Below are 451287 nucleotides of genomic sequence, written 5' to 3' on the forward strand. Positions count from 1 at the left end.
ACGGCATCCTCGTGGCCGGCGCGCTTTCACACCTTCTGGTCGACGCCCTCAAGCTGTACGCCGACGGGAGCGCCGCCGCCTGGTTGTATCCGGTGACGTGGTATCGACACCCGTCGCCGAACCTGTACGTATCGTCGGATTCCGGTGTGCTCGCGGTCGCCGGGGTTCTCGCACTGAGTGTTTGGCTGATCGACCGATATCGGGTCGACACGACCAAGCAGTCCCCCTGAACGACTCGGGTTCGCCCGGACACCGATACCAACCGGACTCATCGAACGTCGATACCCAATCGGGCTCTCTCGAGCGATCCGTCGCTGGTCGCCGCCGTGTTCGCGCTTGAGCGTCCAATCGAACCCACAGAGGGGAAGCTCTTTGTGAACGTATCCGGTTTAATCACGTATGATCGTCGCGAGTGAGCAATGTCGATAATCGACAACGGGCTGTCCGATAGTCCCAACACAGTCCGGATCTCGAGTTTGGCGTCCCCCGTCGCCATCGACGCGTCCGCTCTCGAAGCCGTTCCGGTCCGTTGGCCTACCCATGACTAACAACGCACTCGAGAAATCGCGCGCCGTCGGGTTCGTCCGATGGTGTCGATCCGTTCTCCGGGCACTTCTCGAGCCGCCCAAACGTGCGGGCAATCGACTCGCCAGATACGTGAGAGGGTCGTACATCTACCGGTGGCTCACGGCCGAACCCGAACCGGAGGTCATCGTGATCGACCTCCGCGAGACCTATACCGTCGGGCCGTTCATCCGCGGGTTCGATCGGGTTCTGGAAACCCTTGAGGCAAGCTACGGGGGCTCGAGAACGGAATCGCTCGTTGTGAACACATCCGAAGCAGTTCGGGCGCGCCCGATCCGGATGCTGGGGATCGTCGGAATCGCCTTCGTGACCGTCTGGCTACTCGCCACAGGCCTGACAGGCGCGCTCTCGACGGGGTCGATCGCGGGACAATTCGTCCTCCTCGTCGTATCACTTCTCGCGCTCCGATCGACGCGTTCGCTCGAGCAGGTGCTCGAAACGCGAACCGCAAAGGTGCTCATTTCCGCGTTTGAACCGCCCGAACCCCCCTCTCGTGCGAGCGAAACAGAACGGTCCCGATCGTCGCCTTCCGACGAGCCACCGCAGTCATCGCCTTCCGACCAAGTCACCCAGTCGCTTGAGGAGTCGGACGACGCTTGAGGGAACCGTTTCCCGGCCACCCGAAACGTCCGGCGTCGTTTCTTTTCCGACGGCGTTAGCCCGGCCCAGTCAGTGAGGATCGAACCACACCATTAACTCGCGGCCCATAGTAACATCGTTCGATGAAAGCTGTGGTTCTCGCCGCCGGAGAGGGAACGCGAATGCGTCCGCTCACCGCGACCGCCCCGAAACCAATGCTCCCGGTCGCCGACCGCCCGCTGGTTGCACATACCGTCGACGCGGCAATCGACGCCGGCGTCGACGAATTCGTGCTCGTCGTCGGCTACGAGTCCGACGCGGTCGTCGACTACTTCGGCGACAGCCGAAGGGGCGTCCCGATCAACTACGCGGTTCAAAGGGAGCGCGCCGGGACGGCACACGCCGTTTCGACCGCTCGAGAGCACCTCGACGGTCCGTTCGCCGTCCTTAACGGAGACAATCTGTACGACCCTGACGCGATCGATCGACTGCTCGAGTCCGGACCGTCGATCGGCGCGATCGAAGTCGATAACCCGTCGAACTACGGCGTTCTCGAGACCGCAGGCGGGTCCATCGAGAGCATCGTCGAAAAACCCGCGAAGCCGCCGACGAACCTCGCCAATGCCGGCGCGTACGTCTTCCCCGAGGCGGCGGCTGGCTGGCTCGAAGTTCCCGAAAGCGAACGCGGCGAACACGAGATTACGGACGTGCTCGCGAAGACGATCGACGAACACGACGTGACACCCGTCGTCATGGACCACTGGATGGACGTCGGACGCCCGTGGGAACTGCTCGAGGCAAACGAGTGGAAACTCGGCGAACAGGGTCGGCGACTCGAGGGCGAAGTGAGCGACGACGCGAAGCTCACCGGCAACGTCGTCGTCGAGGAGGGCGCGACGGTCGAATCGGGGGTCGTCATCGAGGGCCCGGCGATGATCCGATCCGGCGCGTCCGTCGGGCCCAACGCCTACGTTCGCGGCGCGACGCTGATCGACGAAGGCGCATCCGTCGGCCACGCCGTTGAAGTGAAAAACAGCGTCCTCATGGCCGGCGCGACGGTCGGACATCTTTCCTACGTCGGCGACAGCATCCTCGGTCGAGACGTCAACTTCGGGGCCGGAACGACCGTCGCGAACCTCCGCCACGACGACGAACCGGTCGAGTTTACCGTCAAAGGAAAGCGCGTCTCGACGGACCGGCGAAAGTTCGGCGTTGTCCTTGCTGACGGCGTCAAGACCGGGATCAACACCAGCCTGTATCCGGGCATCAAACTGTCGCCGGAGACGACGACCAGCCCGGGCGAAGTTATCGAGCGAGATCGGTGAGAAGTCGATAGATAATCCGGTTCCGTTCCGAGGTTACGAAACCGAAACAGCTGATTCTAGAACGGGAACAGCGAGTCGGCGTTCGGATCGCGAGTTAACAGTTCGATCTCGTGGCCGTCCTGGTCCTTCGTGAACGCGTACATGTTGTCGTTGCTCTCGGGATCGCGGTAATCGGCCGCTTCTCGAGTCTGTAACTGCTCCCAGTCCTCTTCGAGGTCGTCGACTTCGACGCAGAGGTGCCCCCAGGCGTCGCCCATCTCGTAGCTCCGGCCGTCGTAGTTGTAGGTGAGTTCGACAGTCATCGCCTCGGTGGCGGCGTCTTCGGGCTTCATGAAGTAGTTCGCGAACGTGTCGGACTCCCAGCGGCCATCGTGTTCGTACTCGAACTTTCGGGTCCAGAAGCCGATGGCCTCGTCGGCGTCCTCGACGCGGATCATGGTGTGATCGAGCGACCACTTCGGGCCGTAATCGCGCTTGACGATCTCGATCTCGTGGCCGTCGGGATCTTTGACGAACGCGTAATTCCCGTCGCAAGATTCTGGATCGCGGTAGTCCTCGACGCCCTCGTCCATCAGCTGCTGGTAAGAGGACTCGAGTTCGTCTTCGGGAACGCGAACCGCAATGTGACCCCAGGCGTCGCCGACCTCGAGGTCGTCCTCGCCTTCGTTGTGGGTCAACTCGAGCATCGCGCCCTCCTCGTGCATCTCTTCGGGTCCGAGGTAGACGATGGTGAAGCCGTCGCCCTCGAAGCGGTCTTTCTCCTCGTAGTTCAGGTGGGTCTGGTACCACTCGAGGGATTCGTCCAGATCTGCAACACGGGCCATGACGTGATCGAGCGTTCCGTCCATGTCCAGGAGTACGTTAGATAAATCTAAAAGCGTGGCGAAGGCGGCGGGCTATTCGATGAGTTGACTTGTCTGGGGGGAGTTGGCCGATCTAATCGTCGAACGATCGCTCGGATTCGTCGTCGGCCGCCGGTGCGCTCGAGGTGACAGGATCGACGCCCCGCCGACGCGCGTCGAGTTCCGAGAGTCCGTAGACGAGTCCGACGAGCAGGAGAACGCCGAGCGGGAGAAAGACGATCGGCGGGACGTTTCCGAACCCGTGCAGGAGATAACAGAAGACTACGACGGCCATCACGGTTCCCGCATAATAGAACTGCGTCCGAACGTGGTCGATCAGGTCAGCGCCGGTAAACGTCGAGGAGAGCACCGACGTATCGGAGATCGGGGAGGTGTGATCGCCGAAGATCGCCCCCGAAAAGACCGCGCCGACGACGACGGGCATCAGTTCGAACGAGCCGGTGAGCTCGTAGGCGACGGAGATGGCTATTGGCGTGATGATCCCCATCGTCGCCCACGACGACCCCATCGTGAACGCCACGAAGGCGGCGACGAATAAGATGACGAGCGGTAGGATCTCGACCGGGAGGAAGTCTCCGACGGCGAGAGCGACGAATTCCCCGGTTCCCAGGGCCTCGGCGACGTCGCTGATCCCCCACGCGAGGACGAGAATCGTCACCGCCGTGAGCATTAGACTGAATCCGTCAAGCACCGTCTCAACGCTGTCTCCGAGGCCGAAGAGACCGTATCCGATGCCGATCGCGATCGCCGTCGCAACCATGGCGAACGAACCCCAGACCAGCGCGCCAGCGAAATCGCCAAGACCGACGATGTCGACGAGCACCTGCACCAGACCCGTTTCGTTCGCAGCCTCCGAAAGTGTCGTCGGAGCGCCTTCTTCTGCCTGCTCGGCGACCCATTCCTCGTGACCAGTCTGAAACGCACCGGCTAACGTGACGGCGATGAGGACGACGACCGGCGCGAAGAACGTCCGAAGCATCGGCTTCTCGTCGATCGGTTCGCCGAGATCCTTCTCGACCTCCTGCAACGGTTGGGCGTCCTCGCGGCTGACCTTTCCGGTCGACCGCGAACGGCGTTCAGCGGTGAGCATCTCTCCGTAGTCTCGACCCGTATAAACGATGATTCCGACCATCACGATCGCGAGCAGCGCGTAGGTGTTATACGGGATGGATCCGACGAACGTCTCGAACGCCGAGGGCGTTTCGCCCGCGGTATCGAGTCCGTCATAGGCGTCCGCGATGAGCGAGAGCTGAAAAGCGACCCAACTCGAGAGGCCGATCGTCGCCACGGGCGCGGCCGTCGAGTCGACGATATATGAGAGCTTTTCGCGGGAAATTCGGAGCTGATCCGAAATCTCGCGCATCGTGCTTCCGACGATCGCCGTGTTCGCGTAGTCATCGAAGAACATGAGCATCCCCAATCCCCACGTCGTCAGGCCGACGTTTCGTTGGGTCTCGAGGCGGGCCGTCGCCCATTGCCGGACGGCTGTCGCGCCGCCGAGACGCCAGATAAGTGCGACACCCGAGCCGAGCAAGAGCGTAAAGAGCAATATCTGGACGTGAAAGCCGTCGTCGGCGATGATCGCGCCGACGATCCAATCGAACGTTTGGCCGATACCGAGACTCTCGGTGTAGATAATTGCGCCAGACCAGATGCCGACGAACAGCGATAGCATCGGTCTACGGGTTACTATTGCCAACAGGATTGCCAGGAGCGGTGGCAACAGCGAAAGGGCTCCGAACTCAGACATGCTCGGAGAACGGACTATCGGCGGAAATAATTCCCGGATCGATACGAGTACTGAGAACGTCGGTGCGATGGAAAATTTCGGAGCGGATTATCCGTCGGAACCAGTCCTCACCGCCGGAGAATCAACTTGAGCACGTCCTCGTCCTCGAGCACGTGCTGATCGCCGACCTGCTGTTTATCGTGGGTCGCGCTCGGGCCCGAAACGCGGGCGAACCGGAATCGCTCTTTCATCTCGCCGCCGAGTTTGTCGACTGCATCCTCGATCGTCGAGCCGCGCTCGAGCATGAGCGGTTCCTCGTAGTCGACGCCTCGGCCTGGCTTGTCCATGTAGACCCGAATAAGATCTAAGTTCTTCCAGAGGCGGTCCTTGAGCGCCTCGAGACCTCTCTCCTCGTCGGCGCTGATGAACGTGACTTCCTCGGGATCGAGCCCGCGTTCGCGAAGTTGCTCGTCGACGGTCTCCTTGTAGTCGGGTTCGATCAGGTCGACCTTGTTCACGCAGGTGATCGAGGGAATGTACTCGCGGTTTTCCATCAGGCCGTCGATCAGTCGATCGATATCGACCTTCTCGCCGAGGTTCACGTCGGCGTTGACGTAGCCGTGTTCGCGCAACACGTCCGAAATCGTTTCCTCGTCCAGATCCTGATCGGCGCTCGAGGTGATCTTGATGCCGTCTTTGATCTTGGGGCGAACGGTCACCCGCGGCGGTTTCTTATCGACGCGAATGTTGATGTCGTAGAGTTCTTCTTGCAGTCGATCGTACTGCTCGATCTCGAACACCGAGAGGACAAAGAGGATGAGGTCCGCGTTCCGCACGACCGAGAGGACCTGTTTGCCGTCGCCCTTGCCCGTCGCCGCGCCCTTGATCAGTCCCGGGACGTCGAGCAGTTGCATGTTCGCCCCGCGGTGTTTGCACATTCCGGGGTTGACATCCAGCGTCGTGAACTCGTAGGAGCCGGTCTCGCTTTCGGCGTTGGTCAGCGAATTCAACAGCGACGACTTGCCGACGCTCGGAAAGCCGACCAGCGCGACGGTCGCATCGCCCGTCTTTTCGACATCGTAGCCGGTACCCCCGCCCGCCGAGGACTGATTTTGAAGCTTCTCTTTTTTCTCCGCGAGCTTCGACTTCAACCGGCCGATATGCGCCTCCGTCGACTTGTTGTAGGGCGTGCTGGCGATCTCTTCTTCGATTTCGTCGATCTCCTCCTCGAGCCCCATTTGCCTAAACGCAACCGTTCGTCCCGAAAAACCCTTTCCATGCGACGCGGCGAACGAGATCCAGTTGCTCCCACAGCGTTCAATTCCAGTGAGATATCCCACCAGTAGCTCACACCTCACGATAGGCTAGCGACTAGAAACTACCAACATAGTGTAAATTTGTTTTATCGCCAGTGAAAGTGCTTGTTTCATTACCAATACTAGCCGAATTCCGACACACATAAAATGGGTCGTAAGCACTGTCAAGCTACGAGAATGTCAAACCCGTCACAACTGCGTGATAGCACCCAAATCGTCGTTCATCGTGAGGTGCTCCGAGAGTACGAGACGCAGTTAGCCGACGAGTTTACCGTCACCGTCTTCGACGAGAACGACGAGTACTGTCGGATCATCGGCAGTCCGGTAGAGATCAAAGAAGCGAGCGAGTTCCTGATGCGATGCGGCGTGAACATCGCCTGATTGTGATTCGCCCTCGAGTGGCGACAAACCCTGTTGAATGCTCGAGAGTTCGTCGGAGAGAGTGCCGTCGTGCTCGGCGAGGGACTCCCAGTGGGGGAGTACAAGGTGCCGGGCTGCCTCGAACTGATCGGCAGAGAGGTCGCTCCAGGTGCTGACACGCAACTGGTCCGTGCTCTCGAGTAGCTCGACACACCCTGCGAGAGCGGTCGCCGAGCCGGTCGCCGTCGCCGACAGAAACCGGCCTCTCGAGAGAGCACGATCGAAGCACCTTCACGAACTGAATCCATTAGCAGTTCCCGTGAACGTCGTCGAGCGGTTCCAGACCGGGTTGGTGCTGGGCGGAATCGTAGTCGGGCTCGGCGCCGGCCAGATAGCCGGCGTTCCGACGATAGCGGAGTCGCTTCTCCTTCCCTTTCTCATCGTCATGCTCTTTGCCGCGTTCGCCGGGATTCCTCTTTCGAAGCTCCGACGAGCCTTCGGGAATCGTCGCGTGCTCGGTGCGAGTCTCGGCGTGAACTTTCTGTGGAATCCGCTGCTCGCGGTCGCGCTCGGAGCCGCCTTCCTGGTCGATCACCCCGCGCTCTGGGTCGGTTTACTCATGTTGCTCGTGACCCCCTGTACCGACTGGTACCTGATCTTCACCGATCTCGCGAACGGCAACGTTCCTCTCGCGACTTCGTTGCTTCCCTACAACCTCGTTCTCCAGCTCGTCTTGCTTCCAGTCTATCTGTATGTCTTCGCCGGCACGCTCGTCGACCTCCAGCTTCGATTTCTTCTCGAGAGTGTCCTTCTCGTATTGTTCGTCCCACTGGTCCTCGCGGTGGTCGTTCGCCGAATCGTCGTTACGCAAAAGGGCGAAACCTGGCTCGAGAACCGATTCACTCCGATCCTCGGCCCGACGCAGGTCGTCTTTCTTTCGCTCGCGATCGCGGCGATGTTCGCCTCCCAGGGCGACGTGCTCCTCGAGCGACCCGACGTCCTGGCGGTGCTCGCCGTTCCCGTCCTCGCCTTTTATGGTATCAACTTCCTTCTCGGTCTCGCGATCGGTCGGGTCCTCGACTTTTCCTACGGCGAACTCGCCTGTTTCAACTGTACGATCCTCTCTCGGAACTCCCCCACCGCGCTGGCGATCGCGGTCGTCGCCTTTCCAAACGAACCGCTCATCGCGCTGGCGCTGGTGATCGGTCCCTTACTCGAGTTGCCGCTTTTGGCCGTGGTCTCGAGACTCCTCCGGGGGGTAGACGAACGGGGATGGGACGACCTCGAGACGGTCTCGTGGAGCCAACAGTAACTCATCTCCCCGCGAGACGAACCGTCGTGCTACCGCTCTGGATGCGTCGGTGCGTCGAACTCGCCCCGGACCAGGGGTTTCGCGATGTGTCGACGCGCACACGGCGGCACTTCGTACCAGCCATCCTCGAGATCGCGCTCGAGCGGGATGAGCGGTTTTTCGTCCGTGTCGGTCCCACAATCCCGACAGCGATAGCCCTGATCGCGCCCGGCGCTTTTCATCGTCCGGCCGCAGTCGGGACACGTCGGCGTCACGCGTTCGGTTTCGACGAGTTCTCGAACCGCGAGCTTCTCGAGTTTGAGGGTCCCACGCGAGACCTCGCCGCAGACGGTGATCCGATCGCCGACCCGAAGCGAGCGCACCCGGTCGCGGAACCGCTTGGTCGGCTCGAACGCGGCGCACTCGAGACGGTTCTCCGCTGCATCCTCGATCGTGACGAAGACGTGCCCGCCACGTCTCGTTTCGGGGGCAGTTGCGACCCGGCCGTCGAGTCGATAGGCCCAGCCGTCGCGGGCTGTCGCGATCGTTCCATCGCGAAGGTGTGCGTCGGTTCCCTGGTTCGTGAGGAATAGCCGGCTCGAGTCGACGGGCTCGGCGTCGATCCGATCTGCGACCCGCCGGACCGTTTCGGAATCGTCGCCCCGGATTCCGTGGAGAATCGGACCGGGCGTGTGGGGGACACAGACCGTCTCGTCTTCGCCGCGGTCGACGGTGTCCCAGACGTCCGGATAGCCCCACTCGGCGGCGGCGAAGACGCTCTCGTGATCGACTTCGCGCGTCGTTCCCCACCGTTCGGGCTCGCGATAGCTGATGTATTCCGCCGTCCACTCACTGAGCGATCGCCAGCTTCCGATCGCCGCCAGCGCGCCGATGCGTCCGCGGCCGTTGCCCGCGCCCCAGGATCGATACCCGCGCTCGTCGATCAGAGTCGCGGCCTCGGAAATCTCGAGATGATCGCGAATCGCATCGACCGCGAACGCGCCGACCGATTTGGGGATCGACTCCGGTCCGTGGTCGGCGACGACGAGCCCCGGATTCGTGCGCTCGTCGGCCGTTTCCGCCAGCGACTCGAGTGAGTTGTGCGCGATCTCGAACGCGCGATCAAAAGCGCAGTCAGCGTGGATCGCGAGCGCGGCGTTTCCGCGGGTTTTGTGCTCGACGGCGGGATTGAGCCGAACCAACAGGAGTCGAGCGACGTCGCCCTCGTCGCGGAGTTGCTCCGCGATTTCGGAAGCGACGTACGTAGTACACATCCCCCGCTCTCGAGAGTCCGTATCGTCGAGCCCGACGATGGTCATTGGCCGTCGTTAGCGGGCGAAGGGGTAACGCCTTTCGGAGCGCTCCCGAGTTGGGAGGGGAGTTTGGGACCAGTCCAAGAGGAGCGCGGACGAGAGCTTGTTTCGAGGACAACAGCAATCGAATCGAATAGATCGCGAGCGCGGCGAAACAGGACTCTCTGTACCAAAGACGGGGCGACGGAGAAAAGCGACGTGACGGCAGTACCGCAGCGGAGACGAAAATCGGGCGGGGAGCCGAACGGTTAGTCGTCAGCGGTCGCCGTCTCGTTTCCCCCCTCCGAATCGATTTCGGCTTCGATGCTCGGCGGGTACTTCCCGCGCTCGAGTTTGAGGTCGGATTCCGGACGCGCCATGCAGGTGAGTGCGTAGGCCTCGGCCTCGGCCTCCGTGAGTCCACGGGCCGCGGGCTGGGTAACCTCCCCTTCGATGATTTCCGCAGAACAGGCCAGACACATGCCGACGCGGCAGGAGTACTCCTGGGCGATACCCTCCTCGAGACAGCGGCTGAGGATCGTCTCCTTGTCCGAGCAGGTGATCGTCTCGTCAGTGCCGACGAACTCGACGGTGTACTCTGTCATATCGCTCGATACGAAAGACCACATTAAAACTCTTTATTACGGATCTGTCGTGTCGGTACCGACAAAACTCGTTCTCGAGTACTGATTCTACCCGAGACAGGAGTCTCGAGCACCGTGACAGCGATGAGTGCTTTCGAGTGCTACTCGGCAGAGCCCTTCGAACGCTCGTGGTACCAGCCGCCGAACGCGCCGAGGGGAACGATCAACCAGCCGGCGAACACGAGCGCGAACTGGAACGCCGGAAGCGCGAACGCGAACGCGAGGGTGATCGCCTCGACGGCCGTTACCGCCCCGCCGAGAAGGTTGTAAAGCGCGATCACCAGCCCGACGCTCAACCCGCCGGCAACCATGCTCACCATCGACGTGCACGTGCCGAGTACCGCGCCGAGCAACGGGTCGGAGGTTTCGGGATCGATCTGTCGCCAGAGGATGGTCCCGACGACGAGCGAAGCCGGAATCGCGAGCGGGACGAAGAACGCCCCCGCGAGGACGCCGAAGCTGACGAGGTCCTGGCCGGAGACGGCCGCGAGCGCCCCGGTGTGTAAGAGAACCATCGACGCACCAAACCAGAGCACGACGGCGAGCAATCCGGTCGCGGCCATCGCGATACCGCCGCCGATATCGTGCCGGTCAGCGTAGGGAAGTCGCCCGGGACCGAACCGGCGACACAGTGATCCAGTCATTATCACAACAATTCGGACACAACAACCTAACTTCTTGTATCTAGTTTCGGACATGTAGTTCTGTCCCTCGAAACCATCGGCGGTCCCATCGCCGCTTCTCGATTCGCGTTCTGACCCTCTCGAATCAACGAATAACACGAAAAACGTTTTCTTACCCGGGTGACCACTCATAGGTATGAGTACGCAGGAACAGTCGGCTGCCACTATGACGCCCGAGACGCGCTCCCCCGACGTGGTCGTCGTCGGTGCGGGAACTGCAGGTTGCTACGCGGCCGCGACGGTCGCACAGGAGGGCTACGAAGTTGTCGTCCTCGAGCGGAAAACCGAAGAAGAGGCGGGCCACATTGCGTGTGGCGACGCGTTGAAGGGAGCCGACGCGTTCCCCGACGCCATCCCCAAGTCCCAACTCGAGCCGGCGTTTACGAACACCGGCGTCGACCATGGCCGCTTCGAGATTCCACAGGAAGACACCGTCCTCGAGATCCCGGTTCCGGGCGAACTGGCCGTCATCGACCGCTGGGAGTATGGACGACGACTCATCGAAGGAGCCGAAGACGCGGGCGCGGATTTCCACTACGACACCGTCGTTCAGGATGTTTTACAGAACGGCGACGACGGGCGAGTGACCGGCGTAAAGGCGATGTGCAAGGGCCAGCCCCGGACCTACGAGGCCGACATCGTTATCGACGGCGCGGGTTCGCTCTCGGTACTCCAGGATCACGTCGACTTCTCGAGTTCGACGTTCGATACAAACGTTACCTACTCGCAGTTCTGTTCGGCATACCGGGAGATCGTCCACGTCGAAGAGCCGGTCGAGTGGGACGACGCGCTCGTTTTCAAGCCGACCGAACGCGCGGCGGGCTACCTCTGGTACTTCCCACGCACCGACACCGAGATCAACGCCGGGCTGGGCTTTCAGATGACTGAGGAACCGATGGAACTCGTCGACGACCTCAAACGCGACCTCGAGAACCGCGAGGAGTTCGAGGGTGCCGAGGTCGAGGATAAACTCGGCGCGGCGCTCCCAACCCGCCGACCTTACGATTCGGCCGTTCATCCCGGATTCATGTCCGTCGGCGACGCCGCCGGCCACGTCAACCCGACCACCGGCGGCGGGATCGCCGGCGCGGCCTACGCCGGCAGTTACGCGGCCGACCAGGCCATCGAGGCCCTCGAGACCGGCGACTACAGCGAGGAAACCTTCTGGCGATACAACGAGCGCGTTATGGACCACTTCGGCGCACGATACGCGGCCCTCGACGTTTACAACATCCTCTCGACGGCGGTCGACATCGACGACCTGATGGGACTGCTCGCCGCGATGCCCGGCGACAAGCTCGCCGAAGCGCTCTATTCGGGAAGCGCGGATATCGGACTCAAACTCAAACTCGAGTCCCTGATCAAGAGCCGCGGCCACTGGGGGACCATCTGGAACCTCTACCAGACCAAACAGCGAGCCGACGAGTTGCTGGCCCATTACGAAGACTATCCCTCGAGTCCGGCCGAGTTCGACGCTTGGCAGGCCGAACGCGACGAGTTGATGGAACAGGTCTACGAGACGACGGGTGCGGATCCGAAGTACTGACGCCGCGACTAGCCCGATCGTCGACTCGCTCTCGATACGCTCTTTTTCTCGGTTCGATGGAATTCTCGAAGAAGAGACACGGGTTAATAACGATATCCTAACGGTCGTCTCGCCTGGCCCTCATCAGGGACGGTCTCGAGCGATCCGTTCAATCGCACCCGACAGCACGTCGATTCCGTGACCGATGCTCTCCTCGTCGACGTCGAAGGTGGCCGTGTGATGGCCGCCCGGATGGTCGGTGCCGACGCCGACGTAGCAGGCCAGTCCGCCGTTTTGCTGGACCTCGCGCATCAGGAACGTCGCGTCTTCGCTCCCGCCGAGTTCGTCGCGCTCGAGGATCGAATCCACGCCGTCGACGCTTCCCGCGGCGTCCGCGACGATGGAGACGAGCTCGTCGTCGCTGTGTGCACTCGGTGCCTCGGCACCTGTCTCGACCTCGAGTTCGCAGTCGTGCATCTCGGCCGCGGACCTGAGGACGTTCCGAGCCTTCTCGTCCATGTACCGCATCAGTTCGGTCGTCTCACCACGAACTTCCGCGACGAGTCTCGCCTCCTCGGGAATGACGTTCGCGGCCGAGCCGCCCTCGATAACGCCGGCGTTGATCCGCGTCGCACCCTCGGCGTGGCGCGGAATTCCGTAGAGGTTCTGGACCGCCGTCGCGAGCGCCTGATTCGCGTTTCGACCCTGTTCCGGGTGGCCGCCCGCGTGCGCCGACTCGCCGGTGAACGTCGCCTCGAGGTGGACAACCGCGAGGAATCCCTCGACACCCGCGACGACCTCGCCCGTCGGGTGATCGAGACCGATGTGCACCGCGAGCAGTTGGTCGACGTCCGCGATGTGCTCGCTCTTGGCCATCGACTTGCCGCCGCCGACGACCTCCTCCGCGGGCTGGAAGAAGACCTTGAGCGTTCCCGAGAAATCGCTCTCCCGGATCGCCTCGAGGACGCCGATGCCGATCGTCGCGTGGGCGTCGTGGCCGCAGGCGTGCATCGCGCTCTCGTGTTCGGATCGAAAGCCTCCCACGACGGGAGCGTGATCCGCATCCTCGGACTCTTTCCGAGGCAAGCCGTCGATATCAACCCTGAGACCGACCGTCGGCCCCTCTCCTTGCTCGAGAACTGCGACTGCACCCGTATAGCCGCCCTCGAGGGACTCGAGGACGGACTCGTCGATGTCGTACGCCGATGCTTGTTCGTACCACGCCGACAGCTCCTCGTCGTCCGGCAGCCCCATTCGGTGTTCGTCGGCGAGCGCGTCCGGACCGACGTGAAGTTCGTCGGGGTCGAGTTCCTCGAGTTCCTCGACGATCCGTGCGGTGGTGTAGAACTCGCGCCATGCCGGCTCGGGTCTTCGATGGAGATCGCGGCGAAGGGAAACGTGTGATCCGCTGGTCATAGCTATTCCTTCTCAGGAGTCCCCAAAACTGTGCCGGACACAGTGGCCACAAGCGTCGAAAAGACAATATCCACCATTCGAATCGGCAATCGGGAGAATTGAAGCGTCGAGTCCGGACCCCAAAATTAAACAATATATGAGTTCGATGATACGGATGAAATGAAGATTGATGTCGTTGAAGCGCTCCATCAGCCGGAACACACCGGCGAAAATCGATGCGAGCCGTGCACGATTTTGAACCTGATTATTGCCGCTATACTGAGTTCTCTCATCGCACGCAAATCGAAACTCGGCGGCCTGATCGCTATCGGCTGTTCGATCGGAGTAATATATCTGCGAGGGTATCTCATTCCGGGAACTCCGACGCTAACGAAGCGATATCTCCCTCCAGAGATTCTCCGTTGGTTTGGAAAAGATCCGGAGCCGGTGGTCGCATCCGGACTCGGATCGCTCGAGACAGCGACTGATAGCGAGCGGACCGTAACTGATGGAACGGACAACGCCGGAGCTACCGATCCCAAAGCGTCGTCGACCTCGAGTGCGACGGACGGGGAGTCCCCAGCCGGCTCGACTGAAGACGCAGACGGGAGCCAGTCCGAATCCGCCCCTATCTCGGAATCGGGTCAAGCGGACACCAGTGACGAGGGGCACAAAGAAGGGATGGATCTCGAGACGTACTTTTTGGAGCAGAATATTCTCGAGCCGTGCGAGGACTCGGAAGACCTCTGTCTGACCGAAGCGTTCGAAACCGCGTGGTTCGAAGCGATCGAACCGATCAATTCCTCGGATATCTCCGCACCGGCGGCCGTCGAGGCGTTCGGATTCGACGAAGATCCCGAGGAGTTTGAACTCGTTACACGTGACGACGTCCATACCCTCCGAGCGAACTCGAGTCGAACCGGCCAGTGGCCCTCGCGTCCGGCACTCGTCGCAGACATCGCCGCGAGTCGCGTGTTCGAATCCTGGATCGGCGATTGGGAGACGTTCGACCCCGCCCAGAAGGGACAGATTCTGAACAGTCTTCGAATGTTTCTCGAGACCTGTCCGACGACCAACGGCGACATTCAGATGGGCGAAGAGGTCGTCGAGTCCTGCTGTAGTTCACACAAAGTGTTCGCCGTTACCTGCGAGGACACCGGGGAGCGGCTCTTCGAGCACCGCATCACCGACGTATAGCTGACCGCTGGGCCGCTTTGAGGACTCAGTTCGTCTACGACTGGCGAAACGACAGCAGGAGAACGAATCATGTTTCTCGGGACCGATTCACCAAGGGGGTGCCAAACTGACGAATCACAGTGCCAAACAGCGGCTTCTCAAGTATGACCTACGTTGCAAGTAGTGATCGTCTCACTTACCCATGTCGTGAATCTGTTCGACTTCGGCTTCGATGTGTATCGACTCCGGAAAGTTCTGGGACGCGATATTCCGGGCGAGGTTATCGTGTCCGTGAATCTCGAGTTCGCGCGTGAATACGGTGTACTCCCACGAGGAGAATCGCCGTTCGTCGTCGTTGTGGAGCCGACAGTGCTGCGGGACCGAGAGCCGTTCCGGCGGATGGGAGTGTGGCCCTTTCAGCGCCGCTCCCTTTCGTTCGGCGGTTTCTTTGATATCCTCGACGAGACCGTCGAGGGCGGCTCGATCGCCACTCTGGAGGATGAGGCGTGTTACGAAGGTCATAGCTGGTGTTGTAGACACGTCTTCGGCGATGGCGTAAAAGCTTGCTGAGATTCGCTGGCGGTCGGTAGACGGAGCCGTGTCAGACGGAGCCGTGTCATGATCTAGCGTCAGGAGACAGTCCGATATTCACTTAACGCCGCATCCATTATTCTCTGTAATGGCAGTCGAAGCTACGAGCGCAGGCGCGATCCTCTTCCGCGATACGCGGGGCCGGCGCGAGTATCTTCTACTCAAGAGCCGCCCAGGCGATTGGGAGTTTCCCAAGGGCGGTGTCGAAGGAGGCGAAGAACTTCAGCAGACGGCTATCCGCGAGGTAAAGGAAGAGGCAGGTATAGAGCAGTTTAGATTACTTGATGGCTTTCGCGAGGACTACAGCTACGTCTTCGAGGCGAACGGGACGACGATTCACAAGACCGTCCATCTCTTTATCGCGAAATCCTTCGAAGCGAGTGCCGAACTTTCGAGCGAACATCGCGACCTCCAGTGGCGCGATTACGAGCAAGCGGTCAACACCGTCACGCAGGACGGCCCTCGAGAAATCTTCGAACAGGCCCACGACTACCTCGACGTGCTCGAGACAGAAGACGAGATCTGAGCGAAACTCGCTTTCGTGTGAGGTACTCGAGAGGTGCCATAGCAACTGGTGAGTTCCTGGGCGTTTGAAAGCTAGTAACTACGCCCGCCGAGACCACAGCACATTTCGATACCCCACCCCTACTGCCGACCAGTGAGTCTCCACGGCAACTCCGAATTCGGGTTCGAACTCGCCTGCTGTCGGTGGGTCGAGCGAGAGTGGCCACTCGAGGAGGCGGACTGCTCGGTCGTCGTCGCCCGTCAGCTCGGCACGAAGCGCCGACGGTGGGATACGATCGTGCTCGAGTGCGATCCCGAAGGACTCAGACAGCGAGCCCGCTTCGGTCCGGAACGCCTCGACGGCGACCTGCTACACGTCGTTCGAAACGCGCCCGAGGAGTGGACCTACTATCGCGATGCGCTCCCCCATCCCGGCTATCCCTGGCGGTACGTTCGCGAGTCGATTCACGAAGCCGACGATCGGAGCGTAATCGAGACTCGTCGGAACGGCAACCGAATCGAAATCCGCCGGAAGTGGCCCTACCCGGACTGGCTCGAACGAATCGTCGCCATTGAGAACAAGCCCGACCTCGACGCCAGCGCCGCCCGAACGCTAGGGCCGCAACTCGAGTACGACGTTGCGATGTCGCTGGCGGACGAAGTCTGGGTGGCAACCGAGGCCACAGGCGACCGCGTCGAACCCGCACTCTTCGAGAGGCTCCCGGTCGAAGCCGGTATCCTCTCGCTCGAACTCGAGGGACTCGATGCCGACGTGGCGTGGCATCCCCGAACCCTCCCGGTGGCGACTCCCGGAACGCGAATCGTCGAGCGGCCGAGCGGGAGCGCGCGGGACGCTTCAGCCGCCCGATTCGAGTACGTCGATTCACAGGAGAAAGCCGACAGACGGCTCGAGATCGCCGAACGAGCCTACGAGCGCGGTTGGCGCTCGTTTGCCGAGACGATGCGGCCCGATTGCAAGGCGTACGAACTGCGCTCACACGACCAGTTCCTCCCGTACTGTCGGGCGAAGGATCGCCTTCCGACTGCGGCTGAATGTTCCGGATCGTGTCCGTCCTACGAGCCCGAGCCGCCCACCTGGCGAACCCGCGGGTGGCCGATCGAAGGGGGACCCGGCAAGCGACTGCAGAAACTGCTGGAAAAACGACGGCGGCGATACCGACCTGGGCTGTAGCAATCGGTCGGATTCGCCGTTGCAATCACCCGTTCTTTCCTCCCCGATCGCACCGTTCGTTCAGTTCAATCCGAGACAGAAACCTCGAGGTCGTCGCGGTCGACGGAGAGGCGAAACGTCGGCACCGTCCGATACTCGACCTCGACGACGTCTTTCCGGCGGAGACTCTGGAGGCCGGATCGAACGTCCTCGCTCTCCGGATCCGCGTCGTAGGCGTCTCGAAGCTTGTGGAGGACCGAAACCACGCTTTCGGATTCCTCGTCGGGTCCGGCGAGTACCTCGACTATCTGTGCGTGTAACTCCGGAACGCGAATCGCCGACGGAGCGCCGTCGCTGTCGGGATCGCTGACGACGCCGGGTTCGACATCGACCAACTCCGCGGCTTCCGCGGTCGCGCGGATCAAACTGTTGTCGTCGCGAAAGTAGTAGTCGCCCAGATCGTTCTCGAGGATCTGATGGACCTCGCTGCCGCTTTCGACCCCCCACCGGTCCTGTAGTTCCGAGTTTTTCGTCGGCTGTAGTTCCACTACGTCGGCCAACCGTTCTCGAGCCTCCTCCGAGAGCGTCATCGTCGAATCGTATGTGGATCCGGTACTTTTGCGTTGCGCCCTGTCGATCCGAATTTCGGTTCCGACGGAGATCGCGGAGAAGAGCCGTCCTGTCAGTGGAACGCCACTCAGCTTCCGATACCGGGGAGCGTCGTCGCCGTCTCGAGCGTTTCCTCGACCTGCGTGAAGACCAGCGCCGCGCCGACAGCCGCGATCACTGCACCGAAGACGAACGGCACCGCGAACCCGTATCCGATCAGGAGACCGGATGCGAGGGGGCCGATTGCGATTCCGAAGCCGAACGCCATCGTGAGAACCGACAGTTTGGTTCCGGACTCTCCCTTTCCGGCGAGGTCACCGGCGAGTGCGAGCGACGGCGCGAACACCATCGCACCCGCGACTCCCTGCAGAAGTCGGGCGAGCAGCATCATTTCGGAGGTATCGATGAACCCCTGAACGAACGTCGTCGGGACGAGAAAAGCCATCCCGAGCACGATGAACGGCCGCCGACCGTACCGATCACAGGCCCGACCGATCGGCGTCTGGAGCAGAACCTGTGCGATGACAAAGGCCGCAAACTGGAGGCCGAACCACGTCGAACCTTGCTCGAGATGCTCGTTGATCTGCGGTTGGATCGTCGCGAAAAGTCCGATCGTAGTCGCCAGAAAGAGCGTCGCCACGCCTAACGTGAAGATCGGATCGAAGAAGTTCGATCCAGACGGATCCCGCACGGCGATCGACATGTCGGCACCCGCGTTTTCCCTGGTCGATTCGGGGTCTGCGATGAGGATCGTGACCATCACGTAGCTAATCGTTGCGGTGATCGCCGCGACGTAAAAGGCGGCGTCGAATCCGGCGATGGAGAAGCCACCGAGGAGGGGAATCGAATACGGACCGGCGTTGACGACCGCACCCGCCGCGACCGGACCGGCACCGAAGCCGATCAGCCGAAAGGTGTTGTAGACGCCCATATTCCCGCCGCGGTCTTCCGTGGTCGCAATCTCGTTTACCAGCGCGATCGATGTCGGAACGATAAAAGCGACGCTGAGCCCTTGTAATCCACGAATTGCAACCAGCGAGAGATAGCTTTCGGCGAAGACGTAGGCGAGGTTCGTTACCGCCAGTCCAGAGAGTCCGACCAGGATGAACGCTTTTCGCTTCCCCGTCCGATCGGAGAGCCGCCCCGTAAACGGCTGGAAGCTGCTGTTGACGAACCCGAACAGGGAGAGAATGCCGCCGATTATCACCGACTCCGCGAGCCCGAAGGTCACGCCCGTTATGATATCGCTGCCGACATAGAGAGGAATAACGACGATCAAAAACGAGTTCCCGACCCCGTCCGCCATCCGTGCGAATGCGAGCGCGAGAACCTGACGATCGACTACAAATGCAGAGTAGATCTGTCGAAAGAATGTCGTCATCTTTCAAAGGGTCAGAAAGCCATCCAAATGATGGTTTCGAATCGAAATGCCTTCCACACGACTCTCCGGCCCCAGCGCCGGATCGATCCGTTCCAGCTCGAGTCGAGCCGGTAACGGGTGGCTTAAGTTACTTGGACTTCGTAGCCCGTACACTGATGGAGTTTTGCGACGAATGCGGTTCGATGATGAAAGCCGAGGACGGCACGTGGGTCTGCGGTAGCTGTGACTTCACGAAGCCGAAAGGTGACGCCGCAGAGTACACCGTAACTGAAGGTCAGGAAGCCAGCGAGGTTATCGAATCCTCCGGCGAGACATCGCTTCCCGAAACCGACGCCCTCTGCCCGGAGTGTGGCCACGATAGAGCGTACTGGTACATGAAACAGATCCGTGCCGCCGACGAATCCGAAACGCGGTTTTTCATCTGTTCTGAGTGCGAGTACAAGTGGCGCGAAGACGATAACTAGACCTCGAGTACGAGCGATTCGTTCGAAATTGCTCCTCGACGCTACACGTTCGTTTCGATCGGTACTGGCGCTCCCGCCTCAAAAATAATGTCGATCGAGAGGGGGGACCTCTGGTCACGACGTCGACAGTGCCCAAACCGTCCTCATGCCTCTGACAATGCCCACGACGGTTCACGATTTCCCACGCTGTAGCCCGTTTCTAGCGGGCAACGAAACGTGGTTCGGCCCGTAGAATAGGATGATGCCTGAACTGTAAAGGATGGTCCGCTACCTACTGGAAAGCCGTCACTCGTTTCGAGCGATCGTCAAATACCCCGTGTGACCGACGGGTGCCGTCGACGGTCGCGAGCCGCGCTCGTCGAAATCCATCTCTCGCTGGATCGTCTCCCGAGTTCGCACGTTCGAAAGGCCGGCTTCTCGAGCGGCCGTCACGACGTCTCGAGTCGATTCGACGAAGGGGCTGTACACCGCGAGGAAGCCCCCTTCGATGAGCAGGTCGGCCGCCGACGCGACTATCGACGGGGCGTCGCCGGTGTCAAGCGTGAGGACGTCGAACGACTCTTCGGTCAGCGAACCGAGGTCGTCAGTCACGTCGCCCGCACGGACATCGACACGATCCTCAACGCCGCCGAGGACCATGTTCTCGCGTGCGACCTCGGCGAATTCGGAATCGCGCTCGTAGGTCACGATGTCTGCGCCGGCGCGAGCCATAAGCGCCGCGAGGACGCCCGTTCCGGTTCCGGCATCGAGTACCCGATCGCCGGTCGAGATACCCGTTTCACCGATAACCAGTCCGATATCGCGAGGGACCATCGGCGCACCGGTTCGTTCGAAGTGGTGAAACAGGTCAGGGCCGCGGAGCCGTCTGACTCGGAACTCGGTTCCCAGATGCGTCTCGAGAGTCGTTCCGGGTTCGACGTCTTCGGGAACATCGAGGACACCGAGGTCGGTTCCGAACTCTTCGCCTGGTGCGACGAGGTACTCCCGATCGTCGCGAACCAGCAAGACGGGGACCGTCACTCGAGTTCCGCGACCGTCGCCGCGAGATCGCCGTCGTTTTCCTCGAGCGCTTTGCGGGCCTCGTCCTCGCTCGCGCCGGTTCGCGTGACGACGAGGTCGACGTCGTCTTCGTCGACGCCGCTCGAGTCGCTACCGCTATCGGCGTCGGCGCTGTCGAGTGCGGTCGCTGAGCCCGTCTCGCGCTCTTCGGGCGTTCCGATGACCTGATAGGTCTCCTGTCCGCGTGCGTCCATTTTCGTCACTTCCGCGTCGGTAAAGACGAGGTCGTGCTCTGCGGTGCGAATGATGACTTCTTCGGCGTCGATATCGTCGACGTCGATCCCCATCTGTTCCATCATCTGTTCCATCTTGCGCGGGTTCAGTCCGCCGCCGCCTCCTCCAAACATACTCGGACTCTCGACACCCGCGACCTTTTACCCTGCGGTCTGGAACGCTCGATTCGAAACGTTCACCGTAACGGGAGAAACCGACGATACGAGAGAAACGCACGACGAACGAGAACTACTCCGCTCGCGGAACGCCATTACGGACTGTTACCGCCATTCCCGTCTCGAAGTCCGCGATTCCGCCGGCATCGAGCTCTGCACGGCCGACCGCGATCACCTCGCCGCGTTCGTGGACCACCACGACCTCGTCTCCCGGCCTGATCTCCTCGCCCGCCTCGAGGACGAACTTCGAGAAGACGTTCTTGCCGTCGCGCACGAACGGCTCGCTTTCGTCGTCGACGACGACGCGGTAGGCCGGCGACTCGAGCGCCGAGACGAGGCGTCGGCCGCCTTCGATACCCAGCGTAAAGCGACCGTCGGTTCCAAACGAGACGATTCGACCCGTCTCGGCGAGAACTTGTTGTGGACGCCCCGAAGAGGTCCGCTTGATCGTTAGTGACCCGTCCTCCGGAAACAGCGTCTCGCCAGCACCGGACCCGAACTGGTAGTCGGCGATCGTCCGGAGGTTCGAAATGCCGGTTCGTCCGTCGGCTCGTTCGCTCATTACTCCCCGTCGGGACTCGGCGCTCGAAAGGGTGTCGAAGGCGATCTGTCCGATCGGCTCGCGACGCCCACGGTCGAGACTCTTCGACCGGAGAGACCGAACGAGATAGTGAAAGTTATAAAACATCGTTCGCAAGGGACGACTATCGCATGGACGTCACACAGATCGGCCTCGGTCTCGCCCTCCTGGGCGTGAGCAGTCTCACGCTTACCGGACCGGCTCTCCTCGACTCGAGCGCGTTCGGATACGCGGTTCCGCTCGCCGCAGCGCTCGTCGCCGCCGGTGCACTCATGATCGGCGTCGTTCGAAACGATGTCGACGCCCGCGGTCATCACTGAACGGCACGGGTTATCTTGGAAGTTCCTCAGGTTTCCGTTCGCGTTCTTTTCGTCCGTGTTTGGGCTCGGTACTCGAGAGAAAGTTAGAGGAGAAACGTCTCGTGGCGTTCGCCGAGGTCGAGGAACGTATCCGCGGCGTCGATGAGCTCCTCGGCGGTCGACGATTCGAACGCCATCACCTCGACGCGGACGCCTTCGTGGCGGAGGTGCGAACAGAGCCGGGAGAAGTCCCCGTCGCCGGTACAGAGAACGAGCGTGTCGATGTGATTCGCCAGCGTGATCGCGTCGAGGCTCATCCCGACGTCCCAATCAGCCTTCTTGGTCCCGTCGGAGAATCGCTTGATGTCTTTGATCTTCGTCTCGAAACCGATGTCCACCAGCGCCTCGAAGAACGTCTCCTCTTCGGGTGAATCCGCACGGATCACGTATGAAATGGCGCGAACGAGCTGTCTGTCCTGGACGGCCTTCTCGAGCAGGGCCGAGTAATCGATATTGCGGCTGTGCATACTCTGGGCGGTATGATAGAGGTTCTGAGCGTCGACGAGGACCGCGACGCGCTGATTCGGATGAATATCTGTCACACTCGCGTATGTGACGGGCGCACGTAAAAAAATCGCGTCGTAGCGGTCGTAATGCGTTCCGGTTCGCGACACCCGTTCCGGTGGTTAGTATCGGAGTTTCTCGATCCGCTTTTCGGTCGGCGGGTGGGTCGCGAAGATCTTTTCCATGATGCTCTTGTCCGAGTTAAGGATACAGAGCGCGCTCATGCTGTCGTCCATCTTTGACTCCTTGCCCTGTGCGCCCTGAGAAATCTTCTCGAGTGCTCGCGCGAGCGGGTCGCCGCTGCCGATCGCCTGACGCGCGTCTTCGTCGGCGACGTACTCTCGGTAGCGCGAGATGGCCAGCACGAAGATCATCACGAGCATGTTTGCGATCGTCGACGCGACCATTGCGATGATGAACGTTCCAATGTTTCGTTCGCCACCCATTAACACCGCGAAGTAGGCGACGTAGCCGACGATCATCCCGATGGACTGGCCGACGACCATCGTGATCACGTCCCGGTTTTTGATGTGAGCGATCTCGTGAGCGATGACGCCCTCGAGTTCGTCGCGCTCGAGCAGGTGCATCAGTTCGTTCGAGATGCAGACCACTCCTGCGCCTTTTCGGCCGACGGCGAACGCGTTCGGAACGCCCATATCCATGACCATCAGTTTGGGCTTTTTGACGCCCATGTCGCGCGAAAGCGACTCGGTCATCTGATGGACTTCCTGATACTGTCCCTCTTCGGGCATCTCTTCGGCTCCGCGCAAGGCCATCCACTTCCCGATTTTGTACTGGATCGCCGGGAGGACAATGATCCCGACGAGTAAGACGGGGATCAGTGGAAGACCCAGCATCACCGACAGCACGGTCGCTGCACCGATATACAGTGCAAACAGGATGGTACCAACGACGACCATCCGAAGTTTCAGTCCGAAATCTGTCATAGAGTGGTATTGGTAAGCCGATGGCATAAGTTACGCGAAACGTGATGACATATGCTACCACACGAAATCAATCGATTTTGGACGCATCCATGATTAGTCTAACCGACGCTGTCGCTTTCAAGGACCGGAACGAACGGAGATCAGACGGCGAGAACAGACGCCAACACGATCGTGCGAAAAGCGAGAGGCTGAATGTGAGTAGGCGCCGAATCCATAACGGATAAGTTCGTCCGCTCTGTTCTTCTCCGTATGCGTCGCTTCGCTCACCGATCGGCCAGCCCGACCGTGAGCGGCGCGAAACCTCGTTTTCTGAAAAAACGTGCCTGAGAGTACTCGAGGCGGAGTGGCGATCCGTCTCGGGTGCGTTTCAGACCGAAACTCCGGGCACGGACCACCACGTTGTCGCTACCTGTCTGGACTTGCACAAAGAATCATCACATCCAAGTAGCCAACGACCCACCAACATACCAATAGAACACCTATGACGGACGAAATCGACTTTACGGGCGTCTTTCCGGCAATGTGTACGCCCTTCGACGAAGACGAACGCATCGACTTCGAAACCCTGCGGACCGACGCACAGCGACTCGAGCGCGCGGGCGTCGATGGCCTCGTTCCCGTCGGCTCGACGGGCGAGTCCGCGACGCTGACCCACGAGGAACACGTCCAGGTTGTCGAGGCGGTCATCGACGCCGTCGGCGACGTACCCGTGATCGCCGGCACCGGTTCGAACAACACTCGAGAGGCGCTCGAGCTCTCCGAGCGCGCCGCCGACGCGGGCGCTGACGGCCTGCTTCTCATTTCGCCGTACTACAACAAGCCCGAACAGCGTGGCTTCCTCGAGCACTACCGGACGATCGCTGACGCCGTCGACGTGCCACAGATCGTCTACAACGTCCCCTCGCGGACCGGCCAGACGCTCGAGCCAGACACGGTCGTCGAACTCGCCGAGCACCGAAACATCGCGGGCTACAAGGCCGCAGAGGGCGACCTCGGCGCGATCGGCGAGATCGTCGAGCGAACGATGGACGAGGACTTCGCGGTTCTTTCGGGCGACGACGCGTTCACGCTCCCGGTCATCTCCGTGGGCGGAACCGGGACGATCAGCGTCGCCGCGAACATCGAACCCGAACGAACCTGCGCGATGGTCGGGGCCGCCCTCGACGGCGACTACCAGCGCGCTCGGAACCTCCACCACGAACTGGGCCCGCTCTTTCGGGAACTGTTCGTCGAGACGAACCCAATCCCGGTCAAGGAAGCCATGGAGATCCGCGGCAACTGCTCGGCGCGGATGCGCCCGCCGCTCACGCGACTCTCCGAGGAGTACCGCGAGGGACTCGAGACGGTGCTGTCGGACTTAGAAGAGAGCTCCGCGGCGGTCGCGGACGCGGAACCGGAGGGTGATCGATGACGGTTCGGGTCGGCGTCACCGGAGCCACGGGCCGGATGGGCGAGGAAGTCATCGCCGCGGTCGCCGAGCGCGAGGACGTCGAAGTCGTCTTCGCGGTCAACCGTAGTACGAACGCCGAGGACGTCCACGGCGTCGAACTCGAGTCAGCCGATGCTTTCGACGATCTCGTCGTCGAACGCGAACCGGCGGCGGTGATCGATTTCACCGGCCCCGAATCCGCACTCGAGTACGCAGAAACCTGCACGGAGGAAGGCGTCGCGTTCGTCACCGGGACGACGGGCTTCGACGACGACGGACTCGAGACGCTCGAGGACGCCAGCGAGTTGATCCCACTTTTGCACGCGCCGAACTTCGCCCGCGGCGTGCAAGCGCTGGTCAACGTCGTCGGCGAGGCGGTCAGTAACTTGCCTGGCTACGACGTCGAACTGGTCGAAACCCACCACAACGGCAAGCGAGACGCCCCAAGTGGAACGGCGAATCGACTGCTCGAGGAGATCGAAGCGAACGGCGAGTTCAACGAGCGCACGCACGGGCGCGAGGGTGACCAGCCACGCGAGGAAGCCGAGATCGGCGTCCACGCGCTTCGGGCCGGCGACATTACGGGCGAGCACGAGATACTGCTGGCCGGAAACCACGAGGAAGTCCGGCTCACCCATCGCGCGGAGGATCGTGGCGTGTTCGCCGCGGGGGCCGTCGACGCGGCGGTCTGGATCGCAGGACGCAAGGCGGGCTACTACGACTTTTCCGATGTGATCGCAGAATGAGCGCACTCGAATCCGACGTTTCGACCCTGTGGGAACGGTACGAAAACGACGAAATCAGCGCCGACACGGCCGACGAGGACGCCCTCGCAACCCTCGAGGAGTTCCTCGACGCGCTCGAGGCCGGCGACGTTCGCGCGGCCGAAAAGCACGGCGACACCTGGGAAGCCAACGCCTGGGTCAAGCAGGGCATCCTGCTCAACTTCGGCCTCCGAGCGACCGAGCCACGCGAGTACGGAGGCGTCACGTACAACGACGTCCTGCCGCTCGCGGACTCGAGCGACTACGGCGACCGCGGGAGTCGCAATACGCCGGACGGAACGGCCGTCCGCCGCGGCGCACACATCGGCTCGGACTGCATCATGATGAGCCCCGCGTTCGTCAACATCGGCGCCCACGTCGGCGACGGCACGCTCGTCGACTCCTGTGACACCGTCGGCTCCTGCGCCCAGATCGGCGAAAACGTCAAGCTCGGCGCGAACACGCTCATCGGTGGCGTCTTAGAGCCCGTCGAGGACGCGCCAGTTATCGTCGAAGACGGCGTCTCGCTCGGTGCGGGCTGTCGCGTCACCAGCGGATTCGTCGTCGGCGAGAACAGCGTCGTCGGCGAGAACACGCTGCTCACGCCCCGAATTCCCGTCTACGACCTCGTCGAAGAGGAGGTCATCTTCGGCGAACTGCCGGCCGAACGCCGCGCATTCACCCGATTCGTCGAATCGTCGGTCAGCGACCACGACCTCTTCGAGGGTGGCGCGTACAAGCCAGCCGTCGTCGCAACAGACCTCGAGGACCGCACGCTCGAGAACGCAGAACGCGAGGAGGTGCTTCGGGAGTGAACGACGGGGCGGGCGGTATCGGATCGGCGGCCGCGGAGGGCTCGAGCAACGCGAATCCCTCGAGCGGAGCACAGATCCGCCGTCTCGAGGACTGGAACGCGAGCGAGCTCGACGCGCTCCTCGAGTCCTATGGCTCGCCGCTTTACGTCCTCGACGTAGAGCGCGTCCGCGAGAACGCTCGACGGCTCGCCGACGCGTTTCCGGATGCCGACGTGCTCTACGCGTTGAAAGCCAACGCGCTCGGGGACGTCCTCGAGACCGTCATCGACGAAGGTGTTGGCCTCGAATGCGCCTCGGCCGGCGAACTCCACCGGGCGCTCGAGGCCGGTGCGTCCGGCGAGGAAGTTCACTACACCGCCGTCAACCCGCCCGCAGCTGATTTGGAGTACGTCGTCGAACGGTGGCGAGAGGAACCGGCGCTTACGGTAACGGCGGGCTCGGCCGACACGATCGACCGACTCGAGGAACGGGGCTACGACGGTCGACTCTGTCTTCGAGTCAACCCCGGAATCGGTGCGGGCCACCACGAGAAGGTCAGAACCGGTGCGAACGCCAAGTTCGGCGTTCCGGCCGAGCGAGCCGTCGACGTGCTTTCGGACGCCGCGGATCGCGGCTTCGACGTCGTCGGCGTCCACGCCCACGTCGGCTCGGGCGTCTCCGGCGACGCACTCGAGTCCCACCGCGAGTTCGTCTCGCGAATGGGCGAGATCGCTCGCTCGGTTTCCGACGCCGTCGGCGGGCTCGAGTTCGTCGACGTCGGCGGCGGCTTCGGCGTGCCGTATCGCGAAGAGGAAGCGCCGCTAAATCTCGAGGCGGTCGCCGAAGCGACTCGATCCGCGCTCGGAGAGATCGACGCGACGCTGACGATCGAACCGGGACGATACTTCGTCGCCGACGCAGGCGTCTTGCTGACTCACGTGAACACCGTCAAGGAAGCCCGCGAAACGACGGTCGTCGGGACCGACGCCGGGATGACGACGCTGCTTCGTCCGGCGATGTACGACTCCTACCACCCGATTCGAAACGTGACGGCCGAACTGGTCGACGACGAACGCGCCGTCGACGAACAGACCGTCGCGGGGCCGATCTGCGAGAGCGGGGACGTGTTCTGTACAGATCGACCGTTCGCTTCGAGCGAGCGCGGCGACGCGCTGGCGATCGGCAATGCAGGCGCGTACGGCTACGAGATGGCGAATCAGTACAACTCGAGACCGCGGCCAGCGTCGGTCGTCGTCGAAACCGGTAGTGTCGGTGCCAGTGGGACGACTGCAGCCGACGCGACCGGATGCGAATCGACGGGCTGGGCGGCCGACGCTCGACTCTCGAGACGGCGCGAGTCGATGGCCGACGTCGTTCGACACGAGGAGGAACTCACCCGATGAACGTCCCCTTTAGCAAGTACCACGGTACCGGCAACGACTTCCTGATTATCGCCGCGGACGAGCGGGTTCCGGACAGAGCGGAACTCGCGATCCGCGAGTGCGACCGGGAAAGCGGCGTCGGGGGAGACGGAATCTTGTTTCTGGATCTCGAGGAACGAGAGCAACCGCCACGAGTCGACATGACGCTGTTCCAGCCCGACGGCTCGACCGCGCCGATGTGCGGAAACGGCGCGCGCTGTGCGGCGGAGTGGGGGATGGACGAGGCCGACGCCGAGCACGTGGTAATCGAGACGCCGGCGGGAACGCTTCGCGGCGAGTACATCGATTCCGCCGAGTCTGCCGGTTTGTCAGCCGACGAATCGAACGTCGCCATCGAGATGACGACACCGACGTTCGACCCCGAGCGGATTCCCATCGAGGCCGACGAACCGGTCATCGAAACGGAGATCGAGAGACTCGAGGTGACGGTCGTCAACACCGGCGTGCCACATGCCGTGGCGTTCGTCGACGACGTCGACGACGTGGCTCTCGAGGCGGTCGCGCCGCCTGTCAGGCACGCCGATATCTTTCCGCGCGGGACGAACGTGATCATCGCCAGTCCGAATCCCGATGGCGAGGGCTACCGCCAGCGGAGCTACGAGCGCGGCGTCGAAGGCGAAACCGACTCCTGCGGAACCGGTGCGGTGGCGGTCGCCGCCGCCGCTCGCCGACTCGAGCTAACCGAGGACGACGAAATCGCCGTCCAACCGCCGGGCGGCGACCTCGAGATCCGCTTCGAGGGCGGGCGGACGATGCTCGCCGGGCCCGTCCAGCGGGAGTTCGAGGGCGAGGTTTCCCTCGAGACCTCCGCGACGGACCGATGACGAACTCGTCTCCCAACAACTGATAACGGGGCAACTCCGTTGCTGTAGTATATCCGTGACCGAGACCACTACCGAGCAGTTCGATCCGATCGATTTTCTCGAGACGGCGGTCCAACACGCCTCGAACGAAGACGTCGAACCGATGCGAGAGTACCTCTGCGAGACGATCGAAGCGCAGGGAGTTTCGGCTCGCGTCGACGATGCCGGGAACGTACTGGCGACTCGAGGCGGCGACGCTGCGAGCGACGAATTCGGGGGAGACGAAGGGACACACATCCTCCTGAACACTCACATCGACACGGTCTCCCCACACGTTCCCTACGAGCGGGACGACGAGGCGGGGCTGATCCACGGACGCGGCTCGTGCGACGCAAAGGGTCCGCTTGCTGCGTTGTTATCCGCTTTTTTCGCGACTGATCCGAGGTCGAACCAGCGCGTGACCCTCGCGATCACGCCCGACGAGGAGGTGCTTTCGACCGGGGCCTACGACCTCGTTGCTCGAGAGGACTCGCCGGTCGACACCGCCGACGCGGTGATCGTCGGCGAACCGACGAACCTCGACGTTTGCACGGCCGCGAAGGGGCGGTTTCAGGGAACGGTCCGACTTTCGGGTGCAAGCGCTCACGCCGCCCAGCCCGAGAGCGGGACGAACGCGATTGCGGCCCTCGAGTCGGTCCTCTCCGCGCTGTCGACGTTCGACGTGCGGACGGATTCGCCGCCCGCGCACGACCAACTCGGTTCTGCGACGCTCACGCCGACCGTCGTCGACGGCGGTGAGTCAACCAATCAGGTCCCCGCGGAGTGCGTGCTGACGGTGGACCGGCGGAGCGTACCCCCGGAGACGACCGAGCAGTTCCGTGACGCGCTGATGAGCCACCTTCGGGACGCCGTCCCGGTCGACGTAGGCGTCGAGTTCCGGTTTACCGATCGCCCGACGCCGTTCCTCGAGGCCTGGGACACCGACCCCGACGCGCCGGTCGTCGAAGCCCTTGCGAGCGCATCCGGCGGCGAGGTTCGCCCGTTCACCGCAGCGACGGAAGCTTCATACTTCGCACAGAACGCGCCGACGGTGGTCTTCGGGCCGGGCGTCCTCGCCGACGACGAGGGGGCCGTCGCTCACTCGCCTCAGGAGTACGTCCGAATCGAGCAGGTTCGACGGGCCGCGCGGGCGCTCGAGAAGACCCTCGAACGATTGCTCGCGTAGTCTTCTCCCCGATTGCCTTCTCGAAGTAGCTTATTACGGCTCTAAACGGATATCCACGGGAAAGCCGTTCTTTTGACCCATCTTTACGGTTGCGTGTGTCAATCACAGGCATATGCGATTCAGTTGTGCTCCCCGGGATCGAACCGAACGCGCTCGCCGGTCAGCCAGCGCTCGAACGCGGCGGCTATCCGCTCGCTCGAGGGTGAGCTGAGATGGTCGACGCCGACTCGCTCTCGAGTGACGGACTCGCGGTCGAGACGAGCGCGGACGACCTCGTTCTGTGGGCGACCATCGACCGACCGGAGCGGCGGAACGCGCTCAACGACGAGGTGATACGGGGGCTCGAGGACGCGCTCTCGGCGGCGGATTCGGGGCCGGCTCGAGTCGTCGTGATTCGTGGCAGCGGCGGCACGTTCTGTTCCGGCGGCGACCTTCGGGAGTTCCCGATCGGGCGGGGGACACAGGCCTACCGAGAGAGCTTCGGCGGACTCTCGGGCTTGATCGAGCGGATGCACGAAACCGATGCGCTCACCGTCGCCGCCGTCGAGGGCCACTGTCTGGCGGGCGGGCTCGGTCTGGCGACCGCCTGCGAGTTCGTTCTCGCGAGCGCCGGTGCGGAGTTCGGCACGCCGGAGGTCGACGTCGGGCTCTTTCCCGCACAGGCGATGGCACCCATCACTCGCGCGGCGTCGGAGAAGGCCGCGCTGAAGCTGCTCTTTACCGGTGAGCGGGTTGGGGCCGAAGAGGCCCTCGAGATGGGGCTCGTGACGGATGTCGTCGGCGATTCGGGTGATTCCGGGGACGACGATATCGAGACGTTCGACGAAGCGCTCGAGGATCTCGTCGACACCCTGGCGGCCAACAGTCCGATCCTGATCTCGATGGGGAAAGAAGCCTACTACGAACAACGGGAGATGCCCTTCGGGGCGGCGCTTTCCTATCTCAAAGAGATGATCACCATGATCGCAATGAGCGAAGATACCGAGGAGGGGATCGACGCGTTTCTGACCGACCGTGAGCCCGAATGGCGGGGGCGGTGACCGTGTCGGAAACGAACATCTTCGAACGGCAGGAATCGACGAAGGGAAACGACCCCGAACGGGTCGTCGTTTCGGCCGCGCTCACCGGCGCGTTGACGACTCGAGACCAGTGCGAGGCGATCCCCTACACGCCCGAAGAGATTGCCGAAGAAGCCGCGGCGGCCAGAGACGCCGGCGCGGCAGTTGCACACATCCACGCCCGCACGGACGAGGGCGCGCCGACGTTCTCGAGCGAGACGTACCAGGAGATCCACGACGAAGTTCGCGAGCGGACGGATATCATGCTCAACTTCTCGACGGGTGCGATCGAAACGCCCCTCGAGGATCGACTCGAGTACGTTCGGAACGTCGAGCCCGAAATTGCGGCGCTCAACATGGGCTCGATGAACTACGCGAAGTACTCCGACCGCCGCGAGGAGTACGTCTTCGACATGGTCTTCGAGAACCCGTTTTCGGAGATCAGAGAACTCCTTTCGGGGATGAACGACTCGGGCGTCACGCCGGAACTCGAGTGTTTCGACACCGGGCACGTCGGAAACACTCGGCCGCTACTGGCGGAAGGCGTCCTCGAGCGCCCGTTCCACGTCAGCTTCGTAATGGGCGTCCTCGGCGGGATTCCGGCGACGGTCGAGAACCTCGCCCACCAGGTGCGCCAGCTTCCCGACGAGTCCACCTGGCAGGTGATCGGTATCGGCGAGGACCAGTGGCCGCTGGTCTCGGCGGCGCTCGCGATGGGTGGGAACGTCCGCGTCGGCCTCGAGGACAACTTCTACCGCCCGAACGGGGGGATGGCAGAGAGCAACGCCGAACTGGTCGAAGACGCAGTCGAGATGGTTCGACAGGTTGGTCGGGAGCCGGCGACACCCGACCAAGCCCGCGAGATTCTGGGGGTGAACGGATGAGACGAGCGCCAACACGGGTCGTCAGCCACAGCCACACATCACGGCCTCCCACTCACCGCTCCACAGCAGGACCGAACACTCACCGTCCCACAGCAAGCCCGACCACCCGGCGCGGGGTGGGACTGAAAGGGGCTTTCGCCCTGTTCGATGCGGTGTCGAGCTCGAGACCTCGTACGAGTCTAAATCCAGATCAGATACCACACAAACGCGATATTGAGGTGGGAACTAGATGAGCTTCGAGGAGACGCCGTCGAGTACGGAGATTTTCAGCGAGGAACTGCTCGAGGGCGAGACGGCCCTGATCACGGGCGGCGGGACGGGAATCGGGCGGGCGGTCGCGCTCGCATACGCCGACCACGGCGCGGACGTAGCGATCGCGAGCCGCTCGATGGAGCACCTCGAACCGGTCGTCGATGACCTCGAGGATCGGGGCGCAAACGCGTGCGCGACAACGGTGGATGTCCGGGACGCCGAAGACGTTGAGGTGATGCTCGAGACGGTACTCGAGGAGCTGGGCGACTGTTCGATTCTGGTCAACAACGCGGGCGCGAACTTCCTCTCGCCGGCTGAGGAGCTGTCGGCCAACGGCTGGCGGTCCGTCGTCGGGACGATCCTCGACGGGACGGCCAACTGTACCTTCGCCGTCGGCGAGCACATGATCGAACGCGGCGGCGGGTCGATCGTCTCGATGGGAGCGACGAACTCCGTTCGAGGGGCTCCCTACCACGCTCACTCGGGCGCGGGCAAGGCGGGCGTCCGCAACCTGATGCAGACCGTCGCGGCCGAGTGGGCGCGACACGGCATCCGAGCGAACACCGTCGCGCCGGGCGTAATCAGAACTGACGGCGTGATGGAGGTTATGGGCGAGGCCGTCGCCGAACAGGTGATCGAGGACGACCTCGCCGCGGATCGGCTCGGGACGCCCGCCGACTGCGTCCCGATCACGCTCTTTCTCTCGAGTCCCGCGGCGGCCTACATTACGGGGTCGTATTTCGCAGTCGACGGCGGACAGTTACTCGCACCGACGCCGATGTGACTTCGATGGGATTTACATTCTGAGAGTACCGTCCCGAAACGGAGGCTCGAAACGGAAGCCCAAAACGGAGGCCCGAAACGGCTTCAACAGAAACCGCGACGAGTTGGTAGTATTTATCGCATGTGAACGGCGTCTCACGAAACGCATTTACGACTGACTGACTAGTCAGTTACTATGTGGCAATTGACGAACCGGTTCGGGCCGATCGGCTCGAGTCGGTCTCTCGAGCGATCGAATATCCCTTCCAGTTCTCTCTTTGGCAGTGGCGAACCCTCGTCCCGACGACGGGTCGTCGGTTTCGGAACTCGAGTTACAGGTGGAAAATGAGCGCACCGGGCGAGGATCGGTCCGTCGACGTCACCGACGGCGAGCTGTTGAAGCCGATCGTCTTCCTCGCGATTCCGCTCGTCCTCACGCAGCTACTTCAGGTGGCCTACAACGTCGCCGATACGTTCTGGGTCGGGCGCGTCGGCGCGGACGCCGTCGCAGCGATTTCCTTTGCGTTTCCGATCATCTTCCTGGTGATCAGCGTCGGTGGCGGCTTTACGGTCGCCGGCACGATCCTGATCGCTCAGCACAAGGGGGCCGAAAATCACGACGAGGTCGACCATGTCGTCGGCCAGACGATGTCGTTCGTGTTGCTCGTCTCGATCATTGCCTCAATCATCGGCTACATCTTCGCGCCGCAACTGCTCACGCTGGTGGGCGCGGAGGCCGGAAGCGCGGTCCACGAGATGGCCGTGAGCTACACGCGAACGTGGTTCATCGGGACGGTGACGGTCTTCGCCTTTTTCATGTTCCAGGCGCTGTTGCGCGGCTGGGGCGATACGCGCACGCCGCTGTATCTGATGACCGTCAGCGTCGTTCTCAACGTCGTGCTCGATCCGTTCCTCATCCTCGGATTCGAGAACAACCCCGTCTTCAGCGTGCTCGGACTGTCAGCACTCGAGTCGTCGCTGTACTCGATGACCAGCTTTGCCGGCCTCGACGTCCAGGGCGCGGCGATCGCAACGGTGATCAGTCGTGCGGTCGGTGCCGCGATCGGAATCTGGCTGCTGTTTTCCGGCCAGCTTGGCATCCGCCCGACGCTCGCACAGTTCCGACTGAAACTCGAGACCGTGCGAACGATCGTCCGGCTAGGAATTCCCGCCGGAATCGAACAGAGCACTCGAGCACTCGGCCTGTCGGTGCTGACGGCGCTGGTCGCCATCGCGGGCTCGGACGCCGTCGCGGCCTTCGGCGTCGGAAGCAGAGTCTACGCGGTGTTCACGCTTCTCTCGCTGGGGATCGCACAGGCGACCGAGGTCGTCGTCGGCCAGAACCTCGGGGCGGAACAGAGCGACCGCGCTCGGCGCGGGGTCCTGTTGAACGCGGGAATCATCGGGGGCGCGTTCGCGGCGATGAGCGTCGTTGTCTACGCGTTCGCCCCGGAGATAATCGATGTCTTTCTGACGGGCGAGGAGGAGTCGGCCGAAGTCATCCAGATGGGTGCGGAGTTCCTCATGATCGTCGGGCCGACCTTTGCCTTCCTCGGTGTGTTCCAGATCCTGATGGGCGCGTTCCGCGGCAGTGGGAGCACGAGAATCGCGATGGGCTTTTCGATCCTCTCGCTGTGGATCATCCAGATCCCCATCGCGTACGGACTGATCCAGTGGGCCGGAATGGGCGAAACCGGCGTCTGGATCGCGATGGCCGTCTCGAACGTGGTCAGCGTCCTCATCGCCGGCGTCTGGTTCCTCCGGGGGACCTGGACGGACGGCGTCCTCGAACAGCCGCCGTCGACACCGGCGGACTGAGGGGGCGGGGGCGCTCGAGCGGAGACGGCCTCACGACTCGAGCGGGGGCGTGTTCCCGACTCGAGTCGGCCGGCCCCTCGAGATACCGATCCGGGACACTGATTTTTCAAAACAACACGGTTCCGTGATACCGATCCCGTTCCGTTCGACGCTTGGACCGAAGCGTTCGAAGCCGCGCCGCCAACTGATTGCGGAGCTCACCCGCCGGCAGTAACTCATCGATTTGCATCGACGAAGCCTGTGCGCGGATATCGATGTGTCGGTCGTACTCCTCGCGCATGCTCTCGAGGAACGCCGCGCGGCTCTCGTCGTCCAGCTCCTCGAGTTGCTCCGCGAAGAGCGCGTTTACCGCGGCTTCGGGCCCCATCACGGCGATTTCGGCGCTCGGGAGCGCGAGCGTCGCGTCGGGGTCGAAAGAAGGGCCGGCCATGCCGTAGATTCCCGCGCCGTAGGCCTTGCGGGTGATCACGCAGAGTTTCGGCACCTGCGCGTTCGAAGTCGCGTAGATGAACTTTCGTCCCTTCTGGAGGACGCCCTGTCGTTCGACCGCCGAGCCGACCATGAATCCGGGCGTGTCACAGAGATAGACCAGCGGAATTCCGAAGGCGTCGCAGGTCCAGACGAACCCCGCTCCCTTCTCCGCGGAATCGGGAAAGATCGCGCCGCTCTTGACGGCAGGCTGGTTGGCGACGAAGCCGACGGGCCGGCCGTCGATCCGTCCGAACCCGGTCACGAGTTCCGGCGCGAACTCGGGTTTGAGTTCGAACCACGAGTCCCGATCGACCAGCCGCTCGAGGGCGTCATGAACGTCGTAGGCGTCGTTCGGTTCCTCGGGAATCACCGTATCGAGGCCCTTCGGATTTGCCGCCGGGGACGCCGGCTCTCTGGTCGGCAAATCGGCGTCGTGGCGCTGTGGCAGGTAGCCCAGGAGGTCGCGAACGGCGTCGGCCGCTGCTCGCTCGTCCTGGACCACGAGGTCGGCGCTTCCCGACTCCGTGGCGTGGACGCGGGGACCCCCGAGTTCCTGCATGGTCGTCTCCTCGCCCGTAACGGCCTCGACGACTCGAGGGCTGGCGATCGCCATCCCGCTGATCTCCTCGACCATGAGCAGGTAATCACAGAAGACCGGCGTGTACGCGGAGCCGGCGATGTTCGGGCCGTAGAGCACACCGATCTGTGGAACCTGTCCCGAGTGGATACACTGGTTGTAGAACATTCGCCCGCCGCGATACCGGTCCATGTGGGTGTCGCCGGGCTCCCGATCGTCGAGGTTCAGCCGTGCGCCCGTCGAGTCGATCAGCCGGAGGATCGGCGCGCCGACCTCGACGGCGCGTTCGGCGAGTCGGATCTCCTTCTCGACGCCCATCTGTCCGAGCGATCCGGCTTTGACCGTGTAGTCGTGGGCCGCGAAAAAGACCGTCCGACCGCGAATCGTGCCGACGCCGGTTAGCAGCCCGTCGGCGGGTAACTCCCCGTCGGCGTCGTGACGGGCGAAGGTCCCGTCTTCGTACTCGATCTCGTCGAAGATCAACTCGAGTCGATCCCGGACGAAGAGCTTCCCGAGTTCCTCGATCTTCTCATGGCCGCGTTCGGGCCCGCCCGAGAGGATTTCTTCGATATCCTTGCGCAATCGCCGCTCTCGGTCCGTGATCACCGGATCGTCGAACTCGTCGTCGCCGTTTCCGGCCGTCACGAGCGCCTCGCCGTCGACGACGAGTTCGACCGACCGGCCGAGATGGGTCGCCATCGCGCTGGCGATCGCTCGAGCGGACTCCTCGTCCGGCGGTTCGTCGACGGTGATCTTCATCGTCCCCTCCCGGATCGTCTGCGGATTCGACGAATCGACCGATTCATGTCTCGTCCATTGTCAGCAAATAGCAAAACCGTTCGGCCACCGAATTTCGTTCAACTCCGTTCGCGTTTCATGGTATGTGTAACCATAACGATATAGGAGCTGTCTCTGGATGACGACGTATGGACTACACCGAAACCGACGAGCACGAACTCATCAGGGACAGCGTGGGTTCGATCGCGGAGGACTACGATCGGTCGTACTGGAAGGAGTGCATCGACGAAAAACGGTTCCCGGAGGAGTACTGGAACGACCTCGCTCGAGACGGCTGGCTCGGCGTCACCATCCCCGAAGAGTACGGCGGGGCCGGGTTGGGCATGCTCGAGATGGCGATGGTCATCGAGGAACTCTCTCGAGGGGGTGGACAGGGCGGCATTATCTTCGTTCTCACGCCCGTCTTCGGCGGAATTAGCATCCAGCGCCACGGTACGGAGGCCCAGAAGGAAGCGTACCTGCCAGCGATCGCCGAGGGTGAGATGCGCTTTTGCATGGGGCTCACCGAAGCCGGCGCGGGGACGAACACACTAAACATCGACACTCGAGCCGAGCGAGTCGGCGACGGTGGCACCGGCGAAGGTACCGACGATACTGGAGACAATGGCGGCGAGTTCGTCCTCTCAGGCCAGAAGATGTGGATTAGCGGCGTCGAGAACGCCGACGAGATGCTCCTGGTCGCAAGAACCTCCGAGTTCGACTCGAGCAATCCGACCCACGGCGTCTCGCTGTTTCTCGTCCCCGAACCCGCCGAACAGGAGGGCATTTCGCTCACCCCACTCGATGTCGAAGTGCCGTGGTTCGAAACCCAGTACCAGGTCGATATCGACGGCCTCCGCGTCCACGAGGACCGAATACTCGGGACCGAAAACGGCGGCCTCTACCTGCTCTGGGACACCTTGAACACCGAACGGATCGCGGGCGCGGCCAGCGCCATCGGCGGCGGACTCCGAGCCATCGATCTGGCTGTCGACTACGCGAACGAGCGCTCGGTGTTCGGACAGAAGATCGGCGGCCACCAGGCCATCCAGCACCCGATAGCCGACGCCTACTCCCAGTTGATGTGCGCCCGCGAGATGACCTACAAGGCCGCTTCGAAGTGGGATCACGACGAAGATGCGGGTGCCGAAGCCAACATGGCGAAACTGCGCGCGAGCGAGGCCGCGACCTACGCCGCCGACCGGGCGATCCAGACCCACGGAGGGAACGGCTTTTCGACGGAGTACGAAGTCTTCGACATCTGGCAGAACTCGAGGTTGCTCCAGACGGTGCCAGTGACCAACGAGATGGTTAAGAACTTCCTGGGCGAGCACACGCTCGGATTGCCGCGATCGTATTGATCTGCGGAAATGATTCCTGAAAGACACTTATGAGATAGTAGTAAGAACAACGGAATAAACAGTATAAACGCGAGAAGTGGCGAAATCATACGAACTCTATATGGCATTTCTCAAATATATTTTCCTCTCTACTCGTTCGTTCGCGAGAAATAATACGAATGACATGAGAAGATTTACTTGGGACCCAGCAAGTTTCACTGGCGAGTATGTCCCTCCAGTTAGACCGTCCGACGGACCCTGTCGATTCGCCCTCCAGCGCCTCACAGGCCGATACGTCGATCGCGCTTTCACGCGATGATATCTTCCACCTCCTTCAGACAAGCCGGCGACGGGAGACGATTCGGTATCTCCTCGAGAAAAACGGCCCCGTCAAGATGCGCGATGTCGCAGAACACGTCTCCGCTCGAGAGCACGAGACCACCGTCCAGCAGTTAAGCTCGAAACAACGTCAGCGGGTCTACATTCCGCTCTATCAATCACACCTGCCAAAGCTCGATAAGAAGGGGGTTATCGAGTACGACCAGTCTCGAGGAATCATCCGTTCGGGGGACCAACTCGAACTGTTTCGTCCGTATATCGAGGTCTTAGCGGGTGAAGACACTCAATCGGAAGCCGACTCCGAGGACCGAAACCGGATGTTCAACACGAGCGATAAGGCACAGTACGCGACGGGAGCGGCGTTAGCCGTCAGTTTAGTCCTCGTTTCGGCGGCTGAACTCCTCGAGATTTCGGACGCCGCCGTCGTCACGATCGTGAGTCTGCTGTTCGGTGCCTCCATACTAACACTGACTCGCGTCGATCGAGTACTTCCCGATCGCCTCACGGAAATCAACTGGAGAACACGCTCTCGAACGGACGAGTTATGACATCCTCCCGGCGTGGCACTGCCGGCGAACCGAACGCAAACTCTCGAATTCGAGAGCTCCCGAGCCGTCTAGAGGTCGTCAGTTCCTGACTCGAGCGGTTCGTCCAGCCGCTCCTCGAGATCCTCCTCGAGTTTGTAACGCTGTACCTTCTGCGTGGCGCTGCGGGGCAGTTCGTCGACCGTGAATATCCGCCGCGGGTGGGCGTAGGTCGCGACGTAATCCAGGGAGAACTCCCGCAGCTCTCGTTCCGTGACATCTGCGCCCTCCTCTAAGACGACGTAGCCGACCGGCGCTTCGCCTTTGACCTCGTGTGGCGCGGCGACGACGGCGGCTTCGGCGACATCGGGGTGTTCGTAGAGCGCGGATTCGACCTCCGCGGGGTAGATGTTCTCGCCGCCAGCGATGATCATGTCATCGGCGCGGTCAACCATCCAGAAGTAGCCGTCGGCGTCGACTCGAGCGATGTCCTCGGTGTAGAACCAGCCCTCGTCGTCGAGCACTTCGGCGGTCTTCTCGGGCTGGTTGTAGTAGCCCTCGAAGACGTTGTCGCCCCGAATCGCGAGTTCGCCGGTGACCGCCTCCTCGTCCTCGAAGTCGATCTCCTCGCTGGGCGTCGGGTGGAGATCGTCGTGTCCGACGATCGTCTCCCTGGTGTCCGGATCGACGATCTTCAGGTCGATTCCCGGCAACGGCGGACCGATACAGCCGGCTTCCTTGTGGACCCCGATGGAGGGCTCGAGCGTTCCCGCAGGGGAGGTCTCGGTCATCCCCCACCCTTCGAGGACGGGCGTCTCCCAGGCCTCTTCGATCGTCCGGCGGACGTCCTCCGCGAGCGGTGCCGCCGCGCAGGTAACATCCTCGAGCGAGGAGAGATCGTACGCGTCGGGGTTCTCTCGGTACTCGCGGAACATCATGGTGTACATCGCCGGAACGCCGGCGAATTTGGTGATCTGATGTTCGTCGATAGCGGTCAGCATGTTCTCGGGTTCCGGCTTCGGCTGGAGGATCATCTTCGACCCCGAGTAGACGAACGAGCCCAGCAAGGCGTTGAGCGCGTAGATGTGAAAGAGCGGGAGGACGAGCAACAGCGAGTCCTCGGGACCGACGGCGAGCCCACCCTTGCTGTAGCTGCCGATCGTCGACAGCAGGTTTCGATGGGAGAGCATCACGCCCTTGGGCTGGCCCGTCGTCCCGCTGGTGTAGGGCTGGGCGGCGATGTCGCCGTACTCGCGCTCGACCTGTTCGAACTCGTCGTCGGCCTCCATCAGCGCGTGCGAGTAGTTGATGATTCCCCGCTCGACGTCTTCGACGCCGGAGAGAAACAGCGTCTCGATACCCGCCGCGTCCGCCAGCCCCTGGGCCTCGTCCGCGAGGAACGCTGAGGCGATCACCACGTCGGGACCCGCGTCGTTGATAACGTAGGCTAGCGTCTCGGGATCCATCCGCAAATTGAGCGGCGTCGCGACGGCACCGGCTTTGATCGCCCCGAAGTACGCTGCCGGAAACTGGTTTGTGTTCGGGATGAACAGTCCGACCCGGTCTCCGGGTTCGACGCCGTGGTCGACCAACACGTTCGCGACCTTGTTCGACTCGGCCTCGAGTTCATTGTAGGACTGCTCCATCCCCATGAACGAGAACGCCGTCTTGTCACCGTACCGGTCCGCCGACATCGTCGGGAGCGTTCCCATGTGCTCGACCCGCTCCCCGTGATGGTACATCATGGCTTGGGAGTTAATTCCACACAATTGTTAATAAACGTACGTACAACTCGAGTAAACTCGTCTCGAGTGAAAATCGGCACGTCGTCGACCGGATCGCTCGAGACCATGGGTGTGTTAATCCCAGGAAACCGTCTCTCGATCGGATTCGGACTGCTTCGCCAGAATCTAGGCCGAAAGCGAGTAGAGCGTCCCTTCGGTGGTCGTCACGTACAACGATTCGTCGACGGTCGCCATCGCTCCGATATCTCCGTCGACGGTCGTCGTCCAGCGCTCCGTTCCGTCGTCGGCATCGTACGCGTATACCTCGTTGCCAGCGTTACAAACGTACACCACGTCGTCCGTGGCGACCGGTCGGAGGTCCGTCGGCCGCGGCTCCTCGAATCCCTGATCCCACCGTTCCGTGCCGTCTTCGGCGTCGAGAGCGACCACCGTCGGCTCGTACTGATACTGATCCTCGACTCGATCGACTGCCCGGAACCGCACGAGGTACAGTCGACCGTTCGCGACGGCCGGCGGGGTCGCTCGAGCGTCGATCTCGTAGTTCCACCGGTGGGACCCGTCCGGCGCGAACGCGCTCATCTCCCCGTCGTTGCGATCGTGCGTTCCCTCGCCCGGCGCGTACACCGCTCCGTCGCGCGTCGTTGGCCACCCGTGGAAAAACTTCGACGGCTGTCCTTGCCACTGCGCTTCGGGCAGCCACGACAGGTATCGTCGAACGGTCGAACGACCCGGGTCTCGAGCAGTGATCCCCGACGAATCGAAGTGATACAGGTGTTCGGAATCGGTTGCGACGACCGGGGGAGCCCCGGACGCTCCCCACTCCTCGGCCGTCCATCGAACGCCTCCATTTTCGGTGTCGAATGCTCGAGCAATCTGTCGCTGTGCGTGTCCGTAGACGGTCGGTCCGGCGACGACGGGGGGGAGGGGGCCCGGAGGAACGTCGTCCGCTATCGTCTGATTCCACCGCTCGGTTCCGTCCGCAGCGTCTAGCGCGTGGATGACGCTCGTTCCATCGCGTCTGTCACCGCTACGGCTGGTCGCATACACCGTGCCGTCGACCGTTGCACTGCCGTAGTAGGACGTCTCGCCGTCGACGTGCCAGCGATCCGTTCCGTTGCATCCAGCGCGCGAAAGCCGTCACCGCCGACGTAGACGGTGTCGTCGACGATATTCGGCGTCGGCGACGTTCGAACCGAGTACCGATCCGGATCGTCGGACAGTGACACCTCGTACTGAACCGTCGGTTCCGAGACGATCCCGGTCGCGTGTGGATTGTAGCCGCTGTGACCGGTATCGTGGGAGCTAAAGCGCCAGTTAGCGCTGTCGTCGTACGTTTCGATTTCCGCCGTGCTAGAAAGTCACCCGGCGAGCGCTCCGAAACTGCCCGCGGACGTCGTCGCGAGTAAATGTCGCCGAGAGATACGTTCCCGATTCATGACGAATTGGTCGCTGATGAGGATTTATTTTCATATTTACACTTATATCTTTGGAGAAGTTGGAAACGCTCAGTTGGATGACTGCAACGAGTGGATACGACCGACTGACCCCTTCGATCACTCGAGATCGTCGACTAGATCACCAGCGACGCCGGTGTACCCCGCTGGCGTCAGCGCGTGGAGTTCCTCCCTTACGTCCTCGTCGACCTCGAGTTCGTCGAACATCGCGCGAAAGTCCTCGAGCGAGACGTCTTTGCCGCGGGTGACCGCCTTAACGTGTTCGTAGGCATCTTCCTGCCCCTCGCGTCGCAGGATCGTCTGGACCGCCTCGCCGATGATCTCCGGCGTCGACTCGAGTTCTTCGCGCATAACGTGCTCGTTCGGGACAACCTTCTCGAGGCCGGCGGCGGTCTTCTTGTAGCCGATGAGGCAGTGTCCGAACGCCGTGCCGATGTTCCGCTTGACGGTCGAATCCGAAAGATCCCGCTGGAGCCTCGAGGTCGTGATGTAGTCCGCGAGGAAGGTCAGATCCGAGTTCGCTTTCGAGAGGTTGCCCTCGCTGTTCTCGAAGTCGATCGGGTTGACCTTGTGGGGCATCGTCGAGGACCCCGTCTCGCCTTCGACGGTCTTCTGTCCGAGATAGCGATCGGAGACGTAGAGCCACATGTCCAGGTCGAGGTCAAGGAGCACGTCGTTGACGCCGCGGAAGGCGTCGAACAGCGCCGCGAGGTCGTCGCAGGGGTTGACCTGCGTCGTGAGCGGTTCGAACTCGAGGCCGAGGCCGGTGACGAAGTCCTCGGCGAAGGCCTGCCAGTCTACCTCCGGGTACGCCGCGACGTGTGCGGCGTAGGTGCCACTCGCACCGCCGAGTTTGCCCCGAAGGTCACCGGCCGCTTCGCGAACGCGGGCGGTCGCTTTGCCAAGGCGAGCGGCGTAGACGGCCATCTCCTTGCCGAACGTCGTCGGCGTCGCGGGCTGGCCGTGGGTTCGGGCGAGCATCGGAAGATCCCGGTGCTCTCGAGCCATCTCCGCCAGCGTATCCTGCAGATCGTACAACTCGCCCAACAACACGTCCTCGACGGCGTCTCGGACGAGCAGGCGATGGGCGAGGTTGTTCACGTCCTCGCTCGTGAGTCCGAAGTGAATCCAGGCCGAGGCGTCGCTGTCCTCGGGGAGCTTGTGCCGGATAAAGTACTCGACGGCCTTCACGTCGTGGTTCGTCGCCTCGAACTCCTCGTAGCCCTCGGTCTCTATGGTCTTGATCAGCCTCGCGTCCTCCTCGGCGAAGTGGTTGTAGAGGCCGCCGAGCTGAGTCCGTTCGTCGGTGTCTATCTCGAGCGGCGTCGCCTCGCAGTCGGCGAGCGCGATCAGGTACTCCACTTCGACTCGGACGCGAGCGCGCATGAGCGCGGCTTCGCTCGCGTACGGCGACAGCGGTGCGGTGCGACCGCCGTACCGGCCGTCGAGCGGAGAGACGGCGTACAGCGCGTGGGTATCGGTCATGCTCGAGCATCCTCCAGCAGGGTCCAAAAGCGTATCGAAACGAGGGGCCACGAGTGTGCATATCGACCGGGCTTGATCGGCAACTTTCTCACATAGGTATCCACATTCGTGGATACATCCCCGCTCGAGACCGCAACCACTTTCCCGTTTGCGAGCGCGGGTCCGAGTATGACCCGAATCGCCGGGATGGCCGGCAACCGTGGACGGAACCTGCTGAATATCGCCGAACTCGCGCCGGGCGGCGCGGAACTGGCCGTTATCCTCACCAACAACGAGGACGCGCCGATCCTCGAGTCGGCGGCCGACCGCGGAATCCCCACCGAGGTCGTCCCGCTCGAGGAGGAGATGAGCCGAACCGAACACGAAGAAGCCGTCCTCGAGGCGCTCGCCGACTACGAGTTCGACCTCGTTTGTCTGGACGGCTACATGCGGATTTTGACGGATACGTTCCTCGACGCGTCCCCCACGACGTTGAACGTTCACCCCTCCTTGCTCCCGTCGTTCCCCGGCATGGACGCCTGGGGCGACGCCCTCGAGGCTGGCGTCTCGACGACCGGCTGTACGGTCCACATGGTCACCGATGCGACCGACGACGACGGGAACGTTCTCGAGAGCGAGGTCGACGGCGGCCCGATCGTGACCCAGGAACCGATCCCGATCTACGAGGGCGACGACGAGGACTCGCTCGCGGATCGAATCCTCAACGAGGGAGAGTTCCGAGCGTACCCGCGTGCGGTGAAGTGGTTTGCAGACGGCGCGGTCACGGTCGACGAGGACGCCGAGACGGTCACCGTCGAGGCCGACGTCGCAAGTACCGACGCCGAGGATCACGACGGGCTTCCGGAACGTCGACTCGTCTCGAACGATCGACTCGAGACGCTTCGCTACGGCGAGAACCCGCATCAGGACGCGGCGGTGTACACCGACTACACCTGCGACGAAGCCTCGGTGGTCCACGCCGAGCAGTTGAACGAGGGCGCGAAGGCGCTGTCGTACAACAACTACAACGACGCAGACGGCGCGCTCAACCTGATCAAAGAGTTCGACGAGCCCGCCGCGGCGGTCATCAAGCACACGAACCCGGCGGGCTGTGCGACCGCCGATTCGCTCGCCGAGGCCTACGAAAAGGCCCTCTCGACGGATCCGATGAGCGCCTTCGGCGGTATCGTCGCGCTCAATCGCGAGTGCGACGCCGAGACCGCCGAACAGGTGATCGACTCGTTCAAGGAAGTAGTCGTCGCACCCGGCTACAGCGAGGACGCGCTCGAGATTCTCCGCGAAAAAGAAAATCTGCGGATCCTCGACGTGGGCGAACTGGGTGCGCGGTCCGACCGGTTCACCGAAAAACCCCTCGTCGGCGGTCGACTCGTGCAAGAACGAGATTTGCAGTCGGTCTCCGTTGACGACCTCGAGGTCGTCACCGAGCGCGAGCCGACCGAGGACGAACTCGAGTCGATGGTGTTCGGCTGGCAAACCCTAAAACACGTCAAATCCAACGGTATCTTGTTCACGAAAGGGACCGAAACCGTCGGCGTCGGGATGGGACAGGTCTCTCGAGTCGACGCCGTTCGACTGGCGGCGATGAAGGCCGACGAGCACGCCGAGGGCAAGGACGCCGAGGGAGCCGTGATGGCCTCGGATGCCTTCTTCCCGTTCCCTGATGGGATCGAAGAAGCCGCGGAGTCGGGCATTGAAGCCGTCGTTCAGCCCGGCGGCTCGGTCAACGACGAGGACGTGATCGAAGCCGCGGACGAACACGGCATCGCGATGGCGTTTACAGGCCAGCGTAGTTTCAGACACGATTGAGCGAAGCGAAGAGCTACAAACGCGGGTTTGGACGTTTCGGCGTCTCAGACGACTTCTGTCGCGTCGAACGAGTATAGTCCGCGCCGATAATCGACTCCTCGTGAGTTACCGAGACGCCGTTTTGAAGCCCTCCAAGAGGATCCGGAACCCGCGAACCAGAACGAGACTGAGAAGGTAATAAAATCCGAGCAACGCGGCGAAGACGGCAACCTGTTCGAGGATTGGAATCGAAAACAGAACGTTGAGTCGCAACGGTTCGAAAACGATCGCCCTGATCGCCGTCACCGGGACGTAGACGAACAGTCGGAACAGGAACTCGAGTTCGTCGAGAACCGTAGTCGGGAGGCCGAAGGGCTGTCGAAAGGAGAGGACGGCGAGAACGGTCGGAACGGAAACAAACAGGACGAACACGGAGATGACGGGGCGGTCGCGTATCCGATCCGAGAGACGCTCGAGTCGGCTCATGCCGTCTGATTGGATCTCTGACACCAAATCAATTCCGTTCCGGGAATTCGTGACCGACCGGTGGTGTGACGAGAGAGACCGCTGCTGATCGGATAGACGCCCATACAACACCCTACAGAAACACCATTTGTTACGGACGAGCCATACTTACTGGGTTTGAGAACGGTCTCGAGTATTCAAATAGGGACGGTCCGTACGTTCGAGTATGACTCCCCGCTTTTCGCGACTGCGCTCTCGACGGCGGTTTCTCGCCGGCCTCGGAGCAGGTGTCACGGCAGTCTCGGCGTGGGGATTGTCGCCGCTCATCACGTCGGGCGAGGTGCCGCGGGATCGACCACGGATCGTCGGTCACCGGGGTGCAGAGGGACTCGCGCCGCCGAATACGCGAGCAGGCGTTCGGCGGGCCCTCGAGGTCGGCGTCGACGGAGTCGAACTCGATATCCGAGAGACCGCCGACGGCGAACTGCTCTTGTTTCACGATCCCGTCCTCGACTGGGACTCCTCGGGAACGGGATGGGTTCAAAACACCGACTGGGACGATATCCGCGGTTCCGAGATCGATGGCGAACCGCTCATCAGGCTGTCAGAGGCGCTCGAGTTGATCGAAGACGCCGACCGAGAACTGTCACTGTACGCGGAACTCAAGGAAGGTGGGTACACCGATCAGGTGCTCGAAACGGTCGCCGACTACGGCCTCCTCGATCGGCTGACGGTCATTTCGTTTTCCGCGGAGGTAATCGAGCCTGCACAGGAAGCCGGGATCCCGACCGGGCTGGTCGGATCGGCTCCGACGCCGTGGCTAACCGACGATGCGGCCGCGGCCGGAGCCGATATCGCCTTCGCACACTACGCGCCACACGCCCTCCCGAGGTTCGTCAGAGACACTCAGGAAGAAGGACTCACCGCGGGCGTCTGGAAGCTCATCGATACGGAACAGACGATTCGTGACGCGATCGAAGCGGGCGCAGATATCGTCGTGACCAACTACCCGGACAAAGCCCTCGAGATCCTCGAGCACCACTAATCCAGTGTTGCAGAACCGGATAGACAGCTGGTAGTACGAGCCCGGAAGGTAACCGTACATAAAGCAGATCGGAAACCAATAGCGCCCGCAACTGCACTCACAGTGGTAGCTCCCGGACGGTACATTTTATACTATCGTCAGACTAATCGGTCTCGAATCCGTCTCCAGAGCGTTTCCGGGACGCCCTGTCGACGCTTCACCATGATAACCGCGCTGTCGGCTTCTCGTCCGATTTCTTCCGGAACGTTGCCGACGAGCACTCGCCGGAGGACGCCGCTTTCAGCCGCCCCGATGACGATCAGGTCGTGATCGTCCGCCCGCTCCGTGATCGTCTCGACCACCGGTCCCTCGAGCACCGTCTCGGAGACGGACTCGACCGCGCCGAGCTCGCTCGAGGTTCGGGTCAGCAACTCGCGGCCGGCTTCGACAGTTTCCTCAGTTCGGTCGGCGACGACGTGAACCAGTTCGACGCTCGCCTCGTGCGCTCGAGCGAGGGTCCCGGCGACGGTCGCCGCGTCGGTCGTGTTCGGCCCGCCGGCAACGGGGACCAGAATCGAATCGACCGATTCGCGATCGCGATCGATCCGCTTGACGAGCACGTCACACGGTGCGTCCGCGAGGATCTCGTCGATGTAACTCCCGAGGACAACGTCGCGACGGCGAGGCCGACCGCGCCATCCGAGCAACACCGCGTCGACGTCCTGGGACTCGGCGACGTCGATGACGCCGCCCGCGACGTCGCGACCGAACCGGACCCGGCCTGTCACCGGAACGTCCGCCTCTCGAGCGATGTCGACCGCGTACTGGACGATCTCCTCGTGCGATTCGACGTCGAGTTCGTCCTGTGCTTGCTCGAGCGTGAGCTGCATCGGTACGTCGACCACGTTGAGGACGAGGATCTCGAGGTCGCGGTCTCGAGCGATATCGATAGCGGTCGTGAGCAATCGATCCGCGGTCTCCGGATTGGCGACGGGCACGAGAAGGCGATTAGTCGGCATACTCGACTCTCCGTAAGGGTGACACGCCTGCGGGCTTAAGTCTCCCGTCGAACGACCTGACGAAAGCAGTGTCCACTTGGAGATGAGGGGGGCGGGGCCGAGAGTGCGACTCCGCGAAACTCACGTGGAGCCGTACGACCCTACGGAAGAGCACGCTCTTCCGAGCAGCGAGGGATCGGTGGTCCCTCGAGCAGTCGGTGTGCTCACAAATCGAAGGTTTGTGGCATCACGAAACGGCATAATGAATTAGCTAAGTTCTGGGAATGGGGTCTACCCCACTTATCGGCAGCTGGGGCCTGTAGTGGTACTCCCTCGTACAGCTGTTCCCAATACTTCTCTCGATCATTAAGCCGTTTCGAACGACTTCGCGCCGACGACCTCGCGAACGCGTCGCGCTCGCTCAACGGGGAAGGCCTGCATTGCTGACTGCGGTGCTGTAACGCCTGGCGGAGTGAAGGGACGAGGGTCTGTGCCGCCGTATTGGCAGACTTCCAAGGACCAGAAATGATAGTTCAGTCATCAAGTAATGGTCAAACGCCCGTTTCAGCTTGGGAAGGTGCTTTTTGTCAGTCCCTCGAGCGAACACCATGGACAGACGACAACTCCTCGCGGCGACGGCCGTCGGCGTGGCCGTAACGACAGCGGGATGTCTCGGCGATATCGTCAGCGGTGACGGCGGCGATAACGGCCAATCGACCGGTGCGGCCGACTCGAGCGACAATGAGATCGAAGTACAAGCGAGCGGCGACGTCGAAACCGAGCCGGACGAGGCCGTCGCAAGCGTCGGGATCGAAGCGACCGGCGACAGCGCTGACGAAGTCAACGGCGAACTCGCGGAGCGATCCGAAACGCTCCGAGAGGCGTTCGAGGACCTCGAGATTCCAGATGAGAACATCGAGTCGGGTCGGTACAACATTCGAGAGGAACGCAACGGAACTGGCTACGAGGGGAGCCACTCGTTCCAGCTCCAGATCGACGATGTGGACCGCGTCGGCGAAATCATCGACGCCTCGGTCGACGCCGGAGCCGACGATATCGGTCGGGTGAGTTTCGGCCTGAGCGACGAGTTGCGCGCGACAATGCGCGACAATGCGCTCGATCACGCACTCGAGAACGCCGACGACGAGGCCGACCACATTGCGGATAACCGCGGTGTCGAGATCACCGGAACGAAGTCGGTTTCGACGAGCAACGTCGACGTTGTGCCGGTGCGGTACGACGCCGGCGCGGACGTCGCCGAAGCGGACGACGCGGCGGCCCCGAGTACGGATATCGATTCCGGCCCGGTCAGCGTGAGAGCGAGCGCGACGGTCGTCTATTCGTTCGAATGACAGGCGACGTAACCCCAACCCTAACCAAAAACTCAGTCGTCCGGCTGATCAACGAATTCGTCGTAAAATTCCGCCGAGAGGTGTTCGCGCTGCCACTGGTGTCTGTGCTCGTCCTCGAGTACCGACGCCCAGACGGTGAGCACGATCAGACACGCACCGAGTCCTGGAACGGCGACGATCACCGTCGTCACCAGCGGTTCGAAGACGAATAGCCCGACGAATCGATCGACGAGCCCGCTGATATCCGGGCCGAACAGCACCCAGCGAGCCGGAAACGGGGCGACGATGACGATCACGAGCGGGTAGGCGAGCGTGTTCAGGACCGGACCGCCGTAGCCGCGGACGAACGCGAGCGAGAGATACGTCCAGACGGCGATGGAGCCCGCAATGGCGCCGACGCGCTGTTCCGTAATGTTCGTCTCGAGTGCGACCACCGACGGGTCGCCGTAGACGGCCCACACGCCGCCGAAGTAGCCGATCCAGAAAACGACGACCGCTCCCGCCACGGTGAGCGCGTGCTGGAGACGGCTCTGGGTGGTAAAGCTCTCGAGTCCGAGCGGCCGGTTCATTACTCGGGGTGAGGGACGAGCGACTGTTGAAGGTTGCGAGTTCGACGCTCTCGAGATCGGTGGAAAACGGCGGATAACCCCTCAGTGGTCGAACGAAAGAACGAACAGAACCGCTCAGTCGTCAGCGGGAACTGCTCGAGGGGACGTCTCGCCCATCGCCAGCACGTCGTCGAAGAAGTCGAGCGTATCCTGCGGGCCGGGGTTGGCTTCGGGGTGGTACTGACGGGTGAGCACGTCGTACTCGACTCCGTCGAGTCCCTCCGGCGTGTCGTCGTTGACGTTGATCTGGGAGACCTCGAGGTGCTCGCCGGGTTTGGCGACGGTGTAGCCGTGGTTCTGGGTCGTCATGACGACCTGTCCGGACTCGAGGTCGAGCACGGGCTGGTTGACGCCGCGGTGGCCGAAAGCCATCTTCTCGGTCGAGCCCCCGAGCGCGCGGGCGACGACCTGCTGGCCGAGACAGATACCCGCGACGGGCGTGTCTTCGACGAACTCCTCGACGAGTTCGACCGCCTGTTCGTAGTTTGCCGGATCGCCGGGGCCGTTCGAGATGAACAGGACATCTGGGTCGATTTCGGCGACCGTCTCGACCGACGAGTCGTGGGGCAGGACGTGAACCGTCGCGTTGCGTTCGACCAGCGAGGAAACGATCGAGCCCTTCGCGCCGCAGTCGACCAGCGCGACCGTTTCGCCGTCGTTGTCTTCGCCGTGGACGACGGGTTCGTCGACGCTGACCTGCTCGCCGATTTCGGTGTGATCGCTCATACCCTTGCAGGCCTCGAGTTCCTCGAGTGCGTCTTCGGGGGTCACGTCCTCGCCGACGGCGATTCCGCACTTCATCGCGCCGCCGTCGCGGATGTCGGTGACGACCTCTCGGGTGTCGAGATGGTCGACCGCCGGGACACTTTCGTCTGCGAGCCACTCCGAAACGTCCTCGGTGAGTTCTCGGGCGATAACCGCTCGCGGGTGGACGCGATCGGACTCGAAGCGTTCCTCTCGGACGCCGTAGTTGCCGATCAGCGGGTACGAAAAGGTCAGGACCTGCTCCTCGTAAGAGGGGTCGGTGAGACTCTCTTCGTATCCAGTATAGGCTGTCGTGAAAACCAATTCCCCACGAGCTGTTCCCGGAGCGCGACCACGCCCCTCGAGAACGTGGCCACCCTCCAGTGCTACGTAGGCAGCTGTCATTACGAACTACGTATTTGTGCGACCATCATAAGTGTTGTCTTCGAAGCTGAGTTACGAAATTCGTAATCGGTAAGTGTTCGACGGGCGAAGGGAGACTCCATGGACGAGTTGGACCGGCAGATCCTGAACGTCCTCCGGTGGGACGCCCGGACGCCGTACACCGAAATCGCGGACGAGGTGGGGACCAGCGAGGGAACGGTGCGCAATCGCGTCGAGCGTATGATGGACGAGGAGATCATCGAGCGGTTTACCATTTCGACGCGAACCGGGAACGTCAAGGCGATGATCGAGGTCAGCGTCGCGGTCGACGTCGACACGGCGAACGTCTCCGACCGAATGGCCGAGTGGGAGGAAGTCGACTTCGTCTGGCAAGTCTCGGGCGAGCAGGACATCGTTCTCGTCGTCGATGCGGCGGACACTCGAGGCGTCAACGAACTCATCACGAACGCGCGCGAGCAAGATGAGGTCGTGAGTACGAAAACGCGGCTCATTCTCGACGAAGAGCTAGGCTGATTCGAATCGGCGATCGAGCATCAGTCGTCGACGTCACCGGTCGACGGAGCGGAGTTGCTCGAACGATTCGAGAAACGACGCATCTCACCGTTGTTGTGCCTGCGTGTCGGTCAAAGCGGTACTCGATCCTTTGTTCGTCTGAACGTTTCTAGCGGTCACCCAGTACGGTACCGACCGACCTCTCGTCAACGAACAGTACGACGTAACCGTCCGCGGCCTCGACCAGGTCGTAGCGCTCGTCACCGACGACGAGTTCGTGGCCAGCGATTTCGCCCGGGACGACGGATAGGTTATCGTACGTTTCGCTCCCTTCCACGACGTATCCCTCCTCGGTACGTTCTACGTCCTCGGTCGGCAGACCGGCACCGAACGAGTGAAATACCGACCGTTCGCCTCGCAACGCGGTTTCCTCGACGACATAGACATCCTGTACCGGCGTTTGCTGTACGCTGTGGGTGTACGCGAGTGTCACCTCGTCTCCTTGATCGACGGCGATTTCGAAGAGCCGCTCGTCCGACTCGCCGTCGGCAACGACGAGCGTATTATCGGCCGTCGCCGCCGAACTCGCGACGACAGTCGCTCCGGACAACGCGAGGGCGGACGCCACGAGTCGTCGTCTGGTCAACGTAGCCATGAAACGGATATGTTACCACTGATCAATCGGCTGGGGATGTCCACCTCGACACCGGGTGATCGGCTGTTCCTGTTCGGCACCGAAACCCAATCGTCCAGTCGATGGTGGGCGTTCAATTCATCCGCTAGCTATTCTCCGTCGACATCCTCTCCGTCGAAGTACGCTTGGGCACCCGGATGGAGATCGATCGGCATCGCATCCTGGGAGGACTCGACGTCGATAAAGTCTGACTGGGTCGTGAAGTCGTCGACGTTGTCGAAGAGCGCCGCCGTAACCTCTTCGATTATGTCTTCGGATTCTTCGTTGTTCGTGGCGAGCATCGCCTGAACGGAGACCGTCTCGACGTCGTCGTCGACTCCGTCGTACGTCCCGCCGGGTATGGTGTCTTCGGCTAGCCACTCGGCATCCGCGAGCAAGTCGTCCCGTTCCCCGTCCGGTATCTCGACGAACGTGATATCCTGGTTCGTCGCTAGGTTCTCGATCGCACCGATCGGATAGCCACCGACGGTGATGGCGGCGTCAATGTCACCGTCACCGAGCTGGTCGGTCGCCGTTCCGAAGTCGCCGACCTCTTCGTCGAAGTCCTCGACGCCCACCGATTCGAGGATTTGTAGGGAGTTGACCTGCGTTCCGCTCCCCGCATCGCCCGTGTTGATCGTCGCGCCCTCGAGATCGTCGACGGTCTCGATCCCCGAGTCCTCGAGGGTCGCGATGTGAATCGTCTCGGGATACAGCGACGCGATCCCGCTCAAGTTTTCGACCGGTTCACCATCGAACGCCTCGAGTTCCTCGCCGTTGTAGCCGAAATACGCGATGTCGTTCTGGATGAGGCCCAGGTGGGCTTCCCCCCGGCCGAGGCTCGCGACGTTCTCGACGCTCGCCCCCGTCGACTGGAGCTGGATTCCGTGGCCCGTTTGCTCCTCGACGATTTGTTTCATATCCGCGCCCAGTGGGTAATACGTTCCGTCCGTGCCTCCGGCGTGAAGGGCAAGTATCTCTCCCCCGTCCGGATTGGCTTCTTCGAGGTCTTCTTCATCATCGTCGTCATCATCGGGCTCTGCGTCTTCACCGATACAGCCAGCGATCGGTATCGTTCCAGCAATCCCAGCACCCACAATGAAGCGGCGGCGATTGATTTTCCGTCCCATAGTTGAAATCAATACCGAGACATAATAATAACTAGGTGATTATTTCGGGAAGTTACTATAGATTATAAGTATAAGCCATGATATAGGACCCACTGTCCGTGCGAACGTCCTCCCTACGGTACGGAAAACGGTCGAACGAGTCGTTACAGTCACACTGAACACCACCTCGAGCGGTATCAGATCGCCACACCGATGCGTTTCGAGCGTTCAATATCGAAACGGAAAACCACGGGCGCACACGGTCTCCGTGGCAGGTAGAGCGATCATACGACCGACCATGAGACGTTGTGGAAAAGGTTTTTCACACATACAATTATACTCGGTAATAACGCTTGATGATGAGTTACTGTCGGTGGAGGAGAGGGCAGTCCGGATGCCGATTGGGGCAGTCGCTCTGTACGAAGAGCAGATTTGTCGAACGAGTGTCGATTCGGCGATCGATCGTGGTGCGCCACGATCGGCGGGTGATCGGGCGGTTCACGAGTGACGAGAACGCATGAGTATCAACACTGACGACGCCGAGACGCTTAGCGAAGAAGAACAGCAGGAGTTGGTAGAAGAAGTCCAGCGTCGTCGATCCCACCGGGGTGTCTGGGTACTCGTTGTCTCCCTGATCGCGATCGCGTTCTCGGCGTTCCAGATGTGGATTGCCGCACGCGGCACGACGTTCGGCGGGACGCTTCCTCTCGTCGGCGAGTTCGAGGTTGTCGGGTTCGTGCAACTGCAGATCCACGCGATTCACGTTTCATTTGCGCTGGTACTTGCGTTCTTGCTGTTCCCGGCGAGCCGCGGCGACGGGTTCCTCGCTTGCCGGCTCGGTCGGATCGAACCGGCCGTCAGGTCCCGATTCGGCGACGAGCATCCGCTCACTCGAGCGACCGCACGGATGGCAGAAACGATGCGTTGGGCGTTTCTCGACCCGGATATGAACCGGGTCGCGCCGGTCGATATCGTCCTGATGATTCTGTCGCTGATGCCGGCGTACTACATCGCAACCGAGTTCAGCGAGATTCAAAACACGATCGCCGTTCACCGCTTCGAAGACACGGCCGCGCTTCACGAAGTGTTCCCCGTCTTCGTCCCGCTCGAGGAGGCGCTTTTGTACATCACCGGTACCGAGTACGATATCGCCGCTGGCAGTACTGCGATGGGAATTCCGCTCGCGGACACCTCCGCTGGCTTCGTTCTGGGCGTCCTCGGAATTCTCCTCGTGCTCGAGGCGACTCGCCGGGCGCTCGGCTTGCTGCTGGCCTCGCTTGTCGGACTCTTTATCGTCTACGCACGGTGGGGGTATCTCATCCCCCGGGACTCGGTGCTCGGCACGCTCGCGATCCAGCAGTCCAACTGGTCGAACATCATCTACGACCTCTGGTACACGACCCAAGCGGGCGTCCATAGTACACCCGTAAGCGTCAGCGTTCGCTTCATCTTTATCTTCATCCTCTTCGGGGCGTTCCTCGAGATGAGCGGAGCAGGCAAGTGGTTCATCAATCTCGCGTACTCTGCGACCGGGACGAGAAAGGGAGGGCCCGCCAAGGCGAGCGTCGTCTCGAGCGGTTTTATGGGGATGCTCAGCGGTTCGTCGATCGCCAATACGGTGACGACCGGCGCGTTCACGATCCCTCTGATGAAGCGTTCGGGGTACTCGCCGGAGTTCTCCGGGGCCGTCGAATCCTCCTCGTCGTCCGGCGGTCAGATGCTCCCGCCGGTCATGGGCGCTGCGGCGTTTCTTATCGTCGAGTTTGCCGGGATTCCCTACGCCGAGGTGATCATCGCGGCGACCCTCCCCGCCATCGCGTTCTTCTTCGGAATGTGGGTGATGGTCCACTTCGAGGCGGTCCGCGGTGGCGTCGGTGGACTCCCGCGATCCGAACTCCCGAGCCTGCCTGCGAGCCTCCGCGAGGGGTGGTTTTACCTCATCCCGCTCGCGTTACTGCTGTACTATCTGGTGATCGCCCGGTTCTCGATCAACCGAGCCGGTTGGCTCACAATCGTCGCCGTCATCGCCCTCCTCGCGGTCGTCACGGCGTATGACGATCGAACGCGCGTTCCGCTGTTTGCAACGATCACCACGCTCTATGCCGCCTCGGCGTGGTCGTACGCGGTCGTGGGCGGCGGTCTCGTCGATGCCGTCCGATCGATGGCCGGGGTCGCCCAAGCGGGCGAACCGATGGCGTTCACGAGCGCCGCAATTGCCGCCGTGTCCGACCTCGGCGGGATCGTCATCGCCGTCAGCGTCGTGTTCATCCTTCTTCGTCCGCGCGCCGACGCACCGTTTCTCAATTTCGACGAGGCCGTCGATGACATGGCGAAACGGAGCGCTGGGGCGATCGGTCGACCGTCCCTGTCCGGCAATCGCGGCTACCGGTTCGGCACGTTCGTCCTGAAATCGATGGACTCGGGGGCGCGCACGGCGACAACGGTCGTCATCGCCGTCGCCGCCGCGGGCATCGTCCCGGGAGTCATCAGCGTCTCTGGTCTCGGCCCGAACCTGGCCTCGCTCATCAACCAGGTTAGCGGCGAGTCGATGTTGCTCTTGCTGTCGCTGACCGGCGTCGCCTCGATTATCTTCGGAATGGGTATGCCGACGACGGCGATGTACATCATTCTGGTCGCGATGCTCGAGGCGCCGCTCGAGGGGACGGGAATGGCGATCATCGCTGCTCACCTCTTCATCCTGTACTTCGGGTTGATGGCCGATGTCACGCCGCCCGTCGCCGTCGCCGCCTTCGCCGGAGCCGGGGTCGCGAAAGCGAATGAAATGCAAACGGCGGTTATCGCGTTCATGCTCTCGTTGAACAAGGTGCTCGTGCCGTTCGCGTTCGTCCTCTCGCCCGGAATCTTGTTCTACAGGGAGGTCGACGGCGAGTGGGGGCTCATCGGCTGGGCCGACGTGGCGAATCTCGGCTACTTCCTTCCCGAAGTCGTCGTCCCGGTTCTCGGCATGTTCCTCGGCGTCTACGCCCTGGCCGTGACCATCATCGGCTATCAGTACGCACCCGTCTCGCAGGCTCGACGAGCGCTCTATTCGATCGCCTCCATCCTGCTGATGGTTCCGGAAATCCCCCTGTTGCTCACGCAGGACCTGCTGGGCCTGCTTGGGATCCCGTCGTACCTCCTCATCTTCGAGATCACGTTCCCGCTCAGAATCATCGGGCTGGTGCTTCTCGTCGGTCTCAGTTACGCAAACCGAACGAAAGGGACGGAAGAAACCGCCGAACCGACGCCCGCAACGCCCCCAGAAGCGTAAACTGGGCTTCGAGGTTGGAGTCGCGGTCCGATTAGTGACCGACGGACTCGAGCGGCCGTCACCGGGCCTTCGCCTGCCCGACGAACGAGGACGGAACCGACTCACCCGACTCGTAGAACCGACCTCGAGCGCCCGCGCCCATTCGAATGCGCCGTTCTCCGTCGTCGATTCCGTCCGGATCGTCGGCGTGATGCGTTCTGGCAACCGTGAAAACGCGCTCTCGGTCGGTTTCGTGATTCCGGAGACGGATCTCGTCGTCGACCGCCACGGACAGTTCCGCGAGGAACGATTCTTCGACGGAGCAGGCGGTCTCGTCGGTGAGAATATCCCACTCCGACTGGGCCGGTCGAACCTCGAGCAGATTCCACTCGCCCATATCGTGGCCCTGAACGAGCGAGTCGACCATCGTCGGGACATTGTCGTCGGGACCGTAGAACCGGCTCCGGGCACCCAACCCCATTCGAACGGTGCGTGCACCACCGTCGTCGTGGGTCCGCGAAACGTAGTACGGACGAACTTCGTCGTTCACACTGTTTTCGATGAGGAGGACACCCCCGACGCCGACGGGGAGCCGATCGAGGAATCGCTCGTCCACCGAACACGCGACGACGTCGTTGAGAATATCCCAGTCGATCATGGCCGTAGTAACTTCAGCCGAGACCCAGTCGTCCATCGACGTGTCCCCGGGCGGCAGGTCGTCGTGATACCTGTCGCCTCGTTCGGGGAGGTCATCGGCGAGCGCCGGATCGATTTCGAAGAGCGAGCCGTCGGCGGTGGACTCGATCAGCCGTTCGGCGATCATCAACTCGTTTCTGATGCGTCGTCCCAGCGCACGTTGGCCGATGTGGCCTCGCGTCTCGAGGAGGATCGAAGCCACGCCTTCGATCCCGTGACTGTTTCGCGCGATGCCGAGGTCGTCTCCGCCCGGGAACCTGGTAACTGTCGAGTTTCCGAACCGGTTCGATTCGTCGAAGACCGCCCAGCAGAGCTGTCTTCCCAGTCGTCTCGTTTCGTCAGGAACGTCCTCGTGGGTCGGCCAGAGCAACGAGTTGGTGACGAGATCGCCGTCGTCCGTAATGTACGTGAGCTGGTTGTGCATGTCGACGAACCAGAGCGGGTCGATCTCCTCGACCACGTCGACAATCGCTTGCGCTTCGGGAACGGGGTTCTCCGGATACTCGTCGGAACGGTGGTGGTACAGTTCGCTCTCGGTCCAATCGAACCAGTGATAGCGGTTGACATCCCACCCGATTCCCGCCTGGGAATACGCAGTGTAGATCCCCGAGGTCGGATCTCGAAACGGCGCGTCTTCGTCGACGTTGAACCGAGTGAAAACGTCCGGCTCGGAGCCATCGGGATTCGCCCGAACGATCGCGTGAACGGTCAGTTCCTCGAGCGGTTTGGTGAAAGGGCCGCCGACGTTGCCACCGCCGGCGGAAAGGCGCTTGAGAAGTCGGACCAGCGTTTCGGTCCCAGTCGGCTCGTGGCCGTGTTGCTGACTACAGAACATCACGTCGATATCGCCGTCTCCCACGGAGACCATGGGGATGTCCCGACCCTGATTCGAGGTTCCGATGGTCCGGAGCGAGAGCCAACCCTGACTGCTCTGCTCGATATCCTCGAGAACGTTCATCAACTCCTCGTAGTCGTGGAACGCCTCGAGTGATCGGTCTTGTTCGTCGGGGAGCCACGGTCCGCCGGGAGTCGCATCGTCCTCGGCCGCCGCTTCGCCGGCTGCCGATAGGAACGAACTACCGACCGTCGTTGCGCCGATCCACGCGAGTGCAGTTCTTCTATCCATGGGTGTCAAAAACACACATAATTGGATTAAAACTAGTATCGTTCTCCCGTTGTGATAAGTACGTTGTAAGGTGCATTAGCGGGAGATTCCCAGATTCATCGTCCGATCTCTTCCGAGAGAAACACGCCTTCACGGAAAGATGCGTTCGGTGCCCGGCCGTATCCGGCCCGAGACTCGAATACTCGCCACAAGACAACCGGTAGAAAATTCCGGATCCCCGGAACCAGAAACGATTTCATTAGCGCGAGACAAGCCCCACTAACTGGCCTTCTGATGAGTTACCTGAGTTTGGTTCGTCGCGAAGTGACCGGTCTCTGGGCGGGCGGGACCGGCAAAACGTTGATCGCCATCGCGCTCGGCTGGGGGCTGTTGAACGGGACCCGGATGATCTACCCGGTTTTGCTCCCGTACTTTAGCGAGGACTTCGGACTCACGCTCACCACCGCCGGGCTCCTCGTCACCATCATCTGGCTCTGTTATGCGATCGGACAGGTTCCCGGCGGGGTCCTCGCGGATCGGCTCGGCGAGCGAAAAATACTGACGGCGAGCGTTTCGTTCGTCGTCGTCGGAGTGAGTCTCGTCCTCGTCGCACCGACGGCGCTCACCCTCTTCGTCGCGACCGGGGTGATCGGTCTCGGACTCTCCCAGTACCCTATCGCGCGGATTACGGCCCTCTCGGACCTCTATCCCGATCGTATCGGTCGTGCACTCGGCGTCACGATGGCGTCGGGAGATATTGGACAAACGATCCTCCCGCCCGTCGCGAGCGTCCTCGCGGTCGGAGTCGCCTGGCAGTTCGGGCTCGGATTCGTCCTGCCGCTTCTCTGTCTTACCGTCGCAGTGATCTGGTTGACGCTTCCGAAACACGATTCCGGAACCCAGGACGCCGACGACCTCTCGAGCGAACACGTCACGTACGTCTTCTCCGAGCTCCGCGAGCCGAAGTTCGTCATCATCGGGGTGATCCTGTTCCTCTTTATCTTCGTCTGGCAGACGTTTTCGGCGTTCTACCCGACGTATCTGGTCAACGAAAAAGGGCTCTCTACTACGGTCGCCGGAACTCTGTTCGGATTGTTTTTCGCCGTCGGCGTCGTCGCCAAACCCGCCGCCGGCATGGCCTACGATCGAATCGGTCTCCGCGGTTCCTTACCGATCGTTCTCGGCGGCTCGATCGTCGGTCTCTTCGTCCTCCCGTTCGTCGAGGGAATCTGGACGCTCGTCGGCGTGACCGTCCTCATCAGTACGATGCTGGGATCGGGGGCGGTCACCCAATCGTACCTCGCCGAAACGATCCCGCCGGACATCCAGGGAACCGGACTGGGTCTCATCCGCTCGAGCGCCTCGATGCTGGGTGCGACGGGGCCAGTTCTCTTCGGTCTGATCGCCGAACGCGGCTACTTCGACGAAGGCTACGTGATCCTGGCCGTACTCGTGGGAATCGTTACGCTTCTCACCTTGTTGATGCCACGGGAATAGTCAAGCGGAAACGTCTCTGACCGTCTCCGGTACGAAGACGATCGAACGGGTGAGTGTAGCCTCCGAAGAGTCTCAACCCAAAACTAACTAATCGGTACCGACCGTTTGCACCCGCATGAAAATCTCTATCATCGGGAGCGGCTACGTCGGAACGACGATCGCCGCCTGCCTCGCGGACATCGGCCACGACGTGATCAACGTCGAAATCGACGAGGAGATCGTCGAGTCGATCAACGCCGGCGACGCGCCGATCCACGAGCCGGGACTACAGGAGCGAATTGCTGAACACGCCGGCTCGCGGCTTCGGGCGACGACCGACTACGACGCAGTCTGCGAGACCGACGTGACGTTTCTCTGTCTGCCGACGCCCCAGGCCGACGACGGCAGCCTCGATCTGGCGATCATGGAAGCCGCCTCGGAGTCGCTCGGCGAGGCCCTCGCCGACAAGTCCAACGACCACCTCGTCGTCGTCAAGAGCACGGTTCTGCCGGGAACCACCGAGGAGGTCGTCGCACCGACCGTCACCGAGGCCGCCGAAACGCAGATCGGCGACGGGATCGAGTTCGCCATGAATCCCGAGTTCCTCCGGATGAGCACGGCCGTCGCCGATTTCCTCGAGCCCGATAAGGTCGTGTTCGGGACGACTGACGACTCGGCGGCGGCGACGTTGCGAGAGCTTTACGCGCCGATTCTCGAGCGCGAGGAAACCGATCTCGTCGAGACCGACGTTCGCGAGGCCGAGTTGATCAAGTACGCGAACAACGCCTTCCTCGCGTCGAAGGTCTCGCTGGTCAACGAACTCGGAAACATCTCGAAGGAGTACGGCGCGGACGCCTACGAGGTCCTCGAGGCGGTCGGCCTCGACGACAGGATCTCCGAGCGGTTCATGCGCTCAGGCCTTGGCTGGGGCGGCTCGTGTTTCCCCAAAGACGTCAACGCGCTTCGAGCGGGCGCACGCGAACAGGGGTACGAACCAGACCTGCTCGACGCCGTCGTCGCTGTCAACGACAAACAACCCCGCCGACTCGTCGACGCGCTCGCCGAACACGTCCCCCTCGAGGGGGCGCGGATCGCCGTTCTCGGGCTGTCGTTCAAACCCGACACGGACGACATCCGCAAATCTCGAGCGCTCGACGTTATCGAGTCCCTCCGCGCGAAAGGGGCAACCGTCGTGACATACGATCCCGTTGCGATGGACAACGTCAGAGAGCTGTACCCGGATCTCGAGTACGCCGAGACGGCCGAATCTGCCCTCGAGGACGCGGACGGGGCGGTCCTCGCGACGGACTGGGAGGGGTTCGACGACCTCTCGTTCGATGGCATGGCACGACGCGTCGTTGTCGACGGCCGGCGGGTCGACGTCGACACGCACGGACTCGAGGTGTACGAAGGGCTGACCTGGTAGCCGTGTCTCTCCAGTCGCCACCACTGCGAACCGGAACGTCCGCGGTTCGGGGCCGTCTGCGAACCGAAGCGACCCCAGACTGTGGCCGTCTGCAAACGCAGACCGTCCGTTCAGCGATCGATCAGTACTCTTTTGCGCTCTCGGGGGAGATTTGGTTGCGATGGCAAACGATGGCGCTCACGTGGATCCGATCGCTCGTGGCGGAGAGGTGGTGGCCATGAGCGAGAAGTCGCGTGAGATCTCGCCCGAAGAGGTCTGTATTCTCATCCCGACGCTCGAGGAGGCCGCAACTATCGGCGACGTGATCGAAGGGTTCCAGGCGCACGGATACACGAACGTTCTCGTCGTCGACGGCGACTCCGACGACGACACTCGCGAAATCGCGAGCGAGCGCGGCGCTCGCGTCGTCGTTCAGTCGGGTTCGGGGAAGGGACAGGCCGTCCGCGAAGCGGTCGCGTACGTTGACGTTCCCTACGTCTTGATGCTCGACGGGGACGGTACTTACGATCCGACAGACGCCGAACGGATGCTAGAGCCCCTGGCCTACGGCTACGAGCACGTGATCGGCAACCGGTTCGCGGATATGGACGACGACGCGATGAAGGCGTTGAACGGCTTTGGAAACCGCATGATAAACCGATCGTTCCGGTTCATTCACGGGGCCGAGTACGACGACATCCTCTCGGGGTATCGGGCGTTCACGACGGATTCGTTCGAGCGGCTCTCCCTCGATTCGGACGGCTTTACGATCGAGACCGAACTCGCCGTCGAGTGTGTCAAACACAACGTGAAGACGACGGTCGTCCCGGTTAGTTACAGCGCCCGACCTGAGGACTCCGAAACGAACCTGCACCCGGTTCGGGACGGCGGGACGATCATCTTGGCGCTGTATTCACTGGCAAAAACGAGCAATCCGCTGTTTTATTTCGGCAGTTTGGGCGTCGGCGGGATTATCTCCGGTGGCCTGTTATCGATCTACGTCCTCACGCAGTGGATCTGGTACGGGGTCGGCCACGAAATCCTCGCGATGGTATCGGCCGCCGGCATCCTCCTTGGCGTCCAGTTACTGATGTTCGGCGTGCTCTCGGACATGATCGTCACGCTCCACCGTGAACAACGAAATCACTTGGAGCAAGTGACGCGGGAAGCGAACCGAGAGGACTGAGCCCCGAATCGAACTCCGAAACTCGAACCGTCCAGACGAAACGAGCGGACGACCGATTTCTCGAGTTCGTTCAGTTCAGTACGTCAACGTTCGTTCTGTTCGGCGCGTCAAAACGGTAGTATCGACCGCATCTGCTGGACGACCCCGCCCGAGTGTTCTTCGCGATAGGCCTCGAACTCCGTGTGCAAGGCGTTGAGCAGTTGTTGGCGCGAATCGAAGCGGGTCTGCGTTACCTCTTCGAGGATAACCCCGAGAGCGACGTCGTTTCCGTGGACGTCGTAGGGGATCTGTTCGTGGCCGAGCGCAGCCGACACGTCGTCCTCTGTCGCCGGAAAATCGAGGTCGGATCGCCTCAATCGGGCATCGACGGCGGCGATGCCGAACTCGACGCTCTCCGGGTCGTCATCGTCATTGTTCGATGGTGGCCGGACTCCCATATACCCCTGTTCGGAGTTGGAGATAAAAATGGGTATGGATATCGGCGTCCCGGCCGTTTTCGATCGCGCCACCGCCCCGTCTCGAGAACGTTGTGAGCGTTGCCGTGGCCGATCGTGGCGACACGCCTTTGGGGCTTCCAGCGAACGATTCAGGTATGACCGAATACACGACCGTGTCCATTCCGAAAGAACTCGCGGATCGCGTCGACGAAACGATCGAGGGGACGAGCTTTCAAAGCACCAGCGACCTCGTCCGCTTCCTACTCCGAAGTATCGTCATCCAGCACCAGCAGACCGGCGAACTCACCGAGGCCGAGTTCGAAGAGATCACCGAACAACTGAAAGGACTCGGCTACCTCGAGTAGCGCTTTCCGGATACGCTCGCAATCGGTTTGGAACGTACTTCTCGACCGTTCGAACCCGATAATACGACCGCTCACGAGCCGCCCTGACAACGCGCTCTCGAAGCAGAGTTACCTGAGGAAATGACCGCCGGGGAGCGATTCAGCCGGCGGTTCCGCGTCGATGATCTCGAGGGGAAGCCGGTCGCCGCGGCGGTTGAACGCGCCGAATGAATCGGTGGCGTCCGTCCACGGCGGAACGGCGATGAAAATGACCTCTGCGAAGTCGTCGCGTTTGGTCACCTCGAGTTTGTGGATCGGGTGGGAGTTAAACCGACCCTGTGACTGTCGAGCAGGCGTCGAAAGATCGACGCCGAAGACGGCGTTGACAGAATCGCCGATGTCGGGAAGCACGAAGTCGGTGAACACCGGCGTCTCGGGCGGCACCTCCCTCGCACCCTGAAGCTCACCAGCGGGTGTGACCGAGACCCCGGTCGTCACGTCGTCGGGGTCGGCGTCGCTGGCGAGATCCAGTAGGATGTCGACCAGACCGCGTGTAATGTAGACCACGCAAACGTTTACGGCCGGATGCTAATTAGCTGTATCCCCCATACGAATTGGTTCTCGAGCCGCGAGTTTCGGACCAGTGCCGATTCCGTGCGGTCACAAATCCCTACCGAGGCGACTCAACCGCTACCAACCGTCCCGCAACAAAATCTACCCGCTGGCGACAGTCGACCCGTTGGCGATAATTCGCCGCCGTTCACACGGGAAGGAGTCGCCTGACCATTCCGCCATAAAGCCACGGAGTTCGCCGTCGCGAGCCCGAGAGCGCGTCCTCGAGTGCGGCGTCGGCGTTTTCGAGCACGCTCGGTCCGTGGCCGACCAGCACGCGGCTCGGATCGAACTGCTCGAGTTGCGTCCGCGGCGGCACCGCACGAAGCATCGGGTGAACGCCGAGTCGTTCACCGCGGGCGAGAAAGTACTCGGACGCGCCGACGGATTCGGGAACGACGAGCGTCCCATCAGTCGGATCGGACAGTCCGACCTCCTGCCAAAATCGACTACTGCGGATCACGTGGGCCTCGAGTCCGGTATCCGCGAGTTCGGTACCGAACCGAACGATGGGGGCGTCGAGGTCTTCGGCGACGCCCTCGAACCAGTCGGGAAGATAGACCTCGATACCGTGGCGGTTCGCAATCGTCGCCGCATCGCGCTTGTGACGGTCGAGCAGGACAACGACGCCCGTTACCGTTCCCAGTTCGGCGAGCAACTCGTCGAGTCCGTCCGCATCGACGGGGTCGATCACCCAGACCTCCCCGTTGCGCTCGAGGGCGTGACTCGCCCGTTGCATCCGTTCGTCGGGGTGGGCGATCCAACTCACGCCCCCGTCGAATCGGTCGATCGCCTCGAGATCGGACGCTGATTCATCGACGCGAAAGGTCATAGCACGTCGTACGACTGGCTCCGTGATAAATCGAGGAGATCATCGACATGTGAAGGGCGAAACGAGGTTCCCAGTTTCGAACCCGGGCGACGCTTCTATGCGGCTGCCTGAAGTAGAGCGTTGTATGTTAACTAGCCTCGCCTGGCTCGGGCTCGAGGTGAAATACCGCTCGCCTGCCCGACGGTTCTACGAGGAAACGCTCTCGATGACAGTCCGGTCGGAGCGAGCGAACGAACTCGTCGTCGAGGCCGGCGAGACCGATCTCCTGCTCCGTCGGCCGACGGGCGTTCCGCGGGGCGGTCTCCACACCCACTATGCGTTCTCGATTCCGTCCGAAACCTACGACGACTGGTGGGACCGGCTCGAGCCTGACTACGATCTCGAGGAGGTCCAGTTCGGATCGGCGAAGTCGCTGTACCTCTACGATCCGGACGGAAACTGCGTCGAACTCGGCCAATCCGACGTCAACGGGCCGGGGATCGACGGGATTTTCGAGGTCGTTCTCGAGGTCGAATCGCTCGAACGTGCAGAATCACTGTACGCCGATTTAGGGTTCGAAACCGTCGATCGCGGGAACGAACGAACCCGGGCTCGAATGGACGGGCCAATGGCCCTCGAGTTGTGGGAACCCCAGCTCGGAATCGCGGACGCTCGCGGCGGCGTCCACGTCGATCTGGGATTCGAAACGGCGGATCCCGAGGCCGCGGTTGCGGCGGTCGCCGACCGCGTTTGCCGACTCGAGCCCGTCGAAAGCGAGGATAGTGAGACGATGGCCGTCCGTGATCCGGACGGCCATCACCTGACGTTCGTCTCCCCTTGAGTTTGCTTACCGTCCGCGACGTTTGACTATCGTCGGCGTCCACCGGCGTTTACAAAGAAACAACGGCGACGTTCGAGGAGTCGACGATCGATCGACTGCTCGAGTCAATCTTCAGAGCGCTACTCGAGAACGATTGGCCCGACCAGCGACGACGAGATGAGCTATACCTGCGGGTTGGCGTTCGGCGAAAAGTCGTTGACGACGTGTTCGAACGTTCGGTTGATTTCTTCGATCTCCTCGGTCTGGGTTTGCACTTCGTCGGCGATCTCTCGAGTCTCCTCGGCGATGGTTTCGGCACTGGCGACGGTTCGATCGGCCATGCTCGCGACCTCCTCCGTACTGGCCGCCTGTTGGTCCGTCGCGTCCGCAACCTGGGCAATCCCCTCCGAAACGTCGTCGACGGTTTCGTGGATCTCGTCCAAAATGTCGATCGCCTGATCGACCGTCTCGATTCCCTCCTCGATGCGGTCGTTGTTCGCACCCAGGTTTTCGACGGCCGTGCCCGTGTTCTTCTGGACGTCTTCGATCATCCCCTCGATTTCGGTCGCGCGAGTCTGTGAATCCTCAGCGAGTGACTTTACTTCCGACGCGACGACGCCGAATCTGTCGCCGTTTCCGTCGGCTCCGGCGGCCTCGATGGAGGCGTTGATCGCCAGGATGTTCGTCTGGTCGGCGATATCGTTGATGACTTCGACCACTTTGTCGATCTCCTCGGCGCTTTGCTGGATCGCCTTGACATCCCGAGCGACGACATCCGCCGCTTCCTGAATTTCTTCCATCGCAGTCGCGAGGTCGGTTGCCGACTCCTGGCCCGTCTCGGCGAGATCCTGGGCCTTCTCGCTCGCGGCCGCAACCTCCTCCGAGGACGAGGCAATCTCCTCGACGGACGCGGAGAGGTTAGACGCCTCGTTAGCTACCTCCATGTTTGCGTCGTACTGCGCCGTCGCCTCGTCGTGAATCTCCTCGAGTCGATCACCGATTTCAACCGTGCTTTCGGTCAGCGCCTCAATCGAAGCCTCCATCTCCGTAGCAGCCTCGCGGTCGGCATCCGAACTGATATCCGTTTCAGCAACCGTATCGATGTCAGTTTCAAGGTCTTCGGTAATATCACCTGCTTCATCATCACCCTCGTGCGTATCAAACGACATTCAGATATAAAGACAGTTCCAGATCGTAAATATATTCTGGCAAACCACCCAAACAAATGATGCACACTCAACAGCTTCATGTTCTGTGAAATCACGCCATCAATAGTTCTTGTTGAAAACGATATCCGAGCAACAGGGAGCTGTACTACCGAGCCATAGTGGGTGAATTTGATACGAAATACTCCGATAACGATCACGGGTGCGACCGATATCGGTGTCGTAGTACCAACGCGCTCGCGGGACTACCGAATCGAAGATCGTTCTCGCTCTCCCTATCCGAGGCGGCTCGTATCCACGTCGATTCCGGGAGGCGTCACGATCAGGAATCCGCGAAAGTGAACCAGGTTCCCGCCGGATTCTTTGACGTCTCGTGCAAAACCGGAAGCCAGTTCGTTGATGTCGCCCTCACCACGGAGCACCAGCACGTTGCCGTTGGCAACGCCCTCGAGCCACGTGTTCGGGTCGGTACTACCGTCGAGCACCCCGAGGACGATACTCCCCTCGAGCTCGAATTCTTCGTCGATGTGATCCTCGACTGCCATCAGGTCGAGATCGAAATCGCTCATGTGCTCTGGGTCGAAGCGCGACGAGAAAAACGTTCCCCACGGATGAGACTATCGCGGCCGGCCGTCGCTCGTTGCCTGGGGATCGGTACCGACGAGAAACCGGTTTCGATTCGACGCGGCGCTCATCTCGAATCTCACTGGGAACTGGTCTCGAGGTGGGCTAATCCATCGGAAACTCCTTTTTGAATCCCCGAAACTCCGAGTGGTGGGCCTCCTCGTCGGTCAGAATCGTAACGGCGACGTCTTCGGTCACCGGATCGTTCGCCGCCTCCGCCGCCTCGAGTAACGAACGGTACGTTTCGATCGCGTCGTCTTCGGCCTCGAGCACGCCGTCGATAACCGATTGGACGTCCGTCGTATCCGCCGGCGGCTGGAGCGAGGACTGGTGGGGCTCGAACTGCTCGGAACCCGGCGGCGACTGATCGAGCTGTTTGAGCCGCTGTCCGAGGAGCCGAGCGTGCTCGAGTTCTTCGTCGACATCCTCCTTGAGGCTCGTCTTGACTTCCTCGGCGTGAACGCCGTCGAGTACGATCGCGTTGGTCAGGTAGTTCATCACCGTCTCGAGTTCGTCGAGGTACGCTTCCGTGAGCAGGGTTGTGACGTCATCTGATGACATTGTGCTGGGGTCTACCACGAGGGGGATTAAAGAACTACCAGCGGGATTCTCTCCCAGAATGGGGGCCTTCCAACGAAGGGGGTCCCGCGATGTGAGTGAGCTCCCAAAGAGCCGATAACCACCCAAAGAAGCTTTTCCCGCGTCGTGGATGGGGTCGGTATGGATCGTCTATGGCCGGTATGACTCTCCCCGGCGGTCTCGAGGTAGCGGGGGGAACGCCGATAGAGTGGGCCGCCGTCGCGCTCGTCGTCCTGAGTGGCGGCATCCACCTCGCCCTCGGAATCGCGTTTCTACCGGAACCGATGGCCGTCGCTTTCGTCCTCGCCGGTCTCGGATTCTTCGGCGCGCTGATTCTCTTTTTACTCGGGATTCGACGTCGCGCGCTGTATCTCGCCGGAATTCCGTTCGTCGGCGCACAGGTCGTCATCTGGTACGTGTTCAACCAACCAGCCGGTCTCGGCGACCTCTCGAGCGGCGAAGCCGTCGACAAGGTCGCACAGCTACTGTTGATCGGGATACTCGTCGTTCTGTTGCTCCGCGGCGACGATCGCAATCGAACCAATCGGGCTCCGTGAGCGCTCCCGCCTCGCTCTCCACCAGTTACCGTCCACTCGTGATCAAACTCATACCCGAGACCCGTTCCGCAACGCCGCTCGGACGCTGGCTAACGACCGTTCTCGGCAGCGCGCTCATGGTCGCAGCGGCGCTATCCGCGGTTGGCATCGTCTGGTCGACGGTCCTCACGCTCGAGTTTCTCGGCTGGGTTCTCCTTGTCCTCTGTCTCGAACTGCTCGTGGTGGGTTCGGTGATCGAACGGACGCACCGTCGGATCGGCCACCAGCGGATCACCCTTGCGTCGTGGATCACGATCGCGCGGGCCGGAGCGCTCGCGATGCTGGTCGGCTTCCTCGTCGTCGGACCAACAACGGAGCGGATGGCCTGGGTGCCGAGCATACTCTTCGGAATCGCCGCGGTTCTCGACGGCGTCGACGGAGCGATCGCCCGCGCGACCGAGTCGGTAACCGAACTCGGCGGCCGCCTCGATACCGAGGTCGACGCGCTGACGACGCTCGTCGGCGCGAGCGCGGTCGTCGCCGCGGGGACGGCCCCGATCGCCTTCATCGCGGTCGGGGTCGCGCGGTACGCGTTCGCTCTCGGTCTCTGGTGGCGACGCCGTCGGGGACGACCGGTTCGGGAGCTACCGCCGAATCGGGCCAGAGCGCCGCTCTCCGTGGTCACCCTGCTCGCGATCTGGATCGCGTTTCTTCCGGTCGTAGACGAGCGCGTCTCAATGGCGCTCACCGCCGCCGTCGCGATCCCGTTCTTGCTCAACTTCGCAATCGATTGGGTGCTCGTTACCAGACGATCCGGGAGACGAACCGGTTGACTCGAGCGGAACAGGACTGCTCGATCCGAAGACGGCGTCCGATGCGCCGGAAACGACTTCCGTTGCCCCGGAAACGACTTCCGTTGCCCCGGAAACGACTTCCGTTGCCCCGGATACGGCCTGCGGATTCGATCGGAGTCAGTCGCGCCCGCCGAAGACGTTTGGCCGTCCCAATCAGTCAAAAACTGCAGTAACGAACCCCTACCAAAGTGGAGCCGTGGGAATGAGCAGACCACTGTGATACTCCCTTCACTCGTTGTTTCTCCGACCGGACCTGCGGTACTGAGAGGCGATTTCTGATGAGGCGACTCGACCGATGACCGCACGCCGACTCGAGTTCATCGGTCCCCGTTCCGTCGAGGTTCGTTCCCGTTCGATTCCCGACCCTGGGCCGGACGAGGTTCGCGTTCGAACGACCCTGTCGGCGATCAGTGCGGGCACCGAGGGACTCATCTACCGCGGCGACGCCCCGAGAGAACTCCCGGCCGACGAGTCGATCGATTCCCTCGAGGGCGATTTTTCCTTCCCGCTCTCCTACGGCTACGCCGCCGTCGGCCGGGTGACCGCCGTCGGTCGCAACGTCTCCGAGGAGTGGCTCCAGCGTCGCGTCTTCGCGTACAATCCACACGAGAGTCACTTCGTTACCGACCCCGAGTCACTGCTCGAGATTCCCGACGCCGTGAGCGCACGCGAGGCGGCCCTCTTCGCGAACGTGGAGTCGGCGGTTTCATTTCTCCTCGACGGCGAACCCCTGATCGGCGAACGCGTCGCGGTCTTCGGCCAGGGCGTTGTCGGCCTCCTGACGACGGCCTTGCTCGCACGGACGCCGATCGAAACGCTGATCGCCGTCGACAGATACGAACGTCGTCGAGCGCTCGCTCGAGAACTCGGAGCCGACCGAACGCTTGAGCCGCCCGTGGACGGGGCGGAGGGAGGCGAGATTCCGGACGCCTTCGAGTCGATCGCCGGCGGGCGAGCGGATCTCACCTACGAGCTCTCGGGGAGTCCGGCCGCCCTCGACGACGCGATCGCGACGACGGGGTTCGACGGCCGGGTGATCGTCGGCTCATGGTACGGCACCAACCCGGTGACGCTCGATCTCGGCGGGCGGTTCCACCGCGATCGGATCGACGTCCGAAGCAGCCAGGTGAGTACGATCCCGCCGAGACACGAGGGCCGCTGGTCGCGCGAACGCCGCCACGCCGTCGCCTGGAATTGGCTCGAGGAACTCGACCTCGACGGACTGTTCACGCATCGACTGTCGCTCGAGCGAGCCGGAGAGGCGTATCGACTGCTCGAAACAAGTCCGGACGAAGCGGTCCAAGTGCTGTTGAGCTACGAATGACAGCCGCTCCCGCACGAACGCACTCCACTCGCGACCCCCCTACCAGCCATCGTCCCCACCCGGCGGGCCACCCGTTTATTGTGCCGGTCGATGTACGCGGGGCCATGTACGAGGTCTCGGTCAGCCGGTCGTTCGTCGCGCAACACGCCCTCACGGTTGCGGAGGCGGGTCCGGAGGGAACTCTCCACTCTCACCAGTACACGGTGACGGCGACCTTCGCCGGGCCGACGCTCGGCGAACACGGCTATCTCGTCGACATCGACGACCTCAACGACGCGGTCGACGCCGCAGTCGGCCGATTCCGCGACCAATCGTTGAACGAACTCGAGTCCTTCGACGGACGCAATCCAAGCGTCGAACACTTCTCGCGGATCTTCGGCGATCGGCTCCTCGAATCCCTCGAACCGCCAACGGCGACTCGGCTCCGGATCTCGATGGCGGAAGACGATATCGCGACGGTACGTCACGAGCGAGCGCTCGAGTCGGGCACCGATTCGGTGCCGACAGATCACGAGGTAGAGCGGCGCATGCGCGAACGAACACCGGTGGCATCGGACCGGAGCTGATGGCGGATGAACATTGGGCTGGTCGTCTACGGCGATCTCGAGCAAACGTCGGGCGGCTACCGGTACGATAGAAAACTCGTCTCCGCGCTCGAGGCGCGCGGAGACGGCGTCGACGTGATCTCGACCCCTCGACGGTCGTCCCTCCAAAACCTGGCCGACGGATTCTCCCGCTCGCTCCGTACGAGGCTGGATCGGCCGTATGATGTCCTCCTACAGGACGAACTGTGCCACCCGTCGCTTGTGTTCCTCAACTCGCGTCTCGAGCGACCGAATTCGATCGTTTCGATCGTCCACTCGCTTCGCTCCGCGGAGGCGAACGGGATCCGTACTCCGCTCTCTCGAACCATAGAGCGACGGTATCTCGAGAGCGTGGACGCGGCGGTCTGTACGAGCCGAGACACGCGCGATCGGACGGTGGCGCTCGCGAATCTTCCAGCGACCGTCGCACTCCCGGGTGGCCGCGTCGAGGGTGCGGGCGTTCCGACAGCTCGAGTGAGCAGGCGAGCCACGAACGCCGCCGACCCGCTTCGAGTGACGTTCATCGGAAACGTGATCCGCCGAAAGCGCGCCAGAGCGGTGGTATCCGCGCTCGGCCGAGCTAACTGCGAGTGGCGGTTGACCGTCGTCGGAAGTCTCGAGGAAGAGCCGGCCTACGCCCGGTCGGTGGTCGCCGAGGTCCGCGATTGCGGCGTCGAGGACCGGGTGACCTTTACCGGCAGGGTGACCGATTCTGAACTCGAGCGCGTCCTCGAGCGAAGCCACGTCCTCGCGGTTCCCGCTCGCTACGAAGGGTTCGGGATGGTCCACCTCGAGGCGATGGAGTACGGCGTCGTGCCAATTGCGGGCACGGTCGGCGGAGCAGACGAGTTCGTCGACCACGGTCGAAACGGATTCCTCGTCGACCCGTCTCGCCCGTCGGCGATCACCGCGATAGTCGAGCATCTCGAGGCCGACAGAGACCGCCTCGCGGCACTCGGTGTGGCGGCGCTGGAGACCGCGGTGAAACACCCGACCTGGGCGGAGACGATGACTCGAGTTCGATCGTTTCTGATCGAACGGGCGTCGGACTCGGACCGCTCCGAACCCGGATCGGCTCCGCGGTCGACCCTCGAGTCGGAGTCGTCCCCGTGACAAAAACATCAACCCCCACATCAGTATCATCACCATGACACAGTCACTGCAAACGTACCTCGAGCACAAACGTACCGTCGACGACCGCGCGCTCAACGGCCGGGTCTGGTCGGCGTTCGTCGACGGCCTCGCGGAACTCGCGGCGTTCGAGGACTCGAACGGCCGACCGAACGAACCAGTTCGAGTTCTCGAGATCGGCGGCGGAGTCGGGACGATGATCGCGCGACTCGCCGAGCGGGACGCGCTGGTGCCGTCGGTCTCCTATCGGCTGGTCGACCTCGACGAACGGAACGTCGAGTATGCCCGACAACACCTGCCGGAGTGGCTCGAGGAAGCCGGATACGAGGTCGAACGGAGCCGATCGAGCGTGTTGGCTCGATCGACAGGCGAACGGAGCGCCGATCGAACGGTCGAGGTACACCTCGAGGCGGGCGATGCGTTCGAAGCTCCCGATCGAGACGGCGAACGTTCGGAGGCGGACGCCGTCATCGCGAGCGCCGTTCTCGACACCGTCGACCTCGAGTACGCGCTGGGTCGAATTCCGGATCTGCTCCGAACCGGCGGACTGTTGTACGCGCCGATCACCTACGACGGGACGACGACGTTCTCGCCCCCCGATCCGCTCGACGAGCGGCTCACGGAGCTGTACAACCGCCACATGGACGAGATTCGGGACCGACCGGGAAGCAGTCGGGCGGGGCGAGAACTGTTCGCGGCCCTCGACCGACCTGGGAGCGAGTTCGACCTCCTCGAGGTCGGCGGCTCCGACTGGATCGTCCGACCCCGCGACGGGACGTACCCGGCCGACGAAAAGGCGTTCCTCCGACAGCTTCTCGAGACGATCGACGGGGCGCTGGCGGCGTATCCGGAGACGGCGCTCGCACCAACGGATCGACAGCGGTGGGTCGATACGCGGCTGTCCCAACTCGAGCGAGGCGAACTCAGTCTGATCGCGCGCCACCTCGACGTGCTGGCTCGTCTGTGAGAGACTTCCTCTGCAAGCGAGCCGGGAAGCCGCGTGGTATCCGGACGGAATTACTCGCCGACGGCGGTCCGCTCGGCGTCGGTCGCCCCTAACCACCACGCGATTCGATCGATTTCGAGGCGACGAAACGACGTCTTCATCGCGAGCCACTCACAGGATGCAATCGCACGGAGCGGATTCGACGCGTCGAGTGCCGGCGAATCGATTTCGGTAGAGAGCGACTCGAGAAACGCCTCGACCGCAGGATCCGGTTTGACCGTGTCGACGCCGGCGAGGATCCGGAGGTACTGCACGCTCGAGGGGCCGACGCCGGAGATATCGCCGATCGGGTCGGCTTCGTACCGGTAGATGTCCACCTCGGCCGCCCAGGCCTGCAACGATTCGAGGTCGCCGTCCTCCGGACGACGCTCGAGTCGATCGGCAATCTCGAGTAGCACGTGGCGTTTGCGCCGAGCGCCGACGGCTTCGACGAGGTCGTCGTCCTCGAGCGTGAGCGACGCGAGATCCGATAGGGACGCGAGCCGACCGCTCTCGATGAACGAGTCGCGAAATCGCTCGACGGTCGGCTGGATCCCGCCGGTGAAGCTCTGGCCGGTCGTCGAAGCGGCGGCCTCCGTGACCAGAAGGAGTGGGTTGGATCCGGTGAATCGACCGAACTCCAGAAACGCGTCTGCGAGCGCCTTGTAGGGTATCCCTTCCGCGCGTCGCTCGAGGATCGCCTCGACGCTACTCATACTGTTCGCTCGAGGGAATTCAGGTTGGAACGAAATAGTCCTATTGGCGAATCGAAGTCGGGGGTGGACGTTGCTCGAGGGAGCAACTGGCGAAGCGTACGAAGCGAGCCAGGGCCTACTCGAGGCCCTCCGGGGCGTGGTTCGTGATCGTCGTGTGTGCGCCGATGAGCGCACCCGCCAGATCCAAGTTCTCGAGGTGGGTCCCCTCGTCGATGATCGAGCGACGAATATCGCCGTTTCGAACCGTGGCGTTGGGGAAGATGACGGCGTGGTCGAGATCCGTCTCCTCGAGCGTCGCGCCGTCCATTACGTGAACGTTGTCGCCGATCGTGGCGTTCTCGAGGGTGGCCGTGTCGGCGATCATCGACTTCCCGTCGAGGTGCCAGGCGACTGCGTTGAGGTAACTCTCCGGCGTCCCGATGTCGAACCACGCGTCCTCGAACGTGTAGGCGTGCGTTTGCACCCGGTTCTGGAGCCACTGAACGAACCAGCCCGGCTCGTCCGGGTTGTTGCCGTCCTCGAGGTACGTTCCGAGGAGCGACAGCGCATCTTGGGGAAACGCATAGCACGCAATAGAGACGAGCGTGCTCTTCGGGTCGTCGGGTTTTTCCTGAAAGTCCACGACTCGATCGCCCTCGAGTTCGACCAGGCCGTAGGACGACGCCTTCTCTCTCGAGCCGACGTCGTAGGCGGCGAGCGTCGGCGTCTCCTTTCGTTCGAAGTAATCGAGGAAGTCGGAAACGTCGAAGCTGATCAGGTTGTCGCCGGCGATGACGAGCAGATCGTCGTCGACTTCTTCTCGTTCGACGAGTTGGGCGAGCGCGCCGACGACGCCGAACTTGTCGGCTTCTTCGCTGGTATCTTCGATGGAGAGGCGGGGCTTTTCGAACTCGCTTGCTGCGAGATGGGTCTCGAAATCCGGCGCGAACCGTTCGTTCGTGCTCACGTAGACTTCGTCGATCCGATCGTCGTTCTCGAGGGACTGAAAGATCCGATCGATGACGGTGGAGTCGCCGATGGGGAGGAACATCTTGGGCCGATGTTTCGTAATCGGCCACATCCGGGTCGCGTACCCACCTGCAAGGACGACGGCCTTCATGGCACGGATTTCACCGGCTGGATGTAAGTCACTTACCCTTTCTACAGTTTCAGACCGCCCATCGAGCGAATACCAACACGTAAGCCGTCCCGGACACTCCAAGTAACTATGCGAGAGGCAGACGAAACGACCCGACAGCGTCTCGCAGACGCCCTCCGAAAAGACGCTGCGACGCCGAGCGAGTTGGCAGTTCAACTGGATCTAACACCCAATTCGATCGTTCGACACGCCAAACACGTCGCTCGATCGGTCGACGGCGACGGCGAGGAGTTTCTCGTGGCACCGCCGACGTGTCGCGATTGCGGGTTCGACGACTACGACGACCTGCTCAACCTTCCGTCGCGGTGTCCCTCCTGCAAGAGCGAGTCGATAGCCGAACCGACCTTCACTATCGAATGAGTATCGCTCGTTCAGCTACGTCCGGTACATTCAGCCGAAAGATGCTCTCCCTCTCGAGACAGTATCGAGAAGCGAACGGAGATGGTATCGTTTCGACACTAATATTTAGCGTGCAGGCTAGAAGTTGCACGTGACCCGCCGCGGCTCGAGGAATCCATGACTACGCCAGCCCACTCAACGACCGACTGCGCCGAGTTCGTCCTGGCAGCACTCGACTGGCTCGACTCGCAGGACGCCCAATCGGGGACAGTCGACGAGGCGTTCGAACTGCTCACCGACCAGCGACGACGACTCTTCCTCGAGGTGATGCAAAACTACGGCGAATCCATTACGCTTCCCGACGCGGCGGAGGAAGTCGCGAAGCGAGAAGCCGGCCAGCCCGTCTCGGAGCTACCGGCCCAACGGGTTGCCAACGTCTACATTTCGCTGTATCACGACCACCTCCCGCGGCTCGTCGAGTTCGATTTAGTCGAGTACAATCAGGACCGGGATCTCGTTTCGCCGGGGCCGCTTCGGTAGTCGGAGTGGTGAGATCGTACCGTTGGCCGGTTCGACTGTGGTGACCGATTCTCCGCAGAGACATCCGTCAGCGTTTCATAGGGCCGGTTGTCCCTGTTTACCGGTTCGTCGCCAGAGCGGGGTGCCGACTGGCCGGAACTGACTGACAACCGACCGTATCAAGCGGTGGACCAACAGGTCGATCAGAACTCGACATTCGACGTCGACGTGCGATCGACTTCGTCCTCCGGAATCGGACCGGGACCCAGAAAGTCGTAGGAATCGTCGGTGAGATAGACGTCGCCGTCGTCAACGGTCACCTCGAGATCGGGAAGATAGGCTCCTTCGCAGGGCCCGAACGTGCACACGCCGGAATCCGCTTCGAAGTACGCGCCGTGGTTCTCGCAAATTATCTCGCCGTTTCGCATCGCCGCCCCCGACCCCTTGTCGAGTTTGATGTGTGTAAAGTGTTGACAGTAGTTTAGCCAGCACTCGAGACCGCCGTCCTGTCGAACGAGGATCGCCTCCTGAACCTCGTTCGCATCGCCATCGGTCTCGACGACGCGAAACACGTATGTCGACTCGTTGGGAGCGGCCTCGAGTCCGGTGATACGGCGCGTTGGGTCCATTCAGTATCCGGTTTTTGTCGGATCGTGGTGAACGTTACGGACCCGATTCGATAAACCGAACGGGCCGGCGAGCGGGGCTGGGGCTTTCAGAGTTGTTATCCGCTGAAACCCACCAATACAAAAGAGCGGGGGAGCGCTTCCAAGCGGACCAAACTCCAAAATCCAGTCGAACATTTCGAGACACACCGCACATTAGTTACGCCATATTGTCTGACTAAACTTTAACCAGCTCCTCTCCAATGACAGTCTATGGAGAGGCTCCTCATCTACGGCTCGTACGGTTACACGGGCCGACTGATCGTCCGGGAGGCCGTTTCGCGAGGCGAATCGCCGACAATCGCCGGCCGGGACGGAAAGCAGGTGAGCGAACAGGCCCACGAGAACGATCTCGAGGGGCGAACGTTCTCCCTCGAGGCCGACATGGCGTCCCACCTCGCCGAGTTCGACGCCGTCCTGAACTGTGCCGGGCCGTTCGTCGAAACAGCCGAGCCGCTGGTCGAAGCGTGTCTCGAGACGGGAACGGACTATCTGGACATCACGGGTGAGTTTCGCGTCTTCGATCGGATACGACGCCAGGACGACCGCGCTCGAGAAAGGGGGATTACCCTGCTTCCGGGGGTCGGATTCGACGTGGTTGCGTCCGACTGCCTGGCCGCGTTTCTCTCCGAGCGACTGCCGAGCGCGGACGAACTCGCGATCGGCGTGGCGGGGATGGATTCGCGCCGCGGAATTCCCGCGCCGGGAGACGTATCACGCGGCACGGCGAAGACGCTCTTCAGCGGGAGCGCAACCACTAACGTCATCCGCAAAAGCGGCTCGCTCGTCCGGGTACCGATCGGCTTTCGAAGCCGAAAGATCGACTTCGGCGACGGCCCCGAACACGCGGTGACGATCCCGCTCGGGGACGTAGTCACCGCCGCTCAGACGACCGGCATCGAGAACGTCGAGGTGTACGCCGCCATGCCCTCGTGGACCGACCCGGCGATGTCGGCCCTCGGGTCGGCCGCCTGGCTCCTCGAGAGTCGCCCGGTGCAAACACTGGCAGAGCCGGCGATCGACGCGCTGATCGACGGACCCGGCGAATCAACGCTCGAGAGCGGCGAAACCGTCGTCTGGGGCGAAGTCCGAAACGGGGAACGAACCGTACGGGGCCGGATTCGAACGCCGAACCCGTACGCGTTGACCGCAAAATCAGCCGTCGAGGCCGCGAGAAGAGTCCTCGAGGGAACAGTTCCGTCGGGGGCACAGACCCCGGCTAACGCGTTCGGGTCCGAGTTCGTCCTCGAGTGTTCCGACAGCGAACGGGAGCTCCTCGAGTCCCCGGCGGTCGTTGACGTTGAGAGCTAATTGCTCGAGTGCCGTCGAGCGGTTCGGAACGCGTGCCGAGCAAGTCAACCGAGCCGTCAGTACCAGTTAACCAACCTGTCAGTACCAGTCAATCAAGCCGTCAGTACCAGTTAACCAACCTGTCAGTAACACTGCGTCTCGACGCGTTCGTCGTACGCCCGCGAGAGCGTCTCGAGAACCCTCCCGCCGTCGTTCCCTCGGTTGCCGCCGGTTCCGTTGCTCTCGGCCCCGTCACCGCCGACGGCTCCCCCATCGAACGAGCCGACGGGTCGCAGTTCCCACGTCGTATTCGTCAGGAACACGCTATCGGCGTTTCGGAGCCTCTCGGGCGTATATCGCCCCTCCTCGACGGGGACGCCAATTTTCTCAGCGCATTCGAGAACGACGCGCCGTGTGATCCCCGGGAGAACGGGGCCGTCGGTCGTCGGCGTGTACAACGTGGCGTCCTCGACGAAGAAGACGTTGCTCGTCGCTCCTTCAGCGACGAATCCCTCGCCGTCACAGAGGAGCGCCTCGTCGCCGTCCTCGAGTTCCTGTCGCGCCAGAATCCCGTTGAGGTAGTTGTGGGTCTTCGCCGAAGCGGGCACTGCTTCGTCGGGAATCCGCCGAGTGTCGACCGTCTCGAGAATAGCGGGCTCGTCCCAGACCGGTTCGCCGTCGATTCCACCTCGCGGAAGCGACCCGACGTAGACGACGACTGTCGGGTCGACGGCGGGATCGGGCGTCAGCTTGCCAGGCTGGACGCCGCGGGTGATCGAGAGCCTAACGTAGGCGTCCTCGAGTTCGTTGGCCGACAGCGTCTCGTCGATTCGCGATCGAAGGTCCACCCTCGAGAGCCCGTGGTTGAGCCCGAGCGCGTCGCAGGTTTCCTCAAGCCGATCCGCGTGGGCGTCCCACTCGAAAACCGTGCCGCCGTAGGCGCGGAGCGTCTCGAACGCGGCGTCGCCGTATCGAAAGCCCCGATCGTCGACGCGGACGGTCGCCTTCGATGCAGGGACGAGGTCGCCGTCGACGTGATAGGTTACTTCTTCGGATGGTTCGGACATCGTGTTACCTCGAGTCACCCCCGCTTGATTCTGCGGTTCGCTCCGTATTTTCCGCCGCAAACGTACAGAAGTTCCGGATCAGTCGTTTCCCGACCTCGAGCGAGATCGATTCGCCTCGAGTCCGAACATTACGGCTCCCGTTTTCGGAAGCTCTCTCACCCTCCTTCCTGACCTCCGAATCGGCTTCTCGAGTCAGGATGCTCTCGGGATGGAACTGCACGCCGATGTGGGGTTTCTCGCGATGGCGAACGCCCATCAACACCCCGCGCTCGTCGGCCGTGCTGGCGGTTTCCTCGAGCGCGTCGGGAAGCTCCCCGCGTTCGACCGCGAGCGAGTGATAGCGCCCGACTCGAAACGGTTCGGGGACGCCCGCGAAAATCCCTTCCCCGTCGTGGGTGACGAGCGAGGGTTTCCCGTGAACGACCTCGGGCGCGTGGACGACCGCCGATCCGTTAGCCGCACAGAGTGCTTGATGTCCCAAACAGACGCCGAGAACCGGATACTCGGTTTCCGCGAACAGCGGAATCGAAATCCCCGCCTCCGCGGGCGTTCCCGGTCCCGGCGAGACGACGATCCCGGTCGGGTCGAGCCGCGAAACGTCCTCGAGGTCGATCTCGTCGTTCCGCTTTACGACGACCTCGTCGGCGACTTCGCCGACATACTGGACGAGGTTGTACGCGAACGAGTCGTAGTTGTCGACGACGAGAATCGTCGTTCGATCACTCATCTTGATCACCCTCCGGCTCTCCAATGTCGCTCTCGAGTTCTTCAGCATCACCGACGCTCTCGAACACTCCATCGTCCCGATCCAGCTCCTCGCCATCACCGCCGCTCTCGAGTCCCATCTCGGCTCGCTCCCCGAGGGCCTCGTCGACGGCGGTCAACAGCGCTCGAGCTTTGTCGAGAGTTTCGTCGTACTCCCGATCGGGAACCGAGTCCTCGACGATACCCGCGCCGACCCGGAGGTGATACTCGTCGCCGTGGCGAACGAGGGTTCGAATCACGATGTTCAGCGTGGCGCGACCGTCGAAGCCGAAAATGCCCACGCTTCCCGTGTAGGGCCCCCGTCGGGTTGCCTCGAGTTCGTCGATGATCGCCATCGTTCGGGGCTTTGGAGCGCCGGTGATCGTCCCGCCGGGGAAGACCGCCGCGATCGCGTCGGCGAGCGATTCGCCCTCCCGAAGCCGTCCGGTGACTTCCGAGACGAGGTGCATAACTTCCGAGTAGCGATCGACGCGACGGTACTCCTCGACGTCGACGGAGCCGTAGGCACAGACCTTCCCGAGGTCGTTTCGCTCGAGGTCGACCAACATCGCGTGCTCGGCACGCTCTTTCTCGTCGCCGAGGATGTCCGCCTCGAGCGCTCGATCTTCCTCGGCCGTCTCGCCCCGGGGCCGGGTCCCGGCGATTGGTTCGGTTCGAACGAACGAGCCCTCGCGCTCGAGCAGGAGCTCCGGGCTCGCGCTCACCAGATCCGCGGCGCGGAACTCGAGCAGACAGGAGTACGGAGCCGGGTTCACGCGCCGGAGCGCGTCGTAGGCCGCGACGGGATGGACCGCGGCGGGTGCTGTGAGTCGCTGCGAGATGTTCGCCTGGAACGTATCGCCGTCGCGGACGTACTCCTTGACTCGGCACACGCGACCGGCGAAGGCGTCACGTCCGCAATCGCTCTCGAACGTCGCCTCCGGTGTCGAGACGGGCGGCTCGAGTGAATCGATCTCGCCCTCGAGCGCGTCCCGTGTGAGTTCTAGCGCGCGATCCCGGCCGCGTTCGTACGCGGACTCGATGGCGTCGTCCGCGACGGCTTTTCCGCCAGCTTCGATATCGCCGTCGGGATCGATTCGCGGACAGGCGGTCACGCGGAGCGTAACCTCGCCGTCGGTCGGTTCCTCCCAGGCGGCGAGACGGTCGTAGAATTCCACCTCGAGTTGTGGCAGGTCTCTATCGTCGACGGCGGATTCGGGAAGTTCTTCGAGTTCGCGCACGATATCGTAGGAAAGCCAGCCGATCGCTCCACAGGGGTAAGGAACTGTACAGTCGCCACGAACGAGCTGATCGCCCTCGAGCAGTCCCTCGAGAGCGGCGAGTGTGGGAGACGATGACTGATCGTCGTCTCCGTCTCGGATCGCGGCCGCCCGGCTAACGGTGAGTCTGTCGACCGGATCGACGCCGAAATAGCCCCAGCCGGGTTGTCCGCCGGTCGTCTCGAGGAACGCACCGCCAGCCCCCTCACGCGCTCGTCGATACGCCAGAAACGGATCGTCGACGGGAACGCGAACTTCGATCGGAACGCGAACGCCACCCCGAACGCCCGTCGTCTCGACTCCCTCACTCGTTTCGCCTCGGGCCGCCCGCTGTAGTTCGGATCGAACGGTCTCTCGAACGGACTCGAGCGATGTCACGACCCGCGGCGCAGTCATACGTGCGGGAACGAGTCACCGAACTAATCATCTTGCGGTTTCGGGAACGATTGCAGGAAAGAAGCGGGCGGACTCTGTGGAATCCAGATGGGAACACAACTCGTCGGGAGACAGCGGGTCGTCTCGAGGAGAGACGGGTCAAATTGACTGCTGTAACGCGCCAAAGCGACCTGAACACGCCAAACTGATGGTTTATCGGACCTGCGCTCTGTCGATCCAACCCTGCAGTCGTGTCTCCGAGATATCCGTTTTGTCGGCCAGTTCCGCTGCGTCGGCTTCCGCGAGCGCTTCGACGGTTTCGACACCCGCCTCGGTGAGTCGGTCCGCGTAGGCCGGACCGATTCCCTTGATCGAGTCGGTCGGCTCGCCGTCGACAGCCGCCTCAGACGCCGCCGATTCGGCCTCGTCATCAGATTCGGAGTCGGCGGCTTGCTCGTCTTCCGCCGGCGTCTTGTCGGCCGTCGGCGTCGCATCGGCTTCGGTCGGGCCGGTCGCTTCGGCAGGCTCTGCGGCCTCGGCCGCCGAGTCCGGCGATTGGGTCATCGAATCGGTCGAACTCGAGGCCGCGGTGCCGGCCGCCGCGGCGTCCTCGACGGATTCGGAGTCGTCCGGTTCGCCGTCGTCGGATGGAGCCTCGTCCCCGTCGTCCGACACTCCGTCGTCGGTGGTTGTCTCGGCGTCGGTGGCCATCCCGTCGTCGTCTTCGACGGTCTCGGAGTCGTCGCTGGCTTCGGAGTCGTCGACATCGTCCACCTCCGGCGCGGGGTCCTGTTCGCCCTGTTCGGGTGTCTTTTCGGTCGTCGGCGTCGCATCGGCTTCGGTCGGGCCGGTCGCTTCGGCCGGCTCTGCGGCCTCTGCCGTCGAATCGGTCGACTGGGTCATCGAACCGGTCGAACTCGAGGCCGTCGATCCGGCGGCTGCGGCATCGTCAGCCCCGTCCTCGTCGGACTCGCTCTGGGTCCGCTCGCGTTCGACAGTGACCCCGACGTCTCGAGAACGAGCCGATTCGGATCCCGAGTCACCGAGACCGAGCATCGACTTCAGCTTCTGAAGGATTCCCATTAACCGAACATTGTTGATTCGCTCACTTAAACCCGTTCGATCCGGAGACAGGAAAGGGACCTACAGACGGTGTCGGAGGGCCTCGTTCATCGTCTCAACGGGGGCATCCTCCCCGGTCCAGATCTCGAGCGCTTCGACCCCCTGGTAGAGGAGCATCCACGCCCCGTCGATCGTCGTCGCGCCGGCCGCCGCGGCGTCGCGGAGCAGTCTCGTCTCGAGCGGTCGGTAGACCGCGTCCATCACCGCGAGGTCGCCGTGGAGCGCCCCGGCGGGAATCGGCGTCTCGTCCGTCTCCATTCCGACGCTCGTCGCGTTGACCACGATATCGGCGTCGGCGAGTAACTCCTCGAGCGACTCGAGACCGTGTCCCGTTGCGTCCGGGACGACCTCGGCGAGTTCGTGAGCCGTCGACTCGGTTCGATTCGCGATATCGACGGTCGCACCCGCGTCGGCGAGCCCGAACGCGATCGCACGCCCCGCGCCGCCGGCGCCGACGACGACGGCGGTTGAACCCTCGAGTGCAACGTCGTGATCGCGGAGTGCCCTGATCGCCCCGACCGCGTCGGTGTTGTGACCTGTCGGCGTCGGTCTGGAGAAGTCGATCGTGTTGACGGCTCCGATGCGCGTCGCGAGGTCGTCCGCGTCGACGACCTCGAGGACGTCCTGTTTGAACGGGATCGTGACGTTCATTCCCTCGATGCCGAGCGCATCCGCGCCGTCGACCGCGGCCTCGAGATCCTCCGGTTCTGGTTCGAAGGTAACGTATCGTCCCTTGAGGTCGAGTTCGTCGTACGCCGCTTCGTGCATCGGCGGCGAGAGCGAGTGGCCGATGGGGTTTCCGATGATTCCAAAGACGTGCATACCAACGCTCGTGACGGCGGGGATATAACCGGTGTGACTTCGGCAGCGTTTCGTCGCGCTTTCTTGGTTCGCACAATAGACGTTTCAGGGCTGGCGACCACCTGCCTGTGGTCGGCTCCTCGTCGTTGTTCTGGACAGCGGAGACAGCCTTCCATCCGGACAGCTTATACGCCGCTCTCGAGTATGCGAGGCCAATGCCCGTCGGCTCGGAACTCCTCGTTGCTATCGCCCTACTCGCGGCCGGTGTCGTTGTCCTCTACGCGGGTGCAGAGTTGCTCGTGGCCGGTGCAGGGCGGCTCGCGCTCGGGATCGGCCTCCGGGCGGCGACCGTGGGCGTCACCGTAATCGCCTTCGCGACGACCGCGCCCGAACTGTCCGTCGCGATGACCGGCGCGCTCGACGTTTCGACCGATATCGGTCTTGGAACCGTCCTCGGCTCGAACATCGCCAACATCGGACTCGTCCTGGGCGTTTCGGCGCTGATCCACCCGTTGTCGATCAGCGAGGTGGCGATGAAGCGACACGTCCCGTTCATGGTGTTCGCCGCGTTTTTGCTCGTCATCATGGGCGTCGACGGGGTGATCGGTCGCCTCGAGGGAACGATCCTTCTCGGCGTTCTAGTCGGCTTTACCGGCTATCTCGTCTACTCCTCGAGAGCCGACCCGGCACCGGTCGTCGATCACCCCGACGCCGAAGACGGAATCGAGCTCTCCGACGTCGCATCTGTTCTCGGCGGTCTGATTGCACTCGTCGTCGGTTCCCGATGGCTCGTCTCCGGCGGGACCGAACTCATGTCCGCGTTCGGGTTCTCGGATCTCGTCATCGGATTGACGGTGCTCGCGGTCGGGACGTCGCTTCCGGAGCTCGCCGCCTCCGTCGTCGGTGCGGTCCGCGGCGAAACGGAGTTCGCAATCGGAAACGTCGTCGGGTCGAATATCTATAACGTGCTGGCGGTCATCGGCCTTCTCGCCCTTATTACGCCAATTCGAGTCTCCGAGAGCACGCTCCTGTTCGAGTTTCCGATTCTGGTCGTCTTTACCCTCGTTCTGGTCGCGATGATGGGATACGGGCGACGCCTCTCGAGGCTCGATGGAGCCGGTCTCGTCGTCGGGTACGCGGTATTCGTCTACCTCCTGCTCCCCTGAAAACCACCCACGATCTAGCCGAAGTCACGCGACACCACGACCGAAAGCGTCACGTATTCAATCGAGCCCGACCGATTCCGTGGCGTGATCGCTATCGTCGAAAGTCGGGCCGACCGCGCCTCGACCCACATCTGTTCGTTCCTCCTCGAGGAAGGGGACTGGGAGGCCAAGTCGGATGATTCGCGACCGGACGCCGACGGCGGCGGCACCTATTATCGCACCGAGGGGTTCGAACTGCGCTCGTTCGAGACACGTCATCTGGATCTCGAGCGCCCCGCCGGCGCGTTCGAGTGCGACCCCGATCTGCTGGTGTTCGCCTCGAAACACGCCGGCGACACGGGCGCGCTGTTGACCGCACACTTCACCGGCAACTTCGGGCCCGCAGAGTACGGCGGCGACGACTACGCGCTCGCGGAGACATGTCCGAACGCCCACGCGAAACTCCTCGAGGCGTTCGACGAACACGCTCCGGAGGCCTACGACGTGGGAATGGAGTGTACGCACCATGGTCCAACCGATGTCGGCTGTCCCTCGCTGTTCGCAGAACTCGGTAGCGACGAACCGCAGTGGGAGGATCCCGACGGGGCTCGAGCCGTCGCCCGCGCGATTCTCGAGCTCGGAGATCCAGAAAGCCGCGACGTCACACCCCATCGCAAGCGACAGGTCGTGGGGTTCGGCGGCAACCACTACGTCCCGCGATACCAGCGGATCGTCGAGGAAACGCCGTGGGCAGTCGGCCACATCGCCTCGGAGTGGGCCCTCGAGGATATGGGCGACCCCGAACAGCACCGCGACGTGATCGATGCGGCCTTCGAAACTAGCGGAACCGAACTCGCGGTCGTCGAAGGAACGTGGCCGAAACTCGAGAGCGTCATCGATGATTTGGGCTACGAAATCGCGAGCGAAACGTGGCTTCGGGAAGTCGGCGACCGGCCGATCGAGCTCGTCCGCGCGATCGAGTCCGAACTCGTCCCCGTCGAGGAGGGAATCAGGTTCGGCGAGAAGCGAGTTGATCTCGAGGATGGCGAGGCGGCCGACGAGGCGTTTTCAGCGGTCCAGCTTCCGGCGGAGTTGATCGACACTGCGGAAGGAATCGACCCCGATCGGGTCCGCAAGAGCGTGGAGGCGAACACCATCGCGTTCACGACCGAGAACGGGGGCAGTCGAGTTGGATCGACCGCTGCGTTCACCTCGGAGACGGTTCCGCCGGCGCTGATCGAATCACTCGCGAGCGTTCTCGAGGAAAAGTACGACCGAGTTCGACTCGAGGACGAAACCGTCGTTGCGGAGGAGCGAGCGTTCGATCCGGCACTCGCAGCCGAGGCGGGGGTTCCGGAGGGACCGAAGTTCGGCGCGCTCGCGAACGGGTCGTCGGTCACGGTCGACGGCAAAGCTATCAATCCTGAAGACGTTCGTACCGATCGGACAGAGTACTTCCCCTTGTGAATTCATTCTAGCGACGGTAATATGTCCTTACAGCGCCCGTCAGGAAGCTTTTTCGCGATCAGGTGGCCGACACGTAAGAAGCGATTACTGCGTCAGACAGACGGCTGACGTGTAGGGGAAAGGTAATTATGCTCCATCGTTAAGTCAAGGGCAAGGATGGACTCTATAATCGACGATGCCATCGACGAGGCCGAGGAGGGGGAGCCTGAGCACCTCCCCGACGAGGCCGAAGCGGTCGACGGCAATACTTCGGGGACGATGACCGACGACGAACTACTCGACGTACTCGACGATCTCCAGACTGATATTACAGTCGTCGGCTGTGGCGGTGCTGGCGGAAACACCGTCAACCGGATGGGAGAAGAGGGAATTCACGGGGCGAAGCTGGTCGCGGCCAACACCGACGTCCAGCACCTCGTCGAAATCGAAGCCGATACGAAGATTCTGATGGGCGAACAGAAAACCGGCGGCCGCGGGGCAGGCTCACTCCCGCAGGTCGGCGAGGAGGCCGCCCTCGAGAGTCAACAGGATATTTACGACGCGATCGACGGCTCCGATATGGTGTTCGTCACCGCGGGACTCGGCGGCGGAACGGGGACCGGCTCGGCCCCCGTCGTCGCGAAAGCGGCTCGGGAGTCCGGCGCGCTCACGATTTCGATCGTCACGACGCCGTTTACGGCCGAAGGCGAAGTTCGACGAACGAACGCCGAAGCGGGTCTCGAGCGACTTCGAGACGTTTCCGATACGGTCATCGTCGTTCCGAACGACCGCCTGCTCGATTCGGTCGGCAAACTGCCGGTCAAACAGGCGTTCAAGGTCAGCGACGAAGTGCTGATGCGCTCGGTCAAGGGTATTACCGAACTCATCACGAAACCCGGTCTCGTCAACCTGGACTTCGCCGACGTTCGCACCGTGATGGAACGGGGCGGCGTCGCGATGATCGGACTCGGCGAATCCGACTCCGAAGCGAAGGCCGAGGACTCGGTCAAAACTGCGCTCCGCTCTCCGCTTCTCGACGTCGACATTTCGGGCGCTAGCTCCGCGCTCGTCAACGTCACCGGTGGCAACGACATGTCCATCGAAGAGGCCGAAGGCGTCGTCGAAGAGATCTACGACCGCATCGACCCCGACGCGCGCATCATCTGGGGGACCTCGATCGACGAGAGTCTCGAGGGCAGCATGCGAACCATGATCGTCGTAACAGGCGTCGAATCGCCCCAGATTTACGGCCAGCCCAACGGCGAATCCGTCCAGCCACAGGGTGCGAGTGCCGAGGAAGAAGATATCGACTTCGTCGACTGATTCTTCGAAAGCAGATTCGGTTTAGGGCGTGCAGTCAACTCCGAGTAGTCGACCAGCTGTGACCACGTTGTTACGATCTCAAGTCGGAGTGAAGCGGCCGTCAATCGTCGGCCGGATCGGCTTCGGCCCGGTCGTGATCTTCCTCAAGTCGGCGGGAGTACTCGGATTTCATCACGTGAAACGTGAGAAGAAGCGGGAATAACAACAGGGGCCACATCCACGCCGCCAGCACGAGGACGAGCAGGGAGAACTGCACGGCAAAGAGCATGAGGAGGATGTCTTTTTGTCGCCGGGATTCGATCGTCATCTCATGTTGTTTTTTACAGACATGTATATGTACTTCGGTGCCTCTGAGGAGCGGAAAGCGGCTCGAGGCGTGGAATAAAAGTTTGGGTCACGGATTACCGTCCGGGACGAGCTGGTGCGTGTGGCTCGAGCGCACGACTCGAGGCGCGACGCTTCGAAGCCCTTATACTCGCAAGTTGGATAGTTGCACGTGACTCGCTGGTCCGCGGGCGACAGCGGGCACCTGTTCGACTATCGTCACAGGTCGGGATGTGGAACGCACGAGATTGTCTCGATGAGTTCTGAACCAGGAAACGCCCGCAGATACACAAATGGCACGAAGCTTCTACTCCCACATCAAGGAGGCATGGAAGAACCCGGGCGACGGAAAGCTCGGTGAACTGCAGTGGCAGCGAAAACAGGACTGGCGCAAAGAGGGCGCAATCGAGCGTATCGACCGCCCGACGCGACTGGACAAGGCGCGCGAACTCGGCTACAAGGCCAAACAGGGAATCGTCCTCACGCGCGTCTCGGTCCGCAAGGGAACCGCTCGGAAACAGCGACACAAGGCGGGTCGACGAACGAAACGCCAGGGTGTCAACCGAATCGGTCGACGCAAGAACATCCAGCGGATGGGTGAAGAACGCGTCTCCCGAAAATACCCCAACATGCGGGTTCTCAACAGCTACTGGGTCGGAGAAGACGGCAGCCAGAAGTGGTTCGAAGTGATCCTCGTCGATCCGAACCACCCGGCCATCGAGAACGACGATGATCTCGGCTGGATCTGCAACGACAACCACACCAACCGCGCGTTCCGCGGCCTCACCAACGCGGGTAAATCGAACCGCGGACTTCACACCCGCGGCAAAGGCGCAGAGGATGTCCGTCCGTCGAACAACGGCGGTAGCACCGACGCGAAGTAAACCGCCGATTTCTCGATTTTGAGACACTGCCGGCTGTAACTATGTGGAGATTCTCGTACCCCGGGGCGACGAGAATCGTAAACGACGTACAGCCGACAGTATACCTCGTCTCGAGAGATTTCTCTCTCGAGTGCCCGATACCACCCAACGGCCGCAGCGCTTCCACTCGAACCGTACCCCGACGCCGCACGAGAGACATAGAGATACCGAGAAAGACAACCAGCCGGGAATCGGGCAGACACTTATTTTGTTCCCGACCGTATTTTCGCGTATGAGCAAACGCATTGTCGTCCCGGTTGATAACTCGGACCGTTCGACCGACGCACTCGAGTTCGCTGTCACCGAGTTCCCCGACGCCGACATTACGGTGTTAAACGTCCTCGACCCGGGAGACTTCTACGCGGCAACTGGCATGGAAGGCGGAGCGATGGCCAACTACGACCAGATCCAACAACACCACGAGAACCAGGCCGACCAGATCTTAAAAAACGCCAGCGAACTCGCCGCCGAACACGGGGTAGAGATCGACACGGACCGCGTCATCGGCGGTATCTCTCGCTCGATCGTCGATTACGTCGAGGAACACGAGGCCGATCAGATCATCGTCGGGAGCCACGGCCGGACCGGTGCGAGTCGGATTCTCCTGGGAAGCGTCGCCGAAACGGTTGCGCGCCGATCACCCGTTCCGGTGACGATCGTCAGGTAACCCCCGGTTCTCGAGCGGAAGTGATGCGATTCGAGCCGAACGTCGGCAACATGAAGAAGAATCTGGCGACAATCGCGCCCAGTTTCCCGGCGTAGGGCCACCCCATGAATATGATCTCGTCCGCACCGCCGCAATCGACGGTCAGGACGACTACGTTTCACACAATAGCAGTCATACGAACGGTTACGGTGGTCGACCCCCTGACGTCGATTATGTCCGCAGATCCAGTTCGAATCGGATTCGTCTGCGTCCAGAACGCCGGTCGGAGTCAGATGGCGACCGCGTACGCGGAACGCGAGCGCGACCGACGAAACCTCGAGGACGACGTCGAAATCCGTTCGGGAGGAACCCACCCGGCCGACTCCGTCCACGACATCGTTCTCGAGGCGATGGCCGAAGAGGGGATCGACCTCGCCCAGCGCGAGCCTCGAGAGATCTCCGAGGCGGAACTCGAGTCGTGTGCGTACGTCGCGACCATGGGCTGTTCGACGCTCGAGATCGACGCCGAAACGGACGTTCGAGATTGGGACCTACCGGACCCTCACGGGCGAGCGCTCGAGGAAGTCCACGAGATCCGTCAAGAGGTTCGGAGGCGGGTCGGTGATTTGTTCGACGAACTCGAGAAAGCCGAACTGCGGTAACGAATTGCTCAAAATTGATTGATAGGAGCGAACACCGAGTCACGTGATTGGTTCGTTCGGTGCTACACCGAAACGGTCTGGGTGCGTTCGCGCTCGGATTCGGACTCCGGTGGTCGAATGTCGAGATCAGCGCGCAGCGCCTCGATCGCGTCTTCGGGATCCGTTTCGGAGTTGAAGACACGGTCGAAGCCCATCCCGCGGAACTTCTCTTGGGTTTCCTCGAAGTCGTTCTGGCCGACCGAGAGGTTTCCACCGATGTAGGTCGTCACGTCCTCGAGGTCCGCGTCCGCGACTCGTTCGTGGAATCCCTGACAGTCCTGTTCGGCGTGGCCGTAAAGCGAAGAGACGAGTACAGCTTCGGCGTTGTGATCCGTCGCGGCGTCGACGAACTCCTGCTGGGAGCTCTGGACGCCGAGGTTGATGACGTCGAACCCTGCCGCGTTCAGCGCCTGCTCGAGGATCGTAATGCCGACGACGTGCGCGTCGGAGCCGATCACGCCGAGGATAACTGTCTTCGTCATTGTCGTACTTCGATGGTCAGCGGGGACGTACATAAACCTAATGATTCATCATGTTATATCCTCACGCACGGCGATTTTTTGGCCTCAGCCGTCGCTATCGGGAGAACGTTAACGAAAGATCAACAAAATCACGAGAAGCGCCGCCGTTCGTCACAGACGGTTGGGAATGTCAAGTTCGGTGGGCCGACTCGAGCGATCGCCCCGCTCCGATCCACCCACGATTACGCCTTCACGGTAGTGAGCGCATCGACGACCGAATCGGTCCGTCCGCGTGCCCGTTCGATACCGTCGTCGCCCGCCGCGATCAGCGCGAACACGCCGGCGACGTTCGCGTCCGCCGTTTCGACGATATCGAGGAGCAGTTCCTGCGTCTCGCCCGATCGGATGAGGTCGTCCACGACCAGAACGGATTCACCCTCGCCGACCGAGGATTCCGGCAGATAGTAGGTGATCTCGATGCCGGAGTCGAGCCGCTCGCGGGCTTCGATGAACTCCTCGACTGCTGTCTCTTTTCGTTTTTTCGCGTACGCACACCGCGTTCCGTAGTAGCTCGCGAGCGCCGCCGCGAGCGTGATGCCGTCGGTTGCGGCCGTGAGAACGACGTCCGGCCGCTCGAAACCAAAACTGTCGGCGACGACGGGGGCCGCGAGGTTCAAAAACGGCTGATCGAAGACCACGCCGGAGTTATCGACGTATCCTTCGCCGTCGACCTGGATCCGCGCCTCGAGCTCCTCGGCGAGGGCTTCCTTCCCGAGATCCTCGACGACGGCCCGAGCGCGGTCGGTCCCCGGTAACACGTGGCCGTTGACGTACCGATTGAGGTCGCCCGCCGGAAGGCCGGTCTTGGCCTCGAGTTCGTCGTAGGTGCGGGTTTCCTTGAGCATGCACAACACGTCGACGGCGCGCAACTGGAGGGCTGCTTTCTCAGCTCTGTTCATATGGATATGCACGATTCCACAAATATGGATATTTCGAAAGAGCGAAGCGGAAGAATCAGCACGAAAGTGTGAACGAATGGGCGCGGCGATTCCGTCGAGTTACTCCTCGAGGAAGTCTGGCTCGGGTCGCTTCTCGTCGCGCTCGGCCTCGAGGTGCGCTCGGAACGAATCGATATCGACGTCGTACTCCTGTTCTTCGAATCGGTCCCGTACCGAAATCGTGCCGTCGTCTTCCTCGTTGTCACCGACGATGATCTGGTAGGGCACGCGGTCGTCGTGGGACGCGCGGATCTTTCGCTCGAGCGTCGAATCTCGGTTGTCGACCTCGATGCGGAAGTCTTCGAACTCGTTGGCGACGCGGTGGGCGTAGCCGAGGTTCGAATCCGAAATCGGGAGCACGCGGATCTGTTCGGGCGCGAGCCAGAACGGGAAGTTGCCCTCGTAGTGCTCGATGAGCATCATGAAGAAGCGTTCGTAGGAGCCATAGAGGGCCCGGTGGATCATGACCGGGCGGTGCTCTTCGTTGTCCTCGCCCACGTAGGAGAGGTCGAAGCGCTCGGGCATGTTGAAGTCGAGTTGGACCGTCGGCCCGTCCCAGTTGCGGCCGATGGCGTCCTCGAACGCGAAGTCGATCTTCGGCCCGTAGAACGCGCCGTCACCCTCCTCGACCTCATACTCGAGGTTACGCTTCTCGAGCACCGATCGGAGCTGGGATTCGGCCTTCTCCCAGATTTCGTCGCTCCCGACGCTCTTCTCGGGTCGCGTCGCGAGTGCCATCTCGAACTCGAGGTCGAACGTCTCGAGGACGTCGGTGATCATGTTGATGATCGTCTCGACCTCGTGTTCGATCCCCTGGGGCTTGACGAACAGGTGACCATCGTCGATGGTAAAGGCCCAGACTCGCGAGAGTCCGGAGAGTTCACCTCGTTGTTCCTTCCGGTACACCTTCCCGTTTTCTGCGTACCGAACCGGCATGTCCCGATAACTCCAGGAGTGATCCTGGAAAATAGCGGCGTGGCCGGGACAGTTCATCGGCTTCAGGCCGAACTCGTCGTCGCCTACGTCGAAGATGAACATGTCGTCCTCGTAGTTCTCGTAGTGACCCGAACGGTGCCAGAGGTCCGTCTTGAACACGTGGGGCGTCTCGACGTAGTCGTAGCCTGCGTCCTCGTTTAGTTCCTCGACGAAGGACTCGAGTTCCCGGAGGACCGTTTTCCCCGGCGGATGATACAGCGGGAGGCCAGGACCCGTGACGTCCTGGATCGAGAACAGATCCATCTCGTTGCCGATCTTGCGGTGATCCCGCTCCTCGGCCTCCTCGAGGCGATTGAGGTAGTCCTCGAGGTCGGATTCGTCTTCGAAGGCCGTGCCGTAGATCCGCGTTTGCATCGTGTTGTCCTCGTCGCCGCGCCAGTACGCGCCAGCGATCTCGAGGAGTTTCACGGCCCCGATTTCGCCCGTCGACTCGACATGGGGGCCGGCACAGAGGTCCTCCCACTCGCCCTGACTGTAGAAGGTGACCTGCTCACCCTCGGCGGCGAGTTCCTCGAGTAACTCGAGTTTGTACGGCTCATCGGCGAGCCGTTTCTCGGCCTCTTTGACCGAGACCTCCTCGCGCTCGATCTCGTAGTCTTCCTCGATGATCTCTTCCATCTCCGCCTCGATGGACTCGAGATCCGATTCGTCGATATCGAGGTCGTCGAAGTCGTAATAAAAGCCGTCGTCCGTTGGCGGACCGATCGCGAGTTTCGGGTCGTCGTAGTGGCGTTCGACGGCCTGTGCGAGACAGTGAGCCGCCGAATGGCGCATGACTCGCAGAGATTCGTCCGATCCCTCGGTGATGATCTCGAGTTCCGCGCCGTCGTAGGCGGGTGCTTCTTTTGCGACGAGGTCGCCGTCTAACTTCCCGGCGACCGTATCCCGACCGAGTCCGGGGCCGATCTCGTAGGCGCAGTCTTCGACCGTCGCGCCGGCGTCGACCTCGAGCTCCGATCCGTCGGGGAGGACGACGACGATCTGTTCCTGTGATTCTGCTTGTGAGTCTGGTTCTGACATGGCTGTGGCTGTGTGTTGTGGTTAAGTGGCGGGACTCCGTCGAGAAGTCCGGTGGTGTCGCGCACGTGCCGTTCGTCGAACGACCGAATTCGAGACGACGAACGATAGGTGAGTGTTAAAAGCGGGCGAACGGCCCTGTAAAACGGACACCTACCATCGTGATTACGCGTAGTCTCGAGTAGGTTAAAAGCGTTGTGATGGTGAAGCGGTGAACGAGCCCTCGCAGGCGTCCGGAGAGCGGTTACAACGGCGGTCGTTCGCAGATCAACGACCGCTATCGGGGACCGGTGTAGACTGAACTGTTTTCAGGCCTCGAGCAGTTCGTTCACCCATGGTGTTCGATCCGTTCCCGTTCGAGGAAGACGACGAGGATTCGTTCCCGCTGGGAGACGAGTCGTCGGACGACGCCGCGTTCGAGGAGGACATTCAGAAGATCCCTCGGGAACGGTTGATGACCTTCGTCTACATTCTGGTGCTCGTCCAGGCCGGCCTGCTGGCGGGAAGTCTCGGGTTGATGCTTTTGGCGATCCAAGGGCAGGTGCTCGTCGGCGGGGGCCTCGCCGTCGTCGGCGTCCTCGCGTTCGCGCTCGCGGCGTACCGATATTACAGCCACAAAGAATGAACGGGACGACCGAGGAGCGAATTCGACATACCGGTGTTGGGCGATCAGCTCCGTCGATCAGCGAGACGCTACCACGATCACCGGGATTCCAACACGATCATCGGGACTCCAGCAACTCGCTCGCGGTCACGAGCGACTCCATCTCTACGCCCGCCTCTTCGACATTCTCTCGGCCACCCTCCTCGCGGTCGACGACGACGAGCGCCCGTTCGACCGTCGCCCCCGCATCCCGAAGCGCTTCGACGGCGTCGACGAGACTCGTTCCGGTCGTCACGATATCTTCGACGACGACGACCTCTTCGCCCTCCTCGAGTCGCCCTTCGACCAGATTCGCGGTTCCGTACTCCTTTCGTTGCTTGCGCGCGATAACGTAGGGAACACCCCCGGCAACGCTGGTCGCAGCGGCCAGCGGGACGCCCCCGAGTGCGACGCCGCCGAGTTTGTCGCCCTCGAGGAGTCGATCCGCGAAGGCTTCGGCAATGGCCTCGAGACAGTCGGGATCGGTTTCGAAGAGGTATTTGTCGACGTAGTACTCGCTGGTTCCGCCGTGGGAGAGTTCGAACTCGCCGAACCGAACTGCATCGGCCGCACTGAGCGCCTCGATGAGATCCTGATTGGTCATGCTCGAAGCAGTGGCCCGAGACGAGATAAGCGGTGTGGAACGCGATCGATCGGACCGGCAGTTCGACGAACGGAACGACTGGATTTCCGCCGGACGTATCTTTTTAGCTCGAAACGAAGTATACAGAACGATGACAGCATCCCGAGCCGACGAGCCCCATCCCGACGTGCAGACGTTTCTCGAGGTCTACGAATCGATCGACGCACCGGACTTTAGCGATCTACCGCCGAAGGCTGCTCGAGGGCTCTTCGAGGACATGATCGATCGCGGCGACTCACCGATCGAACTCGCGTCGGTCGAGAACCGCAGTATCGACGGCCCCGACGGCGACCTCCCGATCAGGATCTACGAACCGACCGCCGAACCCGAGTCCGAACGACCGCTGCTCCTGTACTTCCACGGTGGTGGGTGGGTCATCGGCAGCATCGACACCCACGACGGAACCTGTCGAAAGCTCGCCGCGGATTCGGGCTACCCCGTCGTCAGCGTCGATTATCGACTCGCACCGGAACAGCCGTTTCCCGCCGGATTGCGGGACTGTTATGCCGCCCTCGAGTGGGCCGCCGACGCCGCGTCCGAACTCGAGGCCGACCCAGAACGGATCGCCCTCGCGGGCGACAGCGCCGGTGGCAATCTCGCCGCTGGGACGGCGCTGCTGGCACGCGATCGAGACGGTCCAGCGGTCGCCGCCCAACTGTTGGTCTATCCTGCGACCGGTGATGTTACCGAGATGGATTCCTACGAGGAGAACGCGGAGGGGTACTTCCTCACCGCGGACGAAATGAAGTGGTTCGAGGGACACTACTTCGAGAACGACGTCCAACGGGGGAACGTCTACGCCGCACCGCGACTCGCCGCCGACCTCTCGGAACTCCCGCCGGCGACGATCCTCACCGCCGGCTTCGATCCGCTTCGAGACGACGGTGCCGCCTACGCCAACCGGCTCGAGGAGGCTGGCGTTCCCGTCACCTACCACAACTACGACGACATGATCCACGGCTTCTTCGGAATGACCGAGGAGCCGACGAACTTCGATCGGGCTCACAAAGCCCACGACGACGCGATCGCGGATCTTCGCTCGAGACTGGAACCGAACGAGTAACACGCAAAAACGGCGGAAATAGACAGACTACGAGCTCGGACGCGGCATCTCCTGAAGTTCTTCGATCTCCCCCGTCTTTTCGACGCGCTCGTACTGTCGTCGCCACGGGTCGCGCGGGAACAACCCGTTCTCGTCGAACAGCTCCCGTGCGTCGTCCGTGATTCGGTAGAACTTGTAGGGAAACCCTCGAGTTCGTTCCCCCGCTTCGATCTCGAGCACTTCGACGACGCCGACGCTCTCGAGAGTTTTCAGGTGATTTCTGATGGCGTCTTTCTCGAGACTCGGATTCATGTAATCGAGTTCGTCGACGCTCGGAGCGCCCTTCGGGTTGCCGATCACGTCGGCGATGAGATTCGCGCGGGGTTTGTCGGTGGCCTTCTGGAGCGCCTTCCACGTTTCAGGATTTATCTCCGGATTGGTTACTTACTTGAGATTAAGGCGTGATAACAGTACGGGTTTCAATCGTTTGCAGTCGTTTCCGGGCGTCGTTACCAGGGTTCGTTCTTCAAGCCGAGTTTGTACGCGATCATGTTCGTCGTCACGTGAAGCACCGGCGTGAGGACGACGACGACGAGGATGACGCCGAGGGTAAACCAATCGAAAAACCACTCGGGCGCGAGCAGCGCCGTCAGCGGCAGCGAGACGACGACGAAATCGAGCTGGTCGACACCGGGGAACATCGCACCGCGCTGGCGTCCAGTCCGTCGTTTCGCGAACGAAGCGAGGATGTCGCCGAGCATCGCTCCGCCGGCGAGTCCCAGCGCCGCGAGCGGGGTAAACTCCGGCAGGTCGAATCCGATCGCACTGCTAACATCGGGTGCGGCGACCGTCAGAATCCCCGCGAGTGCGAGCCCGGCGATCACGCCGGCGGCCGTTCCGCGCCAGGATTTGCCGTTCCCCAGCACGCGTCTGTCGCCCCAGGTCCGACCGCCGTCGATCGGTCGACCGCCGCCGGCCAACACCGCGGCGTTGTTCGGAATATAGGCGGGCAACATTACCCAGAACGCGATAGCGACTGTCTCGAGTATTGCCATATTCACCGGAAGGAACCGCCGTGTCTTAACCGCTGGTGATTCGACTCGAGAAGCACTTGCCACCTCGTCGTCAGTCTCCGCCGCGCATGCCGTGAATTTCGCGCCGAAGCGAGGCTGCGGAGATGCCGATGACTCCGCCGACGAGCGCGCCCGCGACAAACGTGTCCCACCCGCCCACCGCAGCGACACCCAGCCCGAACGCAAGCGGCGGGACGAACGCGAGCAAGACGAGTTCGATCGCGACGACCGTGGGATTCTTGGGTTTTGACTTCCCCATATCCGAGCTTCCCTCAGCTCTCGTCACCGTATCGCTCACGGAATCGGTCACTCACATGGGCGGGTAAGGGGCTCGAGTTCCGTCCCATCTTGCGGTGCATCCAGTACTGAACGACGGTCGGTAACGCGGAAACGATGAGGATCGGCGTGAACACCCACGCGTCCAGACTCCGCCCGCTGAGCAGCCACAACAGACACGCTGCGCCCGCAAGGCCGACGAGTCCCATCATGAAGGTATATAGAACGAAGAGACGCGGTGCCTCAGTGCGATCCCCGGAATCGTACAACCGTGTTTCGTACACACCGACGATACCGGCGAGGAGAAAAAGACACGAAATGATCGCGACGAATACGTTGTACATACGAGATGAATGTCTGTTCGATAGCATAAGCGTTAGCTTCGCGTCGCTGTCGACTCCCCCTCGCTCGGCAAAGGGAAGGGCTCTTAATCCCCTAGTGTGAGCTTCACTACATGGCTTCGTGGAAACGGGACTTTGCGAGCGGGCTCATCGTTCTCGGCCCGATCCTCGTGACGCTCTATGTCATCTACTGGGTTTACGGACTTATCGCCGGGCTGGTTCCTGGGCTTATTCTCGAGCCGTCCGCCCTCGAGCCGCTGATTCCGGGCGACAGCGCGGAGGCCCAACAGACCCGCGAACAGCTCGCCCAGTTGCTTCGCGTCCTCGTCGTACTGACGGTGTTTACGATCTTGACGTTCTCCGTCGGCTACCTCATGCGAACCACCGTCGGCGGGCTGTTCGAGCGAATCGTCGACGATATCGCAAATCGGGTTCCGGTGATGCGGGTCGTCTACAACGCCTCGAAGATGGCCGCCGAAACTGCCTTCGGCGAACAGGAATCGCTACAGAAACCGGTCAAACTCGAGACGTGGAACGGACTGCGGATGACAGCGTTCAAGACCGGGAAGGAAACTGACGACGGGCGGATCGTGCTCTTTTTGCCGACTTCGCCGAACATCACGACGGGATTCGTCATCGAAGTCGAGCCGGACCGTCTGACTGAACTCGACGAAGACGTTGAAGACGCGCTCACTCGAGTCTTGAGCGCCGGGTTCGGCGATGCGGAAAAGGACCGACGAATTGACGCGGGCGTCCCCATCGACGTCGTTGATGAACGGATGTCCGAAGTCAAAGAATCAGTCGACCAGCAAACCTCGGAGGTCAAAGAAACCGTCAGCGAACAGACCTCAGAGGTCAAGGGAACGGTGAGCGAACAGGCTTCGGAGGTCAAAGAAACCGTCAGCGAACAGGCTTCGGAAGTCAAAGATGCCGTCACCGACGAGCAAACGGAATCCGGTGAGAGCGACGTCTCATCCCAGCGCAGCGAGTGACCGAACCGGCGTCAGAATCCCGCCGGAGTTCTTAGAACGTAACGAACGAATGAATTGACAATAGCTACTTAGACGTAGTCGAACCACTCGTCGTACTCGTCGGTTCGGCGCTCGACCACTTCGAAGAATTTTGCCTGGAGCTCTTCGGTCACGGGACCGCGCGAACCGTTGCCGATAACGACGTTGTCGACTTTGCGGATCGGAGTCACCTCCGCGGCGGAGCCTGTAAAGAACAGTTCGTCCGCCGTGTTGAGTTCCCCTCGAGAGATCGAGACGTTGTCGTGGACGGTGTAGCCGAGATCTTCAGCGAGCGTGATCACCGTATCGCGTGTGATGCCGTCGAGAATTGACTCCGAAAGCCCGGGCGTGAAGATTTCGCCGTCTCGGACCATAAAGAGATTTTCGCCCGGCCCTTCGGCAACGGCCCCTTCCTTGTTGAGCACGATCGCTTCGGCGTAACCATTGCGGCGGGCTTCCTCGCCAGCGAGCATACTGTTGACGTAGAGTCCCGTCGTCTTCGCGTTCGTCGGAATCTGACTCGAGGCGTGTTTTCGCCAGGAGGAGATCATCACTTCGATGCCGTTCTCGAGGGCGTCTTCGCCGAGGTAGGCACCCCACGGCCAGACGGCGATTGCGGTTCTGGTCGGGCAGTCTTCGGGGCTCACGCCCAGCGAGTTGTAGCCGTAGAACGCGATCGGTCGGATGTAACATGAGGAAAGCTCCTGTCGCTGGATGAGGTCGACGGTCGCTTCCGTGAGTTCTTCGCGCGTGTGGTCGATCTCCATTTCGTAGGGCTTACAGGACTGGTAGAGCCGCTCTAAGTGTTCGTCCCAGCGGAAAATAGCCGGCCCTTCTTCGGTATCATAACAGCGTGCTCCCTCGAAGACGCCACTGCCGTAGTGAAGTCCGTGTGTCAGCACGTGGATCTGTGCGTCGTCCCAGTCGACAAACTCGCCGTCCATCCAGATCGTGTCGACATCCATCTCGTCGAATCCCATACGCAGGCAGACGGAACCCTCCGTAATGAACGTTCGCGGTTTCGGTCGACATCTTCGGCCGAGCGAATTCCGCGATCGGCGGTCAGAAACCGGCAGGTGAACCGAGATGGACGACGCGGCCGTCGAATCAGCCGAGTCGCTCGAGGACATCCCGGCCCTCGAGATACGCAAAGCCGTAGTGATTGGCGTACGCGCGGGCGTCAGCGGGTGTTAGTTCCGCACCCGTTTCGTCGTCGAGCATCTCACAGACGACGACTGCCGGTGGAAGCTCGGCGGCATCTGCAAGCGCTAGACCGAGTTCGGTGTGGCCTTCTCGTTGCTCGAGGAGTTCGGGAGCGGCTTTGAGGAGATGCACGTGGCCGGGAACGCGAAACTCCTCAGAGAAATTTGTCGTCGCGGGATCGGCGGCGGCCTCGCCGAGGGCCTGGATCGTCCTCGAGCGGTCGTCGTCCGTAATACCCGTGTAGGTATCTCGATGATTGACGGTAAAGGAGAACGAGGCTCGTTCGTCGTAGCCGAGTTCGTGATCGGCCGCCGCGGGGTGATCGACTTCGTCGGTGTAAAACGGCAGGTCGAACGTCTCGGTGACGTCGTGAGAGAGAGCGACGCAGACGAGTCCGCCAGCGTCGTTTCGCATCCGAGTGACGGCGTTCGGAGTCACGGCGTCAGCGTGATAGATCAGATCCGTCTCGCCTTCCCGATCCGCCGCGTCGTGAACGAGAACCGGATCGCCCGACCGGAGCGACTCGAGTGCATGCCGAAACTCGCTTTCGCCGGTCGTCGCTTCCCGAGCCTCCGTTCCCGATCCCGTTTCCGTCCGCATTAGCGATCACCCACGTACACGGTCACGTGATCGTCGTCCTCGAGGCCGAGTTCCTCCCGAAGCGTATCGGGTGCGATGACCTCGAGCTGATCGTCGTCGTGGTGCGTTCGTTCGGGTGCGATCGTGTGGGCGTTTTCGTAGGTCTCGCCGTCGGCCGTCTCGACTGTCGCCGGATAGCAGACCGCCGGGCCGTAGGTTCGATCGTCGTCCTCCCAGCCGTCGATCGGAACCGGCTCGAGTGAAGACATCGCGCTTCGGCGGCGAACGCTATCTTCACGAAGGTCGACGTTGAGCGTCCCCGGAAACGGATCGTAGCCGAGTCGCTCCTCGAACTGACGCTTGTATCCCGGGAGCGAGATGTAGTGACGACCCTCGCCCATCCCGCCGGTTATCGTTCCCTCGAGTTCGATCTCCGCACCCGTCTCGAAAACGCGACGGTAATCCTCGTACTCGGCTCGGAGCATTCCTTCGCCGCCGTCGGTGATCTCCACCCACTGGCCGTCGCTCACCGTCTCGCGCTCGAGGAGTCCACCGCTCTCGAGTCGCTGAAGGCGTCGCGAGGCAGTTTGATTCGATGCACCGAGCCGATCAGCAAGTGCAGAACAGGAGATTTTTACGTCGCCGGAGAGCCCGCCCTCCAAGGCGAGAAGCTTGAGCACGGCGAGTTCGTCGTGCCCGACGGCGGACTCGGTCGTCAGTGACATACCTTCGGCTTCGATTGGGTGACGTATAAGCATACCGGATGTGGAACACATCTCAAAACTGTGATGGGGTTTGTCGGCGTTTACTCGCAGTGCCTGATTCTCGCCCACTGCAGGCAAAAAGTCACCGATGCGAGAACGGCCCGCTCGAGCAGGGGGTACGTCGCCAGAGCAAATTTAGTGGGACCGACGGTTAGTCGCCGACAACCGGATCGTCGGCCCAGAACTCGCTGTCTTTTTTCAGTTTCGGCACCCAGGTGTCTTTCGTCTTCGAGAGTAACGCGACGTTCGAGGCGGGAACGTCTTTACACTCCGTAAACTCCGGCATGTACGCTTTGACTTCCTCTGCGAACTCGACGACGTCCTCGTGCTCGGGCATCGACGAGCGGTCGAGTCGGCCTCGAGAGTGGCCGACGTGCATGTACGCCTTGAGTTCGACGAAGTCCGGGTCCGCGCGCTGGTAGTACGCCGCGTAGAGATCCGGGCTGTGCATGTTTTCGCCGTTGATCAGCGTCGTTCGAAGCACCGTTCGGGTCTCGTCTTTGTCGGCGAGAACGTCCATCGTCTCGAGGAGTTTCTCCCAGGCGTCCTCTTCCATCGCTTTAACGACCTGATCGAAGGTGTGGCGTTCGGGCGCGTCGACGCTGATGTACAACTGCGTGGGGTCACACTCCCGGATAACTTCGGGGCGGGTACCGTTCGAGACCAGGAACGTGGTGATGTCTCGATCGTGGAACGCCTCAATGAGTTCCGGCAGGTAGGGATACAGCGACGGCTCGCCGTCAAGCGAAATCGCGACGTGTCGCGGTTCCATCGCCTGCTCGAACACGTCGTCGGGAACCTTCTCGTTGCCGCCAAAGCCCGAAAGGAGCTTCTTCTGGAGGGAAATCGAGGCGTCGACGACGGCCTCGGGGTCGTCCCACTCGACACCGTCGAGTTCGTACGCGTGGCCCGCGTGATCCCGCCAGCAGAAGACACAGCGTTCGTTACAGCGGACGACGGGGGTCATCTGGATGCACCGGTGGGACTCGATGCCGTAGTAGATATTCTTGTAACACTTGCCCTCCCCGCGCAGGGCGTTCGCGGTCCAGCCACACGTCTGGGCGGCCGTGTGGTTCTCGCTATGATAATCGGGGTCAGAGACCTGCAAGGTCTCGTCTGAATCGCTCATAGGCGAGCATTGCAGTGATGAGACAAAAGACGTGTGGTGACGGCTCGAGCGATGAGGGAGTTGTCACTCGAGGGAGTGGAGTGTAAAACCCGAGAAACGGCCGTCGTTTCCGGGTTGAAAAGTACGATTGTCGCCGAATGCATTCACCTTGCCAATCAATAGCCTATTACTGCCTTATGGCATGAGACTGCGGTGTTTCGCCTCGTGCCAGGCGTCTCGAGCGAACACCGTCGCTTTCTCAAACGATCCAGTCACTGGTGAGGCGTCGCCCGGCGAGCGATACGTCGCGATTAACGACCACATGATCGTCGTTGCGGCCGCGCCCATCGCCGAAAACGTCATCCCGAGCGTCGTAAACGTAAACGCGTACGCGGCACCGACCAGCATCGACGGCAGACTCGTTCCCAGGGGGACACGAGCACTTACATCACGCAACGTTGGCGCGAGGAAAACGATCGAAAGTGAGCTTCCAAGCATGAACACGAAGTCTTGCCACATCATCAAAACAACGTACTCGATGGAGCGTAAATATAGCCTTTGATTCAGAAGATGATTGTTGTAAATATATTCAATGAATATTGACTGTTTCGGCCGGAGAGCGCTTGCTAACGCCGGCATCCGCCGAATCCCACACGGTTATCAATGAGTGGTTGTCTCATCATTGCCGGGAGCTACTGCGCACTTCCGAGCGCACACCGCGCGCTCGAGCGGGATCATTCAGTCGCGCGACGAACGAGTATCGCGGCTCGAACCGTTCGAATATCCAACTACTCGTCGCTGTTTCGATCGTTCCAGCGGGTAAATCTCAGAGTGATCCCGTTCAATCACGTATTACTCGAGTGTTCGGTATTTCCCCCGTCGACCAACACCGCGACTCAGGGAAAACGCCGTCCGGAAAGTCGGACAAAAAACGGTCGGTCGAACAGCAGTTTACGCGGACCGAACCCGCTCGAGCACCCCTAGCGTCGCGTCAGCGTGAACGTCCTCGAGCACTTCGTCGGCGGCCCCTCGAGCCGCGTCATCGGCGTTTCCCACAGCGAACGATCGACCGACGACCTCGAACGTCGAGACGTCGTTTTCGGAGTCGCCGACGGCGACGGCCTCCTCGAGGTCGAGGTTCGTGTGTTCGGCGATGGTTCGAACGCCATCTCCCTTGTTCGGCGCTGGGTCTTTGACGTGGTAAGCGTAGCCCGTGTCGACGACCTCGAGACCGTAGCCGTCGGCGATTTCCCGAAGCGGTTCGACTGGCTGGTCGTGCTGGACCGCGATTTCGGTTTCCCGCCAGCGGTTGACGGTGTCCTCGGGCCCCCACCCGAGACTGTAGCCAGCGGCTTCGTACTCTCGCGCGACGGCCTCCGCGGCATCGCGGTCCGCCGTAAAGAAGACGTCGTCGCCGGTATAGACCGCGCCGCCGTTTTCGGCGACGACCAGTTCCGGAATGCCGGCGAAGTGACAGAGCGCGACGGGGTAGGGAAACGCCTTCCCGGTCGCGATCACGACGGGTGCCTCCCACTCGAGGAGCGGGTCGAAGAGCCGGGGATCGATTCCCCAGCCTTCGGGCCGGGTCAACGTGCCGTCGATATCGAGGACCAGCGGTGGGTCGCGTTCCATACGTAGTAACGAGTATTGTGGACCATATATTTTGCATCACGACTGCGGCCGAATCGGCCTCGCGTTCAATTTGGGTCGAAAATGAGATCGTAAATTGGTCGCCGCGCTTACAGCGTCGGGACCCACGACGCGTCGGGGAAGACCCCCGCGAAGTACAGAACTGCGACCAGCAGCGTCCCGAAGACGATCGCGGCCGCGGGCGGGTCGACGTGGGTGTCGCCGTGGGCGAAGAACACCCGCTGGAAGAGTTCGGCGAACAGCGCACAGATCACGCCGAAGATCAGCGCGACGATCAGCGCACCCGATTGGCCGACTCCGGCGATGACGGCGTCTCCGCTCGCCATCACGGCGAGTGCGGCCGTCCCGGCGGGGAGCGTGATGTGATGGGTTACCGGCACTTTCTCGATGCCAAGGTTAAGGAACAACAACGACGCCGCGCTGATTCCGAACGCCAGGAACGGGCTCTGACTCGCGATGGCGATCCAGCCGCCCAGAATGCCGGCGAACGCGCCGAGGGTGGCGACGTGTCCCCACCTGTACTGGTGTGGGAGCCACGGTTCGACGACGAACCGTCCCGTCTGGACGGGCCCACCACTGGCCGAATCAGTCGAGGATTCGGCGTGGACGACTTCCCCGCCGTCGGCCAATTTCCGGCGCTCCCCTCGCTCGAACGGACTCATGTCGAGAATATTGTTCCCTCGAACCGTCCCGATGATGCTGTAGCCCAGAATCAGTCGGTGGAAGATCGCCGAGAGGACGACACCCATCGCGATCGGATCGTACGGAAGCGCGAGGGTATCGGAGGCTACCTGTATCCACCAGCCGAGCAGTCCGAAGGAGGCACCGACGATCAGAACGTCGGGTTTTGTTCCGAGCGCCTGGGAGATGTTCTTCGCCTGATGGTAATCGCTGGCGAATCCGTCCATGTATCCGCGCCTCGCGGCGTAGGCCGTCGCCGCCACGCCGCCTGCGAAACTGACCGCCGGCGAGAACGCCGGTCCGAAGGCGATCTGGTCGGTGATGGCACCGTCACCGCCAGCGAGGACGGACGCCTCGCCGGCAATCACCATGAAGCCAGTGAAGACGAACGCCGGAAGCGGGCCGAACGCCGCGCCGAACGCGCCGCCGCCGAGCGCGGCGATCATGTTCGCGAGATCGAACAGCGCGTCGATCATTCTTCGACACCGTCCGTCGCCCAGTCGAGCGACCTGTCAACCGCGTCGGACCACCGACCGTACATTTCGTCGGCGTCCTCGGCGTCCATCTCGGGTTCGAACTGTCTGTCGATCTGCCAGTTATCGCGGAGTCCCTCGACGTCGCTCCAGTAGTCGACGGCGAGCCCGGCCGCGTAGGCCGAACCGAGCGCCGTCGTCTCGTCGACGACTGGCCGCGAAATTTCCGAGCCGATAATATCCGACTGAAGCTGACAAAGGTAATTGTTCTTCACCGCACCGCCGTCGACTTTCAGCGAGGTCATCTCGATGCCCGAGTCGGCCACCATCGCCTCCGCAACGTCACGGGTCTGGTAGGCGATCGACTCGAGGGTCGCCCGGACGATGTGTTCCTTACGGGTGCCGCGGGTCATTCCGAGGATGGTTCCGCGCGCACGTTGGTCCCAGTGGGGTGCGCCCAGTCCCGTGAACGCGGGCACGACGTAGACGCCGTCAGTGGAGTCGACGCTCCGAGCGAGTTCGGCGGTTTCAGAGGGATCGTCGATCAGGGAGATATCCTCGAGCCACTCGATCGCCGCCCCGGTGATGAAAATCGAGCCCTCGAGGGCGTACTGAACGGGTTCGCCCGAGCGCTGGAAGCCGATCGTCGTGAGCAGGCCGTGGTCGCTCTCGACGGCTTCGCCGCCGGTGTTCATCAGGAAGAACGAACCCGTCCCGTAGGTGTTTTTGGCCTCGCCGGCCTCGAAACACGTCTGGCCGAAGAGGGCGGCCTGCTGATCGCCGAGCGCGCCGGCGACCGGCACTTCCGCCTCGAGGAATCCGTCCGGATCCGTCGTGCCGTACGTCTCGTCGTCGCTCGAGGGTCGGACCTCGGGCAACATCTCGCGTGGAACGTCGAACTCTTCGAGAAGTTCGTCGTCCCATTCGAGGTCGTGAATGTTGTACAGCATCGTCCGCGAGGCGTTCGTAACCTCGGTGATGTGGTTCCCCGTCAGGTTGTAGATGAGCCAGCTGTCTATCGTACCGAACAGCACCTCGCCGCTTTCGGCCCGATCGCGGATGTCTTCCGGCCGGCTTCGTTCGAGCTTGATCGGATCCGCGTTCTCGAGGAGCCACTCCGCTTTCGTCGCGGAGAAGTAGGCGTCGGCCTCGAGACCGGTCTTCTCGCGAATCTCCTCGACCATGCCGTCTTCCTCGAGTTGCTCGACCCGATCCGTCGTGCGCCTGTCCTGCCAGACGATGGCGTTGTGGACTGGTTTTCCGGAATCTGCGTTCCAGAGCACCGTCGTTTCGCGCTGGTTGGTCACGCCGATGGCCTCGAGTTGCTCCGGACTGATCCCTGCCTGGCCAAGCGCCGTCGTGATGACGCTCTTTGTCGTTTCCCAGATTTCTATCGGGTCGTGTTCGACCCAGCCGGGTTCCGGATAGATCTGTTCGTGTTTCTCGTATGCGTTCGTAACGACCTGTCCGCCGTGGTCGAAGACGATAAACCGTGTTCCGGTCGTCCCCTGATCGACTGCGCCGACGTATGTTGAGTCTGTCACTGATGGTCACCCTGGAGCGGCACGCGATTTGTTTACTGCCGATCGCGTGTTACTGGTAAACAATATCTACGATCGTGATAAATGTTTCCGTACATACTGTTCGTTCGAAAGTCGACAACGAAGTTAAACACCAGATAAACCCGATCACTGGGCTACATCTCGGTTTATTCTGGGTTCTATTTCTCGCAAGATCAATCTGGATGCGGCTCCAACCCTGAGAGTGATCGGAAATATATCGTACCGGTAGGATTGTTATGGGCGGTATGGGAGCGTCGGTAAAATAAAGAGGGCTCGGGCCAACGTCTTGATGAAGGGATGGCACGCAATACGGCGGTTCTCGTTCTCGGCGGCGGCTCGACCGGCTGTGGAATCGCCAGGGATCTGGCTCGACGCGGCCTCGAGGTAACCCTCGTCGAGCGAGGAAATCTGACTGGCGGAACGACCGGTCGAATGCACGGACTCCTACATAGCGGGGGCCGGTACGCGGTTTCGGATCAAGCGAGTGCGACGGAGTGTATCGAGGAAAACGAAATTTTGCGGGATATCGCCGGACACTGCGTCGAGATGACCGATGGCCTGTTCGTCCAACGGCCTGAGGATCCCGACGAGTACTTCCGGAAAAAACTCGACGGATGTCGGGAGTGTAACATTCCCGCGGAAGTTCTCTCAGGCCGAGAAGCCCGAGAGGTCGAGCCGTATCTCGCGAGCGACGTCAAACGCGCGATCAAAGTCCCGGACGGGGCCGTGGATCCGTTCAGGCTCTGTGTCGCGAACGCGCTCGACGCCGAAAAGCACGGCGCGCGCATCGAGACCCACGCCGAGGTCGTCGACCTCCTTCGGGAGGGCGACGACATCTACGGCGTCGAAGTGAGACACGACTCGGGGCCCGGAAAACGAGTCCACAGCGCTCCCGGAAGCACCGAGGAGATCACGGCCGACTACGTCGTCAACGCGACCGGCGCGTGGGCCGGCCAGATCGGCGAGATGGCGAACCTCGAGGTCGCGGTTCGGCCCTCCAAGGGCGTGATGACGATCATGAACGTGCGGCAGGTCGACACTGTCATCAACCGGTGCCGACCGAAAGGCGACGCGGACATCGTCGTGCCCCACGAAACGACGGCGATTCTGGGGACAACCGACGAGGAAGTCGACGATCCCGACGACTACCCTGAGGAAAACTGGGAGGTCGACATGATGATCGATACGCTCTCGGAACTGCTCCCGATCCTCGAGGAATCCCGGACGATCCGCTCGTTCTGGGGCGTTCGACCGCTCTACGAACCGCCGGGGACCGGGACGCAGGATCCGACCGACATCACGCGGGATTTCTTCCTGCTCGATCACGCCGACAGGGACGGCGTTGCCGGCATGTCGACTATCGTCGGCGGCAAGTTCACCACCTACCGAGCGATGGCCGAGGAGATTTCGGATCACGTCTGTGATAAACTGGGCGTACGAGCGACTTGCGATACCGCCGACGCGGCGCTACCGGGGAGCGAGAACCTCGCGGTGCTCGAGGACGCGATGGACGACTTCGGGCTCCGATCGCCGGTCGCGCGTCGCAGCAAACAGCGTCTCGGGAGCAGATCCGCGGACGTTCTCGAGACGGACGATCCCAACCCGGTGATCTGTAACTGCGAAGGCGTCACGCGGGCTGAGATACAGGATGCGATCAGCCAATCCGGGTCAGACCTCAACGCCGTTCGGATCCGGACTCGAGCCTCGATGGGGAACTGCCAGGGCGGCTTTTGCTGTCAGCAGATGGCTTGCGAGTTACACCCCGAGTACGACGAGGAGACGACTCGAGCGGCGTTGGACGAACTCTTTCAGGAGCGGTGGAAGGGCGAACGCCACGCTCTCTGGGGAGAACAGCTCTCGCAGGCGATGCTCAACTACTCTCTGCACGCGACGACGATGAACCGCGACGGGGATCCGGCAAGCGCCGACGAGCGGGTAGCCTACGACGCCTTCGACGGCGGGCCAGGGGGGGATCGCTGAGATGGCCATCGAAGACGACGTGCTGGTCATCGGCGGCGGCCTGGCGGGCGCGACGGCCGCCCTCTCGGCGGCCGAACGCGACGCGACGGTTCGGCTCGTCAGTTACAAGCAGAGTACCCTCCGTCACGCCAGCGGCCTGATCGACGTGCTCGGCTACATACCGACGGGCGTCGACGAAGTGAACGACGGGGATGACGGGGGCGACGGCTCCGGAACGGAGACACCGTTGGTCGATCCGTTCGAGGCCATTCCGTCCCTCCCCGAAGGCCATCCGTACGAACGAGTCGGCCTCGAGACGGTACGCGAGGCGCTGTTGTTTTTTGATTCGATCGCCGGCGACGCCTATGCCGGCGAGCACACCGACGCGAACGCGCTCGTTCCGACCCACGGCGGCACCGTCAAACCGACCGCTCGGTACCCGGCGACGACCGCCGCGGGGATTGCAAGCGATCCTCGAGACGCCCTGTTGGTCGGTTTCGAGACCCTTCCCGATTTCGACGCCCCGCTGGCTTCGGCCCACCTTCAGGCGGCCGGGGTTCCCTTCGAGAGTCGCGGTATCACGCTCTCGTTCCCGGGAATACGGCGATCGGATGCGAAGATTACCCGGTACGCACATATCCTCGAGCGAGACGAGTCGGTCGATACGGGTGCCGGCGACGGACCCGCACGGGCGGCGCTCGCCCACGCGATCGGAACCGAACTCGAGGACGAATCCCGTGTCGGTCTCCCCGCAGTGTTGGGTGACGAACACGCAGACACCGTTCGCCGGGACCTCGAGGAACGACTCGGGATCGACGTCTTCGAAGTGCCGATGGGGCCGCCGAGTCTTCCCGGCATTCGACTCGAGGAACTGTTGTACGATGCGCTCGAGGAGGCGGGGGTTCGGGTGACGACGGGCGTTCCCGTCGTCGATTACGAGCCCGTTGATGGAGCGAACGGCTCCGATACGACCGAGCGAATCGACCACGTTGTCGTCGACCGAAACGGACAGCAGGTCCCCTACAGCGCACAGCAGTACGTTCTCGCGACGGGCGGACTGGTCGGCAAAGGCGTCCGATCCGATCGAGATCGAGTCTTCGAACCGATATTCGACTGTCACGTCGCACACAGCGCGGATCGGTACGACTGGTTCGTCGACGACGCCTTCGGCGACCACCCGTTCGCTCAATTCGGACTTTCGGTCGACCGAGAGCTCCGGCCGCTCGAGGAATCCGATAGGGGGAAGGCCGACGACATCGAGTTCTCGAACCTCCGAGCGGCGGGAGCGATATTGGGCGGGTTCGACGCCGCCGCGGAGAAATCCGCGAGCGGGGTTTCACTGGCGACCGGCTACGCGGCCGGAAGCCGTGCAGGCCAGGAGGCGAGCGAATGATAGCGGTTCGACCGACGGACGAAGCGGGCGGGCGGTGCGGTCGACGGACGGCGAGTGGTCGATACAGTCGACGGACGGCGAGTGGTCGATACAGTCGACGGACGGCGAGTGGTCGATCGATTATGCTGAGGACAAATCGACGGACGACGGTGATTCGATGAGCGATGCACAACAGCCAACGGACGACGGATCGGGAAGCGAGGAGTTCGAACCGGTACAAGTGTTTCCGGAGGCCGAGGAGATGGACCTTCGACCGGGTGCCGACGACTGTTACAAGTGCTCGACCTGCGACACGAACTGCCCCGTCGCCGAGGTCGACGACGAGTTCCCCGGACCGAAGTTCCAGGGCCCCGAACAGTGGCGACTCAAACGCCAGGAGGACCACGACATCGACGAGTCGGTGATGAAGTGTTCGAACTGTATGCGTTGTGACAACGCCTGCCCGTCCGAAGTACCCCTCTCGCAGATGCATAACACGGCAAGAGGCGAGTACGTCGAGGAGAACATGAGCAAGTTCTCTCGAGAGTACTGGCGGAATCGGCTGCTTTCGAACTACGGGACGATGGCTCGCATCGGGAGTAAAGTACCCCGCCTCACAAACTTCATGATGGGGTTGACAGTGACACAGGTCATAAACGAGAAGCTACTGGGGATCACGAGCGAACGGGAGTTCCCGTCGTTCGCGACGGAGACGTTCCGCGAGTGGTGGGAAACGCGAGGCGGACACGAGGCCTCGAGAGAGAACGCTCGAGACGCCAGAGAGAGACGAGACGACTCGAGCGCCGACGAAAGCAAGCGCGTTGCGTACTTCCACGGCTGTTATTCGAACTACAACACGCCCGAGGTCGGGAAGGCGATGGTTCGGGTGTTCGAACACTTCGGCTACGAGGTGCTGGTTCCGGACCAGCGGTGTTCGGGAACGCCGATGTACGCGAACGGGATGCTCGACGACGCCGAACGCGCCGCCGAGACGAACGTCGCCGAACTCGCCTCGGCGATCGAAGACGGCGCGGACGTCATCGCCTCCTGTACGTCGTGTTCGATGTCGCTTCGCCAGGAGTACCCCGAACTCTTCGATTTCGAGGGTACCGAAACGGTCGCTACCCACACCTGGGAAGCCCTCGAGTTCCTCCGGATTCACGAGGATCTCGAGGCCGAACTCGAGACAGCGAGCGTCGATATGTCGAACTTTGCCTATCACGCGCCGTGTCACGCGCGGAATCAGGGCCTCGATGGCCAGACCGTCGAGGTTCTCTCGTCGATCGACGGCGTGGAAGCCGAGGACGTCGGCGACTCGTGTTCGGGCATCTCCGGCACCTACGGGTGGAAAGAAGAGAACTACGAGACGTCGATGAAGATCGGCGGGGAGATGTTCGAGCACATGGAAGGGGCCAACGCCGAGTCCGGGATGACGGAGTGTCCGACCTGTGCCATGCAGATGGAACATGGAACCGGCTACGAGATCAAACACCCGCTCGAGGTGCTTTCTGCGGCGCTGACCGACTCCGAAACGCCGGAGGCATCGAAAGCGAGCGGAGAGGAAGCGGTGTAATGGATCTGCACGAACGAATCGGTCGGCGACAGTCCGCACACAACGGCGGACAGCTCGTCGTCGATCAAGCGTATCTCAGCCCCGCCGTCCACTCGTCCGAACCCGTCGGTCGAGGCTCCGTCCTCGAGCGCTGTCTGGACGTTCTCGAGCCGGTATTCGACGGCGAATTACCGCCGCCGATCGCAGTCATCGGACCGTCGGGGTCGGGAACCTCGGCGATCGTTACGGCGCTGTTCGCGGAGCTGAACGACACCTTCGGCGACGCGGGACGAGTGATCGGAACGTCAACGCGAATGGGCCGAACCGGACCGACGACGTGGTTCCTCTACATCGATGGCCGCCGGGTCAAGACGCCGTTCGCGTTCTACCGCGAAGCCCTTTCGACGATCACCGACGAGGCGGTTCCCGAAAGCGGGATTGGAACCGACGAGCTTCGGGAACGGTTTACAGCACGACTCGAGCGACCCAACCACCGCGCGGTCGTCGCGATCGATCACCACGACGAACCCGAAACCCTCGAGTACGAGCGCGTTCTCGAATTGCTCGAGCCAGTCAGCGATCACGTCGGAACCGCCGTTGTCGGCACGCGCGAACCCGACGAATGGCACGGATCGACGATAACGGCCCCGGCGTACCGCCAGCACGAACTCGTCGATATCGTCGCCGATCGGGCATCGACCGGCCTCGCCGCCGGTGCGCTGGACCATGATTCCATCCGCGACATCGCCGACTGGGCTGACGGAAGCGCTCACGACGCGCTCACAACACTGTACGTCGCAGCGGTCCTCGCAAACGACGATGATGCGACACAGATTCGCAATGAACACCTTGAGACGGCGATGGCAGACGTGCCGACGGACGGGATCCATATTGATCGAACGCTGACGTTATCGGAAAACCGCCAACAGGTTCTTCTAGATTTATTATCCGTTTCAGCCGAGTCGGAGCCGATCCGCGAGGTCGCACGCAAGATCGAATCGGAGTCATCAGTGACTGCGAGTACCGTCACTCGATTTCTGTACGAACTCGCGGATCGCGGGGTTCTCGAGCGTGTTGGACTGCCGTCGACGGGCTCCGGACGTCGCCCAAGTACGGTCGAACCGCGATTTTCACCGATCGCGTTTCGGTCGCTCGTCGCGGTGCGGTAACGAATCAACGAGCGGTTATTTTTTGTAGTCTGCACACAAATGATAGATAGTGAAGAGGTAGTATGAGTATTGAATTCGAAGACACGACAGAACCAACCGGGCTCGAAGTATATGATTCGATCGAGCAACGGCGTTTACAAATTAAGACCTCCAAACCTATTTCTCCGACGCCGGTGCCGACGGAAAACTTCCATTTTCCCGTGGATAAATCCTGTACGTTCGAAACGACCGAACTCGTTTTCGATCAACTCTATTCTGTCACAATTCACAACGAAACGGGTCGAGCAGTACAAAATTTAGATGCGGGTGATTCGATTAGTTTCGATGATGGAACGCAGTTTGTCGGCCTCAGTGGGCCTATTCGGTTGTACGTGCAACTCGATTGCCCGGCTATGATACAAGTGGGGATGAAGTCGATTCGAATATCGCTCGGTGCCGAAACGACCGTCGGACTCGGTATGAGATCGCTTCACGAACACCCCGCCGAGACGATCACGACTCCCCGCGAGATAGAACCGATGATGAAAGCGGTCTCGGCGTTTCCTTCGGCGCTAAAAACGACGAGTCCGGAACGGGCGTGGCCGACGCTCCGAGGGCATCCTCCGCTCGTCGAACTCGGAGACGAACTGCAGATTCCGGACGCGATCGACCAACCGGATAACGACATTCGGATAACGATCCCGCCGGACTACCGGAACCTGTTTTACGCCGCCCCGCTCGCGTTTTATCTCGGAGCGACCGTTCGGCCAGGGTCCGAGCCAACACTCGAAACAGCTGAATTCGACTATTCACTCGGGTCGGAGTGTGAGTTAGAAGACGAGTTCGCTCGACTACTAAAACAGATCTTCTTCCTCGACTGCTTGACCCGAACTGAAGGTATTTTCGGGAACAAACTTCACGAACGAACGACACTGGAGGGAGAGATTCCGTTCGACCTCGCCGAGACGTACTCGCTATCACTGTCCGAACAGCTCGAACGATATCTCGACATCCCGTACGGTTGGATCGAACAACATATTCCTCGCTGGCCGCTGACCGCCCACCTTCCGTCCACTCCTTCGAACGTCGAACTGCTTCCGTTTATCGTCAACGAGCTCGGAATCATCCGCGAAACTCGAGGGAATTCGAGACAGCAGGTGGCTCGACAGGATCCAACAAACGCCCAATTCGTCCGCTCGGCGAGTGAGTACAGGACCGAAAATCCCGATCTGCCGTCGAACGGTTCACCGTTCGTCACACCAAGCGTCACCGAAGAATCCATCGAACACGCGTGGTTCGGTGACGATATCCCGCTCAGTGCGTCGAAAGCGTCGATCGAAGCCTATCGAAGCCAATTATCCCGCGGGTCGCTCCGCGAATCGATCGAGATATTGCTCGTCTGTAACGACGCACGGATGACGGACGAACACGATTTTCTGGACCAAACCTACGGAAATCGCGAAACGCTTCCGTTCGACATCGACTCCGAGTTCGGCGTCAGTACGGATCGCCTCGCAGAACTGCTGACTGACGGCGGCTACGATTTCGTCCACTATATTGGCCACGCCACCGAAGACGGTATCAAGTGCCTGGATGGAGATCTCGACGTGAGAACGCTCGAGTCAGTTGATGTCGGGGTTTTCTTCCTGAACGCCTGTCGCTCGTACGAACAGGGACTTGCACTCACTCAACGTGGGGCACACGGAGGCGTGAGTACGTACAACGACGTTATAAACGAGTACGCCGTCGAAACCGGCGAAATGATGGCTCGATTGCTCAACCGTGGCTTTTCGCTCCGAGGCGCGCTCGAGATTACTCGAGAGAACTCAACGCTCGGTGACGAGTATCTCATCGTCGGCGACGGTTCCGTGGATATCGCCCAAACTGAGGGGGGAGCTCCGTCGATCATCTCCCTCGAGGAGCACGACGATTCCGAGTTCGGGTTCGCACTGCAGTCGTATTCGACGAAGGAATTTAAACTCGGTTCGGTGACGGCATCTGCACTCGAAGCTGTCGACGATTTGCACCTAAGTCCTGGACAGCCACCGGCCTCGAGGGTTGAAAAACAGCCGTTAGAAGAGTACCTCACCTGGACGGAACTGCCCGTTCTAATCGACGGCGACTTGCGGTGGAACGACGGTATCGGACCGCTCCCGATTAACTAAAGAGACTTAATGCGACACCGAAAAAGACTGCTGATGCGAGTCTGACAAAGTCTGATGAACCGAGTGTAGAAACGCTCCTCGAATATTCGTACCATATCGGAACAGCTGTACTTCTCGGATAGTTTGTTGAGACGAAGTCTTACGGGCCAACCTGTGTGTACGTCCCAGCGGCCGCCGTTCCAACCTGGCTGAGCAACAGCACCAGAGTGAACAGCGCGCCGATCATTCGTGGGTGCGATACGAGGTAATCTTTCATGGCATCTGTTGCGGACATTGCATTCTATCGGTTGTTGCCACTGGTAATAAATTTATCTTATGTTCTCAGAGATTTTTTATGTAAAATATATCTCCAAAATAATAAGTTCAGCGTATTGCGAGAAGAGAAATGCAAGCAGAGAGACGATTTCCTCGCCTCATTTCCATCAGATCTGGATTCTAAGCGACGATGGAAACGAGTGCATCGACACCGACGGGCGCAGTATCGGGGAGAGCACAATTCACCGAACTACCGTCGCTCAGTCCACTAATACTCGAGATCGTCGGTGTTCCGGTCGACGATCAGTACCGCGAATCCACCGATTATCGCGGCGAGCACGGCGGCGATCGGCGATCCAGCAGTCGTCTCGTTGAGATTCCCCAGCACCTCCTCGAGTGGCAGTCGAAGCGCCCCGACCATCAAACTGACGAGAAAGACGAGCGTCGCGGCCCGGTACCGATCTAACGCGTGCCGAACGAGATGAGCCATCGAAAACAACCCGATAACGGCACCGACACCGAAGACGGCGACGATACCGCCCGCATCGATGATCGGAGTGAGCGATTCGCCGTTGACGAGTCCGAGTACGCCGTCGACGAACGTACTCAACACGCCGGTCATGTACTCGTACTGACCGAGTATGAGGAGGAAAAAGGCACCCGACACGCCGGGCAACACCATCGCACAGATCGCGACGGCACCGGCGAGAAAGACCATCGGCAGGCCGTGAGAGGCGTTAGTACCGGTGACTCCGGTAATGGCGAGCGCGAGCAGGATCGCGACTGTCGCTACACCGAAGCGTTTGGGCGTCCACGTCTCGATATTGCCGTACAACACGACAGCCGACGCGGCGATCAAACCGAAGAAAAAGCCGTACGTCGGTACTGGCAGCGAGTTCACCGCATAATTCATCAGTCGAGACAGGGCCACGATCGCCGTTGAGACACCGAGTCCGAGCGCCAGCAAAAACAGCGCATCCGTTCGTTCGACCAACTCGAGCAACGCCTCGCGCCCCTCCGGAGTGTGAACCCGGACCGCCGGGCCGAACTCCCGCGGATCGATCGCCGTAATCGCACGGATCATCCGATCGTAGATGCCGACGATCAGCGCGATCGTCGCGCCCGAAACCCCCGGAACGACATCGGCCGCACCCATCGAGAACCCCTTACAGTAGACCAGGAGAAATTCACGCATCGCTCGAGGGTATTCTGGGTGTCGGGAAAAGCGTTCTCACTTGCTTTGGACGTGTCAAAACCGAAATGAACCCACGAAACTACTTCCGGTTATTCCGCGTCGGCCGCAGTCTCGTCGTCTTCGTCATCTTCTTCGGTTTCGTCCTCGCCGTCAGCTTCAGTTTCGTCTTCATCACCGTCGTCCGCTGTTTCGTCTTCAGCGTCATCGTTTGTTTCTTCGTCGTCATCCGCTTGTTCGCCCTCGTCAGCCGCTTCGCCGTCATCCGCTTCCTCGCCGTCTTCCACGTCGTCAGCCGGATCGCCTTCCTCGTCGTCTTCGGCCGGTTCGAGCTCGATGCCGTCAACCTCTTCTCCGTTGACCACCGCGGTCTCGGAGACTTCGACTTCGCCGTAGTACTGGTGGACGTAGTCCAGGCCGCCTTCGGTGGACGTCACGGTGAGGTTGTAGTCCTCGAGCGCCTCGACGCTACTCTCGGTGTAGCCGTCGTCGACATCGAGTTCTTCTTCGGTCGCATACGGTACCGTCAGCTCGAAGCTTCCGTCATCTTCGATGTCTGCTTCCTGCGCGTAGCCGACCGTGCGTTCGCCTTCGGTCTCGAGCTCGAGCGCCGCCGTGATCATCGCGCTGTCGTCGCCAGCGAGCTCGTCGTCGTCGATGGTTCCGGAGATCGTTGCGCCTTCGACGCGCTCGAAGGTTTTAACGCCGGAACCGATCCGTTCGTCGAAGATTTCGACGTCGTACGGCGATTGTTGGTGGATCTGATTGAGTTCGGTGTTGAGTGCCGACGAGTACTCTTGGTTGACGCCCATCTGTGGCTGGCCGTCATCCATGAGGACTTCATCGCCGTCCATGATGGCGTAACTGATGAAGGTGGTCGTCCGGATGTTGTTCTCGTGGACGAGTCGATAGTTCTCCATCCCGTGGGCATCGTCGAAGTACAGCTGCGAGAGCATCGTCTGGCCATAGAGCGTCTCATCGATGAAGTCGTCGTCCTCGAGGTCGTCGGCGGTGATGGTCTCGCCCTCCTCGTAGTCCGCCGGGAGCGAGTACGCCTGTTGGTCGGGGCCGGTCCACTGCGTGATCGCACCGAACTTGCCGCCGGCCATCGAGCCGTCGATCATCACGTAGCGCATCTCTTCGTTGCCCTCGTCGGCTTCCTCGAGAGCGGCCTCGAGTTCCTCGTCGGAGACGTCTTCCCAGTCGACGTCCGCGTCATCCCTGATCGCGTCGAGGATCATCTCACCGCGTTCTTCCGAGTCGGCGGTAAGGTACGCCGAGGAAGATCGAGCGTTTTGCTGGAACGGGTTCGAGTGTGGAATCCGCTCGGACTGGGTCGTTATCAGGTGGCCGTAGTCCCACCACGACATGACCCCGTAGGCGCCCTCAGGGTACTGATAGTCACCGCCGTCCGGATAGTCGTAGGTGCCGTAATAGTCGAGTTCGCTGGCGTTGTCCGCACCGCCGTAGTTACCCGGTTCGGGCGTATTTTCCGCGAGCCACTCGTTCGACGGCTGCCAGATCATCGAATCGGAGTGTGGTGACGGACCGGGATTGCCTTCCTCTGGATCGGGTGCGGTCAGCGTCCAGACGCCCCCGCCGACGGCGAGCGGGATCGACGCGAAGACGACCAGTACAACCATCCCGATAACGATTATCTGGTAGGTTTCGATCTGTCTGGCGCTCTCGAGGCCGGCCTCGAGATCGAGATTGATAATCCGTCCGATGTCCGCGATGAACACCGCGTTGAGCACGGCCACCGCGAGGACGAGGTAGTAGGAGAATCGAACCTGCGTCGCGGCCATACTCGTCAGGAATATCGCCCAGATGATCACGAGCGTGTGTTCGGCGCGGAACTCGCGACCGAAGTACGGTCTCGCGATGAGGAACGCGATGCCGAGCAACATCGTGTAGAATGCCGCTCCGAACTCATTGAAGACGTGCGTCGAGAGGAAGTCATCCGGTCGCTGCGCTTCCTGGATCGTCGCATCAGTGTCGACGCCCCCGAACGGGAACAGCCGCCGAACGAGATTGTCGTAGATCGTATCGAAGAGTTCCGGAAGCGCCAGCGCCATGGTGAGGAACGCGATCAGAATCAACCCGCCGATCGCCGCCGGGTAATACATCCGGTCGATATCTCGGTTGTTCCACTGGCGTGCTAACCAGGCCATGAACACACAGCCGACCCCGACTAACAGTGCGGCGGTCGGTTGGACGTAGCCGAAACTCGTCGCGCTCGAGCTCCACTCCTCGATCAACAACGCCGTAATGAGCGCAGTGACGCCCATGCTGACTGCACCGACGTAGGCGACGTGATCGGGCGAAACACCCCGAACGTAATCGAAACAGAGCTGAACAGTGAAGAAGATCGCGAAGATACCGACGAGGACGACGCCCGGCGGCCAGACCCAGATGTAGAGTGCGAGCCCGAGTCCGGCGAGCGCGCTGTAGATCGTGGGCGCACGAAGCGTCCCCCAATCCTTGTCCAAAAGCAGTTCGTAGATCGGCTGATCGCGTTCGGCCGACCGAAGCGCGACCATCATCGCCAGAACGGCGATCGCCATGAACAACACTTCGGCGACGTGGTGTTGCAGTTGTCCGACCGTGGTTCGGCTGAGGAACTGGCCGGGGACGAGCGCGAGAATAACGATCGAGACGATGCCGCCGAACGTGCCACCGAGCCGTCGGCCCATGAAGAACACGGGGATCGCGACGAGCGCGGCCATCACGGGAACGGACAGTATGGCGACGGTAAAGAGCGTCTCGGAGGAGGGATCACCCAGGCCGACGATCATCGCCGCCGTGACGATAAGCTGATCGAACAGGGTGCCGAACTGGCCGACGTATCGTCCGGACGGAAACCCGGTAAACACGTCGAATGGCATCGTATACGGATAGTTCTCCGATGTCCACTCGATCGTCCGCCAGTGATAATACGAGTCGATTCCACCAAGCATCGGCGTGCCGTCTTCGTACGTGAAGTTATTCTGGGGCCGGACCCGGACCCAGTACATAAATAGCATCACAATCCCGATAACGGGAAGATGATACCACTGCTTCAACGTCTCGAGGAAGGAAGACTCCGTTTCCTCTCCGACGTGTTCGGTGTCGGTACTCATTCACTTGGAACTGTCCCAAGCCAAGAATAAGCTTTGTCATCTCCTCGTCGCCTCAACTATCGGATTATTCGATATATTGGGGGCTATCTCCGGTGAATACGCTATTTTATCAGTTGAACGGTAAATCACGCAATCAGTACGGTACGAGTCGTATCTCCGTTTCGGCAGAGCCGACACTCACGACAGCCGAACGAAAAGGCTTATTCGCCGTTCACCGTAACCGACCGTCGATGAAGGTCTCCGTCGTCATTTGCACGTACGCGATGGAGCGCTACGACGTCTTTTCCGAATGCGTCGATAGCGTCCTCGCACAAACGTACGACCCCCTCGAGACCGTGATCGTCGTCGACGGAAACGAGGACGTCTTCGAGCGCGTCGAAAACGACTACGGGGAACACGAGGGCGTTACCCTGCACTGTAACGACGAGAACCAGGGCATCTCCTACAGCCGGACGAAAGGTGCCGAACTCGCCGACGGCGAGGTCGTCGCGTTCATCGACGACGACGCCGTCGCTGAACCCGACTGGATCGACGAACTCGCTCGAGTCTACGAGGAGACCGACGCGAACGCCGTCGGCGGCCACGTCGCGGCCGACTGGGTGACCGAAAAGCCCGATTTCTTCCCCGCGGAGTTCTACTGGCTCGTCGGCTGTGACGAACGCGGGATGGGCGAGCACATGGAGGAGTTGCGAAACACCTACGGCTCGAACATCTCCTACCGACGAGACGTGTTCTTGAACGTCGGCGGATACGACCAGAACACCGGCCGCAAAGGTGACAGGCATATCCAGGCCCACGAAGCCCCGGTCTGCATCCGAATCGCGAACAAGTACGGAACCGGCGTGATCTACAACACGGACGCCGTCGTCCACCACAAGCTCTTTGACTACCGCGGGGAGTTTCGCTGGCTCGTCTTCCGTTCGTTCTGGCAGGGCTACTCGAAGCGGATCATGGACCTGCTCCTCCCCGAGGCGTCGGGCGATAAAAACGACTACCTGAAACAGCTCATGCTCGGGTTCGTGCCGGCACGACTCAAGAGCCTCCTCGCCGGCCCGTCGCTTCCGAAGGTCAAACAGCTCGTCGCGATTTTCGCCTTCACCGCGGCCGTCGGCTTTGGCTACCTGTATGGACTCTCGAAATCGACCTCGTCGCTGATCGGCGAGGAGTCCTGATCGACGATGCCTTCAAATCGTCCGCTTCGAGTCCTCCACCTGACGACCTCTCGGGAGGTATTTTTCGACCAGCAGATCGAGACCCTCGAGGCCAAGGGCGTCGACACGACGGTGGTCGTGGTTCCGGGCGAAGACCAGATCGACGGCGACATGGGAAGTGGCCGCGGTGCATGGGAGTACTTCGAGTACTTCCCGCGCGTGCGACGAGCGCTCCGGGACGGCGACTTCGACGTAATTCACGCGAATTACGGACTTACCGCCCCCTACGCAATCACCCAGCTGTCGCTTCCCGTCGTCCTCACGCTGTGGGGATCCGACGTCGTCGGCTTCGACGGGTACGTAACGAAAGCCTGCGCCCCGCGCTGTGACGCGATCACCGTTCGGAGCGAGGAGATGCGCGAACTGCTGGGCCGGGACGCACATATCCTCCCGAGCGGCATCGATCTCGAGCGCTTCGAACCGATGGACCAAGCCGAGGCCCGCGAGCGAGTCGGCTGGGAGTCGGACAAAAAACACGTTCTCTTCCCTTACTCGCCCGACTACGAGCGCAAAAACTATCCCCTGGCCGAGCGCGTCGTCGAGGGCGCTCGAGCGCGCCTCGAAGGCGATATCGAACTCCAGACCATTTCCGGGATCGACCACGAGGAAGTCCCCGTCTACATGAACGCCGCCGATGCGTTATTGCTCACCTCGAAACACGAAGGCTCACCGAACACGGTCAAGGAGGCGATGGCCTGCGATCTGCCGGTCGTCTCGACCGCCGTCGGCGACGTGCGCACGCGACTCGCCGATGTCTCGCCCTCGGGCGTCGGCAAAACTCAGGACGAACTGGTCGATCACCTCGTCTCGGTTCTCGAGTCAGAAACCCGCTCGAACGGTCGCGAAGAAGTTCGGGAAGTCAGCTGGGATCGGATCGGAGACCGGATTCTCGGAATTTACGCGGACGTTTGCTGATCGGGGCTGTACCGAGCGGTCGCCGTCGTTATTCAGCGACCGATACCACTCGCCGGATTCCGAGACCGGACGATAGAGTAATCGCGGTTATCGACCCGTGACGCGCGGAATTTCGATCGGTGCATTGTTTCGAACGACATCACGGAAGTGAGGTGACATCGCGAAGAGGACGACTACGTACACTACGGCACCGCCTGCGACGATCGCCGCGGTGACAGCCGTTGACTCGAGGCTCTCCGAGGGTGGGCTGACGAACGTCGTGACAGGATAGACGACAGCGCCCATCGCGATGGCTGCGAGCCACTGGCGAGCGATTTCGACCAGTGGCAGTTCGAACTCGAGGTGGTGACCAAGCGCATAGAACGCGCCGATGAGTCCCAGCCCAGCCGATAGCGCCGTTCCGATCGCAGCACCGGTCCAGCCGATAGCGGCGACGAGACCGACGTTTGCGACGACGTTTGAGACGATGAACAGACCGTTGACGCGAAACGCGATGTCCGGCCGATCGAGCCCGTTGAGCGTGTTGAGCAACTGATCGAAATACGAGTACAGTAACGAACCCAACAGCAAGATCGGAAGGACGTACTGGCCCTCGATGAATTCCGTGCCGTAGATCGCCAGCACACGGTCACCGACGAGTATCCCGCCGATGATTCCCGGAATGAGGACGAACCCCGCGAACGCGAGGGCCTCCGTCGTCAGGCTCGCAACGTGACGGTGCTCGCCGTCCGTATCGTGCTTACTGATCTCGGGGAACATCGCGGTACTGATCGCGGATCCGAAAATCAGGAAGAACGAACACAGCGCCCAGACGATGGAGTACACGCCGACGAGCGCGCTCGAGACGAGCGCCCCCAAGACGAGAATATCGACTTCACTGAACGTTTTGCCCTGTACTCGCCCGATCCACGCGTACTTCGCGAAGTCAACGAGTCGTTTGTAGTGACGACGCGTGGGCCGCTCGAACGGCGGTGTGAGCACGATAGCGGCGACGAATGCGGACATCATCCAGCCCGTCGAGTAGCCGATGAGCATCCCCGTAAGTTCCAGTCCGGCGAGGACGAGCGCGACCTGGACGAGCGCCCGACCACCGATTTTCAGGGGCTTGAGAACAGCATAGATGTGCACCTTGTGCTGGCCCTGCAAGGCTGCGTTGAACAGGGAGTTACACAGAACCGCGACCAACATGAGGATCACGATGAGGTGGACGTCCTCGCCGACGTAGGCGTTCAATTGATCCTGGAAGACGAGCACGCCGATCGCGAGAACGACGAATATCGACCCGATGATCGATGCGCCCGCCCAGAAGTACGCATACGAATCGGTCTCCTCGCTCATGCGCTTGGTGATCGCACTCGAGAGGCCTATCTTGCCGCCGATACCGAGCCAGGTGACGACAGCCAGCGCGACGGAGTAGTAGCCAAGAACTTCTGCACCGAGGACGCGAGCGAAGTAAATCGTCGCGACGAAACCGATCGCCGAGGCGGCGATCTCGGTAACGAACTGGAGGAACGACGTTTGACCGATTCTCATAGTTGCGTCGAGGTGGCGTCGACGGCCACCCGTCTGTCCGCTTCTTTCGGTGCCACGGCTATCAGTCTGATCATGTGTACGAAAAGCCCTTATGGAACGACTCGAGCGGCTGGGACAACTCAAGGGGCAGACATCGAGCGGCGGCTACTCTCGACTAGAATCCGTTCTGTGTCGCCGTCGGCTCGCGGCGATCACAGGAGCGGTTCGGCCGAATCGGTTACCGCCGCGACGTCGACCCGCAAATCGTCCCCGACGGACTCACAGAGGTAATACTCGTACTCAAGGCCGAGCGCGGCGGCGAGCATCCAGTAGGTCGGTTTGATCTTGGAGCCGAACAGTTCGACTACCGCACAATCGTTCGCGAACACGGAGTTGGCAAGGCCGGCCCCGTGCGGAGCAACAACGATATCCGCTTCGAGAAAGAGTCGGACTTGCTCGGCGAACGAGAGCGACGAGAGCGTGTAGCGTTCGAACCCGCGGTCTGCGAGTGAATCGAGGAGTTCGTCTCGGTTGCGGACCCGTCGCCGGTCGGCATCCGAACGCGAGATGTACACCCGTCGACCGCGGCCCGCAGGGCGGGGCTCGATTTCGGAGCCGGTGTCGGAACGCTGCGAGGACGTCGTTTCTCGAGCGACGGACCGGAGCCACCGGCAGGCAGCCGGCGACGTGAGCTTGTACGACAGATCGTACGTGAACCGGTGGGCGTAGATCGACCGGGGCTGCTCGAGAGAGCGAACCGAGGGCACGAGCAATCCTTCAACCGTCGTCGGCTCCCCGGTCCACGTTTCGACGCGTTCAGGTCCGTACCCGAAAAACGCGAGCGACTCGAGAACCCAACTCGACGCGTTATCCGGAACGAGAATTGTCGCGCGCTCGCCAGTCTGTTCTTCCCACCGCCGGAGTCCCTCGAGTCGCGGGAGCGCGGTCAACACCCAGTGGGAGTAGCCGCCGAGACAGCCGTCGACGAGCGAGCACACCGTCTGCAGGCGACGCTCTCCCTCGCTCGGAGTCCCGAGGGACGATTGATCCCACAGCGCCCGCCTGAGCAGGGACGGGTTCGCCAACAGCGACTGCTCGAGTGTGTCGCGCCGACCGAGCGACGTCTCGAGGAGCAACGAGCCGTCCGGCCGAACGGATAGGGCGTCTCGCCCGATGAGTCGAGCCCTCGGCAGTCGGCAGACGAACGGTTGCTCGAGCGAAAACGAACCGGCCATCCGCTCGAGTTCCGAGGGTGCACTCGACGGAGCGTCGAGCGTGATTGACTCCTCGGAGCCGAACGCGAACACGTCGGCACCCGGCGTTCGGGCGAGCTCAGCGCGCCTGAGGTAGCTAATTCTGGTATCCAGTGCGAGTTTGCCCGCGAACAGCCTCGGCGCGGCCCCGGTTTCGATCCCGCGTTTGAGCAATTCGAGGACTCCGACGTCGCGAACTTTCTGTCGAACTCGTCGGAACGGCATATGAATCGTTCCAAAAGCAGCGGATAAGTCGCTGACGGTTCGAGCCGGAATCGCTAACGGTTCAGATCGGAACCGTTGCCGGATCGGAGTCACTGCCGGTCCGGCTCTAAATCACGGATTATTTAGTCGATCTCTCCGTACCCCAGATCAATGACACTACTGGAGAGAACGCGATCCGTTCTCTCTTCCGGCGGAGTTCGCGGTCTCGTCTCGTCCGGACGAGCGTTTCTCTGTCATCACCCGCTTCTGGTCCGGGCGCTCGCGCGCGCCCGATTGAAATATCACCGGTCGGTAGGCCCGTACGACGCCCTCGCGGACCCGTTTACGCTCGTCTCAGTCGATCCAAACGAAATTTCGGTAGCCAACAGATCCATCGACAAGTACCTCGCGACAGGGGCCGTTCGAGGGGGCGACTGGGACCTTCGGACGACCCCCTACGAGGCGTCGATCAAGCACCGCTCGGTCGAGCAGCGGTACATCGACGGCAAGGCGTGGACTGAGACAGACATCTACGGCGAACTGTGCCGCCGAATCGACGAGGAGGGCGAGGCCGACGGCTGCTTCTCGAGAGACGACCTCGAGCGTCGATACGAGCGGATCGACCGACTGTACGAGAGCATTCGAGATCACGGGTACGATCCGACGAAGCAGTACGAGGGTGCCGACTCGAGAATAGCGTCGTCGCTCGATCAGGTCTGTGTGAGCATCGGACGGGACGGGGAACTCGTCTTTTGTGGCGGCGGGAACCACCGATTGTCGATCGCCAAAGTGCTAGAACTGGAGGCGGTACCGGTTCGGGTCGTCGTTCGACACGCACGGTGGCAGCAGCGACGTGATCACGTCGCACGGACCGGGGAGACCGAGTTATCGTCCCACCCGGACCTCAAGGACATCCGTCAGCGGTAGCCGAACGCTCGAAGTTTCTCCTTGAGGTCCGCTTCGTCCACTGAATCGTACCGCTCCGGCGGATCGGACGTGATCGTCCGCCGTTCCCCGTCGTCGATCACCAGCCAGGGAACGAGACACAGTTCAGAAGTATGGAGGTAGATCGGGTGTTCGTACCGCTTCCGGAACAACGGGGGTACGCGATCGCCGATTAGTTCGCCGTGGTCGGCAGTGATAACCGTCTTCCCTTCGAGGTGTGACAGGAGTTCCTCGAGGCGTGCCAAAACGACGTCCAAATTTTCGTCGTACGCCTCCCTCACCTCTTCGTCAGTCACGTCGATACCGTCCATCGCGGGTGCCTGAATCGCCTGAATAGCCCTCGAACCGTCGTCCGGTTCGTCGCCTGGTTCGTCCCAATCGTCCATTCCTCGTTCGATAGTCATCCCTCTGACATCGACATCGCGCTCGATTTTATCCCGAAGCTCCTGCCCGGTAGATCCGATATAGGGGGCATGCGGTTGCATAAAGTGCATAATGAGGCGTTTGTTCGGGTTTCGATCGAACGCTTGCTTCGACTCCTCGACGACGCCACTCGGCGGAACCGTCTGGAGGTCTTCGTCCCAGTGGTCGAAACACGTGATAACCGAGTGAAACGTGTCGTCACCGGCCGCGGTATAATACGTATTCGCGGTGACATAGACCGTATCGTGGAGGGTTCGTCCCGTAAAATTCCCTTCGATAAACTCGAGACTCGACGAGCCTCGAGAGACCCGGCGTTGGAGATCGCCGTCGACAGTATTGCGATCTTTGAACGCGTCGTACCGGCACGCGTCGAGGATGATCAAATTGTCCCAGTCTTCGCTCATCACGTCGGTCCCTTTCCCGTATCTGAGGCGAAAGATCGCGTTCGTGATCGCGTAGGAAAAGTACTGGGGGTTATCGGCGAAGAATTTTACGGATTTTCGACAGAGTCCGGTAAGCCCGTGACGATTGTAAACGTCGGCCGCATTGCGTAGGAGACCCATGTACGCGAGGAGTGGCACTGATCAGTATAAAGTTCCTATGTACGCGGAAGAACAGGATTCGGGACGACACTTCATCCGCGAAAATCTCTATCTGCGAGAAGCGTGACGACCGTCGCGGTCCGGGAACGAAGTTCGACGGTAGGGGTAGATCCGTACGCCACAGTTCGACGGGCAGGGGGAGTCGATACGCCTATAGGTACCCTAACCCTTTCAATCGTTCCTCGGCCGAGGTCGTCCGGGACGGTAACTCCTCTCGGTCCGGTTCGTACGTTTCGGTATCGACGGCAGACGTTCTGATCCAGGGTACCCGTCGAACACAGGGCAATGGACACCCGATAATATGCTTGTAAAACCCGTACTCGCCGAAGGCTTCCCCATGGTCGGCAGTGATAACGACTCGGTCCATGTCGGTATTCTCGAGCAGTAATTCCACGTCATCAAGAACGTACCGAAGGTTCTCTAGGTACAGTTCCCACACCGTTTCGCGAGAGACGTTTCCGGCTTTGAGGTCGTCGAACGGTTTCTCCAGTCCCTCGTCGGCGAGCGGAAACGGATTGTGGGGGTACATATAGTGGACGATCAGTTTTTCCGGATCTCGAGATCTGGCGGTGGAGATCGCTCTATCAGTGGTAAACCGAGGAGGCTTGCGGTTGAAGTCGCCCGCTTGCTCGTATTTCCACAACTCCTCGAGGTAATCGAAATCGTCGTCGTCGACGACGTCGTAATCCGTCGGGCCGAACGGAATAGCGTCCCGAACCGGCGGATGGTCCTTTCGTTCGAACACCGACTCAGTATACGGGTTCCCGGTGATATACGACGTCTCGGCTATGTCGTCCTCATGTTCTCTGGTGAACGTAAGCGGCATCCATTCGAAGGATGTACTGCCGACAGATCGGATCGAATCGACCGATTCGATGAACTCGTATTCGGGCGCAACCTCCTCGATCGCATCGACCCTGCACGCGTCCAGTATGACCAGCATATCCCACTCGCGATCGTAGACGTTCGTTCCGATCGGCACTCGAGAAGAGATTTCTAAGAGGAAAGAAACGTACACAAAATACATGCTCCGAATGATCCGTTTTACAAACGGTCCATCGTCGGAACGGAGATGATCCACGCTTTCTCGCACCCACTGGGAGAAACTGACGGGCATGGGAGCAGATTGAGATTCGACTGGCATGTCTTTTTTGATTAGTTTACGCCGTTCGGGGGACGCTAATCCCGTTTTACGCACGGCTACGCCGTTAACCCCCGCCAGGTCTCGAGTCGCCCTCGACGAACAGCGAATACGCGACGAGGAGCCGAATTGAGCGTCGGTGCGGAGACGGCGACGACTCGTCGGGCGTTTAGAGACTGTGGATCATCACGTTTTAGACGGAGAACTGAATACTAACGGTGATGAACGTACTCGTGGTCGTCGTCGATGCCCTTCGAACGGATCGGGTGGGTGCCTACGGCGGGCGTCCGGTGACGCCCACCATCGACGAGCTTGCCGCTTCCGGGACGCGCTTCGAGCGGGCCTACAGCACGATCAATGCGACCGACCCCGCGTTGACCTCGCTACAGACCGGCCGACTTCCGCGAACACACGGCGTCGTCAATCACGGATCACACGTCACGGACGCGGAAAAGCGAGCGATCGAAGGGACACCGACGCTTCCGGTTGCCCTCGAGGAGCAGGGGTACGATACGGGCGCGTTCGGTCGCCCCCTCGGTCGCTGGCATCGACGGGGCTTCGATCGCTATCCAGAGCTGTCCTCTGCCCACTGGCGTCTCAAGTCCCTCGAGAAGTCAGCGAGCAGTTTGCTGTACGGAATTCACCCCGCCATCGGAGACACGATATCGAGGACGTACAACGCCCTCACCGGTCGAACGGGAAGCGACGACGAGAACGGCGTGGTCGAGCAGTTTACTGACTTTCTCGACGACGCTGAGGAGTTCTACTCGCTCGTCCACCTGATGGACACGCACACGCCCTACGACGTGGACGACGACCTCGTCGAGCGCTATCTCGAGGAGTACGACTACGAGAACAGGCCGCTCTCGGAAGTTGCGTCGGAGTTCCCGACGGGCTCGATCACCGCGAACAGTCTCACCCCCGGCGGCGTCGTCAATCAGGACAACGAACGGTGGGAGGACCACAATGTCGGCGTCGGCACCGCGCTCGCCCGAGCCCAGTACGATGCGGCGGCGACCGAAGCCGATCGAACCATCGACGGACTTCTCGAGGCCCTCGAGACCCGCGAACTGCTCGAAGAGACCCTCGTCGTCGTCCTCGCGGATCACGGAGAGTCACTCGGCGAACACGACATCTACTTCGAACACCACGGGCTCTACGAACCGACCGCTCGGATTCCGCTCATTGTTCGGCCACCCGGCGAGAGCGTCGAGCAGTCCGACGAACTCGTGAGTATCACCGATGTCGCACCCACGGTTCTCGACATCCTCGATGGTCACGACGATCTCGAGGAGTCCGCGTTCGATACCGACGGACAGTCCCTTCGACCGCTTCTCGAGGACGAAGCGGGCTGGGAGAGTCGGGATTCGCTGTTGCTCGAGGAGGCGAACACCCAGCGATTCAGGGGCGTCAGAACCGACCGGTGGAAGTACCTCGAGGCGGTCGACGGGGATCCGACCTGTCGGTACTGCGAACGGTCCCACGGCGCGAGCGAGCAGTTGTACGACCTCGAGGGAGATCCCGAGGAGACGGACGATCTCGTCGACGAGCGCCCCGAGAAGGCGGCCGAACTTCGAGACGAGTTAGCCGCCTCGATCTCGGCTCACGAAGCGCGATCCGAAACGTCGGACGGTTCGGACGGCGAGGGTGTAGAGTACGACGACGAGGAAGAAGTACTGGACCGGCTCGAGTCGCTCGGCTATAGATAACTCGCCCGCTCCGGAATTGCTTCGAGAATCTCTCGAGGTGAATTATCTCTTGAACGGACACGATCCTGTCGAAGTAACCGAAAGTATTTGTCTTCACGTAGTGACCGTTTTCGATATGCAGGCTGTCGTCCTCGCCGCAGGCAAAGGTACACGCCTCCGGCCACTCACAGAAGACAAGCCGAAGGTCCTCGTAGAGGTCAACGACAAACCGCTCATCGAGGACGTCTTCGACAATCTCCTCGAGATCGGCGTCGACGAGTTCGTCGTCGTCGTCGGCTACATGAAAGAGAAGATCATCGAGCGCTACGGCGACGAGTATCAGGGCGTGCCGATCACCTACGCGCACCAGCGCGAACAGCTCGGTCTCGCCCACGCGATTTTGCAGGCCGAACCCCACATCGACAACGATTTCGTCCTGATGCTCGGCGACAACATTTTCCGCGGGAACCTCGGCGACGTGATCAACCGTCAGCGCGAGGACCGCGCCGACGCCGCATTTCTCGTCGAAGAGGTGCCGTGGGAAGAGGCCTCCCGATACGGCGTCCTCGATACGAACGAGTACGGCGAGGTCGTCGAAGTCATGGAAAAGCCCGATGAGCCGCCGTCGAATCTCGTGATGACCGGCTTTTACACGTTCACACCGGCGATCTTCCACGCCTGTCACCTCGTCCAGCCATCCGATCGCGGCGAGTACGAACTCCCGGACGCGATCGACCTGTTGATCCAGTCCGGCCGGACTATCGACGCGCTTCGAATGGACGGCTGGCGTATCGACGTCGGCTATCCCGAAGACCGCGACCGAGCCGAAGAACGGATCACGGAGGATTCCGGCGTTATGGCCGAAACGACCGACTGAGAGCGCGAGACCAAGCGGAGAGACTCCGTTTGAAACGGCGACTCTGTGTTCCAGCTCGATTCACCTCAAAATCTGGCACGGTCCGTAAGCGACTAACCACCCCTTCTCATCTAGGGCAAATATGAACGTTCTCGTCACCGGTGGGGCGGGCTTTATCGGCTCTCACATCGCCCACCGGCTGGTATCGGACGGCCACCGTGTCGTTGTCCTCGACGTGTTAGATCCGTACTATAACCCGGCGATCAAGGAGCGAAACCTCGAGCTGTGCCGCGAGGAAGGCGGCGACCGATTTACGTTCGTCAACGGCTCGATCACCGACGAAGCGCTCGTCGACGAGGTCGTCTCCGAGCACGATATCGAGTTCATATATCATCAGGCCGCACAGGCGGGCGTCAGGACGAGCGTCGAGAATCCGAAGAAACCCCACGAAATCAACACGACCGGTCTCCTCAACCTCCTCCTCGCGGCCGACGAGCACGAGGTAAAACGGCTCGTCAACGCCTCCTCCTCGTCGGTCTACGGCGAGGTCGAGTACCTTCCCTACGACGAGGACCACCAGAACGTTCCCCAGAGCCCCTACGGCGTTACCAAACTCACGGCAGAACACTACTGTCGCATCTGGAACGACCTCTACGACGTAAACACCGTCTCCCTTCGCTATTTCACGGTCTACGGGCCGCGAATGCGACCCAACATGGCGATCACGAACTTCACCTCGAGGTGTCTCAACGGTCACCCGCCGGTCATCTACGGCGATGGACAGCAAACACGCGACTTCACCTACATCGACGACATCGTCGACGCAAATCTCTCCCTACTCGAGACCGAGGCGGCAGACGGCGAGGTGATGAACATCGGCTCGACGGGAACGATCGCGATCGAAGCCCTCGCAGAGCACGTTATCGACCAGACGGGTGCGGATGTCGGCATCGAGTACACCGAGCCGAAAGAGGCCGACGCGCGACACACCCACGCCGAGGTTTCGAAGGCCAACGAACTGATCGACTACGAGCCCTCGACAGAGATTCGCGACGGCGTCGGTCAGTTCGTCGAGTGGTACCGAGCGAACCGCGAGTGGTACGAACCGTTAGTGCTCGATTCCTGAAGCCGCGCACCCTCTTTTTGGAGCGTTCGTCATCGCACTACTCGAGAGTCGCCTCAGTCACTCGAATCCGTCCGCGGGTGCCGTCCCACTCGGTCTCGTACTCGAGGTCGATGCGTCGATCCATGTGCGGACCGTCGACGACCAGCGTTTCGAACTCGCCGCCCTCGCCGAGCAGGTGAACGGCGTACTCGTCGTTGAGTTCCGCGAGGTCCTCGAGCGCGTCCTCGTCCAGCGTCCGTCCCAGCCACGATTCGTCGAGGCCGTGGGCCGCGACCTGAACGATCACAATTTCGAATCCCGCCTCGAGCATCGCCTCGCCGAGTTCTCTCGGGTCTTCCTGCCAGAGCGGGGCGAAGAGATCGCAGTCCAGTCGGTCGCACATCCCTTCGATACGGCTCGTCTGGTACTCGCTCTCGACCGCGCCCGCGGTGAGGCCCGCGATTCCGCCGTCGAGATTGAGTTCGAGCTCCTCGAGGGCGGCTTCGAGCGGCTCCAGTTCGTCATCTCCTTGCGCGCCGGAATCCTCAGCGTTACCGGCATCGAAGTCGTCCGGTTCGACGTCGACCAGCGGGATTCCGACGCTCTCGGCCGCCAGCGTCGCGAGGTCCGTCTCGGGAACGTGATACATATACGAGTCGCCTGTCGGGTGGACGGTCACCAACCGCTCGACCGATAACCCGTGCTCTATGGCCTGATACAACGCCCACGAGGAGTCCTTCCCGCCGGAAAAGAGGCTGATCCACGCGCCAGCTTGGTCGCTCATGCGCTACGGTACGTCGCCGGGAATAAATGGATGCCGAGTGCGCGGCGACGTGGTCCCTACTGATCCGCGTTCGTGCCCTCGTCCGTTCCGTGGCCGCCGGAGCTCTCGTCGGTTCCCGTCTTCGATCGTGCACCGCCGTCCGTGAGTTCGGATTCCGAACCGGGATCGGTCAGTTCCGCCGCAGTCGCGTCGGCGTCTCGAGTCTGCTCGGAGTCGGCGTCCGGTTCGTCCTCCGGGACGGTGCCACTGAACGAGGAGGCGATTCGGACGCCGATCAGACTCACGAGGAAGCCGGCCACGACAAAGATCGCGAGGCGTTCGCCGGCGGTTATCTGGAAGCTCTCGACCGATCGCCAACCGAGGTAGAGATCAGGAACCGTCAGCGGACCGATCTCGCCCTGAGTCTCGAGGAAGTACGCCGAAAAGCCGCGAACGACGAGTCCGATCGCGATGACGATAAAGGGAAGGTTGAGATAGGACGCCCGCAACGGCCGTTCGCCGATGATTTCGTCGAGCAGGCGCCCGGCGCTCGCGGTAAGCGCAGCTGCGGCGAGCCACGGGACCCCCTCGAAGGCGAACGTGGCGGCGGGGATAAGTACCTCCCCGCTCTGGGGCTCCTCGAGGCCGGAAATGCCCAGCGCACCGGCAAAGATGCCGACGAAGGTGAGCCCGGCGGCGACGACGTAGGTGACGATCGACACCTGCCCCGTGTACAGCGACTCCCTAATCTGGTGTGCGAATCCGGTCATGAGTTCGTCGATGTTGAACCCCTTGTACAACAGGAAGAGCCCGATGACGGTCGTGATCGCGGCCGCACCCACCGCGGGGCCGAAGACGGTCGCCAGCATCGGAAACACGAGTAAGGTGAGCCCGATCGGTACCAGCACCGTCTGGCGAAGTTCCTCGTCCGCGAGAAATTGCTTGAGCAGGTAGTACGTCGACTCGATGTCCCTGGCCTGTCGAACGACGACCCGATCGACCGAGTCGACCTGCACGCGGCTCTCGACGACCGGCACCAGGCGTTCGTCTTCGGCGCTGTCGATGACGACAACCGCCGAATCCGGATCATGCTCTGCGATGAGTTCGTCCAACTGGCGCGCGACGGCTCGATCCGCCGAGACCATCGAATCGCGTTCGCCCGAAACGACCGCGACGACGGTCTCTTCGTTCTCGTCTCGAAGGTTCTGGGCGACCCGGAGAGACTCGAGCAAACAGTTTACTCCGGAGTCCTCGGGATCCGCGAGTCCGACATCAGTCACGAGCGCGCGCACTGCCTCCCAGCCGACGATCGGGGACTGGAGGCCGGTTCGGCGGCCGACCTCGTCGGTCCGGTCGAGACAGATGACCAGCGTAGTCACGGTAGATGTTCGACGCCCTGCCACGATAAAACCATGTACTCTTTCGCTCGTCTACGAGCGGATTCAGGCTCGAAACGGGTTCCCGTTTGCCGGGAATCGTGTCGATCAGGTTCGAAGCCGGAAGCCCCGATCCTCCGCGATTCCCGAAATCCCGGCACCGAAGGCGTAGGCGACCTGTTGGGCGCCGCCACCGACCCTTCGCATCAGCGGCTGCGGCGGCTCAAACTCCTCGATCGTCACGTCGTCGATCGCCAATCGATCCGCCAGTTCGTCCTCGAGGTCCCGTTTCGTGCCGAGTTCGTCGACGAGACCCATCTCGTGGGCGTCCTCGCCGAGGTAGATCCGGGCTTCGGTTTCGCGAACCAGTTCGGCGTCTATGTCGCGACCGTCGCTGACCCGTTCGACGAACGTCTCGTAGTAGTCGTCGATCAGCCCCTGTAAGTACGCGCGTTCGTCGTCGTCCATCTCTTTGAGTGGCGTGCCGGCATCCTTGAAGTCGCCCGCGGCGAATCGCTCGTAGGAGAGCCCGACCTTTTCGGCGAGGCCGGTTGCGTTGACTCGAGAGCCGATGACGCCGATCGAGCCGACGATGCTCGCGTCTCGAGCCCACAGTTCGTCGCAACCGCTTGCGATCCAATAGCCGCCGCTAGCACAGAGATCCGTCGTGTAGGCAATCGTCGGCCCGTCGAACCGCTCGGCCGCGAGCCTGATGTCGTCGCTCGGGACGACCTCGCCGCCCGGCGTGTTCAGCTTCACCAACAGCGCGTCGACGTTGCCGTCCTCGTTCGCCCGGTCGATCTGGTCGACGATGTCGTCCGCCGGGGTCGCGCTCGGGCTCGAGGGAAGCGGGCCGCCGCCGCCGTCACGACTGATCGGACCGTCAACGGCGACTTCCGCGACGTTGTACCCGGGGAACATCGAACGCGCGATGTTGCCCGCGATTCGGATCCCAATGACGACGACCGCGAGCGCCAGGAGGATACCGAACAGCTGCGTGAGCGATTCGGGAACGACGACGAACAGCCCGACGCCGGCGATCGCGAACACCGCCGTGCAGGCGGCGACGATCACGAACCGCCCCAATCCGGTACGACTAACCACCGAAGACACCTCGTTGCATGGACGTACCTCCGGGACCCCATCTGTTAAGCGTTCACGTCTCGACTCGTCTTCTCGAGACGGAAAACGGAGAGACGAGCCCGTCTCGCGACTGTCGTTTGGCGTATCTGCAGGCCGCCGTGCTATCACTCTCGCCGGCGTAGCAACCCACCAGCGATGCGACGGCGAAAACTTCTCGCGGCGTGTGGCTGTGGCGTCCTCGGGACGAGTACGGCCGGGTGTCTCGAGTCGCTCCGACGCGAGGACGCCTGGCGAGAACTCGTCGTCGATCCGCCGGCGGGCATCTACGTCCCGCCGAAAATCGACGAGATGACGACCGACGGGCTCGAGACCGCGGACGAGTACGCGGTCGCCCTGTTCGCAACTCGCCCGCACTCGTTCTGGACCGTAACCGGCGATGAGCAAAGCCGAGCGGATCTGCGATCGGACCACGCGATTCACTTAATGGCGAGCGTCTGGGACGAGGAAACCGAAATGGTGCTTCCAACCGGATATCGCGGTGTCGATTCGGCGCAACAGCGACAGCCTCATTGACCGACGGCTCTGGCCGATGCTCTCCCAGCGACTGGGCGAGTTCGGCGACCGATTCGAACCCCCGGCGACGCTCGAGGTCGAGTTCGAGTACTCGAGCGAGGCGATTGATTCGCTCGAGCGGACGCTACTCGACATCGAGGACGGACGGGGCGATTCGGACGCGCTCGAGTTGATGAACGGGTCGCAGGGCGGTGCGTACGAATCACGCGACGACCACCACACCCACCCGCCGCCCTCAATTACGCCCAACTTGTCGTCGCTTCCCGGCGCGTACGGCGGCGTCGCCGCCGGCAGGGATATCGACGTTGTCGTCACCGCCGGAGCGCGCGACCGAGGCGGCCGAGGCGACCGAGGCGGCCGGCGTAGGTGGGACGGACAAGACCTATCTCGCGATCTCGCCCCGAACCGCGTACAACCGCTGTATACTCCCCTTTGCCTCGCTTTCGGCGACCGTCACGCGAGACGGGGGCGAAATTGCGAGCGAGGAACTCACCGAAGCGATCGGGCCCGATCTCGAGCATCACTACGGAGCCGATCTCGAGATCGAGGCGTTTCAAGTTGGCGACGAGGTTTCGATTTCGCTCGAGACGCCGCCCCAACTCTCGCGACACGAGGGATACGAAACGGCGTTCTTCGATCTCGAGGACCAACGGGTTCGGCTCGCGGAACGAAACGCTCGGTGAGGACTTATTGTCCGAGGGCTTGATATCGTGTATACGAGTAACAATGTCCGAACACTCCGGTCTCGAGGACGTCGACGAAGTGGTCCACCGACCCAGCAAGTCGTTCGTCGAGTCGACGAACGTCGCGGCGTTCATGCGCGAGCACGATATCGCCGACTACGACGACCTGATCGAACGCACGACGACGGAACTCGAGGGCGTCGAGGAAAGCGGCGTCGACTGGTTCTGGGACGAACTCGTCGACTATCTCGAAATCGACTTCTTCGAGCCCTACGAGTCAGTTAGAGACGACAGCGAGGGACCGCAGTTCACCGACTGGTATCCGGGCGGAAAGCTCAACGTGGCCCACAACGTCGTCGACCGACACGCCGCGGTGGACGAGGCGGCACGAAACCGACTCGCGACGATCTGGGAGGGCGAGGACGGCGAGGTCCGGGAAGTTACCTACCACGAACTCCACCGAGGGTCGAATCAGGTCGCCAACGCGCTCGAGGAGCGGGGGATCGAAACGGGCGACACCGTCGGGCTCTACATGCCGATGGTTCCGGAGGTCGTCTCGATCCTCTATGGCTGTTTCAAGGTCGGTGCGATCGCCGTGCCGATCTTCTCCGGCTTCGGCGTCGACGCCGTCGCGACGCGACTCGAGGACGCCGAGTGTTCGGTGCTGTTCACCGGCGACGGCTTTCTCCGACGCGGCGACCCCGTCTCCCTCAAATCAACTGCGGACGAGGCGATCGAGCAGGCCGGACACGTCGAGCGGACGATCGTCTACGATCGACTGGGCTCGAGTGAGGAACATAGTAAGCACCAAATTCCCTGGTCCGACGACCGCGACGAGTGGTGGGTCGACGCCATCGAGGCCCAAGACGATAGCTACGAGACGAAATCCCTCGAGTCGGGTCGGGAGTCGATGCTACTGTACTCCTCGGGGACGACGGGGACGCCGAAAGGGATCGTCCACACCCACGCAGGCGTGCAACTGCAGTGTGCGAAAGAACTCCACTTCGGGTTCGACCTGCAACCCGCGGATCGGTTCTTCTGGGTGAGCGACATCGGCTGGATGATGGGTCCCTGGACGCTGATCGGCGTCCACACGTTCGGCGGCACGGTCTTCATGTACGAGGGCGCGCCAGATTATCCGAATCCCGACCGGTTCTGGGAGGTGATCGACCGACACGGCCTCACGCAGTTCGGCATCTCGCCGACGGCGATTCGGGCCCTTCGAAAGCATGGAGAAGAGTGGCTCGAGGGCCACGACCTCTCCTCGCTACGAATCCTTGGGTCGACGGGCGAGCCGTGGGACCCCGAATCCTGGCGCTGGTTCTACGAGCGCGTGGGCGACGGCGAGTGTCCGATCATCAACATCTCCGGCGGCACCGAAATTTGTGGCTGTTTCCTCATGCCGATGCCGACGGAGCCGCTCAAACCCTGCACGCTGGGCGGGCCCGGTCTCGGAATGGACATCGACATCGTCGACGCGAACGGGGAGTCAGTCAAAGATGACCGCGACCGGGGATTTCTGGTCGCTCGAGACTCCTGTCCGTCGATGACGAAATCCCTCTGGTCAGGTGACGACCGGTATCTCGAGGAGTACTGGTCGACGTTCACAGAGCCGCCGCTGTGGAACCACGGCGACTGGGCTCAGATGGACGAGGACGGCTTCTGGTTCCTCCACGGCCGGGCCGACGACGCGCTGAACGTGGCCGGGCGGAAGGTCGGCCCCGCCGAAGTCGAGGGTGTGCTTATCGACCACCAGGCGGTCAATCAGGCCGCCGCAGTGGGCGTTCCCGACGAGACGACCGGCACCGCGGTCGTCACCTACGTCATCGTCGAAGACGGTCTCGAGGAGAGCGACGAGCTGCGAGAGGGGCTGCGCACACAGGTCGGCGAGGAGCTCGGAAAGCCGTTCAGACCGCGAGAGATCCTCTTCGTCGACGAGTTCCCCAAAACGCAGTCGGGGAAAATCATCCGCCGGGCCATCGAGGCGACCTATACGGGCGAGGAACTCGGCGATATGGACAGCATCGAGAATCCGGGGGCGCTCGAGGGACTCGAGAAGGCGAGATAAGGGCTCGGCTGGGTGCCCCTCGAAGTGCGTAGGTGCTCGCCGGAGTCGGGCCAGTTTCTCGTCCTGTCGGTCGATCGGTTCCTCCCGTTACCGTGAAAAACCGTTATAGTCTGAGCGGGCGTAGTAGCACGTGATTCAGGCCGCCCATCTCGTCGGCATTTTCACGACTGTGCGCGACGGTCCGCAATCATCACGGTGAGCAAATCATGGCAACAACATCGAAAAGACAGCACGAACCGGCTCGAGCGGTCGACCTCACCCGATTCGAGGGGATGGACGTCTATCAGGAGGGCGACGAACGCGCTCGAGTCCGCGGTTACTTCCCGTTGACGCCCGGCGCGCCGAACGCGAGCGGACGCGCCGAGGAGATGATGATCGTCTCTCTCGAGATTGAACCGGGAAACTACCTTCCGTCCCATCGGGATAGCAACGAGGAACTGCTCGTCGTAACGGCCGGGAGAGTCGAGGCGACGATCGGCGACGAAACGATCGACATCGAGGCTGGACAGTGTGCGGTCGTCCCCGAAATGGAACCGCACGGCCTCTCCAACGGCGGCGACGAAACCGCGTCCGTCATCGGATTCTTCCCGAACACCGAACTCACTGCGACGTTCGAGAAACCCCTCGAGCCGTTCGGAACGGCGGAAGTGACTATCGGCCCCATGCCGGCCGCTGGTGAGGACGAGACTGACGACGAACACTAACGCGCAGTGAACGAGGGAGGACCGGCAGTTCGCTCGAGCGGGTCGACGGTTTCAAACAGAGAAGCCGACAATTCTCGTCTTTTCCGTTCGCGTATCGCTGCCGCGGCAATTAGCCCTCGTCGAGGAGGACATCGTCCGGTCTCGGATCCTCGGAGGCGTGTGTATCATCTTCGGAAAGATGTGTATCGCCACCGGCCTCCGCACGCGGGTTTCGATCGGTTCGGCGCGGACCATCCTCGTCCTGCTCCTCGAGGAGCGCATCGAGGCGCGCTTCGAACGTTTCTTCGTCGATTTCCCCGTTCGCGTATCGCTGCTGGAGCGTCTCGATCGGGTCCGCTTTCTCGGTCGACTCGTCGTCTTCGTTGTCTTCGTCGTCGCTCGAGAGTACCATGAAGGCGACGACGGCGGGAACGAGCAGGATCGCCAGTCCGAACAGCGCGGCAACGACTCCGAGAGCGATACTGCCGAGTTCGACGCCGAGAGCGACGCCCGCGAAGACGACGCCGAGGACCATCGAGAGCCCCGTCATCACAACGAGTGCTCCAAGTAGCACGCTCAGGACGGTCGCCCACGTCGGCAAATCGCGAAACCAGGTGGGGAGCTCCATAGAGAACGTAGGGTATCGCTCCTCATGTTTGTTGTGCGCTACCATTCATACAGTCCCGATACGGGCTGGTCGTTCGTCCGATGTGCGATGGCCGAGACTGGCAAATGGCTGTCGTCCAGATCCCGTTACGCTTTACCCCCGTCGGGTCGAATCGGCATTCAATGACTGCCCAGACCGTCCAGCAGGGCGACCTCGTCACCGTCATCGGCCTCGAGGTCCACGTCCAACTGGAAACCGACACGAAGATCTTCTGTCGCTGTTCGACCGAGCAGACCGACGACCCCAACGAGAACGTCTGTCCGGTCTGTCTCGGACTGCCCGGCGCGTTGCCAGTGTTGAACGAGGGAGCCGTCGAAGCGGCCGTCAAGATCGGCAAGGCCATCGACGCGGAGATTCCCGAGGAGACGCGCTTTCACCGGAAGAACTACTACTACCCCGACCTGCCGAAGAACTTCCAGATCACCCAGTACGACGAGCCGATCTGTCAGGAGGGCGAACTCGAGATTGCCGTCGAAGGCGAACGGCGCGACGTTCGCATCGAGCGGGCCCACCTCGAGGAAGACCCCGGGAGCCTCCAGCACGTCGGCGGGAGCATCGACACCGCCGACTACACGCTCGTCGACTACAACCGGGCCGGCACGCCACTGATGGAAATCGTCACGGCACCCGACTTCCGGAGCGCTTCCGAAGTGCGGGCGTTCCTCGCCGAACTCGAGGAGGTCCTCGAGTACCTCGGCGTCTTCGACGCCGGCCGAGACGGGAGCCTACGCATCGACGCCAACCTCTCGATTATCGACGGAGAGGAGGCCAACGAAAACGGCGAGATCGGAATTGACGCACTCGAGGCCGCAAACCGCACGGAAGTCAAGAATATCTCGAGTCACAAGGGTGCCGAAAAGGCCCTGGCCTACGAGGAGACTCGACAGAAAAACGCCATCAAGCGCGGGCGCGTTGTCGAACAGGAGACGCGCCACTGGGACGAGAGCCGTGGGATTACGGTCTCGATGCGCTCGAAAGAAGAGGAGAAGGATTATCGGTACTTCGAGGAAGCCGACCTGCCGCCGCTTCGGGTCTCCCACTGGAAGGACGAGATTTCGATTCCGGAGCTTCCGACCGCCCGACGCGAGCGGTTCCGGTCCGAATACGACCTGAACGAGGAGGCGGCATCGAAGCTCACATCGACCAAACAGGTCGCGGATTTCTACGAGACCATCGCCGACGAGTTCGATCCCGACCTCGCGGCGACGTGGGTCGCGGACAACCTGCTCGGCGAACTCAACTACCGCGACATGGAGATCACGGACATCGAGGACCGACTCGAGGAAGTCACCCGACTCGTCGAACTCGTCGCCGAAGACGAGATCACGGCGAAAAACGCGCGGGAAACGGTGCTTCGAGATATGCTCGACGACGAACAGGATCCGGATTCGATCGTCGAGGAGGCGGGACTCGGCAAGACCGACGACGACGAGGTTCAGTCGGCCGTCGTCGAGGCCATCGAGGAGAACCCTGACGCCGTCGAGGACTACGAGAGCGGCGATGACGGCGCGATCAACTTCCTCGTCGGACAGGTCATGCAAAAGACCGGCGGCAGCGCCGACCCCGGCGACGTCAATCAGCTGTTGCGGGCCGAACTCGAAGAATAGACGAGACAGAACCGCCGACGGTCTCCGTTTTTGACGAGTTCTCGCTTCGAACTCGCGGAACCCCAGTTCCGCAATCGGGCCGGTTATTAGCCGGGGCTGTGTGTCATTAACCCATGGACCGAATCACGCTGGGAAACAACGAGTTCGAAGGCCAAAACAACGCGTACGTGTTACACGAGGGGGACGAACTCGCGCTCGTCGATACCGGTATCGCAACGGTGGGTGTCAGAGAGGATCTTCGCGAGGGACTCGCCGAATACGGCTACGAATTCGCCGATATCGACGACATCGTGCTCACTCACTTTCACACCGATCACGCCGGACTCGCCGGTGAAATCCAGTCCGAGAGCGACGCGACCGTCTACGCCCATGAAGCCGACGCGTCGATCATCGAGGGCGATGAGGAAACAATCGCCGCGCTCGACCAGCGTCGACGGGAGTACCTCGAGACGTGGGGCGTTCCCGAGTCGAAACAGGAAGACCTCCTGAGCGTCGTCGAGGCGGTTACCGGATTGAACGACACCCACCCGACCGTGACGCCGATCGAGGACGGCGACGTCCTCGAGGTAGGCGGCGTGACCCTCGAGACGGTTCACGCTCCCGGGCACGCGTTAGGGTTGTGTTGCTACGAACTCACAGAGCGAAACGAAGCCTTCGTCGGCGACGTCATTTTGCCAGTCTACACGCCCAACGTCGGCGGAGCGGACGTTCGCGTCGAGCGCCCGCTCGCGACGTACCTCGAGACGCTGGAGGCGATCGTCGACCGGGACTACGACCGCGTCTGGCCCGGTCACCGGGACCCGATCGATGAGCCGACGGATCGGGCGCTGACGATCATCGACCACCACCGGGAGCGGACCGAACGAGTCATCGACGTTCTCTCCGAACACGGGCCCGCCGACCCCTGGACCGTCAGCGCGGAACTCTTCGGCGAACTCGAGGGGATTCACATCGTTCACGGGCCGGGTGAGGCCTTCGCCCATCTCGACCACCTCGTTCACGAGGGTCTAGCAGAAGTTGACGACGGCGAGTATCAACTGACCGCGAGCGAGGTCGATCTCGAGTCGGTCGTTCCGTCGGCGGAAACGATGTGACCGATTTCAGTCAGCTTCTTGCGGAGAATTCCAAATTTTCTTTCGGATTCGCGTCACCGACAGATAGTCGTCCGATGCCGGCGTTTCGACGACGGACAGCCGCGCGTCTCGTCGATAGCAATTCGTTTTCATCTCATAATCGTTGCGTGTTATCTAACCTCATGTTTAATAGGGTTGGTTCGAATAGGTTAGATAATCGCTGGTAAGCGATCAGGCCAAAATGAAAAACGAAACTAACTCAAAAAGGAGAAAAAATAACGTTAATAATATATTTAGACGAAACGGAAATATTGGAAGGCCAAAGAATGTGAGTGTGGGCCGGCGAGCGTTCGTTAGTGCCGTCGGCTCGAGCGTCGCGTTAACCACGCTTTCGGGGTGTCTCGGAAGTGGCGACACGATCACGTACCTCAATCGGGGCGGAATTATTCAGGAGGCCGAACGCGAGGTACTCGCGGAGTGGGAAGACGAAAACGACATCGAGATCGAACACACGGAGGCGGCCGAGGATACCGAAATGTTCGAACTCCTCGATCAGGACCCCGGCCAGTACGACATGGTGACCCTCTCGCCGTACGGATTCGGACTGAACGAGGTAAACCACGACGGCGAGATGCTGGCCGAAATTGACCTTGACGAGGTGCCGAACTACACGGAGAACATCATGGAAGAGTGGCGAACCGCGCCGTTTCTCGAGGGTCACGATCAGGGACTGTTCTATCACGTGTCGGCACAGGGGGTTGGGGTACAATACGGAGGAAGTCGACGAGATCACGTCGTGGGAGGACATCAAAGACCCCAATCTGGACGGCCGCGTGACGCTCTTCGACAGCGCGCCGACACGGTTTGGCAACGCCTGTGCGGCGCTCGGCTATCTTCCGGAGGAGGCCGTCGAGGACGACGACATGTACGCCGAGGTCGAACAGGAAATGCGCGAACAGGACCAGAACGTCTACAACCACTGGCAGGCCGCCGACCAGTTCATGCAGGACATGCGCGAAGAGCAGGCGTTCGTCTCCTCCGCGTGGGGCGGTCGGATCGAATCGCTGTATCACGACGATCACCCCGTGGACTACGTGATTCCTGAGGAGGGCTGTATCACCTGGTCGGTCGCGTTCTCGATCATCGACGAGAGTGACATGAAAGACGAGGTTCACGACCTTCTGAACTGGCTCTACCAGGAGGAGGTCGCGACCGAGATGACCGAACACCACTACTACCCGATTCCGCTCGAGGGAGACCACGACGTGATGAACGACCGGTTCGAGTCCCTAGAGACCGACGATATCGTCTGGTTCGACTGGGAAGCGGTGATTCCACATCTCGCGGATATCGAACAGACGTTCAACGAAATCAAGGCGGAGTGAAACCTCGATCGAGCAAACCGTGCTATATAGACACATATGCTAGAAGTCACCGGACTCACGAAGTCGTACGGATCGTTGCTCGCCGTCGACGAACTCTCCGTTCGAATCGAACGCGGCGAGTTCGTCACGCTTCTCGGGCCGAGCGGCTGTGGAAAGAGCACCACCCTCCACGCGATCGCCGGGCTCGTCGAGCCGACCGCGGGGACGGTTTCGCTCCGCGGCGAGGACGTCACCGACACGTCGCCGAACGATCGAAACATCGGCTTCGTCTTCCAGCACTCTGCGCTGTTCCCGCATATGACCGCGGCCGAGAACATCGAGTACGGTCTCACGATGCAGGGGTTCGACGCCGTCGACCACGACGAACAGGTCGATCGGTTTCTCGAACTCGTCCAACTTTCGGACCACCACGACCACAGCCCGAGCGAACTCAGCGGCGGCCAGCAACGGCGGCTCTCTCTGGCTCGAGCGCTCGCCTACGAGCCCGACATCCTCCTGCTGGACGAACCGTTGACCGGACTCGATCGGGTGTTGCGCGAAGAGATGCGAAACGAGATCAGGACGATCCAGCAGGAAGTCGGCGTCACGACGCTGAACGTCACCCACGATCAGGCAGAAGCGCTCTCGATGTCCGATCGCGTCGTCGTCATGAACGAGGGGAAACGAGAGCAGGTCGGCTCCCCGAAGGAGCTGTATCGAAACCCGGCGAGCGAGTTCGTCGCCGAGTTCGTCGGGCAGTCGACGCGGTTCTGCGGACGGCTTCCGACCGACCGCTCGAGGCGAGTGGCGACTGACGGCTCCGCGAGCGCAGACGAAGCGGCTGGGGATGTGGCGTCCTCTGCGGTCGACGACCCCAAGGAGAGCGATTCGGGAACGGAATCCCGGACGCTGTCGGTCGTCACCGATTGCACCGACGAACGCGGTACCATCGAGGTCGAGATCGATCGGAGTCGATTGGACGGCCTCGAGCTCGGTGCCCGCGAGGAGCTTTCGCTGTACGTCCGTCCCGAATCGATCGACGTCGAACCGCTCGAGGGCTCTGACCCCGCTCGGGTCCTCGAGGATTCCGATCCCGCTCCAGTCGACGGCTCGAACGCGTTCACCGCGACGGTTCGAACCGTCGAGTACCTCGGGCATCGAAACGAGGTCGAGGCGTCGCTCGCGGACGGAAAACAGGTCACAGCGTACGCCGATTCGACTCACGACATTCGGCCGGAAGACGCCGTCAGGCTCCGGTTCGACCCGACGGACGTGATCGTCGTATGAGGATCGTCCGCCTGCCGTCGTGGGGCGTAACCACGCGTGTCCGTACCGCTATTTCGGCTCGAGCCCTCGTGGGGCTCGGCCTCCTGTGGCTGACCGTCTTTTTCGTCCTCCCGGTCGGATTCTTGTTGATCGAGAGCCTCAACTTCGGCGACGGAAGCCTGTTCGAACACTACGAACGTGCGCTCAGTACGGTCTATCTGTACGGCCTGGGCCGGACGCTCGCATACGCGTTCGTTACCACGATCATCTGTCTCGTGCTGGGGTATACGATCGCTTACTACATCGCGTTCAGATCAAACCGGCCGATTCTGTTGCTCTCGTTGGTGCTCTTACCGCTGTGGATCGCGATCATCATCCGCTACTTCGGCGTCAACCTCTTTTTCCTTCCGACGGGGCCGGTTCAGGAGATTTTCGGGACCGATTTCGGCGTCCTCTATTCGACGCCGGGGGTCATTATCGGACTGGTCAGCGCGTTGCTCCCGTTCGCGATCTTACCGATGTACAACTCGCTTCGATCTATCGACGACGAACTCCTCGACGCCTCGCACATCCTCGGTGCGTCACCGTTCGAAACGTTCCGGACGATCATGCTTCCGTTGAGCCTGTCCGGAATCGTGGCCGCGACGCTGTTCGTCTTTATTCTTGCCGCGGGGTCGTTCCTCGCACCGGACATTCTCGGCGGACCTGGTGACGCGATGATGGCCAACTACATCGAGGACGCGACGACCTACAGCATCGAGCTCTCGGCGGCCTTCTCGGTCATCTTCACCGCCGCCCTCCTACTCCTCGTCGGGCTGTTCAATCACGTCGCGAACATCTCGGAGGTGCTCGGCGAACTATGAGCACCATCGATACGGATCGCCGGACGAGACGGTTCGACGAGACGATACGGTCGCTCCTCTCGAGAGTCGGTACTTGGTTTTGTCTCCTGTTCATTTACTCGCTCCTGCTCGTTCCGGTCGGCATCGTCGTGCTCACCTCCGTTGCGGACAGTCCCGCGCCGACGCTCCCGACGAACGGGATCACCCTCGAGTGGTACGTCTCGCTCGCCCAGAACCAGCGCATCTTCGACGCGGTGGTCAACAGTACGATCATCGCGACGGTTGCGTCGGCTCTGGCAGGGGTGATCGGAACGGCTACCGCCTTCGGCTTCGTCAGGAGCGACATATCGAGAAAGGAGACGCTGGCGACGGTCATGCTGTTGCCGATCATGATTTCGCCGGTGATCGCCGGGCTCGCCCTGCTCCGGTTCGGAGCGAGTGTTGGGATCCCCGCCGGCTATTCCCGAATCATCCTCGCGCACACGATCCTCACGTTCCCGTTCGTCTTCCTGATCGTTCGGGCGCGACTATTGACCTTCGACGACCAGCTTGAGGACGCTTCAATGACTCTGGGCGCGACACGTCTCGAGACGGTGGTGAACGTCACGCTTCCCATCCTCGCGCCAGCGATCACGGCCGGCACCTTGCTCGCCTTCGCCATCTCCTTCGGCGAGTTCACCGCGACGCAGTTTCTGGTCGCACCGGGGACGACGACCGTTCCGGTGATCATCTACAACGAGATTCAGACGGGACTCACGCCGGAAATCAGCGCGCTCGCATCGGTGCTGGTCTTCCTAATGATTCTCGTCGGCGTTCTCGGCGACCGGATCAATTGAGGATGGTGAGCCGTTCGATCGTGTTTCAGAATTCCGCTATCGTCGGTTCTCGGCCGGTATCTGACGATCACCGATTCTCGAGTTCCGCTGCTCGAGCCTACCTGCTCCCTGTCGAGTAACCGCCATCGGTCGCCGCGGATTCGGTCGAACGGGCGGACTGACCGCCGCGGGCATCCGCCACGTCCGTATCGAAGCGCTCGAGTGTATCCGAGAGCTCCCCAGCCTGCTGTGCGAGGCTGTTGACGTTCTCCGTGACGCCGGTGAGCGACGCCGTCTGTTCTTCGGCGGCCGCGGAGACGTTTCCGGCTTCCGCGGCGGATTCTTCGCTGCTCGTGGCGATTTCGTCGACGGCAGAGACCATCTGTTCGGTCGACGCGGATTGTTCTTCCGTCGCGGTGGAGATTTCCTGGACGCCGCCGTTCGTTTCCTCGGCGTAGTCAGCAATCTCGGTTAGCGATTCGACCGCCGGCTCGACGGCCTCGGTCCCCTGCTGGACTCGGTCGCTCGTTTCCTCGACGACGCGGACGGATTCGTCGGTCCGCTCGCGGATCGTCTCGATTCGCGTCTCGATTTCGCCCGCAGTCTCTTTTGCGTCGGCCGAGAGACTCTTGATCTCCTGGGCGACCGTTCCGAACCCATCGGAGTTGCCGCCGTTACCTGCTCGAGCCGCTTCGATACTGGCGTTCAGGGCCAACAGGTTGGTCTGATCGGCCACGTCCGAAATCGCTTCGACGAGTTCGTCGATCTGCTCGACTTCCGCCTCGAGCGATCGAATCGTGTCGACGGCCCGCTCCGCTTCGGTCTCGACCTCGTTCATCTCCGAAATCGCCTCTTCGGCGGCTTCTCGGCCGCGGTGGCTCGAGTCGACGGTTCGTTCCGCGACGGTTTCGACCTGCGTCGCCGTCGAGGCGATCTCTTCCGTGCTCGCGGAGAGTCCGGCCAGTTCCGATTCGAGCGTCTGGAGTTTTTCGCTCTGTCGCTCGGAGACATCGGAAATCTCCTGAATCGATTCGGCGACCTGTTCACTCGCGTGTTGGACCTCCGTGCTCGAGGCATTGACCTGCTCGCTCGCCGCCGTAACGTCGTTTGCGAACTGTTTGACGTCTGCGACCGCCCCTTCCATCTCCGCTAACATCTGGTTGAACTCACGGCCGATTTCAGCCATCTGTTCGTTGTCGATCCGAACGTCTGCGCGAACGGTGAGATCGCCCTCGGCCGCGGCCCGCATGGTCGTGCTGTACTGATCGGCCGCACGCTGGAGGTCGTCCATCACCGTTTGTACGTGCTCGCGTTCTGCTTCGGCTTCCTCCTGTGCGGCTTCGGCTTCCGCCTGCGCGGTCTCGGCCTCGGCTCTCGAGGCTTCGGCTTCAGTCTGAGCCTGCTCAGCTTCGGTGATCTGCGTCCGAAGCGTTTCGCGCATCTCGTCGAACGCCCGGTACAGTTGACCCACTTCGTCGATCCGATCCGTCTGGAGATCCACCGAGAGATCTCCGTTTTCCATTCGCTCGGCACGGTTTCGGAGATCCTCCAGGGGCGTCACGGTCTGTCGGGCAAGGAAGTAACAGCCCAGCAACAACGAAATGACCCCCGCGCCGATGACGAAGAGGACGCTCCAGCCGACCGCATCGCTCGCGGCGAAGGCCTGTTCTTCGGGAACCGTGGTGACCGCAACCCAGTTGTTGTCCGCGGTTGCCGCGTAGGCAGTCACCAGGTCGTCGTCGCCGCGGTCGAACGCGGTCCCGTCACGAACCGTTCCGAGTTCTTCGATGATTTCCTCGTCGGGGTCACCGCCGAGTTCGTCGCTCGCGAGGACCGTCTCGCCGTCGGTAGTTACGATCATCGTCTCCTGATCCTCGTGGAGTTGCTGGAGCCCGTCCACGCGGTACTCGATCGTCCCGACGACGACGGCGATCCGCGCTTCGTCACCTTCGACCGGGCTCGCAAAGGACATCACCTGATCGTCGAGGGTCCCGGACTGATAGGCGGTCGGCGAGTGCCAGACATCGTTAGCCGCCGTCAGGTCGACGCCGGGCTCAATGTCAGTCCACGGCTCGTCGACGCTCGAGAGCGACTCATCCCGGAGTTCCCCGTTCGTACTCGTCAGGACTTCGTCCTCGTTGGTGTCGATAACGTGGACTTCTCTGACGTCGACGGGGAGCGTCGCCTGTTCCTGAATAACTTGCGCTTCGGCCGCTTCCGCTTCGGTACCCGCCAGCTCCGAGGACGAGGAGACGGATCGAGTCTGTGACTCCATCGAGATCATCCACTCGTTGATCGAATCGGCGTGCATGTCGACCGTCGCCGTGAGCTGTTCCTCGGCGTCGTTCTCGACGGTATTTTCTGCGTCGACGTAACCCAGTCCGCCGACGACCGAGAGGACGACGATGATCAAGAGAATCGAGATGACGAACTTGGCTCTGAAACTCCCGCGAATCGCGGACGGCACGGCGCTCGAGAGTCGGCTCACGATCGAGCCGACAGTTCCGGACGGTCCGTCGGAATCCGGAGTATCGCTCGAGCCGACTCCGGCTTCGTTCGACGGATCGACGGCGGTCGTCGGGTCGGTATCGGTCATTGGGCTCCCTCCCCCGGCGTCCGTTCGCCGAGAACGGAGATCCCGTCGGATTCGAATCTGAAGTACTCGTACTCGACGGAGCCGCCGTCGCCGTTTTCGTCGAACTCGATTTCGCCTGCCGCACCCCGATACCGGACCGGTTCACCCGCCGCGGCGAGTTCGATACCGTCGGCGAGTTCGCCCGGCAAGATCTCCGCTCCGTCGCCTTCGGTTACGTCGGCCATCCGCTCGGCGATCGCCGCACCGTCGTTCGCTCCTGCGGCGGCGTTCGCCAGCAGTATGGTCGCCGCGGCGTCGTAGCTGTTCGCGGTGAACACGTCCGGGTCGACTCCGTACTCCTCGCGATAGAGCGAGGTGAACGCGTCTTGGCCGGGACCGGTCGACATCGGCGCGGTTCCGAAGACGTTCGCCATCGGATCGTCGACCCCCTCGGAAACAGCGTCCTCCTGCAACGCGTCGCTGACGAAAACCGTCTCCTCGCCCTGGTGATCGGCGTAGTACTCCTCGAGCAGGGCGATCCCGCTCTCGGGATAGCAGATGAGAAAGAGAATGTCCGGATCGTCCGCCAGCGCCTCGCTCAATGGTTCCTCGTAGGACTCACGCTCCCCGGCGAACGGGACCTGTCGCTGAATTTCGCCGTCGAACGACGCCGAAAAAGCTCCAGAGAGCTGGCGACCATAATCGCCCGCCGTGTACAGGGTTGCTGCAGTCGTTGCGTCGTGTTCGGACGTTGCTAACTGCGCGGCGACGACGGCCTGCAACGAGTCGTCCGGAGCCGTCCGAAACGAGTAGCCCCGATCGTTGAGAATCGACATCGTCGGTGACGTACTCGCCGGTGAACAGGACACGACCGCCTCCGGGATCGTCGCCTGTTGGGTCATCTGCAGCGAGACGTCGGATGCCGCCGCACCGACGATGGCCGGATACCCCTCGTCGATCAGCGTCGCCGCGGCGTCGACCCCAGCCGCGGGAACCGTTTCGGAGTCGGCCGTCTCGGTTTCGATACGCGCGTCGAGATCCGACGCCTCGAGCTCGGCTCTCGGGAGGTTGGTCGCGTTCGAGAGCGATTCGCCCATCGACTCGAGGCCTCCGGATAGCGGAAGCACGACGCCGTATCGGAGCGTCCGCTCGGAGAGGGGCGGTCGGTCCTCGCCTTCGTCGTTCGAAAATACGTTTGCGACACACCCACCTAGGGCAGCCAGCCCGCCGCCAGTCGCCGCCGAGAGAAAGTGGCGTCTTCTACCACCCTCGATCATCCGTTCCATTCTCCAGCACCCGTTTCACGTTCCACACTCGTGAGACAGCACATACACATTCGTTCCCTGTTATGTGTTTCAATATTATGGCCAAATGTGGTGGGAGAAACCTTCTGCCACGGTATTAGGTCACATCAGACTACACTCGAGTTCGCAACCAAATAGAATGATTAGTTGATATGTTCGCGCCGGCGAACAAGCCGTTCGGCCTGGCTTCCATCGGGAGAACGAGCGTCGAATCGAACGGCGTATTCTCTTACCAACGGCTTCCGGTATCGTCGAACCCCTTCCGGCGTCACAACTCGTTCCGGATCGTCTCGAGGTCCCGCTCGTCGTGGCCACAAAGCACGATGGCGTCGCTCCGGCGTTGTTCGTCCTCGAGGAATCGTCGGCTCTCGACCCACGCCCGCTTGCTCCAGAGGAGGTCCCCGCCCATTGGGTGGCCCTCGTCGTAGTTCTCCCGCGTATAGGCTTGATCGCCCGCGAGGATTACGGTTCCAGCACCATCGAGATCGAGTCGAACGCCCAGTAATCCGGGCGTGTGGCCGGGAAGGTGAAGGAACTCGAGATCGGTGAAGTGCTGTTCGCGTTCGCCGTGGACGATACGCCAGTTGAGGTCTCTGTCGAAGTCAGCGCCGATGTAGGCGTCGCTTCCCGCGTCCGTTTTCGCGCTGTAATAGGCGAACTTGAACTCTCGCTCGTGGACGAAAATCGGCGTATCGGTCCCTTCGAAGGCGTAGAGCCCGCCCGCGTGGTCGAGGTGGAGGTGCGTCTGGATCACGTAGTCGATATCCGCGAGGGCAAAGCCCGCCGTCTCGAGGTCCTCCTCGAGTGGGCAAAGCCCGGTGTGTTCGAACGCCGCGTACAGTTCGGCGGGCCAGTGGCCCGAATCCGCCTCGGGATGGGAGCCCGTATCCCAGAGGATCGTTCCCTCCGGATGTTCGATGACGAGGTTGTACACCGGCCCGTCGGCCATCACCGTTTCCGGGTTCGGATCCGCCGCCGAACCCACCATGTGCCCTTCGAGAATGTTGTTAGCGTCGGTCGTTATCGTGCCGCGTTCGAGCAGGTGAACGTTCGCTTCGACCATACGTCGACAACGGAAGCCGGGGTGAAATACCTGCGGAGGACGTTTCATACAGAATAGAGGCCTTTTCGCGAGACGGCTCGGGGTTGCACGTGCCTGCCTCATCCATATATATTGACCTCTTGAATTCCCGGTGTGATCCAAATTTCCACGGTCGTGATCCTTCTCGGAGTCGTCTTTTTGCTCATCCCGATTCCGCCAATCGCGACGATCGCGGGAATCGTCACTATTCTCCTCGGACTCGTTCTCAGATTCGTCGCCGGGATCTGAAACGAAAGTAACTCGAGCGGACCCTAAAGCGAACGAGAATTCGAGTGACGGCGTCATTTCGATCCGCACTCGCAGAGTTCGTGGTGTGGCTGGCGACCGATTTTGGCATTCTTCTACGGATAATCAAGGCGGTTCACAGCGAGTTCGAATCACCGTTTCGTGCCGACTGTTTTTGTCCACGCAATCGAACACATGACTATTAACGCTCGAGCGGTAAGTAGCGGTAAGAGGTATTTCATCGAATATGTCACGTAGATACGCTCTTCAAGGTGGTGAACAGTGAATCCGTCCAGAATCGATTTCCTGGTCGACCTCGCCTACGGTATAATGATTTTCGTCTCGATCGTGCTCATCAACTTCGTCGGAACCGAGGTCGGTATCGCGTTCGGGCTTGGCGTGTTGATCTCCTACGTTATCCACGTCGTCTGGAAGATGGCTCGGTTCGATCCGGAGTGGATGACCGCGGAGGTTACACAGAACGTCGAGGAAACGCTCACTCGAGAAGTCGACGAAGTCATTGACAAACTCGAGTCGGTGAACGATCGCGTCGATAGACGACCCCGAACGGAAGAAGTCGAGGAGACTGTCGATCAGAAGGTCGATGAGACGGTTGACGAGACGGTCGAAGAAACCGTCGACGAGAAAGTCGACGAGACGGTAGACGAAACGGTCGAGGAGAAAGTCGAGAAAACGGTCGACGAAAAAGTCGTCGAGACTGTTGACGAGACGGTCGACGAGAAGGTCGTTGAGACGGTAGACGAGACGGTAGACGAAACGGTCGAAGAGAAAGTCGAGAAAACGGTTGACGAGACGGTCGAAGAAAAGGTCGAAGAGACCGTCGACGAAAAGGTGGACGAAACTGTCGACGAGACGGTCGAAGAGACCGTCGAAGAAAAGGTCGAGGAGAAAGTCGAAGAGATAGCGACCGAGGACGAGCCGCTGGCTGGCGACGACGACTCGAAATCGGATTCGACAAACTGACTCGAGCAACCGATTCGAACGAATCGAGGGGAGATTCGATCGACGTTCGTTCAACTGACTGTTGCCAACTCGTGGACGAGTCGCAGTATGCAGGCCATATTGGTTTTACCGTCGTCGGCACAGAAGCGGGTATGTCAGAACTCGACCGGCGAACGATCGTCAAAGCGCTCGGAATGAGTATTCCGCTCGGCGGACTCGTGAGTTCGTCAGTCTTCGCACAGGAGGACGAGAACGGAACCCAAAACGAGGACAACGACGACGGCGACGAGCCGGATTACGGCGACTGGTTCGACGACGTCGATAACTACGAGGAGACCGAAGACGAACTCGACGAAGACGAGGTGACCGTCGAAGTGGGGGCAGGTGACGACGGCTTCAAGTTTGAGCCCCCCGCGATCCGAATCTCCGAAGGGACGACGGTGGTCTGGGAGTGGACCGGCGACGGCGGCCAGCACGACGTCGTCCACGACCCCGAAGCGGAGGAAGACGAAGATATCGAAGACGCGAGCGACGCCGACGAACCCGAGTTCGAAAGCGAGCTTTCGGACGAGGAAGGCCACACGTTCGAACACGAGTTCGACGAGGCGGGAACGTACCTGTACGTCTGTACCCCACACCAGACTGTCGGCATGAAAGGCGCAGTCGTCGTCGACGAGTCCGAATGAATCTCTGGTAGCGGACATCTCCTCTCGCGGTGCTCAGAGGAGTCCTCGACACGCTTCGAGGGACGGAAACCAGAGCGTCTCCTCGCTCCCTTCGTCTCGAACCGCGGGATGAAAGCCGTCGGAGTCACGAACCAGCGGCGACTGGAAGTCCCGCCCGCCCATCCCGTTTACCGTCGCTCCGCGAGCGAGTCGGGTGAACGCCGGACAGACGAGCACGTCCGCTCCGTCGTACGCGCCGGGTCCGTAGAGAAAACACGGCAGTTTCCGTCCGTCGACCGAGAGCGCCGGGTGATCGTGGCCGACGATGTACCGTTCGGCCGTCGAACTCGGCTCCTCGTGACCGTGACAGACCACGGTCTTGCCGTCCTCGAGTCGATACTCCTCGCGAGCGGCTCCGTCGTAGACTCCCTCGAGCATCGTGTCGTGATTGCCGGGCGTGACGACGAGCGACGCGCCGAACGCGTCGATCAGCTCTCGTATCTCCTGGATAGCTGATTCGACGCCGCGTGGAACCCGATCGAACGAGTGCAAGAGATCGCCAGCGATCACGACTGTCGACGGCTCATGGGTCTCGAGAAGCGCCTCGAGACGGGAGATGCTGTCGCCCGAATCCTCGAGTGGCACCTCGACTCTCGAGGCGGCTCCTTTTCCCAGATGCAGATCGGCGGCGATGAGTGCGTCCGCCTGCGGGACGAAAACTGAACGCGAGGCGAGCGATAACTCAGTCTCCACCATCGGTTGTCTTGTCCACGTTGACTGCCTCCTCGAGATCGTATTCGTTCCCCGAGAGGATAAAGAGCACCTCCTCTAAGGGCTCGAGAATCTCCGGGAGGATCTTGATGAGGAGGTAGGTGATCCCCAGGAGTGCGATCACCGATCCGACCTGGGAGATGTAGTTGTGGGCGACGAGGTAGGAGACGCGATTGGCCTCCGCGCCCAGATAGGTCGTCATGATGTGGACGATCGTCTCCTGCTGGAACCAACCCCACGGCGATGCGAGGCCGATGAAGACGTTCCGGACGAGGTTGAGGAACCAGATGACGCCGATAGCGATGGCGAACGCGACCGCTTTCCGTTTGAGCGGCGCTTTCACGGCGGCGATGAGACCGCCGAAGATGGCCATGCTGCCGAGGCCGGTACAGGCCATGACGATGTAGGTCGTCCGACCCGTGACGGTTTCCTCGGAGTCGAAGTCAAAGCGGCTCTCGTAGCCGTTGGTCCCTTCGACGATCCCCGGACTGTGACCGAGCAGTTCCATGCCGAAGTGGGTCTGGGCGGCGGTTGTCTCGATCAACCATTCGCGGACGAACGGGATCGTCTCTGCGGGAAGATAGATCAACCCCATGATCGCGACGGCCTTCGAGAGCAACAACAACGACTCCCGGCCGCCCACGAGGAGGTACGCGGTGTAGGCACACAGCGGAAGCGCGACCAGCGCCAGTAACGTCTGAAGCGGGCTCTGAATCTCGTAGTAGTAGTGCGGTGCCATCAACAGCCAGAACAATCCGAACAACACCCACGCCGTCGCGGCGACGTGGCGTGCGGGGTCGACCGCGCCGCGCCACTGGAGGACGAAGGCCAGGACGAAAATCCCGATCGACGCCCACGCGAGCAGATCCACGAGTGCGATCGAGCCGACGATCGTCACCCGCGTCAATTCCGTAATTGCCGGAGTCATCGTCGCCGGGTTCGCGGCCTCGAGGCCGGCGCTCGAGTCGAACGCACCGGCCGCCGAAATACCAGTCGCCGCGGGGAGAGACGACATATTCACGTCGAAGTGACGGACTCTCGCGCTATCAACTTGACGAAAGGGGAGGCGTCGGGGATCGGTTCTCCATTTCGGACCCGCTTGAGATCTTCTCGTCGGCGGAGTCAATCGACTGGTCGACAGATTCCGGGAGCGAAAGGCGACACGGTGATTTATGCCCATTGTATGACAATGTCTGGTATGGTCCGTCCAACCTACGACTACGGCGACTCGACGGTCGTCATCACGGGAGCGAGTTCGGGGATCGGTCGCGAAATCGCACGCCGTTTCGGCGGATGCGGAGCGACCGTCCTCAACGGCGATATCGAACGCGAGCCCAAAGATGGCGAGACGCCGACGGACGAACTGCTCGAGGACGGCCCCGGAACCGGTGTCTACGTCGAGACCGACGTGACCGAACGCGAGTCGCTCGAGTCGCTCGTCGAGGCGGCCCGCGAGTACGGCGGCGTCGACGTGATGATCAACAACGCCGGACTCCAGATTCCCAAGCCGATGGCCGACGTGACGCCCGATGAGTTCGATCGCATCCACGCCGTCAACTCGAAGGGCGCGTTTTTCGGCACGCAGATCGCCGCAGAAGAGATGCTCGACCGGGACGACCCCGGCGCGATCATCAACACGGCCTCGATCAGTTCGAATCACGCTCAGTTCGAACAGGTTTCATACGATTCGTCCAAGGGTTCGGTCCGGATGATCACCCGAGGAGCCGCCCTCGAGTACGCCGAGGACGGAATCAGGGTCAACGGCGTCGCGCCGGGCCAGATCGCGACCGAGTTCACCGACGGCTGGGCCGAACAGGCTCGAGAGAAGGTCGAAAACGACGAGTTGCTCAAACCGGTCCCGCTGGGTCGCGCCGGAACGCCCGAAGACGTTGCGGGAGCCTATCTCTTCCTCGCGAGCGACGACGCCGCCTACGTCGCGGGCGAACTGCTCCACGTCGACGGCGGCTGGCAGACCTGCTGATCGGTCTCGGCGGTATAGTTAACCGACCGGAGCGATCCCGCTCAGTCCAACCGCTCGCTGGTTTCGGCGTGTTCTTTCGAGAGCGAGACGTAGCGTTCGGCGGTCTCTGCGAGCCTCGAGCCCTCGATTTCGGTTTTGGGCTCGGCGGGGGTTCCCGCGACGAGCGTCGACGGCGAGACGTCAGTTCCTTCCGTCACGACGCTCCCCGCCGCCACGACGGCCTTCTCGCCGATGTGTGAACCGTCGAGAACGACCGCGTTCATCCCGACGAGCGCGCGTTCGGCGACCGTCGCGTTGTGGACGATCGCGCTGTGTCCGATCGTCGAGTAGGGCTCGAGTTCGGCGTCTTCATGGAGGACGGCGTTGTCCTGGACGTTCGCACCTTCGCCGACCACGATCGTCCCGTGATCGCCGCGCAGGGTCGTGTTCGGCCAGACGCTGGCGTCCGCTTCGATCACGACGTCGCCGATAACGACCGCGGCGTCGTCCACGTAGGCCGAGTCTGCGATCCGGGGCTCCGTCCCGTTGAACGAGCGTATCATACGTAGGGCTGTCTCGAGAACGGGCTTGAAAGTGCCCATTCCTATCGCGTCGGTTACAGGTTCCGGCAGGCGAATTCCGCCCGCCCTGCTACTCGTCCGAAAGTCGTTCGGAGAGGTCGTCGAATCGGCTCTGGGCTTGCTCGCGGCGCTCCCGTTCGTCTTCGGCTTTGTAGGCCGTCTCAAGGATCGAATCCTCGTCCGCGCGAACTTCGAAGACGGCACCCTCGTGCTGGCCGTCGGCGGGAAGCTCCTCAATTGGAACAGTTCGTTCCTGGGTTACGGATCCGCCTTCCTCGAGCAGGAGCACCGCCGTTTTCCCGTCGACGATCCGGTCGAGGACGGCCGTGTATTTGGACGACATTAGCTGAGTGCAACACCTCCGGCGGTATCAATCGGGGTGCCTGCGTCTCGGATAACGTTTGCGGCGTCGTCCTCGTTACCAGCCTCGCCCTCCGATTTCTTCTCGAGCAGATCCTCGGGGTCGCTTGAGCCCTCGTGCTCGGTCGAAACGGCGCTCGATTCGCCGTCGGTCGTTACGACCACGTCGCCGTGGACGGCGGTCCAGTAGGTTTCGATATCGCGCTCGCCGAACTCCTCGAGCACCTCGTCGTTCGGGTGGTCGTACTGTGACTCTTCCGCGCTCGAGATGACCGCGATTTCGGGTGCCGACGCGTCGAGTTTCGGATCGGTCGAAGAGGTCGACGAACCGTGGTGACCCGCCTGATAGACGTCGCTCTCGAGGTGGTCACCCCACTGTTCGGCCATTCGCTCTTCGGCGTCTTCCTCGGCATCGCCCGTCGTGAGATACGAAAACTCGCCAAATTCGATCGAGAGGGCAACGCTGTTGTAGTGGAGGTCGGTCCCCGAGTCTTCCTCGGGCGGGTTCAGAAACGAGGCCTCGAGCCCGTCGTCATCGACCGGGAGCTCGTCCCCTTCCGCGACCTCGAACAGTTGCACGTCGTGTCCCTCGATCGCGTCAAGGTAGTTGTCGTAGGTCTGGCTCGTGTGCGCGACGCCGGAATCGTAGGCCGCACCGACGCCGTCGCCCTCGTCCTCGAAGTGTTCGATGACCGCCGCGTGGCCGCCGATGTGGTCGGCGTGGCCGTGGGTCGCAACCAGATGATCGACGCGATAGACGCCGCGGTCCTCGAGATACTCGATAACGTCGGATCCGTCGCTCTGCCAGTCGCCGGTATCGATCAGGATCGTCTCGTCGTCGGGCGTGATCAGGAGCGTGGCGTCAGCTTGACCGACATCGATGTGATGCAGTTCGAGCTCTCCGTCGACATCGGCCGTCGACGGCGAGATTTCGTCGTCCGTCCCCGGAATGCCGGTACAGCCGGCGAGGACGAGCATCGTCGCCACGGCCAGTGCGAGTAAGACACGCTTCGAAGCCAACGTGCGTCTCGATGGGACTAGACGTCTCGGAGAGGACACACGCCCGGAAGGCAATAGATGGCTCAGCGCACTCATAAAGTGAAAAGGTAGCGTGCAAGTAAGGTCGTTGGGGAAACCAGTTCAGGCCTCGAGGTCTGCAATCGAGTACTGGTATCGATCGGTCGGTGGGTTCGATCGGCCAGTGGTTCGATCGGCCAGTGAGTCTCAATTAATCGGTTCTGTAGCGTCTCTAAGACTCAGTCGACTAGAACGCGCCACCCTCGAGGCTCTTGTCGGCGTGCAACTCGCTTTTCAGCGCGTCGTGGACCTTGCAGAGTTCGTCCGCGCGCTCGAGGACGTTCTCGGCGGTGTCATCGTCGACGTCGGCTTCGACCTGGATGTCGAACTCGATCGACTCGAGTTTGTCGTCGTCGTTTTGCTCGCCGCTGACGTCGATTTCGATCCGTCCCATGTCGTCAACGCCACGTTGTTCTCCGCCGACGCGGAGCGCGGGGACGTAACATGAACCATACGCGGCCAGCAGGGCCTCGAGCGTGTCGGGAGCGCCCTCGCCCGTCGAGTCGATGGTCGTCTCGAAGTCCCGGATTTCGTTCGTCGCGCTGAATCCTTCCTCGGACGTCGTGGTTACTGTTTTGGACATCTCATTGGGACGGTCAACAGCCGAGCGTGTAAACGTTGCCCTCAGTAGAGAGGAGATACCCTGCTCGCGAAAACGCCGAACTTCGGCCGTGTCGGACCCGACTCACTGTCGCACTGTGAGCGGTTCGTCGCCCGAGAGGCGGCGCTCGAGAACGGGTCGTACGACTGGTCCGGCAGACACCGAACGGTCACCCGCTCAGTTCGAACGGCTCGTCGGCCTCGAGCGCGTGAACCTCGGCGTCGCTTCCGGTCGCCGCCACTTCGCTCGCGAACTCCTCGGGATCCTGTTCGATCGGCGGGAACGTGTCGTAGTGCTGTGGGAACGCGTGATCGACATCGAGCCAGTCAACCGCGATGGCGGCCTGCCATGGCCCCATTGTGAAGTGGTCCCCGATCGGGACGGCGACGGCGTCGGGCTCTAAGTGCGGGCCGATCACGTCGCGCATCTCGCTCATGAGTCCGGTATCGCCGGTGTGATAGAACGTCGTCGACTCCTCGTCGCTGACCTGCGTCGGCTTCGTATCGGAGATGATGAAGCCGCCGGGCATTCCGACGTCGTACTCGTAGTCGGTCATCACGCCGTTCGTGTGGTCCGCTCGGTGCATCGTCACGTAGGCGTCACCGCATTCGACGGTTCCCCCGATATTCATCCCCATGCCGCCGACGGCGTCCTCGTACCCGAATTCGTCCTCGGCGTAGGACACTAACTCCGGGGTCGCCACGAGCGTCGCGTCCGAGAACGCTCCCGCGTGGGCGATGTGGTCTGCGTGCCCGTGTGTCAACAGGACGTAATCCGGCGTCTCAATGTCGGACGGCTCGAGGTCGGTCTTCGGATTGTCGAAGAACGGGTCGATTAACAGCTCCGTCTCCCCAACGGTGACGTGCCACGTCGAGTGACCGTGCCAGGTGACTTCCATAGCGTTCGGGCTATTGTCTGACGATAACTTAAGTTTGGAGGAGAGCGGAGCTGTCATAGGGTCGTTCGTATCTATTTTCAGCCAGCCTGAGCAGAGAACGAGGTTCGGGGGACGAAACCGGCGACGGAGCATCTACGCCGGGAGAGAATTACGAACGACCCTATCAATCCGTATGCGTGTCGTTTTTTATCCGGCGCTCGTAGCACGACCATGCTCACGCTGAATCTCGAGGAGTTCATGGTGGAGTTGAACGAGGGATCGATCAAGAACGTCGGCGCGGCCAACAAGTCCGCGACTGTCAAACTGTTCGAAGTCGAGTCCGCCGAAGCCCGAGAGTTCGGCGACAAACGCGTCAAGCTCGTCCTCGAGGACGACGACGGAAACGAGGTGCAGGTGTCGCTGTTTCCCGAACAGATTCGAGAGATCGTCAGCGACGTCGAGGAACTCGAGGAGAACTCGCCGGTCTTCGAGTGATACGGTCTGCTGTAACGATTTACCGGTGCAACCACAGGGCGATCGCGGTTGCACCGGTAAGGACTTACAGCAGTCCGTATGGGTCGCTCGGGAAGCTGTCTTGTCGAGCGGCCGTCGTCGAAACGCGAACGATAACCGCTCGTCTTTTCCGAAAAATCAGACGTCGATACTGTCGTCAATTGCCGACCGTCTAGTCCAGCCATCCGTTTGAAGCGCCGATACGAAGGGACGGCGTCGAAATCGAATATTCGGCTTAGAGTCCCCTACACACCCATATTCTGGACATACTCGTGGAAATCGCTTCGACGACTCCCGCGGACGCATTTCGACAACAGTTTTAGGCCGAACCTGCTTGTTGCGAGTAGATGGGTAACTGTATCATCTGCGGCAAGCCCGTAGACGGCTTGGTCTGTGAGGCCCACGAGGAGGACGTCGCCTTCGAGTTCGAAGGCACCTCCGCCTCACAGCTCTCGCCCGGTCGGTTTTACCGGGGTACCGTCGACGGGTACGCTGACTTCGGCGTCTTCGTCGATGTCGGCGATCACGTCACCGGACTGTTGCACAGAAGCGAACTCGACCAGCGACTCGAGAGTCTCGACTGGGAGCCAGGAGACAGCGTCTACGTTCAGGTTCTCGACGTCAGAGACAACGGAAACATCGACCTCGGCTGGTCGATCAGACAGCAAGACCGCGATTTCCGCGGGAAACTGATCGAAACCGCCGACGACGAACTCCATCCGGAGGAGTTCGAGGACGATAGCTCGGACGAGCCCACAACGGACGAAGCTTCGGCCGACGACCCGACGGAGACGACGGCGTCGCCGTCCGAAACGAGTTCCGAAGCCGTCACGAACGGGACCGGCTCGACGGCAACCGAAAGCGGATCGTCCGAGACGACGAGCCCAACCGAAACGGCCGCCACCACCGAAAGCGCCGGCGCGGTCGAGTCGGTTGCAGAATCAGCCGAAGAAGCCGAGGACGTCGAAGAAGCTGAGGACGTCGAAGAAGCCGAGGAAGCCGATGGCGACTCCGACTTCGAGTTCGGAACCGAACCGTCGCTGAACCGAACGACGGTCGATGCCATCGAGTCACAGGTCGCCAGTATCGTCCGACTCGAGGGCGAGATCACCGGTATCCGGCAGACCTCCGGCCCGACCGTCTTCGAACTCAGCGACGAAACGGGGACCGTCGAGTGTGCCGCGTTCGAGGAGGCAGGCGTCCGCGCCTACCCCGACGTCGAACTCGACGACGTCGTCGCCCTCGAGGGTGAGGTCGAGCGCCACCACGGCGACCTACAGGTCGAGACCGAGGCGCTCGAAGTGCTCACGGACGAGGAGCGAGAGAGCATTCTCGAGCGACTCGAAGAAGCGATCGAACAGGAAGCGCGTCCGCCGGCGCTCGAACTGTTCGACGATCACGAGGCGGTCTCGGCCGTCGAGGACGAACTCTTCGAGGCCGCAACGGAGATCCGCCGCGCGGTGATGGAATCGCGACCGATCGTCGTTCGTCACCAGGCGACCGCTGACGGCTACATCGCCGGTGCGGCGATCGAACGCGCCGTCCTGCCGCTGATCCGCGAGAAACACACCCGCGACGACGCGGTCTATCACTACTTCGAGCGACGGCCGCTCGAGGGTCGCGTCTACGACATGGACGCGGCGACCGACGACGTCACCTCGATGCTCGAGGCTCGCGAGCGACACGGCGAACAGCTGCCGCTCGTCGTCCTCGTCGACGCCGGTTCGACCGCCGAATCGGCCGACGGCTACGACCTCCTCTCGCTGTACGACACCGAGTCGATCGTCATCGACGACAGTCGCGCCGACGAGGAGATTACTGAGTCGGTTTCGCTGGCAGTCGCGCCGTCGCTCGCCGACGCCGATGTCTCCGATCTCACTTCGACGGCGCTCAGCGTAAACGTCGCTGCCGCCGTTAACGACGACGTTCGAGACGACCTCGGGCACCTTCCGGCAGTGAGCTACTGGGAGGACGCTCCCGAATCGTACCTCGAACTCGCAACCGAAGCGGGCTACGACGAGGAGACCCTCGCCGAACGCCGCGAAGCCGTCGCGCTCGAGGCGTTCTACCAGTCCTACAAGGACAAACGCGAACTCGTGATCGACCTGCTGTTCGACGACGACGGGGACCTCGCGGCCCACGTCTCCGAACAGTTCCGCGACAAACTCGAGACCGAACTCGAGGCCGCCTCGGAGAACTGCTCCGCTCGCGGCATCGACGGCGTAACCCTGTCGATTCTGGACACCGGCTCGTTCACCCACCGGTACAACTTCCCGACGACGAAGCTGCTGTTGGATGCGCTCCACCGGCGCGAACGATCGCGAGCCGATCCGCCGTTCGTCACGCTCGGCGTCGGCGACGACGAACTGCACGTCCGCTCGACCGAAACGCTTGACGTCCGCGAACTCGGCAACGAAATCGCCGAGCGCGTTCCCGACGCGGGCGTCTCGGTCGTCGGCGGACGCGACGGCCACATCGAATACCTCTCGGGCGAACGCGACGCCGTCAAAGAGGCTACAGTCGAGACACTCGGCGAAACCCTCGCCTAATCTCGGATCACTCGTCCTGCCGTTCGATCGATAAATCGGAAGAAACATCTTTCGTCGTCGCCCGAGAAGTATCATCCATGAGTGACGATCCGGCGACTCGAGTCCGTGAGAACATCACGGAGATCACTTCGATGATCGTCACTGGCCTGTGGCTCGGGTTGATGTTTGCGGGGATCGGCGGCAACCTCTGGCTCGCGGTCCTATTAGTCGGGTACATCGTCGTCGTCCCGCTGGTCGCACTGTTGTTCGGCGACGAAGCGGACAAGGCGGAATGGTGGGACGACTGGTGGAGAGACGAATCCTGGGAGGAGTGGTGGAGCGGTGAAACGGACTCGAGCGATGAAACACCGACTCAGCAGGAATCCCAGAGTGGTCGAGAGACCAGCACAGGCCAGGACAACCGCGAAGCCCTCGAGACCCTCCGTTCTCGGTATGCCGCTGGAGAACTGACCGACGCGCAGTTCGAACAAAAACTCGAGCGGCTGCTCGAGACAGAGACGCTCGAGGACGTCGAGCAGTGGCGTGGATCCGAAGGCGACGCTCGAGGGAGAAACGGGCCGGGCGGCCATGATAAAAACTTAGACAGGGACCGCGATTTCGAGTACGAGACCTGAGAAGTGGATTTCCGAACCCTTGTTGGTATTCGAACGGAGCCGTGATACTTCCGAGTACGGTCGCTACTCGAGGGAATCGACATCGTTCAACGCGTGTGGGTTATCGACCCCGCTCCCGTCAGTACAGCAGCAGCGACACCAAAGGCCCTCAGCCCGCTGGCGGTCACACAGGGACATATCGCCTTCGGCGATAGGGGTCGCTGTGATGACCATGCAAGCGCCAGCGCGCTTTGCCCCTTCACTCCGCCAGGCCCCACACCGCATTCCTAATGCAGGCCTGCCCTTACCTGGGTCGCACGTCTCGCAACGTTGCGAGACGTGCTCCCGGCCACAGTCTTCGGCCGACCAACGTGCAGTGGGTTGCGCTGGTGTCCCACTCGAGCGGCGCACCGAATCTTCGCGGGGGTGACGGAGAACGTGAGAGTACAGTCCGACACGCTTATTCGCCGACAGCCCCGAAAACGGGGTAGTGAGTACCGACACGCCCGACCCGACCGAGACCGAAGCGTTCGAACGGGTCTGTGAAACGCTCGTCGAGCGGATTATCAACGGCGAGGTCGAGCGCGACGAGGTCGAAAAGGCCAAACTCGAGGCCTGTTCGGAGCACTCGGCACCCAAGGTGCCCAAAAACTCCGAACTGCTGGATTACGCGCCACAGGAGTACCGCGAGGACCTAGAGTCCGTGCTCCAGCGCAAGCCGGTTCGCACCGCCTCCGGCGTCTCGCCGGTGGCGATCATGACCTCTCCCGAGCGCTGTCCCCACGGGAAGTGTCTCTACTGCCCCGGCGGCCCGGACTCGGAGTTCTCTTCCTCCCAGAGTTATACGGGCGAAGAACCCGCGGCCGCACGCGGCGTCCAGAACGATTACGACCCGTACGGACAGGTTACGCTCCGCCTCGAGCAGTTGCGCGAGATCGGCCACCCCATCGACAAGGTCGAGTTGATCCTGATGGGTGGAACGATGACCGCCCGGAGCCACGATTACCAGGAGTGGTTCGTCAAGCGTGCGCTCGAGGCGATGAACGACTACGACGTCGACAAGGAACCCGAACCCGCTCAAGGCGTGAGCTTCGCGGAGGATCCCGAGGAGTACGAGTGGAAGTATCTCGAGGACGTCATCGCCGAAAACGAGACGGGCGACATCAGGAACATCGGGACGACATTCGAGACCAAACCCGACTGGTGTGACCCCGAACAGATCGACCGGATGCTGGATCTCGGCGGGACGAAAGTCGAGGTCGGCGTCCAGACGACCTACGAGCGGATCAACCGCGAGATGCACCGCGGCCACGGCGTTCAGGAGTCGATCGAGGCGAACCAGCGACTCCGCGACGCGGCCTTTAAGGTCGGCTTCCATATGATGCCCGGCCAACCCGGGATGAGCCACGAAATGTGCCTCGAGGACTTCCGTCGCATCTTCGAGGCGGAGCAGTGGAAGCCCGACTACCTGAAAATCTATCCGACGCTGATCGTCCGCGGCACGGCGACCTACGACTGGTGGCACAAAGGCGAGTACGATCCGTTAGACAACGAGGAAGCCGCAGAGCTTGTCGCGGAGATCAAGGATATGATCCCCCGCTATACGCGCCTCCAGCGCGTCCAGCGTGACATCCCAGCCGACTTCATCGACGCCGGCGTCTGGAAGTCGAACCTCCGCCAGCTTGCGCGAAAACGGATGGACGAACACGGCTGGGAGTGTGAGTGCATCCGCTGTCGCGAGGCCGGGATGAACGACGAAGAGCCCGAGAACGTCGAACTCGACGTCATGACCTACGAGGCCAGCGGCGGGACGGAACACTTCATCAGCTTCGAGGACTTCGAAAAGGACCTCCTGATCGGCTTCTGCCGGCTCCGGTTCCCGAACAAGCCGGTCAGAGGCGAACTCGAGAACGCGGCGCTTCTCAGGGAGCTCCACGTCTACGGCACCGAGGTCGCGATGGGCGACGAGGGCGAGACTGACCAACACCAGCATCAGGGGTACGGCCGCCGACTGATGGAGCGAGCCGAAGCGTTGGCCGCCGACGCGGGCTACGACAAACTCAGCGTCATCTCGGGTATCGGCGCTCGAGAGTACTATCGGAACAAACTGGGATATCATCAGGACGGCCCGTACGTGAGCAAGCGACTGTAGCGCCCGCCGTTCGATCCGTTCTCAATCGTCGTTGATGAGTACCAGCAGATCTAGTACACGAATCGGCACTCTCGAGCACCGGGTTCGTTATTTTCGCCATCTATGTGCTTTCGAGCTTCCATAAAATTCAACCAACCAATACCATAAAACATATACGACGGCGATTAGTATTACAAATTGCCGACAACCGTCGGCCAACATTGCCTATTTCCCACTCTGGCAATGTAACCGAACCACCCCGTTCCAACCGTGGAACCACCCCGTTCCAACCGTGGAACCACCCCGTTCCATCGCGTTGTCATCGTGTATGCCACGTCCGATCGTGGCGACGCGTATTCACCTATCTCGCTCGGGTCTCCCCCGACCCGAGCGGACCACCCTTGACCCAACAGCTACTCACACGACGGCCACCGTTTACGCAGGGAATCGCGTGCTGGCCCCGTTTACGTTCTCCATTCCCGGAGAAACATCAGTAGCTGGTTCGTCCCGGTGAGTATCGATCGCTGGCTGGTTTCAGAGGACCAAAGGGCTGTTCCAGAAAATGCGAATGGCTGGTTCAGAAGACCTGGTAAAGGAGTCGTCGCGGCCGGTCGAGACTAGTCGTCGATCGTTACCTCGAGTTCGAGCAAGCCGAGATAGCCCGGCGCACCGCCTCCGCTCTCCCGAAACTCCTCGGGCGAGGAATCGACGTACCTGTAGAACTCCGGTTGGGTTTGTGGGTAGTACGTAGAGCCGTCGTCGTGGTGGAGATACGCCGGCGAGTCGGTCTGCTCGAGTTCCTCGACGAGCGAATTCCATTCGGTGCTCTCGTAGAGGAACACGCCGAACGAAAATCGACCGGCACCGATCGCCGTATCCTTCGAGGTGAACTGCTTGGCCTCCTCGAAGGTGAACTCGTCGTCGCTCACCCATGCGATCGCCGCGACGTCGTCGGCGGTAAGCAGGTACGCGTCCCACTCCTTCGAGGCGTCGAACACGCCCCAGGCACTGCGGGGTCCGACGGCACCGACTTCGACGCTGAAGGCCGGAACGGACCTCGTCTCCTCTGATTCCTGGATGAACATCGCATCGTAGCCCGGCACGCGAATGCCGCGATCGTGATAGACGATGCCCTCGATATCCATCTCGAGGTCGATCTCCAGTTCGTCGACCGCTTCTTTGATCGAAACGGCTTGCTGGTCCTCGAGCCGGTCGAAAAACTGCGGGAGACGGTAGATATCCGACCAGCCGTCACGTTCTTCGGTCATCGGTCACGAACCCCTCCGTGACTCCGCTCGAGAGAGGGGATCGCGATTGGGTGGGGCGCTCCGTTCATGTGAGCACAACGGAGACTGTGACTGATTAGGCTTTCTGAATGCGAGACGAAGTATCCCTCGGGTACAGTCTCAGTGGAGTTGTGGCGGGCGGTATCGGTAGCGAACCGTCTCGTAGCGACGGACTCGAAAGGGGGGAATACTGAACGCTAGTCGCGTCCACTCGTTCGTAGTGTCACCCCAAAGACGGTGAAGAGCGAAACAAACGTTCGACTAGTCGAGAGTGTTCGTATCGACAATACTGGGGTTTTACTCCCTCGTTCGATGGGAATCAGGTGCTCCCTGCGAGCAGTGATACTAATGGACGACACGAATACAAGCGAGCGAGCACAGTCCCGGTACGATCGACGGTCCGTGTTACAAGCGACGGGCGTCGCCGCGGTGAGCGGCGCGCTATTTACCGGATCCGCGACGGCACAGCTGCCCGACGAAGTCTCGAATTCGACAACGGAGAGCTACGAAGAGTCACTCGAGCAAGCAGAGGCGGCGGAAAACGTCGCCGACGAATACGATTTCGAGTTACCTGACGAACCGGATACTCCAGCGGACGACTTTTCGGACGACGGAGCGACGGAATACGATTCAACGGAGGTCTCACAAGAGGTCACGAACGAATCGGTGCAAACGTCGAACGAATCGGTAGAGATCTCGGACGTTACGTCGGACGATGAAACGGCAGTGACAGAAGACGTCACGACTGAGCCGGCCGACACCTCGAGTTCCGTTTCTGACGAATTAGCCGCGCTCTCGGAACTGGAGTTCGACTTCTGGTAGCAGGTCTCGGGAACCGCATCCCTGCCGTTCGGACGGTATTGGAACGCCAGCATCCCGCTCGAGGCATCGTCGTGCGGAACGACACGCCTTTTGGGCCGCGCGAAGCAGTTGGAGGTATGGATCCGAAGCGGGAACTCACCAGCGTCGACCTCGCCGCGCTCGTTCGCGAACTGAGTGCCTACGAGGGCGCGAAGGTCGACAAGGCCTATCTCTACGGCGACGACCTCTTGCGGCTGAAGATGCGCGATTTCGATCGAGGTCGCACGGAACTCATCTGCGAGGTCGGCGAGACCAAGCGCGCCCACACGGTCGACCCGACGCGCGTTCCGGACGCTCCCGGACGACCGCCGCAGTTCGCAATGATGCTCCGGAACCGACTCTCCGGAGCAGACTTCGCGGGCGTCGAGCAGTTCGAGTTCGACCGTATCCTCGAGTTCGTCTTCGAGCGCGAGGACGGAACCACGAGGATCATCGTCGAACTGTTCGGACAGGGCAATATCGCGGTGACCAACGGCGAGTATGAGGTAATCGACTGCCTCGAGACCGTCCGGCTCAAATCCCGAACCGTCGTCCCCGGCTCGAGGTACGAATTCCCCGACTCGCGGACGAATCCGCTGACGGTCTCCCGCGAGGCGTTCGACCTCGAGATGGAGGACTCGGATACGGATGTCGTTCGAACGCTCGCGACGCAGTTGAACTTCGGCGGACTATACGCCGAAGAGGTCTGTACGCGCGCGGGCGTCGAGAAGGCCCTCGACATCGAAGACGCGACCGAGGACGAGTACGACGCGATTTACGAGGCCATCGAGCGACTCGCACTCGACATCCGAAACGGGAATTTCGATCCGCGTATCTACGTCGACGCCGAGGAGTCCTCGAGCGACTCCGACGGGAACGCCGACGGCGATGACGACCGCTCGTCGAACAGCGTCGTCGACGTCACTCCGTTCCCGCTCGAGGAACACGCGGAACTCGCCGGCGAGGCCTACGACAGCTTCGCGACGGCACTCGACGACTACTTCTTCCGAATGGAACTCGAGGACGAGGAGCCGGACCCGACCGATCAACGGCCGGATTTCGAGGAAGAGGTCGCGAAATACGAACGGATCATCGAACAGCAGGAGGGAGCCATCGAAGGCTTCGAACAACAGGCAGAGGCCCAGCGCGAGCAGGCGGAGTTGCTGTACGCGAACTACGACCTCGTCGACGACATCCTCTCGACGGTACGGGAGGCGCGAGAACAGGACCGTCCGTGGGACGAAATCGAGGAACGGTTCGAGGAGGGCAAAGACCGCGGCATCGAAGCCGCCGAGGCCGTCGTCGACGTCGACGGTAGCGAGGGGACGGTGACCGTCGATATCGACGGCGAACGGATCGGTCTACTGGCTCGCGAAGGTCTCGAGCAGAACGCGGACAGACTTTATACGGAAGCCAAACAGATCGCCGAGAAGAAAGAAGGGGCGCTCGCGGCCATCGAAGACACTCGCGAGGACCTCGAGGACGCGAAGCGTCGACGGGAGGAATGGAAAGCAGACGACGGTGAAGACGACGACGGCGAGGACGCGGCTGACGAACGGGCGGACCGCGATTGGCTCTCACAGTCGTCGATTCCGATCCGCGAGAACGAACCGTGGTTCGACCGGTTCCGGTGGTTTCACACGAGCGACGACTTTCTCGTCATCGGCGGCCGCAACGCGGATCAGAACGAAGAGCTGGTCAAGAAGTACTTAGAGCGCGGCGACAAGGTGCTCCACACGCAGGCCCACGGCGGGCCCGTCACCGTGCTCAAAGCGACCGATCCGAGCGAGGCCTCCTCGGAAGATATCGAGATTCCCGACTCGAGCGTCGAGGAGGCGGCACAGTTCGCCGTCTCCTATTCGTCGGTCTGGAAGGACGGACGGTACGCGGGCGACGTCTACGTCGTCGACTCCGATCAGGTGACGAAAACGCCCGAAAGCGGCGAGTACCTCGAGAAGGGGGGCTTCGCGGTTCGGGGCGATCGAACGTATCACGAAAGTACGCCAGTCAGTGTCACGGTAGGGGTCCAGTGTGAGCCCTATACGCGCGTCATCGGTGGTCCGCCGTCGGCGATCGAAGAGCGGGCGGTGACGACGATCGACGTCGAACCGGGACGGTACGCACAGGCCGACGCGGCAAAGCGAATCTACCGTCAACTCCGCGAACGGTTCAAAGACGAATCGTTCGTCCGGAAGATCGCCAGCCCGGACAAGATTCAACACTTCATGCCGCCCGGTGGCAGCCGAATCGCCGAAGAGTAGGTTCCGGTTCGCTTGGCACGGTCCTCGGGTGAATTTGCTGTTTCCGAACGGCATCCTCGAGAGTGCCGTCATCTACGAGACGGCGTCCGTGAGAGCGCTACCGACTTGCCGGCTAGGTGATTCATGCCGACCGTTTATACGCACCCACGATGGTTTCTGCGATAGCATGTCTGAAGACCTCGATGATATCGATCGGGAGATTCTGTACGCCCTCCAACAGGACGCGCGGAATAACTCCAACGCCGATATCAGCGAGCAGGTCGGCGTCTCCCCGAGCACGGTTGGAAAACGCATAACGAGACTCGAGGAGCGAGGAGTGATTCTGGGATATCGCCCGGAAATCGACTACGAACTGGCGGGACTCCCGCTCGAAGTCCTGTTCATCTGTACGGTTCCGATCGCCGAGCGAGAGTCGCTCGTCGAGTCCGCTCACGAAATCGACGGCGTCGTCAACGTTCGCGAAATGATGACCGGGAGGAAGAACGTACATATTCGAGTCGTTGGCGCCTCGAACGACGAGATCACCCGCATCGCAACAACGATCGATAACCGTGGATATGACATCACCGACGAGATATTACTACGGAGTGAGCGTGACTCTCCCGCTTCGGTCTTTCTCGAGTCAACTTTAGACGAGTAAGACTAACATGAACAATCGTTTTGTTTTAGATCGTTCGTTGAATGGATCTTTTCGGTCGTTCGTGGCTGAAATCCGGAATCGTTCGTTTTTTGGTTGCTTGCGAGGGATTCGAAAGTGATTATTCCCGAGTCTTTATACCGAGTCAAGCCTTGAAACAGACCAATGGAAACAACACTCTCTGGACCACTCGAGACACGGTCCAACTCACAGCCACTAAGTGTCCAGTTAGTTCGAAAAATCGCCGAGAAGGAAGGAATAGATCCAACAGAACTCGATGCGCCGCTGTACGACGTTATTAACCCCGAGGCGCTCAACGAACTTTTCGAACCGAGACGGAACGGAGAATCGAGATGCGGAACCGTCGAATTCACGTACCAGGGCTATCAGATCGTTGTCGAGCAAGACGACAGCGGTGGCGGTCCGACGATCACGCTCGAGGAGTCGGGAGACCAACCCCTCGACGCGAGCGGGGGCGAAGCTGAGTCAGACGGCGATTCAGTGCCGGATGCAAGCCACTATTGTCTCGACTGTGACTGGATGCTTCCGGCGGACGATGAGTACTCGACGAGCGATCGATCTGGGCTCGCGATCACCCACCACGTCGAGACGGGACACACGATCGAGGCCAACGACTCGACTACCGAATCGACTGCGCCGACCAACGCGGTTGAGGAGCTATCCGATGCATCCGACGAGAAGGCCGCGTTGGCTGCAACTGACGATTCGATCGTCACAAACTGATCGGTCGGTTACTGACCCTCGAACAAATCGAACTGAGTCCCGAACAGATCGAACTGAGTCCCGATTAGTCGGGACTACAACCTTTGTAGGTCGTGGGGTGCATACCGGAACGCATGCAACAGGATACGGTTCCCGTGACGGTCCTGTCCGGGAGCCTCGGTGCCGGCAAAACCACGTTACTCAATCATCTTCTCCGAAACGCTGGCGAGCGCGACCTCGCCGTCCTTGTCAACGACATGGGCGAGGTCAACGTCGACGCCGAACTCGTCGCGGCGGACTCGGAACTCGAGGTCGAGGGGGGTGTCGCCGAGCTGTCGAACGGCTGTATCTGTTGTGAACTCCAGGACGATCTCGAGACGGCGGTCGTCAGGCTTGCTCGAGAGCGGGAGTTCGACCAGCTGATCGTCGAATCCTCGGGCATTTCCGAGCCCGAACCAGTTGCGCGGCTCTTTACGACGACCTCTCGCGTCGCGGCCCGGTACGAAATCGATTCGCTGGTCACCATCCTCGATACGCGGCTCTTTCTCGACTCGTTCGAGGGGGAATCGATACCGGAACGTCGAGGGGCGAACGACGGAGGGGGTCCCGGGTCGAACCAGGATGAATCCGTGCGACCGCTCTCTGATCTCCTGATCGAACAGCTCGAGGTCGCCTCGGTCGTCCTACTGAATAAGACCGATCTGTGTACCGAGGAGGAACTCGACCGGGCGGAAGCGCTCGTAAACGCACTCCAACCGGATGCGGGGTTGATTCGAACTACGTTCAGCGCCGTCGATCCGGATCGACTCCTCGAGGCGGACCGATTCGATCCCGACGAACTCGGTGAGCTCGCGGGTTGGCAACGCGCGCTCGCGGAAGACGAACGCGCCGAACGCGAAAATGTCGATCACAACGACGACGAGACCGGCCACAGCGACGACGAGACGGACGACAACCACAGCGAAACGGATCACGACCACCGCCATCCCGACGAAGTCTACGGCGTGGATTCGTTCGTCTACCGCGAGCGACGTCCGTTCCACCCGAAGCGGTTCCTCGAGTTCCTCCAATCACTCCCCGAGAACGTCATCCGGTCGAAGGGAGTCGCGTGGGTCACGGGTCGGGACACCAAAGTCGGAATCGGTCAGGCAGGTCCCTCGATCCGGGCGACGGTTCGAGGGCCGTGGATCGCGGCCCTTCCCGAAGTCGACCGACAGCTGTACCGGTCGAACCGACCGAACCTCGAGTGGGACGACGATCACGGCGACCGAGAGACCCAACTCGTATTCATCGGAACCGGTCTCGAGGAATCCGAACTTCGATCCGAGCTCGAGGCATCGCTGGTCACCGATGACGAATGGGAGCAAGCCGAAACGCTCGAGAATCGGTTCCCGAACGAACAGGGAGAAGAACGCGTGCTCCGAGCGCCCTGAGTTCGTGCCGAGACGCATCCTGCGGTCGGAATCACTCACACCGGGATCGTATCTCCTCGAGCGCCCGATTCAGTTCCTCCTTCCGTTTCCAGGCGACAACCGATCGCCGAACGGCAACGGCGCGGCGAGTGAAACCGAGCATCGAAACGTAAGTCGGGTGCCCCCGTTTTCGCGGTCGAACTCGATTCGCGTTTCCATCGCCGAAAACGGCCCGTGTTCGCTCCTGTGTGGAGTATATCGCGTCTTCGCGTTCTTCGAATCGAGGCGGCGACTGGAACCCCGGGCCGGTTGCGACGACGATCGTCGCCGGATCCAACCACGATCGAAGCTCCGCCGGCATCGCCCGAACGACTCGAGACGCAGTGACTTCCCGCAGACGACCGCAACTGAACGGAATCGTCTAAGGGGTTGGCACCGAGAACCAAACCCGTGGGCGAGCCTCAAAATCCGGCCACAGAAACGACTAAGTAAGCGACGGACACCTGTTCTGCCATGAGCGACTCCGACGGCGATCGAGCCGGCTTTCGAGACGGGCTCGAGTCCTCCGAGGGCGATCCGCGGATACTCGCCATCCTGAACGCCGTTCTGTCGGCGGCGTTCGCCTGGCTCCTCGTCTGGGGCGGCAGTATCATTGGGATGCTCGAATACGGCCTGACGAACGTCGCACTCGTCGCTGCCGGACTGTTCCTCTTTACGTATATTATGAGTCGATCGTCGACCTCGTGATCCGTGAGAGACGACGGATTCTCGAGTCCACCCGCTACCCGTGATCGAGGTACTCGATAGCCTCTTCGTCAGTCACCTGTCCGAACGTCCGGTAGTACTGACCGACGGCCCGGAAGTCCGCCGGCGAACGCAGCGCGATCACGTCGTCGGCTTCGTCCTCGAGATCGACGAGCGAGTCCGATGGCCCGACGGGAACGGCCAGGGTTACGTGAGCCGCGTTTGCCTCACGGACCTGTTTGAGACACGCGATCGCGGTCGCTCCCGTCGCCACGCCGTCGTCGACGACCACCACGCGTTTCCCCTCGAGATCCGGAAGTCCGGGCGTCTCTCGATATCTGTCGGCCTTTTCGCGAGCGTTTTCGGCCTCGTCGGCGCGAACCGACTCGAGGTACGATTCGGAGACGTTCAACCGCTCGACGAGCGCGTCGTTGAGCCAGACGCTCCCCTCGCTGGCGACCGCACCTAATGCGAGTTCAGGGTTGTTCGGCGCACCCAGTTTGCGTGCGACGACCACGTCGAGTTCCGCCCCGAGAGCGTCTGCGACCGGCCGTGCGACCGGGAGCGCGCCGCGAGGAATACCGAGGACGACATCGGCCGTCGTTCCGCGGCGCTCGAGTTCCGATGCGAGTCGATCGCCGGCGTCGGTTCGATCCTCGAACATGGCATAGTGCTACGACGCCACCGTACTAGATTCTTGGGTCGAGCGTTCGTTTCCGTTGAGAGGTCTTCGCTGCCGCCAGCTTCTACCCGGTAGATCATCGGGCTTTAGCGATCGAATTCCGATTCGCGGACGGCTCTCCACTGCTCGTCTGTCCTACCGTGTTCAGAGAACGTCTCGTCTGCTCCACGGTGTTCTGATAAGCTGAGTCCATGCGAAGACGAACGATCTAACCCACTCTTCAGCCAGCTTTGCGTAGACATTACTGAAGGAGTTTGAAATTTCCCCTCTGAAATCGAGGCCGTGTCGTTGGCAGGCATACTTCACCGATTTATCGCCATCGCCGAGAAACACGCCACCCTCGACGTCGTAGTTCTCGAGCAGTTTCCGGAAAAATAACTTACGATGACTTTTCCCTGGTCGGTTCAAGCTTTGTGTACGGCACTTTGTTCGTTTCGGGATCGACGGCGGCATACAGTCGATACTGCTCGTCGTCGAGTTGGATCACCGGTTCGTCGACCGTAACGTGATCCGGGCTGTGTCCAGTATCGGGCTGAAGATCGAATTTATGAACCCAGTTTCGAACTGTTGATCGAGTTTTGTCAACGCCTATACCTCGGTAATTCGAGCAGTATTTGAAAGCGAGAATTTTGGATATTGAATAGAGTATTTCCTTCACTAATGGTCGAGGAGTTGTATATATGCGTCTATAAATCCAATGAATATACAATAATAGGCACATAATATGTGCTTTTTGGGTCAAATATCATTGATACTTCACACACACACACAACTCTTTAAGACTCGTCGGTCACCAACTAAAAGCATATATTCGAAGAAATAGACCTAATAGACTTTATTTGAAAATCTAAATCCCCATAATAGCTATATTCTAAATTATTTATGCGTTAAATGACATACTTTGGACATCATCTTGAGAGATACTAGAATAGTATTAAAATTGGTAGGAGGAATCTTTCATCAGCTAAAATATATCTCTTGAGTCGAAGTCTCCGTGTTTTTCGTATCGAAATCGGAGCCATGATGGTGAAGTACCGCTTTGATCACGGTGCTGAATCGACGAGGAACGCGGCGTCTTTACAGAGCCAGTATCCGAAAGCGATGATCCGAATAGATGGAACTGATACGCAATCGCATCAGTTCGTGCAGTGTCGGCTTCCGCTTTACAAAACTTAACTGAATCTCTGTACCAGAGCCGTCGGTGCTGGTTAATTCTTCCATAGGCATCACGAACTTCACTGCCTCGTCCCTGCAACGCTAATCACACGAAGGAGAACGTTCATTACGAATGGTGTTAATATATTAACATACTGATACATCTACCACCTCGGTTTTTGTAGTGTCGAGCGCGATGACGTTCGTCTCGCTAGCAAAGAAATTAGTAGAATCGTCATTTTGTTCAGATTTTACGGCGAGTCAATTCTCGTGCGACACTGCGTCCCTGCGAGTGAAGTAATTTGTCGCGAGATAGTAGTCGCCCCCGACGCGACAGATGCTGAGATCCGGGTGAAACCCGGGAATGACTGCATTCTTGTACTCCATGTGTTGTCCCCGATCGAACACGACATAATAATGTTGATCGGGCGAGGAGTTATCTGGATGGGGTATGGGGGGATTTCACTTGTACCCCGATATTTATCAGAGTGGCTCACGCTGATTCTGTACGATGTCGAATCAAGTGCAATCGTCAGTCATGGCGAACACGACGATCCACCCCGACGATATTACGATCGCCTATCTCGGCGGCGGCAGCCGTCAGTGGGCACCGAATCTGATCAAGGATCTCGCGCAGTCGGATCTCGACGGACGGGTCCGCCTCTACGACGAGTACTACGAGAGCGCAAAGCGTAACGCCGAGTTCGGCAACTGGGTCCACTCCGAAGCCGATGTCGAACCGACCGCAGACTGGTCCTACGAAGCGACCGAATCGATCGAGACGGCCCTCGAGGGGGCGGACGTCGTTGTCCTTTCGACGCAGTACGATCCGGCGGAGACGTTCGTCCACGATCTGGACATTCCGAAAGAGTACGGTATCTACGGGGCGGTTGCCGCGACGATCGGCCCCGGCGGTATCTTCCGAGCGATGCGGACCGTCCCCCTCTATCGGAAATTCGCTGCCGCAATTCGCGAACACTGTCCCGACGCGTGGGTGTTTAACTACACGAACCCGGTTCACTTCGTGACGCGAGCGCTGTACGACGAGTACCCCGACATTAACGCGCTCGGTCTCTGTCACGAGGCCCTTGGCACCCGTCACCGACTCGCTCACTATGCGCGCAAAGAACTCGATATGGACGCCGAGCGCTCGGATATCTCGGTTAACGTAAAGGGGATCAACCACTTCACGTGGATCGACGAAGCTCGATGTAAGGGCGTCGACCTCTGGCCCGTCCTCGAGGGCTTACTCGAGAGCGAGGAGGGCCACCGGGAGTTCACGCGGCAAGATCTCGAAGAGGAGAGCGTCTTCGTCGATAATTGGCAGGTGACCTGGGAGCTGTTCCGACGATTCGACGTCTTGCCGGCGGCGGGCGACCGTCACCTCGTCGAGTACGCGCCCTGGTTCATCCAGAACGGTCAGGAGGGACTCAACCGCTGGGGAGTCAAGCGCACGGGAAGCGACTACCGCGCGAAACACTGGACGCCCGCCGAGTCCGATCAGACCACCGACGTCGAAGCCTGGTTGAACGGCGAGAAGGAGTTTGGACTCACCGAATCCAACGAAGTTTTCGTCGATATCCTCCGCGCGCTCGTCGGCAAGGATGTCTACGTGACGAACATCAATCTCCCGAACGTCGGCCAGGTGTCGGATCTGCAGGACGATGCCGTCGTCGAGACGAACGCGACGGTTCGCACAAACGAGGTCAAGCCGATGGCGGCTGGCGGCTTTCCACGGCCCGTCCGCAACCTCATTCGCGGCCACGTCGATACGATCGAAACGGTCATCGAAGCCTCTCGAGACGGAGACATCGACGCCGCGTTCGAAGGCTTCCTTATCGACCAGCAGATTCGTACCCTTCAGACCGAAAATGCGCGAGACCTGTTCGCCGAACTAGTCGCCGCTGAAGTGGAATACCTACAGGAATGGAAGCTCTCCGAATCGGCCGTGCTCGCGGAAGCCGAGACGTACACACTGGACTGAGCGGGTTTTGGTTATCCTTTGCTCTCGTTTTACTCCCAACGGTACGCGGTATTCGATTTGATTTTTGAAATATCCGACCGTTGTCCGAGAGTTCGTTCTCTCCTGGCGAGCAGTGTCGGTCGGAGAGAACAGCGGTCCGAGGATCGAGTCACCGACGCGTGCAACGCCACTCTATAGCCCAAAAACGGGAAACGCCCCTCCGAATTACGCTGCGATCGTTACGTCGGATCGTCGTCGTCGACGGATTTTGCGTGTCGCGCACGGATTCGCGGGTTGCTGATCCGATCGAGTGCCTGTGCGATGAGGATGAGCCCCATTGAGAACAGGATAATGGCCAGCGTCGGTGCCAGGATGTAGTGCACCTGTCCGATGGTGTACAACGCGTTTGCCGACTCTGCTTGTTCGAGAATAACACCCCAGTTCTCCGTACTGCGCGGCAGAAAGCCCAGGTAGTACAGGGCGACGGACGAGAAGATGATGTTCCGTCCGTGGTTTGCGAGGTTGATGAGGACGTATGGCCATATGTTCGGCAGGATATCCTTGAGAATAATGGCGACGGTGCCGACGCCCATCGCTCGAGCCGCTTCGACGTATTCCTGACTTCGAACCTTAAGCACCTCAGAGCGGATCGCGCGGCCGAGTCCACCCCAGGCAGCGACCGAGAGGACGAGGCCGACGATCGCCGGGTGACGCGGTTCGACGACCGCGGCGATGACGATTATCAGCGGCAAGCCGGGGATAGAGACGACGATATCACAGATTGTCATCAGCGCCCGATCGAGAGCACCGCCACGGAAGCCGGCCGCCGTCCCGACGGAGACGCCGAGCGTAACCGTGACGATCGCACCGGTTGCGACCATGATGAGTACGGGTGTCGTCCCGCTGACCACCATCGAGAGAATGTCGACACCCGCGCCGTTCGTTCCCAGCGGATGCGCGAGATTCCCGTCCAGCGGTGAGACCCACGAATCGAACGTTGCGGTCGGACTGTGTGTGAATCGCGGGCCGACCGTTCCGATAATGAGGAATGAAAGCGTTAACACGATCCCAACGAGTCCACGCCAGTCGCTTAGCACGATCTTTGCCGGCGCGTACACTGATCGGTCGAACTTTCGATAGACCGCGTCTTTACGACTCACGTCAGCGGCGGTTTCCTCGCCGAATAGGGCGTGGGGCGTCGCGCCACCGTCGGCTCGTGTTTCGGTGCGGTTGGTGAGTCGCTGAACGTATCGCTTGAACTGCGTTCGAAGCGGGACGCCGGCCGAACTCCCGTATACCTCCATATTGTCTCCGCTGGTCTTTGCGCGCGGATCGATACGACTGTACGTGAGATCAGCGATGAACATCATAATGACGACGGTAATACATATCACCATGAACCCGCCGACCATCAATGGGTAATCGCGGTTGTTGACCCCCTCGAACATGTACCACCCCATCCCGCGATAGGTAAAGATTTCCTCGAGAACGATCGAACCGCCGATCATAAAGCCGACGAGCAAGAGGAGCCCGGTGTACAGGGGAAGCAACGCGTTGCGCATGACATACCGGAGGGCGATCCGCATCGGTGGCAGTCCGCGCAGGCGTGCGACCCGAATGTGGTCGGAACCGAGAACGCTGATCGAATTCCCTCGCATCTCGAGTGAAGCGGCCGCCCCCGTGGCGACCATCGAGAGTATCGGCAATGCCGCGTGATAAAACGCACCGAGAACGAACTCGCTGTTCAGGCCAATTTCCGCACCACCGGGGTACCGGGCGCCCGTCGGGAACCAGCCGAGCTGGTAGGAGAAGACGAACAGTAACAGGAGTGCAACGACGTAGTACGGGGTCGAACTCTCGATGACGGCGACAGCGGTCATCGCCGTGTCGAACTTCGATCCCTCGTAATAGGCCATGATCGCCCCGATACAAATGCTCGTGACGAACGTGATGGCCATCGCGACGGACATATAGAAAATCGTCCACGGCACTGCCTCGGCGAGGATCTGATTCACCGAGGCGCTTTCTGCGATCGAGTATCCTAGATCACCCTGCATGAGCGCGGACATATAATCGATATACTGTACGTACATCGGGTCCTGCGGGTTGATACTGAGGTACAACTCGACGAGCTGTCGTGCCTGATCCGGGTTATCCGGGTTTTCCGCCATCATCTGGCTGTACAACGCCTGCACCGGATCTGACGGCATGAGCCGAACCAACACGAATGTCAGATGGAACACCACGACAATCGTCAAGATGCTCTGTCCGATTCGCTTGAGGAGCCAATTACTCATGATCTATGATATTGATCACCTGCTTGCCTACCCTAATAAAGTTACTGTTTCACTGAGTTTGGCACGCTGCTACGGTGGAGCGCTCGAGGATGCCATTCGGAGCGGTATCGCGGCCGCTATACACCAGCGCGTTCCACTCAGAATGAGCGTACACGACTACCGTTCGGTCGGTTTGAGAACCGGTTTATCACTACCCGAAGGAGCTATAGACGGGAGAGAGATATCGGCATTCATCACGGTTCCCGTTCAGGTGCTGTCTAGTTTAGCACCTCCTCGGCTTGTGTTCGTCCAGTGGGCGCTTGATTCAGTCAGTCGTGGTTATAGTGGTCCGTTTAGCTAGTGTTGTCCACCGCGAAAACGACTCTCGTGTGTCTTTCCCAGTCGTGGTGATTGGCATCAATATACACATGTGTTCTTTATGAGGGAATAGCGTTCTCCAAATAGGAATTTATCTCTACTACATCTCATCGAATACTGATCAGCGAAACTGTACGACTATCGCTTGGTCTCGACACTCACCCCCCAACCCTATTACACCTGTACATGTGTAATATTCGTCCTTCACCGTCCCGGTCGTAGATCTTTCTTCGATCCACGTATGTTCTTATATGGGAAACGAAGTACTCTATAATAAAACAAATTCGGGCTAACGCTGTACACGTCTTCATTATATGATCGTCCCGGTACCGAATAACGTGTCCTGACCCAAGGAACGCCTTCCGACCCGACCGTTTCCCTTATCACCTACGCGGATGTTGGCCACCCGTCGAACCAGATTATTGATACTGCCGGCTGTACGTCGTTCACGATTCTCGTTGCCCCGGGGTGCGAGAATCTTCACAGAGGCACAGCCGGCAGTATGAGCGGCGGTTTCGGCCGCGGTTCCCACCGGTTTCAGTCTATCAGTTCGGCCTGTTCAGATCAGACTGTTCTCGAGAACCCACTGTCAGAAGAACTAAGATAATCGATCACCACTGGCAAGCTGTGACAGACGAACAGCCTACTGCGACGTATCGGGATGAAACAGCGTCCGTATCGAACCGCGTCGAGGACCTTATCGAGCGGATGACGCTCGAGGAAAAGGCCGCACAGCTGGGTTCGGTCAACGCCGACCGAATCCTCGACGAGGACGGCGAGCTCGACGAGGAGGCCGTTGAACAGCGGCTCGGGAACGGTATCGGCCATCTCACACGAATCGGTGGTGAGGGAGGGCTAGCGCCGACCGAGGCTGCACGCGTGACGAATGAACTACAGGCGTATCTCGAGAACGAAACCCGACTGGGTGTGCCAGCGATTCCCCACGAGGAGTGTTTGAGTGGGTATATGGGGCCGGAAGCGACGACCTTCCCCCAGATGCTCGGGATGGCCAGTACCTGGAATCCCGATCTGCTGGGGACGGTCACCGAGACGATTCGCGGCGAACTCGAGGCGATCGGCACGGTTCACGCGCTCTCTCCGGTGCTCGACGTTGCGCGTGACCTTCGATGGGGTCGCGTCGAAGAAACCTTCGGCGAGGACCCGTACGTAGTCGCCGAGATGGCACGCGCGTACGTAAACGGACTACAGGGCGAGGGTCGAGAAGACGGTATTTCAGCGACACTGAAACACTTCGTCGGCCACGGCGCGACCGACGGCGGGAAGAACCGCTCCTCGCTCAACGTCGGCCCACGGGAACTCCGCGAGGCTCACCTGTTCCCCTACGAGGCCGTCATCAGCGAGGCCAACGCCGAGTCGGTGATGAACGCGTACCACGACATCGACGGCGTCCCCTGTGCCAGTTCCGAGTGGCTGCTGACGGACCTGCTGCGCGGCGAGTACGGCTTCGACGGCACCGTCGTCTCGGACTACTACAGCGTCCGCCACCTGGTGACCGAACACGGCACCGCGAACACGAAACGCAAAGCCGGCATCCAGTCCCTCGAGGCGGGTCTCGATATCGAACTTCCCTACACGGAGTACTACGGCGAGCACCTCGTCGAGGCCGTCGAGGAGGGCGAACTGGCCGAAGAGACGCTCGAGAAGTCCGTTCGACGCGTCCTCCGCGAGAAGCTTCGCAAGGGCGTCTTCGATGACTCGCCGGTCGACCCCGAGGCGGCCACAGACGCGTTCCACACCGAGGAGGCCCGTGAGGTCACCCACGAGGCCGCCCGGCAGTCGATGACGCTGCTCAAGAACGACGACGACCTGTTGCCGCTCGATGTCGATTCCGTTGCAGTCGTCGGCCCCAAGGCAGACGATCCGAAGGAACTCATGGGAGACTACGCCTACGCGGCCCACTACCCCGAAGAAAAGTACGAGGCAGACGCGGTTACGCCGCTTGCAGCACTCGAGTCGCGCGGCGGTCTCGACGTGACCTACGAGCAGGGTTGTACGATTTCGGGGCCGTTGACCGACGGCTTCGACGCGGCAACTGACGCTGCCGAAGCCGCCGACGTTGTGCTGGCGTTCGTCGGCGCTCGCTCGGCGGTCGACTTCTCGGATATCGATGCCGAGAAAGCGGAGAAACCGAGCGTCCCGACCAGCGGCGAAGGCTGTGACATGACCCACCTCGGGCTCCCCGGCGTGCAAGAAGAACTCGTCGAGGAACTCCTCGAGACCGATACGCCGGTTGTCGTCGTCCTCGTCAGTGGCAAACCACACGCAATCGAGGACATGGCTGAAAACGCCCCGGCGATCCTCTCCGCGTGGCTGCCGGGCGACGAAGGCGGCCCTGCGATCGCCGAAACGCTGTTCGGCGAGTACAACCCGTCGGGAAAACTCCCCGTCTCGCTGCCCAAATCGGTCGGACAGCTCCCGGTTTACTACAACCGCAAAGCTAACACCGCGAACAAGGACTACGTCTACACCGACAGCGACCCGGTGTATCCGTTTGGCCACGGCCTGAGTTACACCGAGTTCGAATACGACGACGTCTCGCTGTCGACCGACAGCGTCGCGCCGCTCGAGTCGTTCACCGCGAGAGTCACGGTCACGAACACGGGCGACCGCGCTGGCGACGAAATTGTCCAGCTCTACACCCACGCTGTGAACCCGAGCCAGGCCCGTCCTGTGCAGGAACTGCAGGGATTCGAGCGCGTCTCGCTCGAGCCGGGTGGATCCAAGCGGATCACCTTCGAGCTGTCGGCCACTCAGCTCGCGTTCCACGACCTCAATATGAACCTCACCGTCGAGGAAGGCCCCTACGAGGTTCGCATCGGTCGGTCGGCCGCAGACATCGTTTCGAGCGCCGGCCTCGAGATTACCGACACCAAGGCAGTACCGAAGACTGCCCGGACGTACTATACGGTAACGTCGGTCGACGCAGAGTAACGACACGGACGTCGGTCGACGCGGAGTAACGACACGGAAACGCCGGTCGATCCGGAACAGGGACGGTCGACGCTCGGGTACGTCTCGTTTTCGCGGTGTGGAAACCGGACCGATCGAACTGTCGCTGGACCGATAGCCATTTGATCGAAGCCCCACCGGCGCTGCGGACCGTCGGCGTTGAGATCCTGATACCATCTCGAGACCGGCCGGTGACGGTGTTGTACCGGCTCTGTCGAGTCTCCGGCAGATACCAGTTACTTTGATTGTTCCCTTCTTATTTTGGATAACAATTATAAATAATAGTGTGATAGCTACGGACGCAGCATGACAAACGATGAACGTGACATCGAGGACACGCCCGATGTCGAGGATACGACGGAGAAACGCAACGATCTCGCCGCGATGGCGAAGAACTCCACTGACTTCAAGGCGGAGGACGATCAGGCGACCGAATCCGACGGGAGACTGGGCCTGATCGATCGTCGAAGGTATATGCAGGCCGTTACGGCCACCGCGGCGACTGGCCTCGGCGCCGGAGCCCTGGCAACCTCGGCCGCCGCCCAGGACACTACGCTCACAGAAAACCAGCAAACCGACCACGATGGGTACTTCGTGTCGTTCTGGACCGACGCCGAGGGGACGGTTTCCATGAATCTGGGCCCCGACGGCAACTACAGCACCGAGTGGAGCGACACGGGGAACTTCGTCTGCGGCAAGGGCTGGAGCACCGGCGGGCGCAGGAACGTGGACTACTCGGCCACGTTCAACCCGTCCGGAAACGCCTACCTGTGCCTCTACGGGTGGACGACGGATCCGCTGGTCGAGTACTATGTCATCGAAGACCACGGCACCTACCGGCCCGAGGGAACGGCCCACGGTACCGTCACGAGCGACGGGGGTACGTACGACATCTACGAGACGGAGCGCGTCGAACAGCCTTCCATCGTCGGCACCGCGACCTTTCCGCAGTACTGGAGCGTCCGGCAATCGACGAGGACGAGTGGCACCATCACCACCGGCAACCACTTCGACGCGTGGGAAAATAATGGCCTGGAAACGGGCAATCACGACTACATGATCATGGCCACCGAGGGCTACGAGAGCAGCGGGAACTCCGACGTCACGGTCGGTGACTCTGGCGGTGGGGGTGGCGGCTGGTAACCAACTGTTCACGTTCGATTCGATCTGGATCAGCACGCTACTGACGTACCGGTGTCAGGGACGACTTGGGGGTGTCTTCACCGTCACCCTTACCGCGACACCCAGCGCCGGTCTCCCTTATCTTACGGGATACTAATTGAAAATGTTTATATCCTCCTTTGTGATTAGGTATCAGTGGTCATGACAAAATCCAACGATCGAGAGAAGCGAGCGCAACCATCGTCCGACGGCCCGATTAGTCGTCGTCCGTTTCTGGGAACGCTCGGAGCGTTCGGGTTTGTGGCGGGATTAACCGGGCGTGTCGGGGCAAACGAAGTCGGAGACAGCGACAGCCACGACTCGTGGCCCGACCCGGACGACGAGTACTACGCCGGTCTGGTCGACGAACTCTCCGCCCTCGAGATAGCGCCCGGACAGTTCGTCTACGCGGAGAACGAGGCCGACACGTTCGAGGCTTACGAACTCACGGGCGACGACGAGGACCTTGGCGAGCGAGCGTCGCTCGACGTGAGCGAAGACGACGTTCCGTTCGCCGAAGCGACCCGTATCGAGGTGGGCGAACTCGAGGACGGGTCGCTCGATCCGTGGGGCGTCAACTTCCAGGCGACGGTCGGCGATCGGTCTGTCTCGGTCGGTGACACGCTACTCGGCGTCGCGTATCTCCGGAATCCGGGGACCGGGGGCTCGACCGCCGACGTGACTTACAAGACGACGGACGAGGCCAACGAAGCGGACAACTGGGTCCTCAACGGCGGCATCGCGGCCGGTCAGGAGTGGGAGCGGTATTTCTTCCCAATCGATTTCCAGACCTCGGGCGAGGCCGGCGAGTGGTGGACGGAGTTCTGGGTCGGCCTCGAGGGCCAGACTGTCGACATCGGCGGACTGGCGCTACTCGACTTCGCGCAGGGCGTCGACGCCAACGAACTCCCCTCCTGGGACGACGAACTCAATCTCGAGGACGGCTGGGAAGACGAGGCAGACGCGCGTATTCAGGAACACCGAACCGCCGATCTCACGGTATCGGTCACCGACGCCGACGGCACGCCGGTCGACGGGGCGACGGTCGATATCGAGATGCAAGAACACGAGTTCACGTTCGGGGCCGCGGTTGACGCCAACAGACTGCGGGAGGACGATTCGGACGCCGAGCAGTACCGCGAGCACATTCCGGAGCTATTCAACGCAACTGTCCTCGAGAATTACCACAAGTGGCGTTTCTTCGAGGAGGACCGGGAGATTGCCGATGACGCGACCGACTGGGTCCTCGAGCAGGGACTGGACATTCGCGGCCACGCGTGCCTCTGGGCGAACCGGAGTGCCAACGCCGTTCCGGTGGATGTGGAGGACGCGATGGACGAGGGCGACGCCGCCTACGTCGAGCAGCGCTCGCTCGAGCACATTGGGACTATCATCGATCACTACGGCGACGACATGGAACACTGGGACGTGGTCAACGAGGCGATCCACGAGCCCGAAATGGCCCAGTTGATCGACGGCGAGAACGTCGATCCCGTCGAAGCTCCGATGCTCGAGTCGTGGTACGAGGCGGCGACCGAAGCCGCTCCCGAGGGTGTCGCACTCGATGTCAACGATTACAATACGCTCGCCGGCCCCTACGAGGGAACGCGCGACGACTACGAGCGCCAGATCGAGTTCCTCGCCGACGCCGACGGCGTCGATCTCGGGGGAATCGGTATGCAGAGTCACTTCAGCCGCGGCGAACAGCTCACGCCGGGTGAGATCATGGACACCCTCGATCGCTACGCCGCGGCCGGCGACGGCGCGGCCCTGCGGATCACCGAGTTCGACATGGCCGATCCGAACTGGCTCGAGGAGGACAAAGCGGCGTTCTTCCACTGGTTCCTGAAAACCGTTTTCAGCCACCCCGAGGTTGAGGACTTCCTCATGTGGGGCTTTTGGGACGACGAACACTGGCAGGACGATGCCCCGCTGTTCGACGCCGACTGGGAGCCGAAGCCGACCGCCGACGTCTACACCGACCTCGTCTTCGAGGAGTGGTGGACCGAGGAAGCTGGGGAAACGGACGCCGACGGCGCGTTCGATGCGACCGCGTTCCGCGGCGAGTACGATCTCACCGTCTCCCTCGAGGACGGCACCCTCGAGACGGCCCTTTCGCTCCCGGACGCAGACGATCGGACGATCAGCGTGACCCTCGTCGACATCGATGTTTGCGCCTCTGCGGGTGGTAACGGCCGAACACTGGTCCACCTCCACGGCGGCGACACGTTCGATCCCGACGACCTCGAGTACGACACCGTCCGCTTCGGTGATCCCGAACTCGTCAGCGACGGTAACGGCAGCGAGGTCGTTCACCTGCCGGGCGGTAACGGCCAGGGTCAGGGACGTGGCGACCGGTCGCGGATAGTCCACTTCGACGGCGGCGAGACTGGACTCGAGGACGTTGTGATGCTAACCGGTCGAACGGTAAACGGCGATATCGTCGTCGGCTTCGACTGTCTCGGCCAGGACTGAGATGTACTAAGGAAAGATCACCGAGGAGATGCGGATCGTGCAGGGTCTAGCCTTTGATGACGACGACGGCGTCGACAACCTGATCCACATCCTAATCGGCGATTTCGACGGGACGATTCGCCACTATGAGGGGTCGATTGTTCTCTTCCAGAGCGAATAGCCGTTCGGCGACCGTTCAGCGCCGTCGCTCTCGTTCCTCGAACGGGTCACGTTCCTGCCCGCCTCCCAGATCAGCCTGCTCGAGGTCGCGCACTCGGCGTTTGTATTCCCAGTACCCACCGCCGGAGAACAGGAGGGCGATCACGATGCCGGTGACAAGGTCTCCGCGGGTCGTAAAGTACAACAATCCGAGGACGCCGATGATCACGGAGATTATCATTGCCCCGCGGGCGAGTTTTCGCTGTGTCGCAGTCGTGCTCATGGTAGCTCATTTGAAAACCAGCTATACAATCCTTCTGCCTCAATCACCGTCACCTGCCGCGACCACTACGCTTTATGTAATTCGCTCCCTCTGTTCGGTCGATGTCCGACGAGTTAACGCTTCGTAAGATTGCCGACGAACGGGGATTCACCATCGGCGGGGCGATCGACCCCGACGCGCTACGGGTCGATCCGAGCTACTGGAAAACCGCCTCGAGAGAATTCAACGCAGTGACGCCCGAAAACGCGCTGAAAATGGGGCCGTTGCGGCCGTCTCGACACGCCTACGATTTCGAAGACGCCGATGCGGTCGTCAACTTCGGCGTCGAAAACGACATGTTCGTTCGCGGACACACCCTCGTCTGGCACAACCAGAGGCCCGACTGGTTCCAGACGTGGGACTATACGGACGACCAACTCCGGACGTTCCTTCGGGATCACATTCACACGGTTGCCGGCCGATACCGTTCGAAAATCGACGCCTGGGACGTCGTCAACGAGGCCGTCGCCGACGACGGGTCGATGCGCCGAACCGTTTGGTCCGACGCGCTGGGCGAGGAGTACCTCGCCGATGCGTTCCGGTGGGCCGATGACGTCAGCGATGCTGACCTCTACTACAACGATTACGGGGCCGACGAAATCAACGACAAATCCGACGCGATTTACGACCTGCTCGAGGGACTACTCGAAGATGGCGTCCCGATTGACGGCGTCGGCCTCCAGATGCACATGCTCGGCGATCGTCCGGATCCGAACTCGGTCGCGGAGAATATCGCTCGGTTTCAGGATCTCGGTCTCGAGGTCCAACTCACCGAAATGGATGTCGCCTTCCACGCCGACGACGTTCCCGAGGATCCGCTCGAGACACAGGCGGAATTCTATCGCGACGTCGTAACGACCTGTCTCGAGGTCGGCTGCGATACGATCGTAACCTGGGGAATTCACGACGGGAGTTCTTGGCTCCGGAGCTTCAAGGACTTCGACGAGCGCTACACCGGCGATCCGCTACTGTTCGACGACCGTTACGGCGAGAAAACAGCCTACACCGCGGTTAAACGTGCTCTCGAGGAACATTGACCACCGAGTGCTGAGGCGGGCTGTCTCGTCGTCATTGGGTCCCGGATGAAGCGGCGTTATTGTGCCGATTCGTCGTCGCCACGAAGGAGAAACGCTGGCAATCGGTGGCGTTCATCGACGGGGAACGTTTTTATCGAACTCTCTCACATATCGAGACGAATGTTCGACACCACGTACGACGATTGCTGGCTCCGGTACGAGCGCGTTGATGACGCCGACATCGCACCGTACAGAGAACGACTTTCTCACGCATATGTCTCCGAGGGCGCACCGGAGCTCGGGGCCGTTCGGACAGAGCTCAGAGAAGGTCTCCAGGAAGTCCTCGGACGGGAACCCCACCTCTGGCAGCACCCGCCGCGGTCGGTCGAGAACTTCCTCGTCGTCGGCCACCCCGAGGAAATGCGACCGATCAGCGAGACGATCGATCCGAATGACGTCTGGAGTCTCGAGACAGACGGCTACGTGATCCGAACCGTCGAGTGGGAGGGCCACGACTGCACCGTTATCACGGCTCCGAACGACAGCGGACTCGTCTACGGCACCTTCCATCTGTTACGCCTCGTGGCTCTCGGCGAATCGATCGACGACCTCGATATCGTCGAGGAACCCGCGAACGACTTCCGGATCATCAACCACTGGGACAACCCGTTCCGTCGCTCCGTCGAACGAGGATACGCCGGACAGTCCATTTTCGACTGGGAGCGCCTCCCCGGCCTCCGCGAACGGTATTTCGACTACGCGCGCTTGCTTGCGTCCGTCGGCATCAACGGCGTCGTCCCGAACAACGTCAACACCGGCATCCCTTCGCGACCGACCGCCAACGACGCCGTCGCCGAACGCGCCGGCTGGCAACTCCTCGAACGCGAGAACGTGGAAAAACTCGAGGCGCTGGCCTCCGTCTTCCGGCGCTACGGTATCACGATCTACCTCTCGGTCAACTACGCCGCGCCGATTCGGCTCGGCGATCTCGAAACGGCTGACCCCCTCGATTCCGACGTCCGCCAGTGGTGGAAAGACAAGGCCGACGAAATCTACGACGTGATTCCGGACTTCGGCGGCTTCCTCGTCAAAGCCGATTCCGAGGGCCAGCCCGGTCCCTACGACTACGACCGGAGCCACGCGGAGGGAGCAAACGTCCTCGGCGAAGCGCTCGAACCTCACGGGGGACGCGTCTGGTGGCGCGCGTTCGTCTATTCCGAGCACGACGACCGCGCCGTCCAGGCCTACGAGGCGTTCGAACACGTCGACGGGGAATTCCACGACAACGTTACCGTCCAGATCAAAAACGGTCCGATCGACTTCCAGCAACGAGAGCCCGTCTCAACGCTGTTCGGGGCGATGCCCGAAACCGATCTGGGTTGTGAGCTTCAGATTACCGGCGAGTACACCGGCCAGGGCGTCCACACCACCTATCACGTCCCGATGTGGAAAGAAGCCCTCGAGTTCGATACCTACGCGGATGGCGAGGGAACCCCAGTCAAAGAAGTCCTTGGGAAGCGCAACGGCCAGGGCATTGCTGGCGTCGGTATCGTTGGCGAGGATCCGAGTTGGACCGGCAACCACCTTCTCCAATCAAACCTCTACGGATTCGGGCGACTCTGCTGGGATCCCGACCTCGAAACCGAGAGGATTACCGACGAATGGGTCCGTCAGACGTTCGGCCACGACGGGCGCGTTGTGGAGGCTATTAGCGATATTCTCCTCGAGTCCTGGGACGCCTGCATCGACTACCACACCGGCGGAATCGGACTGATGCACATGATGTACAACGGCGAAGCCGCCCTCGAGAACCACTACGATCCAGCGCCGGAGGAGTGGCCCGAGTATATCGGTACGACCGAGGACGGCATCGGCGTCGATCGGACCTCGGAGGGAAGCGGCTACGCCGCCCAGTACCGGGATCCGATCACCGAGCGCTACGATTCGGTCGAGACGTGTCCGACGGAACTCCTGCTCTTTTTCCACCACCTCCCGTGGGAGTACGAACTCGAGGACGGACAAACCGTCGTACAAACCCTCTATGATAACTGTCACGACGGCGTCGAGAGCGTTCGTGAACTGCGGGCGAAGTGGGAATCGCTCGAGGGTGTCCTCGACGACCGGCGGTATCGCCACGTCGCCGAACGACTGGGCGAACAGGTCGTTCAGGCCGAGCGTTGGTGTGAAACGCTCTGTACGTACTTCCACGAGAAATCAGGCGTTCCGGACGAGAAGGGGCGCGTCCCTCAGGGACCCTGACAGCGACAGTTGTTGAATCGGCTTTGCTGTTCGCGGGGAACGAATTCAGTGGAGGAGTAGCGGTAGTACGCCACCGATAAGTGCGTCGTTCTCCAGCGATCTCCGGCGTATACTTGAGAACTGCGAACGGTAACTGGTTATTCGAAATCGGATCGACGAATCCGCCACTGACGGAGATATTGGGTGCTGAACGCAAACAGAAGGAGGGTGGCGTATCCGAGGCCACACAGGACGAGCATCACTGATGCATACAGGGTTAAGAACCCCGCCGCGAAGTCGGATCCGATGCTCGAGGCCACCACTGCCATAGCGAGAAAGACGACTGCAGCCGGAATGAGTGCGAATAGATACGGGTGCTCGAACTGCTCCATGTACTCGTCTATCATAACAATTTGTGATGCACTCGCGCTATATCAATCATGCGATCCGATGCGGTAGAAGACAGTCATGCGGTCCGGTGAGTAAAAAACAGGTTTGCCACTGACGGTAGCTTCCCTCGATCAGGACCATCTCGATATCCATGCGGTGTCACTCTCGGCTCTCCCGGACGTTTATCTATATTGAGCCAGTAGCCGTTCCTACGAATGCCAACACGCTCGCAAAACCGTCCCTCTAGTTTCAGTCAACAAATCTGGATCTGGATGTTTGCCATGTCGGTAACCATGTTGCTGGTGCTCGGGTGGGCATTTCTTCACCTCGAGCCCGGAACACCGTCGTACGTTATTAGCCAAGTCAGTGCGATCGTCCTCGGGCTCACGCTCCTCGGAACGGTGATCGCGCTGTACTCGAACTGGAAGCCGTTTTGAGTCGTCGACGTCACCTCCACTCGAGTCGCCAATCGATACGGCGTCGAGGGTGGATTCCGGGTCGCCTGAACCGCAACCAGACTCGAAACGAGAACACTCTACGCAAAAACGAGCGATCGGCGACCGATTCAGGGCGACGCTTGGTCGGTCGCCGATTCCTCCTCTGGGTCGGACTCGTCGAACTGATCGTCGATAATCTCGTCGCTGTGCCAGTACTCGTGGTCGGTTTCGTTGCGGAAACACTTCGTCTCGTGGTGTTGCTCGCCGTCGCTCTCGTAGAAAGCCGGCGTCTCCTGCCGGCAGACCTCTCGGGCTTCGGGACAGCGGGTGTGGAACCGGCAGCCGGAAGGCGGATTGGTCGCGTCCGGGATGTCGATTTTTCGAACAGGCGGTGATTCGCGCATCGACTCTTCGGCACGTTCCGGATCGAGTTCCGGCGTCGCCCACTGTAACACCTTGGTGTAGGGGTGCTGTGGGTTCTGGATGATCTCTTCGGCCGTCCCCACTTCCACGAGTTCGCCGAGATACATCACACCGATCTTGCCACCCGATTTCCCCGCGAGGTAGCGGGCGTTCGCGAGGTCGTGGCTGATGAACACGAACGACGTATCGAACAGATCCTGCATCTCGAGGAAGAGGTCCATCACGCCGATTCGAAGTGAGACGTCGAGCGCGCTGACGGCCTCGTCGGCGAGGATCACTTCGGGCTCAACCAATAGCGCGCGAATGAGTGCAACGCGCTGTTGTTCGCCGCCAGACAGTTGGTGAACGTACCGGTTCGCGTAGTCCCCCGGTGGGCTGATGCCCGTCCGCTCGAGCATCTGATGAATCCGGCTTCGTCGCTCGGCGAAGTCGAGGTGGGGGTGCCAGCGCTTGAGCGGTACCTCGAGATTCTCGAGGACGGACCGGTAGGGGTTGAGCGCCGCAGCGGGGTCTTGGTGGATGATCTGGAGGGATCGGCGGACTTCTTCGAACGTGATGTCGTCGTCCCCGTCACGAACCTCCCAGATGTCGTGGCCCCGGTATTCGACGGTCCCATTGGACGGACGGATGAGGCCGACCATCGCTTTACCGAGCGTAGTCTTGCCGCTCCCGCTCTCGCCGACTAACGCGAGCACGTCGTTCTCGCCGAGATCGAGATCGATGTTGTCGACGGCCCGGACAGTGGGATCTTCCTCGAGCCCGAGTTTGTCGCCGAGCCAGTCGGGCGTCATCGAGTTGATCATCGATGAATCTTCGAAGTGGATCTGCAGATCGCGAACCGAAACGACCGGATCGTCGTTCTTACTCATCGGAATCACCGCCGAAGGCGAGGGGGACTGCGTCGTCTGCTCGTTCCCAGTAATGACAGCGGACTTCGTGGTCGTCGTTAACCGGGCGAAACTCCGGATCATCGAACTCGCAACGATTGTCACCGAGTGGACAGCGCGGATGGTACGAACAGCCGTCAGGATGGCTAACCGGGTCCGGGCTCTCGCCTTCGATCGGCTGCATCTCCTCCAGGGGGATCTCTAAGTTCGGCGTCGACTTGAGCAGCGCCCGAGTGTACGGATGTGCCGAGTTGCCGAGAATCTCGTTCGCTTCGCCGATTTCGACGAACTCGAAGGCGTAGAGGACGGCCAGTCGATCGGCGAATCCGGAGACGATCGGCAAGTCGTGGCTGATAAATACGAGCGTGAGATCGTACTTGTCTTTGATGTCATAGAGCAGGTTGAGGATCGACCGTTGCATTAATAGATCGAGCGCGGCGGTCGGCTCGTCCATGACGAGCACTTCGGGTTCCAAGATCAGGCTCAACGCGATCAATGCTCGCTGTTTTTGCCCACCGGAGAGCTCGTGTGGGAACGACGAGAGCATTCGTTCGGGTTCGAGATGAAGGTCTTCAAATAGCTCTTTCGCACGCTCGAGTCCCTCGGCGACTTCCCAGCCGTGGGCTTGAAGCGTTTCCTCGAAGTGCTCGCCGATAGACATCGTGGGGTTAAACGCGCTCATCGCGCCCTGGAACACCATCGAGATATCTTCCCAGCGCACTTCGCGCAGTTCCCACGGAGCGAGGTTAAGCAGGTCGATCGGTTCCCGATCTTCGGGATAGTACATAATTTCGCCCGTCAGGATTCCGGGCTCGACGACGGCATCGAGCAACGCGTCGGCGAACATCGACTTGCCACTGCCACTTTCTCCGACCACGCCGAGGGTCTCCCCTCGCTGGATATCCATAGTGACGTTATTGAGCACCTGCGAGGTACCCTTCTCCATTTCGAATCGAACGTTCGCATCTCGAACCGTGATGACCGGATCCCCCGTCGCTCGAGTCGGTTCCTCCGTCGTTCTAATCGCTTCATTTGACATTTTTGACGTCACCTCCGCCTGAATCAATCAATCGACCGTCGTACACGGTGAGATACCACACAGTACTGGCGTATGTCATCAATGATCACTTTGGGCTTTTACCATATATATCATTCCATCATCTCGATCTAGCAATCAGCGCCCTCGCACAGTGGAACCAACGGAACGGCCGTCTGTGGCTGTGCGGCACGTTTGCCGTCTTCTCGGTTGAGGATGCAAGAAGTATATTCCTATACTGATTTATCACTCCATGACGTAAATCACGACCTATGGAACCGAATGCGTTCCGAACGTACCTCGATTCGTTCACCCATCGAGATTGGCAAGCATCGGACGACGGCGACGGACCGGTCCGGTTCGCACTGGTCGGTCTCGGCTGGTGGACGGAAGACAAAGCGATTCCCGCTATCGAAAACTCGGCGCTCTGTAAGGCGACCGTTGCCGCGAGCAGTTCGAAAGAAAAGGCCAAACGGTTCGTCGAAAATCACGAGTCGATCGACCGCGGGATCACGTACGATGAGTTACGCGACGGCGCCGCGACCGATGCCTACGACGCGGTCTACATCTGCACGCCCAACGCGCGCCACCTCGCGTTTGTAGAGAGCGCGGTCGCACGCGAGAAATCGATCCTCTGTGAGAAACCGATGGAAGCGAGCCTCGAGTCGGCTGAAGCGATCGTCAATGCGTGTGACGACACCGACGCGACGGCGATGATCGCGTACCGGATGCACACGGAACCAGCAGTCAGACGAGCCAGGGAACTCGTTCGCGCGGGCGCAATCGGCGACCCGGTCCACGTCCACGGCAGCATGTCACAATCCATAATCGGCTGGGGCGAAGATCAGTGGCGGTTGGACAGCCGACTCGTCGGCTCTGGAGCAAGCGTCACCGATCTCGGGATCTACCCACTCAACACGGCTCGGTTCGTCCTTGATCGCGATCCGGTCGCCGTGCAGGCAATGATGAACTCGAGTCACGAGTACTTCACGGACGTCCCCGATGAAGTCGCCACCTTCAACGTGACGTTAGAAGGAGGCATCTACGCGAGTTGTACGGCCAGTCAACGCGCACAACTCGATAGTTTCCTGCGGATCGTCGGCACTGAGGGCACGCTCGCGATCGAACCGGCGTTTCACATGGAAAGCAGTCTCAGCGTAACGACCGGGGAAACGACCGTCCACGTCGAGACGCCGCAGGTCGATCAGATGGAAGAAGAGTTCGACTACTTCGCCGATTGCGTCCTCGACCAGCGCGAGCCCCATGCGACGCCGGAACACGGATTCGTCGACATGCGGGCGATCGAAGCGACCTACGAGGCCGCTCGGAGCGATACGACCGTTTTCCTCTAACCCGAAACGCTATCGCTTCCCTCTCTTCCGGCGTGACGTGTATGCCGTGGAACGAACACTACTGGGTCAACGCCGACGAGTGGGACTTCGATCTCGAAACCGACGACTGGCTCACCTCCAACCGCATCGTTCACGACATCCTACAGAACGGACTCTCTGCGAATTAACGTCCGTCTAGTTCTGACAGGGGAGACGGTCATCTCGATCGTTTACGGACCGTATCAGCGGGTCCGATAGTTCTACTGGGTTGACCATCGTCATCCAGTATACGCTGATAGCACGCAATCAGACGACTGTGAATTCGTAGATCGAGTAGTCGGTCGCTCGAACTGTCGGCCGGCAGCACTCCCGGAACATTTATATTACATAATAATACATATTAGTTCGATGCCAACAAGCAATCACCGCGAGGAATATCTGCTACGGAGACAACTGTTGGCCCTTTCGGGGGCAGCGGGTGTAGCGACGCTCGCCGGGTGTTTCGGCGACGACGATGCCAGCGACTTACTGGGTGACGACAACCTCGAGAACGTCGTCGGCGATGTCGATTTCAACGAGAACTACGAAGACGAGTACGATCAGGCGGTTCCCTCAGGTGCCGTCAACCCCTTCAGCGACGAATACCTCTTTAACCCGTACCACCCGAACTGGAGTGCGGGCGATGGCGGCCAGGAGTTCTGTAACGAATATCTCACCGTCTACAACACGGAAACCGATGAGTTCATTCCGCGTGTCGCCGAAGACTGGGAAATCGACGACGACCTCCGGACTGTGGTGTCTCTCAGCGAAGACTACGGTTGGTCGACAGGCGGCGACGTGACTGCACAAGACTTCGCGACTGAGATGCGACTCAGTGCGTATATGGGAATGGGGATGCAGGACTTTGTCGATCCCGACGAAGGAATCTACGCCGAAGACGACTACACGCTCGTCATCGAACCTCGTGACGAGTATACGGACCTCGAAGAGGGGCTCTGGATGAACCAGTGGGCCGAAACGATCCTTCAGGTGTCCGAAGAGCAGTTCGGCCAGTTCATTGAGGCGTTCGAGGATGCGGAGGACGAAGACGAGATGCAGAGCATCCGCGAGGAGGTGCTTCGCTTCGAACCGAGTTGGGATCAGACGATTTTCTCGGGCCCGTTCATCTTCGTCGATGCGAACGAACAGTACGCCGACCAGGTACCGAACCCCGAACATCCGATCGCACAGGACTGGGACTTCTACCTCCGACATGGCGTTTACGAGGACGAAGAGGGTGTCCAGGCCGGCGAAGTCGACTGGGAGCACAACAACCCCGATATCGAAGGCGTTCCGGACCAGTACGACGAGCCACCGGTGTCGTTCTCGGGCCAATCGTTCGCGATCATCTACGGGACCAACGACGAGTACATTCGCGACTACCCCGAAGTGCGTCAGGCGATTGCCTACGCCATCGACATGGAAAACCTCGTCGACGTTGCGTCGCCCGGGACGCCGATTGACGAGTACTCGACCGGTATCGACTACGGCTACGTCGAGAACTTCGTCGAGGAAGACGCACTCGATGCAATGGCGAACTACGCGCCCGAAGATACCGACACTGCCGCGGAACTGCTCGAAGAGGTCGGCTTCGAATACGACGGCGACCAGTGGCTCACACCCGATGGCGACGTCTGGACCGTCCGCTTCCCGGTCAGCGATTGGTTCGACACACATTCAGAGCTTATTTACAACAATCTCGCCGAATTCGGCATCGATATGGACTGGTACGTGGAGGAAGACCCAACCTGGAACGCTGAAGTGATGGACCCGCTCGATTTCGACATGACCGTCCACCTGAACTACGGTATGGCTCGGGATTATCATCCCTACGCCGACTTATACGAAGAGTTTCACAACCCTGATCGCGGACTGTTCACCGAACGTACCGGTATCGTCGAGGAAGAAGTCGAAGTTCCTGAGGTCGGTAACCCTGACGGCGACGCAGTTACGTTCGACATCGAGGAAGAACTCGAATCCATGGCGGTCGCACAGGACGACGATGAGCTCATGGAACACGCAACTAACCTCGCCTGGGTTCACAACCAGCTCGTACCCGGTGTGACGGTCTACCCATGGAGCGAACACTACTACGTCAATGCTGGTGACTGGGACTTCGACCTCGAGACTGACGACTGGCTGACTTCGAATCGGATCGCTCACTATCTGCTCCAGCACGGTCTACAATCCAATTGACATCCCCCTTGAGTCTCCGTAAGAATCCGTGGGACAAGTCGTGAAGGTAGACTCCGGGCTGTGCCAACCAGCCGGTACTCCTATCATCGTCCAAACTGTCCGAAGACTCGGAGTCACTTTCGTTCAAGTCGAGACGGCTGTTCTCTGCCCCGTTCACATCCGCGTTGAGCGTATTATCGTGTTCGTCGCACACGCACAGATCGCGGTTCAACACGCTGACTATAATCCTCCTTACCACAAACTAATCCCTCCTCGAGTCGACGCGTTCTCGCCGGAACTGTACGCGCCCCATCAGGGAGAGTCCGTTGACACGTATACGTCACGGGATCCATCCAGTTTAGTACCGCTATTATACTGTCTGATAATCGATTGGTATAGCCATTATGCATTATAGAATTGTGAAGAGTAGACAATATAAGATCTGGCATCCGATAACTCTCTCCCTACAAATTGTGGAGCGATATATCGAGAAATATAGCGTTTAAAGCCCTTTATTGGGCTTAATCGTCTGTAAAGTCGAAATAAGAACTCAGTTTTATCGTAAATGATATTCGGATGATTGTAGCCATCGATAAGAAGTATGGGCCCAGAATTTCGTCATTATGGGCGGTACATCCGGTAATCACGCGGATAAATTGGTTGATCGATGTCCAAAGAAAGCGCAATTGAGAATCAGTGTGGACTCATTAGTATTCCAAGATATATACAATACTATCTCGGAATTTTTCTAGCATATATTTTACTATTAGCTGGGTCGAGGTACCCGCCCTCCGAACGCATCACATTTGATTGAACGCTTGCGTTCTCGTTTGATCGATCGGAAACGAAGGGGTCTGCCTCTGCGGCGATGTGTCATACGAATTCTATTGGATCCTGTCCATCGGCCTCGAACCAATCAACCGTGGCGGCACGTTTTTATGAACGAGCGGATACAGTGTCGATGTGGGACGCTACCATCCGGGAAAACACGACTCGTTCATCAAGTGTGAAACGCCACGATGTGGGGCGAATAATGCTCCGGAAGGATCGACAGAATATGATACGGACTGCTGGCGATGTGGAGAATCGCTTGGTGGAAAACCAGAGCTAGGTGACGTTATTACCGTTGATATCGTTGACGAGAAATCTGATGGAACACTCGTCTGCAAGACGGAAAGTGGATTCGTTCTATTCCTCGAGGAAGACATTGGGGCTATCCAGGCCACTGTTCGGGTCACTTCTGTCGACGAGACATACGGAGAGGCAGAACTCGTTGAAACGAACCAGTAGCTTCGCGCCGTACACTTCTCTTTGCACCGCGAGAACACGTTCTGTCGTAAACTACGAGATCCCAACGCGGGAGCCCTTGTGCCTCAGGGCGAGGCGGACGTCAAATCACGTCGGGAGACCCATCGCTTCGATCTGTTCCTGATATCGGTTTCGAATAGTTACCTCCGTTACCTGGGCGACATCTGAAACCTCCCGTTGAGTCCGTTTTTCATTGCAAAGGAGTCCACTGGCATAGATTGCAGCTGCAGCATAGCCGGTCGGTGATTTACCAGACAACAGCCCCTCCTCGGCTGAGGTGTCGATAATCTCGTTGGCCTTCACCTGTACCTCCTCAGGGAGATCGAGTTCGGAACAGAATCGCGGGACGTATTTTTTCGGATCGACGGGTTCCATCTCGAGATTGAGTTCCTGGGCCACGTATCGATATGTGCGTCCGATCTCTTTCCGATCAACACGAGAGACCGCCGAAACTTCTTCGAGTGACCTGGGAATTCCCTCCATTCGACAGGCCGCGTAGAGTGTACTCGTGGCAACACCTTCGATAGAGCGTCCTCGAATGAGGTCTTCCTCGAGAGCACGTCGATAGAGGACGCTGGCAACTTCCCGGACGGATCGGGGAACGCCCAACGCGGAAGCCATTCGATCGGTTTCCGAAAGCGCGAACTGGAGATTCCGCTCACCTGCATCTTTCGTTCGAATGCGCTCTTGCCATTTCCGGAGTCGGTTCATCTGACTCCGTTTGTCTGAAGACAGAGATCGACCATAGGCATCCTTGTTTTTCCAGTCGATCGTCGTCGTCAAGCCCTTATCGTGCATCGTTTGCGTTGTTGGGGCTCCAACACGAGATTTATTATCGCGCTCGGTGTGGTTGAATGCTCGCCATTCAGGCCCTCGATCGATCGTTTCTTCCTCGAGGATCAACCCGCAGTCTTCGCAGCTAACTTCGCTTTCATCTGCACTTCGAACGAGTGAACTCGAATCACATTCAGGACAGGTCTGAACGCCCTCTTGTTCAGTCGTTTCATGCGATGTCTGCTCACCACGTTCTTTCTGACGGGTCGGGCGTTTCATTAGCTCTTTATACCAAATTGCTGGAAGTGTTTAAAGACTGTGAGCGACTCCTCCGGTAGCGAGTTAAAATTATTCCATATATGAGATTATAAATCATATAAAGAGAGTGAATATTATGTGGTCGGTGAATATTCATATTAATTATCTTAAAATTTTTCATAATATATTTGTGAGGTACCGATTTCAGATCAAAAAGTCGTTGTTTTACGGAGTTATTTTCATAGATGGTGGAAGATATGTATCGACAGAATAGCGAGAAGATAACTTCCAATCGTGGCTTTCTGGGATGCGTACTCAACGCGAACAGTAGTGGCAGTTTCTCACCCTCCCGACTCGCCGATCGACCCGAATTTCTCCCCCCATCGAGTTCCCCGGAGCACGCTTGCCGAACGCCTACCCCCGCCGACGAAAACACCCGGTATGGGACGACTCCAGCAAACGCTCGCCGGTGTGAGTAGCGGGACGGGGACGGAAAACGGTCGCGTCGGCATCATCGGCGGAACGCTTGAGTATCCAAACCAGCCCGCACTCGTCGCACAGGCGGCGCTCAGAACGGGATCCGACCACGTCCGGGCGCTCGTTCCCGAGGAAATCTACGGGATTGTCGCCGGCCACTCGCCGAACGTGCTCGTGAGCCGGTACCCGGACGAGCGCTTCACCGGAAACGCGCTCGAGCAAGCCCGAAAGCTCGGGAATTGGGCCGACGCGCTCGTCATCGGACCCGGGCTCGTCGAGGCGGAACGCGACGCCGTTCAAGCGACGATCGCCGAGACGGACGTTCCGATCGTTGTCGACGCGCTCGCGATCGAGCCCGCACTCGAGGCGGACCTCTCCAGAGCGGTCCTCACACCCAGCGAAGCCGAAGACGACCCGATCCGCGAGACGTACGGCTCGCTCGAGGCGTTTTCAGCCGAGACCGGAGCCGTCCTCGCGCTGACGGGTACCGTCGACGAGATCGTCGCGAGCGGTGAACGGAGTCAGAACGAAACCGGAACGTCCGCACTGACGGTCGCCGGAACGGGAGATACCCTCGCCGGAATCACCGTCTCGTTGCTCGGACAGGGGATGACTCGAGACGAGGCCGCGGAACTGGCCGCCTGGGTTCTCGGGAAGACCGGCGAACTCGCGACCGCAGACAAGGGGCCCGGTGTCGTCGCGACGGACGTCATCGAGCGGATTCCGGACACGATTCGGTGATCCGCGCTCGAGGGGCCTAGCGTCGTGGCCGAGCAGATCGATGCCGCGAACGAACGAAACCTAGACGATTGCGTACACAGTCCCCCCGCGTGACAGAAATTTATGTGGGTGGCCGTCCCTCTTTTCGTCGTGCCACCACAGATCACCGAAATCGAGTCTATCGAGTTCTCGTACGAACTGTCCGACGTCGGGACGGACGAGAACGGGTTCAATCTGGTCTACGAGCCCGGATCGACGACCACGCGAAAGCTGTTCGCGCTCAGCATCGAAACGGACGTCGGGATCACCGGCGAGTACGTCGGCGGAAACTCGCCGGCGGCCGCCCAGATCAACACGTTCGCGGACTATCTCATCGGGAAGAACCCGCTCGAGCGCGAACGCCACTGGAGCGAGATCAAACGAGGGTTACGAAAGTACGACCGGATGGGAATCGGGCCGGTCGATATCGCGCTCTGGGACTTCGCCGGAAAGTACCACGATGTGCCGATTCACGAACTGCTCGGCACCTACACGAAACGACTCCCGACATACGCTTCGACCTATCACGCCGACGACAACGGCGGCCTCGACTCGCCGGAGGCCTACGCGGACTTTGCCGAGGAGTGTCTGGAACTTGGCTTCCCTGGCTTCAAAATACACGGCTGGGGCGGAAGCGACGCTGCGAGAGACATCGACCGCGAAATCGAAACCGTCCACGCCGTCGGCGACCGCGTCGGCGACGAGATGGACCTGATGATCGACCCCGCTTGTGAGTACCAGACCTACGGCGACGCACTCAAGGTCGGCCGCGCCTGCGACGAGCAGGACTTTTTCTGGTACGAAGATCCCTACCGCGACGGCGGCATCTCCCAGCACGCCCACCGCAAGCTTCGGGAATCACTCAAGACGCCGATCCTCCAGACCGAACACGTCCGCGGGCTCGAGCCCTTTACCGACTTCATCGCGAACGACGCGACCGACTTCGTCCGTGCGGATCCCGAGTACGACGGCGGAATTACCGGCGCGATCAAACGGGCCAGAATCGCCGAAGGGTTCGGCCTCGACGTGGAGTTTCACGCGCCCGGGCCCGCACAACGACAGTGCATCGCCGCGATTCGGAACGCGAACTACTACGAACTCGCGCTGGTCCATCCCGACTGTTCGAACACCCAACCGCCGGTGTATCTCGGCGACTACTCGGAGGCGCTCGAGTCGATCAACGACGACGGAACGGTTCCGGTTCCCGACGACCCAGGCCTCGGCGTCGAGTACGACCGGGAGTTCATCGAGGAAAACGCGATCGGACGCCGGATTTACAACTAGTTTCCGCGTTCGGCGACCACTCGGTCGACGGTCTCCGTGAATAACTCCCGATACCGTTCGAAGTCGGCCTCAAGCGCGACCGAACCGTTCGGCTCTCCGTCCGTGACGTCGTTTACGTCACAGACGAGCGCTCCCTGATCGATATCCGAGTCGGTGCCGACAGTCATGTGGTAGGATTGGGTCTCGAGGAGCCCGTCGTCGACGAGACCTGCGACCACCAGCGCGTCGTGAATCGCCGTCGTTTCGAAGTCGTACTGCTCGAGTTGGTCCCCAGAATAGTAGGTGAGCCATTCGACGATCGATCGGCCGAGCGGGCTCTCCTGGGGGAGCGAGTCGATCCAGTCGGCGGGGAGGTTCGCGGCGTTCGTTACGTCGAGTCCCACGATCGTCGGCTCTGCGTCTCGAACCACTCGAGCCGCCGCCTCCGGATCCGAGTGGAAATTGGCCTCCGCGAGCGGCGTCACGTTTCCGGGAGTAAACGCTGCACCGCCCATAATAACCAGTTCGTCGAGCAGGTCCGGAAGGTCGGGTTCGATCGCGAGCGCGAGTGCGACGTTCGTCAGCGGTCCGATCGCCGCGAGCGTTAGCTCGCCCTCGTACTCCCGTGCGCTCTCGACGATGAACTGCGCGGCGTGTCCCTCGATCGGTGCAGTCTCACTCGTTGGTTCCGGGAGTTCGCCGCGGATCCCTCCCTCCCCGTGGATGTGTTCGGCCGTCTCGAGTTCGACCGTAAGCGGAAGCGTCGCCCCCTTCGAGAGCGGGATTTCGGTTCGGTCGAAGAACTCGAGGAGCGAGCGGGCGTTTCTCGTCGTGTCGGCGACGGGCGCGTTTCCGTGGACGGTGCTGATGCCGACGACGTCGAGTTCGTCGCGCTCGAGCGCGAGCAAAAGTGCGAGTGCGTCGTCGCATCCGGGATCGGTATCGATCAATATCGGCCGAGACATGCTCGAATCGTCGAATCGCCGGGAGTTAAAAGGTCGGAACCGTCCTCGTTCGGCGACGGTTGGTGGGGAAAGGGCGCTCCCCGCGACCACACCCCTTTTTGGTGTCGTCGCCTAACGACCAGTGTATGGTCGATGTCCTCGACAACAAACGGGCTGCGACGCGGTTTCGGATCCTCGTCCAGATCGCCGAGCGCCAGCCCGCGGTGAGCCAGGGAGAGATCGCAGACGACGTCGGGGTGACGAGTCAGGCGGTCAGCGAGTACATCCGCGAACTCGTCGACGACGGTCTCGTCGAAAAAGAGGGCCGTTCCCGATACCGGGTTACCAACGAGGGTGTCGACTGGCTCTTTACCGCCGCCGACGACGTTCGCCGGTTCGCAGATCACGTCACCGGAGACGTTCTCGACGCGATGAGCGAAGCCGCCTATATCGCGACCGACGACATCGAGGAGGGAGAGACCGTGACGCTGTCCGTTCAGGAAGGGCTGTTACACGCGAGCCCTGAAGAGGAAGGCCCGGCAACCGGCGTCGCCACGACCGACGCCGAGGCCGGCACCGACGTCGGCGTCACGAGTTTCGAGGGCGTCATGGAACTCGAGCCCGGCTCGGTCACGGTTCTCCAGATTCCCGCAGTCCGAACGGGTGGCAGTCGGGAAATTTCCGACGAGTTCGTCAGCGAGACCTGCGACGGCCCAGACCTCGTCGTGGCGACGGGCGTCGAAGCCGTCGTCGCCTGTCGACAGGCCGGAACTGCTCCGGCCGTAAACTTTGCCGCTGGTGAAGTCGCCGCCGACGCGGCGGAACGCGGCCTCGAGGTGGTCGCGGTCGTGACGATCGACTCCGTCGGACGGGTTACGGACGCGCTCCGTGATGCCGGCGTGGCCTACGAAGTGCTCGAAGGGTAGTCTGCGTTAGGGCGCGTTACCGGCGATGACGTGCTGTAAGTGAACGTACTCCTCGAACGACATCGGCGCTCGACGCTCGATTTTCTGTTGGATTTCCTTCGCATCGAGATCGATCCCCAGTTCGCTCTCGACGGCGTCGACGTCGAGGACGGCCGTCGACATGCCGAGCAAAAGGTGTTCACAGGCCATCGTTTCGATCGTCTCCGGATCCGGATCGTCCGTCCCCTGTGACTGGATCTGGGCCGCGTCCTCGAGCGACAGCGACGGGGTTTTACCCGTTCCGATCGCCCCGAGGGTTTCCTCGTCTACCCCTGTCAACAGCGAGATCTGATCGAGACCGGTGGTTTCGATGATCTCCTCGAGGTCGGCTTCGTACTCCGATCGAAGTTGCTCCGGCGAATCGGGCACGGACATTCGTTGCTCGTAGAACATATCGGTTCGAACGGGAAACGGGCTCAAATGGGTTGCCATTGAAGCTGACCCGTCGAGATTCGCGTCGGCGAGTAGCTCCCCGCCGGTCGGACACCCTCGAGCAGTGACGGGGAGGTATCCCCCGATAGCCATCGTCACCGACTGGGACGGCACCCTACGAAAGCACACGTCGGATCCGTTCGAGAAGGGGAGTATTGTCAGATCGACCGGCCCTGGTATCTGGTGTTGAGACGTCGCTCTCGGTCGACGATCCATCGACTGCTGGTGGAGCGGTCCCCGTCGAATCACGCGCCCCCGCATTCTCGTCCGATAGCGAGAGGGCGGCGAGTTGGGTTTCGACCCGCTGGTGATCGATCCCGTTCAACTCCCCGAGACGACGATGAGTGAGGTGATTCTGTTCTCGTTGCTCGCGCGCGCGTGTCGAAGGGGCGTGCGTCTGTGCATCCGTTCCGGAAACGAGTACGGTAGTGTTCGTGTCCGTCGTTGCTCTTTCGAGCGCTTCGACGCGACGCTCGAGTCGGTCGGCGGTTGCGACTGCCGAATCCGCGCGTCGTTCGACGCTCTCGTTGACCGAGCGAACGTTTCCGACGTAGCCGCGCAGTGCCTGTGTACTCCCCTCGAGCTCGGCGATACGAGTGGCCAACTCCTCCGTTTGTTCGTCGAGTCGGTCGATATCGTCGGCAATAGCGGCAGTTTCCGGAACGTCGCGGACCGGCCGATCGCTCTCCGTGAGTGCCCGTTCGACGGCGGCGAGTCGCCGTTCGAGCCGCTCGAAATCGCTCATGGAGGTCCTGGCCTCGTCTCGGTATTTAAATGTACACCCGGTTCCCTCGAACGACCCCGCAACGTTCAACAGCCCTCCCCCTCATGAGAGTCGTATGAAGGTAGCCCTGATCGGAGTAGGTCAGGCTGGTGGGAAGGTAACCGAACGGCTCGTCCGTTTCGATGCCGAGATGGAGTTCGACGCGATTCAAGGTGGGTTCGTCGTCAACTCCGCGAAAGCAGACCTCCAGTCTCTCGAGTTCGTCGATACGCAACTCATCGGTGCAGACCGCGTCAACGGCCACGGCGTCGGCGGCGATAACGAACTCGGCGCAGAGATCATGCAACGTGACATCGACCAAGTTATCGGCGGTATCGACGGTCGGATTACCTCAAGCGCGGACGCGGTATTCGTCGTCGCCGGTCTCGGTGGCGGGACCGGCAGTGGTGGGGCTCCAGTCCTCGTCAACAACCTCCAGCGAGTCTACGACATTCCCGTCTACGCGCTCGGGATCCTCCCGGGACAGAACGAAGGGGCGCTATATCAGGCGAACGCTGGACGGTCTCTGAAGACACTCGTCCGCGAGGCGGATTCGACGCTCCTGGTCGACAATGACGCCTGGCACGAACAAGGAGAGAGCGTCGAAGGAGCGTTTGAAACGATCAACGAGAACATCGCTCAACGCGTTGGACTCCTCTTCGCGTCGGGCGAGGGGATAGACGGCGTCGGCGAAAGCGTCGTCGATTCCAGCGAAGTTATCAACACGCTTCGGGAAGGCGGCGTCGCCGCGCTCGGCTACGCGAGCGAGGTCGCCGCCGATGACAGCGAGGAGAACATTCGAACCGTGATGAACGTCTCGAGACAATCCCTGTTGACCGGGACGAGTCTCCCGGATGCAACGACCGCCGATGCGGCGCTGCTCGTCATCGCCGGGAAGCCCGACGTGATCCCGCGAAAAGGCGTCGAGAAGTCTCGCCGCTGGCTCGAGGACGAAACCGGGAGCATGCAGGTCCGGGGTGGCGACTTCCCCCTGCAGAGCGATCGGGTCGCCGCGCTCGTCTTGCTCGGTGGCGTCGAGCGTTCCGACCGGATCGACCAGTTCATGGAACGCGCCCGCGAAGCGCAAAAACAAGAGGACGAGCCGGAAGAAGACCCGGCCGAGCAGTTCGCCGACGACCGGCTCGAGAACCTATTTTAGGCCGAAACCGCTTCTATGGGCGGTCTTTCTGGGTCCGAGCGAACCGACATCGACGAGTCTCTCACTCAATTTCGGTGCCGTTATCGATTCGCCGGACGACCGATTTCGGCTCCGTCGTCACTGACGACAGTGATAGTGACTGCACCGCAGTCGCACTCGTAGGCTCGGCGCGTTCCGTCCTCGGTTCGCATCGAGAGCATCAGTCGGTTTGACTCGAGTGACTGGTCGCAGTGTTCGCACGTACAGGAGAGTTCTTCCAGCATAGATACGTCTCGTTCAGGAAGGCATGTCAATCTCCGCCAACAGGAGAGTGAAAGTGAAAGTAAAACGGAGACGAGCTACACGGCTCGAATTAACGATTTATCACAGGAGAAACATTACCGCTCCGAACGGAGACTGACAGTCGACCAGTAGCTCGAGCGGACTTCGAAACTGACTCGTTCACACGCGCTTCGATAGGCACTCGAAAACGGTTGAGCGTAACCTCATACTTAGGGGTTGATCGACAGTGAGAGAGAAAATTGCTTGCTCGACAGCGTCCGTCATTTATGTGCAATCGCGATCCCCATGCTAGTTCTCAACACACGGTATGGCCCCCCTGCTAACGGTTTTCAGGGGGTTTTGTACCGGTACATTTAAATTACATGCGGCAGTAGTTACAGGTACCAGAACGCCATCGGGGCGCGTATCGCTCGACGAACGATGACAGGAAATCTTATTCACCGAGATTTCGCAGGTCCTGAGCGTATGCTGTCGCCGGTGCGGGAATGGCACAGAGGGTTTACTAACACATGGTAGACGAATCCAAAAACATCGAACTCACAGAAGACGACCTAGAAAACAAATCGAAAGGCCAGCTCATCAAGATGGCCGGCCAACTGCGGGATCGACGGAACGATCTCAACCAGATGGCCTCCGAGCGGGCATCCAGCCGCGACGACCTGAACGCCAAGACGCGCGAGAAGGTCGACGAGGCACAGGAACACCGCGAAAAACGCGACGAACTCAACGAGCAGGTTCAAGAGCACAAAGAGAGCCGTAACGATCTCAACGCGGAAGCGAACAAGCTCTTCGACCGCGTCGAAAAGCTCAAATCCGACATGGAGCTCGACGAGGGAAAAGACCTCGAGAAGCTCGAAGAAGAGATCGAGCAACTCGAGTTTAAACAGCAGACCGAAGTCCTCTCGAGTGAGGAAGAACAGGAGCTCATCGAAAAGATCGAGTCCAAACGCGAGGAGTACGCCGAGCGAAAGGGCAAGCTTGAGCAAAACGACGACCTCGAAGACCTCGTCGAAGAGGCCGAAGAAGTGCGTTCGGAGGCCTCCCAGCACCACCAGAAGGTCACCGAACTCGCCGACAAGGCCCAGGAACACCACAACGAGATGATCGAGGCCTATCGAGAGGCCGACGACATCCGCGACGAGGCCGACGAGATGCACGAGTCCTTCGTCGAAGCTCAGGAAGCCGCCGACCAGCACCACGAGGACTTCGTCCGCGTCCAGAAGCGTCTGCGCGAACTCGACAAGAAAGAGGAAAAAGAGCGCAAGTCCCAGCGGGACAAGAAAAAAGAGGAGGCCAAGGAGGAAGCCGAGGAGATCTACCAGAAGTTCAAGGAAGGAGAGACCCTCGACACCGAGGACCTCATGAAACTCCAGAAGACCGGCCTGCTCTAAGGACGTCGCCTTCCCGCGTTTCGTTTTTGCGGCTTTTTGATCATCTTACCTTTTTGGCGGATCTCGAGCCACAGTTTCCTCCCGATTCGGTACGCGGCCGTGATCTCGAGCCAAGTGAATCCCCGCTGTAGGTCTCGAATCGCTCCGTTCGGCGTCTCGGAACGAGCGCGCAGTTGACGGGCGGTGATTTTTGCGACTCGTTTCCGTGGGCGAGCCCATGAGCGAAGCGAACAGTCCGCCGCGTCGTCGACCGTTCTTTCTCGCCGGGGTTCTCGCAGGCTTCGGATTCGGTGCGGTACTCGACGTGATCATCTTTCATCTCATCTTTCATACTCATCACCTGTTTTCGGGATTCTACGATCCCTACAGCTACGACGGGCTTCGAACGAACGTCATGTTCGACGGCGTGTTTTTGCTCGCGATGGTCGCGGTAACGGCACTGGGTCTCGGGATGGTGTGGCGGGTCGTAAACCGCACCGACGAGGCGCTTTCGACGCTGTTTCTCCTCGGATCGATCGTCGTCGGCATGGGGCTGTTCAACCTCGTCGACGGCGTGGTAAGTCACGAAGTGTTGGATCTGCACAACGCCGTCCACGGCACGGAGGCCTGGACCCTCCCCTGGATCGTCGTAAGCGTGCTCATGCTGGCCCTCAGATTCGTCCTCCTCAAAGCGGCAGGTGATCACCGCCGCGGTTCGAATTGAGTTCCGACGCGAACGGCGGTCTCGTGGTCTGGCTCGCTCCACGTTCACCACACCAGCAACAGGTCGTCACAGGAGGGTGTTCACGCCATTAGAGGCGATCCGATATCGAGCCATAACTCCTGCCAATACGAGTATGCTTGTCTGACGTACGTTTATGTATCCGGACCAACCCCTAGTTGGTATGTCGAAAAACCGCGTCGAGAAGCTGGAATCGACGGTTGCGGAACTCGAGTCGACGGTCGAAGGACTCACCGAAGAACTCGTCGAATCGAAAGAGCGCATCCGCGTCCTCGAGGCCGAACTGGACACAGAAACGCCGACGCGAGCCGCCTCGAGACGGACGAGCCGGAAGGGCGAAGCGTCGTCGGAGGAGCCGGCGTCAGACGAAATGATAGACGCCGAGGCGGCGGAGGCTGAGGCCGCAAACGCCGAGGCCAACTCGGAAGCAGAATCGACCGACGCCGATTCCGGCGAGGACGAAGCGGAAGACTCAGGTAGCGACGACATTATCGTCGCATAACAACAGATTCCTGCGACCGCTCGCGAGAAGCGGTCACGGTCCGACCGGTACGGATAATCGCCGTGATTTCTCGTCGAGGGAGGTCAACTATGGAGGTTTCGCAAGACGATGTATATCAAGGAACTCGTTCTGGACGGCTTCAAGAGCTTCGGCCGAAAAACGAAGATCCCGTTCTACGAGGACTTTACCGTTATTACCGGTCCGAACGGCTCCGGTAAGTCGAACATCATCGACGCCGTCCTCTTTGCACTCGGGCTCGCTCGAACGCGTGGTATCCGCGCCGAGAAACTGACCGATCTCATCTACAATCCCGGTCACGAAGGCGGCGACAACAGCGCCGGCCCCCGCGAGGCGACCGTAGAGGTAATCCTCGACAACTCCGACAACACCCTCGAGCGCTCGCAGGTCGTCAACGCGGCAGGAAGCGACGACGTCGGTGACTGCGAGGAAGTTCGAATCCGCAGGCGCGTCAAGGAGACCGAGGACAACTACTACTCTTATTACTACCTGAACGACCGCTCAGTCAACCTCTCGGATATTCAGGACTTACTCGCACAGGCGGGCGTCACGCCGGAGGGTTACAACGTCGTCATGCAGGGCGACGTCACCGAGATCATCAACATGACGCCCTACAACCGGCGGGGGATTATCGACGAAATCGCTGGCGTCGCCGAGTTCGACGCGAAAAAAGAGGACGCCTTCGAAGAGCTCGAGGTCGTCCAGGAGCGAATCGACGAAGCCGAACTCCGTATCGAGGAAAAGCGCGAGCGCCTCGCACAGCTCGAGGACGAGCGCCAGACCGCCCTTCGCTACCGACGACTCCGCCGCGAGAAAGAGGAGTTCGAAGGCTACCGGAAGGCGAGCGAACTCGAGGAAAAACGCGAGGAACTCGAGAACGTCCAGGAACGGGTCGACGGACTCGAAGGCGACCTCGAGGACCTCCAGCGCGAACTCGACGAGCGACAGGGCAAGGTCGTCCGTCTACAGGAGGACCTCGAGGATTTAAACGCCGAAATCGAGCGCAAGGGCGAGGACGAGCAGTTGCGCATCAAAAGCGAGATCGAGGAAGTCAAAGGCGACATCTCCCGACTCGAGGACAAGATCGAGTCCAGCGAGGACCAGATCCAGTCGGCCGAATCCGATCGGCGCGAGGCGTTCGTCCAGATCGACCGCAAACAGGAGCAAGTCGAGGATCTCACGGGCGAGATGCGCGAGCACAAACTCGAGAAGGCCTCGATCAAATCCGAGATTCAAGAACGCGAAGCCGAACGCGAGAAACTACAGGCCGAGATCGACGCTGTCGACACGGAGTACGACGAGGTCAAAGCCGAACTGCAAGAGCGAAAGGAAGCACTCGAGGACGAAAAGACGGAGAAAAACGACCTTCAGCGCGAGCAGGATCGCCTGCTTGACGAAGCGCGCCGGCGTTCGAACGCGATCAGTGAGAAAGAAGAAACGATCGAGGAGACCGAAGACGAACTCCCCGAACTCGAGAGCCAGCGATCGGATCTCGAACGAGAACTCGAGAAGGCCGAAAAGAATCGGAAGAGCATCGAGGGCGTCGTCGAGGATCTCAAAGGCGAAAAGCGGCGTCTTCAGGACGACCTCGACGACTTAGACGACGACATTCAGGCTAAACAGGCCGAGTACGCCGAACTCGAGGCGAACGCGGGCGAGAGCGGCGACTCCTCGTTCGGCCGTGCCGTCACGACAATTCTCAATTCGGGGATTGACGGCTTACACGGCGCGGTCGCCCAGCTAGGGACGGTATCCGGCGAGTACGCCACGGCCTGTGAGACCGCCGCGGGCGGCCGACTCGCGAACGTGGTCGTCGACGACGACGTGATCGGCCAGCAGTGTATCGAGTACCTCAAATCTCGAAACGCCGGCCGGGCGACGTTTCTGCCGATCACGAAGATGCGCGAACGCAACCTGCCGAGCGCACCGTCGGACCCCGGTATCGTCGGCTTCGCGTACGACCTCGTCGACTTCGACGACCAGTACGCCGGCATCTTCTCGTACGTCCTCGGCGACACCCTCGTCGTCGAAGACATCGAAACAGCCCGCTCGTACATGGGCGATTACCGGATGGTTACCCTCGACGGCGACCTCGTCGAGAAAAGCGGCGCGATGACCGGCGGCTCGCGAAAGGGCTCGCGGTACTCCTTTTCGGGCGGTGGCAAGGGCCAACTCGAGCGGGTCGCAAAGCAGATCACCGAGTTGCAAGACGAACGCGAATCGGTTCGCGAGGAGCTTCGGGGCGTCGAGGACCGACTCGACGACGCTCGAGACCGCCAGACGGACGCCACGGACGAAGTGCGCTCGATCGAATCGAAACTCGAGGGAATCGAGGAGAGCCGGGAAAATCTCAAGGACGATATCAATCGCCTCGAGGACGAACTCGAGGAGCTCCGCGAGGAACGCGAATCCGTCGACGAGCGGATGACCGAGATTTCCGGAGAGATCGAAGGGAAGCAGGCTGAGATCGAAGAGATCGAAGCAGATATCGACGATCTCGAGTCCGAACTTGCCGACTCGAAGATTCCGGAACTCACCGCACAGATCGAGGAACTCGACGGTGAGATCGACGAACGGGAGGACAAGATCGACGAACTAGACGGCAAACTCAACGAACTCGAACTCGAGAAGCAGTACGCCGAAGATGCGATCGAGGACCTCCACGACGATATCGAGGAGGCCCAGAACCGCAGGGCCGAACACGAGGTGAAAATCGAGGAGTTCGAGGAGCAAATCGAGGAGAAACGCGGCGTCCTCGAGGCAAAACGCGAAGCAGTCGAGGAACTCGAAGAAGAGCTAACCGAACTCAAGGAGGATCGTCGCGAACTCAAAGACGAACTCGGCGACGCCAAAACGGCTCGAGATCAACAACAGGACAGGGTCAACACGGTCGAGAGCAAACTCGAGGACAACCGCGAGCGAGCGGGCGACCTCGAGTGGGAACTCGAAGCGCTCGAGGAGGAGGTCGGCGACTACGATCCCGAAGACGTTCCGGACCACGAGACCGTTATCGAGATGATCGAACTGCTCGAGTCGGATATGGAAGCGCTCGAACCGGTCAATATGCTCGCGATCGACGAGTACGACGAGGTTCGAGACGATCTCGAGCGTATCGAAGAAGGAAGAGACACGCTGGTCGAGGAGGCCGACGGCATTCGCGAGCGGATCGAACAGTACGAATCTCAGAAGAAACGGACGTTCATGGATGCCTATGAGTCGATCGCCGAACACTTTACGGACATCTTCGAGAAGCTCTCGGAGGGGACCGGTTCGTTGCACCTCGAGAACGAGGAAGACCCCTTCGAGGACGGGTTGACGATGAAGGCTCAGCCGGGCGACAAGCCGATCCAGCGTCTGGACGCGATGTCCGGCGGGGAGAAGTCCCTGACCGCGCTGGCCTTTATCTTCGCGATTCAGCGACACAACCCCGCGCCGTTCTACGCGCTCGACGAGATCGACGCCTTCCTCGACGCGGTCAACGCCGAACGCGTCGGGCAGATGGTCGACGAACTCGCGGGCGAGGCTCAGTTCGTCGTGGTCTCTCACCGCTCGGCGATGCTCGACCGCTCCGAGCGAGCGATCGGGGTGACGATGCAACAGGACAACGTGAGCGCGGTGACGGGTATCGACCTGAGCGCCGAGGAGGTGCCGGCGGATGACTGAGGGCGGAGGGGATAGAGAGCGTGAATCCGACTCTGGCTCTCCGGACGACGATATCCCGCTCAACATCGCGGGCCACGAAGATCGCAACCGCTCAAGCGACTCCGCGGACGACGACGTCTTTTCGTTCAGCGAAGAAGCGGCGGCTGGAGACGACCTAACGGAGAGCGAGGTCCCCGAGGGCTCCGCCCAGCGTGGCGAAGAACAGGACGACGATGACGATGAAGTCGAACCCGTCGAACTCCTGGTCCAGCTCGCCAAAGACGGCGAGATCGACCCGTGGGATATCGACATCGTCGCCGTGACCGACAAGTTCCTCGAGGTGCTCGACGAGGCGGACCTCCGGACGTCGGGTCGGGCGCTGTTTTACGCGAGCGTGCTCTTGCGGATGAAAAGCGACGAACTGTTCTCGCCCGACGAGCCCGAAGAAGAGGAACTCCCGCCGTGGGAGGCCCCCTTCGCCGACGAAGGCCCCGTCGAGGGCCACGAACCCGGCTTCGACCCCATCGAAAGCCTCGAGGCGGAGATGGATCGACGCCTCGAGCGCAAGTCCGCCCGCGGGAAGCCGGAGACGCTCGACGAACTCGTTCGAGAGCTTCGAGACGCCGAACGCGGTACCTGGTGGAAGGAATCTCGAAGCTACGACACGAGCGACTCGCCGAGCGGCTACGGTCGCGGCATGCAGGAGTTGAGTTACCACTCCGGCGACGATCTGCGAGTCGACGACGAACCGACCGCGGGCGACGTGACCCACACCACTCACGAGGAGGACATCGAGGACGTGATCGAGGACGTCGAGGGCGTTCTCGAGACCCAGTACGAGAACGGTCGGGAGGAAGTGCTGTACGCCGAAATCGACGAAACCGGCGGCTCGCGGGTCATGACCTACCTCGCACTGCTATTTTTGGCCCATCGCGGGAGCGTGGTTCTCGAGCAGGACGAGCTGTTCGGCGACCTCTGGATCCAGCGGGCGGGCGTGGAAGCGGAACCGAGCGAAGCGATTGCCGACTAGTCGATTCTTGTTTCGGTAGCAGTCATTGTGCGAGCGAGGTTTCTGTTCGTATAGCGATTCCCTGATCGATAAGTATAGGATAGTTATTTTTCAACTCGTTTGAGTACAACCCCTTCGTCGAAACGACCTCGCTGTTCTGCTTTTTGTGCTCGCTTTTCATTTAGCTCGTCGACACTCACACCCTTTGTTTTCCGAATCGCGTGGACGACCTCCAATACATCCGCTAATTCCTCCAAAGAACGTGATTCTCGGTACTCAGCTACCTCTTCCTCTAACTTTTCTACTAATCGGTCAGAGTAGTCTTCGCCGGTAACTCTGTTGGTTACGGGCTCTTCTCCGTTCTGTGTGATAATCGCTGGAATCTTATCTCGGACAAGCTTGTCAAATTCCCGTCGCATAAGCAGTTCTTCAAAAGATCAACGAAAAAGATGGCGATAGACGATCAACAAGCAGTTGTAGTGAACAGGAACAACACTCGGAAAAGAACAAGCGATTCTAGGCGTCTCGGTCCGCCGCCTCGAGCAAGATGACCGCTCCCCCGAGCAAGGCGACGTTCTTCAGGAAATTGATCTTGTTCGCCTGCCGCTCCTCGCCCTCCATGGTCCAGAAGTCATGGATCGACGGCGTGGTGGTCAAAAAGAAGACGATCAGTGCACCGGCGGACGCTCGAGGGAACTTCCAGAACAGGATGCCGAGATTCGCCACGAAGAGCATGCCGGTGACGAACGGAACCAGGAGGTCTGGAACCGGAACGCCCTTCGCTCGAGCGACCTCGACGCGCTTTTCGTTGTTCTTGAATCCGTCGACGGCCATGTACGCGAGGATGCCGCCGTACAGCGCTCGGCCGAGGGCCGACGGCGGCTCGCTCGAGGAGTCGGAATCGGACACTCAGATCACCTCGAGTCGGCTGACGTTCGCCTCGACTCGGCCGACGGTGTGGTACTCTCCGTCGTCGTCTCGTCGCATGATTCGGCCCTCGACGTCGTCGCGCTGGTCGGGCACATCGAACAGGCCCGAACCGCAGATGACGTCCCCCTCGTACACATCCCACGTCTCGACGATCTCGTGCGGTTCGCCGGGGTAGGGGACCCGATCGAAATCGCGTCCGAAGTTCGTCGACTCGAACAGCGCCGCCTCGTGGTCGTCCTCGACCCAGGCCGGCGGGGCCTCCTCCCCGCCACAGAAAAAGACGGTGCCGTCGTGGACGAAGACGCACCTGATGTAAGAGAAGTCGTTCCCGTCGTCGAGGCGGGACCAGGAGTCGCCGGCGTCGGTCGTCCGGTAGAGCCCGCCCGCGCCGACCGCGTGGCCCAGTCCGAGATTCTCGAGTTCGTGGTCCAGATACCCCGTGGTCGCGAGCCAGACGTCCGCCGAAATCGGCAGGATCTGATGCACGTCGTCGACGATCGTATCCCGCCGATCCCGCCACGTTTGCCCCCCGTCGTCGCTCAGGTGGATGCCGCCGGCTTCGACGCCGGCGATCAACCGTTCCGGTCGGCCGGGGACGGCCTCGAGCGCCCGCAATCGCGCGTAGTGGGGATCTATCGGCGACTCCCAGTGGCCCCGAGACGGAAGGTCGCGAAAGCCCTTCAGCTCGGTCCACGTCTCCCCGTCGTCGACCGAGCGGTAGAGGTACGGATCGTTCGTACCCGCATAGAGCACCCCGTCGGCAGTCGCCAGAATCGACCACACTTCGCTCTCCCCGGCATGCCAGAAACGATCCCCAAGCGGGACCTCGAGGTCCTCCCAAGTCTCTCCACCGTCGCGCGACCGGTACGCGCCGCTCGAGGAGGCGACGAAGACACCGTCCGCGTGGTCCCACGACTTTACGGCCGTCACCACGTCGCACTCGAGAATGCGTTCCGCCTCCGATCGGTCGAACGGGATCTCGTCGACCCGGTACAGGCCGTCGTCTGTTCCGATCAACAATGACATACGAACAGTGTGTGGGTTCGACACACAGATAAAGTTTTACCAGGCCGTAAAACGCTAAGTGCCGGCGGGCAGAAGAGGGTACTCGAGACGGGTTCGTTCGGCCACCCGGGACGACCTCGCTTTCGCAAATCCCAACGCCCGACGTACCACGACAGCCACAGAACCATGACACCAACACACCCGACGAAACGACCGACCGATGCGACACACCTCGAGGAGAGGCCCGACCTCCCGACGGAACTGCTCAACCTTCCCTGGATCGACATCCACAACCACGTGCACACGCTCTCGTGGGAGGACCGGGAGCGCTACACTCTCGCCGGGTGCGAGTCGATGGTGATGGTCGCCTCCGGCTACCACTGGACGCCCTACAAGCCGGTTAGGGCCGAGGACGTCCGATATCTCTGGGACGACGCGGTGAACCGCCGCGCGGCCATCGAGCGCGATCACTTCTTCGAGGCGAACCTCGGGTTGGGCATCCACACCGGGGTCCGCATCGAGAACCCGGACGAACTGCTCGAGGCGATGGCCGACTACTGCGAACTCGAGGAGGTCGTCGCCGTCGGCGAAACGGGCGTCACGCCCGCCCAGCACGTCGAAGCCTGGGACGTAGACGAGCAATGCGCCGTCGTCCAGGCCCAGATGGAACTCGCGGACGAACACGACCTGCCGGTGCTCTTGCACACGCCGAACCAGTCCGGCGATTCCGGTCGATCCTACCGCTCGGGAATCGGCGTTCCGGGATATGAGAAGAACACGGAACTGGGGGCTGAGCCGGTCATCGAGGGCGACAATCCGGCGCTTGAGGCGGTCAAACTCGACGTCGAGGCAATGGGTGACGCCGGGATCGACGACGAACAGATCGTGGCCTCCCACGCCGATGGGAACAATACCGCATACCTCATGGAGAACACCGACTGCTACCTGAGTTACACCATCGGCCACTCGTGGCTGATCGGCGTCGACGCCGCGGACGTCGCGGACGCGATCGACGAGTACGGCCCCGAACGGATCATGATCGACACGGACTGTGCGAACGTACTCCGGACGGATCCGTTCGCGTTGAAACGGGCCATCTTCGAACTCTATCGGTACGGCATCGACGAGGACGCGATCCGGCAAGTCGTACTCGAGAATCCGCGCGAGGTGTTCGATGTCGCGTAACGATTCGACCGTGGCCGACGGAACCGCAGAATCATCACGGGCGACGAATGCACGGACTCGGTTGGAATGTTCCAAGCCGGTCTTTAGGGGCTGTTCAACGAAACGATAACCATGCAAGCGTTCGAATTTACGATCACCTACGAGAGGGGTGCCGACGAGCTGATGGATGTCTTCATCGAGAATCCGGGACTGTATTCGAAGACGGTCTCGTGTAACGTCTCCGGCGGGACGATGTGGCGAATTGACGAAGTGACCGGGCCGAGGGAGTCGCTTCCGGCCTACGACGACGTACTCGAGGGTCTAGACCGCTGTACGAATCTAGAGGGCGTTGCCGGGTGTCCGATCGACTGGTGGCACGAAGTGCTCGTGGAGACGGCAACTCGCCGCGTCATCTACTCGAAACAGTCCGAGGGCCCCGGTTGCCGTTCGGTCCCGTACCTGGTGAGAGAGTATCTCGGCGATGGGGCGCTGTTCCGCGCGGAGCAGTACCACGACACGTACAAGTGGCGCGTTCTCGTCGAAAACGACGCGTCGCTAAGCCCGATCTACGAGACGATCGACGCACATCTCAGGCCGGGACTCGAGTTGCGGTTCGAGCGCGTAGATCACTCGCCCGAGTGGGACGACCGGCGGTCGGCCACTGACGATCTATCCCACGAACAGCGCAAGGCGGTGCAAACTGCGGTGGAGTACGGCTACTACGAGTCGCCGCGAGAGGTGTCCTTACAGGAAATCGCAAACGATGAAGGGATTCCAGTCTCGACGCTCCAGTATCGGATTACGCGTGCGGAGGCCTGGCTCGCGAAGCGTTACCTTTCGGGATTCGTCGAAAATCCATCTGAGTCGGCCAACTCCGACGAAGAGACTATTCCTGAAGGCGAAGTCTCGGTTTTCTCCTGAATCGACCCGGTTTTCGGGGTCGGTCGCCCGATTCGAGTGTCTGTCACCCAGTTCGAGCATCGGTCGTCCGGTTCGGGTATCTGCCGTCCGGTTCGAGTCTCCGACGCAGCGACACCGACCGATGAGCCGGTGCAGAGATAATCTGGAGACAGCGACGACGACATCCCGTTTGGAACGTTCCAAACGAGGCCACTTCTCTCACCGGGGTAATCGTCAACTGTAACACGACGATGAAAGAACCTGTGACTGCTGACGGACGGACGGTATCGCGACGGAACTATCTCAAACTCGGAGCCGGGACGGCACTGTCGCTACCGCTCGCCGGCTGTTTCGGATTCGGCGACGACTCGGTGTCGGACACATCCGGAGCGGCCCAATCCGACGACACGCACCTGACGATAATCAAGGACGGCACGCTAGTCCCCATCGATCCCGACGTGGGCGTACAGGCGAACGCGGACGTGTTGATCGAGGACGGCGAAATCGTCGAGATCGCCGATACCATCGAGGAGTCCGACGCCGAAATCGTCGACGCGAGCGACGCCATCGTTCTCCCCGGATTCGTCAACTCCCACCTGCACACCTGGCAGGCGAGCGTCCGCGGCACCACCGGTGACTGGACGTTCTCCGAGTACCTCGAGTTGATGCTCGGCGATGTCAGCAGCCGATATGAACCCGAGGACGCGTACTTGGGGAACCTCTTCGGTGCGGTCGAGCAACTCCACACCGGAACGACGACGGTCCTGGACTGGTTTCACATCGCGAACTCCCCAGACCACACCGATCGGGCGATCGACGGGCTCGAGGACGCCGGTATCCGGTCGGTGTTCGCTCACGGGCCACCCGGGGACGACGGCGATACGTGGTGGGAGGCGAGCACGGAACCGCATCCAGCAGACATCGAGCGACTGCACGACGAACGGTTCCCGGCCAACGACGGGTTGCTAACGCTGGCGATGGGTATTCGCGGTCCCGACTACGCGACCGACGAGGTCGTCGAGGAAGACATCGCCCTCGGCCGGGAACTCGACATTCCGATTTCGATGCACATCGGCTCGCTCGGTCCGGGCGGCGTCTACGATCTCGAGGAACTCGACCTCTTAGGGCCGGATCTCAACTACGTCCACGGGAATCGGTTCGAGCGGGAGGAGTTCGAGTTGATCGGCGACTCCGGCGGCTCGATCTCGATCACGCCGGAAGTCGAAATGCAGATGGGAATGGGGATGCCGGTTCTCGGCGAAGCCATAGCGGCCGACGCGACGCCGACCCTCGGCGTCGACATCACGTCGAACGTCAGCGGCGACATGTTCACGCAGACACGGATGGCCCTGCAGGCACAGCGAGCGCTGGACAAACAGCCGGCCGTCGAGCGCAACGAACAGACCGAATCGGTCTCTCTGGACGCCCGACGCGCGCTCGAGCTAGCGACCATCGAGGGCGCACGCGCACTCGGGATGGAAGACCGGATCGGCTCGATCACGCCGGGCAAACGGGCCGACATCGTCTTGCTTCGTACCGACGACATCACCACCGCACCCGTTCACGACCCGATCGAAACGGCGGTGTTCCAGGCGGGTACCTCCACCGTGGACACCGTACTGGTCGACGGACGGATCGTCAAACGAGACGGCGTGGTACACAACGAGGCGATCGAAACGCACTGGTCGGCGTTCGAACAGTCGGGAACCGATATCATCGACGAGAGCGTCGTCGAGCCCGGACGCCCCTGACGATCGAACGGAGCAGACGCCACAACCGTGCCCTCGGGCCCCCTTCGATGCAGTTCCCGATTGAGAACGCGTTCACACTGGCAAGTGTGGAGAGGTGCCACAATCCGTACAAACGCCTGCGTGAAAGCGGCGAATCTCGAGGCCGATCAGTCGTACCGACAGGAGTTCGTCAGCTCGCCGACGCCCTCGATCCCGATCGTGACCTCGTCGCCGTCCTCGAGCAGGACGGGCGGTTCCCGGTAAACGCCAACGCCCGGAGGCGTGCCGGTAAAGATGAGATCGCCGGGCTCGAGCGTGAACGCCTGACTACAAAAGGACACCAGCTCGTCGATGCCGAAGATCAGGTTGTCGGTCGTCGACTCCTGAAGCCGCTCGCCGTTGACTTCTGCCCAGATCTCGAGGTCGTGTGGATCCTCGAGTTCGTCCATCGTCACGAGTTCCGGGCCGACCGGCGCGAAGGTATCGAGGCTCTTGCCGCGAACCCACTGGCCGTCGCCGTGCTGGAGGTCTCGAGCCGACACGTCGTTGCCGACGAGGTAGCCCGCGACGTGTTCGAGGGCTTTGTCCTCGTCGACGCGGCGCGCTTCGCTCCCGACGACGACGACCAGTTCCGCCTCGTAGTCGACCTTTTCGGTGAGGTCGGGATCCCAGGAGATGGTGCTCTCTGGCCCGGTGACCGCCGTCGGGAACTTCGAGAAGAGCACGGGCTCGTCTGGGATCGGATTGTCGCCCTCCTCGGCGTGATCGCGGTAGTTGAGGCCGACGCAGACGACCTTGTTCGGGTCGCTCACCGGCTCGAGTCGCGTCACGTCGTCGGCACTGTACTCGCCCGTCCCCGTCTCCTCGGCGTACTCGAGGGCGAGTTCTGCCTTTCGTCGCCACTGCCAGTCGGAAAGGAGATCCGTCGTCGCTCGAGGGATCTCGAGGCCGGCTCCCGAACCCGCCTCGGGGAGGTTAATGACGGTTTCGTCGGTGGTCGATACGCCACACCAGGGTTGGTCCGCGTTCGTCGTCCGATATTGTCCGATTCGCATGAGTGGATGTTATGAGTTATCGCATCGCGAAATACGTCTTCGGTTTGGGGCGTGGGTGTTGTAAGTCCCAGCGCGGGAGTTACAGGTCAAGATCCGCTTCGTCGATCAGGCGCCGTCCGGACTCCACGAACCGGTCGAACTCCTCGCTTACTGCAGGATTCAGGAGTTCGCCGTCGCGTTTGACCGGCTCGCCGTCGACGAGCACGGTGTCGATATGGGACGGATCCGACTGGAAAACGACGGTCTGTATCGGCGAGTGGGCCGGGGCCGTCGTGAAATCGTCCGTTCGGATCGTCACGATATCCGCGCGTTTACCGGGCGTGAGCGTGCCGATCTCGTCTTCCATACCCAGCGCCTTCGCTCCCTCGATGGTCGCCATCTCGAGTGTATCCCGACAGGTCAGATTCACGCTGGTGACCTCCTCGTCGTTCTCGAGCGTTTGCTGATTATCCAGCATTCGCTGGACCTGCAGGCCGACGCGCATCTGACTGGTCATATCGCCGCTGATGTCCGAACAGACGTCGACGCCCCAGGTCGGCCGCCCGCCGGCCTCGAGCACCTTTCCGGTGACGGGAATACCGTGGGCCATCTGCATCTCGACCTCTGGCGTGGCCGAAAAGGAGACGCCCTGATCGACGGCGTGTTGGATGTCCTCCTGAGAGAAGTGATTCGCGTGGGCGACGTTTACGTCCGGGCCGAGCATGTCCGAAATCGCGCCGAAGCCCTGGTAGTCCTCGCCGTAGATCGACGAGGGCCAGAGCGCCGCACCCATGTGAATCGTCGCGACGACGCCGAGGTCGCGCGCGAGTTCGAGGTCGCTTCGGGCGACCTCCTCGGTCGTAAAGTCGGGACCGCGCAGGGCCAGTCCGAGCGAGAGCAGATCGTCGTCTTCGATCTTCTCCTCGCGGAGCTGTCGGACGTGCTCTTCGGGGTGGCTCTCGGTGCTGTCGAACCACCACGTCGCCGCGTCGTCCCCTGGCGGTCCGTAGGCGTAGACGGTTCGAAGTCCGGCCTCTTTCAGCCCGTCGACGGCCCGTTCTGCGTGTTCGGGCGTGTTGATCGCGTGGGACCAATCCAGCGCGGTCGTCGTTCCCGTGTGGAGCTTCTCGAGCGCGCCGAAGAGGTTCCCGAGGTACATGTCCTCGGATTCGTAGAGCCCCGCGATGTTCCCCAACATGTCGTCGAAGTAATCGCCCATGAGCGACCAGTCACCGGCGATCCCCCGCACCTGGGTCTGCCAGAGGTGGATGTGCGAGTCGACGAATCCCGGGAGAACGATCCGATCCGTCGCGTCGATGACGTCGGCGTTCGACGCGCTGAGACCGCGCCCGATATCGACGATTTCGCCGTCTTCGATCAGGACGTCCGCGCCCTCGAGTTGTCCGATCTCCGGGTCGAGCGAGACGATTGTGCCGTTTCGTATGATTGTTCGTGACATGCGCAGTTGGGTAGTCTTACCACGAGGATAAAAATTTACTGCTCAGTAAACTTTCTGCGGACAGTGGTCTCCGGAGCAATCAAATTATATAGCGTTCTCCCAGAGTAGGCCTATGAGCGAGTCCGATGGGAAAGTGACCTCCAAAGACACCGAAGTGGTGATCATGGAGGCGACCTTTCGTGCGTTGAGCAAGCACGGGTACTCGGACCTCAGAATGCGCGATATCGGCGAAGAGATGGAGTTGACTCGGCAGGTCATCCACTATCACTACGATGGGAAGTACGATCTGCTCTCCTCGTTTCTCGAGTACGTCATCGAGCAGTATGAGGGGAGCGTCGAAGTTGAGGCGGAGGCGGACCTCCGAACGGAACTCGACGCCCGGATCGACCAGTGTCTGTTCGGCCCGGAATTTGGAGAGTTTACCCACTGGGACCGCATGAAGGTGTATCACGAACTGTACACGCAGGCCCAGAACGACGACCAGCACCGAGAAATCTTCAACGAACACTACGAACAGCTTCGAGGAAGCGTCGTCGAAGTCATCGAAGAGGGGATCGAACAGGGAACTTTCCGCGACGTCGACGCCCAGCGCATGGGCCAACTCATCACGGACGTTATCCACGCCGCGCGGGGCCGACGTATCTCGCTCGGCCACGAAGACGCCCCCGAACAGGCCCGCCAAGCCATCGACGAATTTATCCTCGACTCGTTGGCTCTCGAGGAACAACAGTAGACAGAGCATTGTTTCTTTCTTTAATATCGGCTCGAAAACTGCAATACGTAACAATAACCTCTGTTACTGGGGGAATCGGCAGGTGTCGTAGACGCCTGCCACAACTCCCGGCAAAATCCGTTGATGCCGTCAGAACACACGGCATTCTGATAATGTCAAACACCGCAGCTGCGAGGTTTCACCCCGCTCCGTCGGTGAACCACTCGCTTCGTCTTCGCACGGCTACGCCGCGCGAACGGTTCACGGAACGTTCAGTTCCACGCTACCTAATTCAGCGAGAGAGTCCCGCCGTTTACGGCGTCCTCAGAACGCAAGCGTTCTGATGGGCATCGCAAACCTTCGGTTTGCTCAACGGGCGTGAATCGCGTAAGCTCCGTTCCGCGTCCGCCGATCACTGCTGGTCTGGGGCCTCCAAGTCGTCGGCAGCGTGGATTAGCATCCCTCGCCACGTCAGGCCGTGGTCGTTTTTCACGCGCTTAATACGCTCGTACTGTTCGTCGTCCGGTACTTCGATGTTGACGTGGTTCGACATACTATCTACGAGAACCCGTATGTTTATGTTAGTTCCGGCCGTAGCAGTAGATAGCGATGAAGCGGACCAACACCTTCGAAGTCGTTCCTCAGCCGACGCGGACGAGGAGTTGCTTCGTGGTCTGTTGGACGCTTCAGCCGCTCTCTGGAACGAAATCAACTACGAGCGCCGCCAACACTACGCCGACCCCGATGGCGACGTGTGGGAGATCAGCGAGTACCGCGGACGGTATGGCGGCACACTCGGCGCTTCGACGGTTCAGCAAATCGAACGCAAGAACCGCGAAGCGTGGCGGTCGTTCTTCGCGCTCCAAAAGAAGGGAGAAGCCAACGGCAAGCCCGGCTTCTGGGGCAACGAACGCGAAGGACGCGACCTTCAGACGTACATCCGCAACACATCGTACTCGGTCGAATGGGGCGAATACTCTCGCCTCGAAATCCTCGTCGGGAGCGACCTGAAGGAGGAGTACGGACTCGGGGCGCGGGAACGCCTTCGCCTCGAAGTTCGCGGAGAACCAAACTGGAAAGAGTACGACAAGCAAGGTCGGCTCGAACTGTACTACGACGAGACCGCACAGACGTTCAGGGCCTTTCAGCCAGTCACCGTAGACAATTCTCGACTGGCACAACCACTGGCTTCGGAAGAAGCTGCCTTGGACATCGGTGCGAACAACCTCGTCGCGTGTACGACCACAACCGGCCAGCAGTACCTCTACGAAGGCCGCGGCCTGTTCGACCGCTTCCGCGAAACCACGCGCCGAATCGCCGAGCTTCAGTCGAAGCTTCGAGATGGTCGGTACAGCAGCAAGCAGATTCGCTCGCTATACCGGCGTCGAACGCGCCGACGCGACCACGCCCAAGACGCGCTTTGCCGCAACCTCATCGAACGGTTGTACGACGAGGGTGTTGCGACAGTGTACGTCGGCGATCTCACCGACGTTCTCGAAACGTCGTGGTCCGTCCGATCGAACGCGAAGACGCACAACTTCTGGGCGTTCCGGGCGTTCATCAATCGTCTCGCGTGTACCGCCGAGGAGTTCGGCATCACCGTCGAAGTTCGGACGGAAGCGTGGACTTCGCAAGAGTGTCCGAACTGCGGTTCGACCGACCGTACGACTCGGCATCAAGACTCGCTCACGTGCGCCTGCGGCTTTGACGGTCACGCGGACTTAACGGTAAGCGAGACGTTCCTGAGACGGCACAACAGCGTAGTACGGCCGATGGCACGGCCTGTATGCCTCAAGTGGGACGACCACGAATGGTCAGAGTCACCACGCTCAGTTCCCAACGAGGAGCATACGAACCCGCAAGTTGCCTCCGTGGGTCGGTAAGCGAGACCCCCAGCGTGAGGAAACCCCGGCGTCGTCGGGCTTCGCCCGACTGCCTGCGGGATCCTCGATCCCGCTCTGTTCACGCCGGGGAGGATGTCATTCGCGGATGCTGGTGTTTTCAACAGTGGTCACGTCGCCCCGAGTACAGGATTCGGTTGACTGTCGAGCGGAACGATCTTCGCGGCGAGAGACTTCTGCGTGCACGGGTATGAGGTCACCTGAAGACACATTATTCTGTGTCAGCATAGATTTCTGTATGCCTAGTATCACGGTCAACGTGGACGACGACCTCAAAGACCAAATGGAAAAACACCCGGAAATCAACTGGAGTGAGGTCACGCGACAGGCCATCCAAGAGAAGATTGAGACGCTCGAGATGATGGACGAACTTACCAATGAGAGTGAACTCACCGAGCGCGATGTTCAGGAAATCGCCAATAAAATAAACGAACAAGGACGCAAGCACGTCGAAGAAGAATCGACGTAGACTTGGCGAATGAAGCTGGTCATCGATGCCAACGTCGTTATCTCTGCACTTATCGCGGATTCGAAATGGTAATCGCCATTTGACGACCCTCGAGAGGACGACACATTCGCTCGTTCTCGAGCCCGTTTTCGCCAATTACTCCCCAAGATGCGGAAGCTCCGCGGCGAGGTACTCGACGAATTTCTCAGGGTGTTCGGCGTGGGGGAGTAAGGTCGAGTAGTCGATAACGACCAGATCCAGATCAGCCGCTTCCGCGAGGTCTCGCCCGTCGCGAAGCGGAACTAACTCGGCGTCACGACCCCAGATGAGCGTCGTCGGCGTCTCGAGGGCGGCGAGTTCGGTCTGGAGGTCGAACTCGGAATCGGGATCGAGCGTGCCCGACGCGAACGACGCTGGGGCATAGCGCGCGCCCGGCTGGTGGGCGCTCTCCCAGCCGTAGGCGACCTGTTCCTCGTCGATGTTGGCCGAATCGTAGTAGCCGTCGCGGTCGTAGAAGTAGCGGATCGACGGCTTGCTCGAGAGGAAGTTAAACAGCGTCGTGCCGATGACTGGCGTCCGAAGGAGCGTTCGGAGCCGCGGCCGTTCGTCCCCGGTTTCGGCCGTCGGACAGATGAGCATGAGTCGCTCGAGATCCGCGTCTTCGGCGGCTTCAGCGGCGAACGCGCCGGTAAGCGACGATGCGACGAGGATCGGCGAGTCCGCCACGTCGTTCGCGAAATCCCGAATAAACTCGCCGTACAGCCGCGAGGAGTACACCAGCGGCGGTCGATCCGACCGTCCGAATCCGGGGAGATCGACGGCGATTACGTGATAGTCCTCGGCGAGGCGTTCGAAAATCGGATCGAACTCGTTGCTACTGGCGGCCGCGTGGATGCCGTGACAGAGGAGCATATCCGGCGCATCGGGGTCGCCGGCGACCGTATAGGAAATGTCCATCCCCCGCCACCGATAGGTTCGCTCGACGCCGGGCAAGGGGTTCTCGAGGTCACCCGCCCGTCGTGCGAGCATGCGATTTCCGAGGACGGCTGCACCAGCGGTTCCCAGGGCTCCGGCGACTACCGTTCGAAGCTTCATGCCCCGTGGTTCGTCGTCGACGACCTTCAACTTGCGGCCGGTCTACAGAAGTTGTGTCCGATCGGCCGCAGACGTTGTCGCTGGGGGAAAAGCCGCGAGGGCCGCGTCGCACTGACGACTGCTTATACTGTCGGCTGGAAGTCGTTCATAGTTCTCGTCGCCCGGGGTGCGAGAATCTTCATAGAGGGACAGCCGACAGTATTAGGACTGCGAACTCGTCTCCGGAGTCTCCTCCGTCTCGAGTCCCTCGAGACACTCCTCGACCGGCTCGAGAAGGTCGTCGGCGATCGTGTACGGATCGGTGTCGCCGGTTCGGACCGCGTCGGCTAACGCTTCGACGCCGCCGGCATCCTGAAGTCGCTCTTCGAGGAGCGCATTAACGTCCTCTCTGAGGAGAGTCCTGATCTCCTCGGCGTAACGTTGACGCGCGTTTTCCGCCTGCTCGCCGGATTCCTCGAGGTAGGTTTGGTGGGTTGCAAACTCCGATAAGAGCTCGTCGATTCCCTCACCCTTCGTGGCAACGGTTTCGACGATCGGGGGTCGCCAGCTCGCGTCACCGTCCGAGACGTCTGCGTCTGCCGAATCGGCGTTCGACCCACCGACATCTGCCGCGTCGCCGGCATCGTGAGTCGCCTGATCCGTGGCGTCGGGTCCGTGATGGCCGCTCCCGCCGCCGAATCCGCCGCCCTCGCCGAGGTCGATCATCTCCATCAACTCCTTGACGGTCCGATCGGCTCCCGGCCGGTCGGCTTTGTTGACGACGAACACGTCGGCGATCTCGAGGATCCCCGCCTTGAGCGTCTGGATCGAGTCGCCCGAGCCCGGCGGGACGAGCACGCCGACGGTGTCGGCGGTGCGAACGATATCGATCTCGTTCTGGCCCGCGCCGACGGTCTCGATGATGATTTTGTCCTTTCCGAAGGCGTCCATAGCTTTGACGGCGTCCGCGGTCGCCGTCGAGAGGCCGCCGAGGGTGCCACGGGCGCTCATCGAGCGCACGAAAACGTCCATATCACCGACCGTCGAGGCCATCCGAATGCGATCGCCCAGCACCGCGCCGCCGGTAAACGGCGAGGAGGGGTCGATGGCGATGACGCCGACCGTTTCGCCGCGCTCGCGGTACGTTTCCGCGAGTTTGTCGACCAGCGTCGACTTGCCGGCACCGGGGCTTCCCGTGATGCCGATGACGTCCGCCTCGCCAGTGTGTGCGTAGAGTTTCGAAACGAGATCGCGGTAGCCCGGCGACCGGTTCTCGATCTTCGAAATCGTCCGGGCGAGCGCGCGATGCTTTCCGGCGAGCAGTTCCTCGAGAAGCTGGTCGTCCGCCGCGCTCATCGTTGCGGGGCGTTTTCGCGGACGAAGTCAACCGTCTCTTCGATGGAGGTCCCTGGACCGAAGATGGCGGCGACGCCCTCGTCCTCGAGCGGCGGTCGATCTTCGTCGGGGATCACGCCGCCGACGAGGACGAGCGTGTCGTCTTTGGCGCCGTACTCCTCGAGACCGTCCATGATCTTCGGGACGAGCGTATTGTGGGCTCCCGAGAGGATAGAAATACCGAGGACGTCGACGTCCTCCTGGACCGCGGCTTGTACAACCTCGTCGGGCGCTTTGTGCAGTCCGGAGTAGATGACCTCGAATCCGGCGTCGCGGAACGCTCGAGCGATGACGTGTGCCCCGCGGTCGTGTCCGTCGAGACCGACTTTCGAGACGAGACACCGAATCGACTCCGCTTCCTGTTCGCTGCTCATAGGCCTACGTTTCAGGGCCGTCTGTTTGACTTTAACGGTCGTTCCTTATGGTGTGTCAGTATCAATCATGTGAATGGTGTTCATAAACGGTAAAGCACGTCAGGTGTCGTCGTTGCCCACCTAAAACGACCGTCCGGAACCAAAACCCGCCCGAACCAAAGGCTAAAGAGCGAAACGACCGTATATTCCGGTAATGACTATCATTCGTTTGCTGCGGAGGGATCTCTCGTGGGCGTCGAAATAAAAGAAAACAGGGTATCCGACGCTGAGTTCGAGGCGATGAAAAGTTTTGTCTTCGAGTATCTAGCGGCCAGCGTCGAGAAAGAGGACGAAGGTGGTCGCATGCGCTGGTACCCCTGGCATTCCGCCGAGTACCGACACAACCACATCCTCAACGTCGTCGCACTCGCCGAGGAAATCGCAGAAGAAGAAGGCGCAGATGTCGACGTTACGCGCGTCGCCGGACTGTTTCACGACGTGGCCAAACTCGAGACCGATCAGGAACTGCACGCCGAAGCCGGTGCTCGCGTCGCCCGCGAGTACCTCGAGTCCCGCGGTGAGTATCCCGAGTCGTTTATCTCGCAGGTCTGTCGAGCCGTCGAATACCACTCCTATCAGGGCGACCTGGACGACCTCGCACTCGAGACCCAGTGTCTCATCGAGGCCGACTTGCTCGATAAGGTCGGCGCGAACGGAATCGCGTTGATGCTCCTGCGCATGGGCTACGAAGCTCGGACGCACATGGACTCCGAGGAGATGGTCGATCGGGTCCTCGAGCGCGGTCTCGAGGCCGCCAATCGCGTCGAAAGCGATGCGGCCGAGAGCATCGCCCACCAGCGGCTCAAACGCGTTCGCTGGTTCAGCGACTGGCTCGAAGACGAAATCGCGGCGATCGGCAACTAGGGCACTCGAGGGAGTCGGGCCCTGATTCGGCGTTGAGGCGTCAAAAACTGAACTGTTTTCACCCGTTTCGAGCCGTTGCTCTCTCGTGATATTCGAGCAGTTATTACCTCGTTATAGCCCGTATCAAACGATGTCTGCCGTCTGCCGTACCCGTTTGGGTCGAGTCCGACCGCTGAGGGCGTATCGGAACGCGAAGCGGATTCCTATTCGCTGGGAATCCGCCCCGCGCTCTTATGCCCCGCTCCGAATGTGCTAGATGACCACAACCTCGTCGCTTCCAGGAATCACAACCGCTCCGAACCATGGACAACATACGCACCAAGACCCCGCCTCGCGTCGACACGCAGGAACCCGTCGATCGGACAAAATCCCCCGACTCGAGGACCGAGTGTCCGGAATGCGACGGCACGCTCCAGCGGAGCGCCGAACAGGGAGAAACGGCGTGTCGCGAGTGCGGGCTCGTGGTGCGGGAGAAAACGATCGATCGCGGCCCGGAGTGGCGGGCCTTTAGCGCCCAGGAGCGCGAATCTCGGAGCCGCGTCGGCGCGCCCTCGAGCGAACTCCGACACGACAACGGGCTCAGCACGCGGATCGACTGGCGAAACAAGGACGGGTACGGAAAGCAACTCTCGGCGAGAAAGCGCAAACTGTTCAAGCGACTCCGAACGTGGGACGAGCGATTCGTCACGAAAAACGCTCGAGAGCGGAACCTCAAACAGGCGTTCGGCGAGATCGATCGGATGGCTTCCGCGCTCGGCCTTCCAAAGCCGTGTCGAGAAACGGCGGGCGTCATCTATCGGCGCGCCGTCGAGCGCGAACTGTTGCCGGGCCGATCCATCGAAGGGATGGCGACGGCGAGTCTCTACGCCGGCGCGCGACAACACGGGACGCCGCGGACACTCGTCGAGTTCGAGACGGTGAGTCGTGTCGAAAAGCTTCGAATTCAGCGAGCCTATCGATACCTCTCTCAGGAACTGGACCTTCAACTCGAGCCAGCGGATCCGCTCCAGTACGTTCCGCAGTTTTCCTCCGCGCTCGAGATCAGCGACGAAGCCGAAGGGCTCTCGCGGGAGTTGCTCGAGGCGGCGAAAACCGAGGCGCTCCACAGCGGTCGAAGTCCGGCGAGTATCGCCGCAGCAGCACTGTACGCCGCCGGTCGGCTGTCGAACGAGGACGTGACCCAGGAAGCCGTGAGCGACGTCGCTCACGTGAGTTGTGTGACGATTCGAAAACGCTATACAGAGATTCTCGATGTCTATGCAGAATACCAGGACGACCGATGAGCGACGCACAAGGAACCAGCGAATGAATACCGAACAGCGAATACTCCGACAGCTTTCCGAGCGGGAACCGCTCGACGTGGCCGAACTCGCGTCCGTTCTCGAGGACCACCCGATGACGGTCGAAGTCGCGTGCGATCGGCTCCACAAGCGGGGGCGCGTTCGGCTGATCGGGTCCGGCAGGTACCGACTTGCCGAAAGCGATACCGCTCACCCGCGGGAAACCAATTCTTCGGAAGAATAGCTACCACAGCGGTGGCATTATGGGGTCTCGCCCCCGAATTTTCGTATGCGAGTTGCAATTTTGGGCTGTGGTCACGTCGGCTGCGAACTCGGCCGCCAGCTCGCCGAGCGCGGTCACGACGCGATCGGCGTCCGACGCTCGAGCGAGGGTATCGAGACGATCGAATCCCACGGCTTCGAAGGGGTTCAAGCGGATATCACCGACGAGCGCGAACTCGAGTCCGTGCCGGCCGTCGACGCCATCGTATTCGCCGCGAGCAGCGGCGGACGCGCCGCGAGTGCAGCGCGGCGGGTGTACGTCGAGGGCCTTCGCACGGCGATCGAAGCCTTCGGGTCGCGCGACGATCCGCCGGATCGGCTGGTATACACGTCTTCGACCGGCGTTCACGGCGATCACGACGGCGACTATGTCGACGAAGAGACGCCCGTAGAGCCGACCACCGAGAAGACGGAGGTGCTCGCCGAGGCCGAGCGCGTCGCGCTCGAACTCCCGCCCGAATACGGATTCGACGGCACTGTCGCCCGATACGCGGGCCTCTACGGACCGGAACGCTACCGGCTCGAGCGATATCTCGAGGGGCCGGTCACGGCGGGATATCTGAACATGGTCCACCGCGACGACGCGGCGGGAGCCGTTCGATTTTTGCTTGAGGAGGACCTCGCACGCGGCGAGGTCGTGCAGGTCGTCGACGACGAACCGGCCGAGAAGTGGGCGTTTGCCGACTGGCTCGCCGAGGCCGCAGACGTCGAAGAGCCGCCCAAGCAGACGAAAGCCGAACGACTCGAGGGAGGGGACATTTCAGCGGCCGCCGAACGGCGGATTCTGACCAGCAAACGGTGCTCGAACGAGAAATTGCGGTCGCTCGGGTACGAATTCGCGTATCCGACGTTTCGCGAGGGGTATCGGGCCGCTATCGACGACTATTCCGGAAGCGCTAGGGCAAACGAGTGAACACCCCTGCCAATTATTGACCGATTGAAACGAGTCAGATGGGGGAAAATTCTTGGTGGCTCGATTTAACAGTGGGGTATGAGCTATCGGGGAGTCCGTTTGCCGGGGGACGCTGCCGGCGGTGACGGCGCGTTGGCGGTCGACGGCGCTGTGGATTTCGCTGAGTCGACGGATCCGCTCGTCCTTTCGTTAGTCGTTTTGGGGATTGTCGGAATCTTCCTGGGGGGCTGGTGGCTCGTCAGGTGGTTTCGCCGACCGCCCGGCTCGCGTCTCAAGCGGGTTCTGGCCACACACGACGAAGTGGCGGTGTTGATGCACCCGAACCCCGACCCCGATGCGATGGCGTGTGCGATGGGCGTCGCCGAAATCGCGGATTCGGTCGACACCGAGACGACGCTCCAGTATCCCGGCGAGATACGACATCAGGAAAATCGCGCGTTCAGGACCGTCCTGGATCTCGACCTCGAGACGGTCGAATCGAGCTCCGACCTCGCGGCCGAGACCGTGGTGCTGGTCGATCACAACACGCCGCGCGGGTTCACGGGAGCCCAAACCGTCGAGCCGGTCGTCGTTGTCGATCACCACCCGGGCAACGGGGCGGGAACGTCGTTTACCGACGTCCGAACCGACTACGGCGCGGCCTCGACGATCATCGTCGAGTATCTCGAGGATATGGACGCGGTGATGGCCGAGGAGGAAGAGGACGACGGCGATTTCGAAATTTCGCCCGAACTCGCGACGGGGCTGTTGTACGGCATCCAGTCGGATACGAACAACCTGACGAAAGGGTGCTCGAGGGCGGAGTTCGACGCGTGTGCGTTTCTCTTCTCGGGAATCGACGAGGACAGCCTCGATCGGATCGCCAACCCGCAGGTAAGCGACGACGTGTTACAGATCAAAGCAAAAGCGATCACGGAAAAGCGCGTCGAGGGATCGTTCGCCACCTGCGACGTCGGGAAGATCGGCAACGTCGACGCGATTCCACAGGCCGCGGACGAACTCATGCACCTCGAGGGAGTTACGGCCGTCGTCGTCTACGGAGAAAACGACGGGACGTTACACCTCTCCGGGCGCTCGCGCGACGACAGGGTTCACATGGGAGAGACCCTTCGACACGTCGTCAGCGACATTCCGATGGCCAACGCCGGCGGTCACGCCCGAATGGGTGGCGGTCAGCTCTCGGTCGAACACATGCGCGGCATCGGCCCGTCGGACGGAATCAGCCACGTCGAGTTCGAAGACCGGTTATTCTCGGCGATGGCTGGCGATCGGTCCTGAAGCACAACGCGCGTTCTATCGACGCGGCGGATGTTCGACCACGCACGGTGTGGACTGGCGCTCGGTCGACGAAGCCGGTCGTCGGGAGACTCGAGCGGATCGGGCCAAAACGGATCAGTCGAAATCGACCGAGAAGAGAGTGTGAGTCGACGGACAAACCGAGCGGTTACCGGATTTCCTTCCACTTCGTGTTACATTCTGGACAAATCCGAATCGTCGTGATCGTGTCCGGATCGTTTTCGGTCTTGAGGGGTTTATCACAGTCAGCACAGACCACTCGCTCGTAGGTGTCCTTATCGAGTTCACCCTTACGAAGTGCCTTCCGGATTGATTGCATGTTCACCCCCTACGAAGGTCGGGGAGAAAAAGACAGGGGCTGTTTTTATCTCGGCACTTGTCATTTATAGCGTTTCGATTCGAAAGCATGACTTGGGAGCGACCGACAGCTACCGTATGAACGATCCAGTGACCCAGCGCTTTCGCGGCCGGACGGCAGTCTTCGGGTCGCTGTGCGGACTCGTCTTTCTGGTGAACCTCGGCCGGATGATCTACGCGCCGCTTCTCGAGCCGTTTCGAACCACGTTCGGTGCGAGCGCGGGCGCGGTCGGCCTGCTCGCAACGTTGGTCTGGGTCGGAAGCGCAGCGCCGCGCTTTCCGACGGGATACATCCTGACGAAAGTTCCCCGGCGATGGGTGGTGCTCGCGACGGGACTCATCCTCGCCGGCGGTTCGGTGTTCGCCGCGCTCGCTCCCTCACTTTCGGTTCTCTACGTCGGTGCCCTGTTGATGGGCATCGCGAGTGGGGTCTATTACGTTTCAGCGATGCCGCTGGTGAGCGAGCTCTTTCCCGACCGACCGGGTCGTGCGATCGGGATCAACGGAATGGCGAGCCAGCTCGCGGCGGTCGCCGCACCGCCGCTCGTCGCCGCCGTCTACGCGATCGCGTTCCTCCCGATCGCCGCCTGGCGGGTGATCTTTCTACTGATGGCTGTCGGGGCGGTGATCTCCGCGTTCGCGTTCTACCTGACCGCGCGCCGAGTGGACCTCCCCGGTGCCGGACGCACGGACCTGAACCTCACCGAAGCGCTGTTCGCCCAGTGGAAGATCATCCTCACGGGAATCGCGATCGTCGGCCTCGCGGGGCTCGTCTGGAACGGCGTTTTTAACATGTACGTGGTCTACCTCGTGGAATCGAAGGGATTCTCCGAGACAATCTCGCAGATCCTGCTCACCGTCGTCTTTGCGACCGGCGTCCCCGCGTTCTGGCTCACCGGCGTTATCGCCGATCGAATCTCGTTCGTGCCGCTCATGCTCGCCGTCCTGATCGGCTTCGTCATCTGTCTCGTCGGCCTAATCCTCGCAGAAAGTCTCCTCGCCGTCTTCCTCATCTCGGCGGTGATCGGTTACGTGATGCACAGCCTCTTTCCGGCGACGGACACCTACATCCTGGCCTCCCTTCCGGATTCTCACCGCGGGAGCGGCTACGCCGTCTTCAGCGGCACGATGATGCCCATTCAGGCCGTCGGGAGCGTCCTCGTCGGCGGCCTCGTCGACATCGGGTTCAGCTTCGACGAGGTGTTTACCGGGCTCGCCGGCGGGCTCGTCGTTTTGATTGCCGCACTGATCGTGCTCTGGCTCGCAAACCTGCTTCCCAACGGCGGCTCGAGCTAATCCAAACGTTCCCCCGAACTCACGAACGAGCCCGCCGTGAGCGGCTGAGCCATCCTATCCGCCGTGGCTCGCCGGAGTCGTGGCCGTTTTGGTTCTCCGCTCGAAGTGTCCACCGATGGAATACGTCCAGGAGCGAATTGCCACGCTCCACGAGTTCGGATCGACGCCTCGAGTCGGGGACGTCGAAGCCGCGCTCAAGGAAACGGCCGTCGTCGTTCCGATGACCGATCGGGAACACGAGAGTCCAGCGGCCGGGCGCGTCCTCGCCGAACTCGAGGCGGTCGATCCGGCCCGCGTCTTCGTTCCCGTCCGCGCCTCGCCCGATCGGATCGAGCCGTTTCGCACCTGGCTCGAGTCGTTCGACCTCTCGCTGTCGGTTCTCTGGTGTAACGCACCAGCCGTCAAGGAGTTGCTGGGGACGGTCGGGCTCGACAACGGCTTCGGAAAAGGGCGAGATGTCTGGCTCGCGCTCGGCCCCGCGGCCGAGGCGTGTGAGTACGTCGTCGTTCACGACGCGGACGCGCGAAGCTACGAGGGAAACCACGTCGCCCGTCTGTTAGCACCGCTGACGAACGGGTTCGAGTTCTCGAAGGGATACTACGCGCGCGTCGAGGACGGTCAACTCTACGGGCGACTGTTCCGCCTCTTTTACGAGCCGCTCGTCCGTGCACTCGAGGCGCGCCACGACGAACCGATCGTTTCCTACCTCAGCTCCTTCCGGTACGCCCTCGCCGGCGAGTTCGCGGCGTCGTCGGAGCTAGTCCGCAGACTCCGCGCGCCGCGAGCCTGGGGGCTCGAGGTCGGAACGCTGGGTGACGCGTTCGAGTACGCCGGCTTCGAGGGAACAGCACAGGTCGACCTCGGTCGGCACGAACACGACCACCGAGCCGTCGCCGGCAACGCCGGGCTCGAGGGAATGAGCAGAGCGGTCGCCGCCGAACTGTTGCGGGTCTTCGAGGAACGCGGCGTCGAGCCGGAGTACCGAACGCTCCGTGAGCGGTACCTCGACGCGGGGCGGCAGTTGATCAGCCAATACGAGGCCGATGCGAGATTCAACGACCTCTCCTACGACGTCTCGGCGGAACGCGATCAACTCGAGCGCTACGCAAACTCGATCGAACCGCCGGGTTCGGATCGACGACTCCCGCGGTGGGTCGACGCGTCGCTTGACCCCTCGGCGGTACTCGAGGCGGCCCAGCCGTGGCCCGAAAAGCGCCTCGAGCCGGGAACGCAGGATTGACGAGCGCGATTGGGGATATCCCGGCTCCGCGACGCGGGAATCGGCGTTTTTTCGCACCGTCTCAGTACGACCGAACGTATTCGCTCGAAACCCCTATCAGCGGACCCGCCGTTAGCGTGGGTATGGATGCGACGGCTGACGAACTCGCTGGCGTCGTCGACCTCTTCGGCGGACTCTCCCGCGACGAACTCGAGCGGGCGCTCTCGGAGGCCGCGTTTCGCGCGGACGGTCGCTCGATCGACGAGGGAGCCCTCGAGGAGGCGATCGACGACGGCCTCGAGTCGTTTACGTTGCTCGAGTGTACCGTAGCGGAGATGACGACGGATCCTCGAACCCTCGACGCTGAGGACCAGTTCTACGTTTCCGGGCCGGCGGCGTTCCCCGAGGTTCCGGAGTACGCGGAGGACGTTCCCCACATTCTCGACATCGACCGACGGCGGTTCGACCGAGAGGCGCTCGGCAAGACCGCTCGAGACCGGTTTTCCGACGCTATCGACGAGGCACTGAACGGAGCGCGCAGTGACGAACGACTCGAGTACCTGCTCGAGGTGAGCTACGACATCGAGGCGTGGGCACCGGTCGAACTCGCAGACGAGCGGGGACGCCTCGAGGAGGGACTCGACTGAGCGCATGTCACGTCTTCACCTCGACGCGATAGCCGACTACGAGCCGACCCGTATCGACGACCAGGCCTACGACGCCGCGGTCCTCGCACCGGTTATCGACCGCGACGGAGAGGATTACCTCCTGTTTACGAAACGAGCGGATCACCTCGGCGAACATCCCGGACAGATGAGCTTTCCCGGCGGCGGCGCGGAACCCGGGGACGAGACAATCCTCGAGACCGGGCTCAGGGAAGCCACCGAAGAGATCGGCCTCGAGGACCACGAATCCGAAATCGTGGGCCAGCTCGACGACATTCGGACGATCACGGAGTACGCCGTCACGCCGTTCGTGGGTCGCGTCCCGGATCGGGAATACGACGCGGACGAACACGAAGTCGCCGAAATTGCCATCCTTCCGCTGTCCGGGCTCCTCGATCCGGAGAACTACGAATGCGAACGACGGAGCCACCCGACGTACGGCGAGGCCGTGGTTCACTACTTCCACGTCGACGGCTACACCGTCTGGGGAGCGACGGGGAACATTTTGGTCCAACTCCTCGAGTTGGCGACCGATTTCGAACCGGACGATCGAGTCGAAAATTCACCGTTTTGAACGGTCAGAAAATCCGTCTCCGGCGTCTGAAACGCCACCCTTTTGCGGACACATCCCGCACCCACGGACAACCGCATCGACGAACTGTCGCTATCGGCGCTTTCAAACGCCGAACCGACGGCATCGCGTGAGGTAATCGTTCATGTTGACAGCCACGAGCCCCGTAACCTGCGCCGGATTGGACGCGATCGCGCTCAAACCAGCCGAGTGTGACGTCTCGAACGCCGCGTCGGTCCCCGTCGAGACGATCGTCATCGACTACGAAGGACGGGCGCACCTCCCCGAGGAGGAAGCCCTCGAATCCCTCTCGGAGTCGGCGGACGTGTTTCTGACGACACCGGTTCGAGCCGACGGCTTCGATCCGCTCGGCGACGAGACGCTCCTCGGGAAGCTCCCCGAAGGCGTCGGGCGAATTCTCGTGGCGGGACACGCCGCGTATCTCACGGACGAAGAACAGACGCGAGCAGTCTCGCCGCGACTCGGTGCCGCCCTCGAGAGCGACCCCGACGCCTGGGTCGGCACCGAAGGCGTCGAGCGGATCGCGATGGCGACCGGCGCGACGCAGTTCGAACTGTACTCGAGAACGACCGAACGGGAGCTTCGATCCCTGCGCAACGCCGGATTCGACGACGAGATTTCGGTCTACGCGCCGACGGTGTTCGCCGACAACGAGGACGAGATTCTCGACGCGATCGGCTCGTACGTCGCCCGTCGTCGCCCCGTTTCGAAGGCGCTCCCGGAGGAGGCACGGACGGACGCGAGCGCACAGGGGCGATCTCGAGAGATCCTCCTCGAGGCGGCCAGAGATTACGCACTCGTCGGACCGGAAGCTGTGGTCCAAGAACAAACCGAGAGCCTGCGAGAGGCGGGCGCGACGACCGTCGTCGGCTATCCCGCGTCCGGGCTCGAGGCGTTCCTCGAATAGCCGAGTTCTCACGGCCGAAGGTCCGCGAACGAACCGGTCCGCGAACGAGTGAAAACCGTTCTGACTTTGACGGCCATCCCGGCATAATAAGGACCTCCGACGCCGAGTGGTCGATATGACACGACCGCCCTCCCGTCTCTCGATGGACTCCTCGCGGAGAGATTTCTCGAGCGCCTGGACCTCGAGTAACGACGGTGATCGACGGTGACTGACGGTGATCGACGGTGATCGACGGTGATCTGCCGTGAGCGAGTCAGCCACCGACGCGGAGCTCGCGATCGGTGCCGACGCGTTCGACGAGGACGGCGCGGGACTCGAGGTCGCCGTCGTCGGGGCCGGAGCCGTCGGCTCGACGGCGGCGTACGACCTGGCACGCCGGGGCGCAGACGTCACGCTGTACGACAGCGGCGAGGTCGCAAGCGGCGCGAGTGGACGGGCGGCGGGACTCTGTTACGACGCGTTCGCGGACTCGCTCGACGCCGACATCGCGGGCGACTCGATAGAGCGCTTTCGCGCGTTTTCAGGCGACGACACCTTCCCGTTCGTCGAGTGTCCCTACGTCTGGCTCGCTCGAGACGGCGACGACGAGCGGGCGGACGCGATCCGAGAGCAAGTCGATCGAATGCAACGCAACGGCATCGTCGCCCTCGAGATGGACGGCGAGGAACTCGGCGAGCGCTTTCCGGCCCTTCGGAGCGACGACGTGGCGGTCGCCGCCGTGGCGGGTGCGGCGGGGTACACCGACCCCGCCCAGTACACGGCCTGTCTCGCGGCCGCCGCGACCGGCGCCGGTGCAACTCTCGAGGCGAACACGCCGGTCGGCGTGAAGGCGGAACCACCTCGCATCGTAACCCGCGACGGATCGGGGACGGCTCGAGGCGAGCGCGAAGTCGACGCCGTCGTCGTCGCCGCGGGCGCACACACGAAGCGACTGCTCGCCGAGGCCGGTGTTTCGATCGCGATGAAACCGTACCGCGTGCAAGCGCTCGTTGCGAGCGGTGACTTCGAGGAGCCGATGTGTTACGACGCGACCGACGGCTTCTATCTACGGCCCCACGCGGATGGAATCCTCGTGGGTAACGGCACCGAACCGACGGAGGCGGATCCCGACGAGTACGACCAGACGGCCTCACCGCAGTTCGTCGAGGATCTCCGCGAACGGGTCGGCGACCGACTCGGGGCGATCGATTTCGAGATCGATCGATCGTGGGCCGGCCTCTGTACTGCAACGCCGGATCGAGATCCGCTCGTCGGCGAACTGCGGGAGGGGATGTTCGTCGCGACCGGGTTCCAGGGCCACGGCTTTATGCGGGCACCGGCGATCGGCGAACGCCTCGCGTCGAAGGTGCTCGGCGAGGGCGGACTTGAGCGATTCGATCCGACCCGATTCGACGGAGACGAGTCGTTCGATATCGTCGAAGGGATGAACGTCGATTCCTAACGGCAGAACGGTCGGAACGAAGCGACGGATCGGTTGAAAACGAGTTGTAGGACCTCATACAGCCGGCTGTCCCTCTATGAAGATTCTCGCACCTCGGGGCGACAAGAATTGTGAACGACGTACAGCCGGCAGTATCAGTCGTCGATGGTGATCTCGTCGGCTCCGGGTTCGCCGCCTTCGATGCCCTCGGCGTCGTCGACCGGGACGTCTTCTGCCGCACCGTCGGAATCGCTGACCGCGACGTCTTCCGAATACTCTCCCGCTCCCTCTCCGGTTCCGTCTTTGGGTATTTCGACGTTGAGCGTACCGACCTCCGTTAGTCTCGCCGTACCCGCATCGGGTTCGACGATCGCGTCGTCGGGAAGTTCGGCATCGCCCTCGAGCGACATCGAGCGGCCGGGAAAGCGCATTCGGAATCCGTCGTGGAACTGTCGAAACCGATCGATCTGAACGTTGACGGTGCCGTCGAGATACCGAACCTGTAGCTCTTCGGCTTCGGCACCCGGCGCATCGAAGACGACGAGATACGACGTCTCGTTCTCGAGAATATCGGACCGTAACGAGCGCTTTCGTTGGGTGTAACTACTGATGCGGCCGATCTGTCGGTACAACACGTTTCCGACCGAGCCGCCGAAATCTTTCAATGCCACACCGGACCACCTGTAGCGGAGACCACACGCAGGGACTGACTAGCGTACATACCCACGAGAGGTCCTAGGAGACGCTCGTTGATATTGGTTTTGCTGAATGGAAAATAACGTCTGACGAAGCCGACCCGCAGTCGGGGTGTTAGTGAGTATAATCGCCGACGGCAACGATTTCGCGAGTTCACCGAAGAGTCTCGGTGAGAGGTTTCGTTGAGGAGAGACGATCGGAGCTCCGGAGTCCGATAGCTAGAGTTCGACGACCTCGAGACAGTCGGTGCCCGCACAGACCGGACACGAAAGCGCCGAAACGTCGTGATTCTCGGGAACGTCGTAGGTGTAGTGGTTCTCGAACAGGTCGAGAAAGCAGTCGTCGTCGGTGCACTTGATCTCTTCAGTCGGTGGCATACACCACAGTAGTGCGAGAACGATTATGAACGGTTGGGTCCCGGAGTCGCTCGAGAGGGACGATGCGGGCCGAGAGGGCGGGTGTGAACCAAGGGAGGTGGACGCGGGTCCGAAGCCCCACACTCGAGTCGTGTAGTCACCGTTTTAGGCCTCGAGACGCTACCACTGTGCCATGACAGACCCCGAAACACTCTCGGTCACGATCGTCGACGGCTACGTCGACGAGCCCGCACACTTCGGGGTCCCACCGTACATCTCGACGTATCCGCGCTACGCGGCGGGCGCGCTGGTCGACGCCGGCGTCCCGCGCGAGCAGATTACGTACCACACGATCGACGGACTTCGCGACGAGCCCGATCGGTGGCAGGACGTCGACGAGGCCGATCTGCTGGTCTACCTCGGCGGGATGACCGTTCCCGGCAAGTACGTCGGCGGGACCCCTGCGGAACCGGACGAAGTCCGAAAGCTCGCCTGGACGGCGAGCGGGACGACGCTGATGGGTGGCCCCGTCAAGTTCGGCGTCGGCGAGGAAAACGCCGGCGCGACCGAAACCGAACGTCAGGATCTCGACTTCGACTTCGTCGCGAAGGGCGACGTCGAGGCGGCCGTCTACGATCTCGTCGAGAGCGGTCTCGAGGGATTCAACAACAGGATGCGCGACGTGGACGAAGTCACGCGGTGGGCCCAGGAGGGCGCGTTCGTCGTCGAACAGCATCCGAACCATCCCGAGCACCTCATCTGCGAACTCGAGACCTCTCGCGGCTGTGCCTACCGGTGTTCGTTCTGTACCGAACCGCTCTACGGAAACCCGACGTTCCGGCCGGCGCCCACTGTGGTCGGCGAGGTCGACGCGCTCTCGAACCACGGCGTCAAGCACTTCCGAATCGGACGGCAGGCCGACATCCTCGCCTACGGCGGCGACGGCGAAGCCCCGAACCCGGATGCGCTCCGTCAGCTCTACAGCGGGATCCGCGAGGTCGCACCCGACCTCGAGACGCTTCACCTCGACAATATGAATCCCATCACGATCGTCGAGTGGCCCGAGCAGAGTCGGGAGGGGATTCGGATCATCGCCGAGCACAACACGCCGGGCGATACGGCCGCGTTCGGACTCGAGTCTGCCGACCCGCTCGTTCAGGAGGAGAACAACCTCAACGTTAGCGCCGAAGAGTGTTTTGAGGCGGTCAAGATCGTCAACGAGGAGGCGGGCTGGCGACCCGAGGACCGCTCGGAAATCGACCGAGTGGGCGGCGATTCGCCGACCCGCTTACCGAAGCTTCTCCCCGGAATCAACCTTCTGCACGGACTCAAAGCCGAACGCGAGGAGACCTACGAACGAAACCTCGAGTTTCTCAAACGCGTCTACGACGAGGGACTCATGCTTCGCCGGATTAACATCCGGCAAGTCATGTCCTTCGACGGAACCGAGATGTCCGATACCGGGGCGACGATCGCAAACGAGCACAAGGACCTGTTCAAACGCTACAAGAAACAGGTCCGAGAGGAGATCGACAACCCGATGCTCGGGCGCGTCGCCCCGAAGGGGACCGTTCTCCCGGACATCCACCTCGAGTACCACCAGGACGGGACGACGTTCGGTCGCCAGCTCGGAACATACCCGCTTCTCGTCGGCATCCCCGGAGAACTGGAGTTGGGCCGAACGCTCGACGTCGCCGTCGTCGATCACGGCTATCGGTCGGTCTCCGGCGTTCCCTACCCGCTCGACATCAACAGCGCCTCGATGGACGAACTCGAGGCGATTCCGGGAATTGGCTCGAGTCGCGCGGGCGACATCGTGGTCAATCGGCCCTACGGATCCGTCGCCGACGCCGACGCCGGTGTAGACGCGGATCTGACGCGGTTCGCGACGGCGAATTCGCCAAACCGAGCGGACTGAATTGTGGAGGGGAGACCGAATCGAACGGGATGTTACTTATTCGCACGTCATCGCCTCGACGAATCGTCCGACGCCACGCGTTGGGAGCGATTAACTCACAACCCCTCCGTGGGCTGGCGATTTGACGATCCGTCCGATCCAGTCACAGTCCGAAATCGCCGTCCACACGCCCGAAAACGCGAGCGTTCTGTCGGTAGTTCTATTATGCATGCGATTCAGACAGAAACGTGAGGGTCTAACTGTGGAAATATCTGAAAAACTCCTGTGTCTGTTCAGTACAGATGTTTCGGAAGAGGAGGATCGATACGTTATCGAAGTACCACGCCAGGAAGTAGAGACCGGCGACGTCGAACCGGGGGATATCTACAAGGTCGCGCTGATTTCGCGAGACGAGGCGACTGAAGAGACATCCGTCACGGCAGAACGATCGAGCCCGCCGTCCGAACCGCAGCCACCGGTCGATGTCGGCGAAACTCGATACGTCGAAATCGAGGACATCGGCAAGCAAGGGGACGGAATCGCTCGCGTCGAACGCGGCTACGTTATTATCGTTCCCGGCGCCGACGTCGGGGAACGCGTCAAGGTCGAAGTCAGCGAAGTCAAGTCGAACTTCGCGGTCGGCGAAGTTATCGAAGAGACGTTCTAATCCGCCGAGGAAATCGACCCCCTCGCGGACGAGCGATACATCCGGTGATGGGTGGAAATCGGAGTATCGTCTCTCTTTCTCGGTCCGAAGAACTGGGTCCGAAGCAGTTGCAGTCGAACGCGTCGAAAACTCGATATATCGTCAGCTGAAGGCCTCGAACCTCGATCGACCGGCTGAGACTAGCGCTCCGGAATCGTCTCGAGATATGTCGACGGATCCTCGTGAAAACAATCACCGACGACGATGGCGTCCGCACCGGCCTCAAGGATTTCGGTCGCCTTCTCCCGACTGTCGATTCCGCCGCCATAGAGCAACGTCGTCTCCTCGAGGTACTTCGAGGCGGCTTCGACGTCTTCGGGGCCGCCATAGGTGCCCGAATATTCGATGTAGAAGATCGGAAAGCCGTAGAACGTTTCGGTCGCGAGCGCGGCACCGGCGACTTCTTTCGGCGTGTAGACGGAATCGACGCCGGAAACCGCGGCCGCGGCGGAGTCGAGGTGTTGGACGACGTAGCCCTCGCCGATGACGTTCGTCACGAGTTCGGAAACCCTGTCGACGCCTTTCGATTCGACCAACCCACCGACCAGTGGCACGCTACTGCCGAGCACTTCGTTTGATTTCTCTGCGACCTCAGTGAAGAGTTCGACGTGCTTTCCCACGAAATGGTCCCAATCGCCGTTGTAGACGGCCGGGACGGAGAGGTAATCGGCGAGCTCCATCGTCTCTTTCGAGACTTGATTCGAATCGTACGGTTCCTGAAAGACCGGGACCGACGGAATCGCCTCCGTGATCGCCCGAATCGCCTCGAGCGAATTCGCTTCGGTGACGTCGTCGGAGCCGCCGATCATCACGAGATCCGTCCCCTCGAGAACGCCGAGATCGGACGGCAGGGTTTTCGCCGGATCGACCTTCGTAATATGGCAGATTCCGTCCCAGTCGAGATCCATGCGTCTGCGTTCGGGGAGCCGAATAATATCTTTGGTGATCTCTCGTCCGAACGCGCTCAATTCTCGAGACCGTTGAAAGGCACTCGAGAAGGACTGTATCCGCGAAAACGGGAAAGAACTTACTCCTCGATCGGCGTTCCGTCTATCCGTTTTGCACCTTCTGAGTCGTGAACGACGACGTTCGCCGTGTCGGCCGAAGCCGGATCGTAGTTGTCACGGACGGCAATCGCCTCCTCGAGTTCTCGCACGGCCCGTTCCTTCAGGGCGTCGGCAAGCTCCTTCGCGTCCGCACGGGAGATGTCACGACCTAGCCCTTCGCACTCGTGGGCGCGTACGAGTCCTTCTTTGTCGACGGCCTCCCCCATCGGCTGACTGGTCCCCGCGAGTGCGACGCTGAACGGATAGGTTCGACAGATCAGGGGTCGATCCTCGTGGGCGAGGCAGCCGCCGACTCCCTTCTCGTCTTCCTCGTAGAAGACACAGTCGCCACAGGCGGTCGTTTGTAACGCCCACTCGAACGTTTCGCCCTCGAGGTCGCCGTCGTCGCCTTCACGGAGTCCGTACGGCATCGGTCGAGCAACGTCTCGCCACTCGTCGACGTGCTCGTCGGCTGCTGTCGCTCCGTCAGCCGCCGTCTCGTCAACCGCCTCTTTGTCAACCGCCTCTCCGTTGGTCGCCGACTCTCGCGGTTCGTCGCTGAGAGACCCGTCGTCACTCGAGCGATCGCGAAGGGTTCTGACTTCGTCGGGAAACACCGTCGCCGTGTGGGCTTCGCCGGCGATGTCGTCTTCGACCGTTGTGGCGCTGTCGTCGCCGTCCATCTCGGGGTCGCCACCATCAACACCGGATTCGGCGGTACAACACGCGCCACAGCGCGTACACTCGAACCCGATCGATTCGATCGCGTCCGCGAGCTCGCTCACCGAAAGGTCGCGGGCTTGCTCGAGTTCCGCTTCGAGAGACTGCACACCTCATCCTGGTCGCCGAAGCGGAAAAGTGAGTCGCCTGTCGGCGGCCGCAGAGGAAAGCCCCTCGGTTATTGGGGGATGAACTACGGCTCCGATGGACTTGCTCGTTCGCCGTCCCAGACGATCCTCCCTTCGACCGCGAGTTTCTCGAGGTGGGCCCGGACGGTCGCTCGAGCCAGTTCCCGGACCCCGGTAAGATCCTTCTCGTAGGCGGTCTCGAGGATCTCCTCGAGCGTCTCGGCCCCCGCGTCGACGGCCTCACGGACTCGCCGTTCTCGCCGCCGTCGGTGCTCGAGGAGCCGTTCGAGGGCCTCTCGAGGCTGGTCGATAACCGGGCCGTGGCCGGGCAACAGTTCGGGCGGGTCGATCGCCCAGAGGCGTCTGAGCGTGCTCATGTACGCGCGCATTTCGCCTTCGGGGGCACCGACGACGACGCTTCCGTCCCGTATCGCACAGTCGCCACAGAGGATCAGCCCGCTCTCGCCCACGACGAGCGCGACGTGATCTCTGGCGTGGCCGGGCGTGTCGAGCACGGTAATCGTCTCGGTTCGACCCGACTCGTCCCCGATCGAAATTTCCGATCCCGGCCACAGCAGCCGGTCCGGCTCCCGTCCCGTCGCCGAACGAAATCGATCGACATGACCGCGGTGGGCCCAGAGCGTGGCGTCAGTTCGGGCGGCGTACGCGTCGACGCCGCCGACGTGGTCCGGGTGCGTGTGGGTGAGCACGATGTGCTCAACGCCGCGGGCTTCGACCAGTTCGTCGAGTTCGTCGGTTCGACCGGCGGGATCGACGAGCACCGCCGGGTCGGTCCCGATGAGATACGCGTTCGTCTCGCCACCCGGCGCGGCGGTCTCGACGGGAACGGAACAGCGAGTGACGTCCATGGGAGGTGATTCGCTCGAGGCGAAAAATGCGTATCGGAACTGCGAACCGGAAGTTCGTTCGGCCACGAGCCGATTAGTCGAAAAACGGGGAAGGAGTCGGCTGGCGCGGATCAGTCGACCGACACGGAAATCAGCCCTCGGAGCCGTCCACAGCCGATAACGTGAACAAAATCGTCGTTCCATCGCCCGGAGCCGAATCGATCCATATCTCGCCGCCGGCAGACTCGCTTCGCGAGCCTGCCGAGCTCGAGTTCGCTTCGCTCGCTCGAACGCCGTGGCGCTCGACGATACGCCGACAGAGCGTGAGTCCGATCCCGCTTCCGACGTATTCCTCGTGGCTGTGAAGCCGTTGGAACATTTCGAAAACGCGCTCTTCGTCCTCGCGATCGATGCCGATCCCCTCGTCGCTGACCGAAAGAATCCACTCTTCGCCCTCCCGCTCGCTCGAGATCGTGATTCGAGGCGACTCATCGCCGCTGTACTGGATCGCGTTATCCAGCAGGTTCTGGAAAACGAGACGGAGTTGATTGGGGTCACCCCAGACTGTCGGGAGCGATTCGACGGTGATTTCGGCGGCCGTTTCTTCGATTCGCATCTCGAGATTTGCTAACACCTCATCGATGATTTCCTCCAGATTGACCGGTTCGAAGGTGTCTCCTTGCGCGTCGATTCGTGAAAACGTGAGGAGTCCCTCGATCATCGACTCCATTCGGTCGGCCCCATCGACAGCGTACTCGATGAATTCTTCTGCGTCTTCGTCGAGTTCGTCCCCGTACCGTTGCTCCAGTAGCTGCAAGTAACTCGAGACCATTCGCAACGGCTCCTGAAGATCGTGAGAAACGGAGTGAGCGAACTGCTCGAGTCGTTCGTTCGATTGCTCTAATCGTCGCTGATATTCGTGTCGTTCCGTGATATCGAAGTGTGCGACGGCGACGTATTTCTGCTCTCCGTGGGTAAACGACGCCGCTCGCATGAGGAACCAGCGCTTCGTGTCGGGTGAATGGCAGGGATACTCGAACTCGAATAGCTCTCGGTCGCCCTCGAGAAGTTCAGATAAGCCGGCGACGACCGCCCGTGCGGTCTCCGACTCGGACTGGGCAGTTACCTCGAGATAATTGAGGCCAATAGTGCTTGGCCGAAGCTCGATATCGTTCGCCTCCCCGAACTCCCGCCACGTACGATTCGTGTGCAAGATCGTTCCCTCCTCGTCCAGAATAGCGAAATTCATTGGAAGGGTGTCGACAGCGGACGTAACGAGAGCGTTCGGCTCCCTGGAGTTCATGGACGAGCCCAGTCGGCCGATGAAAATAACCCTGTTCCCGTCAAACCGAAGCGACGCACTCAGCGGGATCTCGGGCGCTCCAGTAATCCGCCAGACTCCATCAAAACGAACGGTGCAAACAGGTGGTTTTTGCGTCTGTGTTCGATCCGTTCATTATGTCCTATGACACGCTCGCGACCGGTTGCGCTCGCGGATGGAAGCCGGCTATGGTACTCGCGCTGGGAAACTGCTGTGCATCGTACTCCGTCGAGAACGAGACGACTGGTGATCGGTGCGAACTACTGACCTCTCTCGAGCGAACTACTGACCTCTCTCAAGCGAACTGCTCCGAACGAAAACTAGCCGAACGACGGTATTCAGCCGGCGCTGGGAACGACGCGTTCCCCGGCGCGTTACCCCACCGGCACCGAATGCGGGTCGAAGTCGCAGTCGCGACATCGATCGCGACTCAGTGGTTCAGGTAGGTGACTCAGTGGTTCAGGTAATAAACTTGTTTGCGCGCGTCGCGGAAGCTGTATCGAGATTCGACGAGTTCGACGTCCTCCAGACGATTGAGCGCGTAGCGAACGGTTCGGTCGGGAAGGAGCGATTCCTCGGCGAGTTGGCCCTGGGAAAGCGGCGAATCGGTCTCGAGAACTTTCGCGACGAGCTTTGCACTCGGCGGCAAGTCACGAAGGCGGTCGCGGTATTCGGTTTCGGTCAGTGAGTCTTCGGCGGCGGCGGCCTGTTCGTCAGCCGTACTCATGCTCATACCATCCCCAGCGAATGGACGATGGTAAAGCTTCCCTATATGGGAATACGAATAATCCAGTTTGTAATAGGTGTATAAGTAGCATATATATTCGTTTTGCGAACCGCTCTTCCCGTTGGCAATCGTCGCACCCAGTATGGAATCCGTTCCAGCCGAGTACGCAGATTTGCTCGAGCGAGAGAGTATCGCGCACTTCTCGACGATTATGCCCGACGGAACGCCGCAGGTGACCCCCGTCTGGATCGACGCCGACGACGACGGCTACATCCTGGTCAACACCGTTCGAAGTCGACAAAAAGCAGAAAACGTCTCGAAGAATCCGAAAGTGGGCCTCTCGATTACGGATCCGGAAGATCCGTATCGGTACGTTTCGATCCGGGGAGAAGTCGAGGAACTGACGACCGAGGGCGCGGTCGAACACATCGACAGCCTCGCACAGCGATACATGGACCGCGAGGAGTATCCGTATCACGACGACGAAGACAGTTCTCGAGTGATCGTTCGCATTCGGCCCGATCGCGTGATTACGGGTCAGTAGCCGTGAGAAGCCGTCCGAGCGCGTCGCGGGCGGCTACTCGGTGGATGGCAATTGCTCGAGTGGAGCGAAGAAGCCGATTGTTCGACTGGTCGGAAGCAATCTGTCCCTCGAGTCAGCGCTCTCCGTTCGGCGACGAAGGCCGTTGCCGGCATCCGATAGCCGCTACGACGACGCCATCGTCCCTCGGACCCGAGTCTGCGAGAGCGCAATTGCGGTGTTATCACCGCCGTTCGTCGCCGAACGGACGAAATCAGTCTCGAGGCCGTTGCTCATCGGCTTCCAGTATCGTTTTATCCTCCGACGCCTGTAGTTTCTTCCAGTGTGAAAGGACAGGAGTGGTACCAGGCCGACGATGTCGCCGAGGAGTACGACGATAAACGGTTCTCTCAGGGTGGCGAACTAATCGACCAGCGTGAGAAAGAAGCCGTACTCGAGGCGATTACCCCCCTCGAGGATAAAGACGTACTCGAAATCGCCTGTGGTACCGGGCGATTCACCGTGATGCTCGCAGCACAAGGTGCGAACGTCGTGGGACTCGATATTTCGGCTGCGATGTTGCAGCGTGGACGCCAGAAAGCAAAGCAAGCGAACGTCTCGGAGAACCTCGAGTTTCTCCGAGGCGACGCAGGACGACTGCCGTTTCCGGACGACCACTTCGATACGGTCATCGCGATGCGATTTTTCCACCTCGCGGACGACCCCGAGGGATTCCTACGCGAGATGCGCCGCGTGTCGCGCGACCAGATCGTCTTCGATACGTTCAACCGGTTCTCTTCGCGGAGTATCTACAACTGGGCGCTCCCGATGGGATCGCGACTGTACTCGAAAAGCGAGGTGAGCGTCTTGCTGGCCAAAACCGAACTAAAACTCGAGGACGTCGAGGACGACTTCATCGTTCCGTACGGCTTCTACCGATCGATTCCGAACGCGCTTGCGTCCCCGATCCGGAGTCTCGACACGATGATCGGAGGGCTTGCACTCACCGATCATCTCGCTTCGGTTTCCTACTGGAATACTCGCGTCAGATGAGAACCGGGCACTAACTGATTACTCTCTGACTGATTGGCGAGAGAAGAACCCCAGTCTATTTTTACTGTCGGGAGAGTCTACATATTCGTATGGAGCTCTCGGTAGTCGTCTCGACGCTCAACGACCGGGAGCAACTGCTCTCTAGTCTCGACGCGCTCGCCGAGCGCACGCCGTCGACGACCGAAATCATCGTCGTTAACGGCCCTTCCTCGGACGGAACGACCGGCGTCGTCCGCCAACGGGGCGATGTCGATGTCCTCGTCGAGATATCGGAACGGAACACCAACGTCTCTCGAAATGTCGGTTTCGAGACCGCCTCGAGCGATGTCGTGGCGTTTCTCGACGGGAGATACGTTATCGACCAGGGATGGTACGACGCGATCGAGAACGCGATGAAAGCGAGCGCCGATATCGTCACCGGACCGGTGTCGGGTCTTGTCGATTCGGAATCGAGACAGCCGCGAACGATCGTCGGCCAGACCGTAACGCCGTTCGATTGCGATAACGTCGCGTTCGATTCGACGGTGCTCGAGGCGTTGGACGGCTTCGACGAGTACCTGTCCGTCGACGGCTCTCGAGACTGCGCCCACCGGGTGAGCGCGCTCGGGTTCGACGTGACCCGGAACGGGGAGATGGCCACCCGCTACGACGTCGAAACGGACGGGGGTCGGCCAGAACCGGACTGGGGAGCGATGTATCGATCCCTGGCCTACCGACTGGCGAAGAACTACGGGCCCCGACCGACCGTCGTCGGACGAATCGGCGGCAGTGCAATTCGAGACGGCATCTCGGCTATTCGGACCATTATTTCCGGCGAAACGACGCCGACGGGTTGGCTCAGTGACGGTCTTTCGGTGACGAAAAATCTCGCGAGCGGATTCGCCGACGGTGTTCGGGCCCGATACGCCGACCGGTCGATGCGCCGAAATCCGAACGGCGTTTCGGTGAGACACGACCGCGCAGTGCAGGTGTACGACCGACGCGAGTCTGAGTAACCGTCCGTTCGAACGGTCGCCCGGTCAGTCGTGATCCGGTGCGAGCGATTCGATCACGCGACAGGCGTTTTTCGAAAACGCGCGCCAGAGCTTATCCTCCGGAACGTCGAGCGTGAGGATTTCCATCACCGCCACGTCGGGGTGACAGTCGGGCGCACCGCTCCCGAACAGGACTCGATCCGGGTGTTCGAGCAGCGCGCGCTCGAGCACGTCTCGATACCTGACGAAGCTGGTCTCGAGATAACAGTCGTCGTACGTATCGAGGAGATCGATCATCTCGTTCATCAGGTCGCGGTCGAGCGGGTGGCCGCCGAAGTGAGAGACGATAACGGGAATCGACCGCTCGAGGAACGTCTCGGCGAGTCGGGTCGGCGGGGCGTCTTTTCCGCCGCAGATGATGATCGGGTGTCCGACATCCTCGAGAACGTCGAGAACGGTCTCATCGGGGTAGCCGTCGACTCGCGGATCGAGGACGAATCCGTGGAATCGATCGTCGTAGGCGTACTGTTCGACGTCCTCGGGGGTCGTATGAAACTCCTTGCGGCCAGAGACGACGTTTCGAAGCCGATTTGCGGGCGTCGATCCCCTCCGTTCGGAGCCGTTGATGCGTGCGAACGCGACGAACGGCCTGTCGACGCTCCTGCGCGCGACGCCGTTGTTCGCGGCCACGTAACTCGTCTCCGGCGTCGCCCGCGGGAAGACGACCGCTCTCGTGATTCCGGCCTGGTGCATCTCTCGCTCGAGTCGGTCGGGCGACAGGCTCGGGGTTCCCCCACTCGTTCCGGTGACGGGCGTCAGTCTCGTGTAGACGTCGACGATCCGAAACCCGTGTTCCAGCTCCAGCATCCCAGCCACTTGTTGTCGATCATCCCATATTTCCCTATCGGAAGACGGCGTTCGCCCTGTGACTGTCCCTCGCACGACCAATCGCCAGAGGGAACCGAGGTAGGAGGGAAAAGGTTATATAGAAGTGCTGATGACATAGTTAGTGAGGATTCAACTATGGCACAACAGCGACGCATGGGCGGACAGCCGATGTTTGTTTTGAGCGAGGACAGTCAGCGAACGCAGGGCCGCGATGCCCAGTCGTCGAACATTATGGCCGGCAAAGCGGTCGCCGAGTCAGTACGGACGACACTCGGTCCTCGAGGTATGGATAAGATGCTCGTCGGTTCGAGCGGCGACGTCGTCATCACCAACGACGGCGCGACCATCTTGAACGAGATGGATATCGAGCATCCGGCCGCACAGATGATCGTCGAAGTCGCCGAGTCCCAGGAGGACGAGGTCGGCGACGGAACGACGACCGCGTCCGTGCTCGCCGGCAACCTGCTCGGCGAAGCCGAGGACCTCATCGAACAGGACGTTCACGCCACGACCATCGTCGAAGGGTATCACGAAGCCGCCCGAATCGCACTCGAGGCGATCGACGAGCAGGTAAGCGAAGTGGATGTCGACGACGACATTCTCAGACAGGTTGCCGAGTCGAGCATGACCGGCAAAGGAACCGGCGGTCTGACGACCGAAGAGCTGGCCAAAACCGTCGTCGAAACCATCCGTCACGTCGATACGGACGACGGCGTTGCACGCGATAACGTCTCCGTTCACACGCAGGTCGGTGCCTCCTCGAACGCGACGGAGCTCGTCTCGGGGATCGTCATCGACGAAGAACCTGCCCACGACGAGATGCCGACCGATGTCGAAGACGCGTCGATCGCACTCCTCGACGTCGAACTTGAGCTCCGGACCGGTGAGGTCGATGCCGAGTACGCAATCGACTCGATCGACCAGCTCAATGCGGCGATCGACGCGGAAGAAGGCGAACTCGACGGCTACGCCGAAACGATCGTCGACAGCGGCGTAGACGTCGTGTTCACGACCGACGGTGTCGACGACCGCGTCGCCGCCAAGATCGCGAGCGAAGGGGTCCTTCTCTTCGAGAATCTCGGCAGCTCCGACGCTCGAGACGTCGCATCCGCAACGGGTGTCAGCCGCGTCGGCTCGCTCGAGGACCTCGAGGAAGCCGACTTCGGCCACGCCGAGCACATCCAGACGAAGACCTACGGCGACGACGACCTCGCGTTCATCGAAGGCGGCGCGGCCGCCGAATCGGTTACCGTCTTCGTCCGCGGCGGCACCAAACACGTCGTCAACGAACTCGAGCGCACCATCGGCGATGCCCTCGATGTCGTCTCGACGGCGCTCGATTCCGGCGAAGTCGTCCCCGGCGCAGGAGCGACCGAGATCGCGATTGCCGACAAGGTCCGCTCGGAAGCGGCCAGCATCGAAGGCCGCAAACAGCTCGCAGTCACGTCGTTCGCGGACGCGATCGACATCATTCCCCGAACATTGGCTGCGAACACGGGACAGGATCCGATCGACTCCCTCGTCGATCTGCGGGCCGTCCACGAATCCGACGGACGCGCGGGCCTGATCACCGACAACGAAGACGTTACGATCGGCGACCCACTCGAGCACGGCGTCGTCGATCCGGCCGACGTCAAGCGTGAAGCCGTCGAGAGTGCGACCGAAGCGGCGACCATGATCGCTCGCATCGACGACGTCATCTCGGCTGAGTAGGACGGGCTCTTGCACACAGCCCTCGAGTACAGTGAGAACGACTGATACCGCGTTTCCTTTTCGAAGCGGCCAGCATTGTTAAGTGTTCACACCCGAAATCATCCCGGTCATGTCGGGGAATTCGCCGCCGGATCGACTACGAAAGGTCGGTGAAGCAACTGGTCAAGTGGTTTACTACGACGATACTCGCGGAACCTATCACACGTGGTGTGACGACGACGAATTTGAACCGGTGAGTACGGCGTTGCTCGTCACGGTTTCGTCAGTGTTCGGCGTCGAGCCCGAAGATCTGGATGCGCTGGGTGAGTGTATCGATCCGGACGCGTTGAACGCGATTTTCGTCCACTGGCGCGGTGACGAACCCCGCATCGGAGACGGGGCCGTCTCGTTCTCGTTTTCCCACTGCGACGTCACGGTGAAATCGGACGGCGAAATCATCATCGATCCGCAGAACAAGGTCGAAGACGTCGCCGAAATTCCGGTGGAGGAAGCCGCTTAACCGGGTTTCTTCGGGGCCGGTTCGAAACCGGGATAGCCCCAAGCCTCCGTTTTTCGCCGCTCGTCGTGAGACCTCATCAGCGTGGTGTGAACCAATCGGAGTGGCTGCGAGAAGTGTAGTGGGTCTGGGCGTCAGGGCTCGAGCAGTACTCCGTCGCCGCTCCCGAGATCGTACGCGTCGTCGCCGCGCCCGTCGTTGACGTCGAGTTCAACGTAGCCATGACTGCCGACGGTCACGAGTTGCTCGCCGGCGCGAACGGAGGCGAACGTGGTTCCGACGGGGACGCGCTCGCCGTTCGCATCGATCGACTCTCGATCAGCGATGAACTCGCCGGGAACGTTCGTGATGACGTTGCCGAAGTCATCGACGACGAGTACTTCGCCGCGCGCTCGTGGCGGATCGGAATCGATAGCCGCGGTCGGGAGTTCGTAATCGACGAGCGAATCGATCGAGTCGATCGGTGTTAGCCCCTCGAGAGATCCGAGCCGATCCGGTGGCGTCTCGTGAACCGCCGCGGCGGCCGGAGCAAAGATGTCTCGTCCGTGAAACGTCGTACTTCGACCGCTCGCGGGTCTTTCGTCCGTCGATTCCGGCGTGTGCGGGATCTCGAGCAGGTCGCTCTCGGTTGCCGACCCGTCGATTTCGAACGCCTCGAGCGGCCCCTCGGTGGCGTTCGCAAGCGCTCGAGCGGGTGGAAGCAAGACGCCGTTGTCCGGGCCGACGAGTGCGTGCTCGCCGGCACGGAGGACGATCGCACGACGGTCGGTTCCAACGCCCGGATCGACGACCACGAGATGCGTCGCCGGCGGATAGTACGGAAGGGTTTCTCGAAGCCAGAAGGCGGCCGTTCGGATGTCTCCGCGGGGAAAATCGTGGGCGATATCGACGAGGCGGGTATCCGTTCGCTGGTAGAGGACGCCTTTCATCGCTGCTGGATACGGCGAGCCGAAATCGGATGCGAGCGTTATCATACTCGAAAGTCAGTGCCCGTTCGAATCGGAGTCGCTGACCATCTGCAGCCGTTCGATCCCGTTCGCTTCGTCGACGACCTCAACGACGGGGTCGGGAACCAGCCGTTCCCAGTCTTCGTCGTCGATCATCCGTTCGCGGACTTCGGTTCCCTCAAGGACCTCCCGATTGAACATCGGCGACTGGCGGACGTCGACGCCGGCCTCCTCGAAGAGCTGGATGACGAGCGGGTTGTTCGAGTACGCGATGTCGAAATCCGGGCTCATACTCTGGACGTGACTCACCCAGACGGAGTTTCGGTCGAGGTCCTCGATCGGGACCGCGTAGGTCACGAGGTCGAACTCCACGAGGGATTTCGTGATCATCATAATGCGTTCACCCGCAGTGAACGGGTTTCGCGTCGAGTGCGAATCGCCGGCGCTCCCGATGCCGAGAACGAGTTCGTCGACGTCCTCGGCGATCCGTTTGACCATGTTGTAGTGGCCGTTGTGAAACGGCTGAAACCGCCCGATATAGAACCCCCGGGTCATGACCAATAGTGACAGGCCGCCTTGCTTAAGCGTGGCGAGTTTGGACGGTTCTCGTCGCGTGGGTGTCGTGAGAATTTTTGTACTGATCGACGGGTGCGGTACGAAGCCGCCGCCAGTGCCCGAAACGGGCGGTTTCGCGACCGGCGTCTCTCCGTCGCGACTCCGAGCGGACGTTTCGGACGTAGACCCGCCGTCTGTGAGGGTCCTAACGCTTGCGAGGACCTGAAACGCGCCAGGACGATACTGAGACAGCCGATGGAACCGTTCGTTGTCAGCCCAACTTCGTCAAAACAGCGGATAGAAGCCGTCTTCGAGGCGACTGCGACAGCTACCGTATGGAGAAAGTATATCAGTCGCAATCCCTTCGAAACAGGTACTGAATAGCATTCTATGAGTAACGACACGAATGTTGACGACCCTCCCGAAGACCCCTCCTTGCACCCGCCAACCGAGGAGCAACAGGGAGCGGAGGAGTCGCTCGAGGAGGGCGGCGAGGATGTCGACGGGGACGAGATCCGCGACGACATCGATTCCGCGGACGAGGGAATCAACGCTGATAACGACAATCAAGACCAACGTGATCGAGCGAGTGAAACGAACGGGCCGAGCCTCGGCGATGACGAAGACGAGCGCGACGAACAGCCGGCGGACGAGGACGACGACATCGAAACTGTCGAGGATCTCGGCAGTACGGTCGACGTCGATCCCGGCGTCGAAATCGACGAATCGATCGAAGACGACGACCTGCTCGGCGGCCTCCAGATAGACTCTACCGCCGATATAGAGGTGCCCGACAGGCTCGTCGATCAAGTGATCGGACAGGACGAAGCGCGGGACATCATCATCAAGGCGGCCAAACAGCGCCGCCACGTGATGATGATCGGCTCGCCCGGGACCGGGAAGTCGATGCTGGCGAAAGCGATGAGCCAGCTACTGCCTCAAGAGGACCTTCAAGACGTTCTCGTCTATCACAATCCCGACGACGGCAACGAGCCGAAAGTCCGGACGGTTCCCGCTGGGAAGGGAGAACAGATCATCGACGCCCACAAAGAGGAGGCTCGAAAGCGCAACCAGATGCGATCGATCCTGATGTGGATCATCATCGCGATCATCATCGGCTACACCATCATTAGCCAGACGAGCCTGTTGCTCGGTGTGATCGCAGCCGTCGTCATCTGGTTCTTCTTCCGGTACACCTCCCGCGGCACGGACGCGATGGTGCCGAACATGATCGTCGACCACAGCGACCAGCGAACGGCACCGTTCGAGGACGCGACGGGTGCCCACGCCGGTGCACTGCTCGGCGATGTCCGTCACGACCCGTTCCAGTCCGGCGGGATGGAGACCCCGAGCCACGACCGCGTGGAACCCGGCGGGATCCACAAGTCGAACAAGGGCGTGCTGTTCGTCGACGAGATCAACACGCTCGACGTCCGCACCCAGCAGAAGCTGATGACGGCGATTCAGGAGGGCGAGTTCGCGATCACGGGCCAGTCCGAACGATCCTCGGGTGCGATGGTCCAGACCGAACCAGTCCCCTGTGACTTCGTCATGGTCGCCGCGGGTAACATGGACGCGATGGAGAACATGCACCCCGCGCTCCGTTCCCGTATCAAGGGATATGGATACGAGGTGTACATGGACGACACCATCGAGGAGACTCCCGAAATGCGCCGGAAGTACGTCCGGTTCATCGCCCAGGAGATCGAACGCGACGGCCGGCTTCCGCACTTCGAGCCCGAAGCCGCAAAGGAGGTCATCCTCGAGGCCAAACGCCGCGCAGGGCGCAAGGAACACCTCTCCTTGCTTATGCGTGAACTCGGCGGACTCGTCCGCGTCGCAGGCGACATCGCTCGAGCGGACGACCGCGAGTTCACGAACCGCGACGACGTCTTGCAGGCCAAGGACCGCTCGCGCTCGATCGAGCAACAGCTCGCCGACGACTACATCGAACGGCGCAAGGACTACGAACTGCAGGTCACCGACGACGGCGTCGAAGGACGCGTCAACGGGCTCGCCGTGATGGGCGAAGACTCGGGTATCATGCTTCCGGTGATGGCTGAGATTGCGCCCGCACAGGGCCCGGGCCAGGTCATTGCGACCGGCCAGCTAAAGGAGATGGCCGAGGAATCGGTCCAGAACGTCTCGGCGATCATCAAGAAGTTCTCCGACGTGAACCTTTCGGAAAAGGACGTTCACATCCAGTTCGTCCAGGCCGGCCAGCAGGGCGTCGACGGCGACTCCGCCTCGATTACGGTGGCGACCGCCGTCATCTCCGCCCTGGAGGACATCCCGATCGACCAGACGGTCGCGATGACCGGCTCGCTCTCGGTCCGAGGCGACGTCCTCCCGGTCGGCGGCGTAACTCACAAGATCGAAGCCGCTGCGAAAGCTGGCTGTGACAAGGTCATCATCCCCGAAACGAACGAACAGGACGTGATGATCGAGGACGAATACGAGGAAATGATCGAGATCATCCCGTGTTCGAACATCAGCGAGGTCCTCGAGGTCGCGTTGATCGGTCAGCCCGAGAAGGACTCGCTGCTGAACCGACTCAAGCAGATCACCGAATCGGCGTTCGATCAGCAGGTCTCCCAGACCGGCGGTTCGAACCCGAGCCCGCAATAGATGCCGAACTGGACGGCGTTCGCGGCTATTACGGTCGTCGTCCTCGTGTTGTTACTGGTTCTTTCTCACCTCACGCAGTCTGCGTTTTCACGGACCGCGGAGTCGGCCGATCGATCGGACGGATCCACATCGGGAGGGGCACCCAAGACCGACGATTCGGACGCGGATCCGTTCATAACGGAGGCCGAATCAGAAGCGGTCACCGACGATCGGACTGCGATCGACCGGCACGGACGCGAAGCTGAGAAAGACGAGAACGCACTCGACTCCTCGCTAGCAGAGACGGAAACCGCCCGGTACCCATCCGAAGCCGATTTCGTTTCCGGCTCGAACGCGGACAGTCAGTCCGACGTTCCCGACTCCGATTCGGTTCGCCCCAACTCGACTCGAGACGAGCCCACCAGTCCGGTCCCCGCCGAGATGTCCACGGAAATGTTACTGGCCAACGTCGCGCTCTCGCAGGGAGTGTTCGCGGTCGTGTTGATCGGAGCCGCGATCTACACCGGGATTCCGGCCGAAGCGCTCGGCCTCGAGTTTTCACAGTCATATCTCATCACGGGACTCGTGATCGGAACGGGACTTGGAATCGCGCTGTACGTCGCCAACGAGATCGGAGCCGCGATTTCGACCTGGATCGGATTCGACCACGACGAGGAGCTTCGCGAGTTGCTCGGGCCGGACTCGGTCGGCGAGTGGGCCGTGCTCCTCGGGTTCGTTCTTCCGGTCATCGCCGTCTTCGAGGAGTTGCTCTTTCGAGCGGCGCTGATCGGCGTTTTCGAAGCCGGCTTTAATATCTCGCCGTGGTTCCTGGCAGTCGTTTCCTCGATCGCGTTCGGTCTCGGCCACGGCATGCAGGGATCGGTCGGCGTGATCGTGACGGGCGCGCTCGGATTCGTACTGGCGGCGGCGTTCGTTCTTACCGGGAGCTTTCTGGTCGTCGTCGTCGCACACTACCTGATCAACGCCTTTGAGTTCGTCGTCCACGAAGGGATCGGGTTCGATTGGGCGGCGGTCCTCGAGACCGACGGCGGCGACCGGTAAAATCGGAATCGGACGCCCCGTGCCGGCCCAAACCCTCGAAAGCTAAGGGAAACCAACTCCTCGAGTGAGCCATGGTGAGACTTGATGAGTCGTCGCAGTCGGTGTATCGCGCGATCGTGATCGGCGTCGGACTCTACTTTGCGCTGTTAGTGGTCGGACAGGTGCTCAACGTTGCGCTTGCGATCCTTGCCGCACAGGTGGTGTTCGGCCTCATTGCCATCACTATCGGGTCGTTACTGTATACTCAATCTGCGAATCCGACAGCGACGATTGCGGGCGCTTCCGGGGCGCTCATCGGCGGGGGGCTCGCACAGTTTCTCTGGCTGGCGACCGGCGAGCAGGTCTTCAATCTGCTCGCGTCGATCCTGGTTTTTCTCGGGATCGGGCTCTACATCTATCTCGTGTGGACCTCGCCCTGAACGAGCGGCCGGGAAGTTCGTACTGGTCGGTTCTCGAGCTTACAACTCTTCGAGCGATCGAAGCTTCTGCTCGACCGACGGCGGTGCGGCACTCGGCCCGTCTCGCACGCGGTGATCTGGAATAAGAATCGGGGCCGGGTTTTCCGCGAGCGCGGTTCGAACGAGCGTGATGTCTTCCTGCTCGTCGGGATCGAGTCCGGGCGTCATTCGCGCCAGCCCCGCCACGTCGGTTCCCTCGCCGTAGGGAATCGTCTCGACCTGTTCTAACACCTCGCGTTGGTCCGTCGGAACGGTGAGCGCGACGGTCGCGTCCGAAAAATCGGGCTCCTCGAGCCCGCTGAGATAATCCTCGATCTCCTCGAGAATCGGATGCTCCGTCTCGGCGTCGTCGTCGAGAGTATCCGGAAACGAGACGCGCAGCACGCGCCCGCTCGCGACGCCGATTTGAACGAACCGCTCGAGAAACTGTGACTCACGCGCGTAGATACCAGCGTCGGTAACGTCCTCCATGTGTAGGGGTAGGAAATGCGGACTTGAATAATCGCCGGTCGATCGAGTAAGTATCGGAATGGATACGAAGAGCACTGGCTACGGTGTGTCGACCGTGAGAAATTGAGATGAAAAGAGTGAGTTACTTATAACTATTTCTATAGGAGATTTCTATAGGAAAATTCATTAGTATAGCAACTAAGAATGTATTGTATAATGACTAGAAGAGGACGAAATTCGGACGACAGGAAAAAACAATCAAATAGACGTAAAATCACGAGACGATCATATATTGTTGGGTCAAGTCTCGCGTTGAGTAGTATTGGTACTGTCACGGCCTCCAATTCCGAGACCGACGAAATCGACCAAAGTGAATCCGAATACAAATCAAATCAAATTTCTTCCGAAGATCCGTACAACCTGACATATAGCACTGAGTCAGAATTCATGGACAGTGTAATTGATAGGCATATCTCTAATCCGGACGGGCCACTAGCGACAGATTTCCAAGCGGCCTTTACCGAACCACTAGGCCCGGACATAGAAGGAGAACGGGTTGGGCGAATAGACGAAGAAACGGATTCTTCGTATGCGACCGCTAATCATGTGATCGAGATATATGAGCTTGAAGAGCAGTCGGTGAATGATGAAGCAATGTATGTAGCGTGGCACTGGAGTATCGGTTCAGAGGATGGAAACAATGTTCCAATCCGGTCACCACGGCTGACGATGATGGAAAATCAGATCGAGGTCAACAGAGGAGACCTGTTATATTTTGAGCCGGATCGAACAATCCAGCGAGACAGTTCAGAAGTGGATATCGATGTGGATCTTGAGGGGATGTACAAAGGAGTGAATATTGGTGGAAAAGCTAGTACGACATTTGAATACGTCACCGACGAGATCAGTCCAAACATGTCAGGGACGAGTACATCTGCAAACGAGTTTATGCTGGAGTGGGATGGACGCACCACTCGAACGGTCAGCATGGAAGCACTCTCACTTTTCGAAGGGAATAGCGGCTACAGTGTGGAGGGGAACTTCAAAGATGGAGGAACGGCAGTATGAAGAAATGAACATCACACGAAGAACAACATTACGGTCGATTGCAGGCATAGGAACGGCAGCAGCTATTGCAGGATGTTCCGACAGTAATTCCGAACTGTCGGGTGATGTGGATCTCTTCGAAGACGTACGTCCGGCGGAGGACGTTCTCGAAGCCGCTAATGCTACCGCTTCGGAACACGGTTCGAAGGGGTTCTGGGGGCTCGAGGAGACCGAACCCGATCACTCACTCTCGATTCATGGTGGGTGGAGCAGTGACGAGACATACACCGATGATCGCGTCAATGCAGAACACCTCGCGTTGCTGTATCGGTTTCCAGAGAGAGACTCCGACGATAACGAACGCTACTCGCTGTGGCTGTGGACACGAGTCGCCTCGGACGATGAGACGCTGTCACGTCTCGAGTTCGACGTTCGGCTTCCGTCGACCCTTCGTATGATCGATCACTCCCCTAAGGGGACAATGGAGGATGCTGAACAGGTTGTTGGCTCAGATACTAAAGAGAGTGCAACCCTTGCCACAACCCAAGCGCCGCAGATCCGCCTCCCACACGCACCGACGGATATTACGTACGACGTTGGAGACTCTTCATTTGGCTGGGACGGGACCTACAGTGTCGCCTTGGAGAGTTCACAGACCGAGTTATCGTTGACCGCGACCGCGGTCATTGTAGCGGAGACTGACGATCTCGAGCCGTTCGAAGAAATCGAGTGGCAGACGGTAGTCCAGATAGAGTGATACGGACTGCTGTAACGATTTACCGTCCCAACCGCAAGACAGGTCGCGGCTGCGCCGAAAATGACTGACAGCAGTCCGTCTGAGCCACCGATCGTTTTCAGTTATACTGGTCCGAATATCTCCACTGCTCTTTGAGACTACTATCCAATGGCGCAAGTCTTATGTACACATGAGTACGTCGATGTACAATAATGAACTCCGAAGCCGACGTCGCCCCCGCGGTCCAGTCGATTCTCGAGGCCGCCCGGGAGCGGGGACGGGACGAAACCGACGATGGGAGCCAGTCGTCGGACGAGTCGTCGTCCGAAGACGATAGACTCTCCGTCGACGCGCGGTCGCTCCCCGACGCGCTCGAGCGAGCGGAGCGCGAGGACCGCGTACCGGTGATCGCAGAGGTTAAACCGACGAGTCCGACGAGCGACGGAACGCGGGACGAAGATCCCGTCGAACTGGCCGAATCGATGGTCGAGGGTGGCGCGAGCGCGATTTCGGTGCTGACCGAGCCCGAACACTTCGGGGGTTCGCCCGAGGCACTGACCCGCGTCCGCGAGACCGTCGATGTCCCCGTGCTTCGGAAGGATTTCGTCCTTCGAGAACCACAAATGGACGTCGTCGAAGCCGACCTGATCCTCCTGATCGCGCGCTTTGTCGACGACCTCCCGGAACTGGTCGCGGCCGCCCGCGAGCGAGGATTCCAGCCCTTAGTCGAGGTCCACGACGCCGCGGAACTCGAGGCCGCGCTCGAGGCCGACGCGTCGATTATCGGCGTCAACAATCGCGACCTGACGAAACTCGAGGTCGATCTGGGCACGTTCGAGTCGGTCGCGCCCGACGTTCCCGAAGACGTCACGTTGATCGCCGAAAGCGGCGTCTCGAGCCCCGAGGATGTCGAACGGATGCGCGAGGCGGGGGCCGACGCGTTGCTGGTCGGCAGCGCGATAATGGATCACGCGAACGCGGATGAGGTCGATATCGCGGCGAACACCCGGAGGTTGACACGAGTATGAGTGAAAGCGAACGCGAACGAAACGGAGAACAGACAGACCGAGCGGCGTCCGACGGCGAGTTCGGCCGCTACGGCGGACAGTACGTCCCCGAGGCGCTGATGCCGGCGCTCGAGGAACTCGAGGACGCCTACGAGCGCTACGTCCTCGAGAACGAGGACGGCTTCATGGACGAGTTCGAGCGCCGGATTCGAAACTTCGGCGGACGGCCGACGCCGCTGGGCCGAGCCGACCGACTAAGCGAGCGCTACGACCGCGAGGTCTATCTCAAACGCGAGGATCTCGTCCACGGCGGGGCACACAAGCTCAACAACGCCCTCGGACAGGTCCTGCTCGCGAAGTACATGGGCAAAGAGCGGATCATCGCCGAAACGGGCGCGGGCCAGCACGGCACCGCAACGGCGATGGCGGCGGCCCATCTCGATATGCCCTGCGAGATCTACATGGGCCGAACCGACGTGAACCGACAGCGGCCGAACGTCTTCCGAATGCGGATCAACGGCGCTGAGGTCAACCCGGTCGATATCGGCCGCGGCACGCTCAAGGAAGCCATCTCCGAGACGATGCGCGAGTGGTCCCGAACAGTCGAACGAACTCACTACGTAATCGGGAGCGTCGTCGGCCCCCACCCGTTCCCAGCGATGGTCCGGGACTTCCAGGCCGTCATCTCCGAGGAGGCCCGCGAGCAGGCAAAATCGCAACTCGGCGGCCTTCCGGACGCCGTCATCTCCTGTGCTGGCGGCGGGTCGAATACGATGGGTGCGTTCCACCACTTCGTTCCCGACGAGGACGTCGACCTCTACGCAGTCGAAGCGGGCGGTTCCTCGCTCGAGGTCGACGAGGAGGCGGGCGTCGCGCCCAACTCCGCCACGCTGTCGACCGGCGACGAAGGGGTGCTCCACGGCGCGCGAACGACGCTCTTACAGGACTCGCACGGACAGATCATGGAGTCCCACAGCGTGAGCGCCGGGCTCGACTACTCGGGTGTTGGCCCCGAACTCGCACACCTCGTCGATGAGGGACGCGTGACGCCCGTCAACGTCGACGACACGGCCGCCCTCGAGGCGTTCCACCGGGTGTCGACCGACGAGGGGATTATCCCGGCCCTCGAGACCTCCCACGCCTTCGGCTACCTCCACGAGGCGTCCAAAGCGGGCGAGGACATAGGCGAGACCGTTATCGTCAACGTCTCCGGCCGGGGGGACAAGGACCTCGAAACGGTGATCGAGGAGACCGAAAAGCGGGGCCTCGAGAGCGCCCCAGATATGTCCGTCTTCGAGACCGGAGGTGGGATCTGATGGGAGACACCCCCGAAGCCGAACCGGACGCCATCGCGACGGCGTTCGAAGACGAATCGGCGTTCGTCCCCTATCTGGCCGTCGGCGATCCGACCTACGAGGAGTCCCTCGAGTACGTCGAGGCACTGGCTCGCGGCGGCGCGGACCTGATCGAACTCGGCCTGCCGTTTTCAGAACCGATGGCCGAAGGACCGACGATTCAGCAGGCAGTCACGCGAGCGCTTGAGTCCGGCATGACGCCCGAGCGCTTTTTCGAGTTCGTCGAAGACCTCGAGGTCGACGTTCCGCTCGTTTGTATGACCTACTACAACCTTATCTATCAGTACGGGACCGGCGCGGATCGGAGTGAAGCGAGATCCGCGAGTACGAGCGGAGAAGCCGCGAGTGACGACGGCCCGCGTCCGTTCGTCGAGCGGGCCGCCGATGTCGGCCTCGAGGGGTTCGTCGTCCCCGACCTGCCCGCCGAGGAGGCCGGGCCGCTCCGGGAGGCCTGCGACGAGTTCGGCCTCGACCTCGTCTTCATCGTCGCGCCGACGACCCGCGGCGACCGACTCGAGGAGATGATGGACCGCGTCTCGGGCTACGTCTACGTCCAGGCCCGACTCGGCGCGACCGGCGCGCGCGACGACGTCTCCGATCAGACCGAAGGGAGCCTCGACCGGCTGGCCGACTGGGAGATTCCCAAAGCGGTCGGATTCGGGATCAAGAACGGCGAGCACGCCGAAAGAATCAGCGCATCGGGGGCTGACGGAATCATCGTCGGCAGCGCGCTGGTCGATATCGTCGCCGAGGGCCACGAAGAGGACCGCCCCGTTGAGGAAACCGCGGATCGGCTCGAGGCTAAAGCTCGAGAACTCAAAGACGGGGCCCTCGATGGCACGGAAAGACTGCCAGAACCAGAACATCCATAACTCGAAACTTGCTACAACCCCACAATGACTACCGGAACTGACGCGCGACTCGACAGAATCGGGACGGATGGCAACTACGTCATCGTTCCGATGGACCACGGCATCACACTGGGCCCGGTAACGGGCCTCAAAGACATCGAATCGACGATCGACGCGGTGACACGGGGCGGCGCAGACGCCGTCTTGACCCAGAAGGGAATCGCCCCCCGCGTCCACGAGAACAAAAACGAACAGGGCTACATCGTCCACCTCAACGCCTCGACCTCGATCGGCCCGGACTCGAACGACAAGCGACTCACCGGCACCGTCAAGGACGCGATCCGCGTCGGCGCTGACGCCGTCTCCTTTCATATCAACGTCGGCTCGAACCACGAACCCGATCAGATTACCCAGCTTTCCGAAGTCACCTCCGAGGCCGCCCGCTACGGTATCCCCGTCCTCGCGATGGCCTACGCTCGCGGTCCAGACGTCGACAGCGCAGACCCCGAAGCGCTCGGTCACGCCGTTCGCCTCGCCGAAGAGGTCGGTGCGGACATCGTAAAAACGGGCTACAGCGGCGACGCCGACAGCTTCGAACACGTCTGTGAATCGACCCGACTCCCGGTCGTCATCGCCGGCGGCTCGAAGGGAACCGACCGCGAGACGATCGGAATGGTCCGGGGCGCGATGGACGCCGGCGGGGCGGGCATCTCGATGGGCCGCTCGATCTTCCAGCACGAGGACCCCGAAGGGATCGCGACGGCCGTCGCAGGCGTCGTCCACGACGATCTTTCAGTCAACGACGCACTCGAGCGAGCCGGACTCGCACTCGAAGTCTGAGTTCTTTTCCGCGTTTCGACTATTATTTCTCCCGAATGCGTCTCAGTTATCCTCGAGCGGGCCGCATGAGCAGTGCCGGGACCGAAATCACTACGGTAATTCCGTTCGTCTGCCCCGCTCGTGACCGACGGGGAGGCGTTGACGATAGACGACGAGCTACTCGCGCGGGCGCGAATCCACGCCAGAGACGTCGATATCGATGTCGACCTCGAGGCGGTCGAATGGGAAGTCTCAACGCGAGCGCGCCGCCGGGCGGGTGCCTGTCGCTGGGACCGCCGGCGCGAGGTCGCGACGATCGTCCTCACCCGTCGTGCCTACGAGAGCTACGACTGGGAGTCGTTCGCGGCCGTCGTTCGACACGAACTCGTCCACGCCTGGGAGTTCCAGCAGTTCGGCGAGTCCGGTCACGGACAGCGGTTTCGAAAGCGGGCCGCCGAGCTCGACGCGCCCCGCCACTGCGAGACGTTCTCCGAGCCGCGGTACGTGATCCGGTGTCTGGCAGAAAGTTGTGACTGGCAGGCTCACAGACACCGCGCGTCAAGACCCGTGAAAGCCCCGGAAAGCTATCGCTGCGGCGAGTGCGGGAGCGATTACGAGGTCGAACACACAGAGAGCGGCCGAACCTGGCAGTGTGCGAGTGGCTACGGCGGGACGAAGGCCGCTCTCGAAGAAGAGTGGTAGCCAGTTGGGAACGGGATCTGGGCGGGTTGAACGAGAGTTCGAGAGAGAGCCGGCAAAACGGTTCTCACAAGACTTTATTTCCCCGTTCACCTCGTCCGAGTATGGGAGTACTCGAGACGATGTTCGGGCAGGTTGGCGACGGCGACGGTCGGGCGAAGTTTTCGAGCCATCGATACGACGTGACCTATACCGTTTCTGCGGAGAGTCACGACATCGCCTACGCCGTCCCGATCCAGCGGATCGAACTTGACGCCTTCGCCGACCTGGTCGAACTCGAACGCGAGACAGCGTACGTAACCGATGGCGAGGAGTCACTCGAGGAGTCGCTCGATGCCGTCCTCGAGGACGACTCGCTCGACGCGGAGACGTGGACCGAACGAATGGAAGCGCCGCGACGAACCGTCGAACCCATCCTCGAGAGCTGGCAGGAGATCGTGTACGGCGAGGAGGGTGACGCCGGAGCAGACGAGACTGACGACGCAAGCGAGACGAACGAGGCTGATGACACGAACGAGACGGGCGAGAATGAGGACGCAAGCGAGAGGAATAGCACGGGTGCAACGGACGGCTCCGCCGTCGAAATCGTCTACTTACCCCTCGAGACCGAGTCGGCGTTCGCGGCGTTCCTGCAGGTCTGTCGAAAACGCGACGAACTAGAGCACGATCCGTTCGAACTCCCCGAGAACATCGCCGCGGCCGCGGGGATACTCACGCGGATCAAGCGGGCCACCGACCGGAGCGAAAACCGAGTTGTCGTGAACAGACGGCATCTTCCTGAGCTATAACAGCGATACAACCGGCCGGATGTTCGTTGGTTCCGTTTCGGAGTAGCCCTCACGGCGGTGAGCAAATACTATTATTAGACGATCGACTCGAACTCCTCGAGCGACGTCAACTCGTAGGTCGGTTCGTGTTCGACCTCGGTGCCGTGGCCGAGGTTGATCCACGCCGAATCCATCCCCATCGCGTTCGCGCCGGCGACGTCCGCGTGGAGATTGTCCCCGATGTGAACCGTCTCGCTCGGGTCGACTTCGAGCGCGGAGAGGGCCAGTTCGAACGGCGTCGAATCCGGTTTCGGCGGCACGCCGTTTTTGGGGTCGACGAACACCGTCGCGTCGAAGGCGTCGGTGAGTCCGAGCGCCTCGAGCTTTTTCGACTGCGTTTTCTCGCCCCCGTTGGTGATCAGTCCGACCGGCCCGTGCTCGGCTGCGAGATCGAGTGCGGCCTCCGCGCCGGACCGAAATCGGACCTGCGCCGGATCGATCGTCTCGAGGTAGGCGGTCGCGAGGTCCGGTGCGACGGCCGGGTCGACATCGGCCCGATCAGCGGCTTCGGAAAAGAGGTGTTCGAAGAACTGCCGGTCGGTATCGGCCGTTGGGAGATCACGTGAGGCGTAGCGAAGCTGAGCGGTGTTGCAAAACTGCTCGACGCCGGCTCGGTCGAAGGTGGTCTCGAGGAGGGCTTGGCGGTCTTCGATCGGCTCGCAGAGGGTGCTGTCGAGATCGAAACAGATCGCGTCGTACGACATCTGTCCGGTATAGTGGCGTTAGCACCCTGAACCTTTCGCCCAGAGCGAGCGACAGTCTGAGAGGGCAAACGCGAAGACCCGAAGGACTCCGGCGACGACTGACGAATCCGCCACGTTCAAGCCACTCCCCTTCGAGGGTCGAGTTATGACGAGAGCTGTCTGGATAAAAGCCGACGATACTGTCGGCGATTGGGACGAGCGCAGAGCGCGGATTACAACCGCACTCGAGGCCGGCGCAGACTGGGTACTGGTCGACGAAGAGGATATCGAACGCGTGCGTGAACTCGGCGATATCAACGTCGCGGCGTTTCGAACCGACGGCGACGTGACGCTCATCGACAACGCTGAAAACGAGGAGACGACCGCACAGCCGGATACGGTCGTCGTCGGGAAGGAAGGCGAGGGCGACGGCACCGTCGACCTCCCCAACGACTTCTCGGGCTCGGCGGATCTCTCGACGCTCCGGCGAGACGGCAACGTCGACTGGGGCTCGTACGTCCGCATCCTCGGGAAAGAGTACGAGACATTCGCGGAATCGGCCGCGGCAGAAGCAGAGTACACCATCGTCGCCGGCGAAGATTGGACGATCATCCCACTGGAGAACCTGATCGCCAGGATCGGCGAGGAGACGACCCTCGTCGCGGGCGTCACGAACGCCGACGAGGCCAAGACAGCCTTCGAAACGCTCGAGATCGGTGCTGACGCCGTCCTGCTCGACTCGGACGATCCCGACGAGATCCGACGCACCGTCGAGGTTCGCGACGAAGCCGAACGCGAGAATCTGGACCTGCAGTACGCCGAAGTACGTGACATCGAGCAGGTCGGGAGCGCGGATCGAGTCTGCGTCGATACCGGAAGCTTACTCGAGCACGATGAGGGAATGCTCGTCGGCTCGATGAGTCGCGGACTGGTGTTCGTCCACGCGGAAACCGCCAAATCGCCCTACGTCGCCTCTCGTCCGTTTAGAGTCAACGCCGGTGCGGTCCACGCCTACGTTCGGACGCCCGACGGCGGTACCAAGTACCTCTCAGAACTCCAGAGCGGCGATGAGGTCCAACTCGTCGACCTGGAGGGGAACACGCGCGAGGCCATCGTCGGCCGCGTCAAAATCGAGAAACGGCCGATGTTCCGAATCGCCCTCGAGACCGACGACGGCGACCGGATCGAGACGCTGTTACAGAACGCAGAGACGATCAAGGTCCCGACCGCGGACGGACGAACGGCCGTGACGGATCTCGAGACAGGAGATGAACTACTCCTGTACTACGAGGATACCGCGCGCCACTTCGGCGAAGCCGTCGAAGAGAGCATCATCGAAAAGTAGCTGCCAACGACCGGTTTGGGTCGAATCGAGCTTCTTCTAAATCGTTTCAGTGTCTTCTTCGGGCGTCTCGAGTCGCGTCGTACACCAGTGACAGAACGAGAGGTCGTCGTCGAGTTCCTTTCCACAGCTGGGACAGGTCGGTCCGTCGGTATCCTGCGAGCCGTTCGGCGGAAACCCGAGCGCGCGAAACGTCGAGTCGATGGCGGCGAAGAGAACGATAAACATCAGGAAGAACTGGTTCACCGTGCTCGTTTCCGCGTTCATTGTCTCGACCATCTCCGTCATCGACTCGGCGGCCATCATATCCCCCGTCGGGACGAAGAAGTAAATTCCGAGCGCGAACAAGCCGCCAAACAGGAGCGCCCGCGCCCAATCGCGAAGCATGGCGTGTCCCGCTCCAGGCAGAATAACCGACAGGATCGCAGCGGATATCGCACGGATCCAGGTCATGACTGTGGGTTGTTCTCGGGGTGACGGCCACTTAACGTTCCGGTTTCGTCGCAGCGGGACAATTTCTAAAGAAAAAGCAACGAGAGTTCCACGGGTCACCGGACCCGTGGTACTTCACGAGAGGAGTGCTCACCATCGAACGGTATCCGTCGCTGTCGGTACTGTCAGTGAAAACAACAGCAAAAACGACCGGTCTCGGAACTTATGCTGCGCCGAGGGTTTCTTCTGCCTCGAGCAGTTCGTGGTATCGGTTTCGGATCGTCACTTCGGAGATGTCCGCCACGTCGCTGACGGCCGCCTGGGTCGTCTTTTCGTTTGTGAGCAGTGCGGCGGCGTAAACGGCGGCGGCCGCGAGGCCGACCGGCGACTTGCCCGAGTGAACGCCCTTCTCCTTGGCGTTCTGGAGCAGGCTCCGCGCGCGGTGTTCGGCTTCGTCCGAGAGGTCGAGTCCCGACGCGAACCGCGGGACGTAGCTCTCGGGATCGGCCGGCTGGACCTCGAGACCGAGTTCGCGGACGACGTAGCGGTACGTGCGTGCGATTTCGTTTTTCTCGACGCGGCTGACGTCGGCGATCTCGTCGAGGCTTCGGGGGACGCCCGCCTGGCGCGCGGCGGCGTAGACACACGCCGTCGAAACGCCCTCGATGGAGCGGCCGGGGAGGAGGTCCTCGTTGAGCGCGCGGCGGTAGATAACCGACGCAGTTTCGCGGACGTTCGTCGGAAGGCCGAGCGCGGAGGCCATCCGATCGATTTCGCCGAGGGCCTGTTTCAGGTTCCGCTCTTTGGAGTCACGGGTCCGGAACCGCTCGTTCCACTTGCGCAGGCGTTGCATCTTCTCGCGCTGTCGGGAGCCAAGCGAGTTACCGTAGGCGTCTTTGTTACGCCAGTCGATGTTCGTCGAAAGTCCCTTGTCGTGCATGGTGTTGGTCGTGGGTGCACCGACGCGGGACTTCTTGTTCTTCTCGGCGGCGTCGAAGGCGCGCCACTCCGGACCGCGGTCGACCGAGTCCTCCTCAACGACGAGTCCACAGTCTTCACAGACCGTTTCTCCGTGTTCGTCGTCGACGACGAGATTGCCCGTACACTCGGGACAGTCAAGGTCGCTCTGCTCCGTCTCTTCGGTCTCTTCGGTTGTTTCTTGTTCGCTACGACGTACTCTCGTGTTTGATGTTGCGTTGGTCATACGATGGCGGATACTGCCCGGCGAAACGACACGGAAAAGCCGGACTGATTCGTTACCTTTCTCGTTCTTAGACTCGGGGGATAAGGGTTTCGGAATCGAGCCCTCACAACGCTCGAAAACAGGTAATTCGTCGGAAGTGGTATGAATTATCAAAACATTCAAATCAGCTTCGAATTCGGCGAGCAACGAACGCGGCCAAAAAGCAAACTACACTATCCTCACGCGTCCCGTCTTCGATATGGACGTCGTCGTTGGGAGTACGAATCCCGTCAAGAAACGCGCCGTCGAACGCATCGTGGCGGAGTTCGACGGCTCAGTCACCGCTGTCGCCGTCGATTCCGGTGTCAGCGAACAGCCATCGTCTATCGAGGAGACGGTAACCGGCGCGAAAAATCGGGCTCGGCGCGCGCTCGAGGCGACCGACGCGGACTACGGTGTCGGGCTGGAGGGAGGCGTCGCGCGCCTCGAGCAAGCCCCCGGCGTTCGACTCATTATGTGGGCGAGTGTTACCGACGGCGAACGGATCGAAGTCGCCAGCGGGCCGTCGCTTCGGTTACCCGACTCAGTCGGCGACCGCCTCGAGGAGGGTGCAGAGCTTGGGCCCGTGATGGACGAGCGACTCGGAACGGAGAACATCGCCGAAGCCGAAGGGGCGGCCGGCGCGCTGACGGGCGGGTTGACATCCCGAACTCAGGCGCTCGCCGAAGCCGTCGCGTGCGCGTTCGGTCCGTTCGTTACGACCCACTACGAGAGCGATTGAGCGGACGATACGGGCGGAGCTACGCAGGGGCGCGCAGTTCGAATTGCGTGGCAGACGGCCAACGGCCGTCACATGATCCTTCCCCTTCACGATTTTCTGAGAGTCGTTCGGTAGAATGTATTAACCGGCCGTACCAACGAGCCCTTTCCATCAGATTATTAATCCATTACCGACCCCGAAAATCGCCGGACAGCGACTCATTAACCGGACGTACCAAACCCCCTAAGGCCGAAGCTGGCATCCCCACACGTATGAGCACTGCAATGGGTTCCGACCTCACAAGCAAACAACGACAGATCCTGCAGTATCTTCGGGAAAACGCCGCAACGAAGACCTACTTCAAATCGCGGCTGATCGGCAAGGAGCTCGGCATGACTGCCAAGGAGGTCGGCTCGAACATTACGGCCCTTCAGAACAGCGAATACGATGTCGATATCGAGAAGTGGGGCTACTCCTCGAGTACGACCTGGAAAGTCAACGTCTGAGCCACCTTACGACGGCGACCCGTGCCTGCGATTTCGTAGCGTCGTAGCCGAAACATGTTGGAAAAATGTTTTCGTCACCGATAGAGAGACCTCGTTCTCGTCTCATTTAGCGTCTCGTCCTCGCTCGTTCTCGTCTCTTCGTTCGGCGTCATACCTTCGTTCCCACCCCGTCTGTCTCCGATCGACTCGGTTTTCCTTCGATTCGTCCGCTTCTCTCAATGTATGTGAGTATTACCGCACGAAACGGTACGTTTCCGCCTCCGAATAGCACTTGACCCGGTACGACGACTAGCCGAACGATGGAAGCGATCCTCTTCGACATGGACGGCGTCATCCTCGAGGGACCGCGAACCGACCCGCAGGTCTACGCCGATGCGACGGAGTACGCACTGGCCGAACTCGATGTCGATCCGAGTCCCGAACAGCGCGAGGATTTTCGCAGATTCGATACCGGCGTCATCGCTGATCGTGCGGCCGCGCACGGAATCGATCCCGACGAATTCTGGAAACTGAGAGACCATCGCGCGTCCGCACTGACCCACGAACGGGTTCGATCCGGTAAACGTGACGCGTACAATGACATCGAGGCGCTGTACGAGCTCGCCGACCGCACGACGATCGCTCTCGTGACAAACAACCGCCACAGAACGGCAGAATTCGTCGAGGAACACTTCGAGTTCGGATTCAAGACCGTCCGCGGTCGCGATCCATCGATGGACGGCTACCGACGACGAAAACCGAACCCCGCCTATCTCGAGGCGACCCTCGACGAACTCCGCGTCGACGGCGGACTCTACGTCGGAGACTCTGGCGTCGACATCACCGCCGGATACAACGCCGGTCTCGAGACCGCGTTCGTTCGACGCCCCCATAACCGCTCGAGTGAACTTCCGGCCGAGCCGACGTACGAACTCGACTCGCTTACAGAACTGCTCGACCTACTCGAGGCCAGCAACTCACAGTGAGAGCAACTAATCAATTCGGGTAAACTCAACAGTGAGAGCAATCCGCGTCGAGAGAAGAAACTTTGCGACGGCCGTGCGTTCAGCCGCCGACGAAGAGGGGTCAGCCGCGGGGGGCCAACGGAGCGCTCACCCTCGTCGACGAGGGCTCAGCCGTCGTAAGTGAGCAGTCCGTCGGACTCGCGGGCGAGCGTCGTCGCCCGTTCGCCAAAGGAGTCGGCGTGTCGCACGAGCAACAACAGAACGGTCGTCGGCCGTTCAACGGTGTAACCGTCCTCTCGAGACAAGAGCCCGGCTTCCTCGAGTTTCCCTGCGTACTTGCTCACGGTCGGCGGGGAAACCTCCAGGGCGTCGGCGAGGTCGCCGGCGGTCGCGTCCGGATCTCGAAGCAACTCGATCAACATTCCGCGTGGAGTCCCGCGGCGCAGATAGCCGAGGGCGTTCTTTTCGAACTCGTCGAACCGACCCGTGAGCACGAACCGCTTGTAATCGCCGTCGCTGTACTGCTCGACCGCATCGAGTTCCTCGAGGCGTCTGAGGTGGTGCTGGGTCTCTCCCGTGCCGAGCTGTAGGTCATCACGAATTTTCGAGAAGTGTGCACCAGGCGTCGTCGAGAGGTAGCCAGCGATCGCGTCACGAGCATCACTTTCGCCGGTGTCTGCGGCGGCCGACGCCGAAAACCCGGCGAGTGGGGACGCGGCACCGACAGCGGCAAACCGGCGCAGGGTCGATCGCTTTTCTTCGTCGACCCCATCGGGTGATGTCATAACTATCTATCAATTGGAACGGGGCGAATCGTAAAACGAGTTTCGCTCCGCGTTGTTCACTGAATCCTAGGAGTCGGCGTCCGGCTCGGGCTGTGTGTCACCCTCGAAAGACTGGTCCATATCTTCGATAACGTCGTCCGGATCAGTGATCGTGCCGGCGTCTTTGCCCTCCTTAATGGCCCGGGCCTGTTTTTCCATCTCCTCTAGGTCCATCTCGGCTTCCTCGTCGATCTCGCCGATGATTTCGGCGATGTCGTCGAGGCCAATCAGTTCGCGGGTCTCCTCGTCGAACTCGAGGCTCTCGAGTTCCGCACCGTCGCCTTCGACATCGCTACCAGAGAGGTGTTTGCCGTAGCGCCCGACCATCGAGGTAAGCTCCTGGGGCAGGACGAACGTCGTGGACTCGCTCTGGCCCATCTCAGTCAGGGCGTCCATGCCCTTGTCGATGACGGCGCGTTCGCCCATGGATTCGGCCGAGCGAGCGCGGAGGACAGTCGAGATCGAGTCACCCTGGGCCTCGAGGATCTGGCTCTGCTTTTCACCCTGGGCGCGGATGATCTGGCTCTGTTTGTCACCTTCTGCCTTCTCAACTTCACTCCGGCGTTCACCCTGTGCCTCGAGAATCATGGCACGGCGTTTCCGCTCGGCGGAGGTCTGTTGTTCCATCGCACGCTGGACGTCTTTGGACGGGTTAACTTCACGGACTTCGACGCTCTCGACGCGGATCCCCCACTCGTCTGTGGGTTCGTCGAGTTCGGTTCGGATCTTCGCGTTGATCTCCTGGCGTTTGTTGAGCGTGTCGTCGAGTTCCATGTCACCCAGCACGGCACGGAGGGTCGTCTGAGCGAGGTTGGAGGTTGCCTTCTTGTAGTCGTCGACCTCGAGGAACGCCTTCTTCGCGTCCATCACTTTAATGTAGACGACGGCGTCTGCGGTCACGGGCGAGTTGTCGCGCGTGATCGCTTCCTGGCGTGGCACGTCGAGGGTCTGTGTCCGCATATCGAACCGGTACGTCCGCGAAACGAACGGCGGAATGATGTTGATACCTGGCTCGAGGAGTTTACGGTATTCACCGAAGACCGTCAGCGCGCGTTTTTCGTACGCGTCGACGATTTCGACGGCACTGAGGAGTGCAGCGAGTACCACAACGAGTACGAGGGCACCGATCAATAGCCCGACACTGGCTACTCCTTGCAGCGGGATAAGTTCCGGAAGCATAGAATGACCTTACGTCGGTGACCTAAAAAGCGTTCCCTTGTCAGAACAACATATCCGGTGACCTGTCGACCTCAGTTCGACTCCGTTTCCGTCATCGAATCGTCGGCGTTGACCTCGGATTCGTCCTCGGCCTCATCGAGGTCGTCCATCTCAATTGCGTCCGTTCCGCTGTCGGAATCCGTTCCGGGAGATTCGGACGCCTGTTCGTCCGTTTCGTCCGTCGTTTCACCGCGGGCGAGCGCGCGGTCGATTTCGTCCGCCTCGATCGCGCCGACGGCTTCGACCATCAGTACGTTCCCGCCGCCCGGATCGAGAACCATGATCTCTTCGCCTTCCTCGATGGTGCCGCTGGTCGTTCGAGCGCTGTAAAACGGGGCGAATCCACCGCTGTCGAGTTTGACTTCGCCGCCGCGAGCCGTTATCTTCTCGGTCGCGTATCCCGTCGCTCCCGCAAGCGAGGAGGAATCGCTCGTCTGCGCGGTTCCCTTCCCGCCGTAGAAGTCGAACTCGCGGTAGGCGTAGGCCGCGACCGTACCGATTGCCAACGTTAATCCTGCAAGGACGATCGTATCGAGACCGCCCGGGACTAGCAACCCGATAAGTCCGGCACCGGCCAGTGCGACACCGATCACGATGAGATGCGCACCTGGCGAGAGGGCCTCGAGAACCATCATAACGAGGCCCGCCGCGAACAACAACAGCGGGATATTAGTGAGGAGGGATTCCACCATGCGTGTTGCTAAGGTCTCGCCCCGATTAAATGTTTACTGCCCCGCTCAGGCGATCATCACCGAGGCGAGTCGGAACATCACCAGAACCATTGCGACCGCACCGAGCACGACGAACACTGCACCCTCGAGGCTCGGATCGCCGGGAACGACCGGCGTCGAGCTCGGTTCCGGCCGATGTGCATCGTCTTCGTCGTCGGATCGAGCGTCGGCATCCGCGGACTCGGCTGTCCGATCATCGTCGCTTGCAAGGTCGATCGGGATACGACCCCAGTCCTCACCGGAGTGGTCGTCGCTCGGGCCGGAAGACTGTTCGGCCCGTCGACCGTCCGTCTGTCTCTCGGCAGGTCGTCTCTCATCAGGTGAATCCGCCTCGTCGATCCGTGACTCGTCGAGCCACGAGTTGCCGGCCGTCGACGATTCGTCGTCGGTTTCGGTCTTCGAATCGATTTCTTCGGCCTCTTTGACGATGAACGTCTCGTCGAACGGATCATGGTCGGAGTTCGGCTCGTCTCGAGACGGAGCGTCGCTCTCACCGTCCCCGTTCCCGCCGGCGGGTTCGTCGTCCGACTCGGGTCCGGACGGGTCCTCAGTCATATCCGTGTTAGAACCCCCGCCGACAAAAATCCGCGGTACTCGCCGCCGGCTCGAAACGCCTCAGTTCGGTCGGTCGGTCCGGCCTCTGACCGCACCCTGGAACACGACCCCGCGCTCGGCGTCGATCGTGACCGTCGTTCCGGTTTCGATTTCGGTCAGGTCCGCATTGCTGACCATCGGAATGTCCATCTCTCGAGCGACGAGGGAGGGATAGCCGGTCATCCCCGGGCTCGCGTCGACGATCCCGCCGATCTTCTCGAGATCGCCGGAGAATTCGTCGGCGAACTCGGAGTCGATCGCGAGAATCGCTCCGTCGGGTACCGTCGAGAGGTCGCCGTCCGAAAGCGGCGTGAGCGGGCCGGAAACGCGTCCGTCGACGACGACGCGACCCGTCGCGAGCGCGTCGGCGGCGACGTGGACCTTCAGCATGTTGGTCGTGTTCGCCCCCTCGAGTTCGGTCATCATTCCACAGAGAACGACCACGGTATCGCCGCTGTCGGCGACGCCCGCATCGAGTGCCGCCTGCACCGCCCGTTCGACCACCGCGTCGGCCCCTTGATCCGAGACGCTGGCGTACAGCGGGGTGACGCCCCACGAGAGCGCGAGCTTCCGGCGGACCTCGTGACTCGGTGTGGACGCGACGACCGGAACCCCAGGACGATACTTCGCCGTCTTGAGCGCGGTGTAGCCGGATTCGGTCGCCGCGACGATCGCATCGGCACCGATGTCGCGCGCGAGAAATCGCGCCGACCGGGCCAGCGCGTCGGTTCGAGCGTCTCCGGCTGTCGGGACTCGTTGCTCGAGGACCTCCGCGTACTCTTCGGAGGATTCGACCTCCCTGATGATGCTGTCCATCGTCTCGACGACCTCGACCGGATAGTCGCCGACGGCGGTTTCGGCTGAGAGCATGACCGCGTCGGTGCCATCGAGGACGGCGTTTGCGACGTCGGAGGCCTCGGCTCGGGTCGGACGGCGCGCGTGGACCATCGAATCGAGCATCTCCGTCGCCGTGATGACCGGACAGCCGGCGGCGCGACATTTCCGGATGATCCGTTTTTGAATCATCGGCACGTCCTCCATCGGGCACTCGACGCCAAGGTCGCCGCGCGCGACCATCACGCCGTAGGAGGCCTCGATGATCTCCTCGAGATTCTCGACCGCGCCGACGCGTTCGATCTTCGAGATGATCGGAATATCGACGCCCAGATTCTCGAGTACCTCGTTGACTTCGTAGACATCGTCCGCGTCGCGGACGAAACTCGCGGCCACGAAGTCGACTTCCTTCTCAGCGGCGAGCTCGAGGTCGGCCCGGTCGCTCCCAGTGACCATGTCGAGTCCGAGGTCGACGCCGGGAACGTTGACGCCCTTCCGGCCGCCGAGTTCCCCGCCGGTCTCGACGCGAGCCCGTATCCCGTCGGAATCGAGTTCGAGGGCGGTTGTCTCGATCAGGCCGTCGTCGAGTAAGATTCGGTCGCCCGCTTCGACGGCATCGATCGTCAGCGAGATCCCAATTTCGTCGCTGTTTGCGGCGTCGCCTTCGACGAATCGGATCTCCGAGCCCGCCTCGAGCGTCACGGTTTCGTTCTCCGGTAGCGGGGCGGTCCGTATCTCCGGCCCTTTCATGTCGAGCATGACGCTCACCGGGCGATCCTTCTCCTCGTCGACTGCTCGGACGCGATCGATCAGATCGGATCGATCTTGCGGCGTCCCGTGGCTGGCGTTGAGTCGAGCTACCGACATTCCCGCGTCCGCGAGCGTGGCGATCGTCGCCCGGTCGTTCGTCGCCGGACCGAGCGTACAGACGATCTTTGCGTTTCTCATGCCCAGAGGTAGCGCGAGCACCGCAAAAAAGTTGTGGTGACTTACTCGAACTCGAGTCTATCTTTTTCGAACACGCGTTTCGGCCAAAGCGTTTTCTCCGGTAGTCAAGTAGCCCCGATGATGCCCAGTTACACCGCGTTCGTCGACGTCGCCGACCGAGACGTACAGAACGTCCAGGAACTGGCCTCGATCTGGGGCGAGATCAAGGGCGAGTTCACCGAGCACGAGGCCGAGCTCGTCGACTCCTACGCGATGCTCGGGAGTCACGACTTCCTGGTCATCTTCGAGGCACCCGACCGCGAGAGCGCGTTCAAGTCCGCGCTGACGCTTCGGAGACACGGCCTCGAGGCAAAGACGATGGAAATCATCGACACGGACGATTTCGCGGATCTCGTCGATGAAGTTTGAGCGGGATCGACCGCTCGTCGACAGGGTTTTGATACGTCAATTCGTTATCCAGAGTATGAGTGAACGAAGCGTTCTGCTCGGCATACTCGGATTGCAACTGACAGTGATGGCGATCGGGTTTGCCATTTTTGTGGAATGGGACGTGCCTGAAGGGGTGGCGCTCCCCTTCTTCGGCGGATTGGTTGTTACGTTTATCGGGCTCGCGCTGAGTTGGGTGAACACCATAGCGTCCAACCAGTAACACATCGTTCGACAGCGGACATACTGAGTGACGGAAGTTATGGGCATGGACTGAGATGAGCGGGTGATGGGCGGAGACCGACGGGGCGATCTCGTTCGTCATTTGAGTGAGGGGGAGTTAGATCGTCTGCTGGACAAAGCAGACGATCCAAAGATCATCAAGCGGCTCACTTTTGTCAAACGTCTCTACAAGGGTGCAACGTATGAGCAAGCAGCCGACGACGTTGGCAAATCTGCCTCGACCGGAAGTCGCTAGGCGCGTCGATGGAATGACGGCGGAGTTGGTCAGTCAACACCGAGCTTCGGAAGTGGGAGGCCCCCGAAGCTCGGTGAAGACGACCAAGAGCGTCTTCTAGAACTCCTCAGAGAGGGACAGCCCTGGAAAGCACAGGAAGTTCATCAGCTCTTGGACGAAGAGTTCGACGTTGAGTACCACCCTGACTACCTCGGTCGATTCCTCCGGAACCTCGGGCAGTCCTACGCTAAACCACGTCCAAAGCGCCCCTCTCGGCCAGAAAACGCCGATAAAATCCTCGAAGAACGCGTTACAGACGCGTTCGACGAAGAAACAGAGACAGCACATAACAAGCGTCCTGATAATGACGACGAAGGCTGGGTCCTCGACGACGTGCGCTGTCTAGTTGTCAGCATTTGCCACCCCATTCGTTCATCCATGCGAGTGGACTTAGCAGGCTTTCAGCCCATCAGTGCCTATTGAGCAATAGTATCAATAAGTCAGTAATTCATTGAGTTTATTATCTATGGGTATGGCTATTAGATATGGTCAGAGCCAATTCCAATAGTGGAGTTTCGCGGAGAAAGTATGTTGCAGTCACAGGGTCTGTGTTCTGTGGATCCACACTTATATCAGGAAATGTCTTAGCTGACGATAATTCTGAAACAGACGAGAATCAAGTTGAACGATACGAAATGGATGATGGCATTCTGATTTCAGCAACTGGTAATAATAGACTTCCACTGAAGCAAATTCAGCGAGTCCAAGAAAATAAAATTCAAAACTTTGCCAAACCCGGTGATAAAGGGGTGATAGATATCAATGATGGGAGTATTGTAGTTAAGAACGATTTGGAAGAGAACTATGATAAAAATAGTAATGCTGAAACGGAATTGATTGCATATTATTTCGGTTGGGAAGATGGTGCGCCAAATGAACGAAAAGTTAGAGCCCCTTCCAATGTCTCTGAAGAAGAAAGGAAAGAAATAATTGAAAACGCCATTCAAGATATTGAGGGCCAAGAAGTTGTTGCGCTTAACGATGGTGAAGATGTAGTTGGTTCAGACCCTGATTGGGGAGAACCTATCGGGACTCTGCATGATGAACAATATGTGCATATAGATGGTGCAGGATCTGCTACACTGGGTCATTTTAATTTGTTCGCCAGGATGTGGCAGGCGGGTGACGTTGATGGAAACTTCCAGTTCGGTTGTACACTAGGTTGTCTCCTATTTCCTGGCGAGAACTTGAACTCCTCCACTCCTGGAGTGACTGATCCTGTTGGATTCAACTATCATACCGAAATAGAACAGGATTTCTTTGGAAACACTGATATAGTCAATTATGCACCATTAAATGATTCTGATGGAGGACTATATGGAGGTGTAGATCTTACTGATATTACCTTCGGGGCCGATTCTTCCGGTCCTTATGGAGAAGTTTCATTGACCCCTTCAAGCACTGAGGTTGATGAGATACATGACCACACCCAACCTGGGTCCTCTGTCGAAACACATTATGAATACGGTAGCTTGTTCAATGCTGGTTCCCATGGTGGCGACAGTAATCAAGAGCTTGGGAATTCTGCGGTATTTCTTTTTGAAGCTTCTCCTGGCAACCCGAATGTAAATACCTGCTCAATAGAGGCTGAATTTTCAGGAGGAGTTGATGATGAACGCCACTATGAATCTGAAAGCCTAACAGAAACATTTTCTGCATCCAATATAGATATGTAGGAAATCTCCACCGATGGATTTTATACTTCTTACATGACAATCAACCATGAATGAAAATAAATACTTGTAGGGATTATTGGCTTACAGGTTACGATAATGGCAATTGGGTTGGCAGTGTTTATAGAATTTAGTCCGCCCGACTGGATAGCACCAGTATTCTTTGGCGGGTTGATAATTACGTTGGTTGGATTTTTGATGAGTGGGGAATAATTCTCTATGGATCACTGTAACAGCGCGTTCGCGAATGGCTCAATCTATATGATCTGTGTCTGCAAATAGGCAGTATGGCTTCACGGGTAACACACCCTACCACACCCAATCGATCGTCCGAGACGACGGCTATCGATCGCCTGTCGGACCGCTGCTATCGGCTCGGTCTCCTCGGCGCTATCGGTCTACTGAGTTTTCTAGACGGGTACGTCAGTGCACTCGAGTACACGGCGTTGTTTTTCCTCTTCTCACTGCTCTTTTTCGTTCCGCTCGTGCTCAGTGGGTTCAAATACATCATCGACCTGAGAACAAGACGCGCTGGCGAATCCGATGATCGACCGGAGCCTCGATCGTGGATCGAATCCGGGTATCGGTTCGGGCCGGTTCGGAGCCTGCTTTCGATGGCGACGATGCTACAACCGATCGTCCTGTTTCAGACCATGTTACAGTGGATCGGGTACGCGATGATCGTCGGCCGATACCGCGGACGCCTTCCGACGCCTGAAGGCCACGAAAGCGACGTGGACTACAGACTGCCGTTCGATGGGACGTGGACCGTATTGAACGGCAGTCCCGACAAACGGTACTCCCACTCGTGGTCGATCCCACAACAACGCTACGCGTACGATTTCGTAATCACCGACGAAGACGGAACGACGCACGACGGCGGGACCGGGCCCGAGGCGCACTACTGTTTCGAGGAACCGGTCCTTGCACCGGCCGAAGGGACGGTCGTCGCCGTCCGAAACGAGCATCGCGATTACCATCGAACAACCGGCTGGCTAGATCCGCTCCAATACGATCTCAGAGGGAACTACGTAACGATCAAACACGATGAGAACAAATACTCCCTTCTGGCCCACCTCGAGGCGAGAAGCATCACCGTTTCGCCGGGAGAGCAGGTCGAACGGGGAGACCAGATCGGACGGTGTGGCCATTCTGGGAATTCGACCGAGCCCCACCTTCACTTCCAGGTTCAGGATCGGCCGAACTTCTTCACGGGGATGAGTCTCCCTGTCATCTTCACCTCGGTCTCGTCGAGGCTACACGACGAGGAATTTACTCACCGCGAACGGAGCTACGTTCATGCTGGGCAACTCGTAACACAGGGATAATCGAGTGATCGTCGAAAAGCTCTGCTGTCGATCAGTGATTCGAATCTTCAGTTGGATGCTCGTTCGTGGATCTCGACGAGGATTAACCGACGTCACCCGCTAATCGGTACAAATCCCGTAAATACTGGACTTACGCCAACGGATCCGATCGGTCGGTGTCGACAACGCACACGTCGTCATCGATGACGACGGCGAGCCGATCGCCGTCGAGTTCGAGATCGATTCGTAACTCGAGCGGTTCCTCGTCGAGGACGGTAACAGTCTCGTCGCCGATGAACGAGAACTCCCAGAACCGGCGGTCGCGAACGTCGATGCCGTGATCCCAGTAGAACGAGACGACCGCGGGGTGATTGAGAAGTGCAGTGCCGACGTGTGATCCACCCAGCGAACCGCATTCGGGGCAGTTCGCCGCGAACGAGTACTCCCACGGTCCGTCCGATTCGATCGTGAGCGATCGTTCGACTGTGGTGTGACAGTACGGGCAGATCCCCTCGAGTATCTGCTCGATCGTGTGACGCCACAACGTCGAGGCGACCTCGAGAAGGGGGGACATCTCACGACCTGCTGCGCCGGCGGGTCGAACGGCGTGTGCGAACAAGGTCGTCTCTCCCCGCCGAATTTTGACGACGCTGTCCTCGTACACCGCCGTCAGCGACGTGTCGTGGTTGCTGTCGGTCTCGCCACTGACGACACCGACCATACCCGCCTCCTCAGAACCGTCGCATTCGTCACCGTTGGCGAGCGAAACCGGCCCGCGTTCCTCGTGAGACCGCCAGGCGTCCATATCGATCACCTTCGCGATTTCGAAGCCAGCGAAGGTCAGCCGATATCCGTCCGGGCCTTCCTCGATGAACTGCTCGCGAAGCTGTCTGAGATGGTAGTTGAAGTTTCCCTTGTCTTCAACGCCGACTCGCTCTCGAAGCGTCGAATACGGAAGCTGGTCGCCGGTAACGGAAACAGTTTGGCGGTGATCGTAGAGCGTCCGAAGGATCTCGAGGCGGGTTTCGTTTCCGAGCGGCTTGAACGGGTCGACGGGGCGTTCGTCCCGCTTTCGGTGCTGTCTGGACATTGTTTCTAGATCGGGTGAAGCGAACACGCTTCGAACGGCGTTCGGGAGAAAATGATTGCTCCAAACACATATGTCATCGGGATCACAACGAATCGACTCGTTCAATGTCGAATCCACGTTCCCGTCGGCGGGTTCTCGCAGGATCCGCCCTCCTCGGAGCCGCATCGATCGCGGGTTGTGTTCCGCGAAACGGCCGCGCCGAATCCGAGACGAATTCATCGAATCGATCGGACGGACCGGACTCGACCGCACCGCAACCCGATCGTAGTCGTTCGCTCGAGATGCGGAATCTCGAGGGCCTCGAGTCGTTCGTCGACGAAACCATGCAAACGAGCCTCGAGGAACACGACATCGTCGGAGCGTCCGTCGCCGTCGTTCACGACGACGAGCTCGTGCTCGCGGAAGGGTACGGAGACGTGTCGGTCGACGGTCCGGCCGTCGGCGCGGCAGAAACGCGGTTTCTGGTCGGGTCCGTGTCGAAACCCATCGTCTGGACTGCAGTGATGCAACTGATCGAAGCCGACCGAATCGATCCGAACGAAGCTATCACGACCTACCTCGAGTCGGTGTCTGTCCCCGAAACGGAGTGGGACCCGATCACGATGGCCCACCTCGCCACGCACACAGCTGGATTCGAACAGCGATACGGGGGGACGTGGGTCCGGGATCCCGACGACCTGCGGTCGCTTCCGACGGTTCTCAACGAAGAGCAACCCGAACGTGTGCGGCCACCCGGAACGGTCGCGTCCTACTCCAACTACGGGACCGCACTGGCGGCCCAGGTCGTCGCGGACGTAACCGGAACTCCCTTCGAAGAATACGTCGAGGAGAACATCTTCGAACCGGCGGGGATGGATACGTCGACGTTCGAACAGCCCGTACCCGAGGAATCCGATACCAGCCTCGCGACGGGGTACACCACGCTCGGTGGAACGCCTCAGGAAACGCGGGAGCTGTCCCTGGAGCTCGCGCCCGCCGGATCGATGGCCACGACCGCGACGGGGATGGGGGCGTTTATGCGTGCACACCTCGGCGGCGGAATGGCCGACGGCGAACGGATTCTCGAGGAGGAGACGGTCGATGCGATGCACGAACGGTGGTTCACCCACCACGAGAAACTCGACGGTATCGCGTTCGGGCTTTTCGAGCGTTCTCGAGGCACCGCCGGCGATTCCGGCAATGAGGACGATTCCTCCGGCGGCCAGAGCCGCCTCTTGGAACACGACGGCCAGATACCGGGTTCGTTCCACAGCCGGCTCCTGCTCGCCCCCGAACACGATCTGGGGCTCTTTCTCGTGTACAACACCGACAGCGCCACCGGTGCGAGTGCCGACTTCGTCGACGCGTTTCTCGAGGAATACCTGCCGCTCGAGGAATCGTCGGAAATCGAAGCGGTCGAGCCAGACGGTCGCCCCGAACGCGCCGACGAACTCGAGGGGAGCTATCGCGGCGTCAACGTCGCGGAGTCGGAGTCCGCGAAGTTCTGGTCGGTCGTACAGGCCGGATCAATCGACGTGTCTGTCGACGACGACGGGGCGCTCGTGACCGACCTCGGCGGCGAGACGCGGTGGATCGAACGCGAACCGCTTCTTTTCAGGAAGAAGACGGCGACGAACTCCTGGCCTTCGGGGAGGACGACGGCGAGGTTAGATACCTCTTCCTCGGCTTTCACGCGTTCGAGCGGCGATCGTGGTACGAATCGACCGCCGCACACGCTGGCGTCGCGGGCGCGACGACGCTCGGGATGCTCACCGGAGCCGTCGGCTGGCCGCTCGCTCGAGGCTGGCGCTGGCTTCGCGGTGACGGCGAGTCGGACGACGATAGCCCACCGGAACAACGCGTTTCGACGGAAGCGCCAGCCTCGGGCGAGCGCTACGCTTCGAGCGACGACGAACCGCGTTCCACGTCGAGTCCAAATCCCGAGCTCGAATCCGGCGGACAACCGGATGCGAGCGGGCCGGCCGCCGGGAGAACGGCTTCGGTGGAAACCGCTGGGTTCTCGAGCAGTAGCGAACGGAACCTCGAGACCGGTACTCTGACGGATCCGCGTCGGTGGGGTCGCTGGACGGCCGGCGCGACGATCGCGTGTCTGTTCGGGTTCGTTCTCGGAACCGTCGGCCTGTTGCTTTTGTACCCGTACACGCTACTGAGCGATCCGCCGCTGGCGTTCACCGCGTTGTTCGTGTTCCCGCTCCTCGGCGTCGCCGGAACGGCGATTTCTGCGTGTTACGCGATTATCGCTTGGCGAGACAGGTCCTGGAGCCGGCGCTCGCGAATCCACTACACGCTCGTCGTCTGTGCCGCGGCCGGCTTCTGCTGGCTGTTGTACTACTGGAATTTCGTTCGTCTTCCCGTCTGATACGGTTCCGCTTCGGAAGAAGTCGACTTAAAACTCGAACGAAGCGACGAACGCTCGCGATCCGCTACTGAACCTTCTCGCCGATGTCGGCGTCGCCGTGGGTCGTCAACAGATCCGCCTCGTCGCCCGCCGCGAGGATCATGCCGTTTGACTCGACGCCGAACAGCTCCGCCGGTTCCATGTTCGCCAACAGGATGATCTTCTCGCCGGGCAGTTCCTCGAGGTCGTGTAACTGCTTGATCCCCGCGACGACCTGCCGGGTTTCGAAGCCGATGTCGACCTCGAGTCGCGCGAGGTCGTCCGCACCCTCGATCCCCTCGGCGACCTCAATCTGTCCGACGCGGATGTCAAGGTCCTGGAACTCTCCGAAGCCGATTCGGTCCTCGAGCAGGGGCTCGAGGTCACCTGCGGGGTCGTTGTCGGCGTCACTATCGTCGTCGACGTCGCCCCCCGTCTCGTCTTCGGCCGCATCTTCCTCGCCGTCCTCCGCATCGTCTCCCGCGGCGGCGACGCGGTCTGCGAGTTTCTCGTTCAGTTCGGTCACGCGCTCGTCTTCGATCTTCTCGAAGAGTTCGCCGGGTTCATCGAAGCGACGCGGCGGGGCCTCGAGCGCGTCCTCGATCCGCGCGTTTTCGACGGCACCGTCCTCGCCGAGTTGCACCCAGAGCGCCTGGGCCTTCTCGGGCGTGATCGGCGCGATGAGGACGCCGACGGCTTTCGCGATCTGAACGCAGTCCCGGATGACCTGCGCGGCTTTGTCGGGGTCGTCATCCGTAAGCTTCCAGGGCTCGTGGCGCTGGATGTACTCGTTGCCAAACTGCGCGAGTCGCGTCGCGGCCTGACCGATCCCGCGGATCGAGTAGTCGTTGACGGCCTCGCGAACCTCGCCGATGGCTCCCTCGATGCGATCCTCGACGTCCGGAGAGACGCCCACGTCCGGCGTTCCGTCGTAGTTTCTGTAGGCAAAGAGCAGGCTCCGATACCAGAAGTTGCCGACCGTGCCGACGAGTTCGCCGTTTACCTTCTCCTGGAACGCGTCCCAGGAGAAGTCGACGTCCTGCTGGAGTCCGCCCGTCGTCATCAGATAGTATCGTAGCAGATCGGGGTGGAACCCTTCCTCGAGGTACTCCTTCGCCCAAATGGCGCGATTTCGGCTCGTCGAGAGCCCCTTGCCGTTGATCGTAATGAACCCGGTCGCGGCGACCGCCCGCGGCGCGTTGTAGTTGGCCCCCTTAAGCATCGCCGGCCAGAAGATCGTGTGGTGCTGGATGATGTCCCGGCCGATGACGTGGACGATCTCGCCGTCTTCTTTCCAGACCCGCTCCCAGTCGTAGTCCTCGCCCTCGTCGCTCTCTGCGTACTGCTTGGTGCTCGAGACGTACTCGACGGGCGCGTCGACCCAGACGTAGAGGACGATGTCCTCTTCTTCCGCTCCCGGGTAGTCGATTCCCCAATCCATGTCGCGGGTGAGACACCAGTCCTGCAGGCCCTCTTCGATCCACTGACGGGGCTGGTTCCGGGCGTTCGAAGTCCCCTCGAGGTCGTCGAGGAACTCGGTGAGGTACTCTTCGAACTCCGAGACGCGGAAGAACTTGTGGGTCCGTTCGCGGTACTCGGCCGGGTTGCCAGTGATCGTACTCTTCGGATCCTCGACCTCGCCCGGCTCGAGGTGGCGTTGACAGCCCTCGTCGCACTCGTCACCGCGGGCTTTCTCGCCGCAGTACGGACAGGTCCCTTCGACGTAGCGGTCTGGAAGGTGATCGTCGGCCACGGGATCGTAGGCTACCTGAATCTCCTTTTCGTAGATGTAGCCCTCGTCCTCGAGCGTTTTGACGATTTCCTGGGTCAGTTCCGTGTTCGTTTCGTCGTGAGTGTGCCCATAGTTGTCGAACTCGACGTTGAACTTCGGAAACGTCTCGGCGTACTGCTCGTGCCACTCGAGGGCGAAGTCCTCGGGGTCGACGCCCTGTTGCTCGGCGTTGACGGCGACCGGCGTTCCGTGCATGTCCGACCCGGAAACGTAGGCCGTCTCCTGGCCGAGGATCTCGAGGGTGCGTGCGAAGGAATCGCCGCCCACGTACGTTCGCAGGTGGCCGACGTGTAGGTCCCCGTTGGCGTAGGGCAACCCGCACGTCACCACCGCTGGCTGGTCCGTCGGAAACTCGTCGTGGCTCATACGTGTGCTGAGTCGACCGAGGGCGTAAAACCCGCCGGTTTTCGCTCGCGGGTGTGTCAATCGTTTCCAGTCCCCGCCGAGCCGTCGAACGCTATTCCGTTGCGCGCTCGTCTACCGTCCAGATATCCGGCAGCCACTCGAGCCGACTGGCAAAGAGCAGGCCGACGCCGACGAACATCGGGCCGAAGAAGCCGGCGACGAAGACGACGCCGCCGAGTTCGAAGATTATGGTGAGTGCGGAACCGACCAAAATGAGCCAGGCAAGGGCCTCCCACGGCCGCCCGTCGTAGAGCCGCCACGAGGCGAGCGAGAGCAAAAACCCCGCGAACGCGGCCGCAACGACGATCCCCTCGAGCGCGAGCGAACTCACTGTCAACAGCACGAATCCCGCGAACGCGATCCAGTCGAAGTGATCCATCGCTCCTCGTTGGTGGTTCCTCTCGAGTCGACCGAAAAACGTGTGTCGATCCGTCAGCGCAGTAGCCGAAATACCGAATTACAGCGACAGCACCTCAATCGTCGCTTACGACGGGCACGCTCGCGCGACACTGGAGTCGATCCAGATCCGCGACGAACGACTCGAGCATCGACCGCGTGACGTGGGGCATACAGACGACGCGCATCTCGCCAGTCGCCGTTCGAGAGATGCGCCACCCCTCTCGCCTGAGCGAGTCGAACGTCGAGACGGGGACGTCGGCGGCGACCAGCGGAAGCGTCGGGTCGACGACCTCGAAGCCGCGCGCAACGAGCGCATCGGCGAGCCAGTCGGCGTTGCGCTGTGAACGAGCGTACTGGCGCTGGTAGCCGCCGGGCCACAGCGCCTCCATCGCGGCGACCGCGCTCGCGACGCCGGCTCCCGATCTGGTTCCCGTCAGTGTCGCCTGGGAAGTCGACTCGAGATAGGGCGTGTCGATCGCGAGTTCGTCGAGTAGCGTCTCCTCGCGTGCAAGGAGCCCGCCGGCGGGGACCGCGGCCTGTCCCATCTTGTGGGGGTCGATGGCCATCGTGTCGACCGGAGCGTGAGAAAAGTTCCACTCGTCGTCGGTAAACGGAAGGACGAATCCGCCCCAGGCCGCGTCGACGTGAAAGAGTGCACCGACCGATCGTGCAATCTCGCCCAGTTCCGGGATCGGGTCGACGCGTCCGTACTCGGTCGTTCCCGCGACGCCGACCACCAGCGCCGTGTCCTCGTCGACGCTGTGGCGGACGGCCTCGAGGTCTGCTCGGTGGTCCCGATCAGTCGGCACGATCCGCAACTCGACGCCGAGTACGTTCGCCGCTTTTTGAAAGCTGAAGTGGCCCGATTCAGGCATGACGACGTTCGGAGTGGGGTTCCCGGTCCGGTCCAGCGCTCGACTGTCGGTTCGGCTCTCGAATCGGTCGCGGGCGATGCGAACCGCCTGAATGTTCGCTTCGGTTCCGCCGCTGGCGACGTACCCTGCGGGATCGGAGAGTCCGGCGATCTCGCCGAGCATCGAGACTGCCTCCTCCTCGAGTGTCGTGACTGAAGGATACGTTCCCGGATCGCCGGGGTTCGTCGCGAGAAACCGTTCGGCCGCCTCACGCGCGTCCGGGTGGGGCTCGGTGCACATCGACGAAAGCACCCGGTCAAACGTCTGCGGCTCGACCTGCATACTCTCGTTAATGACGGTCTTCGGTTTATTCGTTGCGTTTCCGCACAGAACCGCTGACTCGGCTTGAAACCGAATCTCCGGTGTTGAACTCAGACTCGAAAGTAAACCGGTCGAGAAAAGGAGAAGGCGTGATGACCGTGTCGATGGTCGTGCAGTCGAGTTAGCGAACCGAATCCAGCAAGAGCTTCTGCTCGACCCGCTTTACTTCGTGTTGGACGTCCCGGACGGCGTCGATGTTCGCCGAAATCGAGCTGACGCCCTCGTTGACGAGGAACTGGACCATGTCCGGCTTCGAGCCAGCCTGGCCGCAGATGCTCGTCTCTACGTCGTGTTCCCGGCAGGTCTCGATGACGTCCTCGAGCAATCGCAAGATCGCGGGGTGGAGTTCGTCGAACCGGTCGGCGACGTGCTCGTTGTTTCGATCCACCGCGAGCGTGTACTGGGTGAGGTCGTTCGTCCCGAACGAGGCGAAGTCGATGCCCGCTTCGGCCATCTCCTCGACGCTCAGGGCCGAAGCCGGGGTTTCGATCATGACGCCCCACTTGCGTTTCTCGGGATCGATTCCCGTCGCTTTGAGTTGCTCTTTCGCGCGGTAGACATCCTCGGCGTCGTTGACCAGCGGGAGCATGATCTCGACGTTGTCATAGCCCATCTCGTAGAGCCGGGCGAACGCCTCGAGTTCGTAGCCGAAAACCTCGGTTCGATCGAGGCTCCGTCTGATGCCCCGGTAGCCGAGCATCGGGTTGTGCTCGACGGGTTCGTCCTCGCCGCCCTCGAGTTGACGGAACTCGTCGCTCGGCGCGTCGAGCGTGCGGACGCGAACGGGTCGCGGATAGAACTCGTCGGCGACGGTTCGGATTCCCTGAATTAGCTCCTTGATATAGGCGTCAGTGCCGTTCTCCTCGATGAACTTCTCCGGCGTCTGGTTCAGCGAGAGGATCATGTGCTCGGTCCGCAGGAGACCGACGCCGTCGGCACCCGTTGCGGCCGCGCGCTCCGCGGCTTCGGGGATCGAGACGTTGACCTTGACCTCCGTCGCCGTCATCGGCTTGACCGGCGACTGCGGACGAACTTCCTCGACGGGTTCGGTCTCCTCCTCGGGATCGACCGTCTCGCCCTCGAGAACGGCTCCTTTGTCCCCGTCGAGGGTGACGAGCTGTCCGTCCTCGAGCACCGTCGTCGCGTTCGTCGTCCCGACGATGGCAGGGACGCCGAGTTCTCGGGAGACGATCGCGGCGTGACTGGTCATTCCGCCTTCGTCGGTGACGATCCCCGCGGCGCGTTTCATCGCGGGGACCATGTCGGGCATCGTCATCTCGGTGACGATAATGTCGCCCTCGCCGACTTTCGCGAGGTCGTCGAGCTTGGTGACGACCTGTGCGTGTCCGCTTACCGTTCCTGGACTCGATCCGAGGCCGTCGACGATGATCTCGCCGGTGGCATCCGATGTGTCGTCGCTTCCACTCGATGAACTCCCAGCGCCGGACCCGCTCTCGGCGGGCTGGGCACTGCCGCTTCCGTCGGTGACGCCTTTCGCCGCGTTGACGGTGGCTCCGGCGTCGGATACGTCGCCCTCGCTCTCGGAGTCGGCCTCGTCGATAGTCGTGATCGGGCGCGACTGGAGCATGAAGTCCTCGCCGTCGGTCATTGCCCACTCGACATCCTGTGGGGCGTCGTAGTGGTCTTCGACGTGTTCGCCGAGTTCGACGAGCCGAGAGAGTTCGTCCTCGGAGAGCACTCGTTCGGTGCGTTTTTCCTCCGGAACGTCGCGTTCAACCGTCTCGCCGGTCTCCTCGTCTTTGACGTGCATGACCTTCTTCTCGGCGACAGTGACGTCGATGTCGTCCTCAGTTCGGGAGATAACGTAGTTGTCCGGTGAAACCGCACCGGACACGACCGCTTCGCCGAGCCCCCACGCGGCTTCGATGATCATCGTCGGATCGCCCGTCGAGGGGTGGCTGGTGAACATCACGCCGGATTTCTCCGCGTCGACCATCCGCTGGACGACGACCGCGATGTTGACCACCGAGTGGTCGAATCCCTGCTCCTGTCGGTAGTAAATCGCTCGCTGGGTAAACAGCGAGGCCCAGCACTCGCGAACGCGATCCAACAGGTCCTCGCCGGTGACGTTCAGGTACGTATCCTGCTGACCCGCAAAGGAGGCGTCGGGTAAGTCCTCCGCCGTCGCCGAGGACCGAACGGCGACGAACGCATCGCCTTCGCGGGACGACGTTTCGCGATCGGACGGGCTCGACCCGTCCGTCCCGACCTTACGGTAGGCCTCGAGGACCTCCTCTTTGAGCTCCTCGGGGAACGGCGTTTCGAGAATGAGTTCCTGTGCGCGGTCCGCCGCGGCCGCGAGTGCACTCGAGTCGTCGACGTCGACTTCGACGGCCTCGAACAGCTCTTCGTCGATTTCCGCGTTTTCGATAAACGATCTGTAGGTACCTGCCGTGACGACGAATCCCGGTGGAACCGGCAAGCCCGCCCCCGTAAGTTCACCGAGAGAAGCACCTTTGCCGCCGACCGTCTCGAGGTCGTCGGCGCTGATCTCGTCCAGCCAGAGTACAGCCATCTCTAGTTGCGTGGACAGCGCTACCGATAAAGAAGGTTGCGAACGCGTTGTCACAGTCACTACTCAGGTTCGAATGAGTATCTCCACTGACTGACGCTGTGCGAGCCTGGCGGCAGTACGTAGTGATCCCGGATTCGGCGGAAAATGACGTTCTCATTTGCACAGTCCGGAGGCTTGTGCTTGCTACATGTCATTCCCTTCCAATCGGTCTGTCAACTGATTGGTATCCCACAGCGATTATACAACTCGAGTTACTGTTCACCGTATGGACCTCTCCAACGCCGCCAAGTGGACGCTGTTCAACCGGCTGATCACGGCCGGAGCGATGCTCCTCGGAACCGGTCTGGCCGCCTTCGGATTCGTGCTGGGCTTTTGGGGATCGATCGAAACGCTGCTTATCGACGGAAACGTTCAAACTGCGATCGAAAGTGCGAATCCGGTAATTACGCTCGCCTTCGCAGTCCTGGGACTTCTCGTCTGGCAGATCGGGAAAACGTACGCGCTCTTTTGGTCGCTTCCTCGAGCGTCCGGCAGAGCCGCGGCCAAGCGCTTCGACCATGGTCGTCTCAAGAGCGAGGTCGTCGAAGCGCTCGACGAGCGGTTAGCGGAGATGGAAGAGGACGTCGCGGAAACTCGTCGAAGCGTCCAGGAGCTCAAGCGCTCCGAACACGCCGCCGCGTTCGACGAACGCGAGGTCCTCGAGTCGGAAATCGACCAGCGAACGGAGTCGGTTGGTACTCAGCAGGCGACCCCCTTATCGGACCGGTCATCCGAACGGACCGCTACCGAGCCGGAGGCCACAGCCACAACCCAAACGCGGGCCGACGAACAGGCATCGGCGGCCGACCAACAGGCGGCGCGAACCGACAGTGAGAACCCTCGAGACGACGATTCGGGACAGTCGGGGCAGTCGTCCGAGCGCCAGTCACAGGCGACAGATACCCAGCCACGGACGACTGGAACTCAATCGCAGACGACCGGAACTCAATCGCAGACGACCGGGACGCAATCGCAGACGACTGGTTCCCAATCACAAACGACTGGTTCGGAATCAGCCTCGAGTACCCCCGAGGCAACCCAGCCAACGACACGAGATACCGAGCGATCGACAAGCGAGGAACAGACGGAATCGGCCGCGCGGCCACAACCTCGATCGACCGGAAACAATCAATCGGGCGAAGACAACCAACCCGCCGACAACAACCGAGCGCTCGAAGACAGGGGTACCCGGTCTTCCTCGAGCGAGTCGCCGGACTCGGGATTCGAATTCTCGACCCCCGAGGATTCGGAAGCCGACCAAGTTTCGGGGCAATCAACGACGCCGTCCCAACCAGATCAGTCACCGACCGACCACGACCGTTCGTCCACGGAGTCATCAACAGACAGTGTTGATCGATCCGAAACGGACGACACCGACGAAGACGATCAATCGTCGGACGCGGAGGACCCGCTCGCCTGATACGGACTGCTGTAAGTCATTGCCGGAACAACCGCGACCGCCTACGGTTGACTCGCTTCGCTCCTCCACCGAGGCTCGTCTCACACGGTTCGACTCACCACCGGTAAATCGTTACAGCAGACCGTATGACAACGGTTCGGTACTTTCGGATACGAGCCGGGCAAATCAGCATCGTCCCGCGTGAATCAGCAACGTTCCGGACGGATCAAAATAGATTTCGACGGAATCGATTCGAACTGAATCGACTCGCTCCGACGAACGAGCGACACTCTTCTCGTCGACTCTCCGCGATACTCAGGCCTCGAGAATGTCGTCGTCTTTTGTGGGGGGAACCGCGAGCGTTCCCTCGAGGATCGTCACCGCCTCACCCCCCACCTGCACGGAGTCGTCCACGCGGACGCCGACGGTTCCCGCGCGATCGACGAAATGACCCTGTTCGAACACGCACTCGTCGGGGAACGGATCGAGCGCTTCGTACTCCGCGAGGTACGCACCGACGGCCCCGCTCGCGGTTCCCGTGACGGGATCTTCGGGAACGCCCGCTCCCGGCGCGAACATACGCCCGTGGAGGGTCGATTCGCTCTCGAGCGTGTCGAAGGTGAACAGGTAAACGCCCGTCGCCTCAACCTCGTCGGTGAGCGCCTCTATTTTCGCCATATCCGGCTCCACACCGCTAAGATCCGAAAGGTAGGTGGTTGGAACCGCGAGGAACGGAAGACCGGTCGAGGCGACCGCCAGAGGAAGGTCCGCGCTGGCCCCTTCGAGGCCTGTCTGCTCGACGCCCAGCGCGTCTGCGATGCGGTCGTAGCCCACGTCGACCTCCCGGATCGTTGGTTCGTCCTGAGTCATCCAGACCGTGCCGTCGGCCTCGATCTCCATCTCTAAGACGCCCACGTTCGTCTCGAGGGTCGTCGTTCCGTGCTCGAGAACGCCGTTCTCGTGAAGGTGGCCCAATGTGCCGATGGTTGCGTGCCCGCAGAGGTCGACCTCCTGAGTCGGGGTGAAGTAGCGAATTCGGTAGTCGGCGTCGTCGCTTTCGGTGAGAAAAGCCGTCTCGCTGACGGCCATTTCGGCAGCGATCGACTGCATCTGGTCGTCGGAGAGCCCGTTCGTGTTGGGGATCACGCCAGCGGGGTTGCCGGTGAGCGGTTCGTCGGTGAAGGCGTCGACCTGATAGACGTCGACCGTCCGCGCCTCGTCGTTCATGCCGGGGCCAACGTGACAGGGGACAATAGTCGTGACGACGGCGTGGGGAGGTGGCACGCGCGACGATCGGTGGAAGCGGTTACTCCCGGGGAACCGGTTACTCTTCCGACGATGTCCGACCCCGATCCCCGGCGGTCGAGTCCGTCCGTCGAGACTCGAGTTCGCCGCCGTCGGTCGCTGTCACGCCCTCTGCATCTGCTTCGAATCGCTCTACGGCCTCGGCGTCGTGGGTTCCGACCGGCGGCAGGTTCACCTCCGCGGCCGGCGAATTCTCGAGATCGGTGTTTCGCTCGAGGTCCTTCATCTCACCATCCTCGCGCGCATCTTGATCGATCCGCATCGAACAGAAGTCGACGCCGCACATCGAGCAGAAGCGAGCTTCCTTGTAGTTGTCTTCGGGAAGCGTCTGGTCGTGAGCAGACTGCGCGCGTTCGGGGTCGAGCGCGAGCGAGAACTGTTCGCGCCAGTCGAAGGCGTAGCGGGCTTCGGAAAGGGCGTCGTCCCAATCTCGAGCGCCCGGTCGGTCGTTCCCGACGTCGCCCGCGTGGGCGGCGATCCGGTAGGCCGCGAGGCCGTCGCGGACGTCCTCCTCGTCGGGGAGCCCGAGGTGTTCTTTAGGAGTCACATAACAGAGCATCGCCGCGCCCTCCTGTGCGGCCATCGCGGCCCCGATCGCGCTCGTGATGTGATCGTAGCCGGGCGCGATGTCGGTCACCAGCGGCCCGAGGACGTAAAACGGCGCGCCGTCGCAGACCTCCTGCTGGCGCTCGACGTTCTCCGCGATCTTGTTCATCGGAACGTGACCCGGTCCTTCGACCATCACCTGCACGCCGTGATCCCAGGCGCATCGCGTCAGTTCGCCCAGCGTGTCGAGTTCGGCGTACTGGGCCTCGTCGCAAGCGTCCGCGATACATCCCGGCCGGAGGCTATCGCCGAGGCTGAAGATGACGTCGTGCTCGAGGAAAATCTCACAAATTTCGTCGTAGACCTGAAACAGGGGGTTCTGCTCACCGCGGTCTTCCATCCACTTGGCCATGATCGAGCCGCCACGAGAGACGATCCCCGTTTTTCGCCCCTCGGTCAGCGGCAGGTGCTCGGCGAGGATGCCGGCGTGGATCGTCATGTAGTCGACGCCCTGTTCGGCCTGCTTTTCGATCACCTCGAGCAGGATCTCCGGGGTCAGTTCCTCGGGACTGCCGGCGCGTTTGACGGCCTCATACAGCGGCACCGTCCCGATCGGCACCGGCGAGTGCTCGACGTTCGCCTCGCGGATCCGGTCGAGGTCGGAGCCGGTCCCGAGGTCCATTACCGTATCCGCCCCGTGGTGGACCGCCGCGTGGAGCTTCTCGAGTTCTTCCTCTAAGTCGCTCGTGGTCTCGCTGTTGCCGATATTTGCGTTGACCTTCGTCGAGAACTCCCGACCGATGATCATCGGGTCGAGCGACTCGTGGTTGACGTTCGCCGGGATCACGGCCTGTCCCTTGGCGACCTGCTCTCGAACGAACTCGGGCTCGCGGTTCTCTCGCTCGGCGATGCGTCTCATCGCGGGTGTTATCGTGCCGTTGCGGGCGGCCTGAATCTGGGTCGTCGCCATCGATAACTAGGTTATATTACTAGATTATAAATCTGGTGTGGTGGTGTTTGCGTGCTGTTTGAGTGGGTTAAGTATAGCTGCGAACCGAACTTTTGCTCTGCGGGCGCGACTCCGTCGCGCCCTCGGCAAAATCTTCAAAAGAGCGCGAGCGCTCTTTTGGACTGGGCGATTCCTTCGGAATCGCTTGCAGTCGGCGCAGAGCGCCGACAACCTCGCGGAATCTTCGATTCCGCTTAGCTTCGATGAAAAGCACGGTCGTTCGAGACGGCTTTGCCGCCTCGTTGATGACGAAAGACGCTATAGTGATCCAGCAAACTTCTGGGTGAACTGAGCTGATGATCTGCCGGGAGCTGTCTTCTCTCCTCCGAACACGTCGCTCCAAATACCCCTTTCTTCTGTGAACTACTAAGCGTCTTTCGAACCACGTCACCCCCTCATTCGCGCCGTTGGCGCGGATTCGAGGGTTCCTTGGCCCGCTCGCTCACTCCGTTCGCTCGCGGGTGCTAGCGGTAAGTCCTTGTCCTGTACTGATCGCGATTTTTATTCTCAGAACTGCATACAGAAACCATACTACAATCTACTGGTATCGATGGTGGTCCGCGTCTCGAGTCCTACCCGAGCGCCCCCACTACTCGAGCAAATCGCCCCTGACCCGACACCCGCAGGGGTAGGCGTTGTGGTGGGTCGGGACGAGCTGGACGACCGCGGTGACAGGGAGTCCACATTGGGGACACTCGGGATGGGCTGACAGTTCCTCGCCGGTGACTCGAGCGCCTAGATTCGTCACGACGAGCGACACGCCCTGAACCTCAAGACGGACCTCAACCGAATTTCCGGCAGATTCGATCAGCCGGGCAAGTGCCTCGGGATCGAACTCACTGCCGAGCTGGTAGGAATCGCGAGGGACGCCCTGCTTCTCGAGGGTTCGGACGATGTCCACGACCAGATCGTCTGTTGGCGCGGTCATCGTTCGCACCCACCTCCGAGTCCATGAGCGGCGGCTAGCTGTACTCGACTTCGATTCATCTGTCGGACGGGATGTTTAAGCCCGCGGAGAAGTAATCCAATCATGGCAACCGATCCTTCGTGATTGGAAGCCACGTCTCGGGTGTCACTACCACCCGGGGCATTTCAAATACGAACGCCCCCGTGCGCGGAGTGTGTGGCTTCCATTTGATCTAACGCCCTTTATTGTCATATAACTACTATTTTCGGGCAGGAATAATGTCGTCTCGAGACGAGAATAGATGTCGACGAAAACGAATTGGCATCAGGTTCGCCTTCAATCAGAACACGCACGAACGTCCCCATCATCCTCGAGGAACTGTAACTCAACTGTCGCGCGTGTCGGAGGACTAGTCATTCTCCGACGCCACACGTTCATGATGACTCTGTTTTCGTAGGGGTCACTGAGTTCGTCCGGCCACTCTTCGAATGGAAAACGGAAGACGAACCGGTCTCCATCGACCTCGCGTCGCGGGCACCAACCCTTGAGATTCCCCTGTGGGGTAAACTCCACCGTTGACGCGCATACTGCGAGAAATTCGCTGTCCGAATCGAAATCCAGGTACTCTTCTATTTTATGTTCGTATGGTTCGATGTCGGTGTTCAGCGCATTTCTTGCCTCATCAGGTGTTGAAAATACGGCTGCTTCGAACTGTGAATCGTCCCACCGATCTTCTTCATCAACAAAAATAGGCTCCTGTGTCGTCAACCCACGGAGACCTTGCGAAGACGGAAGACGGTCGAGACAGCCAGCAACTGTGAGGGAGACCCCTGTCGCGCCAACAAGGAACGTTCGTCTGGAGGGCATAGACACCAGTAGCTAATCAGCTCATACATATCTATTTTGTCGAGTTTATATTGGAGAGAATTTACTGGAGCAGTTGGGGCTCTGTTTGCACCTACCTACTGGAAAGAGCCGAGTCGACCAGGTACTGATGCCGTAGACGGTAGAGCGGGCGCGACCTCCTGTTCAACACGCGGTCTTCCCGCCCTACGAACGACGGACGCGACCGCTCTACGAACGGCGAACGCGACCGCTCTACGAACGGCGAACGCGACCGCTCTACGAACGGCGAACGCGACCGCCCTGCAACTGGATATCCAGCCCTTCACCCTCGTCGGCGGGAACCGACACCGTCGCCGTCACCTCCCCCTCAACCGCTTCGTTCGTCGCCCCCTCGAGGTCCTCTATCGAGAACGTCTGGCGGTCGTCGTTGACCTCGAGCCAGTACTCTCCGGCGTCGGTCGCGAGGACGGTAACCGTGACGGGGACGGACTCACCCGAACGAGGGAGTTCGTCGAGCGTAATCGCGATGGGCTCGAGGTCGCCGTCGACGAACTCGAACTCGAGGGTTCGGTCGAAGGATGTCGTGTATATCGGGATCTCCTCGTCCACGAGGTCGCCGTTGCCGTCACTTTCACCGTCCGATTCTGGCTCGTCGGTGAGCAACTCGACGCCGAGTTCGGCCTCGACGTTGTTGATCTTGTTCAAGATCGTCTGCTGTGACGAACCGCCAAAGAGCAAGCCGACGAGTTCGCCGTCGTCGGAAAAGACCGCTGAGCCGCTGTCTCCACCCTCAGACATGTAGCCTGTGATGAGCTGATCCCTGAACAGGACGGGCCCGTGTTCGCCGCCGAAGTTCACCCGGACGCTCGCGTTCGTCGACTCGAGTTCGGCACTCGTGACGCCCGTCGTCCGCCCGCTCTTGGTCAGCGTCGCACCTTCGAGGTCGTCGTAGTCCCCGCGTCGGATGGCCGTCGGCCACGACTCCTCGAGTTCGAACGCGGTCGTCGACTCGTCGTCGCGATGTACCGACCGCGCGGCGACGTCGACGAGCACGCCGTCGTCGATCGGCACGTAGCCCAGTAGTTCGCCGATTTCGTCCTCGTCCAGTTCGCCGCCGTCCTGCGGCGAGGGCTGAACGATCGGTTCACCGAGTTCCGCGGCGTTCGAGCGGGCGTAGACGTGGTTGTTCGAAAGCCGCACGAGGTCGCCGTCCTCGGCGTCGTCGCTCCAGGTCGCCGCCGACGTGTCCTCGACCCGGGCGGGATACGGACCCGCCGTCGCCGCGGAGGATTCGGCATTGATCTCGCTGACGCCCGCGGGCACCGGTCGGTGGCGGTCCTGTCTGTCCTCTGCGGCATCGGGTTTCGGCTCGAGGACCGACAGCGCGTCGAAGCCGGTTCTTTCCTCGCCGTACCCACAATCGACGACCTCAACGTCGATGTCGACGCCGTCGATATCTTTGATGCGAGTCTCCACCTCGTCTTCGGGATCGAGTTCGTCGGGCGGAACCTTCTGTGAAACGTACACCGTCACGCTGTCCGCTCGCTCGTCGTAGTCGACGCCGATCACGTTCTCGCACTCGAGGAGGTACTCGTAGTCTCGCGTTGTTGGCATGGGTTCAGTTCACACACTCCGCAATAACCAACAGTTAGATCCATAGGAACATAATTGTTTGGCGGAGAGAAAACCTTCAATCAACGATAATCGGCCAAATTTGAATGCTGAACACGCACGGCCGTTCGTCGCCAGTTTCACCTCACTTAAGGGGTCGCACTTCCTCTCATCGGGCAGGAGGAGTCAAGAGAATGTCCGACTTGCCGGACGACTTCAAGTGTACAGTCACGAACTGGGACTACATCTACAGCCTGTGTCGGGACGTCAGCGACGAGGTTCGTCACGACGAGTTCGAGCCGGACGTGATCGTCGCGCTCGCTCGAGGCGGCTGGTTCGCGGGGCGATGTGTCTGCGATTTCCTGGGAATGGACGATCTGACGAGTCTGAAGATGGAACACTACGTCGGGGCCGCCCAGAAGACCGGCGAGCCGACGGTCCGGTATCCGATGCCCGAGGGAAGCGTCGAGGGCAAGGATGTTCTCATCATCGACGATATCGCCGACACCGGCGGATCGATCAAACGAGCTGAGGAGTACGTCACGGACCGCGACGCGGGCTCGGTTCGGACCGCAACGCTCCAACTGCTCGGCACCAGCGAGTTCGAACCCGACTACGTCGGCGAGCAACTCGAGGAGTGGACCTGGGTCGTCTACCCGTGGAACTTTATCGAGGACATGGTCGACCTGATCACGAGCGCAATGGAGAAGGCGGATCAGGAATCCTACACGAAAGACGACGTTCGCCACTATCTCAACCACTTCCACGAAGTCGAACGGATCGAGATGGAAATCGCCCAGCCGAACCGGCTGAGCGAGGTCCTGACCGAGATGGAACGACGCGACCTCCTCGAGATGACCGCGCCGGGCCACTGGAAACTGCTCGAGTAGTAGCCGTCTTTCCGATACGCTCCCGTTTCCTTTCCGATACGCTTCGTTTCATCAAGCACTACCATGACAGACCCCGAAGACGACTCGAATACCGAGAACGAGTCGAATACCGAGACCGAAATCGACGCCCAGCTCGAGACGATTCTTCGCGCGTTTTTGCTAAAAGACGAAGGACGGACGGGGTGGCAGCTTCGCGGCGTCGAGGACCCCGAATCCGTCGCCGGCCACACGTGGGGTGTCGCGCTTTTTTGTCTACTCTACGCGGACCACGACGACGCACCCGCGGGCGTCGATCCGGATCTCGCGCTCCGAATGGCCGTCGTCCACGACCTCGCCGAAGCCGAGACGGGTGATTTCGCGACGCGAGCTGACTCGACCGCTGACACCGTCGATCCCGGAGAGAAAGAACGACTCGAGGAGGCCGCGATAACCGATCTGCTCGAGCCGTTCGACGAGGGCGGCGACCTCCGGGCGATCTGGGACGAGTACGAGACTCGAGCGTCGCCGACGGCCCGGTTCGTCAAGGACATGGACCTCGTGGACATGTGTTTTCAGGCGGTCCGCTACGAACGCGAGGAGCGATACGATACTGGGGGCGGTTCTACTCCCGACGAGCAGTTCGCGGAGTACGAGGCGCTCGACGAGTTCTTCGCGACCGCGACGCCGCGGATCCGAACCGAGATCGGGCGGCGGCTCCTCGAGCGGGCTCGAGAGAGCTACGAAGCGGCGAGAGAAGAGCGATTGTAACGACGAGGGGCCGTTCGGCGTCCTGCGTGCCTCCCGCTCATTTTTCAGTTGCGGGTGTCGGAACGGGTTCAGGTCCTTCCCGCGGCGGGTCGTCCCGGTCGTCGTCTTCATCGGTCGTTGTATCCTCGCCATCCCCGTCGTCGACGATCGCGTTCTTCCACGTGCCTCGAGTGAACCACGCGCCGGCGGCGATTGCGCCGATGACGTCACCGACGAGGACGCCCACCCAGATGCCGGTCGTTCCCCAGTCGGCGACGAACAGCAGGTAGACCGTGACGAGCACGCGGCCGAACCAGAGCGCCACCACCGAAAAGACCAGCGCGGTTTTCGTATTGCCCGCGCCGCGGAACGCACCCAGGAAGACCTGCATGACGCCCATGAAGACGAACATCAACGCGGCGATCTGCAGGTAGGTCGTCCCGTAGGCGAGGGTCTCCGCCCGTCCGTCGACCTCCGCGGTGAGGAACACCGAGACGATCGGCTCGGGGAACAGGAACGCGATCGCTCCGGCAACTGCCATCACCGCGGCGATCACCCCCGTCGCGAGCCAGGTCGCCCGCTCCGCGCGCTCGGGCTTGTCGGCACCAAGGTTCTGGCCGACGATGGTATCCGTCGCCTGACTCATCCCCAGCGCCGGGAGAAACGCCAGCGAGATGAGGCGGTTCCCCAGTCCGTAGGCTGCTACGACTGCCGGCGGAAACGTCGCGACCATCGCCGTCATCGCGATCATCGCGAGCGAACTCATCGACTGCTCGAGCGCCGTCGGGACGCCCAACCTCGTGATCTTGGAGACGTACTTCGGCCGCGGGATCAGGTGCTCCGCCTCGATCTTCGGGCCGACATCCGTATAGAACAGGACGTAGAACCCGATCGCCGTGGCCAGCCCTCTCGAGAGCACGGTCGCGACCGCCGCGCCCTGTATCTCGAGGCGCGGAAACGGACCGATGCCGAAGATCAACATGGGATCGATGACGAGGTTGAAGATGACGCTGACGAACATCACGACCATCGGCGCGCGGGTGTTGCCGTAGCCGCGCATCAGCGAAACGAAGATGAAAAAGCCAAACAGGAACGGCATCCCGAGGAAGAACACCCGCATGTACTCCGAAGCGAGCGGGATGATCGCGGCTTCCGTTTCCGCGTTGGCGGGTAACATCGCGAGCATCGAGTCCGTGGCGAAAAAGCCGATTATGCCGATCCCGATCGCGACGAGCGTGATGAACGAGACGGTCTGGCCAGCGATCAACCCGCCCTTGCCGCTGTCCGCTCCGGTGTGCTGGGCGATCAGAATCGCCCCCGCGGCGGTAAAGCCCCCGCCGATCGAAATTAGAAAGAAAATCAGCGGAAAGGCGAGGCTCAACGCGCCGACGGCGTCGGGCGAGAGCGCTCCCAGCCAGAACGTATCGCCGACGTTGTAGGCGACCTGCAGGAGCTGAATAACCACGAGTGGCCACGCCAATAGGAACATGGGCCGGACGAGCGATCCGTCCGTGAGATCGCTCTCGCTCGAGGTGTGCTCAGAGGGCATTACGATTCGAAATAGCATGCCATCTATATGAGTGCTCGTAGCCATTGGCAACATTCCACACAGTCACACAGCAGGATTGGGTCTCACCGCCAAAACGCGGACGATCACACTGCGAAGGCAATTTGCTCAGAGGCCCGTCGATATCGGTCCGAGGGTCGTCGATATCAGTGAGGTCATAAATCGACGGACACCCAACCCGTATCGTTTTGTCAGTTGCCTCCCCACTCTGTGTCATGACGATCGGCGTTATCGGCGGCAGCGGAATCTACGAAGCACTGCCACTCGAGAACACCCGAACGGAATCAGTCTCGACGCCCTACGGCGAACCGAGCGACGACATCACCCTGGGCGAACTCGGCGGGAAGGAGGTCGCGTTCCTTCCGCGACACGGAACCGACCACCAACACACGCCGACGGATGCGGAGTACCGGGCGAACATCTACGCGCTCAAATCCGTCGGCGTCGACCGCGTCATCGCGACGAACGCGGTCGGGAGTCTTCGCGAGGACCTCCCGCCCCAAACGCTGGTCGTCCCGGACCAGATTTTCGACCGGACGAAACACCGAACTCCGACGTTCTTCGGCGACGGGATGGTCGTCCACATGGGATTCGCACAGCCGTACTGCCCCGAGATGGTCGCTCACCTCGCCGAATCCGCACGGGAGGCGACGGACGCGGAAACCGCCGAAAACGGCACCTACGTCTGTATCGAGGGCCCGCAGTACTCGACGAAAGCAGAAAGCGAATTCTACCGCGAGCAGGGCTGGGACATCATCGGCATGACGGCGATTCCCGAGGCGAAACTCGCCCGCGAAGCGGAGCTGAGCTACGCGACGGTCGCCGGCGTCACCGACTACGACGTCTGGAAAACAGATAGCGAAGTCACGCTCGAGGAGGTCCTCGCGAACGCCGAGGCCAACCAGGAGTCGATCAACGAGGTCGTCGAGCACGCCATCCGAACCATGCCCGAGGATTTCGAGAGTCGCGCGTGGTCCGCCCTCGAGGGAACGATCAACACGCCCGCCGAGTCGATTCCCGAGGAGACGCGCGATCGCGTCGAGCTCCTGGCCGGCGAGTACCTCGAGGAGTGAGCGCCTCGGGAATCCACATCGGTAGCCCGACCGGGCGCGACGAGATCGGTTCGCATCACCCCCATTTTTGACCAGCGGCTCGAATTGGGGAGCCATGCGTTCCGGACAAATGGGACTCCGACTCCGGATGATCGGTGCCATCGTCGGGCTGGGAGCTGTCACGATCGGGCTTCTCGTCGGCGTCTGGGTCGTGTTTTACTTCTCACTGCAGTTTCTTGCGATCGAGTTCGCGACCCAAATGGCGTTCGCGATGACGACGGTAACCGTGCTGGTGATCGGGTACCTCGAGTACAGACACCTCGATACGATCGAACGCTTCGCCGACGCCCACCCGGTAGCGCGAGAGACCGCACCGGAACTGTACCGAACGACGACACGAGTCGCGGCACAACTGGATATCCCGGTACCGACGATTGCCGTCTCGGAGAAAGACACCCCAGAAGCGCTGGCGGTCGGGTTTCGGCCCGGAAACGTTCATCTGATCCTCTCGCTCGGAACGATCAACGCGCTCTCCGACGACGAGTTGGAGGCGGTGATCGCACACGAACTTGCACACGTCAAAAACCGCGACGCGATGGTCATGACCGCCGTCTCGCTTCCCGTCGTTCTCGCCGACGGGCTCCGGTCCAGAATCGCTCGCGTGGAGAATCCGGGGATAGCCGGGATCGTCGTCATCCCGCTGGGATTGCTCTCGAACGTCGTCTGGATCGTCGGCCGAACGATCACGGCCCGCCTCTCGAGGGCCAGAGAGCGAGCGGCCGACCAGGCCGCCGCGGAAGTGACCGGGTCGCCGGCCGTCCTCGCCAGCGCGCTCTCCGAACTGGACACGCGTATCGCCGACACGCCAAACCGAGATCTCAGAGAGGTGTCCGGCGCCTCCTCGTTGTCGATCCTTCCCCTCGAGCCGAAAACGCTCGAGAAGGTCATGCTCGGCCCCGAGGGCGATACTGAACCCTCGTACTGGCAGCTTCGGACGCAACTCCACCGACTCGAGCGCTGGTTGTTCGACACGCATCCGGCGACGGAGGATCGGATCGAGTCGCTTCGAACACTGGAGCACAGATCGCGCTAAGAGAGAGACGGAGGAGAACGGAGCGATTACACCGACTCGACCGATCTTACACCGGTTCGAACGTCAGCACTCGATCCCCAGTCGTTTCCGAAACGGCGACCGCGATGTCGACCTCGAGGCCGTTTTCGACCTTCTCGAGGTTGATTCCGTCGACCTGCCCGGTGAGCCGAACCGGGCCGAAGTTCGCGATCGCGGTCGCGTACGGCGCGTCCTCCTCGAACGACGGCGTCGGAACATGGGTCACCGTGAACGTCTCGATCGTCCCGGTACCGGGAAGGGGGGGTTGCTCGAGTTCGGTCGACCCACACTCCGGACACACCCGACGCGGCGGAAGCGAGCCGTGTCCCTCCGAGCACTCGAGGTAGTACGCCTGATCCTCTTCGGCGGCGTCGAGCCAGTCGTCGAAACCGGCGTCTCTTGCTTCGCTCATTCGACCACCTCCAGAGTTTCACTCTGGCGTAATCGAATTCGCTCGCAAGGCTCCCTCATTCGACTACCTCCAGACGAACGGTCTGCCGTCATCGAACTCGCTCGTAGAGACTCGCTCATTCGACCACCTCCAACACGTGAACCGTCGCAGAAGCCACGGTTCCCCCCGCGTTGTGTGCGAGGGCAGTCGTCGCGTCCGCGACGGCGTCGCTGTTGACGTGTGCGCCCTCGAGCAAGGACGTGACCTCAGCGATCTGTGAGGCACCCGTTGCACCGACGGGGTGGCCTTTCGCCTTCAGTCCGCCCGAGAGGTTGACCGGCGTCTCGCCGTCGGCCGTCGTTCGGCCGTCTCGAGCCGCGGTGAGTCCCTCGCCGACGGGCTCTATGTCGAGCGCTTCGATGGCCAGGACTTCCGCGATCGTAAAGCAGTCGTGGACCTCCGCGAAATCGGCGTCGGTCGCGTCGATACCGGCGTCGGCGTACGCCTCCTCGCCCGCTTTGCGTGCCGCGGGCGAGCGCGCGAGGTACTCGCGATCGTGGAGAGCCATGCGGTCGCCGCCCTGTCCGGTGCCGGTGATCGCGACCGGGGCGTCGAGGTCGTGTTCCTCGGCGTATGACTCGCTGGTGAGCACGAGCGCCGCCGCTCCGTCGGAGATCGGACAGGAGTCGTATAGCCCTAACGGCGAGGAAACTTGGGGAGCCTCGAGCACGTCCTCGAGGTCGATCGCCCGCTGGTACTGAGCCTTCTCGTTCTCGAGGGCGTTGTCGTGGTTCTTGACGGCGATGTGAGCGAGATCTTCGTGTTCTCCGCCGTACGTTTCGAAGTACGCCTGAGCCATCAACGCGTAGGCTCCGGGGAAGGTGGTCCCCGCTCGAACCTCCCAGAGGTCGTCGGCGGCGATGGCGAGCGCCTCGGTCGCGCCCGCGGTTCCGAGGTTCGTCATCCGCTCTGCACCTCCGACGAGGAGCACGTCGTCTTCCCCGTTTCGGATCCGCTTGACGGCGTCGGCTACCGCGACGCCGCTCGAGGCGCAGGCGGACTCGTACCGCGTCGCCGGAGCCCGAACCCCCGCCGCTTCGGCCATCAACGGCCCCTGATGGCCCTGATGTTCCGAGAGTTCACCCATGAAGTTTCCGTAGAGAACACCGTCGACGTCCGACCGTGGAACACCACTGTGCTCGAACGCATCAATGCTCGCTTGCCCGAAGAGGTCCCGGCTCGTCCGTTCGGGGACGTTCCCGAACGGCGTGAGTCCGACACCCGCAACGCGTACCTCGCTCATGGCACACCATACCGTAGCGACGGGTTAATATCTCGCGGTTACCCGACCGATAGCGAACGAATAACACCGTTGACGGATCGTGCCGAGACGGTTCCTCGAGTTTATCAACTATAATCACGCAATTGCCCATATGAACGGCGAATCGATAGACATTCAGGAGTTAGTGGACCTCACGGAAACGAGTGCGGTGCCGGGGTACGAAGACAGAGTGCGAGCACACGTCATCGACGCGCTCGAGGAGAGCGTCGATCAGGTTCGGACAGATCCGATGGGAAACGTCGTCGGGACGCTCGAGGGTGGGAGTGAGCACTCGGTCGCCGTCGCCGCTCACATGGACGAGATCGGGTTTATGGTCAGCCACGTTCGCGGCAGCGAAGGCGACTTCGGGTTCCTCGAACTCGACGCGCTCGGGGGGTGGGACGCCCGCGTGCTCAAAGCCCAGCGGGTCACGATCCACGCCGAGGACGGCGATATTCCGGGAATCATTGGCTCGCCGCCGCCCCACACTCTCGACGAGGAAAAACGAGAGAAGACGCCCGAAGTCGACGACATCGCCGTCGACACCGGGCTCCGAGCCGAGGAACTCGAGGAGCGCGTTTCAGTCGGCGACCTCGTCACGATGGAGCAGACGACCAAACGCGTCGGCGAGACGGTGACTGGAAAGGCCCTCGACGACCGCGTCTGTCTGTTCGCCATGCTCGAGGCGGCGCGTCGGATCGAGGATCCGGAAGCGACGATCCACTTCTGTGCGACCGTCCAGGAGGAGGTTGGTCTCCGAGGGGCCCGCGCGCTCGGCGTCGATGTCGATCCGGACCTGGCGATCGCTCTCGACGTGACCGTCGCCAACGACGTTCCCGGGTTTTCCGAGGGCGAGCACGTGACCGAACTTGGCGAGGGAACCGCGATCAAACTCAAGGATTCAAGCGTGATCACCAACCCGAAAGTCCACCGCCGGTTACGGAGCGTGGCCGAGGATCAAGAAATCGAATATCAACACGAGATCCTCCCCGCGGGCGGCACCGACACCGCCGGCTTCCAGTTCAGCGCCGGAGCGAAACCGGTCGGCGCGATTTCGATTCCGACCCGATATCTCCACACCGTCACGGAGACCGCACACCTCGAGGATATCGCCGCGACGATCGATCTGCTGACGGCGTTCCTCGAGAGCGAAGATGGATCCCACGACTACACGCTATAACGGACGATAGCAAGGAACGGTGGCAACGGAGCGCGGTTACAGTTCCGCCGCGACTTCGCTCAAGACTTCCGTATCGACGAAGACAACGACATGGTCGCCCAACTCCACGGTCGTCTCTCCCCGCGGGGTTATCAGTTCGCCGTCTCGAGTGATCGCACCGATGACGACGCCGTCGGGAAGTTTGGAGATTGCATCACGGATCCGGTTGCCGAACAACAAACTGTCGTGATCGATCTCGAACTCGAGCACTTCCGCTCGATCGGACTCGAGCATCGCGACGTTTTCCGTGCGCTGTTCGCGAGTAAAGCGGGTAATCTCCTCGGACGTGACGAGTCGAGGATTGACGGCGACGTCGATGCCGACCGTCTCGAAGAGGTCGACGTACTCGCCGTACTCGACGACGCCGACGGTTCGTTCGACGCCGATGCGTTTCGCGAGCAACGAGACGAGCAGGTTCTTCTCGTCGCTGTCTAAGGCCGCGACGACGATATCCGACTCGTCGATGTGTTCGCGGACGAGAAAGTCGATATCGGTTGCATCACTTTCTAGCACGAGCGTCTCCGGAAGCCATTCGGCGAGTTCCCGAGCGCGTTCGTGGTCCTCCTCGATCAGTCGGGGGGAGAGCCCCTCCGCCTCGAACAGCCGAGCCGTCTGGTAACCGATTTCGCTCCCGCCGACGATGACGATCTCGTTGGCGTCCTCGAGGGTCGGTGCGGGGGTCAGCGAACTGGCGAAGCCCCGAACGCTTTCCGAAGAGCCGATGACGACGATGGCGTCGTCCGGTTCGATTATCGTCTCTCCCTGCGGAATAACGACTTCGTCGTCGCGAAAGAGCGCGGCGAACGTGAGTGACTCGAATCGATCGGCTTCCGAGACGGTCTCGCCGGCGATCGGGCTCTCGGGATCGACCTCGAACTCCGCCATCTGGACGAGTCCGCCGGCGAACGTATCGACATCGTGTGCGCCCGGGAGCCCAGCGATCTTGACGATCGTCTCCGCGGTGTGGAGGTTCGTACAGACCATGAAATCGACGCCGAACGCGCCCTCGGCCTGTTCCCAGGTCCGCAACAGCGTCGTGTTCTTTACTCGGGCGATCGTGAACGCGTCGTCAACCGTTTTTGCCGCACCGCAGACGACGATGTTCGTCTCGTCGCCGTCGGTGCTCGCGATCACCATATCCGCGTCCTCGATACCCGCCTCCTCGAGCGTTCGCCGCGTGGTTCCGTCGCCTTCGATGGCGAGAACGTCCAGCGAGTACGTGATCGATTCAACGCGCTCGGAGTCAGTATCGATGACGACGACGTCGTGGTCGGCGGCGAGCCCCGCCGCGATGTTCGAGCCGACCTCACCTGCACCGACGATAATTACGCGCACGTGAGCGCCACCTGCAACATACGAAGAGCTATTCGACGGAGGTGTAAGTCCGTTTCCATCGCTCGGGGTTGCGACGTGGAAGAGTCACCGGTCAACGCGGATCACCGACTCCCGGTGGCGCGTATCCATCGAAAACGACATGGTATTTATATGTATGATACAACGGAAGCGCATGCTCTCGTACATCCCGATACTGTTGTTTCTGTTCGCCCTCGCGGCGTTCTACGAGGGGATCCAATCGTATCGGCGCGCTCGAAGAGTGTCGGCAGTTCTCTCGGGGACGGCAGAACAACGGCCCAATGAGACGACGACCGTGAAGGGGCCGGTTTCAATCACGGAACCGGTGACCGTCGAACACGAGCCACCCGCCGAAGCCGCCCACGAGATCACTCGACCGGCTCTCGTCGCCTGGCGAGTTCGCAAGAGGGTCGGCGGCGGCAAGCACAGCACGTCGCGGTGGAAGACCGTCGAGGGCGCCCTCGAAGCTGGCAACTTCGAGATTCGAGAGGATGGTCGATACGTTCGCGTCCCCGACGACGAGTTGGCAACTGACCCGAACGACGTCGTCGATCCGTTCGGCGCGAGCTCGTACCACCTCGGTGACCCACAGATCGAAGTTCGGCTCGGTGAACCCGATAGGATCACGAAATTTCTCGAGCACATACGACTCATCGGGGAGGACAGCCTTTTGAGTGGCGTCGGCGTTTCGCTCAGCGTCGGGAGCAGGACGACGACGCCCGATGAGTATCAGGCCCTCTGCATCTCGGAAGGCGACGAGATCGCAGTTTCGGGGAAACTAATGGAAGGCGAACGCGATCCGGTGCTCCGAACGAGCGACGAGTCATCAATCATCGCTGGCGACAACGTCGCGAGGCGGGCGAAAAAGTGGCGGTATCGAGCCCTGAGTCAGGTCGGTCTCGGTGTCGTTTCGATCGGCTGTGCCGAGGTACTCTCGAACGTCTTGTAAGGGGGCGAAACCGACTGTCTGGGGCACCTCACGGCGTCTCGTGAACCGCGAGTTCGACCTCACGTGGCTTGCCCTCGATATCGGTGACGAGTCGTTGGACGACCGTCCGAGCTTCCTCGAGTAGTCGCGGCTGAACCTTGTCGATCACCCAATCGAGCGAGACGAACCGGGGAAGCGAAATCGCGTTGCTGTCCGCCGAGTGGGGGTCGTACACCGCCTCGAAGTAGATCCGACTGGCCGTTTCGACGCCGTCGGGAGCGGCTTCGGGCTCCGACTCGACCCGCCACGTTCCGCGAGCGTCGATATCCTTGCGAAGCTCCCACTCGAGGGAGTGGGGATTGTCGACGGCGACAACCTCCGAGCGGGCGGTGTAGCCGAGTTTCCACCAGGCGAGCCGAAGGTCGTAGATCGCGCCGACGCCGCCCGCATCGCCCTCGCGGCGCTTGCGAACGGACTCGAGGTGTTCCGTATACCGCGGATACTCGGTGAAAGCGACGACGTAGGGGAAGACGTCCTCGGGCGGACGGTGAACGACGGTGCTGAGGAGGATCCTGTCCACAGTGTCACTATGGCCGCGCTGAACGTAAGAATTTCCGTATAGTCGCGATTCGAAGGAGTCACTAGCTTTCTATACACCGGACGAAAACACCTGACTATGCGAGACATTTGTATCGTCGGCGGCGGCGTCGCCGGACTCGCCGCATCGATCTTCACCGCTCGAGCAGGGCTGGATACCATCGTCATCGACGGCGGAGAATCCATCCTCGCCCGTAACGCCAGCCTCGAGAACTACCCCGGCTTTCCGGACGGAATCGATGCACGGCGGTACCTGCGCCTCGTCCACGAACAGGCACAGAACGCGGGCGTCGAAGTCGAACTCGGACGCGTCTCGAGCGTCGAGCAAATCGACGAGACGGATCCCGAATCGGGGTTCGTCCTCGAGACCGAGGGCGGCGAGCCGATCGAAGCCCAACGGGTGATCGCCGCCTCGTGGTCCGACAGCGAGTACCTTGTCCCGCTGGACGTGGGTCGAATCCAGCGCGGGAGCAAACACTACGTGAGCGTCGACGAGGACGGACGAACCGCGGTCGAGGGAGTCTACGCGGCGGGGCGTCTCGCCGGCGAACCACACCAGACGATCGTCGCCGCCGGCCACGGCTCGAAAGTCGGGCTGACGGCGATCCACGATTCGGACGTCAACTTCTATCACGACTGGGTCGTCCCCGAGGGATACTTTACCGGCCGCGACCGGGACGTGCCGCCGGGCTGTGAAGAGATCGACGACGAGGAACGGCTTCGACGGGACGAAGCGGCCCGAGAGACGATCCTCGAGGCCTTCGCGGAACCGCTCGAGGAGAAGCCGACGATGCATCCCAGCGTGGATCGGGAGGAGGAGAACAGCGGTCTGTAGCCACACGTGATAACGCCGGTCATCCCTCGCTACGCTTAACATACCTCCCCCAAGAAAGACAAACGAATGCTCGAGGGAGTCAACGTCGCGCTCGGGGTGTCAGGATCGATCGCCGCCGTCAAGACGGTCGAACTCGCCCACGAACTGCGACGTCGGGGTGCCGAAGTTCGTGGCGTGATGACCGACAGCGCCCGGGGGATCATCCATCCGTGGGCGCTCGAGTTCGCCACGGAGAACGATGTCGTGACGGAAATCACGGGCGGCGTCGAGCACGTCGAGTTGTGCGGCTACGATGGCTGGGCCGACGTCCTGCTGATCGCGCCGGCGACGGCGAACACGGTCGGAAAGATCGCCGGCGCCGTCGACGACACGCCGGTGACAACGTATGCGACGACCGCGCTGGGAGCGGATACGCCGGTCGTCATCGCCCCCGCCATGCACGAACCGATGTACGACCATCCTGGCGTCCTCGAGGCGATCGAAACCGTCGACGACTGGGGCGTCGAGTTCGTCGATCCCCGGATCGAGGAGGGAAAAGCGAAGATAGCCAGCGAGGAAGCCATCGTCTGTGAAACCGCTCGAGCGGTCGGCGACCGCTCGCTCGAGGGCGAACACGTCGTTGTCACGAGCGGCGCGACCAGCGAGTCGATCGATCCCGTCCGAGTGCTGACGAACCGCTCGTCGGGACGGATGGGACGAGCCGTCGCGCGAGCCTGTTACGTTCGCGGCGCGGACGTGACGCTCGTCCACGGCGTCGTCGGGCCACAATCCATCGCTCGAGCATCGGCGATCGCCGGCGCGTCGGCGGCTACCGACGGCGGAGCCGAACTTCCGTATGCCGCCCTCGAGCAGGTCCAAACCGCCGGGGAAATGCTCGAGGCGACGATCGAGCGCTGCTCGACCGGCGACGCGCTCGTTTCGGCGGCGGCGATCGGCGACTACACGGTCGAGTCGAGCGCCGAAAAGCTTCGCTCCGGAGCGGACCGAACGCTCGATCTCGAGCCGACGGCGAAGGTGATCGACGAAGTCCGGGAACGATATCCGAATCTCCCGATAGTCGGCTTCAAGACCGAAACGACCGGCGACGACGAGGCGATGATCGAAACGGCGCGAACGAGCCTCGATCGCACGGATCTAACGTTCGTCGTCGCGAACGACGCGAGCGTTATGGGCTCGGATCGGACCCGCGCACTACTAGTCCACGAGGAGAACGCGGCGCGCTATGAGGGAACAAAGGCCGGACTCGGCGGCGAGATCGCCGAATCACTCGCCGTCGTTCTCGAGAACGGAGCCTCGATCTGACGAGCTCCCGATCGAACGCCAGCAGTACTGAATTATCGGTTCTTCAACTGATCCCGCCGGTGACCGAGGGATCGTCAACTTTTACTCCCTAACCGACCCATCCACGACATGGATCAGTTACAACGGTCGTTGCTCGAGGCCCCGATTATCGAGAAAGAGGGTTATCATTACTTCGTGCATCCGATCAGCGACGGCGTTCCGAAACTCGATCCCGGCCTCCTGCGAGAGATCGTTATTCGGATTATTCGGAAAGCGAACCTTGAGGAGGTCGACCGTATCGTCACGCCCGCGGCCATGGGTATCCATATTTCTACTGCGGTGTCTCTGATGACGGACATCCCGCTGACGGTGATCCGAAAGCGAAAGTACGGCCTCGAAGACGAAGTTGCGATTTCCCAGCAGACCGGCTACTCGGAAAACGAGATGTACATCAACGACGTTCGCGAGGGCGAGCGCGTCCTCGTTCTCGACGACGTGCTCTCGACCGGTGGCACGCTCGCGGCCGTCCTCGAGGCCCTAGACGGTATCGGTGCCGAGGTAATCGACACGGTTGCGGTCATCAAGAAAGTCGGCGGCGAGAACAAAGTCGCCGATATCGACCATCATGTCAAAACTCTGATTAACGTCGATGTCGTCGACGGAGAGGTCGTTATCGTCGACGAACAAGGAGACTGATCACGGTCCCGAAAATTCGGCCGACGGAATATTTAATTCGATTTGAAACAACAACAGAGTGTGTATCCGAGTCACATGGTTGAGTCATGAACCAATGGGACAACCGGTCATCGAAGGCCCTAACTCGTCGCCAACTGCTCTCCGGGATCGGTTCGGCCGTCGTTGTAACCACGGCAGGCTGTCTCACCGAGGACGACGAAGTGTCGTTTCCCCTCGGGGTTCAGTTAGAGGTCGATACGGACAACAGCGACCGACTCGAGTGGACAGCCGCTATCGCCCAGATGATGGAGAGCACCGGCTACTTCGAGGTCGATGTCGAAGAGCATGATTTCGACGATTTCCTTGAACGGGTTTTCGAAGACGACTACCCCCAGTACGGACACGTTCCGTTTCTCAGCCTTTCGGGGACCTTCAATCCGGAGAGTTACTGTGACTCGCTCCACGGGACGGCGAACCGGGGGCAATGTTGCAACCTGAACGGACTCGGATACGACGAACTCGACGAGCTGATCGATCGCGCCCGATTCGGAACGGATGTCGCCGATGACCCCCAACTCCGGGAACGGCGATACGACGAGGTCTGGCACGAGTTAGCCGAGTTCCGGGGAAGCTCCATCATTACATTCCTCACAGAGGAGTACGTTCGACGGGCGGCCGTCCGCGGGTTCTCCCCGTACCCGTTTTCGGAGTGGACGCTGAAATATGCGCTCCACTCTCCGTCAGAAGAAGTCTTGACCTGGGTAGATCGGAACGCACAGCGCCCGGCTGAGACTGACTGGTCGGACTACCAGGAAGGTGGCACGCTTCGGTACGGAATCGGTGCGAACATCAGTTCGTTCGATCCACCGTATAGCACAGATACACACTCGGTGGCGGCACAATCGCTTATTTTCGAAGGGCTAACCACGATGGATGCTGAGGGGAACATCTATCCCTGGCTCGCAAAACGGTACGAGGCGTTAGACGTCCAAGATATCGACCGCAGGGCGTACGAACCGTATATGACAACCGTCCCGACCGACGAGAAAGGCGTTCTCGAGTTCGGCGAGGGCGGCCCGGTGCAAGCGGTCGCGGTCCACCCGGACGACGACCGAATCGACGACGACGAGGCTCGCATGCTCACGCCCGAGGGCGCAGCCGACGCGGTCGACGAGGGCGTCTACGGAATGCAGTACCGATACCACCTTCAAGAGGGCGTCGCGTTCCACAACGGCGAAGAACTGACCGCCGACCACGTCGTTTCGACGGTCGAGCGGTACGAAAACTCCGACATGTCATCGCAGACGTTCGATTCGGTGCTCCACGTCGATGCCGTCGACGAGTACACCGTCGATATCTACGCGCAGATTCCGGACGCCGAGGCCGAACGAGAACTGCCCGGTTTCGAGATTCACGCGCTCGAGCAGGCGGATCTGGGGGCCAACGAAATCGATCCGCTCGAGGGAGAAGCACCGATCGGGACCGGTCCCTACGAGTTCGAGGAGTTCGAAGACGGACAGTACTTCGTGGCGACAAAAAACGACGGGTACTGGCTCGAGGAGAACGGGCTCGACGCCCTCGAGTGGTACGACGGCCCCGACGGGTTCCCCGCCGGGCCCGTAATCGACGAGATCGACATCGACATCATCTCGGACGATTCGACTCGGAGCGCCGCCCTGCAGAACGGAGAGATCGACGTGACGTTCGGGCTCGTCTCTTCGACGCTCAACGAGTACGACTCGGACGACGGTTATATCGTCGATTCGGTCCAGAGCGGCGGCTATCAGTTCTTCCAGTATCCCGTCACCGTCGAGCCCTGGGACGACCACCGACTCCGAAAGGCCGTCAATCACCTCGTTCCTCGAGAACAGATCGTCGACGAAGTCCTCGACGGCTGGGGAGAGCCGGCCTGGACGATGCTCCCGGAACTCGCACACGGGACGGGCACGGCCGATTACGACGCGCTCGAGTCCGAGCTTCGGGAGAAAAACGCGTTCGATCCGGACGCCGCAGTCGAGTTGATAGAGGAAGTCATCGAAGATCGCGGGTACGACTCGAGCGTCCAACAATGAGCCTTCGACGGTTTATCGTTCGACGGCTGTTGCTGATCGTTCCGATCCTCTTTGGCGTCTCGGTGATCACGTTTTCGCTCGTTCATCTGACGCCGGGCGATCCGATTAGCCGAATGGTCGCCCAGAACCCAAACGTGACACCGGCCGACGAGGCGCAACTTCGCGCACAGTACGGCCTCGACGGACCGGTCTGGGAGCAGTACCTGACCTGGATCGGAAACGTCGTAACCGGAGACCTCGGCGATGTCTACGGGACGAACCGAACGGTCTCGGAAGTGCTTTTCCTCCGGCTCCCCGAAACCGTCGCACTCGGCGTCTTTGGCTGGCTATTTGCCCTCGGCATCGCGATTCCGACCGGGGTGTACGCCGCCGTCCGAAAGGGGACGGTCGGAGACACCGTCAGCCGCGTCGTCGCCCTGTCGGGGGCGTCGGTTCCGAACTTCTGGCTCGGACTCCTGTTGATCCTCGCGTTCGTTCTCTGGGCGGGGTGGTGGAACGTCCAGCCACCGCGAGAACCGCTCTATCATCCGTCGATGCTGTGGCACCTGATACTGCCCGGAATTACGGTCGGGACTGCCGCCTGCGCGTCTATCATGCGAGTGCTTCGGAGCTCGATGGCGGAGGAACTGAACAAGGAATACACCACCGCAGCCAGGGCGAAAGGACTTCCGGAGCGCCAGGTCGTCTACAAACACGTTCTTCGCAACTCGCTGAGCTCCGTGGTTACGCTCGTGGCAACGTTGACGGCCGGCATTGTCGCGGGCGCTATCGTCGTCGAGGTCGTGTTCGCCTGGCCCGGGCTCGGACAGGAACTCGTCGAAGCGATTCACGGCCACGAGATTAACCTCGTCGTAGCGATCACGCTGTTTACCGGCTTGTTCGTCGTCCTCTGTAACCTACTCGCGGACATCATCTATGCCGTGCTCGATCCGAGGATCAGATATGAGTAAGGGACGAACCGAGCGCGGCCGAATACGGATAACCGGATTCGATACCGAGCCCGTCACCGATCGGGAGAATTCGAACGATCCGGCGGAACTGACCGATCGGGGGAAGAAAACGCGCACCGAATCACCCCGGCGCTGGCAACGCGGAGTGTGGCAATTCAGTCGAAACCGTTCGGCACTGATCGGTCTCTGCATCGTCGTCTCGATGTCGATCGTCGCGATCCTCGCTCGTCCGATCGAGATCTGGGGCGTGACCGTCCAGCCGGTCTCGCTCGCGCCGTATCCGCCCTCGGATATCCTCTGGCTCACGCACGACGTCTCGCCGTACGATCCGCCATCCGTCACACATCCGATGGGGATCGACGGCGAAGGTCGCGATATCTTCTCGAGGGTACTCGCCGGCGGTCGGTACAGCATCTCCATCGGCCTCATCGTCGTCCTGATCACGAGCACAGTGGGAGTCGTGTACGGCTCGATTTCGGGGTACTACGGCGGATGGATCGACGAGTTCCTGATGCGTCTCGTCGATATGATCCTCGCGTTTCCGGGGCTCGTACTCGCGCTTGCTATCGTCGCGATGTTCGGAAGCGGCTACTGGCAACTCGTGATCGCGTTCTCGCTGTTCGGGTGGGCGAGTTACGCTCGACTCATCCGCGGGGAAGTCCTGAACGTCAAAGAATCGGAGTACGTCGTCGCGGCGAAAGCGCTCGGAGCCGGCGATTTATCGATCATATTCCGACACATCGTCCCGAACGCCATCCCGCCGGTGATCGTCCTCGCGACGCTCAACATCGGAACGGTCGTCATCGGCGTCGCCGCGCTTGGCTTTCTCGGCCTCGGTCTCTCGCCGGCGACCGCGGAGTGGGGGACGATGCTCGAGGGCGCTCGAGACTCGATCATCCACGGGCCGGGGGGCGACGTTCGCTGGTGGGTAACGGTCTTTCCCGGCGGCGCGATTTTCCTTTTCGTGCTGTCGATCAATCTGATCGGCGACGCGATCAACGATACGCTCGATACTCGAGAATCCGATACAGCCGCGCGAAACGAGTTGCGGTGACGGTCCTGAAAAGGAGGAACCGAAAACGATCACTCGATATCTGTCTGAACATCCTGTTCCACCGCGAATCGTCGAATGACTTTTTGTGATAGACACACAGATGACAGTATGTCTGATTCTGACTCGGCGGCCGACCGGATCGAGTACCGGAAACGGAACGCCGTCGACCCCGAGACGTTCCTTCTCGACCTCGAGGTCGTCGAGCCGACCGAACGGGGCGAGAACCTACGTTTTGCTCCCGAGTTCACCGAGCGGATCGAAACGCAACTCGAGTGCGTTCGTGTCGACGGCGTCGAGACGAGCGACGTCGCTACAATGTTCGGAGCGAACAAGGACGACGTAACGGATCCCGGTCGGGAGTACACCGCGTACAAGATCCACGCGACGGTTCGAAACTGGCCGTCGGACGCGGCACTCGAGTTGGACGTCGCAACCGACAGGGAACTACAGACGGAAACCGACCGCTGGGCCGACGTTCCGGGCAGACAACGGTACAACATACTCCAATCGCTTCGGTCGTTTCACGACGAGTGTCCGTTCTGCAACGGCGAGGTTTCGATCAGTGACGAGACGGTCGAATCCTGCTGTGGCGACCTCGAGGTCGTGACGGTCAACTGTCGTGACTGCGGTCGGCGATTGCTCGAGTTCTCTGCCGATGCCGTTCCGGACGCGTGATGGCTCCGGTTGAGACCGACTTTTGTCGCGACGTGGCCGATGGTGTCGTGGCCGATGGTCCGATTGGGAACAACGTTCATACCGAGTCAGGAGAGATACGTAGCAATGGGTTTTAGAGACCTGCTCGAGCGGTTCCGCCGACCCGAACACACCGGATCGAACCGGTGTACTCCGTGTACGATACTGAACGTCGGGGTCGCAATAGGGCTCGCACTCGCGGCCGCGGCAGTCGCGCTGTCTACCAGCGGACGATCCGCCGCAACGGCTATCGGAGCGGTGATAGCCGCACTGTCGGGAGTAACGATTTACCTCCGCGGATACCTCGTTCCGGGGACGCCGCGGCTCACGAAGACCTACGGCCCGGACTGGCTCCTAAAGCGGTTCGGAAAACAGACGACGGGTGTCGACGACGGCGCTGATGTGGATCTGGCGTTGAAGGGTGTCGCCGCGAGGTCGAACACGGACGACGAACGCGAAAGCGACGTAACCGGCGATGAGACCGCCGAGTGACTACTCCCGCGACTGAAGTCGCAGATGTTCCCCTTGGGATCCGATAAGAGTCGCGTTCCGAATCCGATTCACGGCGAAATACGGACGGTCGTTTCGTCGTACAACCCGTCTCGTTTCGGGTTGTCGACGTTGATAGCCGCGCTGATCGTGTACTCACCTTCGGCAGCCGGCTCCCACTCCCGGTTGGATACCTGAAACAGCTGCGACCAACGTTTTCGAAACCGGACTCGTTCGCCCCGATCGAAGTGTAACTCGCCGCTCCTGTCGGGCGGGTCCCTCGTCTCGACTCTCGAGGCTTCCCGAGCGCCGTCGACCGACCACGTCCAGCGAACGGGCGAACGCGTTCTGATCGTGATCGGAATCGGCAACGCGTTTTTCATCGTCACCGTAAACGGGATCGGCGTATCGGGGCTAAACTCGGTCTTTGGCGTCCTAACGCGCACCGAAACGGCACGGCGGCGGAGCAGATGCGGAATCAGACGCTTACTCCAGGCGGACCCGTTGACGGACCGCATCGCCTGGGGACGCTCCGAGGACGAGTTCTCGTTCGGGGAGAAGTGATCGTCGTCCCGGGAAAGTGCATCCGACTCGTATATCCGGCGCATTACCGAATAATAGTGGTTAGAACACCTAAATTGTTCCGAGGGCCCATAGGATCGGTTGTCAGTCATTTCCGGCCAGTTGCTACCCCGCTCTGTTTGCTACCCCGCTCTGGCGACAAACCGGTACACAGGGACAACCGACCCTATCAATCGTCGGCGGCCGTCCCGTCAGCACCCTCGCGCCCGCGTTCGGCCGTTCGGCTAGCGTAGCGATCAGCGTAGCGGAGACAGCCGATCTCGTGTGTCTCAGTCAGCTCGATAGCCGTCGGAGTAGTCGTTTCACACGGAGAAACGAACCGCTCGGCGAGCGTCTCTGCGGCGGCATCGACGTTTTCGGAGTGGAGTTCGTCGATCGAACTCGAGAGGAGGTCCTCCGCCGCCGGATCCGAGACGCGCTCGGGGATACCGAACTCCTCGCGAACCAGTTCGTCGATTTCCATCCGCGAGAGCGTCGACACGTCGTCTCGAGCCGACTCGTCGGTAATGGTGAACAGCTCCGTAACCGAACGAGCGTCCTCGGCGCGGAGTGTAAAATTCAGCAGCGATCGCCACGTCGATTGGGCGACATCGAACTCCTCGGGGGCGATTACGCGCGGACACCGCGTATGGAACCGGCAGCCGGTCGGCGGGTCGATCGGTGAGGGTACCTGCCCTTCGAGGAGGATTTTCTCCCCCTCCCAGAGCGGATCCGGTTCGGGAATCGCGGAAAGCAACGCCTCGGTGTAGGGATGGTACGGTTCCGAGAACACCTCCGATGTCGTGCCGACTTCGGCGAACTCGCCGAGGTACATCACGGCGATCCGATCTGCGATGTGCTCGACCACGCTCAAATCGTGAGCGATGAAGATATAAGAGAGGTCGAACTCCGCTTGCAGATCCTCGAGGAGATTGAGAATTTGGGCCTGCACGCTGACGTCCAGGGCGCTCACCGGCTCGTCGCAGACGATGATCTCCGGATCGACGGCTAATGCGCGTGCGATACCGATTCGCTGTCGCTGACCGCCCGAGAACTCGTGTGGGTATCGGTAGGCGTGGCTCGGATTGAGTCCGACGGTCTCGAGGAGGCTTTGGACTCGCACGTTTCGTTCTTCGCCCGAAGCGATACCGTGGATATCGAACGGTTCGCCGACGATGTCGCCGACGGTGAGACGCGGGTTCAGACTCGAGAACGGGTCCTGGAAGATGTACTGTAGATCCGTTCTGAGGTCCCGGAGATCCGAACTCGAGAGGTTCGTCAACTCGATCTCGCGGCGCTCGCCGTCCGCCGTCTCTTTGGTGTACGTAATCGAGCCGCCGGTCGGTTCGATAAGCCGAAGCATCGATCGGCCGAGCGTCGTCTTGCCGCAACCGCTTTCGCCGACGACCCCCAGCGTTTCGCCGGGGTACAACTCGAGGTCGATGCCGTCGACGGCCTTGACGAGCTGTGACCGACCGAGGAGGTTGTCGATAAAACCGCTGCTCGACTCGTAGTGTTTCGTGAGGGTTTCCGTTCGCAAGATCGGCTCGTTCTGACTACTCATGATGTTCACTTGAGACGTATTCGGTCGGGGTGTGATCGTCTTCGACGGTAACCGTGTATCCGATACCGTCCTCGAGGTCACCCGTGTACTCGAGACATTTCGCTGATCTGGTCCCCGATTCGACATCATCGAACTCGACCAATCGCGGCTCCTTTTGCTTGCAGATCTCTTCTGCGTACGGACAGCGGGGATGGAAACTACAGCCCGACGGCGTTTCGATCAGATCGGGCATCGTTCCGGGAATCGTCTGCAACCGGTCGCGGTCGTCGCCGATTCGCGGAATCGAACTCATCAACCCGACGGTGTAGGGGTGTTTCGGGTCGTAGTACAGCTCTTCGACCGGCGATTTTTCGACCGGCTGGCCCGCGTACATCACCATCACCCGATCGCAGAGTTCGGCGACGACGCCGAGGTCGTGCGTGATGAGCTGGACCGCGGTATCGAACTCGTCGGTGAGTTCCTCCAAGAGCTCGAGGATCTTCGCCTCGGTCGTCACGTCGAGGGCGGTCGTCGGCTCGTCGGCGATAATCACGTCGGGATCACACGAGAGCGCCATCGCGATCACGGCTCGCTGTTGCATCCCGCCGGAGAACTCGTGGGGGTAATCGGTGTACCGGTTCTCAGCGTCCGGAATCCCGACTGTATCGAGCAGTTCGATGCTCCGTTGTTTGGCCTCCTCGTCGCCGTAATCGAGGTGGTGTCTGATCGCCTCGGCGATCTGTTCGCCGACAGTGTAGACCGGGTTGAGTGCGGTCTGGGCGTCCTGGAAGATCATGGCGATGTTGTTCCCCCTGAGCCGTCGAACGGCCGGCTCCGGCGCGCGGAGCAGTTCGACGTAGCTGGTATCGCCGTCGTGGACGATGAAATCCTCCTCGCCGATCAGGCCGAGCTCCGATGCGTATCCCTGATCGATGACATCGCGTATGCCGAGTTCGCCGTCCGCACGCAATCGCGGTAAGTCTGCGGTTTCGTGCTCCGGATTGCCGGTCACGTCCAACCCCGAGACGCCGCGTTCCTCGAGGCGCTCGATGACGTTCGCAAAATCAGACTCCCGGCGGAGCTCGCCGACATCGACGACGTGTTCGGGATAGGATTCCTCGAGTTCCTCGACGGTGTCGGGGTCACAAAAGCGAATCGACCCCGACTCTATCTCGCCGGGGCTCTCGATGAGGCGCAACAGCGACAGCGCGGTGACGCTCTTTCCCGCACCGCTTTCGCCGACCACGCCGAACTTCTCTCCGGCGTCGATCGTATAGGAGAGGTCGTCGACAGCCGTAACGACGCCCTCTGACGTGTAGAACGAAACCGTCAGGTTGTCGATCTCGAGTAGAGCCATTAGCCGCCACCTCCGTGGCCAACGTCGTCGACCTGCGTGTCGAGTGCGTCGTTGATGACGTCGCCGATCATGTTCATCGACATGACGAACAGGAAGATCATAAGTCCAGGGAAGATGGTTGCCCACCAGTACCACGCTCCGCCGGCACCCGTAGCGAGGGTGTCGCGCTCGGCGTCGAGCATCGTCCCCCACTCGGAGGTTCCGGGGCTAAATCCGATCCCGAGAAAGCCAAGCGCCGCGACGCCGATAACGACGGTGCCGATACTCAGCGTCGCCTGAACGACCACCGGCGCGATCGCGTTCGGGATGATGTGTCTGAACAGAACCGATCGATCCCGCGCGCCGAGTGCCTTCGCGGCGAGGACGTACTCGTTTTGCTTGACTTTCAGGATCTCGCCCCGGATGATACGGGCGTAGGAGGCCCATCCGACGAGTGCGAACGCACCGACCAGCGGCCAGAATCCGCCGCCGAACAGGGCGACGAGGATCAGCGCCAGGACGAGAGCCGGAAACGCGAACACGAGGTCGAGAAATCGCATCAGCACGCTATCGACCCAACCGCCGAAGTAGCCCGAAATGCTGCCGTAGATCACGCCGACCGTCGCCGCGATCGCGGTCACGACGAGGCCGATCGAAATACTGTATCTGCCCCCGACCATCACTCGAGAGAGTATGTCCTGTCCCTGCCGGTTTGTTCCCATCAAGTGGGTCATCGATGGAGCGTCGTGTCGACCACCGACCGCCGTGGCAGTCGGGTCGAACGGTGCGAGCGAGAAGGGTTGAACGGTCATGCCGGACACGGAGATGGGGCGTGCCACCAGCGCGGTCACCGTCATCAGCACGACGACGACGATTCCGATGAGCGCCAGTCGGTCCCGCGCGAGGCGACTCACGATCCGCCGCCACAAACTCATCGGTTCGACGTATTCCTCCTGTTTTTCCTGTGCGATCTCTGACTCCCAGTCTTCGACACCACCCGTTTCGAACCCCGATATCTGAATTCGTCCTCGTTCTGTTGACATAGATTGTGTTAATATTCGTCCCTAATTCGTGGATCGAGCAGTGCGTAGACGATGTCCGCGAGCAAGTTCGCGAGCACGACAACCGCACCGGTCAGCAGCGTGATCGCCATCAAGAGATTGATCTCCCGGAGCTGGATCGCCTCGACGAGTTCTCTCCCGAGGCCGGGCCAGGCGAACACGACCTCGACGACGACCGACCCGGAGACGAGACTCGCGGTGAGGAACGCGGCGACGGTCGTGACCGAGATGAGCGAGTTTCGCAACACGTGTTTGAGGATGACGGTTCGTTCGGGAAGCCCCTTCGCACGCGCTGCGGTCACGTACTCCTTGTTCAATTCCTCGGCCATCGACGTCCGCATGATCCGCATCATGTTCGCCGAGGCCGCCGTTCCGATCGTGACTCCCGGGAGAATCAGCCACCAGAGCATCTCTCGAGAGAGCAAGCCCGTCTGCGGGTCGAGCGTCGGGAAGAGATCGAGTTGGACGGCGAAGATCGCCATCAACATTAATCCCAGCCAGAAGTTCGGGATCGAGATGCCCGACAGGGCGGCAAATCGACTGACATCGTCGCCGAGTTCGTCTTTGTTGACCGCCGCGTAGATTCCTCCCGGAACGGCGATCAGTATCGCGAACACCCAACCGAACGCTCCGAGCAAGAGCGTTTCCGGAAGCCGCGCCATTACGATCGTATCGGCGCTCCGACTCGAGGAGTACACCTCGCCGAAATCACCGGTGAAGATTCCCTGCATCCAGTCGAGATACTGAACCCAGATGGGGTCGTTGAGTCCGAACTCCTCGCGGAGTCGAACGGATTCTCCGGGTGGAACGTTGGGATTTGCCGCGACCATCTGACTGACGACATCGCCGGGAGCGGCGTGCATAACCCCGAACGTTACTACCGAAACGCCGAACAACACCGGAATAGAGGTGAGGACCCGCCGTAATATGTACTTTTGTAAACTCATTCCTATATGAATTTTGAGCGAGTTGCGTTACCGATCCAGGTAGATGATCTGCTCGTCCGCGGGGTTGTACAGCGCGTAACTCAGTATGATCTGCGTCTGTGGATGGACGTTGAACCCGACGACATCCGCGTTCGTCGTCCCGGTGTTCAACGAGTAGTCGACGATCGTGTTTGCACACATATCCGCGTACTCCGGCCAGAATTCGTCGTACGCCGCCCGTCGAGCGTCCTGATCTTCGGCGACGTCGACACCGAACCGACACCCCCGCAATTGATCGACAAACTCGTCCGGAAGCACCCCCTCCGCCAGGAAGAAGTTACAACAGCCGTTATAATTATCCGGGTCGGTGATCGCTTCGATGAACCCGTGGGTGTCAGGAGTTCCGGCGAGACCGATAACGGTCGGAGCGTTACGTTCTGCGTTATCAGTTCGAGCTTCGTCCGTGTAGAGTTCCGAGGTCCAGTCACCCAGTTCCGCAGGGGTTTCCAGTTCGGCCTCGAACAAGCCGCTGTCGTTTAACTCGTCGACGACGAGTTCCATCTTGTCGACCCGTTCGTCGTCGTCGGAGTTCGTCTCGATGACGACCTCGACCGGCGTCTCGACGCTTGCCTCCTCGAGCAAGGCTTCTGCCTCCTCAACATCGGGTTCGACGTTGTACGCCCAGTCCTCCTCGACGATTTCGTCGTATTCTTGGGCCGTTCCAAGATCGGCGGCGGGCGACGGAAACGGAACCTGGGCGGGATCACCCCACCCCTGCTCGACGAGGTCGACAATCTGCTGGCGAGGGATAAGCGCGCTGACCGCCTGTCGGACTTCCCGTTCGGCGAAGGCACCGCCGGTATCGGTGTCGTCCATCGGGAACTGCATGAATTTAAAGCCGAGCGCCTCCGTCGCAGAGACCACGTAATCATCGGACGTATGGAAGTTGTTGCGGGCCTCGGACGGTAACTCGTAGGCGATATCGACATCGCCGTCTTCCAGGGCGTTGCTCCGCCCAGTACTGTCGTCGACGAACCGGATGTTGATTTCGTCGATGACGGGGCCCTCCGGGAACTCCGCCGGTCCGTCGTACCACGGGATGTTCTCGAGGCCGACTTCTTCGACCCAGTAGTTATCGGTGCGCTCGAGGAGGAGCTGTTGGCTCTCCTCGAACTCCGCGACCTCGTAGGGTCCCGTCCCAATCGGTACCATATCCTCGTCGTCGCGCGGGTCCAACTCCCCGGCCGGGACGTCGAAGTGGTCCGAGGGGTAAATCACGGGCGGCAACTCGATGAAAGCCGCAGCGTCTGGATCCTGAGCATAGAGTTCGAACTCGTATCCGTCGTCGCCGTCGGTCGCTTCGGCGTGAAGGAAGCTATCGAACATCTGCCCCTGGTTATCGGAGCCGACGTATCTGTCGTAAGAGCGAACGACGTTCTCCGCGGTGAGTTCCTCGCCGTTGTGGAACTCGATCCCTTCGTGCAGTCGTCCCTCGACCCGGACGCCGAATACGCCGTCAGCGACGGCGTCAGCGGCTTCGTCTCGAGTGATAACTCGAATCGATTCGCCGTCTTCTGCGGGGAGATCGTCCGGATGCTGTATCAGGACGAGATTAGTGTCGTCGTCAAGATCGAAAACCGGGATCCCGTCCTCGACTTCGGCGGGTTCCACCTCGATCATATACTCCTCGTAATCGGTCGCACTGACGTCGTTAGCCTCGTCGGCCTCGTACTCCTCTGCCATCCAGAGGTAGGATTCGGCGTCGGAGTTCGTCGTCAACAATCCGTCGTACACGGCCTCGAAAACCACCGAGTCTTCGGCCTGCGTACTCTGAGCCTGGTCGTAGTCGGAAATGCTGCTTCTCGGAATGGCAAACTCGAGGCGACCCCCCTCGACGATTTCGTCGACATCGACCTCGTTGCGCTCGAGTGCGGCGTCGATATCTACTTCTTCGTCGCCGTTCCCCCCGAGACAGCCGGCGACGCCGGCGACACCGGCTGCTGCAATCCCCTGAAGGACGCGACGGCGGTTAATAATCGATTCACGCGAACTCAATTGTCGGGACATAGTTGTATTCTCCATTTTTGTTTGTATCTCTGTCTCCCCCTGGAACATTCATCAAACGAGCACCCAATTTACACAGCACACCCACAACGTTCGTATTGGGAGATTATTGATCATGTTATACTACATCACACGTACAACGGGGAAACCATAAATAAGTTAGTATTGCCATTCATTATGTCGAGAATATTATTGGCAAATTAGAAGGTTATTGGCGGTATTAGCAGTCACTCGTCCATAGTCGGTAGGAGAAGATTGCGAAAATTTGCATGGAGTTTTTTGTGTATTGGTGTGCACGTTCGAACACAAATTTGCACATTCGAGAATACGGGAACAGAACAGTTCACCAGCTTTGCATATTTATCTCGGTCCGAAAATTCGGCATTCGGTTCTCGGTCAGATGCCGCGCGTGCGGTAGCGCGGAATCCGTTGGTGGGTTCGACCTTTCCTCGCGGTTGTTGATAACCCAAATCCCGTCTCGGCATCGTATCACCTTCTGACCGGCCCTGTCCGTCTTCGGTCTTCCGGCTCCCACCGTGCTATGCCCGGATAGTGCTCGTCTCAAAAGTAGCGAGAGATGTTCTGAACTATGTCGAGACGTACTCTCGAGTTGGTTCGCGCTAAAATATAGCGGGAGGTAGATTTGAACTACGTCGAGACGTGCTCACTTCGTTGCGCGCGCCTCGTCTCATTCAAATCTACTCTATACGATTCTCGAGGCTCACGACACTCGTCACTTCGTTCCTCGTTGTTGTTCGCCTCGAAAAGTAGCGGGAGGTAGATTTGAACTACGCGAAGACCGTCGTTTCACTCCGGTCTTCTCTCGTTCAAACAACTCGTGCTATGGATGGCGCTCACGAATTTGTTCGCGCCAAAACATAGCGGGAGGTAGATTTGAACTACCGGTCTGCGGGTTATGAGCCCGCCGGAATCTCCTGGCTATCCCATCCCGCTATCATATCATATCGGGTTTGCCTAGTTAAGGGTTGTGATTCGGCTACCGTATGCGGGTTTCTACCGTTAGTCTCGGTGTACCTTCCACGTGTAAAGGCTCTCACAGGTGTAGTTGACGAAAAAGCCGACGCCGATTCCGACCACATTGGCGATCATGAACCAAACAGTGAACCAATACACCAGGATGGTCAACACCGAAAGCGTCACGAGAAACCCGGCAAATCGGACGAGATAGGACTTAAGAAGGCGACGAACCAGCGCTCGTGGCCCTATCTTTCCGTGCGAGGAGAACGTCCAACGTTCGTTGATCGCGAAGATAACGCTGATCGCGAAAATCCAGGCGATGACTTTCCCGCCGACGGGACCGAGCGCCGTGAGCGAGACGAGTGCGAACAGAACAACATTGTCGACCGTTGCACCCACGAGCCCGACACCGGCAAACTGCGTAAATCGAGCGCGAGACCGAAGCGCGGACAGTCGAATTCGGAGAACCTCCGTGAATGACTTACTCATCAGCTCATCAGAGACCGCACGATTCCGTTAGTGGATCCTGAGTGGACAACTGTGCTATGGTTGCCGTCTGTTGGACCGACACATTCGTCGCGTGTACCGGCACCCCTCTCGGATCGAGTCGCTTCTCGAGTTCTCGAGGAGAACGTTCACTGAGACCGATATCCGGCCGAATAGCGGGCACAACGACACCAGCAGACCCACCCATATGTATCTATTACTTCCAATCGGTAAGGAAAAGCGTTCTGACAGCGGCTTCCCGTTGAACTGGACTCGAGTCGGCCGTATCGGTCGTTCGAAACTACGCTTGCCAACTGTCTATCGACGGTTACACCGCGAGGTCGCCCTGCGATCGAATCACATCGACGGCTTCGGCGTCGACGCGGTCGACGTCGAGGAAGTGCGGAAGAAACTCCCGACGTTCGAACTCGTCGAACTCGGATTCGGCACCGACGGTACACCAGAGCTGTACCTCCTCGGGACCGTGCCACTCGCCGTTGCGACTGATACCGAAGCAGACCAGCTCCTCCCCGTCGTAGTCGATAACAGCCCCCTTCCGAATACCGGGGTCGCCGTGGATGATAAGCCGCTTCATAGTCGGCGATTCGAACGGTAACGGATTAAACGCTTCGAAGCCCGCAGTTGGGAACTAGCAACGGGACGTACCACTGCAGGATCGACCACCGTCCTCAATAGATATCATTCACCAGCCTCAACGGAAATCATCTCCCCAACTTAATTTGATCTTCGCGCCCGCCCGCGAGGCGAGCACGGAATGAATAGCTGGCTCGAGTCCAACGTTCCCCCTCGAGCCAAACTGATACTGTCGGCTGTAAGTCGTTCACAATTTTCGTCGACCCGGAGTGCGAAAATCTTCACATAGTTACAGCCGGCAGTATGATGGTCGCCGCCAAACCGTGTTCCCTTACCGACGCGACCGCCGTGTGGGTTCCGTCGGGGGGTTCCCGCGACGACGAACCAAACGGGTTTTAAGCGGCGCAATCATAGCCTGCTTCAAGTGAACTAACCATGCAGATGCCACGCCGATTCAATACGTACTGTCCGCACTGTAACGAACATCACCAGCACGAAGTCGAGAAGGTTCGAACCGGTCGCCAGACTGGGATGAAAAAGGTTGCCGACCGACAGCGAAAACGCCAGACGTCTTCGATCGGTAACTCCGGGAAGTTCTCGAAAGTTCCCAGTGGGAACAAACCGACGAACAAGACCGACCTCAAATACCGCTGTAGCGAGTGTGGCAACGCACACCTTCGAGAAGGATGGCGCGCCGGCCGAATCGAGTTCCAGGAGTGATTACAATGGCAGGATCTTACTACAACGTCCACTGCGGTGACTGCGAGAACGAACAGATCGTCTTCGGAAAAGCCTCCACGGAGGTCGCGTGTGCCGTCTGCGGAACGACGCTCGCCCGACCGACCGGCGGTAAAGCCGAAATCGACCACGAGATCGTAGAGACAGTCGAGTCACGATGAAGTACAGTGGCTGGCCCGACCCCGGCGAACTCGTCGTCGGCAAGATCGACGAGATTGAGGACTTCGGCGTCTTCGTCGATCTCGAGGAGTATCAGGACAAGCGCGGCCTGATTCACATCTCCGAGGTCGCAAGCGGCTGGATCAAGAACGTCCGCGACCACGTCCGCGAAGGCCAGATCGTCGTCTGTAAAGTCCTCGACGTCGACGAATCCCACGAACAGATCGATCTCTCCCTAAAAGACGTCAACGACCACCAGCGCTCGGACAAGATCCAGGACTGGAAAAACGAGCAAAAGGCGGACAACTGGATGGATCTGGCGCTCGAGGAGGACAGCGACGACGAGGCTTACACGGCGATCGCAAACGAACTGATCGGCGTCCACGGAAGCCTTTATGACGGATTCAAGCAGGCGGCGATCCACGGCGCGGAAGCGCTCGAGGACACCGACCTCTCCGACGACGAGATCGACGCACTCGTCGAAACCGCTCGGGAAAACGTCTCGGTACCCTACGTCAATGTCACCGGCTATGTCGACCTCGAGAACCCCTCCCCGTCGGGCGTCGACGGCATCCGTAAGGCGCTCGAGGCCGCCGAAGGAAACGGCGAGGTTTCCGCGAGAACCGACGGTCCGAGTGGGAGCTCGGAAGACGAGCAGAGCGAGTCTTCCGGTGTTCCGGACGAAGTCGAACTCGAAGTCGTCTACGTCGGTGCACCGGAGTACCGCATCAAGGTCCGTGCACCGAACTACAAGACCGCCGAATCTCAGCTCGAGGAGAGCGCGAGCCGCGCGGTTGCGGCGATCCAAGAACAGGGCGGCGACGGAGAGTACCACCGCGAGCGCAAGACCGACGACGAGTAAGAACGTGAGCGAGCGAGTCGTCGCACGCCCATTGTCGTCTGCGAACGAGGTGAACGAATGAAATCTAACATACGGGTGTGTTCGGCGTGGGAAACAACCCACGAACGTCCGGTGTACACGCTTTCTGAGACGTGCCCGGAGTGTGGAGCCAACGCCGTCAACAGCGCGCCGGCACCGTTCGATCCGACCGACAAACACGGCGAGTACCGACGCGCACTTAAGCGTCGCAATCGCTGATACGGGTATGGACGAACTCGAGATCGACGCAGTTGCCGAGGTCGAGGTCGACGACCCAGTGCTCGTCGAAGGGCTGCCCGGCGTCGGACACGTCGGAACGCTCGCCGCAGAACACATTCTCGAGGAACTCGACGAAGAGAGTACCGTGATTCGACGCGTCTATTCGCGCGAGTTCCCGCCGCAGGTGACAATCGAGGACGGCGTCGCCGAACTGACCTGTGCGACCCTTCACGCGGTATCGAACCCCGACGGGCGCGACATGCTCGTGCTCACCGGCGATCACCAGGCACAGACCAACGCCGGCCACTACGCGCTCACCACCGCGTTTCTCGACATCGCAGACGAGTTCGATACGTCGGAGATTTACTCGCTGGGCGGGGTTCCGACGGGCGAGCTCATCGAAGAGTACGCGGTCATCGGCGCAGTTACCGACGAGTCCCGCGTCGACTCCCTCGAGGAGGTCGGCGTCGAGTTCCGCGAGGACGAACCGGCCGGCGGCATCGTCGGCGTGAGCGGCCTCTTGCTCGGACTCGGCGCACGACGCGGATTCGACGCGGCGTGTTTGATGGGCGAAACCAGCGGCTACCTCGTCGATCCCAAGAGCGCTCGGGCGGTGTTGGAAGTGCTCGAGGAGGTCGTCGGGATGGAACTCGAGTACGAATCCCTCGACGAGCGCGCCGACGAGATGGAAGACGTCATCGGCAAGATTCAGGAGATGGAACAACAGCAACAACAGCAGTCGATGGAGATGCCGACCGACGACGACCTGCGGTATATCGGATAACAGAAACGCCGTAACGATTTTTCCGGACAGTGAAAAGACTCAGCCCCGTTACTCGTTCGCCGAGCGACGCCTTCGAAAGAATCCTCAAGTGACGTTATTGGGGAAACACCATCAAGCGACACCACCGACCCCCATTACGAGGAAAACGACACCGAAGCCGAGGAGAACGACGCCGCTTAGTACCGAAATAGCCGGAGCGAAGGCGTCGATACGCCGACCCACTGAAACCAGCGCCGCCGGATAGCTCACGATCCAGGCCGCGATCCCGATGAAGAAGCCGAGCAACAGCGCGGCCGAACCGGTCTGGACGACCAGCGCCCCCGAAAGCGCTTCGCCAGCGCCCGGAACGTGAGCAAAAATGTCGAGAGTGCCGGACTGGAGGAGACCGACGCCGACGGTGAGCCAAAACCCGATCTGATAGGGGTTCGTCAGTGAGAGGGCGAACGTCTTCCGAAAGCCGTTCGAATCCCCGTCGGTCGCATCGACAAAGCCACTCGAGGAGCGCGCTTCCTGAAACGCACCCATGGCAAAGTACAGCATGAGAACGCCGCCGACGAGATAGAGAGCGGGCCTGATTACCGGATACTGATCGATGATCGCCACGACGCCCGCGAGTGCACCGACGAAAAAGACGAAATCCGCGAACATGGCACCGAGTCCGGCGCTGAATCCGGCTCTCCATCCACGGAGAACGCTTTCCTCGGCAATAATGGCATTCATCGGTCCCGGCGGGGCGGCCAACGCGATGCCGAAGACGGCGCCCACGAGGACCGTCGTGACTATCGTAAACACGTATTCAACTTGAGGGAGAGCGCCTTTGAAAGGCTATCGACAGCGTTCAAGAAGAGCAGCGGCACACATTCATCGTCTCGTTCCGGCGTCGAATTCGACTCGAAGGGAACTTCGTGCCTGGTGCATTATCGCTCTTCTCTCCGAATGACGCGCTCGATCTTTTCGTAGGGAACGCTCCCCTCGCCAACGGGCTGTCCGTCGAGTTCGAGGTATGCCGGCTCGGAGTCGGGATCACGGCTCCCCGTAATCTCACCGGTTACTTCGATGCGTTCCTCACCCGTCATCGCGTAGCTCTCGACGTCGACGACGTCACCGATATCGACCAGTTCGTCGACCAGTTCCATCGCTTCTCGTTCGTCGGCTTCCGGCGGGATCTGTAGTTCAGTCATACGTGGATTCGGTTAGACGGTACATTCGATCGGGCTCACCACAACTGTGCGCGTGGCGTCTCGCAGCTATCGCAGATGACCGCTTCGTTTCCCTTGTAGCGTCCTTTCTCGAGTCGCCCGTCCGAACAGGACGGACACGCCCGCCCCTCGAGAAGGGCGACTAACCGACTGCCGTCGCATTGGGTCGTTGCCATATCACTACTCTCCACCGGTCGATACCGAAGGGGTTGGCCATGCACCTGCAGGTCGGAGCCGCGAGTCGACACGGCTATTTCGATGTCCCGAGAACGTCCAGAGAGATAATGTGGCCCTGGGGACACCTCGGCGTCGCGTACTTGCTGTACAGTATCTACACGCATCGCCGATTCGACCGCCCGCCGAGTGCGTTGCCGGCGATCGCGCTCGCGATCGGCTCGCAGTTTCCGGACCTCGTCGACAAACCGCTGGCGTGGACGTTCGACGTGCTTCCCGGGGGGCGAACGCTCGGTCACTCGATCTTCTTCGCGATCGCGCTCGTCTCCGTCGTCTACGCGCTCGCGATTCGGTTCGACCGTCTCGAGGTCGGGACGGCGTTCGTCATCGGTCACGTTTCGCACGTTATCACCGATATCCCGCTGTCGGTGCTCAGGGGCGACTTCTCGGGGACCGAGTACCTCCTCTGGCCCGTGGTCGAACAGCCGCCGGAGGAACCCGTCGGCGGTATCCTCGACGCCATCCTTACCTACTACGCGCTCGGCCCGTACGAAATCGTCCAGTTTGGCCTGTTCGCCGCCGCCGCGATCGTCTGGTACCGCGACGGCATGCCCGGGCTGGGGTACGTCCGGTCGCTCCTCGCTCGAGGCCGGGGGACCAAATCGGAGTCGTAGTCGCTATGTGAAGTGCCCCGAGGCTTGTCCTCGAGGCACTCTCGCTGTATCTCTGCAGATCACCTCGCTACTCGAGTCCATCCCGGCTTGGCGGAAAAGAGCAAAGACGTTCTCGAGGAACTCGAGGAGGGTGCCCAGAGTACCGCGAGACGGTTTCGCCGCTGTCGAACCGCTGGTGCTATCCCCGCGGTGACCCACGTTCCGGATATGCGCCAGTTTGTACTCATCGGGCACGACGTCCCGACGGAACCGAACTTCTCCCTCGACGACCTCGCGGGCGGAGCGGGGAGACTCGACGCGCTCTGTCGCTCGATCACCGCATCGTTCGTGACCTCCCACGGCATTCGAGAGGACGTTCGCGTCCACCTCGTGATTCAGGATGAACTCGCGATCACCTTCGACGGGAGCGAACTGCGGAATCTCCACCCCGACGAGCGTTCGACCGCCGCGCTCGTTCGGACGGCCCTCGAGCACCGCGAGGAGGCCATCGGCGCGCTTCCGGCGGAGCCGAGCCCCGGCGTCGAACTCTACCGACGCGGATTCGAAGCCACGCTCGAGGCGGTCGCGGAGGACGGTACGCTCGTCCAGCTTCACGAGGACGGCGAGGCGGTCGTCGACGCGTCGGTGCCGACAGATCCCGTCTTCGTCCTCTCGGATCACCGCGATTTCACGGCGGACGAACAAGAACTCCTCGAGGAGCACGCCGATCGGCGGCTTCGGCTCGGCCCGAAGCGCCTCCACGCGGACCAGGCGATTACCGTCGCTCATCATGTTCTCGACACCGACGGCTACGAGCGGTTCTGAGCGTCGGCGGCTACGAGCGGTTCTGTGCGACCAGCCGGTCTCGAGGCGAAGCACAAGCGACTAAACCCCGCCGCGACATTCTCCGGTCGAACGCCGAATGTCCGAACAGAAGCGTCTCGTCGTCGTCTGTGGACTGCCCGGGACGGGAAAAACGACAGTCGCACGAGAGCTCACCGAACGCACCGGAGGCACCCTGATCCGAACCGACGTCGTCCGAAAAGACCTGTTTCCAGAGCCGGAGTACACCGACGAGGAGGTTCAGGCTACGTACGACGAACTGTTCGATCGGACGCGATCGGCACTCGAGCAAGACGGCATTGCGGTCCTCGATGGAACCTTCCGCCGGGAATCGCTCCGCGACCGGGCGCGTCGGGTGGCCCGCGAAACGGACGCGACGTTCGATCTCGTCCGCGTTACGTGTAGCGAAAAGGTCGTCCGCGAGCGGATCAACGAGCGTGAAAACGACGAGAGCGACGCCGACTTTTCGGTCCACAAACTGCTCCAGTCGGAGTTCGAGCCGCCGACGATCGCCCACCAGACTGTCGATAACTCCGGTTCAGTTGCGGAAACGAGACAACAGATCGCCGAGCTGTGGTGAAGCGCTGACTGGATGGGAAACTGATCGCACTGTTATCGACTTCCGCGGCCTCTCGAGACGAGACCCGGTCCAGTAACCGTTAACCCTCTCGGCGTACTCGAATCGAATGCGGGCCGGTGGGGTAGCTTGGTATCCTTCGGCCTTCGGGTGGCCGTAACCGCAGTTCGAATCTGCGCCGGCCCACTTCTGCCCGCGAATTCTAACCGACGAGCGAAGCGAGTTGCGTTCGTGAGCGGGCAGAAATGCAGCCGCGAAGATTCGAATCAGGGAGGAGCTTTGCTCCGACCGTGGTTCGAATCTGCGCCGGCCCACTTTTCACGCACTTCACGACAACGAACGATGCGTGGCGGGAGGCCGCAGTACTGCGAACGGCGAAGCCGTAAGCGGAGCGATCCGTCCTCGAGGGAGGAGAAATTGATCCAAGCGGGGGAGGACTTCAGGAGGACGACAGTGATCTTGCGGAAGGCGACGGCGGTAACTCTGTGAACGTCACTGAGCGTTCAGGAATCGTATGCAATGTGTTCGAGAGCCAGGACCATTCTGAAAAGGACAAGCAGTGCAGTGACAATAGCGAGAAGTGGACCAATTCCCGCGTCTTCGGTCATGATGCCACCGAATACACCGACAATAATGGAAACACTGGCTATCATCCCGAGTCCTCGGATCGCTGGACTGGAAGGTACACACGTTTGTCAATTCTGGTGCCATGAACGGTTTCTTTCAATTATCTAAACTATTCGGCAAACGATTATTCACCGCGCCCGAACACTAACCGATCGATCGATGATTCGGAACGAACTATAGAGCAGCCGCTCACAGATTCACCAATCACATTCTCCCGAACGAATCGAACGAGCGAGACCGATGCGTTCACCCAATCGGTGAACGCGAACCACAGTCGCGCTTGACCCCGCCCGTTGTGATCCGCTCTCGCGTCGCAGGTAGCTATCAGACTTCTGCAACGCCGAATCCCCGTCGTCCCGTGACGGAGACTCGTGCCTCTGACAACCCTGAGAGATGGAAGTGGGTGCTAATACTCCCAGCGACAGGGCCATTTACTTATTGGACAAAACTGGTAAAACGTTCCTTGTGTTGGCAATATTTGTGCCAACATTTCGCAAAGTGATCAGTCGAGAGCGACTGCTCGAGTGAACGGCCACAGCCGGCCCACACAACACGAAATCCGGGAAGGAAATTCCGCGGTTCGAGAGAGCGTCGCGGCCGAGCGCAACCGTTACCGGCATCGGGACCCTCGAGTCGAACGAATGACTGATGGGCTAGAGCGCGACGTTGCCGAAACCGAAGCGGTCACACAGCGGCGGGACGACGTGACCGCTCGAGTACGATCACACGCGGGCCAGATCGCCCGCGAACTCGCCCTGTTGCAGGGCGGCGACTACGGTCAGGAGACATTCGACACGGAAGCCGCAACGTGGACGGTAAAATACGAGGGTGGCGACATCCAGTATCTCCGATACAAGCCAAACTCCGGCGACGAAACGTACGTCGTCTCGACCAAACAGCCGGCCGATCCCGAGGCGCTCGAGGTGGCGATGGAAGACTACGGAGCGTTCATCGACGCGTACAACGAGTACGTCGCGTCGTTCGATGACGTACTCGAGGACGTTCCCGAGGAGTTCCCGGCGATCGAATCGGCGGCGGATCTCGTCGCGGAACGCGATCGGATCGTCCGACGGATTCACGACGCCGCGACCCAGATGGCCGGGCAGTTACACCGCTATGAAGGCGAGTACGGAACCTACTCGACGACGATATCGGGGACCCGCTGGGAACTCAAGTGGGACGGCAACGAGGTGTCGTACCTTCGCGTTGGCGGCTCCGACGGAACCTATCTCGTCTCGCAGTACGGCCCGCCCGCCGCATCCGAACTCCGGCGGCTCGCCGACGACGTGGGGGCGTTCGTCGACTCGTTCAACGACGAGGTGGCCGCCCTGGAATCCGATCTCTCGGAAGTGTCACTGGGTACCGACGGGCGGTGAACGCGATCCAAACACGGGCGGTCCCGATCGCGGCGACTCCGGCTCGAGTCGCCGTTTGTCACGTGTAGGTGATGATTTCTCGGTTTCACGCACTCCTTACATCGGATCCGGTGGTTGACAGTCTCTGCCTACGAACAGTTCAGCGAGGAAAGGATTCGACAATCAGGGTAACTGACTATCTCCCTTTTGGCGATCTCGCACCCACCGTACAGTGTCTAATGATGACAACACGACGCGCAACGCTATCGGCGATTGGCGCACTGGGAGCAGGAGCGGCGCTTACTGGATCGGCACTGGCGGTCGGCGAACACGAAGACGACGAGCGAGCGCCGGACGACGAGACCGGCGACGATGAGGTTCCCGACGGAGTCTCGGCGGTTCGAGTCGCTCACTTCTCGCCGGACGCGCCGGCGGTAGATATCTATCTCGATGGTGAACAGGTTCTCGAGTCGGTCGGCTACAACGACGTGACGCCGTATCTCGAGATCGAGCCCGGAACAGCGGCGGTGACGATCACCGCGGCGGGCGACGCGGAAGCCGTCGTCTTCGAGGACGACGTTCACTTCGGGCAGGCGTTCTATACGGTCGCGGCGATCGGCGAGCTCGAGGCCGACACGTTCAGCCCGCTGATCCTGACCGACGCCGGATCCGCGTTGATTCGGCTCGCACATGCGTCCCCGGACGCACCTGCGGTCGACGTGGTCGGTAACGACGGTTCGATGGAGCTGTTCGAAAACGTCTCGTTCGGCATGGCGACGAACTACGTCGCGCTTCCCGCCGGCAGTTACAGCCTCGACGTGCTCCCCGCTGCGAACGGAGCCGAGGAGCCGGACGCGGGTGGCGAGGCTCCCGAGTACGATGGCGATGGAGCCGACGAGACAGAACACGACGTGGACCAAAACGGAGACAACGATCACGGCAAGGCGATGGACGACGAGGATGGCACAGAAGACGACTACGAGAACGACCAGGTTGCAAACGGCTCCGACGAGGCCGGGGAGGCAGTTGCCAGCGTCGACGTGACCCTCGAGCAGGGTGGTGCCTATACCGCGTACGCGATCGGCTACCTCGAGCCGGAAGCGGACGAGGAAGCGTTCGACGTCGCCCTTACCGAAGACGGTCCGATGGCGTTAGTCGAAGACGACGACCCGACGGACCCTGCCGAACCCGAGCCCGAGGACGAAGCCCCCGAAGAGGCAGACGACGATGCTGAGGAGTACCAGGACGAACCTGACGCCGAGGCCGCTCCAGAAGACGATGCAGGTCCGGACGAGGTGACTGAACCCGACAACGAGTACGACGGTGACAACGAGTCGGCAAACGGCAACGGACCCGCCGGTAACGAGACGGACTACTGACGCAGAGGCTGGCCTCGCAGAAGATTCCTCCTTTTAGTCACTGCGATGGAATTAGCTTCCGTCGTCGAGAACGGAGAGCGTCTTCGTCTCCTAATACTGTTTGACCAGTCGTCCATTCTATCCTCATCAGTCCGGAGAAACCAACCAATTCAGTCCATTCTGTCCTCATCGCACCCGAATGACCCGAGCAGTACGGACACGACAACGAGTCGACGCGGGAGGACTGTTATGCTGGACTATTCTACCATCCGAACAGCCTGAAACGCCACTCGAGGGGCGTCGGTAGCTACCGATTCGAGGAGGAAGGAGTGAAGAAAGCGTCGGCACACGACCGATCAGGCGTCGACGTACCGTTGTATCCACTCCTGTCGTTGTTCGAGAATGCGTCGACCCTTTGGGGTCAACGCGTAGTAGTTCGTCCGCCGGTCGATCTCTCCTTTCTCGACGAGTTCGAACTCGACGAGCGTGTCGAGGTTCGGATACAGTCGACCGTGCGTAACTGGTTGGTCGATGTACCTGTTAATATCGTCCAGAATCTGCTGACCGGACGGACGGTCCATTCCTGCAATAACGTACAACAAGTCGCGTTGGAATCCTGTTAGCTGGTCCATGGATCACCCTCTGAGTAACGACCTTCATCGATCTATGGCTTTGTTATAGAGCGTGTACGTTCTCCGAAGCGGTTTCGTTCGTCTCGAGGTGCAGTGATTACTCGCTACGGTTCTGCCTCGATGGCTCGATCGGAGCCGCTGTCGCTGTATTTTTGCGGGCGACCGGCGTATCGGCCGGCATGGACGAGAATTCGCTCGCGTGGGAGACGACCGACAGCACGGTAGCCTACTCCTGTCCGGGCTTCGATATCGTTAACGAGACCGTTCAGCTTCCCGATGGGACCGAAACCGATTTTGATTACCTCACCGAGCCGCCCAGCGTCTGCATCCTCCCGCTGACCCCCGATGGAGACGTCGTCTGCATCGAGGAGTGGCGACAAGCGGTTTCCAGAGTCAACCGTGGGCTCCCCGTCGGCGGCACCGAATCCGACGACGTCGACCTCAAGGCGGCCGCTCGACGAGAACTTCGCGAGGAGACCGGCTACGAAGCGGACTCCCTCGAGTCGCTCGTAACGGTCGAGCCTGCCAACGGATTCGCCGACACGGTTGTTCACTTCTTCGTCGCACGAGGCTGTCGGCCGACGGCCGACCAGCAACTCGATCACGACGAGAGCATCCGAGTCGCGACGACGACGCTCGAGGAGCTTACCGAAGCCGTCGCCGACGGAGCGATCCGTGACGGCCGGACGGTTCTCGCACTCTCGTACTATCGACTCTTCGGAAACGCGTGAGCGCCAAAAAAGCAGTGTGCGGTCGAACGTGCTGAAGCAACCTCGTCGCTATCGTTGCCCTGATCAGGTCAGTGCAACGACCGAGGCCTGCTCGTCGTTCTCATCGGCGGGGTCGTCCTCGTCGTCAACGCCGTTTGCTTCGTCGTCAGTCGTTTCGTTGTCATCCATCTCGTCGTTCTCAGCGTCTTCCTCCTCTACTTCTTCCTCGAGGTCGGTCGTGTCTCCGAGGGTGAGCGTCTGTGCCGTCGCATCGCCAATCGTGATCGATGATGCGGAGGCTTGCGTGACGGTCTGGGTGTTAGCGTTGTCCTCAGTCTCGTTGTCGTCGACGGCACCGTTGTCCTCAGTCTCGTTGTCGTCGACGGCACCGTTGTCCTCAGTCTCGTTGTCCTCTTCGTCAGCTGCGGGATCGTCCGCCTCGTCGTCACTCTCGAGTGACTCGATGGTCATCGATTCAATAGTGACGTCGTCGACGTCAAACTGTTCGATGGTGAGTTCGTCGAGTTCTTCGGTCTGGCCGTCTTCGTCCTCAGCGGCACCGTTGTCCTCGGTCTCGTTGTCCTCAGCGGCACCGTTGTCATCGGTCTCGTTGTCCTCAGCGGCTTCATCGTTCTCATCGTCGAAGATGCCACCGACCCAGTCGCCGATCTGGTCGACGATGCCATCATCGTCTTCGACGGTGAGTTCGTCGATGGTCATCTGCTCGACATCCATCGTTTCGATGGTAAGTTGCTGGACGGTGAGTTCGTCAGCGTCCTCGTCGATGAGATCTTGCTGGGCGTCGTTTTCGTCATCGTTCATCTCGTCGTTCTCTTCGTCAACGTCGTTTTCATCATCGGTAGCGTTCTCCTCATCGTTCATCTCGTCGTTTTCTTCATCGACACCGTTTTCGTCTTCGTCGGCGTCGTCAACGTCGTTATCTTCGTCATCGACATCGTTCATCTCGTCTTCGTCGAGTTCGAGGTCGTCGAACGAGACATCCTCGAGCTCGAGTGACTCGATTTCGATGTCCGAGATAGTTACGACGTCAGCGTCCTCCGCAACGTCGTTCTCGTCATCGTTCATCTCGTCGTTGTCATCGACGCCATTGTCTTCGTCGGCGTCGGCGTTCTCGTCATCGACGCCGTTTTCTTCGTCATTGGCGTCGTTTTCGCCATTGTCGTCGAGTTCCTCACCGAGTTCCGCCTCGTCTTCGATATCGAGGTTCTCGACGTTTAGCTCATCAATTGTTGCGTCCTCGACGGTAACGTTGTCGAGGTCGAGTGTGCCCACCTGTACGTTTTCTAGCGTTGCGCTCGTGTCTCCGGTGTCGTCGGCGGCCGTTGTCGCACCGGCGAGGGCTGGACCCCCCGAGAGGGCGACTAATAGGGCGACGAATACAACACCGATTTTCTGCGGTCGTGAAACCATGCCCTCGATGCTACGCCGTTATCCGGGCTAAAATGAGGTGACTGTTACACCATTATATCGGAGAAACCACTGTTAGAAAACCCGAAACGGTCACTAATGGCGGATTCACTATCATTTTTCGCGGGTCGTACCCGCCCGGAATAAGATGTCGCTCGCCACGAATGACCGTTATCCTTGCACTCGCCATTCGCGTCAATCGCGGTCGATGGAACGGAACGTTTACCGCTCCGCTCGCAAACACACGGTAGATGCGAGAGTGCTTCGAACTCCAAGACACCGACGCCGGAGGGCGGATCGGCGAACTCACCGTGCCGCGTGCCGGCGTCACCGTCGAAACGCCGGCGCTCCTTCCGGTGATCAATCCGAATCTGGACACGATCTCCCCTCGCCGACTCGCCGACGAGTTCGGCGCGGAGATCCTCATCACCAACTCCTACATCATCTACAACACCGACGAGGTTCGTAAACGGGCCCTCTCGGAGGGGCTCCACGAGGTTCTCGATTTCCCCGGTGCGATCATGACCGATTCGGGCTCGTTCCAACTCTCTGAGTACGGCGAGATCACCGTCACCACCGAGGAGATCCTCCAGTTTCAGGCCGACATCGGCTCGGATATCGGAACGCCGGTCGACATCCCCACGCCGCCGGGCGTTTCCCGAGAACAGGCGAGAGACGAACTCGAGACGACCAAAGACCGACTCGAGATCGCCGAGGGCGTCGACGTCGGCGAGATGCTGATCAACGCACCCGTCCAGGGGTCGACGTATCCTGACCTCCGCGAGGAGGCCGGTCGACACGCCGACGCGACCGACCTCGACGTCTTCCCGGTCGGCGCAGTTGTCCCGCTGATGAACGATTACCGATACGACGATATGATAGATGTCGTCGCCGCCGCAAAACGCGGGCTCGGTGCCGACGCGCCGGTTCACCTCTTCGGTGCGGGCCACCCAATGATGTTCGCTCTCGCAGTCGCGATGGGCTGTGATCTGTTCGACTCCGCGGCATACGCCCTCTACGCCCGCGACGACAGGTATCTCACGGTTCGCGGCACACAACACCTCGAGGACATCGAGTACTTCCCGTGTTCGTGTCCCGTCTGTATCGAGCACTCGCCCGACGAAGTTCGCGCGCTTTCGAACAAGCAACGAGAGAAGACCCTGGCCGCCCACAACCTCCACGTCACCTTCGGTGAGATTCGACGCATCAAACAGGCTATTCGGGCGGGAAACCTCCTCGAGCTCGTCGAACAGCGCGCTCGCGCCCACCCGACGATGCTCGACGGCTATCGAACCCTGCTCGATCACGCCGACCAGCTCGAGGCGGCCGATCCCGTTTCCAAAGGCGCGTTCTTCTATACCTCCCACGAGAGCGCTCGCCGTCCCGAAGTGCTCCGCCACCGGGAGCGACTCGAGCGGCTCTCGGTTCCCGACACCCTCTTTCTCACGGAAGGCGACTCCGACGGACCAGAGACGTACGAGGACGCCTGGCGTGTCAAACCCCCCTTCGGGCCGTTCCCGCGGGCGCTCTCGAAGAGCTATCCGCTCACCGCCGAGGTTCCCGATCGGATCGACGACGGGGCGCTCGAGGCGGCCGCCAAGGGCGTCGCCCGACTGGTCGAAGAAAACCCCGACACCGAGTTCGGACTGGGTCACCTCGGCTGGCCCGCGGCGGTGCTCGAGGGCGTTCCCGACTCGGTCGAGACGATCGACCTGACGAAAGAACACCGTTAGTGCAAGCGCGATTTCGCCGCCCATCCGGCGACGCGTCACCAGAACAGCAAAGAGGCGCGCGGATACTTTGTACAGATATGATCGGAGCAGCGTCGCTCGCCCTCGGTGCCATCGTGATCGTCCTCTTCGGATCGTGGCTGATCAGGCGGTTCCGAGGCGGGGGATCCTCGAGCGACCGGCGACAATCCGCGAAGAGCCACCGGGAGGCCCAGAACCGAGAGCCACCGGTCGATGTCGGCGACGAGCGAACGGTCGGGATCGAGGAGTTCACGGTGCACCATTCGGGCGACCGTCAGGCGGTGACCAAGGTCGAAGGCTTCGTCGTTTTCGTCGAGGACGTACCTTCGGACGCCGAGGTCGCGGACGTTATCGAGATCAAAATTCTCTCGTTCAACCGCGGGCACACGTCGGCGACGGGAGCGTATCTCGGCCGAGCGTAGCGCTTTTGGCCGCTTTCTCCGTCCAGATGCTTTCTCTGTGTCCATCAGGATACTGTCGCGGACGCTGGCGGGGTCGGTTCGGTGGACGGTTCGTTCCGGGACCGTCCCTCGGGGCGACTGTCGATGCATGACACCAACATGTTGGGGTAATAAATTCGACGGTCGTAGACATCGGTTACTGCATGAACGATAGAGACGCCTCACCAGTCGACGCCGGACGCCGATGGTCAGCCTACGACGTGGCGGTGCTACCGCGGGAGCTCCAGCGGAGAAACCCGGTTCTATTCTGGACCGCGGCGGCGCACGTCGGTTTGCTACTGATTTTTCTCGTCGGCCTCGGGGTGGACCAGCGAACCGTCGGCGGGGAACCCGTCTGGCTCAAGCCCGCGAAGTTCGCCGCTTCGATCGGGTTGTTTACCGGGACCCTCGCCTGGCTCACACCTCACCTATCGGTCTCCGAACGATTCCTCCGGCTGATTTCGTGGAGCGTCGCGATTGGTGTTGGTGTCGAAATCGTCGCGATCTCCGGGCAAGCCCTTCGTGGCACCGAATCGCATTTTAACTCCTCGACGGCGTTCGACACGGGCGTCTACGTGACGATGGGGCTGGTAATCGTCGGAGTCACGCTGTTGATCGCCTGGCTGTTCGTACGGGCGGCTCGAAACGGATTCGACGTGCATCCGGCCTTTGCGCTGGGAATCACGCTCGGCGGCGGGCTGTTCGTCGTCGGTGCGTTCGAAGGTGGTGTGATGGGCGCGCTGAACACGAATACCGTTGGCAGCGGATACGCGCTTCCGGTAGTGGGGTGGACTCTCCTCGGAGATTTTCGAGTGACACACTTCGTTGGTCTCCACGCGCTGCAGGTGCTCCCGCTGGTCGGCTACCTCTCGGCTGTCGCCCAACAGCGGGGGCGTATCGATGATCCTCGGCGGCTCGTCTGGTTCGTCGGATGCGTCTATGCGGGAATCTTGCTCACGGCGTTTTTGCTCGCAATTGCGCCGCTGGTTGCGTGACGGGGAGATCATTCCTTATTTCCCCTCGATAGTCGTAGTTACGACCGAGACGAGAGGGATGATTAGCGCGACGTTCGAAATACAGCTCCCCCCGGATATCTGGATCACCCAGCTTTCCAGAGCGTTTCCACGGGCCACGTTCAGACTGCTATCAGGGTATCGAGTCGAGGAGACGGCGCTGGAACTCGGCGAGACGATCACCGATCACCCGAACGACGTCGCCGCGGAGATGGCGGATCATCCTTCGATAGCGGCCTACGAACTGCTGGAATCGAACGAGCGCCGCGTGCTCGCGAAATACGAGACGACGGATACCGCTCTGTACGACTTCGTCGAGCTGTCCGCACAAACGATCGAGTTCCCGATTGCCGTCCAAAACGGCTGGTACGAATTCGATCTGACGGGTACGCGCGAAGAGCTGGATCGGTTTCAGGAGGTACTCGAGAGCTCACCGCTGTCCTACGAACTCCGTTCGCTCGTCGGGGCACAGGAGACGGACGAGTTGCTAACCGACCGCCAGCGAGAAGTCCTCGAGACTGCGATTCGAGAGGGGTACTTCGAGATTCCACGAGAGTGTACGCTTTCGGAGCTTGCCGACTCGCTCGGGATCGACAAATCGACGGCGAGTAACATCCTTCGTCGGGGCCAAGCGCGGATCATCAAGTCGTTCGTTAGCCGCCCCGATTGACGAAACGATCGGAAAAACCACCCGGTCGCAGCGCGGCCGTAAAGCGCTATTCCGAGGCGGTAGAGTCGTCGAACTCGAGCGTCTCGCCCGTGTCCTCTCGGTTAGCTTTCTCATCGCGCTCGCGATTCTCACTCACGTCGAACGCCTCGAGGGACCCGTTCAACGCCTGGGCCGACTCGGCGAGCGAGCGCGCTCCGGAGGCGATTTCCGAGACCGAGGCCGTCTGTTCTTCCGATGCCGCGGCGACGCTGTTGGCTTCGGCGTTCGTCTCCTCGCTCACGTCGGTCGCTTCTTCGACCATCGAGACGACTTCCTGGCTGGCTCTGGCTTGCTCGTCCGTCGCCTGATTGATCCCGTGGACGCCGTCGTTCACTTCCTCGACCTGCGTCGTGATGTCCTCGAGGGCCTCCATCCCGTCCTCGACGGAGTCGACGCTGCTGTCAACCTGATCGCGCATTTCTCGAACGCTCCCGACAGTCTCGTCGGTACTCTCCTGTACCTCGCCGATCAGCGAATCCGCCTGCTGGGTCGCCTCGGCGGTTTCCTCGGCGAGTTCCTTGACCTCGTCGGCGACGACTTCGAACCGTTCTCCCGCCTCGCCGGCTCGAGCGGCCTCGATCGACGCATTTAGCGCGAGCATGTTCGTTTGATCCGCGATCTCGTCGATCAGATCGACGATTTCGCTAATTCGGCCCATCTCTTCGTCCAGCGAACCGATCTCTTCGGCGATCGTTTCGGTTCGGCGCTCCAGACGGTCCATCTCGGTCAGGATCTCGTCCGTCGCTTCGCTCGCGTCCTCGGCGCGGTCGGCGGTCTCTCCGGAGACGTTCGCGACGGTCTCAGATGTCGAGGCGACCTCCTCGACGGTCGCCGAAAGATCGTTCATCTCCGAGAGGACGTTCTGGAACTTGGTCTCCTGACGGTCCGTTCCCGCGGAGATCTGTTCGGCCGATTTGCTGACGTCGTGAGTCGCCCGTTCGATCTCGTCGACCCGAGAGGCGACGTCGGCGCTAACCTCGTCGACCTCGGTACCGAGGCGCTGTATCGTGAGGATCGTCTCCTCTAACTCGTCGAGCATCTCGTTGAACGCGTGGGCGATCTCTCGCATCGCGTCGTTGTCGAGGTCCTCGTCGAGTTCCTCGGTGAGGTCGCCGTCCGCGGCCGCTGCCATCGCCTCGCTGACGCGTTCGGCCTGTTGCTCGAGTCGCCGTGCGAGGTCCTCCGCCTCCTTTTGTGCCGCTTGTGCTTCGTCGCGAGCCTCCTGTGCCTCGACTTGCGAGCGCTCGATCTCGGCGACGAACTCCTCGAGGTCACGCTGCATGGTATCGAGCGATTTGCCGAGTGTGCCGGGAACGTCCTCCTCGAGGGCTGGATCGTCGAACTCCTGTCCGGCGATCGCATCCGCTTGATCGGCGACCGTCCGCAGGTAGTCCGTGGTGTCGGCGAATCCGTTCTGGACCCGCCCCAGTTCGTCGGATCGGTCCGTGGACTCGATTTCGACCTCGAGGTCGCCCTCCGAGAGTGCGCGTGCGTCGTCGGCGAGATTATCGAGCGTGCGTGCCGTTGGCCGACCGATCAGAAGGCCAATGACGACGAATCCGAGTAGCGAAATCCCGACGAGAAAGAGCAAGGAGTTGCCGATGTCGTCGGCGAGCGCGTAGGCGCTTCCCTGTGGAGCGTGGGAAGCGAGCACCCAGTCGGTTCCGTCGATGGTTGCGTACGCGACGAGTTCGTCCGTCTCATCGTACTCGGTGACGCCGAACTCGTCGTCTTGGTCCTCGAGGATGGACTCGGTTTCGTCGGACCGATAGAAGCCCAGAAGATCATCGGTCCCCGAAGAATCGAACAGCACCGACCCGTCATCTCCGTCGAGTACCTGTGTGTTGCTCCCTTCGATCGGGTTGTGGAACATCGAGGCGCGTTCCTCGACGCTGACACTAATCATGATCATCCCGTCAGCCTCTCCATCGGCGTAGATCGGGGCGAAAAATCCGATCCGGTACTCGTCGTCGTGATGGTACGTATCCGTGTACGTCGGGTCGAAGTCCGCATCGAGATCGCGAACGCCTCGTTCTTCGATTTCACCGTCTTCCTCGACGTGGACGCTTGCACTGCCGAGCAACTGACGAACGTCCGTTCCGGTCACGTCGTCGTTGGTGCTCTGTTCGATGACGGCGTTGGTCGTACCGAGTCCGGACTCGAAGTAGTGGATATCTTGTGTCGTCTCGGGAAGTTCGTCCAGTTCCTCATGGAGTAACGCCTCGATTTCCGCCTCGTCGTCACCGGCGAACGTCTCGTGGGAAGCGAGGAGACGGGTTGTCTGCTGGTGGTCTTCGACCCAATATGAGAGTTCCTCGGCCTCGTCCTCCGCGGTGAGTTCCATATTCTGTTGTGCGTCGTCGGTGAGCGCACTCGAAATATCGACGTAGAAGAAAACGGCGGCGACGAACGTAACTAATAGGACGATACTGAGTACGACACCGAACTTCGCGAGGTAACTCCGCTGTACCCGCTCCGGGACGACTTGTTCGACTGATGGCAGCATTTTGTATGATATCACAATCCAAACAGTAGCAGCAAGAAGCTTCCGGCCGTTTCGGTTTCGGCACCGCTGCCATTGCTCACAGCGAGAGGGGTATTACTTAATGTTGGAAATAGTTCCTGTCAAACATGTTTGCATCCGTCCTGCTCGAGACACCGCCACCGGATCGCGCCCCCGTTCGGAATACTCCTGCTCTTGCTCGTCGGATCGGCGATCGTCTGGATGTACGCGGACACGAAGAAAAACAGCACATAGTCGCCCGCGCTGTGGGCGCTCGCAGTTTTGCTCGCTCCACCGTTGAGCGTCGTGTTGTACCACCTGTTCGGCCAGGATAAGTGAGCCGAGGTAGCGGAGGAACGCGACTCCGCTCGAGCAAGACGAGTTGATGCGGTCGGTATCGACAGTCTCTTTCGCGCTCCGACACCAGTTCGAGTATGACTGATTACTTCGAGATTCACGCGCGCGACGGGGCCGCGCGTCTCGGGGAACTTCGACTCTCCGAGCCCGTTCGGACCCCCGGACTCGTCGACGACGTCCTCTCCGACGCCGGTTCGCTCTGGGCGGCCGAACGGGACTTTCCCGAGGGCGACGAGTCCGCCCTCACCGTGCTCCCCCACCGCGGGTTTCCGGGCGGGACCGACGAGGAAGTCCAGCAATCGTTCGCGGTCGAGTATCCGGACGTCGAATTTCCGAGCGCCGCCGTCGTCTCGAGCGAGAGCGCCGAGTTTCACGGCATTCCGGAACCGAGGGATCCCGAATCCGGTGCCGACGCCTACATCGTCTCGGACGCTCGGTCGGCGATGGGACACGGCGCGGCCCTGGTCGAGACGGTCGTCAGCGTTCGCGAGGCGATTCCGGCCGACACCGCGCTGGTCTTCTCTGGCGTCGCGACTCCCCGAAACGTCGCACTGTTGGCCTACGCGGGCGTCGACGCGTTCGACGCCTCGAGAGCGGTCATCAAGGGAACACAGGGCAAGTACCTCACGAGCGAGGCCGAGTACTTCCTCGAGGATTTAGAAGAATTTCCCGGCCCGCTAAGCGAGGAGACCGACCCCGAGGCGTTCGACCGCGAGGACTGCGTCGAGCACAACGTCGCCGCGCTCGAGGCCGAGCTATCGATCGTCCGCCAGCGGGTTCGGGACGGGCGGCTACGGGATTACATCGAAGGGCAGGCCCGACACGATCAGTGGCTCACCGCGGCGATGCGCGAACTCGACGACCAGTGGGGCTACCTCGAGGAGCGGACGCCGATCCTCCGGGAGGCCGACCTCGACGCCTCGACGTCCGACGCGATTCGACGGGTCGAGATCCAGCGCTTCGCCGACCGCGTGACGAGTCGGTATACGAATCGGTTCAAGAACCCGCTCGTGCTCACCCCGTGTTCGGCCCGAAAACCCTACAGCGAGTCCCAGAGCCACGGGCAGTTCCACGACGCGATCCAGTGGCGCGCCCACCAGGTCTCGATGACCTCGCCCATCGGCGTCGTTCCCCAGGAACTCGAGACGACCTACCCGGCCCAACACTACGACAGCGTCGTCACGGGTCGCTGGTCCGAAGACGAAAAACGGTTCGTCGCGTCGGTGCTCGAGCGCTACCTCGAACGCAACCAGTATCCCCGAATCGTCGCCCACGTCCCCGACGAAGGGTACCGAGACATCGTCGAGCGCGTCGAAGAATCGCTCGACCTGAACGTTACCTACACCGTCGCGAAAGGTGCCCATCCGACCGACGAGGAATCGATCGCCGCCCTCTCGAGCGAGCTTTCGGGCGAGTTGAAATACAGCAAGCGCGAGCGCGAACACAACACGGTTCGTGCCATCGCCGACTACCTGCTCGGCGACGGGGCCGGCGACGAGCTCTTCACTGACATTCAGACGACCAGCCGCTATCCCAAGATCCAGGTTCGAGACAGCGAGGAGACCCAACTCGCGACGATGGTCCGTCAGTACGGCACCCTCTCGTTCACGCTCGAGGGAGCGAAACAGTGGGTCGAAAGCGACGCGCCGGTAAAGCGCGTCGAGATCGACAACTTCGTTCCCCACGGCAGCGTGCTCGCGCCGGGAATCGTCGACGCTGACGAGAACATCCGCGTCGGCGACGAGGTCATCGTCGAGGGCCCGAAGGCCTTCGGCGTCGGCCGCGCCGAGATGTTCGGGACGGAAATGGTCGAGAGTACGCGCGGCATCGGCGCGGAGATCCGCCACGTCGAAGAGCGGTAACGACGACAAACGATACCCGCGAAGAGCGGTTCTCGGCCTCTTATAGACGCTCGCTATAAGAGAAACAAAACGGATACCGACAACAGCCCGAAAGCCCCTTTCAGTCCCGCCCGCGGCGGTTGGGTCGGGGTGCTGCCCACTGTAACGATTGCGGTGCTCACGATCGTGGCAGGTAAACGGGATGCTATCGCTCCCGGCTGTCACGCGTAGGTAGCGATAGTACTCGATATTATATGCATATCCCTGACCAGGTCCAGAGAACAACAACCGCGTTTTAGCGGCCGAAGTGTGCATTATACTCATTCTCAGAGTTTCGGACCAGTCCGGACTTCGGAACTACTGTCAAACAATCTATGTAGTATATCTACTCTCGAGTCGTCTCTCCTATTGGTGTAACACAATGAGTTCAACCGCCACAGCAGACGAATCAGCCCCAGAATACTCCCTTAAACACGGTTGGCGAACACTCGCGATCGCGGGCGGTGTTATCGGCCTGATCGGCATCCTCGCGATAGCCTTACCGGTCGTAACCGGATTGTCGGTAACCGTCGCGCTGGGTGCACTGCTCGTACTGAGCGGACTTGTCCACGGCGCACACTCGATCACGACTCGAGGGTGGAAGGGGTCGATGTGGCAACTCGTTGTCGGCGTCGTGAGCCTCGCCGCCGGTCTCTTCGTCCTCGCGAACCCGGTCGTCGCGCTCGCGAGCCTGACGATCTTGCTCGTCGCGTACCTGTTCGTCGACGGGATCGCCGAACTCTGGATGGGCGTCCGGATGGCCGGCGAACCCGGCCGCGGGACGATCATCGCGAGCGGCGTGCTCTCGCTCGTCCTGGCGGCCATGCTCTGGGCGGGCTTCCCGGCTGACGCCGCCTGGGCGATCGGCCTGATCGTCGGCGTGAGCCTCCTCATCACCGGTATCTCGATGGCCGCCGTCGCTTTCGCCGGTCGAGGCGACGCGGAGACGGCACCCTCCGCAACCGGACCTCGCGGGGCGTGATCCGTCTCGAGAGGTCTTTTAAATTCCAAGAGATCGTCAACGACTACGACTCGAACATCGACTCGAAGAATTTTCGCTCGGCGGTCCGCAAGTGCTGGTTGAGCGTCGCCGGGGAGATATCGAGTCGTTCGGCGATTTCCTCGCCGGTACTTCCGCGCGGCCAATCGAAGTAGCCGGCCGCGTAGGCCGTCTCGAGCGCCATTCGCTGTTTTTCTGTGAGCCCCTCCTGAAGTACCGATTGTGCGCCTATTTCGTCCGTTTCGCGCTGGTCGTACGATCGCTGGGCGAGGTAGCTGACGCCGTCGTGACGGTCCCGGACGAGTTCGACGATTTGACGGGTGTCACGACCCTGCGGGAGCTGGACGACGAACCGGAATTCGCCGTTGTCGATCGTTATCGACGTAATCCGGCCGCCGTGGGTTGCGATCGTCTCGAACAACGAAGTGACGGCCGGAACGACCAGCTCGAATTCGAACTCCTCGTCGCCGTTCGTGAGGAATCGTACGTCGTCGAACCCCTCGATTTGGTCGACTTTCTCCTGAAACGTTTCCTGCGGAATTCCCTCCGCCGAGCCGTACGCGAGCAACGTTTCTCCCTCCCAGATCAACCGATCGAAGCGGATCATTACCGACTCGGCTGTCGACAGGTCGGCGAGCGGGTTCGCTAGCTCGTCGATCTGGAACTCGAGTTCGACGACGGCGTCGCTTACCAGCGCTTCTCGGCGTTCGATCGCCGTTATCGCGTGTCCGATGACATCGCCCATCCGTGATAGGATGTCCTTTTCCGGACCGGTAAACGCGCTTACGGAGGTCGAGTACACGGCGAGGATGCCGTAGACGAGTTCCTCGTGGCTAATCGGAATCGACGCGACGGAGCGATAGTCGTACTCGAGTGCGACCTCGCGCCACGGTTTGAAATCCGGATCGGTGCGAACGTCGGACGTGATCTGGACCTCCTGCGTGTCGAGTGCCGTTCCGCCGGGACCCTCCGCATGCTTGTCGTCACCGGTCGAAATCGTGATCCGCTCTAGGTACTCCTCGTCGGTGCCAGCCTCCGCTCGCGGAACGATTTCGTCGCTTCCCGGATTCACGCCGCCGATCCAGGCGAATTTGTAGGCGTCCGACTCCGCGAGTTGATCGCAGACCTGTTGCTCGAGTTCCATTCGCGTGTCGGTCGTGATCACCGCGTGGGTAATGTCGTGGGCGATCCGATTGAGGCGGTTGAGCGCCTCCATCTCCTGTCGCCGTTTTTGGCGTTCGCGGCGCTGTCGAGCGCGTTCGATCGCGTGATAGATCGTCCTGACGAGCAACGGGGTCGTGACCTCGTCTTTGACGAGGAAATCCTGTGCGCCCTGCTGGATCGCTCGTACGCCGATCTCCTGATCGCGAACGCCCGTCAACACAACGATCGGGACCGATTCGGCCGTTTCGTGGACCGATTCGAGCGTTTCGATACCGTTGCTGTCAGGGAGGTTTAGATCGAGCAACACGACATCGATTCGCGCCGTCTTGAGCGCCTGGATGCCGTCCTCGAGTCGGGTCTCGCAGGTGACGGTCGGCCGTTCGTCCGTTCGTTCGTCGAGATTGAACCGCTGGGTGAGTTCCTCGGAGTCGCGAAGCATCTCCTGGATCAATCGTGCGTCTCCGGGGTTATCCTCTATCAGGAGGATGTGAACCGCCTGATCCGCCGCGGATTTACCCTCGCCACCGGCCGCCGTCTGCTGTTCTACTGCGTCCGGTCGGTCCCCTTCGGTTTCCTCGCGAACGTTGGTACTGGTCATGAGGATCTATCCTCCGGGGGCAGTCGAACCATCGAAAACCAGAACTTCTCGAAGGTGCGAACGGTCTCGATGAACGCGTCCGGATCCACCGGTTTCGTCAGATAGGCGTTCGCACTCAGATCGTACGACGTGATAACGTCCTCTTCGGCCTGGGAGCTCGTGAGAACGATAACCGGTATCCGCTGAAGATTCGGATCGTCCTGTAGTTCCTCGAGGACCTCGTCGCCGTTCATTCGTGGAAGGTTCAGATCCAGCAGGATGAGATCCGGACGCGGGGCGTCCGCGTACTCGCCTTCCTGGGAGAGAAACTCGAGAGCGTCAGCGCCGTCGGAGACGACGTGTAGATCGTTCTCGATTCGACCGCGTTTGAACGCCTCTTTCGTGAGCCGGATATCGCCGGGGTTGTCCTCGACGAGTAAAATCCGAGCGGGTTCGGCGTTGGACGTCGATGTATTAGTCATCTGTTTGTGGGGGTGCCGGTAGTTGTACTGAGAACGTCGATCCCTCCGTCGCGGTGGAGTCGACCCGTATTTGGCCGTCGTGTCGCTCGACGATTCGCTGACAGAGTGCGAGACCGATCCCGGCACCAGGGTACTCTTCGGTGCTGTGAAGTCGGTTGAACACTTTGAATATTCGATCGGTGTCCGTCGGTTCAATTCCGATTCCCGAATCACGCACCGAAATCGTCCTCGATGCCTTTGACTTTGCCGCGAATACAGTTATACGTGGTGTCTCCTCGCCCGAGTAGGTGAGTGCGTTGTCCAATATATTCTGAAAGAGTTGGCGAAGCTGGCCCGGATCACCGTAGACGGTCGGAAGCGATTCGACGGTGATTTCGGCATCGGTTTCTTCGATTTTTACCGCCAGATCAGCCAGAACGTCGTCGAAAACCCGCTTACAGTCGACCGGCTCGAACGGATCGCCACGGGTATCGATCCGCGAGTACGCGAGCAGTCCGTTGATCATCTCCTGCATTCGATCCGCGCCGTCGACCGCGAAATCGATGAACTCCCGTCCGTCCTCGTCGAGTGCGTCTCCGTACCGTCGCTCGACCAGCGTGAGATAACTCGAGACCATTCGAAGCGGTTCCTGGAGGTCGTGAGACGCCGCGTAGGCGAACTGCGCTAAGCGTTCGTTCGACTCCTCGAGTTCGTCGACGAGTTCCTCGAGTCTTCGCTTGGATCGAACTCGTTCGGTGATATCCTGTATCATCACCATTCCCGCAAACACCTCCCCCTCCTCGTCGCTGACCGGAAGCGTGTGCGCGTGCCAGTGAGAATCGTGGTGCTCGAAATCGAACGAGCGCCGTTCACCATCTAGGGCGGCCCGGAAGTGCGGCTCGAGCGTCGCCGCCAACGACTCCGGATACCGCTCCCAGATCGTCGCGCCGACGATACTGTCGGCAGTCGCGTCGACCGTGTCTAACGCCTGCCCGCCTGTAAGCGTGTACCGCAATGTTTCGTCGAACAACGAAACCGCGCCGTTCGGGAACTGTTCGACGAGCGTTCGATACCGACGCTCGCTCTCCTCGAGTTCGCGTTCGCGACGTTTTCGCTCGGTAACGTCCCGAACGACGCCGACGGTTCCCTCGTACTCGCCCTCCGAGGACAGCAGCGGCGTAAACTTGCTCTCCGCGGGTACCCGCTCGCCGTCGGCCCGTTCGACGTGGGCCTCGAGGGTTGCCGCCTCCTGATCGGCCCGCAGGAGATCGACCGAGCTCTCGGCCGCCGTCGTGGATACTTCCTCGCCGATGACGACCGAGCAGTGCTCGCCGAGAATCTCCGCGCGCGAGTAGCCGATCAACTCCAGGTACGCGTCGTTGACCAGTCTGAACCGGTATTCGTCGTCAAGCACGTAGATCCCGTCCTCGACCGTCTCGACGATCCGCTCGTACTGGGCCAACTCGCGTTCGCGCGCCTTGCGGTCAGTGATGTCACGACCGATTCCCGCGAGAACCGTCTCACCGCTGGGATTCTCGAGTGCGGAAAGGGTGAACTCGTACTCGAACGTTCGCCCGTCCTTCGTTCGCATCGGCGCTTCGATACGCGCACACCCCGTTTCGAAGCCGTCGTTGATCGCGTTCTCGATGGTCGACGAGTCGGTATCGAACAGGGCGGACACCTCCATCGACTCGATTTGCGCGGGCGAGTACGCCGTCACTTCGGGAACCGTTTCGTTCCATCGTCTGAGACGGCCCTCAGCGTCGATGACACAGAACACGTCGTCGATCGTATCGAGAATCGCATCAGTGTACCTGATGTACCGCTGCAGCCGACGTTCTCGGTTCTCGCGTCCGAGTTCGTAGCTCACCCATTGCGTGATGAGTTCGACGAACGTCTCCTCCGCCGGCGTAAACGGCAACGAACGGGGAGATTTGTCTTCAAAGCACAACGTTCCGTAGCGTTCGCCGTCGACGATCACTTCCCCGCCCAGATAGCAGTCCAGTTCCCATCGATCGTATGTCGACTCATCGATCGAGTCGGTCGTCGAAATATCGGCGAACCCGAACAGTCCCTCAGCGTCGATCGTTCGCCGACAGTACGTTTCCGACAGTGGTGCGATCGATCCCGGATAAATCTCGTCGCTCTCGCCGCTCGCGTGTGTCACTTCGAACTGGTCGTCTCGCTCGTCGGTTTTCGCCAGGTATCCGACTTCGAGACCGAGTCGGTTGCGCCCGATCTCGAGCATTCGATCGACCTTCTCGTCGAACGATCGGTTCTGATCCGACGCGGTCGCATAGAGACGGTGGAGCGTTTTGGTGTTCTCCCTTCGCTCTTGTTCCATCTCCCGCCGTCCGGTGATGTCCTCGGCGATGCCGACGATTCGAGTGACCGTTCCGTCCTCGTCCGTAATCGGATAGGCCCGATCGTGGACCCAGCGAATCGACCCGTCCGGCCGAACGACGCGAAACACCTCGTCGTACTCCCCCCGTCTCCGGTCGGGAATCGTCTCCCGAACGCGCGCTCGGTCGTCGGGGTGGATCCCATCGAGAAACGATCTCGGAGAATCGTAAATCGACTCCTTCGATCGACCCCATATTTCCTCGTACGCGGGGTTGACGTAGTGAAATTCGTCGGTTTCGACCGAACTCATCCAGACGACTTCGTCCAGGTTTTCCGCGAACTGGCGAAACCGTGCTTCGCTCGCTCGAAGGTCCCGTTCTATCTCCTTGCGCTCCGAGATGTCCTGAAAGTAGACCGATAACCCCGTTTCGGACGGATAGGCGTTGACCTCGAACCAGCGCTCGAGTGGCTCCGGATAGTAGAATTCGAACGACGTCGGCTCCTGACTCGCCATCGCCTGCTCGTACTCCGTTCGCAGCCTCGAGTCAGCCGCCCACTCGAACTCGTCCCAGGCGGTCTTGCCGACCAGCCCCTGATCATAAAAGTCGATCAGTTCTTCGGCTTCGTCGTTTGCGTACGTGAACCGCCAGTTCTCGTCGAGCGAGTAAAACGCGTCCGTGACGCGGTCGAGGGTCGTCTCGAGTTCGGTCTCGAGGCGCGTCTGTTCGGTCACGTCCTTGAGGGCGTAAACCGCTCCGTCGAACTCGCCGTCGTCGGTCGTAAGCGGCGCACAGTGTGTTGACAACCACATTCGTGTGCCGTCCGGATGATCGATCCCGACGGTCTCGTCGTAGACCGACTCGCCGGTCTCTTTGACCCGCGAAAACGGCATCTCGTCGCCCGAAATCGCCTCGCCGTGTTCATCGACGAGATTCCACCGATCGTCGTCGTGGTCGTACGACCGGAGCGTCTCGAGCGGTCGACCGAGGAGTTCCTCGGCCCGTTTGTTCGCGAAGACGTTCCGACCGTCGGCATCGATGAGAGTGATTCCGACCGGGCTCGTTTCGACGATTCGATCGGTGAGCGTCTCCGCGTTTCGGAGGGAACGTTTCGTTCGCTCCGTGGCGATTGCGGATGCGAGGAGGTTCGAGACGTTTTTGAGAAAGGTGACCTCGTGTTCGGCGAACTCCCGTCGTGTCGTCGTGTATACGCCCAGAACGCCCCACACATCGTCGGGTGGCCCGATGCTAACGCCGAGCCCGCTCGTGATCTCGTGGGTGGCGAGCAGATCCGTCACGGCGAACCGGGCATCGGCCTCGATATCCGAGACGGTCACCGGCTCCTCGGATAACAGCGCCCGTCCCGCATGAACCTCCTCGCGTATCGGGGTAGTTGCCGAGCCGACGACCTCCTCCTCCCAGCCGACACCCGCTCTCAAGAGGAGCGTTTCAGAAGAAGTACACAGCTCGAGAACGCCGCAGTTATCGACCTGCAACGTCTCTCCGACGGCTTCGGCCGCGTCGCATAACAGACTATCAAGATCGTCGGACTCGAGGGCTCGTTGACCGATCTCCGTGACCGCCTCCTGTTGTCGAACGCGCGAGTGAAGCGCGTCCTGAGATTGGTCCGAGGTTGCCATGCTAGAATGAATCGAAGAGAGACGGCCAAGCGCCGTAAATGTAGCGCTCAATGCGTTAGACAGACGGACAGTCGGATTCAGTTGAACGGGCTTTGGATCCGATTCAGCGTTGCTGTTTGCCAACCACAAGACGGCCAGAATGTGCAAGAATGCGGGGTCAGTCCGTCGACGTGAACGTCGAGAGCCGAACCGTTCGGTCGTCTCGGAGGTGTTCGCGAATCCGTCGACGGTCCCACCCCAACGGCGAAAGCACGCTCTCGCAGGCTCTCACGAGTAGACTCGAGTAGTAGTCGTCGTCGACGGACGAGCAGTCCTCGAACGCGAGGCGGACGCGTCCGAGCCCGTCCGCGTCGTCGTCGACGACAACGTACTCGACAGACTGACCGGGGTGGCGATCGATTCCGTGCCGGTCGTATCGCTCGAGGGCGGCGACCGTCTGCGTGCGCCGGCTGTAGGCCTCGAGTCGGCGCGAAATCCGTTTTGTGTGGACGAGCTGACCGGGGTCGACCGCTCCGCGACGGAGTTTCCCGATCCGCTTCTCGAGCGTCTCACAGACGGCCGTCGGATCGCGTTCGCGGTCGAGAACCTCGACGAACTCACGTTGGCTCTCGGCGACGAACTCGGGCGTGCTCCGCCGGCGGGTCTCGATCCCGCGGAACTTGTAGGTGCCGTCCGTTCGCTTGCCAAAATACTTGTTGAGCGCGCCCGAGGGTGCCGAACCCGAGTGTGAGAGAGCGCTCGAGCCGGACCGCGAGCGCGAGTTCGAACTCGCGTCGGGCCCCGACCCCGTCCCCGACTCTCGCAACGGAACGAAACAGACCCACTCGTAGCGCCCGTCGTGTTCGAGTTCGATACCGACCGAACTCGAAATATCCTGCGTGACGTCCTCGAGCGGCTCCGGATCGTCCACGCACGCGGTCACCCAGAGGCTGTCGACGATGCCGTGGACGATGTGCCAGCCGCCGTCCTCGAGTCGAGCCTTCGCCTCGAGGGCGATGTCTCGCGCGTAAGCGTTGATGGCTTCGTGGCACTCGATGCGACCAAACTTGGCGTTCCGGTAGCCCTGATAGCCGAAACAGGAGACCAGCACCCACTTGATCGCGCCCGATTCGGCGCGGAGCCGTCTCGCCTCGTCGTCTGCGAGCGGATCCGACTCGAGCTGGCGCTTGATCCCGGAACGATCGTTGAGTAGCGGCGTGAGAACCTCCGGAAGGAAGCCGGGTTTCGAACAACGATCGTACTCGAGTTCGGGAACGGTCGACGGCTCGGTGCCGTCGGACCCGTGGTCACGGCCACAGCCGATCGTCTCTGGACTCACGTTTTGCTGGCAGATGATCCGCGGGTACAGCGAAGCAAAATCGATCTCGTGGACGTCCTCGTGAAGGCCGACCTCCGGCGAGAAGGTAAAACCGCCCCGATCGCCGGCGTGCAACGTCGAGACGTCCTTGAACCGCTCGGGCTCCCACTTGTTCTGGGGCGCGAGCACGTCGTGTTCGGTGCGCGCGAATCGAATCTGTCTCGAGGTCAACAGCGTACCGATGCTCCCCCACGCGACCTCCTGGAGGGGGCGGCCCGTCTTCTCGACCATGTACAGCAATCCCGCCAGCCCGGACTGATGCCAGAGGAAGCTGTTCGATCGGTCGACGATCGCTCGTCCTGGAACGCGATATCTGGCCGGCGAGTGACCGACCGAGCCGTAGCTCTCGTAGGTGTTCGACCCCGCAACCCGACGCCAGCCGGGAATCCGTCCGAGATGGAACGCCTCGAGTCCGGCTTCCGCCGCCGCCGACTCGAGGACGGGGACGAGTTCGCCATGGCTCAACACTAACACGTCGGGGTCGATGCGGTCGAGACGGCGACCGATCGACCAGCAAACGTCCTCCGGATCGCCGCTGACGAGGTCGCCGTCGAGTCGCAGTTCGGAAACGTCCTCGGTGGCCAACCCCGGTTCGTCGATTTCGATCTCGAGGGTTCGAAGACCGCGGTCGGGTCCCAGCATCGCTCTGGACCCCCGCTCCGGGGTCGGATCGATGCCGTTGTCGAGACAGTAGCGAAAGCCTGGATCGAGGTCGACGTCGTACAGCCGAACCGTTCCCGGGGCGTACCGCTCGGCTTCGAGCGCGTCGCCGCGTAGCTCTCGAGCCAGCGTTGGCACCTCGCCGACGCGCTCGAGGCCGACCCGCAGGAGCTCCGACCGCTCGCCGACGTGGCTCTCGTGGAGGTCGGTCGCCCAGCGCTCCCGCGCCGTCGCGGAAACCTTCGGATCCGACCGTAGCCGTTCCTCGAGACTCGAGAGTACGTCCTCGGATCCCGAGACGAACATCGACGGCTGGTAGTCCTCGACCTCACGGAACGTCGCGCCCTCCTCGGTCAGGTTCCACTCGCGAACAAGTCCGTCCTCGAACTCGAAGGTGTAGGGGTCGGTCACGAGCGGTCCTCCCGCGTCTCAGTTTCCTCGGATATCTCGTCCGTTCCGCTCGCCTCGCACGACTCGAGCCCTCCATCCGACGACGCGACGGTCGACTCGAGCGCCCCGAGTCGCGCCTCCGTTTTCGCGAGCCGGTCGCACAGCCGCCTGTGCTCGACCTCGTGGGCGAGCAACAGCGACAACAGGAGCGCGCGTTCTGGATCGGTGGCATTCGCGTGCCCGGCCGCGTCGGCGAAGTTTCGAGCACGGTCGAACAGCCGATCGAAATCACCCTGATACTCGCGGCGAAGCGCTCGGCGCATCGGCCCCCACTGGGACTCGAGGCTCGCGATTGCGTCCCGGTAGGTCGGGTTCGTCCGACCCATCAGCCCGACACCTCCGTTTCGAGACTCTGTGGGGCCCCACCGCTCGAGCCACCCGATTCCGGACGCACGTCCAACAGGCCCTGATCGGCCGCCGAGACGACGGGATCGATCCGATCGGCGACGCCGCAGCAGTCGACCCAGTAGGGAATCGTCGACTGCCAGTAGCTCCCCCGCCAGTAGCCCATCGTCTCCGCGCCGTCGCCCTCGAGGCGGATCCCCTCTCGTGTCCGGACGCACTCGACATCGTGATCTGCGTGCTCAGAAACCGTCGCCTCGGCCTCGTCGCTCGCCGCCGTGACCAGAACAGGGACCTCGAGCGCCCGACCGAGTTCGGCCAGCGTCTCGAGACTTGCGGCGAGCAACTCGTCGCGTTCCCACGATGGGATGTCGTCGTCCCGGTACCGCTCGACGACGTTCGGCGCGACGATCAGCGACGTTCGCAGAGTCGCGTTCTCGACCACTCGGCGGACGATCGAGTGGTGCTGGTAGGCCGTAAACGATCGTGCAATACGAAGGGAGTCGAGAACGCGGGGGCTCGAGGCACAATCGTACAGCACCTGCGGCGAGGCCGTGTTTCCCGCGTCGATCCAGTAGGCCGGTCTGCTGGTCTCGGCGAGTCGCGAACAGACCAGTTCGTGAAGGATCGGCGATCGTGGCGACGGGACTCGGCAGCTGGTTAATCCGGGTTCGAACTCGAGGCGTGACATACTCGAGTGTTACCCGGACGGCCCATAAGCGGCGGAACGCGGGTTCCGCATTTCCGATAGCGTCGGCTTCGGCGGCGTTCAGGGGTTTCATCGGGGGAACGCTCGAGCGTTCGCGATCGGCGCTCGGTTCCGAAACAGTGGGTCGTTCCGAAACTGGAGGCGGCTCCAAAACGACGAGTGACCTCGGGGATCGACGAATGACCTCGGAAATAACGGCTGACCTCGAAAATCGACGAGTGATTCGAACCGAATCGGCAGGTCGGCGTCACACGAACAACAACACCGCAGCGTACCCCGCCGCGCCGAGTGCGAACGCCCAGAACCGGCTCTCGCGTTCGGCCGGCAACTCCTCTTTGATGACGTTCAAGATGATCCCGCCTGCCAGGAACGCAAAGAGCACCGAAACGAGTTGTTCAGTGATCTCGAGAGTGTACCCGGCACCGAAACCGACGAGCACCGCCGCCGACAACAGCCACCGACCGTAGTCGTGGTAGAGCCGGCCGTGGTGAGCTCGAAGCCCGAAATCGTTCACGACGAAATGAAGCGCCATCGCCAGGGCGAACGTCGACAGTCCGACGATCCCGGGCTCCTCCTGATGAACCAGCAGATAGCCGATGAGGGCGTTGTATACGGCGAACGATCCCGCGTGAATCCAAAAGATGCCGGCACTCGGCTTGAGGCCGTGTTCGCGAGCTTCGGCGTTTCCCCTTCGGACGTACTGCTCGAGGCCGTAGAAGACGACGAACCCGAACAGTACAATCAGGTAGACGTGTTGTTCGGCGAAGATGGCGACAGGATCCCAGCCCTCGAGCGTCACCACGGCGTTGTGAATTTCGGGAATGATGTGGACGAAGACGTACGCGATGGAGACCCCGCCCGCGAACGACAGCCAGCGGCTTCGGGGGACCCGGTCGAGGAACTCGAGTTTGCCCACGAAGAGGTGGACGAGCCCGAGGCCGACGGCGAACGCCGTGACGAGAACGGTGAGGGGTGTCGAGAGGGCGTTTGCGGGCATTGCACGCTGATGGACATCGCCGACGGGGATGTAGGTTGCCGGTGGTCGCCTGGGTCAGTTGGCCGCGATTCCGTCACCGTCGACCAGCCGATACGTCCGGCCGCGTCGCTCGCCGACGGCCTCGATTAGATCGTAGTGGACCATCTTCGTGAGGTAGTTTCGCAGCGTCCGGTTCGTCTTCGGATCCTCGACCTTCGTCTCGTAGGTCGCGTAGAGTTCCCCGGGTTCGATCTCGCCTGCCTCCGCGATAATGTCGTAGAGGACGCGCTGGTGTTCGATCAACTGTTCGACGGTCTTGCGTCGAATCTCCGTCCGCGCGTCCGGAATCGACTCCTCGAGTACGTCGTCGGTGACCGACTCGAGTCCGCGTCGATCCGCACGGTTGACGGCCGAGCGAAGGATACCAATGCCGACGCGAGCGTCGCCGGCCGCGGCGTCGGCGATCGTCCGCAGGTGAGACTCGTCGACGACGCCGGGTGCGAGCCCCTGGACCGCACGTTCCTCGAGGATCGAAACGAGTTCGTCCGTGCCGTAGCGGTCGAACTGTACTCGCGTGCCGGCTCGCAGTCGGGAGCGAACGCGGTCGTCGAAGCTCGCGAACAGCTCCTCCTCGCGGTTGGCGATCAACACGAGCGAGACGTGGGGCAGTCGGTGGAGGTCATACAGCACTTCGGTCTCCTCGAGCTGGTCGACTTCGTCCAAAATCGCGACGATGGGGTGGTCGTCCGCATCCGAGAGCCGCTGGAACAGCTCGTCTTTCGGCGTCGATCGGTGGACATCGAACGTGCGGTCGACGGCCTCGAGTAGGCTGTAGAGGACGCGAAATCGAGTGTACTCCTGCCAGCAGTTAACGTAGGCGGCCCGAGCGCCCGGCAGTTGCTCGCGAAGTTGATCGACGGTGTAGCGCGCGATACAGGTCTTGCCGACGCCGGTCGGCCCGAACAGAAACGCGGGCTCGGGCCGGGTATCAAAGAGCAACGGCTCGAGGGTCTCCGAGAGGTGGTTGACCTCCTCGTGGCGGTGGACTACCTCGCTCGGGACGAAATCCTCGCGAAGGACGCGGTCGTCGACGATCACACCTCCCAGTTTTCGGTCCAGTCTCTTAAGCGACGGTGCAGCGGTTCCGATAGTTCCGAAACTCGACTGATCGGAACTCCGAGTTGCTCGAGGGCCAGGAGCGTTTGACGAGACCGACGACGATCTCGAGATGCTCGAGCGCGATAGTCACATTCTTCGCATGCTTATAAACCTACAAATGTTTGATGCTGCATTATATGTAAATACTAATATTGTTTTTGGCTCCCATGCCTGAATTGTTAATATAAATCCGCATTATAATATGGAGAATATAATAAATTTAAAATTAGTTGCGTATATATGTATTGTGTTTAGAAGAATATCTATTCAGTCATCGAGAGTGGTAAATACGTCGTCATTCCAACTAGAGGCGTCATCTGGAAGTAAGAGCTCTATCTCGTCGGGAAGAATAGCCAGAATATCCACAACTCCAGAAAAATATGAATACACATGTTCATAGTTGAATTGGACACCGTGTCTATCGTCACCGGACTCATTTATCACATCAGTTTGAATTGCTGTCGTGAATTCTTGGTTAGTGAGAAATTCATCAATTGTGACAGCTACTCCGTCAGCATCATAACTCTCGTAGTTAACTTCAACGGCAGTAGTGTTCACATTGGTTGTCAAGTTGTCCTCTAACTGTGATGCAGCGGTCCAATTGGAATTATCCCACGTTATAGCACAAACATCATCAACACGGTGACTAGAGCGTGTACGAGGAACCTGTCCCTGTAAATCAGCTACTCCAGTGGCAGTAGATAGTCGTAACGCGACCTTCTATATCGCACTATGAGATTTATGACTGGGGCAGAACGCAAAATCACGGAACACAACCGACTAAACGACTCATAACTCGATGTCCAACGGACGAAATTCGTAGTGTACCTCATCGAGGAGGAAGACACCAGACAGGGAGCGGCCAGTCTGAGACTCCACTCGAGTTTAAATCGGCGTTCAAAGTCCTGTTCGGAGGAGGAACAACCTGGCGTCTCGAACCGGGGGTAAACGGTTCCAGAACCCACCAATAGATTCTACAATTCCAGTGGAACGTCAGTGTCATATTGCGGCCCTCACAGCGGTTCGCACGCGAGTATTGATTTACTGTTATTTCGACAGGAAATTCCCCGCACGCGCGAAGAGTAACTTACTCCCAGGGTTGTTGCTCCTTTCAGAGGGATTACTCCGGGCGTTCGTCGCTCCCGGCCCAGATACACGTGCTTTCAGGCATCGATCACAATGCGAGCCACAACCGAGATTTCCCCGGGGCCGTTTGCAAAACACTAGACACTACATCGGGCCAACAGAAGTGTGACAGACTCGAGCGATCGGCTGGGACAGAAGAGACGCTTTTGGGAGGGTGTAAAAGTGGCGTATCCAGCCAAATCATCGAGAGTGAACTTCGCTGGCAAGGTTTCAGATGGGATGATAATAGCTCGTTTGCTCTTATGCAGTGCCGGAACGAATCGTTCCGGGCTCGATCGCGACCATCGAGTGGCGTGTCAACGTAGTGGTCTAAATTTTGGCGGATTCTCCTGGGCGCTGAACGAGTCGGTTCCATCGGATAGCAAGTCCGCGTCTCTCACCTCGAGTGTCCCAGTAACGCGTTCAGATGCCGTTATCACGGATCGATACCAGGTTATAAATCATATAGTGCAATATTAAATCCGAATACAGATGCGTCGAGGTCCGAATGCGGACCGAACAACAGCACGCCTATCTCGGCAATATCGGCCCGTCTGAGGCGACTTTGCTGAATCGAAATCAGTCACAGAACGCAGTAACCAGCTGTTCCCCAGGGTCCCATCGAGCCGAACCGCCAGTACGGAGCCCATAATTATGCTCGCCGTCGCCGGATTCGGCTCTATGAGCACCCACCCGACGTTTTCGTTCGACGATCCCATCCAACGACGAGTGTACGAGTACGTCGAACGGAACGGAGCCGTCCCGCAGTCCGAACTCGCTCGAGCGATCCGGGTCGAAGCAGATGACTCGCACTCGAAGCCGGCTCGGTCGGGCGTTTACCGGAAACAGGTTCGGCCGTCGATCGAACGGCTCCAGGAGGCAGTCGACGAGTTGAAAACGGGCGGGTACCTGCTCGAGGCGAACGGACACCTCCGTGTGGGCGTGACAGCACCGGAGACGAAACGCGAACTCGAGGAGGGAGTCGTTCGTATCCGTCCGGCGCGAGAAGCCGACCGCGACGGGCTGGTCGACGCGATGTACGTGGTCGCGACCGAGGGAGAGTACATCGTCGCCGAGAACGTCGCCGAGCGTCTCAATCGTGACTCCGCGCTCGTCCGGGCAAACGAGGATCGATCTCGCGTGTTCTTCGTCGCCGAACTCGAGTCAACGGTAGGGATTGGCGACGGCGAAGAAGCGACAACCGAAATCGTCGGCTGGCTCCACCTCGACGCGCCCGAGCTCCCCTCGCTTCGACACACCGCCGAAGTAACCGTCGGCGTTCGCCCCGACGCTCGCCGGGAAGGGATCGGCTCAAGTCTGCTCAAGTACGGCCTCGAGTGGGCTGAGGATGCGGGCTATCAGAAGATCACCCAGGGCCTGCCGGCAACCAACGAGCGAGCGATCGACTTTCTCGAGGAGCACGGATGGCAACGGGAAGGCGAACGCGAGGGACAGTACTGTCTCGAGGACTCGTTGGTCGACGAGGTGCTCCTGGCGACCTGGCTCGAGTGAATCGCCAGCAAATTTGCTGTCCCCCGCCGAGACCGACTGCAGGTTTCTTGGCGGACCCGCCCCTCTCTCGAGTATGGACAACATCTCACTCGGCGTTCCGGAACCGGTACTCGAGCAGCTGCCCGAAGACGGCGACGACACCGCGATGGATATGCAACACGCCGTCGCTGGCTGGGAAGACCGCCTCAATCGAGCGATCGACGAGGCCGACGACGAGCGCGAGGCGGCCGCGAGCGTGCTCGAGATGATCGACCGGTTCGAGGATCGATTCGAGACCTACGACGAGTTCGTTCCGGAGCTACGCGCGTGGGGTCAGTCGCCGATTTACGCCATCGCGTGGCGAACCCTCTACGCCGACGTGATCGCTCAACTGTACGAACACGACGACCTGAGCGAACATCTCGACCGCGAGCGAAATGCACGACTCCTCGGGGACGGGATCCGACTCAGCGATATGTGAGGGAGACTGGTCCCGAGCACAACGGTATCCAGAAAGGCTTTGCTCTCAGGCTGGATAGAATGGATCGTGACGAGCACTGACGAACTGTCCGCCCGTAGAGAGGCGCTCGACTTGACGACGCGAGTTCGGCGACGGGTTCTCCCGACGCTTCACCGGGTCAAAAAGCCCCTCGGCGGGTTCGCACAGTGTACCCAACATCCCGCGGAGTACGTCGGAACCGTCCAGCGTGGACTGGGCGAGTTCCGAACCGACCTCGAGGCGATGGCGTTCGCGCCGGAGCCGGTCGCATCCCTGAAAATCCACACCGACGGCCGCCGGTCGGCGGGGAGTTGGGTTCGCCGGGAGTCGCCGCTCTCGACGTGGCAACTCCACATCGCGCTGTTTCAGGCCGGTGGCGAGTCGCTCGAGGTGTTCGCCCACCGCGAGTACTCCTGGTTACGGCATCCGTACAAACACTACACGGGAGAAGGCTGGGACAAAGCCTCCGGCGTCGAGCGAATGCGGTCGCTGTTGCAGAACCACGGCGTCTCGTTTCGGGTCGAATAAGTCTCGATTCGGCTGAGTTCCGATTCGGCCGCGTTTCGGTTCGGTTGAATCCCGATTCGGCTGCGTTCGGAGACCGGCAGTTGAACCAGTCTGCGACAGGACCGACGGAATAGTTATACGATCGACCAGTGCAGATTCAATCAATGGCGAAAGCCGAACGCGTCGCGGCGTTTACCGACCTTTATTATCCGACGGTCAACGGCGTTACCTACACCGTCTCGCTCTGGCGAGAGCGCTGGCCTCGTATTCGAGACTCGATGTCGGTCGTTTTCCCACAGATGGACGACTACGATCCCGAAGAGGGTGAGTACACGCTACCGAGCGTTCCAGCCCCGCTCTACCCCAGATATCGACTTGGACTGCCGAGGGTTCCGGAGGAACTCGAGATACCCGACATCGTTCATGTTCACACGCCGTTTACAATCGGAATCGCAGGGATTCGTTTCGCACGAAAACACGAGGTTCCCGTCGTCGCCTCCTATCACACGTTGCTCGAGGATCGGGCAGACCAGCACGTGCCGGATCCGTTCGTCGGCAGCCTCGAGCGGATTGCGCGATCCTACGAGCGGTCCGTCTTCGAGCACGTCGATCACGTCATCGCGCCGACTGCCTTCGCTCGTCGGAATCTCCTCGAGAACGTCGAGGCCGATGTCGAGGTAAGCATCGTCTCGAACGGCATCGATACGGAGTTCTTCCGACCCGTCGATCCAACGACGTTCCGCGAGCGGTACGATCTCGAGGACCTCGACGGTCCGCTGGTGGGATACACGGGACGGCACGGACCGGAAAAGAACCTCGAGGAAGCCATTGACGGCGTTGCGGGAACGGACTGCACGTTCGTTATCGGCGGAGACGGACCAGTCCGCGACTCGATCGAAGCACACGCGGCGGAAGCCGATGCGGACGTTCGCTTTCTGGGATTCCTCGAGCGCGAGGAACTTCCCGCGTTCTACTCAGCGCTCGACGCCTTCGTCTTCTCGAGTCCCGTCGAGACCCAGGGGCTGGTCGCGCTCGAGGCGACGGCCTGCGGAACGCCGGTCGTGGCCGTCGACGCCGGAGCGCTCACCGACTCCGTGATTCAGGGGGAGACGGGATATCGATACGAAGCGGGAGATCTCGAGGATCTCCGGTGGGCGATCAGTCGAACGCTCGCGGAACGCGACCGACTGTCCGACCTCTGTCGACGACGGCGGGCGATGCTCTCGGTCGAACACTCGCTCGAGCAGTTGGTGGATATTTACGACGAGTTGGTGTGAGTTATACGACCCGCTATCGCTGTTTACCGGAGGATCGCCAGAAAGCGAAGACGTCTCTCGAACGCTGAGAGTCTATCCGAAGGCGGTTTCGCTGAGGTCGGAAAGAGTTTGACGTGTTCTCGTCGCTCCGAGCGTTACGATCGTTGCTGCGGACGTTCTTGTTTGGCGGTCTGAGCATTACGATCGTTGCTGCGAACGTTTTTGCTCGCACGAGCCACAATGAAGACCACATCCTCCCCAGCCGACTCATTCGCTCTCGCTGGTCGCTCACTTCGTCCCTCGCGCAGTATCGGCGACGCGCCCTCACAGTACTCAGGCGCGCCGCCAGCGCGCGCCACCGCAGTAATTGATTGAACGGGCGAGACATGTGGATTAGATCGCGATACGTGGATCTAACTTAGAGCTTGGTCGCGGCCTCGAGTGCGATATCGATCGCTCGGCCGACGTTGTTCTTGGCTTTCTCGGGCAGTTCGTCGTCCTCGGTGTCGGTTCCTTTCTGTGTTCCCTCGACGAGGTTACCGTCGACGGTACAGATAGCGCCTGCGCGAAGTCCCTTGCGGCGAGCCAACGAGAAGACCGCGGCGGCTTCCATCTCGACCGAGAGGAGTCCCGCGTCCTCCCAGTCGTCGACGTGCTCGGACGTTTCCGCGTAGTAGGCGTCGTCGCTCGCGATCGGACCCACGTGGACCTCCTCATCGTTCGCCTCGGCGGCATCGACGAGTCCCGAGAGGACGTCGTAGTCCGGAACGGCGGGATATTCGACGGCTTCGTAGCGCTTGCTCGTCCCCTCGTTTTTCGCCGCGCCGGTCGCGACGATCATGTCGCCGATCTCGATATCCGACTGGAGCGCCCCCGTCGTTCCGACACGGACGAACGTTTCGACGCCGACGTTCGCCATTTCCTCGATGGCGATGGCTGCCGATGGACAGCCGATCCCCGTCGAGCAGATCGTCAGCTCCCTTCCGTCGTAGGTCGCGTTGACGACCTTGTACTCGCGGTTCTGTGCGATCGTCTCGGACTCGTCACAGTGGCTCGCGATTCGATCGACGCGACCCGGATCGCCGGGTATCAGTGCGATGTCCGTGAGATCTCCCTCATCAACCAGTAGATGCGGTTGTGTCGCCATACGCACCGGTTCCGCGGGCGGCGAGAAAAACCTTCTCCAGTCCGTCTCGAGTCGTCACCTCGCAGTCGCCGTATCGAGCGGGAAACTCGAGTGTCGAACCCGGTCATCTCGAGGGAGTGGTAGTAGCGAACGTCGGCAGTAACGAGCACCGATAGTGGCGAACGTCGGTAGCGGCAAGCGGTCTGTGAATAGCCGGAACCTCGAGCGGTCTCGAGGTGATTCGCGATCAGTTTTCGGCGTAGACGTGGACCCGTTCGGGCCGAACGACGACGGTCGCGCTGTCGACCTCGAAACGCACTCTGCCGCCCGTTCGATCGGTTCCGCTGAAGGTGGATCCGAAGAGGGAATCGAGTGCATCGGGATCGATGTACTGGTACAGTTGCGTACTGCCAGCGGTCACATCCTCGCCGTGAAACGATGCGAGTGCTGTTGCAACGGCGACGCTCGGCGGCTCATCTTCGCGCCGGTCGTATTGGACGTGCGTGCGGTTGTCACCAGGTGCAGACGTCCGGGGGATACCTTTCATCATGTCTCTCAGTCACAGGATCGTGACTTCCTATTCAAACGGGCAACGGCGTTGGGTATATAACTGCCGTCAGACAACACCCGCTGAGAACTTCAGCAGGTGCTGGGTTCGAATCTTTCACGACTACTTATATATCCGTATTGGTCACCCTCGTGACTCGAGAAATCGGTCGACGGCGTCGATCGTTGGGACGCTTCGGGGCCCCTTTCGACTCGCAGCGAGCGCTCCGCAGGCATTGGCGTACTCGAGTGCGGCCTCGGCGTCGTCCGTTCGAAGCGTCGAGGCGAGAAAGCCGGCGGCGAAGGCGTCGCCCGCCCCGCTCGTATCGACGGAGTCGATTTCGAAGCCGGAGTGGACGAACGACTCGGACGGCGTGTGGACTTCGCCGCCGTCTTCGCCGTGTTTGGCGACGACCGTACCTTCGGTAAATTCCGTGACGTCCTCGTCGGCGTCGACCATCGCGTCGATCTCCCGATCGTTGGCGAAGATGATATCGGAGAGGGCGAGCGTTTCGCCGTACTCGCGATCACCCAGTCGACGGCCGGGATCGAAGCTCACGGTCGATCCCGAACGCGTTGCAACGCGTGCGATCTCGGCGGCCGTCTTGGGCCGTTGTCCCGTGAGGTGGACGTGATCGGCTGATTCGATTCGTTCCGGGTTGACGTCCGCCGCTCGGATTGCTTCGTTGACGCCGTCGTTTCCAAGCACCGACACCGCACCCGACTCGGTGACGAGGAGGTACTTTACGGAGGTTGCCGCGTCCTCGACGATTCGAAGCCCGTCGACCGAAACACCCGCGTCCTCGAGGTCGCGCTTGGCTAACAGCCCGTTCTCGTCGTCGCCGACGCTCCCGACGAGTCCCGTTTCGACCTCGAGTCCGGCCAGCGCGGTCGCGACGTTGGCCGCGCTCCCGCCGCCTGACTGTCGCTGGGAGCGGATCGACGCCTCGCCGTCGGGTTCGGGAAATCTATCGACGCGGAGGGTCACGTCCCAGTTGACGTGACCGGCGGTGAGCACCGTGACCATTCACGACTCGGCAAACGGACCGGGGAGAGAAAAACGGTTCCATTCTGCGGGTTTGGCGAGAGCGAAAGCTCGAGGAGGCGGGAGAAACCTTGAGGGCGACTGCAAGAAGAGTTCGTGGCGAGCCGACTACGCGATCGTAAAGAGCAACACGTTGTGAACGCCAGGTCCGAGCCCGACGGCGGCGATGAAAGCGAGCAGGAGCCGGGCCTGTCGCGGCGCGTCGCGAACGTACTCTTTGAACAGACCGACGACGGCCATCGCGAGGGCGACCTTCACGACGACGAACAGCCAGCCGGCACCGAGCAGATCGTACGTCGGGAGCGCCTCGCCCGCGTGAAGGATCAGCTGTGAAGCGGGAACCTCCTCGCTCGCACCGAGAAGGTCGTAGCCGACGGCGGTCGAGACGCCGTCGAGCGCGTGTCCGAACACGACCAGAAGACCGGTCAGGCCCGTTACCGCGGCGGTCTCGCTCGCCCAGCGCTCGAGTCCGACCCAGGCGAGCGCGGTCAGAACCACCGACAGGACGACCGAAACGGCCGGCCAGAACGCGTCGATCGTTCCGGCGTCCAAGCCCGTGTTGATCGCGTAGCCGGCGGCGGCGAGAAAGAGCAGTGCGCCGCTGACGCCGAGTGGCGTCTCGACTGACTGCTGGAGTTCGGCTCCGTGAAGGTATATGCTCGCGACCCAGACGAGCCCGGCGAGGACGGCCGTCGTGACGTAGACGGTCGGCGCGCCGAACAGGACGTCGATCGGTCCGGGAATCGCCTGGACCTGATAGAGCACATGCAACGTCGAGCCGAGTACCATCCAGGGTGCGAACGCGATCACCGTCCGGTCGGTTACGGCCGGACTGTTCACCCACAACAGTGCGAGAACACCGACGAGGGCGACCAGAAGCGGTAGCAGAAATTCCACCGGCGGAACGGCAAATCCCTCTGGGAACACCATATACGGCAACTGGTACGTGCCAGCGACTAACCGTTTCCGATCCTCGAGGAGACGGGTTCGAGTCCGTCGACTTGCGCTCAACTCATTAGGCGACTTCCTCGAGCGATGAACGGAATCGTGCGGGTTTTTCACCTGAACCGTGCGGGTTTTTCACCTCTCGGTCGTTCGACCCAGTATGGACCGTCACGAACTCGCACGCTCGATCGATCACACCGTTCTCGGCCCCGAGACGACCCCCGCGGATATCGAAGCCGTCCTCGACGACGCCACAGAGCACGGAATGAACGCCTGTATCCCGCCGTACTACCTCGAGGAGGCGGTCGACTACGCACCTGACGTCACCCTCGCGACCGTTATCGGGTTTCCCCACGGACAGAACAACCACGACACGAAACGCAGAGAGGGTGTCCTGGCGTGGAAGGCCGGCGCAGACGAACTCGATGTCGTGATCAACATCGGGCGCTTAAAAGCGGGCGAACTCGAGGCTGTCACCGCCGAACTCGAGGAGCTCGTCGCCGCCGTCCCGATTCCCGTGAAGGTGATCATCGAGACGGCGCTGTTGAGCGACGAGCAGAAACACGAAGCCTGTCAGGCGGCCGTCGATGCGGACGCGGCGATGGTCAAGACCTCGACCGGGTTCTCTGGTGGTGGTGCGACCGTCGGGGACGTCGAGCTCATGAGCGAGTATCTGCCCGTCAAAGCCAGCGGCGGCGTCGGAAGCTACGAGGAAGCGATGGACATGATCGAGGCAGGTGCCGAACGAATCGGGGCCTCGAGCGGACTCGAGATTCTCGACGGCGCTCCGAGATAGACGAAAAGCGCTTTTGTGAGACGGCAAACCGTTCACGCGCGGTACCTCCGGGCGTAGTTATTCAGGGATAGTGGTTGAGTGTAGAGAGTATGAGCGAGTTCGTGACGATGCTCGTCGTGACGGCCATCGCCGGCGCGGTGACCGGTCTCGGGGCACTTCCGGTATTCTTCCGCGCGACCGTCACCCACCGCGTGTACGACGCCGCCCTCGGTCTTGCCGCGGGGATTATGGTCGGCGCAAGCGTGTTCGGGTTGATACTCCCCGGGATGGACGAAGGCGGACTCGAACCGGTCGTCGCCGGTGTGTTTCTCGGCGGTCTGGTACTGTTAGCCGGGAATCAGATCATTCCACACCTTCACGTACGGTTTACCGGGTGGCGTCACGAAGGAAGCGTCACACCCGCGGGCCCGGATTCAAGCGTTCGACGGGCGCTGTTGATCGGGGGCGCGATCGTTCTTCACAACGCCCCGGAGGGGCTGGCGATAGGCGTCGCGTTCGCGTCCGGATTTCAGGATGTCGCGTACTTGCTCGCGGTCGTTATCGGACTCCAGAATATTCCGGACGGCTTTGCCTTCGCAGTACCGTTCGGGGAAACGGGCGTCTCGAACGCGAAGATTTTCCTGTACACGACGCTATCGGGTCTCGTTCCGCAGGTTGGGGCCGCTATTTTTGGATACGTTCTCGTCGTGATTGCGGCGGGACTGTTCCCCGTCGCGGCCGGTTTTGCGGCCGGTGCGATGCTGGCGGTCGTCTTCCGCGAAATGATCCCCTCCTCGCACGGACACGGTTACGCCGACGCCGCAACGAGCGCGTTCATCGTCGGATTTGTCCTGTTAGTCGTCGTCGACGAACTGCTCGTCGTCTGAGAGGCGGCGGTTGCACGAGCGGTACAGCCAATCCACTCGAGCATTTCGAGCGATGCGAAAAGTCGAACGATCCCCAGTGAGTTCAATCGTCGCCGACGATCTGTTCGATCAGTTCCGAATCGTCGCTCCCCAGCGCGGACCTGACGAGCAGGTGTCCGCCGAGCAAAGCGGGGCTGATAACCGTATCCGCGCCCGCTCGCTCGAGTTTCGGGATGTTCTCCCGATCCGTCGCGGCGGAGATGATCGGCTTGTCGGGGGCCAGTTGTCGAGCCGTGAGGATCGTCAAGGCGTCTTCCGCGTCCGTGTTCGTCGCCACGACGACCGCCCGGGCCCGTTCGATGTGTGCCTGCTCGAGCGGTTCTTCGTCGCTCGGGTCGTCGACGATGACCGGGATCTCCCGATCGGAGAGTCGTTCGGCCGCGTCGGTGTTCGCCGTGACGACGGCGAAGGACTGATTACTGGTCGCGAGTTCGTCGACGATCGGTTCGGTTAGTTCGCCGTAGCCGAGCACGAGGACGTGCTGGTCGATGAGTTCGATCTGAGAGTCTGTCATTTTTCCGAGTGTTTTCGAGATCCGAGACTGGATCGCGGGCCCGACGAGGGCACCGATCGCGATACCGAAACTGGCGACACCGAGGACGACGACGGACATTGTAAACAAGATTGCCTGTTGGGTTTCGGGTCCGATATCGCCGTAGCCGACGGTGCTCGAGGTAATCAGCGTGAAGTAGAAGGCGTCGAGGAGATCGTCGATCCCGTCGAAGCTCTCTCGCAACGCGTAGGCTCCGAACGTTCCGTACGCCTGCACGCCGACGAGTGCGCCCCCAGCGGCCAGCTGCGTCGTGTTCAATGAGAGCTTCTTGTCGAATCGTTTGCGGCTGGCGAGCAGGAACGGAATCGTGAGCACGGAGAGGACGACGAGCGGATACGAGTACTCACTCACCTGTAGCAGACCCTGAATTGCGGTCACGGGAAGGAGGATCAACGTCGCGTACCAGCCTGCTCGCAATCCGCGACGCAGGGCGAGGGTACTTCCGACCATCAAAAATCCGGTGAGCGCGCCCGTAAAACCGACCGTCTCCTGGACGACGATCGGGACCGTCCCGGCGAGCGGTCCGTGAGCGACGGTCTCCTGACCGATCTGGACGACGCCGGTGATCACCGACAGCAACGCGACCAGCAGTGCGAGCGTGACGGCTACCCGCGTCGTCACCAGCCACTTCCAGTTGTTTGGGAGCCACTCGAGCAGGCGCTCGCCGACCATACACACGGTCCGGTGTGCGGTCAAATAAGCCTCTTCGTTTAGCGTGACTCGACTGTCACCGACGGCCGGCGCTCGGGACCGATCGGGTCGATATCCGAGTGTTCCCAGAGCGGTAGCTACTTGCCCGAGGCACTGATACGCCCGCACATGAACTGGAAGCTGTTCGCCGACCTCGCCGAGCGGGCGGGCGACAAGCACGTCTCCGTCGACGTCGAGGACAACGCGACGGTCGAAGACGCCCTCGAGGCTCTCCTTGAGGACCGGCCGGAGCTCGAGGAGCGAGTCATCGAAGACGGCGAGTTGCGCTCGCAGATCAACATCCTTCGGAACGGAACCAACGTCCTGACCCAGGAGGAGGGACTCGAGACGGAACTGAACGAGGACGACGAACTGGCGCTCTTTCCACCCGTCAGCGGCGGGTAGCGGGCACGAGAGAGAAGAGTACTGCTCCTCCTCGATGGCGACGGGAAATCAAAATAGCGATCGAACGCACCGATTTCGAACGGACACCAACTGTTTTCTCGCACCCCTCGACGCGTTCTCGAGGTAGCTACGTCCCCGTCAGATCGATTCCGAGAACGAAATCGGGCTCGTCGGCCACACCGGCACCCGCGTAGGAGGCGTCACTGACGTACTCGACCGTCTCGGGGATCACCACTCGAGTCTCGTCGGCTCCGAGCGAAGCGGCGTCTCGAGCGATCGCCGCAAACAGCGACTGCGCCGCGTCGACGTCGGCCCAGGCTCCGAGGCCGTACTCGGCGATCGTCACCTCGGCTCCGTCGTCGTCGGTTCGCTCGAGGGTCCGCGTTCGATACGCAGTTGCGCAGGCACCCGCTCGCTCGCCCGGCGTCGGGTCGTCGTTGCCGTCGGCTTCGCCACCCTCGACCACGAACAGGGCCGTCTCGTCGGCGACCCTCGAGAAGTCATCACGAGTTAGTTCCCTGAGTGCCCAGCTCTCTTCGGTCGCAAGTCCGAGTCCGCGAAGGTGATCGCGGGCGTCGCTCCCCATCCAGAATCGCCACGCATCCGCGGGGTCACTCGAGACCGAGAGCGGTCCGGAAGCGTCCGCGTCGGGCTCGGGGGTGGCAAAGCGAAACTCCGTAATCGGCTCCAAATCGCTCTTTCGGGCCGCGCCGAGCGACGGCGAGTTCCAGGAAAAGACCATTACGCGACCGATCGTGGCACCCTGCGCTCGAGCCCACTCGAAGCTGGCCTCGTTCAACCGCTGGCTGACGCCCTGGCGCTGGTAGGCGGGATTGACGCGCATGCCCTGAAACCAGGCTTCTTCGGACGACAGCATGACTCCCTGGATGATGCCGGCGACGTCGCCGTCGATCTCGGCGAGGAACGTTTTCTTTCCCTCCTCGTCGTCATCCTCGAGCCAATCGTGGTAGATTTCGGGAATGTAGTCTCCGCCGCGGTCTTCCCAGATCGTGCCGGTGAACGATGCGACGTCCTCGTAGTCGTCGTGGGTTGCGCGGCGAATTTCGACCTCAAGGTCGCCGTTCCGTTCGTCCGCGTCGGTACTGGAGTCGCTCATCGGTCTCACTCCCAGGGGGTCGATCGATCCTGAATCTCGCCCGCCAGCGAGGTGCCCATCGCTTCCTCGACGTCTCCGCTGTTCTCGAGTGCCCACATCAGTTTGACCTTCGCGGTCCCCGGAAGGGTATCCTCGCCCTCGAGCACGCCAGCCTCGAGCAGGTCGCGGCCGGTGTCATAGACCCGGTCACAGACCCGGCCCTCGAGACACTGGCTGGTCATGACGACCGTCGTGCCGTCGTCGATCAGTTCTTCGATTTTCGGGATGAGATCGGTGTGGACGTGACCCAGTCCCGTCCCTTCGATAATCAGTCCCGCGGAGCCCTCAGCGATGTCGAGGAAGGCGGGATCCATGCCGGGCGTGAACTTGACCAGTTCGACGTCGGTCTCGAGTTCGAGGGAAAGCTCCAGGTCGACGGCGTCGCGTTCCTGATACGCCCGCTCGAACGAAACGTCCTCGCTCCCGTAGTCGACGGTGCCGAGGGGCTCTCCGCCGACGGTTTCGAACGCGTCCCGGCGCGAGGTGTGGTTCTTGCGGACACGGGTCCCGCGATGCAGCGCACAGGTTGTATCGGATTCGTTCGCGTGCATACAGACCATCACCTCCGCACAGTCACTTTTGGCCGCTTCGACGGCCGAAACGGCGTTCATTACGTTGTCAGAAGATGGCCGATCTGCCGAGCGCTGGCTCCCGGTGAAGACGATCGGGACGGGCGTCTCGAGCATGAACGAGAGCGCCGAGGCGGAGTACTGCATCGTGTCAGTGCCGTGCATGACGACGACGCCGTCGGCACCGGCCTCGATCTCGTCGCGGACCGCCCGCGCGAGTTCTTGCCAGATCGGCGGCTCCATGTTCTCAGAGAGGATGTTCGCGACGACGCGGCCGCGGTAGTTGGCTCGGCCGGCGAGATCCGGCACAGCCCGAAGCACGTCTTCGGCGTCGAACTGGGCCGTCACCGCACCCGTTCGGTAGTCGACCGTCGAGGCGATGGTGCCGCCCGTCGAGATGAGCGAAATCGTCGGCAGATCGTCGTCGAACTCGACCGTTGACTCGTCGCTCTCGTCGTCCTGTGCGCCGTCGATCTCGTAGACATTCTCCGCGAGGACGTCGATTTCGGATCCGTCGCGGTCGATCCCGACGTTGTACCCGCCCTCGAGTTTGACGACGAGGTGGTCGTCCGTACTCGAGGGGAGCAACACGCCTTCGTACGTGCGGTCGTCCGAATCGACTCGGATGCGATCGCCTGGGTTCATACCCGTTGATTGCAGACGGTCGGACTTGAAGCCACGCTTTCGGAGATCAAACCAGTACGCCGACGAGGATCAACCCGATGCCGAGTGCGAGGAGGATCCCGACGATCAGCGCGGTGAGAAATTGAAGCGACGTGAGCGACTCTTCGGGTGCGTCGAGACGTGGATACAGGAATCGTACGGCGTATCCGACCCCGAGTGCGACTGCGATCGCGAGGATTCCGAGTGCAACCAGGTCCACATCCATCGAGTCGGTACACACCGTGGACCGTGAAAAATAGCGGGCTGGCGAAAAACGCGGTTAGTGAATCGGTTGGAGAGTCGGTTATTCGTCCGACTCAGTGACGGTCAGCGTCCCGGTCACAGCTTCGCTGCCGGACGTAACAGTCCAGTCGTGAGTGCCCGCGGAGAGGTCGTTTCCGTTGACACAGAGCCACGCCGCGCGACAGCCACCCGCATCGACATCGACAGTCGTCGAGTCGGTAGCGCTTCCAATCTCGAGGGAAACGGTGGATTCAGCGTCAGTGTCGCCCCGGTTTCTCACGGTCGCGTGGAACTGTGCCGACTCGCCGGACGAAACGTCGCTCAGGCCGGAAACCGAAAGCTCGAGGTCCGCACCGACATATTCGTCTTCCGTCTCGTCATCCTCGTCTTCTGGTTCGTCGTCCTCGTCTTCTGGTTCGTCATCCTCGTCTTCTGGTTCGTCGTCCTCGTCTTCCGCTTCGTCGTCCTCGGTTTCGTCCTCGTCTTCTGGTCCGTCGTCTTCGTCATCGTCCGGTTCACCGTCTTCATCATCATCAGCCTCATCGTCGTCTTCCACTTCGTCGCCCCCGTCATCGTCTTCCGCTTCGTCGCCCTCGTCATCGTCTTCCGCTTCGTCATCGTCTTCCGCTTCGTCATCGTCTTCCGCTTCGTCGTCCTCGGTTTCGTCCTCGTCTTCTGGTCCGTCGTCCTCGTCATCGTCCGGTTCACCGTCCTCATCATCGTCATCAGCCTCATCGTCATCGTCCGCTTCGTCGTCCTCGTCATCCGGTTCGCCCTCGTCCGGAAGTTCTTCGACGAGCTCGAGCACGATGCGGCCGTCTTCGGGCTCGATTTGGACGTATTCGTCGAGCGAGTCACAGTGTTCGTCGTCGTCGACGACCCCTCGCTCGAGTTCGGTCCCCTCGACGGCCGTCACCGAGCCGTCGGCGGTGTAAAACACGAACGAGCCGTCGGCGAAGTGACCGTCCGCGTCGAAGACCACGTACTTTTGATCCCCCTCGTAAGTTACCTCCCAGACGACGTGGGTGTCGTCGACAGTCGGCGAACCGTCGTCCAATTCGCCAGCTTCGAGCGGTATCCGTTCGTCGAAATCGCCGTGGAGACATGCGTGCCTGTGGTCGATGTTCTCTTCGGCGAGCAACTCGAGCGTCGCTTCTCCGTCGTCCGATTGAGCGGTCGCGTAGCCAGCCGTCGCTGCGACCATCAGTGCGCCGGTACCGGTTTTGAGAGCCGATCGTCGTGTGAGCTCCATGTCAACCAAGACGCAGTGGTTGTGTAAAGTTATTATTTTTATATTCAGTTTTAATATTGCAACGCTATGGTGTTCGCTCGAGTGCGTCCCTTTCAGAAACGGAAAATATGTGAAATGGTACCGTATGGCGAACCAGTGCAGGGAAAGGCCCATGGTGTCGGCCGGTCTGAAATCGACCATGAGCGATCGCTCGGACGAGGTGACGACGAGCCGGGAACCAAAATCTACCGACGAGCTCTTAGAAGAGACCGAGAGCCTGCTGTCGGACTCGTCCGGATCGTCGGACTCGAGCGCTCACACCGACGAGCGGTCAGCAGGAACCGACGGGTTCGAATCGGAGTCGAGCCTCGAGAACGAGACGGGCGATTCGGGATCGTGGATGCCTTCGTTCGGGTCGGAAGCAGATTCTGAGCCCAGCGCCGAACCTGCGTCGGACTCGAGTAGTTCTCGGCTTTCGTCGGTGACGTCGCTGTTTTCGCTCCCGCGACTCTCTCCGACGCAGTACTTCTCGCCGAAAGCCTACTTCGCCCTCGTCATGGTTATCGGGGCCGGACTGTTCGCCGGAAACACCGTAATTCCGTTCGCCGGTCGGATGATCGGCATGTTCGCCGCCGCGTTTCTGATCGGACTGCTCACGTCGAAGCGCCGGTACCTCGAGATGACCGCCGCGGGCGTCTCCGTCGGCGTGGTCGCCGCGATGTTCAACTTCACGCTCTTTGCGATGCTCGGATCGGGCCAGAACCTGCTCGCCGTCGGTACCACCACCGGCGCGCTCGCCTGCCTCGGCGGCTACTACTTCGGCCGCGATCTGAAGAACGGACTGGCTCGAGACGTCGATTGAGCTACTGACCGAACGGAGGGACGGCCGCGAGAACGGACGTGCCCCTTCTCGTTTTCACTCGAGAGACACTACTGATGACGAAGGCCCTCAGCCCGCTGGCGGTCCCACAGCGGCCAAGCAAGCGCCAACGGGCTTCGCCCCTTCACTCCGCCAGGTCCAACAGCACCGCAACCCGCAATGCAGGCCTGCCCTTCCCCAGGTCGCGCGGCCCTCTACGAGGACACGCGCTCCCGGCCCTAGCAATCTGCGGTGGCGCGCGCTGGTGTGCCGCTCGAGGCGCACCAGCGCGCGCGAGGCTGGCGGTGAACGAAGTGAACCGCTGCGGTTGGCGGGTCTGCGTGCGGATAGCACTACAGGCGAGCGAAACGAGCCGAAGAAAGCGCGGCGGGGGATTTTGGGGTCAGCCTCCCCAAACCCATCAGGGGAAAATGAGTAGAAAGGGATCCGTCGATCGGGAGCAAATCGCCGAATTCGGCGTCGTTTCGCTTTGCATGACTCCGATTAGCGACCGTCGGTCGTCAGCTCCCAGCCCCGTTCCGTTCGCTGGACGACTCCCTTATCGGCCATCTTCTCGAGCAACTCCGCGACGATTTCTCGGTGTGTGTCGATATCCGCGGCAATCTTCGAAACCGATTTCGGCTCACCGCGAACGCTCGCGAGGAGGTCGGTGTAAATCCGGCTCTCCGGCCCCGTCCCGACGACCTCCGAAATCTGATCGAGCGTATCACAGAGCTGTCCCTGTACCCAGCGCTGGGCGAGCGAAAGTTCGTTCTCGAGCGTTTCCAGGCGCTCGAGCGTCTCCAGTAGTTCCCCGAGTTCCTCATCATCTTCGGCGGAAACGTCCACCGAGAGATGTCGGCAGGTGGTGATATCGACGCTGTTGTTCGCCGGATACGCGCTCTTGCTGGCGAATCCGTACGGGGAGACGTTGACCTCGAGGCGAACGTTTCGGGCGATATGGAAGTATTTCCGGCGTTGGTCGTCGACTCGGCTTTCGACCAGTCCGGCCTCGTCTAACTTCCGGAGGTGTTCGATGACCGCCTTGGGACTCACTCCGAGGTATTCCGAGATCTCGGTGACGTAGCACGGTTTGCGGGCCAGGAGCTGGAGAATCCGTCTCCGATTTTCGTTCCCCAACAAATCGAGCAACGCGGCGGAGTCCATTGAGAGAGCCTAGACGATGGTCGCTGAAAAGCGTGTCTGCTCTCAGCGAACAGTCGCCGCTTGTTGTCGTCTCGAGCGAGAGTCGAGCGGAGAACACTCAAATTGGACGAACCGGATGTAGCCCGGAAGCGGTACGACACGGCGGAAATCACCGAACGAATCAATTATCGTCAGTTACGCGCTGTCGCTACGTTTTAGTCGCCGGTACTCTCGTCGAAAAGGGAACGATCGATCACACTCTCGTTGTCCTCATTTTCGTCGAGAACAGCATCATCGAGGACGCTCTCGTTATCTTCGCCTTCATCGAGGACGCGCTCGTCAATCACGCGCTCGTCAATCACGCGCTCGTCAATCACGCTCTCGTTGTCTTCGCTCCCGTTGAGTAATATCTCTTCGTCCTCGAGTGCATCATCTTCAATACGCTTGTCCTCGACGAGTTCGCTGACCTCGCTTTCGTCAGGTTTGAATTCGGAACTGGTGTTATTATCCAGCATATCGTCGGTCGCTTCCGAACTCGAGAGCCTATCGGTCGGCAGTACCGAGTCGTTAGTCAAGTTCGGCGAACCCACATCACCGAGGTCGGGCGACGGCACCGAGTCGTTCACCTGTTCCTGAACGCCATCCGAAAAGCTGGGAGACATATCGACACCGACGAGATTCGTCGCGACTTCGGCGACACTCGGTCCGGTGAGATCGGCGGCACTCGTCCGAAGGGTGTCGAGCCCGCTCATATTGAGGCCGATATCACCCGCGCGGTGTTCGACCGATTCGATCGAGTTCTCCAGCGAACTTATCTGGACCGTCAGCCGCGTCATTCGAGCGTTGTGCGCGGCCGAGCTCATCTCGTCCTCATTCTCCTCGAGTTCGTTCTTCTCGTCCTCGAGATCGGCTATCTGTTTCTCGATCGTATCGGCTCGCTCGGTCACGATAGCTTCCCGTGACTCGTTGTCGGCGTTATTGTAGCTAGCGTTGAACAAGCCGGTTTCGACGGTCGTCTCGGTCTCTGCCGCACTCGATTGCATAAACTCGGTAACGTTCGTTTCCGGTGAGGAACCGTTGCCGGCCGCTGACCCGGTGCCTTCCTCGCCGTCACCGTGGCCCGCATCGTTCTCGACAGGCTCCTCGCCCGCGTCATCGTCCCCGTCGGTGACGACGCCCCCGGCCGATTCGGCGAGCGAACCAGAGAACCCAGCAGTTGCAAGCGGTGCGATCGCGAGACCGACAACGGCGATCAGTACCACGATAGCGACACCACGAGTCCCAGTCATCGATTCATCATCCGGACGAACTTCGTAAAAAGGTAAACCTTCGTTCTGACCGTTTAGTCGAATGCATCCGCCGCTCAGATTCGGTTTGAGCGTTTAAAAACCGCTGTGTATGATTCGTTGGGTATTGATCAAACGGACAACAGTTCCCGTGTCAAATCAGCGTGTACCGTTCGGAAATGTTTTTGAACGGTTGGTCGAAATGGCGATCAACTTGCGAACGATGCGTTTCGTATCCGATCCAAAAGCGCTCGTCATAAATGTACCTGCAGAACTGTTATCAGGCCATACTCCGTGGTACTAGATAACATGTTCGAGGTGTTCTCGCAGAGCTATTATCTCGGACGGCTGTACGTTACGCCGACGGACGAAGACCACGCGTTCATGCACAGTTCTCAGCACGAACGAATCAACGACGCGGTGTACGCGACCGGTGAGGGGATCGAGCGACTCGATACGCCGCTCGTGATGAAACTCGAGTCGGGTCACTTCGCGGTCCACGGCGACGACGGCGTGCCCGAAAACACCCTCGCCGTCCCCGAATCCGTCCTCGAGACGACGCGGATCAGAAATCCGCCTTCGCTACAGGAAGTGTTCCTCGCGCGCAAAGAGCGTGCACGACAGCTACTCGAATATGCGGGCGGTTGGTCGCCGACGAGTTCGACGGACGATCACCCCGACGCCGGAACTTAAAAGTGGCCCCGGTTCGCGCTTTTTCTCGATGATCGACCAGTTGCTCGGTCGCGCGTCGTTGAAGGAGCGAATCGAAGAACTCGAGGAGGAAGCCGAGCGACTCCGAAAGCGCTACGAGGCCGAATCCGACCGGAAGGCGGACGCCGTCACCGCCAAACAGGAGGCCGAAGAGCGCCAGAATCGGCTCGAGGACCGAATCGCGCAGCTCGAGGGTGAACTCGAGCGCGTCGACGAAGACGAATCAGACGACGAGTTCGAGTTTCGGCGTCGGGAACAGCTTCGCGGGGCGCGACTCGAGGAGGTGTTCGACCGGGTCGCGTCCGTTCGAACGGGACCAGAGGGTGCGTGTACCGTGTTTTTCGACCCTCAGCGCGAAGACACCGACAGATCCGACGCGGAACGCTATCAGCTCGTCGAGGACGCAGTCGGCGAGCGTGCATCTCTCCTGACGAACGGCGATCCGTGTCTCGTCTGCTTCGACGACGCCGGGCTCGTTTCGGTTCGACTCGAGCCGCCGGTTCTGCCCGAATCCGATCTCGAGCCGACCTGGAGCGATCGGTTCGAACTCGAACGCGAGTGGTTCCTCCCGACCGGGAACTACGCGCTCGCGCTGGTTCGCGCGGATCTGTTCGCACTAGGGGTCTACGAAGACGGTGACCGGGTCGACTACCGCGGGTTCGAAAGCGAGGTGAAAGGGAGCCACTCGAAAGGCGGCTTCTCGCAGGCCAGATTCGAACGAATCCGCGACGATCAGATCGACGACCACCTCGAGCGCTGTCACCGGGCGCTCGCCGAGTTCGACACCGATCGCCTCTATCTCGCCGGCCAGCGCGGCGTCGTCGAGACGCTCGCGGGCGAAGGGAACTTCGAACCGGATGCGACGGCCGCAGTTGACGCGACCGGCGACCCGAAATCCGCGCTCGAGGACGCACATCGGTCGTTCTGGACGACCGAACTGGGCGTGTTCTGACTGACCGGGGACTGATCTGTGGACCGTTTCTTGACCGTCTGTTTCGCCGTGAGGTCCACGATTAAGTGGCCCCTTCGCCATGTTCCGCGTATGCGAATTGCGATTCTCGCTCACGAGAAGTTCCCCCAGCGAGCCAAAACCGCGCTCGGCATCCTTCGATACAGCGACGACGACCCCGTCGCGGTCCTCGACCGCGACAACGCGGGCGCTCGAGTCGCCGACTTCGTTCCCGACGTGCAGGACGCGCCGATCGTCTCGCGGATGGCCGACATCGACGAACCGGTCGACGCGCTGGTGATCGGCATCTCCCCGATCGGCGGCGAGTTCGAGGAAAGCTGGCGCAACGATGTTCGGAACGCCCTCGAGCGAGGCTGTGACGTGATCTCCGGGTTACACTACTTCCTCGAGGACGACGAGGAGTTCGCGGCGCTGGCGGCCGAAAACGACTGCGACATCCGGGACGTTCGCAAACCGCCCGCCGACCTGACGGTGAGCGAGGGCGTCGCGGGCGACGTCGAGGCCGACGTGATCCTCACCGTCGGCACCGACTGCTCGGTCGGCAAGATGACCGTCTCGATGGAACTCGCTCAGGCCGCTCGCGAGGCAGGACACGACGCCGCCGTGATCCCGACCGGACAAACCGGGATCATGATCGAGGGCTGGGGCAATCCCGTCGACCGCGTCGTCAGTGACTTCACCGCGGGGGCCGTCGAGGAGATGATCACAGAGAAAGGCGACGAGCACGACTACCTCTTCGTCGAAGGTCAGGGATCGATCGTCCACCCCGCCTACTCCGCCGTAACCTGTGGCATCCTCCACGGAGCGATGGCCGACCAGCTCGTGCTCTGTCACGAGGCGGGGCGGGAGGCCATCCACGGCTATGAATCCTTCTCCCTCCCGTCGATTTCGAGTTACGTCGACCTCTACGAGAACCTCGCGGCACCCGTCAACGAGGCGTCCGTCGTGGCTGGTGCGCTCAACACGTCCGGGATCGAAGATGACGAGGACGCTCGCCGGGAGCTCGAGGCCTACGAAGACGCGCTTGGGGCACCGGCGACGGACGTGCTTCGATTCGACGCGGAGACGGTTCTCAAGGCGGTACTATGAGCGAATTTTCGACCGAAATCGAGCGGCGAACGCTCCCCCTCGAGCAACCCTTTTCGATCGCTCGCGGGACGGCGACCGAAACCGAGGTCGTCTTCGTTCGGATCGAGGACGGCGACGGTACCGTCGGCGTCGGCGGCGCGGCTCCGACGAGACACTACGGCGAAACGGCGGGAACCGTCGAGGCCGTCCTGCCGGACCTCCTCGAGATCGTCGAGGATGTCGGCGATCCGCACCAGCTCGAGCGGATCGAACGCCGAATGCGCGAGTCGATCAGGGGGAATCCGTCGGCGAGGACGGCTGTAAGCATCGCGCTCTACGATCTCGTGACGAAGCGTCTCGAGATTCCGCTGTATCAATACTTGGGACTCGATCCGACGAAAACGCTGGAGAGCTCCTACACGATCGGGATCGACGACACACAGACGATGCGCGAGAAGACCGAAGCGGCCAGGGAACGAGGCTTCGGCACGCTCAAGGTCAAACTCGGCACCGACAGAGACGAGGAGATCGTTCGGACGGTTCGGGAGGCGGCCCCGAAGGCCCGACTCTTCGTCGACGCGAACGAAGCCTGGACGCCCAAAGAGGCGGTCGAGCGGATCGACCGGCTCGCGCCCTATGGCCTCGAGTTCGTCGAACAGCCCGTCCCCGCCGAGAACCCGGAGGGGCTGAAGTACGTCTACGAACGCTCGAGACTTCCGATCGCCGCCGACGAATCCTGTCTGGTCAGCTCCGACGTGCCGAAGATCGCCGACCGCTGTGACATCGTGAACCTGAAGCTCGCGAAATGTGGCGGGCTCTGCGAGGCGATTCGACTGATCCACGCCGCTCGAGCCCAGGGCCTCGAGGTGATGTGTGGTTGTATGACCGAATCGAACGCCTCGCTCGCGGCGGCCGCCCACCTCGCGCCGTTGCTGGATTATGCCGATCTCGACGGCTCGCTCCTGCTCGCCGAGGACCCCTACGACGGCGTTCCGATGCCTGGTGGGGAAATCGATTTAGCGAGACTCGAGCGGCCGGGAACTGGCGCGGTTAGGTAACTGGGTCGTCTACTAATTCCGCTAAAAGCGATCGTCCTTCGACGACAGACGTGCGTTCTCCGACACCAACCGCCGATAGTGCGTCGCCGATAGCCCGTTCGGCAACGCTATCGCTCACGAGTACCGAGACGTGGATCGCGTCATTTTCGATGTACTGGTAGGCTAACCCAGCGAGAACGGTGTCTGTTTTCTCGATTTCATCATCAGTGACATCGTCTGCGGAGAGATGTGCCATCCGAGTTCGAGTTTTGTCGACGACCTCCGAAACTCGAGCTACCGAAAAGTCGATTTGACCGGCCTCTAGCCATCCTGCATCTCGTCCAGCTTGAAGACGATCACGTTGGTAGCCGTATTCATCCGGGCTCTCGCCTAGTTCTTCAGCTACCTGTTTAGGAACGACAACTCTCAGTTCTCGACGTCGCACGAACCGTTCGAACGCCTGGTATTTTCCGTTCGATGGACCGCCCATAGCGAACAGAACGCTGGTATCGATAATCGCAACGCCTCCTTCCGGAATGTCTATCTCCTCCATTACTCAGATTGCGTGAGATACGGATCGTACGTTTCAGCCGCTTCGACGACATCCTGCAGTGCGGTAAAGACCGTCATTCCTTCGGAAGGATGGACGTCGAGTTTGTTCGACGCAGTCCGCTGTGTGAGTTCTCCATCCTCAATTCGACGCACATAGTGCAACGCCGCAGCGAGCTTTGGGACACCCTGTCGCTCGACGAACACGCGGATGTCTTCAGTATCGGTCTGTCGCCCGATCGCGTCGACGAGTGCCGGTGTCGCAGTCACCGCTCCGCCGTCCGTGTTGATTCGAAGACGAATTGGAACGACAGTCACCGTCGTTGGATTCTCGTCGTGTCGCGTCAAAACGTCCATTTCCTCGAGATGTCCGACATACTTGTACGTCGTCGAATGGGCCATCTCGAGATTCTCTTTGATTGCCTCGATAGTCATCGGACCGTTCCGAAGGATGTGAATATACAACCGAGCGAGCCGAGGCGTGTTCAGCAACTCCGCGTATGTGAGAAGGTCGTTAAACGGTTCTTCCGGGTTTGGCGGGGCCGCAACGTGATCGTCAACAGACATCCTAATACATATTCTATGTACGGTGTATTAGGGCTTTGCCTTCCACGTGTTGATTGGAGAGTACTGCCTTCCAACACTACCTCGCCACCCGTGCAAAGCGAAAGCAATTATCCAGGTGAGCAGCTATACATGCATATACGTTCACGAATAGAATGTGTCAATACACGACTATGAACCGCCGCCGACTCCTCTCCGCACTCACCGCCAGCGGCCTCCTCGCAGCGACGAGCGCTCCCGTCGTCACCGGGCGACTCGGATCGAACGGCCCGTACAGCCTCCGGGTCGAAACGGACCACGATAATGACGACGGACTCGTCCTCGAGAGCCACGTTGTCGACGACCGGGTCGAACAAACCGATTCCGGCGTCGTCAGGTTTGAAGCGATAAATCGTAGCGAAGAGCCCGTTAAAATCTCGTCCGGACCTCCAGCGCCGTTGCTGGATTACGCCGACCTCGACGGCTCGCTCCTGCTCGCCGAGGACCCTTACGACGGCGTCCCGATGCCTGGTGGGGAGATCGATTTAACGGGACTCAAGCGGCCGGGGACTGGGGCGGTTAGGAACTGAGAGTAAAGGAAGTATAGAACAGTTCAATCTCCTCGCTACACCTACTCCACGAACGGTCAGCACAACTCAAGAAGTTCTCGCACCTCACCAGCCAAGCACATGCGGTGGCGCGCGCTCACTCGCGGCGTCGCAGTCGTGCGTGCGTCCGCTTGAAGTTCGTGAAGGATTGAGCATCAATCTCATCGAATTCGATCCCAGTCATAGACCTGTTAACGTCTGTTGACAGAAGAGAAATTCGCCTGTACAGTACGTTGAACGATACTGAGTCAACGAGCAACTCAAAGGGCCACATCGCTATTCGTGTCTATGGCTATAGAAGCCTCATTCACCATCGATCAACCCGAATTCCCATTGAACGCCGTTTTCGAAACGTTGCCAGACGCCAGCATCGAACTGGACCGGGTTGTCCCGACAAAGGATGCCGTTGTTCCCTATTTCTGGATTTATTCGGAGAACATCAGCGAACTCTCGGCTGATATGAGTGGCGACGAAGGGGTCGATGAATTCAAAGTGATAGATGAGTTGGATGAGCAGATGCTTGTCCGAATCGACTGGAACCTCGATCACGAAAGCGTTCTCACCGCGATCGTCAACACTGACGTCACCCTCCTTTCTGGATTGGGTGATGAGGAGAACTGGACGTTCGAAGTCAGAAGCAGTGATCAGAAGAAGGTCTCTGAGTTCCAGACGTACTGCCACGAGAACGATGTTCCCATCAAACTCGCTCAATTGCACGCGCTTTCGCCACTTGAGTCGGATCGGGAGTACGACCTAACCGAAGGACAGCGGAACGCGTTGGTCTTGGCGTATTCTCGCGGCTACTTTGACTCGCCGCGTGACGCCACGCAAGATGATCTCGCCGACGAACTCGATATCAGCCGACAAGCTGTTTCTTCACGGTTACAACGGGGCCTTCGACGGCTTGTGGCGAGTACGTTAATAACATCACAAGAGTGACAGGTACAACTCCCACTTAAAGGAGTGTTGCGCAAGCAAAATCCAGCGTCATCCCAATGGACCCCGTCTATTCTAGCGATGGAATTCTCCAATAAGACAGTGGGTACTGTCGAAATCGTTCCTTCAATAGAAGCCATAGAATTCGTCGTTGATGATGGTGTCTACCGAGCAGAGTACGACAGTAGTCGTAATCAGCCGAGTTTAGCAATTGTCGCGGCGATAGCGGCTGCTGACCAAAGAGATCCCCACGAATTAACACCACTCCACTCCGCGATTGATACTGACGCGCTCGATGAATTATTCTCCCCGACAGCCAACGAAGGACAGAGAAATGGGTACCTCTCATTTCCGTACGAAGGGTTTGAGGTGACCGTATCCAGCGAGGGGGTCATCGAGGCCAAACCGACGGAGAACGCGTAGTCGGAATGATGGTTATGAGTGGACAACCGTCTGAGAGTAGTGAGCAGTTTGAGACTGCTCTGCGAGAGCAAAAGGGACGAGTAATATGTGCATTATCAGAGGATGTAACTATTCCTGCAACACCGATTCTCTGGGATGATGAAACCCTCTCCTGTGAGGAGTACGTCACCCTCGTCTACGAACTCCATCACGTCCACCTCCCCGAATTGAGAGCTGACGGGGTCGTTGAGTTTGATCGCCACAGTGATGAGGTGAAAAGGGGTGAGCGGTTTTGACGCTTTGTAACCCGGATGATTCTATAGATAGGGCTGATTCGTATGGGTAACTCGGACGATCTACCGGGCTCCGAGTCGGATCAAGTAGTCGAACGGGACGAAACCTACGAGCATGAAAACTTCGGTCTCGTCGAAGTGACCGGGATATGGCGGGGAATTAACCAAGTCGATTCAGCACGTCACACCGATCAAAGGGACGTCATCATCGTTCGGTACTCGACGGAAGAGGACAGCAAACAGGTAGACGAACTTACGGAACCGCTCGATGAGTTCATCGAAGCCACGGAATGAGAACACGATCTCAGGGACGCTTGTTCGTAAAGTAGAGGACAGGGAAGTATCGGAGACGCCAAAAAGCTACCCAGAAACTGACAGAGATATGCTGCGGGACTCAAAGTGTCACCAACATTATTACACCCAAAGTATGTTGGAAAATTCTTTATGAAGAATGGTGTGATGCATTGTCGCATGAAAATCCAAGAACTCATCCACCTTCATGCGCTACTGCTCGAAATACGTAAGTACCTCGAACGAGAGGGGAACGTGCCATACGGTGCATTTGATTCCTACGATACACAACCGATTCGCCCGTCCCATATCCATCGCCAGAAAGACGCACACAAGAACGCAATTGACCTACTACTGGACGGCTTCGAACAATTCGTTCAAACGCACCCTCCACCAGACCACGCACTGCTTCCTAAGTATGATACACACACAATATGACTTTCACTGGTGAAGGGGTATCTGGCCGCAGTGAATTGAGTGCTGTTATAATAGACAACCCAAGCTCGGCCAACGAATGCGTACTTTATCCATCGGATGCTACCGACGAAGAACGCGAAACGATGTGGATTCTTGCCGAAGAGGGTGATTATTCTCCTCTGGGTCATAGTCAATGATAAGTCCGCATAGAAGAGTCCGTCAGAATCCCGTCCGGATTCCCGGCACCGTTCGGCGTGTTGTCCGGCTACCGGTCCGGGCGTCCCGTCGTTACGCTCTGGTCGGATTCGTACGAGCGAGAAAACGGCGTGAAAACGCTGGGAACGACCGTCACCGATGTCGTCGAGGTCCGCAAGTCGACCACGCTCGAGCCGACCGAATCGGTTTCCGAAACATACGAACTCGGCCCCTCCTACGATCGGTTTCGGTCGGGAACCGCCGCGGTTCGAACGTTCGGCGGTGATCGGCTCTTCGAGCGAACCGCACCGCTCGAAGCCGAACTCGTTATCGAGGAGGAATAATCCCGGGTCTCGTTCCCGTCCCAGATCCGGTTTTTCGGCCAGACCAGACTATTGCTCGCCGATAGCACCGTCATCGGGAACCGTCTTTCATATTTTCAGACCGTTCAAACCGCCTGAGCTGAGATTTACAACCGTCGGTGTGGTGATCACGATAATATGCGCGACGACGACACCTCGAGGATCCTCCGACGAACGATGTTAACGGCGACCGGAAGCGCGCTCGCACTCTCGAGCACGGGTGCGGCACAAACCACCGAGAACAACACGGTCGACTGGTTCTCGGACCGGTGTCCCGAGGCGACGACCGAGCCGAGCATGGGCCACTGCGACGGGGCGAGCATGGAGGGGTGTACCGACGACCACCCCGAAACCGAAGCGCTTCGCGAGGCCGTTGCGGAAACGCTCGAGGAGGAGTATCCAGACGCGAACGCGTTGCTCGAGGCCGGCTTCAAGCCATACTTCGACACGATTTCGACGGATGACGACGGCTGGTCTCACTGGTTGAGCCCTGAGCATATCAGCGACGATAGCGTCATGGACCCCGAGCGGCCCGAGTCGGTCCTCGTCGACAACGACTCGTGGCGATCGATCGGTGTGATGTTCATCGCGACCAGTGACGGCGAGGCGATCGATCCGCCGCCGGCGGTGTACGAAGTGGATTCGGAGGGCGAGGAAGACGACTTCGACGACGGACATCACCACGATGATGGGGGCGGGCATCACCACGACGACGAGGACAGGCACCACGACGATGAGAATGGGCATCACGAGGGTGACGGCGGCGACCACCATCACGAGGATGACGACCACTACGGGGACGATCACGACGACGGCCACCACGATGGAGACGATCACCGCGAAGAGGACGACCACGAGAACGGAGACCATCACCACGACCACGCGGGCGACGAAAATCGCTGTGCGCCGTGGCACTACCACGCCGGACTCCCGGGGCGATTCGCGTGGTGGTTCTACCAGCAGGTCTACGAGGGCGACTCGAGCGACCGCTCACTCCAGCTCCCCTGCCGGACCCCCTGTATGATGCACGTCTGGACGGTCGACCACCCCGAGGGCGTCTACGCCCACGACGCGCCGCCGGCAGAATATCGAGAACGGGATTCTCCGGCGGAGAACGGGTTCGACACGGACGCACAACCGGGCGAGGATCGGCTCGAGTGGGATGCCCTCCCCGAGAGCGAGCTACCTGACGTGATGCCCGACGAGTTGCGAGAGTGGATCGATTGGTGAGTACGAAATCGTGACGGACGGGCATCGGTAGAGCGGAAGGGCCGTCAGAGCGAAAGGATGTCAGGGCGAAACGGATGTCAGAGCGAAGGGGGTCGTTAAGTAAAAAGACCGTCAGGGCGTCATGACGACCTTGATGCAGTCGTCTTCCTTGTTGTTGAACGTCTTGTACATCTCCGGGCCGTCCTCGAGGCCGACCTGGTGAGTGATGACGAACGAGGGGTCGATCTCGCCGTCTTCGATCTTCTCCATGAGCGGATCCAGGTAGCGCTGGACGTGGGTCTGTCCCGACTTCACCGTTATCGCTTTGTTCATCAACGGACCGAACGGGATGTTGTCCGACTGCCCCATGTAAACGCCGGGGACCGAGAGCGTGCCGCCCTTTCGACAGCACTTGATCGCCTCGCGAAGGACGTGGGGTCGGTCGTCCTCGAGGTGCATATCCTGTTTCACCTGATCGGTCACGCCAGACAATCCCGTTCCGTGGGCTTCCGAGCCGACCGCGTCGATACATCGGTCCGGTCCGCGACCGCCGGTCATCGCCATCAGCCGGTCGTAGACATCCTCGTGTTCGAAGTTGAGGGTCTCCGCATCGCCGTGATTGTGCGCCATCTCGAGGCGCTCCGAGATGCGATCGATCGCGATCACCTGGTTCGCGCCGAACATCCAGGCGCTCTGGATGGCGAACTGGCCGACCGGACCACAGCCCCAGACCGCGACCGTATCGCCGTCTTCGATCTGGGCGTTTTCGGCGGCCATGTACCCGGTTGGGAAAATATCCGAGAGGAACAGCACCTCCTCGTCGGGGAGGTCGGAGTCGACTTTGATCGGGCCGACGTCGGCGTGTGGAACCCGCAGGTACTCCGCCTGTCCACCGGCGTAGCCGCCTAACATGTGTGAAAATCCGAGCAGACCGGCCGGAGAGTGGCCCATCGTCTTGCTGATCAGTTCGGCGTTCGGATTCGTGTTGTCACAAAGCGAGTACATGTCCTCGCCGCAGAACCAGCACGAACCGCAACTGATCGTGAAGGGAACGACCACGCGGTCGCCGACCTCGAGGCGGTCAACTTCGCTCCCGACCTCGATTACCTCACCCATCGGCTCGTGGCCGAGCACGTCGCCCTCCCGCATCCCGGGCATGTAGCCGTTGTACAGGTGCAGATCTGATCCGCAGATTGCGGTCGCCGTGATCTCGATGATCGCATCGGTCGGGTTTGCGATCTCGGGTTTGGGAACCTCGTCGACGCGAACGTCCTTTTCGTCGTGCCAGACGAGCGCTTTCATCGATATCTCCCGCAGTTATTGCTGTCGATCGTTTCGGCGGACTCGATCCCGGTCGTGTTACAACTTGTACAGGTCACGGTAGCGACCGACACCGAATGTGCAACTAAAGCTGGTCCCTGCCCCTGCAAGAAGAGAGATTGGCGCTCGGTTCGCTCGAGCGAACCGTCGAACGAGATCGTCTCACCCCCAGTCGATATCCTCGCCGCGGCCGGATTCCCGGAGGATGAACGGTCCGATCGCGAGGGTTCGCTTGGCCACCGTCGCGATCCTGACGAAGAACGAGATTAAAATCAAGAACGGTGTCACTGCGATCGTCGTCGTCGCGGCGACGATCCAGACGAGGGCGTCGATGCCGAGGACGGTCCCGCTTGCGGCGTTCGCGTCGAAAAAGAGGATCATCGAAGCCGTGACGACGAGCGCGGGAACCGCGACATACATCATCGCCCGCGAGAGGTTGATGAGCTCCCACTGGAAGTACAGCGTCTTGAAGTGCTCTCGAGCGAGCCCGAACAGCTTCAGCGACTCGAGGAGTTCGTCGTAGGCGTCGCGAGCTTCATCGGTGAACGAGTCGGCGTGGGACTGCTCGATCCGGCGCGCGCGAAAGATCTTCCACGAGTAGTTGTAATCCAGCGCGGATTTCACGACGGCGTAGGTGCCAAACTGGGCGTCCTCGAGGTCGCCGCGGATCGTGTCGGCGTGGGTCGTGAGGTTGTCGGTGAAGTCATCGACGCGGTCGACGAACTCCTGATCGTGACTGTCAGAAACAGCGCTCCGGAAGTCATTCGCCCGTTCTTCGGAGGCGGCGATGATCGCCTGCAGAAACGACGACGGCTCCGGCGGACTCACCGGCGCGTCGATCGACGACTCGACGTCCTCTCGAAATTTCATCGCCCCGTCCAGACGCTCGCGCTGGTCCTCGACTGCACCGAGTTCCTGGGAGAGTACCAGAGAGTTGATTGAGACGACCAGCGTGACGCCGGTGATCAGGGCAGTCGTCAGGCCCTGAAACAGCGTGTGGACGGGTTCTTTCGTCTCGAGGAGACTCCGAAGCGAAACGGGACTCAGTTGGCTCACGACGACCAACCCGACGAAGACGAATAGCATGAGACTCGCGGTGATGGCCCATCGGTTCGCGTTCAACAGGAGTTCGTGTTTCCACGTCGAATCGACGCTCCGCTCGGCCATCGTATCGCTCGGCTGCGAGCCTTCGTCGCTCATCAGTGTACACGATTACTGGCACAACTGCGTGGAAATAAATGTCGATGCTCGTCGCCGCGGTCGCCATCGGTCTCCACGATGTTGTCATCGTTATCGGAATCCGTACGTACCATCGGATCGAGCGAATCGACAGTCGGAGCGGGTGAACTACCGCGGCCGGAAGTCGACGGTAGGGAAAACGGCGTCTACTCTTCGAAATCGACCCGCGGGACGAACGGACCAAAGTCCGCCGTCCGACTCGCGATCGAGGCGATACGGAACGTGTAGACCAGCAGGACGATAAACGGGAGGAAGACGACCGTGACGACCACGCTGACGACGAGAACGAGGAGCGTCGGATCACCGACCGCGTCGATGATCGAACCGTAGGTCATCATGAAAATCCCGCCGCCGAGCAGCGTCGGAAACCCGACGACCAACAGGAGTTTCGAAAGGTGAGCTAGCTCGTGTTGCATGTACAACGTCTTGAACGATTGTCTGGCAACGGCCAGGTGACCGAACAGTTCGACGAGGACCGACAGCGTGTCAGCAGCATCGTCGGGAAGCTCCGAACCGTACTCCTCTCGGATCGTTCGAGCGGCGTAAAGGTGGGCACCGTTGAAGTGGCCGAGGATCGACGAAAGCGCGTCAAACGTGCCGAAATCGGCGTCCTCGAGCGCGTCGGAGACGATCTCCCCCTCGGTGGTGACCGCGTCGGCGAACCCCTCGAGGAGCGTCGCGAGTTCCGGGTCGTCGACGCGATCCGCCGCCGATTCCAGCGTTTCGGCGCGGTCGACGACAGATTCCACGACGAGCTGGAGAAAATCGGCGGGTGCGGCCGGACTGACAGTCACTCCGGTTAGCGCCTCGACATCGCGCCGAAACGACGCCATCGCTTCGAATCGGTCCGCCAGATCTCCAGGCCACCCCAGCTCCTGGGACAGCACGAGCTGGTTGATCGCGAGGACGATGGTGATGAACGGGAGGGTTCCGCCGACGATGGCCGCGACGAGGGTCGTGGCCGTTTCGGGATCCGTGACGGGAATGTACCCCGCAAACCCGATGGTGGCACAGACGAGGAGGACGACGATCGAGAACAGCACCGTGAGGGCGTAGCGGTTCCCGTCGAGGACGATCCAGCGCTTGATCGGCGATTCGCGAAGCCGCTCGTGAACCAGGTCGCTCTGGGTCACCTCCTCGTCGATCGCTTTGTCGCTACTCATAGAGCGTGTGCGAACTCGTCAATGGCGCTCGTAGATTCGAACGCGAACGAAAGACAAACGCGACGCCGTCTCGACTATTCATCACCATCGTCCTCCCCGTAGGAGACGTCGAACGGTCCGGCGTCGGGATCTTTCTGGGGCAACATCGGACCGACCGAAGCGGTCCTGCGCGTCACGGTCGCGGTGCGCAGGATGTATGAGACCAGTAGCGCAAGCGGCGAGACGACGATTGCAATGAGTGCGCTCACGACGATCGGAAGGTAGACGATACTGACGCTCGCACCGCCGAAATCGGCGTAGATGAGCCCAATAATGATCGCCGACAGAACCGCGGGAACGCCCGAATAAATCGTCAACTGAGAAAAACGGGTGAGCTCCCGCTGAAGATAGGTCGTCTTGAAGTGTTCCTGTGCGACGTCGAACAGCTGAAGCGTCCCGATCAGATCGTCGAACGCCTCGAGTTGCTCGTCCGAAAGCTCCTCGGCGTAGCGCCCGCGAAGGTGTCTCGCGACGTACACCTGCCAGGCGTTGTTGTACCGGATCGACGCAGAGACCGCTTTGAACGTCCCGAACGATGTCTCCTCGAGCGTCTCGTCGACCTGGTCGGTGCGCTCCTGAACGCTGTTTACGTACTGGTCGACGTGCGTCTTAAATTCGCTATTATCGTGGTCGTCCACGGCGTCGGCGAGCGCTCCCGCGCGGTGGTGTATCGCCTTGACGATCAGCTCGAGTATTCTCGTGGGCGCTGCGGGACTCGCCGGAACGCCGGTCTTCTCCTCGAGATCACGGCGAAACTCCATGACGCCGTCGAGCTCTCCGCGGGCTTGTCCGGCCGTCACGAACTCCTGGGAGAGGATCAGCTGATTGATCGAGACGACTAGCGTGACGAGCGAGAACGTCCCCGCGATCATTCCACCCGCGAGTCGCGTGATCGAGTCGGCATTGACGAACGAGATGAATCCAATTTCGTTCAATACGAGAAAGAGCACGAACGTGGCGGCCGAAAGCACGAGAGTAATAAAGAGCCGGTCTCCCTCGACCAAAATCCACTCCCGAAACTGCGTCACGGAACTGGTCCGTTCGCCTATCTCGGTCCCGTAAGACTCGAGCGTCTCGTCCGTCTCGGAAGACCCCATAGCAGTACTGTCGCTCTGACCGACAATAATGGTCGACGTTGCATATCGGACGAACGACCGCGCCAGGAGGGGTCGAGGATCCGAAACCACTCGAACGATCGCTCCATTCAGGGCCTACACTCAAATGCGTCCACGGTGTCGATCCGGGTATGATCGGTTACGGTGATCGGTTACGGGGGCTTGAAACCGTCCCACACGGTCGGCACCCGCGAGACGATCAATGCGCTAGAGAGGGGCGACCTGCTCGAGCGACCGGGGGCCATCGGCGGAGCCGCGTGGAAGCAACGGTTCGAAAGACACCAACGACACGCGCTCGAGGGCGAGACTCCTGATGGCTCCGAACTCGCCAAGTCGCCGCACCGTCCTCACCGCGGGCGGGACGGTAACCGCCGCAATCCTCGCGGGCTGCAACGGCATCGATATCGGCGACGAACCGGATTACGAAGCCGGCGACGTCGGTGACATCGACGGCGAGGAGCGAACGGCCGAGGAGATGACCGCCGCGGAAGGTGTCGCCGAACAGGAGGTCACGGGAGGGGTGACGCCTCTCGAGGGAATCGCGCTCGCAGATCACGAGTTCGTTCTCGAGGACGGATACCTCGGTTCGACCGTTCAGGGAACCGTCGAGAACACCGGTAGCGATCGGATCGAACTCGTCGAAGTCCGGGTCCGCGTCTACGACGAAACCGGCACCCAGATCGACCGGTACCTCGACACGACCGGCGATCTGAGCAGCGGCTCCGAGTGGGAGTTTCAGGTCGTTATCCTCGAGGCACCCGAGGATATCGCCGACTACGATATCGTTGTCCTCGGAACGCCGGCGTAAACCCGAAACATCGAGCAACGACAACTTATCGCGGATCTTCCGGTTCGACGCCGTAGGTATTCTGAACGCGCTCGACGACGATATCGTGAAATCCGACGAGTATCGCGACGGCGAGGACGATGACGACGACCTCGATGAGCGTTGCCATGAGCCCGAGAGCGACGATCAGCGTCGTCGCACAGGCCGCCGGGTGATTCGTATTGGTCCAGAGCATCCCGATCGTCGTCAGGACCATCGCGATCGTTCCGCTGAGTGCGAGTCTGCCGACCTCGCTCGAGAACGGTTCGCCCTGTTCGAAGGCGTCAACGACGACCAGTCCATCGGCGAGCACCAAGTACGCGATCAATCCGCAGACCGCGGCGACGGCGTGCCCGCCGATCACGTGATACGCGCCCTCCGCTCGAGGCTGTTCCCCGGTTGCGAGCAGGTACGCGGAGGGGCCGAGACTGGGAAAGAGAAACGGTTGCCCCGACGCCCAGGCCATGCCACCCAGAAGAACGAAATGCAACACGACGTTGACCCCCGCGCTCAGGTCGTCCCGAAGACTCATCGACTCCAGATAAGCCAATCGGACTGATAAACATACGGCCGAGCGGGTCGTGATCGGGGCTAATCGCCGAGGACAAAGTAATAGATGAGTGACAGAAGGGCGCTATCGAACCCCGAAAACTATCAGCGAATCCGAATACTGATTACTGCTCTTCGTCCTGGAGCTCCGCGAGTTCGGCTTCGACTTCCTCGTCCGGAACCTCCGCCTCGAGGTCTTCGACCTCTTCCTCGTCGACGTCCGCTTCGATGTCCGCGTCGGGTTCCGGTTCGGGTTCGGTCTCGCCACCGCCGACATCGGACTTGAGCGTCTCGAGTTCGGCTTCGACGCCGCTGTCGGTCGAGAGTTCCTCGAGCTCTCGGTCGATGTTGTCCTTATCGGAGAGCACGTCGTCAAAGGCACCCGATTCGTGGAGTTCGTCCATCGCGGCGGAGCGAGCCTCCATATCTTCGGTTTGTTCTTCGGCGCGTTCGATCGCTCGGCCGACGTCCTCGAACTCGTCTCCGGTCGCGGTCATCGCTTCGGAGACCGTCGAGCTCGCTTCGGCGGCTTCGTAGCGAGCTTTCATCGTTTCCTTCTTCGTTCGGAACTCCTCGATGCGGTTCTGGAGTTCGTCCTTTTGCTCGATGAGCCGATCCTGTTGGCTCTGGAGCTCGGAAACCTGACGCTCGAGGTCCTCGATCTGATTCATCTTCGTCTTTTTCTTCTCGAGGGCGCGCCGAGCGAGGTCTTCGCGATCCTGCTGGACCGCGGTGCGAGCCTGCTCGTTGTGTTTCTCGACGTTATCCTCGAGCCGACGTTGTTGCATCTCGAGGCGCTTTTTCTGGGTCGTCAGGTCGGCGATACCGCGTTTGACGTCCTGAAGCTGGTCGCGCATCTGCTCGTAGGAGTAATCGAGCGTCTGCGTCGGGTCCTCGGCCCGGTTGAGGAGCGAGTTGATTTTCGACCGGATGACGTAAGAGGTCCGAGAGAGGATGCCCATACTCCCTAGGTATCGCTCGTGGCCCTTAAAAACATCACTTTGATAACAGTCTGTGTGGTGTGAAACAGCCGATCGGCCGGAAGACGGCAAGAAGCGGCCCGGACAGCGGCGACGTGTTCGCCGGACGGAAGGAATTTGCAGACGGCACTCGAACGTCGAACCGATGGTCGACACGGAGATCCAGGCTGCGGTTCCCGACGGGTGGACCGACGATGACCTCGAAGTCGGCGGCGTCCGATTGCACTACTACCGAAGCGGCGGCGAGGGACGACCGCTGGTGGTCGCCCACGGCATCACGTCCGACGGCCGCTCGCGGCTCCCCCTGTTCGAGCCGCTCACAACGGAGTACGACGTGATCGCCTACGACGCTCGCGGACACGGTCGGTCGGCGGCTCCCGAAACGAGATACCGCTACGACAAGCTGGCGAGCGACCTCCTCGGGGTGATCGAGGCGCTCGGAATCGCGAACGAATCCCCGCTTTTGTACGGTCACTCGATGGGCGGGACGACCGTCGCCGTCGCGGCGGCCGCCGAACCCGACGTTCCCGGCGGCGTCGTACTCGAGGATCCCGAACTACTGCTCGAGCCCGCCGGCGGTGAACGTGAAAATGGAGGAGACGAAACCGGGAACGACGAAAATCGGAACGAACGCGAGGACGAACGCGAGCCGAACGACGACCTTCTCACCCCCATCGTTGACCGAATTACCGGTGATCGAGACCGCACAGAAGCACTCGAGACCGATCCCGAGTTGCGGGCGCTGGCCGCGGACGGACGCGGCGACCTCGCGACGCTGCTCGCTGATGCGTACGCGAATGTCGATCCGGCGGTTGGCGGCATGCTCGAGGCCGGTGGCCAGGATCCGGCCGAAGTGTTCGCAGAGATCGACGCGCCGACGCTAGTTCTCAAGGCGGACGCCGCCGACGCGGCCCGCAAGCGCCACCGCGAGATCACGTCTCGTCTCGGCGATGGGAGACTCGTCCACGTCGAGGGCGCGGGCCACTGCGTGCTTCGAGACGAGTACGACCGCGCTCTCGAGGAGTTGCGAGCGTTTCTCAAGCAACAATGACGTGGTTTCCGAGCGTCGGCGGCCGACGCCAGCCGGCCGGGACGCGGACACCGGTTTTGATTATCCGCGGAATCGATCGTCACCCATGAGCGACGTGCTAGTGCCCGGTGATCGCGATGTTCGCGGAACGCTCGAGGAGCCCAAATCCGATGATGGAAACGAAAGCCGGGACGACCCAGATGCGATCGTAATCGCCTGTCCGCCCCACCCCCAACACGGCGGCTCCCGCACCGATCCGCGACTCGTTGCGGTGGGCAACGCGTTGCTCGAGGCCGAAATCGCCTGTCTTCGGTTCGACTACGGCCCCTGGGACGAGGGAGCTGGCGAGCGTGAGGATGTCCGAAACGCGATCCGCTGGGCGAACGAACGCTATGATCGGGTCGGCGTCTTCGGCTACAGCTTCGGCGCGACGCTGGCGCTGATCGCCGCCCCGGACGCGGCGTGTGACGCCGTTTCCGTCCTCGCGCCGACGGCACGGCTCGGCGAAGACCTTGACGCGCTCGAGGGACTCGAGCGAGCCGAACTACCCGTCTGTGTGCTGTACGGCGAGCGAGATACCACGGCCGACTGGAGCCCGATCGTCGAGGCCGCAACGGAGCGTGGCGACGAATCCGTCGAACTATCGGGAGATCACTTCTTTCTCGGGAAACACGGCGAAATTGCGAGCGCGGTCAGTGAATTTTTCGAGCGTACGTTGCTCGAGTCGAGCTAGTTACCTGCTGGGTAACCCGAAGTTGATACCGTGTCTGTCCCGAGACAGCCGACCGATCCATCGCTCGAAGACGACAAATCGCGCGACACTATTTTTGTAGACACCATTCGATATTACTATTATGAACGTCCTCGAGATGCGATGTGGATGAGACAACCAACGAAATCGACAATTATCACAGCAGTCACAATGATGCTCGTCATCGGTCTACTCGGTGCCGGGACCGCGGTTTCCGCCTCGAGTACGGCGGTCGACGACACGAGCGAAGTCGAAACCGATGCGATAGATATCGACGCCGTCGAACAATACGTCCACGAAGCGGTAAACGAAGAACGCGCCGCGGTTGGGTCCGACGAACTCGAGTTCGATGATGAGCTTCGCGACATCGCTCGAGATCACAGCGAGGATATGGGCGAGCGCGGCTACTTCTCACACACCGATCCGGACGGGAACGGGTTCATCGACAGGTACGACGACGCTGGCTACGAGTGTAGCGTGAACGGGTATATCGGCGGCGAGAACATCGCCCAAACGTGGTACGACACGCCGGTCAATACGGGCGACCGGGGTATCGTTCACTACGAAGACGAACAGGAACTCGGCTACGGCATCGCCGAGCAATGGATGAACTCGCAAGGCCATCAGGAGAACCTCCTCGCCGATCACTGGGAGAATCAGGGTATCGGCATCCACGTCACTGACGATGATAAGGTGTTCGCCACGCAGAACTTCTGCTGATACTATCGGCTGTAACTATGCGAAGATTCGCGGACCCCTGGGCGACAAGATTTTTGAACGACGTACAGCCGGCAGTATCAGGAGTTCGCTTCGCCAAGTTTTTCGCTTTAATGGCTCTGGTGATTCACTAGGCGGCGTCGGCTTCCAGGGGTGAAATGCGGTGGCTTGTGGCGCTACTCTGGGACAATTTGGCCACAATCCCGAAGGGCTCGATGATAGCGGAGCAATTGGATTCTGCTACAGGTCCTCTACAATCACTCAACCTGATTCCGTATGGTGATTCACCAAAGCCGCTTTAATCGTTTCGATCAATCGCCCTAAACGGCCGTTTCGGTCAGCCAAACGGCTGCTTCAGTCGGCTATCCCGAACGGCCGCCTCGGCTATCCCAAACGGCCAGGAGACCGATCAATCACGCCCGTGTCTCGTGAGACACTTCGAAAGCCCGATCAGCTCGACGGGTTCAGAGTTGTCGGGCGAGTAAACGACCATCTGGCCTTTCTCCATGTAGGGCACCTTCGACTCGAGATTGGTCGGGATGTTCACACTCTTGATGGCGTCCTCGTCGCCTAAGTTGAGGACGACGGTCGTGTTGATCTGTTTGAAGACCGCGTCGTCGATATCCTGGGGGTCCTGCGTGATGAGAAAGAGCCCCAGCCGTTCCTTCCGGCCCTGTTTTGCCGCCTCTGTGAACTTTCGGATAACCTTCCCCGCCTGCACGCTGTCGGCGTCGGTGAGGAAGTTGTGCGCCTCGTCCATCCCCAGGATTAGGGGCGTTTCCTTGATCCGGTCGTAGTCCGGGTCGTTCGAGAGCTTCTGGTCGATGACCAGACTCGAGAGCGCGAGCACGACGGCTTCGGTCGCCCTCGAGTCGTTGATGTGGTAGGTCGGAACCACGGAGAGGCCGCCCGGGCGGACGAACTCGTGAATCAGGTCGGTGATCGGCCGGGCGTCCTGATCGAAGACGTGGCCAAAGCCGAGCACGCGCCGGCGGACGGCGTCGAAGGTCGCCTCGTGGACCCGTCCCGATTCGTCGAGTTCCTCTCGAAGCGCCGGATCGTCGAGGAAGGTCGTGAACTCCCGGTAGGTACCGTCGGGGCCGTACTGGTCTCGAAATCGCGGAAGCAGGACGCTCGTGAGCGCGCCGTACTGGTTGTCGTTGAGTCCGCTCCCCGCGACGAGCCACGGGTTTTCGTGGACCATCGAGAACGGAATCGTGAACTCGACCTGTTCGGCGCGGTGATGGCCCGCCGCGTAGGAGGAATCGCCGATCCTCGGGACGAACGCCGTCGTCTTCTCGACCCCGCCGTAGGCGACGCCCTCGCGCTCGAGTCGCCGCGCGAAGTCGTCGTCTAAGTCGGGATTGTCGTCGTGCATCTGGGCGTACTCGTCCTGGGGGTCGAACTGGACGATCGCGGGCTGGACCTCCCGACCGTCCTCCATCGGATACGTTCGCTCCTCGGCGAGATACTGCCGGAGGACGTTCTTCGCGGCGTGGGTCTTCCCCGAACCCGTGCCGCCGGCCACGAGCGAGTGTCGAAAGACCAGCGGGTCGCCCGCATCGTAGTCGTCCTTGAGCGGGTAGTCAATCGTTGGCGGCGAAGCGGCCGTCCGAACCTTCTCGCCGCCAACGGAGAGATGCCCCAGGAAGACGCCGTCCTCGGGAATCTTCAATCCCGTTTTGATCTCCTCGGTGTCGTCGGCCGTCCGGATCACCGTCTGGGGTTTAGGCACGCGATCGGTCATCCGCCGTTTGAGCTCCTCTCCATCCTCGTACAACACGGCGACAGGCTCGAGTGACGCGATAAACTTGAAGTCGGCTTCGTCGATGTCGTTGCGGCGCATGGCTCGTCGTGCGTGGATCTCCGTCGCGTCGTCGGCGTGGTACTGCTGGGCGTACTCGAGGCCGGTAATGCGACAGAACAGCGTTTCTTCGGCCGCGCTCGCACCGGCCTGACCGTCACCCGCGGCCGTCGCCGATCCGAGAGCACCCCCCGCCTCCTCGGGATAGGGCGCGAGCAGGTACGTTCCGATCCTGATATCGGAGCGGTTCCCCTGGGTGATGTAGGCCCGCAGTCTCGTCTCGTCTTCGTCCTCGGCGATTCGAAGCCCCTGCGAGACGCAAACGGTTCCGATGCCGACGTCCTCACCTCGAGGGTCGACAGACGTGACCGCGAACTCGTCCTCGTTTCCGTCGGTATCCGTCTGCGCCGCCCCGTCGTCGCTCGAGGGGGCGTCGTCTGCAGTCGTCGACTCGAGGGAATCCCCGCTCCCATCGTCGACGGCGTGGTCGGTGAAATCGCCCAGATCGCTCATATACACGATATCTTATTCATCCTTCAAAGAAATACCGAGACGTCCGTCAGTCGATCCGTGCGGAAAAACCGTCGAAACAGTAGAATAGCGCTCAGGCTATCGAGAAGCAGGATGGAAACCAGAACACCGGAAAAGGGTAACGAGCGGCCGGCTCAGTGCATCGTCGGGAGCGGATGATCGGTCGTCTTCACCCAACCGTTCTCGTATTCGAGAACGTCGATATCCGCCAGCGCGGGGAGATGCGAGTGATGAAGTGCGATTTTCGCCGTCTGGCTATCCGAGATGGTATCGACCTCGAGCGTCGCCAGTTGCTCCGCGAGAATGTCGATCGAACAGCCCTGGGCGTGTTCTTCGAGCAATCGAAGGGTCGGCATTCGCACCGGATGCACGACCGTTTCGAGAAGTTTTTCGTCCGTGCTCGAGCACGCCTCGAGGAGGACCGCTACGTTCATGGGCGGGAGCGGTGCGTTTGTGCCGACCGACGCGGTTTCCCCGTCCCAGATGATGATGTCGTGATCGGCCAGCCGCGGGAGGTGGCTGTGAACGAGACTGGTACGGAGTTGTCTCTCGGACAGCTCGCCGGACCCGTCTCGAGCACGAATCTCCGTCACCAGTTCGGAAACCGTCATTTCCCGGCCGGTGCTTCCCAGAATCTCGAGGACGCGGAGGCGTCGTGGATGTCGAAGAACGTCATAGCACTTCGCCGGAATGTTCGACAACGAATTTCGTCTGCTATCGCCGCCGAAGTGGGCGTCCGAACTCATTATAACAGAACATCCGCCCAATCGGTATAAGCCCATTTCCAAAAGGATTTGGGTAGTGTGTCTGACACCCCTTCTGAGGAGAGAGTGAAACGGATAGAAAACCCGTTTTTCGTGCGTTGAACGGGCTTTCAGCGGGCCGGGCTAAACCATGAAGTCCCCCAGGTCACCCGACTCGGGATACTTCACAACCGATGGTGCCGCGAGGAACACCGGCGTCAGTGTCCGCAACTCCACGCCTTTTTGCACCTTCGTGCCGTAGAACGGTTCATGTTGATGGTACGCGGTCGCGCAGGCGGTACCGAACTGACGGGAACGCTCTACGAGCGCGGCGAACAGGCACCGTCGTTCCGCGGTGCCCCGAACGAAGACGCCGCGTACGTGTGGGTCTGTGACGAATTCTACGAGGTCGACAGCGGCGGAACGACTCAGCTCATCAACGACCGAGAGGTCAACGTCGCCTTCGAGTCGCCAATGCCTCGCGGGTTCGACACTCGAGATCAGGCCGTCGAGGCGGCCAAAGAACACGTCAGAACCCAGTTTGCCCGTATCGGTGTTACGGCGAGCGACGTCGAACTCGAGGTCGAAAAGAGCGAGCCCGAAACCGAGGTCTAATCCTTCTCTCCCGTTCGATAATGAAAACAGGCAGAGTACCCCGGGCCACCGCGCCCGCGGTCGTTTACTCGCAGTCTCGACCCCACAGGAACACAGCGACGAGACTACCGATTGCAGTCGCGATCAGCGTAATTCCGTCGAACCCAGGAACGGAATCATCGGCGTTATCCGGGTCCTCGGCCGCGTCGGTCCCGTCCTCACCGGACTTGTCTTGCTCCCCGTTTTGGTGACCCTCGAGTTCGTCGAGATCTGGCTCCGGATGATCGAACGACTCGACGGGCTCGTCTTCGTCGTCGATCGTCACGGAAACGTTTTGATCGTGAATCGGCATCGGGTAGGACCGCTCGAGGTTCACGCTCGTTTCTTCGAAATTAATGTTTGCCGCTCCGGGCGGTGCGTCGTCGGCGACCTCGACTGTAACCGTCGCGAGCCTCTCGTTACCGGTCGCTCCGCCCTTGACGGGATCGCGCCACTGTTCGAGGATGGCCGTTCCATCCGAGTGGGCCAGGATTTCTTCCTCGTGAACCTCGGTCTCCTCGTCCTGTTCGAGCCACGGCCCAGGTTCGATGGCTGTAATCTCGAGGTACTCCGGGTGATACTGGGCGACCAGATCGACGGATTCGACGCCCTCGCCGCCGTGACCGCCGTCGGTCACCATGGTGATATCGACGGTAAACTCCTCGCCGGATTCGGCGTCAACGCTGTGCGGTGAGGGCGTGATGACCGCGAGTTGATCCGCCCCAGCAACCGCGCCGACGGCGACTCCCGCCACGGCGAGGATGACGAGCAACGCCACCAAGGCACCAACGGCGCGTTCGACTCGAGTGTGTTCAGATTCAGCTACCATTTCGTATCAAGAAACGTGAGTTCGTCTACCATGTCCTATCGGGGGATGTGCATTCGTTGGGTCCGCGAGTTCGTTTGCTTGTCGCCGGCAGTATCGGTAGTCGCCCGATTCCGTCGACCGGTCGCACCGATTGTTACGCGTCGGTCGTCTTGTCGACTTCGCCGTCGAGTCCGCGTTCGCCACCGGATTCGCCGTCGCCGGTCGATCGGTTTCGAGCGTAGAGGTACGCGCCGCCAGCACCGCCGGCGAGTGCCGCCGCCGGGCCGAAGCCTGGGGTTTCGTCCTCGTCCGATCCGGACTCGTCGTCTCCGTCGCCGTTGTCTGATTCTTCACCGAGCACCGCCGACGCGCTCACGTCTGATTTCAGTTTGAAGTGATCGTACCCGTCCGAGGCCGGCACGTCGAACTCGTAGTCCCACGAGTCCTGATCCGGCTCGTAGCTTCCGAACAGTCGGGCGACCGGCTCGTCGACATCCTCGAGCAGGTCGACCAGCGCGGCTTCGTCGAAGGTTACGTCGACCGCCTCCCCGTCGCTATCTGCCGATTCGGCGTCGACGTCCGCGCCCGTTCGAATCGCGACTCGGAACGAATCCTCGACGACCTCGTCCGCGCCATCGGGTACGTCTACGGTGAGGGTGATCTCGTCGCTTTCGTCGCCATCTCCGGTCCCCTCAACTGCGGCGGAATCGACTGCCTCGTCGACGCGGTTCATCCGATTCTCCCGCTCGGGGGCGACCGGCTCGTCCTCGGCCTCGAGTTCCTCTAACACGTGCGGGCCCTGGAACTGGCCGGTCTCGAGGACGACCTCGGCTTCCGAGAGGGTCAGCGAGTTGCCGATCGTGTAGTCGTTGTGCGCGAGATAGTACGTCTCGTCGCTGTCGACGGGTTCGCCGCCAACGAAAACGTTGTCCACCCAGACGTCGTCCTCGTGTCCGGACCACTCGTAGGAGACGCCCGACACCTGGATTGCGGGTTGTGCACCGAAATCCGGGTCCGGCAACGGCCGGATCTCCTCCTCGAGGTAGTCGACGACCTGCTGGCCGGTTACCTCGAGGACTTCGATCGTGTTGGGGAACGGAAGCGTGTCCATGACGGCCGTTCCCGGGATTTCGCCGGGGCCGTACGTCGAGTCGCCGCGGATCCCGCCGCCGTTCTGGGCGGCGATATCGACCTCGATGTCGTCGGTTTCGCCGACGGTTCGCATCGCGTCGGTCATCAGGTTCCCCCAGTTGGTCTCGATCGCGTAGTTGTCGAACGTCGCGTTGAGTTCGACCTCGCTCTCGAAGGCCGTCTGGCCGAGTTCGTCCTCGAGTTCCTCGGTCCACTCTTCGGTCAGATCGGCGAGGTACTCGTCTTCCTCGATATCCGCGAGGTTGCGAGCGCTGATCTCGTCGTACTCGTCGACTTCGGGCGTGGGATCGGCACCCTCGGGAAGCAAATCGGTTCGTTGCCAGTCGACGAGGTCGCCGTCGGCGTCGAGCGTGATCGAGCCGACGTGGTCGAACTCGTCGCCGAACTCGCTGATTATCGTCCCGTCTTCGATGGCGGGCTCCTCGAGGACGACGCCCGAATGCGAGCCGACGATGGCGTCGAGACCGTCGACTTCGGAGGCGAGCGTGTAGTGGACGCCCGTCGAGACGTGCGACGCGAGAACGACGATGTCTGCGCCCTCGTCGCGAAGCGCGTCGACCGCTTCCTGCGATCCCTCGACATAGCCCAGCACTTCCCACTCCTCGGGATAGTCCGTCAGCGAGTGGAACGTCTCCGAGACGAGTCCGAAGACGCCGATCGTCAGGTCGCCCTCCTCTATCGTGATCCAGCGTTCGGTTCCCGGGACGGCCTCGCCCTCATCGTCGAGCAAGTTCGCGACGACCCACGGGAACTCGCTTTCCTCGAATCGTTCGGTCGCCACGTCCGCACCGAAATCGTACTCGTGATTCCCGACGCCATCCGCATCGATGTCCATGTAATTGAGCGCCTCGACCATGTGTTCGCCCTCGTACTCGAGGCCGAGCATCGACGGCGCGAAGTCGTCGCCGTTCCCCAAAAACAGCGCGTTGTCTTCGTCCTCGAGCACGTCCTGGACGACGGTATAGTAGCGCGCGATGTTCAGTTCGCCCTCCTCGGCGTCCTGAAACCGGCCGTGAAAGTGCGTATCGTGGACGATCGTTACCGTTTCGTCGTCTTCCTCGGCTCCGACAGTCGTGCTCGCGCTAATGGGAACCAGACTAGCGAGAGAGGCCCCTGCGGTCGCGCCGAGGAACCGACGGCGAGTGCTATCGGTGACATTCTCGGTCTGGATGAAATCCGTTCGTTTGTCGTGACTATTACCGTCCGATGACTGTTTGGTCATAGTCACACACTGCGAAAGCACCAACTAATAGGTTTCTACTATTCGAATAAGTCTACTCTAATAAGCTATGCTGATGCATATATGCAAACGTTGTCGGAGAGAAAAGTTGTCAAACCAGGTCTTCTCCCCACCGGTGATCGTCGTACGTCCGATCCTGCGTCGTCTCGAAACTGTCCTCCAGACTCTCCCGAAGTGACCGTTTTTCCGTATTGCTGATCCGGGCAAGTTCGTCCGCCTTGTCGATGATCGTCGGCGGCCCGTGGGCGATAGCCACGTCTTGGAGGACTTGCATCGTCAGCCGTTCTCGAATCTCCGGATCACGGGTGAACGCGTACGGTGCTTCGATTCGGTAGAGAAGATCGTCTCGAGGGTCGTAGAGGACGAAGAACGTGACCTCGTAGTTCTCGTGTGACAGGTTCCGTTCGACGCGGAGTGCGTCGCCGTCGACCGAGAGCGGACGATCGACGCCCCCTCGAGAACGGAACCAGTTGGTGTAGGTCAACGAGGAGGTGTCTCGCTCCCAGCGATCACCCTCGACATCGTCGACGTACTCTCCGCGCTCGAGAATTCGAGTGAACATCGCGGAGTCGTCGGCCCAGGGAACGTCGAGTCCGACGTCTCCTTCTTTTCGTTTCTTCCGCTTGAGCGTCCGCGTTATCACGCGCGTCGCGGGGTTCTTGACGAATCCCATCAGCGGAACCTCGCGCTCGAGGAAGGTCTCGACCAGTCGAACGTAGTTTTCGAGCACCGTCGTCGGTCGGGGATCCTCGAGCAGGAAGTCCGCGAGGTCGGGGTGCTGGTCGGCCCAGCGAAGCAGGCCGCGGGGGTACAACGGCCCGTCGAGGACGAGCAGATCCGAAACCTTCGGGGCGTGTTCGCGAGCGTGCTCGCTCTCGGCGAGATACAGTGCAAGCGCGTGGACAACGCCTTCGGCGAACCGTGGAAGCGGCGGCACCTTCACCGCGCGCGAGCGGCTGTACCCGCCGTCGAACTTGTCCCACCGATCGTCGACTCGAGCGGTCTCGTCGTTGGAGTGGACCGTTGCGACGACGGTCCGAGAGCGGTGCAGATCGAGATCGCTCGGGGTCGCGCTCATCGCGGCCTGTGCGATGTCGATGACGAGCCCGTTTTTGAACGTCGTCGGATTGATCGTCCCAGCGTCGAGACCGTGCTGGGTCGGAAACGGACGATCGCGGAGCGCCACGTCCTCGCAGTCGACGAGTTGCTTTCGAACCTCGTCGATCGGCTCGAGGATCGTCCGTCCGTCGGCGTTCAATGGGTCCAGAAACGAGTCCCAGACGGTCTCGGCGAACTCCCGGTGGTCCCGTTCGTCGGCACCGTGGTCGATCCGCCGCGCGAGTCGCGCGATGCCGTCGAAGTGAACCGGATCGAGCGTCATGACCGACCCCACCGATCCCACCCGCAAAAATCCCGCGATCGGTCCGAACCGCGAGAACCTCCGGGGTGCTCGAGCGGTTCACTCGAGACCGGGTAAATTATTATCAGAAAACGTATATGACTTGCCGTGGATAACTCTGATACCCGATGTCCAAGCGAGGAATTCGGAGCGCCGAACCGGAGTCACCGGCGATCAACTGGCACCAATCCGAAAACGGAGTAACGATCCGCGACGAGGAAAACCCCGACGCATGGGTCCACATGGAGTTCGAGGCGGGCGTCCCGCCGGAGCATCGACTCTTCATGATCTGTGACGATTGCGGGGCGGTGTTCGCCCAGCGGAGCAAGCCCGGACGGGGGACCGTCTGCGGTGAATGTGGGGCGAAGTACGATCACGAATGAGTTTTTTCTGATACGTTGAGTGCGTCGACGATTTTTCGTGCCGCCCCGCAGTGAACGACAGCTAGATACGGCGGGACCCGTTCCACTCGCACATGAACGCGGCACTGATCGTCCTCGACGGCTGGGGACTCGGTGATGACGACGACGGAAGAAACGCAGTCGAGGCGGCCCACACCCCCGTGTTCGATCGACTCTCGAGAACGGGAGCGGCGGGCAGCCTCGAGGTCGCCGGACGGCGCGTCGGCTTGCCGGACGGACAGATGGGAAACAGCGAGGTCGGCCATCTCAACATCGGCGCGGGGCGGGTCGTTTACCAGGAGTACACCCGAATCTCGGACGCCATCGACGACGGCTCGTTCCGCGAGAACGACGCGATCAACGCGGCCTTCGACCACGCCCGCGACAGTGGCGGACGCGTGCACTTTCTCGGACTCGTCAGCGACGGCGGGGTTCACTCCGATCAGGAGCACCTCCACGCGCTGATCGAACTCGCCGCGGATCGGGACGTCGAGGCGGTTACCCACGCGATCACGGACGGGCGGGATACTTCTCCGACCGGCGGAAGGGGATACTTCGCGGCGCTCGAGGACGCGATCGATAGCCACGGGACGGGTGATGTGGCGACGGTCACCGGGCGGTACTACGCGATGGACCGCGACCAAAATTGGGAGCGGACCAAGCGCGCCTACGACGCGATCGTTTCCCGCGAGGCCGACTACGAGGCCGACTCGGCGGTCGAAGCCGTCGAGGCGTCCTACGAACGGGGAGAAACCGACGAGTTCGTCGAGCCGACGGTAATCGCCGGCGAACCGGTGCTCGAGGACGGGGACTCGGTCGTCTGGTTTAATTTCCGATCCGATCGCGCTCGCCAGCTCACGCGGATGCTCGCCGATATCCGTCCGGAGTGGGACTTTGAGACGAATCCGCCCGAGATCGAACTGGTCACGATGACCGAGTACGACGAGACGTTCGACCAGCCGATCGCGTTCCCACCGAACCAGCCCGAACAGGTGCTCGGCGAAGTGCTCGCCGACGCGGGGATGAGTCAGCTTCGCATGGCCGAATCCGAGAAGTACGCCCACGTCACCTACTTCTTAAACGGCGGTCGCGAGGTCGAGTTCGACGGCGAGCACAGGGAAATTATCGAGAGTCCGGACGTGTCGACGTACGACCACCAACCCGAAATGAGCGCGCCCGAGGTGACCGACACGGCGATCGAGACGATCCGGAGCGAGGATCCCGACGTGCTCGTGCTCAACTACGCCAATCCCGACATGGTGGGCCACACCGGCGACTACCGCGCCGCCGTCGAAGCGGTCGAAGCCGTCGACACCGAACTGGGTCGGCTCGTCGAGGCGCTCGAGGACCAGGGCGCACACGTTCTCATTACCGCCGATCACGGCAACGCCGACGATATGGGAACCGAAGAACGGCCGCACACGGCACACACCTACAATCTCGTGCCCTTCCTCTACGTCGGCCCCGACGGAAGCGACGACGGACGGACGGTTCGCGAGGGCGGCACCCTCGCGGACATCGCCCCGACGATGCTCGAGCTGATCGGCATTAATCAGCCGCCGGAGATGACAGGCGCGAATCTGCTGGAGTAGCGGCGATCGCTGTTTTTTCGGTCGATTCGAACCAACGAGTTACCGCCGGATCGAGTCTGCCCAGGGTCGATTCAGCGCCGGGTCGAGTCAACGCGAGGTCGATTCGCGCGACGTATCTACCGCGCCGATCGCCGCACAGCCGAGTTCGATCACGTCTTGCTCGAGATCGCTTTTCCGAAGCTCTTCGCGCGAGTACCAGTCCCAGGCGTCGACATCGGCTTCGTCGGGGCCCGGATCGATCTCTCGACTCGAGACACTGGCGAAAAAGATGTGGTCGATATGCTGGTGGCCAACGGTGCCGTCGTGGACGTTGACGTCGTAGAGCATTTGACGGCGAGGCTGAGGGAGGCTCCGACCGGAACCGCCCTCGAGTGACTCCTGCTCTCGGAGGATCGTCGGCTCGAGACCGGTCTCCTCTATGCACTCTCGGATCGCGGCTTCGTGGGGCAGTTCGTCGCGGTCGATGTGTCCGCCGGGCGGGATCCGTTTCCCGATCCGTTCGTGCTGATGGAGCGCGGTCGCATCGTCGTTGACCACGTAGGTGGTCACCGTGAAGTGGCGGGTCGTTTCCATGCTCGAGTGGCGGGCACCGAACGATGAAAGTCGCTCCGATCGACGAGTTCCTCGGGAGAAGGTGCTGTGTGAACATTCATCAGGGAGAACGAATCACACGTAATATTATAGTAGCAGCGTCTAAATCGCTTCGTATGAGCAATCAGGATTCGATGATGGCGGAAGAAGACGAGGCGTTTACCCGTGAAGCAACGTATATTATGATCGTCTGGACGATCGTCGTCGTCGCGGCGGGAGTCCTCTTAGTACTGATGCGAGATCCGCTCGCCGCCATTTTCGCGTTCTCGGGTCTCGGGCTGTGATCGTAGACTGATCGACGTCGCGGATTACCGACGGTGGTCGTGTGGGACGAGAAGCAATTACTCCGGGGATGGGCGTCCGGTTTCGGCTCACGACTAGGTTTACCGTTCTCCGGAGTTCCCCAACCCGCGGGAATTCACGGCAACGTTTTCCTTTCTACTGCGATAACAGGTTCGTATGGGTGAAGATTCCAACGACCACCAGTTTGCGACGAACAGCATTCACGCGGGCCAGGAACCAGATCCGACGACAGGAGCCAGAGCGCCGCCGATCTATCAGACGACCTCATACGTCTTCGACGACACCGAACACGCCGCGAACCTGTTCGGGTTAGAGGAGTTCGGCAACATCTACTCGCGGATCATGAACCCGACGAACGCGATGTTAGAAGAGCGCATCGCAACCCTCGAGGGCGGCGTCGGGGCGCTCGCGACCGCATCCGGGATGGCATCGTTCGACCTCGCGACGTTCATCTTAGCCGAGGTCGGCGACAACATCGTCTCGGCGTCGGCGCTGTACGGCGGCACCTACACCTATCTCACGCACACCGTCGCAAAGCGTGGCATCGAGACGAAGTTCGTCGACACGCTCGATTATGAGGCCTACGAGGAGGCGATCGACGACGACACCGCGTTCGTCCACCTCGAGACGATCGGCAACCCAGCGCTCGTCACGCCCGACATCGAACGCGTCGCGGAGATCGCCCACGAGAACGACGTGCCGCTGTTCGTCGACAATACGTTCGCGACGCCGCATCTCTGTCGGCCCCTCGAACACGGCGCGGATCTCGTCTGGAACTCGACGACGAAGTGGCTCACCGGCGCCGGCTCGACCGTCGGTGGCGTGCTCATCGACGGCGGCAGTTTCCCCTGGGACGAGGGCGACTACCCAGAACTCACCGAACCGAACCCGGCCTACCACGGGATCAACTTCCACGAGACCTTCGGCGAGCAAGCGTTCGCAATCGCGGCTCGAACGCGCGGCCTGCGGGATTTAGGCAACCAGCAGTCGCCGTTCGACGCCTGGGTTACCCTCCAAAAGCTCGAGTCGTTGCCGCTTCGCATGGAGAAACACTCCGAGAACGCCCAGATCGTCGCCGAATATCTCGAGGACCACGAGAAGGTTTCTTGGGTCAACTACCCGGGTCTCGAAAGCCACGAGACGCACGAAAACGCCAGCAAGTACCTCGAGGGGGGATACGGCGGGATGATTACCTTCGGTCTCGAGGATGGCTATGAGGCGGCCGAAACCGTCTGCAACGAGGTCGATCTCGCGAGCCTGCTGGCCAACGTCGGCGACGCGAAGACGCTGATTATCCATCCCGCGAGTACGACCCACCAGCAACTCACCGAGGAGGAGAAATTAGCGAGCGGCACCACGGACGACCTCGTCCGAATCTCGGTCGGGATCGAAGACGTCGAAGACGTGATCGCGGATCTCGAGCAGGCGATCGACCAGGTCTAACCTCTTTCGCTCGATCCGTTCGGTGACAGGGGACGGCTGTCCCGACGCTCACGGAAAGCCACCGTCATTAAGGTCACGGAGAACTACCCCTCTGGTATGGCCACAGGGCTACTCACGTCCGACACGTCGAACCAGATCGTAACGACTGCCCGGACAGCCATCGGCGATAGCTTGCGCTCGGTCACCTACTTCACGAAAGACGACTTCGAGCAGTTATACCTTCGTGAGGATCTCGAGCGCGACGCGGACCTCTCGACGTTTATCGGCCACGAGTGGCGCGGCTTCAAAACCGCCCAAACGGCCTACGAGGGGTCGGAACTCGGCGATTATAACTACACGATTCGCGTCTTCGACAACGGATTTCTCATCCGCGTGACGAACGACCGCGAGGGATTCCTCGCCACCACGGACGGCCTCACAGTCAAGGACTTCGAAGAAGTCGCGACCGCGCTCGGAACGTTCCTCGAGGAACGAGCGCTCTCCTAGTTCAATCGGCGTTCCGTCCCGGTTTTGAAACGGGGGTATCAACATCCTTCGCCTCGGTTTCGGCTCTCGAGCCGATCGGCAGTCCGGAACCGATCTCGGCGTCGAGACCGAGCAATCTGGCGAATCGACGACGTTCTGCTTCGTATCTATCCATACTCATGCCGCCGACAAACGACAACAACGGTTGTAGTTATGGATCGCGTTCGCCTCGAGAAGGAGCGGGTTTCTCAGGGAAAACGGTTCGAAACGGTCCGAAACAGTCAGGATAGGGAAACAATCGTGTACGGATAGCTCCCAAATCCCCACCACAGCGTAACACCCTTTTTCGCCACGCCCGTTCGTCGGGATAATGACCGACCAACCGCCCGCCGTCGAGCGCGAACTCGAGTCTCACGACGCGTTTACGCCCCGAGACGATGGGGACGGACACCAACTCGAAACGACCGTCTTCGAGACGATCGTCACGGCCGACGAGGGCGAGGGAAAGCGCGACGGGAAGTTCCACGTCACAATCTCCGTTCCCACGCTCTCGGCCGCGACGAACGACGACGCCGGCCCTTCGGTCGATCAGATCGTCGAAGACGGCTGGTTCGAAACCCTCGAGCGTCGACTCGAGGATACCTTCTCGCTCGCCCACACGAGCACCCACGAAGAACCCACGCTCGAGCGCGGTTCGGACGAGGTCCGCGTGATTCTCGAGTACGTCGCCTGGGACGCCGGTGAGGGCGTCGAAGACGCGAAAACGCTAATCGAGTACGTCGAGGGAACCTACGCCCAGGGGATCGTCCCGGGCTACGAGTACGAGGGAGAGGCAGCGGCGTTGCTCGAGAACGCCCAGAGTCAAGGACAACAGGCAGCAGACGGGAACGGAGAGAGTGGCGGCATGCCGATGTAGATCAGCGAAATCAGCGAAGAGGAAGACATCGAAAAGCTGTGGCCGGGAGTGCGACTCGAGGAACTCGAGAGCCGCACGACTCACTGTCAGGGCACACTCTGACAAGCCCTGCTTCACTTTGTTCAGCAGGACTACGGAAGAGCACGCTCTTCTGAGGGTTTCAGTCGATAGTAGCGCGGTTTCTTTATTCAGAATTACACCTGAAACTGAATCGGACAGTTCGGTCACTACACGTGCTTATCGAGCGGCAGAATATATATCAAATACAAGTGATGTTCACAGAAGAGTGCTGAATACAGAGCGCGAATGTTGTACGAGATTCGGCTCGATTTGTGGAGGTAGTGATCGCTCAGTATAGGCGAAGGCGTTACCGTGTGGAACATTAACCGAGAATCTATTAACACGGTGAGAGCAACTGAGAGAGATAAGTCTCTCACTCTCGCTTTCGCCGGATTAGCGGAGAACGTACTCGTAGTCCCCAATATTCCAACTCGGCGATGAAACTAGCAGTGCCGAGAGCAATGAGAGGACACAACGTCAGAATCCTCCGCCAGTGATGAGTTTAGCGAAGTCTTGGATAGACAGAATCGCTAGGATAACCGCGAGTAGTACAAGCAGTGCATTGACGCTGTTTAGCGTTTTCGAATTGGTGTACTCGCCCATCGTCTCGCGGTCGTTAACCGCCCAGAACAACAGGATGGCTGCGACCGGCAGCGCGAAGATTCCGTTGTACATCGGAAACAGGATCACCATGTCGACGACCGACAGATCTAGCCACCAGCTCACCAGTGGCGAGAACACGCCGATCCCGGTCAGTCCTGCGAACAGGACGTTGAACAACCGATCTCCCTTTTGAACCGAGTAGCCCGCAGCTTGCGGAATGATATAGGCTGGCGTCCACATGATCGGGATAATACTGTTGAACGCCGCGGCGATCACGCCGCCGACGAACAGTACCATCGCCCACGTTCCAAGTACTTCAACCAGCGCCTCGCCCGGCGTGATGAACGACTCGAGTTCAGTGTAGCCCATCGGGCGCAGTAATGCTGCTGCGGTGATCAGGATTGCGACCGTCGTGATCCCGCCGACGGTATAGCCGATCGCCAAGTCCGTCCGAACCTCCGGGAGGTCGCTCTCGTCAGTCCAACCCTTGGTATGGACGAGAATCGATTCCAGGAAGAAGTTCGGCCACAGTGCGGTCGTACCGAGCAGCCCAGCTGCCATCGCCAGCGCACCCAACGTGTCAGTTCCCGGAACGAATCCGGTCGTCACACTGCTTGGATCAGCTCCGCTCGGCAGGGCAACGATCACGAAAATGACCATCAGCGAGAACATCATTGCGATCATCATGTTTTCGACGGTGTCGTAGCGCAACAGTCCGACACCGATCGCAGCGAACGTCGTAAGTACGGCGATGGGCTGCCAGGTGACGGCGCCCCCGAGCAAGAAGGAGAGACCAGCGCCGACCGCGGCGACCAGTCCGAGCGTCCAGGCGACACAGCCAATCGACAGGAAGAGTGCGATCGTTGTTGCCAGTGGCCGGCCCAGTTTTTCGCGGGTAAACACCATCAGCGATGTTCCGTGGATGCCCAGCCGAGCGCTCATGTCTTGGGCAATAAATCCGAGTAACGCTGCCCCCACGGCAGCCCAGAGCAGCGTGTATCCGTGCATGACGCCAGCTTGGCTGGCAATGAACACCGAGCCAGAGCCGAAGTAACTGGCGACCATCACGAACGCCAGCCCGTACTTCTGAGTGAATCTGGTTACGTCCTGAAACGGAGTGAAGTTCGTACTCATACGCTGTTACTGGTTTTCCAACGGTCGATACGCAACAACGAGTGGAATCCAATACAAGCCCACGTTCTTCCTCGAAACCGTACGTTCTGTGATATGATTGCATCTATCATAGCCATCGATTTAGTCAAATGTTTCGCCAATTTAGGCTGCCAGAACAGGCGTTTCTGGTACTACTTCGCGCATCTCCTGACGGGGCATTGGCAACTATCTTTACTGTAAACTGTTCTACTAGACTATCCGAATACCGACTAAAACGGAATTGGAATATGTATTGCTAGTTATCGAAGAGGAATAAACCTTGGCAATTAGTGGGTTTTTTCATACTAATCTGGTATAGCATAACGATTAAAATCATTGATCATTTGACGACAGTTCAAAGCCTACGACGACCAGAACACCGTGTATTTGCCCACGAACACGAGGTACGTCCCTTCATCAAGAATCGGGAATTTTCGTCGCCCCACAGGACATGGAACGCACGATTGGATGCTGTTCGCAGAGACTATACCGCGTTCGGGAGATGATTAGATAGAATGTTCGATTTTGCATTCGGTTTCCCGCTCATCATATTGCTTGTGGCGGTCGCGTTTCTCTCTGGTGTTGGAATCACAACAGTTGGGCCAGGAGGTATTTTTGTGACGATTTCCTTATATTCACTGACACCGCTTTCGTCGGGCACGGTTGCAGGAACTGCACATGCGACCTTCATTGCGACTGGTCTCGTCGGAAGTGCTGCGTACGTTCACTCTGGAGAGATGAAAACTGACGAAGCACGTGCGATGGCGCTTATACTCAGTCTCTCAAGTATTATTGGGGCCCTCATCGGCGCGTACGTGAACTCCTTCGTTCCGAGAACGATCTTCGGACTCCTGCTCGGTGTAGTTGCGATGGCGACCGGTATCACTATCGTCTATCGTGAACGGCGCGGTCTCAGTTCACTCTACCAGTTGGATGTGGCGAGACAAGAGGGGCAAGTCGTCCTCGGCGTCTTAGGATTCGCTCTCGGAATCACCAGCGGCTTATTAGGTGTCGGGGGCCCTGTGATCGCAGTGCCGGCACTGATCCTGATCGGCGTCCCGATGTTGCTGGCTCTTGCTGTCGCTCAGGTGCAATCGATCTTCATTGCAGCATTCGCAACCATAGGATACCTCTTCCAAGGCAACGTGTCGCTGCCAGTCGCAGCGTTAGTTGGCCTTCCGTTGCTCGCAGGCGTCGTTGTCGGGTGGAAAGTGGCTCACCTGGTCAACCCTGCGAAATTAAAAGTGGCATTGGGTATTGTCCTCATCGTCGTCGGGCCCTATCTCGCACTGTAGCCAACATCTGCTCAATACGCACGTATACTGATCAGCTGATTCAGCGCAGACTCTCTGGAACAAACTAAATCAGTTTGCTACAGCTACTCACTCTATTCAGCACGCGACTCTTGACAGTCAGTGGATATGCCGACAGCTCTGCTGGTAATGCTCTCACTCGTGCTGAACGCGAATTTCACGGGATACTCTGAATAAAGAAACCGGATTACTAACTACTGTTTTACCGAGCGACGGCACGCTGTCGGCGTCGCCGCCAGCGTGCCAGAGCGTGGTTCGAAAGACGCCGAGGCGTCTTTCGTCACTAAGCGGGATCGAAGATCCCGCGAGGTCGGCGAACCCTTCGGTTCGCTTGATCACGAGAGAGCTTAATGATCGAGAGAAGTATTGGGAACAGCTGTACGAGGGAGTACCACTACAGGCCCCAGCTGCCGATAAGTGGGGTAGACCCTATTCCCAGAACTTAGCTAATTCATTATGCTCTCTCGAACGACAGCCTAAAAGTTTGGTATGAAACTTCGTTCGCTCTTGAGTAGCACATTGTTGATGTAGAGCTGTCTTGCGATTCTATGCTAAACCAACCGAGAGTAGAACCCGGTCGCTTGGTCGTTAGACTGTTAGTCTCTGTTCCGACGCTTCCGTGGAGAACTGTATCAACAATCTCCTACGGAAGAGCGAACTTCGTTTTTAGTCCATCGCAATGTACGTCTGCGTATCCTCAACGCCGCTGATTCCCTGGATTTGGTTCGCCGCGATCTCCTTGACCGCCGCGGGCGTCTCGACCCTGGCTTTCGCGATGATATCGACGTCGCCGGCAACGATGTGGGCTGATTTGACGCCCTCGATCGTTTCGATGTTGTCCCGCAGTCGATCCGCCTCGCCCGTATTCGCCTTGACCATAATGAATGCTGTAACCATCAGTTGGCACCTCCAGTGTTCGCCTCCGTGTCTTCGGTCGTCGTTCCACTCTCGATATCCGCCCCCTGCTCTGCCTCCGCCCGGCCTTGAGTCTTGCCGACGACGATCTGGCGAACGTCGCTCAGCACCGCGAAATCCGCGAGTACGACCAGCCGATCACCCACCTCGAGCGATTCGTCGGCCGTCGGGATCTCGAGGTCGCCGTCGGTCTTGCCGAACGCGAGGACGGTCGAATCCGCGGGCAGTTGCAGTTCGCTGATCGTGTAGCCGTTGATCGGGGCCTCCTCGGTGATCGTCAACTCGACGACCTGCAGGTGCTGTGCGATGTCGGCGATGGCCCGAATCGTGCCGCCCAGCAGGGCGTTTTTCGCGCCCATCGCGCCGAGGCGTTCGGGGTAGATCACCTCGTCGACGACGTCGGCGTACTTCCGATAGATCCGCTCGCGGTACTCCTCGTCGATGCGCAAGATTGTGCGACAGCCGTAGTGGTCGGCGATCAGACACGCCGAGAAGTTGGCGTTCAGGTCGCCGGTCAGCGCACCGACGGCGTCGGCATCCTCGACGCCCGCCTTCTCGAGAAGCGTCTCTTGGGAGCCGTCGCCGTCGATGACGGTAAATCCCTGATTGCGGGCTCGATTAGCCGTGGCCTCGTCTCGTTCGATCAACGTCACCTCGTGGCCTTCCTCGCCCAGGACGCGGGCGGTGCGCAAGCCGACCCGTCCAGCCCCGATTATTACGAACCGCATGGACTGGGGTACGCTCGCCCCCGTGAATAAGTTTGCCCTGCGTTAGCGAATCACTCGGAGTGTCTGGAACGCTGTCCCATTTCGCCACGTTCGGCTCGTAAAACCTGTTGAACGCCCGACGATCAGGGTCGGGAGGATACGAAGGTGGTGGAGAAACTCGAGCGAGAATCGTCCGTCTCCCCCCGGACCGTCTTTCCCGAGCGGGCGCTTCGTTACGAAATCAGGACATCGGGCGGGCGATTGCTCGCGTTTCCGACGACCTGACTCACGCCGTTGTCGACGACCTGACAGCGGACAGTTCGTCCTCCCAGGGGCGTTCGATTCGGGCAAAGGCTTTAGTCGTGCCAGAGAGTACCACACCTCGAGCAATGGTTCACGCCTTCATCATGGTGAAGACGGCCGCCGGGAAATCCGAGCACCTGCTCGAGGAGATTCGAGGGCTCGAGCAGGTCGCGGAGGCCCACATCGTCGCCGGCACCTACGACATCATCGCCGAAGTCGACGTCCCCGAAGTCTACGACGTGTTACAGACGGCCTCCTCGGACGTGCAAGGCCTCGAGGGCGTGGCCGATACGAAGACGTACATCGGGATGGACTAATGAACGAAGTGTCACACCAAACTTTTGCTCTGCGGGCACGGCAAGCCGCGCCCTCGGCAAAACGTTGATGAAAAGCACCGGAAGACGTTCCAGTTCACTCCGTTCACGGGCTGCGACTTCCGAGCCTTCGTTCCCTCCGGTCACGAAGACACTCCTCTCCCCGCCGCTCACTGCGTTTGCTCTCGGTCGGTCGTCGGGCGGCGTGCCGCCCGACTGCTCGAGGGACCAGTGGTCCCCCACAGCTCAGAAGAGCGTGCTCTTCCGTAGTCCTGCTGAACAAAGTGAAGCAGGGCTTGGCAGAGTGTGCTCTGTCGGTGAGTCAGACGCCTCTCGAGTGCTCGAGGCGTGCTTTGCGGCTTCGCCGCTCCGCTTCGAGGTCCTGCGGACCTCGCAGCTCCCGGCCACAACACCCTGACCGCTTGTTCCTCGAGTTACCCTTCGAGCGCGTTCTCGAGAACGTTCTCGACCTGTTCGAGAACCGCTTCCGGTGACTGCGACGCATCGATTCGGACGAATCGGTTTGGGTTTTGGTCGATAAGTCGTTCGTAATTCTCTTGGACTGACTCGAGATACTCGGCGTGTTCGAACTTGTTCGTCGACCCGGCGCGAGCCGCGGCGGTTTCGGGATCGAGATCCAGATAGATCGTCAGGTCGGGGTCGATCGAAAACGCGCGGTGGATGCCGACGACGTACTCGAGGGGGCGGGTGATCTCACCCTCGAGGGTCGCCCCCTGGTAGGCGTACCGGGAGTCCGAATAGCGATCGGAAATCACGAGATCGCCCGACTCGAGGGCCGGTTCGATGATCCGCGAGAGATGATCCGCGTGGTCTGCGGTGTAAAGAAACAGTTCGGCGATCGAATCCGCGTCCTCGTCCTCGATCGAGCGATAGACGGCCTCGCCGTACCACGACCCCGTCGGGCCGGATGTCGGCTCCGTGGTGAACGTCGCGTCGGGATAGACGTCGTGGAGGGCCTCCCAGACCGTCGATTTCCCGCTTCCGTCCAATCCCTCGAGCGTGACGAGCATGTCCGGAGTTCGCGGCGGTGAATACAATAATCCTCCGAGACGGTCGCGGCCGCACGCTCTTCGAGTACGGTCGAGAACGCACCCTGAACTCGAGGGAAACCTGTGTAGGCGACCGACTTTTATTCATTCGAGCCCACATATCGCCTATGAACGTCCTCGTCACCGGCGGAACCGGGTTCATCGGGACGAATCTGTGCGAAGAACTCGCGAGTCGCGGCCACGACGTGACCGCACTGTCGCGGCGTCCGGGCGACGACTCGCTCCCCGCAGGGGTCGACGTCGCGATGGGCGACGTCAGCGCGTACGACTCGATCGCGGATACCGTCGCCGAACACGACGCAGTGGTCAACCTCGTTGCGCTCTCGCCGCTGTTCCAGCCCAACGGTGATACGAGCCACGAGGAGGTCCACCTCGAGGGAACGAAAAACCTCGTTCGCGCCGCAGAGGAGGGCGACACCGGTAGGTTCGTTCAGATGAGCGCGCTCGACGCCCATCCTCACGCCGAAACAGCCTACCTCCGGACGAAAGGGCGTGCCGAGGAGGTCATCCGGGATTCGACACTCGAGTGGACGATCTTCCGGCCCTCGGTCGTCTTCGGCGACGGAGCGGAGTTCGTCGAGTTCACGAAGACGCTGACAACGCCGTATGTGACCGGACTGCCGGGCGGCGGGAAAACGCCGTTCCAGCCGATCTGGGTCGAGGATCTCGTTCCGATGCTGGCCGATGCCGTCGAAGACGACGAACACGTTGGCCAGACCTACGAGATCGGCGGCCCTGACGTATACACCTTAGCGGAGGTGACGAAACTCGCCTACGAGGCCGACGGCAGATCCGTCGCGGTCCTCCCGATCCCGACGGCGCTTGCGAACGTCGGGCTCTCCGCGGTCGGCCCCGTTCCGTTCGTCCCGTTCGGACCGGATCAGGCTCGAGCGCTCGAAATAGACAACACCGTATCGGAGAACGACATTTCGGCGTTCGGAGTCGACGAAGCCGAACTCAGGACTCTTCCGGATTATCTCGGCGTGAACGCGAGAGATCCGGAGCGAACTGCGTCGGTTTCGTAACTGCGGTTGTGGTCCGTTGGCCCGAATATCATGGTGTTTGTTAACACACCATGCCGCCCAAAGATTAATATAAAGATTTGATCTCAGGGCCAATGAAACTGTTTTATCTTTGCAATAACTCCCTTGAACCCTGCTCCCGTCTTGCGTTTTTATCGAATAGTTTGAATCCGTGAAACTCACACCAACACAAGCTTTATATCCCTGATTGCTCTGATTTCAATTCACGGAGCCCCCTAATCAATTATGAAGCTGGCGATGATCGGATTCGGACAGGCCGGTGGCAAGATCGTCGATCGATTCCTCGAATACGACGATCAAACCAACAGCGGAATCGTCCGTGCGGCGATCGCTGTTAACTCCGCGAAAGCGGATCTCATCGGATTGGACCGAATACCAGAGGAGAATCGAGTACTCATCGGCCAGGCCCGAGTAAAGGGCCACGGCGTGGGTGCAGACAACGAGCTCGGCGCGGAAATCGCCGAGGAAGACATCGACGAGGTCCAGAACGCGATCGATGCAATTCCGACCCATGAGGTCGACGCGTTCTTGGTCGTCTCGGGAATGGGCGGCGGAACCGGTTCCGGCGGTGCTCCAGTCCTGGCGAAACACCTCAAACGGATCTACACCATTCCGGTCTACGGACTTGGTGTGCTTCCGGGAACGGACGAAGGGGGTATCTACACCCTTAACGCCGCACGGTCGTTCCAGACGTTCGTCCGCGAAGTCGATAACTTGCTGGTCTTCGACAACGACTCGTGGCGACAGACCGGCGAATCGGTCGAAGGCGGATACGACCAGATCAACGAAGAGATCGTCAGACGGTTCGGCGTCCTCTTTGGGGCCGGCGAGGTCGGCGACGGACAGGAGGTCGCAGAGAGCGTCGTCGACTCCTCGGAGATCATTAACACGCTCTCCGGCGGCGGCGTCTCGACGGTCGGCTACGCCTCGGAGGAGGTCGAGCTCAACACGAGCGGCGGCCTGCTCTCGCGGTTCACCGGCGGCGACGGCGGCGGTGACGGCCTCGACGCCGCAAACACCACCAACCGAATCACGAGCCTCGTTCGAAAAGCGGCGCTCGGTCGGCTCACGCTACCCTGTGAGATCGAAGGGACCGAGCGCGCGTTGCTCGTTCTCTCCGGTCCCTCGGAGTATTTGAACCGGAAAGGCATCGAACGCGGCCGGAAGTGGCTCGAGGAGGAGACCGGCAGCATGGAGGTTCGCGGCGGTGACTTCCCGCGAAACGAACCGGAAGTCTCGGCGGCGATCTTGCTCTCGGGCGTCACGAACGTGCCCCGAATCAAGCGCCTCCAGCAGGTCGCCATCGAGGCACAGGACAACATGGACGACATTCAGGAGGAAAGCGAAGAGAATCTCGAGGAACTCGTCGAAGACGACGAGGACGAACTCGAGCCGCTGTTCTAGGCGACTCGCCGCACGATTGCGGCGGGACGCCAGAAACAGCGAGCTGGCGCGGAACCCCCTCGCCAGCAGCTCTCGGCGGGTGCCGCCCGGGGGGACGGTGCCCGTCCGGCCGACTACTGCGCTTTTATACGACGTGATCGGAGGTGACCACGCTAGTGCTGTTCGAAACCGCATTCGGTTGGTTCGACGTATTTTTGAGCGCGTGCGACGAAAAATCGACAGATGCACGTCGTCGTTCCGTACGCTCCGGACGCGCCGAAAACGCGCCTCGAGCCGGTGTTATCCCCAGCGGAACGCTCGATACTCGCTCGAGTCATGCTCGAGGACGTGCTCGATTCGATTCGAGGGACGGGCCACGAGCCGACGATACTCTCGACGGAACCGCTCGAGATTGACGCGCCGGTGACCGTCGACAAGCGACCGTTGACGGAGGCGGTCAACGCCGCGCTGGAATCGAGAATTCGTACAGCGTCGACCAAATCAGGAACGCCGGAAGCAATCGCCATCGTCATGGCCGATCTGGCGCTGACGACACCCGACGCGCTCGGGAAGCTCTTTGCACCCGAAACGGATGTCGTGATCGCACCGGGCCGAGGCGTCGGAACAAACGCGCTGGTGGTCCGTCACCCAGAGTTTCGGGTCGACTACCACGGCGGATCCTACCTCGATCACCGCCGGATCGCCGAAGAAGTCGATGCCACTCTCGAGACGGTGGATTCGTTCCGGCTGGGCACAGACATCGACGAACCGGCGGATCTGGTGGAAGTACTCGTTCACGGAACGGGGAACACGCCCGAGTGCCTCCGCGAGTTTGGCTTCGAACTCGATTCTCGAGAGGGACGCCTCGAGGTCGTTCGCTCCGCCGAACTCCGATAAAGCGGTTCCACGAACGACGAGGCGCACACGAGCAATTGCCTCGAAGTGAAGCCCTTATGTGCCGAGCGAAGACAGTCGAACGTAGGATGATCCCCGGCGCGAGCGACTATGGAATTTCGCTGTCGATCGACGACGATGCGATCGATCGACTGTGTGCTGTGACCGCCGAAGACGTCGAGCCAGCGCCGGAACTCAGCTTCGCTCGGAACGTGTTTATCCCGTTAACCACGGCGTGTCGATACACCTGTACGTACTGTACCTACTTCGACGGCCCCGGGAACGCCTCGCTTCTCACGCTCGAGGAGGTCCGTGACATCTGTCGAACCGGCGCAGACGCCGGCTGTACGGAGGCGCTGTTCACGTTTGGGGACGACCCCGACGAACGCTACACCGAGATTCACGACCAGCTCGCAGAGTGGGGCCACGACTCGATTCACACGTACCTGCGAGAGGCCTGCGAGGTCGCCCTCGAGGAGGGACTGCTTCCCCACTCGAATCCGGGCGACCAGACGCGCGAGCAGATGGAAGCGGTCGCGGACGTGAACGCGAGTATGGGCGTGATGCTCGAGACGACAGCGGCGGTCGACGCCCACGCGGGGCCGCGCCGGAAGAATCCCGGCCAGCGCCTGCAAACGATCAGAACGGCGGGCGAACTCGACATGGCGTTCACGACGGGAATCCTCGTCGGAATCGGCGAATCGTGGGAAGACCGAGCCGAAAGCCTGCTCGCAATCCGTGAGATGCACGAGCGGTACGATCACATTCAGGAGGTGATCGTCCAGCCGGTGTCCACCAACGAACGCTGGTCCGGCAACACGCCGGATCTCGAGACGATGCGCCGAGTGACGGCGATGGCGCGGGTCGCGTTACCCGAGGAAATCTCCGTGCAAGTCCCGCCGAACCTCGCACCGGCGCGCGACCTCGTCGATTGTGGCATCGACGACCTGGGCGGCGTGTCGCCGATCACGGACGATCACATCAACCCCGACTACGCCTGGCCCGCCCTGCGCGAACTCGAGGAGATTGCCTCGGAAGCCGACGTTCCGCTCCGCGAGCGGCTCCCGGTGTACGAGCGGTTCCTCGAGCCGGAACTTCGGACGGCGGAATTCGACGGCGTGCTCGCCGAGGGGGCGAACGAGGGAGCGTGGATTTCGCCAACGATTCGGGACGCACTCGAGGCAGAGAACGAGGCGGGAGAACGGTACCGATCCGTGCTTCGCGAGGGAATGCCCTGAATTTCGTCACGAAAGCCAGACAGTCAACCGTTTTTGACCGTTCTTGCTGTTTCAATCGACAATGTAGTCTCTCCATTCGACGAGCCTGGCCTCGAGTCGAGCCGAACCGGTTGTTGGTCAGGCATAACCGTTCGAGCGACCGCCATCGTCGGTATAATCGATTCATACGGCGACAGCGAAAGCGGCCGGAAAAACGAGGGCCGGCGATGGGACAACTCGAGTGTACGGCCTCCTTTCGGCGTCGCAGGGAGACCGAACAGCGACCTGTCGCGGTCGAGTCCACGGCCCGCAATCGGCGGGGATTCCGACACGACGGTGACGAGACCGAGTTACGCTGTTTCAAAATTGGAACGGTCGAAAGAACACTCGCGTGAGGCTATCTCGCCGCCCTCGAGCGAACCGACGCTTCCTGACGCTCCGTTGATTCGAAACCGGTGCCTGTTTGGTGGAAGCGAGACTGAAACAATGGGCCATCGCACCGTTCTCCCGAGTACTTCGTGAGGATTCGCAATCGATCACTCGGCCGTTCGAGTTCGGCGTCGGCGGGGTCCGAGACGGCGGACGAAGCCCGGGCGATGCCGGCCGTCCGTCTGGAGGACGTTAATCACGAGTACGGCTCGACGGGCGGACGACTTCGTTCGGGTTCGGATCGAACGGTGACCGCGCTTCGAAACGTCTCCCTCGACGTGGAACGAGGAACCATCGTCGGCCTCGAGGGGCCGAGCGGGAGCGGCAAGTCGACGATTCTGCACGCGGTCGCCGGACTGCTGGTGCCGACCGCGGGCACCGTCTCCGTACTCGGAACCGATCTCACGGCGCTCTCCGATCGGGGTCGAACGAGAGTTCGGCGAGGCCACGTAGGGATCGTCTTCCAGCGGTTTCACCTGTTACCGTCGCTCTCGGCCCGCGCGAACGTCGCGTTACCGCTCGTGCAGGCCGGACTCTCGAAATCGGCGCGTCGGGAGCGAGCGTCGACGCTGTTGACACAGGTCGGTCTCGAGGATCGGATCACCCACCTCCCCGGCGAACTCAGCGGCGGCGAACGACAGCGGGTCGCGATCGCCAGGGCGCTGTCGACGGACCCCGATGTCCTCGTCGCGGACGAACCGACGGGCGAACTCGATACGGAAACCGGCGCGGACGTCCTCGAGCTGTTGACCGACGTCGGCCGCGACCGGGCGGTGCTCATCGCGTCACACGACGCGGCCACGCTCGCCGTCGCCGATCGAGTGGTGACACTCCGGGATGGGACGGTGGTCGAGGATGAACGATGACGCCGAGGAAGCGCGGAGCGGCGCCACTGGGGAACCACGGAACGATAACGCCGAGGAAGCGCGGAACGACAACCCCAAGGAAAAGCGTCGACACCGCTGGCGCGGAATCGTCGGCGTCTCGGTCGCCAGGCTGTGGAACCGGCCGACCCGAACCAGCTCGAGTCGGATTTTGACCTCGATCACGGTCGTTGCACTCACCATCGCGTTACTTCTATGCATCACCGGAGTCGCGCTCGCGCTAGCCGACGGCGGGCCGATGCTCGAGGACGACGCGGACGCCCAGATCGCGCCGGAAGGGAGCGGGAGCCTCTCGGCGGTCGACGGCGTCGAGAGTCCCCGACTCGGCGAGTCGAACGAGCGAGCGGCGGCGATTCGCTCGGAAGCGGGCATCGACCACGCCTCACCGGTGCTCGTCGAACCGACGAAATTCGAGACGAGCGACGGCGGCTCCGAGACGGTCCTTCTCGTGGGCGTCGTCCCCGACGAGGAATCTCGAACGGTCGCGGGCCTCTCGACAGACGCTCTTGAGCCGGGTGACGATCACTACGCCGACGGATCGTACGATGGCCCGACGCAGCGACAGCTCGTGCTCTCTCCCGCCGCGGCGGATCGGCTCGAGGCCTCGGACGGTGACGAACGGATCGTCTCGAGCGGACAGACCGATACGGAGATGCCGCCGCTCACCGTTTCGGACGTCGACGACGCCGCGGGCGCATACGAGGACAGCGACGCACCGATCGCGCTCGTTCACCTGAGCGAGTTACAGACGTTCTCGGGGGCGAGCGACGACGAACTCGCCGACAGCGTGCTCGTGTGGGGCAACTCCGAGGCGGCGGCGACGGCAGCCGGCGAGGCGTATCCGGATGCGACGGTCGAATCGAACCAGGGCGGCGATCCGTCGGCGCTGTTCGACGACGGGTTGGCGTTTGCGACGAGTGCGATCGCGCTGCTCATTGGCGTGACGATCTGTGCGTCGTTCGTCGCGACGACGATGGGGATGGCCGTCGATCAGGATCGTCGCACGCTCGCCATCCTGCAGACGATCGGCGTTCCGCTGTCGGGACGGATGGCCGTCGTCGCCACCTCGACGGTAGTCGCAACCCTCTGTGGTGCGGTTCTCGGAGTCGGCCTCGGCGTCGCCGGGATTTTCGCCCTCAACACGGTCGCCGGCGCGACCGTCGCGTCGGGAACCGTCGCGATGGCCCACCCCGTCTTCGTCCCGTACGCGCTCGCGATCGCGCTCGTCGCCGGACTGCTTGCAATGCCGTACCCGCTGTTGATCGCCTCGAGAACGAACGTCTTGGCCGAGGTGGGTCGATGAGCCGGCGATTCGGGGCGGCGTTGAGAGCGGTGGCGAACCTTCGGCACGTTCCCACTCGAACGAGCGCCGTCCTCGGGATCGCGTTCGCCCAGATTCGGCGGTCGCCCAGACGAACCGTCCTCGCCGTATTGGCCGTCGCGCTCGTCGTCCTCTCGGTGACGTTGCTCGCAAGCCTCGGCGTCGGCGTCGTCGACGTCGGCGAGGACGGACTCGAGAGCGCGAACCGGGGGATCTGGCTCTCGGGCGACCCGGTCGATCCCTCCGCCAGCGGAACCGAGAACCCGATCGTCGGCGCACACGACGTGACGGCTGAACTCGACGAGCGCGACGACGTGAGTTCCGCCTCGCCGATCGCGATGTACGAGATCTACATCGGGACGGATCCCGGTGATCTCGAGCGAACGTCGGGGGTCGGCGTTTCGGGGACCCACTCCGGGTTCGACTTCCAGCGAGGCGGCGGGTACGAAACCGACGCGGAGGACGCCCAAGAGGCGATGACGAGCGGCGAGCCGACAACCGAGGAAGTCGTCCTCGATCCCGATACGGCCGAACGGCTCGGCGCATCGCTCGGCGACACGGTTTATCTCGGGACGAGCAGGGAGTCAGCTCCCGAATACGAGTTTACCGTCGTCGGTACCTCCTCGTACTACTCGCAGTATCTCGGCTCGGAATCGACGGCGGTTCCGCTCCCCGATCTGTTGGCAGTCGCCGGTACCACGGGCACTGATCGGGCGACGTTTATCACCGCCGACGCGGCGGACGGGCACGACCGGCAGACGGTTGCGGCCGACCTCGACGATACTTATCCGGAGTACGACGTCCGTGCCAGCGACGAGCAGATCGGCGCGATGCTCGAGGAGCGGCCGCTCATCCTCGCAAGCGGCGTGACGCTGGTCGGGCTGGCCATCGTCGGCGGTATTATCCTCACGGTGAATCTGTTCGCGCTCGTCGCCTCCCAGCAACGCGAAGAACTCGCGGCGCTCCGGGCGATCGGCCTCTCGAGGTGGGTTCTCTCGGGAACGATCGGCGCGCAGGGGCTCATCATCGGACTGCTCGGCGGCGTCGTTGGACTCGTCTCCACGCCGGTACTCGCGGCGGGATTGAATCGAATCGTGGCCGAAACCGTCGGCTTCGAACGACTCCTGCGGACGCCCCTCGAGGTCTATGCCGTTGGGTTCGCCCTCGCCGCCGTCGTGGGAACGATCGTCGCGCTCGTCGCGGGCTGGCGGGCTGGCCGATACGCACGGATCGCGTATCTCGAGGCGTGATCCGTCCGAACCGCAGTCTCGACGGCACCGAATCGGTTCCGGCGGAGGCGACCGCCACCCGAGTTATCAAACGGCTGTGGTCCGTACAACGCGTATGAGCTGGACCGCGTCCGACGTTCCCGATCAGTCGGGACGAACAGTCGTCGTCACCGGCGCGAACAGCGGCATCGGCTTCGAAGCGACTCGAGTGCTCACCGACCGCGGCGCGACGGTCGTCATGGCCTGTCGAAGCGTGGACCGCGGCGAGGCGGCCGCCGACGAGATCAGAGACGACCTCGAGGTCGACGCCGACGGCGAACTCGTCGTCGAGGAACTGGACCTCGCCGACCTCGAGTCGGTCCGAGCGTTCGCGGAGCGGTTCGACGACGCGGTCGATCGAAACGGCGAATCGTCGGAGGAGGCGGAAATAGACGTGCTGGTGAACAACGCGGGCGTGATGGCGATTCCGCGCCGCGAAACCGTCCAGGGCTTCGAGATGCAGTTCGGCGTCAACCATCTCGGACACTTCGCGCTCACCGCTGCCTTGTTCGACCACCTCGCGAGGGACGCCCGCACCGTGACCGTCTCGAGCGGAGTCCACAAACAGGGCGAGATCGACTTCGACGACCTGCAGGGCGAAAACGACTACAACCGCTGGAGTGCCTACGCCCAGTCGAAACTCGCGAACCTGCTCTTTGCCTACGAGTTCGACCGGCGACTCGAGAACGCCACCTCCAACGCGATGAGCGTGGGCGTTCATCCGGGCTACGCCGATACGGCGTTGCAGGCCCAGGGGCCCGAAATGGACGGCTCGAGGGTTCGAAAACTACTGGCGGACGCGGCGAACGCCGTGTTCGCCCAGTCCGCCGCGAAGGGGGCGCTTCCGACGCTGTACGCGGCGACCGCGAGTGACGTCCAAAGCGGAGAGTACTACGGCCCCGGCGGACTCATGAACATGCGCGGCGCGCCGGAGCGCCAGCGGTCGGCCGAGCAGTCCTACGATCGCGAGACGGCACGGAAATTATGGGAAATCTCCAAAGAGCTGACCGACGTCGAGTTCGACCTCGAATCTCGAGATCGGTAAACGTCCACGTACACGTGAAAATTGACGAATATTTATCAGTGCCTTCGTGGTCGGTGACCGAATAGATGGCACCTCCTCGTTCACCGACACCGGACCGCCGGACCGTACTGACAGGGCTCGCCGCCAGCACCGGGGTTCTTACCCTCGCCGGGTGCACCGAGTCCAGCGACGAAAGCGATTCGACGACCGGCGACTCGAGCCCGAACGGCGACGATGATTCGAACGCGGGCGAGGGCGATGAATCGGGTAATCCAGACGAGAACGACGACAACTCGAGCGACGAGGAATCCCCGGCGGTTCACGAGGACTACGAGGAAACCGAGGTTAGCGTGACGACTCCCGATGGCGAGGAACTCGGCGAAGTGACGGCGGCCATTGCCGACACGCAGGAACTGCAGACGATCGGGCTCAGCGATACCGAGGAGTTACCCGAGGATCGCGGGATGATCTTCATCAACGAATCCGAGCAGGATCTGCGGTTCATCATGCCGGATATGTCGTTCGGGATCGACATCGTCTTCGCCGACAGCGAGGGCGTCATCACGGGGATTCACCACGCGCCCCAACCCGGACCCGACGAGGACGGCTCCGAGCAGGGGTATCCGGGCTACGGCCAGTACGTCCTCGAGGTCAACTACGAGTGGACCGCCGAACGGGGAGTCGAAGAAGGCGACGTGCTCAGCTTTTCGTACTGATTCGAGATTCTGCCGTCTTAGAAGCCCGCAAAACGACTCAGTCGTCCGCAGGGACCGTATCCCCGTCTCGAGCCAAAAGCGCCGTTCCGTCGGCCTTCGGCCCGAGTTGCGGCCCGAACGGCGGATCGTCGGGGTCGATGACGCGGCGTTTTTCGTAGTCCGTCGAGCGCTCGACCGGAACCCGTCCGATCGAGGAGATCAGTTCGACGTAGTCTTCGACCGAGCGGAACTCGCCGTACTCGCCGCCGGCGCGTTTGGTGATCTCCTCGGAGAGGATCGTCCCCATGAAGTCGTCCGCGCCACAGGAGAGCATCTTCAGCCCCTGTTGGTCGCCGTACTTGACCCACGAGGACTGGATGTGGTCGATGTTGTCGAGAAAGAGCCGCGAGACGGCGATCATCAGTTCGTCTTCGTCCTGACTCGCGCCGCTCGAGACGACGTCGTGCTCGTAAAGCGGCGTGTTCTGGTGGATAAAAGAGAGGGGAACGAACTCGGTTATCGCGCCGTCGACGCGCTCCTGGAGGTCGCGAACGCGTTTTAAGTGCATCACGCGATGGGCCTCGTTCTCGACGTGGCCGTACATGATCGTCGAGGTGAGCCCGAGCCCGGCGTTGGCCGCGGCTTCCATCGCCTCGAGCCAGCCGTCGGTGCTGATCTTGCCGGGACAGATCACTTCCCGAACCTCCTCGACGAGAATTTCGGCCGCGGTGCCGGGAACGGTGTCGAGTCCAGCGTCTTGCAGACGGCTGTAGACGTCCTCGTAGGACCAGTCGGTGCCTCGGCGCGCGTGATAGGCTTCCTCGGGAGTCATCGAGTGGACGTGCACGCCGTCGACGCTCATCGCCGCCATCTGCTCGGCGTAGGTTCCGGGGTCGGTCTCGTACCGTTCGGGCGGCTTGTAGTTGACCTCCTTGCGGTTTTCGGTCGCCTCGAGGATCTCTAAATGTTCGTCGTCCAGTGCAAATGCGGGGTGAAGACCGGATACCGAAGTGACCTCGTAGACGCCCTTCTCGACGGCGTCGGCGACGATTTCACGAGACTCCGCGGGTGTCTTCGTAAAGCCCTGACTCTCCATCTCGGCGTCGGATTCGAAGGTGTGGGCGGCGTCTTTGAAGTTACAGAACAGACAGCCGACGTTACACGCGGTTGTCACGTTGTTGTTTACATTTGCAACGAACGTGACTTCCTCACCGACGACGTCCGCGCGGCGTCGATCTGCGGCCTCGAGGACCCGCTCTTTCCGTCGCTGATCGATCCCTTCGGCGTCGGTTCCCGTCGTCAACAGTTCGATGCCGTCGTCGACGGTGAGTCGGTTCCCGTTCCGTGCCTTCTCGAGGGCGTTCTCGAACGACTGGTCGGTCTCGGGAACGTGCTCGAACGCGAGGTCTGCCTCGGTCACCGGTCGCTCCATCGTCGCAACGAACCCATTACAGCGGCAAAAACGTGGTGGAACGCGTCCGAACTCACCGCTATCTCGGAGATTCGGTTGATCTGAAACGAACGAGGGGTGCCTCGAAGCGGTCGCGGCTCAGCGGAGACCTCACGACCGGCCCCGCGAATAATACTGAAACCTTCTTACGGTGGGGACACGGCAACTCGAGTATGAACCGCGGGGGCCACTCGATGAGGTGTGACGAATGACGAGCGTCAAGGAGTTTCGGATCGAGGAGGAAGCAACGGCGGACTCGCTCGGTCGCGGGGCGTTCGTCTTCACCGACGATTACTCGGTGTTCGACTGGGGGAAGATGCCCGATCCGATTCCGAAGAAAGGTGCAACGCTCTGTACGATGGGGGCCTTTAACTTCGAACTGCTCGAGTCGGAAGGCGTACCGACGCACTATCGCGGCGTCGGCGAGGACGGCGGCGTGAGCAAACTCGAGGACGCCTCGCGCCCGCCGTGGGTGATGGAGATCGACCTGACGCAGGTACCGGATCTGCCGAACGTGGGTCGGGAGTACGATTACGAATCCTACCATGCCGAGGCGGGCTCGAATTACCTAATCCCGCTCGAGGTCGTCTTCCGGAACACGGTCCCGATCGGCTCGAGTCTCCGCCGACGGACCGAGCCCGCGGACCACGGCCTCGCGTTCGAGAATTGGCCCGACGAGACGGTCGACCTCGAGGAACCGATCGTCGAGTTCTCGACGAAATACGAGGAGGGAGACCGCTACCTCGACCGCGAGGAAGCCGACTACATCGCCGGCGAGGCCTCGATCGACGACCTCGAGTCCGTCGCCCGGGAGGTCAACGAGATCATCACCGAACAGGCAAGCGGCGCGGAGCTGTCCCACCAGGACGGCAAGATTGAGTGTCTCACCTTCGACGGCGAGATCCGCGTTGCCGACGTCGTCGGCACGTTCGACGAGAATCGATTCAGCCACGAGGGGACCCAGCTTTCGAAGGAGGTCCTTCGGCAGTACCACAAACGCACCCAGCCCGAGTGGGTCGAGTCGGTCAAACACGCGAAGGCCGAAGCCGAGCGCCGCGACGTCGCGGACTGGAAGTCGCTGTGCGAGCGGGATCCGGAGCCACTCGAGGAGGACGTAATCGAAACAGCTCGAGACCTCTACTGTGCCGGAACCAACGCCTACACCGGACTGGATTTGTTCGAGGCACCGCCGCTCTCGAGTGCGATCGGTGCGGTCAGCCGGCTGTAGTCACGATTTCTCCACGGTCCGGTGGTTGACTGGCACATTCGGCCCCCTCGAGTATCCGCTTTAGGACCTCTTCTATCCGCCCCGTATCGTATCGGTGTCCGTCGTCTTCGAACCCGTCCGGTCCGCATACCTTATCTCGCTAGATGATACCAACCCACATTGTATCGCACCGAGAGCCGAAAAAGTAACGCTCATATTTCGCGACTCCAAACGGTCGACCAGCACCATATTATGTCCCTCGAGAGTTTCGCTGCTGTGACACCAGCTATCGTCCCGTTCGATGCAACCATCGGTATCACGGCCGCCGCAAGCGTCGCGCTGGCACTGTTCGTCGGATTCATGCTGTACCTCACGTTCATCACGACGCCGGATAGTGCGACCGCGGCGAACCAGCCGTCGAGCACCCAATCGAACGCGTCCGCCGAAACCGCCGAGCCGACCGACTGAACCGGATCGCCAGCGAAACGACGCGATTGCGCTGTTACCGAATCGGTCGCGTCGCCTCGAGACGACCCCGTTGGTTTTCGGCTCTTCGTTTCGATCGCCGGCACGAGCGGTGCCGTTGGCGATGCCGTCATGCTCACCCCGCGGTTGTTTATCCCTCCTCGTAGTAGGGCCAGCCGGTCGATACGATGAACAACTCATACAGTCCCACCCGCGAACTTGGCGTGGTATTTGGCGAACTCGAGGCGAAACTCGACGATCACGGCTACCCCGCGACGAACGAGGAACTCGTCGACACGTACGGCGAGTACGCCCTCGAGCTACCGGACGGTTCGGAATCGCTCGAGGAGCTTCTGGGCGCGATGTCGGAGGATACCTACAATTCGCCGGCGGAGGCGCGACAGGCGATTTTCAATATGGTCGACAGTCGAGCGATCGGGCGACGGTACTACTCGGATCGGACTCCGCCAGCGCTGGGTGAGACACGAGAGGACGAGCAGTTGTCGTTCTAGAGATCGTACTGTTCGCGGACGAGGTGATCGATCCCGCGATCCTCGAGTACGTCCATCGGCGCGAGCAGATCGAGCTGGACGACGCCGGGAAGCCGACCGATCTGGACCCCGCCGGTGAACGTACACCGCGAACGGACTTCTCCCTCGCTCATCTCGAGGAGATCCGTCGCCCGGTCGAAGGCGTTCTGGGTCGCGTCGTTGACCGTCTCGCCGCTCCCGATCACCTGGATCGGGCCCATGTCCTCCTCGAGGTCGACGCCGTGGTCGGCGGCGAGCTCTCGGCCGGACTCGCGCTCGTCGTCGCTGTAGGGCCGGCTGATGAACGGGAGATCCGTCTCGTTCGGAAGGAGGAGCGGGCCGCCCAGTTCGAGGCCCTCGATCACCTCGACGTCCATCGTCACCGTTCCGCTGACGTCGGTGGTGTGCAAGGAGAGCTCGCCGTCACCCTGATTGGCGTGGAGATCGCCGACGTAGACCCCGCCGCCGTCGACCTTGACCGGACAGATCAGCGTCGCGCCGGCGCGAACCTCCGGCACGTCCATGTGGCCGTCGGTGCGGGCCTCGAGGTCGGCCTGCGTTTCGATGCCGTAGTCGTGTTTGGCTCCGACGAGGAACTGGCCGAAGTCGCCCGCGTTGTGCGAATCTGGGAGCGTCACCGGCGGGGTCGTTCCAACGTTGCCGATAAAGGGGCGAAGCCGGCCGAGCGTGCCCGGCATCTCGTCGGGTTCGTACAGCAGGATGGGGTGCTGTCTCGAGTTCTCGGGGATGTCCATCACCTCGGCCGCGTCCGTCGCGAGTTCGTGGGCGGCATCGCCGTCGAGCGTGATCCCCACCTCGTGGTCCTCGTCGAACGCGACGGTGTAGCCGTACTCGAAGCCGAAGGAGGAAGCGTTCGCGCCGCACTCGGCGCACTTGATCGCGTCCTCGCCGGTTCCCTCGACGACACTCTCGGGCCACTCGGTGCCGCATTCAGGACAGCGGTGGTCGACAAACGGATCGTCGCCGAAGGCGTCCTCGCGTTCGGCCATCGACCCTGTACTCGTCGCCATACTCGTTACCTCGACATCCCGAATGCGGAGGGCGATGGCGTCGCCGACCGAAGCTCCCTCGACGCGGATCGGCCGCGTAACCTCGTGGCCGCCCCGGAAGTCGGGCGTGATCATCGGCCCCCAACAGCCCGGCGGCGTGTACGTTCGGATCGTTCCCCCGTCAGCAACTGTGCCGGCCCACTCCTGATCGGGACCGACCAGCCCGAGCGTGTACTGATCGACGTATAGCTCCTGTTCCACTTCTTGCTGTGCCATAACGTACCAATATAGCGGCTCCGAGATAGTAAACTAGCTCGTCAGTCGGATAACAGACACGTATTTGACCGATTTGCGAGTATTTGATACGTGTCTGATTGAGCAGTCGAGTTCGCGCTCGAGTCGAGGGGCTTGCACGTGAGAGCCCAAGTTCGATGCGGGTCGCTTGAAAAGTCGCCACCATGCAAAACAGCGAGTTCTACCAGCTGGTGCTCGAGGCGAGCCACATCGAAACGATCGATCGAGCGGAAGTCGCAACCGACGCCGTCCTCGAGACGCTCGGGGAGACGCTCACCGCCGGCGAGGCCAAAGACGTCGCGACACAACTCCCCGACGAGCTAGCGGGAGTAATCGAAGACGCAGACCACGACGGTTCCGGCTACGACCGCAACGCGTTCGTCAACCGGGTCGGCGAACGACTGCAAAATACCGACCTCGAGCCGAACGACGCCGAACGGTACGCGGACGGCGTGACCGACGCGCTGACCGCGACGCTGACCAAGGGTGAACTCGAGAACCTCAAGGCCCAGCTCGATGCCGAACTCGATCCGCTGTTCGAAGGCGTCGACGTGAACGCGGAACAAATCTGAGGAAGCCGAATCGGTCGAACGCGCCGTTGACCGTTCGCCGGCGTCGAGGTGAACCGTTCGATCGGGCGACTCGAGAATAGACACCTAATTCGCCCATCTCAGTGGGTCTAAAACGTCTTTGTCCCGGAGCGGTCAATACCGACGAGATAGGTTGGTTAAAGTGCGTTTCGTCCCTTGTGTCTTCTAATGGCTGATTCGACGGACGACGATACCGGACCACAGTGTGACAACTGCGGCGACGCCGTTACAGAGAGCACGAACAGACGAGTCGTGACGACACTCGAGGACGGCGAGGCCGCCTACAACAATTTCTGTGGCGACGGCTGTCTCGAGGAATGGCGGGCGTGAACGCAACGAAATCCTTCACCTGAATCACCGGAAGCAGACAGTAGCTCGAAAGAAAGTTCGGAGCGACGGCGCACCCGTTTTACCGTGGTCAGTCCGAACGACTGAATCTCAGAACCGCATTACTCGTCGGCGACGACGCTTCCGATCCCGTCGATCGGACGATCCGGAATGAAGTCGTCGACTTCGTCGGGAAGACCTAACTGATAGGCGTCGCCATCCTCTCGGACGGTCGTTCGGCCGCGGTGGACCGAGACGTCACCGTTCAGATGAAGACGCACAGCTTCGATCAAGGCGTCGGCCTCGAGGGGTTGTCCGCGGCGTTTCATCTCCTCGAGATCGGCGGCGTCGGGTACGTCGAACGCCCGCTGGGTGATCACCGGCCCCTGATCGAGATCGGTCGTGACGTAATGGGCGGTGACGCCCGCGACGCGAACACCCTCCTCGACGGCCTGGCGGTAGGCCTCCGCGCCGGGGAACGCCGGGAGAAGGGATGGGTGGACGTTGATGATACGATCCTCGTAGCGGAAGACGACGTTCGGGCTGAGAATCCGCATGTACCGTGCGAGGACGATCAGATCGGCGTCGTACTCCGCGAGCAACTCGAGGAGTCGCTCCTCGTCCTGTTGGCCGGATTCGGTGCCGATATCGTGGAACGGCACGTCGTAGTGGTTTGCCAGCGGTTCGAGGTCGTCGTGGTTTCCGATAACGACCCCAATATCTGCGCCCAGTTCGTCGTTGGCCCATGCCTCGAACAGCGCCTCGAGGCAGTGGCTTTCTTTGGTCACGAGGACGGCGATCTGTTGGTTATCCCGATCGGCTGGGAACCGAACCTGCACGTCCAGTTCGAGGTCGGAACCCAGTTCGTCTATATCCTCTCGAAGCGTTTCCTTCGTACAGACCATCTCGCTCGTGTCGACGGCGAGATACATCCGGAAGACGCCGTCTCTGACCGCCTGGTCGAGATCTTCGATATTGATTCCGCGCTCGAAGAGGAGGCTCGTCACTCGGGCGATCAACCCGGTGTCGTCGTCCCCAACGACCGTAATTTCAGTTACGTCGGTCGTCATCGCTGCCACCTCCACTCGAGCGATTGTCGAAACATCAGTACGCTCTCATGCGGTGAATCGTGAAAAGCCCTGCCTTTCGGCGACCGTTCCGTGATTCGTCCCAACACACTAGACCAGGTCCTAAATTATAGCAAATATTATTATCTACACCATTCTATTTATTAACTCCGGGCCGTCTATGGTATCTATGAGCAGTTCATTCGATCTCGAGGTCGCGATCGTCGGCGCCGGACCAGCGGGAATCGGAACGGCAGTCGTTCTCGAGAAACTCGGTATCGACTACGCGATCCTCGAGCGCGACTGTATCGGCGCGTCCTTTCGCAACTGGCCCGTGGAGATGCGCCTTCTCACGCCGTCGTTTCCCGCCAACGCCTTCGGCGCGCGCGATCTGAACGCGATCACCGTCGATACCTCGCCCGCGCTTGCACTCGATTGCGAGCATCCGACCGGCGAGCAGTACGCGGAGTACCTCGAGGCCGTCGCGGAGTTTCACGAGTTGACCATCGAGACCAGTGTCGACGTCGAATCCGTCGCGGCCCGGGAACACAAAGCCGGGTTCACGCTCGAGACCGACGGCGAGCCCGTTCGTGCCCGATACGTCATCTGGGCCGCGGGCCAGTACGATTACCCCGCCGACGGGTCGATTCCCGGCTCGAGTCACGCGGTTCACGTTGCTTCCATCGGTTCCTGGGAGCGCTACGCGAATCGATTCCGCTCCCGAGCGAGCCCCGAAACCGACAGAACGGGTGCTCCCGACCGCGAAGTTCAGAGAGCGGCCGCGGACGGCTCCGGGACGACGACAGCTCCGAGGACTGGACACGGGCCGGCCACCGACCGCTCCCGACCGTCCGGCGGCGACCGGGTGGAGACTCAACCGACGGCGGTGGCCGACACCGTCGTCATCGGCGGTGCCGAGAGCGGTATCGACGCGGCTATCGGCCTCTCGAGTGCGGGGCTCTCGACCGCGGTCCTCGACGACGAGGGAACGTGGCAGTTTCGGAGCCCCGATCCCAGCGAGGTGCTCTCGCCGAGAACAAACGAGCGACTCGAGGCCGCACTGGCCGACGAACAGCCTATCGATCTCGTTGCTGACGCTCGCGTCGAACGCATCGAACGGGTCGAATCCAGCAGCGGAGATGGAGACGCGAGCGGCGAGGCAGTGACTGGCGAACGTGGGACTGAGGAGCGATACGACGTACCGACTGACGACGAGTGCTACGACGTGATCACGACCGACAGCGAGCGGTTTCGCTCGAGAACCCCACCAGTCCTCGCGACGGGTTTCGAGGGAAGCCTGACGCTGGTCGAGGACCTGTTCGATTTCGACGGCGAACACCCAGATCTGACGGGCGACGACGAGTCGACGAAGACGCCGGGACTGTTCCTCGTCGGCCCGCAAGTCGCCCACGACGGGCAGTCGTTCTGTTTCATCTATAAGTTCCGGCAGCGGTTCGCCGTCGTCGCACAGGCGCTCGCCGAACGGTTAGACGTGGAGACCGAATCGCTCGAGGAGTACCGGGAGAAGCGGATGTTCCTCGAAGACGTCTCGTGTTGCGAGCCGGACTACTGTGACTGTTGACTGACGACCTGCTTCTCTCATACGGTCTGCTGTAAGTCATTTCCGGAGCAACCGCGAGCTGTCCTGCGGTTGCTCCGGTAAATCGTTACAGCAGACCGTATCACACCTACTTTTAGTATATGCGTTCGGGCCCCGTACTCGAGACGGAAGAGAAATTATGCTCAGACGAACGGCGGATCGACTGTGGACGTACGAGGAACCGCTTCGGTTTATGGGAGTCGAGATGGGACGGATCATGACGGTGATCCGCCTCTCGAGCGGCGGCCTGTTCGTCCAGTCGCCGGCCGAGTTGACGCCGGCACTCGAGGCCGCGCTCGAGGAACTCGGCGACGTTCGGTTCGTCGCCCCAGCCAGCAAGCTCCACGGTCATCTGTACATGGAGCAGTACCGGGAAGCGTTCCCGGACGTCGAACTCCTCGCTGCGCCCGGACTCGGCGTTCGGCGGCCGGACCTGACGTTCGACGGGCTGTTGGGTGACGTCCCCGACCCGCGGTGGGCGACGGACATCGACCAGGCGGCCGTGGTCGGCCACCAGTGGCTCACCGAGATCGCGTACTTCCATCGCCCGAGTCGAACGGTCATCCTCGGAGACGTCGGATTCCACATCGGTCCCTCGAGCCCGTTGAAAACACGTCTACTGGCGCGAATTGCGGGCATCTACGGGCGGGTTAGGCCGCCGCTCGATCTGCGGCTCACGATCAAAAACGAGCGCGCGTTCCGTCGGTCGATTCGAGACGTTTTGGCGTGGGACTTCGATCGAGTCATCCCCGGCCACGGCGAGATCATCGAAACCGGCGGCAAACGCGCCGTTGCCGACGGGTTCGAGTGGATACTGTGATTTCAGAACTGCTTGCGGGCCAGGCTACTCCCGAGATACTCTAGGAGGCCAGTTCGTCGGCGCGCCGACGCAACGACGGTGCGACGGTGGTATCCTCGGCGAGTTCCTCGAGTTCCTCGGTCGCGCGACAGTTAGAGAGCCCCTCGAGCGCGCGGCGACGGAACTCGCCGTCGAGACCGCCCATCTGGACGATAATCGAGAGGTTCGTTCGCTCGCCTTTCTCGACGAGGCGGTCGATCGCTTCGTAACGGTTCTCGCGCTGGACGTTTTTTCGAACTGCGGTCTGGAATGCGGTTGACATTGGTGGTAGGTATCTGTAGTGCGTCGTGTGATCGAGTCGTCTTACTGCATCTCCTCGAGGTCGACGAACGAACCCTCCTCCGCGGAAAGCCACGCCGTCTGTTTCGTCCGTGGGTCGGACATATCGTAGATCGTACAGATCTCGGTTCCGTGTTCGTCCGGTTCGACGACGGACCGACAGTCCAGCGAGCGGACTTCGCTGGTCGAATCCACCGGTGAGTCGCCGGTGTTCGATTTACCCCGAGTCGGTCTCTGTTCTTCCCAAGTCGGTTCGTACTCCTCTCGAGTCACCCCCTGTTCCCCGTCCGCGTCACCGTCGTCCGTTGGGTCGTGTGCTGTCACTGTGGTAGATTTCTGTTCGTACCGTCTCCTCGAGCCTCGGTCCGATCGCTCACTTGGCGAGGCCCACTTCCGTCGCCGTCTCGTGCTCGTGAGTGTGGTCCGTCTCAGCCGACGTTTCCGTCCCCTCATCTCCCTCCGAAGCACCCTCGGGCGCTTCGCCATCGAGTTCGTCTTCGTCCGGCACCTCGAAGGAAGGGAACCGATCGTCGTAGGTCTCCCAGTCCTCACGCATCTCCTCGTCGTCGAGCACGCAGGCTTCGAGCCGATCTCGGACCGTTTCGTGGTCCATCTCGGTTCCGATACAGACCAGCTGCGTACCGCGGTCGCCCCACTCCTCGTCCCAGGCGTCCTCGAGTTGCGGGTACTCCGCTAACTGTTCCTCGCGTTCCTCGGGCGGGAGCGCGGCGATCCACTGCCCGCCAGGTGCGACGCGGATCGACTGGCCAGCGACGTTGAGCGTGACCGCCTCGTCTTCCCGTCCCGCGAGCCAGAAGTGGCCCTTCGAGCGAACGACGTTCTCGGGAAATTCGTCGAGCAGGTCGGCGAATCGCTCGGGGTGGAACGGCCGTCGCGATTCGAAGACGAAGGAGGTCACACCGTGTTCTTCTTCGGCCGACTCGTGGGGCTCTCGGAGCTCCTGTACCCAGCCCGCGGACTGTTGGGCGTCCTCGAAATCGAACCGACCGGTCTCGAGAATCTCGTCGGGGTCAACAGCGCCGTGGGTCGTCCGAACGATTTCGGCTCGCGGCTGGAGCGTCTCGAGGGTTTCTTCGACGCTCTCGAGAGTCTCCTCGTCAACCAGGTCGCACTTGTTCAGGAGCAACACGTCGCAAAACTCCACCTGATCGATGAGCAGATCGCCGAGGTGTTTTTTCGTCCCGTCGTCGTCGAGGACTTCGTCCGAGGCCATTGCCTCGTGGAACTGGTGGGCGTCGACGACCGTGACCGTGGTGTCGAGGTGGCAGTTCTCGAGCGGCTCGATGCCGGTCTCTTCGTAGAACTCCGTGGGGTCAAGATCGGACTGATCGAAGCCGAGCGTAAGCGTCTGGGCGACCGGCAGGGGTTCTGCGACGCCGGTCGACTCGACGACAATCGAATCGAACTCGCGAGCCTGCGTGAGCGATCCGATTGCGTCGAGAAGATCGCCGCGAAGCTCACAGCAGATACAGCCATTAGAGAGTTCGACCAGTTCTTCTTCCTCCTCGGTGATGTCCGAGGATTCGGCGACGTGTTCGGCGTCAACGTTGACCTCGCCCATATCGTTGACGAGGACGGCGACGTCGCGCTCCTCGCTCTCGCGAAGGAGGTTATTCAGCGTTGTCGTCTTTCCGGCCCCGAGCGTACCGCTGAGGACCGTTACGGGAATCGTATTCTCGGGCATTCAGTTGCCAATATGGTGGCCAATTTAATAATAGTTATTATTTTGTTCGTCAGTATTATTATACTGGGCGCTCGAGTCGAAGACCGACGGATGTCTCAAGCCCCACACCCGGATATGACGGGTGATATCGACAAACCGAGTCGAATCCAAGAACTGCGAGCCACAGCGCCCACCTCGACGACATGAACGAGGCCGAGAACCGCGGTGAACGAACGGCCAAGACGCAACCGGAGACCGTCGTCCTCATCGGGAAAGAAAACGTCGGCAAATCCGCGCTCGCCGACGCGCTATCGGAGACGGCCCCGACCGACGAAGCGATCGGCGGTTCGACGGTCTCGAGTGAAGTGTACCGAACGAACGGCCTCGAGATCGTCGATACGCCGGGTCTCACCCTCGAGACGGACACCGAAACCACCCGAACGGCGCTTTCGAATCTCGAGGATGCAGACGGTGTCGTCCTCGTCGTCCCGGCAACCGATATCGACCGGGACCTCGCGGATCTTCTGCCGATCGTTCAGGGTCGTGTCGGTTCCGTCGTCGTCACGTTCTGGGACAGGGTCGAAGACGGCGGAGCGACGGTCGTCGATAACGAGCAAGCGGCCCCGGAGAGAGGTGGCAACGAACCGCCGGGGATCGACAGCGGACGAGCGTGGGGAGCGATCGCCGATCTCGAGGCCGACCTCGGCGTTCCCGTCGTGCCCGTCGACGCCCGAAATCTGGCCCGCGTGGCAACCGACGGCGGAGCGACGGGCGGAACCGAACCCACCGCTGTTCGAGCCGCGGACGGCCGAGACCTCTTCGAAGTACTTCGCGGTGGCCGCGAGTTTCCGGGCGGAGCCGAAACGCGCGTCGGCTGGCAAATCGAACCGCCGGAGCGCGTCTTCGAACGGCCATACGTCGGGCCCGTGGTTAGCTGTCTGGCGTTGTTAGTACCCGCGTTCGTCGCTGTCGCGTTCGCGAACACCGTCGCCGAGGAGATGGACCCGATCGTCGGCGGACTGCTCGAGCCGGCCGTCGCGTGGACGGGATCGCTTCCCGGTCCGCTCGCGGCCGTTCTGGGCGGGGAGTACGGACTGCTCGCGATGGGTCCGTTCCTGTTCGTCTGGGCGCTTCCGACGATGCTCATCTTCGCGCTGTTCATGGGCGCCTACAAGGCCAGCGGGCTCGCCACCAGAATCACGACCGCGCTTCACCCGACGATGCGCCGCGTCGGACTCACGGGTCGGGACCTCGTCCGCGTCGTCATGGGCTTTGGCTGTAACGTCCCCGCGGTCACGAGCACCCGGAGCTGTTCTTCCTGCACCCGTTGTACCACCATCTCGGCGATCTCGTTCGGCTCGGCTTGCTCCTACCAGTTTCCAGCCACGCTAGCGGTCTTCGCCGCCGTCGGAATGCCCTGGCTCGTCGGCCCCTACCTCGCGATCCTCGTTGCGACCACGCTCATCTACGTTCGCCTCATCGCCCCCGAACGGGCACGGATGACCAGCCTCGCCGTCGATCGCCGAACGTTCCTTCAGCGCCCTCGAGCGCGGGCGATCTGGCGGGAGGCTCGAGCGTCGCTCTCGAGTTTTATCACCACGGCACTCCCCGTCTTCGCGGGTATCTGCGTGGTCGCCGCGCTCCTCGACTACCTCGGGGCGCTCGAGCGCATGGGAGTGGGCCTCGAGCCCGCGATGGCCGCGTTCACCCTGCCGGCGGAGGCCGCCCTGCCGGTCGTCCTCGCGTCGATTCGCAAGGACGGCGTGGCGTTGCTCACCGCGGATACCGCCGGCGTCGCCGCCCTCTCTCCGGTACAGGTGCTTGTCGCCGTCTACCTGGCCGGCGTTCTCTTCCCGTGTCTCGTCACCGCCATCACCGTGGTTCGAGAGGTCTCGAGCCGATTCGTGCTGAAAATGTTGGCCCGACAGGCGGCCGCGGCGATCGGGTTCGCGTTGTGCATCGCCTGGATCGGCGCGCTCGTCGTGTGAATTTTGTTAAAGATACGTTCTACACCAACCATATTTATTAAACCAAAGGAGTAAAATAACAACCTGGCGTAGGTGGTCCTGAATGCTCGAGTGTGTCATCGTCGGCGGCGGCATCCACGGAACGTACCTCGTCCAACGACTCCTCGAGGAGACGTCCCTGAACCGCGATCGGATCGCCGTCGTCGATCCCCACGAACGCCTTCTCGAGTCGTTTCGCCGGAAGGCGGCGGCCTGTGACATGGAGGAACTTCGCTCGACGTTCGTCCACCACGTCGGTACCGAACCGTTCGGCCTCGAGAGCTTCGCTGAATCGCAGGGTCGCGAGAACGAACTCCGACCGACGCCCGGCTACCCGCGCCGCCCCTCGCTCGCACTCTTTCTCGATTACGCCGACTACGTGATCGACGGCAACGATCTCGAGTCGCTACACAGGCGAGCGTCGGTCGAACGGATTCGATCCGTGCCGGGTGAAGCCGAGGGTTCGAATACGCTGGTTCTCGAAACCGACGACGGCGATCTTCGCACGCGAAACTGCGTGCTGGCGATCGGCCACGGCGGTCGCTACCGAACCCCCGACTGGGCCGACGGCGTGCCCGGGGTGAACCACGTCTGGAGCGACGACTTTGATCCCGAACGGCGCGTCGGGGAAACGGTGATCGTCGGCGGCGGAATCACCGCTGGCCAACTGGCGACCTGCCTCGCCGAGCGCGGATCCGGTCGGACGGGAACGGGTTCGGCCACGCCCCGCGAGTCAGTTACCATGCTCGCCCGCCATCCATTCGAGCGGGCCGTCACCGAAGCCGACCCACGCTGGATCAATTGGGGGCACGTCGAGACCAACTTGCACTGTCACCCGCCGGGCTCTCGAGCGCGTTACGAGGCCGTCCAATCGGTCCGAAACGACTCGACGATGCCGCCGTACCTCCACGACCGGCTCGAGGATCTGGTCGAGACCGACGATCTCGCTGTCCGTCAGAGCGCGGTCGACTCAGCGAGATGCGTCGACAGCGGGTCGTCGGCGAACGCGGGCGAGAAACAAGTTCGTCTCCTGCTCGAGGACGGCGGCTGTCTCTCGGCGGATCGGGTCGTGCTCGCCACCGGTTTCGAACCGGTCTACGAGCACCCGTTCGTGAAACGGCTCGTCGCCGAGCTAGATCTCGAGCGAGGGTATCGGGGAATGCCCGTCCTCGAGGACGAGAGCCTCGCCTGGCGGCGAACGGACGGAACGACGTCGCCGCTGTTCGTCTCCGGCGCGCTCGCAGCGGGAACTGTGGGTGCGCTCGCAGGCAACATCGCGGGCGCACGACGGAGCGCGGATCGGATCACGGACGCGATCGAGGCGGGGGCGCTCGAGGCGGCTGAATGCCCACCGTAGGCAGACAGACTGTTAAAATTCTCTGTGAGAGCCCGATGGCATCCGTATCGACTCTGTCCGCCAGTGCCAAGCGTCTATCCACGAACGTGCATCACAGGCGCAACCCGAAAGCGTTTTTGAGCACGGTTACGGGGATTCACGTAATGGCTACCTACACCGCCACGGTGACGGTTCGTCTCAAACACGGCGTCCTCGATCCCGAGGCCGAGACCACCAAACGCTCCCTCGAGCGTCTGGGCTTCGATCTCGAGGCGCTTCGCTCGGCTGATCGCTTCGAGATCGACCTTGAGGCCGACTCCGCGGGCGACGCCGAGGAGGAGGTCGAAGAGATGGCCGAACGACTGCTCGCGAACCCGACGATCCACGACTACGACATCGACGTAGCCGAACGGGAGTAAGATCACCATGACTGTTTCAATCATCAGGTTCGGCGGCTCGAACTGCGACCGAGACGCCGAACGCGCGCTTTCCCACCTCGAGATCGACGCCGAGATCGTCTGGCACGAGGACGGCTTGCCGGCCGAGACGACGGGAATCGTTCTCCCCGGGGGCTTTTCTTACGGCGACTACCTTCGGGCCGGCGCGATGGCCGCTCGCTCGCCGATTATGGCGGAGGTTCGCGACGCTGCAGCAGACGGCGTTCCCGTCCTCGGCGTCTGTAACGGCGCGCAGGTCGGCTGCGAGTCGGGGCTCACCGACGGGGCCTTTACGACCAACGAGAGCGCACGGTTCCAGTGCGAGCACGTCTACCTCCGCGTCGAGCGCGACGACACGCCCTGGACCGAGGCCTACGACGAGGGCGAGGTTCTCGAGATTCCGATCGCCCACGGCGAAGGGCGCTATGAAATCGACGACGACCGACTCGAGGAACTCGAGGCCGAGGATCGTGTGCTCTTTCGGTACTGCGACGAAGACGGCGAGTTGACCGAGGACGCCAATCCCAACGGATCGAAACACAACGTCGCTGGCGTGCTCGGCGACCGAGACTCCGTCGCGGTGTTGATGCCCCACCCCGAACGCGTCACACTCCCCGACATCGGCGGCACCGACGGACAGGGTGTTCTTCGGGGTCTCGAGAGCGTCTGATAGCGGACAACGAGATCTTGGGAGCCGCGCCGTCTCGAGCAGATCGATTTTCTCACAGTAGTTGGTAGTGAGTCTCTTTATTTAGAGTTGAGTGTGAAAATCGTGGTGAAGATAGGGCAAGCAGTAATCGGAGAGGATGCAATTCATCCAATAGCCGTCAGAAATGCTGTTCTATGTAGGGACGTATTGACGGACGCCGGAAATATAAGGTGACTGATCGCCGTGTACGCATGGTGTCGATGATACTTCTTTCGGGTTCTCCTCGGCTCTATTGGAACCGGTTCAAGGGGTAGCTCGCGATGAATTTGTGCCCTGTACCATCATCTGCAACTGGTCGGAATCCCGGCAGTTAGTTCCCACACGTAGTTACCGAATTTTCCGATTCGGTTTCAGTCATCTGTCTCAATAAAGAAACCGTGCCATTATCTACTTCTCATCTTCTCGAGTCCCGGGTCCACGCGCTATCGCCAACACACTGCTTGTGCGGACGGACGAAACTCGCACGATGAACGACACTTGCGTCGGCTTGCAAGCGTGTGGATAGCGTTTATCCAGCTAGTTGTGGGTCACTAAACGGCAAGGGAACGGACCTTCCATCGATCGGTAATTGGTGTAATTCGGTCCGTGACGATCATCTCGAGGAAAATACGATCTATGTCAGAGCACGACCCGACCGACGAGACGGACGCTGTTACCGAGCCATCGAACACAACAGAGAGCCGAGAGGAAGCGACGACTGACGAATCGAACCGAACCGCGGTAACTGACGGCGGCACTGACGACGATTCGGGATCTGGGTCCGACTCGAGCCAGCCGGGAACGAGCGACGACGCCGGCGAGTTCGATGAGCAGAGCAAACAGGACCAACTCGATGAAGTCCGCGAAAATCCGGAGGGCGAACAGCTAACGTCCGATCACGGGGTCAAGATCACCGATACCGACAACTCGCTCAAGGCAGGCGAGCGCGGGCCGACGATCATGGAGGACTTTCACTTCCGGGAGAAGATGACCCAGTTCGACCACGAGTCGATTCCCGAACGGGTCGTCCACGCCCGCGGGACGGGAGCTCACGGCTACTTCCAGCCCTACGAGGGTCCGGATCTCGGCGACGAGTACGACGACATCTCGGAGCTGACGAAAGCCTCGGTGCTGACCGACCCCGACCAGAAAACGCCGGTCTTCACCCGGTTCTCGACGGTGGTCGGCTCTCGAGGCTCCGCCGATACGGTGCGGGACGTTCGCGGCTTCGCGACCAAGTTCTACACCGAGGAGGGCAACTGGGACCTCGTCGGCAACAACATCCCAGTTTTCTTTATTCAGGACGCGATGGAGTTTCCGGACCTGGTACACGCGATCAAACCCGAACCCGACGACGGGATTCCGCAGGCTTCGGCGGCCCACGACACCTTCTGGGACTTCGCATCGCTGAAACCCGAAATCACGCACATGATCATGTGGGTGCTCTCGGGTCGTGCACTCCCGCGGGCCTACCGGATGATGCAGGGCTTCGGCGTCCACACCTTTCGGCTGGTCAACGACGAGGGTGACTCCGTGTTCGTCAAGTTCCACTGGACGCCGAAACTCGGCACGAACCAGTTGGTCTGGGACGAGACCCAGAAGATCGCCGGCAAGAACCCGGACTTCAACCGCAAGGGCCTCTACGACGTCATCGAGGAAGGCTACGAGCCCGAGTGGGAACTTGGCGTCCAGATCGTCGAGGAAGACGAGGCCGACCAGTTCGAGTTCGACCTGCTCGATCCGACGAAGATCATCCCCGAAACCGAGGTTCCAGTCCGCCCGATCGGGAAGATGGTCCTGAACGAGACGCCGGACAACTTCTTCGCCGAGACGGAGCAGGTCGCGTTCCACCCGGGAAACGTCGTACCTGGTATCGACTTTACGAACGACCCGCTCCTACAGGGTCGACTGTTCTCCTATCAGGACACACAACTCAACCGGTTCAACAGCGCCAACTGGGACGAAATCCCGATCAATCGGCCCGTCGCCGAACGGCACAACAACCAGCGCGCGGGCTTCATGCGCCAGGAGATCAACCAGGGCAAAGTATCCTACAAGCCGAACTCGATCGGCGACGACTACCCCGAAGAAGTCTCCGAGGAGGAAGGCGGGTACGAACACTTCGCCGAAAAGATCGACGGGAAAAAGATCCGCAATCGTTCGGAGAGCTTCAAGACCCACTTCGAGCAGGCGCGGCTGTTCTGGAACAGCATGAGCGAGCCCGAAAAGCAAAACATCGTCGACGCCGCCCACTTCGAACTCGGGAAGGTCGACCGCATGGAGATCCGCGAGCGGATGGTCTACGACATGTTCAACAACGTCGATCACGAGTTCGCCAAGCGAGCCGCCGAAGGAATCGGCGTCGAACCGCCCGAAGAACCGGGCGACGAGATGCCAGATCACGACGCTGAGGATCCAAGCCTCAGCATGCTCAATCGGACGCCCGACACTATCGAGACGCGAAAGATCGCCGTCCTCGTCGACGACGGCGCCGGGGCCGAGCACGTCGAGACGATTCGATCAGAGCTCGAGGACGAGGGCGCTCGCGTGAAGGTCGTCTCGAAGGTGCTCGGCGAGAAGGAAGCGGAGAACGGCGATGCAATCGAGGCCGACAAGAGCCACGTGACTACCGAGTCGGTGTTGTTCGACGCAGTGTTCGTTCCCGGTGGTCAGGAGAGCGTCGACGCGCTCAAAGAGCAGGGAACTGCCAAACACTTCGTCGCGGAGATGTTCAAACACAAGAAACCGATCGCCGCCGTCGGCGAGGGAACCGAGCTACTCGAGGCCGTCGAGTTGCCGGGAATCGACGTGGCGAAAGACGGAGCGGGCGTCGTCTCCGAACAGGGTGTCGTGATGGATCCCGACGGCGACGAGCTCGAGGACTTCGCCGAGGCGTTCGTCGATGCCATCGCCGAGCACCGCCACTGGGAACGGAGTCCGAAGGAAGTGCCCGCCTAGAGGCCGACAGCAATACGTCCGTCTGATTTCCGTTCGTCCAACTGAAAAGGGTGTTCGACAGCGAACAAGTCCCTCGAGGGACCGGAGTCAGCGCGTCAGCGGCTGATTGTAGCCGCGCTCGAGGTCCATCACGGCCTCCCAGGTCGCCTCGCACTCGCAACTGACCTGCTCGAAGACGGCGGGATCCTGTCGGAGGTCGAAGTCCTTGATCGCCTTCTGGACGAGGTCGTCACACTCCTTGCAGTTGTGTGCGCCGCGATCGGAGCCGTGGCCGACGGGATCGGAGACGACGATCGAGTCGACATCTGCAGTTTCCTCGAGAACGTGTGCGACCGACCAGAGCCACGGTGGACGATAGCCGTCTCTAAAGTGGAGTTCGTCGACCATGGTGTAGCGCTGGACGTTACACGGGTTCATCGAGACGGTGTGACAGCCGGACACGTCGGCACAGCGTTCGATCGAGGAGATCATGTCCTCGACGGCCTCGGGTTCGCTGAGGAACGGCGGCTTCATCAGCAGGTACGCTTTGATCCCCGCGTTCTCGACCTCGGCCGCGGTCGAGCAGGCGTCCTCGAAGTCTGCGAAGTCGAAGTACTTGTTCACGCAGTCGTGGCGAACCCGATCCGTGGCGGTCTCGAGGCCGATCGCGATGTCGGCCTGGAGCCCTTCGTCGGTGAAGTCGGTGAGCTTCTCGCGGTCGACGAAATCGGGCAGGGACTCGAGGACGATCCGCTCGCGGTCGCCGAAGGTTTCGGCGATGGCTCGGCGGGTTTCGGCGCCGACCTCCCGCTCGTCGAGGAACGAACCGGAGGTGTATATCTTGATGAGCGGCGCTGGATCGTCCGCGTTTTCGGCCTCGTGGGAGAGACAGATATCGATCTGGTCCATCAGGGCGTCGTGGGAGACGCTCCCGCCATCGACGCTTTCGGCGACGTAACCACACATCGTACAGCCGCCAGCGCGGGCCCACCGACAGCCGCCGGTGTTCAGAATAATCGTCAGACTCTCCTTGATGCCGTCGGGCGTGTTGTCCTCGTCGAGCCAGACGCGAGTCGGTTCGTGCGGATCGTAGCTCGCCTCCTTCTCGGAGCGAATCTCCCGCATCACCTGATTGTGGGCGTCCATGCCCTTGCCCTGCTCGTAGACGTCGGGCGTGGGTGTACTCATTATCGAAGGAAGCGGTCGGACGCCTAAAGCGCCTTCGTTGCCGCTCGCGTTCGGTAGCCGACGCTACGGGACTGTCCTGATCGCGTCGCGATTACGGAACCGAGACTACAACCGAAGCTCCCGCGTTTCGATGGCGTCACAGGACGGACAAACGTGCTGGTAGGAGACTCGGTCACCGCTCGTCCGGACGCGCCATCCGCCGTCGGAGTCGACGTATCCGCACTGTCGACACCGCCGTTCAGTGTCATCGAACTTCTGTCGAAGCCGGTCGAAAGGTGATCGGCTCTGTTGGGCAGACATGTGCTATCATAGGACATGGTGCTTAATAACATTCGGGGTGCTCGATCCTCGGCTCACCCAACCACAGGACTTCATAGTGAGCGTCTGCGTACGTAGGGACATGGATACGTCCGACACGGAGTCGACGGATCAAGAGTCCGACTCGATGTCGAACGCGACCGTCGCGCTCGAGCAGATGGTCGATCCGGTGGTGACGGTTGCAGACGGAGAGATTACGTACGCGAACGAAGCCGCTTACGAGGAGTTCAGCCTCACGGGCGACGGGGAGGAAGAAGCCACAGACGCCACCCTCGAGGGACGGTGGGCCACACTTCGAGCGGAGATCGACGAAACGACGGCCGGGACGGTTCGGGAGGTCGAACTCGAGGACGATGGCTACGACGTGCGTATTCATCGGGACGTCGATGGGGCGACGCTCATCTTCCAGCAAACAGAGGATGCCAACAGCTCGACGAACGACAGGGCCGTCAAAGCTCGTGCGGTCAACGAGGCACCGGTGGGTGTGGCGATCTCCGATCCGTCGCTCGAGGACAATCCGTTGGTGTACGTTAACGACACCTATCAGGACCTATCTGGGTACGAGTTCGAAGACATCGTCGGACGGAACTGCAGAGTTCTTCAGGGGCCGGATTCGGACCCCCACGCCGTCGAGGAGATGCGAGCCGCCATCGACGACGAACGGCCGGTGACCGTCGAGCTCAAGAACTACCGCAAAGACGGTACCGAATTCTGGAACGAGGTCACGATCGCGCCGGTCTACGACGGCCGCGGCGAGCTCACCAACTACGTCGGCTTCCAGAACGATATTACCGCCCGCAAAGAGGCCGAACTCGAGGCCGAGCGACGAACCGAGGAGCTCGAGTACACCCTCGAGCGCGTCGAAGGGTTGATTCAGGATGTCACCGACGTGGTCGCGGGATCGTCGACCCGGAGCGAACTGGAGGCCGCCGTCTGCGATCGCATTGTTGCGGAGTCCGCCTACGACGGCGCCTGGATCGGCGAGCGAAACCCCGAAACTCGCACCGTCGACGTTCGGACTGCTGCCGGTCGGTCACCGGACGCTCCCGACGAACTCGACGGACACCCGGCAACCGAAACGCTCGAGACCGCCGCGGTTTCGATCGACACGATCGGCGGATCGACCCGGGCGGCGTTCCCGTTGTTTTACAATGATATCGAATACGGGGTCCTTACCGTCCGGACGGGAACCGAGCGAGACATCACCGACCGGGAGACCGTTATCCTCTCCGCGCTCGCTCGCGCCGTCGCCAGCGGTGTTAACGCTCGCGAAACCAGTCGAATGCTCGCGACAGACGCCGTCGTGGCCGTCGACCTCGAACTCACCGACGCGTCGGCCGCACCCGTCGCCGTCTCGCGGGCGACGAACTGTCGACTCGAGTATCGGCGCTCGGTTCACCGAACGGGAGCGGAAACTGCCTCGTTGTTCACCGCAACTGTGCCGTCGTCGGACGACAGCACGGACGTATCAGCGGCGATAGCAGAAGCCACAACAGCTCTCGACGGCGTCGACCTATCGATACTGGTCGAACGTGACGACGAATGTCTGGTCGAGCTCTCGACCGAAGAGAACGTCGTTACCTGGCTTTCCGAACGCGGTGTCAGGACACAGGCGATTTCCGCGGAGAACGGGCGGGCACGACTCACACTCGAGATTCCCCGATCCGCGGACGTGCGGTCCGTCATCGAGGCGATCGAGGACCGCTACGACGGCACTGATGTCATCTCGTTCCAGCACAGGGAGCCAGGTGGGGAAACGCGACAAGAGTTCGCCGCTCGTCTCGAGGAGGAGCTTACCGAGCGCCAGTTCGCGGCGATTCAACGGGCGTACCTGGGCGGCTATTTCGAGTGGCCGCGACCCGCTACGGGCGAGGAACTCGCCGAATCGCTCGGCGTCTCGCGACCGACGTTTCACGAACACTTACGCAACGCGGAGGCGAAACTCTGTCGAGCGTTCTT

General features: G+C 61.1%; 435 protein-coding genes, 2 tRNA genes and 8 pseudogenes (2 of these 445 running past the window's edge). 243 read left to right on the forward strand and 202 right to left on the reverse strand.

The window, feature by feature from the left end; all coding sequences use genetic code 11:
- From ACYQ14_RS05020 to glmU, 3 genes are all read left to right on the forward strand, one after another.
- Window positions 1–230, forward strand: the final stretch of a protein-coding gene (locus ACYQ14_RS05020; protein ID WP_459885436.1) for a metal-dependent hydrolase. 274 nt of this gene lie to the left of the window's left edge; the window shows 230 of its 504 coding nt (coding positions 275–504); the start codon falls outside the window, past its left edge; it ends in the stop codon at window positions 228–230.
- 310 nt (window positions 231–540) lie between these two features.
- Window positions 541–1185: a hypothetical protein gene (locus tag ACYQ14_RS05025; protein WP_459885438.1), complete on the forward strand. Its 645-nt coding sequence runs from the start codon at window positions 541–543 to the stop codon at window positions 1183–1185.
- A 122-nt stretch (window positions 1186–1307) separates the two neighbouring features.
- Window positions 1308–2489, forward strand: a complete 1182-nt coding sequence (gene glmU, locus ACYQ14_RS05030) for a bifunctional sugar-1-phosphate nucleotidylyltransferase/acetyltransferase (protein ID WP_459885441.1) — start codon at window positions 1308–1310, stop codon at window positions 2487–2489.
- 56 nt (window positions 2490–2545) lie between these two features.
- Here the strand turns inward: glmU and ACYQ14_RS05035 are convergent, their stop codons facing one another.
- The 3 genes from ACYQ14_RS05035 to ACYQ14_RS05045 form a co-directional block, all read right to left on the reverse strand.
- Window positions 2546–3337, reverse strand: a complete 792-nt coding sequence (locus ACYQ14_RS05035; protein ID WP_459885444.1) for a VOC family protein — start codon at window positions 3335–3337, stop codon at window positions 2546–2548.
- An 88-nt stretch (window positions 3338–3425) separates the two neighbouring features.
- Complete coding sequence (locus ACYQ14_RS05040; RefSeq protein ID WP_459885447.1) at window positions 3426–5102, reverse strand: Na+/H+ antiporter NhaC family protein; 1677 nt, start codon at window positions 5100–5102, stop codon at window positions 3426–3428.
- 107 nt (window positions 5103–5209) lie between these two features.
- Window positions 5210–6319: an OBG GTPase family GTP-binding protein gene (locus tag ACYQ14_RS05045; RefSeq protein WP_459885450.1), complete on the reverse strand. Its 1110-nt coding sequence runs from the start codon at window positions 6317–6319 to the stop codon at window positions 5210–5212.
- A 255-nt stretch (window positions 6320–6574) separates the two neighbouring features.
- Here ACYQ14_RS05045 and ACYQ14_RS05050 point away from each other — a divergent pair, with 255 nt between their 5' ends.
- Both ACYQ14_RS05050 and ACYQ14_RS05055 read left to right on the forward strand, forming a co-directional pair.
- The gene (locus ACYQ14_RS05050; RefSeq protein WP_459885453.1) at window positions 6575–6778 is read left to right on the forward strand and encodes a VNG_1110C family protein; all 204 of its coding nucleotides are present in this window, start codon (window positions 6575–6577) and stop codon (window positions 6776–6778) included.
- A 298-nt stretch (window positions 6779–7076) separates the two neighbouring features.
- A complete protein-coding gene (locus ACYQ14_RS05055; protein WP_459889982.1) occupies window positions 7077–8069 on the forward strand; it encodes an arsenic resistance protein in 993 nt (330 codons plus the stop codon).
- 29 nt (window positions 8070–8098) lie between these two features.
- Here ACYQ14_RS05055 and ACYQ14_RS05060 read toward each other — a convergent pair whose 3' ends face one another.
- The 3 genes from ACYQ14_RS05060 to ACYQ14_RS05070 form a co-directional block, all read right to left on the reverse strand.
- Window positions 8099–9367, reverse strand: coding sequence for a TiaS agmantine-binding domain-containing protein (locus ACYQ14_RS05060; protein ID WP_459885456.1), 1269 nt, complete (start codon window positions 9365–9367; stop codon window positions 8099–8101).
- A 242-nt stretch (window positions 9368–9609) separates the two neighbouring features.
- Window positions 9610–9945, reverse strand: a complete 336-nt coding sequence (locus tag ACYQ14_RS05065) for a 2Fe-2S iron-sulfur cluster-binding protein (RefSeq protein WP_459885459.1) — start codon at window positions 9943–9945, stop codon at window positions 9610–9612.
- Between the two features lie 140 nt (window positions 9946–10085).
- The gene (locus ACYQ14_RS05070) at window positions 10086–10628 is read right to left on the reverse strand and encodes a hypothetical protein (protein WP_459885462.1); all 543 of its coding nucleotides are present in this window, start codon (window positions 10626–10628) and stop codon (window positions 10086–10088) included.
- A 175-nt stretch (window positions 10629–10803) separates the two neighbouring features.
- Between ACYQ14_RS05070 and ACYQ14_RS05075 the strand changes: the two genes are divergently transcribed.
- Entirely contained in the window at window positions 10804–12213 is a 1410-nt protein-coding gene (locus tag ACYQ14_RS05075) for a geranylgeranyl reductase family protein (RefSeq protein ID WP_459885465.1), read from the forward strand.
- 123 nt (window positions 12214–12336) lie between these two features.
- Here the strand turns inward: ACYQ14_RS05075 and ACYQ14_RS05080 are convergent, their stop codons facing one another.
- Window positions 12337–13608, reverse strand: coding sequence for an amidohydrolase (locus ACYQ14_RS05080; protein ID WP_459885468.1), 1272 nt, complete (start codon window positions 13606–13608; stop codon window positions 12337–12339).
- Between the two features lie 159 nt (window positions 13609–13767).
- On the opposite strand from ACYQ14_RS05080, the gene ACYQ14_RS05085 reads away from it, so the two are divergent.
- Complete coding sequence (locus tag ACYQ14_RS05085) at window positions 13768–14784, forward strand: DUF8054 domain-containing protein (RefSeq protein ID WP_459885471.1); 1017 nt, start codon at window positions 13768–13770, stop codon at window positions 14782–14784.
- A 171-nt stretch (window positions 14785–14955) separates the two neighbouring features.
- On the opposite strand, the gene ACYQ14_RS05090 is transcribed toward ACYQ14_RS05085, so the two are convergent.
- Window positions 14956–15285: an uS10/mL48 family ribosomal protein gene (locus ACYQ14_RS05090; RefSeq protein ID WP_283834355.1), complete on the reverse strand. Its 330-nt coding sequence runs from the start codon at window positions 15283–15285 to the stop codon at window positions 14956–14958.
- Between the two features lie 157 nt (window positions 15286–15442).
- Here ACYQ14_RS05090 and ACYQ14_RS05095 point away from each other — a divergent pair, with 157 nt between their 5' ends.
- Window positions 15443–15880 (forward strand): bis(5'-nucleosyl)-tetraphosphatase, encoded by a 438-nt coding sequence (locus ACYQ14_RS05095; RefSeq protein WP_283834356.1) that lies wholly within the window; start codon window positions 15443–15445, stop codon window positions 15878–15880.
- Window positions 15881–16012: 132 nt separating this feature from the next.
- Window positions 16013–17050 carry a DUF5787 family protein gene (locus ACYQ14_RS05100; protein ID WP_459885474.1) on the forward strand — a complete coding sequence of 346 codons (1038 nt, stop codon included), beginning with the start codon at window positions 16013–16015 and terminating at the stop codon, window positions 17048–17050.
- 65 nt (window positions 17051–17115) lie between these two features.
- Here ACYQ14_RS05100 and ACYQ14_RS05105 read toward each other — a convergent pair whose 3' ends face one another.
- Both ACYQ14_RS05105 and ACYQ14_RS05110 read right to left on the reverse strand, forming a co-directional pair.
- Entirely contained in the window at window positions 17116–17619 is a 504-nt protein-coding gene (locus tag ACYQ14_RS05105; RefSeq protein ID WP_283834358.1) for a DUF5797 family protein, read from the reverse strand.
- A 107-nt stretch (window positions 17620–17726) separates the two neighbouring features.
- Window positions 17727–19019 (reverse strand): MFS transporter, encoded by a 1293-nt coding sequence (locus tag ACYQ14_RS05110; RefSeq protein ID WP_459885478.1) that lies wholly within the window; start codon window positions 19017–19019, stop codon window positions 17727–17729.
- 155 nt (window positions 19020–19174) lie between these two features.
- On the opposite strand from ACYQ14_RS05110, the gene ACYQ14_RS05115 reads away from it, so the two are divergent.
- Window positions 19175–19483 carry a transcription factor S gene (locus tag ACYQ14_RS05115; RefSeq protein ID WP_283834360.1) on the forward strand — a complete coding sequence of 103 codons (309 nt, stop codon included), beginning with the start codon at window positions 19175–19177 and terminating at the stop codon, window positions 19481–19483.
- A gap of 285 nt (window positions 19484–19768) precedes the next feature.
- Here ACYQ14_RS05115 and ACYQ14_RS05120 read toward each other — a convergent pair whose 3' ends face one another.
- The 3 genes from ACYQ14_RS05120 to ACYQ14_RS05130 all read right to left on the reverse strand — a co-directional run bounded on the left by ACYQ14_RS05120 (window position 19769) and on the right by ACYQ14_RS05130 (window position 21493).
- Window positions 19769–20503, reverse strand: a complete 735-nt coding sequence (locus ACYQ14_RS05120) for a methyltransferase domain-containing protein (protein WP_459885482.1) — start codon at window positions 20501–20503, stop codon at window positions 19769–19771.
- Window positions 20500–20889 carry a nascent polypeptide-associated complex protein gene (locus ACYQ14_RS05125; RefSeq protein ID WP_283834362.1) on the reverse strand — a complete coding sequence of 130 codons (390 nt, stop codon included), beginning with the start codon at window positions 20887–20889 and terminating at the stop codon, window positions 20500–20502. The genes ACYQ14_RS05120 and ACYQ14_RS05125 overlap by 4 nt, the downstream gene beginning before the upstream one ends.
- A 115-nt stretch (window positions 20890–21004) precedes the next feature.
- Window positions 21005–21493 (reverse strand): PUA domain-containing protein, encoded by a 489-nt coding sequence (locus ACYQ14_RS05130; protein WP_459885486.1) that lies wholly within the window; start codon window positions 21491–21493, stop codon window positions 21005–21007.
- 149 nt (window positions 21494–21642) lie between these two features.
- On the opposite strand from ACYQ14_RS05130, the gene ACYQ14_RS05135 reads away from it, so the two are divergent.
- Window positions 21643–21831: a hypothetical protein gene (locus ACYQ14_RS05135; RefSeq protein WP_459885489.1), complete on the forward strand. Its 189-nt coding sequence runs from the start codon at window positions 21643–21645 to the stop codon at window positions 21829–21831.
- Between the two features lie 83 nt (window positions 21832–21914).
- On the opposite strand, the gene ACYQ14_RS05140 is transcribed toward ACYQ14_RS05135, so the two are convergent.
- Window positions 21915–22412: a LabA-like NYN domain-containing protein gene (locus ACYQ14_RS05140; RefSeq protein ID WP_459885492.1), complete on the reverse strand. Its 498-nt coding sequence runs from the start codon at window positions 22410–22412 to the stop codon at window positions 21915–21917.
- Window positions 22413–22496: 84 nt separating this feature from the next.
- Window positions 22497–23321, reverse strand: coding sequence for a M48 family metallopeptidase (locus ACYQ14_RS05145; protein ID WP_459885495.1), 825 nt, complete (start codon window positions 23319–23321; stop codon window positions 22497–22499).
- A 481-nt stretch (window positions 23322–23802) separates the two neighbouring features.
- Between ACYQ14_RS05145 and dapA the strand changes: the two genes are divergently transcribed.
- The 10 genes from dapA to ACYQ14_RS05195 all read left to right on the forward strand — a co-directional run bounded on the left by dapA (window position 23803) and on the right by ACYQ14_RS05195 (window position 34552).
- Window positions 23803–24732: a 4-hydroxy-tetrahydrodipicolinate synthase gene (gene dapA, locus ACYQ14_RS05150; RefSeq protein WP_283834367.1), complete on the forward strand. Its 930-nt coding sequence runs from the start codon at window positions 23803–23805 to the stop codon at window positions 24730–24732.
- Complete coding sequence (gene dapB, locus ACYQ14_RS05155; RefSeq protein WP_459885498.1) at window positions 24729–25496, forward strand: 4-hydroxy-tetrahydrodipicolinate reductase; 768 nt, start codon at window positions 24729–24731, stop codon at window positions 25494–25496. The genes dapA and dapB overlap by 4 nt, the downstream gene beginning before the upstream one ends.
- Window positions 25493–26329 (forward strand): 2,3,4,5-tetrahydropyridine-2,6-dicarboxylate N-succinyltransferase, encoded by an 837-nt coding sequence (locus tag ACYQ14_RS05160; protein WP_459885501.1) that lies wholly within the window; start codon window positions 25493–25495, stop codon window positions 26327–26329. The genes dapB and ACYQ14_RS05160 overlap by 4 nt, the downstream gene beginning before the upstream one ends.
- Before the next feature lie 17 nt (window positions 26330–26346).
- Window positions 26347–27711 carry a diaminopimelate decarboxylase gene (lysA, locus tag ACYQ14_RS05165; protein WP_459889984.1) on the forward strand — a complete coding sequence of 455 codons (1365 nt, stop codon included), beginning with the start codon at window positions 26347–26349 and terminating at the stop codon, window positions 27709–27711.
- Window positions 27708–28574 (forward strand): diaminopimelate epimerase, encoded by an 867-nt coding sequence (gene dapF / locus ACYQ14_RS05170; RefSeq protein ID WP_459885504.1) that lies wholly within the window; start codon window positions 27708–27710, stop codon window positions 28572–28574. The genes lysA and dapF overlap by 4 nt, the downstream gene beginning before the upstream one ends.
- A 49-nt stretch (window positions 28575–28623) precedes the next feature.
- Window positions 28624–29778, forward strand: coding sequence for a M20 family metallopeptidase (locus ACYQ14_RS05175; RefSeq protein WP_459889986.1), 1155 nt, complete (start codon window positions 28624–28626; stop codon window positions 29776–29778).
- A 212-nt stretch (window positions 29779–29990) separates the two neighbouring features.
- On the forward strand, window positions 29991–30818 hold the full coding sequence (locus tag ACYQ14_RS05180; RefSeq protein ID WP_459885507.1) for an enoyl-CoA hydratase/isomerase family protein: 828 nt from the start codon (window positions 29991–29993) through the stop codon (window positions 30816–30818).
- A 2-nt stretch (window positions 30819–30820) separates the two neighbouring features.
- Window positions 30821–31720, forward strand: a complete 900-nt coding sequence (locus ACYQ14_RS05185; protein WP_459885510.1) for a beta-keto acid cleavage family enzyme — start codon at window positions 30821–30823, stop codon at window positions 31718–31720.
- A 229-nt stretch (window positions 31721–31949) separates the two neighbouring features.
- Entirely contained in the window at window positions 31950–32756 is an 807-nt protein-coding gene (locus tag ACYQ14_RS05190) for an SDR family oxidoreductase (protein WP_459885513.1), read from the forward strand.
- 323 nt (window positions 32757–33079) lie between these two features.
- The gene (locus tag ACYQ14_RS05195; RefSeq protein WP_459889988.1) at window positions 33080–34552 is read left to right on the forward strand and encodes an MATE family efflux transporter; all 1473 of its coding nucleotides are present in this window, start codon (window positions 33080–33082) and stop codon (window positions 34550–34552) included.
- 106 nt (window positions 34553–34658) lie between these two features.
- On the opposite strand, the gene ACYQ14_RS05200 is transcribed toward ACYQ14_RS05195, so the two are convergent.
- Window positions 34659–36359 carry an acyl-CoA carboxylase subunit beta gene (locus tag ACYQ14_RS05200; RefSeq protein ID WP_459885516.1) on the reverse strand — a complete coding sequence of 567 codons (1701 nt, stop codon included), beginning with the start codon at window positions 36357–36359 and terminating at the stop codon, window positions 34659–34661.
- Between the two features lie 167 nt (window positions 36360–36526).
- Here ACYQ14_RS05200 and ACYQ14_RS05205 point away from each other — a divergent pair, with 167 nt between their 5' ends.
- A complete protein-coding gene (locus tag ACYQ14_RS05205) occupies window positions 36527–37738 on the forward strand; it encodes an acyl-CoA dehydrogenase family protein (protein ID WP_459885519.1) in 1212 nt (403 codons plus the stop codon).
- Window positions 37739–37944: 206 nt separating this feature from the next.
- On the forward strand, window positions 37945–38604 hold the full coding sequence (locus tag ACYQ14_RS05210) for a DUF7344 domain-containing protein (RefSeq protein WP_459885522.1): 660 nt from the start codon (window positions 37945–37947) through the stop codon (window positions 38602–38604).
- Between the two features lie 68 nt (window positions 38605–38672).
- Here ACYQ14_RS05210 and ACYQ14_RS05215 read toward each other — a convergent pair whose 3' ends face one another.
- The 4 genes and pseudogenes from ACYQ14_RS05215 to purB all read right to left on the reverse strand — a co-directional run bounded on the left by ACYQ14_RS05215 (window position 38673) and on the right by purB (window position 43264).
- Window positions 38673–40325, reverse strand: coding sequence for a class I adenylate-forming enzyme family protein (locus tag ACYQ14_RS05215; protein WP_459885525.1), 1653 nt, complete (start codon window positions 40323–40325; stop codon window positions 38673–38675).
- Between the two features lie 165 nt (window positions 40326–40490).
- A complete protein-coding gene (locus ACYQ14_RS05220) occupies window positions 40491–40904 on the reverse strand; it encodes an outer membrane protein assembly factor BamB family protein (protein ID WP_459889989.1) in 414 nt (137 codons plus the stop codon).
- 162 nt (window positions 40905–41066) lie between these two features.
- Window positions 41067–41429: pseudogene (locus tag ACYQ14_RS05225) on the reverse strand (outer membrane protein assembly factor BamB family protein); the annotation flags it as partial.
- A 449-nt stretch (window positions 41430–41878) separates the two neighbouring features.
- The gene (gene purB / locus ACYQ14_RS05230; RefSeq protein ID WP_459885528.1) at window positions 41879–43264 is read right to left on the reverse strand and encodes an adenylosuccinate lyase; all 1386 of its coding nucleotides are present in this window, start codon (window positions 43262–43264) and stop codon (window positions 41879–41881) included.
- Window positions 43265–43432: 168 nt separating this feature from the next.
- On the opposite strand from purB, the gene purH reads away from it, so the two are divergent.
- The gene (gene purH, locus ACYQ14_RS05235; RefSeq protein ID WP_459885531.1) at window positions 43433–45070 is read left to right on the forward strand and encodes a bifunctional phosphoribosylaminoimidazolecarboxamide formyltransferase/IMP cyclohydrolase; all 1638 of its coding nucleotides are present in this window, start codon (window positions 43433–43435) and stop codon (window positions 45068–45070) included.
- A gap of 105 nt (window positions 45071–45175) precedes the next feature.
- Here the strand turns inward: purH and ACYQ14_RS05240 are convergent, their stop codons facing one another.
- Window positions 45176–45535, reverse strand: coding sequence for a hypothetical protein (locus tag ACYQ14_RS05240; RefSeq protein ID WP_459885534.1), 360 nt, complete (start codon window positions 45533–45535; stop codon window positions 45176–45178).
- Window positions 45536–45740: 205 nt separating this feature from the next.
- Between ACYQ14_RS05240 and ACYQ14_RS05245 the strand changes: the two genes are divergently transcribed.
- Window positions 45741–46559 (forward strand): glycerophosphodiester phosphodiesterase, encoded by an 819-nt coding sequence (locus ACYQ14_RS05245; RefSeq protein WP_459885537.1) that lies wholly within the window; start codon window positions 45741–45743, stop codon window positions 46557–46559.
- A 137-nt stretch (window positions 46560–46696) separates the two neighbouring features.
- Here ACYQ14_RS05245 and ACYQ14_RS05250 read toward each other — a convergent pair whose 3' ends face one another.
- A complete protein-coding gene (locus ACYQ14_RS05250; protein ID WP_459885539.1) occupies window positions 46697–47557 on the reverse strand; it encodes a universal stress protein in 861 nt (286 codons plus the stop codon).
- Window positions 47558–48144: 587 nt separating this feature from the next.
- Between ACYQ14_RS05250 and ACYQ14_RS05255 the strand changes: the two genes are divergently transcribed.
- Window positions 48145–48888: an SIMPL domain-containing protein gene (locus ACYQ14_RS05255; protein WP_459885542.1), complete on the forward strand. Its 744-nt coding sequence runs from the start codon at window positions 48145–48147 to the stop codon at window positions 48886–48888.
- A gap of 32 nt (window positions 48889–48920) precedes the next feature.
- Here ACYQ14_RS05255 and ACYQ14_RS05260 read toward each other — a convergent pair whose 3' ends face one another.
- Together ACYQ14_RS05260 and carA are read right to left on the reverse strand one after the other, a co-directional pair.
- Window positions 48921–49457 carry a hypothetical protein gene (locus ACYQ14_RS05260; RefSeq protein ID WP_459885544.1) on the reverse strand — a complete coding sequence of 179 codons (537 nt, stop codon included), beginning with the start codon at window positions 49455–49457 and terminating at the stop codon, window positions 48921–48923.
- A 114-nt stretch (window positions 49458–49571) separates the two neighbouring features.
- Window positions 49572–50645, reverse strand: coding sequence for a glutamine-hydrolyzing carbamoyl-phosphate synthase small subunit (carA, locus tag ACYQ14_RS05265; RefSeq protein WP_459885547.1), 1074 nt, complete (start codon window positions 50643–50645; stop codon window positions 49572–49574).
- Window positions 50646–50744: 99 nt separating this feature from the next.
- On the opposite strand from carA, the gene ACYQ14_RS05270 reads away from it, so the two are divergent.
- Complete coding sequence (locus ACYQ14_RS05270; RefSeq protein WP_283834388.1) at window positions 50745–51158, forward strand: Lrp/AsnC family transcriptional regulator; 414 nt, start codon at window positions 50745–50747, stop codon at window positions 51156–51158.
- A 148-nt stretch (window positions 51159–51306) separates the two neighbouring features.
- Here ACYQ14_RS05270 and ACYQ14_RS05275 read toward each other — a convergent pair whose 3' ends face one another.
- Together ACYQ14_RS05275 and ACYQ14_RS05280 are read right to left on the reverse strand one after the other, a co-directional pair.
- Window positions 51307–51792 (reverse strand): DUF1850 domain-containing protein, encoded by a 486-nt coding sequence (locus ACYQ14_RS05275; RefSeq protein WP_459885551.1) that lies wholly within the window; start codon window positions 51790–51792, stop codon window positions 51307–51309.
- 128 nt (window positions 51793–51920) lie between these two features.
- Entirely contained in the window at window positions 51921–52940 is a 1020-nt protein-coding gene (locus tag ACYQ14_RS05280; RefSeq protein WP_459885554.1) for a TAXI family TRAP transporter solute-binding subunit, read from the reverse strand.
- A gap of 496 nt (window positions 52941–53436) precedes the next feature.
- Here ACYQ14_RS05280 and ACYQ14_RS05285 point away from each other — a divergent pair, with 496 nt between their 5' ends.
- On the forward strand, window positions 53437–56190 hold the full coding sequence (locus tag ACYQ14_RS05285) for a TRAP transporter permease (protein ID WP_459885557.1): 2754 nt from the start codon (window positions 53437–53439) through the stop codon (window positions 56188–56190).
- Between the two features lie 58 nt (window positions 56191–56248).
- On the opposite strand, the gene ACYQ14_RS05290 is transcribed toward ACYQ14_RS05285, so the two are convergent.
- Window positions 56249–57991 carry a M14 family zinc carboxypeptidase gene (locus ACYQ14_RS05290; RefSeq protein WP_459885560.1) on the reverse strand — a complete coding sequence of 581 codons (1743 nt, stop codon included), beginning with the start codon at window positions 57989–57991 and terminating at the stop codon, window positions 56249–56251.
- 273 nt (window positions 57992–58264) lie between these two features.
- Between ACYQ14_RS05290 and ACYQ14_RS05295 the strand changes: the two genes are divergently transcribed.
- The 3 genes from ACYQ14_RS05295 to aglJ all read left to right on the forward strand — a co-directional run bounded on the left by ACYQ14_RS05295 (window position 58265) and on the right by aglJ (window position 62037).
- Window positions 58265–59467 carry an MFS transporter gene (locus ACYQ14_RS05295; RefSeq protein WP_459885563.1) on the forward strand — a complete coding sequence of 401 codons (1203 nt, stop codon included), beginning with the start codon at window positions 58265–58267 and terminating at the stop codon, window positions 59465–59467.
- Window positions 59468–59582: 115 nt separating this feature from the next.
- Entirely contained in the window at window positions 59583–60872 is a 1290-nt protein-coding gene (gene aglM, locus ACYQ14_RS05300; RefSeq protein ID WP_459885566.1) for a UDP-glucose 6-dehydrogenase AglM, read from the forward strand.
- 160 nt (window positions 60873–61032) lie between these two features.
- On the forward strand, window positions 61033–62037 hold the full coding sequence (gene aglJ / locus ACYQ14_RS05305) for an S-layer glycoprotein N-glycosyltransferase AglJ (RefSeq protein ID WP_459885569.1): 1005 nt from the start codon (window positions 61033–61035) through the stop codon (window positions 62035–62037).
- Between the two features lie 107 nt (window positions 62038–62144).
- Here the strand turns inward: aglJ and ACYQ14_RS05310 are convergent, their stop codons facing one another.
- Window positions 62145–62474, reverse strand: coding sequence for a DUF5789 family protein (locus ACYQ14_RS05310; protein ID WP_459885572.1), 330 nt, complete (start codon window positions 62472–62474; stop codon window positions 62145–62147).
- Window positions 62475–62629: 155 nt separating this feature from the next.
- Between ACYQ14_RS05310 and ACYQ14_RS05315 the strand changes: the two genes are divergently transcribed.
- The gene (locus ACYQ14_RS05315; RefSeq protein WP_283834397.1) at window positions 62630–62839 is read left to right on the forward strand and encodes a ribbon-helix-helix domain-containing protein; all 210 of its coding nucleotides are present in this window, start codon (window positions 62630–62632) and stop codon (window positions 62837–62839) included.
- A gap of 108 nt (window positions 62840–62947) precedes the next feature.
- On the opposite strand, the gene ACYQ14_RS05320 is transcribed toward ACYQ14_RS05315, so the two are convergent.
- On the reverse strand, window positions 62948–63385 hold the full coding sequence (locus tag ACYQ14_RS05320) for a JAB/MPN domain protein-containing protein (protein WP_459885575.1): 438 nt from the start codon (window positions 63383–63385) through the stop codon (window positions 62948–62950).
- Between the two features lie 193 nt (window positions 63386–63578).
- Window positions 63579–64262, reverse strand: coding sequence for a hypothetical protein (locus ACYQ14_RS05325; RefSeq protein ID WP_459885579.1), 684 nt, complete (start codon window positions 64260–64262; stop codon window positions 63579–63581).
- Window positions 64263–64386: 124 nt separating this feature from the next.
- On the opposite strand from ACYQ14_RS05325, the gene ACYQ14_RS05330 reads away from it, so the two are divergent.
- Entirely contained in the window at window positions 64387–65082 is a 696-nt protein-coding gene (locus tag ACYQ14_RS05330; RefSeq protein ID WP_459885582.1) for a VOC family protein, read from the forward strand.
- A 161-nt stretch (window positions 65083–65243) separates the two neighbouring features.
- On the opposite strand, the gene ACYQ14_RS05335 is transcribed toward ACYQ14_RS05330, so the two are convergent.
- The 3 genes from ACYQ14_RS05335 to ACYQ14_RS05345 all read right to left on the reverse strand — a co-directional run bounded on the left by ACYQ14_RS05335 (window position 65244) and on the right by ACYQ14_RS05345 (window position 67412).
- The gene (locus tag ACYQ14_RS05335; RefSeq protein ID WP_459885585.1) at window positions 65244–66230 is read right to left on the reverse strand and encodes a methyl-accepting chemotaxis protein; all 987 of its coding nucleotides are present in this window, start codon (window positions 66228–66230) and stop codon (window positions 65244–65246) included.
- Window positions 66231–66502: 272 nt separating this feature from the next.
- Window positions 66503–66796 (reverse strand): DUF5779 family protein, encoded by a 294-nt coding sequence (locus ACYQ14_RS05340; protein ID WP_283834402.1) that lies wholly within the window; start codon window positions 66794–66796, stop codon window positions 66503–66505.
- Between the two features lie 160 nt (window positions 66797–66956).
- Window positions 66957–67412 (reverse strand): ferritin-like domain-containing protein, encoded by a 456-nt coding sequence (locus tag ACYQ14_RS05345; RefSeq protein WP_459885588.1) that lies wholly within the window; start codon window positions 67410–67412, stop codon window positions 66957–66959.
- Between the two features lie 179 nt (window positions 67413–67591).
- Between ACYQ14_RS05345 and ACYQ14_RS05350 the strand changes: the two genes are divergently transcribed.
- The 6 genes from ACYQ14_RS05350 to ACYQ14_RS05375 all read left to right on the forward strand — a co-directional run bounded on the left by ACYQ14_RS05350 (window position 67592) and on the right by ACYQ14_RS05375 (window position 72826).
- Window positions 67592–67987, forward strand: a complete 396-nt coding sequence (locus ACYQ14_RS05350; RefSeq protein WP_459885591.1) for a DUF7475 family protein — start codon at window positions 67592–67594, stop codon at window positions 67985–67987.
- 38 nt (window positions 67988–68025) lie between these two features.
- Entirely contained in the window at window positions 68026–68799 is a 774-nt protein-coding gene (locus tag ACYQ14_RS05355; RefSeq protein WP_459885594.1) for a CDP-alcohol phosphatidyltransferase family protein, read from the forward strand.
- A 316-nt stretch (window positions 68800–69115) separates the two neighbouring features.
- Window positions 69116–70144: a zinc-dependent alcohol dehydrogenase gene (locus tag ACYQ14_RS05360; RefSeq protein WP_459885598.1), complete on the forward strand. Its 1029-nt coding sequence runs from the start codon at window positions 69116–69118 to the stop codon at window positions 70142–70144.
- Window positions 70145–70248: 104 nt separating this feature from the next.
- On the forward strand, window positions 70249–70710 hold the full coding sequence (locus tag ACYQ14_RS05365) for a 6-pyruvoyl trahydropterin synthase family protein (protein ID WP_459885600.1): 462 nt from the start codon (window positions 70249–70251) through the stop codon (window positions 70708–70710).
- Between the two features lie 6 nt (window positions 70711–70716).
- Window positions 70717–71841, forward strand: a complete 1125-nt coding sequence (locus ACYQ14_RS05370; RefSeq protein WP_459885603.1) for a glycosyltransferase family 4 protein — start codon at window positions 70717–70719, stop codon at window positions 71839–71841.
- Window positions 71842–71875: 34 nt separating this feature from the next.
- A complete protein-coding gene (locus ACYQ14_RS05375) occupies window positions 71876–72826 on the forward strand; it encodes a class I SAM-dependent methyltransferase (protein ID WP_459885606.1) in 951 nt (316 codons plus the stop codon).
- A gap of 50 nt (window positions 72827–72876) precedes the next feature.
- On the opposite strand, the gene ACYQ14_RS05380 is transcribed toward ACYQ14_RS05375, so the two are convergent.
- Both ACYQ14_RS05380 and ACYQ14_RS05385 read right to left on the reverse strand, forming a co-directional pair.
- Window positions 72877–73560 carry a hypothetical protein gene (locus tag ACYQ14_RS05380; protein WP_459885608.1) on the reverse strand — a complete coding sequence of 228 codons (684 nt, stop codon included), beginning with the start codon at window positions 73558–73560 and terminating at the stop codon, window positions 72877–72879.
- 115 nt (window positions 73561–73675) lie between these two features.
- Complete coding sequence (locus ACYQ14_RS05385) at window positions 73676–74659, reverse strand: nucleotidyltransferase family protein (RefSeq protein ID WP_459885611.1); 984 nt, start codon at window positions 74657–74659, stop codon at window positions 73676–73678.
- Window positions 74660–74767: 108 nt separating this feature from the next.
- On the opposite strand from ACYQ14_RS05385, the gene ACYQ14_RS05390 reads away from it, so the two are divergent.
- Window positions 74768–75058 (forward strand): transcriptional regulator, encoded by a 291-nt coding sequence (locus ACYQ14_RS05390; protein ID WP_283834411.1) that lies wholly within the window; start codon window positions 74768–74770, stop codon window positions 75056–75058.
- A gap of 156 nt (window positions 75059–75214) precedes the next feature.
- On the forward strand, window positions 75215–75577 hold the full coding sequence (locus ACYQ14_RS05395) for a DUF7344 domain-containing protein (protein ID WP_459885614.1): 363 nt from the start codon (window positions 75215–75217) through the stop codon (window positions 75575–75577).
- Between the two features lie 182 nt (window positions 75578–75759).
- Here the strand turns inward: ACYQ14_RS05395 and ACYQ14_RS05400 are convergent, their stop codons facing one another.
- On the reverse strand, window positions 75760–76185 hold the full coding sequence (locus tag ACYQ14_RS05400) for a Rieske (2Fe-2S) protein (RefSeq protein WP_459885617.1): 426 nt from the start codon (window positions 76183–76185) through the stop codon (window positions 75760–75762).
- A gap of 249 nt (window positions 76186–76434) precedes the next feature.
- Here ACYQ14_RS05400 and ACYQ14_RS05405 point away from each other — a divergent pair, with 249 nt between their 5' ends.
- Entirely contained in the window at window positions 76435–77532 is a 1098-nt protein-coding gene (locus ACYQ14_RS05405; protein ID WP_459885620.1) for a saccharopine dehydrogenase family protein, read from the forward strand.
- Between the two features lie 122 nt (window positions 77533–77654).
- Here the strand turns inward: ACYQ14_RS05405 and ACYQ14_RS05410 are convergent, their stop codons facing one another.
- From ACYQ14_RS05410 to ACYQ14_RS05430, 5 genes are all read right to left on the reverse strand, one after another.
- Window positions 77655–78578: an aminotransferase class IV gene (locus ACYQ14_RS05410; RefSeq protein ID WP_459885623.1), complete on the reverse strand. Its 924-nt coding sequence runs from the start codon at window positions 78576–78578 to the stop codon at window positions 77655–77657.
- Between the two features lie 4 nt (window positions 78579–78582).
- On the reverse strand, window positions 78583–79305 hold the full coding sequence (locus ACYQ14_RS05415) for an anthranilate synthase component II (RefSeq protein ID WP_459885626.1): 723 nt from the start codon (window positions 79303–79305) through the stop codon (window positions 78583–78585).
- On the reverse strand, window positions 79298–80998 hold the full coding sequence (gene pabB, locus ACYQ14_RS05420; protein ID WP_459885629.1) for an aminodeoxychorismate synthase, component I: 1701 nt from the start codon (window positions 80996–80998) through the stop codon (window positions 79298–79300). The genes ACYQ14_RS05415 and pabB overlap by 8 nt, the downstream gene beginning before the upstream one ends.
- 192 nt (window positions 80999–81190) lie before the next feature.
- Window positions 81191–82060, reverse strand: coding sequence for a helix-hairpin-helix domain-containing protein (locus ACYQ14_RS05425; protein WP_459885632.1), 870 nt, complete (start codon window positions 82058–82060; stop codon window positions 81191–81193).
- 60 nt (window positions 82061–82120) lie between these two features.
- Window positions 82121–82921, reverse strand: a complete 801-nt coding sequence (locus tag ACYQ14_RS05430) for a shikimate dehydrogenase (RefSeq protein WP_459885635.1) — start codon at window positions 82919–82921, stop codon at window positions 82121–82123.
- A 194-nt stretch (window positions 82922–83115) separates the two neighbouring features.
- On the opposite strand from ACYQ14_RS05430, the gene ACYQ14_RS05435 reads away from it, so the two are divergent.
- The 3 genes from ACYQ14_RS05435 (at window position 83116) to ftsZ (ending at window position 86814) form a co-directional block, all read left to right on the forward strand.
- On the forward strand, window positions 83116–84066 hold the full coding sequence (locus tag ACYQ14_RS05435; protein ID WP_459885638.1) for a calcium/sodium antiporter: 951 nt from the start codon (window positions 83116–83118) through the stop codon (window positions 84064–84066).
- 84 nt (window positions 84067–84150) lie between these two features.
- The gene (locus tag ACYQ14_RS05440) at window positions 84151–85512 is read left to right on the forward strand and encodes a D-aminoacyl-tRNA deacylase (RefSeq protein WP_459885641.1); all 1362 of its coding nucleotides are present in this window, start codon (window positions 84151–84153) and stop codon (window positions 85510–85512) included.
- Window positions 85513–85668: 156 nt separating this feature from the next.
- The gene (ftsZ, locus tag ACYQ14_RS05445; protein ID WP_283834430.1) at window positions 85669–86814 is read left to right on the forward strand and encodes a cell division protein FtsZ; all 1146 of its coding nucleotides are present in this window, start codon (window positions 85669–85671) and stop codon (window positions 86812–86814) included.
- Between the two features lie 100 nt (window positions 86815–86914).
- Here ftsZ and ACYQ14_RS05450 read toward each other — a convergent pair whose 3' ends face one another.
- Window positions 86915–87121, reverse strand: a complete 207-nt coding sequence (locus ACYQ14_RS05450; RefSeq protein ID WP_459885644.1) for a hypothetical protein — start codon at window positions 87119–87121, stop codon at window positions 86915–86917.
- A 310-nt stretch (window positions 87122–87431) separates the two neighbouring features.
- On the opposite strand from ACYQ14_RS05450, the gene ACYQ14_RS05455 reads away from it, so the two are divergent.
- The 3 genes from ACYQ14_RS05455 to ACYQ14_RS05465 all read left to right on the forward strand — a co-directional run bounded on the left by ACYQ14_RS05455 (window position 87432) and on the right by ACYQ14_RS05465 (window position 89369).
- On the forward strand, window positions 87432–88022 hold the full coding sequence (locus ACYQ14_RS05455) for a 50S ribosomal protein L15e (RefSeq protein ID WP_459885646.1): 591 nt from the start codon (window positions 87432–87434) through the stop codon (window positions 88020–88022).
- 271 nt (window positions 88023–88293) lie between these two features.
- Window positions 88294–88728, forward strand: a complete 435-nt coding sequence (locus ACYQ14_RS05460) for a universal stress protein (protein WP_459885649.1) — start codon at window positions 88294–88296, stop codon at window positions 88726–88728.
- A gap of 212 nt (window positions 88729–88940) precedes the next feature.
- Window positions 88941–89369 carry an arsenate-mycothiol transferase ArsC gene (locus tag ACYQ14_RS05465; RefSeq protein ID WP_459885652.1) on the forward strand — a complete coding sequence of 143 codons (429 nt, stop codon included), beginning with the start codon at window positions 88941–88943 and terminating at the stop codon, window positions 89367–89369.
- Between the two features lie 62 nt (window positions 89370–89431).
- Here ACYQ14_RS05465 and glmS read toward each other — a convergent pair whose 3' ends face one another.
- The 3 genes from glmS to thrS form a co-directional block, all read right to left on the reverse strand.
- Window positions 89432–89890 carry a methylaspartate mutase subunit S gene (gene glmS, locus ACYQ14_RS05470; protein WP_459885655.1) on the reverse strand — a complete coding sequence of 153 codons (459 nt, stop codon included), beginning with the start codon at window positions 89888–89890 and terminating at the stop codon, window positions 89432–89434.
- 221 nt (window positions 89891–90111) lie between these two features.
- A complete protein-coding gene (locus ACYQ14_RS05475) occupies window positions 90112–90828 on the reverse strand; it encodes a phosphoribosyltransferase family protein (RefSeq protein ID WP_283834437.1) in 717 nt (238 codons plus the stop codon).
- A gap of 99 nt (window positions 90829–90927) precedes the next feature.
- Window positions 90928–92883: a threonine--tRNA ligase gene (thrS, locus tag ACYQ14_RS05480; RefSeq protein ID WP_459885659.1), complete on the reverse strand. Its 1956-nt coding sequence runs from the start codon at window positions 92881–92883 to the stop codon at window positions 90928–90930.
- 331 nt (window positions 92884–93214) lie between these two features.
- On the opposite strand from thrS, the gene ACYQ14_RS05485 reads away from it, so the two are divergent.
- Window positions 93215–93505 (forward strand): DUF7322 domain-containing protein, encoded by a 291-nt coding sequence (locus ACYQ14_RS05485; protein ID WP_459885661.1) that lies wholly within the window; start codon window positions 93215–93217, stop codon window positions 93503–93505.
- Window positions 93506–93602: 97 nt separating this feature from the next.
- Here the strand turns inward: ACYQ14_RS05485 and pyrE are convergent, their stop codons facing one another.
- Window positions 93603–94127 carry an orotate phosphoribosyltransferase gene (gene pyrE / locus ACYQ14_RS05490; RefSeq protein ID WP_459885664.1) on the reverse strand — a complete coding sequence of 175 codons (525 nt, stop codon included), beginning with the start codon at window positions 94125–94127 and terminating at the stop codon, window positions 93603–93605.
- Window positions 94128–94257: 130 nt separating this feature from the next.
- Between pyrE and ACYQ14_RS05495 the strand changes: the two genes are divergently transcribed.
- Window positions 94258–95229, forward strand: coding sequence for an alpha/beta hydrolase (locus ACYQ14_RS05495; RefSeq protein WP_459885666.1), 972 nt, complete (start codon window positions 94258–94260; stop codon window positions 95227–95229).
- A gap of 27 nt (window positions 95230–95256) precedes the next feature.
- On the opposite strand, the gene ACYQ14_RS05500 is transcribed toward ACYQ14_RS05495, so the two are convergent.
- The 4 genes from ACYQ14_RS05500 to ACYQ14_RS05515 all read right to left on the reverse strand — a co-directional run bounded on the left by ACYQ14_RS05500 (window position 95257) and on the right by ACYQ14_RS05515 (window position 96901).
- Window positions 95257–95637 (reverse strand): ArsR family transcriptional regulator, encoded by a 381-nt coding sequence (locus ACYQ14_RS05500; RefSeq protein WP_459889990.1) that lies wholly within the window; start codon window positions 95635–95637, stop codon window positions 95257–95259.
- A gap of 80 nt (window positions 95638–95717) precedes the next feature.
- Window positions 95718–96263 (reverse strand): CDP-2,3-bis-(O-geranylgeranyl)-sn-glycerol synthase, encoded by a 546-nt coding sequence (locus ACYQ14_RS05505; protein WP_459885669.1) that lies wholly within the window; start codon window positions 96261–96263, stop codon window positions 95718–95720.
- Window positions 96264–96333: 70 nt separating this feature from the next.
- Window positions 96334–96540, reverse strand: coding sequence for a hypothetical protein (locus tag ACYQ14_RS05510; protein WP_459885672.1), 207 nt, complete (start codon window positions 96538–96540; stop codon window positions 96334–96336).
- A 13-nt stretch (window positions 96541–96553) separates the two neighbouring features.
- A complete protein-coding gene (locus ACYQ14_RS05515; protein WP_459885675.1) occupies window positions 96554–96901 on the reverse strand; it encodes a hypothetical protein in 348 nt (115 codons plus the stop codon).
- 110 nt (window positions 96902–97011) lie between these two features.
- Between ACYQ14_RS05515 and ACYQ14_RS05520 the strand changes: the two are divergent.
- Window positions 97012–97674: pseudogene (locus ACYQ14_RS05520) on the forward strand (DUF502 domain-containing protein); the annotation flags it as partial.
- Between the two features lie 284 nt (window positions 97675–97958).
- Here the strand turns inward: ACYQ14_RS05520 and ACYQ14_RS05525 are convergent.
- From ACYQ14_RS05525 to glpK, 8 genes are all read right to left on the reverse strand, one after another.
- Window positions 97959–98888: a branched-chain amino acid transaminase gene (locus ACYQ14_RS05525; protein ID WP_459885678.1), complete on the reverse strand. Its 930-nt coding sequence runs from the start codon at window positions 98886–98888 to the stop codon at window positions 97959–97961.
- Window positions 98889–99015: 127 nt separating this feature from the next.
- On the reverse strand, window positions 99016–99711 hold the full coding sequence (gene ribB / locus ACYQ14_RS05530) for a 3,4-dihydroxy-2-butanone-4-phosphate synthase (protein ID WP_459885681.1): 696 nt from the start codon (window positions 99709–99711) through the stop codon (window positions 99016–99018).
- Window positions 99711–100415, reverse strand: a complete 705-nt coding sequence (locus ACYQ14_RS05535; RefSeq protein ID WP_459885684.1) for a DUF120 domain-containing protein — start codon at window positions 100413–100415, stop codon at window positions 99711–99713. Before ACYQ14_RS05535 ends, ribB begins: the two co-directional genes overlap by 1 nt.
- Before the next feature lie 190 nt (window positions 100416–100605).
- Window positions 100606–101583, reverse strand: coding sequence for a 4-demethylwyosine synthase TYW1 (twy1, locus tag ACYQ14_RS05540; protein ID WP_459885688.1), 978 nt, complete (start codon window positions 101581–101583; stop codon window positions 100606–100608).
- Window positions 101584–101757: 174 nt separating this feature from the next.
- The gene (locus ACYQ14_RS05545; RefSeq protein ID WP_283834451.1) at window positions 101758–102084 is read right to left on the reverse strand and encodes a hypothetical protein; all 327 of its coding nucleotides are present in this window, start codon (window positions 102082–102084) and stop codon (window positions 101758–101760) included.
- Window positions 102085–102513: 429 nt separating this feature from the next.
- Window positions 102514–103194: an HAD-IIB family hydrolase gene (locus ACYQ14_RS05550; RefSeq protein ID WP_459885691.1), complete on the reverse strand. Its 681-nt coding sequence runs from the start codon at window positions 103192–103194 to the stop codon at window positions 102514–102516.
- 107 nt (window positions 103195–103301) lie between these two features.
- Window positions 103302–104369, reverse strand: coding sequence for a DUF7973 family transport facilitator (locus ACYQ14_RS05555; protein WP_459885694.1), 1068 nt, complete (start codon window positions 104367–104369; stop codon window positions 103302–103304).
- Window positions 104366–105910 (reverse strand): glycerol kinase GlpK, encoded by a 1545-nt coding sequence (gene glpK, locus ACYQ14_RS05560; RefSeq protein WP_459885696.1) that lies wholly within the window; start codon window positions 105908–105910, stop codon window positions 104366–104368. The genes ACYQ14_RS05555 and glpK overlap by 4 nt, the downstream gene beginning before the upstream one ends.
- 315 nt (window positions 105911–106225) lie before the next feature.
- Between glpK and glpA the strand changes: the two genes are divergently transcribed.
- From glpA to ACYQ14_RS05585, 5 genes are all read left to right on the forward strand, one after another.
- Window positions 106226–107908 (forward strand): anaerobic glycerol-3-phosphate dehydrogenase subunit GlpA, encoded by a 1683-nt coding sequence (glpA, locus tag ACYQ14_RS05565; protein ID WP_459885699.1) that lies wholly within the window; start codon window positions 106226–106228, stop codon window positions 107906–107908.
- Between the two features lies 1 nt (window position 107909).
- Entirely contained in the window at window positions 107910–109280 is a 1371-nt protein-coding gene (gene glpB / locus ACYQ14_RS05570) for a glycerol-3-phosphate dehydrogenase subunit GlpB (RefSeq protein WP_459885701.1), read from the forward strand.
- A 157-nt stretch (window positions 109281–109437) separates the two neighbouring features.
- On the forward strand, window positions 109438–110832 hold the full coding sequence (locus tag ACYQ14_RS05575; protein WP_459889992.1) for an anaerobic glycerol-3-phosphate dehydrogenase subunit C: 1395 nt from the start codon (window positions 109438–109440) through the stop codon (window positions 110830–110832).
- Window positions 110832–111980, forward strand: a complete 1149-nt coding sequence (locus tag ACYQ14_RS05580; RefSeq protein WP_459885703.1) for a Cdc6/Cdc18 family protein — start codon at window positions 110832–110834, stop codon at window positions 111978–111980. Before ACYQ14_RS05575 ends, ACYQ14_RS05580 begins: the two co-directional genes overlap by 1 nt.
- A 62-nt stretch (window positions 111981–112042) precedes the next feature.
- Entirely contained in the window at window positions 112043–114124 is a 2082-nt protein-coding gene (locus ACYQ14_RS05585; RefSeq protein WP_459885706.1) for a hypothetical protein, read from the forward strand.
- Window positions 114125–114263: 139 nt separating this feature from the next.
- Here ACYQ14_RS05585 and ACYQ14_RS05590 read toward each other — a convergent pair whose 3' ends face one another.
- The 3 genes from ACYQ14_RS05590 to ACYQ14_RS05600 all read right to left on the reverse strand — a co-directional run bounded on the left by ACYQ14_RS05590 (window position 114264) and on the right by ACYQ14_RS05600 (window position 118690).
- Window positions 114264–114398, reverse strand: coding sequence for a DUF7503 family protein (locus ACYQ14_RS05590; RefSeq protein WP_283834460.1), 135 nt, complete (start codon window positions 114396–114398; stop codon window positions 114264–114266).
- A gap of 249 nt (window positions 114399–114647) precedes the next feature.
- Complete coding sequence (locus ACYQ14_RS05595; RefSeq protein WP_459885709.1) at window positions 114648–115574, reverse strand: DUF368 domain-containing protein; 927 nt, start codon at window positions 115572–115574, stop codon at window positions 114648–114650.
- Between the two features lie 89 nt (window positions 115575–115663).
- On the reverse strand, window positions 115664–118690 hold the full coding sequence (locus tag ACYQ14_RS05600; protein ID WP_459885712.1) for an oligosaccharyl transferase, archaeosortase A system-associated: 3027 nt from the start codon (window positions 118688–118690) through the stop codon (window positions 115664–115666).
- A 230-nt stretch (window positions 118691–118920) separates the two neighbouring features.
- On the opposite strand from ACYQ14_RS05600, the gene aglG reads away from it, so the two are divergent.
- Together aglG and ACYQ14_RS05610 are read left to right on the forward strand one after the other, a co-directional pair.
- Window positions 118921–119862 (forward strand): glucosyl-dolichyl phosphate glucuronosyltransferase, encoded by a 942-nt coding sequence (aglG, locus tag ACYQ14_RS05605; protein ID WP_459885714.1) that lies wholly within the window; start codon window positions 118921–118923, stop codon window positions 119860–119862.
- A gap of 6 nt (window positions 119863–119868) precedes the next feature.
- On the forward strand, window positions 119869–120816 hold the full coding sequence (locus tag ACYQ14_RS05610; RefSeq protein WP_459885717.1) for a glycosyltransferase: 948 nt from the start codon (window positions 119869–119871) through the stop codon (window positions 120814–120816).
- An 87-nt stretch (window positions 120817–120903) separates the two neighbouring features.
- On the opposite strand, the gene ACYQ14_RS05615 is transcribed toward ACYQ14_RS05610, so the two are convergent.
- Together ACYQ14_RS05615 and ACYQ14_RS05620 are read right to left on the reverse strand one after the other, a co-directional pair.
- The gene (locus tag ACYQ14_RS05615; RefSeq protein ID WP_459885720.1) at window positions 120904–122349 is read right to left on the reverse strand and encodes a lipopolysaccharide biosynthesis protein; all 1446 of its coding nucleotides are present in this window, start codon (window positions 122347–122349) and stop codon (window positions 120904–120906) included.
- A 191-nt stretch (window positions 122350–122540) separates the two neighbouring features.
- Window positions 122541–123806 (reverse strand): glycosyltransferase family 61 protein, encoded by a 1266-nt coding sequence (locus tag ACYQ14_RS05620; RefSeq protein ID WP_459885723.1) that lies wholly within the window; start codon window positions 123804–123806, stop codon window positions 122541–122543.
- A gap of 150 nt (window positions 123807–123956) precedes the next feature.
- Between ACYQ14_RS05620 and ACYQ14_RS05625 the strand changes: the two genes are divergently transcribed.
- Window positions 123957–124712: a hypothetical protein gene (locus tag ACYQ14_RS05625; RefSeq protein WP_459885726.1), complete on the forward strand. Its 756-nt coding sequence runs from the start codon at window positions 123957–123959 to the stop codon at window positions 124710–124712.
- Here ACYQ14_RS05625 and ACYQ14_RS05630 read toward each other — a convergent pair.
- Both ACYQ14_RS05630 and ACYQ14_RS05635 read right to left on the reverse strand, forming a co-directional pair.
- Window positions 124703–125716, reverse strand: a complete 1014-nt coding sequence (locus ACYQ14_RS05630; RefSeq protein WP_459885729.1) for a hypothetical protein — start codon at window positions 125714–125716, stop codon at window positions 124703–124705. The two genes, ACYQ14_RS05625 and ACYQ14_RS05630, sit on opposite strands and share 10 nt — an antisense overlap.
- Before the next feature lie 190 nt (window positions 125717–125906).
- Window positions 125907–126773, reverse strand: a complete 867-nt coding sequence (locus ACYQ14_RS05635) for an alkaline phosphatase family protein (RefSeq protein ID WP_459885732.1) — start codon at window positions 126771–126773, stop codon at window positions 125907–125909.
- A 344-nt stretch (window positions 126774–127117) separates the two neighbouring features.
- Here ACYQ14_RS05635 and ACYQ14_RS05640 point away from each other — a divergent pair, with 344 nt between their 5' ends.
- The 3 genes from ACYQ14_RS05640 (at window position 127118) to ACYQ14_RS05650 (ending at window position 130566) form a co-directional block, all read left to right on the forward strand.
- A complete protein-coding gene (locus ACYQ14_RS05640; RefSeq protein ID WP_459885735.1) occupies window positions 127118–128605 on the forward strand; it encodes a sulfatase family protein in 1488 nt (495 codons plus the stop codon).
- Between the two features lie 115 nt (window positions 128606–128720).
- Entirely contained in the window at window positions 128721–129461 is a 741-nt protein-coding gene (aglF, locus tag ACYQ14_RS05645) for a UTP--glucose-1-phosphate uridylyltransferase AglF (protein WP_459885738.1), read from the forward strand.
- 121 nt (window positions 129462–129582) lie between these two features.
- Window positions 129583–130566, forward strand: a complete 984-nt coding sequence (locus ACYQ14_RS05650; protein WP_459885740.1) for an SDR family NAD(P)-dependent oxidoreductase — start codon at window positions 129583–129585, stop codon at window positions 130564–130566.
- Between the two features lie 37 nt (window positions 130567–130603).
- On the opposite strand, the gene ACYQ14_RS05655 is transcribed toward ACYQ14_RS05650, so the two are convergent.
- The 3 genes from ACYQ14_RS05655 to sppA form a co-directional block, all read right to left on the reverse strand.
- Window positions 130604–131329 carry a diphthine--ammonia ligase gene (locus tag ACYQ14_RS05655; RefSeq protein ID WP_459885743.1) on the reverse strand — a complete coding sequence of 242 codons (726 nt, stop codon included), beginning with the start codon at window positions 131327–131329 and terminating at the stop codon, window positions 130604–130606.
- Between the two features lie 56 nt (window positions 131330–131385).
- Complete coding sequence (locus tag ACYQ14_RS05660; RefSeq protein WP_459885746.1) at window positions 131386–132687, reverse strand: DUF373 family protein; 1302 nt, start codon at window positions 132685–132687, stop codon at window positions 131386–131388.
- Between the two features lie 105 nt (window positions 132688–132792).
- Complete coding sequence (sppA, locus tag ACYQ14_RS05665; RefSeq protein WP_459885749.1) at window positions 132793–133788, reverse strand: signal peptide peptidase SppA; 996 nt, start codon at window positions 133786–133788, stop codon at window positions 132793–132795.
- Window positions 133789–133962: 174 nt separating this feature from the next.
- Between sppA and ACYQ14_RS05670 the strand changes: the two genes are divergently transcribed.
- From ACYQ14_RS05670 to ACYQ14_RS05685, 4 genes are all read left to right on the forward strand, one after another.
- The gene (locus ACYQ14_RS05670) at window positions 133963–134340 is read left to right on the forward strand and encodes a hypothetical protein (protein ID WP_459885752.1); all 378 of its coding nucleotides are present in this window, start codon (window positions 133963–133965) and stop codon (window positions 134338–134340) included.
- Between the two features lie 305 nt (window positions 134341–134645).
- Window positions 134646–135023, forward strand: a complete 378-nt coding sequence (locus ACYQ14_RS05675; RefSeq protein WP_459885755.1) for a DUF7350 domain-containing protein — start codon at window positions 134646–134648, stop codon at window positions 135021–135023.
- A gap of 43 nt (window positions 135024–135066) precedes the next feature.
- The gene (locus tag ACYQ14_RS05680) at window positions 135067–137091 is read left to right on the forward strand and encodes an AMP-binding protein (RefSeq protein WP_459885758.1); all 2025 of its coding nucleotides are present in this window, start codon (window positions 135067–135069) and stop codon (window positions 137089–137091) included.
- Between the two features lie 206 nt (window positions 137092–137297).
- On the forward strand, window positions 137298–137795 hold the full coding sequence (locus ACYQ14_RS05685; protein WP_459885761.1) for a cupin domain-containing protein: 498 nt from the start codon (window positions 137298–137300) through the stop codon (window positions 137793–137795).
- Window positions 137796–137904: 109 nt separating this feature from the next.
- Here ACYQ14_RS05685 and ACYQ14_RS05690 read toward each other — a convergent pair whose 3' ends face one another.
- Entirely contained in the window at window positions 137905–138402 is a 498-nt protein-coding gene (locus ACYQ14_RS05690) for an SHOCT domain-containing protein (protein ID WP_459885763.1), read from the reverse strand.
- Window positions 138403–138563: 161 nt separating this feature from the next.
- Between ACYQ14_RS05690 and gatB the strand changes: the two genes are divergently transcribed.
- Window positions 138564–140048: an Asp-tRNA(Asn)/Glu-tRNA(Gln) amidotransferase subunit GatB gene (gatB, locus tag ACYQ14_RS05695; RefSeq protein WP_459885766.1), complete on the forward strand. Its 1485-nt coding sequence runs from the start codon at window positions 138564–138566 to the stop codon at window positions 140046–140048.
- A 113-nt stretch (window positions 140049–140161) separates the two neighbouring features.
- Entirely contained in the window at window positions 140162–141142 is a 981-nt protein-coding gene (locus ACYQ14_RS05700; protein ID WP_459885769.1) for an MBL fold metallo-hydrolase, read from the forward strand.
- A gap of 358 nt (window positions 141143–141500) precedes the next feature.
- Here ACYQ14_RS05700 and ACYQ14_RS05705 read toward each other — a convergent pair whose 3' ends face one another.
- Entirely contained in the window at window positions 141501–141863 is a 363-nt protein-coding gene (locus ACYQ14_RS05705; protein WP_459885771.1) for a hypothetical protein, read from the reverse strand.
- A 16-nt stretch (window positions 141864–141879) separates the two neighbouring features.
- Here ACYQ14_RS05705 and ACYQ14_RS05710 point away from each other — a divergent pair, with 16 nt between their 5' ends.
- Genes ACYQ14_RS05710 through ACYQ14_RS05725 form a run of 4 tightly spaced genes read left to right on the forward strand, consistent with a single transcriptional unit; the run spans window position 141880 to window position 145429 of the window.
- Window positions 141880–142506 (forward strand): ABC transporter substrate-binding protein, encoded by a 627-nt coding sequence (locus tag ACYQ14_RS05710; RefSeq protein WP_459885774.1) that lies wholly within the window; start codon window positions 141880–141882, stop codon window positions 142504–142506.
- A 36-nt stretch (window positions 142507–142542) separates the two neighbouring features.
- Window positions 142543–143772: an ABC transporter ATP-binding protein gene (locus ACYQ14_RS05715; protein ID WP_459885777.1), complete on the forward strand. Its 1230-nt coding sequence runs from the start codon at window positions 142543–142545 to the stop codon at window positions 143770–143772.
- Entirely contained in the window at window positions 143769–144614 is an 846-nt protein-coding gene (locus ACYQ14_RS05720; protein WP_459885780.1) for an ABC transporter permease, read from the forward strand. Before ACYQ14_RS05715 ends, ACYQ14_RS05720 begins: the two co-directional genes overlap by 4 nt.
- Window positions 144611–145429: an ABC transporter permease gene (locus ACYQ14_RS05725; RefSeq protein WP_459885783.1), complete on the forward strand. Its 819-nt coding sequence runs from the start codon at window positions 144611–144613 to the stop codon at window positions 145427–145429. The genes ACYQ14_RS05720 and ACYQ14_RS05725 overlap by 4 nt, the downstream gene beginning before the upstream one ends.
- A gap of 97 nt (window positions 145430–145526) precedes the next feature.
- On the opposite strand, the gene ACYQ14_RS05730 is transcribed toward ACYQ14_RS05725, so the two are convergent.
- The 3 genes from ACYQ14_RS05730 to ACYQ14_RS05740 form a co-directional block, all read right to left on the reverse strand.
- Complete coding sequence (locus ACYQ14_RS05730; protein WP_459885786.1) at window positions 145527–148004, reverse strand: methyl-accepting chemotaxis protein; 2478 nt, start codon at window positions 148002–148004, stop codon at window positions 145527–145529.
- A complete protein-coding gene (locus tag ACYQ14_RS05735) occupies window positions 148001–149260 on the reverse strand; it encodes an ABC transporter substrate-binding protein (RefSeq protein WP_459885789.1) in 1260 nt (419 codons plus the stop codon). The genes ACYQ14_RS05730 and ACYQ14_RS05735 overlap by 4 nt, the downstream gene beginning before the upstream one ends.
- Window positions 149261–149555: 295 nt before the next feature.
- Complete coding sequence (locus ACYQ14_RS05740; protein WP_459885792.1) at window positions 149556–150350, reverse strand: N-acyl homoserine lactonase family protein; 795 nt, start codon at window positions 150348–150350, stop codon at window positions 149556–149558.
- 132 nt (window positions 150351–150482) lie between these two features.
- On the opposite strand from ACYQ14_RS05740, the gene ACYQ14_RS05745 reads away from it, so the two are divergent.
- From ACYQ14_RS05745 to ACYQ14_RS05755, 3 genes are all read left to right on the forward strand, one after another.
- Window positions 150483–150617, forward strand: a complete 135-nt coding sequence (locus tag ACYQ14_RS05745) for a transporter (protein WP_283834486.1) — start codon at window positions 150483–150485, stop codon at window positions 150615–150617.
- A gap of 327 nt (window positions 150618–150944) precedes the next feature.
- Entirely contained in the window at window positions 150945–151598 is a 654-nt protein-coding gene (locus ACYQ14_RS05750; RefSeq protein ID WP_459885795.1) for a hypothetical protein, read from the forward strand.
- 131 nt (window positions 151599–151729) lie between these two features.
- Window positions 151730–152263 (forward strand): halocyanin domain-containing protein, encoded by a 534-nt coding sequence (locus ACYQ14_RS05755; protein ID WP_459885798.1) that lies wholly within the window; start codon window positions 151730–151732, stop codon window positions 152261–152263.
- A gap of 33 nt (window positions 152264–152296) precedes the next feature.
- Here the strand turns inward: ACYQ14_RS05755 and ACYQ14_RS05760 are convergent, their stop codons facing one another.
- Window positions 152297–152998 carry a metallophosphoesterase gene (locus ACYQ14_RS05760; protein ID WP_459885801.1) on the reverse strand — a complete coding sequence of 234 codons (702 nt, stop codon included), beginning with the start codon at window positions 152996–152998 and terminating at the stop codon, window positions 152297–152299.
- Window positions 152985–154028 (reverse strand): archaeosortase A, encoded by a 1044-nt coding sequence (artA, locus tag ACYQ14_RS05765; RefSeq protein WP_459885804.1) that lies wholly within the window; start codon window positions 154026–154028, stop codon window positions 152985–152987. Before artA ends, ACYQ14_RS05760 begins: the two co-directional genes overlap by 14 nt.
- Before the next feature lie 183 nt (window positions 154029–154211).
- Between artA and ACYQ14_RS05770 the strand changes: the two genes are divergently transcribed.
- Window positions 154212–154994 carry an SDR family NAD(P)-dependent oxidoreductase gene (locus ACYQ14_RS05770; RefSeq protein WP_459885807.1) on the forward strand — a complete coding sequence of 261 codons (783 nt, stop codon included), beginning with the start codon at window positions 154212–154214 and terminating at the stop codon, window positions 154992–154994.
- A 41-nt stretch (window positions 154995–155035) separates the two neighbouring features.
- On the opposite strand, the gene ACYQ14_RS05775 is transcribed toward ACYQ14_RS05770, so the two are convergent.
- The 5 genes from ACYQ14_RS05775 to ACYQ14_RS05795 form a co-directional block, all read right to left on the reverse strand.
- Window positions 155036–155536 (reverse strand): gamma carbonic anhydrase family protein, encoded by a 501-nt coding sequence (locus ACYQ14_RS05775; protein WP_459885810.1) that lies wholly within the window; start codon window positions 155534–155536, stop codon window positions 155036–155038.
- Between the two features lie 88 nt (window positions 155537–155624).
- Window positions 155625–155897, reverse strand: coding sequence for a DUF3006 domain-containing protein (locus tag ACYQ14_RS05780; RefSeq protein WP_459885813.1), 273 nt, complete (start codon window positions 155895–155897; stop codon window positions 155625–155627).
- Window positions 155897–156892: a ComEC/Rec2 family competence protein gene (locus ACYQ14_RS05785; RefSeq protein ID WP_459889994.1), complete on the reverse strand. Its 996-nt coding sequence runs from the start codon at window positions 156890–156892 to the stop codon at window positions 155897–155899. Before ACYQ14_RS05785 ends, ACYQ14_RS05780 begins: the two co-directional genes overlap by 1 nt.
- Before the next feature lie 286 nt (window positions 156893–157178).
- Entirely contained in the window at window positions 157179–157574 is a 396-nt protein-coding gene (locus ACYQ14_RS05790) for an OsmC family protein (RefSeq protein ID WP_459885816.1), read from the reverse strand.
- Between the two features lie 187 nt (window positions 157575–157761).
- Entirely contained in the window at window positions 157762–158490 is a 729-nt protein-coding gene (locus tag ACYQ14_RS05795; protein WP_459885819.1) for a metal-dependent hydrolase, read from the reverse strand.
- A gap of 210 nt (window positions 158491–158700) precedes the next feature.
- Here ACYQ14_RS05795 and ACYQ14_RS05800 point away from each other — a divergent pair, with 210 nt between their 5' ends.
- The 4 genes from ACYQ14_RS05800 to ACYQ14_RS05815 all read left to right on the forward strand — a co-directional run bounded on the left by ACYQ14_RS05800 (window position 158701) and on the right by ACYQ14_RS05815 (window position 164276).
- Window positions 158701–158964, forward strand: a complete 264-nt coding sequence (locus ACYQ14_RS05800; protein ID WP_283834497.1) for a hypothetical protein — start codon at window positions 158701–158703, stop codon at window positions 158962–158964.
- Window positions 158965–159329: 365 nt separating this feature from the next.
- Window positions 159330–161531, forward strand: a complete 2202-nt coding sequence (locus ACYQ14_RS05805) for an OB-fold nucleic acid binding domain-containing protein (protein WP_459885822.1) — start codon at window positions 159330–159332, stop codon at window positions 161529–161531.
- A 77-nt stretch (window positions 161532–161608) separates the two neighbouring features.
- Entirely contained in the window at window positions 161609–162145 is a 537-nt protein-coding gene (locus ACYQ14_RS05810; protein WP_459885825.1) for an SHOCT domain-containing protein, read from the forward strand.
- A 469-nt stretch (window positions 162146–162614) separates the two neighbouring features.
- A complete protein-coding gene (locus tag ACYQ14_RS05815; RefSeq protein ID WP_459885828.1) occupies window positions 162615–164276 on the forward strand; it encodes a tRNA uridine(34) 5-carboxymethylaminomethyl modification radical SAM/GNAT enzyme Elp3 in 1662 nt (553 codons plus the stop codon).
- 596 nt (window positions 164277–164872) lie between these two features.
- Here ACYQ14_RS05815 and ACYQ14_RS05820 read toward each other — a convergent pair.
- Window positions 164873–165523, reverse strand: a complete 651-nt coding sequence (locus tag ACYQ14_RS05820; protein WP_459885831.1) for a hypothetical protein — start codon at window positions 165521–165523, stop codon at window positions 164873–164875.
- Window positions 165524–165889: 366 nt separating this feature from the next.
- Between ACYQ14_RS05820 and ACYQ14_RS05825 the strand changes: the two genes are divergently transcribed.
- The 5 genes from ACYQ14_RS05825 (at window position 165890) to ACYQ14_RS05845 (ending at window position 171435) form a co-directional block, all read left to right on the forward strand.
- Window positions 165890–166363: a hypothetical protein gene (locus ACYQ14_RS05825; RefSeq protein WP_459885834.1), complete on the forward strand. Its 474-nt coding sequence runs from the start codon at window positions 165890–165892 to the stop codon at window positions 166361–166363.
- A gap of 116 nt (window positions 166364–166479) precedes the next feature.
- The gene (gene rqcH / locus ACYQ14_RS05830; RefSeq protein ID WP_459885837.1) at window positions 166480–168642 is read left to right on the forward strand and encodes a ribosome rescue protein RqcH; all 2163 of its coding nucleotides are present in this window, start codon (window positions 166480–166482) and stop codon (window positions 168640–168642) included.
- A gap of 166 nt (window positions 168643–168808) precedes the next feature.
- Window positions 168809–169282: an Lrp/AsnC family transcriptional regulator gene (locus tag ACYQ14_RS05835; RefSeq protein ID WP_459885840.1), complete on the forward strand. Its 474-nt coding sequence runs from the start codon at window positions 168809–168811 to the stop codon at window positions 169280–169282.
- Between the two features lie 162 nt (window positions 169283–169444).
- A complete protein-coding gene (locus ACYQ14_RS05840) occupies window positions 169445–170023 on the forward strand; it encodes a HalOD1 output domain-containing protein (protein WP_459885843.1) in 579 nt (192 codons plus the stop codon).
- Window positions 170024–170136: 113 nt separating this feature from the next.
- Entirely contained in the window at window positions 170137–171435 is a 1299-nt protein-coding gene (locus tag ACYQ14_RS05845) for a CobW family GTP-binding protein (protein ID WP_459885846.1), read from the forward strand.
- Window positions 171436–171466: 31 nt separating this feature from the next.
- On the opposite strand, the pseudogene ACYQ14_RS05850 reads toward ACYQ14_RS05845, so the two are convergent.
- A pseudogene (locus tag ACYQ14_RS05850) lies at window positions 171467–171811 on the reverse strand (SRPBCC family protein).
- 116 nt (window positions 171812–171927) lie between these two features.
- Between ACYQ14_RS05850 and ACYQ14_RS05855 the strand changes: the two are divergent.
- Entirely contained in the window at window positions 171928–172161 is a 234-nt protein-coding gene (locus ACYQ14_RS05855; protein WP_459885849.1) for a DUF8107 family protein, read from the forward strand.
- Window positions 172162–172195: 34 nt separating this feature from the next.
- On the opposite strand, the gene ACYQ14_RS05860 is transcribed toward ACYQ14_RS05855, so the two are convergent.
- Window positions 172196–172822, reverse strand: coding sequence for a phosphoribosyltransferase (locus tag ACYQ14_RS05860; protein ID WP_459885851.1), 627 nt, complete (start codon window positions 172820–172822; stop codon window positions 172196–172198).
- Window positions 172823–172984: 162 nt separating this feature from the next.
- Window positions 172985–173464: pseudogene (locus ACYQ14_RS05865) on the reverse strand (transposase domain-containing protein); the annotation flags it as partial.
- Window positions 173465–174506: 1042 nt separating this feature from the next.
- On the opposite strand from ACYQ14_RS05865, the gene ACYQ14_RS05870 reads away from it, so the two are divergent.
- Window positions 174507–175979 (forward strand): family 4 glycosyl hydrolase, encoded by a 1473-nt coding sequence (locus tag ACYQ14_RS05870; RefSeq protein WP_459885854.1) that lies wholly within the window; start codon window positions 174507–174509, stop codon window positions 175977–175979.
- A 218-nt stretch (window positions 175980–176197) separates the two neighbouring features.
- On the opposite strand, the gene ACYQ14_RS05875 is transcribed toward ACYQ14_RS05870, so the two are convergent.
- Window positions 176198–178255 carry an ABC transporter permease subunit gene (locus ACYQ14_RS05875; RefSeq protein WP_459885857.1) on the reverse strand — a complete coding sequence of 686 codons (2058 nt, stop codon included), beginning with the start codon at window positions 178253–178255 and terminating at the stop codon, window positions 176198–176200.
- 1065 nt (window positions 178256–179320) lie between these two features.
- Between ACYQ14_RS05875 and ACYQ14_RS05880 the strand changes: the two genes are divergently transcribed.
- From ACYQ14_RS05880 to ACYQ14_RS05895, 4 genes are all read left to right on the forward strand, one after another.
- Entirely contained in the window at window positions 179321–181564 is a 2244-nt protein-coding gene (locus tag ACYQ14_RS05880; protein ID WP_459889996.1) for a glycoside hydrolase family 3 N-terminal domain-containing protein, read from the forward strand.
- Window positions 181565–181888: 324 nt separating this feature from the next.
- Window positions 181889–182725, forward strand: coding sequence for a glycoside hydrolase family 11 protein (locus ACYQ14_RS05885; RefSeq protein ID WP_459885860.1), 837 nt, complete (start codon window positions 181889–181891; stop codon window positions 182723–182725).
- Between the two features lie 180 nt (window positions 182726–182905).
- On the forward strand, window positions 182906–185218 hold the full coding sequence (locus tag ACYQ14_RS05890) for an endo-1,4-beta-xylanase (RefSeq protein WP_459885862.1): 2313 nt from the start codon (window positions 182906–182908) through the stop codon (window positions 185216–185218).
- Between the two features lie 28 nt (window positions 185219–185246).
- Window positions 185247–185378, forward strand: a complete 132-nt coding sequence (locus tag ACYQ14_RS05895) for a hypothetical protein (RefSeq protein WP_459885865.1) — start codon at window positions 185247–185249, stop codon at window positions 185376–185378.
- A gap of 15 nt (window positions 185379–185393) precedes the next feature.
- Here the strand turns inward: ACYQ14_RS05895 and ACYQ14_RS05900 are convergent, their stop codons facing one another.
- Window positions 185394–185639, reverse strand: a complete 246-nt coding sequence (locus ACYQ14_RS05900) for a hypothetical protein (RefSeq protein WP_459885868.1) — start codon at window positions 185637–185639, stop codon at window positions 185394–185396.
- Between the two features lie 101 nt (window positions 185640–185740).
- Between ACYQ14_RS05900 and ACYQ14_RS05905 the strand changes: the two genes are divergently transcribed.
- The gene (locus tag ACYQ14_RS05905; RefSeq protein WP_459885870.1) at window positions 185741–186715 is read left to right on the forward strand and encodes an endo-1,4-beta-xylanase; all 975 of its coding nucleotides are present in this window, start codon (window positions 185741–185743) and stop codon (window positions 186713–186715) included.
- 159 nt (window positions 186716–186874) lie between these two features.
- Window positions 186875–188953: an alpha-glucuronidase family glycosyl hydrolase gene (locus ACYQ14_RS05910; RefSeq protein WP_459885873.1), complete on the forward strand. Its 2079-nt coding sequence runs from the start codon at window positions 186875–186877 to the stop codon at window positions 188951–188953.
- Window positions 188954–189090: 137 nt separating this feature from the next.
- Here ACYQ14_RS05910 and ACYQ14_RS05915 read toward each other — a convergent pair whose 3' ends face one another.
- Window positions 189091–189339, reverse strand: coding sequence for a hypothetical protein (locus ACYQ14_RS05915; protein ID WP_459885876.1), 249 nt, complete (start codon window positions 189337–189339; stop codon window positions 189091–189093).
- Between the two features lie 264 nt (window positions 189340–189603).
- On the opposite strand from ACYQ14_RS05915, the gene ACYQ14_RS05920 reads away from it, so the two are divergent.
- On the forward strand, window positions 189604–189759 hold the full coding sequence (locus ACYQ14_RS05920) for a hypothetical protein (RefSeq protein ID WP_459885879.1): 156 nt from the start codon (window positions 189604–189606) through the stop codon (window positions 189757–189759).
- Window positions 189760–189887: 128 nt separating this feature from the next.
- Here the strand turns inward: ACYQ14_RS05920 and ACYQ14_RS05925 are convergent, their stop codons facing one another.
- Both ACYQ14_RS05925 and ACYQ14_RS05930 read right to left on the reverse strand, forming a co-directional pair.
- Entirely contained in the window at window positions 189888–191051 is a 1164-nt protein-coding gene (locus ACYQ14_RS05925) for an ABC transporter ATP-binding protein (RefSeq protein WP_459885882.1), read from the reverse strand.
- On the reverse strand, window positions 191044–192108 hold the full coding sequence (locus ACYQ14_RS05930) for an ABC transporter ATP-binding protein (protein WP_459885884.1): 1065 nt from the start codon (window positions 192106–192108) through the stop codon (window positions 191044–191046). The genes ACYQ14_RS05925 and ACYQ14_RS05930 overlap by 8 nt, the downstream gene beginning before the upstream one ends.
- 269 nt (window positions 192109–192377) lie before the next feature.
- Here ACYQ14_RS05930 and gfo6 point away from each other — a divergent pair, with 269 nt between their 5' ends.
- The 3 genes from gfo6 to ACYQ14_RS05945 all read left to right on the forward strand — a co-directional run bounded on the left by gfo6 (window position 192378) and on the right by ACYQ14_RS05945 (window position 195671).
- A complete protein-coding gene (gfo6, locus tag ACYQ14_RS05935) occupies window positions 192378–193457 on the forward strand; it encodes a D-xylose 1-dehydrogenase Gfo6 (RefSeq protein ID WP_459885887.1) in 1080 nt (359 codons plus the stop codon).
- A gap of 41 nt (window positions 193458–193498) precedes the next feature.
- Complete coding sequence (locus tag ACYQ14_RS05940) at window positions 193499–193624, forward strand: hypothetical protein (RefSeq protein ID WP_459885890.1); 126 nt, start codon at window positions 193499–193501, stop codon at window positions 193622–193624.
- A 220-nt stretch (window positions 193625–193844) separates the two neighbouring features.
- On the forward strand, window positions 193845–195671 hold the full coding sequence (locus ACYQ14_RS05945) for an ABC transporter substrate-binding protein (protein WP_459885893.1): 1827 nt from the start codon (window positions 193845–193847) through the stop codon (window positions 195669–195671).
- Window positions 195672–195684: 13 nt separating this feature from the next.
- On the opposite strand, the pseudogene ACYQ14_RS05950 reads toward ACYQ14_RS05945, so the two are convergent.
- Window positions 195685–195913: pseudogene (locus ACYQ14_RS05950) on the reverse strand (RNA-guided endonuclease InsQ/TnpB family protein); the annotation flags it as partial.
- Between the two features lie 700 nt (window positions 195914–196613).
- On the opposite strand from ACYQ14_RS05950, the gene ACYQ14_RS05955 reads away from it, so the two are divergent.
- The gene (locus ACYQ14_RS05955; protein WP_283834515.1) at window positions 196614–196940 is read left to right on the forward strand and encodes a TRAM domain-containing protein; all 327 of its coding nucleotides are present in this window, start codon (window positions 196614–196616) and stop codon (window positions 196938–196940) included.
- Window positions 196941–197045: 105 nt separating this feature from the next.
- On the opposite strand, the gene ACYQ14_RS05960 is transcribed toward ACYQ14_RS05955, so the two are convergent.
- Complete coding sequence (locus tag ACYQ14_RS05960) at window positions 197046–198011, reverse strand: transcription initiation factor IIB (protein ID WP_283834516.1); 966 nt, start codon at window positions 198009–198011, stop codon at window positions 197046–197048.
- Window positions 198012–198431: 420 nt separating this feature from the next.
- Between ACYQ14_RS05960 and ACYQ14_RS05965 the strand changes: the two genes are divergently transcribed.
- A complete protein-coding gene (locus tag ACYQ14_RS05965; RefSeq protein WP_459885897.1) occupies window positions 198432–199208 on the forward strand; it encodes an NAD(P)H-hydrate dehydratase in 777 nt (258 codons plus the stop codon).
- Window positions 199209–199337: 129 nt separating this feature from the next.
- Window positions 199338–200510 (forward strand): enolase C-terminal domain-like protein, encoded by a 1173-nt coding sequence (locus ACYQ14_RS05970; protein ID WP_459885900.1) that lies wholly within the window; start codon window positions 199338–199340, stop codon window positions 200508–200510.
- Here ACYQ14_RS05970 and ACYQ14_RS05975 read toward each other — a convergent pair.
- A complete protein-coding gene (locus ACYQ14_RS05975) occupies window positions 200507–201454 on the reverse strand; it encodes a nucleoside hydrolase (RefSeq protein ID WP_459885903.1) in 948 nt (315 codons plus the stop codon). The two genes, ACYQ14_RS05970 and ACYQ14_RS05975, sit on opposite strands and share 4 nt — an antisense overlap.
- A gap of 125 nt (window positions 201455–201579) precedes the next feature.
- Here ACYQ14_RS05975 and ACYQ14_RS05980 point away from each other — a divergent pair, with 125 nt between their 5' ends.
- Window positions 201580–202359 carry a DUF7839 domain-containing protein gene (locus ACYQ14_RS05980; protein ID WP_459885906.1) on the forward strand — a complete coding sequence of 260 codons (780 nt, stop codon included), beginning with the start codon at window positions 201580–201582 and terminating at the stop codon, window positions 202357–202359.
- A 6-nt stretch (window positions 202360–202365) separates the two neighbouring features.
- Here ACYQ14_RS05980 and ACYQ14_RS05985 read toward each other — a convergent pair whose 3' ends face one another.
- Both ACYQ14_RS05985 and ACYQ14_RS05990 read right to left on the reverse strand, forming a co-directional pair.
- A complete protein-coding gene (locus ACYQ14_RS05985) occupies window positions 202366–202791 on the reverse strand; it encodes a DUF5791 family protein (protein ID WP_459889998.1) in 426 nt (141 codons plus the stop codon).
- Window positions 202792–202945: 154 nt separating this feature from the next.
- Window positions 202946–203575 (reverse strand): DUF7310 family coiled-coil domain-containing protein, encoded by a 630-nt coding sequence (locus ACYQ14_RS05990; RefSeq protein ID WP_459885909.1) that lies wholly within the window; start codon window positions 203573–203575, stop codon window positions 202946–202948.
- Window positions 203576–203669: 94 nt separating this feature from the next.
- Here ACYQ14_RS05990 and ACYQ14_RS05995 point away from each other — a divergent pair, with 94 nt between their 5' ends.
- Window positions 203670–204752, forward strand: coding sequence for a tubulin/FtsZ family protein (locus ACYQ14_RS05995; protein ID WP_459885911.1), 1083 nt, complete (start codon window positions 203670–203672; stop codon window positions 204750–204752).
- A gap of 80 nt (window positions 204753–204832) precedes the next feature.
- On the opposite strand, the gene ACYQ14_RS06000 is transcribed toward ACYQ14_RS05995, so the two are convergent.
- Entirely contained in the window at window positions 204833–205015 is a 183-nt protein-coding gene (locus ACYQ14_RS06000) for a hypothetical protein (protein ID WP_459885914.1), read from the reverse strand.
- Between the two features lie 528 nt (window positions 205016–205543).
- Here ACYQ14_RS06000 and ACYQ14_RS06005 point away from each other — a divergent pair.
- The 5 genes from ACYQ14_RS06005 to ACYQ14_RS06025 all read left to right on the forward strand — a co-directional run bounded on the left by ACYQ14_RS06005 (window position 205544) and on the right by ACYQ14_RS06025 (window position 212338).
- A complete protein-coding gene (locus ACYQ14_RS06005; RefSeq protein WP_459885917.1) occupies window positions 205544–206425 on the forward strand; it encodes a coiled-coil protein in 882 nt (293 codons plus the stop codon).
- 217 nt (window positions 206426–206642) lie between these two features.
- Window positions 206643–207128, forward strand: coding sequence for a DUF2243 domain-containing protein (locus tag ACYQ14_RS06010; protein WP_459885920.1), 486 nt, complete (start codon window positions 206643–206645; stop codon window positions 207126–207128).
- A gap of 181 nt (window positions 207129–207309) precedes the next feature.
- On the forward strand, window positions 207310–207648 hold the full coding sequence (locus ACYQ14_RS06015; RefSeq protein ID WP_283834527.1) for a DUF7518 family protein: 339 nt from the start codon (window positions 207310–207312) through the stop codon (window positions 207646–207648).
- A gap of 108 nt (window positions 207649–207756) precedes the next feature.
- A complete protein-coding gene (smc, locus tag ACYQ14_RS06020) occupies window positions 207757–211329 on the forward strand; it encodes a chromosome segregation protein SMC (RefSeq protein ID WP_459885924.1) in 3573 nt (1190 codons plus the stop codon).
- Window positions 211322–212338: a segregation/condensation protein A gene (locus ACYQ14_RS06025; protein ID WP_459885927.1), complete on the forward strand. Its 1017-nt coding sequence runs from the start codon at window positions 211322–211324 to the stop codon at window positions 212336–212338. Before smc ends, ACYQ14_RS06025 begins: the two co-directional genes overlap by 8 nt.
- Before the next feature lie 83 nt (window positions 212339–212421).
- Here the strand turns inward: ACYQ14_RS06025 and ACYQ14_RS06030 are convergent, their stop codons facing one another.
- The 3 genes from ACYQ14_RS06030 to ACYQ14_RS06040 all read right to left on the reverse strand — a co-directional run bounded on the left by ACYQ14_RS06030 (window position 212422) and on the right by ACYQ14_RS06040 (window position 214273).
- Window positions 212422–212736 carry a nucleoside triphosphate pyrophosphohydrolase gene (locus ACYQ14_RS06030; RefSeq protein WP_459885930.1) on the reverse strand — a complete coding sequence of 105 codons (315 nt, stop codon included), beginning with the start codon at window positions 212734–212736 and terminating at the stop codon, window positions 212422–212424.
- Between the two features lie 97 nt (window positions 212737–212833).
- Window positions 212834–213226 (reverse strand): DoxX family protein, encoded by a 393-nt coding sequence (locus ACYQ14_RS06035; protein WP_459885933.1) that lies wholly within the window; start codon window positions 213224–213226, stop codon window positions 212834–212836.
- Window positions 213227–214273: a WD40/YVTN/BNR-like repeat-containing protein gene (locus ACYQ14_RS06040; RefSeq protein ID WP_459885936.1), complete on the reverse strand. Its 1047-nt coding sequence runs from the start codon at window positions 214271–214273 to the stop codon at window positions 213227–213229. It abuts the gene before it with no gap.
- A gap of 165 nt (window positions 214274–214438) precedes the next feature.
- On the opposite strand from ACYQ14_RS06040, the gene ACYQ14_RS06045 reads away from it, so the two are divergent.
- From ACYQ14_RS06045 to ACYQ14_RS06055, 3 genes are all read left to right on the forward strand, one after another.
- On the forward strand, window positions 214439–215437 hold the full coding sequence (locus tag ACYQ14_RS06045; protein ID WP_459885939.1) for a TatD family hydrolase: 999 nt from the start codon (window positions 214439–214441) through the stop codon (window positions 215435–215437).
- A 111-nt stretch (window positions 215438–215548) separates the two neighbouring features.
- Entirely contained in the window at window positions 215549–216337 is a 789-nt protein-coding gene (locus ACYQ14_RS06050; RefSeq protein WP_459885942.1) for a helix-turn-helix domain-containing protein, read from the forward strand.
- Between the two features lie 230 nt (window positions 216338–216567).
- The gene (locus ACYQ14_RS06055) at window positions 216568–218067 is read left to right on the forward strand and encodes an amidohydrolase family protein (RefSeq protein ID WP_459885945.1); all 1500 of its coding nucleotides are present in this window, start codon (window positions 216568–216570) and stop codon (window positions 218065–218067) included.
- Window positions 218068–218213: 146 nt separating this feature from the next.
- Here the strand turns inward: ACYQ14_RS06055 and ACYQ14_RS06060 are convergent, their stop codons facing one another.
- Together ACYQ14_RS06060 and ACYQ14_RS06065 are read right to left on the reverse strand one after the other, a co-directional pair.
- Entirely contained in the window at window positions 218214–219101 is an 888-nt protein-coding gene (locus ACYQ14_RS06060; RefSeq protein ID WP_459885948.1) for a fumarylacetoacetate hydrolase family protein, read from the reverse strand.
- A 79-nt stretch (window positions 219102–219180) separates the two neighbouring features.
- Window positions 219181–220539 (reverse strand): amidohydrolase family protein, encoded by a 1359-nt coding sequence (locus ACYQ14_RS06065; RefSeq protein ID WP_459885951.1) that lies wholly within the window; start codon window positions 220537–220539, stop codon window positions 219181–219183.
- A 112-nt stretch (window positions 220540–220651) separates the two neighbouring features.
- Here ACYQ14_RS06065 and ACYQ14_RS06070 point away from each other — a divergent pair, with 112 nt between their 5' ends.
- Window positions 220652–221272 (forward strand): TetR/AcrR family transcriptional regulator, encoded by a 621-nt coding sequence (locus ACYQ14_RS06070; RefSeq protein WP_459885954.1) that lies wholly within the window; start codon window positions 220652–220654, stop codon window positions 221270–221272.
- 391 nt (window positions 221273–221663) lie between these two features.
- On the opposite strand, the gene ACYQ14_RS06075 is transcribed toward ACYQ14_RS06070, so the two are convergent.
- Complete coding sequence (locus ACYQ14_RS06075) at window positions 221664–221804, reverse strand: hypothetical protein (protein ID WP_459885956.1); 141 nt, start codon at window positions 221802–221804, stop codon at window positions 221664–221666.
- 56 nt (window positions 221805–221860) lie between these two features.
- On the opposite strand from ACYQ14_RS06075, the pseudogene ACYQ14_RS06080 reads away from it, so the two are divergent.
- A pseudogene (locus ACYQ14_RS06080) lies at window positions 221861–223134 on the forward strand (RNA-guided endonuclease InsQ/TnpB family protein).
- 256 nt (window positions 223135–223390) lie between these two features.
- Window positions 223391–223621, forward strand: a complete 231-nt coding sequence (locus tag ACYQ14_RS06085; RefSeq protein ID WP_283834539.1) for a hypothetical protein — start codon at window positions 223391–223393, stop codon at window positions 223619–223621.
- A 135-nt stretch (window positions 223622–223756) separates the two neighbouring features.
- Here ACYQ14_RS06085 and ACYQ14_RS06090 read toward each other — a convergent pair whose 3' ends face one another.
- The 3 genes from ACYQ14_RS06090 to ACYQ14_RS06100 all read right to left on the reverse strand — a co-directional run bounded on the left by ACYQ14_RS06090 (window position 223757) and on the right by ACYQ14_RS06100 (window position 226443).
- Window positions 223757–224695: an alpha/beta fold hydrolase gene (locus ACYQ14_RS06090; protein ID WP_459885959.1), complete on the reverse strand. Its 939-nt coding sequence runs from the start codon at window positions 224693–224695 to the stop codon at window positions 223757–223759.
- Window positions 224696–224896: 201 nt separating this feature from the next.
- On the reverse strand, window positions 224897–226030 hold the full coding sequence (gene meaB / locus ACYQ14_RS06095; RefSeq protein ID WP_459885962.1) for a methylmalonyl Co-A mutase-associated GTPase MeaB: 1134 nt from the start codon (window positions 226028–226030) through the stop codon (window positions 224897–224899).
- Window positions 226027–226443, reverse strand: coding sequence for a cobalamin B12-binding domain-containing protein (locus tag ACYQ14_RS06100; protein ID WP_459885965.1), 417 nt, complete (start codon window positions 226441–226443; stop codon window positions 226027–226029). The genes meaB and ACYQ14_RS06100 overlap by 4 nt, the downstream gene beginning before the upstream one ends.
- A gap of 228 nt (window positions 226444–226671) precedes the next feature.
- Between ACYQ14_RS06100 and ACYQ14_RS06105 the strand changes: the two genes are divergently transcribed.
- The 5 genes from ACYQ14_RS06105 to ACYQ14_RS06125 all read left to right on the forward strand — a co-directional run bounded on the left by ACYQ14_RS06105 (window position 226672) and on the right by ACYQ14_RS06125 (window position 231099).
- A complete protein-coding gene (locus ACYQ14_RS06105; protein WP_459885969.1) occupies window positions 226672–227346 on the forward strand; it encodes an HD domain-containing protein in 675 nt (224 codons plus the stop codon).
- A 302-nt stretch (window positions 227347–227648) separates the two neighbouring features.
- A complete protein-coding gene (locus ACYQ14_RS06110; protein ID WP_459885972.1) occupies window positions 227649–228629 on the forward strand; it encodes a transcription initiation factor IIB in 981 nt (326 codons plus the stop codon).
- A gap of 22 nt (window positions 228630–228651) precedes the next feature.
- Window positions 228652–228870 carry a MarR family transcriptional regulator gene (locus ACYQ14_RS06115; protein ID WP_459885975.1) on the forward strand — a complete coding sequence of 73 codons (219 nt, stop codon included), beginning with the start codon at window positions 228652–228654 and terminating at the stop codon, window positions 228868–228870.
- A 45-nt stretch (window positions 228871–228915) separates the two neighbouring features.
- On the forward strand, window positions 228916–229821 hold the full coding sequence (locus tag ACYQ14_RS06120) for an NAD-dependent epimerase/dehydratase family protein (RefSeq protein WP_459885977.1): 906 nt from the start codon (window positions 228916–228918) through the stop codon (window positions 229819–229821).
- A gap of 78 nt (window positions 229822–229899) precedes the next feature.
- Window positions 229900–231099, forward strand: coding sequence for a DHH family phosphoesterase (locus ACYQ14_RS06125; RefSeq protein ID WP_459885980.1), 1200 nt, complete (start codon window positions 229900–229902; stop codon window positions 231097–231099).
- Window positions 231100–231265: 166 nt separating this feature from the next.
- On the opposite strand, the gene ACYQ14_RS06130 is transcribed toward ACYQ14_RS06125, so the two are convergent.
- On the reverse strand, window positions 231266–231436 hold the full coding sequence (locus ACYQ14_RS06130; RefSeq protein WP_345782513.1) for an HVO_0758 family zinc finger protein: 171 nt from the start codon (window positions 231434–231436) through the stop codon (window positions 231266–231268).
- 116 nt (window positions 231437–231552) lie between these two features.
- Between ACYQ14_RS06130 and ACYQ14_RS06135 the strand changes: the two genes are divergently transcribed.
- The 6 genes from ACYQ14_RS06135 (at window position 231553) to ACYQ14_RS06160 (ending at window position 237594) form a co-directional block, all read left to right on the forward strand.
- Window positions 231553–232770: an MFS transporter gene (locus ACYQ14_RS06135; RefSeq protein WP_459885984.1), complete on the forward strand. Its 1218-nt coding sequence runs from the start codon at window positions 231553–231555 to the stop codon at window positions 232768–232770.
- Between the two features lie 115 nt (window positions 232771–232885).
- The gene (locus tag ACYQ14_RS06140; protein ID WP_459885987.1) at window positions 232886–234010 is read left to right on the forward strand and encodes a glycosyltransferase family protein; all 1125 of its coding nucleotides are present in this window, start codon (window positions 232886–232888) and stop codon (window positions 234008–234010) included.
- A 122-nt stretch (window positions 234011–234132) separates the two neighbouring features.
- Window positions 234133–234636, forward strand: a complete 504-nt coding sequence (locus ACYQ14_RS06145; protein WP_459885989.1) for a DUF7109 family protein — start codon at window positions 234133–234135, stop codon at window positions 234634–234636.
- Window positions 234637–234640: 4 nt separating this feature from the next.
- Window positions 234641–235228 carry an NUDIX hydrolase gene (locus tag ACYQ14_RS06150; RefSeq protein ID WP_283834552.1) on the forward strand — a complete coding sequence of 196 codons (588 nt, stop codon included), beginning with the start codon at window positions 234641–234643 and terminating at the stop codon, window positions 235226–235228.
- A gap of 145 nt (window positions 235229–235373) precedes the next feature.
- On the forward strand, window positions 235374–236153 hold the full coding sequence (locus tag ACYQ14_RS06155) for a DUF7388 family protein (protein WP_459889999.1): 780 nt from the start codon (window positions 235374–235376) through the stop codon (window positions 236151–236153).
- Between the two features lie 244 nt (window positions 236154–236397).
- A complete protein-coding gene (locus ACYQ14_RS06160) occupies window positions 236398–237594 on the forward strand; it encodes an NAD(P)/FAD-dependent oxidoreductase (RefSeq protein WP_459885993.1) in 1197 nt (398 codons plus the stop codon).
- Window positions 237595–237728: 134 nt separating this feature from the next.
- Here ACYQ14_RS06160 and ACYQ14_RS06165 read toward each other — a convergent pair whose 3' ends face one another.
- Both ACYQ14_RS06165 and ACYQ14_RS06170 read right to left on the reverse strand, forming a co-directional pair.
- The gene (locus ACYQ14_RS06165) at window positions 237729–238244 is read right to left on the reverse strand and encodes an Hsp20 family protein (protein WP_459885995.1); all 516 of its coding nucleotides are present in this window, start codon (window positions 238242–238244) and stop codon (window positions 237729–237731) included.
- Between the two features lie 243 nt (window positions 238245–238487).
- Window positions 238488–238646: a DUF7559 family protein gene (locus tag ACYQ14_RS06170; RefSeq protein ID WP_459885998.1), complete on the reverse strand. Its 159-nt coding sequence runs from the start codon at window positions 238644–238646 to the stop codon at window positions 238488–238490.
- 172 nt (window positions 238647–238818) lie between these two features.
- Between ACYQ14_RS06170 and ACYQ14_RS06175 the strand changes: the two genes are divergently transcribed.
- Both ACYQ14_RS06175 and ACYQ14_RS06180 read left to right on the forward strand, forming a co-directional pair.
- Window positions 238819–240543: a radical SAM protein gene (locus tag ACYQ14_RS06175; RefSeq protein WP_283834557.1), complete on the forward strand. Its 1725-nt coding sequence runs from the start codon at window positions 238819–238821 to the stop codon at window positions 240541–240543.
- 241 nt (window positions 240544–240784) lie between these two features.
- Window positions 240785–241189, forward strand: coding sequence for a TRAM domain-containing protein (locus tag ACYQ14_RS06180; protein WP_459886001.1), 405 nt, complete (start codon window positions 240785–240787; stop codon window positions 241187–241189).
- A 179-nt stretch (window positions 241190–241368) separates the two neighbouring features.
- Here the strand turns inward: ACYQ14_RS06180 and ACYQ14_RS06185 are convergent, their stop codons facing one another.
- From ACYQ14_RS06185 to ACYQ14_RS06200, 4 genes are all read right to left on the reverse strand, one after another.
- Complete coding sequence (locus tag ACYQ14_RS06185) at window positions 241369–242136, reverse strand: geranylgeranylglyceryl/heptaprenylglyceryl phosphate synthase (protein WP_459886004.1); 768 nt, start codon at window positions 242134–242136, stop codon at window positions 241369–241371.
- 119 nt (window positions 242137–242255) lie between these two features.
- Window positions 242256–243104 (reverse strand): YkgJ family cysteine cluster protein, encoded by an 849-nt coding sequence (locus tag ACYQ14_RS06190; protein WP_459886007.1) that lies wholly within the window; start codon window positions 243102–243104, stop codon window positions 242256–242258.
- 83 nt (window positions 243105–243187) lie between these two features.
- The gene (locus ACYQ14_RS06195) at window positions 243188–243991 is read right to left on the reverse strand and encodes an MBL fold metallo-hydrolase (RefSeq protein WP_459886010.1); all 804 of its coding nucleotides are present in this window, start codon (window positions 243989–243991) and stop codon (window positions 243188–243190) included.
- Between the two features lie 130 nt (window positions 243992–244121).
- Entirely contained in the window at window positions 244122–245273 is a 1152-nt protein-coding gene (locus ACYQ14_RS06200; RefSeq protein WP_459886012.1) for a PAS domain-containing sensor histidine kinase, read from the reverse strand.
- A 155-nt stretch (window positions 245274–245428) separates the two neighbouring features.
- On the opposite strand from ACYQ14_RS06200, the gene ACYQ14_RS06205 reads away from it, so the two are divergent.
- Window positions 245429–245737 (forward strand): hypothetical protein, encoded by a 309-nt coding sequence (locus ACYQ14_RS06205; RefSeq protein ID WP_459886015.1) that lies wholly within the window; start codon window positions 245429–245431, stop codon window positions 245735–245737.
- Between the two features lie 5 nt (window positions 245738–245742).
- Here the strand turns inward: ACYQ14_RS06205 and ACYQ14_RS06210 are convergent, their stop codons facing one another.
- Window positions 245743–246024, reverse strand: a complete 282-nt coding sequence (locus ACYQ14_RS06210) for a MarR family transcriptional regulator (RefSeq protein WP_283834563.1) — start codon at window positions 246022–246024, stop codon at window positions 245743–245745.
- A 136-nt stretch (window positions 246025–246160) separates the two neighbouring features.
- Here ACYQ14_RS06210 and ACYQ14_RS06215 point away from each other — a divergent pair, with 136 nt between their 5' ends.
- The 3 genes from ACYQ14_RS06215 to ACYQ14_RS06225 all read left to right on the forward strand — a co-directional run bounded on the left by ACYQ14_RS06215 (window position 246161) and on the right by ACYQ14_RS06225 (window position 248586).
- Window positions 246161–246562 carry a PPOX class F420-dependent oxidoreductase gene (locus ACYQ14_RS06215; RefSeq protein ID WP_459886019.1) on the forward strand — a complete coding sequence of 134 codons (402 nt, stop codon included), beginning with the start codon at window positions 246161–246163 and terminating at the stop codon, window positions 246560–246562.
- A gap of 321 nt (window positions 246563–246883) precedes the next feature.
- Window positions 246884–247591: a class I SAM-dependent methyltransferase gene (locus tag ACYQ14_RS06220; RefSeq protein WP_459886022.1), complete on the forward strand. Its 708-nt coding sequence runs from the start codon at window positions 246884–246886 to the stop codon at window positions 247589–247591.
- Window positions 247592–247680: 89 nt separating this feature from the next.
- A complete protein-coding gene (locus ACYQ14_RS06225; RefSeq protein WP_459886024.1) occupies window positions 247681–248586 on the forward strand; it encodes a glycosyltransferase family 2 protein in 906 nt (301 codons plus the stop codon).
- A 24-nt stretch (window positions 248587–248610) separates the two neighbouring features.
- Here the strand turns inward: ACYQ14_RS06225 and ACYQ14_RS06230 are convergent, their stop codons facing one another.
- Entirely contained in the window at window positions 248611–249432 is an 822-nt protein-coding gene (locus tag ACYQ14_RS06230; RefSeq protein ID WP_459886027.1) for an amidohydrolase family protein, read from the reverse strand.
- Window positions 249433–249621: 189 nt separating this feature from the next.
- Here ACYQ14_RS06230 and thsA point away from each other — a divergent pair, with 189 nt between their 5' ends.
- Window positions 249622–251166, forward strand: coding sequence for a thermosome subunit alpha (gene thsA, locus ACYQ14_RS06235; RefSeq protein ID WP_459890001.1), 1545 nt, complete (start codon window positions 249622–249624; stop codon window positions 251164–251166).
- Between the two features lie 109 nt (window positions 251167–251275).
- Window positions 251276–251665 (forward strand): HalOD1 output domain-containing protein, encoded by a 390-nt coding sequence (locus ACYQ14_RS06240; RefSeq protein ID WP_459886030.1) that lies wholly within the window; start codon window positions 251276–251278, stop codon window positions 251663–251665.
- A 131-nt stretch (window positions 251666–251796) separates the two neighbouring features.
- Here the strand turns inward: ACYQ14_RS06240 and ACYQ14_RS06245 are convergent, their stop codons facing one another.
- Together ACYQ14_RS06245 and ACYQ14_RS06250 are read right to left on the reverse strand one after the other, a co-directional pair.
- Complete coding sequence (locus ACYQ14_RS06245) at window positions 251797–252636, reverse strand: SAM hydrolase/SAM-dependent halogenase family protein (protein ID WP_459886033.1); 840 nt, start codon at window positions 252634–252636, stop codon at window positions 251797–251799.
- A 9-nt stretch (window positions 252637–252645) separates the two neighbouring features.
- Window positions 252646–253164 (reverse strand): nicotinamide-nucleotide adenylyltransferase, encoded by a 519-nt coding sequence (locus ACYQ14_RS06250; protein WP_283834570.1) that lies wholly within the window; start codon window positions 253162–253164, stop codon window positions 252646–252648.
- 390 nt (window positions 253165–253554) lie between these two features.
- Between ACYQ14_RS06250 and lonB the strand changes: the two genes are divergently transcribed.
- The 3 genes from lonB to ACYQ14_RS06265 all read left to right on the forward strand — a co-directional run bounded on the left by lonB (window position 253555) and on the right by ACYQ14_RS06265 (window position 257252).
- On the forward strand, window positions 253555–255792 hold the full coding sequence (gene lonB, locus ACYQ14_RS06255; protein ID WP_459886036.1) for an ATP-dependent protease LonB: 2238 nt from the start codon (window positions 253555–253557) through the stop codon (window positions 255790–255792).
- Window positions 255793–256833 carry a CPBP family intramembrane glutamic endopeptidase gene (locus ACYQ14_RS06260; RefSeq protein WP_459886039.1) on the forward strand — a complete coding sequence of 347 codons (1041 nt, stop codon included), beginning with the start codon at window positions 255793–255795 and terminating at the stop codon, window positions 256831–256833. It begins immediately after the preceding gene.
- 71 nt (window positions 256834–256904) lie between these two features.
- Window positions 256905–257252, forward strand: a complete 348-nt coding sequence (locus tag ACYQ14_RS06265) for a hypothetical protein (protein ID WP_459886042.1) — start codon at window positions 256905–256907, stop codon at window positions 257250–257252.
- 39 nt (window positions 257253–257291) lie between these two features.
- On the opposite strand, the gene ACYQ14_RS06270 is transcribed toward ACYQ14_RS06265, so the two are convergent.
- On the reverse strand, window positions 257292–257762 hold the full coding sequence (locus ACYQ14_RS06270) for an MGMT family protein (protein WP_459886044.1): 471 nt from the start codon (window positions 257760–257762) through the stop codon (window positions 257292–257294).
- Window positions 257763–257957: 195 nt separating this feature from the next.
- Between ACYQ14_RS06270 and ACYQ14_RS06275 the strand changes: the two genes are divergently transcribed.
- The 8 genes from ACYQ14_RS06275 (at window position 257958) to ACYQ14_RS06310 (ending at window position 265043) form a co-directional block, all read left to right on the forward strand.
- Window positions 257958–258809, forward strand: coding sequence for a hypothetical protein (locus ACYQ14_RS06275; RefSeq protein ID WP_459886047.1), 852 nt, complete (start codon window positions 257958–257960; stop codon window positions 258807–258809).
- A gap of 106 nt (window positions 258810–258915) precedes the next feature.
- Window positions 258916–259545, forward strand: coding sequence for a hypothetical protein (locus ACYQ14_RS06280; RefSeq protein WP_459886050.1), 630 nt, complete (start codon window positions 258916–258918; stop codon window positions 259543–259545).
- A gap of 191 nt (window positions 259546–259736) precedes the next feature.
- Window positions 259737–260552: an indole-3-glycerol phosphate synthase gene (trpC, locus tag ACYQ14_RS06285; protein ID WP_459886052.1), complete on the forward strand. Its 816-nt coding sequence runs from the start codon at window positions 259737–259739 to the stop codon at window positions 260550–260552.
- The gene (gene trpB / locus ACYQ14_RS06290) at window positions 260549–261847 is read left to right on the forward strand and encodes a tryptophan synthase subunit beta (protein ID WP_459886055.1); all 1299 of its coding nucleotides are present in this window, start codon (window positions 260549–260551) and stop codon (window positions 261845–261847) included. Before trpC ends, trpB begins: the two co-directional genes overlap by 4 nt.
- The gene (trpA, locus tag ACYQ14_RS06295) at window positions 261847–262758 is read left to right on the forward strand and encodes a tryptophan synthase subunit alpha (protein WP_459886058.1); all 912 of its coding nucleotides are present in this window, start codon (window positions 261847–261849) and stop codon (window positions 262756–262758) included. The genes trpB and trpA overlap by 1 nt, the downstream gene beginning before the upstream one ends.
- Window positions 262759–262782: 24 nt before the next feature.
- Window positions 262783–263577, forward strand: a complete 795-nt coding sequence (locus tag ACYQ14_RS06300) for a 2-amino-3,7-dideoxy-D-threo-hept-6-ulosonate synthase (RefSeq protein ID WP_459886061.1) — start codon at window positions 262783–262785, stop codon at window positions 263575–263577.
- A 120-nt stretch (window positions 263578–263697) separates the two neighbouring features.
- Window positions 263698–264258 (forward strand): SprT-like domain-containing protein, encoded by a 561-nt coding sequence (locus tag ACYQ14_RS06305; protein WP_459886064.1) that lies wholly within the window; start codon window positions 263698–263700, stop codon window positions 264256–264258.
- A 101-nt stretch (window positions 264259–264359) separates the two neighbouring features.
- Window positions 264360–265043, forward strand: coding sequence for a hypothetical protein (locus tag ACYQ14_RS06310; RefSeq protein WP_459886066.1), 684 nt, complete (start codon window positions 264360–264362; stop codon window positions 265041–265043).
- Between the two features lie 74 nt (window positions 265044–265117).
- Here the strand turns inward: ACYQ14_RS06310 and ACYQ14_RS06315 are convergent, their stop codons facing one another.
- Window positions 265118–265786: an HAD family hydrolase gene (locus ACYQ14_RS06315; protein WP_459886068.1), complete on the reverse strand. Its 669-nt coding sequence runs from the start codon at window positions 265784–265786 to the stop codon at window positions 265118–265120.
- 145 nt (window positions 265787–265931) lie between these two features.
- On the opposite strand from ACYQ14_RS06315, the gene ACYQ14_RS06320 reads away from it, so the two are divergent.
- Entirely contained in the window at window positions 265932–267110 is a 1179-nt protein-coding gene (locus tag ACYQ14_RS06320) for a 3-dehydroquinate synthase II (RefSeq protein ID WP_283834582.1), read from the forward strand.
- Between the two features lie 36 nt (window positions 267111–267146).
- On the opposite strand, the gene ACYQ14_RS06325 is transcribed toward ACYQ14_RS06320, so the two are convergent.
- Entirely contained in the window at window positions 267147–267560 is a 414-nt protein-coding gene (locus ACYQ14_RS06325; RefSeq protein WP_459886072.1) for a zinc ribbon domain-containing protein, read from the reverse strand.
- A gap of 202 nt (window positions 267561–267762) precedes the next feature.
- A complete protein-coding gene (locus ACYQ14_RS06330; RefSeq protein ID WP_283834584.1) occupies window positions 267763–268743 on the reverse strand; it encodes a transcription initiation factor IIB in 981 nt (326 codons plus the stop codon).
- Between the two features lie 238 nt (window positions 268744–268981).
- On the opposite strand from ACYQ14_RS06330, the gene yjjX reads away from it, so the two are divergent.
- The 3 genes from yjjX to ACYQ14_RS06345 all read left to right on the forward strand — a co-directional run bounded on the left by yjjX (window position 268982) and on the right by ACYQ14_RS06345 (window position 270953).
- Complete coding sequence (gene yjjX / locus ACYQ14_RS06335) at window positions 268982–269503, forward strand: inosine/xanthosine triphosphatase (protein WP_459886076.1); 522 nt, start codon at window positions 268982–268984, stop codon at window positions 269501–269503.
- Window positions 269504–269754: 251 nt separating this feature from the next.
- Entirely contained in the window at window positions 269755–269988 is a 234-nt protein-coding gene (locus tag ACYQ14_RS06340; protein WP_459886079.1) for a DUF7123 family protein, read from the forward strand.
- 299 nt (window positions 269989–270287) lie between these two features.
- Window positions 270288–270953 (forward strand): HAD family hydrolase, encoded by a 666-nt coding sequence (locus ACYQ14_RS06345; protein WP_459886082.1) that lies wholly within the window; start codon window positions 270288–270290, stop codon window positions 270951–270953.
- Window positions 270954–271099: 146 nt separating this feature from the next.
- Here ACYQ14_RS06345 and ACYQ14_RS06350 read toward each other — a convergent pair whose 3' ends face one another.
- From ACYQ14_RS06350 to pyk, 5 genes are all read right to left on the reverse strand, one after another.
- Complete coding sequence (locus ACYQ14_RS06350) at window positions 271100–271717, reverse strand: winged helix-turn-helix transcriptional regulator (protein WP_459886085.1); 618 nt, start codon at window positions 271715–271717, stop codon at window positions 271100–271102.
- A 66-nt stretch (window positions 271718–271783) separates the two neighbouring features.
- Window positions 271784–272935, reverse strand: coding sequence for an SPFH domain-containing protein (locus tag ACYQ14_RS06355; RefSeq protein WP_283834589.1), 1152 nt, complete (start codon window positions 272933–272935; stop codon window positions 271784–271786).
- Window positions 272936–273006: 71 nt separating this feature from the next.
- Window positions 273007–273666 carry an NfeD family protein gene (locus tag ACYQ14_RS06360; protein WP_459886088.1) on the reverse strand — a complete coding sequence of 220 codons (660 nt, stop codon included), beginning with the start codon at window positions 273664–273666 and terminating at the stop codon, window positions 273007–273009.
- A 45-nt stretch (window positions 273667–273711) separates the two neighbouring features.
- On the reverse strand, window positions 273712–274260 hold the full coding sequence (locus tag ACYQ14_RS06365; protein ID WP_459886091.1) for a DUF7312 domain-containing protein: 549 nt from the start codon (window positions 274258–274260) through the stop codon (window positions 273712–273714).
- Between the two features lie 60 nt (window positions 274261–274320).
- A complete protein-coding gene (gene pyk / locus ACYQ14_RS06370) occupies window positions 274321–276081 on the reverse strand; it encodes a pyruvate kinase (RefSeq protein ID WP_459886094.1) in 1761 nt (586 codons plus the stop codon).
- A 120-nt stretch (window positions 276082–276201) separates the two neighbouring features.
- Between pyk and ACYQ14_RS06375 the strand changes: the two genes are divergently transcribed.
- The 5 genes and pseudogenes from ACYQ14_RS06375 (at window position 276202) to ACYQ14_RS06395 (ending at window position 280025) form a co-directional block, all read left to right on the forward strand.
- Window positions 276202–276489, forward strand: a complete 288-nt coding sequence (locus ACYQ14_RS06375) for a GYD domain-containing protein (RefSeq protein ID WP_459886096.1) — start codon at window positions 276202–276204, stop codon at window positions 276487–276489.
- 55 nt (window positions 276490–276544) lie between these two features.
- Entirely contained in the window at window positions 276545–276730 is a 186-nt protein-coding gene (locus ACYQ14_RS06380; RefSeq protein WP_459886098.1) for a hypothetical protein, read from the forward strand.
- A gap of 66 nt (window positions 276731–276796) precedes the next feature.
- Window positions 276797–277366 (forward strand): annotated as a pseudogene (locus tag ACYQ14_RS06385) (IS630 family transposase); the annotation flags it as partial.
- Between the two features lie 143 nt (window positions 277367–277509).
- The gene (locus ACYQ14_RS06390; protein ID WP_459886101.1) at window positions 277510–278700 is read left to right on the forward strand and encodes a hypothetical protein; all 1191 of its coding nucleotides are present in this window, start codon (window positions 277510–277512) and stop codon (window positions 278698–278700) included.
- 284 nt (window positions 278701–278984) lie between these two features.
- Complete coding sequence (locus tag ACYQ14_RS06395; RefSeq protein WP_459886104.1) at window positions 278985–280025, forward strand: M23 family metallopeptidase; 1041 nt, start codon at window positions 278985–278987, stop codon at window positions 280023–280025.
- Between the two features lie 130 nt (window positions 280026–280155).
- Here the strand turns inward: ACYQ14_RS06395 and ACYQ14_RS06400 are convergent, their stop codons facing one another.
- The gene (locus tag ACYQ14_RS06400; RefSeq protein WP_459886107.1) at window positions 280156–281094 is read right to left on the reverse strand and encodes a winged helix-turn-helix domain-containing protein; all 939 of its coding nucleotides are present in this window, start codon (window positions 281092–281094) and stop codon (window positions 280156–280158) included.
- Between the two features lie 104 nt (window positions 281095–281198).
- Between ACYQ14_RS06400 and ACYQ14_RS06405 the strand changes: the two genes are divergently transcribed.
- Entirely contained in the window at window positions 281199–283133 is a 1935-nt protein-coding gene (locus ACYQ14_RS06405; protein ID WP_459886110.1) for a serine hydrolase domain-containing protein, read from the forward strand.
- Window positions 283076–283453: a hypothetical protein gene (locus tag ACYQ14_RS06410; RefSeq protein ID WP_459886112.1), complete on the forward strand. Its 378-nt coding sequence runs from the start codon at window positions 283076–283078 to the stop codon at window positions 283451–283453. The genes ACYQ14_RS06405 and ACYQ14_RS06410 overlap by 58 nt, the downstream gene beginning before the upstream one ends.
- 64 nt (window positions 283454–283517) lie before the next feature.
- Here the strand turns inward: ACYQ14_RS06410 and metG are convergent, their stop codons facing one another.
- From metG to ppsA, 4 genes are all read right to left on the reverse strand, one after another.
- Window positions 283518–285629: a methionine--tRNA ligase gene (gene metG, locus ACYQ14_RS06415; protein ID WP_459886114.1), complete on the reverse strand. Its 2112-nt coding sequence runs from the start codon at window positions 285627–285629 to the stop codon at window positions 283518–283520.
- A 91-nt stretch (window positions 285630–285720) separates the two neighbouring features.
- Window positions 285721–286047, reverse strand: coding sequence for a hypothetical protein (locus tag ACYQ14_RS06420; protein WP_459886117.1), 327 nt, complete (start codon window positions 286045–286047; stop codon window positions 285721–285723).
- A 94-nt stretch (window positions 286048–286141) separates the two neighbouring features.
- On the reverse strand, window positions 286142–287263 hold the full coding sequence (mfnA, locus tag ACYQ14_RS06425; protein ID WP_459886119.1) for a tyrosine decarboxylase MfnA: 1122 nt from the start codon (window positions 287261–287263) through the stop codon (window positions 286142–286144).
- 160 nt (window positions 287264–287423) lie between these two features.
- Entirely contained in the window at window positions 287424–289838 is a 2415-nt protein-coding gene (ppsA, locus tag ACYQ14_RS06430; RefSeq protein ID WP_459886122.1) for a phosphoenolpyruvate synthase, read from the reverse strand.
- 265 nt (window positions 289839–290103) lie between these two features.
- On the opposite strand from ppsA, the gene ACYQ14_RS06435 reads away from it, so the two are divergent.
- Window positions 290104–291297: a hypothetical protein gene (locus ACYQ14_RS06435; RefSeq protein WP_459886125.1), complete on the forward strand. Its 1194-nt coding sequence runs from the start codon at window positions 290104–290106 to the stop codon at window positions 291295–291297.
- A gap of 294 nt (window positions 291298–291591) precedes the next feature.
- Here ACYQ14_RS06435 and ACYQ14_RS06440 read toward each other — a convergent pair whose 3' ends face one another.
- From ACYQ14_RS06440 to ACYQ14_RS06460, 5 genes are all read right to left on the reverse strand, one after another.
- Complete coding sequence (locus ACYQ14_RS06440; protein ID WP_459886128.1) at window positions 291592–292503, reverse strand: PhzF family phenazine biosynthesis protein; 912 nt, start codon at window positions 292501–292503, stop codon at window positions 291592–291594.
- A gap of 97 nt (window positions 292504–292600) precedes the next feature.
- Entirely contained in the window at window positions 292601–294097 is a 1497-nt protein-coding gene (thiC, locus tag ACYQ14_RS06445; protein ID WP_459886131.1) for a phosphomethylpyrimidine synthase ThiC, read from the reverse strand.
- Window positions 294098–294725: 628 nt separating this feature from the next.
- Window positions 294726–295064, reverse strand: a complete 339-nt coding sequence (locus ACYQ14_RS06450; protein WP_459886134.1) for a hypothetical protein — start codon at window positions 295062–295064, stop codon at window positions 294726–294728.
- Window positions 295065–295379: 315 nt separating this feature from the next.
- On the reverse strand, window positions 295380–295811 hold the full coding sequence (locus tag ACYQ14_RS06455; protein ID WP_459886137.1) for a hypothetical protein: 432 nt from the start codon (window positions 295809–295811) through the stop codon (window positions 295380–295382).
- A 354-nt stretch (window positions 295812–296165) separates the two neighbouring features.
- Window positions 296166–297503, reverse strand: coding sequence for a S46 family peptidase (locus ACYQ14_RS06460; RefSeq protein ID WP_459886140.1), 1338 nt, complete (start codon window positions 297501–297503; stop codon window positions 296166–296168).
- Window positions 297504–297694: 191 nt separating this feature from the next.
- Here ACYQ14_RS06460 and ACYQ14_RS06465 point away from each other — a divergent pair, with 191 nt between their 5' ends.
- Window positions 297695–298390 carry a phosphoribosyltransferase gene (locus ACYQ14_RS06465; RefSeq protein WP_459886143.1) on the forward strand — a complete coding sequence of 232 codons (696 nt, stop codon included), beginning with the start codon at window positions 297695–297697 and terminating at the stop codon, window positions 298388–298390.
- 63 nt (window positions 298391–298453) lie between these two features.
- Window positions 298454–299137 (forward strand): HD domain-containing protein, encoded by a 684-nt coding sequence (locus tag ACYQ14_RS06470; protein ID WP_459886146.1) that lies wholly within the window; start codon window positions 298454–298456, stop codon window positions 299135–299137.
- 37 nt (window positions 299138–299174) lie between these two features.
- Here ACYQ14_RS06470 and ACYQ14_RS06475 read toward each other — a convergent pair whose 3' ends face one another.
- A complete protein-coding gene (locus ACYQ14_RS06475) occupies window positions 299175–300665 on the reverse strand; it encodes an MATE family efflux transporter (protein WP_459886149.1) in 1491 nt (496 codons plus the stop codon).
- Window positions 300666–300898: 233 nt separating this feature from the next.
- On the opposite strand from ACYQ14_RS06475, the gene mtnP reads away from it, so the two are divergent.
- Window positions 300899–301756 carry an S-methyl-5'-thioadenosine phosphorylase gene (gene mtnP / locus ACYQ14_RS06480; RefSeq protein ID WP_459886152.1) on the forward strand — a complete coding sequence of 286 codons (858 nt, stop codon included), beginning with the start codon at window positions 300899–300901 and terminating at the stop codon, window positions 301754–301756.
- Between the two features lie 94 nt (window positions 301757–301850).
- Complete coding sequence (locus tag ACYQ14_RS06485) at window positions 301851–302828, forward strand: M48 family metalloprotease (protein ID WP_459886155.1); 978 nt, start codon at window positions 301851–301853, stop codon at window positions 302826–302828.
- A gap of 46 nt (window positions 302829–302874) precedes the next feature.
- On the opposite strand, the gene ACYQ14_RS06490 is transcribed toward ACYQ14_RS06485, so the two are convergent.
- Window positions 302875–303258, reverse strand: a complete 384-nt coding sequence (locus ACYQ14_RS06490) for a Zn-ribbon domain-containing OB-fold protein (protein WP_459886157.1) — start codon at window positions 303256–303258, stop codon at window positions 302875–302877.
- 115 nt (window positions 303259–303373) lie between these two features.
- Window positions 303374–304540 (reverse strand): thiolase C-terminal domain-containing protein, encoded by a 1167-nt coding sequence (locus tag ACYQ14_RS06495; RefSeq protein ID WP_459886159.1) that lies wholly within the window; start codon window positions 304538–304540, stop codon window positions 303374–303376.
- Between the two features lie 130 nt (window positions 304541–304670).
- Here ACYQ14_RS06495 and ACYQ14_RS06500 point away from each other — a divergent pair, with 130 nt between their 5' ends.
- Window positions 304671–305738 (forward strand): M42 family metallopeptidase, encoded by a 1068-nt coding sequence (locus ACYQ14_RS06500; RefSeq protein WP_459886162.1) that lies wholly within the window; start codon window positions 304671–304673, stop codon window positions 305736–305738.
- A 36-nt stretch (window positions 305739–305774) separates the two neighbouring features.
- Here ACYQ14_RS06500 and trkA read toward each other — a convergent pair whose 3' ends face one another.
- Complete coding sequence (gene trkA, locus ACYQ14_RS06505) at window positions 305775–307112, reverse strand: Trk system potassium transporter TrkA (protein WP_459886165.1); 1338 nt, start codon at window positions 307110–307112, stop codon at window positions 305775–305777.
- A 154-nt stretch (window positions 307113–307266) separates the two neighbouring features.
- Between trkA and ACYQ14_RS06510 the strand changes: the two genes are divergently transcribed.
- Window positions 307267–308079 carry a hypothetical protein gene (locus ACYQ14_RS06510; protein WP_459886168.1) on the forward strand — a complete coding sequence of 271 codons (813 nt, stop codon included), beginning with the start codon at window positions 307267–307269 and terminating at the stop codon, window positions 308077–308079.
- Between the two features lie 28 nt (window positions 308080–308107).
- On the opposite strand, the gene ACYQ14_RS06515 is transcribed toward ACYQ14_RS06510, so the two are convergent.
- Window positions 308108–308638, reverse strand: a complete 531-nt coding sequence (locus tag ACYQ14_RS06515; RefSeq protein WP_459886171.1) for an SRPBCC family protein — start codon at window positions 308636–308638, stop codon at window positions 308108–308110.
- Between the two features lie 96 nt (window positions 308639–308734).
- Between ACYQ14_RS06515 and ACYQ14_RS06520 the strand changes: the two genes are divergently transcribed.
- The 8 genes from ACYQ14_RS06520 to ACYQ14_RS06555 all read left to right on the forward strand — a co-directional run bounded on the left by ACYQ14_RS06520 (window position 308735) and on the right by ACYQ14_RS06555 (window position 316707).
- On the forward strand, window positions 308735–309490 hold the full coding sequence (locus ACYQ14_RS06520) for an NAD(P)/FAD-dependent oxidoreductase (RefSeq protein ID WP_459886174.1): 756 nt from the start codon (window positions 308735–308737) through the stop codon (window positions 309488–309490).
- A gap of 66 nt (window positions 309491–309556) precedes the next feature.
- Entirely contained in the window at window positions 309557–310792 is a 1236-nt protein-coding gene (gene coaBC, locus ACYQ14_RS06525) for a bifunctional phosphopantothenoylcysteine decarboxylase/phosphopantothenate--cysteine ligase CoaBC (RefSeq protein ID WP_459886176.1), read from the forward strand.
- Window positions 310793–310900: 108 nt separating this feature from the next.
- The gene (hpt, locus tag ACYQ14_RS06530) at window positions 310901–311467 is read left to right on the forward strand and encodes a hypoxanthine/guanine phosphoribosyltransferase (protein WP_283834618.1); all 567 of its coding nucleotides are present in this window, start codon (window positions 310901–310903) and stop codon (window positions 311465–311467) included.
- An 86-nt stretch (window positions 311468–311553) separates the two neighbouring features.
- Window positions 311554–313518 (forward strand): ABC transporter substrate-binding protein, encoded by a 1965-nt coding sequence (locus ACYQ14_RS06535; RefSeq protein WP_459886180.1) that lies wholly within the window; start codon window positions 311554–311556, stop codon window positions 313516–313518.
- Window positions 313515–314468 (forward strand): ABC transporter permease, encoded by a 954-nt coding sequence (locus ACYQ14_RS06540; protein ID WP_459886182.1) that lies wholly within the window; start codon window positions 313515–313517, stop codon window positions 314466–314468. Before ACYQ14_RS06535 ends, ACYQ14_RS06540 begins: the two co-directional genes overlap by 4 nt.
- On the forward strand, window positions 314461–315522 hold the full coding sequence (locus ACYQ14_RS06545; RefSeq protein ID WP_459886185.1) for an ABC transporter permease: 1062 nt from the start codon (window positions 314461–314463) through the stop codon (window positions 315520–315522). The genes ACYQ14_RS06540 and ACYQ14_RS06545 overlap by 8 nt, the downstream gene beginning before the upstream one ends.
- Window positions 315523–315630: 108 nt before the next feature.
- The gene (locus tag ACYQ14_RS06550; RefSeq protein WP_459886188.1) at window positions 315631–316197 is read left to right on the forward strand and encodes a DUF8054 domain-containing protein; all 567 of its coding nucleotides are present in this window, start codon (window positions 315631–315633) and stop codon (window positions 316195–316197) included.
- A 105-nt stretch (window positions 316198–316302) separates the two neighbouring features.
- Window positions 316303–316707 carry a DUF8054 domain-containing protein gene (locus tag ACYQ14_RS06555; RefSeq protein WP_459886191.1) on the forward strand — a complete coding sequence of 135 codons (405 nt, stop codon included), beginning with the start codon at window positions 316303–316305 and terminating at the stop codon, window positions 316705–316707.
- A 68-nt stretch (window positions 316708–316775) separates the two neighbouring features.
- On the opposite strand, the gene ACYQ14_RS06560 is transcribed toward ACYQ14_RS06555, so the two are convergent.
- The 9 genes from ACYQ14_RS06560 to ACYQ14_RS06600 form a co-directional block, all read right to left on the reverse strand.
- On the reverse strand, window positions 316776–317312 hold the full coding sequence (locus tag ACYQ14_RS06560; protein WP_459886194.1) for a DUF7974 family protein: 537 nt from the start codon (window positions 317310–317312) through the stop codon (window positions 316776–316778).
- A 143-nt stretch (window positions 317313–317455) separates the two neighbouring features.
- On the reverse strand, window positions 317456–318829 hold the full coding sequence (locus ACYQ14_RS06565; RefSeq protein WP_459886197.1) for an ABC transporter ATP-binding protein: 1374 nt from the start codon (window positions 318827–318829) through the stop codon (window positions 317456–317458).
- Window positions 318822–320165: an oligopeptide/dipeptide ABC transporter ATP-binding protein gene (locus ACYQ14_RS06570; RefSeq protein WP_459886200.1), complete on the reverse strand. Its 1344-nt coding sequence runs from the start codon at window positions 320163–320165 to the stop codon at window positions 318822–318824. The genes ACYQ14_RS06565 and ACYQ14_RS06570 overlap by 8 nt, the downstream gene beginning before the upstream one ends.
- On the reverse strand, window positions 320165–321187 hold the full coding sequence (locus ACYQ14_RS06575) for an ABC transporter permease (protein ID WP_459886202.1): 1023 nt from the start codon (window positions 321185–321187) through the stop codon (window positions 320165–320167). Before ACYQ14_RS06575 ends, ACYQ14_RS06570 begins: the two co-directional genes overlap by 1 nt.
- A gap of 8 nt (window positions 321188–321195) precedes the next feature.
- Window positions 321196–322152 carry an ABC transporter permease gene (locus ACYQ14_RS06580; RefSeq protein ID WP_459886204.1) on the reverse strand — a complete coding sequence of 319 codons (957 nt, stop codon included), beginning with the start codon at window positions 322150–322152 and terminating at the stop codon, window positions 321196–321198.
- Window positions 322153–322179: 27 nt separating this feature from the next.
- On the reverse strand, window positions 322180–324198 hold the full coding sequence (locus ACYQ14_RS06585) for an ABC transporter substrate-binding protein (RefSeq protein WP_459886207.1): 2019 nt from the start codon (window positions 324196–324198) through the stop codon (window positions 322180–322182).
- A gap of 876 nt (window positions 324199–325074) precedes the next feature.
- Window positions 325075–325149, reverse strand: a tRNA-Met gene (locus ACYQ14_RS06590).
- 66 nt (window positions 325150–325215) lie between these two features.
- Window positions 325216–325662, reverse strand: coding sequence for a GtrA family protein (locus ACYQ14_RS06595; RefSeq protein ID WP_459886210.1), 447 nt, complete (start codon window positions 325660–325662; stop codon window positions 325216–325218).
- A gap of 325 nt (window positions 325663–325987) precedes the next feature.
- Window positions 325988–326254 carry an HAH_0734 family protein gene (locus ACYQ14_RS06600; protein WP_459886213.1) on the reverse strand — a complete coding sequence of 89 codons (267 nt, stop codon included), beginning with the start codon at window positions 326252–326254 and terminating at the stop codon, window positions 325988–325990.
- A 434-nt stretch (window positions 326255–326688) separates the two neighbouring features.
- On the opposite strand from ACYQ14_RS06600, the gene ACYQ14_RS06605 reads away from it, so the two are divergent.
- The 5 genes from ACYQ14_RS06605 to ACYQ14_RS06625 are packed head-to-tail and all read left to right on the forward strand — an operon-like array spanning window position 326689 to window position 329033.
- A complete protein-coding gene (locus tag ACYQ14_RS06605) occupies window positions 326689–326973 on the forward strand; it encodes a 50S ribosomal protein L44e (protein ID WP_283834632.1) in 285 nt (94 codons plus the stop codon).
- A gap of 5 nt (window positions 326974–326978) precedes the next feature.
- On the forward strand, window positions 326979–327152 hold the full coding sequence (locus ACYQ14_RS06610) for a 30S ribosomal protein S27e (protein WP_283834633.1): 174 nt from the start codon (window positions 326979–326981) through the stop codon (window positions 327150–327152).
- On the forward strand, window positions 327149–328012 hold the full coding sequence (locus tag ACYQ14_RS06615) for a translation initiation factor IF-2 subunit alpha (protein ID WP_459886217.1): 864 nt from the start codon (window positions 327149–327151) through the stop codon (window positions 328010–328012). Before ACYQ14_RS06610 ends, ACYQ14_RS06615 begins: the two co-directional genes overlap by 4 nt.
- A 57-nt stretch (window positions 328013–328069) precedes the next feature.
- A complete protein-coding gene (locus tag ACYQ14_RS06620; RefSeq protein WP_459886220.1) occupies window positions 328070–328249 on the forward strand; it encodes an RNA-protein complex protein Nop10 in 180 nt (59 codons plus the stop codon).
- 7 nt (window positions 328250–328256) lie between these two features.
- Window positions 328257–329033, forward strand: coding sequence for a proteasome assembly chaperone family protein (locus ACYQ14_RS06625; RefSeq protein WP_459886223.1), 777 nt, complete (start codon window positions 328257–328259; stop codon window positions 329031–329033).
- Between the two features lie 111 nt (window positions 329034–329144).
- On the opposite strand, the gene ACYQ14_RS06630 is transcribed toward ACYQ14_RS06625, so the two are convergent.
- The 3 genes from ACYQ14_RS06630 to ACYQ14_RS06640 all read right to left on the reverse strand — a co-directional run bounded on the left by ACYQ14_RS06630 (window position 329145) and on the right by ACYQ14_RS06640 (window position 330408).
- The gene (locus tag ACYQ14_RS06630; protein ID WP_459886226.1) at window positions 329145–329825 is read right to left on the reverse strand and encodes a LysE family translocator; all 681 of its coding nucleotides are present in this window, start codon (window positions 329823–329825) and stop codon (window positions 329145–329147) included.
- A 125-nt stretch (window positions 329826–329950) separates the two neighbouring features.
- The gene (locus ACYQ14_RS06635) at window positions 329951–330214 is read right to left on the reverse strand and encodes a hypothetical protein (RefSeq protein WP_459886229.1); all 264 of its coding nucleotides are present in this window, start codon (window positions 330212–330214) and stop codon (window positions 329951–329953) included.
- A 35-nt stretch (window positions 330215–330249) separates the two neighbouring features.
- Window positions 330250–330408 carry an HVO_A0556 family zinc finger protein gene (locus ACYQ14_RS06640; protein WP_283834639.1) on the reverse strand — a complete coding sequence of 53 codons (159 nt, stop codon included), beginning with the start codon at window positions 330406–330408 and terminating at the stop codon, window positions 330250–330252.
- Between the two features lie 108 nt (window positions 330409–330516).
- Here ACYQ14_RS06640 and ACYQ14_RS06645 point away from each other — a divergent pair, with 108 nt between their 5' ends.
- The 6 genes from ACYQ14_RS06645 (at window position 330517) to ACYQ14_RS06670 (ending at window position 335840) form a co-directional block, all read left to right on the forward strand.
- Window positions 330517–331080 (forward strand): metal-dependent hydrolase, encoded by a 564-nt coding sequence (locus ACYQ14_RS06645; RefSeq protein WP_459890003.1) that lies wholly within the window; start codon window positions 330517–330519, stop codon window positions 331078–331080.
- A gap of 207 nt (window positions 331081–331287) precedes the next feature.
- Window positions 331288–331884 (forward strand): tRNA (pseudouridine(54)-N(1))-methyltransferase TrmY, encoded by a 597-nt coding sequence (gene trmY, locus ACYQ14_RS06650; RefSeq protein ID WP_459890005.1) that lies wholly within the window; start codon window positions 331288–331290, stop codon window positions 331882–331884.
- Between the two features lie 97 nt (window positions 331885–331981).
- The gene (locus ACYQ14_RS06655; RefSeq protein ID WP_459886232.1) at window positions 331982–332482 is read left to right on the forward strand and encodes a P-loop nucleotide/nucleoside kinase family protein; all 501 of its coding nucleotides are present in this window, start codon (window positions 331982–331984) and stop codon (window positions 332480–332482) included.
- Window positions 332483–332592: 110 nt separating this feature from the next.
- Window positions 332593–332665, forward strand: a tRNA-Pro gene (locus ACYQ14_RS06660).
- Between the two features lie 1082 nt (window positions 332666–333747).
- Window positions 333748–334482, forward strand: a complete 735-nt coding sequence (locus ACYQ14_RS06665) for a profilin-fold protein (protein ID WP_459886234.1) — start codon at window positions 333748–333750, stop codon at window positions 334480–334482.
- A 218-nt stretch (window positions 334483–334700) separates the two neighbouring features.
- Window positions 334701–335840: a DUF4397 domain-containing protein gene (locus ACYQ14_RS06670; protein ID WP_459886237.1), complete on the forward strand. Its 1140-nt coding sequence runs from the start codon at window positions 334701–334703 to the stop codon at window positions 335838–335840.
- A gap of 335 nt (window positions 335841–336175) precedes the next feature.
- Here the strand turns inward: ACYQ14_RS06670 and ACYQ14_RS06675 are convergent, their stop codons facing one another.
- Entirely contained in the window at window positions 336176–336451 is a 276-nt protein-coding gene (locus ACYQ14_RS06675; protein ID WP_283834661.1) for a PadR family transcriptional regulator, read from the reverse strand.
- Window positions 336452–336630: 179 nt separating this feature from the next.
- Between ACYQ14_RS06675 and ACYQ14_RS06680 the strand changes: the two genes are divergently transcribed.
- Entirely contained in the window at window positions 336631–337182 is a 552-nt protein-coding gene (locus ACYQ14_RS06680) for an NUDIX hydrolase (protein ID WP_459886240.1), read from the forward strand.
- 63 nt (window positions 337183–337245) lie between these two features.
- Here the strand turns inward: ACYQ14_RS06680 and ACYQ14_RS06685 are convergent, their stop codons facing one another.
- On the reverse strand, window positions 337246–338592 hold the full coding sequence (locus ACYQ14_RS06685) for a midas domain-containing protein (RefSeq protein ID WP_459886242.1): 1347 nt from the start codon (window positions 338590–338592) through the stop codon (window positions 337246–337248).
- A 248-nt stretch (window positions 338593–338840) separates the two neighbouring features.
- Here ACYQ14_RS06685 and tgtA point away from each other — a divergent pair, with 248 nt between their 5' ends.
- The 4 genes from tgtA (at window position 338841) to ACYQ14_RS06705 (ending at window position 342463) form a co-directional block, all read left to right on the forward strand.
- The gene (tgtA, locus tag ACYQ14_RS06690) at window positions 338841–340322 is read left to right on the forward strand and encodes a tRNA guanosine(15) transglycosylase TgtA (RefSeq protein WP_459886245.1); all 1482 of its coding nucleotides are present in this window, start codon (window positions 338841–338843) and stop codon (window positions 340320–340322) included.
- Window positions 340323–340399: 77 nt separating this feature from the next.
- Window positions 340400–340762 (forward strand): TRAM domain-containing protein, encoded by a 363-nt coding sequence (locus tag ACYQ14_RS06695; protein WP_459886247.1) that lies wholly within the window; start codon window positions 340400–340402, stop codon window positions 340760–340762.
- Window positions 340763–340944: 182 nt separating this feature from the next.
- Window positions 340945–341775, forward strand: coding sequence for a hypothetical protein (locus ACYQ14_RS06700; RefSeq protein ID WP_459886249.1), 831 nt, complete (start codon window positions 340945–340947; stop codon window positions 341773–341775).
- 58 nt (window positions 341776–341833) lie between these two features.
- Window positions 341834–342463 carry a helix-turn-helix domain-containing protein gene (locus tag ACYQ14_RS06705; RefSeq protein WP_459886252.1) on the forward strand — a complete coding sequence of 210 codons (630 nt, stop codon included), beginning with the start codon at window positions 341834–341836 and terminating at the stop codon, window positions 342461–342463.
- 46 nt (window positions 342464–342509) lie between these two features.
- Here ACYQ14_RS06705 and ACYQ14_RS06710 read toward each other — a convergent pair whose 3' ends face one another.
- Window positions 342510–345008, reverse strand: a complete 2499-nt coding sequence (locus ACYQ14_RS06710; RefSeq protein WP_459886255.1) for a methyl-accepting chemotaxis protein — start codon at window positions 345006–345008, stop codon at window positions 342510–342512.
- Between the two features lie 431 nt (window positions 345009–345439).
- Here ACYQ14_RS06710 and arcS point away from each other — a divergent pair, with 431 nt between their 5' ends.
- Window positions 345440–347224, forward strand: coding sequence for an archaeosine synthase subunit alpha (gene arcS, locus ACYQ14_RS06715; protein ID WP_459886258.1), 1785 nt, complete (start codon window positions 345440–345442; stop codon window positions 347222–347224).
- Window positions 347225–347624: 400 nt separating this feature from the next.
- Window positions 347625–348224: an HdeD family acid-resistance protein gene (locus tag ACYQ14_RS06720; protein WP_459886260.1), complete on the forward strand. Its 600-nt coding sequence runs from the start codon at window positions 347625–347627 to the stop codon at window positions 348222–348224.
- Window positions 348225–348267: 43 nt separating this feature from the next.
- On the opposite strand, the gene ACYQ14_RS06725 is transcribed toward ACYQ14_RS06720, so the two are convergent.
- From ACYQ14_RS06725 to ACYQ14_RS06770, 10 genes are all read right to left on the reverse strand, one after another.
- Window positions 348268–350004: a bacterio-opsin activator domain-containing protein gene (locus ACYQ14_RS06725; protein ID WP_459886263.1), complete on the reverse strand. Its 1737-nt coding sequence runs from the start codon at window positions 350002–350004 to the stop codon at window positions 348268–348270.
- Window positions 350001–350465: a response regulator gene (locus ACYQ14_RS06730; protein ID WP_283834672.1), complete on the reverse strand. Its 465-nt coding sequence runs from the start codon at window positions 350463–350465 to the stop codon at window positions 350001–350003. The genes ACYQ14_RS06725 and ACYQ14_RS06730 overlap by 4 nt, the downstream gene beginning before the upstream one ends.
- Complete coding sequence (locus ACYQ14_RS06735; RefSeq protein WP_459886267.1) at window positions 350458–354426, reverse strand: PAS domain S-box protein; 3969 nt, start codon at window positions 354424–354426, stop codon at window positions 350458–350460. Before ACYQ14_RS06735 ends, ACYQ14_RS06730 begins: the two co-directional genes overlap by 8 nt.
- Window positions 354427–354583: 157 nt before the next feature.
- Window positions 354584–356854: a DNA polymerase domain-containing protein gene (locus ACYQ14_RS06740; protein ID WP_459886270.1), complete on the reverse strand. Its 2271-nt coding sequence runs from the start codon at window positions 356852–356854 to the stop codon at window positions 354584–354586.
- Window positions 356851–357219: a DUF8156 family protein gene (locus tag ACYQ14_RS06745; protein WP_459886272.1), complete on the reverse strand. Its 369-nt coding sequence runs from the start codon at window positions 357217–357219 to the stop codon at window positions 356851–356853. Before ACYQ14_RS06745 ends, ACYQ14_RS06740 begins: the two co-directional genes overlap by 4 nt.
- Window positions 357219–357926: a hypothetical protein gene (locus ACYQ14_RS06750; RefSeq protein ID WP_459886274.1), complete on the reverse strand. Its 708-nt coding sequence runs from the start codon at window positions 357924–357926 to the stop codon at window positions 357219–357221. The genes ACYQ14_RS06745 and ACYQ14_RS06750 overlap by 1 nt, the downstream gene beginning before the upstream one ends.
- 265 nt (window positions 357927–358191) lie before the next feature.
- A complete protein-coding gene (locus ACYQ14_RS06755) occupies window positions 358192–358941 on the reverse strand; it encodes a ZIP family metal transporter (protein WP_459886277.1) in 750 nt (249 codons plus the stop codon).
- A 54-nt stretch (window positions 358942–358995) separates the two neighbouring features.
- Entirely contained in the window at window positions 358996–360018 is a 1023-nt protein-coding gene (locus tag ACYQ14_RS06760) for a Cdc6/Cdc18 family protein (RefSeq protein WP_459886280.1), read from the reverse strand.
- A 25-nt stretch (window positions 360019–360043) separates the two neighbouring features.
- Window positions 360044–360169 carry a hypothetical protein gene (locus ACYQ14_RS06765; protein WP_459886283.1) on the reverse strand — a complete coding sequence of 42 codons (126 nt, stop codon included), beginning with the start codon at window positions 360167–360169 and terminating at the stop codon, window positions 360044–360046.
- Between the two features lie 176 nt (window positions 360170–360345).
- Entirely contained in the window at window positions 360346–360636 is a 291-nt protein-coding gene (locus ACYQ14_RS06770) for a hypothetical protein (protein ID WP_459886286.1), read from the reverse strand.
- A 1248-nt stretch (window positions 360637–361884) separates the two neighbouring features.
- On the opposite strand from ACYQ14_RS06770, the gene ACYQ14_RS06775 reads away from it, so the two are divergent.
- From ACYQ14_RS06775 to ACYQ14_RS06790, 4 genes are all read left to right on the forward strand, one after another.
- Window positions 361885–362715, forward strand: coding sequence for a GNAT family N-acetyltransferase (locus tag ACYQ14_RS06775; RefSeq protein ID WP_459886289.1), 831 nt, complete (start codon window positions 361885–361887; stop codon window positions 362713–362715).
- 73 nt (window positions 362716–362788) lie between these two features.
- On the forward strand, window positions 362789–363175 hold the full coding sequence (locus tag ACYQ14_RS06780) for a DUF7971 family protein (protein ID WP_459886292.1): 387 nt from the start codon (window positions 362789–362791) through the stop codon (window positions 363173–363175).
- Between the two features lie 66 nt (window positions 363176–363241).
- Complete coding sequence (locus ACYQ14_RS06785; protein WP_459886295.1) at window positions 363242–363721, forward strand: hypothetical protein; 480 nt, start codon at window positions 363242–363244, stop codon at window positions 363719–363721.
- A 143-nt stretch (window positions 363722–363864) separates the two neighbouring features.
- Window positions 363865–364977: a glycosyltransferase gene (locus ACYQ14_RS06790; protein ID WP_459886298.1), complete on the forward strand. Its 1113-nt coding sequence runs from the start codon at window positions 363865–363867 to the stop codon at window positions 364975–364977.
- Window positions 364978–365374: 397 nt separating this feature from the next.
- On the opposite strand, the gene ACYQ14_RS06795 is transcribed toward ACYQ14_RS06790, so the two are convergent.
- The 4 genes from ACYQ14_RS06795 to ACYQ14_RS06810 all read right to left on the reverse strand — a co-directional run bounded on the left by ACYQ14_RS06795 (window position 365375) and on the right by ACYQ14_RS06810 (window position 368603).
- The gene (locus ACYQ14_RS06795; RefSeq protein WP_459886301.1) at window positions 365375–366103 is read right to left on the reverse strand and encodes a guanosine phosphorylase; all 729 of its coding nucleotides are present in this window, start codon (window positions 366101–366103) and stop codon (window positions 365375–365377) included.
- A 226-nt stretch (window positions 366104–366329) separates the two neighbouring features.
- Window positions 366330–366632 carry a HalOD1 output domain-containing protein gene (locus tag ACYQ14_RS06800; RefSeq protein ID WP_283834686.1) on the reverse strand — a complete coding sequence of 101 codons (303 nt, stop codon included), beginning with the start codon at window positions 366630–366632 and terminating at the stop codon, window positions 366330–366332.
- A gap of 141 nt (window positions 366633–366773) precedes the next feature.
- Window positions 366774–367655: an ATP-dependent ribose-1-phosphate kinase gene (locus ACYQ14_RS06805; RefSeq protein ID WP_283834687.1), complete on the reverse strand. Its 882-nt coding sequence runs from the start codon at window positions 367653–367655 to the stop codon at window positions 366774–366776.
- A 126-nt stretch (window positions 367656–367781) separates the two neighbouring features.
- A complete protein-coding gene (locus ACYQ14_RS06810; RefSeq protein WP_459886306.1) occupies window positions 367782–368603 on the reverse strand; it encodes a DUF63 family protein in 822 nt (273 codons plus the stop codon).
- Between the two features lie 175 nt (window positions 368604–368778).
- On the opposite strand from ACYQ14_RS06810, the gene deoC reads away from it, so the two are divergent.
- Together deoC and ACYQ14_RS06820 are read left to right on the forward strand one after the other, a co-directional pair.
- Window positions 368779–369414: a deoxyribose-phosphate aldolase gene (gene deoC, locus ACYQ14_RS06815; protein WP_459886309.1), complete on the forward strand. Its 636-nt coding sequence runs from the start codon at window positions 368779–368781 to the stop codon at window positions 369412–369414.
- An 89-nt stretch (window positions 369415–369503) separates the two neighbouring features.
- Entirely contained in the window at window positions 369504–370280 is a 777-nt protein-coding gene (locus ACYQ14_RS06820) for a ZIP family metal transporter (protein WP_459886312.1), read from the forward strand.
- 82 nt (window positions 370281–370362) lie between these two features.
- On the opposite strand, the gene ACYQ14_RS06825 is transcribed toward ACYQ14_RS06820, so the two are convergent.
- Complete coding sequence (locus tag ACYQ14_RS06825; protein ID WP_459886314.1) at window positions 370363–371544, reverse strand: NAD-binding protein; 1182 nt, start codon at window positions 371542–371544, stop codon at window positions 370363–370365.
- 147 nt (window positions 371545–371691) lie between these two features.
- Here ACYQ14_RS06825 and ACYQ14_RS06830 point away from each other — a divergent pair, with 147 nt between their 5' ends.
- Window positions 371692–371967 carry a ubiquitin-like small modifier protein 1 gene (locus ACYQ14_RS06830; protein ID WP_459886317.1) on the forward strand — a complete coding sequence of 92 codons (276 nt, stop codon included), beginning with the start codon at window positions 371692–371694 and terminating at the stop codon, window positions 371965–371967.
- A gap of 127 nt (window positions 371968–372094) precedes the next feature.
- Here ACYQ14_RS06830 and ACYQ14_RS06835 read toward each other — a convergent pair whose 3' ends face one another.
- The 4 genes from ACYQ14_RS06835 to ACYQ14_RS06850 all read right to left on the reverse strand — a co-directional run bounded on the left by ACYQ14_RS06835 (window position 372095) and on the right by ACYQ14_RS06850 (window position 375850).
- Entirely contained in the window at window positions 372095–373084 is a 990-nt protein-coding gene (locus ACYQ14_RS06835) for a GNAT family N-acetyltransferase (protein ID WP_459886320.1), read from the reverse strand.
- Between the two features lie 5 nt (window positions 373085–373089).
- Window positions 373090–374337, reverse strand: coding sequence for a Glu-tRNA(Gln) amidotransferase subunit GatD (gatD, locus tag ACYQ14_RS06840; protein WP_459886323.1), 1248 nt, complete (start codon window positions 374335–374337; stop codon window positions 373090–373092).
- Between the two features lie 46 nt (window positions 374338–374383).
- Window positions 374384–374581, reverse strand: a complete 198-nt coding sequence (locus ACYQ14_RS06845; RefSeq protein WP_283834695.1) for a hypothetical protein — start codon at window positions 374579–374581, stop codon at window positions 374384–374386.
- Between the two features lie 78 nt (window positions 374582–374659).
- Window positions 374660–375850 carry an Ig-like domain-containing protein gene (locus ACYQ14_RS06850; protein ID WP_459886326.1) on the reverse strand — a complete coding sequence of 397 codons (1191 nt, stop codon included), beginning with the start codon at window positions 375848–375850 and terminating at the stop codon, window positions 374660–374662.
- Between the two features lie 178 nt (window positions 375851–376028).
- Here ACYQ14_RS06850 and ACYQ14_RS06855 point away from each other — a divergent pair, with 178 nt between their 5' ends.
- Window positions 376029–376691 (forward strand): DUF456 domain-containing protein, encoded by a 663-nt coding sequence (locus ACYQ14_RS06855; RefSeq protein ID WP_459886329.1) that lies wholly within the window; start codon window positions 376029–376031, stop codon window positions 376689–376691.
- Window positions 376692–377192: 501 nt separating this feature from the next.
- Here ACYQ14_RS06855 and ACYQ14_RS06860 read toward each other — a convergent pair.
- Window positions 377193–377855, reverse strand: coding sequence for an ArsR/SmtB family transcription factor (locus ACYQ14_RS06860; protein WP_459886332.1), 663 nt, complete (start codon window positions 377853–377855; stop codon window positions 377193–377195).
- 194 nt (window positions 377856–378049) lie between these two features.
- A complete protein-coding gene (locus ACYQ14_RS06865; RefSeq protein ID WP_459886335.1) occupies window positions 378050–379123 on the reverse strand; it encodes a hypothetical protein in 1074 nt (357 codons plus the stop codon).
- Window positions 379124–379429: 306 nt separating this feature from the next.
- On the opposite strand from ACYQ14_RS06865, the gene ACYQ14_RS06870 reads away from it, so the two are divergent.
- From ACYQ14_RS06870 to ACYQ14_RS06885, 4 genes are all read left to right on the forward strand, one after another.
- Entirely contained in the window at window positions 379430–379813 is a 384-nt protein-coding gene (locus ACYQ14_RS06870) for a DUF5802 family protein (protein WP_459886338.1), read from the forward strand.
- A gap of 28 nt (window positions 379814–379841) precedes the next feature.
- Window positions 379842–380783 (forward strand): Vms1/Ankzf1 family peptidyl-tRNA hydrolase, encoded by a 942-nt coding sequence (locus ACYQ14_RS06875; RefSeq protein WP_459886341.1) that lies wholly within the window; start codon window positions 379842–379844, stop codon window positions 380781–380783.
- Between the two features lie 90 nt (window positions 380784–380873).
- Entirely contained in the window at window positions 380874–381890 is a 1017-nt protein-coding gene (locus ACYQ14_RS06880) for an N-acetyltransferase DgcN family protein (protein ID WP_459886344.1), read from the forward strand.
- Window positions 381887–382927, forward strand: coding sequence for a dipeptide epimerase (locus ACYQ14_RS06885; RefSeq protein WP_459886347.1), 1041 nt, complete (start codon window positions 381887–381889; stop codon window positions 382925–382927). The genes ACYQ14_RS06880 and ACYQ14_RS06885 overlap by 4 nt, the downstream gene beginning before the upstream one ends.
- Here ACYQ14_RS06885 and ACYQ14_RS22080 read toward each other — a convergent pair.
- Together ACYQ14_RS22080 and ACYQ14_RS06895 are read right to left on the reverse strand one after the other, a co-directional pair.
- The gene (locus tag ACYQ14_RS22080; protein WP_488193324.1) at window positions 382920–383459 is read right to left on the reverse strand and encodes a PIN domain-containing protein; all 540 of its coding nucleotides are present in this window, start codon (window positions 383457–383459) and stop codon (window positions 382920–382922) included. The genes ACYQ14_RS06885 and ACYQ14_RS22080 overlap by 8 nt on opposite strands.
- Window positions 383459–384022: a DUF7437 domain-containing protein gene (locus tag ACYQ14_RS06895; RefSeq protein ID WP_459886352.1), complete on the reverse strand. Its 564-nt coding sequence runs from the start codon at window positions 384020–384022 to the stop codon at window positions 383459–383461. Before ACYQ14_RS06895 ends, ACYQ14_RS22080 begins: the two co-directional genes overlap by 1 nt.
- A gap of 428 nt (window positions 384023–384450) precedes the next feature.
- On the opposite strand from ACYQ14_RS06895, the pseudogene ACYQ14_RS06900 reads away from it, so the two are divergent.
- The 9 genes and pseudogenes from ACYQ14_RS06900 to ACYQ14_RS06940 form a co-directional block, all read left to right on the forward strand.
- Window positions 384451–384588: pseudogene (locus ACYQ14_RS06900) on the forward strand (dipeptide epimerase); the annotation flags it as partial.
- A 306-nt stretch (window positions 384589–384894) separates the two neighbouring features.
- Window positions 384895–385545, forward strand: coding sequence for a helix-turn-helix domain-containing protein (locus ACYQ14_RS06905; protein ID WP_459886355.1), 651 nt, complete (start codon window positions 384895–384897; stop codon window positions 385543–385545).
- A gap of 78 nt (window positions 385546–385623) precedes the next feature.
- Window positions 385624–385965 (forward strand): DdfA family disk-determining factor, encoded by a 342-nt coding sequence (gene ddfA, locus ACYQ14_RS06910; protein WP_459886358.1) that lies wholly within the window; start codon window positions 385624–385626, stop codon window positions 385963–385965.
- Between the two features lie 14 nt (window positions 385966–385979).
- The gene (locus ACYQ14_RS06915; protein ID WP_459886360.1) at window positions 385980–386240 is read left to right on the forward strand and encodes a DUF7344 domain-containing protein; all 261 of its coding nucleotides are present in this window, start codon (window positions 385980–385982) and stop codon (window positions 386238–386240) included.
- Between the two features lie 42 nt (window positions 386241–386282).
- Window positions 386283–386531 carry a hypothetical protein gene (locus ACYQ14_RS06920; protein ID WP_283834707.1) on the forward strand — a complete coding sequence of 83 codons (249 nt, stop codon included), beginning with the start codon at window positions 386283–386285 and terminating at the stop codon, window positions 386529–386531.
- A gap of 177 nt (window positions 386532–386708) precedes the next feature.
- Window positions 386709–386966 (forward strand): UPF0058 family protein, encoded by a 258-nt coding sequence (locus ACYQ14_RS06925; protein WP_459886363.1) that lies wholly within the window; start codon window positions 386709–386711, stop codon window positions 386964–386966.
- Complete coding sequence (locus tag ACYQ14_RS06930) at window positions 386963–387142, forward strand: DUF7511 domain-containing protein (protein WP_459886365.1); 180 nt, start codon at window positions 386963–386965, stop codon at window positions 387140–387142. The genes ACYQ14_RS06925 and ACYQ14_RS06930 overlap by 4 nt, the downstream gene beginning before the upstream one ends.
- Before the next feature lie 129 nt (window positions 387143–387271).
- Window positions 387272–387484, forward strand: a complete 213-nt coding sequence (locus tag ACYQ14_RS06935; protein WP_459886368.1) for a hypothetical protein — start codon at window positions 387272–387274, stop codon at window positions 387482–387484.
- 156 nt (window positions 387485–387640) lie between these two features.
- The gene (locus tag ACYQ14_RS06940; protein WP_459886371.1) at window positions 387641–388732 is read left to right on the forward strand and encodes a hypothetical protein; all 1092 of its coding nucleotides are present in this window, start codon (window positions 387641–387643) and stop codon (window positions 388730–388732) included.
- Between the two features lie 111 nt (window positions 388733–388843).
- Here ACYQ14_RS06940 and ACYQ14_RS06945 read toward each other — a convergent pair whose 3' ends face one another.
- The 4 genes from ACYQ14_RS06945 to ACYQ14_RS06960 form a co-directional block, all read right to left on the reverse strand.
- Entirely contained in the window at window positions 388844–390013 is a 1170-nt protein-coding gene (locus ACYQ14_RS06945) for a zinc-dependent alcohol dehydrogenase (RefSeq protein WP_459886373.1), read from the reverse strand.
- Window positions 390014–390193: 180 nt separating this feature from the next.
- A complete protein-coding gene (locus tag ACYQ14_RS06950) occupies window positions 390194–391231 on the reverse strand; it encodes a DUF7972 family membrane protein (protein WP_459886375.1) in 1038 nt (345 codons plus the stop codon).
- Window positions 391232–391416: 185 nt separating this feature from the next.
- Window positions 391417–392433, reverse strand: a complete 1017-nt coding sequence (locus tag ACYQ14_RS06955) for a DUF7972 family membrane protein (protein ID WP_459886378.1) — start codon at window positions 392431–392433, stop codon at window positions 391417–391419.
- Window positions 392434–392507: 74 nt separating this feature from the next.
- Complete coding sequence (locus tag ACYQ14_RS06960; RefSeq protein ID WP_459886381.1) at window positions 392508–393569, reverse strand: DUF7972 family membrane protein; 1062 nt, start codon at window positions 393567–393569, stop codon at window positions 392508–392510.
- Between the two features lie 331 nt (window positions 393570–393900).
- Here ACYQ14_RS06960 and ACYQ14_RS06965 point away from each other — a divergent pair, with 331 nt between their 5' ends.
- A complete protein-coding gene (locus ACYQ14_RS06965; protein WP_459886384.1) occupies window positions 393901–394395 on the forward strand; it encodes an FxLYD domain-containing protein in 495 nt (164 codons plus the stop codon).
- Between the two features lie 25 nt (window positions 394396–394420).
- On the opposite strand, the gene ACYQ14_RS06970 is transcribed toward ACYQ14_RS06965, so the two are convergent.
- Complete coding sequence (locus tag ACYQ14_RS06970; RefSeq protein ID WP_283834717.1) at window positions 394421–394945, reverse strand: HPP family protein; 525 nt, start codon at window positions 394943–394945, stop codon at window positions 394421–394423.
- Between the two features lie 142 nt (window positions 394946–395087).
- A complete protein-coding gene (locus ACYQ14_RS06975; RefSeq protein WP_459886387.1) occupies window positions 395088–395924 on the reverse strand; it encodes a PspA/IM30 family protein in 837 nt (278 codons plus the stop codon).
- 163 nt (window positions 395925–396087) lie between these two features.
- On the opposite strand from ACYQ14_RS06975, the gene ACYQ14_RS06980 reads away from it, so the two are divergent.
- From ACYQ14_RS06980 to ACYQ14_RS06990, 3 genes are all read left to right on the forward strand, one after another.
- Window positions 396088–396993 carry an alpha/beta fold hydrolase gene (locus ACYQ14_RS06980; RefSeq protein ID WP_459886389.1) on the forward strand — a complete coding sequence of 302 codons (906 nt, stop codon included), beginning with the start codon at window positions 396088–396090 and terminating at the stop codon, window positions 396991–396993.
- An 85-nt stretch (window positions 396994–397078) separates the two neighbouring features.
- Complete coding sequence (locus tag ACYQ14_RS06985; RefSeq protein ID WP_459886391.1) at window positions 397079–397705, forward strand: alpha/beta hydrolase; 627 nt, start codon at window positions 397079–397081, stop codon at window positions 397703–397705.
- 147 nt (window positions 397706–397852) lie between these two features.
- Window positions 397853–398443: a CAP domain-containing protein gene (locus ACYQ14_RS06990; RefSeq protein ID WP_459886393.1), complete on the forward strand. Its 591-nt coding sequence runs from the start codon at window positions 397853–397855 to the stop codon at window positions 398441–398443.
- A 406-nt stretch (window positions 398444–398849) separates the two neighbouring features.
- Here ACYQ14_RS06990 and ACYQ14_RS06995 read toward each other — a convergent pair whose 3' ends face one another.
- Window positions 398850–400757 carry an ATP-binding protein gene (locus tag ACYQ14_RS06995; protein ID WP_459886395.1) on the reverse strand — a complete coding sequence of 636 codons (1908 nt, stop codon included), beginning with the start codon at window positions 400755–400757 and terminating at the stop codon, window positions 398850–398852.
- A gap of 152 nt (window positions 400758–400909) precedes the next feature.
- The gene (locus tag ACYQ14_RS07000; RefSeq protein ID WP_459886398.1) at window positions 400910–401521 is read right to left on the reverse strand and encodes a DUF7344 domain-containing protein; all 612 of its coding nucleotides are present in this window, start codon (window positions 401519–401521) and stop codon (window positions 400910–400912) included.
- A gap of 267 nt (window positions 401522–401788) precedes the next feature.
- Here ACYQ14_RS07000 and ACYQ14_RS07005 point away from each other — a divergent pair, with 267 nt between their 5' ends.
- Complete coding sequence (locus ACYQ14_RS07005; protein WP_283834724.1) at window positions 401789–402133, forward strand: DUF7113 family protein; 345 nt, start codon at window positions 401789–401791, stop codon at window positions 402131–402133.
- A 64-nt stretch (window positions 402134–402197) separates the two neighbouring features.
- Here the strand turns inward: ACYQ14_RS07005 and ACYQ14_RS07010 are convergent, their stop codons facing one another.
- The 3 genes from ACYQ14_RS07010 to ACYQ14_RS07020 form a co-directional block, all read right to left on the reverse strand.
- The gene (locus tag ACYQ14_RS07010; protein ID WP_459886402.1) at window positions 402198–402980 is read right to left on the reverse strand and encodes a cohesin domain-containing protein; all 783 of its coding nucleotides are present in this window, start codon (window positions 402978–402980) and stop codon (window positions 402198–402200) included.
- A gap of 133 nt (window positions 402981–403113) precedes the next feature.
- Window positions 403114–405333, reverse strand: a complete 2220-nt coding sequence (locus tag ACYQ14_RS07015) for a bifunctional metallophosphatase/5'-nucleotidase (protein ID WP_459886404.1) — start codon at window positions 405331–405333, stop codon at window positions 403114–403116.
- A gap of 109 nt (window positions 405334–405442) precedes the next feature.
- Window positions 405443–406732, reverse strand: coding sequence for a DNA double-strand break repair nuclease NurA (locus ACYQ14_RS07020; protein WP_459886407.1), 1290 nt, complete (start codon window positions 406730–406732; stop codon window positions 405443–405445).
- A gap of 146 nt (window positions 406733–406878) precedes the next feature.
- Between ACYQ14_RS07020 and ACYQ14_RS07025 the strand changes: the two genes are divergently transcribed.
- Together ACYQ14_RS07025 and gpmI are read left to right on the forward strand one after the other, a co-directional pair.
- Entirely contained in the window at window positions 406879–407133 is a 255-nt protein-coding gene (locus tag ACYQ14_RS07025) for a hypothetical protein (RefSeq protein ID WP_459886409.1), read from the forward strand.
- A 92-nt stretch (window positions 407134–407225) separates the two neighbouring features.
- Entirely contained in the window at window positions 407226–408743 is a 1518-nt protein-coding gene (gpmI, locus tag ACYQ14_RS07030; RefSeq protein WP_459886412.1) for a 2,3-bisphosphoglycerate-independent phosphoglycerate mutase, read from the forward strand.
- 87 nt (window positions 408744–408830) lie between these two features.
- On the opposite strand, the gene ACYQ14_RS07035 is transcribed toward gpmI, so the two are convergent.
- A complete protein-coding gene (locus ACYQ14_RS07035; RefSeq protein ID WP_459886415.1) occupies window positions 408831–409316 on the reverse strand; it encodes an NUDIX hydrolase in 486 nt (161 codons plus the stop codon).
- Between the two features lie 134 nt (window positions 409317–409450).
- Here ACYQ14_RS07035 and ACYQ14_RS07040 point away from each other — a divergent pair, with 134 nt between their 5' ends.
- The 3 genes from ACYQ14_RS07040 to ACYQ14_RS07050 all read left to right on the forward strand — a co-directional run bounded on the left by ACYQ14_RS07040 (window position 409451) and on the right by ACYQ14_RS07050 (window position 411566).
- Complete coding sequence (locus ACYQ14_RS07040; protein ID WP_459886417.1) at window positions 409451–409618, forward strand: hypothetical protein; 168 nt, start codon at window positions 409451–409453, stop codon at window positions 409616–409618.
- A gap of 175 nt (window positions 409619–409793) precedes the next feature.
- Window positions 409794–411080 (forward strand): O-acetylhomoserine aminocarboxypropyltransferase/cysteine synthase family protein, encoded by a 1287-nt coding sequence (locus ACYQ14_RS07045; RefSeq protein ID WP_459886420.1) that lies wholly within the window; start codon window positions 409794–409796, stop codon window positions 411078–411080.
- A 96-nt stretch (window positions 411081–411176) separates the two neighbouring features.
- Entirely contained in the window at window positions 411177–411566 is a 390-nt protein-coding gene (locus tag ACYQ14_RS07050; protein ID WP_459886423.1) for a DUF7522 family protein, read from the forward strand.
- Between the two features lies 1 nt (window position 411567).
- On the opposite strand, the gene ACYQ14_RS07055 is transcribed toward ACYQ14_RS07050, so the two are convergent.
- Window positions 411568–411726 (reverse strand): hypothetical protein, encoded by a 159-nt coding sequence (locus ACYQ14_RS07055; protein WP_283834734.1) that lies wholly within the window; start codon window positions 411724–411726, stop codon window positions 411568–411570.
- 189 nt (window positions 411727–411915) lie between these two features.
- On the opposite strand from ACYQ14_RS07055, the gene ACYQ14_RS07060 reads away from it, so the two are divergent.
- The gene (locus ACYQ14_RS07060; RefSeq protein ID WP_459886426.1) at window positions 411916–412461 is read left to right on the forward strand and encodes a DUF5813 family protein; all 546 of its coding nucleotides are present in this window, start codon (window positions 411916–411918) and stop codon (window positions 412459–412461) included.
- Between the two features lie 537 nt (window positions 412462–412998).
- On the opposite strand, the gene ACYQ14_RS07065 is transcribed toward ACYQ14_RS07060, so the two are convergent.
- Entirely contained in the window at window positions 412999–414258 is a 1260-nt protein-coding gene (locus tag ACYQ14_RS07065) for an Nramp family divalent metal transporter (RefSeq protein WP_459886429.1), read from the reverse strand.
- A gap of 533 nt (window positions 414259–414791) precedes the next feature.
- Between ACYQ14_RS07065 and ACYQ14_RS07070 the strand changes: the two genes are divergently transcribed.
- Window positions 414792–415571 carry a sulfite exporter TauE/SafE family protein gene (locus ACYQ14_RS07070; RefSeq protein ID WP_459886432.1) on the forward strand — a complete coding sequence of 260 codons (780 nt, stop codon included), beginning with the start codon at window positions 414792–414794 and terminating at the stop codon, window positions 415569–415571.
- Between the two features lie 684 nt (window positions 415572–416255).
- Here ACYQ14_RS07070 and ACYQ14_RS07075 read toward each other — a convergent pair.
- Together ACYQ14_RS07075 and ACYQ14_RS07080 are read right to left on the reverse strand one after the other, a co-directional pair.
- Window positions 416256–416486 (reverse strand): Lrp/AsnC family transcriptional regulator, encoded by a 231-nt coding sequence (locus ACYQ14_RS07075; RefSeq protein ID WP_283834737.1) that lies wholly within the window; start codon window positions 416484–416486, stop codon window positions 416256–416258.
- A complete protein-coding gene (locus ACYQ14_RS07080) occupies window positions 416486–417232 on the reverse strand; it encodes a potassium channel family protein (RefSeq protein ID WP_459886434.1) in 747 nt (248 codons plus the stop codon). The genes ACYQ14_RS07075 and ACYQ14_RS07080 overlap by 1 nt, the downstream gene beginning before the upstream one ends.
- 368 nt (window positions 417233–417600) lie before the next feature.
- Here ACYQ14_RS07080 and ACYQ14_RS07085 point away from each other — a divergent pair, with 368 nt between their 5' ends.
- A complete protein-coding gene (locus tag ACYQ14_RS07085) occupies window positions 417601–417831 on the forward strand; it encodes an Lrp/AsnC ligand binding domain-containing protein (protein ID WP_283834739.1) in 231 nt (76 codons plus the stop codon).
- A gap of 431 nt (window positions 417832–418262) precedes the next feature.
- On the opposite strand, the gene tmk is transcribed toward ACYQ14_RS07085, so the two are convergent.
- Window positions 418263–418859 (reverse strand): dTMP kinase, encoded by a 597-nt coding sequence (gene tmk / locus ACYQ14_RS07090; protein WP_459886436.1) that lies wholly within the window; start codon window positions 418857–418859, stop codon window positions 418263–418265.
- A 146-nt stretch (window positions 418860–419005) separates the two neighbouring features.
- Between tmk and ACYQ14_RS07095 the strand changes: the two genes are divergently transcribed.
- From ACYQ14_RS07095 to ACYQ14_RS07135, 9 genes are all read left to right on the forward strand, one after another.
- Complete coding sequence (locus ACYQ14_RS07095; RefSeq protein WP_459886439.1) at window positions 419006–419923, forward strand: complex I NDUFA9 subunit family protein; 918 nt, start codon at window positions 419006–419008, stop codon at window positions 419921–419923.
- A 243-nt stretch (window positions 419924–420166) separates the two neighbouring features.
- A complete protein-coding gene (locus tag ACYQ14_RS07100; protein WP_283834742.1) occupies window positions 420167–421345 on the forward strand; it encodes a tubulin/FtsZ family protein in 1179 nt (392 codons plus the stop codon).
- Window positions 421346–421567: 222 nt separating this feature from the next.
- Window positions 421568–422221, forward strand: coding sequence for a 2-phospho-L-lactate guanylyltransferase (gene cofC, locus ACYQ14_RS07105; protein ID WP_459886441.1), 654 nt, complete (start codon window positions 421568–421570; stop codon window positions 422219–422221).
- A gap of 86 nt (window positions 422222–422307) precedes the next feature.
- Window positions 422308–423456, forward strand: a complete 1149-nt coding sequence (gene cofG, locus ACYQ14_RS07110) for a 7,8-didemethyl-8-hydroxy-5-deazariboflavin synthase subunit CofG (protein WP_459886442.1) — start codon at window positions 422308–422310, stop codon at window positions 423454–423456.
- Between the two features lie 575 nt (window positions 423457–424031).
- Window positions 424032–424730, forward strand: coding sequence for an ABC transporter ATP-binding protein (locus ACYQ14_RS07115; RefSeq protein ID WP_459890007.1), 699 nt, complete (start codon window positions 424032–424034; stop codon window positions 424728–424730).
- Complete coding sequence (locus ACYQ14_RS07120; RefSeq protein WP_459886444.1) at window positions 424720–426051, forward strand: ABC transporter permease; 1332 nt, start codon at window positions 424720–424722, stop codon at window positions 426049–426051. The genes ACYQ14_RS07115 and ACYQ14_RS07120 overlap by 11 nt, the downstream gene beginning before the upstream one ends.
- Window positions 426048–427319: an ABC transporter permease gene (locus tag ACYQ14_RS07125; RefSeq protein ID WP_459886446.1), complete on the forward strand. Its 1272-nt coding sequence runs from the start codon at window positions 426048–426050 to the stop codon at window positions 427317–427319. Before ACYQ14_RS07120 ends, ACYQ14_RS07125 begins: the two co-directional genes overlap by 4 nt.
- Window positions 427320–427413: 94 nt before the next feature.
- Window positions 427414–428382: an oxidoreductase gene (locus ACYQ14_RS07130; RefSeq protein WP_459886448.1), complete on the forward strand. Its 969-nt coding sequence runs from the start codon at window positions 427414–427416 to the stop codon at window positions 428380–428382.
- Between the two features lie 65 nt (window positions 428383–428447).
- Window positions 428448–429077: a DUF192 domain-containing protein gene (locus tag ACYQ14_RS07135; RefSeq protein ID WP_459886450.1), complete on the forward strand. Its 630-nt coding sequence runs from the start codon at window positions 428448–428450 to the stop codon at window positions 429075–429077.
- A 37-nt stretch (window positions 429078–429114) separates the two neighbouring features.
- On the opposite strand, the gene cofH is transcribed toward ACYQ14_RS07135, so the two are convergent.
- Window positions 429115–430488, reverse strand: coding sequence for a 7,8-didemethyl-8-hydroxy-5-deazariboflavin synthase subunit CofH (gene cofH / locus ACYQ14_RS07140; RefSeq protein WP_459886452.1), 1374 nt, complete (start codon window positions 430486–430488; stop codon window positions 429115–429117).
- Window positions 430489–430714: 226 nt separating this feature from the next.
- Between cofH and ACYQ14_RS07145 the strand changes: the two genes are divergently transcribed.
- The 3 genes from ACYQ14_RS07145 to ACYQ14_RS07155 all read left to right on the forward strand — a co-directional run bounded on the left by ACYQ14_RS07145 (window position 430715) and on the right by ACYQ14_RS07155 (window position 432690).
- A complete protein-coding gene (locus tag ACYQ14_RS07145) occupies window positions 430715–431734 on the forward strand; it encodes a phosphoribosylaminoimidazolesuccinocarboxamide synthase (protein WP_459886454.1) in 1020 nt (339 codons plus the stop codon).
- A 255-nt stretch (window positions 431735–431989) separates the two neighbouring features.
- The gene (locus tag ACYQ14_RS07150) at window positions 431990–432181 is read left to right on the forward strand and encodes a hypothetical protein (protein ID WP_459886456.1); all 192 of its coding nucleotides are present in this window, start codon (window positions 431990–431992) and stop codon (window positions 432179–432181) included.
- A 185-nt stretch (window positions 432182–432366) separates the two neighbouring features.
- Window positions 432367–432690, forward strand: a complete 324-nt coding sequence (locus tag ACYQ14_RS07155; protein WP_283834752.1) for a DUF5789 family protein — start codon at window positions 432367–432369, stop codon at window positions 432688–432690.
- On the opposite strand, the gene ACYQ14_RS07160 is transcribed toward ACYQ14_RS07155, so the two are convergent.
- Complete coding sequence (locus ACYQ14_RS07160) at window positions 432687–433994, reverse strand: acetamidase/formamidase family protein (protein ID WP_459886458.1); 1308 nt, start codon at window positions 433992–433994, stop codon at window positions 432687–432689. The genes ACYQ14_RS07155 and ACYQ14_RS07160 overlap by 4 nt on opposite strands.
- A gap of 182 nt (window positions 433995–434176) precedes the next feature.
- Here ACYQ14_RS07160 and ACYQ14_RS07165 point away from each other — a divergent pair, with 182 nt between their 5' ends.
- Both ACYQ14_RS07165 and ACYQ14_RS07170 read left to right on the forward strand, forming a co-directional pair.
- Entirely contained in the window at window positions 434177–434584 is a 408-nt protein-coding gene (locus ACYQ14_RS07165) for a DUF2267 domain-containing protein (protein ID WP_459886461.1), read from the forward strand.
- A 186-nt stretch (window positions 434585–434770) separates the two neighbouring features.
- A complete protein-coding gene (locus ACYQ14_RS07170; RefSeq protein WP_459886463.1) occupies window positions 434771–434932 on the forward strand; it encodes a DUF7576 family protein in 162 nt (53 codons plus the stop codon).
- A gap of 119 nt (window positions 434933–435051) precedes the next feature.
- Here ACYQ14_RS07170 and ACYQ14_RS07175 read toward each other — a convergent pair whose 3' ends face one another.
- A complete protein-coding gene (locus tag ACYQ14_RS07175; protein ID WP_459886466.1) occupies window positions 435052–435999 on the reverse strand; it encodes a formyltetrahydrofolate deformylase in 948 nt (315 codons plus the stop codon).
- A gap of 187 nt (window positions 436000–436186) precedes the next feature.
- Between ACYQ14_RS07175 and ACYQ14_RS07180 the strand changes: the two genes are divergently transcribed.
- Both ACYQ14_RS07180 and ACYQ14_RS07185 read left to right on the forward strand, forming a co-directional pair.
- Window positions 436187–437578 (forward strand): NAD(P)/FAD-dependent oxidoreductase, encoded by a 1392-nt coding sequence (locus ACYQ14_RS07180; RefSeq protein ID WP_459886468.1) that lies wholly within the window; start codon window positions 436187–436189, stop codon window positions 437576–437578.
- A 157-nt stretch (window positions 437579–437735) separates the two neighbouring features.
- The gene (locus ACYQ14_RS07185) at window positions 437736–438416 is read left to right on the forward strand and encodes a DUF4336 domain-containing protein (protein ID WP_459886471.1); all 681 of its coding nucleotides are present in this window, start codon (window positions 437736–437738) and stop codon (window positions 438414–438416) included.
- A 40-nt stretch (window positions 438417–438456) separates the two neighbouring features.
- Here ACYQ14_RS07185 and ACYQ14_RS07190 read toward each other — a convergent pair whose 3' ends face one another.
- Genes ACYQ14_RS07190 through ACYQ14_RS07200 form a run of 3 tightly spaced genes read right to left on the reverse strand, consistent with a single transcriptional unit; the run spans window position 438457 to window position 440439 of the window.
- On the reverse strand, window positions 438457–438717 hold the full coding sequence (locus ACYQ14_RS07190) for a hypothetical protein (RefSeq protein ID WP_459886474.1): 261 nt from the start codon (window positions 438715–438717) through the stop codon (window positions 438457–438459).
- Window positions 438718–438758: 41 nt separating this feature from the next.
- Complete coding sequence (locus tag ACYQ14_RS07195) at window positions 438759–439058, reverse strand: DUF7511 domain-containing protein (RefSeq protein ID WP_459886477.1); 300 nt, start codon at window positions 439056–439058, stop codon at window positions 438759–438761.
- A gap of 49 nt (window positions 439059–439107) precedes the next feature.
- On the reverse strand, window positions 439108–440439 hold the full coding sequence (locus tag ACYQ14_RS07200) for a GTP-binding protein (protein WP_459886480.1): 1332 nt from the start codon (window positions 440437–440439) through the stop codon (window positions 439108–439110).
- 182 nt (window positions 440440–440621) lie between these two features.
- Between ACYQ14_RS07200 and ACYQ14_RS07205 the strand changes: the two genes are divergently transcribed.
- The 5 genes from ACYQ14_RS07205 to ACYQ14_RS07225 all read left to right on the forward strand — a co-directional run bounded on the left by ACYQ14_RS07205 (window position 440622) and on the right by ACYQ14_RS07225 (window position 447843).
- A complete protein-coding gene (locus ACYQ14_RS07205) occupies window positions 440622–442406 on the forward strand; it encodes a nucleoside recognition domain-containing protein (RefSeq protein WP_459886482.1) in 1785 nt (594 codons plus the stop codon).
- 82 nt (window positions 442407–442488) lie between these two features.
- Complete coding sequence (locus ACYQ14_RS07210; protein WP_459886485.1) at window positions 442489–443781, forward strand: FAD/NAD(P)-binding protein; 1293 nt, start codon at window positions 442489–442491, stop codon at window positions 443779–443781.
- Between the two features lie 143 nt (window positions 443782–443924).
- On the forward strand, window positions 443925–444179 hold the full coding sequence (purS, locus tag ACYQ14_RS07215; protein ID WP_459886488.1) for a phosphoribosylformylglycinamidine synthase subunit PurS: 255 nt from the start codon (window positions 443925–443927) through the stop codon (window positions 444177–444179).
- Window positions 444180–444186: 7 nt separating this feature from the next.
- Window positions 444187–444867, forward strand: coding sequence for a phosphoribosylformylglycinamidine synthase I (gene purQ, locus ACYQ14_RS07220; protein WP_459886490.1), 681 nt, complete (start codon window positions 444187–444189; stop codon window positions 444865–444867).
- 654 nt (window positions 444868–445521) lie between these two features.
- Window positions 445522–447843 (forward strand): catalase, encoded by a 2322-nt coding sequence (locus tag ACYQ14_RS07225; RefSeq protein WP_459886493.1) that lies wholly within the window; start codon window positions 445522–445524, stop codon window positions 447841–447843.
- Between the two features lie 87 nt (window positions 447844–447930).
- On the opposite strand, the gene ACYQ14_RS07230 is transcribed toward ACYQ14_RS07225, so the two are convergent.
- Together ACYQ14_RS07230 and ACYQ14_RS07235 are read right to left on the reverse strand one after the other, a co-directional pair.
- The gene (locus tag ACYQ14_RS07230) at window positions 447931–449010 is read right to left on the reverse strand and encodes an archaeosine biosynthesis radical SAM protein RaSEA (RefSeq protein ID WP_459886496.1); all 1080 of its coding nucleotides are present in this window, start codon (window positions 449008–449010) and stop codon (window positions 447931–447933) included.
- 105 nt (window positions 449011–449115) lie between these two features.
- Window positions 449116–449310 (reverse strand): HVO_0649 family zinc finger protein, encoded by a 195-nt coding sequence (locus tag ACYQ14_RS07235; RefSeq protein WP_283834770.1) that lies wholly within the window; start codon window positions 449308–449310, stop codon window positions 449116–449118.
- Between the two features lie 100 nt (window positions 449311–449410).
- Here ACYQ14_RS07235 and ACYQ14_RS07240 point away from each other — a divergent pair, with 100 nt between their 5' ends.
- Window positions 449411–451287: the 5' portion of a bacterio-opsin activator domain-containing protein gene (locus ACYQ14_RS07240; protein ID WP_459886499.1), read on the forward strand. 13 nt of this gene lie beyond the right edge of the window; only the first 1877 of its 1890 coding nucleotides appear in the window; the start codon lies at window positions 449411–449413; its stop codon lies beyond the right edge, outside the window.

It is taken from the genome of Halostagnicola bangensis, from assembly GCF_054653435.1.

What these genes read in the sequence shown, in the direction of transcription:
- ACYQ14_RS05670 (WP_459885752.1), top strand. Translation starts at nt 133,963, where the DNA reads ATGCGACGGCGAAAACTTCTCGCGGCGTGTGGCTGTGGCGTCCTCGGG.
- ACYQ14_RS05940 (WP_459885890.1), top strand. Translation starts at nt 193,499, where the DNA reads ATGCCGTGGAACGAACACTACTGGGTCAACGCCGACGAGTGGGACTTC.
- ACYQ14_RS06620 (WP_459886220.1), top strand. Translation starts at nt 328,070, where the DNA reads ATGAAATCTAACATACGGGTGTGTTCGGCGTGGGAAACAACCCACGAA.
- gfo6 (WP_459885887.1), top strand. Translation starts at nt 192,378, where the DNA reads ATGGAACCGAATGCGTTCCGAACGTACCTCGATTCGTTCACCCATCGA.
- ACYQ14_RS06215 (WP_459886019.1), top strand. Translation starts at nt 246,161, where the DNA reads ATGGAATCCGTTCCAGCCGAGTACGCAGATTTGCTCGAGCGAGAGAGT.
- ACYQ14_RS06210 (WP_283834563.1), bottom strand. Translation starts at nt 246,024, where the DNA reads ATGAGCATGAGTACGGCTGACGAACAGGCCGCCGCCGCCGAAGACTCA.
- ACYQ14_RS06200 (WP_459886012.1), bottom strand. Translation starts at nt 245,273, where the DNA reads ATGAACTCCAGGGAGCCGAACGCTCTCGTTACGTCCGCTGTCGACACC.
- ACYQ14_RS06835 (WP_459886320.1), bottom strand. Translation starts at nt 373,084, where the DNA reads ATGAGCGACTCCAGTACCGACGCGGACGAACGGAACGGCGACCTTGAG.
- ACYQ14_RS06970 (WP_283834717.1), bottom strand. Translation starts at nt 394,945, where the DNA reads ATGAGTCTTCGGGACGACCTGAGCGCGGGGGTCAACGTCGTGTTGCAT.
- ACYQ14_RS05350 (WP_459885591.1), top strand. Translation starts at nt 67,592, where the DNA reads ATGACTCTCCCCGGCGGTCTCGAGGTAGCGGGGGGAACGCCGATAGAG.
- aglF (WP_459885738.1), top strand. Translation starts at nt 128,721, where the DNA reads ATGCAGGCTGTCGTCCTCGCCGCAGGCAAAGGTACACGCCTCCGGCCA.
- ACYQ14_RS05825 (WP_459885834.1), top strand. Translation starts at nt 165,890, where the DNA reads ATGGACGACACGAATACAAGCGAGCGAGCACAGTCCCGGTACGATCGA.
- ACYQ14_RS06300 (WP_459886061.1), top strand. Translation starts at nt 262,783, where the DNA reads ATGACTACCGGAACTGACGCGCGACTCGACAGAATCGGGACGGATGGC.
- ACYQ14_RS05115 (WP_283834360.1), top strand. Translation starts at nt 19,175, where the DNA reads ATGGAGTTTTGCGACGAATGCGGTTCGATGATGAAAGCCGAGGACGGC.
- ACYQ14_RS06735 (WP_459886267.1), bottom strand. Translation starts at nt 354,426, where the DNA reads ATGGCAACCTCGGACCAATCTCAGGACGCGCTTCACTCGCGCGTTCGA.
- ACYQ14_RS06435 (WP_459886125.1), top strand. Translation starts at nt 290,104, where the DNA reads ATGGACCTCTCCAACGCCGCCAAGTGGACGCTGTTCAACCGGCTGATC.
- ACYQ14_RS05290 (WP_459885560.1), bottom strand. Translation starts at nt 57,991, where the DNA reads ATGGATAGAAGAACTGCACTCGCGTGGATCGGCGCAACGACGGTCGGT.
- ACYQ14_RS06120 (WP_459885977.1), top strand. Translation starts at nt 228,916, where the DNA reads ATGCGAGTTGCAATTTTGGGCTGTGGTCACGTCGGCTGCGAACTCGGC.
- ACYQ14_RS05875 (WP_459885857.1), bottom strand. Translation starts at nt 178,255, where the DNA reads ATGAGTAATTGGCTCCTCAAGCGAATCGGACAGAGCATCTTGACGATT.
- ACYQ14_RS06565 (WP_459886197.1), bottom strand. Translation starts at nt 318,829, where the DNA reads ATGAGTAGTCAGAACGAGCCGATCTTGCGAACGGAAACCCTCACGAAA.
- ACYQ14_RS06265 (WP_459886042.1), top strand. Translation starts at nt 256,905, where the DNA reads ATGGTGAGACTTGATGAGTCGTCGCAGTCGGTGTATCGCGCGATCGTG.
- ACYQ14_RS05145 (WP_459885495.1), bottom strand. Translation starts at nt 23,321, where the DNA reads ATGACAGATTTCGGACTGAAACTTCGGATGGTCGTCGTTGGTACCATC.
- gatD (WP_459886323.1), bottom strand. Translation starts at nt 374,337, where the DNA reads ATGAACCCAGGCGATCGCATCCGAGTCGATTCGGACGACCGCACGTAC.
- ACYQ14_RS06135 (WP_459885984.1), top strand. Translation starts at nt 231,553, where the DNA reads ATGAACGATCCAGTGACCCAGCGCTTTCGCGGCCGGACGGCAGTCTTC.
- ACYQ14_RS06655 (WP_459886232.1), top strand. Translation starts at nt 331,982, where the DNA reads ATGTCCGAACAGAAGCGTCTCGTCGTCGTCTGTGGACTGCCCGGGACG.
- ACYQ14_RS06955 (WP_459886378.1), bottom strand. Translation starts at nt 392,433, where the DNA reads ATGAGTAGCGACAAAGCGATCGACGAGGAGGTGACCCAGAGCGACCTG.
- ACYQ14_RS07005 (WP_283834724.1), top strand. Translation starts at nt 401,789, where the DNA reads ATGTTGATGGTACGCGGTCGCGCAGGCGGTACCGAACTGACGGGAACG.
- ACYQ14_RS06485 (WP_459886155.1), top strand. Translation starts at nt 301,851, where the DNA reads ATGCGTTCCGGACAAATGGGACTCCGACTCCGGATGATCGGTGCCATC.
- ACYQ14_RS05045 (WP_459885450.1), bottom strand. Translation starts at nt 6,319, where the DNA reads ATGGGGCTCGAGGAGGAGATCGACGAAATCGAAGAAGAGATCGCCAGC.
- ACYQ14_RS06465 (WP_459886143.1), top strand. Translation starts at nt 297,695, where the DNA reads ATGTCCGACTTGCCGGACGACTTCAAGTGTACAGTCACGAACTGGGAC.
- ACYQ14_RS05925 (WP_459885882.1), bottom strand. Translation starts at nt 191,051, where the DNA reads ATGAGTAAGAACGACGATCCGGTCGTTTCGGTTCGCGATCTGCAGATC.
- dapB (WP_459885498.1), top strand. Translation starts at nt 24,729, where the DNA reads ATGACGGTTCGGGTCGGCGTCACCGGAGCCACGGGCCGGATGGGCGAG.
- ACYQ14_RS05060 (WP_459885456.1), bottom strand. Translation starts at nt 9,367, where the DNA reads ATGACCATCGTCGGGCTCGACGATACGGACTCTCGAGAGCGGGGGATG.
- ACYQ14_RS05860 (WP_459885851.1), bottom strand. Translation starts at nt 172,822, where the DNA reads ATGTTCGAGGATCGAACCGACGCCGGCGATCGACTCGCATCGGAACTC.
- ACYQ14_RS06700 (WP_459886249.1), top strand. Translation starts at nt 340,945, where the DNA reads ATGAACGATAGAGACGCCTCACCAGTCGACGCCGGACGCCGATGGTCA.
- ACYQ14_RS05805 (WP_459885822.1), top strand. Translation starts at nt 159,330, where the DNA reads ATGGGTAACTGTATCATCTGCGGCAAGCCCGTAGACGGCTTGGTCTGT.
- ACYQ14_RS06930 (WP_459886365.1), top strand. Translation starts at nt 386,963, where the DNA reads ATGACTTTCACTGGTGAAGGGGTATCTGGCCGCAGTGAATTGAGTGCT.
- ACYQ14_RS05910 (WP_459885873.1), top strand. Translation starts at nt 186,875, where the DNA reads ATGTTCGACACCACGTACGACGATTGCTGGCTCCGGTACGAGCGCGTT.
- ACYQ14_RS06520 (WP_459886174.1), top strand. Translation starts at nt 308,735, where the DNA reads ATGCGAGACATTTGTATCGTCGGCGGCGGCGTCGCCGGACTCGCCGCA.
- ACYQ14_RS06645 (WP_459890003.1), top strand. Translation starts at nt 330,517, where the DNA reads ATGTGGCCCTGGGGACACCTCGGCGTCGCGTACTTGCTGTACAGTATC.
- ACYQ14_RS07075 (WP_283834737.1), bottom strand. Translation starts at nt 416,486, where the DNA reads ATGGTTACAGCATTCATTATGGTCAAGGCGAATACGGGCGAGGCGGAT.
- ACYQ14_RS06175 (WP_283834557.1), top strand. Translation starts at nt 238,819, where the DNA reads ATGACAGACCCCGAAACACTCTCGGTCACGATCGTCGACGGCTACGTC.
- ACYQ14_RS06915 (WP_459886360.1), top strand. Translation starts at nt 385,980, where the DNA reads ATGAGTGGACAACCGTCTGAGAGTAGTGAGCAGTTTGAGACTGCTCTG.
- ACYQ14_RS07165 (WP_459886461.1), top strand. Translation starts at nt 434,177, where the DNA reads ATGCAAAACAGCGAGTTCTACCAGCTGGTGCTCGAGGCGAGCCACATC.
- ACYQ14_RS05840 (WP_459885843.1), top strand. Translation starts at nt 169,445, where the DNA reads ATGGAAACAACACTCTCTGGACCACTCGAGACACGGTCCAACTCACAG.
- ACYQ14_RS06000 (WP_459885914.1), bottom strand. Translation starts at nt 205,015, where the DNA reads ATGCTGGAAGAACTCTCCTGTACGTGCGAACACTGCGACCAGTCACTC.
- ACYQ14_RS05790 (WP_459885816.1), bottom strand. Translation starts at nt 157,574, where the DNA reads ATGTCCAAAACAGTAACCACGACGTCCGAGGAAGGATTCAGCGCGACG.
- ACYQ14_RS07080 (WP_459886434.1), bottom strand. Translation starts at nt 417,232, where the DNA reads ATGCGGTTCGTAATAATCGGGGCTGGACGGGTCGGCTTGCGCACCGCC.
- ACYQ14_RS06825 (WP_459886314.1), bottom strand. Translation starts at nt 371,544, where the DNA reads ATGGTCGGCGAGCGCCTGCTCGAGTGGCTCCCAAACAACTGGAAGTGG.
- ACYQ14_RS05995 (WP_459885911.1), top strand. Translation starts at nt 203,670, where the DNA reads ATGAAGGTAGCCCTGATCGGAGTAGGTCAGGCTGGTGGGAAGGTAACC.
- ACYQ14_RS05505 (WP_459885669.1), bottom strand. Translation starts at nt 96,263, where the DNA reads ATGGCAATACTCGAGACAGTCGCTATCGCGTTCTGGGTAATGTTGCCC.
- ACYQ14_RS06350 (WP_459886085.1), bottom strand. Translation starts at nt 271,717, where the DNA reads ATGACATCACCCGATGGGGTCGACGAAGAAAAGCGATCGACCCTGCGC.
- ACYQ14_RS06555 (WP_459886191.1), top strand. Translation starts at nt 316,303, where the DNA reads ATGGGTTTTAGAGACCTGCTCGAGCGGTTCCGCCGACCCGAACACACC.
- ACYQ14_RS05110 (WP_459885478.1), bottom strand. Translation starts at nt 19,019, where the DNA reads ATGACGACATTCTTTCGACAGATCTACTCTGCATTTGTAGTCGATCGT.
- ACYQ14_RS05870 (WP_459885854.1), top strand. Translation starts at nt 174,507, where the DNA reads ATGTCGAATCAAGTGCAATCGTCAGTCATGGCGAACACGACGATCCAC.
- thrS (WP_459885659.1), bottom strand. Translation starts at nt 92,883, where the DNA reads ATGTCAGAACCAGACTCACAAGCAGAATCACAGGAACAGATCGTCGTC.
- rqcH (WP_459885837.1), top strand. Translation starts at nt 166,480, where the DNA reads ATGGATCCGAAGCGGGAACTCACCAGCGTCGACCTCGCCGCGCTCGTT.
- ACYQ14_RS05345 (WP_459885588.1), bottom strand. Translation starts at nt 67,412, where the DNA reads ATGTCATCAGATGACGTCACAACCCTGCTCACGGAAGCGTACCTCGAC.
- ACYQ14_RS07045 (WP_459886420.1), top strand. Translation starts at nt 409,794, where the DNA reads ATGGGTGAAGATTCCAACGACCACCAGTTTGCGACGAACAGCATTCAC.
- tgtA (WP_459886245.1), top strand. Translation starts at nt 338,841, where the DNA reads ATGCGAGAGTGCTTCGAACTCCAAGACACCGACGCCGGAGGGCGGATC.
- ACYQ14_RS07235 (WP_283834770.1), bottom strand. Translation starts at nt 449,310, where the DNA reads ATGTCTGCCCAACAGAGCCGATCACCTTTCGACCGGCTTCGACAGAAG.
- ACYQ14_RS06070 (WP_459885954.1), top strand. Translation starts at nt 220,652, where the DNA reads ATGAGCGAGTCCGATGGGAAAGTGACCTCCAAAGACACCGAAGTGGTG.
- ACYQ14_RS05680 (WP_459885758.1), top strand. Translation starts at nt 135,067, where the DNA reads ATGTCCGAACACTCCGGTCTCGAGGACGTCGACGAAGTGGTCCACCGA.
- dapF (WP_459885504.1), top strand. Translation starts at nt 27,708, where the DNA reads ATGAACGTCCCCTTTAGCAAGTACCACGGTACCGGCAACGACTTCCTG.
- ACYQ14_RS07085 (WP_283834739.1), top strand. Translation starts at nt 417,601, where the DNA reads ATGGTTCACGCCTTCATCATGGTGAAGACGGCCGCCGGGAAATCCGAG.
- purQ (WP_459886490.1), top strand. Translation starts at nt 444,187, where the DNA reads ATGACTGTTTCAATCATCAGGTTCGGCGGCTCGAACTGCGACCGAGAC.
- ACYQ14_RS06985 (WP_459886391.1), top strand. Translation starts at nt 397,079, where the DNA reads ATGAGCGACGTGCTAGTGCCCGGTGATCGCGATGTTCGCGGAACGCTC.
- ACYQ14_RS06745 (WP_459886272.1), bottom strand. Translation starts at nt 357,219, where the DNA reads ATGGGTCGGACGAACCCGACCTACCGGGACGCAATCGCGAGCCTCGAG.
- ACYQ14_RS06500 (WP_459886162.1), top strand. Translation starts at nt 304,671, where the DNA reads ATGAACGGCGAATCGATAGACATTCAGGAGTTAGTGGACCTCACGGAA.
- ACYQ14_RS07015 (WP_459886404.1), bottom strand. Translation starts at nt 405,333, where the DNA reads ATGACCAAACAGTCATCGGACGGTAATAGTCACGACAAACGAACGGAT.
- ACYQ14_RS06585 (WP_459886207.1), bottom strand. Translation starts at nt 324,198, where the DNA reads ATGTCCCGACAATTGAGTTCGCGTGAATCGATTATTAACCGCCGTCGC.
- ACYQ14_RS06670 (WP_459886237.1), top strand. Translation starts at nt 334,701, where the DNA reads ATGATGACAACACGACGCGCAACGCTATCGGCGATTGGCGCACTGGGA.
- ACYQ14_RS05375 (WP_459885606.1), top strand. Translation starts at nt 71,876, where the DNA reads ATGACACAGTCACTGCAAACGTACCTCGAGCACAAACGTACCGTCGAC.
- ACYQ14_RS05025 (WP_459885438.1), top strand. Translation starts at nt 541, where the DNA reads ATGACTAACAACGCACTCGAGAAATCGCGCGCCGTCGGGTTCGTCCGA.
- ACYQ14_RS05835 (WP_459885840.1), top strand. Translation starts at nt 168,809, where the DNA reads ATGTCTGAAGACCTCGATGATATCGATCGGGAGATTCTGTACGCCCTC.
- ACYQ14_RS06580 (WP_459886204.1), bottom strand. Translation starts at nt 322,152, where the DNA reads ATGAGTTTACAAAAGTACATATTACGGCGGGTCCTCACCTCTATTCCG.
- ACYQ14_RS06710 (WP_459886255.1), bottom strand. Translation starts at nt 345,008, where the DNA reads ATGCTGCCATCAGTCGAACAAGTCGTCCCGGAGCGGGTACAGCGGAGT.
- ACYQ14_RS06250 (WP_283834570.1), bottom strand. Translation starts at nt 253,164, where the DNA reads ATGACCCGGGGGTTCTATATCGGGCGGTTTCAGCCGTTTCACAACGGC.
- ACYQ14_RS05455 (WP_459885646.1), top strand. Translation starts at nt 87,432, where the DNA reads ATGGCACGAAGCTTCTACTCCCACATCAAGGAGGCATGGAAGAACCCG.
- ACYQ14_RS05240 (WP_459885534.1), bottom strand. Translation starts at nt 45,535, where the DNA reads ATGAGCCGACTCGAGCGTCTCTCGGATCGGATACGCGACCGCCCCGTC.
- pyrE (WP_459885664.1), bottom strand. Translation starts at nt 94,127, where the DNA reads ATGACCAATCAGGATCTCATCGAGGCGCTCAGTGCGGCCGATGCAGTT.
- ACYQ14_RS05245 (WP_459885537.1), top strand. Translation starts at nt 45,741, where the DNA reads ATGACTCCCCGCTTTTCGCGACTGCGCTCTCGACGGCGGTTTCTCGCC.
- ACYQ14_RS05985 (WP_459889998.1), bottom strand. Translation starts at nt 202,791, where the DNA reads ATGTTCTACGAGCAACGAATGTCCGTGCCCGATTCGCCGGAGCAACTT.
- ACYQ14_RS05785 (WP_459889994.1), bottom strand. Translation starts at nt 156,892, where the DNA reads ATGCTCGTCCTCGCCGGCTGTACCGGCATTCCGGGGACGGACGACGAA.
- ACYQ14_RS05625 (WP_459885726.1), top strand. Translation starts at nt 123,957, where the DNA reads ATGACACTACTGGAGAGAACGCGATCCGTTCTCTCTTCCGGCGGAGTT.
- ACYQ14_RS06065 (WP_459885951.1), bottom strand. Translation starts at nt 220,539, where the DNA reads ATGTCACGAACAATCATACGAAACGGCACAATCGTCTCGCTCGACCCG.
- ACYQ14_RS05075 (WP_459885465.1), top strand. Translation starts at nt 10,804, where the DNA reads ATGAGTACGCAGGAACAGTCGGCTGCCACTATGACGCCCGAGACGCGC.
- ACYQ14_RS06055 (WP_459885945.1), top strand. Translation starts at nt 216,568, where the DNA reads ATGAAAGAACCTGTGACTGCTGACGGACGGACGGTATCGCGACGGAAC.
- ACYQ14_RS06125 (WP_459885980.1), top strand. Translation starts at nt 229,900, where the DNA reads ATGAGCTATCGGGGAGTCCGTTTGCCGGGGGACGCTGCCGGCGGTGAC.
- ACYQ14_RS05975 (WP_459885903.1), bottom strand. Translation starts at nt 201,454, where the DNA reads ATGTCTCGGCCGATATTGATCGATACCGATCCCGGATGCGACGACGCA.
- ACYQ14_RS05095 (WP_283834356.1), top strand. Translation starts at nt 15,443, where the DNA reads ATGGCAGTCGAAGCTACGAGCGCAGGCGCGATCCTCTTCCGCGATACG.
- ACYQ14_RS07010 (WP_459886402.1), bottom strand. Translation starts at nt 402,980, where the DNA reads ATGGTAGCTGAATCTGAACACACTCGAGTCGAACGCGCCGTTGGTGCC.
- ACYQ14_RS06320 (WP_283834582.1), top strand. Translation starts at nt 265,932, where the DNA reads ATGACGAGAGCTGTCTGGATAAAAGCCGACGATACTGTCGGCGATTGG.
- ACYQ14_RS07155 (WP_283834752.1), top strand. Translation starts at nt 432,367, where the DNA reads ATGAACAACTCATACAGTCCCACCCGCGAACTTGGCGTGGTATTTGGC.
- ACYQ14_RS06090 (WP_459885959.1), bottom strand. Translation starts at nt 224,695, where the DNA reads ATGAAGCTTCGAACGGTAGTCGCCGGAGCCCTGGGAACCGCTGGTGCA.
- ACYQ14_RS06855 (WP_459886329.1), top strand. Translation starts at nt 376,029, where the DNA reads ATGAGCGATCGCTCGGACGAGGTGACGACGAGCCGGGAACCAAAATCT.
- ACYQ14_RS05685 (WP_459885761.1), top strand. Translation starts at nt 137,298, where the DNA reads ATGGCAACAACATCGAAAAGACAGCACGAACCGGCTCGAGCGGTCGAC.
- ACYQ14_RS06150 (WP_283834552.1), top strand. Translation starts at nt 234,641, where the DNA reads ATGTCACGTCTTCACCTCGACGCGATAGCCGACTACGAGCCGACCCGT.
- ACYQ14_RS06010 (WP_459885920.1), top strand. Translation starts at nt 206,643, where the DNA reads ATGAGCGAAGCGAACAGTCCGCCGCGTCGTCGACCGTTCTTTCTCGCC.
- ACYQ14_RS06895 (WP_459886352.1), bottom strand. Translation starts at nt 384,022, where the DNA reads ATGTCTGTTGACGATCACGTTGCGGCCCCGCCAAACCCGGAAGAACCG.
- ACYQ14_RS06325 (WP_459886072.1), bottom strand. Translation starts at nt 267,560, where the DNA reads ATGACCTGGATCCGTGCGATATCCGCTGCGATCCTGTCGGTTATTCTG.
- ACYQ14_RS06675 (WP_283834661.1), bottom strand. Translation starts at nt 336,451, where the DNA reads ATGGACCAGCTAACAGGATTCCAACGCGACTTGTTGTACGTTATTGCA.
- hpt (WP_283834618.1), top strand. Translation starts at nt 310,901, where the DNA reads ATGGATCAGTTACAACGGTCGTTGCTCGAGGCCCCGATTATCGAGAAA.
- ACYQ14_RS05845 (WP_459885846.1), top strand. Translation starts at nt 170,137, where the DNA reads ATGCAACAGGATACGGTTCCCGTGACGGTCCTGTCCGGGAGCCTCGGT.
- ACYQ14_RS05430 (WP_459885635.1), bottom strand. Translation starts at nt 82,921, where the DNA reads ATGCACGTCTTTGGAATCATCGGAAACCCCATCGGCCACTCGCTCTCG.
- ACYQ14_RS06990 (WP_459886393.1), top strand. Translation starts at nt 397,853, where the DNA reads ATGAGACAACCAACGAAATCGACAATTATCACAGCAGTCACAATGATG.
- ACYQ14_RS05885 (WP_459885860.1), top strand. Translation starts at nt 181,889, where the DNA reads ATGACAAACGATGAACGTGACATCGAGGACACGCCCGATGTCGAGGAT.
- ACYQ14_RS06205 (WP_459886015.1), top strand. Translation starts at nt 245,429, where the DNA reads ATGTCCTATGACACGCTCGCGACCGGTTGCGCTCGCGGATGGAAGCCG.
- metG (WP_459886114.1), bottom strand. Translation starts at nt 285,629, where the DNA reads ATGAGCCACGACGAGTTTCCGACGGACCAGCCAGCGGTGGTGACGTGC.
- ACYQ14_RS05650 (WP_459885740.1), top strand. Translation starts at nt 129,583, where the DNA reads ATGAACGTTCTCGTCACCGGTGGGGCGGGCTTTATCGGCTCTCACATC.
- ACYQ14_RS06980 (WP_459886389.1), top strand. Translation starts at nt 396,088, where the DNA reads ATGGTCGACACGGAGATCCAGGCTGCGGTTCCCGACGGGTGGACCGAC.
- carA (WP_459885547.1), bottom strand. Translation starts at nt 50,645, where the DNA reads ATGACAGCTGCCTACGTAGCACTGGAGGGTGGCCACGTTCTCGAGGGG.
- ACYQ14_RS05550 (WP_459885691.1), bottom strand. Translation starts at nt 103,194, where the DNA reads ATGGAACGCGACCCACCGCTGGTCCTCGATATCGACGGCACGTTGACC.
- ACYQ14_RS05040 (WP_459885447.1), bottom strand. Translation starts at nt 5,102, where the DNA reads ATGTCTGAGTTCGGAGCCCTTTCGCTGTTGCCACCGCTCCTGGCAATC.
- ACYQ14_RS06330 (WP_283834584.1), bottom strand. Translation starts at nt 268,743, where the DNA reads ATGACCAACGCAACATCAAACACGAGAGTACGTCGTAGCGAACAAGAA.
- ACYQ14_RS05285 (WP_459885557.1), top strand. Translation starts at nt 53,437, where the DNA reads ATGAGTATCAACACTGACGACGCCGAGACGCTTAGCGAAGAAGAACAG.
- ACYQ14_RS06850 (WP_459886326.1), bottom strand. Translation starts at nt 375,850, where the DNA reads ATGGAGCTCACACGACGATCGGCTCTCAAAACCGGTACCGGCGCACTG.
- ACYQ14_RS06975 (WP_459886387.1), bottom strand. Translation starts at nt 395,924, where the DNA reads ATGGGCATCCTCTCTCGGACCTCTTACGTCATCCGGTCGAAAATCAAC.
- ACYQ14_RS07145 (WP_459886454.1), top strand. Translation starts at nt 430,715, where the DNA reads ATGACGAGCGTCAAGGAGTTTCGGATCGAGGAGGAAGCAACGGCGGAC.
- ACYQ14_RS06390 (WP_459886101.1), top strand. Translation starts at nt 277,510, where the DNA reads ATGGTCAGAGCCAATTCCAATAGTGGAGTTTCGCGGAGAAAGTATGTT.
- ACYQ14_RS06540 (WP_459886182.1), top strand. Translation starts at nt 313,515, where the DNA reads ATGAGCCTTCGACGGTTTATCGTTCGACGGCTGTTGCTGATCGTTCCG.
- tmk (WP_459886436.1), bottom strand. Translation starts at nt 418,859, where the DNA reads ATGCTCGTCACGCTCGAGGGATTGGACGGAAGCGGGAAATCGACGGTC.
- ACYQ14_RS06170 (WP_459885998.1), bottom strand. Translation starts at nt 238,646, where the DNA reads ATGCCACCGACTGAAGAGATCAAGTGCACCGACGACGACTGCTTTCTC.
- ACYQ14_RS05760 (WP_459885801.1), bottom strand. Translation starts at nt 152,998, where the DNA reads ATGGTGGAGACTGAGTTATCGCTCGCCTCGCGTTCAGTTTTCGTCCCG.
- ACYQ14_RS07095 (WP_459886439.1), top strand. Translation starts at nt 419,006, where the DNA reads ATGAACGTCCTCGTCACCGGCGGAACCGGGTTCATCGGGACGAATCTG.
- twy1 (WP_459885688.1), bottom strand. Translation starts at nt 101,583, where the DNA reads ATGAGCGATTCAGACGAGACCTTGCAGGTCTCTGACCCCGATTATCAT.
- ACYQ14_RS07180 (WP_459886468.1), top strand. Translation starts at nt 436,187, where the DNA reads ATGAGCAGTTCATTCGATCTCGAGGTCGCGATCGTCGGCGCCGGACCA.
- ACYQ14_RS05270 (WP_283834388.1), top strand. Translation starts at nt 50,745, where the DNA reads ATGGACGAGTTGGACCGGCAGATCCTGAACGTCCTCCGGTGGGACGCC.
- smc (WP_459885924.1), top strand. Translation starts at nt 207,757, where the DNA reads ATGTATATCAAGGAACTCGTTCTGGACGGCTTCAAGAGCTTCGGCCGA.
- ACYQ14_RS06345 (WP_459886082.1), top strand. Translation starts at nt 270,288, where the DNA reads ATGGAAGCGATCCTCTTCGACATGGACGGCGTCATCCTCGAGGGACCG.
- ACYQ14_RS06940 (WP_459886371.1), top strand. Translation starts at nt 387,641, where the DNA reads ATGCGCGACGACGACACCTCGAGGATCCTCCGACGAACGATGTTAACG.
- ACYQ14_RS07120 (WP_459886444.1), top strand. Translation starts at nt 424,720, where the DNA reads ATGAACGATGACGCCGAGGAAGCGCGGAGCGGCGCCACTGGGGAACCA.
- ACYQ14_RS06800 (WP_283834686.1), bottom strand. Translation starts at nt 366,632, where the DNA reads ATGATGAAAGGTATCCCCCGGACGTCTGCACCTGGTGACAACCGCACG.
- ACYQ14_RS05590 (WP_283834460.1), bottom strand. Translation starts at nt 114,398, where the DNA reads ATGTCCGCAACAGATGCCATGAAAGATTACCTCGTATCGCACCCACGA.
- ACYQ14_RS06600 (WP_459886213.1), bottom strand. Translation starts at nt 326,254, where the DNA reads ATGAAGCGGCTTATCATCCACGGCGACCCCGGTATTCGGAAGGGGGCT.
- ACYQ14_RS05575 (WP_459889992.1), top strand. Translation starts at nt 109,438, where the DNA reads ATGAGCGATGCACAACAGCCAACGGACGACGGATCGGGAAGCGAGGAG.
- ACYQ14_RS06810 (WP_459886306.1), bottom strand. Translation starts at nt 368,603, where the DNA reads ATGGTGTTCCCAGAGGGATTTGCCGTTCCGCCGGTGGAATTTCTGCTA.
- ACYQ14_RS06545 (WP_459886185.1), top strand. Translation starts at nt 314,461, where the DNA reads ATGAGTAAGGGACGAACCGAGCGCGGCCGAATACGGATAACCGGATTC.
- cofC (WP_459886441.1), top strand. Translation starts at nt 421,568, where the DNA reads ATGCACGTCGTCGTTCCGTACGCTCCGGACGCGCCGAAAACGCGCCTC.
- ACYQ14_RS06995 (WP_459886395.1), bottom strand. Translation starts at nt 400,757, where the DNA reads ATGAGCGATCTGGGCGATTTCACCGACCACGCCGTCGACGATGGGAGC.
- ACYQ14_RS07210 (WP_459886485.1), top strand. Translation starts at nt 442,489, where the DNA reads ATGCTCGAGTGTGTCATCGTCGGCGGCGGCATCCACGGAACGTACCTC.
- ACYQ14_RS06240 (WP_459886030.1), top strand. Translation starts at nt 251,276, where the DNA reads ATGTCGGGGAATTCGCCGCCGGATCGACTACGAAAGGTCGGTGAAGCA.
- ACYQ14_RS06865 (WP_459886335.1), bottom strand. Translation starts at nt 379,123, where the DNA reads ATGACTGGGACTCGTGGTGTCGCTATCGTGGTACTGATCGCCGTTGTC.
- ACYQ14_RS05555 (WP_459885694.1), bottom strand. Translation starts at nt 104,369, where the DNA reads ATGATCGACGCGCTGTTCGATCTCGCGAACATGATCGCCGCGCTCGGC.
- ACYQ14_RS05410 (WP_459885623.1), bottom strand. Translation starts at nt 78,578, where the DNA reads ATGTCCGAACCATCCGAAGAAGTAACCTATCACGTCGACGGCGACCTC.
- ACYQ14_RS05700 (WP_459885769.1), top strand. Translation starts at nt 140,162, where the DNA reads ATGGACCGAATCACGCTGGGAAACAACGAGTTCGAAGGCCAAAACAAC.
- ACYQ14_RS05720 (WP_459885780.1), top strand. Translation starts at nt 143,769, where the DNA reads ATGAGGATCGTCCGCCTGCCGTCGTGGGGCGTAACCACGCGTGTCCGT.
- ACYQ14_RS06845 (WP_283834695.1), bottom strand. Translation starts at nt 374,581, where the DNA reads ATGGATGTGGACCTGGTTGCACTCGGAATCCTCGCGATCGCAGTCGCA.
- cofH (WP_459886452.1), bottom strand. Translation starts at nt 430,488, where the DNA reads ATGGAGCGACCGGTGACCGAGGCAGACCTCGCGTTCGAGCACGTTCCC.
- ACYQ14_RS07170 (WP_459886463.1), top strand. Translation starts at nt 434,771, where the DNA reads ATGGCTGATTCGACGGACGACGATACCGGACCACAGTGTGACAACTGC.
- glmU (WP_459885441.1), top strand. Translation starts at nt 1,308, where the DNA reads ATGAAAGCTGTGGTTCTCGCCGCCGGAGAGGGAACGCGAATGCGTCCG.
- ACYQ14_RS06575 (WP_459886202.1), bottom strand. Translation starts at nt 321,187, where the DNA reads ATGTCAACAGAACGAGGACGAATTCAGATATCGGGGTTCGAAACGGGT.
- ACYQ14_RS07190 (WP_459886474.1), bottom strand. Translation starts at nt 438,717, where the DNA reads ATGTCAACCGCATTCCAGACCGCAGTTCGAAAAAACGTCCAGCGCGAG.
- deoC (WP_459886309.1), top strand. Translation starts at nt 368,779, where the DNA reads ATGGACCGTCACGAACTCGCACGCTCGATCGATCACACCGTTCTCGGC.
- ACYQ14_RS05070 (WP_459885462.1), bottom strand. Translation starts at nt 10,628, where the DNA reads ATGACTGGATCACTGTGTCGCCGGTTCGGTCCCGGGCGACTTCCCTAC.
- trpB (WP_459886055.1), top strand. Translation starts at nt 260,549, where the DNA reads ATGAGTGAAAGCGAACGCGAACGAAACGGAGAACAGACAGACCGAGCG.
- ACYQ14_RS06085 (WP_283834539.1), top strand. Translation starts at nt 223,391, where the DNA reads ATGCCTAGTATCACGGTCAACGTGGACGACGACCTCAAAGACCAAATG.
- ACYQ14_RS07230 (WP_459886496.1), bottom strand. Translation starts at nt 449,010, where the DNA reads ATGAGTACACCCACGCCCGACGTCTACGAGCAGGGCAAGGGCATGGAC.
- ACYQ14_RS06775 (WP_459886289.1), top strand. Translation starts at nt 361,885, where the DNA reads ATGAGCACCCACCCGACGTTTTCGTTCGACGATCCCATCCAACGACGA.
- ACYQ14_RS05195 (WP_459889988.1), top strand. Translation starts at nt 33,080, where the DNA reads ATGAGCGCACCGGGCGAGGATCGGTCCGTCGACGTCACCGACGGCGAG.
- ACYQ14_RS06905 (WP_459886355.1), top strand. Translation starts at nt 384,895, where the DNA reads ATGGCTATAGAAGCCTCATTCACCATCGATCAACCCGAATTCCCATTG.
- ACYQ14_RS07000 (WP_459886398.1), bottom strand. Translation starts at nt 401,521, where the DNA reads ATGAGTTCGGACGCCCACTTCGGCGGCGATAGCAGACGAAATTCGTTG.
- ACYQ14_RS05415 (WP_459885626.1), bottom strand. Translation starts at nt 79,305, where the DNA reads ATGAGTGATCGAACGACGATTCTCGTCGTCGACAACTACGACTCGTTC.
- glpA (WP_459885699.1), top strand. Translation starts at nt 106,226, where the DNA reads ATGGCACGCAATACGGCGGTTCTCGTTCTCGGCGGCGGCTCGACCGGC.
- ACYQ14_RS05895 (WP_459885865.1), top strand. Translation starts at nt 185,247, where the DNA reads ATGCGGATCGTGCAGGGTCTAGCCTTTGATGACGACGACGGCGTCGAC.
- ACYQ14_RS05125 (WP_283834362.1), bottom strand. Translation starts at nt 20,889, where the DNA reads ATGTTTGGAGGAGGCGGCGGCGGACTGAACCCGCGCAAGATGGAACAG.
- glpB (WP_459885701.1), top strand. Translation starts at nt 107,910, where the DNA reads ATGGCCATCGAAGACGACGTGCTGGTCATCGGCGGCGGCCTGGCGGGC.
- ACYQ14_RS05450 (WP_459885644.1), bottom strand. Translation starts at nt 87,121, where the DNA reads ATGACGATCGAATCCCGGCGACAAAAAGACATCCTCCTCATGCTCTTT.
- ACYQ14_RS05750 (WP_459885795.1), top strand. Translation starts at nt 150,945, where the DNA reads ATGATTTTCGTCTCGATCGTGCTCATCAACTTCGTCGGAACCGAGGTC.
- ftsZ (WP_283834430.1), top strand. Translation starts at nt 85,669, where the DNA reads ATGGACTCTATAATCGACGATGCCATCGACGAGGCCGAGGAGGGGGAG.
- ACYQ14_RS06685 (WP_459886242.1), bottom strand. Translation starts at nt 338,592, where the DNA reads ATGGTTTCACGACCGCAGAAAATCGGTGTTGTATTCGTCGCCCTATTA.
- ACYQ14_RS05260 (WP_459885544.1), bottom strand. Translation starts at nt 49,457, where the DNA reads ATGAACCGGCCGCTCGGACTCGAGAGCTTTACCACCCAGAGCCGTCTC.
- arcS (WP_459886258.1), top strand. Translation starts at nt 345,440, where the DNA reads ATGACTGATTACTTCGAGATTCACGCGCGCGACGGGGCCGCGCGTCTC.
- ACYQ14_RS05795 (WP_459885819.1), bottom strand. Translation starts at nt 158,490, where the DNA reads ATGGAAGTCACCTGGCACGGTCACTCGACGTGGCACGTCACCGTTGGG.
- ribB (WP_459885681.1), bottom strand. Translation starts at nt 99,711, where the DNA reads ATGCGGACGGAAACGGGATCGGGAACGGAGGCTCGGGAAGCGACGACC.
- ACYQ14_RS06450 (WP_459886134.1), bottom strand. Translation starts at nt 295,064, where the DNA reads ATGACCGCGCCAACAGACGATCTGGTCGTGGACATCGTCCGAACCCTC.
- ACYQ14_RS05915 (WP_459885876.1), bottom strand. Translation starts at nt 189,339, where the DNA reads ATGATAGACGAGTACATGGAGCAGTTCGAGCACCCGTATCTATTCGCA.
- ACYQ14_RS06245 (WP_459886033.1), bottom strand. Translation starts at nt 252,636, where the DNA reads ATGATAACGCTCGCATCCGATTTCGGCTCGCCGTATCCAGCAGCGATG.
- ACYQ14_RS05800 (WP_283834497.1), top strand. Translation starts at nt 158,701, where the DNA reads ATGCTCACGCTGAATCTCGAGGAGTTCATGGTGGAGTTGAACGAGGGA.
- ACYQ14_RS06790 (WP_459886298.1), top strand. Translation starts at nt 363,865, where the DNA reads ATGGCGAAAGCCGAACGCGTCGCGGCGTTTACCGACCTTTATTATCCG.
- ACYQ14_RS06595 (WP_459886210.1), bottom strand. Translation starts at nt 325,662, where the DNA reads ATGAGTAAGTCATTCACGGAGGTTCTCCGAATTCGACTGTCCGCGCTT.
- ACYQ14_RS05065 (WP_459885459.1), bottom strand. Translation starts at nt 9,945, where the DNA reads ATGACAGAGTACACCGTCGAGTTCGTCGGCACTGACGAGACGATCACC.
- ACYQ14_RS05080 (WP_459885468.1), bottom strand. Translation starts at nt 13,608, where the DNA reads ATGACCAGCGGATCACACGTTTCCCTTCGCCGCGATCTCCATCGAAGA.
- ACYQ14_RS07175 (WP_459886466.1), bottom strand. Translation starts at nt 435,999, where the DNA reads ATGACGACCGACGTAACTGAAATTACGGTCGTTGGGGACGACGACACC.
- ACYQ14_RS05400 (WP_459885617.1), bottom strand. Translation starts at nt 76,185, where the DNA reads ATGGACCCAACGCGCCGTATCACCGGACTCGAGGCCGCTCCCAACGAG.
- ACYQ14_RS05580 (WP_459885703.1), top strand. Translation starts at nt 110,832, where the DNA reads ATGGATCTGCACGAACGAATCGGTCGGCGACAGTCCGCACACAACGGC.
- ACYQ14_RS05525 (WP_459885678.1), bottom strand. Translation starts at nt 98,888, where the DNA reads ATGGGATTCGACGAGATGGATGTCGACACGATCTGGATGGACGGCGAG.
- ACYQ14_RS06270 (WP_459886044.1), bottom strand. Translation starts at nt 257,762, where the DNA reads ATGGAGGACGTTACCGACGCTGGTATCTACGCGCGTGAGTCACAGTTT.
- ACYQ14_RS06570 (WP_459886200.1), bottom strand. Translation starts at nt 320,165, where the DNA reads ATGGCTCTACTCGAGATCGACAACCTGACGGTTTCGTTCTACACGTCA.
- ACYQ14_RS05335 (WP_459885585.1), bottom strand. Translation starts at nt 66,230, where the DNA reads ATGTCGTTTGATACGCACGAGGGTGATGATGAAGCAGGTGATATTACC.
- ACYQ14_RS07050 (WP_459886423.1), top strand. Translation starts at nt 411,177, where the DNA reads ATGGCCACAGGGCTACTCACGTCCGACACGTCGAACCAGATCGTAACG.
- ACYQ14_RS05545 (WP_283834451.1), bottom strand. Translation starts at nt 102,084, where the DNA reads ATGATGTGGCAAGACTTCGTGTTCATGCTTGGAAGCTCACTTTCGATC.
- aglG (WP_459885714.1), top strand. Translation starts at nt 118,921, where the DNA reads ATGAAGGTCTCCGTCGTCATTTGCACGTACGCGATGGAGCGCTACGAC.
- ACYQ14_RS06665 (WP_459886234.1), top strand. Translation starts at nt 333,748, where the DNA reads ATGACTGATGGGCTAGAGCGCGACGTTGCCGAAACCGAAGCGGTCACA.
- ACYQ14_RS06395 (WP_459886104.1), top strand. Translation starts at nt 278,985, where the DNA reads ATGGCTTCACGGGTAACACACCCTACCACACCCAATCGATCGTCCGAG.
- ACYQ14_RS06945 (WP_459886373.1), bottom strand. Translation starts at nt 390,013, where the DNA reads ATGAAAGCGCTCGTCTGGCACGACGAAAAGGACGTTCGCGTCGACGAG.
- ACYQ14_RS05610 (WP_459885717.1), top strand. Translation starts at nt 119,869, where the DNA reads ATGCCTTCAAATCGTCCGCTTCGAGTCCTCCACCTGACGACCTCTCGG.
- ACYQ14_RS05820 (WP_459885831.1), bottom strand. Translation starts at nt 165,523, where the DNA reads ATGACCGAAGAACGTGACGGCTGGTCGGATATCTACCGTCTCCCGCAG.
- ACYQ14_RS05280 (WP_459885554.1), bottom strand. Translation starts at nt 52,940, where the DNA reads ATGGGACGGAAAATCAATCGCCGCCGCTTCATTGTGGGTGCTGGGATT.
- thsA (WP_459890001.1), top strand. Translation starts at nt 249,622, where the DNA reads ATGTTTGTTTTGAGCGAGGACAGTCAGCGAACGCAGGGCCGCGATGCC.
- ACYQ14_RS05130 (WP_459885486.1), bottom strand. Translation starts at nt 21,493, where the DNA reads ATGAGCGAACGAGCCGACGGACGAACCGGCATTTCGAACCTCCGGACG.
- ACYQ14_RS06605 (WP_283834632.1), top strand. Translation starts at nt 326,689, where the DNA reads ATGCAGATGCCACGCCGATTCAATACGTACTGTCCGCACTGTAACGAA.
- ACYQ14_RS05250 (WP_459885539.1), bottom strand. Translation starts at nt 47,557, where the DNA reads ATGCCGACTAATCGCCTTCTCGTGCCCGTCGCCAATCCGGAGACCGCG.
- ACYQ14_RS06050 (WP_459885942.1), top strand. Translation starts at nt 215,549, where the DNA reads ATGCAAGCGTTCGAATTTACGATCACCTACGAGAGGGGTGCCGACGAG.
- mtnP (WP_459886152.1), top strand. Translation starts at nt 300,899, where the DNA reads ATGACGATCGGCGTTATCGGCGGCAGCGGAATCTACGAAGCACTGCCA.
- ACYQ14_RS07020 (WP_459886407.1), bottom strand. Translation starts at nt 406,732, where the DNA reads ATGACGCTCGATCCGGTTCACTTCGACGGCATCGCGCGACTCGCGCGG.
- ACYQ14_RS06375 (WP_459886096.1), top strand. Translation starts at nt 276,202, where the DNA reads ATGCCCAGTTACACCGCGTTCGTCGACGTCGCCGACCGAGACGTACAG.
- ACYQ14_RS05205 (WP_459885519.1), top strand. Translation starts at nt 36,527, where the DNA reads ATGGACTACACCGAAACCGACGAGCACGAACTCATCAGGGACAGCGTG.
- ACYQ14_RS05890 (WP_459885862.1), top strand. Translation starts at nt 182,906, where the DNA reads ATGACAAAATCCAACGATCGAGAGAAGCGAGCGCAACCATCGTCCGAC.
- ACYQ14_RS06420 (WP_459886117.1), bottom strand. Translation starts at nt 286,047, where the DNA reads ATGGATCACTTCGACTGGATCGCGTTCGCGGGATTCGTGCTGTTGACA.
- meaB (WP_459885962.1), bottom strand. Translation starts at nt 226,030, where the DNA reads ATGAGCGCGGCGGACGACCAGCTTCTCGAGGAACTGCTCGCCGGAAAG.
- ACYQ14_RS06225 (WP_459886024.1), top strand. Translation starts at nt 247,681, where the DNA reads ATGGAGCTCTCGGTAGTCGTCTCGACGCTCAACGACCGGGAGCAACTG.
- ACYQ14_RS06960 (WP_459886381.1), bottom strand. Translation starts at nt 393,569, where the DNA reads ATGGGGTCTTCCGAGACGGACGAGACGCTCGAGTCTTACGGGACCGAG.
- ACYQ14_RS05770 (WP_459885807.1), top strand. Translation starts at nt 154,212, where the DNA reads ATGGTCCGTCCAACCTACGACTACGGCGACTCGACGGTCGTCATCACG.
- ACYQ14_RS06045 (WP_459885939.1), top strand. Translation starts at nt 214,439, where the DNA reads ATGACACCAACACACCCGACGAAACGACCGACCGATGCGACACACCTC.
- ACYQ14_RS05730 (WP_459885786.1), bottom strand. Translation starts at nt 148,004, where the DNA reads ATGACCGATACCGACCCGACGACCGCCGTCGATCCGTCGAACGAAGCC.
- ACYQ14_RS05160 (WP_459885501.1), top strand. Translation starts at nt 25,493, where the DNA reads ATGAGCGCACTCGAATCCGACGTTTCGACCCTGTGGGAACGGTACGAA.
- ACYQ14_RS05810 (WP_459885825.1), top strand. Translation starts at nt 161,609, where the DNA reads ATGAGTGACGATCCGGCGACTCGAGTCCGTGAGAACATCACGGAGATC.
- ACYQ14_RS05360 (WP_459885598.1), top strand. Translation starts at nt 69,116, where the DNA reads ATGACCGCACGCCGACTCGAGTTCATCGGTCCCCGTTCCGTCGAGGTT.
- ACYQ14_RS07160 (WP_459886458.1), bottom strand. Translation starts at nt 433,994, where the DNA reads ATGGCACAGCAAGAAGTGGAACAGGAGCTATACGTCGATCAGTACACG.
- ACYQ14_RS06075 (WP_459885956.1), bottom strand. Translation starts at nt 221,804, where the DNA reads ATGTCGAACCACGTCAACATCGAAGTACCGGACGACGAACAGTACGAG.
- coaBC (WP_459886176.1), top strand. Translation starts at nt 309,557, where the DNA reads ATGCTCGAGGGAGTCAACGTCGCGCTCGGGGTGTCAGGATCGATCGCC.
- ACYQ14_RS05510 (WP_459885672.1), bottom strand. Translation starts at nt 96,540, where the DNA reads ATGGGGAAGTCAAAACCCAAGAATCCCACGGTCGTCGCGATCGAACTC.
- ACYQ14_RS05755 (WP_459885798.1), top strand. Translation starts at nt 151,730, where the DNA reads ATGTCAGAACTCGACCGGCGAACGATCGTCAAAGCGCTCGGAATGAGT.
- ACYQ14_RS06030 (WP_459885930.1), bottom strand. Translation starts at nt 212,736, where the DNA reads ATGCGACGGGAATTTGACAAGCTTGTCCGAGATAAGATTCCAGCGATT.
- ACYQ14_RS06795 (WP_459886301.1), bottom strand. Translation starts at nt 366,103, where the DNA reads ATGGCGACACAACCGCATCTACTGGTTGATGAGGGAGATCTCACGGAC.
- ACYQ14_RS06060 (WP_459885948.1), bottom strand. Translation starts at nt 219,101, where the DNA reads ATGCGAATCGGACAATATCGGACGACGAACGCGGACCAACCCTGGTGT.
- aglJ (WP_459885569.1), top strand. Translation starts at nt 61,033, where the DNA reads ATGGCAAACGATGGCGCTCACGTGGATCCGATCGCTCGTGGCGGAGAG.
- purS (WP_459886488.1), top strand. Translation starts at nt 443,925, where the DNA reads ATGGCTACCTACACCGCCACGGTGACGGTTCGTCTCAAACACGGCGTC.
- ACYQ14_RS06730 (WP_283834672.1), bottom strand. Translation starts at nt 350,465, where the DNA reads ATGACTAATACATCGACGTCCAACGCCGAACCCGCTCGGATTTTACTC.
- ACYQ14_RS05435 (WP_459885638.1), top strand. Translation starts at nt 83,116, where the DNA reads ATGCCCGTCGGCTCGGAACTCCTCGTTGCTATCGCCCTACTCGCGGCC.
- gpmI (WP_459886412.1), top strand. Translation starts at nt 407,226, where the DNA reads ATGAACGCGGCACTGATCGTCCTCGACGGCTGGGGACTCGGTGATGAC.
- ACYQ14_RS07100 (WP_283834742.1), top strand. Translation starts at nt 420,167, where the DNA reads ATGAAGCTGGCGATGATCGGATTCGGACAGGCCGGTGGCAAGATCGTC.
- ACYQ14_RS07205 (WP_459886482.1), top strand. Translation starts at nt 440,622, where the DNA reads ATGAACGAGGCCGAGAACCGCGGTGAACGAACGGCCAAGACGCAACCG.
- ACYQ14_RS05485 (WP_459885661.1), top strand. Translation starts at nt 93,215, where the DNA reads ATGGTGTTCGATCCGTTCCCGTTCGAGGAAGACGACGAGGATTCGTTC.
- ACYQ14_RS05920 (WP_459885879.1), top strand. Translation starts at nt 189,604, where the DNA reads ATGTCGGTAACCATGTTGCTGGTGCTCGGGTGGGCATTTCTTCACCTC.
- ACYQ14_RS06950 (WP_459886375.1), bottom strand. Translation starts at nt 391,231, where the DNA reads ATGAGCGACGAAGGCTCGCAGCCGAGCGATACGATGGCCGAGCGGAGC.
- ACYQ14_RS06830 (WP_459886317.1), top strand. Translation starts at nt 371,692, where the DNA reads ATGAACTGGAAGCTGTTCGCCGACCTCGCCGAGCGGGCGGGCGACAAG.
- ACYQ14_RS06025 (WP_459885927.1), top strand. Translation starts at nt 211,322, where the DNA reads ATGACTGAGGGCGGAGGGGATAGAGAGCGTGAATCCGACTCTGGCTCT.
- ACYQ14_RS06610 (WP_283834633.1), top strand. Translation starts at nt 326,979, where the DNA reads ATGGCAGGATCTTACTACAACGTCCACTGCGGTGACTGCGAGAACGAA.
- ACYQ14_RS05990 (WP_459885909.1), bottom strand. Translation starts at nt 203,575, where the DNA reads ATGAGCGATTTCGAGCGGCTCGAACGGCGACTCGCCGCCGTCGAACGG.
- ACYQ14_RS05085 (WP_459885471.1), top strand. Translation starts at nt 13,768, where the DNA reads ATGAAGATTGATGTCGTTGAAGCGCTCCATCAGCCGGAACACACCGGC.
- ACYQ14_RS06535 (WP_459886180.1), top strand. Translation starts at nt 311,554, where the DNA reads ATGAACCAATGGGACAACCGGTCATCGAAGGCCCTAACTCGTCGCCAA.
- ACYQ14_RS05310 (WP_459885572.1), bottom strand. Translation starts at nt 62,474, where the DNA reads ATGGGAGTCCGGCCACCATCGAACAATGACGATGACGACCCGGAGAGC.
- ACYQ14_RS05740 (WP_459885792.1), bottom strand. Translation starts at nt 150,350, where the DNA reads ATGGTCGAAGCGAACGTTCACCTGCTCGAACGCGGCACGATAACGACC.
- ACYQ14_RS05780 (WP_459885813.1), bottom strand. Translation starts at nt 155,897, where the DNA reads ATGTCGTCCAAATACACGGCCGTCCTCGACCGGATCGTCGACGGGAAA.
- ACYQ14_RS05880 (WP_459889996.1), top strand. Translation starts at nt 179,321, where the DNA reads ATGACGCTCGAGGAAAAGGCCGCACAGCTGGGTTCGGTCAACGCCGAC.
- ACYQ14_RS05495 (WP_459885666.1), top strand. Translation starts at nt 94,258, where the DNA reads ATGACAGCATCCCGAGCCGACGAGCCCCATCCCGACGTGCAGACGTTT.
- ACYQ14_RS06490 (WP_459886157.1), bottom strand. Translation starts at nt 303,258, where the DNA reads ATGAGCGAAGCAAGAGACGCCGGTTTCGACGACTGGCTCGACGCCGCC.
- ACYQ14_RS07185 (WP_459886471.1), top strand. Translation starts at nt 437,736, where the DNA reads ATGCTCAGACGAACGGCGGATCGACTGTGGACGTACGAGGAACCGCTT.
- ACYQ14_RS06400 (WP_459886107.1), bottom strand. Translation starts at nt 281,094, where the DNA reads ATGTCCAGACAGCACCGAAAGCGGGACGAACGCCCCGTCGACCCGTTC.
- ppsA (WP_459886122.1), bottom strand. Translation starts at nt 289,838, where the DNA reads ATGGCTGTACTCTGGCTGGACGAGATCAGCGCCGACGACCTCGAGACG.
- ACYQ14_RS07070 (WP_459886432.1), top strand. Translation starts at nt 414,792, where the DNA reads ATGTTCGATTTTGCATTCGGTTTCCCGCTCATCATATTGCTTGTGGCG.
- ACYQ14_RS05220 (WP_459889989.1), bottom strand. Translation starts at nt 40,904, where the DNA reads ATGAGCGCGTTCGCGCCGGACGGGTCCCACCGGTGGAACTACGAGATC.
- ACYQ14_RS05370 (WP_459885603.1), top strand. Translation starts at nt 70,717, where the DNA reads ATGAACATTGGGCTGGTCGTCTACGGCGATCTCGAGCAAACGTCGGGC.
- ACYQ14_RS06440 (WP_459886128.1), bottom strand. Translation starts at nt 292,503, where the DNA reads ATGAACGACGAGGCGCGGACGGTCGACGTCTATCAGGTCGACGCCTTC.
- ACYQ14_RS06040 (WP_459885936.1), bottom strand. Translation starts at nt 214,273, where the DNA reads ATGTCATTGTTGATCGGAACAGACGACGGCCTGTACCGGGTCGACGAG.
- ACYQ14_RS05465 (WP_459885652.1), top strand. Translation starts at nt 88,941, where the DNA reads ATGTCCGCAGATCCAGTTCGAATCGGATTCGTCTGCGTCCAGAACGCC.
- ACYQ14_RS05930 (WP_459885884.1), bottom strand. Translation starts at nt 192,108, where the DNA reads ATGTCAAATGAAGCGATTAGAACGACGGAGGAACCGACTCGAGCGACG.
- trmY (WP_459890005.1), top strand. Translation starts at nt 331,288, where the DNA reads ATGCGCCAGTTTGTACTCATCGGGCACGACGTCCCGACGGAACCGAAC.
- ACYQ14_RS05395 (WP_459885614.1), top strand. Translation starts at nt 75,215, where the DNA reads ATGACTACGCCAGCCCACTCAACGACCGACTGCGCCGAGTTCGTCCTG.
- ACYQ14_RS05135 (WP_459885489.1), top strand. Translation starts at nt 21,643, where the DNA reads ATGGACGTCACACAGATCGGCCTCGGTCTCGCCCTCCTGGGCGTGAGC.
- ACYQ14_RS05965 (WP_459885897.1), top strand. Translation starts at nt 198,432, where the DNA reads ATGGGACGACTCCAGCAAACGCTCGCCGGTGTGAGTAGCGGGACGGGG.
- ACYQ14_RS06355 (WP_283834589.1), bottom strand. Translation starts at nt 272,935, where the DNA reads ATGCTTCCGGAACTTATCCCGCTGCAAGGAGTAGCCAGTGTCGGGCTA.
- glmS (WP_459885655.1), bottom strand. Translation starts at nt 89,890, where the DNA reads ATGACGAAGACAGTTATCCTCGGCGTGATCGGCTCCGACGCGCACGTC.
- ACYQ14_RS06475 (WP_459886149.1), bottom strand. Translation starts at nt 300,665, where the DNA reads ATGCCCTCTGAGCACACCTCGAGCGAGAGCGATCTCACGGACGGATCG.
- lonB (WP_459886036.1), top strand. Translation starts at nt 253,555, where the DNA reads ATGAGTAACGACACGAATGTTGACGACCCTCCCGAAGACCCCTCCTTG.
- ACYQ14_RS05535 (WP_459885684.1), bottom strand. Translation starts at nt 100,415, where the DNA reads ATGTCACTGACGACCGAGTCCGCCGTCGGGCACGACGAACTCGCCGTG.
- ACYQ14_RS05210 (WP_459885522.1), top strand. Translation starts at nt 37,945, where the DNA reads ATGTCCCTCCAGTTAGACCGTCCGACGGACCCTGTCGATTCGCCCTCC.
- ACYQ14_RS05775 (WP_459885810.1), bottom strand. Translation starts at nt 155,536, where the DNA reads ATGATACGCTCGTTCAACGGGACGGAGCCCCGGATCGCAGACTCGGCC.
- ACYQ14_RS06885 (WP_459886347.1), top strand. Translation starts at nt 381,887, where the DNA reads ATGAGCGAATTTTCGACCGAAATCGAGCGGCGAACGCTCCCCCTCGAG.
- ACYQ14_RS06860 (WP_459886332.1), bottom strand. Translation starts at nt 377,855, where the DNA reads ATGGACTCCGCCGCGTTGCTCGATTTGTTGGGGAACGAAAATCGGAGA.
- ACYQ14_RS06755 (WP_459886277.1), bottom strand. Translation starts at nt 358,941, where the DNA reads ATGCCCGCAAACGCCCTCTCGACACCCCTCACCGTTCTCGTCACGGCG.
- artA (WP_459885804.1), bottom strand. Translation starts at nt 154,028, where the DNA reads ATGTCGTCTCTCCCCGCGGCGACTGGTATTTCGGCGGCCGGTGCGTTC.
- ACYQ14_RS06965 (WP_459886384.1), top strand. Translation starts at nt 393,901, where the DNA reads ATGGCTCCGAACTCGCCAAGTCGCCGCACCGTCCTCACCGCGGGCGGG.
- ACYQ14_RS07040 (WP_459886417.1), top strand. Translation starts at nt 409,451, where the DNA reads ATGAGCAATCAGGATTCGATGATGGCGGAAGAAGACGAGGCGTTTACC.
- dapA (WP_283834367.1), top strand. Translation starts at nt 23,803, where the DNA reads ATGACGGACGAAATCGACTTTACGGGCGTCTTTCCGGCAATGTGTACG.
- ACYQ14_RS05595 (WP_459885709.1), bottom strand. Translation starts at nt 115,574, where the DNA reads ATGCGTGAATTTCTCCTGGTCTACTGTAAGGGGTTCTCGATGGGTGCG.
- ACYQ14_RS06640 (WP_283834639.1), bottom strand. Translation starts at nt 330,408, where the DNA reads ATGGCAACGACCCAATGCGACGGCAGTCGGTTAGTCGCCCTTCTCGAG.
- ACYQ14_RS05425 (WP_459885632.1), bottom strand. Translation starts at nt 82,060, where the DNA reads ATGGGAATCCTTCAGAAGCTGAAGTCGATGCTCGGTCTCGGTGACTCG.
- yjjX (WP_459886076.1), top strand. Translation starts at nt 268,982, where the DNA reads ATGGACGTCGTCGTTGGGAGTACGAATCCCGTCAAGAAACGCGCCGTC.
- ACYQ14_RS06695 (WP_459886247.1), top strand. Translation starts at nt 340,400, where the DNA reads ATGATCGGAGCAGCGTCGCTCGCCCTCGGTGCCATCGTGATCGTCCTC.
- ACYQ14_RS05585 (WP_459885706.1), top strand. Translation starts at nt 112,043, where the DNA reads ATGAGTATTGAATTCGAAGACACGACAGAACCAACCGGGCTCGAAGTA.
- ACYQ14_RS05905 (WP_459885870.1), top strand. Translation starts at nt 185,741, where the DNA reads ATGTCCGACGAGTTAACGCTTCGTAAGATTGCCGACGAACGGGGATTC.
- ACYQ14_RS06130 (WP_345782513.1), bottom strand. Translation starts at nt 231,436, where the DNA reads ATGCAATCAATCCGGAAGGCACTTCGTAAGGGTGAACTCGATAAGGAC.
- ACYQ14_RS05960 (WP_283834516.1), bottom strand. Translation starts at nt 198,011, where the DNA reads ATGAAACGCCCGACCCGTCAGAAAGAACGTGGTGAGCAGACATCGCAT.
- ACYQ14_RS05340 (WP_283834402.1), bottom strand. Translation starts at nt 66,796, where the DNA reads ATGAGCGATTTCGATCTCGACCTGATGGCAGTCGAGGATCACATCGAC.
- ACYQ14_RS05390 (WP_283834411.1), top strand. Translation starts at nt 74,768, where the DNA reads ATGCGAGAGGCAGACGAAACGACCCGACAGCGTCTCGCAGACGCCCTC.
- ACYQ14_RS06145 (WP_459885989.1), top strand. Translation starts at nt 234,133, where the DNA reads ATGGATGCGACGGCTGACGAACTCGCTGGCGTCGTCGACCTCTTCGGC.
- ACYQ14_RS06315 (WP_459886068.1), bottom strand. Translation starts at nt 265,786, where the DNA reads ATGTCGTACGACGCGATCTGTTTCGATCTCGACAGCACCCTCTGCGAG.
- ACYQ14_RS06405 (WP_459886110.1), top strand. Translation starts at nt 281,199, where the DNA reads ATGTCGAATCCACGTTCCCGTCGGCGGGTTCTCGCAGGATCCGCCCTC.
- ACYQ14_RS22080 (WP_488193324.1), bottom strand. Translation starts at nt 383,459, where the DNA reads ATGGAGGAGATAGACATTCCGGAAGGAGGCGTTGCGATTATCGATACC.
- ACYQ14_RS06625 (WP_459886223.1), top strand. Translation starts at nt 328,257, where the DNA reads ATGGACGAACTCGAGATCGACGCAGTTGCCGAGGTCGAGGTCGACGAC.
- ACYQ14_RS07035 (WP_459886415.1), bottom strand. Translation starts at nt 409,316, where the DNA reads ATGGAAACGACCCGCCACTTCACGGTGACCACCTACGTGGTCAACGAC.
- ACYQ14_RS06780 (WP_459886292.1), top strand. Translation starts at nt 362,789, where the DNA reads ATGGACAACATCTCACTCGGCGTTCCGGAACCGGTACTCGAGCAGCTG.
- ACYQ14_RS06460 (WP_459886140.1), bottom strand. Translation starts at nt 297,503, where the DNA reads ATGCCAACAACGCGAGACTACGAGTACCTCCTCGAGTGCGAGAACGTG.
- ACYQ14_RS06805 (WP_283834687.1), bottom strand. Translation starts at nt 367,655, where the DNA reads ATGGTCACGGTGCTCACCGCCGGTCACGTCAACTGGGACGTGACCCTC.
- ACYQ14_RS05655 (WP_459885743.1), bottom strand. Translation starts at nt 131,329, where the DNA reads ATGAGCGACCAAGCTGGCGCGTGGATCAGCCTCTTTTCCGGCGGGAAG.
- ACYQ14_RS05385 (WP_459885611.1), bottom strand. Translation starts at nt 74,659, where the DNA reads ATGAAGGCCGTCGTCCTTGCAGGTGGGTACGCGACCCGGATGTGGCCG.
- ACYQ14_RS06275 (WP_459886047.1), top strand. Translation starts at nt 257,958, where the DNA reads ATGACTAGAAGAGGACGAAATTCGGACGACAGGAAAAAACAATCAAAT.
- ACYQ14_RS05855 (WP_459885849.1), top strand. Translation starts at nt 171,928, where the DNA reads ATGAGCGACTCCGACGGCGATCGAGCCGGCTTTCGAGACGGGCTCGAG.
- ACYQ14_RS07060 (WP_459886426.1), top strand. Translation starts at nt 411,916, where the DNA reads ATGACCGACCAACCGCCCGCCGTCGAGCGCGAACTCGAGTCTCACGAC.
- ACYQ14_RS06875 (WP_459886341.1), top strand. Translation starts at nt 379,842, where the DNA reads ATGATCGACCAGTTGCTCGGTCGCGCGTCGTTGAAGGAGCGAATCGAA.
- ACYQ14_RS06615 (WP_459886217.1), top strand. Translation starts at nt 327,149, where the DNA reads ATGAAGTACAGTGGCTGGCCCGACCCCGGCGAACTCGTCGTCGGCAAG.
- ACYQ14_RS06680 (WP_459886240.1), top strand. Translation starts at nt 336,631, where the DNA reads ATGGACGAGAATTCGCTCGCGTGGGAGACGACCGACAGCACGGTAGCC.
- ACYQ14_RS06260 (WP_459886039.1), top strand. Translation starts at nt 255,793, where the DNA reads ATGCCGAACTGGACGGCGTTCGCGGCTATTACGGTCGTCGTCCTCGTG.
- ACYQ14_RS06750 (WP_459886274.1), bottom strand. Translation starts at nt 357,926, where the DNA reads ATGTCACGCCTCGAGTTCGAACCCGGATTAACCAGCTGCCGAGTCCCG.
- ACYQ14_RS07135 (WP_459886450.1), top strand. Translation starts at nt 428,448, where the DNA reads ATGGCACCTCCTCGTTCACCGACACCGGACCGCCGGACCGTACTGACA.
- ACYQ14_RS05690 (WP_459885763.1), bottom strand. Translation starts at nt 138,402, where the DNA reads ATGGAGCTCCCCACCTGGTTTCGCGATTTGCCGACGTGGGCGACCGTC.
- ACYQ14_RS07130 (WP_459886448.1), top strand. Translation starts at nt 427,414, where the DNA reads ATGAGCTGGACCGCGTCCGACGTTCCCGATCAGTCGGGACGAACAGTC.
- aglM (WP_459885566.1), top strand. Translation starts at nt 59,583, where the DNA reads ATGAAAATCTCTATCATCGGGAGCGGCTACGTCGGAACGACGATCGCC.
- ACYQ14_RS06195 (WP_459886010.1), bottom strand. Translation starts at nt 243,991, where the DNA reads ATGGACGTCACTCGCTGTTCCGTTCCCGTCGAGACCGCCGCGCCGGGT.
- ACYQ14_RS06340 (WP_459886079.1), top strand. Translation starts at nt 269,755, where the DNA reads ATGAGCACTGCAATGGGTTCCGACCTCACAAGCAAACAACGACAGATC.
- ACYQ14_RS05035 (WP_459885444.1), bottom strand. Translation starts at nt 3,337, where the DNA reads ATGGACGGAACGCTCGATCACGTCATGGCCCGTGTTGCAGATCTGGAC.
- purB (WP_459885528.1), bottom strand. Translation starts at nt 43,264, where the DNA reads ATGACCGATACCCACGCGCTGTACGCCGTCTCTCCGCTCGACGGCCGG.
- ACYQ14_RS05255 (WP_459885542.1), top strand. Translation starts at nt 48,145, where the DNA reads ATGGACAGACGACAACTCCTCGCGGCGACGGCCGTCGGCGTGGCCGTA.
- ACYQ14_RS06720 (WP_459886260.1), top strand. Translation starts at nt 347,625, where the DNA reads ATGAGTTCAACCGCCACAGCAGACGAATCAGCCCCAGAATACTCCCTT.
- ACYQ14_RS06925 (WP_459886363.1), top strand. Translation starts at nt 386,709, where the DNA reads ATGAAAATCCAAGAACTCATCCACCTTCATGCGCTACTGCTCGAAATA.
- ACYQ14_RS05630 (WP_459885729.1), bottom strand. Translation starts at nt 125,716, where the DNA reads ATGGGTCTCCTACGCAATGCGGCCGACGTTTACAATCGTCACGGGCTT.
- ACYQ14_RS06115 (WP_459885975.1), top strand. Translation starts at nt 228,652, where the DNA reads ATGAATACCGAACAGCGAATACTCCGACAGCTTTCCGAGCGGGAACCG.
- ACYQ14_RS06725 (WP_459886263.1), bottom strand. Translation starts at nt 350,004, where the DNA reads ATGACCAGTACCAACGTTCGCGAGGAAACCGAAGGGGACCGACCGGAC.
- ACYQ14_RS07025 (WP_459886409.1), top strand. Translation starts at nt 406,879, where the DNA reads ATGTCCAAGCGAGGAATTCGGAGCGCCGAACCGGAGTCACCGGCGATC.
- mfnA (WP_459886119.1), bottom strand. Translation starts at nt 287,263, where the DNA reads ATGCAGGTCGAGCCGCAGACGTTTGACCGGGTGCTTTCGTCGATGTGC.
- ACYQ14_RS07055 (WP_283834734.1), bottom strand. Translation starts at nt 411,726, where the DNA reads ATGAGTATGGATAGATACGAAGCAGAACGTCGTCGATTCGCCAGATTG.
- thiC (WP_459886131.1), bottom strand. Translation starts at nt 294,097, where the DNA reads ATGGCGACGACCCAGATTCAGGCCGCCCGCAACGGCACGATAACACCC.
- ACYQ14_RS05405 (WP_459885620.1), top strand. Translation starts at nt 76,435, where the DNA reads ATGGAGAGGCTCCTCATCTACGGCTCGTACGGTTACACGGGCCGACTG.
- ACYQ14_RS07225 (WP_459886493.1), top strand. Translation starts at nt 445,522, where the DNA reads ATGTCAGAGCACGACCCGACCGACGAGACGGACGCTGTTACCGAGCCA.
- ACYQ14_RS05715 (WP_459885777.1), top strand. Translation starts at nt 142,543, where the DNA reads ATGCTAGAAGTCACCGGACTCACGAAGTCGTACGGATCGTTGCTCGCC.
- ACYQ14_RS06360 (WP_459886088.1), bottom strand. Translation starts at nt 273,666, where the DNA reads ATGGTGGAATCCCTCCTCACTAATATCCCGCTGTTGTTGTTCGCGGCG.
- ACYQ14_RS05105 (WP_283834358.1), bottom strand. Translation starts at nt 17,619, where the DNA reads ATGACGCTCTCGGAGGAGGCTCGAGAACGGTTGGCCGACGTAGTGGAA.
- trpA (WP_459886058.1), top strand. Translation starts at nt 261,847, where the DNA reads ATGGGAGACACCCCCGAAGCCGAACCGGACGCCATCGCGACGGCGTTC.
- ACYQ14_RS06870 (WP_459886338.1), top strand. Translation starts at nt 379,430, where the DNA reads ATGTTCGAGGTGTTCTCGCAGAGCTATTATCTCGGACGGCTGTACGTT.
- ACYQ14_RS05180 (WP_459885507.1), top strand. Translation starts at nt 29,991, where the DNA reads ATGGTCGACGCCGACTCGCTCTCGAGTGACGGACTCGCGGTCGAGACG.
- ACYQ14_RS06635 (WP_459886229.1), bottom strand. Translation starts at nt 330,214, where the DNA reads ATGACTGAACTACAGATCCCGCCGGAAGCCGACGAACGAGAAGCGATG.
- ACYQ14_RS06110 (WP_459885972.1), top strand. Translation starts at nt 227,649, where the DNA reads ATGGACAACATACGCACCAAGACCCCGCCTCGCGTCGACACGCAGGAA.
- ddfA (WP_459886358.1), top strand. Translation starts at nt 385,624, where the DNA reads ATGGAATTCTCCAATAAGACAGTGGGTACTGTCGAAATCGTTCCTTCA.
- ACYQ14_RS05735 (WP_459885789.1), bottom strand. Translation starts at nt 149,260, where the DNA reads ATGATCGAGGGTGGTAGAAGACGCCACTTTCTCTCGGCGGCGACTGGC.
- ACYQ14_RS07200 (WP_459886480.1), bottom strand. Translation starts at nt 440,439, where the DNA reads ATGCCCGAGAATACGATTCCCGTAACGGTCCTCAGCGGTACGCTCGGG.
- ACYQ14_RS05190 (WP_459885513.1), top strand. Translation starts at nt 31,950, where the DNA reads ATGAGCTTCGAGGAGACGCCGTCGAGTACGGAGATTTTCAGCGAGGAA.
- ACYQ14_RS06560 (WP_459886194.1), bottom strand. Translation starts at nt 317,312, where the DNA reads ATGCGCCGGATATACGAGTCGGATGCACTTTCCCGGGACGACGATCAC.
- ACYQ14_RS06550 (WP_459886188.1), top strand. Translation starts at nt 315,631, where the DNA reads ATGTCTGATTCTGACTCGGCGGCCGACCGGATCGAGTACCGGAAACGG.
- ACYQ14_RS06230 (WP_459886027.1), bottom strand. Translation starts at nt 249,432, where the DNA reads ATGCTGGAGCTGGAACACGGGTTTCGGATCGTCGACGTCTACACGAGA.
- ACYQ14_RS06880 (WP_459886344.1), top strand. Translation starts at nt 380,874, where the DNA reads ATGCGAATTGCGATTCTCGCTCACGAGAAGTTCCCCCAGCGAGCCAAA.
- ACYQ14_RS06185 (WP_459886004.1), bottom strand. Translation starts at nt 242,136, where the DNA reads ATGGATCTCGACTGGGACGGAATCTGCCATATTACGAAGGTCGATCCG.
- ACYQ14_RS06140 (WP_459885987.1), top strand. Translation starts at nt 232,886, where the DNA reads ATGGAATACGTCCAGGAGCGAATTGCCACGCTCCACGAGTTCGGATCG.
- ACYQ14_RS05275 (WP_459885551.1), bottom strand. Translation starts at nt 51,792, where the DNA reads ATGGCTACGTTGACCAGACGACGACTCGTGGCGTCCGCCCTCGCGTTG.
- ACYQ14_RS05215 (WP_459885525.1), bottom strand. Translation starts at nt 40,325, where the DNA reads ATGATGTACCATCACGGGGAGCGGGTCGAGCACATGGGAACGCTCCCG.
- ACYQ14_RS06310 (WP_459886066.1), top strand. Translation starts at nt 264,360, where the DNA reads ATGGGAGTACTCGAGACGATGTTCGGGCAGGTTGGCGACGGCGACGGT.
- ACYQ14_RS05330 (WP_459885582.1), top strand. Translation starts at nt 64,387, where the DNA reads ATGTTAACTAGCCTCGCCTGGCTCGGGCTCGAGGTGAAATACCGCTCG.
- ACYQ14_RS05380 (WP_459885608.1), bottom strand. Translation starts at nt 73,560, where the DNA reads ATGAGTAGCGTCGAGGCGATCCTCGAGCGACGCGCGGAAGGGATACCC.
- pabB (WP_459885629.1), bottom strand. Translation starts at nt 80,998, where the DNA reads ATGACTGCGCCGCGGGTCGTGACATCGCTCGAGTCCGTTCGAGAGACC.
- gatB (WP_459885766.1), top strand. Translation starts at nt 138,564, where the DNA reads ATGACTGCCCAGACCGTCCAGCAGGGCGACCTCGTCACCGTCATCGGC.
- ACYQ14_RS05315 (WP_283834397.1), top strand. Translation starts at nt 62,630, where the DNA reads ATGACCGAATACACGACCGTGTCCATTCCGAAAGAACTCGCGGATCGC.
- ACYQ14_RS05475 (WP_283834437.1), bottom strand. Translation starts at nt 90,828, where the DNA reads ATGAACAGAGCTGAGAAAGCAGCCCTCCAGTTGCGCGCCGTCGACGTG.
- ACYQ14_RS06920 (WP_283834707.1), top strand. Translation starts at nt 386,283, where the DNA reads ATGGGTAACTCGGACGATCTACCGGGCTCCGAGTCGGATCAAGTAGTC.
- ACYQ14_RS06365 (WP_459886091.1), bottom strand. Translation starts at nt 274,260, where the DNA reads ATGACTGAGGACCCGTCCGGACCCGAGTCGGACGACGAACCCGCCGGC.
- ACYQ14_RS05900 (WP_459885868.1), bottom strand. Translation starts at nt 185,639, where the DNA reads ATGAGCACGACTGCGACACAGCGAAAACTCGCCCGCGGGGCAATGATA.
- trpC (WP_459886052.1), top strand. Translation starts at nt 259,737, where the DNA reads ATGAACTCCGAAGCCGACGTCGCCCCCGCGGTCCAGTCGATTCTCGAG.
- ACYQ14_RS05615 (WP_459885720.1), bottom strand. Translation starts at nt 122,349, where the DNA reads ATGAGAATCGGTCAAACGTCGTTCCTCCAGTTCGTTACCGAGATCGCC.
- ACYQ14_RS07115 (WP_459890007.1), top strand. Translation starts at nt 424,032, where the DNA reads ATGCCGGCCGTCCGTCTGGAGGACGTTAATCACGAGTACGGCTCGACG.
- pyk (WP_459886094.1), bottom strand. Translation starts at nt 276,081, where the DNA reads ATGAGAAACGCAAAGATCGTCTGTACGCTCGGTCCGGCGACGAACGAC.
- ACYQ14_RS06005 (WP_459885917.1), top strand. Translation starts at nt 205,544, where the DNA reads ATGGTAGACGAATCCAAAAACATCGAACTCACAGAAGACGACCTAGAA.
- ACYQ14_RS05325 (WP_459885579.1), bottom strand. Translation starts at nt 64,262, where the DNA reads ATGACCTTTCGCGTCGATGAATCAGCGTCCGATCTCGAGGCGATCGAC.
- ACYQ14_RS07065 (WP_459886429.1), bottom strand. Translation starts at nt 414,258, where the DNA reads ATGAGTACGAACTTCACTCCGTTTCAGGACGTAACCAGATTCACTCAG.
- ACYQ14_RS05050 (WP_459885453.1), top strand. Translation starts at nt 6,575, where the DNA reads ATGTCAAACCCGTCACAACTGCGTGATAGCACCCAAATCGTCGTTCAT.
- purH (WP_459885531.1), top strand. Translation starts at nt 43,433, where the DNA reads ATGACCCGAATCGCCGGGATGGCCGGCAACCGTGGACGGAACCTGCTG.
- cofG (WP_459886442.1), top strand. Translation starts at nt 422,308, where the DNA reads ATGATCCCCGGCGCGAGCGACTATGGAATTTCGCTGTCGATCGACGAC.
- ACYQ14_RS06380 (WP_459886098.1), top strand. Translation starts at nt 276,545, where the DNA reads ATGAGTGAACGAAGCGTTCTGCTCGGCATACTCGGATTGCAACTGACA.
- ACYQ14_RS06705 (WP_459886252.1), top strand. Translation starts at nt 341,834, where the DNA reads ATGATTAGCGCGACGTTCGAAATACAGCTCCCCCCGGATATCTGGATC.
- ACYQ14_RS05200 (WP_459885516.1), bottom strand. Translation starts at nt 36,359, where the DNA reads ATGAAGATCACCGTCGACGAACCGCCGGACGAGGAGTCCGCTCGAGCG.
- ACYQ14_RS07125 (WP_459886446.1), top strand. Translation starts at nt 426,048, where the DNA reads ATGAGCCGGCGATTCGGGGCGGCGTTGAGAGCGGTGGCGAACCTTCGG.
- ACYQ14_RS05640 (WP_459885735.1), top strand. Translation starts at nt 127,118, where the DNA reads ATGAACGTACTCGTGGTCGTCGTCGATGCCCTTCGAACGGATCGGGTG.
- ACYQ14_RS06820 (WP_459886312.1), top strand. Translation starts at nt 369,504, where the DNA reads ATGAGCGAGTTCGTGACGATGCTCGTCGTGACGGCCATCGCCGGCGCG.
- ACYQ14_RS05980 (WP_459885906.1), top strand. Translation starts at nt 201,580, where the DNA reads ATGGTCGATGTCCTCGACAACAAACGGGCTGCGACGCGGTTTCGGATC.
- ACYQ14_RS05090 (WP_283834355.1), bottom strand. Translation starts at nt 15,285, where the DNA reads ATGACCTTCGTAACACGCCTCATCCTCCAGAGTGGCGATCGAGCCGCC.
- ACYQ14_RS05945 (WP_459885893.1), top strand. Translation starts at nt 193,845, where the DNA reads ATGCCAACAAGCAATCACCGCGAGGAATATCTGCTACGGAGACAACTG.
- ACYQ14_RS06100 (WP_459885965.1), bottom strand. Translation starts at nt 226,443, where the DNA reads ATGAGCAGCGAACAGGAAGCGGAGTCGATTCGGTGTCTCGTCTCGAAA.
- ACYQ14_RS05620 (WP_459885723.1), bottom strand. Translation starts at nt 123,806, where the DNA reads ATGCCGTTCCGACGAGTTCGACAGAAAGTTCGCGACGTCGGAGTCCTC.
- ACYQ14_RS06470 (WP_459886146.1), top strand. Translation starts at nt 298,454, where the DNA reads ATGACAGACCCCGAAGACGACTCGAATACCGAGAACGAGTCGAATACC.
- ACYQ14_RS06495 (WP_459886159.1), bottom strand. Translation starts at nt 304,540, where the DNA reads ATGAGCGAGGTACGCGTTGCGGGTGTCGGACTCACGCCGTTCGGGAAC.
- ACYQ14_RS05460 (WP_459885649.1), top strand. Translation starts at nt 88,294, where the DNA reads ATGAGCAAACGCATTGTCGTCCCGGTTGATAACTCGGACCGTTCGACC.
- ACYQ14_RS05600 (WP_459885712.1), bottom strand. Translation starts at nt 118,690, where the DNA reads ATGAGTACCGACACCGAACACGTCGGAGAGGAAACGGAGTCTTCCTTC.
- ACYQ14_RS05725 (WP_459885783.1), top strand. Translation starts at nt 144,611, where the DNA reads ATGAGCACCATCGATACGGATCGCCGGACGAGACGGTTCGACGAGACG.
- ACYQ14_RS06015 (WP_283834527.1), top strand. Translation starts at nt 207,310, where the DNA reads ATGTCGAAAAACCGCGTCGAGAAGCTGGAATCGACGGTTGCGGAACTC.
- ACYQ14_RS05365 (WP_459885600.1), top strand. Translation starts at nt 70,249, where the DNA reads ATGTACGAGGTCTCGGTCAGCCGGTCGTTCGTCGCGCAACACGCCCTC.
- ACYQ14_RS06510 (WP_459886168.1), top strand. Translation starts at nt 307,267, where the DNA reads ATGATACAACGGAAGCGCATGCTCTCGTACATCCCGATACTGTTGTTT.
- ACYQ14_RS05295 (WP_459885563.1), top strand. Translation starts at nt 58,265, where the DNA reads ATGAGTTACCTGAGTTTGGTTCGTCGCGAAGTGACCGGTCTCTGGGCG.
- ACYQ14_RS05515 (WP_459885675.1), bottom strand. Translation starts at nt 96,901, where the DNA reads ATGTACAACGTATTCGTCGCGATCATTTCGTGTCTTTTTCTCCTCGCC.